This is a genomic window from Xanthomonas arboricola pv. populi (assembly GCF_002939945.1).
In the GTDB taxonomy this organism is placed as follows: Bacteria; Pseudomonadota; Gammaproteobacteria; order Xanthomonadales; family Xanthomonadaceae; genus Xanthomonas; species Xanthomonas arboricola_A.
Genome location: NZ_MDEB01000002.1, coordinates 226,291 through 663,464, shown reverse-complemented (window position 1 = coordinate 663,464; position 437,174 = coordinate 226,291). Strand labels below are relative to the sequence as shown.

Annotated in this window: 373 protein-coding genes, 11 tRNA genes, 2 other RNA genes and 8 pseudogenes (1 of these 394 running past the window's edge); 253 read left to right on the top strand and 141 right to left on the bottom strand. The window is 65.1% G+C overall.

Features of this window, described 5'->3' with window-relative positions; translation table 11 throughout:
- Positions 1-54 precede the first annotated feature (54 nt).
- From XaplCFBP3123_RS09440 to XaplCFBP3123_RS09430, 3 genes are all read left to right on the top strand, one after another.
- A complete protein-coding gene (locus tag XaplCFBP3123_RS09440) occupies positions 55-3,744 on the top strand; it encodes a pilus assembly protein (RefSeq protein ID WP_343125488.1) in 3,690 nt (1,229 codons plus the stop codon).
- Positions 3,745-3,756: 12 nt separating this feature from the next.
- Positions 3,757-4,206: a type IV pilin protein gene (locus XaplCFBP3123_RS09435; protein ID WP_104533779.1), complete on the top strand. Its 450-nt coding sequence runs from the start codon at positions 3,757-3,759 to the stop codon at positions 4,204-4,206.
- Positions 4,207-4,258: 52 nt separating this feature from the next.
- Positions 4,259-4,335, top strand: a tRNA-Asn gene (locus XaplCFBP3123_RS09430).
- A 51-nt stretch (positions 4,336-4,386) separates the two neighbouring features.
- On the opposite strand, the gene XaplCFBP3123_RS09425 is transcribed toward XaplCFBP3123_RS09430, so the two are convergent.
- Positions 4,387-4,929 carry a GspH/FimT family pseudopilin gene (locus XaplCFBP3123_RS09425; protein ID WP_104533778.1) on the bottom strand — a complete coding sequence of 181 codons (543 nt, stop codon included), beginning with the start codon at positions 4,927-4,929 and terminating at the stop codon, positions 4,387-4,389.
- A gap of 140 nt (positions 4,930-5,069) precedes the next feature.
- Here XaplCFBP3123_RS09425 and uvrB point away from each other — a divergent pair, with 140 nt between their 5' ends.
- The 22 genes and pseudogenes from uvrB (at position 5,070) to XaplCFBP3123_RS09310 (ending at position 26,887) form a co-directional block, all read left to right on the top strand.
- Positions 5,070-7,091 (top strand): excinuclease ABC subunit UvrB, encoded by a 2,022-nt coding sequence (gene uvrB / locus XaplCFBP3123_RS09420; protein ID WP_104533777.1) that lies wholly within the window; start codon positions 5,070-5,072, stop codon positions 7,089-7,091.
- Between the two features lie 104 nt (positions 7,092-7,195).
- Positions 7,196-7,270 (top strand) — tRNA-Val (locus tag XaplCFBP3123_RS09415).
- 519 nt (positions 7,271-7,789) lie between these two features.
- Positions 7,790-8,032 (top strand): hypothetical protein, encoded by a 243-nt coding sequence (locus tag XaplCFBP3123_RS09410; protein ID WP_016901079.1) that lies wholly within the window; start codon positions 7,790-7,792, stop codon positions 8,030-8,032.
- Between the two features lie 36 nt (positions 8,033-8,068).
- Positions 8,069-9,742 (top strand): type IV secretory system conjugative DNA transfer family protein, encoded by a 1,674-nt coding sequence (locus tag XaplCFBP3123_RS09405; RefSeq protein WP_104533776.1) that lies wholly within the window; start codon positions 8,069-8,071, stop codon positions 9,740-9,742.
- A 348-nt stretch (positions 9,743-10,090) separates the two neighbouring features.
- Positions 10,091-10,501 carry a TcpQ domain-containing protein gene (locus tag XaplCFBP3123_RS09400; protein WP_104533775.1) on the top strand — a complete coding sequence of 137 codons (411 nt, stop codon included), beginning with the start codon at positions 10,091-10,093 and terminating at the stop codon, positions 10,499-10,501.
- Positions 10,502-10,627: 126 nt separating this feature from the next.
- Positions 10,628-11,647: a virB8 family protein gene (locus tag XaplCFBP3123_RS09395; protein ID WP_172453173.1), complete on the top strand. Its 1,020-nt coding sequence runs from the start codon at positions 10,628-10,630 to the stop codon at positions 11,645-11,647.
- Positions 11,644-12,411, top strand: coding sequence for a TrbG/VirB9 family P-type conjugative transfer protein (locus XaplCFBP3123_RS09390; RefSeq protein ID WP_104533773.1), 768 nt, complete (start codon positions 11,644-11,646; stop codon positions 12,409-12,411). Before XaplCFBP3123_RS09395 ends, XaplCFBP3123_RS09390 begins: the two co-directional genes overlap by 4 nt.
- Positions 12,408-13,577 carry a TrbI/VirB10 family protein gene (locus XaplCFBP3123_RS09385; RefSeq protein ID WP_104533772.1) on the top strand — a complete coding sequence of 390 codons (1,170 nt, stop codon included), beginning with the start codon at positions 12,408-12,410 and terminating at the stop codon, positions 13,575-13,577. The genes XaplCFBP3123_RS09390 and XaplCFBP3123_RS09385 overlap by 4 nt, the downstream gene beginning before the upstream one ends.
- A gap of 14 nt (positions 13,578-13,591) precedes the next feature.
- Positions 13,592-14,632, top strand: a complete 1,041-nt coding sequence (virB11, locus tag XaplCFBP3123_RS09380) for a P-type DNA transfer ATPase VirB11 (protein WP_172453172.1) — start codon at positions 13,592-13,594, stop codon at positions 14,630-14,632.
- A 61-nt stretch (positions 14,633-14,693) separates the two neighbouring features.
- Entirely contained in the window at positions 14,694-15,521 is an 828-nt protein-coding gene (locus XaplCFBP3123_RS09375) for a lytic transglycosylase domain-containing protein (RefSeq protein ID WP_172453186.1), read from the top strand.
- Positions 15,522-15,579: 58 nt separating this feature from the next.
- Positions 15,580-15,996 carry a TrbC/VirB2 family protein gene (locus XaplCFBP3123_RS09370; RefSeq protein WP_104533769.1) on the top strand — a complete coding sequence of 139 codons (417 nt, stop codon included), beginning with the start codon at positions 15,580-15,582 and terminating at the stop codon, positions 15,994-15,996.
- Complete coding sequence (locus XaplCFBP3123_RS09365) at positions 15,989-16,300, top strand: type IV secretion system protein VirB3 (RefSeq protein WP_104533768.1); 312 nt, start codon at positions 15,989-15,991, stop codon at positions 16,298-16,300. The genes XaplCFBP3123_RS09370 and XaplCFBP3123_RS09365 overlap by 8 nt, the downstream gene beginning before the upstream one ends.
- 101 nt (positions 16,301-16,401) lie before the next feature.
- Positions 16,402-18,855: a VirB4 family type IV secretion/conjugal transfer ATPase gene (locus tag XaplCFBP3123_RS09360; protein ID WP_104533767.1), complete on the top strand. Its 2,454-nt coding sequence runs from the start codon at positions 16,402-16,404 to the stop codon at positions 18,853-18,855.
- 64 nt (positions 18,856-18,919) lie between these two features.
- Entirely contained in the window at positions 18,920-19,666 is a 747-nt protein-coding gene (locus XaplCFBP3123_RS09355) for a hypothetical protein (protein WP_102253875.1), read from the top strand.
- A 96-nt stretch (positions 19,667-19,762) separates the two neighbouring features.
- Positions 19,763-20,860, top strand: a complete 1,098-nt coding sequence (locus XaplCFBP3123_RS09350) for a type IV secretion system protein (RefSeq protein ID WP_104533766.1) — start codon at positions 19,763-19,765, stop codon at positions 20,858-20,860.
- Complete coding sequence (locus tag XaplCFBP3123_RS09345; protein WP_253254173.1) at positions 20,835-21,392, top strand: DUF4189 domain-containing protein; 558 nt, start codon at positions 20,835-20,837, stop codon at positions 21,390-21,392. Before XaplCFBP3123_RS09350 ends, XaplCFBP3123_RS09345 begins: the two co-directional genes overlap by 26 nt.
- Before the next feature lie 102 nt (positions 21,393-21,494).
- A pseudogene (locus tag XaplCFBP3123_RS09340) lies at positions 21,495-21,803 on the top strand (type IV secretion system protein); the annotation flags it as partial.
- 1 nt (position 21,804) lies between these two features.
- Complete coding sequence (locus tag XaplCFBP3123_RS09335) at positions 21,805-22,293, top strand: DUF4189 domain-containing protein (protein WP_104533764.1); 489 nt, start codon at positions 21,805-21,807, stop codon at positions 22,291-22,293.
- A gap of 108 nt (positions 22,294-22,401) precedes the next feature.
- Positions 22,402-23,205: an FG-GAP repeat protein gene (locus XaplCFBP3123_RS09330; protein WP_253254172.1), complete on the top strand. Its 804-nt coding sequence runs from the start codon at positions 22,402-22,404 to the stop codon at positions 23,203-23,205.
- Between the two features lie 105 nt (positions 23,206-23,310).
- Positions 23,311-24,606: an XVIPCD domain-containing protein gene (locus tag XaplCFBP3123_RS21685; RefSeq protein WP_253254171.1), complete on the top strand. Its 1,296-nt coding sequence runs from the start codon at positions 23,311-23,313 to the stop codon at positions 24,604-24,606.
- Between the two features lie 75 nt (positions 24,607-24,681).
- Positions 24,682-24,998, top strand: a pseudogene (locus XaplCFBP3123_RS09315) (type IV secretion system protein); the annotation flags it as partial.
- 272 nt (positions 24,999-25,270) lie between these two features.
- Positions 25,271-26,887: an alpha-glucosidase gene (locus XaplCFBP3123_RS09310; RefSeq protein WP_104533761.1), complete on the top strand. Its 1,617-nt coding sequence runs from the start codon at positions 25,271-25,273 to the stop codon at positions 26,885-26,887.
- Between the two features lie 839 nt (positions 26,888-27,726).
- Here the strand turns inward: XaplCFBP3123_RS09310 and XaplCFBP3123_RS09305 are convergent.
- A complete protein-coding gene (locus XaplCFBP3123_RS09305) occupies positions 27,727-30,501 on the bottom strand; it encodes a TonB-dependent receptor (RefSeq protein ID WP_104533760.1) in 2,775 nt (924 codons plus the stop codon).
- A gap of 315 nt (positions 30,502-30,816) precedes the next feature.
- The gene (locus XaplCFBP3123_RS09300; protein WP_104533759.1) at positions 30,817-32,898 is read right to left on the bottom strand and encodes a glycoside hydrolase family 97 protein; all 2,082 of its coding nucleotides are present in this window, start codon (positions 32,896-32,898) and stop codon (positions 30,817-30,819) included.
- 242 nt (positions 32,899-33,140) lie between these two features.
- Here XaplCFBP3123_RS09300 and XaplCFBP3123_RS09295 point away from each other — a divergent pair, with 242 nt between their 5' ends.
- Genes XaplCFBP3123_RS09295 through XaplCFBP3123_RS09285 form a run of 3 tightly spaced genes read left to right on the top strand, consistent with a single transcriptional unit; the run spans position 33,141 to position 38,475 of the window.
- On the top strand, positions 33,141-35,327 hold the full coding sequence (locus XaplCFBP3123_RS09295; RefSeq protein WP_104533758.1) for a Six-hairpin glycosidase-like protein: 2,187 nt from the start codon (positions 33,141-33,143) through the stop codon (positions 35,325-35,327).
- Entirely contained in the window at positions 35,324-36,802 is a 1,479-nt protein-coding gene (locus XaplCFBP3123_RS09290; RefSeq protein ID WP_104533757.1) for an MFS transporter, read from the top strand. The genes XaplCFBP3123_RS09295 and XaplCFBP3123_RS09290 overlap by 4 nt, the downstream gene beginning before the upstream one ends.
- Positions 36,802-38,475, top strand: a complete 1,674-nt coding sequence (locus tag XaplCFBP3123_RS09285; protein WP_429001619.1) for an alpha-amylase family glycosyl hydrolase — start codon at positions 36,802-36,804, stop codon at positions 38,473-38,475. The genes XaplCFBP3123_RS09290 and XaplCFBP3123_RS09285 overlap by 1 nt, the downstream gene beginning before the upstream one ends.
- A 450-nt stretch (positions 38,476-38,925) precedes the next feature.
- Here XaplCFBP3123_RS09285 and XaplCFBP3123_RS09280 read toward each other — a convergent pair whose 3' ends face one another.
- Positions 38,926-40,047 (bottom strand): LacI family DNA-binding transcriptional regulator, encoded by a 1,122-nt coding sequence (locus XaplCFBP3123_RS09280; RefSeq protein WP_172453171.1) that lies wholly within the window; start codon positions 40,045-40,047, stop codon positions 38,926-38,928.
- A 325-nt stretch (positions 40,048-40,372) separates the two neighbouring features.
- On the opposite strand from XaplCFBP3123_RS09280, the gene thrS reads away from it, so the two are divergent.
- From thrS to XaplCFBP3123_RS09135, 29 genes are all read left to right on the top strand, one after another.
- Positions 40,373-42,277: a threonine--tRNA ligase gene (gene thrS / locus XaplCFBP3123_RS09275; RefSeq protein ID WP_104533754.1), complete on the top strand. Its 1,905-nt coding sequence runs from the start codon at positions 40,373-40,375 to the stop codon at positions 42,275-42,277.
- Positions 42,278-42,325: 48 nt separating this feature from the next.
- Complete coding sequence (gene infC / locus XaplCFBP3123_RS09270; protein ID WP_080639730.1) at positions 42,326-42,868, top strand: translation initiation factor IF-3; 543 nt, start codon at positions 42,326-42,328, stop codon at positions 42,866-42,868.
- Between the two features lie 240 nt (positions 42,869-43,108).
- The gene (rpmI, locus tag XaplCFBP3123_RS09265; RefSeq protein WP_002811096.1) at positions 43,109-43,306 is read left to right on the top strand and encodes a 50S ribosomal protein L35; all 198 of its coding nucleotides are present in this window, start codon (positions 43,109-43,111) and stop codon (positions 43,304-43,306) included.
- A 10-nt stretch (positions 43,307-43,316) separates the two neighbouring features.
- Positions 43,317-43,676: a 50S ribosomal protein L20 gene (gene rplT, locus XaplCFBP3123_RS09260; protein WP_016903313.1), complete on the top strand. Its 360-nt coding sequence runs from the start codon at positions 43,317-43,319 to the stop codon at positions 43,674-43,676.
- Positions 43,677-43,931: 255 nt separating this feature from the next.
- Complete coding sequence (locus XaplCFBP3123_RS09255) at positions 43,932-44,927, top strand: phenylalanine--tRNA ligase subunit alpha (RefSeq protein ID WP_104533753.1); 996 nt, start codon at positions 43,932-43,934, stop codon at positions 44,925-44,927.
- A 126-nt stretch (positions 44,928-45,053) separates the two neighbouring features.
- The gene (gene pheT, locus XaplCFBP3123_RS09250; RefSeq protein ID WP_104533752.1) at positions 45,054-47,432 is read left to right on the top strand and encodes a phenylalanine--tRNA ligase subunit beta; all 2,379 of its coding nucleotides are present in this window, start codon (positions 45,054-45,056) and stop codon (positions 47,430-47,432) included.
- A 21-nt stretch (positions 47,433-47,453) separates the two neighbouring features.
- A complete protein-coding gene (locus tag XaplCFBP3123_RS09245; RefSeq protein ID WP_002811076.1) occupies positions 47,454-47,753 on the top strand; it encodes an integration host factor subunit alpha in 300 nt (99 codons plus the stop codon).
- Positions 47,734-48,090, top strand: a complete 357-nt coding sequence (locus tag XaplCFBP3123_RS09240; RefSeq protein WP_005995911.1) for a MerR family transcriptional regulator — start codon at positions 47,734-47,736, stop codon at positions 48,088-48,090. Before XaplCFBP3123_RS09245 ends, XaplCFBP3123_RS09240 begins: the two co-directional genes overlap by 20 nt.
- Positions 48,091-48,150: 60 nt before the next feature.
- A tRNA-Pro gene (locus XaplCFBP3123_RS09235) sits at positions 48,151-48,227 on the top strand.
- A gap of 472 nt (positions 48,228-48,699) precedes the next feature.
- Entirely contained in the window at positions 48,700-49,398 is a 699-nt protein-coding gene (locus tag XaplCFBP3123_RS09230; protein ID WP_172453184.1) for a polysaccharide biosynthesis/export family protein, read from the top strand.
- Positions 49,380-50,819 carry a GumC family protein gene (locus XaplCFBP3123_RS09225; protein WP_104533750.1) on the top strand — a complete coding sequence of 480 codons (1,440 nt, stop codon included), beginning with the start codon at positions 49,380-49,382 and terminating at the stop codon, positions 50,817-50,819. The genes XaplCFBP3123_RS09230 and XaplCFBP3123_RS09225 overlap by 19 nt, the downstream gene beginning before the upstream one ends.
- Before the next feature lie 243 nt (positions 50,820-51,062).
- Positions 51,063-52,517 (top strand): undecaprenyl-phosphate glucose phosphotransferase, encoded by a 1,455-nt coding sequence (locus XaplCFBP3123_RS09220; protein WP_104533749.1) that lies wholly within the window; start codon positions 51,063-51,065, stop codon positions 52,515-52,517.
- Between the two features lie 94 nt (positions 52,518-52,611).
- Positions 52,612-53,898, top strand: a complete 1,287-nt coding sequence (locus tag XaplCFBP3123_RS09215; protein WP_172453170.1) for a polysaccharide biosynthesis protein GumE — start codon at positions 52,612-52,614, stop codon at positions 53,896-53,898.
- Positions 53,895-54,986, top strand: coding sequence for an acyltransferase family protein (locus tag XaplCFBP3123_RS09210; RefSeq protein ID WP_104533747.1), 1,092 nt, complete (start codon positions 53,895-53,897; stop codon positions 54,984-54,986). The genes XaplCFBP3123_RS09215 and XaplCFBP3123_RS09210 overlap by 4 nt, the downstream gene beginning before the upstream one ends.
- Before the next feature lie 13 nt (positions 54,987-54,999).
- Entirely contained in the window at positions 55,000-56,088 is a 1,089-nt protein-coding gene (locus XaplCFBP3123_RS09205; RefSeq protein ID WP_104533746.1) for an acyltransferase family protein, read from the top strand.
- 67 nt (positions 56,089-56,155) lie between these two features.
- Entirely contained in the window at positions 56,156-57,298 is a 1,143-nt protein-coding gene (locus XaplCFBP3123_RS09200; protein ID WP_104533745.1) for a glycosyltransferase family 4 protein, read from the top strand.
- On the top strand, positions 57,295-58,344 hold the full coding sequence (locus tag XaplCFBP3123_RS09195; RefSeq protein ID WP_104533744.1) for a glycosyltransferase: 1,050 nt from the start codon (positions 57,295-57,297) through the stop codon (positions 58,342-58,344). The genes XaplCFBP3123_RS09200 and XaplCFBP3123_RS09195 overlap by 4 nt, the downstream gene beginning before the upstream one ends.
- A gap of 17 nt (positions 58,345-58,361) precedes the next feature.
- Positions 58,362-59,846 (top strand): lipopolysaccharide biosynthesis protein, encoded by a 1,485-nt coding sequence (locus tag XaplCFBP3123_RS09190; protein WP_104533743.1) that lies wholly within the window; start codon positions 58,362-58,364, stop codon positions 59,844-59,846.
- A gap of 64 nt (positions 59,847-59,910) precedes the next feature.
- The gene (locus XaplCFBP3123_RS09185) at positions 59,911-61,110 is read left to right on the top strand and encodes a glycosyltransferase family 1 protein (protein WP_104533742.1); all 1,200 of its coding nucleotides are present in this window, start codon (positions 59,911-59,913) and stop codon (positions 61,108-61,110) included.
- A gap of 36 nt (positions 61,111-61,146) precedes the next feature.
- Positions 61,147-61,941, top strand: a complete 795-nt coding sequence (locus tag XaplCFBP3123_RS09180) for a polysaccharide pyruvyl transferase family protein (RefSeq protein WP_104533741.1) — start codon at positions 61,147-61,149, stop codon at positions 61,939-61,941.
- 4 nt (positions 61,942-61,945) lie between these two features.
- A complete protein-coding gene (locus XaplCFBP3123_RS09175; protein ID WP_104533740.1) occupies positions 61,946-62,737 on the top strand; it encodes a WecB/TagA/CpsF family glycosyltransferase in 792 nt (263 codons plus the stop codon).
- Between the two features lie 35 nt (positions 62,738-62,772).
- Positions 62,773-63,234, top strand: coding sequence for a cupin domain-containing protein (locus tag XaplCFBP3123_RS09170; protein ID WP_104533739.1), 462 nt, complete (start codon positions 62,773-62,775; stop codon positions 63,232-63,234).
- A 79-nt stretch (positions 63,235-63,313) separates the two neighbouring features.
- Positions 63,314-64,333, top strand: coding sequence for a TraB/GumN family protein (locus XaplCFBP3123_RS09165; RefSeq protein ID WP_104533837.1), 1,020 nt, complete (start codon positions 63,314-63,316; stop codon positions 64,331-64,333).
- A gap of 135 nt (positions 64,334-64,468) precedes the next feature.
- Entirely contained in the window at positions 64,469-65,500 is a 1,032-nt protein-coding gene (locus XaplCFBP3123_RS09160) for a 3-oxoacyl-[acyl-carrier-protein] synthase III C-terminal domain-containing protein (RefSeq protein WP_172453169.1), read from the top strand.
- A 35-nt stretch (positions 65,501-65,535) separates the two neighbouring features.
- Positions 65,536-66,384 carry an MBL fold metallo-hydrolase gene (locus XaplCFBP3123_RS09155; RefSeq protein WP_104533738.1) on the top strand — a complete coding sequence of 283 codons (849 nt, stop codon included), beginning with the start codon at positions 65,536-65,538 and terminating at the stop codon, positions 66,382-66,384.
- Positions 66,381-67,340 (top strand): NAD-dependent epimerase/dehydratase family protein, encoded by a 960-nt coding sequence (locus tag XaplCFBP3123_RS09150; RefSeq protein ID WP_104533834.1) that lies wholly within the window; start codon positions 66,381-66,383, stop codon positions 67,338-67,340. The genes XaplCFBP3123_RS09155 and XaplCFBP3123_RS09150 overlap by 4 nt, the downstream gene beginning before the upstream one ends.
- Complete coding sequence (locus XaplCFBP3123_RS09145) at positions 67,331-68,485, top strand: glycosyltransferase family 21 protein (RefSeq protein ID WP_104533835.1); 1,155 nt, start codon at positions 67,331-67,333, stop codon at positions 68,483-68,485. Before XaplCFBP3123_RS09150 ends, XaplCFBP3123_RS09145 begins: the two co-directional genes overlap by 10 nt.
- Entirely contained in the window at positions 68,463-69,074 is a 612-nt protein-coding gene (locus XaplCFBP3123_RS09140; protein ID WP_104533737.1) for a hypothetical protein, read from the top strand. Before XaplCFBP3123_RS09145 ends, XaplCFBP3123_RS09140 begins: the two co-directional genes overlap by 23 nt.
- Positions 69,064-70,320 carry a glycosyltransferase gene (locus XaplCFBP3123_RS09135; protein WP_104533736.1) on the top strand — a complete coding sequence of 419 codons (1,257 nt, stop codon included), beginning with the start codon at positions 69,064-69,066 and terminating at the stop codon, positions 70,318-70,320. The genes XaplCFBP3123_RS09140 and XaplCFBP3123_RS09135 overlap by 11 nt, the downstream gene beginning before the upstream one ends.
- 137 nt (positions 70,321-70,457) lie before the next feature.
- Here the strand turns inward: XaplCFBP3123_RS09135 and dxs are convergent, their stop codons facing one another.
- From dxs to XaplCFBP3123_RS09110, 5 genes are all read right to left on the bottom strand, one after another.
- On the bottom strand, positions 70,458-72,374 hold the full coding sequence (gene dxs, locus XaplCFBP3123_RS09130; RefSeq protein ID WP_104533833.1) for a 1-deoxy-D-xylulose-5-phosphate synthase: 1,917 nt from the start codon (positions 72,372-72,374) through the stop codon (positions 70,458-70,460).
- Positions 72,375-72,744: 370 nt separating this feature from the next.
- Positions 72,745-73,401, bottom strand: coding sequence for an HNH endonuclease (locus XaplCFBP3123_RS09125; RefSeq protein WP_104533735.1), 657 nt, complete (start codon positions 73,399-73,401; stop codon positions 72,745-72,747).
- 456 nt (positions 73,402-73,857) lie between these two features.
- Positions 73,858-75,651 carry an acyl-CoA dehydrogenase C-terminal domain-containing protein gene (locus tag XaplCFBP3123_RS09120; protein ID WP_104533734.1) on the bottom strand — a complete coding sequence of 598 codons (1,794 nt, stop codon included), beginning with the start codon at positions 75,649-75,651 and terminating at the stop codon, positions 73,858-73,860.
- A gap of 37 nt (positions 75,652-75,688) precedes the next feature.
- Complete coding sequence (locus XaplCFBP3123_RS09115; RefSeq protein WP_104533733.1) at positions 75,689-76,165, bottom strand: LEA type 2 family protein; 477 nt, start codon at positions 76,163-76,165, stop codon at positions 75,689-75,691.
- A 144-nt stretch (positions 76,166-76,309) separates the two neighbouring features.
- Positions 76,310-76,846: a lipocalin family protein gene (locus tag XaplCFBP3123_RS09110; protein ID WP_104533732.1), complete on the bottom strand. Its 537-nt coding sequence runs from the start codon at positions 76,844-76,846 to the stop codon at positions 76,310-76,312.
- A 179-nt stretch (positions 76,847-77,025) separates the two neighbouring features.
- On the opposite strand from XaplCFBP3123_RS09110, the gene XaplCFBP3123_RS09105 reads away from it, so the two are divergent.
- A tRNA-Phe gene (locus XaplCFBP3123_RS09105) sits at positions 77,026-77,101 on the top strand.
- A gap of 142 nt (positions 77,102-77,243) precedes the next feature.
- Here XaplCFBP3123_RS09105 and XaplCFBP3123_RS21905 read toward each other — a convergent pair.
- The 5 genes and pseudogenes from XaplCFBP3123_RS21905 to XaplCFBP3123_RS21200 all read right to left on the bottom strand — a co-directional run.
- A pseudogene (locus tag XaplCFBP3123_RS21905) lies at positions 77,244-77,750 on the bottom strand (site-specific integrase); the annotation flags it as partial.
- A 317-nt stretch (positions 77,751-78,067) separates the two neighbouring features.
- On the bottom strand, positions 78,068-78,394 hold the full coding sequence (locus tag XaplCFBP3123_RS21900) for a helix-turn-helix domain-containing protein (RefSeq protein ID WP_429001621.1): 327 nt from the start codon (positions 78,392-78,394) through the stop codon (positions 78,068-78,070).
- 60 nt (positions 78,395-78,454) lie between these two features.
- Positions 78,455-79,693: a DNA-methyltransferase gene (locus XaplCFBP3123_RS09090; protein WP_104533730.1), complete on the bottom strand. Its 1,239-nt coding sequence runs from the start codon at positions 79,691-79,693 to the stop codon at positions 78,455-78,457.
- A complete protein-coding gene (locus XaplCFBP3123_RS21680; protein WP_253254169.1) occupies positions 79,686-80,795 on the bottom strand; it encodes a hypothetical protein in 1,110 nt (369 codons plus the stop codon). The genes XaplCFBP3123_RS09090 and XaplCFBP3123_RS21680 overlap by 8 nt, the downstream gene beginning before the upstream one ends.
- 61 nt (positions 80,796-80,856) lie before the next feature.
- On the bottom strand, positions 80,857-81,015 hold the full coding sequence (locus XaplCFBP3123_RS21200; protein ID WP_146091308.1) for a glycoside hydrolase family 32 protein: 159 nt from the start codon (positions 81,013-81,015) through the stop codon (positions 80,857-80,859).
- Positions 81,016-81,050: 35 nt separating this feature from the next.
- Between XaplCFBP3123_RS21200 and XaplCFBP3123_RS09080 the strand changes: the two genes are divergently transcribed.
- On the top strand, positions 81,051-81,638 hold the full coding sequence (locus tag XaplCFBP3123_RS09080; protein WP_104533729.1) for a hypothetical protein: 588 nt from the start codon (positions 81,051-81,053) through the stop codon (positions 81,636-81,638).
- Positions 81,639-81,728: 90 nt separating this feature from the next.
- A complete protein-coding gene (locus XaplCFBP3123_RS09075) occupies positions 81,729-82,178 on the top strand; it encodes a hypothetical protein (RefSeq protein WP_104533728.1) in 450 nt (149 codons plus the stop codon).
- A 49-nt stretch (positions 82,179-82,227) separates the two neighbouring features.
- On the opposite strand, the gene XaplCFBP3123_RS09070 is transcribed toward XaplCFBP3123_RS09075, so the two are convergent.
- The 10 genes from XaplCFBP3123_RS09070 to XaplCFBP3123_RS09025 all read right to left on the bottom strand — a co-directional run bounded on the left by XaplCFBP3123_RS09070 (position 82,228) and on the right by XaplCFBP3123_RS09025 (position 85,090).
- The gene (locus tag XaplCFBP3123_RS09070) at positions 82,228-82,407 is read right to left on the bottom strand and encodes a hypothetical protein (RefSeq protein WP_104533727.1); all 180 of its coding nucleotides are present in this window, start codon (positions 82,405-82,407) and stop codon (positions 82,228-82,230) included.
- Positions 82,404-82,703, bottom strand: a complete 300-nt coding sequence (locus XaplCFBP3123_RS09065) for a hypothetical protein (protein WP_104533726.1) — start codon at positions 82,701-82,703, stop codon at positions 82,404-82,406. The genes XaplCFBP3123_RS09070 and XaplCFBP3123_RS09065 overlap by 4 nt, the downstream gene beginning before the upstream one ends.
- An 11-nt stretch (positions 82,704-82,714) precedes the next feature.
- Positions 82,715-83,014 carry a hypothetical protein gene (locus XaplCFBP3123_RS09060; protein ID WP_104533725.1) on the bottom strand — a complete coding sequence of 100 codons (300 nt, stop codon included), beginning with the start codon at positions 83,012-83,014 and terminating at the stop codon, positions 82,715-82,717.
- 1 nt (position 83,015) lies between these two features.
- Positions 83,016-83,204: a hypothetical protein gene (locus tag XaplCFBP3123_RS09055; protein WP_104533724.1), complete on the bottom strand. Its 189-nt coding sequence runs from the start codon at positions 83,202-83,204 to the stop codon at positions 83,016-83,018.
- On the bottom strand, positions 83,201-83,479 hold the full coding sequence (locus tag XaplCFBP3123_RS09050) for a hypothetical protein (RefSeq protein ID WP_104533723.1): 279 nt from the start codon (positions 83,477-83,479) through the stop codon (positions 83,201-83,203). Before XaplCFBP3123_RS09050 ends, XaplCFBP3123_RS09055 begins: the two co-directional genes overlap by 4 nt.
- A complete protein-coding gene (locus XaplCFBP3123_RS09045) occupies positions 83,476-83,748 on the bottom strand; it encodes a hypothetical protein (RefSeq protein WP_104533722.1) in 273 nt (90 codons plus the stop codon). The genes XaplCFBP3123_RS09050 and XaplCFBP3123_RS09045 overlap by 4 nt, the downstream gene beginning before the upstream one ends.
- On the bottom strand, positions 83,745-83,957 hold the full coding sequence (locus XaplCFBP3123_RS09040; RefSeq protein ID WP_104533721.1) for a hypothetical protein: 213 nt from the start codon (positions 83,955-83,957) through the stop codon (positions 83,745-83,747). The genes XaplCFBP3123_RS09045 and XaplCFBP3123_RS09040 overlap by 4 nt, the downstream gene beginning before the upstream one ends.
- Positions 83,954-84,202, bottom strand: coding sequence for a hypothetical protein (locus XaplCFBP3123_RS09035; protein ID WP_104533720.1), 249 nt, complete (start codon positions 84,200-84,202; stop codon positions 83,954-83,956). The genes XaplCFBP3123_RS09040 and XaplCFBP3123_RS09035 overlap by 4 nt, the downstream gene beginning before the upstream one ends.
- 101 nt (positions 84,203-84,303) lie before the next feature.
- Complete coding sequence (locus tag XaplCFBP3123_RS21500) at positions 84,304-84,741, bottom strand: hypothetical protein (RefSeq protein WP_172453168.1); 438 nt, start codon at positions 84,739-84,741, stop codon at positions 84,304-84,306.
- Positions 84,707-85,090 (bottom strand): hypothetical protein, encoded by a 384-nt coding sequence (locus XaplCFBP3123_RS09025; RefSeq protein ID WP_253254168.1) that lies wholly within the window; start codon positions 85,088-85,090, stop codon positions 84,707-84,709. Before XaplCFBP3123_RS09025 ends, XaplCFBP3123_RS21500 begins: the two co-directional genes overlap by 35 nt.
- A 497-nt stretch (positions 85,091-85,587) precedes the next feature.
- On the opposite strand from XaplCFBP3123_RS09025, the gene XaplCFBP3123_RS21895 reads away from it, so the two are divergent.
- Both XaplCFBP3123_RS21895 and XaplCFBP3123_RS09010 read left to right on the top strand, forming a co-directional pair.
- Complete coding sequence (locus XaplCFBP3123_RS21895; RefSeq protein WP_074057198.1) at positions 85,588-85,812, top strand: transcriptional regulator; 225 nt, start codon at positions 85,588-85,590, stop codon at positions 85,810-85,812.
- A 331-nt stretch (positions 85,813-86,143) separates the two neighbouring features.
- Positions 86,144-86,503 carry a hypothetical protein gene (locus tag XaplCFBP3123_RS09010; RefSeq protein WP_253254167.1) on the top strand — a complete coding sequence of 120 codons (360 nt, stop codon included), beginning with the start codon at positions 86,144-86,146 and terminating at the stop codon, positions 86,501-86,503.
- 131 nt (positions 86,504-86,634) lie between these two features.
- Here XaplCFBP3123_RS09010 and XaplCFBP3123_RS09005 read toward each other — a convergent pair whose 3' ends face one another.
- Positions 86,635-86,928, bottom strand: coding sequence for a hypothetical protein (locus XaplCFBP3123_RS09005; RefSeq protein WP_146091307.1), 294 nt, complete (start codon positions 86,926-86,928; stop codon positions 86,635-86,637).
- Between the two features lie 80 nt (positions 86,929-87,008).
- Here XaplCFBP3123_RS09005 and XaplCFBP3123_RS09000 point away from each other — a divergent pair, with 80 nt between their 5' ends.
- From XaplCFBP3123_RS09000 to XaplCFBP3123_RS08960, 8 genes are all read left to right on the top strand, one after another.
- A complete protein-coding gene (locus tag XaplCFBP3123_RS09000; RefSeq protein ID WP_253254166.1) occupies positions 87,009-87,341 on the top strand; it encodes a hypothetical protein in 333 nt (110 codons plus the stop codon).
- Entirely contained in the window at positions 87,338-87,868 is a 531-nt protein-coding gene (locus XaplCFBP3123_RS08995; protein ID WP_104533717.1) for a hypothetical protein, read from the top strand. Before XaplCFBP3123_RS09000 ends, XaplCFBP3123_RS08995 begins: the two co-directional genes overlap by 4 nt.
- Position 87,869: 1 nt before the next feature.
- A complete protein-coding gene (locus tag XaplCFBP3123_RS08990; protein ID WP_104533716.1) occupies positions 87,870-88,073 on the top strand; it encodes a hypothetical protein in 204 nt (67 codons plus the stop codon).
- Positions 88,070-88,285: a hypothetical protein gene (locus XaplCFBP3123_RS08985; RefSeq protein WP_104533715.1), complete on the top strand. Its 216-nt coding sequence runs from the start codon at positions 88,070-88,072 to the stop codon at positions 88,283-88,285. Before XaplCFBP3123_RS08990 ends, XaplCFBP3123_RS08985 begins: the two co-directional genes overlap by 4 nt.
- A complete protein-coding gene (locus XaplCFBP3123_RS08980) occupies positions 88,282-89,340 on the top strand; it encodes a CHC2 zinc finger domain-containing protein (protein WP_104533714.1) in 1,059 nt (352 codons plus the stop codon). Before XaplCFBP3123_RS08985 ends, XaplCFBP3123_RS08980 begins: the two co-directional genes overlap by 4 nt.
- Positions 89,341-89,505: 165 nt before the next feature.
- A complete protein-coding gene (locus XaplCFBP3123_RS08970) occupies positions 89,506-90,915 on the top strand; it encodes a VapE domain-containing protein (RefSeq protein ID WP_104533712.1) in 1,410 nt (469 codons plus the stop codon).
- A 444-nt stretch (positions 90,916-91,359) separates the two neighbouring features.
- On the top strand, positions 91,360-91,926 hold the full coding sequence (locus tag XaplCFBP3123_RS08965; protein WP_104533711.1) for a hypothetical protein: 567 nt from the start codon (positions 91,360-91,362) through the stop codon (positions 91,924-91,926).
- On the top strand, positions 91,923-94,007 hold the full coding sequence (locus XaplCFBP3123_RS08960) for a terminase gpA endonuclease subunit (RefSeq protein ID WP_104533710.1): 2,085 nt from the start codon (positions 91,923-91,925) through the stop codon (positions 94,005-94,007). Before XaplCFBP3123_RS08965 ends, XaplCFBP3123_RS08960 begins: the two co-directional genes overlap by 4 nt.
- Positions 94,008-94,348: 341 nt before the next feature.
- Here XaplCFBP3123_RS08960 and XaplCFBP3123_RS08955 read toward each other — a convergent pair whose 3' ends face one another.
- Positions 94,349-95,887, bottom strand: a complete 1,539-nt coding sequence (locus XaplCFBP3123_RS08955) for an N-acetylmuramoyl-L-alanine amidase (RefSeq protein ID WP_104533709.1) — start codon at positions 95,885-95,887, stop codon at positions 94,349-94,351.
- A 252-nt stretch (positions 95,888-96,139) separates the two neighbouring features.
- Between XaplCFBP3123_RS08955 and XaplCFBP3123_RS08950 the strand changes: the two genes are divergently transcribed.
- The 24 genes from XaplCFBP3123_RS08950 (at position 96,140) to XaplCFBP3123_RS08835 (ending at position 116,773) form a co-directional block, all read left to right on the top strand.
- The gene (locus tag XaplCFBP3123_RS08950) at positions 96,140-96,355 is read left to right on the top strand and encodes a primosomal replication protein PriB/PriC domain protein (protein WP_104533708.1); all 216 of its coding nucleotides are present in this window, start codon (positions 96,140-96,142) and stop codon (positions 96,353-96,355) included.
- 59 nt (positions 96,356-96,414) lie between these two features.
- The gene (locus XaplCFBP3123_RS08945) at positions 96,415-97,944 is read left to right on the top strand and encodes a phage portal protein (protein ID WP_253254164.1); all 1,530 of its coding nucleotides are present in this window, start codon (positions 96,415-96,417) and stop codon (positions 97,942-97,944) included.
- Between the two features lie 2 nt (positions 97,945-97,946).
- Positions 97,947-100,154, top strand: a complete 2,208-nt coding sequence (locus tag XaplCFBP3123_RS08940) for a ClpP-like prohead protease/major capsid protein fusion protein (protein WP_104533706.1) — start codon at positions 97,947-97,949, stop codon at positions 100,152-100,154.
- Positions 100,155-100,211: 57 nt separating this feature from the next.
- Positions 100,212-100,568 carry a DUF2190 family protein gene (locus XaplCFBP3123_RS08935; RefSeq protein ID WP_065031690.1) on the top strand — a complete coding sequence of 119 codons (357 nt, stop codon included), beginning with the start codon at positions 100,212-100,214 and terminating at the stop codon, positions 100,566-100,568.
- Positions 100,569-100,648: 80 nt separating this feature from the next.
- A complete protein-coding gene (locus XaplCFBP3123_RS08930) occupies positions 100,649-101,077 on the top strand; it encodes a structural protein P5 (protein ID WP_104533705.1) in 429 nt (142 codons plus the stop codon).
- On the top strand, positions 101,074-101,538 hold the full coding sequence (locus XaplCFBP3123_RS08925) for a hypothetical protein (protein WP_253254163.1): 465 nt from the start codon (positions 101,074-101,076) through the stop codon (positions 101,536-101,538). The genes XaplCFBP3123_RS08930 and XaplCFBP3123_RS08925 overlap by 4 nt, the downstream gene beginning before the upstream one ends.
- A complete protein-coding gene (locus XaplCFBP3123_RS08920; RefSeq protein WP_104533703.1) occupies positions 101,535-101,813 on the top strand; it encodes a hypothetical protein in 279 nt (92 codons plus the stop codon). Before XaplCFBP3123_RS08925 ends, XaplCFBP3123_RS08920 begins: the two co-directional genes overlap by 4 nt.
- Positions 101,810-102,310 (top strand): hypothetical protein, encoded by a 501-nt coding sequence (locus tag XaplCFBP3123_RS08915; protein ID WP_104533702.1) that lies wholly within the window; start codon positions 101,810-101,812, stop codon positions 102,308-102,310. Before XaplCFBP3123_RS08920 ends, XaplCFBP3123_RS08915 begins: the two co-directional genes overlap by 4 nt.
- Positions 102,310-102,621, top strand: coding sequence for a hypothetical protein (locus tag XaplCFBP3123_RS08910; RefSeq protein WP_253254162.1), 312 nt, complete (start codon positions 102,310-102,312; stop codon positions 102,619-102,621). The genes XaplCFBP3123_RS08915 and XaplCFBP3123_RS08910 overlap by 1 nt, the downstream gene beginning before the upstream one ends.
- The gene (locus XaplCFBP3123_RS08905) at positions 102,618-103,400 is read left to right on the top strand and encodes a hypothetical protein (protein ID WP_104533701.1); all 783 of its coding nucleotides are present in this window, start codon (positions 102,618-102,620) and stop codon (positions 103,398-103,400) included. The genes XaplCFBP3123_RS08910 and XaplCFBP3123_RS08905 overlap by 4 nt, the downstream gene beginning before the upstream one ends.
- Positions 103,397-103,720: a hypothetical protein gene (locus XaplCFBP3123_RS08900; RefSeq protein ID WP_104533700.1), complete on the top strand. Its 324-nt coding sequence runs from the start codon at positions 103,397-103,399 to the stop codon at positions 103,718-103,720. The genes XaplCFBP3123_RS08905 and XaplCFBP3123_RS08900 overlap by 4 nt, the downstream gene beginning before the upstream one ends.
- Entirely contained in the window at positions 103,713-104,147 is a 435-nt protein-coding gene (locus tag XaplCFBP3123_RS08895) for a hypothetical protein (protein WP_104533699.1), read from the top strand. The genes XaplCFBP3123_RS08900 and XaplCFBP3123_RS08895 overlap by 8 nt, the downstream gene beginning before the upstream one ends.
- Before the next feature lie 29 nt (positions 104,148-104,176).
- Entirely contained in the window at positions 104,177-104,932 is a 756-nt protein-coding gene (locus tag XaplCFBP3123_RS08890; protein WP_104533698.1) for a hypothetical protein, read from the top strand.
- Positions 104,929-105,405: a hypothetical protein gene (locus tag XaplCFBP3123_RS08885; protein WP_104533697.1), complete on the top strand. Its 477-nt coding sequence runs from the start codon at positions 104,929-104,931 to the stop codon at positions 105,403-105,405. The genes XaplCFBP3123_RS08890 and XaplCFBP3123_RS08885 overlap by 4 nt, the downstream gene beginning before the upstream one ends.
- A gap of 161 nt (positions 105,406-105,566) precedes the next feature.
- Entirely contained in the window at positions 105,567-108,359 is a 2,793-nt protein-coding gene (locus tag XaplCFBP3123_RS08880) for a phage tail length tape measure family protein (protein ID WP_104533696.1), read from the top strand.
- On the top strand, positions 108,359-108,715 hold the full coding sequence (locus tag XaplCFBP3123_RS08875; RefSeq protein ID WP_065031679.1) for a hypothetical protein: 357 nt from the start codon (positions 108,359-108,361) through the stop codon (positions 108,713-108,715). Before XaplCFBP3123_RS08880 ends, XaplCFBP3123_RS08875 begins: the two co-directional genes overlap by 1 nt.
- Positions 108,712-109,173, top strand: coding sequence for a DUF1833 family protein (locus XaplCFBP3123_RS08870; protein ID WP_065031678.1), 462 nt, complete (start codon positions 108,712-108,714; stop codon positions 109,171-109,173). The genes XaplCFBP3123_RS08875 and XaplCFBP3123_RS08870 overlap by 4 nt, the downstream gene beginning before the upstream one ends.
- On the top strand, positions 109,173-109,565 hold the full coding sequence (locus XaplCFBP3123_RS08865) for a C40 family peptidase (protein ID WP_104533695.1): 393 nt from the start codon (positions 109,173-109,175) through the stop codon (positions 109,563-109,565). The genes XaplCFBP3123_RS08870 and XaplCFBP3123_RS08865 overlap by 1 nt, the downstream gene beginning before the upstream one ends.
- The gene (gene gpJ, locus XaplCFBP3123_RS08860) at positions 109,556-114,169 is read left to right on the top strand and encodes a TipJ family phage tail tip protein (RefSeq protein WP_253254161.1); all 4,614 of its coding nucleotides are present in this window, start codon (positions 109,556-109,558) and stop codon (positions 114,167-114,169) included. The genes XaplCFBP3123_RS08865 and gpJ overlap by 10 nt, the downstream gene beginning before the upstream one ends.
- Positions 114,166-114,477 (top strand): hypothetical protein, encoded by a 312-nt coding sequence (locus XaplCFBP3123_RS08855; RefSeq protein ID WP_104533694.1) that lies wholly within the window; start codon positions 114,166-114,168, stop codon positions 114,475-114,477. The genes gpJ and XaplCFBP3123_RS08855 overlap by 4 nt, the downstream gene beginning before the upstream one ends.
- Entirely contained in the window at positions 114,477-115,154 is a 678-nt protein-coding gene (locus XaplCFBP3123_RS08850; protein WP_104533693.1) for a hypothetical protein, read from the top strand. Before XaplCFBP3123_RS08855 ends, XaplCFBP3123_RS08850 begins: the two co-directional genes overlap by 1 nt.
- Before the next feature lie 29 nt (positions 115,155-115,183).
- Positions 115,184-115,450 carry a hypothetical protein gene (locus tag XaplCFBP3123_RS08845; RefSeq protein WP_146091306.1) on the top strand — a complete coding sequence of 89 codons (267 nt, stop codon included), beginning with the start codon at positions 115,184-115,186 and terminating at the stop codon, positions 115,448-115,450.
- Entirely contained in the window at positions 115,447-116,103 is a 657-nt protein-coding gene (locus XaplCFBP3123_RS08840; protein WP_104533691.1) for a hypothetical protein, read from the top strand. The genes XaplCFBP3123_RS08845 and XaplCFBP3123_RS08840 overlap by 4 nt, the downstream gene beginning before the upstream one ends.
- Before the next feature lie 112 nt (positions 116,104-116,215).
- Complete coding sequence (locus XaplCFBP3123_RS08835) at positions 116,216-116,773, top strand: hypothetical protein (protein ID WP_104533690.1); 558 nt, start codon at positions 116,216-116,218, stop codon at positions 116,771-116,773.
- 166 nt (positions 116,774-116,939) lie between these two features.
- Here XaplCFBP3123_RS08835 and XaplCFBP3123_RS08830 read toward each other — a convergent pair whose 3' ends face one another.
- Positions 116,940-117,380 carry a hypothetical protein gene (locus tag XaplCFBP3123_RS08830; protein ID WP_104533689.1) on the bottom strand — a complete coding sequence of 147 codons (441 nt, stop codon included), beginning with the start codon at positions 117,378-117,380 and terminating at the stop codon, positions 116,940-116,942.
- Positions 117,381-117,590: 210 nt separating this feature from the next.
- Here XaplCFBP3123_RS08830 and XaplCFBP3123_RS08825 point away from each other — a divergent pair, with 210 nt between their 5' ends.
- Entirely contained in the window at positions 117,591-117,770 is a 180-nt protein-coding gene (locus XaplCFBP3123_RS08825) for a hypothetical protein (RefSeq protein WP_146091305.1), read from the top strand.
- A 143-nt stretch (positions 117,771-117,913) separates the two neighbouring features.
- Here XaplCFBP3123_RS08825 and XaplCFBP3123_RS08820 read toward each other — a convergent pair whose 3' ends face one another.
- Entirely contained in the window at positions 117,914-118,117 is a 204-nt protein-coding gene (locus XaplCFBP3123_RS08820; protein WP_104533687.1) for a hypothetical protein, read from the bottom strand.
- A gap of 59 nt (positions 118,118-118,176) precedes the next feature.
- Here XaplCFBP3123_RS08820 and XaplCFBP3123_RS08815 point away from each other — a divergent pair, with 59 nt between their 5' ends.
- Together XaplCFBP3123_RS08815 and XaplCFBP3123_RS08810 are read left to right on the top strand one after the other, a co-directional pair.
- Positions 118,177-118,401, top strand: coding sequence for a hypothetical protein (locus tag XaplCFBP3123_RS08815; RefSeq protein ID WP_104533686.1), 225 nt, complete (start codon positions 118,177-118,179; stop codon positions 118,399-118,401).
- A gap of 9 nt (positions 118,402-118,410) precedes the next feature.
- Positions 118,411-119,337: an SOS response-associated peptidase family protein gene (locus XaplCFBP3123_RS08810; RefSeq protein WP_104533685.1), complete on the top strand. Its 927-nt coding sequence runs from the start codon at positions 118,411-118,413 to the stop codon at positions 119,335-119,337.
- Positions 119,338-119,706: 369 nt separating this feature from the next.
- Here the strand turns inward: XaplCFBP3123_RS08810 and XaplCFBP3123_RS08800 are convergent, their stop codons facing one another.
- Positions 119,707-120,186 (bottom strand): hypothetical protein, encoded by a 480-nt coding sequence (locus tag XaplCFBP3123_RS08800; protein WP_104533684.1) that lies wholly within the window; start codon positions 120,184-120,186, stop codon positions 119,707-119,709.
- Between the two features lie 517 nt (positions 120,187-120,703).
- Here XaplCFBP3123_RS08800 and XaplCFBP3123_RS08795 point away from each other — a divergent pair.
- A complete protein-coding gene (locus XaplCFBP3123_RS08795; RefSeq protein WP_104533683.1) occupies positions 120,704-120,961 on the top strand; it encodes a hypothetical protein in 258 nt (85 codons plus the stop codon).
- 134 nt (positions 120,962-121,095) lie between these two features.
- Here the strand turns inward: XaplCFBP3123_RS08795 and XaplCFBP3123_RS08790 are convergent, their stop codons facing one another.
- Positions 121,096-121,770, bottom strand: coding sequence for a class I SAM-dependent methyltransferase (locus XaplCFBP3123_RS08790; RefSeq protein WP_104533829.1), 675 nt, complete (start codon positions 121,768-121,770; stop codon positions 121,096-121,098).
- A 387-nt stretch (positions 121,771-122,157) separates the two neighbouring features.
- Between XaplCFBP3123_RS08790 and XaplCFBP3123_RS08785 the strand changes: the two genes are divergently transcribed.
- Positions 122,158-123,780, top strand: coding sequence for a hybrid sensor histidine kinase/response regulator (locus XaplCFBP3123_RS08785; protein WP_104533828.1), 1,623 nt, complete (start codon positions 122,158-122,160; stop codon positions 123,778-123,780).
- A 270-nt stretch (positions 123,781-124,050) separates the two neighbouring features.
- Here the strand turns inward: XaplCFBP3123_RS08785 and XaplCFBP3123_RS08780 are convergent, their stop codons facing one another.
- The 4 genes from XaplCFBP3123_RS08780 to XaplCFBP3123_RS08760 all read right to left on the bottom strand — a co-directional run bounded on the left by XaplCFBP3123_RS08780 (position 124,051) and on the right by XaplCFBP3123_RS08760 (position 128,327).
- Complete coding sequence (locus tag XaplCFBP3123_RS08780) at positions 124,051-124,329, bottom strand: oxidative damage protection protein (protein ID WP_016902008.1); 279 nt, start codon at positions 124,327-124,329, stop codon at positions 124,051-124,053.
- A gap of 22 nt (positions 124,330-124,351) precedes the next feature.
- Entirely contained in the window at positions 124,352-125,425 is a 1,074-nt protein-coding gene (gene mutY / locus XaplCFBP3123_RS08775; RefSeq protein ID WP_104533682.1) for an A/G-specific adenine glycosylase, read from the bottom strand.
- 339 nt (positions 125,426-125,764) lie between these two features.
- Positions 125,765-127,405, bottom strand: a complete 1,641-nt coding sequence (gene ftsY / locus XaplCFBP3123_RS08765) for a signal recognition particle-docking protein FtsY (RefSeq protein WP_104533680.1) — start codon at positions 127,403-127,405, stop codon at positions 125,765-125,767.
- Positions 127,406-127,610: 205 nt separating this feature from the next.
- A complete protein-coding gene (locus XaplCFBP3123_RS08760; RefSeq protein WP_024937898.1) occupies positions 127,611-128,327 on the bottom strand; it encodes an AraC family transcriptional regulator in 717 nt (238 codons plus the stop codon).
- A 160-nt stretch (positions 128,328-128,487) separates the two neighbouring features.
- Between XaplCFBP3123_RS08760 and XaplCFBP3123_RS08755 the strand changes: the two genes are divergently transcribed.
- The 13 genes from XaplCFBP3123_RS08755 (at position 128,488) to XaplCFBP3123_RS08695 (ending at position 146,075) form a co-directional block, all read left to right on the top strand.
- Complete coding sequence (locus tag XaplCFBP3123_RS08755) at positions 128,488-129,426, top strand: proline racemase family protein (RefSeq protein WP_104533679.1); 939 nt, start codon at positions 128,488-128,490, stop codon at positions 129,424-129,426.
- Positions 129,426-130,676: an NAD(P)/FAD-dependent oxidoreductase gene (locus XaplCFBP3123_RS08750; protein WP_104533678.1), complete on the top strand. Its 1,251-nt coding sequence runs from the start codon at positions 129,426-129,428 to the stop codon at positions 130,674-130,676. Before XaplCFBP3123_RS08755 ends, XaplCFBP3123_RS08750 begins: the two co-directional genes overlap by 1 nt.
- A complete protein-coding gene (locus XaplCFBP3123_RS08745; RefSeq protein ID WP_104533677.1) occupies positions 130,673-130,918 on the top strand; it encodes a 2Fe-2S iron-sulfur cluster-binding protein in 246 nt (81 codons plus the stop codon). The genes XaplCFBP3123_RS08750 and XaplCFBP3123_RS08745 overlap by 4 nt, the downstream gene beginning before the upstream one ends.
- Positions 130,911-132,224, top strand: coding sequence for an NAD(P)/FAD-dependent oxidoreductase (locus XaplCFBP3123_RS08740; protein WP_104533676.1), 1,314 nt, complete (start codon positions 130,911-130,913; stop codon positions 132,222-132,224). The genes XaplCFBP3123_RS08745 and XaplCFBP3123_RS08740 overlap by 8 nt, the downstream gene beginning before the upstream one ends.
- A complete protein-coding gene (locus tag XaplCFBP3123_RS08735; RefSeq protein ID WP_104533675.1) occupies positions 132,221-133,129 on the top strand; it encodes a dihydrodipicolinate synthase family protein in 909 nt (302 codons plus the stop codon). The genes XaplCFBP3123_RS08740 and XaplCFBP3123_RS08735 overlap by 4 nt, the downstream gene beginning before the upstream one ends.
- A 186-nt stretch (positions 133,130-133,315) precedes the next feature.
- A complete protein-coding gene (locus XaplCFBP3123_RS08730) occupies positions 133,316-134,932 on the top strand; it encodes an aldehyde dehydrogenase family protein (RefSeq protein WP_104533674.1) in 1,617 nt (538 codons plus the stop codon).
- Positions 134,929-136,128, top strand: coding sequence for a M24 family metallopeptidase (locus XaplCFBP3123_RS08725; protein WP_104533673.1), 1,200 nt, complete (start codon positions 134,929-134,931; stop codon positions 136,126-136,128). The genes XaplCFBP3123_RS08730 and XaplCFBP3123_RS08725 overlap by 4 nt, the downstream gene beginning before the upstream one ends.
- Before the next feature lie 116 nt (positions 136,129-136,244).
- The gene (locus tag XaplCFBP3123_RS08720; protein WP_104533672.1) at positions 136,245-138,062 is read left to right on the top strand and encodes a DUF885 domain-containing protein; all 1,818 of its coding nucleotides are present in this window, start codon (positions 136,245-136,247) and stop codon (positions 138,060-138,062) included.
- Complete coding sequence (locus XaplCFBP3123_RS08715; protein WP_104533671.1) at positions 138,059-139,924, top strand: DUF885 domain-containing protein; 1,866 nt, start codon at positions 138,059-138,061, stop codon at positions 139,922-139,924. The genes XaplCFBP3123_RS08720 and XaplCFBP3123_RS08715 overlap by 4 nt, the downstream gene beginning before the upstream one ends.
- Before the next feature lie 66 nt (positions 139,925-139,990).
- Positions 139,991-141,577 carry an APC family permease gene (locus XaplCFBP3123_RS08710; protein WP_104533670.1) on the top strand — a complete coding sequence of 529 codons (1,587 nt, stop codon included), beginning with the start codon at positions 139,991-139,993 and terminating at the stop codon, positions 141,575-141,577.
- A complete protein-coding gene (locus tag XaplCFBP3123_RS08705; protein WP_104533669.1) occupies positions 141,567-143,915 on the top strand; it encodes a S9 family peptidase in 2,349 nt (782 codons plus the stop codon). Before XaplCFBP3123_RS08710 ends, XaplCFBP3123_RS08705 begins: the two co-directional genes overlap by 11 nt.
- On the top strand, positions 143,915-145,549 hold the full coding sequence (locus XaplCFBP3123_RS08700) for a DUF5597 domain-containing protein (RefSeq protein WP_104533827.1): 1,635 nt from the start codon (positions 143,915-143,917) through the stop codon (positions 145,547-145,549). Before XaplCFBP3123_RS08705 ends, XaplCFBP3123_RS08700 begins: the two co-directional genes overlap by 1 nt.
- Positions 145,550-145,778: 229 nt before the next feature.
- Positions 145,779-146,075 (top strand): hypothetical protein, encoded by a 297-nt coding sequence (locus XaplCFBP3123_RS08695; RefSeq protein ID WP_104533668.1) that lies wholly within the window; start codon positions 145,779-145,781, stop codon positions 146,073-146,075.
- Between the two features lie 772 nt (positions 146,076-146,847).
- On the opposite strand, the gene XaplCFBP3123_RS08685 is transcribed toward XaplCFBP3123_RS08695, so the two are convergent.
- The gene (locus XaplCFBP3123_RS08685) at positions 146,848-148,014 is read right to left on the bottom strand and encodes a DUF5694 domain-containing protein (RefSeq protein WP_253254159.1); all 1,167 of its coding nucleotides are present in this window, start codon (positions 148,012-148,014) and stop codon (positions 146,848-146,850) included.
- A gap of 279 nt (positions 148,015-148,293) precedes the next feature.
- On the opposite strand from XaplCFBP3123_RS08685, the gene XaplCFBP3123_RS08680 reads away from it, so the two are divergent.
- The 3 genes from XaplCFBP3123_RS08680 (at position 148,294) to XaplCFBP3123_RS08670 (ending at position 156,658) form a co-directional block, all read left to right on the top strand.
- Positions 148,294-150,651, top strand: coding sequence for a Tat pathway signal protein (locus XaplCFBP3123_RS08680; protein ID WP_104533666.1), 2,358 nt, complete (start codon positions 148,294-148,296; stop codon positions 150,649-150,651).
- Positions 150,652-151,241: 590 nt separating this feature from the next.
- The gene (locus XaplCFBP3123_RS08675; protein WP_104533665.1) at positions 151,242-154,139 is read left to right on the top strand and encodes a TonB-dependent receptor domain-containing protein; all 2,898 of its coding nucleotides are present in this window, start codon (positions 151,242-151,244) and stop codon (positions 154,137-154,139) included.
- A 143-nt stretch (positions 154,140-154,282) separates the two neighbouring features.
- Positions 154,283-156,658 (top strand): glycoside hydrolase family 127 protein, encoded by a 2,376-nt coding sequence (locus XaplCFBP3123_RS08670; protein WP_104533664.1) that lies wholly within the window; start codon positions 154,283-154,285, stop codon positions 156,656-156,658.
- Positions 156,659-156,985: 327 nt separating this feature from the next.
- Here the strand turns inward: XaplCFBP3123_RS08670 and htpG are convergent, their stop codons facing one another.
- Positions 156,986-158,890 (bottom strand): molecular chaperone HtpG, encoded by a 1,905-nt coding sequence (gene htpG, locus XaplCFBP3123_RS08665; protein ID WP_104533663.1) that lies wholly within the window; start codon positions 158,888-158,890, stop codon positions 156,986-156,988.
- 172 nt (positions 158,891-159,062) lie between these two features.
- On the opposite strand from htpG, the gene rsmD reads away from it, so the two are divergent.
- The 6 genes from rsmD (at position 159,063) to XaplCFBP3123_RS08630 (ending at position 165,141) form a co-directional block, all read left to right on the top strand.
- Positions 159,063-159,752, top strand: coding sequence for a 16S rRNA (guanine(966)-N(2))-methyltransferase RsmD (gene rsmD / locus XaplCFBP3123_RS08660; protein WP_172453167.1), 690 nt, complete (start codon positions 159,063-159,065; stop codon positions 159,750-159,752).
- Complete coding sequence (gene coaD / locus XaplCFBP3123_RS08655) at positions 159,749-160,255, top strand: pantetheine-phosphate adenylyltransferase (protein ID WP_104533662.1); 507 nt, start codon at positions 159,749-159,751, stop codon at positions 160,253-160,255. The genes rsmD and coaD overlap by 4 nt, the downstream gene beginning before the upstream one ends.
- Before the next feature lie 47 nt (positions 160,256-160,302).
- Complete coding sequence (locus tag XaplCFBP3123_RS08650) at positions 160,303-160,800, top strand: hypothetical protein (RefSeq protein WP_172453166.1); 498 nt, start codon at positions 160,303-160,305, stop codon at positions 160,798-160,800.
- 231 nt (positions 160,801-161,031) lie between these two features.
- Positions 161,032-161,316, top strand: coding sequence for a YfhL family 4Fe-4S dicluster ferredoxin (locus tag XaplCFBP3123_RS08640; RefSeq protein ID WP_104533660.1), 285 nt, complete (start codon positions 161,032-161,034; stop codon positions 161,314-161,316).
- Positions 161,313-163,091 carry a gamma-glutamyltransferase gene (gene ggt, locus XaplCFBP3123_RS08635; protein WP_104533659.1) on the top strand — a complete coding sequence of 593 codons (1,779 nt, stop codon included), beginning with the start codon at positions 161,313-161,315 and terminating at the stop codon, positions 163,089-163,091. Before XaplCFBP3123_RS08640 ends, ggt begins: the two co-directional genes overlap by 4 nt.
- A gap of 289 nt (positions 163,092-163,380) precedes the next feature.
- A complete protein-coding gene (locus XaplCFBP3123_RS08630) occupies positions 163,381-165,141 on the top strand; it encodes a glycoside hydrolase family 9 protein (RefSeq protein ID WP_104533658.1) in 1,761 nt (586 codons plus the stop codon).
- 234 nt (positions 165,142-165,375) lie between these two features.
- Here XaplCFBP3123_RS08630 and upp read toward each other — a convergent pair whose 3' ends face one another.
- Positions 165,376-166,008 carry a uracil phosphoribosyltransferase gene (gene upp, locus XaplCFBP3123_RS08625; RefSeq protein ID WP_104533657.1) on the bottom strand — a complete coding sequence of 211 codons (633 nt, stop codon included), beginning with the start codon at positions 166,006-166,008 and terminating at the stop codon, positions 165,376-165,378.
- Between the two features lie 151 nt (positions 166,009-166,159).
- Between upp and XaplCFBP3123_RS08620 the strand changes: the two genes are divergently transcribed.
- The 4 genes from XaplCFBP3123_RS08620 to XaplCFBP3123_RS08605 all read left to right on the top strand — a co-directional run bounded on the left by XaplCFBP3123_RS08620 (position 166,160) and on the right by XaplCFBP3123_RS08605 (position 172,172).
- Entirely contained in the window at positions 166,160-168,721 is a 2,562-nt protein-coding gene (locus XaplCFBP3123_RS08620) for a TonB-dependent receptor (RefSeq protein WP_172453165.1), read from the top strand.
- Entirely contained in the window at positions 168,718-169,845 is a 1,128-nt protein-coding gene (locus tag XaplCFBP3123_RS08615; RefSeq protein WP_172453164.1) for a phytase, read from the top strand. Before XaplCFBP3123_RS08620 ends, XaplCFBP3123_RS08615 begins: the two co-directional genes overlap by 4 nt.
- Positions 169,842-171,221 carry a purple acid phosphatase family protein gene (locus XaplCFBP3123_RS08610; protein ID WP_104533822.1) on the top strand — a complete coding sequence of 460 codons (1,380 nt, stop codon included), beginning with the start codon at positions 169,842-169,844 and terminating at the stop codon, positions 171,219-171,221. Before XaplCFBP3123_RS08615 ends, XaplCFBP3123_RS08610 begins: the two co-directional genes overlap by 4 nt.
- Before the next feature lie 243 nt (positions 171,222-171,464).
- On the top strand, positions 171,465-172,172 hold the full coding sequence (locus XaplCFBP3123_RS08605; protein ID WP_104533656.1) for a glycosyltransferase family 32 protein: 708 nt from the start codon (positions 171,465-171,467) through the stop codon (positions 172,170-172,172).
- Between the two features lie 256 nt (positions 172,173-172,428).
- On the opposite strand, the gene XaplCFBP3123_RS08600 is transcribed toward XaplCFBP3123_RS08605, so the two are convergent.
- Positions 172,429-173,925, bottom strand: a complete 1,497-nt coding sequence (locus XaplCFBP3123_RS08600) for an aminotransferase class III-fold pyridoxal phosphate-dependent enzyme (protein WP_104533655.1) — start codon at positions 173,923-173,925, stop codon at positions 172,429-172,431.
- 121 nt (positions 173,926-174,046) lie between these two features.
- On the opposite strand from XaplCFBP3123_RS08600, the gene XaplCFBP3123_RS08595 reads away from it, so the two are divergent.
- The 6 genes from XaplCFBP3123_RS08595 to secF all read left to right on the top strand — a co-directional run bounded on the left by XaplCFBP3123_RS08595 (position 174,047) and on the right by secF (position 180,596).
- Complete coding sequence (locus XaplCFBP3123_RS08595) at positions 174,047-174,478, top strand: Lrp/AsnC family transcriptional regulator (RefSeq protein ID WP_016903291.1); 432 nt, start codon at positions 174,047-174,049, stop codon at positions 174,476-174,478.
- 221 nt (positions 174,479-174,699) lie between these two features.
- Positions 174,700-175,770 (top strand): tRNA preQ1(34) S-adenosylmethionine ribosyltransferase-isomerase QueA, encoded by a 1,071-nt coding sequence (gene queA, locus XaplCFBP3123_RS08585; protein WP_104533653.1) that lies wholly within the window; start codon positions 174,700-174,702, stop codon positions 175,768-175,770.
- An 81-nt stretch (positions 175,771-175,851) separates the two neighbouring features.
- Positions 175,852-176,997, top strand: coding sequence for a tRNA guanosine(34) transglycosylase Tgt (tgt, locus tag XaplCFBP3123_RS08580; protein ID WP_104533652.1), 1,146 nt, complete (start codon positions 175,852-175,854; stop codon positions 176,995-176,997).
- 130 nt (positions 176,998-177,127) lie between these two features.
- Positions 177,128-177,481: a preprotein translocase subunit YajC gene (gene yajC, locus XaplCFBP3123_RS08575; protein WP_104533651.1), complete on the top strand. Its 354-nt coding sequence runs from the start codon at positions 177,128-177,130 to the stop codon at positions 177,479-177,481.
- A gap of 188 nt (positions 177,482-177,669) precedes the next feature.
- Entirely contained in the window at positions 177,670-179,514 is a 1,845-nt protein-coding gene (gene secD / locus XaplCFBP3123_RS08570) for a protein translocase subunit SecD (RefSeq protein ID WP_172453163.1), read from the top strand.
- 113 nt (positions 179,515-179,627) lie between these two features.
- Positions 179,628-180,596 (top strand): protein translocase subunit SecF, encoded by a 969-nt coding sequence (gene secF / locus XaplCFBP3123_RS08565; protein WP_104533649.1) that lies wholly within the window; start codon positions 179,628-179,630, stop codon positions 180,594-180,596.
- A 473-nt stretch (positions 180,597-181,069) separates the two neighbouring features.
- On the opposite strand, the gene XaplCFBP3123_RS08560 is transcribed toward secF, so the two are convergent.
- From XaplCFBP3123_RS08560 to ptsP, 4 genes are all read right to left on the bottom strand, one after another.
- Positions 181,070-182,347, bottom strand: a complete 1,278-nt coding sequence (locus XaplCFBP3123_RS08560) for a carbohydrate porin (RefSeq protein ID WP_172453162.1) — start codon at positions 182,345-182,347, stop codon at positions 181,070-181,072.
- A gap of 186 nt (positions 182,348-182,533) precedes the next feature.
- A complete protein-coding gene (locus XaplCFBP3123_RS08555) occupies positions 182,534-184,270 on the bottom strand; it encodes a PTS fructose transporter subunit IIC (protein ID WP_104533648.1) in 1,737 nt (578 codons plus the stop codon).
- A gap of 113 nt (positions 184,271-184,383) precedes the next feature.
- Positions 184,384-185,340 (bottom strand): 1-phosphofructokinase, encoded by a 957-nt coding sequence (gene pfkB / locus XaplCFBP3123_RS08550; RefSeq protein ID WP_104533647.1) that lies wholly within the window; start codon positions 185,338-185,340, stop codon positions 184,384-184,386.
- Positions 185,337-187,856, bottom strand: coding sequence for a phosphoenolpyruvate--protein phosphotransferase (ptsP, locus tag XaplCFBP3123_RS08545; protein WP_104533646.1), 2,520 nt, complete (start codon positions 187,854-187,856; stop codon positions 185,337-185,339). Before ptsP ends, pfkB begins: the two co-directional genes overlap by 4 nt.
- A 161-nt stretch (positions 187,857-188,017) precedes the next feature.
- Here ptsP and XaplCFBP3123_RS08540 point away from each other — a divergent pair, with 161 nt between their 5' ends.
- Positions 188,018-189,007 carry a LacI family DNA-binding transcriptional regulator gene (locus tag XaplCFBP3123_RS08540; protein ID WP_104533645.1) on the top strand — a complete coding sequence of 330 codons (990 nt, stop codon included), beginning with the start codon at positions 188,018-188,020 and terminating at the stop codon, positions 189,005-189,007.
- Between the two features lie 279 nt (positions 189,008-189,286).
- Here XaplCFBP3123_RS08540 and XaplCFBP3123_RS08535 read toward each other — a convergent pair whose 3' ends face one another.
- The 3 genes from XaplCFBP3123_RS08535 to XaplCFBP3123_RS08525 are packed head-to-tail and all read right to left on the bottom strand — an operon-like array spanning position 189,287 to position 194,451.
- A complete protein-coding gene (locus XaplCFBP3123_RS08535; RefSeq protein ID WP_104533644.1) occupies positions 189,287-192,457 on the bottom strand; it encodes a multidrug efflux RND transporter permease subunit in 3,171 nt (1,056 codons plus the stop codon).
- Between the two features lie 12 nt (positions 192,458-192,469).
- On the bottom strand, positions 192,470-193,777 hold the full coding sequence (locus XaplCFBP3123_RS08530; RefSeq protein WP_104533643.1) for an efflux RND transporter periplasmic adaptor subunit: 1,308 nt from the start codon (positions 193,775-193,777) through the stop codon (positions 192,470-192,472).
- Between the two features lie 14 nt (positions 193,778-193,791).
- Positions 193,792-194,451: a TetR/AcrR family transcriptional regulator gene (locus XaplCFBP3123_RS08525; protein WP_104533642.1), complete on the bottom strand. Its 660-nt coding sequence runs from the start codon at positions 194,449-194,451 to the stop codon at positions 193,792-193,794.
- 288 nt (positions 194,452-194,739) lie between these two features.
- Between XaplCFBP3123_RS08525 and XaplCFBP3123_RS08520 the strand changes: the two genes are divergently transcribed.
- Both XaplCFBP3123_RS08520 and XaplCFBP3123_RS08515 read left to right on the top strand, forming a co-directional pair.
- Positions 194,740-199,749, top strand: a complete 5,010-nt coding sequence (locus tag XaplCFBP3123_RS08520; protein WP_104533641.1) for an NAD-glutamate dehydrogenase — start codon at positions 194,740-194,742, stop codon at positions 199,747-199,749.
- Positions 199,750-200,266: 517 nt separating this feature from the next.
- Positions 200,267-200,563, top strand: a complete 297-nt coding sequence (locus XaplCFBP3123_RS08515; protein WP_104533819.1) for a hypothetical protein — start codon at positions 200,267-200,269, stop codon at positions 200,561-200,563.
- Between the two features lie 32 nt (positions 200,564-200,595).
- Here XaplCFBP3123_RS08515 and XaplCFBP3123_RS08510 read toward each other — a convergent pair whose 3' ends face one another.
- The 5 genes from XaplCFBP3123_RS08510 to XaplCFBP3123_RS08490 form a co-directional block, all read right to left on the bottom strand.
- Positions 200,596-202,023 carry a DHA2 family efflux MFS transporter permease subunit gene (locus XaplCFBP3123_RS08510; protein ID WP_104533640.1) on the bottom strand — a complete coding sequence of 476 codons (1,428 nt, stop codon included), beginning with the start codon at positions 202,021-202,023 and terminating at the stop codon, positions 200,596-200,598.
- Positions 202,024-202,422: 399 nt separating this feature from the next.
- The gene (locus XaplCFBP3123_RS08505; RefSeq protein WP_104533639.1) at positions 202,423-203,427 is read right to left on the bottom strand and encodes an HD-GYP domain-containing protein; all 1,005 of its coding nucleotides are present in this window, start codon (positions 203,425-203,427) and stop codon (positions 202,423-202,425) included.
- A gap of 32 nt (positions 203,428-203,459) precedes the next feature.
- Positions 203,460-207,554: a CHASE domain-containing hybrid sensor histidine kinase/response regulator gene (locus tag XaplCFBP3123_RS08500; RefSeq protein WP_104533638.1), complete on the bottom strand. Its 4,095-nt coding sequence runs from the start codon at positions 207,552-207,554 to the stop codon at positions 203,460-203,462.
- A gap of 152 nt (positions 207,555-207,706) precedes the next feature.
- On the bottom strand, positions 207,707-209,011 hold the full coding sequence (locus XaplCFBP3123_RS08495; protein WP_104533637.1) for a DUF445 domain-containing protein: 1,305 nt from the start codon (positions 209,009-209,011) through the stop codon (positions 207,707-207,709).
- Between the two features lie 163 nt (positions 209,012-209,174).
- Positions 209,175-210,032, bottom strand: a complete 858-nt coding sequence (locus tag XaplCFBP3123_RS08490) for a plasmid replication/partition related protein (protein ID WP_104533636.1) — start codon at positions 210,030-210,032, stop codon at positions 209,175-209,177.
- Positions 210,033-210,551: 519 nt separating this feature from the next.
- On the opposite strand from XaplCFBP3123_RS08490, the gene XaplCFBP3123_RS08485 reads away from it, so the two are divergent.
- Genes XaplCFBP3123_RS08485 through XaplCFBP3123_RS08470 form a run of 4 tightly spaced genes read left to right on the top strand, consistent with a single transcriptional unit; the run spans position 210,552 to position 215,699 of the window.
- Positions 210,552-212,231: an OFA family MFS transporter gene (locus tag XaplCFBP3123_RS08485; protein ID WP_104533635.1), complete on the top strand. Its 1,680-nt coding sequence runs from the start codon at positions 210,552-210,554 to the stop codon at positions 212,229-212,231.
- Between the two features lie 6 nt (positions 212,232-212,237).
- Positions 212,238-213,083, top strand: a complete 846-nt coding sequence (fdhD, locus tag XaplCFBP3123_RS08480; RefSeq protein ID WP_104533634.1) for a formate dehydrogenase accessory sulfurtransferase FdhD — start codon at positions 212,238-212,240, stop codon at positions 213,081-213,083.
- Entirely contained in the window at positions 213,080-215,428 is a 2,349-nt protein-coding gene (locus XaplCFBP3123_RS08475; RefSeq protein WP_104533633.1) for an FdhF/YdeP family oxidoreductase, read from the top strand. The genes fdhD and XaplCFBP3123_RS08475 overlap by 4 nt, the downstream gene beginning before the upstream one ends.
- Entirely contained in the window at positions 215,418-215,699 is a 282-nt protein-coding gene (locus XaplCFBP3123_RS08470; RefSeq protein ID WP_172453161.1) for a hypothetical protein, read from the top strand. The genes XaplCFBP3123_RS08475 and XaplCFBP3123_RS08470 overlap by 11 nt, the downstream gene beginning before the upstream one ends.
- Positions 215,700-215,833: 134 nt before the next feature.
- Here the strand turns inward: XaplCFBP3123_RS08470 and XaplCFBP3123_RS21195 are convergent, their stop codons facing one another.
- A complete protein-coding gene (locus XaplCFBP3123_RS21195) occupies positions 215,834-216,196 on the bottom strand; it encodes a hypothetical protein (protein WP_146091303.1) in 363 nt (120 codons plus the stop codon).
- Positions 216,197-216,487: 291 nt separating this feature from the next.
- Between XaplCFBP3123_RS21195 and XaplCFBP3123_RS08465 the strand changes: the two genes are divergently transcribed.
- Positions 216,488-217,792, top strand: coding sequence for an MFS transporter (locus tag XaplCFBP3123_RS08465; protein WP_104533631.1), 1,305 nt, complete (start codon positions 216,488-216,490; stop codon positions 217,790-217,792).
- A 46-nt stretch (positions 217,793-217,838) separates the two neighbouring features.
- On the opposite strand, the gene XaplCFBP3123_RS08460 is transcribed toward XaplCFBP3123_RS08465, so the two are convergent.
- From XaplCFBP3123_RS08460 to XaplCFBP3123_RS08450, 3 genes are all read right to left on the bottom strand, one after another.
- The gene (locus tag XaplCFBP3123_RS08460) at positions 217,839-219,137 is read right to left on the bottom strand and encodes a diguanylate cyclase (protein ID WP_172453160.1); all 1,299 of its coding nucleotides are present in this window, start codon (positions 219,135-219,137) and stop codon (positions 217,839-217,841) included.
- 95 nt (positions 219,138-219,232) lie between these two features.
- Entirely contained in the window at positions 219,233-220,549 is a 1,317-nt protein-coding gene (locus XaplCFBP3123_RS08455) for an NAD(P)/FAD-dependent oxidoreductase (protein WP_104533629.1), read from the bottom strand.
- Entirely contained in the window at positions 220,549-221,928 is a 1,380-nt protein-coding gene (locus XaplCFBP3123_RS08450; protein WP_104533818.1) for a glutamine synthetase family protein, read from the bottom strand. The genes XaplCFBP3123_RS08455 and XaplCFBP3123_RS08450 overlap by 1 nt, the downstream gene beginning before the upstream one ends.
- Before the next feature lie 289 nt (positions 221,929-222,217).
- On the opposite strand from XaplCFBP3123_RS08450, the gene XaplCFBP3123_RS08445 reads away from it, so the two are divergent.
- The 10 genes from XaplCFBP3123_RS08445 to XaplCFBP3123_RS08400 all read left to right on the top strand — a co-directional run bounded on the left by XaplCFBP3123_RS08445 (position 222,218) and on the right by XaplCFBP3123_RS08400 (position 234,871).
- Positions 222,218-222,973 carry a gamma-glutamyl-gamma-aminobutyrate hydrolase family protein gene (locus XaplCFBP3123_RS08445; protein WP_104533817.1) on the top strand — a complete coding sequence of 252 codons (756 nt, stop codon included), beginning with the start codon at positions 222,218-222,220 and terminating at the stop codon, positions 222,971-222,973.
- 6 nt (positions 222,974-222,979) lie between these two features.
- Positions 222,980-224,365, top strand: coding sequence for a glutamine synthetase family protein (locus XaplCFBP3123_RS08440; protein ID WP_104533628.1), 1,386 nt, complete (start codon positions 222,980-222,982; stop codon positions 224,363-224,365).
- Between the two features lie 201 nt (positions 224,366-224,566).
- Positions 224,567-225,943 carry an aspartate aminotransferase family protein gene (locus XaplCFBP3123_RS08435; protein ID WP_104533816.1) on the top strand — a complete coding sequence of 459 codons (1,377 nt, stop codon included), beginning with the start codon at positions 224,567-224,569 and terminating at the stop codon, positions 225,941-225,943.
- 206 nt (positions 225,944-226,149) lie between these two features.
- Positions 226,150-227,265 carry a polyamine ABC transporter substrate-binding protein gene (locus tag XaplCFBP3123_RS08430; RefSeq protein WP_104533627.1) on the top strand — a complete coding sequence of 372 codons (1,116 nt, stop codon included), beginning with the start codon at positions 226,150-226,152 and terminating at the stop codon, positions 227,263-227,265.
- A 197-nt stretch (positions 227,266-227,462) separates the two neighbouring features.
- Positions 227,463-228,665 carry an HlyD family secretion protein gene (locus tag XaplCFBP3123_RS08425; RefSeq protein ID WP_104533815.1) on the top strand — a complete coding sequence of 401 codons (1,203 nt, stop codon included), beginning with the start codon at positions 227,463-227,465 and terminating at the stop codon, positions 228,663-228,665.
- Positions 228,662-230,248, top strand: a complete 1,587-nt coding sequence (locus XaplCFBP3123_RS08420; RefSeq protein ID WP_104533626.1) for an MDR family MFS transporter — start codon at positions 228,662-228,664, stop codon at positions 230,246-230,248. The genes XaplCFBP3123_RS08425 and XaplCFBP3123_RS08420 overlap by 4 nt, the downstream gene beginning before the upstream one ends.
- Positions 230,249-230,252: 4 nt before the next feature.
- Complete coding sequence (locus tag XaplCFBP3123_RS08415; protein WP_172453159.1) at positions 230,253-231,743, top strand: efflux transporter outer membrane subunit; 1,491 nt, start codon at positions 230,253-230,255, stop codon at positions 231,741-231,743.
- 247 nt (positions 231,744-231,990) lie between these two features.
- Positions 231,991-233,121 (top strand): ABC transporter ATP-binding protein, encoded by a 1,131-nt coding sequence (locus tag XaplCFBP3123_RS08410; RefSeq protein WP_104533624.1) that lies wholly within the window; start codon positions 231,991-231,993, stop codon positions 233,119-233,121.
- Positions 233,118-234,026 (top strand): ABC transporter permease subunit, encoded by a 909-nt coding sequence (locus XaplCFBP3123_RS08405; RefSeq protein WP_104533623.1) that lies wholly within the window; start codon positions 233,118-233,120, stop codon positions 234,024-234,026. Before XaplCFBP3123_RS08410 ends, XaplCFBP3123_RS08405 begins: the two co-directional genes overlap by 4 nt.
- A complete protein-coding gene (locus XaplCFBP3123_RS08400) occupies positions 234,023-234,871 on the top strand; it encodes an ABC transporter permease subunit (RefSeq protein WP_104533622.1) in 849 nt (282 codons plus the stop codon). The genes XaplCFBP3123_RS08405 and XaplCFBP3123_RS08400 overlap by 4 nt, the downstream gene beginning before the upstream one ends.
- A 159-nt stretch (positions 234,872-235,030) precedes the next feature.
- On the opposite strand, the gene XaplCFBP3123_RS08395 is transcribed toward XaplCFBP3123_RS08400, so the two are convergent.
- On the bottom strand, positions 235,031-235,453 hold the full coding sequence (locus XaplCFBP3123_RS08395) for a hypothetical protein (protein WP_172453158.1): 423 nt from the start codon (positions 235,451-235,453) through the stop codon (positions 235,031-235,033).
- Between the two features lie 269 nt (positions 235,454-235,722).
- Here XaplCFBP3123_RS08395 and XaplCFBP3123_RS08390 point away from each other — a divergent pair, with 269 nt between their 5' ends.
- Positions 235,723-237,087, top strand: coding sequence for an NAD-dependent succinate-semialdehyde dehydrogenase (locus XaplCFBP3123_RS08390; protein WP_104533621.1), 1,365 nt, complete (start codon positions 235,723-235,725; stop codon positions 237,085-237,087).
- A 263-nt stretch (positions 237,088-237,350) separates the two neighbouring features.
- Here the strand turns inward: XaplCFBP3123_RS08390 and XaplCFBP3123_RS08385 are convergent, their stop codons facing one another.
- From XaplCFBP3123_RS08385 to XaplCFBP3123_RS08350, 8 genes are all read right to left on the bottom strand, one after another.
- A complete protein-coding gene (locus tag XaplCFBP3123_RS08385; protein ID WP_104533620.1) occupies positions 237,351-238,352 on the bottom strand; it encodes a magnesium and cobalt transport protein CorA in 1,002 nt (333 codons plus the stop codon).
- Between the two features lie 14 nt (positions 238,353-238,366).
- Positions 238,367-239,638 carry a DUF4105 domain-containing protein gene (locus XaplCFBP3123_RS08380; protein WP_104533619.1) on the bottom strand — a complete coding sequence of 424 codons (1,272 nt, stop codon included), beginning with the start codon at positions 239,636-239,638 and terminating at the stop codon, positions 238,367-238,369.
- Positions 239,635-240,513 (bottom strand): HlyC/CorC family transporter, encoded by an 879-nt coding sequence (locus tag XaplCFBP3123_RS08375; protein WP_104533618.1) that lies wholly within the window; start codon positions 240,511-240,513, stop codon positions 239,635-239,637. Before XaplCFBP3123_RS08375 ends, XaplCFBP3123_RS08380 begins: the two co-directional genes overlap by 4 nt.
- A gap of 98 nt (positions 240,514-240,611) precedes the next feature.
- A complete protein-coding gene (locus XaplCFBP3123_RS08370; RefSeq protein ID WP_104533617.1) occupies positions 240,612-241,130 on the bottom strand; it encodes a hypothetical protein in 519 nt (172 codons plus the stop codon).
- Entirely contained in the window at positions 241,130-241,615 is a 486-nt protein-coding gene (ybeY, locus tag XaplCFBP3123_RS08365; RefSeq protein ID WP_104533616.1) for an rRNA maturation RNase YbeY, read from the bottom strand. Before ybeY ends, XaplCFBP3123_RS08370 begins: the two co-directional genes overlap by 1 nt.
- 216 nt (positions 241,616-241,831) lie before the next feature.
- The gene (locus XaplCFBP3123_RS08360) at positions 241,832-242,821 is read right to left on the bottom strand and encodes a PhoH family protein (RefSeq protein WP_104533615.1); all 990 of its coding nucleotides are present in this window, start codon (positions 242,819-242,821) and stop codon (positions 241,832-241,834) included.
- A 502-nt stretch (positions 242,822-243,323) separates the two neighbouring features.
- Entirely contained in the window at positions 243,324-244,778 is a 1,455-nt protein-coding gene (gene miaB, locus XaplCFBP3123_RS08355) for a tRNA (N6-isopentenyl adenosine(37)-C2)-methylthiotransferase MiaB (RefSeq protein WP_104533614.1), read from the bottom strand.
- A gap of 70 nt (positions 244,779-244,848) precedes the next feature.
- The gene (locus XaplCFBP3123_RS08350) at positions 244,849-245,463 is read right to left on the bottom strand and encodes a glutathione S-transferase family protein (protein ID WP_104533613.1); all 615 of its coding nucleotides are present in this window, start codon (positions 245,461-245,463) and stop codon (positions 244,849-244,851) included.
- 98 nt (positions 245,464-245,561) lie between these two features.
- Between XaplCFBP3123_RS08350 and XaplCFBP3123_RS08345 the strand changes: the two genes are divergently transcribed.
- The 7 genes from XaplCFBP3123_RS08345 to XaplCFBP3123_RS08310 all read left to right on the top strand — a co-directional run bounded on the left by XaplCFBP3123_RS08345 (position 245,562) and on the right by XaplCFBP3123_RS08310 (position 252,443).
- On the top strand, positions 245,562-246,530 hold the full coding sequence (locus tag XaplCFBP3123_RS08345) for a helix-turn-helix transcriptional regulator (protein WP_104533612.1): 969 nt from the start codon (positions 245,562-245,564) through the stop codon (positions 246,528-246,530).
- 49 nt (positions 246,531-246,579) lie between these two features.
- The gene (locus XaplCFBP3123_RS08340) at positions 246,580-247,569 is read left to right on the top strand and encodes a lytic transglycosylase domain-containing protein (protein ID WP_104533611.1); all 990 of its coding nucleotides are present in this window, start codon (positions 246,580-246,582) and stop codon (positions 247,567-247,569) included.
- A gap of 377 nt (positions 247,570-247,946) precedes the next feature.
- Entirely contained in the window at positions 247,947-248,591 is a 645-nt protein-coding gene (gene petA / locus XaplCFBP3123_RS08335; protein WP_026064126.1) for a ubiquinol-cytochrome c reductase iron-sulfur subunit, read from the top strand.
- On the top strand, positions 248,591-249,850 hold the full coding sequence (locus tag XaplCFBP3123_RS08330) for a cytochrome b (protein ID WP_024939276.1): 1,260 nt from the start codon (positions 248,591-248,593) through the stop codon (positions 249,848-249,850). Before petA ends, XaplCFBP3123_RS08330 begins: the two co-directional genes overlap by 1 nt.
- Positions 249,843-250,601 carry a cytochrome c1 gene (locus tag XaplCFBP3123_RS08325; protein WP_104533610.1) on the top strand — a complete coding sequence of 253 codons (759 nt, stop codon included), beginning with the start codon at positions 249,843-249,845 and terminating at the stop codon, positions 250,599-250,601. The genes XaplCFBP3123_RS08330 and XaplCFBP3123_RS08325 overlap by 8 nt, the downstream gene beginning before the upstream one ends.
- 684 nt (positions 250,602-251,285) lie before the next feature.
- The gene (locus XaplCFBP3123_RS08315; protein ID WP_024939278.1) at positions 251,286-251,921 is read left to right on the top strand and encodes a glutathione S-transferase N-terminal domain-containing protein; all 636 of its coding nucleotides are present in this window, start codon (positions 251,286-251,288) and stop codon (positions 251,919-251,921) included.
- 78 nt (positions 251,922-251,999) lie between these two features.
- Positions 252,000-252,443, top strand: coding sequence for a ClpXP protease specificity-enhancing factor (locus XaplCFBP3123_RS08310; RefSeq protein ID WP_104533609.1), 444 nt, complete (start codon positions 252,000-252,002; stop codon positions 252,441-252,443).
- A gap of 206 nt (positions 252,444-252,649) precedes the next feature.
- On the opposite strand, the gene XaplCFBP3123_RS08305 is transcribed toward XaplCFBP3123_RS08310, so the two are convergent.
- Positions 252,650-253,030, bottom strand: coding sequence for a DUF3301 domain-containing protein (locus XaplCFBP3123_RS08305; protein WP_164739484.1), 381 nt, complete (start codon positions 253,028-253,030; stop codon positions 252,650-252,652).
- A 355-nt stretch (positions 253,031-253,385) separates the two neighbouring features.
- On the opposite strand from XaplCFBP3123_RS08305, the gene XaplCFBP3123_RS08300 reads away from it, so the two are divergent.
- The gene (locus tag XaplCFBP3123_RS08300) at positions 253,386-257,780 is read left to right on the top strand and encodes a DEAD/DEAH box helicase (RefSeq protein WP_104533607.1); all 4,395 of its coding nucleotides are present in this window, start codon (positions 253,386-253,388) and stop codon (positions 257,778-257,780) included.
- Here the strand turns inward: XaplCFBP3123_RS08300 and XaplCFBP3123_RS08295 are convergent.
- Entirely contained in the window at positions 257,720-258,340 is a 621-nt protein-coding gene (locus XaplCFBP3123_RS08295) for a DNA-3-methyladenine glycosylase (protein ID WP_104533606.1), read from the bottom strand. The two genes, XaplCFBP3123_RS08300 and XaplCFBP3123_RS08295, sit on opposite strands and share 61 nt — an antisense overlap.
- 300 nt (positions 258,341-258,640) lie before the next feature.
- Between XaplCFBP3123_RS08295 and XaplCFBP3123_RS08290 the strand changes: the two genes are divergently transcribed.
- Both XaplCFBP3123_RS08290 and XaplCFBP3123_RS08285 read left to right on the top strand, forming a co-directional pair.
- Complete coding sequence (locus XaplCFBP3123_RS08290) at positions 258,641-260,299, top strand: methyl-accepting chemotaxis protein (RefSeq protein WP_104533605.1); 1,659 nt, start codon at positions 258,641-258,643, stop codon at positions 260,297-260,299.
- Positions 260,300-260,310: 11 nt separating this feature from the next.
- A complete protein-coding gene (locus XaplCFBP3123_RS08285) occupies positions 260,311-260,820 on the top strand; it encodes a chemotaxis protein CheW (protein WP_104533604.1) in 510 nt (169 codons plus the stop codon).
- Positions 260,821-261,043: 223 nt separating this feature from the next.
- Here XaplCFBP3123_RS08285 and XaplCFBP3123_RS08280 read toward each other — a convergent pair whose 3' ends face one another.
- The gene (locus tag XaplCFBP3123_RS08280; RefSeq protein ID WP_104533603.1) at positions 261,044-262,123 is read right to left on the bottom strand and encodes a sensor domain-containing diguanylate cyclase; all 1,080 of its coding nucleotides are present in this window, start codon (positions 262,121-262,123) and stop codon (positions 261,044-261,046) included.
- 105 nt (positions 262,124-262,228) lie between these two features.
- Between XaplCFBP3123_RS08280 and XaplCFBP3123_RS08275 the strand changes: the two genes are divergently transcribed.
- A complete protein-coding gene (locus tag XaplCFBP3123_RS08275) occupies positions 262,229-262,516 on the top strand; it encodes a hypothetical protein (protein ID WP_104533602.1) in 288 nt (95 codons plus the stop codon).
- A 155-nt stretch (positions 262,517-262,671) separates the two neighbouring features.
- On the opposite strand, the gene XaplCFBP3123_RS08270 is transcribed toward XaplCFBP3123_RS08275, so the two are convergent.
- The 3 genes from XaplCFBP3123_RS08270 to rnd all read right to left on the bottom strand — a co-directional run bounded on the left by XaplCFBP3123_RS08270 (position 262,672) and on the right by rnd (position 264,802).
- Positions 262,672-262,747: transfer RNA gene (locus XaplCFBP3123_RS08270), tRNA-Ala, on the bottom strand.
- An 87-nt stretch (positions 262,748-262,834) separates the two neighbouring features.
- Positions 262,835-263,236 (bottom strand): H-NS family nucleoid-associated regulatory protein, encoded by a 402-nt coding sequence (locus XaplCFBP3123_RS08265; RefSeq protein ID WP_104533601.1) that lies wholly within the window; start codon positions 263,234-263,236, stop codon positions 262,835-262,837.
- A gap of 471 nt (positions 263,237-263,707) precedes the next feature.
- Positions 263,708-264,802 carry a ribonuclease D gene (rnd, locus tag XaplCFBP3123_RS08260; protein ID WP_104533600.1) on the bottom strand — a complete coding sequence of 365 codons (1,095 nt, stop codon included), beginning with the start codon at positions 264,800-264,802 and terminating at the stop codon, positions 263,708-263,710.
- A gap of 97 nt (positions 264,803-264,899) precedes the next feature.
- Between rnd and XaplCFBP3123_RS08250 the strand changes: the two genes are divergently transcribed.
- From XaplCFBP3123_RS08250 to XaplCFBP3123_RS21890, 3 genes and pseudogenes are all read left to right on the top strand, one after another.
- On the top strand, positions 264,900-266,765 hold the full coding sequence (locus XaplCFBP3123_RS08250) for a formylglycine-generating enzyme family protein (protein ID WP_172453157.1): 1,866 nt from the start codon (positions 264,900-264,902) through the stop codon (positions 266,763-266,765).
- 249 nt (positions 266,766-267,014) lie between these two features.
- Positions 267,015-267,239: pseudogene (locus tag XaplCFBP3123_RS08245) on the top strand (virulence factor); the annotation flags it as partial.
- Complete coding sequence (locus tag XaplCFBP3123_RS21890) at positions 267,238-267,393, top strand: AcvB/VirJ family lysyl-phosphatidylglycerol hydrolase (protein WP_104533598.1); 156 nt, start codon at positions 267,238-267,240, stop codon at positions 267,391-267,393. The pseudogene XaplCFBP3123_RS08245 and the gene XaplCFBP3123_RS21890, both read left to right, overlap by 2 nt.
- Before the next feature lie 68 nt (positions 267,394-267,461).
- Here the strand turns inward: XaplCFBP3123_RS21890 and xseA are convergent, their stop codons facing one another.
- Positions 267,462-268,799 carry an exodeoxyribonuclease VII large subunit gene (xseA, locus tag XaplCFBP3123_RS08235; RefSeq protein WP_104533597.1) on the bottom strand — a complete coding sequence of 446 codons (1,338 nt, stop codon included), beginning with the start codon at positions 268,797-268,799 and terminating at the stop codon, positions 267,462-267,464.
- Between the two features lie 54 nt (positions 268,800-268,853).
- Entirely contained in the window at positions 268,854-269,921 is a 1,068-nt protein-coding gene (gene queG / locus XaplCFBP3123_RS08230) for a tRNA epoxyqueuosine(34) reductase QueG (protein ID WP_104533596.1), read from the bottom strand.
- 24 nt (positions 269,922-269,945) lie between these two features.
- Here queG and XaplCFBP3123_RS08225 point away from each other — a divergent pair, with 24 nt between their 5' ends.
- The 6 genes from XaplCFBP3123_RS08225 (at position 269,946) to XaplCFBP3123_RS08200 (ending at position 277,633) form a co-directional block, all read left to right on the top strand.
- Positions 269,946-271,433, top strand: a complete 1,488-nt coding sequence (locus tag XaplCFBP3123_RS08225) for an NAD(P)H-hydrate dehydratase (protein ID WP_104533595.1) — start codon at positions 269,946-269,948, stop codon at positions 271,431-271,433.
- The gene (tsaE, locus tag XaplCFBP3123_RS08220; RefSeq protein ID WP_104533594.1) at positions 271,430-271,930 is read left to right on the top strand and encodes a tRNA (adenosine(37)-N6)-threonylcarbamoyltransferase complex ATPase subunit type 1 TsaE; all 501 of its coding nucleotides are present in this window, start codon (positions 271,430-271,432) and stop codon (positions 271,928-271,930) included. The genes XaplCFBP3123_RS08225 and tsaE overlap by 4 nt, the downstream gene beginning before the upstream one ends.
- Positions 271,931-272,000: 70 nt before the next feature.
- Positions 272,001-273,713, top strand: a complete 1,713-nt coding sequence (locus XaplCFBP3123_RS08215; RefSeq protein WP_104533593.1) for an N-acetylmuramoyl-L-alanine amidase — start codon at positions 272,001-272,003, stop codon at positions 273,711-273,713.
- A gap of 138 nt (positions 273,714-273,851) precedes the next feature.
- Positions 273,852-275,714, top strand: coding sequence for a DNA mismatch repair endonuclease MutL (gene mutL, locus XaplCFBP3123_RS08210; RefSeq protein WP_104533813.1), 1,863 nt, complete (start codon positions 273,852-273,854; stop codon positions 275,712-275,714).
- The gene (locus XaplCFBP3123_RS08205) at positions 275,714-276,652 is read left to right on the top strand and encodes a DUF1684 domain-containing protein (protein ID WP_104533592.1); all 939 of its coding nucleotides are present in this window, start codon (positions 275,714-275,716) and stop codon (positions 276,650-276,652) included. Before mutL ends, XaplCFBP3123_RS08205 begins: the two co-directional genes overlap by 1 nt.
- Positions 276,653-276,682: 30 nt before the next feature.
- Positions 276,683-277,633 carry a TraB/GumN family protein gene (locus XaplCFBP3123_RS08200; protein ID WP_104533591.1) on the top strand — a complete coding sequence of 317 codons (951 nt, stop codon included), beginning with the start codon at positions 276,683-276,685 and terminating at the stop codon, positions 277,631-277,633.
- Positions 277,634-277,679: 46 nt separating this feature from the next.
- Here XaplCFBP3123_RS08200 and phaR read toward each other — a convergent pair whose 3' ends face one another.
- From phaR to gluQRS, 3 genes are all read right to left on the bottom strand, one after another.
- Positions 277,680-278,252, bottom strand: coding sequence for a polyhydroxyalkanoate synthesis repressor PhaR (phaR, locus tag XaplCFBP3123_RS08195; protein ID WP_104533590.1), 573 nt, complete (start codon positions 278,250-278,252; stop codon positions 277,680-277,682).
- Positions 278,253-278,411: 159 nt separating this feature from the next.
- Positions 278,412-279,152: a beta-ketoacyl-ACP reductase gene (locus tag XaplCFBP3123_RS08190; protein ID WP_024939297.1), complete on the bottom strand. Its 741-nt coding sequence runs from the start codon at positions 279,150-279,152 to the stop codon at positions 278,412-278,414.
- Positions 279,153-279,236: 84 nt separating this feature from the next.
- On the bottom strand, positions 279,237-280,136 hold the full coding sequence (gene gluQRS, locus XaplCFBP3123_RS08185; RefSeq protein ID WP_104533589.1) for a tRNA glutamyl-Q(34) synthetase GluQRS: 900 nt from the start codon (positions 280,134-280,136) through the stop codon (positions 279,237-279,239).
- Between the two features lie 97 nt (positions 280,137-280,233).
- Between gluQRS and htpX the strand changes: the two genes are divergently transcribed.
- Entirely contained in the window at positions 280,234-281,112 is an 879-nt protein-coding gene (htpX, locus tag XaplCFBP3123_RS08180; protein WP_104533588.1) for a protease HtpX, read from the top strand.
- Between the two features lie 103 nt (positions 281,113-281,215).
- Here htpX and XaplCFBP3123_RS08175 read toward each other — a convergent pair whose 3' ends face one another.
- The 4 genes from XaplCFBP3123_RS08175 to XaplCFBP3123_RS08160 all read right to left on the bottom strand — a co-directional run bounded on the left by XaplCFBP3123_RS08175 (position 281,216) and on the right by XaplCFBP3123_RS08160 (position 285,672).
- Positions 281,216-283,285 (bottom strand): EAL domain-containing protein, encoded by a 2,070-nt coding sequence (locus XaplCFBP3123_RS08175; protein ID WP_104533587.1) that lies wholly within the window; start codon positions 283,283-283,285, stop codon positions 281,216-281,218.
- A 118-nt stretch (positions 283,286-283,403) separates the two neighbouring features.
- Positions 283,404-284,585: an NAD(P)/FAD-dependent oxidoreductase gene (locus XaplCFBP3123_RS08170; RefSeq protein WP_104533586.1), complete on the bottom strand. Its 1,182-nt coding sequence runs from the start codon at positions 284,583-284,585 to the stop codon at positions 283,404-283,406.
- Positions 284,582-285,130, bottom strand: coding sequence for a YaeQ family protein (locus XaplCFBP3123_RS08165; RefSeq protein ID WP_104533585.1), 549 nt, complete (start codon positions 285,128-285,130; stop codon positions 284,582-284,584). Before XaplCFBP3123_RS08165 ends, XaplCFBP3123_RS08170 begins: the two co-directional genes overlap by 4 nt.
- 62 nt (positions 285,131-285,192) lie before the next feature.
- Positions 285,193-285,672, bottom strand: coding sequence for a YaiI/YqxD family protein (locus tag XaplCFBP3123_RS08160; RefSeq protein ID WP_104533584.1), 480 nt, complete (start codon positions 285,670-285,672; stop codon positions 285,193-285,195).
- A 267-nt stretch (positions 285,673-285,939) separates the two neighbouring features.
- Between XaplCFBP3123_RS08160 and XaplCFBP3123_RS08155 the strand changes: the two genes are divergently transcribed.
- Together XaplCFBP3123_RS08155 and XaplCFBP3123_RS08150 are read left to right on the top strand one after the other, a co-directional pair.
- Positions 285,940-286,149, top strand: a complete 210-nt coding sequence (locus tag XaplCFBP3123_RS08155; RefSeq protein WP_006451993.1) for a cold-shock protein — start codon at positions 285,940-285,942, stop codon at positions 286,147-286,149.
- 176 nt (positions 286,150-286,325) lie between these two features.
- Positions 286,326-287,024 carry a glutathione S-transferase gene (locus tag XaplCFBP3123_RS08150; protein ID WP_104533583.1) on the top strand — a complete coding sequence of 233 codons (699 nt, stop codon included), beginning with the start codon at positions 286,326-286,328 and terminating at the stop codon, positions 287,022-287,024.
- A gap of 106 nt (positions 287,025-287,130) precedes the next feature.
- Here the strand turns inward: XaplCFBP3123_RS08150 and XaplCFBP3123_RS08145 are convergent, their stop codons facing one another.
- A complete protein-coding gene (locus XaplCFBP3123_RS08145) occupies positions 287,131-288,006 on the bottom strand; it encodes an alpha/beta hydrolase (protein ID WP_104533582.1) in 876 nt (291 codons plus the stop codon).
- A gap of 169 nt (positions 288,007-288,175) precedes the next feature.
- Between XaplCFBP3123_RS08145 and XaplCFBP3123_RS08140 the strand changes: the two genes are divergently transcribed.
- Both XaplCFBP3123_RS08140 and XaplCFBP3123_RS08135 read left to right on the top strand, forming a co-directional pair.
- The gene (locus XaplCFBP3123_RS08140) at positions 288,176-289,732 is read left to right on the top strand and encodes a protein adenylyltransferase SelO (protein WP_104533581.1); all 1,557 of its coding nucleotides are present in this window, start codon (positions 288,176-288,178) and stop codon (positions 289,730-289,732) included.
- Between the two features lie 94 nt (positions 289,733-289,826).
- Positions 289,827-290,387 carry an adenine phosphoribosyltransferase gene (locus tag XaplCFBP3123_RS08135; protein ID WP_104533580.1) on the top strand — a complete coding sequence of 187 codons (561 nt, stop codon included), beginning with the start codon at positions 289,827-289,829 and terminating at the stop codon, positions 290,385-290,387.
- Positions 290,388-290,533: 146 nt separating this feature from the next.
- Here the strand turns inward: XaplCFBP3123_RS08135 and dbpA are convergent, their stop codons facing one another.
- Entirely contained in the window at positions 290,534-291,910 is a 1,377-nt protein-coding gene (gene dbpA / locus XaplCFBP3123_RS08130; RefSeq protein WP_104533579.1) for an ATP-dependent RNA helicase DbpA, read from the bottom strand.
- Positions 291,911-292,011: 101 nt separating this feature from the next.
- On the opposite strand from dbpA, the gene XaplCFBP3123_RS08125 reads away from it, so the two are divergent.
- Positions 292,012-293,904, top strand: coding sequence for an ATP-binding cassette domain-containing protein (locus tag XaplCFBP3123_RS08125; RefSeq protein ID WP_104533578.1), 1,893 nt, complete (start codon positions 292,012-292,014; stop codon positions 293,902-293,904).
- A gap of 208 nt (positions 293,905-294,112) precedes the next feature.
- Here XaplCFBP3123_RS08125 and XaplCFBP3123_RS08120 read toward each other — a convergent pair whose 3' ends face one another.
- Positions 294,113-294,538, bottom strand: coding sequence for a barstar family protein (locus XaplCFBP3123_RS08120; protein WP_104533577.1), 426 nt, complete (start codon positions 294,536-294,538; stop codon positions 294,113-294,115).
- Positions 294,535-294,984, bottom strand: coding sequence for a ribonuclease domain-containing protein (locus tag XaplCFBP3123_RS08115; RefSeq protein ID WP_104533576.1), 450 nt, complete (start codon positions 294,982-294,984; stop codon positions 294,535-294,537). Before XaplCFBP3123_RS08115 ends, XaplCFBP3123_RS08120 begins: the two co-directional genes overlap by 4 nt.
- A gap of 260 nt (positions 294,985-295,244) precedes the next feature.
- Here XaplCFBP3123_RS08115 and XaplCFBP3123_RS08110 point away from each other — a divergent pair, with 260 nt between their 5' ends.
- Positions 295,245-295,856 (top strand): superoxide dismutase, encoded by a 612-nt coding sequence (locus XaplCFBP3123_RS08110; protein ID WP_016904847.1) that lies wholly within the window; start codon positions 295,245-295,247, stop codon positions 295,854-295,856.
- 702 nt (positions 295,857-296,558) lie between these two features.
- On the opposite strand, the gene XaplCFBP3123_RS08105 is transcribed toward XaplCFBP3123_RS08110, so the two are convergent.
- On the bottom strand, positions 296,559-297,392 hold the full coding sequence (locus XaplCFBP3123_RS08105; protein WP_016905058.1) for an inositol monophosphatase family protein: 834 nt from the start codon (positions 297,390-297,392) through the stop codon (positions 296,559-296,561).
- A 116-nt stretch (positions 297,393-297,508) separates the two neighbouring features.
- Here XaplCFBP3123_RS08105 and XaplCFBP3123_RS08100 point away from each other — a divergent pair, with 116 nt between their 5' ends.
- Genes XaplCFBP3123_RS08100 through XaplCFBP3123_RS08090 form a run of 3 tightly spaced genes read left to right on the top strand, consistent with a single transcriptional unit; the run spans position 297,509 to position 301,371 of the window.
- A complete protein-coding gene (locus XaplCFBP3123_RS08100) occupies positions 297,509-298,276 on the top strand; it encodes an RNA methyltransferase (protein ID WP_104533575.1) in 768 nt (255 codons plus the stop codon).
- Between the two features lie 51 nt (positions 298,277-298,327).
- Entirely contained in the window at positions 298,328-299,257 is a 930-nt protein-coding gene (locus XaplCFBP3123_RS08095; RefSeq protein WP_172453156.1) for a phosphate/phosphite/phosphonate ABC transporter substrate-binding protein, read from the top strand.
- A complete protein-coding gene (locus XaplCFBP3123_RS08090) occupies positions 299,254-301,371 on the top strand; it encodes a putative bifunctional diguanylate cyclase/phosphodiesterase (RefSeq protein WP_104533574.1) in 2,118 nt (705 codons plus the stop codon). Before XaplCFBP3123_RS08095 ends, XaplCFBP3123_RS08090 begins: the two co-directional genes overlap by 4 nt.
- 264 nt (positions 301,372-301,635) lie before the next feature.
- On the opposite strand, the gene epmB is transcribed toward XaplCFBP3123_RS08090, so the two are convergent.
- Positions 301,636-302,661, bottom strand: coding sequence for an EF-P beta-lysylation protein EpmB (gene epmB / locus XaplCFBP3123_RS08085; protein ID WP_104533573.1), 1,026 nt, complete (start codon positions 302,659-302,661; stop codon positions 301,636-301,638).
- Between the two features lie 103 nt (positions 302,662-302,764).
- On the opposite strand from epmB, the gene efp reads away from it, so the two are divergent.
- From efp to XaplCFBP3123_RS08055, 6 genes are read left to right on the top strand one after another with little or no spacing between them, the layout of a single operon-like run.
- Positions 302,765-303,331 carry an elongation factor P gene (efp, locus tag XaplCFBP3123_RS08080; RefSeq protein WP_002802373.1) on the top strand — a complete coding sequence of 189 codons (567 nt, stop codon included), beginning with the start codon at positions 302,765-302,767 and terminating at the stop codon, positions 303,329-303,331.
- A gap of 4 nt (positions 303,332-303,335) precedes the next feature.
- Entirely contained in the window at positions 303,336-304,184 is an 849-nt protein-coding gene (locus XaplCFBP3123_RS08075) for a hypothetical protein (protein WP_172453155.1), read from the top strand.
- Between the two features lie 18 nt (positions 304,185-304,202).
- Positions 304,203-305,540: a TRZ/ATZ family hydrolase gene (locus XaplCFBP3123_RS08070; RefSeq protein WP_024940415.1), complete on the top strand. Its 1,338-nt coding sequence runs from the start codon at positions 304,203-304,205 to the stop codon at positions 305,538-305,540.
- Positions 305,541-305,569: 29 nt separating this feature from the next.
- Positions 305,570-306,289, top strand: coding sequence for a bifunctional 2-polyprenyl-6-hydroxyphenol methylase/3-demethylubiquinol 3-O-methyltransferase UbiG (gene ubiG / locus XaplCFBP3123_RS08065; protein ID WP_104533571.1), 720 nt, complete (start codon positions 305,570-305,572; stop codon positions 306,287-306,289).
- Positions 306,290-306,341: 52 nt separating this feature from the next.
- Positions 306,342-307,067, top strand: coding sequence for a phosphoglycolate phosphatase (locus tag XaplCFBP3123_RS08060; protein WP_104533570.1), 726 nt, complete (start codon positions 306,342-306,344; stop codon positions 307,065-307,067).
- Between the two features lie 28 nt (positions 307,068-307,095).
- Positions 307,096-307,785: a phytoene/squalene synthase family protein gene (locus XaplCFBP3123_RS08055; RefSeq protein WP_104533569.1), complete on the top strand. Its 690-nt coding sequence runs from the start codon at positions 307,096-307,098 to the stop codon at positions 307,783-307,785.
- 661 nt (positions 307,786-308,446) lie between these two features.
- Here the strand turns inward: XaplCFBP3123_RS08055 and XaplCFBP3123_RS08040 are convergent.
- Complete coding sequence (locus XaplCFBP3123_RS08040; protein ID WP_104533568.1) at positions 308,447-310,117, bottom strand: glycoside hydrolase family 28 protein; 1,671 nt, start codon at positions 310,115-310,117, stop codon at positions 308,447-308,449.
- A gap of 360 nt (positions 310,118-310,477) precedes the next feature.
- Complete coding sequence (locus XaplCFBP3123_RS08035; protein ID WP_253254177.1) at positions 310,478-311,617, bottom strand: putative acyl-CoA thioester hydrolase; 1,140 nt, start codon at positions 311,615-311,617, stop codon at positions 310,478-310,480.
- 455 nt (positions 311,618-312,072) lie between these two features.
- Between XaplCFBP3123_RS08035 and XaplCFBP3123_RS08030 the strand changes: the two genes are divergently transcribed.
- Both XaplCFBP3123_RS08030 and XaplCFBP3123_RS08025 read left to right on the top strand, forming a co-directional pair.
- Positions 312,073-312,561 carry a pyridoxamine 5'-phosphate oxidase family protein gene (locus tag XaplCFBP3123_RS08030; RefSeq protein ID WP_104533567.1) on the top strand — a complete coding sequence of 163 codons (489 nt, stop codon included), beginning with the start codon at positions 312,073-312,075 and terminating at the stop codon, positions 312,559-312,561.
- 157 nt (positions 312,562-312,718) lie between these two features.
- Complete coding sequence (locus XaplCFBP3123_RS08025; protein WP_104533566.1) at positions 312,719-313,009, top strand: hypothetical protein; 291 nt, start codon at positions 312,719-312,721, stop codon at positions 313,007-313,009.
- Positions 313,010-313,022: 13 nt separating this feature from the next.
- Here the strand turns inward: XaplCFBP3123_RS08025 and XaplCFBP3123_RS08020 are convergent.
- From XaplCFBP3123_RS08020 to yidD, 7 genes are all read right to left on the bottom strand, one after another.
- Positions 313,023-313,099: non-coding RNA, sX9 sRNA (locus tag XaplCFBP3123_RS08020), on the bottom strand.
- Between the two features lie 60 nt (positions 313,100-313,159).
- Positions 313,160-314,011, bottom strand: coding sequence for an ethanolamine ammonia-lyase subunit EutC (gene eutC / locus XaplCFBP3123_RS08015; RefSeq protein WP_104533565.1), 852 nt, complete (start codon positions 314,009-314,011; stop codon positions 313,160-313,162).
- Entirely contained in the window at positions 314,008-315,417 is a 1,410-nt protein-coding gene (locus tag XaplCFBP3123_RS08010; RefSeq protein ID WP_104533564.1) for an ethanolamine ammonia-lyase subunit EutB, read from the bottom strand. Before XaplCFBP3123_RS08010 ends, eutC begins: the two co-directional genes overlap by 4 nt.
- Positions 315,414-316,778, bottom strand: coding sequence for an ethanolamine permease (gene eat / locus XaplCFBP3123_RS08005; protein ID WP_104533563.1), 1,365 nt, complete (start codon positions 316,776-316,778; stop codon positions 315,414-315,416). The genes XaplCFBP3123_RS08010 and eat overlap by 4 nt, the downstream gene beginning before the upstream one ends.
- Positions 316,779-316,987: 209 nt before the next feature.
- Positions 316,988-317,827: a M23 family metallopeptidase gene (locus XaplCFBP3123_RS08000; RefSeq protein ID WP_172453153.1), complete on the bottom strand. Its 840-nt coding sequence runs from the start codon at positions 317,825-317,827 to the stop codon at positions 316,988-316,990.
- On the bottom strand, positions 317,827-319,176 hold the full coding sequence (locus XaplCFBP3123_RS07995) for a dihydroorotase (protein WP_104533561.1): 1,350 nt from the start codon (positions 319,174-319,176) through the stop codon (positions 317,827-317,829). Before XaplCFBP3123_RS07995 ends, XaplCFBP3123_RS08000 begins: the two co-directional genes overlap by 1 nt.
- The gene (yidD, locus tag XaplCFBP3123_RS07990; RefSeq protein ID WP_104533560.1) at positions 319,173-319,460 is read right to left on the bottom strand and encodes a membrane protein insertion efficiency factor YidD; all 288 of its coding nucleotides are present in this window, start codon (positions 319,458-319,460) and stop codon (positions 319,173-319,175) included. The genes XaplCFBP3123_RS07995 and yidD overlap by 4 nt, the downstream gene beginning before the upstream one ends.
- A 90-nt stretch (positions 319,461-319,550) precedes the next feature.
- Between yidD and dksA the strand changes: the two genes are divergently transcribed.
- Positions 319,551-320,573: an RNA polymerase-binding protein DksA gene (gene dksA / locus XaplCFBP3123_RS07985; protein WP_104533559.1), complete on the top strand. Its 1,023-nt coding sequence runs from the start codon at positions 319,551-319,553 to the stop codon at positions 320,571-320,573.
- Between the two features lie 244 nt (positions 320,574-320,817).
- Here dksA and XaplCFBP3123_RS07980 read toward each other — a convergent pair whose 3' ends face one another.
- From XaplCFBP3123_RS07980 to cysS, 3 genes are all read right to left on the bottom strand, one after another.
- A complete protein-coding gene (locus tag XaplCFBP3123_RS07980; RefSeq protein WP_104533558.1) occupies positions 320,818-322,068 on the bottom strand; it encodes an MFS transporter in 1,251 nt (416 codons plus the stop codon).
- The gene (locus XaplCFBP3123_RS07975; RefSeq protein ID WP_104533557.1) at positions 322,065-322,502 is read right to left on the bottom strand and encodes a SufE family protein; all 438 of its coding nucleotides are present in this window, start codon (positions 322,500-322,502) and stop codon (positions 322,065-322,067) included. Before XaplCFBP3123_RS07975 ends, XaplCFBP3123_RS07980 begins: the two co-directional genes overlap by 4 nt.
- Before the next feature lie 268 nt (positions 322,503-322,770).
- Positions 322,771-324,195: a cysteine--tRNA ligase gene (gene cysS, locus XaplCFBP3123_RS07970; protein ID WP_172453152.1), complete on the bottom strand. Its 1,425-nt coding sequence runs from the start codon at positions 324,193-324,195 to the stop codon at positions 322,771-322,773.
- Positions 324,196-324,381: 186 nt separating this feature from the next.
- Here cysS and XaplCFBP3123_RS07960 point away from each other — a divergent pair, with 186 nt between their 5' ends.
- The 14 genes from XaplCFBP3123_RS07960 (at position 324,382) to XaplCFBP3123_RS07895 (ending at position 338,771) form a co-directional block, all read left to right on the top strand.
- A complete protein-coding gene (locus XaplCFBP3123_RS07960) occupies positions 324,382-324,879 on the top strand; it encodes a hypothetical protein (protein WP_172453181.1) in 498 nt (165 codons plus the stop codon).
- A gap of 312 nt (positions 324,880-325,191) precedes the next feature.
- Positions 325,192-326,211, top strand: coding sequence for an N-acetylornithine carbamoyltransferase (locus tag XaplCFBP3123_RS07955; RefSeq protein ID WP_104533554.1), 1,020 nt, complete (start codon positions 325,192-325,194; stop codon positions 326,209-326,211).
- A complete protein-coding gene (locus XaplCFBP3123_RS07950; protein ID WP_104533553.1) occupies positions 326,208-326,678 on the top strand; it encodes an OsmC family protein in 471 nt (156 codons plus the stop codon). The genes XaplCFBP3123_RS07955 and XaplCFBP3123_RS07950 overlap by 4 nt, the downstream gene beginning before the upstream one ends.
- Positions 326,679-326,713: 35 nt before the next feature.
- The gene (locus XaplCFBP3123_RS07945) at positions 326,714-327,907 is read left to right on the top strand and encodes an argininosuccinate synthase (protein WP_104533552.1); all 1,194 of its coding nucleotides are present in this window, start codon (positions 326,714-326,716) and stop codon (positions 327,905-327,907) included.
- Between the two features lie 197 nt (positions 327,908-328,104).
- Positions 328,105-329,205 (top strand): acetylornithine deacetylase, encoded by a 1,101-nt coding sequence (locus tag XaplCFBP3123_RS07940; RefSeq protein WP_104533551.1) that lies wholly within the window; start codon positions 328,105-328,107, stop codon positions 329,203-329,205.
- Between the two features lie 48 nt (positions 329,206-329,253).
- Complete coding sequence (locus XaplCFBP3123_RS07935) at positions 329,254-330,597, top strand: acetylglutamate kinase (protein WP_104533550.1); 1,344 nt, start codon at positions 329,254-329,256, stop codon at positions 330,595-330,597.
- Between the two features lie 5 nt (positions 330,598-330,602).
- Positions 330,603-331,214 carry a GNAT family N-acetyltransferase gene (locus XaplCFBP3123_RS07930; RefSeq protein WP_104533549.1) on the top strand — a complete coding sequence of 204 codons (612 nt, stop codon included), beginning with the start codon at positions 330,603-330,605 and terminating at the stop codon, positions 331,212-331,214.
- Positions 331,211-332,161: an N-acetyl-gamma-glutamyl-phosphate reductase gene (gene argC, locus XaplCFBP3123_RS07925; RefSeq protein WP_104533548.1), complete on the top strand. Its 951-nt coding sequence runs from the start codon at positions 331,211-331,213 to the stop codon at positions 332,159-332,161. Before XaplCFBP3123_RS07930 ends, argC begins: the two co-directional genes overlap by 4 nt.
- A 122-nt stretch (positions 332,162-332,283) precedes the next feature.
- The gene (locus XaplCFBP3123_RS07920) at positions 332,284-333,579 is read left to right on the top strand and encodes an argininosuccinate lyase (RefSeq protein WP_104533547.1); all 1,296 of its coding nucleotides are present in this window, start codon (positions 332,284-332,286) and stop codon (positions 333,577-333,579) included.
- Positions 333,579-333,944, top strand: coding sequence for a cupin domain-containing protein (locus XaplCFBP3123_RS07915; RefSeq protein WP_172453151.1), 366 nt, complete (start codon positions 333,579-333,581; stop codon positions 333,942-333,944). The genes XaplCFBP3123_RS07920 and XaplCFBP3123_RS07915 overlap by 1 nt, the downstream gene beginning before the upstream one ends.
- On the top strand, positions 333,944-334,204 hold the full coding sequence (locus XaplCFBP3123_RS07910) for a YciI family protein (RefSeq protein ID WP_104533546.1): 261 nt from the start codon (positions 333,944-333,946) through the stop codon (positions 334,202-334,204). Before XaplCFBP3123_RS07915 ends, XaplCFBP3123_RS07910 begins: the two co-directional genes overlap by 1 nt.
- Before the next feature lie 13 nt (positions 334,205-334,217).
- Positions 334,218-335,372, top strand: a complete 1,155-nt coding sequence (gene proB / locus XaplCFBP3123_RS07905) for a glutamate 5-kinase (protein ID WP_104533545.1) — start codon at positions 334,218-334,220, stop codon at positions 335,370-335,372.
- A 130-nt stretch (positions 335,373-335,502) separates the two neighbouring features.
- A complete protein-coding gene (locus XaplCFBP3123_RS07900; RefSeq protein WP_104533544.1) occupies positions 335,503-336,747 on the top strand; it encodes a glutamate-5-semialdehyde dehydrogenase in 1,245 nt (414 codons plus the stop codon).
- Positions 336,748-336,857: 110 nt separating this feature from the next.
- On the top strand, positions 336,858-338,771 hold the full coding sequence (locus XaplCFBP3123_RS07895; RefSeq protein ID WP_104533543.1) for a CocE/NonD family hydrolase: 1,914 nt from the start codon (positions 336,858-336,860) through the stop codon (positions 338,769-338,771).
- On the opposite strand, the gene XaplCFBP3123_RS07890 is transcribed toward XaplCFBP3123_RS07895, so the two are convergent.
- The 5 genes from XaplCFBP3123_RS07890 to XaplCFBP3123_RS07870 form a co-directional block, all read right to left on the bottom strand.
- A complete protein-coding gene (locus XaplCFBP3123_RS07890; protein ID WP_172453180.1) occupies positions 338,752-339,978 on the bottom strand; it encodes a CynX/NimT family MFS transporter in 1,227 nt (408 codons plus the stop codon). The genes XaplCFBP3123_RS07895 and XaplCFBP3123_RS07890 overlap by 20 nt on opposite strands.
- Before the next feature lie 123 nt (positions 339,979-340,101).
- Positions 340,102-340,178: transfer RNA gene (locus XaplCFBP3123_RS07885), tRNA-Pro, on the bottom strand.
- 60 nt (positions 340,179-340,238) lie between these two features.
- On the bottom strand, positions 340,239-340,349 hold the full coding sequence (cydX, locus tag XaplCFBP3123_RS07880; RefSeq protein WP_104533541.1) for a cytochrome bd-I oxidase subunit CydX: 111 nt from the start codon (positions 340,347-340,349) through the stop codon (positions 340,239-340,241).
- A gap of 93 nt (positions 340,350-340,442) precedes the next feature.
- Entirely contained in the window at positions 340,443-341,594 is a 1,152-nt protein-coding gene (gene cydB / locus XaplCFBP3123_RS07875) for a cytochrome d ubiquinol oxidase subunit II (RefSeq protein ID WP_104533540.1), read from the bottom strand.
- A gap of 16 nt (positions 341,595-341,610) precedes the next feature.
- On the bottom strand, positions 341,611-343,233 hold the full coding sequence (locus tag XaplCFBP3123_RS07870) for a cytochrome ubiquinol oxidase subunit I (protein ID WP_104533810.1): 1,623 nt from the start codon (positions 343,231-343,233) through the stop codon (positions 341,611-341,613).
- A 130-nt stretch (positions 343,234-343,363) separates the two neighbouring features.
- On the opposite strand from XaplCFBP3123_RS07870, the gene cydD reads away from it, so the two are divergent.
- Positions 343,364-345,127, top strand: coding sequence for a thiol reductant ABC exporter subunit CydD (gene cydD / locus XaplCFBP3123_RS07865; protein ID WP_429001618.1), 1,764 nt, complete (start codon positions 343,364-343,366; stop codon positions 345,125-345,127).
- The gene (gene cydC / locus XaplCFBP3123_RS07860; RefSeq protein ID WP_104533538.1) at positions 345,124-346,800 is read left to right on the top strand and encodes a thiol reductant ABC exporter subunit CydC; all 1,677 of its coding nucleotides are present in this window, start codon (positions 345,124-345,126) and stop codon (positions 346,798-346,800) included. The genes cydD and cydC overlap by 4 nt, the downstream gene beginning before the upstream one ends.
- 118 nt (positions 346,801-346,918) lie before the next feature.
- On the opposite strand, the gene XaplCFBP3123_RS07855 is transcribed toward cydC, so the two are convergent.
- From XaplCFBP3123_RS07855 to ccmA, 11 genes are all read right to left on the bottom strand, one after another.
- Positions 346,919-347,239 (bottom strand): DUF1294 domain-containing protein, encoded by a 321-nt coding sequence (locus tag XaplCFBP3123_RS07855; RefSeq protein ID WP_253254158.1) that lies wholly within the window; start codon positions 347,237-347,239, stop codon positions 346,919-346,921.
- Between the two features lie 95 nt (positions 347,240-347,334).
- Positions 347,335-348,537 carry a homoserine O-acetyltransferase MetX gene (gene metX, locus XaplCFBP3123_RS07850; RefSeq protein WP_104533537.1) on the bottom strand — a complete coding sequence of 401 codons (1,203 nt, stop codon included), beginning with the start codon at positions 348,535-348,537 and terminating at the stop codon, positions 347,335-347,337.
- A 970-nt stretch (positions 348,538-349,507) separates the two neighbouring features.
- The gene (locus XaplCFBP3123_RS07840; RefSeq protein WP_172453150.1) at positions 349,508-350,521 is read right to left on the bottom strand and encodes a tetratricopeptide repeat protein; all 1,014 of its coding nucleotides are present in this window, start codon (positions 350,519-350,521) and stop codon (positions 349,508-349,510) included.
- Entirely contained in the window at positions 350,521-350,955 is a 435-nt protein-coding gene (locus XaplCFBP3123_RS07835) for a cytochrome c-type biogenesis protein (protein WP_172453149.1), read from the bottom strand. Before XaplCFBP3123_RS07835 ends, XaplCFBP3123_RS07840 begins: the two co-directional genes overlap by 1 nt.
- Positions 350,952-351,554, bottom strand: coding sequence for a DsbE family thiol:disulfide interchange protein (locus XaplCFBP3123_RS07830; RefSeq protein WP_104533535.1), 603 nt, complete (start codon positions 351,552-351,554; stop codon positions 350,952-350,954). The genes XaplCFBP3123_RS07835 and XaplCFBP3123_RS07830 overlap by 4 nt, the downstream gene beginning before the upstream one ends.
- The gene (locus XaplCFBP3123_RS07825; protein WP_104533534.1) at positions 351,547-353,484 is read right to left on the bottom strand and encodes a heme lyase CcmF/NrfE family subunit; all 1,938 of its coding nucleotides are present in this window, start codon (positions 353,482-353,484) and stop codon (positions 351,547-351,549) included. The genes XaplCFBP3123_RS07830 and XaplCFBP3123_RS07825 overlap by 8 nt, the downstream gene beginning before the upstream one ends.
- 171 nt (positions 353,485-353,655) lie before the next feature.
- Positions 353,656-354,126 (bottom strand): cytochrome c maturation protein CcmE, encoded by a 471-nt coding sequence (gene ccmE / locus XaplCFBP3123_RS07820; protein WP_104533533.1) that lies wholly within the window; start codon positions 354,124-354,126, stop codon positions 353,656-353,658.
- Positions 354,123-354,293: a heme exporter protein CcmD gene (locus XaplCFBP3123_RS07815; protein WP_104533532.1), complete on the bottom strand. Its 171-nt coding sequence runs from the start codon at positions 354,291-354,293 to the stop codon at positions 354,123-354,125. Before XaplCFBP3123_RS07815 ends, ccmE begins: the two co-directional genes overlap by 4 nt.
- Positions 354,290-355,042, bottom strand: coding sequence for a heme ABC transporter permease CcmC (gene ccmC / locus XaplCFBP3123_RS07810; RefSeq protein WP_104533531.1), 753 nt, complete (start codon positions 355,040-355,042; stop codon positions 354,290-354,292). Before ccmC ends, XaplCFBP3123_RS07815 begins: the two co-directional genes overlap by 4 nt.
- A gap of 94 nt (positions 355,043-355,136) precedes the next feature.
- Entirely contained in the window at positions 355,137-355,832 is a 696-nt protein-coding gene (gene ccmB, locus XaplCFBP3123_RS07805; protein ID WP_104533530.1) for a heme exporter protein CcmB, read from the bottom strand.
- The gene (ccmA, locus tag XaplCFBP3123_RS07800; RefSeq protein ID WP_104533529.1) at positions 355,829-356,473 is read right to left on the bottom strand and encodes a heme ABC exporter ATP-binding protein CcmA; all 645 of its coding nucleotides are present in this window, start codon (positions 356,471-356,473) and stop codon (positions 355,829-355,831) included. The genes ccmB and ccmA overlap by 4 nt, the downstream gene beginning before the upstream one ends.
- A 246-nt stretch (positions 356,474-356,719) precedes the next feature.
- On the opposite strand from ccmA, the gene XaplCFBP3123_RS07795 reads away from it, so the two are divergent.
- Together XaplCFBP3123_RS07795 and XaplCFBP3123_RS07790 are read left to right on the top strand one after the other, a co-directional pair.
- A complete protein-coding gene (locus XaplCFBP3123_RS07795) occupies positions 356,720-357,868 on the top strand; it encodes a pyridoxal phosphate-dependent aminotransferase (RefSeq protein WP_104533528.1) in 1,149 nt (382 codons plus the stop codon).
- Between the two features lie 156 nt (positions 357,869-358,024).
- The gene (locus XaplCFBP3123_RS07790) at positions 358,025-358,825 is read left to right on the top strand and encodes an amidohydrolase (RefSeq protein ID WP_104533527.1); all 801 of its coding nucleotides are present in this window, start codon (positions 358,025-358,027) and stop codon (positions 358,823-358,825) included.
- 86 nt (positions 358,826-358,911) lie between these two features.
- Here the strand turns inward: XaplCFBP3123_RS07790 and XaplCFBP3123_RS07785 are convergent, their stop codons facing one another.
- The gene (locus XaplCFBP3123_RS07785; protein WP_104533526.1) at positions 358,912-359,682 is read right to left on the bottom strand and encodes a glutaminyl-peptide cyclotransferase; all 771 of its coding nucleotides are present in this window, start codon (positions 359,680-359,682) and stop codon (positions 358,912-358,914) included.
- A 164-nt stretch (positions 359,683-359,846) separates the two neighbouring features.
- Between XaplCFBP3123_RS07785 and XaplCFBP3123_RS07780 the strand changes: the two genes are divergently transcribed.
- Positions 359,847-360,284 carry a hypothetical protein gene (locus XaplCFBP3123_RS07780; RefSeq protein WP_104533525.1) on the top strand — a complete coding sequence of 146 codons (438 nt, stop codon included), beginning with the start codon at positions 359,847-359,849 and terminating at the stop codon, positions 360,282-360,284.
- 166 nt (positions 360,285-360,450) lie between these two features.
- Here XaplCFBP3123_RS07780 and XaplCFBP3123_RS07775 read toward each other — a convergent pair whose 3' ends face one another.
- The 3 genes from XaplCFBP3123_RS07775 to XaplCFBP3123_RS07765 are packed head-to-tail and all read right to left on the bottom strand — an operon-like array spanning position 360,451 to position 364,196.
- Positions 360,451-362,070: a pseudouridine synthase gene (locus XaplCFBP3123_RS07775; RefSeq protein ID WP_104533524.1), complete on the bottom strand. Its 1,620-nt coding sequence runs from the start codon at positions 362,068-362,070 to the stop codon at positions 360,451-360,453.
- Positions 362,063-363,313 carry an SMC-Scp complex subunit ScpB gene (scpB, locus tag XaplCFBP3123_RS07770; protein WP_429001617.1) on the bottom strand — a complete coding sequence of 417 codons (1,251 nt, stop codon included), beginning with the start codon at positions 363,311-363,313 and terminating at the stop codon, positions 362,063-362,065. The genes XaplCFBP3123_RS07775 and scpB overlap by 8 nt, the downstream gene beginning before the upstream one ends.
- Entirely contained in the window at positions 363,291-364,196 is a 906-nt protein-coding gene (locus XaplCFBP3123_RS07765; protein WP_104533522.1) for a segregation and condensation protein A, read from the bottom strand. Before XaplCFBP3123_RS07765 ends, scpB begins: the two co-directional genes overlap by 23 nt.
- Positions 364,197-364,547: 351 nt before the next feature.
- Between XaplCFBP3123_RS07765 and XaplCFBP3123_RS07760 the strand changes: the two genes are divergently transcribed.
- The 10 genes and pseudogenes from XaplCFBP3123_RS07760 to XaplCFBP3123_RS07715 form a co-directional block, all read left to right on the top strand.
- Positions 364,548-364,847: a YciI family protein gene (locus XaplCFBP3123_RS07760; RefSeq protein ID WP_104533521.1), complete on the top strand. Its 300-nt coding sequence runs from the start codon at positions 364,548-364,550 to the stop codon at positions 364,845-364,847.
- Entirely contained in the window at positions 364,844-365,113 is a 270-nt protein-coding gene (locus XaplCFBP3123_RS07755; RefSeq protein ID WP_104533520.1) for a BolA family protein, read from the top strand. The genes XaplCFBP3123_RS07760 and XaplCFBP3123_RS07755 overlap by 4 nt, the downstream gene beginning before the upstream one ends.
- A 324-nt stretch (positions 365,114-365,437) precedes the next feature.
- On the top strand, positions 365,438-366,460 hold the full coding sequence (locus XaplCFBP3123_RS07750; protein WP_104533519.1) for a LacI family DNA-binding transcriptional regulator: 1,023 nt from the start codon (positions 365,438-365,440) through the stop codon (positions 366,458-366,460).
- Between the two features lie 120 nt (positions 366,461-366,580).
- A complete protein-coding gene (locus XaplCFBP3123_RS07745; protein ID WP_104533518.1) occupies positions 366,581-369,568 on the top strand; it encodes a TonB-dependent receptor in 2,988 nt (995 codons plus the stop codon).
- Positions 369,569-369,669: 101 nt separating this feature from the next.
- Positions 369,670-371,307 carry a glucoamylase family protein gene (locus tag XaplCFBP3123_RS07740; protein WP_104533517.1) on the top strand — a complete coding sequence of 546 codons (1,638 nt, stop codon included), beginning with the start codon at positions 369,670-369,672 and terminating at the stop codon, positions 371,305-371,307.
- A 3-nt stretch (positions 371,308-371,310) separates the two neighbouring features.
- Complete coding sequence (locus tag XaplCFBP3123_RS07735) at positions 371,311-372,669, top strand: sugar ABC transporter substrate-binding protein (protein ID WP_104533516.1); 1,359 nt, start codon at positions 371,311-371,313, stop codon at positions 372,667-372,669.
- Positions 372,666-373,550, top strand: coding sequence for a carbohydrate ABC transporter permease (locus tag XaplCFBP3123_RS07730; protein ID WP_104533515.1), 885 nt, complete (start codon positions 372,666-372,668; stop codon positions 373,548-373,550). Before XaplCFBP3123_RS07735 ends, XaplCFBP3123_RS07730 begins: the two co-directional genes overlap by 4 nt.
- A complete protein-coding gene (locus XaplCFBP3123_RS07725; RefSeq protein ID WP_104533514.1) occupies positions 373,547-374,383 on the top strand; it encodes a carbohydrate ABC transporter permease in 837 nt (278 codons plus the stop codon). Before XaplCFBP3123_RS07730 ends, XaplCFBP3123_RS07725 begins: the two co-directional genes overlap by 4 nt.
- 26 nt (positions 374,384-374,409) lie before the next feature.
- Complete coding sequence (locus XaplCFBP3123_RS07720) at positions 374,410-377,547, top strand: discoidin domain-containing protein (RefSeq protein ID WP_172453148.1); 3,138 nt, start codon at positions 374,410-374,412, stop codon at positions 377,545-377,547.
- A 62-nt stretch (positions 377,548-377,609) separates the two neighbouring features.
- Positions 377,610-378,490: pseudogene (locus XaplCFBP3123_RS07715) on the top strand (endonuclease/exonuclease/phosphatase family protein); the annotation flags it as partial.
- Positions 378,491-378,591: 101 nt separating this feature from the next.
- On the opposite strand, the gene XaplCFBP3123_RS07710 reads toward XaplCFBP3123_RS07715, so the two are convergent.
- The 6 genes from XaplCFBP3123_RS07710 to ykgO all read right to left on the bottom strand — a co-directional run bounded on the left by XaplCFBP3123_RS07710 (position 378,592) and on the right by ykgO (position 383,318).
- Entirely contained in the window at positions 378,592-379,824 is a 1,233-nt protein-coding gene (locus XaplCFBP3123_RS07710) for a TraB/GumN family protein (RefSeq protein WP_104533512.1), read from the bottom strand.
- The gene (locus tag XaplCFBP3123_RS07705; protein WP_104533511.1) at positions 379,817-380,344 is read right to left on the bottom strand and encodes a GNAT family N-acetyltransferase; all 528 of its coding nucleotides are present in this window, start codon (positions 380,342-380,344) and stop codon (positions 379,817-379,819) included. The genes XaplCFBP3123_RS07710 and XaplCFBP3123_RS07705 overlap by 8 nt, the downstream gene beginning before the upstream one ends.
- 4 nt (positions 380,345-380,348) lie before the next feature.
- Positions 380,349-381,233 carry a carbon-nitrogen hydrolase gene (locus XaplCFBP3123_RS07700; protein ID WP_016904714.1) on the bottom strand — a complete coding sequence of 295 codons (885 nt, stop codon included), beginning with the start codon at positions 381,231-381,233 and terminating at the stop codon, positions 380,349-380,351.
- Between the two features lie 80 nt (positions 381,234-381,313).
- On the bottom strand, positions 381,314-382,348 hold the full coding sequence (locus tag XaplCFBP3123_RS07695; protein ID WP_172453146.1) for an agmatine deiminase family protein: 1,035 nt from the start codon (positions 382,346-382,348) through the stop codon (positions 381,314-381,316).
- A 275-nt stretch (positions 382,349-382,623) separates the two neighbouring features.
- Positions 382,624-382,953, bottom strand: coding sequence for a hypothetical protein (locus XaplCFBP3123_RS07690; protein WP_104533509.1), 330 nt, complete (start codon positions 382,951-382,953; stop codon positions 382,624-382,626).
- A 239-nt stretch (positions 382,954-383,192) separates the two neighbouring features.
- Entirely contained in the window at positions 383,193-383,318 is a 126-nt protein-coding gene (gene ykgO / locus XaplCFBP3123_RS07685) for a type B 50S ribosomal protein L36 (RefSeq protein ID WP_005913193.1), read from the bottom strand.
- Between the two features lie 172 nt (positions 383,319-383,490).
- On the opposite strand from ykgO, the gene cmk reads away from it, so the two are divergent.
- From cmk to galU, 8 genes are all read left to right on the top strand, one after another.
- The gene (gene cmk / locus XaplCFBP3123_RS07680) at positions 383,491-384,174 is read left to right on the top strand and encodes a (d)CMP kinase (protein ID WP_104533508.1); all 684 of its coding nucleotides are present in this window, start codon (positions 383,491-383,493) and stop codon (positions 384,172-384,174) included.
- A 183-nt stretch (positions 384,175-384,357) separates the two neighbouring features.
- Positions 384,358-386,043: a 30S ribosomal protein S1 gene (gene rpsA / locus XaplCFBP3123_RS07675; protein ID WP_016903550.1), complete on the top strand. Its 1,686-nt coding sequence runs from the start codon at positions 384,358-384,360 to the stop codon at positions 386,041-386,043.
- A gap of 88 nt (positions 386,044-386,131) precedes the next feature.
- Positions 386,132-386,443, top strand: coding sequence for an integration host factor subunit beta (locus XaplCFBP3123_RS07670; protein WP_104533507.1), 312 nt, complete (start codon positions 386,132-386,134; stop codon positions 386,441-386,443).
- Between the two features lie 65 nt (positions 386,444-386,508).
- Positions 386,509-386,814 (top strand): lipopolysaccharide assembly protein LapA domain-containing protein, encoded by a 306-nt coding sequence (locus XaplCFBP3123_RS07665; protein WP_104533506.1) that lies wholly within the window; start codon positions 386,509-386,511, stop codon positions 386,812-386,814.
- A gap of 6 nt (positions 386,815-386,820) precedes the next feature.
- Entirely contained in the window at positions 386,821-387,999 is a 1,179-nt protein-coding gene (gene lapB, locus XaplCFBP3123_RS07660) for a lipopolysaccharide assembly protein LapB (RefSeq protein WP_104533505.1), read from the top strand.
- The gene (locus XaplCFBP3123_RS07655; RefSeq protein ID WP_104533504.1) at positions 387,999-388,976 is read left to right on the top strand and encodes an MraY family glycosyltransferase; all 978 of its coding nucleotides are present in this window, start codon (positions 387,999-388,001) and stop codon (positions 388,974-388,976) included. Before lapB ends, XaplCFBP3123_RS07655 begins: the two co-directional genes overlap by 1 nt.
- A 13-nt stretch (positions 388,977-388,989) precedes the next feature.
- Entirely contained in the window at positions 388,990-390,897 is a 1,908-nt protein-coding gene (locus XaplCFBP3123_RS07650; RefSeq protein ID WP_172453145.1) for a polysaccharide biosynthesis protein, read from the top strand.
- Entirely contained in the window at positions 390,897-391,790 is an 894-nt protein-coding gene (gene galU, locus XaplCFBP3123_RS07645; RefSeq protein ID WP_104533503.1) for a UTP--glucose-1-phosphate uridylyltransferase GalU, read from the top strand. The genes XaplCFBP3123_RS07650 and galU overlap by 1 nt, the downstream gene beginning before the upstream one ends.
- Before the next feature lie 362 nt (positions 391,791-392,152).
- On the opposite strand, the gene XaplCFBP3123_RS07640 is transcribed toward galU, so the two are convergent.
- Complete coding sequence (locus XaplCFBP3123_RS07640; protein WP_104533502.1) at positions 392,153-392,473, bottom strand: DUF1244 domain-containing protein; 321 nt, start codon at positions 392,471-392,473, stop codon at positions 392,153-392,155.
- Between the two features lie 49 nt (positions 392,474-392,522).
- Between XaplCFBP3123_RS07640 and folD the strand changes: the two genes are divergently transcribed.
- The 5 genes and pseudogenes from folD to XaplCFBP3123_RS07615 all read left to right on the top strand — a co-directional run bounded on the left by folD (position 392,523) and on the right by XaplCFBP3123_RS07615 (position 397,300).
- The gene (gene folD, locus XaplCFBP3123_RS07635) at positions 392,523-393,407 is read left to right on the top strand and encodes a bifunctional methylenetetrahydrofolate dehydrogenase/methenyltetrahydrofolate cyclohydrolase FolD (RefSeq protein ID WP_104533501.1); all 885 of its coding nucleotides are present in this window, start codon (positions 392,523-392,525) and stop codon (positions 393,405-393,407) included.
- Positions 393,408-393,497: 90 nt separating this feature from the next.
- Positions 393,498-394,955 (top strand): IMP dehydrogenase, encoded by a 1,458-nt coding sequence (gene guaB / locus XaplCFBP3123_RS07630; RefSeq protein ID WP_016903541.1) that lies wholly within the window; start codon positions 393,498-393,500, stop codon positions 394,953-394,955.
- A 100-nt stretch (positions 394,956-395,055) separates the two neighbouring features.
- Entirely contained in the window at positions 395,056-396,621 is a 1,566-nt protein-coding gene (gene guaA / locus XaplCFBP3123_RS07625; protein ID WP_104533500.1) for a glutamine-hydrolyzing GMP synthase, read from the top strand.
- 299 nt (positions 396,622-396,920) lie between these two features.
- Positions 396,921-397,058: pseudogene (locus XaplCFBP3123_RS21675) on the top strand (Arm DNA-binding domain-containing protein); the annotation flags it as partial.
- A 14-nt stretch (positions 397,059-397,072) separates the two neighbouring features.
- Positions 397,073-397,300, top strand: coding sequence for a hypothetical protein (locus XaplCFBP3123_RS07615; RefSeq protein ID WP_253254179.1), 228 nt, complete (start codon positions 397,073-397,075; stop codon positions 397,298-397,300).
- Between the two features lie 29 nt (positions 397,301-397,329).
- On the opposite strand, the gene XaplCFBP3123_RS07610 is transcribed toward XaplCFBP3123_RS07615, so the two are convergent.
- Positions 397,330-398,259 carry a LysR family transcriptional regulator gene (locus tag XaplCFBP3123_RS07610; RefSeq protein WP_104533499.1) on the bottom strand — a complete coding sequence of 310 codons (930 nt, stop codon included), beginning with the start codon at positions 398,257-398,259 and terminating at the stop codon, positions 397,330-397,332.
- A 116-nt stretch (positions 398,260-398,375) separates the two neighbouring features.
- Here XaplCFBP3123_RS07610 and XaplCFBP3123_RS07605 point away from each other — a divergent pair, with 116 nt between their 5' ends.
- From XaplCFBP3123_RS07605 to XaplCFBP3123_RS07595, 3 genes are read left to right on the top strand one after another with little or no spacing between them, the layout of a single operon-like run.
- Entirely contained in the window at positions 398,376-399,566 is a 1,191-nt protein-coding gene (locus tag XaplCFBP3123_RS07605; protein ID WP_104533498.1) for a serine hydrolase domain-containing protein, read from the top strand.
- A gap of 20 nt (positions 399,567-399,586) precedes the next feature.
- A complete protein-coding gene (locus XaplCFBP3123_RS07600) occupies positions 399,587-400,813 on the top strand; it encodes an MFS transporter (protein ID WP_104533497.1) in 1,227 nt (408 codons plus the stop codon).
- A 12-nt stretch (positions 400,814-400,825) separates the two neighbouring features.
- Positions 400,826-401,200 (top strand): MFS transporter, encoded by a 375-nt coding sequence (locus XaplCFBP3123_RS07595; protein ID WP_216361729.1) that lies wholly within the window; start codon positions 400,826-400,828, stop codon positions 401,198-401,200.
- 76 nt (positions 401,201-401,276) lie between these two features.
- Here the strand turns inward: XaplCFBP3123_RS07595 and XaplCFBP3123_RS21495 are convergent, their stop codons facing one another.
- Together XaplCFBP3123_RS21495 and XaplCFBP3123_RS07590 are read right to left on the bottom strand one after the other, a co-directional pair.
- Complete coding sequence (locus XaplCFBP3123_RS21495) at positions 401,277-401,426, bottom strand: hypothetical protein (protein WP_172453144.1); 150 nt, start codon at positions 401,424-401,426, stop codon at positions 401,277-401,279.
- A gap of 27 nt (positions 401,427-401,453) precedes the next feature.
- Entirely contained in the window at positions 401,454-402,800 is a 1,347-nt protein-coding gene (locus XaplCFBP3123_RS07590; protein ID WP_104533496.1) for an Nramp family divalent metal transporter, read from the bottom strand.
- 144 nt (positions 402,801-402,944) lie between these two features.
- Here XaplCFBP3123_RS07590 and mntR point away from each other — a divergent pair, with 144 nt between their 5' ends.
- The 3 genes from mntR to orn all read left to right on the top strand — a co-directional run bounded on the left by mntR (position 402,945) and on the right by orn (position 404,579).
- Positions 402,945-403,412, top strand: coding sequence for a manganese-binding transcriptional regulator MntR (gene mntR / locus XaplCFBP3123_RS07585; RefSeq protein ID WP_024939187.1), 468 nt, complete (start codon positions 402,945-402,947; stop codon positions 403,410-403,412).
- A 2-nt stretch (positions 403,413-403,414) separates the two neighbouring features.
- Positions 403,415-403,924 carry a tRNA adenosine(34) deaminase TadA gene (gene tadA / locus XaplCFBP3123_RS07580; RefSeq protein ID WP_104533495.1) on the top strand — a complete coding sequence of 170 codons (510 nt, stop codon included), beginning with the start codon at positions 403,415-403,417 and terminating at the stop codon, positions 403,922-403,924.
- Between the two features lie 70 nt (positions 403,925-403,994).
- Positions 403,995-404,579 (top strand): oligoribonuclease, encoded by a 585-nt coding sequence (gene orn / locus XaplCFBP3123_RS07575; RefSeq protein ID WP_104533805.1) that lies wholly within the window; start codon positions 403,995-403,997, stop codon positions 404,577-404,579.
- Between the two features lie 189 nt (positions 404,580-404,768).
- Here orn and XaplCFBP3123_RS07570 read toward each other — a convergent pair whose 3' ends face one another.
- Together XaplCFBP3123_RS07570 and ppsA are read right to left on the bottom strand one after the other, a co-directional pair.
- Positions 404,769-405,731, bottom strand: a complete 963-nt coding sequence (locus tag XaplCFBP3123_RS07570) for a mechanosensitive ion channel family protein (RefSeq protein ID WP_104533494.1) — start codon at positions 405,729-405,731, stop codon at positions 404,769-404,771.
- Positions 405,731-408,109, bottom strand: a complete 2,379-nt coding sequence (ppsA, locus tag XaplCFBP3123_RS07565) for a phosphoenolpyruvate synthase (protein ID WP_104533493.1) — start codon at positions 408,107-408,109, stop codon at positions 405,731-405,733. Before ppsA ends, XaplCFBP3123_RS07570 begins: the two co-directional genes overlap by 1 nt.
- Positions 408,110-408,251: 142 nt before the next feature.
- Between ppsA and ppsR the strand changes: the two genes are divergently transcribed.
- The 3 genes from ppsR (at position 408,252) to XaplCFBP3123_RS07550 (ending at position 410,328) form a co-directional block, all read left to right on the top strand.
- Positions 408,252-409,073 carry a posphoenolpyruvate synthetase regulatory kinase/phosphorylase PpsR gene (gene ppsR, locus XaplCFBP3123_RS07560; RefSeq protein ID WP_104533804.1) on the top strand — a complete coding sequence of 274 codons (822 nt, stop codon included), beginning with the start codon at positions 408,252-408,254 and terminating at the stop codon, positions 409,071-409,073.
- 192 nt (positions 409,074-409,265) lie between these two features.
- The gene (locus tag XaplCFBP3123_RS07555) at positions 409,266-409,775 is read left to right on the top strand and encodes a DUF1249 domain-containing protein (protein ID WP_104533492.1); all 510 of its coding nucleotides are present in this window, start codon (positions 409,266-409,268) and stop codon (positions 409,773-409,775) included.
- A 64-nt stretch (positions 409,776-409,839) separates the two neighbouring features.
- Positions 409,840-410,328: an NUDIX hydrolase gene (locus XaplCFBP3123_RS07550; protein WP_104533491.1), complete on the top strand. Its 489-nt coding sequence runs from the start codon at positions 409,840-409,842 to the stop codon at positions 410,326-410,328.
- A gap of 330 nt (positions 410,329-410,658) precedes the next feature.
- On the opposite strand, the gene XaplCFBP3123_RS07545 is transcribed toward XaplCFBP3123_RS07550, so the two are convergent.
- The gene (locus XaplCFBP3123_RS07545; protein WP_104533490.1) at positions 410,659-411,420 is read right to left on the bottom strand and encodes a 3-hydroxybutyrate dehydrogenase; all 762 of its coding nucleotides are present in this window, start codon (positions 411,418-411,420) and stop codon (positions 410,659-410,661) included.
- A gap of 82 nt (positions 411,421-411,502) precedes the next feature.
- On the opposite strand from XaplCFBP3123_RS07545, the gene XaplCFBP3123_RS07540 reads away from it, so the two are divergent.
- The 5 genes from XaplCFBP3123_RS07540 (at position 411,503) to XaplCFBP3123_RS07520 (ending at position 415,250) form a co-directional block, all read left to right on the top strand.
- A complete protein-coding gene (locus XaplCFBP3123_RS07540) occupies positions 411,503-412,165 on the top strand; it encodes a CDP-alcohol phosphatidyltransferase family protein (protein ID WP_172453143.1) in 663 nt (220 codons plus the stop codon).
- Positions 412,166-412,219: 54 nt separating this feature from the next.
- Positions 412,220-413,389, top strand: coding sequence for a class III poly(R)-hydroxyalkanoic acid synthase subunit PhaE (phaE, locus tag XaplCFBP3123_RS07535; protein WP_104533803.1), 1,170 nt, complete (start codon positions 412,220-412,222; stop codon positions 413,387-413,389).
- Positions 413,386-414,462, top strand: coding sequence for a class III poly(R)-hydroxyalkanoic acid synthase subunit PhaC (locus XaplCFBP3123_RS07530; protein WP_104533489.1), 1,077 nt, complete (start codon positions 413,386-413,388; stop codon positions 414,460-414,462). The genes phaE and XaplCFBP3123_RS07530 overlap by 4 nt, the downstream gene beginning before the upstream one ends.
- A gap of 102 nt (positions 414,463-414,564) precedes the next feature.
- On the top strand, positions 414,565-414,765 hold the full coding sequence (locus tag XaplCFBP3123_RS07525) for a PspC domain-containing protein (RefSeq protein ID WP_016904409.1): 201 nt from the start codon (positions 414,565-414,567) through the stop codon (positions 414,763-414,765).
- Positions 414,762-415,250, top strand: a complete 489-nt coding sequence (locus XaplCFBP3123_RS07520) for a hypothetical protein (RefSeq protein WP_429001620.1) — start codon at positions 414,762-414,764, stop codon at positions 415,248-415,250. Before XaplCFBP3123_RS07525 ends, XaplCFBP3123_RS07520 begins: the two co-directional genes overlap by 4 nt.
- On the opposite strand, the gene XaplCFBP3123_RS07515 is transcribed toward XaplCFBP3123_RS07520, so the two are convergent.
- Complete coding sequence (locus XaplCFBP3123_RS07515) at positions 415,208-416,419, bottom strand: NAD(P)/FAD-dependent oxidoreductase (RefSeq protein WP_104533487.1); 1,212 nt, start codon at positions 416,417-416,419, stop codon at positions 415,208-415,210. The genes XaplCFBP3123_RS07520 and XaplCFBP3123_RS07515 overlap by 43 nt on opposite strands.
- 191 nt (positions 416,420-416,610) lie before the next feature.
- Here XaplCFBP3123_RS07515 and XaplCFBP3123_RS07510 point away from each other — a divergent pair, with 191 nt between their 5' ends.
- The 3 genes from XaplCFBP3123_RS07510 to XaplCFBP3123_RS07500 all read left to right on the top strand — a co-directional run bounded on the left by XaplCFBP3123_RS07510 (position 416,611) and on the right by XaplCFBP3123_RS07500 (position 419,448).
- Positions 416,611-416,838, top strand: coding sequence for a hypothetical protein (locus tag XaplCFBP3123_RS07510; protein WP_104533486.1), 228 nt, complete (start codon positions 416,611-416,613; stop codon positions 416,836-416,838).
- A gap of 60 nt (positions 416,839-416,898) precedes the next feature.
- A non-coding RNA gene (locus tag XaplCFBP3123_RS07505) (sX9 sRNA) lies at positions 416,899-416,971 on the top strand.
- A 110-nt stretch (positions 416,972-417,081) separates the two neighbouring features.
- Positions 417,082-419,448, top strand: a complete 2,367-nt coding sequence (locus XaplCFBP3123_RS07500) for a Tex family protein (RefSeq protein WP_104533485.1) — start codon at positions 417,082-417,084, stop codon at positions 419,446-419,448.
- 389 nt (positions 419,449-419,837) lie between these two features.
- Here XaplCFBP3123_RS07500 and XaplCFBP3123_RS07490 read toward each other — a convergent pair.
- From XaplCFBP3123_RS07490 to XaplCFBP3123_RS07485, 3 genes and pseudogenes are all read right to left on the bottom strand, one after another.
- Positions 419,838-422,819 (bottom strand): annotated as a pseudogene (locus tag XaplCFBP3123_RS07490) (PAS domain S-box protein); the annotation flags it as partial.
- Between the two features lie 6 nt (positions 422,820-422,825).
- Positions 422,826-423,239 (bottom strand): annotated as a pseudogene (locus XaplCFBP3123_RS21885) (PAS domain-containing protein); the annotation flags it as partial.
- A 575-nt stretch (positions 423,240-423,814) separates the two neighbouring features.
- Positions 423,815-424,195, bottom strand: coding sequence for a response regulator (locus XaplCFBP3123_RS07485; RefSeq protein ID WP_104533482.1), 381 nt, complete (start codon positions 424,193-424,195; stop codon positions 423,815-423,817).
- A gap of 139 nt (positions 424,196-424,334) precedes the next feature.
- Here XaplCFBP3123_RS07485 and XaplCFBP3123_RS07480 point away from each other — a divergent pair.
- Both XaplCFBP3123_RS07480 and XaplCFBP3123_RS07475 read left to right on the top strand, forming a co-directional pair.
- Positions 424,335-424,421 (top strand) — tRNA-Leu (locus XaplCFBP3123_RS07480).
- A 349-nt stretch (positions 424,422-424,770) separates the two neighbouring features.
- Complete coding sequence (locus tag XaplCFBP3123_RS07475; RefSeq protein WP_104533802.1) at positions 424,771-424,947, top strand: hypothetical protein; 177 nt, start codon at positions 424,771-424,773, stop codon at positions 424,945-424,947.
- A 211-nt stretch (positions 424,948-425,158) separates the two neighbouring features.
- Here XaplCFBP3123_RS07475 and XaplCFBP3123_RS07470 read toward each other — a convergent pair.
- The 6 genes from XaplCFBP3123_RS07470 to XaplCFBP3123_RS07440 form a co-directional block, all read right to left on the bottom strand.
- Positions 425,159-425,234, bottom strand: a tRNA-Glu gene (locus XaplCFBP3123_RS07470).
- A 49-nt stretch (positions 425,235-425,283) separates the two neighbouring features.
- Positions 425,284-425,359, bottom strand: a tRNA-Ala gene (locus tag XaplCFBP3123_RS07465).
- 507 nt (positions 425,360-425,866) lie between these two features.
- Positions 425,867-425,942, bottom strand: a tRNA-Glu gene (locus XaplCFBP3123_RS07455).
- A 45-nt stretch (positions 425,943-425,987) separates the two neighbouring features.
- Positions 425,988-426,063 (bottom strand) — tRNA-Ala (locus XaplCFBP3123_RS07450).
- Positions 426,064-426,166: 103 nt separating this feature from the next.
- Entirely contained in the window at positions 426,167-426,628 is a 462-nt protein-coding gene (locus XaplCFBP3123_RS07445; protein ID WP_104533480.1) for a c-type cytochrome, read from the bottom strand.
- A gap of 8 nt (positions 426,629-426,636) precedes the next feature.
- Positions 426,637-427,029 carry a c-type cytochrome gene (locus XaplCFBP3123_RS07440; protein WP_104533479.1) on the bottom strand — a complete coding sequence of 131 codons (393 nt, stop codon included), beginning with the start codon at positions 427,027-427,029 and terminating at the stop codon, positions 426,637-426,639.
- A gap of 204 nt (positions 427,030-427,233) precedes the next feature.
- Here XaplCFBP3123_RS07440 and XaplCFBP3123_RS07435 point away from each other — a divergent pair, with 204 nt between their 5' ends.
- From XaplCFBP3123_RS07435 to XaplCFBP3123_RS07425, 3 genes are read left to right on the top strand one after another with little or no spacing between them, the layout of a single operon-like run.
- The gene (locus XaplCFBP3123_RS07435; RefSeq protein WP_172453142.1) at positions 427,234-428,367 is read left to right on the top strand and encodes an efflux RND transporter periplasmic adaptor subunit; all 1,134 of its coding nucleotides are present in this window, start codon (positions 427,234-427,236) and stop codon (positions 428,365-428,367) included.
- On the top strand, positions 428,364-431,873 hold the full coding sequence (locus tag XaplCFBP3123_RS07430) for an efflux RND transporter permease subunit (protein WP_104533477.1): 3,510 nt from the start codon (positions 428,364-428,366) through the stop codon (positions 431,871-431,873). Before XaplCFBP3123_RS07435 ends, XaplCFBP3123_RS07430 begins: the two co-directional genes overlap by 4 nt.
- Positions 431,870-434,956: an efflux RND transporter permease subunit gene (locus XaplCFBP3123_RS07425; protein ID WP_104533476.1), complete on the top strand. Its 3,087-nt coding sequence runs from the start codon at positions 431,870-431,872 to the stop codon at positions 434,954-434,956. Before XaplCFBP3123_RS07430 ends, XaplCFBP3123_RS07425 begins: the two co-directional genes overlap by 4 nt.
- A gap of 677 nt (positions 434,957-435,633) precedes the next feature.
- Here XaplCFBP3123_RS07425 and XaplCFBP3123_RS07415 read toward each other — a convergent pair.
- A complete protein-coding gene (locus XaplCFBP3123_RS07415) occupies positions 435,634-436,293 on the bottom strand; it encodes a bifunctional 4-hydroxy-2-oxoglutarate aldolase/2-dehydro-3-deoxy-phosphogluconate aldolase (protein WP_104533475.1) in 660 nt (219 codons plus the stop codon).
- A gap of 52 nt (positions 436,294-436,345) precedes the next feature.
- Positions 436,346-437,174: the 3' portion of a phosphogluconate dehydratase gene (edd, locus tag XaplCFBP3123_RS07410; protein ID WP_104533474.1), read on the bottom strand. 1,088 nt of this gene lie beyond the right edge of the window; only the last 829 of its 1,917 coding nucleotides appear in the window; its start codon lies beyond the right edge, outside the window — the gene reads right to left on this strand; its stop codon occupies positions 436,346-436,348.

Sequence of the window (437,174 nt, the reverse complement as noted above, 5' to 3'; positions counted from 1 at the left end):
CCGATGTCACATGTCTCGTCATTGGGTAGCGTTGATCAGACCATCCCTAATTCGATGACATTTGAGCGCATCTTCAAGGGCGGCGATGGACGTTTGCAGTGGAACGGGAATAGTTTCTTTAGTTCAGCTGGTGTCTTTTTTAATTCTAGCGAGTCGTGTACAAATAACGTTTCTGACTGTTACGTTTATTTATTTCCGCACTCGGGATATAATACGAATTATTCTCCTGGACGTGCCATCCCTCCGCTTGACGTTTTCGGATTTTCGCGCTCGCCGAATTATAATGCTGGCTACTATAATCCCAGCGTTCTCTATGAGCCATGGACTCCTCCCGCGCAGACGTCAACAAGCGCCAATCTTTGGCCAGCAGCGGCATTCGACCAAGCCCGAGTCGATCCGCGTAATCCTCTTGTCTATGGTAATGATTTCAGTGCGGGGTACAACACTATCTATGACCTTGCCTATCGTGAGAGCGACGGCGAGTCGTTCCAGTTTTTGACGGGAATGACAATTCCTGCTGGAACACGCTATCGATCGAGTGGGCGATCATGTAACTCAACCAACGGCAATGGCTTGCCAAGTAGTGGCGGGCGCTGGACTACGTTGAATTCAACAGTCTCGGTCGCGGCGAATTGTGTAGTGCAAATGGGTTATGTGCCGGCAACTTTTTATCTGCCCGTGGATGCCCCGGCTCCAGCCGGATATCTGACCAGTGACGTCAATAGACCAATCATCGCAAATGCCTGTGGTCCAGGGTGCAACATGCGTCGTTATCAGATATTGGCGGCGAATTATGGATCCAATACTGCGGCGTATATTGCTGCACAGCAGAATTTTGCCAATTGGTTTCAGTATAATCATAACCGCATCTTGTCGATCGTCGGGTCCGCTTCCCGATCGTTGGCCGACGTAGACAAGATGCGGGTCGGCTACTTCACGATCAATAGCTTGACCGCGGCGACCATGTATGACATGGATGACGATGCCGCGCGTACCTCGTTGTTCGATTTGATCTACCGTCTCAAGCCGAATGGAGGCACGCCCAATCGTACGGCCGTCGATTACCTGGGAAGGCAGTTTTTGCGAACCGGGGATGGTGCACCGATATTACGTGCATGCCAAAAGAACGGCGGCATGTTATTCACCGACGGATATACGAACGCTAACAATTCCGTCAGTGGGTATGGCAATGCCGACTCTACCGGCACGGTGGATTTCTCTGGCACCCCATTCGCTGACTCGTATAGCAATACGATTGCCGACATCGCTGCGAGCTACTATTCGGGCACTTCTACTCCACTTGTGACTGGTCCAAGTTTTCCGGCCGGACTTGTGCCCGTTGACGAAAAGTGCGCGACACTCTCCAAGACGTCCGCTGACTGGAAGCGACTAGACTGTCAGAAAAATCTGCATATGAATTTCTATGCGATCACTCTTGGGGCGCAGGGGAATATCTACGAAGTTAATCAAGCAGCTACTGGCGATCCATATGCCAATCCCCCCGATTGGAACAGCAATGGTAATCCAACTGCGGACGATGACGGTCGCGTAATCGACGAGCTCTGGCATGCCACTATTAATAGTCGCGGTCAGTTCATTAATGCCAAGAGCCCTGATGAGGTGACTAGTGCGATGCGCCGAGTTCTGTCGGCAGCCAGTGCGGCTAATTCTCCTTCTGGGACGCTAGCCTTAACGGGTGCTCGCATTGGTGCGGGCTCCCTGACCGTGTCGCCTGAGTACCAGATCAAAAATAACGGGACCGATTGGTCCAGTAAGCTGAAGGCCAGTCAGGCATCTGTCGATCCGGAAACAAGAGAGGCCCGTTTTACACCGTTTTGGGAAGCCTCCGAACAAATGCCTGCACCTAGTGCTCGCAATGCTTTCTTCAGTGACGGTACTAATGTTCGCAAATTCGATGGTACGACAATCAGTTTGAGTGGTCTTTGTGGTTTGTCACGGGCACTATATCCCAGTCAAGCTATCTGTTCGGAGCAAGATTTGATCAATCTTGGAGCAACGGCGGCGACAGCGGCTAGCTATCTATTGGGAGATCGAAGTGGTGAGGTTCAGCAGAAGGGCAAGTTGCGAGACCGGACCACCGTCCTAGGCGATATCATCAACTCCGCACCGTTGATCAGCGCGCCTGTCGACGACTACGGATACCGTGCTTTGGGTGGAACGCTGGGAACGACCTATATCAACTACTTGAATACCAAGCGCGCCAATCAAGGTTACATGGTATATGCGGGGGCCAACGACGGCATGTTACATGCCTTCGACGGCGGGATGAATGGTAGTGGGACGGTCACCGGTAGTGGTGGGCGTGAGCGCTTTGCCTATATTCCGGCAACATCCTATGGCCACATGGGTAATCTTCTACTGCCCTATCAACCCAACAAGGCGTCTGCTCAGCCGTTTGATCATCGCTATTTCGTCGATGGTCCGCTTGCGGTAGGAGATACCTACTACAACAACAGCTGGAAGACGACACTGGTTGGTACGACTGGAGCTGGTGGCCGCGGCGCGTTTGCGCTGGATGTGACCAACCCGGGGGCGTTTGGGAGTGGGAGTCGCCTGTGGGAGATTAACGATCTCAGTGGTGATGCCACGGTGCGTTCCAATATCGGACACGTGCTCGGCAAGCCTGTCATTGTCCCGGTGCGTGCTGCCAACGGCGCGGTGAGCTGGAAAGCGATCTTCGGCAACGGCTATGACAGCGCCAGCGGCAAGGCTGTCCTGTTCGTGGTGGACATCGGAACGTCCTCAACTCCGGTCGTTCGTATGATCGAAGCAACGGAGTCTGGGAACTCTATTAGTGGCCGGAACGGGCTGGGTAATATTACTGTCCTGGATCGGGTAGACAACCTGGCGATCGACCCGTCTGGTATGCCGGCTCGTACACGTGATGGTTATGCCGATACGGTTTATGCTGCCGATCTTCGTGGTGCCATCTGGAAGTTTGATCTCACCTCGACCGCAGCTTCGGTGACTGTGCCTGCATTCACCACGGGGACGTATGCCGAAGGTGGGCGCACCTATCGGCAACCTATTACCGGCGGACTGCAGGTGGCTTCCGGTGAAAACGGCGGGGTCCTCGTATTATTTGGTACCGGTAGTTTCTCGTTCAACGACGACAGCCTGCCAAGCTCCGCGCAGCACATACAGAGCTTGTATGGTTTTACGGATCAGGTGGATGGCGTGATCACTACGACCTTAACCAGGACGAGCCTGACGCCATATTCAGTCACGACCACCGGCGGGACGCGCACCTTGCAGGTAGGCACTGTCCCGGCAATATCGCTGGGATGGTATGTAGATCTCCCGGCCGGTGAACGATTTGTGGGTTATCCGGAGCTTGTCTCGGGAATTCTCTTCATGCCAACGTATGCGCCGCTGGCTGCAAATAGCGGCTGCAGTACCGATGGTGTGAATTGGTTGTTTGGCCTGAATCCGCGGACTGGCGTAGGCGCATTGTCTGGAGTTCGAATGGGGAGCATCGGTGGTTCCACGCTTGCCACCGGTTCTGCTGGTATTTCTCTCAACACCGGTGGGAACGCTCCGGTCAAGGATGTAGGCGTCTCAGTCGTGCCCCGGCTTGAGCCCCAAGTCAATCCAAAGGATGGCTCGGCCGCGCCAGCTGTCCCGGCAGGCTCCGGTTGCTGGATGGTCGTCAACGTCGCAGGCGCCGCGCCCATGTATGTTCCTTATCCTTGCGGCCGCCAATCTTGGCGCCAGATTCAGTGACGGAGGTCCTCAATGTCGCTAAGCCTATCTCGTTTTGTCCCGCGTCGGCTGTCTCAGTATGCTAAGGGCGATGGTTTCACCTTGATTGAGTTGATGGTGGTCGTCGCTATCGTCGGAATTCTGGCGGCAGTGGCGTATCCGTCCTATGCCGAGCATATCCGCAAGTCGCGCCGCGCGCAGGCCAAGGCAGACCTGGTCGAATACGCGCAATTGGCGGAGCGCTCGCACACGACGAACAACACCTATGCGAGTTTTCTTTTCGGCAATGGCTCCACGACCATCCAGTCGCCGCGTGAGGGCGGTACTGCCCAATACACCATCAGGTTCGTTGGTAACCAGTCCACCTTCACGATAACTGCCGCGCCACAAGGCAATCAGGCCAGGGATACGTGCGGCACGATGACGCTGAATCAGGCAGGCGTGAAGACGCCGAGTGCCTCTGTCACCCCGGGTTGCTGGTAGCCAGCCTTGGGTGTTGCACTATCGAACTCTTGCATCTAGAATACGCCTCCCCGCCCGAATAGCTCAGCCGGTTAGAGCACTTGACTGTTAATCAGGGGGTCGTTGGTTCGAGTCCAACTTCGGGCGCCAAGATGTTGAAGAGGCCGCGACTAGTCGCGGCCTCTTTGTTTTTGCTGGGACTCATCGTGCAGGGCAGGTGGTTGGTTGCCTGTAGCGGACAGAGCGCGTTCGCCCTGAGTTATTGACGATGACATCTGCCAGGCGCTGCGCACGCGTGCAGAGGCTGATCGTGATGTTGGTGCCGCTATTTCGGCCGTTCGGAAGAAATCGGACAAGTGATCGGCCGATCGTTCCAGTGATGCTGATGTTGTCGCTCGCAGCATACTGCTCGACCCGCAGGATCGAGTCCGCGTCCGCAGGTTGCCCACTACGGAGAGGATCCTTGAAAAGGATCCAACCCTGGCTCCAGTCTCTGCCAGGTCGACAATTTTCCCCATCAATGGATGGGCAGATGCTGATCGGCAAGCGATGCGTGATGGCCAGGCTCCTAGCCATCGCCAGATGCGCGGTGAGCAGATGAACCCGTGCCTGTGCTCGCTGCCAGTCGATCAAAGCTTTGAAGCTGGGCAAGCCGATGGCCGTCATGATGCCGACGATCGCCATCACGATCACTAGCTCTACTGCCGTGTAACCTTTTGTGCACGAACGAGTCACTGCTTTCACCGTCTTGCTCCCTGGCTCGGAGCAAGCAGTCTCTACGGCGTCTAAGGCTCAGGTAAGCTCGGCTCTCACGTGATGGGGTGTCAGACTTTTACCGAAAGGGGCCTCCGCCATTCGTGCAGTCCTCTCCCGAGACCCGCTCCATGACCGACCGTTTTCAGCTTGTATCCCCGTATTCCCCAGCCGGCGACCAGCCTGCCGCCATCGACAAGTTGGTGGCCAGCTTCGAGGCCGGTCTGGCCAAGCAGACCTTGCTGGGCGTGACCGGTTCCGGCAAGACCTACACCATCGCCAACGTGATCCAGCAGGTGCAGAAGCCGACACTGGTGATGGCGCCGAACAAGACGCTGGCGGCGCAGTTATATGGTGAGTTCAAGTCGTTCTTTCCGCACAACGCGGTGGAGTACTTCGTCAGCTACTACGACTACTACCAGCCCGAGGCCTATGTGCCGTCGTCGGACACCTTCATCGAGAAGGACAGTTCGATCAACGAGCACATCGAACAGATGCGTTTGTCGGCGACCAAGACCTTGCTGTCGCGTCGCGATTCGCTGGTGGTGGCCACGGTGTCGGCGATCTACGGCCTGGGCGCGCCGGAAGACTATCTGTCGCTGCGCCTGATCCTGTCGGTGGGCGAACACATCGACCAACGCCAGTTGATCCGCCACCTCACCGACCTGCAGTACACCCGCAATGAATTCGAGCTGACCCGCGGCGCGTTCCGCGTGCGTGGCGAAGTGCTGGACGTGTTCCCGGCCGAATCCGACACCGAAGCGCTGCGTATCGAGTTGTTCGATGGCGACATCGAGCGACTGACTCTGTTCGATCCGCTGACCGGCGAAACGCTACGCAAGCTGCAGCGCTACACCGTGTACCCCAAGACGCACTACGCGACCACGCGCGAGCGCACGTTGAGTGCGGTGGATACGATCAAGGAGGAATTGAAGGAGCGCTTGGAGCAGCTGTATTCGCAGAACAAACTGGTCGAAGCGCAGCGCCTGGCGCAGCGCACCCAGTTCGATCTGGAAATGATGGCCGAAGTCGGCTTCTGCAACGGTATCGAAAACTACTCGCGGCATCTCACCGGCAAGGCGCCCGGCGAGCCGCCGCCGACGCTGTTCGACTACTTGCCGCCGGACGCGCTACTGGTCATCGACGAGTCGCATGTGACCATTCCGCAGATCGGCGCGATGTACAAGGGCGACCGTTCTCGCAAGGAAACGCTGGTGGAGTTCGGCTTCCGTCTGCCGTCGGCGCTGGACAACCGGCCCCTGCGTTTCGAGGAGTGGGAGGCGCGTTCGCCACGCAGCATCTATGTCTCGGCCACACCGGGGCCTTACGAACTGCGCGAGTCCGCGGGCGAGATCACCGAGTTGGTGGTGCGTCCGACCGGGCTGATCGATCCAGTGGTCGAAATTCGCCCGGTCGGAACGCAAGTGGACGACCTGATGTCCGAAATCCACGAGCGCATCAAGCTCGGCGACCGCGTGTTGGTGACGACGCTGACCAAGCGCATGTCCGAGAACCTCACCGAGTACCTCGGCGAGCACGGCATCCGCGTGCGCTATCTGCATTCGGATATCGACACGGTGGAGCGCGTGGAGATCATCCGCGATCTGCGCCTGGGCAAGTTCGACGTGCTGGTCGGCATCAATCTGTTGCGCGAAGGCCTGGATATGCCGGAAGTGTCGCTGGTGGCGATCCTGGATGCGGACAAGGAAGGCTTCCTGCGTTCGACCGGTTCGCTGATTCAGACCATCGGCCGCGCCGCGCGCAACCTGCGTGGTAAGGCCATTCTGTATGCCGACAAGATGACGCGTTCGATGCAGGCCGCGATCGATGAGACCGACCGCCGCCGCGAGAAGCAGGTCGAGTACAACCTGGAACACGGCATCACGCCCAAGTCGGTGGCGCGTCCGATCTCCGACATCATGGAAGGTGCGCGCGAAGACGCCGCCGAGAAGAAGGCAGGCAAGGGGCGCGCGAAGTCGCGCCAGGTGGCAGAGGAAATGCCCGATTACCGCGCCATGGGGCCTGCTCAGATCGCCGGCAAGCTCAAGAGCCTGGAGCAGCAGATGTACCAGCACGCCAAGGACCTGGAGTTCGAGGCGGCCGCGCAGATTCGCGACCAGATCCAAAAACTGAAAGCTGCCAGCCTGGCGTAGGGCGGGGCGACAGCGTCGCAGTTCGGATGCAGGGAGGGCTTGTGGCGATCCAAACCCTGCGCTAGAATGCGCGCCCTGCACAGCGCAATGCTGACGCAGGAAACGGGCGGTTAGCTCAGCGGTAGAGCACTACCTTGACATGGTAGGGGTCACAGGTTCGAACCCTGTACCGCCCACCACTTTAAGTCCAGACGTCATGGCGACTTGGGTGGTTTCAACATCGGCAGCGACTGCTGCCACGGATTTCAAAGTGACATGCGCAGCAGCTCTTGCAGCTTCCGCGCGTCCTTTATTTGGTCTTCGACGATCGATTTCACTTCCTTCCGTGCATCGCACACGCGTGTTCGGCGAATTTCGTGCAGTGGTCGAACGCCGCTGGCGGCGAAGCGGTGTCCTGGCAAGCCGGGCGCTCTTGCGCCTGTGTCGAGATCCCTGGAGTCAGGCTCCGGCATCTGCAACGCGTGTTATTTCGTAGCGGCGCGGGCCACCTCATCCGCGAAGCATCAGGCAAATTTTTACCGCCAGGCAAGTGTGTGGCTCTGAAAGTGCACTAACTGAATTTCGCAGGCGCTGACCCATCCCGATCCTCGCCTTTCGTCGAATGCGCGCACGGTTGTGCCGGCTTCGCCGAAACCGCTTTCTCCAGCGCACGTCTTGCTTTAGCATCGCCTCCGCGCTGACGAAAAGGAAGGCTGGCGATGGACGAGTATCAGCACACCGTGCTGACCAGGGGCGGGTACCGTGTCGTGGCAATCACTCGGGAAGACACCTACGCGCCCGACGCTGTGGTGGCCTATGCCGTCGTGACGGATGCCGGAACTCGGATCACGCCGGATCTTTCCCTGGATCAAGCCAGAGTCTGGATAGACTCGCTCGTCGAGAGCGAGAGTGGCGGACGCAAGTCGGATCTGGTCGATCACAAACCCGTCGTCCGTCGCTAGGTGGCCGTCAAGAAGTAAGCCAAGGAGTAAGGGCGCGTGTCCAAAGCCAAAATAATCGCAATCGCCACCGTGGTGACATTGCTCGTTGGATATTTTTTGTCCGGATATCTGACGCTCCTGTTGTTGCGGCTCGATACCGGGCTGTACGCGTGGGATACCTACTACCGCTACGTCAAGGCGCTGGGCTTGCCCGAAGTGGCGCCTTATGCAACCAAGATCAAGATGTCCGGCATTCTCGGCTTTGGTCTGCCCGGGATCATCTGGGCCATCACGGTCGTGCTCTTGATCAAGCCGAAGGAGCGGGCGCTGCATGGCGATGCGCGTTTTGCCGGAGCGGCAGACCTTTCCAAGCACGGTTTGTTCAAGCCGAGCGGCAACGGCATCGTCGTGGGCAAGTTCAACGGCAAGCTTGTTCGGCTGAGCGGGCAACAGTTCGTGATCCTCGCCGCGCCGACGCGCTCCGGCAAGGGCGTCGGCGTGGTCATTCCCAACCTGCTTGAGTACCAGGAATCGGTCGTGGTTCTGGACATCAAGCAGGAGAACTTCGACCTCACCAGTGGCTGGCGCGCCAGTCAGGGGCATGAGGTATTCCTCTTCAACCCCTTCGCCGAAGACCGTCGTACGCATCGCTGGAATCCGCTGACCTACGTGTCCAGCGATCCCGCCTTCCGGGTGTCGGATCTGATGAGCATCGCCGCGATGCTGTATCCGGACGGGTCGGACGACCAGAAGTTCTGGGTCAGCCAGGCGCGTAACGCCTTCATGGCGTTCGCCCTGTATCTATTCGAAAACCAGGACGAAGAGTTGTCGCTCGGCTTTCCGGGCGGGGCAGGGGCTCCCACGCTCGGCGGCATCTACCGCCTGTCGTCCGGCGACGGCACAGACCTCAAGAAGTACCTCAAGTCGCTGTCCGAACGCAGGTTCCTCAGCAGCAATGCGCGCTCGGCATTCGCCAACATGCTGTCGCAAGCCGATGAAACCTTTGCGTCCATCATGGGCACCCTGAAAGAGCCGCTCAACGCATGGATCAACCCGGTCCTGGATGCGGCAACCAGCGCGGACGATTTCCTGCTCACCGATCTGCGCAAGAAGAAGATGACGATCTACATCGGCATCCAGCCCAACAAGCTGGCCGAAAGCCGCCTGATCATCAATCTGCTCTTCAGCCAGATCATCAACCTCAACACCCGCGAGCTTCCGAAGTCCAATCCGGAGCTGAAGTACCAATGCCTGCTGTTGATGGACGAATTCACCTCGATCGGCAAAGTCGACATCATCGCCACCGCGGTCGCCTACATGGCGGGCTACAACCTTCGTCTGCTGCCCATCATCCAGAGCATGGCGCAGCTGGATGCGACCTACGGCAAGGACCTGTCGCGCACCATCATCACCAACCATGCGCTGCAGATCCTGTATGCGCCGCGCGAGCAGCAGGACGCGAACGACTATTCCGAGATGTTGGGCTATACGACGATCAAGAAGAAGAACGTCACCCGCGGCAGGGAAACGACCCGAAGTGTCTCAGAGGAGCGACGTGCGCTCATGTTGCCGCAGGAGCTGAAGGCGATGGGCAACGAGAAGGAGGTCTTCCTGTACGAGGGCATCCCGCACCCGGTGAAGTGCGACAAGATCCGCTACTACGAAGATCGATATTTCACAGCACGCCTGTTGCCCAAGACGGATGTGAAAACGCTTTCCATTAAATTGTGACTCTTGTCACGAAATTAGCGGGGAGGGGTGCCGGTGATTCTTGACTCATGTGTTCGTTAAGAGCAAAGTTACCCAGAATTCGCGCAATGTTGATTTTTTGTTAAGGGGGCGGCGCCGGACGGGGTCGTACAGGAGTAAGGCTATGGATGGTTCTTCAGCGTATTCATTTTTATCGGTTGCGCGCACGCATGGTGCCGACTGGCCCGTTTTGGCTGGCTCGGATGGATGCGCGCGCCCGAAAGTTCCATCAAAGGCACGTTCCCTCCGCCACCTGAAGGTGAGCGGGGCCGTAGTGCTGTCCGTCCTATGCCCGAAATCTCATGAGTTGGAGAAGTCAGAGTGAATCCGATGTGTGTGTCCAAGCTGTCGCTGGTCTTGGTGGTCGCTGCGTTGGTCGGTGCCTGCGCGACCAAGCCTGCTCCCGATTTTGGTGGACGTTGGAAGCACGTCAATCACTTTGACGAAGCCCCCACTGAAATTCCGCTTTACACCTCCTATACGTATCAGGCGACGCCGATGGACGGCACGCTGAAGACGATGCTGGAACGGTGGGCTGCGGATTCCAATATGCAGCTGTCCTATAACCTGCCCTCGGACTACACCCTGATCGCCCCGGTTTCCAATATCAGCACCACCAGCGTGCAGCAAGCCGCAACCGAGCTGAGCGCGGTGTACGCAGCGCAAGGCGTGTCGGTCTCGGTTTCCGCCAACAAGTTGCTGGTACAGCCGGTGCCGGTGTCGTCTGGAGCCAAGCTCTAAGAGCCGACTGCTGATCCGATGCTCTCCAGCATTCGGTCGGCGAGTCAGCTCAAGCCTCCCATGCGTCCGCGCTCGTCGCGGTAATAGTTTCAGGCCTGACAAGGCCCTACGGTGACGGATCTAGACATGTTGCGTAAGAAGGTCAGTGAAAAGGACGGATCTGCCCAAGTGGGTGCGGCCGTCCAGAAAGCGGTGAACTACGAGGTCAGCATCGCCGACCTCGCACGCCGCAGCGAAAAGCGCGCATGGATGGTGGCGACCGCTTCCATGATCATTACCGTCATGACGGCCGGCGGTTACTACTACATGCTGCCGCTGAAAGAGAAGGTGCCGTACCTGGTAATGGCTGACGCCTACTCGGGAACCAGTACGATTGCAAAACTCGAGGCGAATTTTGGTGGGCGGACGATCAGTACCAGTGAGGCGTTAGCGCGCAGCAATATTGCCCGGTTCATTATTGCCCGCGAATCATTCGACCTTACCATCATCGGTCAGCGCGACTGGAATACTGTGTCGGCAATGGGCTCCACGAATGTTGTAAATGAGTATCGGGCGCTGCACTCCGCGAATAATCCGTTACGGCCCTTGAATACGTACGGAAAGCTGCGTGCCATCCGCATCAATATTCTGAGTATTACGTTGATTGGCGGAAAAGGACAGCCCTACAAAGGGGCGACCGTACGTTTTCAACGGACTGTGTATGACAAAAATTCGACGGTCTCTACGCTGCTTGACAACAAGATCGCGACGATGGGATTTGTGTACCAAGATAATCTGGAGATGAACGACAGCCTGCGAGTCGAAAATCCCCTAGGCTTCCGAGTAACTGATTATCGGGTAGACAACGACTACTCCTCGTTGCCAGCTGCTCCTGCCGGTGGCGCCGTGATCAACCCGCAGCCTCAGTCAGCGGTACAGCGGGCTGGTACTGGCATGATCGATCCTAGCGCGGCAAACGTCTCTGGTGCAGTTCAGCAGGGGGGCGTCCCGTTGCAGCAGGGAGCACTTCCGCAGGGTGGCGTGCCTCAACAGCAGGTGCAGCCCGCGTTTCCCGATCAAATGCAGCCGGCAGCTCAGCCTGCGGCGCAGCCCGCGATTCAACCCCAGGGGATGCAGAACAATGTCAATGGAGCGAGTGGTCGATGAAACTTTTTAATCGGTACAGCGCTGCGTTATTTTCAGCACTGCCACTTGCAATATGCGCTTTCGCGGCTACCGCTCAAGTGGTTCAGGAATATGAGTATGCCCCGGACCGCATCTACCAGGTACGCACGGGTCTTGGGATTACCACTCAGGTCGAGCTAAGCCCGAACGAAAAGATCCTGGATTACAGCACAGGCTTTACTGGTGGTTGGGAACTGACGCGGCGCGAGAATGTCTTTTATCTAAAGCCCAAGAATGTCGACGTCGATACGAACATGATGATTCGTACGGCAACGCATTCCTACATTCTTGAGCTCAAGGTGGTTGCAACAGACTGGCAGCGCCTCGAGCAGGCGAAGCAGGCCGGCGTTCAATACAAGGTCGTGTTCACCTATCCGAAGGACACAAGCTTCAACAATGTCGAAGACGCGGATACGTCGAAGAAAGGCCCGTTGTTGAATGCCAAGATTTTGAAGGATCGGCGTTATTACTACGACTACGACTATGCGACACGTGCCAAGAAGTCCTGGCTTATTCCAAGCCGCGTCTATGACGACGGCAAGTTCACCTATATCAATATGGATTTGACGCGGTTTCCGACCGGGAATTTCCCGGCAGTTTTTGCCCGCGAAAAGGAACACGCGGAGGATTTTCTCGTCAATACCACGGTGGAGGGCAACACCCTGATCGTGCACGGGACTTACCCTTTCCTGGTGGTTCGCCATGGCGATAACGTCGTCGGTCTGCGAAGGAACAAGCAAAAGTGAACTCGAATATTCCAAACAGCCCTGATGAGCGCTCCCCGAACAATGGCGGGGAAGAGCTGCGCAACGGTGAGTACAACGAGCGCAACAATCCTTACTTTGCGCGTCAGCAGGCAGGTGCCGAGCCGGACCTCGACGCCAATGAACCAGTGTTGCGTTCCAGCGACATCAAGCGTCTGAATCGCAAGGCGCTGGTGTTTCTGGCTGCCATTGCGGCCTTGTTGATTCTCGTCATCTTCTGGCTGGCGACACAAAGCGGAGAGGATTCTCCCCCGCCGAAACAGCGTACGGAGACGGTGGTTGCGCCAGCGTTGCCGCAGAACATGACTGCGCCGGTGGAGGAGGCGCCAGTTCCACTCGCCCAGCAACCCAGCTTGCCGCCCCTGCCGCCAATGCCGACTGATGACAGCGAAGAGGGCAGCTCAGCGCCGGAGCGTCAGCGCGGCCCGACATTGCTGGAGCGCCGTATCCTCGCCGAATCCGCTGCAAACGGTGCCGGCATGCCCGGGCAAACTGGCGCTCAGCCCGCACCCGTGCAGGAAGAAAGTCCTGTTACGCTGGCTAAGCCGATCAGCAACCCGGACGGCCTGTTGGTACGCGGCACCTACATCCGGTGCATCCTGGAGACACGGATCATTTCCGACTTCGGTGGCTATACTTCGTGCATCGTCACCGAGCCGGTTTACTCGATCAACGGCCACAACCTGCTCCTGCCGAAGGGTTCCAAGATGCTCGGCCAGTACGGCGCCGGAGAGCCGACGACCAGGCGCCTGCAGGTAGTGTGGGATCGCGTCACAACGCCGACCGGACTGGATGTCACGCTGGTCGGCCCTGGTATCGACACGCTCGGTAGCGCTGGCCACCCGGGTGACTACAGCGCGCATTGGGGTAACAAGATTGCATCGGCGCTGTTCATCAGCTTGTTGAGCGATGCATTCAAGTATGCGGCTGCTGAATATGGTCCAGAAACGACCACAATCGGTGTTGGCAGCGGAATTGTCACTCAGCAGCCCTTCGAGAGTAATACTGCTCGCAGCATGCAGCAGCTCGCCGAGCAGGCTGTCGAAAAGTCTGGGCGTCGTCCGGCAACCTTGACGATCAATCAGGGCACCGTGTTGAACGTTTATGTTGCCAAGGACGTCGATTTCTCGGCGGTCCTGCCGAAGTGAATGAACAGCCTGCCATGACGATTGACGATTCCCCGACAGCGCGCATTTCGAATGATTTCCTGGATTACCAGTACTCGGTGCTGGGCATCCTGGACTACCTGAATTCGCCTGACGTGACTGAAATCTGCATCAATCGGCCTGGCGAGCTATATCTTGAAACGATCCACGGATGGCAGCGGGTCGACGTGCCATCCTTGACATATGACCGCGCCCGCCAGTTCTGCACGGCGGTTGTGAACGAAAGCAACACCGGGCAGCGCATTACCGATGCAGATCCCGTGGTCTCGCTGACGTTTCCTACAGGGCAGCGTGCGCAGTTCGTCATGCCGCCTGCGTGCGATGCAGGCAAGGTGTCTATCACCATCCGGCTGCCCTCCAAACACACCAAATCGCTCGAACAATACAAGCACGACGGGTTCTTCGACGAGGTGCTTGAGCAATCGGCAGACGTCAGCGATCACGATCAAGAATTGCTGGAGTTGCGCCGCAAGCGCGATTACGCAGAATTCTTTAAAAAGTGCGTGCTGTACAAGAAGAACGTCGTCGTCGCCGGGGCGACAGGTAGCGGAAAGACCACCTTCATGAAGGCGCTCGTCAATCATATTCCGAGCGAAGAGCGCCTGGTGACGATCGAGGACGCTCGGGAACTGTTCATCAGTCAGCCCAATTCCGTGCACCTGCTGTACTCGAAGGGCGGGCAGAGCGCCAGTAACGTGACAGCAAAAAGCTGCATGGAAGCCTGTTTGCGCATGAAGCCGGATCGCATCATCCTGGCCGAGCTGCGCGGTGATGAGTCGTTCTACTTCATTCGTAACTGCGCATCCGGGCATCCGGGTTCCATTACCAGTTGCCACGCCGGAAGTGTCGAGCAAACGTGGGACCAGTTGGCGTTGATGGTGAAGGCATCGAACGAAGGCTCCGGTCTGGAATTCGAGGTGATCAAGCGCTTGCTGAGAATGACCATCGATATCGTCGTTCACATCAAGGCTCATGCCGGGCGGCGCTTCATCACGGGCATCGATTTCGACCCCCTGAGAACATTGCGCGGCGGCTGAGACATCGATTTTGCAATTGAGGTTGAGCTGTTCTGGAAGGAGAAATGACATGCTGCCTGGCATGGAACTGATGGGGTGCACTGGACTGGCCGTCCCTGGCGAGGTGATGCAGCACGTTGTCCGTGTCGAGTCGTCGCGCAACCCTTACGCCATCGGCGTGGTTGGCGGGCGGCTGGTGCGTGAGCCACGTGGTTTGGCTGAGGCGGTTGCCACCGCCAAGATGCTGGAACAAAAGGGCTACAACTTTTCCCTGGGACTTGGCCAGGTCAATCGGTACAACCTGCAGAAATACGGCCTGACCACCTATGAAATGGCTTTCGAGAAGTGCCCCAATCTGGTCGCCGCCTCGAGAATCCTTGCTGAGTGCCACTCGCGCTCTGGCGCCAATTGGGGCAAGTCGTTCTCCTGTTATTACTCCGGAAACTTCGAAACCGGCTTCAAGCATGGCTACGTGCAAAAGATCTATGCGTCCATTCGCCAATCGGTAGCGTCTTCTGCATCCGCAGCCGAACCCATTGCGGTCGTTCCGACCCGCCAAGTGCAGCTGCGACCTGCCAACCCGTTGCGGCAAGCGGCCGCTGAATTGGCAGATGCGATCGTGTCAAGGCGTATTCAGGATTTTTCCGGTACGGGCCACACGGCGGCTTCACCATCAGGGCCTATGCTATCGGCGCCTGCCGTACCTTACTCTCTGCCTAGCCGGGCCACCCCAACAGCTCCTGCGGCGCAGGACGAGCTGTACGTAGTGAAGCCGACGGGGCAGGGGCGAGGTGTGGCATTGCCAGCGACTGCGCCACAGGCTACGACGACTGATCAATCGGCAGCCTCCGTCTCCATGCAACGTGCACCGCAGACTGCTCCGCAAGTAGATAGCGCATTTGTTTTTTAGGATGAAAAATTGCCAAGGATCTGGCTGCTAGACCCCCTCTGTTCCCAAGGAGTTAGACATGAAGTTTGAAATCGACAAGAAGACAGTTGCAGATGCCAAGATGGTCGGCACACAGGCGATGAAGGCGCTGCTGTTCACATCTTTGTTAGTGGTGGCTGGCGGCGCCGGCGCGACCGGTGGCGGTAATGGTCTTGCAAATACCGATACCCGTGTTTGCGGCTTTCTTAACAATGTGACTAAGCTGCTGAATATGGGCTCGATCGCAGTGGTCACCATCGCCGTCATCGTGGCTGGTTACCAGATCGCCTTCGCACACAAGCGCATCTCCGAGGTGTCCCCGATTCTCATCGGTGGGGTGCTGATTGGCGCAGCTGGTCAGATCGCCAACATGATTCTGCAAAACAACGGCTCGGATTCGGGCGAATGCTCCACGATCACAGGTTCGTTGGTGCAGGTCGCTCAGTACTATGCATAAAGACGTGCTCTTCCGCGGATGCACCCGTCCGGCGATGTTTTTGGGGGTGCCCTATATCCCCTTCTTCATCGGCGCGGGCGGTGGCCTGCTGTTGGGGATGTACATCAATCTTTGGTACCTGTTGACCATCCCGGTCATCATCTTCGGCATGCAACAGATGGCCAAGCGTGACGAGATGATCTTCAGGTTGCTCGGATTGCGCTGGCTGTTTCGAATGCGTGCTCGAAACATCCAGCGTTATTCGGGGATGTGGGTGTTCACTCCAAATGAGTATCGCAAGGGTCCTCCGGGAAAACCTCGATGAGTATGTGAACCGATGAACCAACCCCACGCGTGCAACCTGCGTGGGGTTGGTGTTTGCGATGGTCATGTTGGTGTGATGCTTCCTTCTTAATTGGTACGACCATGTTCAGTCCAGACAGTCCGATCAGTGAGTTCATTTCCATTTCAACCCATGTGGCGCCGTCCGTCGTCAAGACGACCGGTGGTGACTACCTGTTGATCTGGCACCTGGCTGGCTTGCCGTTCGTGGGGCGGGACGAGTTCGAGCTCGAGCAGCGACACAACACGTTCAATCGTTTACTGCAAACGCTGCGTGCACCTGATTTTGCCAACATCGCATTCTGGGTACACGATGTTCGCCGTAGGCGCAGGATTGGGACTGGCGGGCGCTTCAAGCAGGGGTTCAATCAGAACCTGTCCGACGAGTATTACACTGCATTGTCGTCGCAAAAGATCATGCAGAACGAACTATATTTCAGCATGATTTATCGGCCGGTTGTGACGGGTCGCCGTTTGGTTGAAAAGTCTGCCGATCCCGAAAGGCTGCGTGTGGAGGAAGAGCAAGCTGTTTCCAAGATCGTTGAGCTTGCTACTAACGTTGAAGCGGTTCTGAAAGATTATTCGCCATATCGTCTTGGAATGTATGAGGCCAAGAATGGCGTGGTGTTCTCCGAGACCTTGGAATTTCTCGGTTATTTACTTAATCGCATTGACGAACCGGTGCCGGTACTGCAAGCCCCGGTGCCTGCGTACCTGCCCGTCAGCAAGCATATGTTCGCCAACAAGACAGGCGACTTCGTCGTCCGGACCCCGGATGGCATCAATCACTTCGGCGCGATCCTTAATATCAAGGAGTACGCCGATGGAACCTATCCCGGCATTCTCAACGGTCTGAAGTATCTCGATTTCGAGTATGTCATGACGCATTCCTTCAGCCCGGTCGGCCGCCACGATGCACTGAAGGTGCTGGAACGCACCAAGGGCATGATGATTTCGTCGGGCGACAAATCCTCCAGTCAGATCCGCGACCTGGACCTGGCGATGGATGACGTGGCCTCCGGCAATTTTGTGTTGGGCGAGTACCACTTCACCCTGGCGGTGTATGCCGACAGCCAGGAGAAGTTGGCAAGGCAGATCGCGACGACGCGCGCAGAGCTCTCCAATGCCGGCTTCGTCTCGGCCAAGGAGGATCTGGCGATCGCCTCGTCGTTCTATGCGCAGCTGCCGGGTAACTGGCGCTTCCGCACGCGTATCGCCAACTTGAGTTCGCTCAACTTCCTCGGTTTGTCGCCGTTGCATAACTTTGCCCAGGGCAAACAGCACAACAACCCTTGGGGCGATTGTGTCACCACCCTGCAGACCACTAACGGCCAGCCGTATTATTTCAATTTCCACGCGACCCACCCGGCCGAGAACTCCCTGGGTGAGAAGGCGATCGGCAATACGATGGTCATCGGCAAGTCCGGTACTGGCAAGACGGCGCTGATCAACTTCCTGTTGAGCCAAGTGCAGAAGTTCGACCCGATCCCGACGATCTTCTTCTTCGACAAGGATCGCGGCGCGGAGATTTTCGTGCGTGCCTGTGGCGGGAACTACCTGGCGCTGGAGAACGGCTCCCCGACCGGCTTCAACCCGTTTCAGTGCGAGCGCAATGAGGCCAATACCCAATTCCTTGCTGAGCTGATCAAGGTGCTCGGTGGCAAGGCCGAGTACAGCGCCCGCGAGGAGGAAGACATCTACCGCGCGGTGGAAGGCATGCTGGACACGCCGATGCATCTGCGCAGCATGAGCAACTTCCGCAAGAGCCTGCCCAACATGGGCGACGACGGGCTGTATGCGCGCCTGCGTCGTTGGACCGTCGGCAATTCGCTGGGTTGGGTGTTTGATAACCCGGTGGACACCATCGACCTGACGCGCGCATCGATCATCGGCTTCGACTACACCGACGTGATCGACAACGCGGAAGTGCGCGTGCCTGTGATCAACTACCTGCTGCATCGCCTGGAGGCGCTGATCGACGGGCGTCCGCTGATCTACGTGATGGACGAATTCTGGAAAATCCTCGATGGCAAGGGTGGCCTGAAGGAGTTCGCCAAGAACAAGCAGAAGACCATCCGTAAACAGAACGGCCTGGGCATCTTCGCCACGCAGAGCCCGGAAGACGCCCTGGCCAGCGACATCGCTGCGGCGCTGATCGAGCAGACCGCCACGATGGTGCTGCTGCCCAACCCCAACGCCAGTCGCGACGATTACATGGAAGGACTCAAGCTCACCGATGCCGAATACCAGGTGGTCGTCTCGCTCGATGAGCGCTCGCGCTGCTTCCTTGTCAAGCAAGGCCATGCCTCTGCGGTGTGCCAGCTCAACCTGCGTGGGATGGACGACGCACTGTCGGTCATTTCGTCCTCGACCGACAACATCGAGATCATGCATGAAATCCTGGCCGGCAAGGCCAGCAAGTTGGGCGTCACCGTCGATCAGCTGACGCCGGAGCAGTGGCTGAGCGATTTCTATGCCAACCGCAAGGGGTCGGGTAAGCGCAAAGCCGTCAAAGACAAGGAGGCCGAAGATGCGTAGTCCTCATCATCGGCAACACACTTTCTACGCATCAACTTCATCTGTGTCAGGAGGCAAAAACACCATGGCAACCAAGTTCAGACATTTTTCTCGCGTGTTCACGGGACTGGTGCTGCTCTGCATGGCCGGAGCCGCCAGTGCGCAGTGGGAAGTGGAAGACAAGAAGTTGAATGAGAAGGTGGAGCAGATTCGCAAGAACCAGACCATCAAAAATGGCGATGGTAAGGAATCCAGTGGCAAAGAGGTCGAGAAGCCAAAGGTGACTCTGCCGAAGCTTGCCGACGACTTCGGTGTGAGCGCGTGCTCTTCGTCCACCTCCGGGACGCCCGTCTCAAGTGTGCAAAAGCAGGTCTGCGAGATGACCCAACGTACACGCAATGCGCAGTACAACTACATGCTGGCGATGAACGAGATTACCGCCAAGCGTCTTGAGCGCCTACGCACGATCGAGGAAGAGCGCAAGAAGATCGGCGATCAGAAGATCGGCGAGCTAGAGAGCAACACCAACAAGCTGCTCGCCCTGAAGGCGATGATGGATATTGACCGTCAGCAGATGGAGTCGGCGATGTTCGCCTACGACCAGCGCATCGCGTATCTGACGGACAAACAGACGGGAGCGGCATTGGCGGCGATGAGCGGCACCAAGCCGCCCGATCCCGAGGGCGAGTCCTCCTGGTGGTCTCAGATTACCGGTGATTTGATGAGCCTTGGTAAGACGGCCGTTGCGGGTTTGGCGATGAAAGGTGCGTTTGAGACCATCAGGAGCAAGGAGCCTGATGGCTACAAGCCCCTGATGATCGATAAGGATTGATACGCAAACACTGTGGTGGAAGCGTGTATTGCAATGGACTCAGTATCGGGCAGCAGTTGCCCCACGGCGCAGCCGTCTCAGTGGATGTGGTGACTTATGAATATCAGTGATTTCCTAACGAACATCGCTAACTACGAATTTTTTCGTCTCATCAACGATTACCTTCGCGACGAAATTTCCATCTTCCAGTGGGAATTGTTGCAGCGAACGACGGCTTGGGTGGGGATGGTGTCCCTAACAGTGTTGACGCTGTGGATCTTCATCCAGGGCTACCGCATCGTCACCGGCCAGTCGCGCGAAGCGGCGATGGGCTTGGTGGTCACGGCGTTGCGCGCCGCGCTGATCATTGGGTTGGCAACGAGCATGGCCAAGGGCTCGCCCCAGCTGTATTGGACCCTGACCGACGGCATCAGTTCAGCGATTACCAAGACAGTCACAGGTGACTCCGATAGCCCCTACAAGTCGATCGACCAAAACCTGATGCTGATGCAGATGGCGTTGGCCGGGTTGGATCAGATCAAGACCGGCGGCGATAAAGAAAGCGAAGACGCCAAGAACCGGGCGCGCTGGTTCACTGGTATCGGCATGGCCGGCCCCGGGGTGGTGGCAGGCTCAATGCTGCTGTTGAACAAGCTTGCGATGGCGATGGTGGTGGGGTTTGGCCCGCTGTTCATCCTGTGCCTGTTGTTCCAGGCGACCAAGTCGCTGTTCAGCAAATGGCTGCTATACGGATTAGGCACTATGTTTTCATTGTCTGTGCTGACCTTTACCGTGAGCTTGGCGACCAAGGTGGTTGGAGCGGTGGGTGTGGCGTTTCTTGCGAAGTGGGCGGTCAGCGGCGGCAATGGTGAAGGCATCAGCAGCATGGCGTTGCAGCAGGGAGGAGTGGGCTTGGTGTTGACTACCTTGATACTTACCGCACCACCGATGGCGGCGGCGTTCTTCCAAGGCACGCTGGGCCAGTTTGCCCCGTATTCGGCGATTGGCTCGCTGGGTTCGTCCGATGCGGCGTCCAATGCCAATAGGCAGGGGGCTAACGCTCAGCAGTCTTACACACCACCCACTCCAAGTCGCGAAAGTAGTTCTGCTAACAGCAATATTCAGCAGGCAAACCAAGTCGGCACACGGAACAGTAGTGGTGAGATAAATTCTCCAACGAGCAATAGCGGTGATCGTGGTCTTGCTCAGAGGTAAATCATTAAATTACGGTGACGCTATGAAGCGATTTTTTTTACCAATCTCAATATTGCTCCTAATTGCTTTTTCCGGGAGCGTGTATGGGCAAACTCGATGCCCAATGGGTGTTCAGATGGGAAGCATTCAATGCATTCCCGACACGCCCGAAATGGGAGGTCAACAAATCCCATCTCCTAAACCAATGCCCAACGGGGAGTGGATAAAAACCTGGGGTGCAATTGTTAACTCCAAGCAAATTTCTAAGGCGTGGGCTTCAGTCGGCAAACCTACTAAGAAAAGCGCAGAGGATGATGCTTTAGATCAATGTGGCTCGGAAGGTTTTCAAGAGTGCTACGTTAGCTTTACGTATATGAATCAATGTGTCGCTCTTGCATCGCCAGCATCCGGGAACACGGGAAGTGGCGTCTCTTCTGCTGCTGATATCAATGTGGCTTCCAGAAATTCTTTAACTACTTGCCAAAAGAAAGGCGGGGTTAATTGTTCTGTAATATATAAAGAATGCACAGAGCCTTTCTTTAGAAAATATTGAATTGCGTGCCAGTTAATTTAAATTTAATAATGGTGAATTACTATTTTTACGTGAGATTTAACGCATTCCTTATGGGCGGCGGCGTCGGCATGGCTCTGTAGCAAGGAGGGGGGAGGATTGGTGGTGACCACACCGATCATCACGGCACCACCAATAGCAGCAGCCTTCTTCCAGGGCACGCTGGGCCAGTTCACGGCGTACTCGGCGCTGGGGCAGCTGGATCGGGCAGGTCAGTCTCCGGCAGCTGGGCGGCCTTGTGAGCCGGCGGCGCCGGCTAGGGATAATCAACGTTATGAAATTACTCCTGTCCCTCAAGTGAGTGGCCGAGTTTCGGGCGATGAGTCCAATCCTAGCCATGCCGCAAGCGGTAAAATGGGTAACGCTAATAACGTGGATAGGCAGCGGGGTTAAAATGCATAAAATTATTTTATTATTAGTGGTTATTCCTGCGTTTGCGTTTGCGCAAACGGCGTGTCCAGTTGGTGTTGCGCCTGGCAGTCCACAATGTGGGCCTGATTCTGGGACATCAAGAGGAGACATTCCTGCTCCGCCGCCGCGGCCTACGGGTGAGTGGATAAAAACATGGGGTGCCATTGCCATCGCTGACAATGGCGATGCTGGTTACACTAAGGGGCGTCTCACTAGCAAAGAGGCTGAAGATGCCGCCCTGCAAAACTGCCAAAAATTGGCTGGCATGCAATGTACCATCGTGTTGAGGTTTCATAATCAGTGTGCTGCCATTGCGTCGCCTGCTTCTAGTCGTGGTAAGGGGGCGATAACTGGAGGCCCATCCTTGAATGATGTGGAATCCAGAGCAACGAAAACTTGCGAGAAGAATTCGGGAGGAGATTGTAAAATTGCAATGTCAACTTGCAGCGATCCCATCTTTAAGAAGCTCTGATTTTTCTGTCATAAATGCCGCTAGCAAAGTGTCGCGAACCGAGAGGCGGGCACAATTTGTTCGGAGCTGGTATTTAAGAAATATTGATTTGAATTGGAAGGATTTTCTATGGTGGAACGTACACTAGCAAGAGCGGTCGTGGGGGCGCTGTATTTAGCTTGCGTCATCTCGATCACAGCGTGCAGTCCTGGCAATACTCCGTCCGCAGAGGCTGACGGAGCGAAATTATCCGCCCAAGATCAAACTGGCAAAAAGCCTGAATCCTCGCCGCAAAAGGACTTGAAAATGCAATCTACTGTCAATGCCAAGCTCAACGACCGGGGCGAGATAAGCGCAGATATCAACGGCATTGCTGTCTCAATCAAGGCGCAGGGCTGCAGCGAAGATAGCCCAGGGATCATGCTATGTAACCGTTCGCCGGTCGTGGAGGTGACATTCCCCGGAGCCAAGCCGATTGCACTGGAGCCTGAGGCTTTGTACTTGGATAGTAACTCCACGTTCTATCATGGTCCGTTAGACGACACTTACAAGAAGAACCGCCACTCAATCATTTTGACAGATATCAATGGCGATGGGCACGAAGATGTAGTGGTGTGGTCTGGAAAAGAGGGTAATTATGGTGGTCCCTCTTACAGTGTCTATCTTTTCGATGCTGCGCAGAAAACCCTTGTTTTCAATGAGTCGCTATCCGATATTACGGTAATGGCCAACGGTCTATTCTCCGTGAAAGGAAATATGCTGACGTCTACTTCTGGTGATGGATGTTGTATCCACGTCTTCGATACCTACGAGCTTAAGAATAACGAGGCAGTGCTGATAGAGCGGTTAACCGAAGACACGAATGATCCGGCTAATCCGAAGAAAAAGATCGAGCGGCTTCAAGACGGTGAAATGAAGGAGGTGTCCAACTAGGAAGTGATTGGTAATTGGTAGTGAGTACATGCAAGGCATCTTCGGGTCTGCAATGCCGGTAGATGCAACAACAAATTCTAATGATATGCAGGTACGGAGAATACTATGAGCGATGGACGTGGTCGGAGCACCGAAGGCTTTGGTGTGGATCGGGAGTCTTCTGTTAGGTTGATCGTCAAAACCGCTCTTGAGAACGGTGTGACAGATCCAAAGCAAATATCGTACATGTTGGCGACGGCTCAACATGAGACGCGTAATTTTCAGGCGCCTGAAGAAGATTTCGGACGCAGCCAAGCGCGCAAGCTTGGATATAGCGGCGGCGAGGAGTTCTATGGCCGTGGTTACGTACATCTTACCCATGACTACAACTATGCGAAGTTCGATAAGTTGCTAGGCCTTAACGGTGAAATGGTCCGCAGCCCGGACATGGCCAAGCAACCGGAAATCGCTGCAAAGGTTCTAGTTGTAGGTATGCGTGACGGCTTATTTACAGGCAAGCCTCTTGATCGCTACATCGATAATGATAGTCATGATGTCTACAACGCGCGGCGCGTGGTCAACGGAGTTACTCCTAGCAAACCCTGGAGCGTGAAGGCAGCCAAGGAATGCGAGGAGTATGCGGGCAATTGGGAACGTCGCGTTCCCGATTTGATCGAAAGCGTCAAGCGCGATGGGGTCGACCTCAAGCACAGCGTGACGTCTGGTTCGACATCCCATCAAGTTTCGAAGTCCAATGATGGCAAGCTCGAACAAGGCGAGCGCGGCGAACAAGTGAAGCAGTTGCAAGGCCAACTTGCGCAACTCGGCGCCGTTGGCCGCGATGGCAAACCCTTGAAGCCTGATGGCGACTTTGGCGGCAACACCAAGCACGCGGTTGAGCAATTCCAGCGCGAGCACGGGTTGCAGATAGACGGCGTCGCAGGTCAGCAGACCCAGGCCGCTTTGGCCAAGGCGTTGACCCAGGCGACACCCAAGCAACCTGAGCACACGGCCGCGCCTGCTGCACAGGCACAGGCAGCCTCCAGCCCCTTGTTGTCTGACCCTCGCCATCCCGACAACGCGATGTACAACGGCGCGGTGAGCAAGCTTGAGGCGCTGGGTGAACGTGGCGGCTTTGCCAACCGCAAAGAACTAGAGCAGGCAGCCGGGCAAATCGTGTTCGAGTCCAAGGTCAGCGGTCTCCAACGCATCGACCATGTGGTGCCCAATAAGAGCGGCGACGGCTTCTTCGCAGTGCAGGGCGAGATGACCGACCCGGCAATGCAGCGGATTTTTGTGGATCGCAGCCAAGCGCAGAATCAATCGTTGGAAAACAGTAGCCGGCAAGCAGCCGAGGAAAGCCAGCGTCAGGCCACTCAGGTGCAGGCACAGGAAACTGCTTCACGTTCGATGTCCATGTAAATCGGGCGTGTTGGTCGTTGCGTTTCAGCGATCTGGTAAGTCGCCAAGGCAGTCAGGAATGTCCGCCTTGGCTCTATTTCCTGCGACCTGCGCGAAGAAATTTCCATCTTTCAATGGGAAGTTGTTGCAGCGCACGACCGCCTGGGTCGGTACGGTGTCATTGACGTACTGACGCTTCGAATCTTCATCCGTGGCTACCGCATCGTGATCGGCCAGTCGTGCGAGGCGGCGATGGGGTTGGTGGTGACGGCACTGCGGGCGGCGCTGATCATCGGATTGGCCACTAGCATGGCCAAAGGTTCTCCGCAGTTGTACTGGACGATGACCGACGGGATCAGCTCGGTGATCACGCAAACGGTGACGGTGACTCTGAGAGTCCTTATGAGGCGATCGTTTATTGTGGTTGGTGAACCATTACTTGGTTGCCCGTGTATATCGTTCAGCGTGCAGAATATGTCTATTTTCAGGTACGCAGACGATGCTCCCATGCCGCATACGCCGCTTCATTAACTGCGTGACCTGAGCAAAAAGCCGCTGAGTCGTGACATATGTGGCTGCTCATGAATACGTATGCACGGGCACGCTCTGGGTCTGTTACGCCGCTACGCTACGCTCTTGGCTGGGTGCTCATCTCTGTACCCGCAGTGGCCCTGGAGGGGCGTACATGTCGCAGACACCATGGTGGCGCGGGGCCGTCATCTATCAGATTTATCCGCGTAGTTTTCTGGATTCTAACGGCGATGGGGTGGGCGATCTGCCCGGCATCATCGCCAAGCTCGACTACATTGCCGGGTTGGGTGTGGATGCGATCTGGATCTCGCCGTTCTTCAAGTCGCCGATGGCCGATTTCGGCTACGACATCGCGGACTACCGTGCGGTGGATCCGCTGTTCGGGACCTTGGACGATTTCGATCGGCTTCTCGACAAGGCGCATGGCCTTGGCTTGAAGGTGATGATCGACCAGGTGTTGAGCCACACCTCGATCGCGCATGCATGGTTCCAGGAGAGCCGGCAAGACCGGACCAACGCAAAGGCGGATTGGTACGTGTGGGCCAATCCGCGCGAGGACGGGACGCCACCGAACAACTGGTTGTCGCTGTTTGGTGGGGTGGCGTGGCAATGGGAGCCGCGGCGTGAGCAGTATTACCTGCACAACTTCCTGGTGGATCAGCCGGACCTCCATTTTCACAACGCCGAGGTGCAGCAAGCGACGCTGGATAACGTGCGCTTCTGGCTGGATCGCGGGGTGGATGGGTTCCGGCTGGATGCGATCAACTTCTGCTTCCACGATGCGCAGCTGCGTGACAATCCGGCCAAGCCGGCCGACAAGCGGGTGGGGCGTGGGTTCAGTGCCGACAACCCTTACGCGTATCAGTACCACTACTTCAACAACACGCAGCCGGAAAATCTGGCGTTCCTTGAGCGCTTGCGCGGGCTGTTGGATCTTTATCCGAATGCAGTGAGCCTTGGCGAGATCTCGTCGGAAGACTCGCTGGCGACCACTGCCGAGTACACCGCTCATGGCCGCCTGCATATGGGCTACAGCTTCGAGCTGCTGGTGCAGGACTACAGTGCTGCTTATATCCGCGAGACGGTGAGCCGGCTCGAAGCCACGATGCTGGAAGGTTGGCCATGTTGGGCCATTTCCAACCACGATGTGGTGCGTGCGGTGACGCGCTGGGGCGGGGCCGCTGCGTCGTCGACGTTCGCGCGGATGGTGGTGGCGATGCTGTGTTCGCTGCGTGGGTCGATCTGCCTGTATCAGGGCGAGGAACTGGGCCTGGGCGAGGCGGATGTGGCGTTCGAGGATCTGCGCGATCCGTACGGCATCACCTTCTGGCCAACCTTCAAGGGCCGTGATGGCTGCCGCACGCCGATGCCTTGGACGGACGCGCCGTCGGCAGGCTTCAGCAGCGGCAAGCCGTGGTTGCCGCTGGTCGAGAAGCATCGTGCGAATGGGGTGAGCGTGCAGCAGGACGATCCGTTGTCCGTGCTCAGTGCGGTGCGCCAGTTCCTGGCCTGGCGCAAGGGCGAGCCTGCACTACGCGAGGGTGCGATCACGTTCTACGACACCGCCGAGCCTGTGCTGATGTTCCGGCGCGAGCATGCTGGCCAGGTGATGTTGCTGGCATTCAATCTGTCGGCCGACGCAGCCGAGCTTGGGCTGCCGGCTGGTGCGTGGAAGCAGGTCGATGTGCCCGGCGTGGAGCGCGGAGCCATCGAACATGGCCACCTGCGCCTGGCCGGGCATGCGGTGGTTTGCGCGATCGAGGGTGGTTGACGGTGTGTTGCGCCAGCTAATTGTTGGTGCGTGATTGTCTGGAACGCAGCGAGGCATTCCTTTGGGGAATGCCTCGCTTTTTTTGTAGTTGACGATTGCTTGGTTTGCCAAGCATTTATAGCGTTACGCCAGCTGTGCGGCTATTCCCTGTCGATCAGGTCCTTGCTCTGTGGATGAGGCAGGGTGTGCTGTTCTCCACGCCAGTCGGGTGTTTTGACCAGAACGCCGCACAGGGATTGCGATTGACTGTGAGGACGTCAGCGTTACCGGCGGCCTCGTAGCAGTGGCTTGGATTCGTGTTGGTGCAGGCAGGCCCTGATGGCGCCTGGAGTGGTTCCGTTTTGGTGCTACAAGCGACTGCTATGCGCAGGGGAGTGCTGATGCGCAAGGGTTGCGTGATTGGCGGCCGACCGTGTGCGCTTTGCAGAGGGCGATGCAAGTTTGGACTCTGAAAAGTTCTAGACCAAAATAAAACCCGCCGGTATCACCTCAGCGGGTTTTCTTTGGTCGATGTTGTCTTTTTGATCAGGAGAGCATTCGGTTCTTCTAGTTGGAAGCCGCATCTTGGGTGATCGCCCATGGAGCAGATAGAGCAGAGCTGGCTCTGCTTGATTGGTGCGCGTTGCGCTTGTGCCGAACCCTCACCCCAACCCCTCTCCCGGCGGGAGAGGGGCTTTGGTGTCCCGGTGGAGAGGGCTGGCGCCGGAGCCGGCCAGCCTGGTAATGTGCCGATTGTCGCGTAGGTAGCGTAGCCACAGTTAGCGATGTGGCCACAGGTAACGTCGTAGCCACAGATAAATATGTAGCCAATCAGCGCATCGTTTGCAGTTCACATCTCATCAGAACTTGTAGTTGACGCCCAGCACGAAGGTGCGGCCCCATTCGATGTATTCCAGTGGGCGGTCCTTGGTTTCGGCATAGGTGCGGTAGGGCGAGTTGCTGAGGTTGCTGGCCTGCAGCAGCAGGGTCAGGCCGGCAAGATCGCTGCTGTCGTTGAAGCTGTAGCTGATCTGCGCGTCGGTGATGTTTTCGCCGACCACGTAGCGCAGCGTGCGGTTGCCGTTGAAGTTGCCGATCTCGCCGATGAAATCCGAGCGGCGGCGCTGGCTGACGCGTGCTTCGAAGCCCTTGTGCTCGTAGTAGGCGGTGAGGTTGTAGACGCGTTCGGACAGGCCCGGCAGGCTGATGTCGCCGTCACCGACGCTGGAGGCGCTTTCCGGGTCGCGGATCTTGACGTCGCTGTCGTTGAAGGTGGCGCTGGCCTGGATGCCGAAACCTTCCAAGGGAGCGAAGACCAGATCCAGCGGCAGCGAAGCGGTGAGTTCGACGCCGCGCAGCGTGCCGCCCTTGCCGTTGAACGGGGCGCTGAAGGTGCCGGTAGTCAGCACCGGTGCCGAGCCCGGTGGCGGCACGTAGCCGGCGACCAACGCGGAGAAATCGTAGTTATCGCGGCTCTGGGTGTAGATGTAGCTCTTCAGGTCCTTGTAGAAGAACGCTGCGGCCACATAGGCGCGCTCGGCGAAATATTTTTCGTAGGAAAGATCGATGGCGTTGGCGCGCCAGGGATCCAGCATCGGGTTACCGCCGCTGGCGCCGGGGCGGCCGGTGGAGGTGTCGACGCCGAATTCCAGCGAGGCGCGCAACTGGTCCACGCGTGGGCGCGCAACCTGCTTTGCCATCGCAAAACGCAAAGTCTGCTCGTACGGGAACTGGAAGGCCAGGTTCAGGCTGGGCAGCCAGTCGCGATAGGTTTTGCCTTCGTCGATCGGGCGCACTTCGCTGCCCGCCGGCTGCGACGCATCCCAGTAATTGGCGCGCGAGGATTGGTCGGCGCTCTGCAACTGCACGCCGATATTGCCGCGCACGCCCACATCGCCCCATTCGGTATCGAGATTGGCACGCAGCCAGGCGGTGGTGATCTTCTCTTCGACGGTCCAGGCCTTGGACACCAGGAACGAGGCATCGTCGCTGGGATTGAACAGCATGTAACGCGAGACCACGGCCGGGACGTTCCAGGCGGGCAGGGCACCGATGCCGGCAAAGCCCAGGTTGACCGGCGCGTATTGCAGGTCCGGTGCGATGGTGGATTCGCCCTGCGCGCCGAGGGTGATGTTGCCTTCGGGCTGGGTTTTCTGTTTTTCGCGGTTTGCGTAGTTGACGCCCACATCCAGATCCGAGAACCAGCTCAGCGCTTCGGGCATCGGAAAGCTGGCCTGCAGGCGCGCACCCTTCAGCACGTCTTCCACGCTGGGCACCTTGCCGTAGCCGGAGCCGTAGATGGTGTTGGTCAGAAACAGCTGATCGGGATTGGAGTAATCCATTCCGGGCGCAAGCTGGGAGAAACCGTTGCCGACAACCGATACGCCAACGGTATCCAGCTGCGGCATGGGCGCACGCTGGAGATTGTTCTCCAGGTTCAATTCGTCGCGGGTAGCCTTGGAGTAGTTCAGGTCGGCGATGATCTTGACCACACCGGCAGTGATCTCATTGTTCCAGCCGAACGCGTCGATGGTGTCTTCGCGCTTGTTGTACATGCCGCGGACCAGCGGATAGACGCCACTAGCGTCGCCGCCGATGAAGCTGTTGTTGTCGTTGACGCGCACGTTGCTGATGTTAAGGCCCGGCGTGTAGCCACCGTTGTAGTTGCTCAGGTTGAGCTCGAACTGGTTGGCAGTGTCGATCTGCTCGGCCTTGGTGTGGAAGGCGTCGAGCGTACTGGTCCATGCGTTGGACGGGCGGTATTGCAAGGTGGCCATGACGCCGTCGCGCTTCTGGTTGCCGGTGCGGCGCAATGCCTTGATTCCGTCGGAAAAATACACGCCGTCCGCCACGCCGGGACGCGGGCGCTGTGCGTTGACTGGCTGCCATGGTTCGTACAGGCCGACCTGATTTTCCTGGATCGGCATGTCGGTGTGTGCGTAGCCGATGGTCAGGCCGATGGTGCGGTCGGCGAACTGGTCGATGTAGCTGACATTGAAGCGGTTGCCGTACGGATCGACGTTGGCAGCCTTGCCCAACGAATTGCGTTGGTAACGGCCACCGATGGCGATCACGCGCTCGTTGTAGCTGAGCGGGCGTGCGGTCTGCATGTCGACTGTGCCGGACAGGCCCTGGCCGACCAGGCCGGCGTCGGGCGTCTTGTAGACGGTGACGCCGCTGACCAGTTCGGACGGGTACTGGTCGAATTCCACGCTGCGGTTATCGCCGGTGCTGACCACTTCGCGGCCGTTGAGCAGGGTGGTGGAGAAGTCCGGCGACAGCCCGCGCACGCTGATGACCTGCGCGCGACCGGCGACACGCTGTGCCGCCAGGCCAGGCAGGCGCGCGAGCGATTCGGCGATGCTGACATCCGGTAACCGGCCGATGTCTTCGGCCGAAATGGCTTCCACGATCGAGGTGGAATCCCGCTTGACCGAGATGGCACCTTCGATCGCGCGACGCAGGCCGGTGACCTGAACCTTGTCCAGGTCGGTCACCGCGCCGGCGGTTTGTTCGGAAGCGGCTTGTTCGGTGTCGGTTGCTTGTGCCGGCGTCGCCGATTGCGCGGCGGCGAATGTCGGTGCGATGGCAACGGCCAGGGCGATACTCAGCGCGGAGCGCTTGTGCTTCAACATTTTCCCCTCCCAGGTACATGTTGTTCTTTGATTTTTTTCGATCCGGCAGACGCCTGGATGCAGTGCATCGCGCGCCACGACGGACGTCACGACTGCGACGTATGGTAGACACGGCACCTGGATGCGAACGGGCACTGCATACGTATTCAACCCGGCTGATGGCGCTGGAATCGATTCCACGCCGGCTTTGCTGCGGCGCGGTACGCTCCTGGCCTGTCGTGAGGCAAACGCCAATGCGCAATCTGCAGCGGTTGCGGTGCCGTTGCGTGATTCACTCGGTCGCGTTGAAGGGCTCTTCAGCCCGTTGCGACCAAATCAGCGTCTGCCATCCACCGGCACGAAGCGAATCGCCTGCCCACCGCCTGGCGCGAGACGCAGTTCCAGCGTGTCGGCGCTGCTGAGCTGGCGTTGTTCGCTGACAAAGGCGAACGGGTTGCTGACATAGTCTGCGCCGTCACCATCGCGATAGATCTGCGCGGTGTAGCGCACGCCCGGCTCAAGGAATCCGAGCGGCACCTGCAGCAGTCGGCCATGCTCGTCGGTGATGCTGCCCAGGAACCAGTCGCGGCTATGCCGGTCCTTGCGCGCGATGGTAACGTAGTCGCCGACTTCGCCATTCAAGGCGCGGGTCTGATCCCAATCCACCGCCACGTCCTCGATGAAGCGGAAGGCATCGCGGTGCTGCAGATAATGCTCGGGCAGATCGGCGGCCATCTGGATCGGGCTGTAAAGCGTCACGTACAGCGCCAGCTGGCGCGCAAGCGTGCTGGGAATCGCCTGGCCGTTGCGGCCTTTCAGGCTGACGATGCCGGGCGTGTAATCCATCGGCCCGGCGAGCAGGCGGGTGAACACCAGGTTGACCTCGTGCTCGGGCGGATTCGGTGGCTGGCCCCAGGCGTTGTATTCCATGCCACGCGCGCCTTCGCGCGCGATCCAGTTGGGATAGGTGCGGCGCAGGCCAGTGTCCTTGATCGGCTCGTGCGCGTTGACGGCGATGTGGCGCGCGGCGGCTTCCTGCACCACGCGCAGATGATGGCGCGCCATCCATTGGCCGTCGTGCCATTCGCGCAGCGGTGTGCCGCCTGCCGGGTTACGACGTTCCACCTGGCCGTCGTCGCAGACATAGCCGGTCTTGACCGAGTCCACGCCGAACCGGGCGTACAGGTCCATCGCTTCGGCAATCTGGTCTTCGTAATGATCCACTGCGCACCCCGTTTCATGATGGCCGATCAGATGCACGCCCTTGCCGGCGGCGTATTTGCTCAGCGCGGGCAGGTCGAAATCCGGTGTCGGCCTGGTGAAATCGAAACTGCCGCCATTGCCGAACCATTCGCCGTCCCAGCCCGGATTCCAGCCTTCCACCAGTACGCCACGAAAGCGATGTGCTGCAGCGAAGTCGATGTAGCGCCTGGTGTTGGCCGTGGTGGCGCCGTGGGTCGGCCCGGCCGCCCAGGTCTGCTGGTTGAGATGCATCGACCACCACACCCCGACATATTTGGACGGCTTGACCCAGCTCACATCGCCCAAGGCGTTGGGCGCGTTGAGGTTGAGGATCAGGTTGGACTCCACCAGCCCGGTGGCCTGGTCGGCGATCTGCAGCGTGCGCCACGGCGTATCGAACGGCAGCTTGCGCCGCACCTTCCAGCCTTCGGCGGCGGGCGACAGCTGCGCGCGCAGGCGCTGGCCTTCGGTACGGCGCAGCCACATGCCGGCGTAGTCGAGCAGCGCGGCTTCATGCAGTGCGATATGCAGCCCGCTCTCGGTACGCAAGGTGAGCGGCGTATGCGCCAGCGCGACCTGGTTCAACGGCGTGCGCTGATACAGGTATTCGTAGTGGATCGGCGCGCCGGCCGGAATCCACCATGCCTCGGCAGGCTGCGCGATGGCGAATTCGGTGACTTCTTCGTCGATGATGGCCTCGCGCAATCCCGCTTGTTCGGGAAAGCGATAGCGCAGGCCGATGCCATCGTCGTACACACGGAAGATCACATCGACCCTGCGTTGCGCGCCACTGCGTTCGCCCAGGCTGACGCTTAGTTCGTTGTAGTGGTTGCGCACCAGGCGCGTCTCGCCCCAGGGTTGTTCCCAGGTATCGTCATGATGCTGGCGTGCCTGCGAGAGGACGACCAGGCCGCGGTCCAGCCGGCCGTCGCGCAACTGGAAGCCTAGACGCGAGCGTTCCAGCACTGGCTGGCCCAAGCGTTGCACGCGGTAGTAGGGCGTGCCGCCATCGACCTCCAGCGTGACCTGCAGGATCTTGCCGGGCGAATCCACGTTGACGGTAGTGATTTCAGCCTGCACTGCGCCAGCAAGACTGGTGAGCAGCATCAATACCAGCAGTCGCGCACTCCATGCGACGCGCGATATCGAACGCACGCGATGTGAAAACAGCGGCATATCCCCTCCCAAGGCGGCCGTTGCGCAAGCGTCGACTATGCAGCGACAAAGGGTGGATGGCGCATGCTGCACTGCGGCCATTGCCATGAATACGTATGCAGTGGTGCGGAACCCCGGAGCGCGCGTCTACCATGGCGCCACGGCACCTGGGAGGGTCCGCGCCCGTGGCACGCCAGTGCCGCGCACTACAACGCGTGCAACGAGGGAGGGAGGCCGACGGTGCAAGCCGTCTCGCCGCTTCGATGCTGAAGATGATCTGCATGGCTGCAACGCTCGGCGTTGCGGCAAGCTCGCCGGCGTTGGCCGATGAGCTGGAGTTCCAGGGCCGCTGTGCGCAGGCGCAGGCACTCGAAGACGGCGGTTTTGTGCTTCGCTGGCCGCAGGGCGAGCGCCGTATCGGGCCGCAACCGATGCGCACCTACACCGCCAGTGCGTTGTTCGACGCCTTGTTCGCCATGGCGCAGCAGGAAATGGCCGACGATCGTGTCGAGGCCATTCGCGATCCGGCCTTCAACGACGGCAAGCCGGTGCCGTGCGCGTGTTTCGAAACCGGTGAGCGCTGGCCCTACGTATGGACGCGCGATGTCAGCTTCGCCGCCGATCTGGCGTTGGCGCGGCTGGAGCCGGAGCGCACGCGCACTGCGCTGCGCTTCAAGCTGTCGGCGGCGCGCGACGGGCAGACGCCTGGGGTGTTCGTCGCGCAGGACACCGGCTCCGGTGGCAGCTGGCCGATCAGCAGCGACCGCGTGGTGTGGTTCCTCGCCGCGCGCAGCCTACTGGACGACCAGCCATTCGCCGAAGAGGTCTGGGGCGCATTACAGGCCACCATCGCGCAGGACCGCGCAGCGGTCTTCGATGCGCAGATCGGGCTCTACCGCGGCGAAACCTCGTTTCTGGATTGGCGCGAACAAACCTACCCGGAGTGGACGCGCGAGGATGTGCGCTTCATCGCCGAGTCCTTTGCCCTGTCCACCAACGTGTTGCACTACCAGGCCCTGCGTCTGGCCGAGCAGCTGGCGCGCCAGCATGGCGACGCGCGCGCGGACCAGTACGCCCAGTGGGCCGATGCCTTGCGCCAGGCCATCGCTGCGCGCTTTTGGGATGCACGCAGCAACCAGTACGTGAGCTATCTCGGCAATGCAGCGCATCCGGTGCGCTATGCCAAGGTCGACCTGCTCGGCGTGTCGCTTGGCGTGCTGGCTGAGGTGTTTCCGAAAGACCGTGCGCGTACCGCGCTGCGCAGGTATCCGCTGGTTGCCGGCGGCAGCCCGGTGGTGTGGCCGCAAGAAGCCGAACAGCCGATTTATCACAATCGCGCCGTCTGGCCCTTCGTCAGTGCGTATGCGCTACGCGCCGCACGCCAGCTGGACGACGCGCCGCGCATTGCGCTGGAGCTGCAATCATTGATGCGCGGCAGCGCGCTGGCCGGCTCCAACATGGAAAACTACGAGATGCAGAGCCTGGCCGTGCACGTGGAGGAGGGCGCCCGCAGCGGCCCGGTGGTGAATTCGCCGCGGCAGTTGTGGTCGGTTGCAGGCTATCTCTCTGCGGTGCTGGAAGGCGTGTTCGGCATTGGCACCGATGGCAGCGTCGCTCCGAAATTGCCGCGTACGTTGCTGCCCTTGTTGTTTGGCGACCGCCAGCAGATCGTGCTTGAACAGGGCGCCCGACGGTATGTGCTGCAGCGGCCGACGACGCGTGCAGGTGAGTTGTTGGTGGCGGGGAAGGTCGAGCAACAAGGCCAGACCACGTTGGTGCATCTGATCGGTCGCACGGCCGACACCACGGCCCCGCCGCAGCCCGGCCAGGTGTTCGCACCCGGCACGCCCGAGGCGCCCGTCGCGCAACGGCAGGGCGATGGCTACCGCATCGCGATTCCGGCAGGGGCGACGCTGTACATGGATGGGCATGCGTTGGACGCCGCGCGGCACTGGGATCTGCGCGACGACGGCCTGCTGCATGTGCTCAGCCTGACCCGTCGCGCCGATGGCCTGGAGTCGTTGCACAGTCCCTCGTTGACGCTCGGCCCGTTGCAGGAAGTCCCGGGTAGCGAGGCCTGGGTTTGGACTCCAACGCGCGCGGGCCAGCATCGCGTATCGCTGCGTTATCGCAACGCCAACGGTCCGATCAATACCGGCGTCACTGCGGCGGTCAAACGGCTGCTGCTGGAATGCCCTGGACTGGCCACGCAGTCGCAGGTCGTCGTGATGCCGCATAGCGTGGGCGAGCAGCTGTCCACGCAGGTCAGCTTCACGGCGGTGGCCGGGCAGCAGTGCCGGTTCCGGTTGGAAGATGGCTTCAACATGAGTGCGCTCGCGCATTTTGCGCAGTACAACGGCGGCCGCGGTGGTCGCGATGGCGTAGTCAACACCGCGCAGGTGAGCGCGCTGCAGGTCGGACCGGCGGCGAGCACGGAGGCTGCGCAATGACCGCCAAGCCACGCCTGAGTTTCTGGCAGATCTGGAACATGTGCTTCGGCTTTCTCGGCATCCAGTTCGGCTTCGCGCTGCAGAACGCCAATGCCAGCCGCATCTTCCAGACCCTGGGTGCGCAGGTCGACGACGTGCCCGGTTTGTGGATCGCCGCACCGCTCACCGGTCTGATCGTGCAGCCCATCATCGGCTACCTGTCCGACCGCACCTGGACCCGATGGGGCCGCCGGCGCCCGTACTTCATGGTGGGCGCAGTCTTCACCACACTGGCCTTACTGGTGATGCCCAATGCGCCGATGCTGTGGATCGCCGCCGGCACGCTGTGGGTACTGGATGCATCGATCAACATCTCGATGGAGCCATTCCGCGCCCTGGTCGGCGACCAACTGCCAGCCGCGCAGCGGCCCACCGGCTATGCGATGCAGAGCTTCTTCATCGGTGTAGGTGCGATCGTGGCGAGTTTCCTGCCATGGCTGCTGACGCATTGGGGCGTGGCCAATACCGCGCCGCCAGGACAGTTGCCCGACAGCGTGCGCTACGCCTTCTACCTCGGTGCCGCGGTGCTGTTTCTTTCGATCAGCTGGACGGTGTTGCGTACGCGCGAATACAGCCCGCAGCAGCTGGCAAGCTTCGACGATGCGCATCCGCCTGTCGCGGCTGCAGCGATCGCCGGCACCTTGCCATCGCAGCGTGCGAGTGTGTTCTGGTGCGGCATCGGTGTCCTGCTCGCCGCTGCGATCGCCTGGCAACACGGCGACCGCATGCTCTATGTGCTGGCCGGCTTGTGCATCGCTTACGGTGTGCTGCTTGCATTGGCGCGCGTGCTGCCGTCCACCAGCATGCTGGTGGCGATCGTGCAGAATGTGCGCAGCATGCCGCTGACGATGCGGCGCCTGGCCTGGGTGCAGTTCTTCTCCTGGTTTGCGCTGTTTGCGATGTGGATCTACACCACTGCTGCGGTCACCCAGTTGCACTTCGGTGCGCACGACACCGTGTCGGCGGCCTATAACGAGGGCGCGAACTGGGTGGGCGTGTTGTTCGGCGCCTACAACGGGTTTGCGGCGTTGGCGGCATTGGTCATTCCACTGCTGGTGCGTGCGATCGGCCTGCGCTGGAGTCATCTGTGCAACCTGTGGCTGGGTGCGGCCGGGCTGTTGTCGATGCTGGCGATCCGCGACCCGCAGTGGCTGCTGCTGTCGATGCTGGGCGTCGGCTTTGCCTGGGCCTCGATCCTGTCGCTGCCTTACGCCTTGCTGTCCGACAGCGTGCCTGCCGCCAAGATGGGCGTGTACATGGGCATCTTCAATTTCTTCATCGTGATTCCGCAGCTGGTCGCAGCCAGCGCTTTGGGCTTGGTGTTGCGCGTGTGGCTCGGCGGTCAGCCGATCTATGCATTGGCCATCGGCGGCGCCAGTCTGCTCATTGCCGGCGTGTGCGTGGTGCGTGTTCCAGTGGCTTCGGGAGAGCAGTGATGCGTCATGTGATGATGGCTGGAGTGATCGTGTATGCAGGAGTGGCGAACGCAGCGGCTATACCTGGCGATTACTACGGCACGCTGGAACCGTTCGCTGCCGACGCGGTGTATTTCGTGGTGACCGACCGTTTCGTCAATGGCGACCCCGGCAACGATCAACGCGAACAGGGCGGTGCGCATCGCACGTTCGATGTGCCGACGCCTTGTGCCGATAGCGTCGGCGACAACATCGGTTATCTGGGTGGCGACTTCAAAGGCATCGTCGAGCATGCCGACTACATCCGCGACCTGGGGTTTGGTGCGGTCTGGATCACGCCCATCGTCGACAATCCGGATGAAGCCTTCACCGGCGGCAAGCCGATCAGCTGCGGCAGCACGCTCAGCGATCACGGCAAGACCGGGTACCATGGATATTGGGGGGTGAACTTCTACGAACTCGACGAGCATCTGCCCAGCCCGGGCCTGGACTTTGCCGGTTTCACCCGCGCCATGCATGCCAGCCGCTTGAAGGTTGTGCTGGATATCGTGGGCAATCACGGCTCGCCGGCCTACACCATGCCGATTGCACAGCCGGGCTTCGGCAAGCTGTACGACGCCAATGGCCGCCTGGTCGCCGATCACCAGAATCTGCCGCCGGCACAGCTGGATTCGCAGCACACTCCGTTGCATGCGTTCTACAACACCGGGGGCGGTCTGGCCGAGTTGTCCGATCTCAACGAAAACAATCCCGCGGTGCTCGATTATCTGGCCGGCGCGTATCTGCAGTGGATGGAGCAGGGCGCCGACGTGTTCCGTATCGACACCATCGGCTGGATGCCGGACCGCTTCTGGCATGCGTTCGTTGCACGCATTCGCGAGAAACGTCCGGGATTTTTCATGTTCGGCGAAGCCTTCGATTACGACGCCAACAAGATTGCCGGGCATACCTGGGCCCGCAATGCCGGCGTCAGCGTGCTGGATTTCCCGTTGAAGCAGCAGCTGTCCGCTGTCTTCGGCCATGAGCAGGCCGGGTTCGAGAAGCTCGCCGCGCCGCTGTTTCTGCGTCACGGGCCGTATGCCAATCCGTACGAGCTGATGAGCTTCTACGACAACCACGACATGGCGCGCCTGGATGCCAGCGACACCGGTTTTATCGATGCGCACAACTGGCTGTTTACCGCGCGCGGCATCCCGGTGATCTATTACGGCTCGGAAACCGGCTTCATGCGCGGGCGTGCCGAACATGCGGGCAATCGCAATTACTTCGGCCAGGAGCGCATCCGCAACGCACCGCAAAGCCCGATCTTCGGCCCGCTGCAGCAGATCGCGCGGCTGCGTCGCGACACGCCGGCATTGCAGCGCGGCGTGCAGGTGGATGTGCTTCTACGCGGGGATCAAGCGGCGTTTTTGCGTGTCTATCAGCATGCGGGCGCCAACCAGACGGCGTTGGTGCTGCTCAACAAGGGCGATGCGGCGGCGAACATCGAGGTGACGCGTTTTCTGCAGCCCGGCACCTGGCGCGACGCGATGAGTGGCGAGCAGGTGCCGGTGCAGCGCCGGCTGCTTGCGCCGGTGCCCGCGCATGGCGTGCGGGTGCTGCTGTCGGACGCGCCGATCACCGACCCGGCCTTGCGCAGGCAGCTCGATGCGCAAATGGCTGAGCAAGCCGCGCGCGATGCCCGCAACAGGTAGGAGCGCACGCACCCGGGCGCGATGGAGCGTTGCCGGTAACGCCCCGTCGCGCCCGGGTGCGCTCCTACGAGGCATCAATGGTCGCGGCCGATTTCGCAATCCTTCGCGCATGCTCCAACGATTCCCGATTCCCGATTCCCAAGCCTCGGCACCCAGCGATTCCGCTGGTCACCTGTCCGCATGTCAGCTTGAGAGCTTCCCCAGTCGACGGTGGCTTCGATCCTGGTAACGCTGCGGGCCGCGGCTGCATGAGGGCAGACGGGCGAGCAAGCCGCGCGCGATGCCCGCAACAGGTAGGAGCGCACCCGGGCGCGATGGGGCGTTGCCGGTAACGCCTTATCGCGCCCGGGTGCGCTCCTACGAGGCATCAATGGCCGCGGCCGATTTCGCAATCCTTCGCGCATGCTCCAACGATTCCCGATTCCCGATTCCCGATTCCCGATTCCCGAATCAACGCCTGACAACCCCATCAGCGGCCCGACCAAGCACCGCGTCGCCGGTCTCCGGGCCGGACGGCCTCCACCCCAACGGCGGTTGCAGACCGCTGCTACGCGAGGAGTCGCGTACCGCCAGCTTCACCGGGATCGTGCGGCTCTGCGCCGCTTCGCCGCGGATCAGCGCCACCAGGCTTTCCACCAGCAGCGTGCCGGCCTGCTTGGTGTCCTGCTGCACCGTCGACAGCGCCGGCGCCACCGACGCGGCCAACGCGATATCGTCGAAGCCGCTCACTGCCACATCCTGCGGCACCCGCAAGCCACGCTCGCGCAAGGCGCGCATGGCGCCGATCGCAATCAGGTCGCTGGCCGCACACACCGCATCGAACGCCTTGCCGCTGTCGAGCAGCTCCAGACATGCGGCATGGCCGGACGACTCGGTGGTAATCGCATCGAACTGCAGCGCGCGATCGGCGACCAGGGCCTGTTGCTTCAGTGCAGCCACGTAGCCGCGGTAGCGCTCTTCGAACTCGGGGTAATGATTGGACGCATGGCCAAGAAAGGCGATGCGGCGACAGCCCTGCGCGAGCAGGTGCTCGGTGATATCCAATCCGCCCTGATAGTTGTCGCTGCCGATCGAAATGCCCGGCTGCCCCGGCAGCGCCGCGCCCCAACGGACGAAGTGGGTACCTTGTTCGACCAACAGCTGCAGCCGCCGGCGCGACTGCTGGTAGTCGCCGTAGCCGAGCAGGATGATGCCGTCGGCCTTGTTGCTGTCTTCGTAATCGGCCTGCCAGTCCTTGGACAGCTGCTGGAAGGACACCAGCAGGTCGTAACCCTGCAGCGCGCAGGCGCGGGTGATCGAGCCCAGCATCGAATGGAAGAACGGGTTGATCAGCGAATCGTCGGCGGTGGGGTCTTCGAAGAACAGCAGCGCCAGCGTGCCGGCATTGCGCAGCCGCAGCGACGAGGCGTTCTTGTCGACCTTGTAGTTCAACTCGTTGGCGATGCGCAGGATGCGCTTGCGGGTTTCTTCGTTGACCATCGGGCTGCCGCGCAGTGCGCGCGACACGGTCGGCTGCGACACGCCGGCCAGGTAGGCGATATCCAGCGAGGTGGCTTTACCCTTGATGGTCATGGTCGGCACTGGGAGCACAGGTGGTCGGCATCATGCCACGTGCCCGCCGGCCCCGTGCCGGCGTGCGCAACGGCGGGCCGATTGGTTTACCATTCGCTTCCGAGACCCCTTGCGAGAAGGTGGCCCGCGCCCCGCGCCGGCCCAGCGTGCGACATGAGTACTACCACCGCCCACCGCTGATTCCGGCCGCGCCAGTCCGCAGGGCGCCCGCCCGGCGTTCGTTCTGCACCACCTCTCGCCATACGCTTATCCGAGCCTGTCCCGCAATGGGCAGATCTCCCTTGCAGCCGTCGCGCTGCAGCCAGCACAGACCTCATTCTTGCCCATGATCAACATCACGCTCCCCGACGGCAGCCGCCGCGAATTCGAATCCCCCGTCTCGGTGATGCAGGTCGCCCAGTCGATCGGCGCCGGCCTGGCCAAGGCCACCATCGCCGGCCAGGTCGACGGCCAGCTGGTCGATGCCAGCGACGTCATCGACCACGATGCCAGCCTGCGCATCATCACCGCCAAGGACGCCGAAGGCGTGGAGATCATCCGCCACTCCTGCGCGCATCTGGTCGGGCATGCGGTCAAGCAGCTATACCCGGAGGTCAAGATGGTGATCGGTCCGGTCATCGCCGAAGGCTTCTACTACGACATCTACAGCGAGCGCCCGTTCACGCCGGACGACATGGCCGCGATCGAGCAGCGCATGCAGGAATTGATCGCGCAGGACTACGAGGTGATCAAAAAGGTCACCCCGCGCGCCGAGGTGATCGAGGTGTTCGCCCAGCGCGGCGAGGAGTACAAGCTGCGCCTGATCGAGGACATGTCCGAGGACATCACCGCGATGGGCCTGTACTACCACCAGGAATACGTGGACATGTGCCGCGGCCCGCACGTGCCCAACACGCGCTTTCTCAAGGCCTTCAAGCTGACCCGTATTTCCGGCGCCTACTGGCGCGGCGATGCAAAGAACGAGCAGCTGCAGCGCATCTACGGCACCGCCTGGGCCGACAAGAAGCAGCTGGATGCCTACATCCTGCGCATGGAAGAGGCCGACAAGCGCGACCATCGCCGCATCGGCAAGCAGCAGGACCTGTTCCATCTGCAGGAAGAGGCGCCCGGTCTGGTGTTCTGGCACCCCAAGGGCTGGTCGCTGTGGCAGGTGGTCGAGCAGTACATGCGCAAGGTCTATCGCGACAGCGGCTACGGCGAGGTGCGCTGCCCGCAGATCCTGGACGTGTCGCTGTGGCAGAAATCCGGCCACTGGGACAACTACCAGGACGCGATGTTCTTCACCGAGTCGGAGAAGCGCACCTATGCGGTCAAGCCGATGAACTGCCCCGGCCACGTGCAGGTGTTCAACCAGGGCCTGCACAGCTACCGCGACCTGCCGATCCGCTACGGCGAGTTCGGCGCCTGCCACCGCAACGAGCCGTCCGGCGCGCTGCACGGCATCCTGCGCGTGCGCGGCTTCACCCAGGACGACGGGCACGTGTTCTGCCTGGAATCGCAGATCGAATCAGAAGTCACCGCCTTCCATCAGCAGGCACTGGCGGTCTACACCGCGTTCGGCTTCGACGACATCGAGATCAAGATCGCGCTGCGTCCGGAAAAACGCCTGGGCGACGACGTGACCTGGGACAAGGCCGAAGCCGCGCTGCGCAGCGCGCTGGGCGTGTGCGGGGTGGAGTGGCAGGAGCTGCCGGGCGAGGGCGCCTTCTACGGCCCCAAGATCGAGTACCACCTCAAGGACGCGATCGGCCGCACCTGGCAGCTGGGCACGATGCAGGTCGATTTCATGATGCCGGGCCGCCTTGGCGCCGAGTACGTGGACGAGCACAGCCAGAAAAAGCATCCGGTCATGCTGCACCGGGCGATCGTCGGCTCGATGGAGCGTTTCATCGGCATTTTGATCGAACACCACGCCGGCGCCTTCCCCGCCTGGCTCGCCCCGGTCCAGGTCGTTGTCGCAAATATCACCGATGCACAGGCAGACTATGTCGACTCGGTTCGGAAAACCCTTGCAAATCAAGGCTTCCGTGTAAACGCCGATTTGCGTAACGAGAAGATCGGATATAAGATTCGCGAGCATACGCTGCAACGCGTGCCTTATCTCCTCGTCGTCGGTGACCGCGAGAAGGAAAACGGCGCCGTCGCCGTGCGGACACGTTCGGGAGAGGACCTCGGGACCATGACGGTCTCGGCCTTCATCGAACGGCTGCAGGCAGAGCAGGCAGCGTGAGCCAACCCCGGCCGGTCTGGATGATCCGGATGCGCCGGTTCGATTCCCCTGGGAGATTGCAATATCAGTACCCCTGACAACAAACAGAACCGCAAGAACCAAGAAATCCGTGTGCCGCGCGTCCGCGTGATCGGCAGTGACGGTGAGATGGTCGGCGTGTTGTCGCGCGACGAAGCGCTCGCCAAGGCCGAGGAAGAAGGCCTGGATCTGGTCGAAATCCAGCCGCAGGCCGATCCGCCGGTCTGCAAGATCATGGATTTCGGCAAGTTCAAGTTCGAGCAGCAGAAAAAGGCCAACGAGGCCAAGAAGAAGACCAAGCAGGTCGAGATCAAGGAACTCAAGTTCCGTCCGGTGACGGACGAGGGCGACTACCAGATCAAGCTGCGCAACATGCGCCGCTTCCTGGAAGAGGGCGACAAGGTCAAGGTCAACATCCGCTTCCGTGGTCGTGAAATGAGCCATCAGGAGCTGGGACGCGAAATGGCGTCCCGGATCGAGGCCGACCTGGGCGAGGACATCGTCATCGAGTCGCGCCCGCGCCTGGAAGGGCGCCAGATGGTCATGATGATCGCGCCTAAGAAGAAGATCTGATTCCGCGCTGAGACGGGCCCTGCTGGGGTCCGTCCGGCTGGCGACAGCTTCCATTTGCAAGAATTCCCGGCAACGGGCATACTGCGCGGCCCGGTTTTGCCGGGGCGCCGCGCAAGCGGCACAGGACCTGTCCGGATCGTGTTCGATCAAGGACTTACAAGCAGGCAAGGGCAGGGATGGAAAGCGTGGTCGCAAGACTGCCGCCCGGGTCAGTGACAAAACACCATCAAGGACATTGCAATGCCCAAGATCAAGACCAACCGGGCGGCGGCCAAGCGTTTCCGCAAGACCGCCTCCGGCAAGTACAAGTGCGGCCACGCAAACCGTAGCCATATCCTCACGAAGAAAGCGACCAAGCGGAAGCGCAACCTGCGGCAGACGAACCACGTCCGCGCCGAGGATGCAGGCCGTCTCGATCGTATGCTTCCCTATCTCTGAGGACTGAACCATGGCACGAGTAAAGCGTGGTGTGCAGGCGCGCCGCCGCCACAAGAAAATTCTGACCCTGGCGAAGGGCTACTACAATGCCCGTCGCAAGGTTTTCCGCGTCGCCAAGCAGGCGGTCATCAAGGCACAGCAGTACGCCTATATCGGCCGCAAGCAGAAGAAGCGCGTGTTCCGTTCGTTGTGGATCACCCGCATCAACGCGGCTGCCCGCATCAATGGCCTGAGCTACAGCCGTTTCATGAACGGCCTGCTGAAGGCAGGTATCACCCTGGACCGTAAGGTGCTGGCCGATATCGCCGTGCACGACGCCGCCGGCTTTGCCGCGCTGGCTGAGAAGGCCAAGGGCGCGCTGGCGGCATAGGTGCGAGTCCCTCGCAAGAGCCCGCACATCCATGTGCGGACTGTTGAAGGGGTAGTTTCTCGAGGGAGCTTGCACATTCGTGTACAGGCCTCCGGCGAGGGCAAGCAGATATGCAGGGGGAAGGGCGCGAGTCCTTCCCCTTTTGCGTTTTAGACAGCCGGCATCGGTCGATTCGATGGCTGGCAAGAGATGTGGCAATGCGTTCCGGTGCATCCGGAAACACTGTTCGGTTGACGCAGTTGAGGCGCGAGTGCAATGAGTGAGATTCAATCCCTGACCGAGCGTGCGCTGGCCGATGTCGCCGCCTCGCAGACGCCGGACCAACTGGAAGCCTTGCGCGTCGCATTGCTGGGCAAGAGCGGCAGCATCACCGCCCAGCTCAAGCAGCTCGGCACGCTGCCGGCCGACCAACGAAAGGCCGCTGGCGAAGCGATCAACCTGTCGCGCGATGCGCTGACCGCGGCGTTGTCCGAGCGCAAGCACACGCTGGAAAACGCCGCGCTGGACGCGCGTCTGGCCGGGGAGCGGATCGATGTCACCTTGCCGGGCCGTCGTAGCGAACGGGGCGGATTGCACCCGGTCACGCGCACGCTCGAGCGCATCGTCGAGATCTTTGCGCGCCTGGGCTATGAATTGTCCGATGGCCCGGAGATCGAGGACGACTGGCACAACTTCGAAGCCCTGAACTTTCCACCGCACCATCCGGCGCGCGCGATGCACGACACGTTCTATTTCGGCGATGGCCGCCTGTTGCGCACCCACACCTCCGGCGTGCAGGTGCGCTACATGGATGCGCACACACCGCCGCTGCGCATGATCGCGGCCGGCAAAGTGTATCGCTCCGATTCGGACCAGACCCATTCGCCAATGTTCCATCAGGTCGAAGGCCTGCTGGTGGACGAGCATTCCACCTTCGCCGACCTCAAGGGCACCTTGTCCGAGTTCGTGCGGGCGTTCTTCGAGCGCGATTTCGAAATGCGCTTCCGCCCCAGCTATTTTCCGTTCGTGGAACCGGGCGCGGAAGTGGATATCGCCTGGCAGCAGCCCGACGGCAGCACGCGCTGGCTGGAAGTGCTCGGCTGCGGCATGGTGCACCCGAACGTGCTGCGCAGCGTCGGCATCGACCCGGAGCGCTACACCGGCTTCGCGTTCGGCCTGGGCGTAGAGCGCTTTGCGATGCTGCGCTACGGCGTCAACGACCTGCGCGCGTTCTTCGAAAACGATGTGCGTTTTCTCAGGCAGTTTGCTTGACGGCGGGGAATCGGGAATTGGGAATGGGGAATCGTTGGAGCCACGCGCTCCGCGGATCCTGTTCCGAATACCCGGCGCCCCCGCTTTTGCGATTCTCCATTCTCCATTCCCGATTCCCGGCTCCTCATGAAATTCTCTGAAAATTGGCTGCGCAGCCACGTTCCCATCCAGGCGAGCCGTGACGAGCTTGCCGCAACGCTGACGGCGATCGGTCTGGAGGTCGAAGAGGTCACGCCGTTGGGCGAAGCGCTGGGGCAGGTGGTGGTGGCGCGTATCGTCGAGGCGGTGCGTCATCCGGAAGCCGATCGTCTGCAGGTCTGCAGCGTCGATGCAGGGCAGGGCGAGTTGCTGCAGATCGTGTGTGGCGCGCCCAATGCGCGTGCCGGTCTGGTGGCGCCGTTGGCGCTGGTCGGTGCGCAGATCGGCGCGCTCACCATCACCGCGGCCAAGCTGCGCGGGGTCGCCTCCAACGGCATGCTGTGCTCGGCCAAGGAGCTGGGGCTGGACAGCGATGCGTCTGGCCTGTTCGAGCTACCCGACGATGCGCCGGTGGGTCAGGCGCTGGCCGAGTATCTGGGGCTGCCCGATGCCAGTATCGAGATCAAGCTGACGCCCAATCGCGCCGACTGTTTCAGCGTGCGCGGTATCGCCTTCGATGTGGCGGCCGCATGCGCCAGCGAAGTGGTGGCCTTCGACGCCGGTGCGGTAGCGCCGGTGTCCACGCGCACGCTGGCGGTGGAATTGCATGCCGGCAGCGAAGCGCCGCGCTATTGCGGACGTGTGATCGAGGGCATCGACCCTGCCGCGAAAACGCCGGTGTGGCTGGCAGAGCGGCTGCGCCGCAGTGGCGTGCGTCCGGTCTCGCTGCTGGTGGATATCACCCAGTACGTGATGCTGGAGCTTGGTCAGCCGATGCATGCGTTCGATCTGGACACGCTGCAAGGCCCGATCGGCGTGCGCCGTTCGCGCAGCGGCGAGCAGCTGGCGCTGCTGGATGGCCGGCAGGTCACGCTGGACGACAGCTTCCTGACCATCACCGATGCCGACCGCCCGGTCGCCTTGGCTGGTCTGATGGGTGGCCTGGACACCCGCGTCACCGAGACCACGCGCAACGTGTTCCTGGAGTCGGCGTACTTCGATCCGGCCGCGATCATGGGGCGTGGCCGCAAGTTCGGTCTGCATACCGATGCCGGTCATCGCTTCGAGCGTGGTGTGGATCCGGCGTTGCCTCCGCAAGCGATCGAAGTGGCGACGCAGCTGGTGCTGGAACTGGCCGGTGGTACGCCGGGACCGGTCGTGCATGCGCAACTGCCGCAGCATCTGCCGCAGCCGGCGTGCATCCTGCTGCGGCGTGCGCGGATCGCGCGCGTGCTCGGTATCCAGATCGACGATGCCGAAGTTGCGCGCATTCTGGGCGCGCTCGGCATGCAGCTGGAGGCGGTTGCCGAAGGCTGGCAGGTGATGGCGCCGAGCCGTCGCTTCGATATCGCCATCGAAGAGGATCTGATCGAAGAGCTGGCGCGTATCCACGGTTACGACCGCGTGCCGACCACGCTGCCGGGCGGCGCAAGCCGGATTGCGATGCCGAGCGAAACCCAGCTCGATGAGCTCAGCGTGCGGCGCCAGCTGGTGGCGCGCGAGCTGCAGGAAACCATCAATTACGCCTTCGTCGATGCCACCTTGCTGGAGCGCTGGCAGCTGACCGACGGCCTGGTGCCGTTGGCCAATCCGCTCAGCGCCGAGCTTGCGATCATGCGTCCGCGCCTGTTGCCGGGCCTGGTGGCGACGCTGGGCCGCAATGCCGCGCGCCAGGCCGGACGCGTGCGCCTGTTCGAGCTGGGCAAGGTGTTCGCTGCCGCGCCCGATGCCGGCGCTGCGCCGCAGGAGTCGCAGCATGTCGCCGCGGCCGTATGTGGCGATGCCTTGGCGCTTCAGTGGGGTGAGCCCACGCGCAAGGTGGACTTCCACGACCTGAAGGGCGACCTGATGGCGCTGGCTGCGGCCAGTGGCGCAGTGCTGGACTTCCAGCCCTCTGCCCAGCCTTTCGGGCATCCGGGGCGCTCGGCCGACATCCATCGCGGTGGCGTTTGCATCGGCTGGATCGGGCAGGTGCATCCGCGCCTGGCCAAAGCGTTGGACATCGACGTGGATGTGATCGCGTTCGAGCTGCAACTGACGGCGCTGGTCGAACGGGCGCTGCCGCGTGCCGGCGAACTGTCGCGCTTCCCCTCGGTGCGTCGCGACCTGGCCTTCCTGGTGCCGGAAGAGGTGAGCTGGGCGGCGCTGTCGAGCAGCGTGCGCACCACCGTCGGGCCGTTGTTGCGCGAGGTGCAGTTGTTCGACCGCTATGTCGGGCAGGGGGTCGAGCCAGGTTTCAAGAGTCTGGCTATGGGCTTGATTTTGCAGGATAACTCGCGCACTCTCACCGACCGGGACGTCGACGCAGTCGTTGCCGATGTGGTGGCCGTGATCGAGCGCGAGCACCGCGCCCGGATCCGGAGTTGAGGCGGTAACCAGGGGATTGGCATGGCATTGACGAAAGCGGAGATGGCCGAACGTCTGTTCGACGAGGTCGGTCTGAACAAGCGCGAGGCAAAGGAATTTGTCGACGCGTTCTTCGATGTGCTGCGCGATGCGCTGGAGCAGGGTCGTCAGGTGAAGCTTTCCGGTTTCGGCAACTTCGATCTGCGGCGCAAGAATCAACGGCCCGGTCGCAATCCCAAGACCGGTGAGGAAATTCCGATTTCGGCGCGTACGGTGGTGACCTTCCGTCCGGGCCAGAAGCTCAAGGAGCGGGTGGAGGCTTATGCTGGATCCGGGCAGTAATCGTGAACTACCGCCAATTCCGGCCAAGCGCTACTTCACCATCGGCGAAGTCAGCGAGCTGTGCGACGTCAAACCACATGTGCTGCGCTATTGGGAAACCGAATTCCCGAGCCTGGAACCGGTCAAGCGGCGCGGCAACCGGCGCTACTACCAGCGCCACGACGTGCTGATGGTGCGCCAGATCCGTGGCCTGCTGTACGAGCAGGGCTACACCATCGGCGGCGCACGCCTGCGTCTGGAGGGCGATGGCGCCAAAAGCGAGTCAGCGTTGAGCAACCAGATCATCAAGCAGGTGCGCATGGAACTGGAAGAGGTTCTGCAGCTGCTGCGCCGCTAGGAAAACGCGTCGCAAAGCCGCTATAATCGCATGCCGCTCTAGCAGCGGGTGCAACATCTTCGGGGTATAGCGCAGCCTGGTAGCGCACTAGTCTGGGGGACTAGTGGTCGTCGGTTCGAATCCGGCTACCCCGACCAAACACGGAGCCCATGTCTTCACGGACATGGGCTTTTTGTTGCGCCGCAACATGTGATTCGTGGGGTGTCATGCAGGTGGCACGATATGTACATCGGCATACCGCAGAGCAGCATGGAGTGGTCGGTCGAGCCCGGTTGCTTGCGGTTTCGCACGCTGTGGACCTGGATCACGGAATGCTGCTAAGTATCCGTAAATGTTCCGAATCATTAGCGCTGGATTACTACGTGGATCACGTTTTGTTAACGTTGTAACGACGAACTTGAATCAATAGGCCAACGCCGTCAAAAAAATGGCGAGCAGCGTCTTGCGATGCGTTGGTTCTATGCCATAGTGCACTGCAACACGTCACACCTGTCGTGATCCCGAGCGTCTTGGGATGAATTTCTCTGTCGTACGTTCTTGCTGGCGTGTTGGCCGGTCGAATGCTGCGCGAGGTCCTGTCCCACCCAACCGAGGCAGCCAGCCACACGCATGAAAAAACTGATCGGACGATTTTGCCAAGGCCTCAGCCTGGCGTTGATCTGCTCGATGGCACTGAGCGCATGCAGCACCGGTCCGAAGATGGCGGATTCTCTGCCGCTTCCGGATCCGCTCGCGATGTCCGCAGTGCAACCGGAGTATCGACTCGCCCCAGGCGACTTGCTGTTGTTCAAAGTGTTCCAGGTCGATGATCTGGAGCGGCAGGTCCGCATCGATCAGAACGGCCATATCTCGCTGCCGTTGATCGGCGACGTCAAGGCGGCCGGTCTGGGTGTCGGCGAGCTGGAAAGGCTGGTGGCAGAACGCTACGCCGCCGGCTATCTGCAGCAGCCGCAGGTGTCGGTATTCGTGCAGGAATCCAATGGTCGCCGGGTGACGGTGACCGGTGCGGTCGACGAGCCGGGCATCTATCCGGTGATCGGCGCAAACCTGACACTGCAGCAGGCCATTGCGCAGGCCAAGGGTGTCAGCACGGTGGCCAGCCGCGGCAACGTCATCGTGTTCCGCACCGTCAACGGGCAAAAGATGATTGCCAGATTCGATCTGACCCAGATCGAGAAGGGTGCCAACCCGGACCCTGAGATCTACGGCGGCGACATCGTTGTGGTGTACCGCTCGGACGCACGCGTCTGGCTGCGCACCATGCTGGAACTGACCCCCCTTGTGATGGTGTGGCGCGCTTACCGATGAGTATGAATTCAGACAATCGTTCCTCCCCGTCTCATCGTCATGGGCATCTCGAGCTGGCCGACGTCGGCTTGCTCGACTACTGGCACGCTTTGGTGTCGCAGCGCTGGTTGATCATCCTGATCACCGTTGCGGCCGTGGTGCTGGCGTTTGGCGTCACCCTGCTGATGCCGGAGAAATACCGCGCCATCAGCACACTGCAGATCGAGCGCGACTCGCTCAATGTGGTGAACGTCGACAATCTGATGCCGGTGGAATCGCCGCAGGATCGCGACTTCTACCAGACCCAATACCAGCTGCTGCAGAGCCGCTCGCTGGCCCGTGCGGTGATCCGCGAAGCCAAGCTCGATCAGGAGCCGGCGTTCAAGCAGCAGGTCGACGAAGCGCTGGAAAAGGCCGCTGCCAAGAATCCGGAAGCCGGCAAGTCAGTCGACTCGCGCCAGGCGATCGTCGAGCGCAGCCTCACCGATACCCTGCTGGCCGGACTGGTGGTCGAGCCGATCCTCAATTCGCGCCTGGTCTACGTCAACTACGATTCGCCGGACCCGGTGCTGGCTGCCAAGATCGCCAACACCTACACCAAGGTCTTCATCGTCAGTACCCAGGAACGTCGCATCAAGGCGTCGTCGTTTGCGACCAAGTTCCTGGCCGAGCGCCTGGAGCAGTTGCGCGACAAGGTGGAGGACTCGGAGAAGAATCTGGTCTCTTATTCCACCGACGAGCAGATCGTGTCGGTGGGCGACGACAAGCCATCGCTTCCGGCGCAGAACCTGAGCGACCTCAATGCGATGCTGGCATCGGCGCAGGACACCCGCATCAAGGCCGAAGCAGCCTGGCGTCAGGTCAGCAGCGGTGATGCGATGTCGCTGCCACAGGTGCTGAGCAACCCGCTGATCCAGAGCTTGCGCGGCGAGCAGATCCGCTTGAACACCGAATATCAGCAGAAGCTGTCGACCTTCAAGCCGGACTATCCGGAAATGCAGCGCCTGAAGGCGCAGATCGAAGAGTCGCGTCGCCAGATCAATGGCGAGGTCATCAATATCCGCCAGTCGCTGAAGGCGACATACGACGCGTCGGTGCATCAGGAGCAGTTGCTCAACCAGCGCATCGCCGGACTGCGGAACGATGAGCTGGATCTGCAGAGCCGCAGCATCCGCTACAACATGCTCAAGCGCGACGTCGATACCAACCGCCAGCTCTACGATGCGCTCCTGCAGCGCTACAAGGAGATCGGTGTGGCGAGCAATGTCGGCGCCAACAACGTGACCATTGTCGATACCGCAGACGTGCCTACGTCGAAGACTTCGCCGAAACTCAAATTGAACCTCGCGCTAGGCTTCATCTTTGGCGTATTCCTTGGTGTGGCTGTGGCTCTTGTGCGCTACTTCCTGCGTGGCACGGCAGCGCAGACGCGGGTGGACTGACATCGTGGTGTTGCACAACGATGGTTAATTGAAGTGACAACTGATTCAGCGTGGAAAAGGTTGGATCCCGTATGTTTCGGGCTCCTTCGTTTGAAAGTTTGTCTCTGTTGAAACAAAGGGCTGTCGTGCGATCTGGGGTCGGTAGGTATTACCGCGGTGATCGCTCGACGGAGATGATTGAAAGCTCGCGTGCGATTCGTATGTTCCCCCGCATGCGCCGTATCGAGTTTGGAGGACATCCCCATGCTTTTGGCAGACTTGAGTAGCGCGACTTACACCACATCCTCGCCGCGATTGTTGTCCAAGTATTCGGCTGCAGCCGATCTTGTCCTGCGCGTCTTCGACCTCACCATGGTCGTGGTCTCCGGGCTAATCGCCTATCGCATCGTCTTCGGCTCCTGGGTGCCTGCAGCACCGTATCGGGTCGCCATCGCCACCACGCTGTTGTATTCGGTGATCTGCTTTGCGCTGTTCCCGCTGTATCGCAGCTGGCGCGGTCGCGGGCTGTTGAGCGAGCTGATGGTGCTGGGTGGCGCGTTCGGCGGCGTATTTGCGCTGTTCGCGGTGCACGCACTGATCGTGCAGGTTGGCGAGCAGGTCTCGCGCGGCTGGATCGGCCTGTGGTTCGTCGGTGGCCTGGCCTCGCTGGTGGCGGCCCGCACGGTGCTGCGCGGCTTCCTGAACCACCTGCGCACCCAGGGTGTGGACGTGCAGCGGGTGGTGGTGGTGGGTCTGCGCCACCCGGTAATGAAGATCAGCCACTACCTCAGCCGCAATCCTTGGGTCGGCATGAACCTGGTCGGCTACTTCCGCACGCCGTACGACATCGCCGTGACCGAGCAGCGTCAGTCGCTGCCGTGCCTGGGCGACCCGGATGCGCTGATCGAGTATCTGCAGGACAACCAGGTCGAGCAGGTGTGGATCTCGCTGCCGCTGGGCGAGCGTGACCACATCAAGCAGCTGCTGCAGCGTCTGGATCGCTATCCGATCAACGTGAAGCTGGTGCCGGATCTGTTCGACTTCGGTCTGTTGAACCAGTCCGGCGAGCAGATCGGCAACGTGCCGGTGATCAACCTGCGCCAGGGCGGTGTGGACCGCGACAACTACTTCGTGGTCGCCAAGGCGCTGCAGGACAAGATCCTGGCCGTGATCGCGCTGATGGGTCTGTGGCCGCTGATGGCTGCGATTGCCGTCGGTGTGAAGATGAGTTCGCCGGGTCCGGTGTTCTTCCGCCAGCGTCGTCATGGCCTGGGTGGCCGCGAGTTCTACATGTTCAAGTTCCGCTCGATGCGGGTGCATGACGACCACGGCACCACCATCCAGCAGGCGACCAAGAACGACACCCGTATCACCCGTTTCGGTGCGTTCCTGCGCCGCAGCAGCCTGGACGAGTTGCCGCAGATCTTCAATGTGCTCGGTGGCAGCATGTCGATCGTGGGGCCGCGTCCGCACGCCGCGCAGCACAACACCCATTACGAAAAGCTGATCAATCACTACATGCAGCGCCACTACGTCAAGCCGGGCATCACCGGTTGGGCGCAGGTCAATGGCTTCCGTGGCGAAACCCCGGAGCTGCGTACGATGAAGAAGCGCATCCAGTACGACCTGGACTACATCCGTCGCTGGTCGCTGTGGCTGGATATCCGCATCATCGTACTGACTGCAGTACGTGTGCTCGGACAGAAGACCGCGTACTGATGATGGCGGGGAGTGTGCGACCTGGCGCGCCGAGCGCCGCGGGCGGCTGCATCGCAGCCGCCCCTCTCAAGCAGGCGTATGCATGCTGATCCGAATGAGCGACAAGGCCCGCATTCGCTGGCACAACCTGCTGATCGAGCTGACGCTGCTGGTCGGCGTCGGTTACAACCTGGTGCTGGCGCTGATCAACGCGAATGTGTTCACCGTCCGTCCGGTGATCACTTACGCGGTCGAGTTCATGGTCTACGCCGCGTGTTTCCTGCTCGGCCTGGGCTCGATGAGCCGCAAGCGCATTGCATTGATCATCAGCGGCCTGGGACTGATCGTCACCTTGATGTTCGTGCGCTTCCTGGTGAACTGGCAGATCGATCCGAAGTTCTTCCGCGACGCGCTGGTGGTGTTTGCGTTCGTGGTGCTTGGTTCGGCTTATACCGGGTCGGTGCCCAAGCTGTTCGTGCGCATGACCATCATCGTGTCGCTGGTTGCGGCGTTCGAATTGGCGATGCCCAGCGCCTACGGCGATCTGGTCAACCCGAAGAGCTTTTTCGTCAACGCACGCGGCATGAGCGCGGAAGGGTTCTGGAACGAAGACAGCAACCTGTTCGTCAGCGCCACGCGACCGGGCGAGCGCAACTTCCTGCCGGGCTCCAATCTTCCCCGTGCCTCCTCGATGTTCATCGAGCCGGTGACGATGGGCAACTACATCTGCTTCTTTACCGCGATCGTGCTGGTGTTCTGGCGCTGGATGCGGCCGGCGATGCTGATTCTGTCGGTCGGCCTGATCGGTTTCATGATCGTGGCTTCCGACGGCCGACTTGCTGCGGGCACCTGCGTGCTGATGGTGCTGCTGTCGCCGCTGTTGAAACGCCTGGATCAACGCCTGGCGTTCCTGGTCTTTCTGATCGTGATCATGACTGCGTGGTTGCTGGTGTGGATCACCGGGATCACCGCCTATCAGGACAACACGATGGGCCGGGTGTTCTTTACCGTCAATTCGATGAACAACCTGTCCTTCAACTCGTGGATGGGCCTGGACTTTGCGCAGGCGTACCGTTACTTCGACAGCGGCATTGCCTACTTCATCGCATCGCAGTCGATCGTCGGCGTGCTCGCATTCCTGCTGTCGTATTCGTTCCTGTTGTTGATGCCGAGCAAGGAAGGGCAGTTGTTCAAGAACCAGGCGATCTTTGCGTTCGCGTTGAGCTTGCTGGTGTCCAACGGCTATTTCTCGATCAAGACGTCGGCATTGTGGTGGTTCGTGTGCGGCTGCCTGTGGCATATGCGGCCGACCTGGTCCGCTGCAACCGTTGCGCAGCTGCCCAGACAGGATCCGGCCGACGACCAGACGCGATTGCCACTGCCCGCAGGAGGCGCGCGATGAGCGTGGCGGCGACGCAAGCGCCGCAGCCGGCCGCACCGGTCGTCGGCGCGTACGTTGCCACCGGTGGGCGCAGCCGCGACCCGCGGATCGATGCCACCAAGGCGCTGGCGATTCTGCTGGTGGTGTTCTGCCACGCCAAGGGCGTGCCGCAGGCGATGACGTTGTTTGCCTACAGCTTTCATGTGCCGCTGTTTTTCATGGTGTCCGGCTGGCTGGCATCCGGCTATGCGTCGCGGACCACCGGGTTGCCGCAGACGATCAGCAAGCAGGCGCGCAGTCTGTTGCTGCCGTACGTGACGTTTTATCTGCTCGGTTACGCGTACTGGTTGCTGACGCGCAATATCGGCGAGAAGGCGGCACGATGGGGCAGCCATCCGTGGTGGGAGCCGATCGTGGCGATGTTCACCGGCATTGGACCCGATCTGTATGTGCAGCCTCCGCTGTGGTTCCTGCCGGTGATGCTGGTGACGGTGCTGAGCTATGTGGTGCTGCGCCGCTGGATGTCGCCGGCTGTGATCGCGGTGGCGTCGTTGATCCTGGCCTGGTGCTGGATGCGCTGGTTTCCAGGCCAGCAGGTGCGACTTTTCTTCGGCCTGGACGTACTGCCCGTGTCGCTGTGTTTTTACGCGTTGGGCGCCTTGCTGATCCACGCTTCCGCACGTCTGCCGACCTCCCTTTCGGTGAGCGCGCTGGCGACGGTGTTGTTGGCGTTGCCGGTGGCCTGGCTGGCCGATCGTAATGGCCGGATCGATGTCAACATGCTGGAATTCGGTCGTAACCACGCCGGGTTCGTGATCGGTGCGGTACTCGGCTCATTGATGGTGATCTGTGCGGCACGGTTGGTGCAGGGCTGGGCATGGATGCAGTGGATCGGCCGCAATACCTTGCTGATCCTGTGCACCCACATGCTGGTGTTCTTCGTGCTCTCCGGTGTCGCGGCGCTGGCTGGTGGGTTCGGTGCCTCGCGCCCGGGCCTGGGATGGGCATTGTTCGTGACGGTGTTTGCGCTGCTGGCCTGCGTGCCGCTGCGCTGGCTGCTGATGCGTTTTGCGCCGTGGACCCTGGGTGCCCGCCCGGTGGCGGCATGAGCGGCGCTGCGCCATGACCACCGCGCCGTATTCCAGCGCAGCCGGGCACGGTGACCTGGCGGCCAAGGCCGCGCCAGCGCCCGCCTTGACCCGCGATTGGCAGATCGATGCAGCAAAGGCGCTGGCCATCGTCCTGGTGGTGTTGGGGCATGCCAACGGCATGCCGGCCGCCTACAAGTTGTTCGCCTACAGTTTTCATGTCCCGCTGTTTTTCGTGCTGTCCGGCTGGGTCGGCGAGCGCTTCGGCCACCGCGCGATGACGGTGGCGACGATCAGGAAGCTGGCGCGTACGTTGCTGGTTCCCTACCTTGCGTTTTTCCTGGTGGCCTACGCCTGCTGGTTGCTAATGGGAGTGACCAGCCGTGCGGCGCATCCATCGCATGTGCTGCCGTGGTGGGATCCGTTCGTCGGTCTGTTCTGGGCCAACGGCACGCGTCTGTATGTGCTTCCGGCGTTGTGGTTCCTGCCGGCCTTGTTCGTCACCACGCTGGCCTATCTGGCCTCGCGCACGCGCCTGACGACGGCGGCCCTGGCTGCAGCCAGTCTGTTGCTCGCATTGGCGTGGGCGGGCTGGTTTCCGTCATTGCACCTGCGGCTCCCGTTCGCGCTGGATGTATTGCCCGTTGCGCTGTTCTTCATCGCCGTGGGCGGATGGCTGTCGCGCTATGCCGATGCACTGCGCGCGCTTGGCGCTTCGGTCTGGGCGTTGGCCCTGCCGGTGCTGGCGGTCGCGTGGTGGTGGCTGGCCGGATGGAACGGACAGGTGGATGTGAACAATCTGCAGTTCGGGCATTCCGCTGCGGCGTTCCTGTTGGTCAGCCTGCTGGGCACCGCAATGACCTTGTGTGTGGCGTATTTCGTTCGACAGTGGCGTTGGCTGCAGTGGGTCGGTGGCAATACCTTGCTGATCCTGTGCACGCATACCTTGGTGTTTCTGGTGCTCACCAGTGTGGTGGCACGAACGGGTGTGATCGCACCCAGCACGATCGGCACACCGGCCTGGGCGATGGGCCTTGGCGCGGTTGCTGTCGCTATCAGTGTGCCGATGCGCGCCGTGCTGGTGCGCGTTGCGCCGTGGATGTTGGGATTGAAACGTAAATGACGAGCTTCCAGAATGATCAGCCGAGCATGCAGATGCGTCTGCGTCGCTGGCACAGGAGATTGGCGTAATGAAAGTGGTGCATGTCGTCCGCCAATTTCACCCTTCGATCGGAGGCATGGAGGAAGTCGTTCTCAATGTGGCCCGTCAACATCAGGCCACCAGCGCCGATACGGTGGAGATCGTGACCCTGGATCGGGTGTTTACCGATCCGGGTGCGCAGCTTGCGGCGCATGAGACCCATCAGGGCTTGCCGATCCGACGCATCGGTTATCGCGGCTCGTCGCGTTATCCGTTGGCGCCGTCCGTGCTGAGCGCGATCCGTTCGGCCGATCTGGTGCATCTGCATGGCATCGATTTTTTCTACGACTATCTGGCGCTGACCAAGCCGCTGCATGGCAAGCCGATGGTGGTGTCCACGCACGGCGGCTTCTTCCACACCGCGTATGCCTCGCGGATGAAGCAGCTGTGGTTTCAGACGCTCACCCGCACCTCGGCGTTGGCGTATGCGCGGGTGATCGCCACCAGCGAAAACGATGGCGAGCTGTTCGCCAAGGTGGTGTCGCCGGCACGTTTGCGGGTGATCGAAAACGGCGTGGACGTGGAGAAATACGCGGGGCAGGGCGCAGCGACGCCGGGGCGGACCATGATGTATTTCGGCCGCTGGTCGGTGAACAAGGGCCTGATCGAAACCCTGGAGCTGCTGCAGGCGGTACTCAAGCGCGATCCGCAGTGGCGCTTGATCATCGCCGGGCGCGAATACGATTTGAACGAGGCCGATCTGCGCAAGGCAATCGCCGAGCGGGGCTTGCAGGACAAGGTGCAGCTCAGCATGTCGCCCTCGCAGGAGCAGTTGCGCAGCCTGATGCAACAGGCGCAGTTCTTCGTCTGCCTGTCGCGCCACGAAGGCTTCGGCATCGCCGCGGTCGAGGCGATGAGTGCAGGTCTGATTCCCATCCTCAGCGATATCCCGCCGTTCGTGCGTCTTGCCAGCGAATCGGGCCAGGGCGTGATCGTCAACCGCGACAGGATCGCTGCGGCCGCAGACCAGGTGCAGGCGCTTGCGCTGCAGGCGGATGTGGACTTCGATACGCGTCGTGCAGCGTCCATGGCGTACGTGAGCCGCTACGACTGGAAGCATGTGGTTGGGCGCTATGTCGACGAGTACCACACCGCGTTGGGCACACGCCGTCCGCAGGAGGCAGTGCGATGAGCGCGCCTGCATCGGCAGCGACTGCGCGGTCTCCCACGCAGCCGCAGGTCACCGTGCTGTTTTCCACCGAAAAGCCCAGTGCCAGCACCAATCCGTATCTGACCCAGCTGTACGCGTCGCTGCCCGATGCAGTGCAGCCGCGCTTCTTTTCGATGCGCGATGCGCTGTTGTCGCGCTACGACGTGCTGCATCTGCATTGGCCGGAGTATCTGCTGCGCCATCCCAGTGCGGTCGGCACCCTGGCCAAGCAGGTGTGTGCGGCACTGTTGCTGCTCAAGCTGCAGCTGACCGGCACGCCGGTGGTGCGTACCCTGCACAACCTGGCGCCGCACGAGGATCGTGGCTGGCGCGAGCGCGGCCTGTTGCGCTGGATCGATGGGCTGACGCGTCGCTGGATCCGCATCAACGCAACCACGCCGCCGCGGCCGCCATTCACCGACACCATCCTGCACGGACACTATCGCGAGTGGTTCGCAAAGATGCCGCAAGGTACGCCGGTTCCTGGGCGGCTGCTGCACTTCGGCCTGATTCGCCCGTACAAGGGCGTGGAAACGCTGCTGGAGGTGATGGGTCAGGTCGACGATCCGCGCCTGAAGCTGCGTATCGTCGGCAACCCGGCCACGCCGCAGATGCGTAGCCTGGTGGAGGAGGCCTGCGCGCAGGATCCGCGTGTGAGCGCCTTGCTGGCGTATGTCGAAGAACCGGTGCTGGCACGCGAAGTCAGCCAAGCCGAGCTGGTGGTGCTGCCGTATCGGCAGATGCACAACTCCGGCACCTTGTTGCTGGCGTTGTCGCTGGCGCGCCCGGTGCTGGCGCCGTGGAGCGAATCCAATGCGGCGATCGCCGAAGAAGTCGGTCCGGGGTGGGTGTTTCTCTACGAGGGAGAATTCGATGCGGCATTGCTGACCGGTATGCTGGACCAGGTGCGCGCCGCGCCACGCGGGCCGGCACCGGATCTATCGCAACGTGACTGGCCACGGATCGGACAGCTGCACTACCGCACCTACCTGGAAGCGCTCGGCAAGGATGGAGACGCCGCGCTGTGACCGCAGAGATCCCAACGATGAATTCCCCCACGCCGCCGCCACAGCGCAGCCTCGGTTCGCGCGCCGCCGGTGGCGCAGCGGTGACCATGATCGGTCAGTCGGCCAAGATGGTCGTGCAGTTCGGCGGCATCATCCTGCTGGCGCGCTTGCTGACCCCTTACGACTACGGCCTGATGGCAATGGTGACCGCGATTGTCGGTGCGGCCGAGATCCTGCGCGATTTCGGCCTGTCTGCCGCTGCCGTGCAGGCCAAGCATGTCAGCCGCGAGCAACGCGACAACCTGTTCTGGATCAACAGCGGCATCGGCCTGTCGCTGTCGGTGGTGGTGTACGCCTCTGCTCACGTGATCGCCAATTTCTACAAAGAACCGGACCTGGTGACGATTTCCCAGGCGCTGGCGGTGACCTTCCTGATCAACGGCATGACCACGCAGTACCGCGCGCATTTGAGCCGCGGGCTGCGTTTTGGCCAGGTTGCGCTCAGCGATGTGGGATCGCAGGTGCTGGGCCTGGGCGCTGCCGTCGCTGCCGCGTTGCTGGGCTGGGGGTACTGGGCGCTGGTGGTGCAGCAGGTGGTGCAGGCAGTGGTCAATTTCATCATCGCCGCGAGCTGCGCGCGCTGGTTGCCGGGCGGGTATCAACGCTCGGCGCCGATGCGCGACTTCATGAGCTTCGGTTGGAACCTGATGGCCGCGCAGTTGCTGGGCTATGCCAGCCGCAACGTCGGCCAGGTCATCATCGGTTGGCGCACCGGCCCGGACGCACTGGGCCTGTATAACCGCGCGTTCCAGTTACTGATGATGCCGTTGAATCAGATCAACGCACCTGCCACCAGCGTGGCGTTGCCGGTGCTGTCGCAACTGCAGGACGACCGCGAACGCTTCAGCGCCTTCCTGCTGCGCGGGCAGACGGTGATGGTGCACCTGATCGTTGCGCTGTTCGCCTTCGCATGTGCGCTGGCCATGCCGCTGATCGTGCTGGTGCTCGGCGAGCAGTGGCGCGAGGCCGTGCCCCTGTTCCAGGTGCTGACGCTGGGCGGTATTTTCCAGACTGCGTCCTATGCAACCTACTGGGTGTTCCTTGCCAGGGGCCTGATGCGCGCGCAGTTGCTGTTCTCGCTGGTCAGCCGCATCGTGCTGATCGGCTGCATCTTCGTCGGCTCGCGCTGGGGCGCGATGGGCGTGGCGATCGGCTATTCGTTCGGTCTGCTGGTGACCTGGCCGTTGTCGCTGGTCTGGGTCGGCAAGATCTCTGACGCGCCGGTGGGCGCATTGTTCACCAATGCGGTGCGCGCGATGACCGCATACGGCGTGGCGGGGGTGTGCGCCTATTACGCATCCATCACCGTCGGTGGCCCGCTGTGGCAGCAACTGGCCGTTGGTGCGGCCACGATGGCGGCGGTCTGTCTGCTGGCGTTGGCGATCTGGCCGGCGTTCCGTCGCGACGTCATCGCCATCCTCAACATCCGCAAGTTGCTGAAGCAGGCCAAGGCACGCCAATGAGAACGACATCGCCTTCGCCTACGTTCTTGCATGCTTTCTCCCACTCATCCATAGGACACGGCCCATGAGCGATACACCCGCCGCCGCTTCCGGCATTCGCCGGCCTTGCTATCTGGTCCTGTCCGCCCACGATTACCGCACGCCACGGCGCGCCAACATCCACTTCATCACCGATCAGCTCGCGCTGCGCGGCACCACGCGTTTTTTCTCGCTGCGCTATAGCCGGCTGTCGCGCATGAAGGGCGATATGCGGCTGCCGCTGGACGACACTGCCAATACCGTGGTGTCGCACAAGGGCGTGGAGTGCTATCTGTGGCGCACGACGGTGCATCCGTTCAACACGCGCCGCGCCTGGCTGCGTTCTGTCGAAGATGCGATGTTCCGTTGGTATGCCGCGCACCCGCCGCGCCAGTTGCTGAACTGGATGCGCGAGGCGGACGTGATCGTGTTCGAAAGCGGTATCGCGGTGGCCTTCATCGAGCTGGCCAAACGCGTCAATCCGGCAGCGAAGCTGGTCTATCGCGCTTCCGATGGCCTGAGCACGATCAATGTCGCGTCCTACATCGAGCGCGAGTTCGATCGGGTTGCACCGACACTCGATGTGATCGCGTTGGTGTCGCCGGCAATGGCGGAGGAAGTGGCAAGCCGCGACAACGTGTATCACGTCGGTCACGGTGTGGATCACAACCTGGATCAGCTGGGTGACCCATCGCCGTATGGCGAGGGCATCCATGCGGTCGCGGTGGGCTCGATGTTGTTCGATCCGGACTTCTTCGTGGTTGCCAGCAAGGCGTTCCCGCAGGTCACGTTCCATGTGATCGGCTCGGGCATGGGCCGGCACCCCGGCTATGGCGACAACGTGGTCGTCTATGGCGAGATGAAGCACGCCGAGACCATCGGCTACATCAAGCACGCCCGTTTCGGGATCGCGCCTTACGCATCCGAGCAGGTACCGGTGTATCTGGCCGATAGTTCGATGAAGTTGCTGCAATACGATTTCTTCGGCCTGCCTGCGGTGTGTCCGAATGCCGTCGTGGGGCCGTATCAATCGCGTTTCGGCTACACTCCCGGCAACGGTGAGTCGGTCATTGCAGCCATCAGTCGCGCGCTGGAAGCACCGCGCGTGCGTTACCGCCAATGCCTGAATTGGTCCGATACCACCGACCGCGTACTGAATCCCGGTGCGTATCCGGAAACCCGCTTGTACCCGCAGCCAGATGGCGCAGCTGTGCGTGCTTCTTCGGAGGCCGCGCTCTCGCATTGATGCCGCGCACCCAACTTTAGAAGGAGACACCTCGTTATGGCCAATGCTTTGCTGCAGAAATGGATCGAACATGCGGAACGCCGTGCTTTGTTCTGGTGGCAGCCGAAGAACGCTGGCGTCAACATGGGCGATCATCTGTCCAAGGTGATTGTGTCCTGTGTGCTCTCCTTGCAGGACAAGACGCTGATCGAGAAGCGCGATCTCAGCAAGAAGCTGATCGCCATCGGGTCGGTGCTGCATTTCGCCAAGGACGGCGACACCGTCTGGGGTAGCGGCATCAACGGCAAGATTCCCGCCGAGCGAAATACCTTCAGTACGCTCGATGTGCGTGCGGTGCGTGGCCCGAAAACGCGTCAATTCCTGCTCGATCGCGGGATCGCGGTGCCGGAGGTCTATGGTGACCCCGGTCTGCTGACACCGATGTTTTTCCCGGCCGATGCGCTGGGCACGGCGAACAAGCGCCCCTTCGCCATCGTTCCGCATTTCAACGAGCCGATCGAGAAGTACAGCGCGTACGCGGATCATCTGGTATTTCCCAACGTCAAGCCTGCGACGTTCATGAGTGCGTTGCTGGGCGCCGAGTTGGTGATCAGCAGCTCGCTGCACGGGCTGATTCTTGCCGAGGCATACGGGATTCCGGCGGTGTACCTGGACTGGGGCAACGGCGAGGATCGCTTCAAGTACGACGACTACTACAACGGCACCGGACGCATGCAGTGGCACTCGGGCAACAGCGTGGAAGAGTGCCTGGAGCTTGGCGGTAACGGCGATTTCGACCTGGAAAAACTGCAGGCCGGGCTGCTGGCCGCGTTTCCTTACGACCTTTGGTGATTCGATGATGCAGGGCCGGCACGTGGATACGGAGACGACAGCAACCGCCGACGCGACGCCGCAGGGCGTGGTGATTCCGCTCGGCGGATTTCCGGTGCTCTCCACCACGCAGGAAGCGTTTGCACTGGAGTTGTTTCACGCGTTGGCCGCCCGGCAACCACGCCGGGTGTTTTTTGCCAACACCAATTTCATCGTGCAATGCCAGGCACTGCGCCTGCGCATGCGCGAGCCCAGCGTGCGCATCGTCAATGACGGCATCGGCATGGATCTGGCAGCACGCCTGATCCATGGCCGCCGCTTTGCCGGCAACCTCAATGGCACCGACCTGATTCCATATCTATGTCGCCAAGCCGCGCAGCCGCTCAAGTTCTTCCTGCTCGGCGGTCGCCCGGGCGTGGGCAAGACCGCTGCCGCGACCTTGACCGGGACACTGGGCCAGCAGGTGGTGGGCATGTGCGACGGCTACGGCGAATTTGCCGCAGCCGGCGAGGGCCTGGCCGAGCGCATCAATCGCTCGGGCGCCGACGTGCTGCTGGTGGCCTTCGGCAACCCGCTGCAGGAGCGCTGGATCCTGGATCACAGCCAGGCCTTGAACGTGCCCCTGGTGTTCGGTGTCGGCGCGTTGCTGGATTTCCTGTCCGGCACCGCCAAACGTGCGCCGGATTGGGTACGTCGCCTGCATATGGAGTGGATGTACCGGCTGCTCAACGAGCCGCGTCGTCTGCTCAAGCGCTATAGCTGGGATTTGCTGGTGTTCTTCCGCACCTGCCTGCGTGCGGGCAAGCAACTGCCGTGATGCACGCGCGGCGTTGGCTGGCTTAGCATCTAGGCATGCATCCGACCGCCGCCAACCTGATCCGTTCGCTCGAACTCGCCCCGCATCCCGAGGGCGGGCATTTCCGTCGTGTGTATGCGTCTGCGCGCCAGGTGACCGAGGGTGGCCCGCCGCGCCCGGCGTTGACCGCCATCCGCTTCCTGCTCGCTGCCGGCGAATCCAGCGCCTGGCATCGCGTGGATGCGGACGAAAGCTGGCATTGGCAGCAAGGCGATGCGCTGGAGCTGTCGATCTACGACGAGGCCAGCGGACAGCTGCAACGCCTGATTCTGGATGCCGCCGGGCGCGGCGAGCCGATGCACGTGGTGCCAGCAGGGTGCTGGCAGGCGGCGCGGTCGCTTGGTGATTTCACCCTGGTGGGCTGCACGGTCTCGCCGGGGTTCGTGTGGGAGGGGTTCGCACTGCTCGACGGCGCCTCGCCGCTGGCTGTGCAGCTGGCCAGCCTGGACCCACGCTGAGCCATCGGCGAACGTTTCCCTAACGCGGCCATGGCCGGCTTGGCGTAGTGTCCGCCTCTCACACAGGGGGCGAGACGTGATGCAAGGCCAGCGGGCGGTATGCGGCGTGGGAGCGATGCTGGTCTCGTTGCTGGCGGCCGCCAGCGATGGAACGAAGCCGCAGGCGGCCGCGCCGTCGCCACCGGCCGTGGTCGACCTGGAAGCGATGGTGGTACGCGGCGTGCAGCCCGGCCCGGGTTTGTGGAAGGTCAGCAAGGGCGATCATGTGCTGTGGATCCTGGGCACCGTGTCGCCACTGCCGAAGCGGCTGCAGTGGCGGTCGACCGAGGTGGAAACGATCATCGCCCAGTCGCAGCAGGTGCTGATGGCACCGACCGTCCAGATCGATGCGGACATGGGGTTGTTCGGCAAATTGACCTTGCTGCCCTCGGCGATGAAGGCGATGAAGAACGAGGACGGCCGCGAACTGCGCGAGCTGCTGCCGGCCGAGCTGTATGCGCGCTGGTCGGTTGCCAAGGCACGCTATCTCGGCAGCGACCGTGGAGTGGAGCGCAAACGCCCGATGCTTGCCGCCGGTGAGTTGTATCAGGCGGCGATCAAGCGCTCCGGCCTGGCACGCTCGCCGGTGATCTGGTCGGTGGTGGAGCGTGCCGCCAAGCGTGCCGGGATCAAGCCGACCCCCACCGCACTGGATTACAAGATCGCCGACCCGCGCCAGGCCATCAAGGAGTTCCGCGCCGGCGGCATGGACGATACCGCGTGCTTTCGCAGCATCCTGGTCACCGTCGAGCGCGACCTGCCCACGATGGTCGAGCGCGCCAACGCCTGGTCGGTGGGCGACATCGAGGCACTGCGCCAGTTGCCACGCGAAGATCCGCAAGCGGCCTGCATGAGCGCCATGGCCAGTTCCGGCGCCGCCAGGAAGCGCGGCATCGACGATCTGGAACGGCGCATGCGCGAGCACTGGTTGAGCATCGCCACCGCCGCGCTGCAACGCAATCGCAGCACCTTCGCGGTGCTGCCGATCAGCCGGCTGATCGCGACGGATGGCTATCTGGCGCGACTGCAGGCGCTGGGATACGTGGTGGACGCGCCCTGAAACGTGGGCACGCATGCGCGTCGATCGTGGACTGGAACGAGGTGGTGAGCGGCTGAGCGCTCGCTGTCCTCGCCGGCAGGCGGTGCGCACCGCGCGATCCGGTGACCGATCGGCCCGGCCCACGCCCGCCACGGTATGCTGCGCGCCTTGTCCAACGAGACCTCCGTGTTGAACGCATTGCCGCTGCGCATTCTGGGCACCGGGCGCCATGTCCCCGCCACGGAGGTGACCTCGCAACAGCTGGATCAACGCTGGCAGCTGCCGGCGGGCACCACCTTCGCGCGCTCGGGGGTGGCCACGCGCCATTACGTGGGCGAGGGCGAGACGGCCTCGTCGATGGGTGCGGCAGCGGCGACCCAGGCGCTGGCAAGCGCGGGCATCGACGCCGGTCAGATCGATTGCCTGATCTCGGCCTGCAGCGTCATGGAGCAGCCGATTCCCTGCCAGGCGGTGCTGATCCAGCGCGCGCTCGGGCTGGGCGATTCGGGTATTCCTGCCTTCGACATCAACGCGACCTGCCTGAGCTTTCTGGTGGCGCTGGACATGGCCGCGAATGCGTTGGCGCTCGGGCGCTACCGACACGTGTTGATCGTCTCCAGCGAGGTGGCATCGCGCGGGCTGGATGCGTCTGCGCCGGCCACGGCCGGCTTGTTCGGCGATGGTGCGGCAGCAGTGGTCGTGGCGCGCAGCGCCGCCGATGATGGCTCGGCACTGCTGTCCAGCCGCCTGGCCAGCTATGGCGATGGCGCGGAGCTGTGCCGCATTCGCGGCGGCGGCACCCGCTATCCGCGCGGCGAAGAACAGTCGCCCGATGCCTTGCGCACCTTCAGCATGGATGGGCGTGGCGCCTATCGGTTCGCGGCACGCCATCTGCCTGCATTCTGGGAACAACTGCTGTGCGAGGCCGGCACCACCACCGCAGCGTTGCGCTGCCTGGTCCCGCACCAGGCCTCCGGTGGCGGTCTGGAGCATGTGGTGCAGGCGCTGGGGCTGCGTCCCGATCAGGTGATTCGCATCCTGCGGGCCACCGGCAACCAGGTCGCCGCATCGCTGCCGCATGCCTTGCATCACGCCCGGGTCGAGCAACGCGTGCAGCGCGGCGATCTGTTCGCGCTGCTCGGTACCGGTGCCGGGCTGGCGATCGGCGGCATGGTGTTGCGGTACTAGGGCGTGTGCGCATGTTCCGACCAGGTCGCGCCCTGATGCCGCCGCGCGTGTCGCTTGAGTTGCTGCGCATCGGCCATTGCCGCCATTGCGAGCGCATGGTGCGTGCGGACGGCCACTGGCATGCCGTGGAATTCCCCGCGTTGAGCGTGCTGATCCGGCATCCGCAGCGCGGCGCGCTGTTGTACGACACCGGCTATGCCGCGCATTTTTTCCGCGCGACCGATCCCTGGCCCGAGCGCCTGTATCGCTGGACCACGCCGGTGCGCTTGCCCGCGCACGAAACGCTGGGCGCACAGCTGGCACGCCGTGGTGTGCAGCTGGAGGAGATCGCCTGGTGCCTGATTTCGCATTTTCATGCCGACCATGTCGGCGGTCTGTGCGATCTGCCGAACGCGCGCTTCATCTGCCTGCGCGCGGACTATCAACAGTTGCGCAATTGTTCGCGCGTCGGCGGCCTGCGGCGTGCCTTGTTGCCGCAGCTGTTGCCGGCCGATTTCGATCGACGCCTGCAGTTTGCCGAGCAAGCGCCGTTGCGCGCGCTGACCGGCGCCTGGCAAGGCCTTGGCGCGGCCTACGATCTATTCGAAGACGGCAGCGTGCTGGCCGTGCCCTTGCCCGGGCACGTGCCCGGGCAGATGGGCCTGTGGTTGCGCGATCAACACGACCGCGAGGTGTTGCTGTGCGCCGACGCGGTGTGGTCGTCGGCGACCTGGGCGACGCTGCAGTGGCCCGCCTGGCCCACGCGGTTATTGATGCACGATTGGCACGCGTTCCGACGCACCGTGCAGCAGCTGCACGCGCTGTCGCTTGCACATCCCGAGTTGGCCATCCTGCCTTCGCATTGCCAACCCAGTCTTGACCGTTATCAACCGGAGTGGCGATGAGCCTGCGTATTCTCGTGACCGGCGCATCCGGCTTTGTCGGTGGCTCCTTCCTGCGACGTTTTCAGGGGCAGCCGGGTGTGGAGATCCACGGCATCGGTCGTCGTGCCAGCGATCTGCCCAACTACCATCGCATCGATCTGAGCCAGCCGTTCTCGCTACAGTGGCAGCCGGATGTAGTGATCCACGCCGCGGCATTGGCCTCGCCGTGGGGCACGCGCGCGCAGTTCCAGCGGCACAACGTCCAGGCCACCGCCAACGTCATCGCGTTCTGCAAGCGCCATGGCTGTCCGCGTCTGCTGTATGTGTCGTCCAGTTCGGTGTTTTATCGCGAGGAACATCAATACGACCTCAGCGAAGAGAGCCCGATCGGGCCGCAGTTCGTCAACACCTATGCGCAAACCAAGTATCTGGGTGAAACCTTGCTCGACGCGTATCCGGGCGACACCTCCGTGCTGCGCCCGCGTGCGGTGTTCGGGCCCGGGGACACGGTGCTGTTCCCGCGCGTGATCGCCGCTGCGCGCAAGGGGGCGCTGCCACGCTTCGTCGGCCAGACGCAGCCGGTGATCGGCGACCTGATCTACATCGATACGCTGTGCGATTACCTCTATCGCGCTGCGACGGCGCCGCAGTTGCAGCCGGCCTACAACCTCACCAATGCGCAGCCGGTGGATCTGCAGCAGCTGTTGCTGGACCTGCTCACGCGCCTGCAGCTGCCGCTGCCGCGACGCGAGGTGCGCATCGCCACTGCGCTGCGCATGGCCAGCGTGGTGGAGGCGGCATATCGCGTGCTGCGCCTGCGCGGTGAACCGCCGATCACCCGCTTTGGCGTGGGCGCGTTCGCCTATTCCAAGACCTTCGATCCACGACGCACGCTCGCCGATCTCGGGCCTCCCAGCGTCAGTCTGGAACAGGGTATCGAGGCATTCGTGCGTTGGCAGGCGGCGCAGTGGGCGTAGTCGTCCTGGGACTGGCAGCTGCCTATCTGGCGGTGCTGACGGTCAAGACGGCTGCGGTGCTGTGGGTGATGCGTGGTGCGCGTGCGCGGCCACCGGGTGGCGCCAACGCAACCCCGGCGGAGGTGGCGATTCTGCAGCCCGTGCTGGGTGGCGATGCGCATTTGCAGCAGGTGCTTGCCGCCAATCTGCAAGCGTTGTCCGACGCGCAGTTTGTCTGGTTGCTGGATGCAGACGATATCCCGGGAAATACCGTTGCCGACGCCTTGGTCGCACTGCATCCGCATGTCCGCATCGAGCGCATGCAGGTGCCGGCCGCGCCAGCCGGCATCAACCCCAAGGCCTGGAAGCTCGACCACGCGCTGGCGCATGTGCGCGCGCCGGTCAGCCTGATCCTCGACGACGATGCACAGTTGAGCAGTGATGCGCTCGCACGCTTGTTGCAGGATCTGACCGACGCAGATGTGGTCACCGCATTGCCGTACTACCAGGACAGCACCACGCTGGCAGGCCGGCTGTTGTCGCAGTTCGTCAACAACAACGCGGCACTGACCTATCTGGGTTGGCTGCCGTTCGCCGCGCCGCTGACCATCAACGGCATGTGCTATGCCGCGCGGACCGAGCAACTGCGCGCCTGGGGCGGGTTTGCCGCGTTACTGCAGCAGCTCACCGACGATCTGGCCGTTGCCACGTTGGTGCGTGAGCGCGGCGGGCGACTGCACCAATCCATCGCGCCGGTGGCGATGCGCACCGCGATGCCGGATCTGGCCAGCTACGCGCGCCAGATGCACCGATGGATGCTGTTCGCGTCGATCCTGCTGCGTCGGCAGACAGTGGGCGTGGGCCTGGCCATCGGCCTGCTGCAGGGGCTGCCGCCGTTGTTGCTGCTGGCCTTGCTGGCCTTCGCCTGCCTGCAGGCGAGCTGGCCGGTAGTGGCCTGTGTGCTGTGCATCGTGCTGCTGCGTGCGCTGCTGCTGTGCCTGGTGCAATGGCGGGTGACCGGCGCGGTGCGCCACCGTCCGCTGCTGTCGGTTGTTGCGGAGTGCCTGCAGCCGCTGCATCTGCTGCATGCTGCGCTGGTGCGCACGATCCGCTGGCGCACCCGGCGTTATCGCGTGTTGCCGGATGGGCGTTTTCGTGCGGACTGACGGCGCCACTCTGCAGATTGCCTTCCTCACCGGGCAAAGCGATCCGGAGCGCTGCGCGTTGAGCGGGGAACAACGGCAGTTTCTGCAGCAGCTACACGGCGCGGGCCGGCGGCTGATCGACTGCAATTATCCGTATCGCTCCGCGGGCCCACCGCACCGGCGCACACCGCTGTGGCGCGCCAGCGTCTCCAACGCGCGCCAGTATCTGGCAGCGCGCGCCGCACGCGTTGCGGCTGCCGATCGCATGCGCGTGGTGGCGCTGCTGGAGCAGGCGCCGACGACGGTGCTGTTGGCCGGCAGTTGTGGCCTGCAGTTGCTGACAGGGTTACAACTGCCGCAAGCGCTGCGCGCGCGTCTTGCGGTGTTCGCCTATGGCCCGGTGTGCAGTGCGCCTGCGCCGTTCGGACAGCTGCGTCTCGTCCAGGGCAGCGGCGACTGGATCTCGCGCACGCTGTTCGGCGGTGCGCCAGATCTGACCCCTGCGTGCGGGCATATGGACTATCTGCGCGATGCGACGGTGCTGGCCGATTGCCTGGCCTTTATCGCGCAGCTCGAGCAGGCAGTGCAGGGGAGGGAACATGCGCATTGATCTGATCGCGCCGCCGTATAGCGGGCATCTGCATCCGATCCTGGCGATCGCCCGGCAGTTGGCGCCACATCACGAGGTCCACGTCATCAGCACGCCGGCGGCGCTGGCGCGCATCCATGCCTGCGGGCTGAGCGGCGTCGGCGTGCTGGATGCGCAAGCCGACCGACACTTGCTCGACATCGCCAATCCGCCGCATGCGGTGGGCCACAATCCCTTGCGGCTGCGCCGACAGCTGCACAGCGCGCTTGGTCTGATGGCGCGGGTGGGCGATGCGGTACGGCAGCGCTGGCGCGACCACAGGCCGGACCTGGTGATCGCCGATTTCACCTTGCCCAGCGCGGGATTGGCGGCGCAGGCGATGGGCATCGCCTGGTGGAGCAGCATGCCGTCGCCATGCGTGATCGAAACCGGCGACGGGCCTCCGGCGTATTTCGGCGGCCTGCTTCCGCCATCCACGGCAGCGCAGCGGATCTGGCAGGCGATGGCGCGGCGGCTGACGCGTGGATTCAAACGGAGCCTGCACCTGTGTTATCGCCGTCGGATGCGCGCATCCGGATTGCCGGCGATCTATCGCAGCGACCGCAGCGAGGCGGTGTATTCGCCGCACTGCATCCTGGCCCTGGGGTTGCCGTCGTTCGAGTTGGCACGGCGCTGGCCGGCGGCGGTGCGCTTCGTCGGGCCGCAGCTGTGCACGCCGCCAGCGACGGTTGCGCCGCCGCAGTTCGTCTCCGGGCGTCGGCATGTGCTGGTGACGCTGGGCACGCATCTGCAATGGGTCAAGCAGCGGATGGACCAGGTGCTGCGTGCCGTGGCGGTGCAGCTTCCGCAGGTGATCTTCCATTTCAGCGATGGCGATACCGCCGCCCCGCCAGCGCAGACGCACGGCAACTACCAGCGTCTGCCGTACGTGGACTACGCGCAGCAGCTGCATCGCTACGATCTGGTCGTCCATCATGGCGGTGCCGGCATCCTGTATGCCTGCCTGGCTGCGGGACTGCCGTCGATCGTCTATCCGCTGGATTACGATCAGTTCGACCATGCCGCGCGCCTGCAGCGCGCAGGTGCGGCGTTGTGGCTGCGCGAGCTGGATGGTCTGCCTGCGCTGTTGCGCGAGGCACTTGCCACCACCGGGCTGCCAGCGGGCGTGCGTGGATTGCAGACAGAGCTGCACGCCATCGATGCGCAGGCGCGCATCGTGCGGCTGGTGGAGGTGTTTGCACGCACCGGTGCGGTGACGCAGGTTTAATACGTTATTGCGCGGGACCGGGTCGCGTTTCGCGTCAATGTATCAGCGTCAACACGCGGCATACGGCCCCACTGGCATAGGCAGGCGATTCTGCAACCGCCTGCCGCAACTCCCGCCGCATGCAACCAGCGCAGGCCTCAGCCTGCAGCGGCATTCAACGCGGGCGGCTTGCCTGCCATCAACTGCGGCCAGCGCTTGAGCACCGCGGCGCGGATGCCGGCCTGGTCGATGCCGGCTTCGGCCAGCAGGTCTTCGCGGCTGGCGTGGTGTTGGAAGCTGTCCGGCAGGCCCAGGTGCAGCATCGGCATGCTGACCGCTTCGGCGTTGAGCAGTTCTGCCACGCCGGAACCGGCGCCGCCGGCAACGACGTTGTCTTCGATGGTGACGAAGCCTTCGTGGCTGCTGGCCAGCTCCAGCAGCATGGCTTTATCGAGCGGTTTGACGAAGCGCATGTTGACCACGGTCAGGCCGAGCTCGCGGCCGACCGCTTCTGCCGCATCCACGCCTGCGCCGAAACCCAGCAAGGCGATGCGTGTGCCGCTATGACGCAGCTGCGCCTTGCCGATCGGCAAGCTGGTGAGCGATGCGTCGAGCGCGCTGCCCGGGCCGGTGCCGCGCGGGTAGCGCACTGCCGCCGGGCCTTCGTAACGCACGCCGGTGGTCAGCATCTGACGGCATTCGGCCTCGTCGGCCGGCGCCATCACCACCATGTGCGGGACGCAGCGCAGGAAGCTCAGGTCCAGGTTACCGGCGTGAGTGGCGCCATCCGGGCCGACCACGCCGCCGCGGTCGATCGCGAACAGCACGTCGAGCTTCTGCACCGCGACGTCGTGCACCAGCTGGTCGTAGCCGCGCTGCAGGAAGGTGGAGTAGATCGCCACCACCGGTTTGGCGCCCTGGGTCGCCATGCCGGCGGCCAGCGTCACCGCGTGTTGCTCGGCGATCGCCACGTCGAAATAGCGCTGCGGATATTCCTTGCTGAAACGCACCAACCCGGAGCCTTCGCGCATCGCCGGAGTGATCACCAGCAGCTTGGGCTCGGCCGCGGCCATGTCGCAGACCCAGTCGCTGAAGACATCGGTATAGGTCGGCTTCTTGGCGCCGGCCTTGGCGACCAGGCCCTTGCTCGGGTCGAACGGACCCACGGCGTGGTAACCGATCTGGTCGCCTTCGGCCAGCTCGTAACCCTTGCCCTTGGTGGTGATGACATGCAGTAGCTGCGGGCCCTTGAGCGTCTTCAGGGTCTTCAGTGCGCCGACCAGGCCGGGCAGGTCGTGGCCGTCGATCGGGCCGGTGTAGTGGAAGCCCATTTCCTCGAACAGCGTGGACGGCACGAACATGCCTTTCCAGTGTTCTTCCCAGCGCCGCACGAACCGCGCGGTGGGGTTGTTCTTCTTGTCGCCGAGGATCTTCTTGCCGCCCTCGCGGATGGCGTTGAGGGTGCGGCTGCCGCTGGCACGCCCCAGCATCTTGGTCAGCCCGCCCACCGCTTCGGAGATCGACATGCGGTTGTCGTTGAGGATCACCAGCAGGTTCGGCTCCGGGTCCATGCCGCCGGCATGATTGAGCGCCTCGTAGACCATGCCCGCGGTCATCGCGCCGTCGCCGATCACCGCCACCACCTTGCGCTCGTCGCCATTGCACTGCGCGGCGATCGCCATGCCCAGCGCGGCCGAGATCGAGGTCGAGGAATGACCGACGCCGAAGGTGTCGTAGACGCTCTCTTCGCGCTTGGGGAACGGCGCCACGCCGTCCTTCTGCTTGACCGTGTGGATCTGGTCGCGGCGGCCGGTGAGGATCTTGTGCGGGTAGGTCTGATGGCCCACATCCCACACCAGCTGATCGACCGGGGTCTGATACAGGTAGTGCAGGGCGACGGTGAGTTCGATCACGCCCAGGCCGGCCGCAAAATGCCCGCCGCTCTTGCCCACCGATTCGATGAGGTAGGCACGCAGTTCTTCGGCGATCGCGGTGAGATCGGCCTCGTCGAAAGTGCGCAGATCGTCGGGGGTCTGGATGCGGGACAGGCGCGGATAGCGGGTGGAGTCGATCATCATCGTGTCAATGTTCTGAATCCGTATTGTCCTCCCCATGCGAAGGCCCGGCAAGCAAACCGGTTCAGCTGTCAGCGGGAAGTGATGGCAGCGCCCGTCGGCAGTGCAGGCGCGCGTGCCGAGTGCTCAGGGCTGCGGCAATCTGCCGCACCCGGGTCAGGGGCACGGATCAGGGGTCGGGGGTGTTGCGTGGACGTTCGTAGGGCTCTCGGGTGGAGCCAGCGCGCAGTGGGAGGAGAGGCGCGGGCGATGGGTCGTCGTGAACCGACGCGCTCGACACGGTATGCGACGCCTTCTCCCGGTCGGCCGAGACCGACGCTCGTACTCGGCGCTCAAGCCGGATCGTCGTGCCGAGCCAGCACATAGCGGACTACAGCGACAGTTTCGAGCGCTTGGGCAACTGCGCGCGCAGGAACGCCATCTGGTCGGAGAGGATGTTGCGATTGGACAGGATCAGATGTTCGATCCAGCTGGGGCGATACGGCACGGCCAGCAGCGGCATATGCGCCTGCTGTGGCGTCCGGTTGGCCTTGCGCGAGTTGCACTGGAAGCAGGCGGTGACCACGTTCTCCCAGCTGTCGCGGCCGCCCTTGGACACCGGCATGACGTGATCGCGGGTCAGATGCGGGCGACTGAAGTGCTGGCCGCAATACATGCACAACTGCGAGTCGCGCGCGAACAGGGCGGTGTTGCTGAGGGTCGGCGTCGGGTCCAGCGCACGCGAACGCGCGTGCCCGCGTGCAGCGATGATGGGATGCAATTCCAGCACGCTGCGCTCGCCGGTCAGGCGCGAGATGCCGCCATGGATCTGCATGCAGGGCTCGCCCAGCGTCCAGGACACCGCATCGCGTGCGTACAGACAGGCGGCGTCCTGCCAGTTGATCCAGTCCAGTACGCGACCATGCGCATCGAGCGAGAGCAGGCGCAACGTGGGAAGTTGCCGGATCGCACCGACAGCGCTGCCCGCGACCGGAGCAGAACAGCCTCCGGGGAAGATCACATCACCTGCGTGCGTGTCTGTCTCCATCGGGAAAACAGCTTATACCCGATCGTTGACAGTTTGTGTATCGCAGCGAACCGCTTTGGCGCGCGTCTTGCAATCAGGGGATCAGCACGTCTCCGCCCGGCCGCGATGCCGCCGTGCTGCGTCATCAATCTTCGGACGCGTCGCAGGCCTTGTTTAGCTGTAGGAGCGTACCCGGGCGCGACGTCTCGCCGATCGGTGATGCCTCGTCGCGGCCAGGTCCGCTCCTACGACAGCTGCGGAATCCTGCGATGTTGCCGTAGGAGCGTACCCGGGCACGACGTCTCGCCGATCGGTGATGCCTCGTCGCGGCCAGGTCCGCTCCTACGACAGCGGCGGAATCCTGGGATGTTGCCGTAGGAGCGCACCTGGGCGCGAGGTTTCGCCGATCGGTGATGCCTCATCGCGGCCAGGGCCGCTGTTACGACGGCGGCAGCTCGCCGCGAGGATGGCGCTTGCTCAGGCTTCGCCGAACAGTTCCGCTTCCAGCGTCATCAACGGCGTGGCGCCGCTGCGGATGGTGGCGGCATGGGTCAGCGTGCGCGGCAACACGCGTGCGAAGTAGAAGCGGGCGGTTTCGCGCTTGGCACGTTTGAAGTCCTCGCCGTGCGCGGAAGCATCGGCAGCGGCCACGCTACGCGCCCACCAGTACGCCAGCACCACATAGCCCGAATAGAACAGGTAGTCGTAGCTGGCGGCACCGAGTTCGTCCGGGTTGCGGGCGGCGCGATCGAGCACGTCGCGGGTCAGCATCGCCCACTCGCTGCACTTGTCGCGCAGTGGCTTGATGAACTCGGCCAGCGCTGCGTTGCCTTCCTGTGCATTGGCAAAGGTTTCCACATCGGCCAGGAACAGCTTCAGTCCTGCCGCCTGGCTGGCAGCGGTCTTGCGGCCGATCAGATCCAGCGCCTGGATGCCGGTGGTGCCTTCGTAGATGGTGGTGATGCGTGCGTCGCGGGCCAGCTGCTCCATGCCGTATTCGCGGATGTAGCCGTGGCCGCCGAAGCACTGCAGCGCGTGGTAGGTGTTCTCGATCGACCACTCGGTCTGGCAGGCCTTGGAGATCGGGGTGAGGAAGCTCACCAGGGTCTCGGCGTCGGCACGTTCCTGCTCGGTGGCACCGCGGTGGGCCACGTCGACCAGGCTGGCAGCATGCAGCGCGAGCAGGCGGCTGCCCTCGGTCAGCGACTTGATGGTCAGCAGCATGCGGCGCACGTCCGGATGCACGATGATCGGGTCGGCCGGCTTGTCGGGAAACCTGGCGCCGCTGAGCGCGCGCGATTGCAGGCGCTCGCGGGTATAGCGCAGCGCGTTCTGATACGCCCGCTCGGACAGGCCGATGCCCTGCAGGCCCACGCTCAGGCGCGCGGTATTCATCATCGTAAACATGGCCTGCAGACCCTTGTGCGGCTTGCCGACCAGATAGCCCTGCGCGCCTTCGAAGTTCATCACGCAGGTCACCGAGCCCTTGATACCCATCTTGTGCTCGATCGAACCGCAGTGCAGCGCGTTGCACTCGCCCACGTTGCCCTCGCGGTCCACCTTGAACTTGGGGGTGACGAACAGCGAGATGCCCTTGGCGCCGGCCGGTGCATCCGGCAGTTTGGCCAGCACCAGATGCACGATGTTGTCGGTGAGATCGTGCTCGCCGGCGGTGATGAAGATCTTGGTGCCGGTGATGGCATAGCTGCCGTCGGCGTTGGGCTCGGCGCGGGTCTTGAGCAGGCCCAGGTCGGTGCCGCAATGCGGCTCGGTCAGGCACATGGTGCCGGTCCAGCGGCCGTCGATCAGCGGCTTGAGGAAGACATCCTGCTGCCAGGTTTCACCGTGCTGGCGCAGCGCTTCCATCGCGCCATGCGAGAGCAGCGGGAAGTTGCCCCAGGCCAGGTTGGCGGCATTGATCATTTCGCTCAACGGCACGCCCAGCGTATGCGGCATGCCCTGGCCGCCGAATTGCGTCTCGGCGGTGAGCCCGTTCCAGCCGCCTTCCACGAACTGGTCGTAGGCCGCGCGGAAGCCGGGCGGGGTGGTCACCGCGTGAGTGCTCTTGTCGAAGGCGCAGCCGATTTCGTCGCCGATGCTGTTGAGCGGCGCCAGCACCTGCGCGGTGAAGCGGCCGGCCTCTTCGAGCACGGCGTCGATGATGTCGGTGCTGGCGTCGGGATAGCCGAGCCGGGCGAACAGGGCCTGCGCGCCTAGCACGTCGTGCAGGGCGAAGCGGAAATCGGTCAGCGGGGCGGTGTAGCTGCTCATGCGGAATCCTTCAAACGAGTGCGGGAAGGCGTGCGCGTCAGCGCAGCACGCCGTTGAGGCCCGGGGCCGGGCTGAGCGTGTTGCGCGACTCGACGCTGAAATCGCGCTGCTTCTTGTCCTGCGGCGTCGCCCATACCGTGCCCTTGAGCGAGTAAGGCAGCGAGCGGCCAGCGGCGAGCACATCGGCGACGGTGATGCGGCCCAGCGAGGTCGGCTGCACGCTGACGGTCACCACGTCGGCGGTTTCCGGGCCGATCGAGATACCGATTGTCTGGTCGAGCTTGCCGGCGACCTGGTCGCCTGTGGAAATCTCCAGTGCGACGCGCTCGAACTGCATCGGGATGCTGCTGTAGTTCTGCAACCGCAGATCGACCGACCAGGAGCCGTCGGCACGCACGGTCAATTGCTGGATGCTGGCAGCCGGCTCGGACACGCGGCGTACCGCACCGCCGCAGGCGCTCAGCAGCAGGCCGCAGGCCAGCGAGACGATCAGGAGACGGGAGGCGCGACGCATGTATTGAAGTCCTTGGCGGGATGAGGCGGCGCCAAGAATACTACGCAGTACGGTTGCTGCCTTGCTGCCTTGCTGCCTCGCGGCGTGTAAGGGTGCAGGCGTTGCGGCGTGCGCCTCGGCGCGGCGCGCGCTCGGGCCACCGAGTCAACGCAGCGGCGCAGCCACGATCAGCGGCGACAGGTCGTAGCCCATCTGCGCGGCCCGGGCCTTGAGCTGCTCGAACTGCGCGCGCTGCATCTGTGGCGAGCGCGACAGGATCCACAGATAGTTGCGATCCGGTTCGCCGACCACAGCCCACTGGTAGTCCGGGTCGAGTGCGATCACCCAATAGTCGGCCCACACCAGCGGCAACCAGCTCAGCCATTCCGGGGCAAAGCGCACCTGCAACTGTCCGGGCTGGCCGTCGACCGGGCGCGCCACTCCGTCGGCCTGGGTCAGCTCGCCATCGGCGCTGCGGCAGCCGTTGCGCACGCCGATCAGGCCATCGTCGCGCAAGGTGTAGCTGGCGGTGATGTCGCTGCGGCACTTCTTCTGGAACGACACCGGAAGATGCGCGATCTCGTGCCACTGGCCCGCGTAGCGGGAGATGTCCAGTTGCGGCACCGCGCGCACCGGCTGTTGGGCGGCGGCCGTCAGCGGCAGCAACAAGGCGAACGACAGCAGCAGGCAGGGCAGGCGCATGACAATCTCCTCGGGACCTGCGCAGGCTAGGCCATGCCGCCCGCCGCGCGGCGTGAACCGGTGCAGGAAAGCACAGGCGTCGCGCCGGCCCGTAACAAAGTTCATCACAACGCTTGCCCAAACTGCGCCTGCTCGCTATGATGCGCGTCCTCGCAACGCAGGCAGCATGTTGCGATAGTGGCCGAGTAGCTCAGTTGGTAGAGCAGGGGATTGAAAATCCCCGTGTCGGCGGTTCGATTCCGTCCTCGGCCACCATTTCTAAGCGTTGCAGCGCGGGCATTTCGCTCCTTCTAGTCGCTGCTGATCCAACAGCCTTCCAAATGATTTGATCCGATTTTGCACCAGTTGCCAAAGTCGGTAAACGTGCTGCGTCGATCGCCAAGTGTTCCGGCGACAGGTGAGCGTAGCGCAAGACGGATTGGTACGAGCGCCAGCCACCCAGCTCCATGAGCGAGCGCAGCGACGTGCCGGCCATGACGTGCCAGCTGGCCCATGTGTGCCGCAGATCGTGCCAACGCAGTGGCGCGATACGGGCGCGCCGCTGGGCGGCCTTGAAGCCGTGGTTGTTGCCGCGGTCGTACGGCTCGCCTTCGTCGTTCGGAAACACCCAGCGTGGGTGCTTGCCCTTCTGTGTGGCCAGCACGGCCATGGCCTGGTCGTTGAGCGGTGAGCCGATCGCGCGCTTCGCCTTGACCTGGGTGCCGGCGACCCAGGCCACCTTGCGGCGCAGATCGATCCGGCTCCATTCCAGGCGCAACACATTCTGCTCGCGCCAGCCGGTCGCCAGCGCAAACAGATAGGGCGCACGCAGATGCTCCGCCAACTCGTCGTGCAACCGCTCAGCCTCCCTGACCGTGAGCCAGCGGTAGTCCTCTTTTGCCTTGCCGTTCTCTTGCAAGCGCATCGCAGGGACATGGTCTAGCCACCCCCAGCTGTGCGCCGCGCGCAGGATCGAGCGGACCAGTGCAAGCATCTTCTCAGCGGTGCAGCGGGAGGTGGTGCGCTCATCCTTGCGGCCAGCACGCTTCACGCGAGGCTCGGCCATGCGGAGCACCAGCAGCTCCGCAAGGAGATCCGAGTCGATCTCCCCCAGCGTTTTCTCACGCAGATGTGCATCCAGCCAACGCAGGTTATGTAGGTCTTTGCCGAGGCTGCGCTTGGCTTGCTTGTCGGCCAGCCAGCGCGGCACGGCTTCGACCCAGCGGCGCTGGGGTTTTTCGCCTAGGCGGCTCGTGCGGTACGTTTCCGCATGCAGTTTTGAAGCCCACTCGGTTGCGAGCGTCCGGTCGGCAGTCCCAGTGCTTCGAAATACGCGCTGTCCGCTTGGGTCGGTGTAGCGGACGTACCAGGTGTTTTTCTTGCCGCGTGCGACGAGGATGTAGGGACTTCTTGCCATGGTTCACCAGACAGGTAGGCGTCGAGTGCCGACTTATGGAATCGCCACCGGCCGCCGAGTTTGCGGCCAGGTGGATGCTTGCGGGTCTTCATCATTCCGCGGAGGGTGACTGGGTGGAGCTTCAGATAATCAGCGGCCTGTGGGAGCGTCATGACTTCGGATTGATCAGTCATAAGCGGCTTGGCCGGAAATTTGGACAGAGAGAGGCTTTTTCATGCCGCGTCTCCAAGTGGAAGGCCGATCTGTGTCGGCAGTGCCGCTTCGCGCGCGGCTGCCTCGATGGTGGCTGCGATGCGCGCCTCGGCGATCGCGGCGTATGCCGGGTCCAGTTCGATGCCAACGAAGGTGAAGCCTTCGAGCGCTGCTGCCTTGCCGGTGCTGCCGCTGCCCATGAAGGGATCCAGCACGATTCCGCCTGCGGGCGTCACTAGCCGGCACAGGTAGCGCATCAGGTCCGTGGGCTTCACCGTTGGGTGGTTGTTACGCCGATCCTTCACCCGATTCAAGCCAATCGAATGCACTCGGTCTAGGTCGCCGCCGGCTGCGATCGCTGCGCAGCTTCCGCCCGATAGCGCGTGCGGCTTCGCTTCGAGTGACTCCAGGCCGTCGTCTCGATCGGCCTTGCTGGCTTTGGCGCAGTAGAAGAATCGCGCCGCGCTCCCAGCATCCATCCTCCGCATGCCGGGCTTCATCCGGGAGTTAACCTGTCCGGCGTTCTCACTGTCAGCGCTGGGCTCGTCACCCGGACCGCGGCGCATCGCTCCGTAAGTGTTCTGCGTTTTGCGCTGATCGCTATTTGTGCTGGCATTGGCCAGTTGGCCTGGCGCATTCGGGAACGCTGCGAGTACTTCCTCACTGCCGTCGTGCATCACGTTTGCTGGCCATCGGCCGAGTTGATCCGGCAGGGTGACTATGCCGGCGCCCCGCAGCTCATCAGCGTTACGCCGCGGCATGCCGTCGGCGCCAGTATTCGGCTGCATCCTCTCAGCGGCGACACGGCATGGATCAATGCTTAGGCCGCCGGTTCTATGCAGTGCATGGTTTGCCGCTACCGTCCCGATCAGCGGCTTGCGCGCCATGGTGATCGGTTCCAATGCCGGTTTCAGCGCGGTACCGCCCCAGGGGCCATTGAGTGACTTGGGGAACCCGCTCCCATAGATCCATGCGAGCATGTCCCTGATTTCGAAGCCGGCATCCTCGATGCGCACAGCCATGCGGTGTTGCGTGCGCGTTGCGGCAAATCCCAGCAGGTAGCCGCCCGGCTTGAGCACACGTAGGCACTCGGCCCAGATGGCAGTGCTGGGCACGTCGTAGTCCCAGTGCTTGCCCATGAAGGACAGGCCGTACGGCGGGTCCGTGACGATAGCGTCGACCGAGCCTTCGGGCATCCCGCGCATCACTTGCAGGCAATTGCCTACGCGGATGGTGCTTCCAGGAACGGTGTCAGCCATGGGCAAACTCCTGGCGAATAGCAGCCATGGCAGAATGCGAATAGACGCATAGGGGAGTCAGGGAATGGATTGGTGGCTTGGCCTCAGTCAATGTTGGCAGGTTGGGCAAGACGGATGCGTCGTGTGGTGGGACGCCTGGGCGGCAATTGGTGCCTTGGCGGCGGTGATCACGACGTCTGTATTGGGCTTTGTCACCTATCGGTTGGGAAAAGCAGCCAACGACGCGAGTCATTTGGCTGTCAGCTTGGCTAGTAAGGAATCTGACCGCCAGCTCGCACGCGACAAGAAAGAACGAATTCTCCTGCTGATTCAAATAACCGCAGAAATCAGCACCAATCGCCAGCGCCTTCTTGAACTGCATGCACATCTGTCGAAACAGGAGAGCGAGGGCTACTTTGTCGCCAACCTGACCTACCGGAAAGACGTCATGGGCAACATGGGACTGATAGCGTTCCCACTTACGGAAAGGTTGGCGGATCGATATCACTATCTCGACGACCTGACGGGACCCAGGTTGGTCAGAGCCATGGGCATGTTCGCCTCCACACACAACAACTATAAAATCCTGCTTGATGAACAGCCAGTTGAGGAACTTGTACGCGCGCACGAGCTTCTTGTTACGGTGCTGGCGCTGATTGCAAGCGATCTTGAGGCTGTGAGGTCGGCATGTGCCGCTGCGGTAAGGGAGTGTGGAGTAGATGATGCAAAGATCGCTGGCGCCGTGCTTAGAAAAAGCGGACGTGAGCCAGATTGACTGAGTTTCCGCTGTTTGATTGGGATCGGTCATTGCCCAACGCCTTGCTGTCCAGAAGCGGCGAAGTTGGCAAACGCGAGTCTTGCGGCTGCGCGTTTGTGCACCCTGAGCTTGGCTGAAGTGTGTGTAGTCGGGCGAGGCATGGAACCAGCCGATTGGTCGGCCGGCGACGTCCTTGCGCGGGTCAGCGTGCCAGATGTCCTCTCGGTAGTGGATCGTCAGCGGATGGTTGGCCGCGTGCATGCCGATCGCCCACTCATCGTGGTTGTAGGCCAGCGCCGGATCGACGCCCAGCGCTTGTTTCAGCGCCTCGCTCGCGCCGTCGCCGCCGGCGAACAGGTCGACCACGCTCTCGCTCTGGCGCAGACAAGACACTTGCGGTGAGGGAAAGTTGAAAGCGAAAGAGCCATCAGCCACCGCGTGCCTCCCGCAGCGCCTGATCGCGCTGATGCTGCAGGGCTGGTAGATGGGTCAGTCGGATCAGCTCATCGCTGACGGCCGCTTCGCGCGCTCGGCTCAGCGCCCAGTCCAGCGCGGCGAGCTTGTCGTTCGGGTGAAGATTGATCATGGCAGACTCGCTTTCTATATCAGGGAGATCAACTGATGGGCATGCTGGATGGCGTCAGCCAGTGCTGGTGGCTGAGCAAGAACTGCGTCGTGAACTGGGATGCCTGGGCGGCAATCGGAACGCTTGCTGCGGTTGCCGTTGCGTTGCTCATGTCGATATACCAGACCTCCAGGGCTGACCGCGCGCAGCGTTCGCGCGCGCGATGGGTCGCGCTTGAGCTGCGTCGCGTTCTTCCAAGTTGGCGCGGCCGTGTCGTGTGGGCAATGCAAGCGGGTGATTCTGATCTCTTCTTTCTGCTCGACGATGATCCGCTGAGGGATCCTGTAAAGATCCCCCCGGATCTGACCGCAGTTTTGCCTCAGCTTCATGAGTTGGGGGATGACGCTGCCTCTATCGCAGATGCGATTTGGATTGCTCGTACCCTTGATGCCATGCCAATCCACGCGGCTCTCGATGGCAGCATTACTCCGCAGGCAAGTGCCCAGAAAGTGATTCGGCAATACCGGGCCGGACTCCGCTCGCTCACTGCGTGTCTGCGTGCCGCAGAACGGATAGTTGAGCGTGCCACCGGCTTGAGTGCGGCTGATCCGGACAGCCATACCTTCGGCAGCCCCGACGTATAGGGCGATCACGCGCTTGATTTGCGTCTTCCGACAAATACCCAGCTCAAGCGAAGCATTAGAATTTGCCGTCGAGGGAAGCTGAGGTTGCTTATGAGTGGAGATCGTGAAGGGACGTCCAGTGATTTTCAGAAAAGATGGGGGAAACGGCGTCTGCGGCGGATAGACAATCTCAAGGCCGAGGCCTTTGATAACGCCATGAAGCGATTTGTCGAATTGACAAAGTGCATGGCTCTCGGGGTGTCGCTTCTGTTCGCCGGCGCAGCTGTTAAAGAATCTGCGCCCCTTGACGTGTTGAGGGCAATTAGTGCGTTCGGCTGCATGTTGGCTGGAGCTGCTTCGATGGGCTGCGGAATGTTTATTTACCTCAAGCCTGTGTTGCATGGTGTGCCAGCTGAAAAGCGTAAGCGGGTCAAGCCGATCGGTATTTTTATGCTGATGATGCTGGTCGTTATTAGCACCATGGCTACTAGCATGGAAATTCTTAAAGAGCGCCGGGACTTGACGCGCGCAGAGAGCGGCGCGCAGCTGAAACCCAAATGATGCAGTAGGGCCTCTGCAGAGCTGACGGAGGTGCATTGTCATGTTTTGGCTAGGCATCTTTCTTGATCCGCGCATCATTTAGTTCGCGGCGCGACATGCTCTTGCGCACCGGCGTAGCACCCAGCTTCTGCACCTTGCCGCCGCGCTTGGCGAAGGCCTTGAGGTCGTTGGCCAGGTCGGCGCGTTCGCGGTCTTTGTGGCGCACGGTGGAGAGGGCGAAGGCGCTCATCGCGCACCTGCCTTGTCGCGCGCAGCGGGTTCGGCGCGCAACAGCTGCTCGGCGTAGGCGATGCCGCGCGGGTTGAGGGTGATGACGTTGGGGAATTGCGGGTCGTCGAATTGCACCAGGCCGGCTTCGTCGAGCCAGTTGATGCAGCGGCGGGTGAACGCTTGGATCTGCACGGGGCCGCTGGTCTGCACTTGTGCGGGCATGGCGGCAAAGCCGCCACGGGTGCGGCGCAGGGTGCGGCCCTGGGCGCCGTAGGCCGCCTTCAGCGCGGCCTGTGCTTTGGGTTGTAGATGCATGGTGACCTCAATCAGGCGGCGTGTGCCGCATGCGCCAGCTGGGCGAACAACTGCTCGCGCGCACGGCTCAGGTGGGACAACGGGATGCGGTGCTGGCCGGTGGGTTCGGTCCAGCGGCTTTCGGTGAGCGCGCGGCTGGTGCTTGGCGCGGTGGCCTTGCCGCAGCGGCAGCACTCGATGTGGAACGTGGTCGGCGCCGGGCCGCCGATGCGGTAGCGGTGCGGCGCGCCGTGGGTGGTGACCAGCTGCGGGCGGTGGCCCGGCTGGCACTGCGGAACGGTGGACGGCAGCGGCATGGCTTCCTGGCGCATGTCAGTCCTCCGCCTGCGCCAGCCGGACGTGGGGGAGGGCAGGCGATTGCTCGCTATCCACCACGTGCGTTGCGCCGGCGCTGCGATGCGCCGCGTGAAGTTCGGCCAGGCGCAGCGGCACACAGATGGCCGCGGTGATCGCCACGACTGTCCAGCCAACGGCGAGGGTGCGCTGATAAGTGCGGCTCATGCGCGTGGCTCCTGTACGTGCACGCCGTGTTGCCGCAGCCAGCGCGTTGCACGCAGCAGCACGCGTGGTGCCAGTGCGAACGTGTCGCGGCCGATGCACAGGTGGCGGGCGGTGGTGCGCGCGCGCAGGCGCGGCGCAACGGCGCAGCCATCCAGCGACGGAGTGACCTTGCCGTCGTACAGGCCAGCCCAGATCCAGTCGGTGCAGATCATCAGCGCCAGCGTCTGGCCGGCATGCCCGGTGGGGAAAAAGGCTTCTAGCGGGCGATTGCTCATGGCGTCGCCGCCACCGATGCACCGTGCGCCGCCATCCATTCGCACATGGCCTGCAGCGCGTCGTCGCCGGCGGTGTACGCGGTCTGGCCGAGTTGCAGGGCGCCTTGCATGCGGCGCACATCACGAACGCGGCACACCGTTACCGCGATCTTGTTGCTGCGATCAGTGCCATACAGCGCAGCGCTGACGGCGTCGCCCTTGATGCACAGGCGTAGCAACGTGCCTTGGCCGCTGCCCAAGCAAAAGTTGGCCGAGGGAAAGCCACTCATGCGGCGCTCGCTTCTGCCAGTGCGGAGCGAAAACGCGCTACCTGCTCCCTACGCTTGGCGATGCGTTTTTGGAGGCACGAGGCATAGCTCGCAGAGGCGTAATCGCCAAGCGTGGTGAGGGTGTGCGTATCCTCGCGAATGGCGTCTTCGGCCCAGATGATCGCGGCTGTCAGATCCTCAGGCGTCAACCTTGCGGCGAGAGCGCTCATGCGCGCAACTCCCGAACAAAGTCACGGCTGGCTGCTTCGGCCCGCAAGCCAGTGAGCTCGATACGATCGCTGCGCTTTGGGTAGCGCTTCGGACCCTTCGACATTCCCCGGCGTTTGAGTGCTTTGGCGTGTAAGTGGTCGGCAGCTGCACAGGCTTGAAGACACCTGCGAGCAATAGCAAGCAATTCTTGGTCGGCAGCGACGGTGGCTGCCTGCGCATCTATGGCGGGTGTGCTGGTACGCATCGCGTTCTCCTGCCGCGACCTCGCGGCAGGAGAACAATAGCGGAGCTATCTACAACAATCAATAGCAAGGCTATCTATGAACGGTATGGGCGGCTGAGCGGTTAAAACTTGCAGCCGTTGCCGCCCTCGACCCAGCGCTTCAGGCGGACAACTTGCCGCTCCCGGGTAGCCTTTGCATACAAAGTGACCTCCGTCCGCCCAGTCTCGACTTCTTTGACGGTGATGACGGTATAGATCTGCGTTCCTACGCCGGACGCACCCTGCACGATCTTTGCCTCTCGCAGATCAGGGTAGTTCTGCACGTCGTTGATCGTCTGACCAACCGGTACCAGCGGTTTAGGGCGGCACTCTCCGTCTGCTTCAACAATGCGCTTAAGGGCGAGTTGATAGGGAATCTCCACAACGAAAGCGGAGGCGAACTCCGGCTTCTCCAAGCCCTTAGGGCTACTTGCACACCCAGTCAGGATGAGCAAAGTGATACAAGCAGTTCTTTTCATGTCTTCCTTACGATATTGATCGCAGCAAACCGGCATCTTCAAACCTGATGTCCTCCCGGATGCATTCGATGCCTCTGTCCATGTCACGCATCAATTGGCGCAGTTCTTCATCGCCTAGTTGCTCAAAACCGGCCACCTCCCTGCATGCTTGATCGATCAGAATCTGCATGGGTCGCCCCCAGAAATGCCGATAGTGGCGAATCATGCGGTAGTGCCCTTCGCGAGTGATGTCGTCCATCTGCGACTTGGGCGTCGGGGCTGGCGCGCCGGCAACCTCTCTATGCAGATTTTCGCGCCCGACGAGGCGCAGGCTCGCTTTTTTCCCCAGCTTGCGCTGAGCGCGTAGGGCGACTGACTCGGCCAACCGTTCCATCTCTTCCTTCAAACTCACTACTTCCCTCCAACGCGTTCTTCATTTCCAAGGTTGCGTTGATTGCATCTGCCATCTCTTCCGGCCGATGCTCCACGGCGAATGAATCGTCAGCCATCAGGCCCGCGACCTTCTTCGCATACGCAACCGCCGCGACGATTATTTCCGCATCGAGTCGCTGCGGATGAGATCGCGTGAAATGATCTTGCAGCCGTCGATACTCCGCACTGATCAACGAGGGTGGCAGCCCAATGAGGGCGGCAAGCGGCTCTGCTTTGTCCCAAGGTACCGGCCTGTGGCCGCTGGCAAATTGGGAGATGAATCCAGCGCTTACATCGAGCGCGTCAGCAAGCTTGGCCTGCGACTGCCTAGACCGCTGAATTGCCTCAGTGATGGCTTGGCCTTCGGGGGTCTTTGGATTTGCAGGTCTAGGCATGTAGCAATGCTATTGATAGGTCATTGCGGCTACCATCAGCACTGCTATTTACATGCGTAGATAGCGTCGCTATGCTTCCGGCATGGAAACCCCAATACAGACAGCGATCCGGGCCGCCGGTGGGCAACGCGCTCTTGCTAATGCGCTCAATGTCCATCCGGCGATGGTGTCGCAGTGGGCTACTGCGCGTAGGCCGGTAGCGGCTCACCACGTTCTCGTCATCGAGACCTGCACTGGTGTGTCACGCCATGCCCTTCGTCCAGACGTATTCGGCCCGATACCAAACACACAGCAGCAGGTTGCATGACAGCCCTATGTAGCCACATCGAGATCGCCGATGTGCAACTCGCCTTCAACCGTGGAGTCGCGAACGTGATTGCACCCGAATATCTCCAGAGCCTCACGGCAAAGGTCGTTGCTGGGCTCTCCAATAGGAAAGAACAGATCCAGCTGGCGCATGCACTGGGCGCATCGGGTACAGCTTTCGTTAGAGAGGCGCTGCGTCGTTGTCGGGGCACGCTGACTCGATTGCATCCACCAGAAGGGGCAGCGCCGTGTTGTCCGACATGTGGGCAGGTGGTGCGTCGGCCAGGTCCAACAATCGCCGTCGAATCTGACGTTGATTTGGAGCGTTGCTGATGAGCATGGGCAGCACGACTTCTAGCACCAATTCGATAGCGTCCAGCCGTTGGTCGCTGACTTCTTTCTCGGACAATTTGTTTGGCATGCCTGTGGCCTCTGCGCGTGAGATTGGGACTGACGTCCGATCGTACATCGCCGGTGGTTGCTCGCAGGATGGCAGATACATCACGCCTCTCAGCGAGCGCCTGGACGCAGGCGAGCTTGCGTCCCTGGTGGGCCTTCCTATCTACAACAACGGCGACACCGCCGACCTGACCCTGACCGCCGACGAGTGGGCAGCGCTCATAGAGCGCCGCCGTCGCGTGGGTTGGCCTCTTCTGGCGATCGATTTCGCAGATATACCGGAGTGGCTCTGATATGGCGCTTGCCCGCGGAACTCTGATTGTTCGATACGAGGAAGACGGCGCGATGCACATTACTGTTGCGATCGTCGATGGCTCTGCGCGTGAGATATCGGACGCGCTCGCCGCCGCCTTGCGCGACATTGCTATCGATGTGCGCCCTCGTTGCGTTCGCGCTCCTCTGAATGCCCGCAAGCGGCGCACTCGTAGGAGTCGAGCTTGAGCCCCGCGAACCCAAAGTCCGGATGCTCGCGCGACCTTGTTCTCTTGAATCCAGCTGCATTGCAGATGGGGCAGAGGGCACCGGGCTTTCCGGCGAGTTGTGCTTCGAGGGCGGCCACGCGCTCTTGCAATTGCTCGACTTGGTCGGGCAACACGCTGACCCGTTTCCAAAGCGGGATCCGTTCCAGCGCCTTGATCACATCTTCCAACATTCCCATGCGTGCGGCCTTGTCCTGTGGCGATTTGGATCTGTCCGAAGGCTATCACGGTCGTCGTCTGGTCAACGGAGAGCAAGCTCATGCGTGAGAAGCGCCAGAAGGCAGTGCTCGACGCTGTGCGCCGTACGTGGGAGCAGGGCACGCGCTCGCGGGTCTGCTCAACCATGCCGGGAGGACTGCGTATCGCTGCGGCGATTCTGCTTAGCGTGAGCGGCTCGTTCGCTTTCATTGCCGGTTTGCTTGGCAATGAAGAAGACAGCGACAACATCGCCAATGCCGGTGCGAACGTGGTAGCGCCGCAAGGCAGTGAACCGCAGGAGTGGGGTGGTGGTGTGCATAACGCACATGGTGCGTCTGCCAGCCAGACCACCACCACGATGAACTGCTCACCGTTTCAGGGTGTTGCGCAATGACATGCCAACGCTCAGACATCTATTGGCGCGACGCGCTGTACAACGCGGTGTCGCAGATGCCGGGCAATGTGCGCGCGGCTGCCGCCTATCTGACGGAGCGGCGCGGCAAGACGATCACGGCGGAATCGCTACGCAAGAAGCTGCGAGGCCTGGAGGGCGAGTCGCTGTCGATGGAGATGGCGGAGATGCTCACCGAGTGGATGCAGGAGCTGAGCGCCGGCCAGGCACTGGCCACCTGCTGGATTCAATCGCTGGGCGCGCAGTTCGAGCTCGCGATGGACTTCGTGCCGCCGGCGCCGGAGCACGGCTGGCCGGATGAAGTGGCAGCCATTCAAGCCAAGCTGCTGCATGTGGCCAAGCATGCGGGGCGCCTGTCTGGTGTGGCGCTGGAGGCGCTGGACGATGCGCACCTGTCACTGCAGGAAGCCGACCTCATGGTCGACGAGCTGCAGGCCATCCGCACCATGTGCCACCGCCTGGAGCGCAACGTGCGCCGTGCAGCGGCTAAGGGCCGCAAACGTGGATGACATGACCATCAACCGCGCGCCGCACATTCGCCGCACCTTGAGCCCAGCCGCACAGCAGCACGTGGCCGAAGCGCTGCGCCTGCTCTATAGCGGTGCGCCAGGCCTGGCTGGCGACGATGCACTGGCCGAGCGTGAGCGGTTGCGCATGCAGGACGAAGCGCATCACAACCCGCAGGCCGCGCTGCCGCTGGATCGGCAGCGATGAGCGTGAGCCGCTGCATCACCAAGGCGCTGGACATCGCCAAGGCGCCGCGCCAGCAGTGGAAGGCCGCCGTTGATGCGCTGCCGGAGCACTGCCAACACACCGAGATTTGTACCGGCGGCATTGGCTGCCGGGCGCGCATCGCCGACTACCTGCGCGTGCAGTACCGAGCGCAGGCCCGGCGCGAGCAGTTGAAAGGGGGAAGGGCCCGATGAGCCAGATCAAAATCGACGTGGACGAGCTCAAGGCCACGGTGGACCTGGTGGCGGTGGTTGAGCGCTATGTGCAACTGCGCCGCGCCGGCAAGGAATATGCGGGCCTGTGCCCCTTCCACAACGAGTCTTCGCCATCCTTCACGGTGATTCCGGTGAAGGGGTTTGTGCACTGCTTCGGCTGCGGCGCACACCACGATGTGATTGGCTTCTTGATGGCCATCACCGGCTGCGATTTCCACGAGGCGTGCGTGCAGCTGGGCGCGCAGGACTTCCGCCAGGCGCGCGACGACGTGCGCATGGACGTAGAGGCACCGCTCGACGTGACGTGGGTGCCGCTGATGCCAGTGCCTGACGATGCGCCAGACCTGCTGGCCGGCAACGGCTGGACGGTGCCGATCTGGAATCCCAAGCGCGGGCGCCTGCGACGCATGCGCGTGGTGCGTACCGACGCCTACCGCGATAGCGAGGGCCGCCTGCTGGGCTACGTGCTGCGTGCTGAGTTCACGGACCGCCAGACACGCAAGGTGAAGAAGTGGACGCCGCAAGTGACGTGGTGCGTAGGGCCGGACGGCAAGCGCCAGTGGTGCATCCAGCATTTCCCCACGCCGCGGCCGATCTACGGCCTGGACGCCCTGGCGGCCAAGGCTGATGCCGACGTGTTGTTGGTGGAAGGCGAAAAATGCCGCGCGGCTGGCGCTGGCGCGTGGGAGCGGTATGCGGTCGCGTCGTGGCCAGGTGGCAGCAATGCGGTGCCCAAGACCGACTGGCGGCCGTTAGCCGGCCGCAACGTGGTGTTGTGGCCCGACGCCGACGCGGCAGGGCGCAAGGCGATGCTCGGGTGGCGTAATGATGCCGGCCACTACATCCCGGGCCTGGCCCAGCTGGCTATGCGCGCAGGTGCTCACAGCGTACGGCTGATCGATACCGATGGCATGCCGGACGGCTGGGATATTGCCGATGCGCTGGAGCGCGACGGCTGGACGCCACGGCAGTTGTCCGCATGGGCAGCCGGGCGAGTGATCGAAGTCACCGTGGTGCCAGGCCATGCGCAGTGACACCACGCAATGCGACCTGTGGCGTGACCGACAACCAACTGCCTCCGATTGGCGCGCCTCGGCTGAGGCAGCACTACGCAACCCATACGAGACACCGGCGCGATGCCAGCGCCGGCACGACTACTGCCTGCAGCAGGCGCAACGCTGCGAAGAGGGCGAGCGGGGATGACATTGACCAAACGTAAGACGCTCACCGTGGTTGACGGTGGGCTGGGCACGGCACCGCCCGGCGGTGGGGATCACAACCCGGACGCCTGGAAGGCGCAGCTGACGTACAACCGCGACCGCAACGTCGAAGGCACGCTGCACAACCTGATCCTGATCATGGAGCACGACGAGCGGCTGGCTGGGTTGTGGTGGCTCAACGATTCGAGCAACCAGGTGAAGCTGGAGCGCGACCCGCCGTGGCGCGGTGGTAGCCGCGAGGAGTTCATCGACTCCGATGCATACGAGCTTGCAGCGTGGCTGCAGCACCCTGACCGGTACGCGATGAAGTGCAGCGACGAGCTGGTGCTCAAGTCGGTGATTGCGGTGGCCAGGCGTTACCGGCGCCATCCCATCCGCGAGTTCCTCACCGGCCTGCAATGGGATGGGCAGCCGCGCGTGGAAAGCATGCTGGTGAATCTCTTCGGTGCGGCCGATTCGGCCTACAGCCGGCGCGCAGCGCAATGTTTCATGGTGAGCGCAGTGGCGCGCGTACTCTGGTTCGACGCCAAGCAGCCGTCGGTCGGCGCGCAGGTGGACTTCATGCTGGTGCTGGAGGGCGAGCAGGGCAAACGCAAGTCCAGCGCGCTGCGCGCCATCTTCGGCAGCCAGTGGTTCGTGGAGACCAGCGAGTCGCCCAGCGGCAAGGACTTCTATCAGGTCATCCAGGGCGCGTGGGGTGTGGAGATCGGCGAGATGGACAGCTTCTCCAAAGCCGACGTCACCAGCGTCAAGACGGCCATCACCCGGCGCGTGGACAAGTTCCGAGCGCCCTACGAGCGCGTGCCGCGTTCCTACCGCCGTGAGTGCGTGTTCGCCGGTACGACCAACGAGCACCAGTACCTGCGCGATCCAACAGGTGGCCGCCGCTTCCTGCCGGTACGCACCGATGGAGAGGTGCTCATTGATGCGATCAGTGCACAGCGCGAGCAGCTGTGGGCCGAGGCGATGCACATGTTCGATGGCGGCTTCGAATGGTGGCAGCTGCCCGCCGAGGCAGCCGAGGAGCAGGCCGCGCGCTACGTGGGCGACAGCTGGGAGGGGCGCGTGGAGAAGTGGCTGGATGGCCGCATGGCCGAGGACCGCTACCCAGCGCGCCTGAAGTTCTCTGCAGCCAAGGTGGACTGGGCCACCACCGACGAGATCCTGGTGCATGCCATCGGGTTAGACCCAGGCAAGCACGGCAAGCCGGAGCAGATGCGTGTGGCGGCCATCCTCAAGACGCTGGGCTGGGAGAACCACCGACGGCGATGGCCGGACGGTGGGCGAGAGCCGCGATGGTTTCGTGCTGGCCTGACGGTGGACGAGTGGCTGGCCGGCGCCAGCCGAGAGCAGGCGAGCCAGGAGGCGACGGATGCACCGGACTTCTGACCAGACCTTGCCGCCAACGTCCACACCTGTCCACACCTGTGTCCAGACCTCCCGCTCACTGCGGCAAGGCCGTCCACACCGTCCACACCTTTCGCGCGCGCCTACGTACATGACCCTTTTTCACCATCAATCAAAAACTCTCAACAGGTATGGACAGTGTGGACAGTCTGGACACCTCAATGATTCCAAGGGCTGCGGCCGTCCAGACCTCGCGGCCGAGGTGCGGACGGTGTGGACGTGCCCGCGTGGCGTCGTGTTCCACGGGAATCGCCGCGCAGGTGGGCAGGGGCAGGGCGGAGCGACCGCGACCGTAGTGGCCGGGGTGGCGGGCGCGACCGTGGCGCGGGTCCTCCTGGACCTTGCCCGTCTGCGGGTAATTCGGACCCCACTTTTCGTGCATCTTTTGTTCCGGGCTTTGGTTCCGAACGGAACAGGGATGGCCGCATGAGTTCCGAAACCATGACCGCAGCGGAATACGCGGCCCACCGGAATTGCAGCGACTCCTACATCCGCCGCATGCGTCGCTCCGGCAAGCTGGTGATGCACGCCGACGGCAAGCGGATCAACGTGGCCGCCAGCGATGCGCTGCTGGATGACATCACCGACCCGCTGCGCGGCGGCGATCGCACGGCTGGCGCCGACGCACGGCTGGATGTGCCCACCGCCCGCGTGCTGCCGAGCGATGTGCCCAGCGTGCAGGAAGCCGTACGCCGCGAACGGCTGGCGCGGGCGCGGTTGGCAGAGCTGGAGCTGGGCGAAGAGTCCCGCGAGCTGACGCGCACGAAGGGCGTGGAGCGCGCCGTGTTCACCCTCGTGCGCCAGGCGCTCAACAGCATGATGAATCTGCCCGGTCGCCTGCGCGCCAAGCTGGCCGCCGAAAGCGACCCGCGTGCGATCGAGGCGATGCTGGAGGCCGAGGTGCGCCTGATCGCACAGGCGATGCAGAAAGAAGCGCGGCAGCTGCTGGCACCACCGGGGCAGCGCAACGACGCCACCGAGGACGACGCATGACGCTGGATCTCAACGCCTTTGACGTGGAACTGGCCGAGCCGGCAGCGATCGTGTGCGACGCCTGGGAGCGTGCGTGGGAACTGCCGCCGATCCAGACGGTGAGCGAGTGGGCCGATGCCAACCGCATCATCGCCAAGGGCTCCGGCGCGGAGCCTGGCCGGTGGCGCACCAGCCGAAACCCGATCCTGCGCGAGATCATGGATTGCCTGAGCGACCACTCCCCGGTGCGCCTGGTGGACTTCATGAAGTCCGCACAGATCGGCGCCACCGAGATCGGCATCAACTGGACCGGCTATGTGATCGACCGCGGCGCGGATTCGATGATCGTGGCACAGCCAGTGAAGGATCTGGCACGCAGCTGGGCGGCGTCGAAGTTCGACCCGGCGGTGATGGAGATGCCCGAGCTGCTGGCCAAGCTCCACACCGACAACATGCTGGAGAAGCATTTCCCCGGCGGCACACTCTGGGTGATCTGGAGCAACTCGGCAAAGCAGCTGCGCCAGCGCACCGCGCGCTACATCTTCATGGACGAGGTGGACGAATACCCCAAGGACATCGGCGGGCAGGGGCCGGCCGACCAGCAGTTGGAAGCGCGCGCGATGTCGTATGGCGACCGCGCGAAGATCTACCGCGCCTGCACGCCGACAATCGCCGGCGCCAGCGCGATCGAGGCCGGGCATGCAGCAGGCGACATGCGCGTGTACATAGTGCAGTGCCCGCATTGCGGCGGTGAGCAGACGCTCGATGTGGAGCGCTTGCAGCCGGATGGCACGTTCGCTTGCCTGGCGAGCGGCTGCGTGATCGAGGAGCACCACAAAGATGTGATGTTTGCCGAGCGTGGGCACGGCGGCACCGCGTACTGGAAGCCGACCAATCCCGATGCGGACCCGTATCACCGCAGCTACCACGCGTGGGCCGCATATGCGCCGTTAGGCCTTGGGCCGTCGTGGAAAGACCTGGCCGATGCAAAGGCCGAGGCCGACCGTGACCCGAATAAAGCCGCCGGCTTCCACAACCTCAAGCTCGGCCTGCCATTCGCGGGCGAGCGCCAGGAACAGGACGCAGACGAGGTGGCCAAGCTGGGCGAGCCTGGCGTGCTGCGAGGCGTCGTTCCGCTGGGCGGCCTGGTGCTGACAGCGGGCGTGGACTTCCAGCACGACCGCGCCGAGATCCAGGTGATTGCCACCGGTCGCGGCCAGCGGCGCTGGGTGGTGGACTACGCCATCATCGACCTGGACCCCACCATCCTCGACACCTACCCGGCGCTAGACGAGTACCTGCGCGGCACATGGAAGACCACACGCGGCATCGATATGCCCATCACTGCGGTGGCGCTGGACGGCGGCAACTGGACCGAGACGGTGGCGCAGTTCGTGAAGCAGCTGGTCAACCAGAGCGGCCAGGCGCGCATCGTGGAGACGCCGAACGGCTTCATCAAGCAGACGGTGTATCTGATCCGCGGCCGCAATGAGCGCAAGTCGGAGCGTGCGGTGTATCGCCCTGCAAAGACCGAGGTCAACAACCGCGACAAGACCGTGGCGCGAAGCGTCGGTGTGTGGGGCGTGGGCACGTCTGTGCTCAAGACTATGGTGTATGGCTGGCTCACCGCTGCTCTCGCAGCAAAGGACAAGGCCGACGCGGAAGGGCAAGCGGAGGATCTGGCAGCGCGCATGCTGCGCTTCCCTGGCGGCCGCGGCGATGAGGTGCCAGATCCGATCAGTCCGGATCCGGGTGCGCTGCTGCCGGTGTACTACAAGGGGCTGACGGTCGAGTTCTACGACAAGGAATCGGGCTATTGGATCAAACCAAAGGGGGCGCGGAACGAGCCGCTCGACACTGCCGTGTATGCCATCTGGGCATCTCTTGCTCCAGCAGTGAAGGCCGATGTGATCCGCGACTCGCAGTGGGAGGTTCTGGAAAACCAGTATCAGCCGGCGACGAAGGGCTTGTTCGATCAGGATGTCAGCACTTTTGAACAGGATTTGCCTAGTATGCAAAAGTCATCACGGGATACCCATGAAACTGCGGTCTTTAATCAGGCGCGTGTGAACGGATTTGCGCGGGCTGGGTGGTCGTTCTGATGGAAGCCCAAAAGAAACCATACGATCAGCTTCGCGAGCGCATCATATCTGCAATGCAGCGAGATATCGGTGTAAGTCGGCAGCTCGCTGCGCCGTTTGCGGATTCCATTTTGGAGTGCTTTGCAGGTGAACGGCCATATTTCCCTGCCAGACAAAGAGTCCATCACATGCAAGAGATGGAGTCAGCCCTGAACGCAGGCGTTCCGGTCGTAGACGTGGCAGCTAAATACGGTTTGTCCAGAGCCCATGTCTACAGATTGTTTCCAGGTGGGCTGAAAGCCCGTTCCAACAGGGTCGGCTCTTGAAACCTCCCTGGCGCGAGGCGCCAGGGAGCGGGACTGCTAGTTTTTACAAGTGTATTGATGCTGGAATTCGCCGCCTTGTACATTATATCGGTCAAATATTTTTGTCTTGGCGATATAAGTTAGCGGCGCATTTAAAGGCCCTGGGCAATAAAACTCCAGCTCTATGGTTTTATTTTTGATATCCGCGTTGTGAACCTCGGAGAACTTCTTTACCTTGCAGTCGTTGGTGGGGCAGCTGATGAAGGTCGTTTCGGCATGGAGCCACGTATCAAAATCACCGGAATACGTGAGTTTTGGATAAACGCTTTGCCAAGGGCCCGCAGTTGCGTTTTCCACGTCAACTAATGTAAAGGGTGAGCAAGGTTCGTCTCGAAGTCGTAGGCCCTTCTCGATCGCTCTTGCAAAAGCATCCCGAAAAAATTGGTCCTTTAACGCTTGGGCGTCTCCGGTGTCGGTTGTATAACCAACTCCTATGCTTACGGCTGGCATTGTGCTGAGGCGATTTTCGATCTTATCCAGCTCAGTAACACTGCCCGCGATTTTGAAGTCTTTATAAGTGGGATCAGCATGTATCTGTTCTTTGGCATAGCAAAGAATGCTATTTCCGAGTTTTTGGGCGCCAGGGCTGCCGGTTTGCACCACGACTTCAATGCCTTTTTTTACCGCCGACCCTCCATTCGTGTGAAAGGTGATGAGATAATCCGCGCTCAAAAAGTTCGCATAGAGCGCCCTGGCGGCATAATCTTCATCCCATTCGCGTAAATGACTTCTTGCTGAGTCGTCGGTGCCCTGAGGGAAGATGTTCCACAACGTAGCGCCTTTATCAGGGTATAACGTCTTCGTGTAATACCTTGTGCCAAGCCTCTCATAAGGCACTTTGCTTACGGGGTCAATCCAAATGTTGCCGAGATCTCGGCTGAATACAATATTGGAAAAGTACGGTTTGTACGTTAGGTTTGGCGAATAAGATTTAATCTTGGTATCAGTCAGTGTCGCAAAGGTCCAGGTGATTCCGTCCTCGTCTATTTCGTTTGCTTTGGCTTGTTGCGTGACCCATTTCTTACTTTTCAGATTGTAATAATATCCGCCCCCTGGATTTAATAAGAGGGTGGGGGCGGATGGGGGGTTGGGTGACTCAATCCTGGCAACTTGTACGGGGAAATCATCTGGGAATATCTCGTTGATGGTTAATCCATCAAACCGGAGTGATACAGTCGAGACATCAAAAATGTTGTCAACCAAGTCATGGCCATACTGACTGACTTGGTTATAAGTAGGACTAAAGGCTTCCTTCCACTTTGTCATGTCTTTCGGAATGAAGCCGCGTCCTAGTTCAACAATCACCAGTCTGGTTGATGGCTCGTACGAGACGCGCGCGACGATCTTGGTGTCTTGACCTGGATACCTTTTCTGCTTGTTCACATAGGTTTGTATCGCGGCCTGAATCTGCGGCTGCACATCGGCCCAGATATCCGCATTAACAGCTTGCGGTACGGCGTCCTTCGATTGTGCAGCTACTAGGCTTGGCGAGAGTGCCAGCATCGAAACAGCAGCCGCGCGATGAATCCACTTCATGTGTTGCTCCTTGTGATGAAAACTCCCCTGCCCTAACAGAATAGCAGCCTGGGTAAGCGTCTACCCGCAAGACCTCTCAATTCGTTTGTGCAGCTCGTTTCGTGCATCAGCCCACCATTGGGTACGCGTGAGTAGTTTGGCAAAGGTTGAGACTAATTTTCGAAATAAGTAATAATTTCAATGAGTTGGGGGGAGGGGTGCTCTCAGTTTTTACCTGGTTTTGAGATGCGTTGATCACTAGCCTGACTCTTCATGAAGACGGCTCAGGAAATGCTCACCATGTACCAGCAGGCAGAAATTGCCGTGCTGCAAGGGCAGAGCGTTCGGTTCGGTGAGCGCATGCTTACCCGCGCGGATCTGGCCGAGATCCGCAAGGGCCGTCAGGAGTGGCAGGCCGCCGTTGACCGGCAGGCCTGCACTGGCCGTCGCGCTCGCTGGGCGACGGTTGATTTCGGTGGCCGGACTTGATGGCTACCGCTGTTGTTGCCCGCGACCGGCTGAGCGTCGCTATTTCCCACGACCGGAACGTGCGTGCCATTGAGGCCCGCGCCGCCAATGTCATCACGGCTAAGGAAACCGAGCTCGCCCAGCGCAACGAGCAGTTGCGCGTACTAGCACGCGCCCATGAGGTGACCCGCCCATCGCGCAGCCGCAAGTTGGCGCGCGACTGGGGCAGTGGCAATGCGATTGCCGGCATGGACGCCCGGCAGCTGCGTGACCAGGCGCGCCACCTTGAGCGCGACCTGGACCTGGCCGACAACGCACTCAACGTGCTGGTGCAAAACACCGTGGGCTCGGGCATCGACGTGCTCTCTGCACCGCGCTTGCCAGGCCAGCCGATCAACCGCGACTTGGCCCTGCAGCTGGATGAGCTGTGGGACGTCTGGTGGGACACGCCCGAAGTGACCCGCGCGCATGACTATGGCGCGTGCCAGCAGTTGCTGGCACGCAGCTGGTTGCGCGACGGCGAGGCGTTCTACCAAGACCTGAGCGGCGGTGTGCCGTATCTGGAGCATGGCGGCGGCGTGCCCTACAGCATCGAGATGTTGGAGGCCGATCTGGTGCCGCTGGACTTCAACGACCCGGCCCGCAACATCCTGCAGGGCGTGGAGCGCAACGCATGGGGCCGCCCTGTGGCCTACCACGTGTACAAGCAGCACCCGGGCGACCCGCTGGGCTGGACCACCGAAACCAAGCGCGTGAGCGCCGAAGTGATGCACTGCATTGCCCACCTCAAGCGACTGCATCAGGTGCGTGGCTTGAGCGTGTTTGCCAGTGCGATGTCGCGCTTTGAAGACGTGAAGGACTACGAAGAGTCGGAGCGCATCGCCGCAAAGGTGGCGGCGTCGATGACGTTCCAGATCAAAAAAGGGTCTGGCGAGGTGTATCAGCCACCGGGCGAAGGCCTGGGTGGTGTGGCGCTGATGCAGCAGGGCGTGCCCGTGCGCGAGTTGCGCATGGCGCCCGGTGCGATCTTTGACGACCTGCTGCCGGGCGAATCCATCGAGAGCCTGGGCACCGACCGCCCAAACCCAAATGCGGCAACCTGGCGCAAAGAACAGCTGCGCGCCGCTGCCGGCGGCATTGGTGTGAGCTTCTCCAGCCTGTCGCTGGACTACAACGGCACTTACTCCGCACAGCGGCAGGAGCTGGTGGAAAAGTGGGGCAGCTACCTGATGCTGGCCGAGCGCTTCATTGCCTTGTTCGTTCGGCCCACGCGCCAGCGCTTTATCGAGGCGGCTGTGCTATCCGGCAAGGTGCGCATGCCGCGCGGCTGGACGCTGCGGCATCTGGCCGCCTCCACCTACGTGCGGCCGATCATGCCGTGGATTGACCCGCTCAAGGAGGCCTACGCCAAGGGCGAGGCCGAGGACCGCGGCTGGGTGAGCCCGCAGCAGAACACGCTGCAATACGGCAACAACCCCGACGAAGTGCTGCGGCAGCGCCAGGACTGGCAGCAACAGCAGCAGCAATTGCAGCCGGCCGCGCCGGCACCTGCGGAAGCCCGCGCGCAACTGCGTGCGGACCTTTCGCGCGACATGTTGAGGGACATCTGACTATGCGACCCCACGCACTGACCGCGGCACTGGGCCGCGTGCTTGCCGATGCCGGCCCGGCGCTCGGCCCGTGCCTGCTCAAGATCGAAGCCCGCGCCACCGACGTTGCCGAGGTGATGATCTACGGGACCATCGGCGACAGCCTCTGGTCTGAATCTGTTTCCCCGCTGCAGCTGGCCGAGCAGATCGGTCAGATCACCGCCGGCACGATTCATGTGCGCATCAACAGCGGCGGCGGCGCGGTGGCCGATGGCATGGCCATCTACAACGCGCTCAAGCAACACGCCGCGCACAAGGTGGTGTTCGTGGATGGCCAGGCCGCCTCGATTGCCTCGCTGATTGCCATGGCCGGCGATGAGCTGGTGATGTACGCCAGCTCGCTGCTGATGGTGCATGCACCGCACACCATCGCCGCCGGCAATGCGTCCTCGTTCCGCCAATACGCCACCGCGCTGGATGCACATGCCGGCGCGATGTTGGAGGCGTACGCCACCAAGACGGGCAAGCGCGCCGAGGTAGAACAGCTGCTCACCGATGGGGCCGACCACTGGTACACCGGCGCGCAGGCGGTGGAGTTCGGCTTTGCGGACCGCGTGGCGGACACCGCTGCCACCGCCCGCGCCGAGGCCGCGTCTGTTGTGGCTCTTACCGGCTACCTGCAGGCCATCACCCAAGCGCCGGCGCCCGTCGCCGCGCAGCTGCGCGGCCATATCGCCGCCGCGCTCAGCCCCAGCGTTTTCGCCTCACTTCCCGAGGTCACCCAAACGGCCGTCGTTGGCCACATCGAGGATCCTATGACCCAACAAACCTACCTCCGCATCCTCGCCAACGCCGGTGGCGGGCAGGGTGCTTCCACCACCACGGCTACGCCGCCTGCGCCTGCACCGGCACCGGTCGTCGCTGCTGCGCCAGACGCCGCGGCCGCCGTGCAAGCGGCGCTGGTCGCGATGCGCGGCCGCAACGCCGACATCATGGCGATGGCCGAGCCGCACATGGGCAATGCGGAGATCCGCGCCTATGTGGACGGCGTCATTGCCGCCGCCGACCCTGCGGTGACCCCCGACAACGTGGGCCGCCACATCCTGGCGTTGATGGGCCGCAACAGTGAGCCGCTCAACGGCCGTGCCGGCGTTGTTGCTGGCGGCGACCAGCGCGACAACGTGCGCGCGGCGATGACCAATGCGATCCAGGCGCGCGTGGGCCTGGCGCAGGCCACCGGTGACAACCCGTACCGCGGCCATTCGCTGGCGGAGATGGCGCGCGAGTGCCTGGTGCAGGCCGGCGTGAATCCGCGCGGCATGGACCGGCGCGAGATCGTGGGCATGGCCTTCACCCATTCCACCTCGGACTTCCCGGCGCTGCTGGGCGATGCCGCACGCCGCTCGGTGCTGCAGGGCTACCAGGAAGTGGAAGAGCGCTTCAGCGAGTTCACCCGCGCTGTGAGCGTGCCAGACTTCAAGCCGACCAATCTGGTCGGCCTGGGTGCGTTCTCGGATCTGCTGCCCGTGCGCGAGGGCGGTGAGTACAAGCAGGGCACCTTCAGCGAGCAGTCGCAGTCGATGCAGATCGTCACCTGGGGCCGGCTGTTCACCATCACCCGCCAGGCCATCATCAATGACGACCTGGGCATCTTCAGTGATGTGCCGCGCAAGATGGGCCAGGCCGCAAAGCGCACGCTGGCCAAGGCGGTGTTCGATCTGATCGTCAAGAATCCGCGGCTGGCCGACGGCAAGACGCTGTTCCATGCCGACCACGGGAACCTGCTTCCGGCGGCGACGATCACCACCGAGAGCGTCAGCGCCATGCAGGCGCGCATGGCGCTGCAGAAGGACGCCGACGGCAACGTCATCCGCGTGCCCATGAAAACGCTACTGGTGCCGGTGGCACTCTCCGGCGCCGCATTGACGGTGCGGGCCGCTGAGTACGCAGTGGGCGGCGCCAACAACCAGACCACGCCCAACATCGTGCGCAACACCTTCGAAGTAGAGAGCGACGGTCGTCTTGACCAGGCCGACCCGAAGGCGTGGTACGGCCTGGCCAACTCGGCCTACGTGGATGCCTTGGTGGTGGGCTATCTGGACGGCAACCAGACGCCGTACCTGGAGCAGCACGAAGGGTTCACCGTCGACGGCGTGGCCTGGAAGGTGCGCATGGATGCGGCGCCGGCCATCGCCGACTACCGCGGCATCTACAAGAACCCCGGCCAGTAAACCGCCTGCCGCACCGCAGGCGCGGTGCGGCGTCTCTTCGCATCTGGAGTACTTCCCATGAAAAACGCATACCAAGACGGCCGCGTGCTGGACGTGACCCTCACCGCTGCCGTACTCAGCGGCGGTGTGATCGCCGACGGCAAGCTGGTGGCCATCGCCGTCACAGACGGCGCCGTTGGCGAGACTATCGCCGCCCACGTGGAGGGCGTGTTCGCCCTGCCCAAGTTGCCGGCCGCCGTGATTGCGCGCGGCGCCTCGGTCAACTGGGACGCCGACACGAAGCAGGCCATCTCGGCTGCCGGTGGTGCCGGCGATACCAACAACATCGGCTACGCGATCGAAGCGGCCGGCAACGGCGCGGCGACTGTGCTGGTGCGCCTCACCCCGGGCACCGCAGCGCCGGTGGCCGCCTAAGCCTTACCCACCACCGCACGCAGATGCCCGGGTGGCGCGGGCGGTGGTGGCTCTTTTCGACTCGACCCAAGGATCAGCACATGGCCCCGCCGCGCGGCGTCCGCAACAACAATCCAGGCAACATCGATCGTACCGGCGTGGCTTGGCAGGGCGAAGATCGCACCGCGGCTGCACGCGCACGCGAGGCCCGCTTTGCCGTGTTCGACACGCCCGAATACGGCTTCCGTGCCTTGGTCAAGACGCTGTTGACCTATCAGCGCAAGCACAACCTGCGCACCGTGCGCGGCATCATCAACCGTTGGGCGCCGCCGGTGGAGAACGACACCGGCGCGTATGCGCGCCAGGTCGCCGCCGCGCTGGGCGTGGATGTGGACCAGCCCATCAGTGTGGAGGCGCCTGCCACAGCGTTTCAGTTGACCAAGGCGATCGCCAGGCACGAAAACGGCGGCAACTTCTGGGGCGACGAGGTCATCTGGGATGGCGTCGAGCTGGCCGGTGTGCGTCGATGATGGATGGCGGCGCCACTGTACTGCTCAAGTCGGCCGCACTGTTGGTAGCCACCAGCGCCGGCAGCGTGGTGGTCACCGAGGTGATCACCGGCAGCGAGCACCTGTTCCTGGGGATTCCGCAGTCGTGGTTTTTGGCTGCGGTGGTCGGCGCACTGCTCGGCCTGCTGGTGCTCAGTGAGATCGACGTGGGCAAGGTGTCCGCGCCCAGCGGCGGGCCTGGCGTGCAGTGGTTGACGTTGCTGCTGCGTGTGGGCCTGCTGGGGCTGTTCGTGCTGGGCTTTGCCCTGGCCGCCGGATGGATCGTGGTGGCGCTGGCCAACTACTTCCCGTCCATCCACCGGATCGGGATCGCGGTGAGTGGGCTCAGCGGCTTCATCATCAAGCCGATGCTGCCGCACTACCTGGGCGCCTTGCAGAAGTGGTCCGATCGCCTGGCCGGCCGCGCGGGAGGTGGTGCATGACCATCTACCTCCTGAGCCTGGTCAGCACGCTGGCAGTGTTCTGCGCCACCACATGGCAGCTGCTGCACACGTTCCACCTGGGTGACCGCGCAAGCGATCGCGCCGCCTGGGCGCTGCGAGGCGCCTGCTTTATCGGCCTGGCCGTCGGCATGCTGGGCATCTTCCTGCGCGATCTGGCGCAGCACACCCCCACGCCCTGGTACGTGCTGCTGGTGCGCGTGAGCCTGACGGTGTTGCTGATCTACCCGTGGCGTCGCCGGGAGAGCGAACGATGAATATTCTGGTCTTCCTCAAGGCGCTGCTGGCGCTGGTCTTCGGCTGGGCGGCGGATGCGCTGACCTGGCTGCGCAAGCCGGGCAGCCGGCTCAAGGTGATCTGCGCGTGTCTTGCCGCGCTGCTGTCGATCGCTGCGCTCACGTCCTACCGCAAGGGTCAGCAGGTGATCGTGGTAACGCGCCAGGTGGCGCAGTGCCAAAGCGACCGCACGGCAGCCCTGGAAGCGGCCCAGCTCAAGCGCGCCGAGCTGGAGCGCAACAACGCCGACAAGGACGCCGCGCTGGCCACCATCGCCGCCAAGTTGCAGGCCGAGGCCGAAAAGCTGCGGATGCTGCAGGAGCGCAACGCCGGTCTGCGCGACAAGACCGAGATCGCCAAGGCAGCAGCTGACCGCAGCGCCAAGGCATTCAAGCAGGAATACGACCAGCGGCCGGCGGAGTGCAACGCGGCCCTGCAGGCGCTGGCGGCTGCGTGCCCAAGCCTGGGAGGCTACTGATGTTGCGTTCTCTGTTCGTCATTGCGTTGGTCGTTGCCTTGGCTGGCTGCGGCAAAAAGGGCATCACGCGCGAGGATGCTGCACGCCCGGTGGTTGTGACCCCGGCGCCGGCCGTGATTGCCGTGCCGGTGCGCACCTTCGTGCAAATCGAACCGCGCCTGACGCAGCGCTGCAGTTGGGTGAAGAATGGCGCCCTCGAGCAGGTGCTCGATGTTTCGCGCGGCCGCAAGCGCTGCCTGGAGTTCTACGAAGCCAACCTGAGCGAGGTCGAGCAGGTGCAGGGTACGCCAGCGGGCGAGGGCAGCCCGTGAGCCAGATCCGCATCGCTGTAGATGCCGATAACCTGCTGGGCCGCCAGTTTTCCGCCCTGGAGCGTGAGCAGCTGCCGTTTGCAGTCATGCAGGCTTGCAATGCGACCGCCTTTGAAATCCGCGAAGTGTGGAAGCGGACGGCGCCGCGCGTGTTCGACCGGCCGACGCCGATGACCATTAATGCGGCGCTGTATCGCAAGGCGACCAAAGGACGCCTGTTTGCCGAAATCTTCCTGCGAGACGAGGCATTCAAGGGCACGCCGCCAGCCAAGTACCTGCAGCCCGAGGTGGAAGGCGGTACCCGCCGCAAGAAGCGCATGGAACTTCTGTTGCAGGCAAAGGGAATGATGCCGGCTGGGACGTTTGCCGTGCCAGGCAAGCGCGCTCCGCTAGATCAGTTCGGCAATGTGCCCTCGAGCCAGATTCGGCAGATCCTGTCGCAACTGCGCGCTGGTGGCGAACAGGGATATGTGTCCAATGAGACGAACGAGCGTCGGACCAAGCGCCAGCGGCGTGAGGCGCGCAAATTCGGACGGAGTTACGAGTACATCGTCCTGACCAAGCGCCGAGGCCGTCTGCTGCCCGGGTTGTATGAGCGCAGCAACGACCGTAGCCGCGCAATTCGCTCGATCTTCATTTTCACGAAGCAGGCCAACTACAGCCCGCGTTACGACATCTTCGGCCTTGCGCAGCGTACGTGGGACAAGCTGATGCCGTTCTACTTCAATCGCGAGCTGGAGAAGGCTCTGGAATCAGCTGTTCGTGGAGCTGGCGTATGAACCAGCGCCAGTTCCTCGAAGCGTTTGATTATGACGCCTTTGCCGCGTTTGCGGTTGTCGGCATGGCGGATGTTGCTGCCTACCAGGCGCCAGGCGCAGATACGGTGGTGTCTTGCACCGTTCAAATCGATCGCAACGTGCGCGACTTCGGTGACGACATCATGCCAGTCAGCACGGGCTACACACTGGTGACGTTCCAGCGTGCAGAAGTGGAACCCGCCAAGCGCGGCCGCCTGGTCCTGCCAGGTGAAACGCTGGTGCTGGCGGAACGCGTGCGTCAGGACGAATCCATCAGCCAGTGGGTAGCTGACCATGGCTAGCCCACGCGAAACATTGCGCGCCGCCGCGGGTGACTGCCTGCAGCGCATCAGCATTGACGGTGGCTACCAGACCAACGCCGGCGCCGCGTTCACCCTGGAGCCGGGCCAGGTCAATGAAGACGCCACTGCCGTGCTGACCGCGCTGGTGGCCAAGCAGGAGCGCGCTAGCGATGCCGCGCTGGTTCGCACCCACCGCCTCACCACGCTGGTGATCCTGATCAAGATGCCTGCGCCTCTGGATACCGCGCAGGCGCGTCTGGACGCAGCCGTGGCCGATGTCGAGCGCGCGATGGCTGACCAGCAGTTCCGCTACCCGCCGCGCATCCAGGTTCCGCAGTACGTCTCCATGGAGCCGGTCAAGCCGGAAGCCGGCATGAGTTGGGTCGGCGCGCTGCTCACCTACCAATCCCATATCCCCATTACCTGACGCCGGCTGCCGGCACCTACGAGGACACCATGCCCATCAACTCCCCTGACTACAGCTATCTCGGCAGCGGCGAAATCCACCTGCGCAAGCGCGGCGCTGCCAAGCCGTTCCGCGGCATCGGCAACTGCTCGGCCTTCAGCTTTGCGCCGCAGACCAACCGCATCAACCTGCTCGACAACACCCAGCCCGGCGGCGGAAACCGCAATTCGGTCGACCGCGTCACCGAGGTGCAGGTGAGCTTCACCATGCACGACTTCAGCGCGGACAACTTCGCAGACGTGTTGCGCGGCACCGCGACCAGCATCGTTGCGGGCGCGGCGGTGGATGAGCTGGTGGTGGCCTACAAAGATGGCGTCACGCCGCTGCTCAACCTGGCAACCGATATCACAGCGGTCAAGCCGGCCACCGGCTCCACTTCCTTCGAGAAGGGCAAGGACTGGGACATCAAGAACGGTGCCCTGTACCTGCCGGCTGACTCGGCGATTGTGGACCCGGTGAGCGGTGCGCCGAACATCAAGGTGTCGTATGCATTTGGGGCTGCTGAGCGCCTGCAGGCGCTGGTCAACCCGAACGAGGAATACGAGTTGCTGTTTCTCGGCTTCAACGAGGCGCGTAGCGGAAAGAAAGTCCGCGCGCAGGCCTACCGTGTGTCCGGTGGAGTGATCGGGGAAATGGCACTGATCGGCGAGCAGTATGGCGCCGGTACCGTCACCGGCACCATCAACAAGGACACCAGCAAGCCGGCCGGTGTGTCGCAGTACTTCACCTGGGATGCCGAGAAGTGAGCGACGACATCGACATCTTGACGCCGCCCACGCGCACGATCACCTACCGCGGCGAGCAGCTGGAACTGGCACCTCTGACGTTGGCGCAGATCGGCCCCTTCATCAAAGCGACCCGGCCGATCATCGGCCGGGTGATTGTTGCAGCGAGCCTTGTCAGCGCGGGCGGAACCGTCGAGGTGGCCGCGCTGATGATGGATGTGCTCGAGCAGGATGCCGCCGCCTTCGCAAAGGGTGGCGCCATCGTGGCAGGCAAGCCGGAGACGTGGATCGCCGATGCCTCGCTGGCAGATGCCGCTGCGCTGGTCGAGGCGGTGGTGGAGCTCAATGAGGATTTTTTCGGCCAGCGCCTGCCGAGCCTGATGCGAGCCGCCGGCAAGGCGGTCGACGCGGTGGGAATGACGCAGGCGCAACCGGCTGGGCCGACCTCGTCCACTTCCTCGTCGCCCGCGGACACCAGCGGCGAGACGTCCTGACGTACACCCTGGCGCAAGCCAGGGCATTTGCTGAAGCAGCTGTGCGCGATGACCGCGAGCAACTGCTTATGCGCGAAGCATCCACGGCGCAAGCCGTGCGGATGGCGATGGGTGCTGAGCCCGCCGCCTTTACGAAGTACCTCGACGATCTGAACCGGTAAATGGCCGACCAATCAGCAAATTTGCGCGTCCGCATCAGTGCGGACCTCAACGACATCAAGCAGGGTCTGGCCGTGTTGCGCGGTCAGCTGTCCGACGTGCGCAAGCAGGCCGGCCAGTCGTTGCCTGGAAACAACGTCATCACGCAGTTGGGCAAGACCTCGGGTCAGACAAGCCAGGCCCTTGCGCAGCTGCCAATGCAGTTCACCGACATCTTCACCAGCCTGCAGGGCGGCATGCCGTGGTTCACGGTGCTGGTGCAGCAGGGTGGGCAGATCAAGGACAGCTTTGGCGGCATTGGCCCTGCGCTGAAGGGCGTCTCCGGTGCGGTGCTGGCAATGGTCAATCCACTGACTCTGAGCGCTGCTGTGGTCGCGGCGCTGGCCTTGGCCTGGAAGCAGGGCGAGGACAGGTCGTTTGCCTTTAGCAATGCACTGGTTGCCACGGGTAACTACGCAGCCGCATCCACTGGGCAGCTGGAGGGCTTGGTCTCGAAGCTGGACCAGCTGGACGGTGTCTCCCTGGGCAGTGCCCGCGAGGCGGTGCTCAAGGTCGCTGAGTCCGGGAAATTCACCGGAGAGCAGTTCGACCGGGTCGCGGCCAGCGCCGCGCTGATGCAGGCCGCAACCGGGCAGGCGATCGACGAAACGATCGCCAAGTTCGAGGACATCCGTAAGGACCCGGTCGAGGCGCTGCTCAAGCTCAACGAGACCGAGCACTTTCTCACCCAGACGCAGCTGGACCGCATCAATACCCTGGTCGAAGAAGGCAACAAGCAGCAGGCTGTTGCTGAGGCAGTTCAGCTCTACGATTCCCACCTGGAGAGCGTGGCGCGGCGTGCGCAGACGGACATGCCGGCAATGTCCCGTGCGTGGACAAGCATCAAAGATGAGGCCTCTGGCGCCTGGGGCGAGGTCGAAAAGTACGCCGATCTTCTGGACCGCGTGATCTCCAAGCAGGACGCGCTCGGCAACAGTGTCGTCTGGAAAAGGCTGAGCGCCGCATTGGCCAACTCAGGTGGCGTCGTCGGCGGCCTTGCTCGTTACTCGGGCCTGTTGGACGAGATCGCCGAAAAGCAGGAACAGGCCGAAAAGAGCACCGCTGGTCAGACGATCGGCGGTGGCATGCTTAATTCGCTGGGTGCGCTGGGCAGCCTCATCAAGGCATCCAAGGGCGCGCTGGAAAGCGCGGCCGGGCCGGACTTTTCCAACGTGATCGCAACCGTCGATCGTGGGCCGACAGTCGACTCTGAGCAAGCGCGGGCCAGCCTGAAATTCCAGGATGACACCAATAGCCGCTTGAGCAAGACGCTTGACCTCGAGGGTCAGATCAAGCAGATGAAGGTGGATGCGGCGAAAGCGGGAGTAACCGACGCAAAGCTGCTCGCCGAGCGCGAAAAAGTAATGCGCGCCGAAGCGGCGGCCAAAGGCGCTAGGGGCGCCACAAGTCTCGCAACCGCCAGCCGCTCTGCGGGCCTGCAAAGCATCAAGGATGCGTTCACCGCCGAGCAGGCGCAGATCACCACCAGCACCAAGGTGCTGCAGGCGCAGTACCAGGCGCGCGAGGTGACGGCCGAGACCTACTACCAGCGCATGCGTGAGCTGGCCGAGCGGGGCACCGCCGCAGAAGCGCAGTCGCTGCAGAAGCAGATCGACTACCTCAATAGCCGCAACGTCAGCGGCAAGCAGTCGATCGACGTCAACAAGCAGGTCGGCGAGTTGGAGGCGCAGCTGGCCAAGGTGCGCACCGAGGGCGCCGCGGCCCTGCAGGTGTTGTCCACCGAAGAGAGCAAGCTGAAGAAGCAGCGCGAGGACGCGCTGGCCTCCTACAAGGCGGCGCTCAACGCCAGCACCGATGCGCTCCAGGAGGACATGGACGCCATGATCGCCCGGGTTGGCGCGGGCGATCGCGAGTTCGAGATCCAGCAGCGCCTCAACGGCGTCTACCGCGAGCAAGCGCAGCGGCTCACCGAGCTCGCACTGCAGAAGAACACCGGCCGAATCGATGAAGCGACTGCCGCCGCTGAAGAGGCGGCGGTGCGTGATGCTACCGAGCGCCGTGTGCAGGTGATCCGCGATGGGTACGTGCGCATGTCGGAGGCACAGGCCGATTGGGGCAGGGGAGCGGCGGCTGCCTGGGCGAACTACCGCGATGAGGCGAGCAACGCGGCCGGTGCGGTGGAAAGTGCCACCACGTCGGCGCTGACCTCGTTTGAGGACATGGTGGTCAAGGCAACGACCAACAGCAAAGTCAGCTTCAGAGACATGGCTAACTCGATCATCGCTGACTTTGCGCGGATCACGGTGCGCAAGGGGATGACCAGCCTGCTGGGTGGGGTGTTCGGTGGCAGCCAGGTCGGAGCCGTACAGCGCGAGACGATCCCGCTGCAGGGCTGGGACACCGGCGGGTACACCGGGCCGGGCGGCAAGTTCGAGCCGGCGGGTGTTGTGCACAAGGGTGAGGGCGTGTTGAGCCAGCGCGACATCGCCTCTATTGGCGGGCCTGGCGCATTTCTTTCCCTGCTCAGCACGATACGCAGCGGCCGAGGTTATGCGGCGGGCGGATTGGTTGGCAGGACCGTGATGCCCGCTGCCGGACGCGGTGGGGGCCAGATGGCTGTGGAGATCAATAACTATTCGGGCCAACCAACGCAGCAACGCGAAGAGCGCAGCCGCGGTGCGGATGGCAGTGAGCTGCGCAAGATGATCATCGACATCGGTGCTGCCGACATTGCAAGTGGCGGGCGGATGGCCGGTGCCATCGAAAGCCGCTTCGACACAAGGCCGCGACGCTGATGGCAAGCCTACCGAGCTATGTCGGCGTGCTTTACGACGCCATCCGCGAGCGGCCCGTGCCCTCAGTCAATCGAACGGAAATGGATCGCGGCCTGCCCAAACAGGAGCGGATCAACTCGCGGACTGTGGTGAATCTGCTGCTGTCCTTCGATTTCTCCACGGAGGATGACGCCACGGCATTCCTGGATTGGTACTTCGATGTGATCAAGGTTGTCGGCACGTTCACGATGGCGCACCCGCGAAGTGGACAGCAAATCACCGCGCAGTTCATCGGCGGAGACATTGGCGAGCTGCGCGCCGTGGAAGGCGTCGATCGCCCGTACCAATGTGACGTGCAGATCGAGTACCTGCGATGAGCACGTTCCAGGAGCGCCGCCAGCGCGTCACCGACACCGACGGACCGCTCGAACTATTGGAGATGACCGCGCCATCGTTTGGTGCAGTCCTGCGCATCGTCAACGACACGCAGGACTGGGTCAGCAATGGCAACCTCTACATCCGCTGCCGGTTTCGGTTTACGCCGCCAGCTGATCAGGCCGGGCAGACACCACGCGCGCAGCTCGAAGTGGACAACGTGGGTCGCGGCATTACCGAGGATCTGGAGCGCGTCCAGCCTAACGAGCTGGTGATGTGCCGTGTCCTGATCACGGATCGTGTGCAGCCCGACGTCATCGCCCGGCGGTTCTACCTGCCGCTGACACAGGTGCACGCTGCCGGCCCGCTGATCACCGCGCAGATTGGCGTGGACTTCTTCATGCGCCAGCAGGCGGTAAAGCTGCGCGCGAATCCGCACACGCTGCCGGGGATCTTCTGATGCGGGCCAGCGAGGTGGAGCGGTTCCTCAACATCCCGTACGACGCTGACAGCTACGACTGCGCCGACCTGGTGATGCAGGTGCAGCGCGAGCTGTTCGGCCGCGACGTGCAGGTGCCGGCGCGGCGCCCGCGTGGTGCTGCAGGGCAGGTGGCGCTGGGCGAGTTGTCCCGTGCATATGCGGCGCCAACCAACAGGCCGGCCGACGGCGACCTGGTGCTGATGTTCGACAAGGGCCAAAGCCGGCCCGGGCACGTCGGCGTCTTCTTCTACCTGGCCCACGAGGGTTGGGTGCTCCACACAACCAGCGCGCTCGGCAGCAGCTGGCTGCATCGGGTGCGCGAGCTGCCGGACTACGGCGCACGGATCGAGGGGTATTACACATGGGTCTGATGACCACGCCTGCTTGCGACGGCCAGTTGGTGCTGACGCCGCATCCGGTGACGCTGGAAGGGCAGCGCCACATCGCGATGGACCTGCAGCCAGGCGAGCGCCTGTGCGATTTCCTGCATCGGCACGTGATCGATCTGGACCAGGGCGATTGGTCGGTGTCGATCGGTGGGCGCGTCGTGCCGCGGCATCTATGGGCTTACGTCTATCCGAAGGATGGCCAGGTCATTGAGGTGCGCGGCGCTGTCGGCAGGAATGCGCTGTACATCGTGGCCATGGCCGCGTTGATCTACTTCACTGGCGGCGCTGGTGCGACGTGGGCTGCGGGGCTGGGCACTACCGGTGCGGCGGTTGCGTACACGGCAGCCTTTGTTGCTGGCTCGCTCCTGATCAATAAAACGCTAGGGCCGAAGGTGGAGAGCCCTGCGGGCCCGAGCGCGGCGGGCACGGTTTACAGCCTCGCGGCGCCGCGGAACCGTCTGCGCCCGTATGAGCCGGTGGGCCTGCTGTTTGGTCGCATGCCGATCGCCCCCGACTTCGCCAGCAAGCCCTATACGTTCTACGAGGGCGACAACCAGTACATCGGCATGGTGCTCACGCCGGGTATCGGCGTGGGCCGCGTCGGCGTGTTCACCAATGCCGGCACACCGCTGTCCAGCTACGAAGGCGTGAGTGTCTACCACTCCGGCTATAGCCAGATGCCGGATGAAACCATTCCGCTTTACAGCAACGTGGACACCACCGACGGCGGCGAGCTGCCGGATACGGCCGATTTCGTTACGCGCACCACCAGCGCAGACACCGTGCGCATCCAGATCAACCTGGAATACGTGCTGGGCGGCGTGGGCACATCGGGGAAGGCCTACAACGTCTCCGAAACTGTGCAGGTGCAGTATGCGCCGGCCGGCACCGGCATCTGGGCCACGCTGGCCACGCAGACGTTCACTGGCGACAAGCTGGACGTGAGCAAGCGCGCCACGCTGTCGGCGGATGTGGCCAAGGGCCAGTACGACGTGCGCGTGCGTATCCTGGGGCAAGGTAACTACGAGGGCGATAACACCCAGCGCAACGACTTTCAGTGGTCGACGATGGGCAGCGTGCAGGCCGACACTGCGACGTACGCCGGCCTTGCGCGCAGCGGCATCCTGATGAAGGGCACCGGCCAGCTCAATGGCCAACCTGATGAGTTGGTGGCCGAGCACATCGCCGCGCCGATCCCTGTGTGGCGCAACGGCAGCTGGGTAACGGAGGAGACGAGCAACCCGGGCGCCCACATCCTCAAGTACGTCCGCGGGTATTACGACCAGAACGGCAAGCTCATCGCCGGCATGGGCAAAAGCGACGAGGAGATCGACATCGAGTCGCTGCAGGGCTTCATGGGTCACTGCGAGGCGAACGGCTACACCTACGACTACTGGCTGACCGAAGAGCGCAACCACGACGAGGTGCTGCAGGCGATCGCTCTGGTTGGCATGGGGCAGACCAGCTGGGCCGGCGGTCGCCTTTCGGTGGTGTGGGCAGCCGACGAGCAGCCGCTCTCGGGTGTGGTCAACATGGCGGAGATGAAGAAGGGCAGCTTCAGCGTGGACTACACGCTGGCCAGCGCTGCCGACGGCATTGAGTACAGCTACTTCGACAGCACGACCAAGAAGGTCGAAATGCTGCGCGTGCCGGCACCGGGCATCAGGATCGAAGATATGCTCAGCCCTGCGCGGCTCACCGGTGAGGGCATTGGCCGAGAGGCGCATGCGGCCGAGATGGCGCGCTACCACCTCGCGCAGAGCCTGTTCCAGTACAAGGACATCGGCTTTGCGCAGGACCTGCAGTACCTCTCTTATCGCCGCATGTCGATGCTGTCGATTTCGCACGACCTCACGCAGTGGGGATTCGGCGGGCGCATCGTCGCGGCAGAGCGGAGCGCGGTACTGGGCACGGTTACGCTGACGCTGGACGAGCCGGTGCCGCCGCCAGATGCGCGCAGCGCCTTCATTGGCCTGCGCATCCCGGGCGAGGCGGTTTATCGCACGTTCCGTGTGCGCAACTTCACGGAGGCGACCGACACCATCCAGCTGGTCGAGGAATGGCCGGACGATGCGCCGCTGCCAGGCGAGGGCTATGAGGATTCGATGGTGCAGGGCGGGTGGCAGGACAACCCGGCCCACGACACGGTGTGGATCTACGACTTCAAGGCCACACCCGGCCTGCGCGCGCGCGTGGTGGTGATCGAGCCGGAGAGTGATCTCAAGGGCGCAAGCATCAACGTGGTGCCGGAGGGCCCCGAGTTCTGGATTTACGTCAAGACCGGACAGTACATCCGGCCGGAGAATGGCTCATCGCTGGCAACCCGGCCGATCCTCAGCAACCTGGCAATCAACGAGGACCTGATCACCACGGGTGACGTTACGGCTACCGATTTGGTGGCCACCTTCGACATCACCGGCCCGTTCGATCACGCGGTGGTGTACGCCTCGGCGTCGGACGGCAATGGCGAGCTGGTGGAGGTGGCGCAGACGCGCACGCGCACGGCGCGGTGGCGCATCCCACGCGCCGGCACCTACACCATCAACGTGCGTCCGTTCGGCCCGGAAGGGCAGATGGGCGTGGGCGCCTCGCTGATCTTCACGACCATCGGCGCCGACGCGCCGCCGGTGAACTACGACCTGTTCGACGTGGAGGAGATCTCCGGCGGCATCCGGCGCTACACCTGGGGCTTCTGGAACGACACCATCCAGTCGGCCAACCTGGCGGGCGCGGAGATCCGCTACGTCCAGGCCCCGGAGCAGGGCGCGCCGATGCCGGCGTGGGACGCCATGACGCCGGTCGGCGACAGCGGTTACCACACCGGTGCATTCGACTCGCCCATCCCGTCCTCGGGCAAGTGGACGTTTGCCATCCGCGCGCGCAACACCAACGGCACGCTGTCGGTGGCGGCCAAGTACGTCACGAAGACGCTGGGCAAGAACCTCGGCGAGCTGCAAGAGGAGATGCAGCAGGCGATCGACAAGACCACCGAGGAGATCCGGCAGGGCTTTCTCGAAGCTGCGGCGCGAGACCGACAGATCGCAGAGCAAGCTCTGGCTGCGGCAAACAAGGCGCGCGAGGATGCAATCGCACACGCCGACGCGCTCAATGCCACCCTGGGCGATCTGGTCAACGCCGATGATTGGACATCCACGGGCTCCTACCCGAAGGGCGACTTCGTACGCTACGACGGGCGGCTGTACCGGGCGCGGGTGCCAAACTCCGATGTGGTGCCGGTGGGTAACGATGCCACCTGGCAGAACGTCGGCAACTACGCGAGCGCCGGCGAGGCGATGGCTGCGGCGATCGACATGGCGACGCAGACAGCGAACAACCTGGCGGCCGAAGTGACTCGGCTTTCGGGCGTGATTGCCCGATTGCCTGCGGGTGCGGGGCAGGTGGCCAGCTCTGCATCTGTTGCTGATGAGATGACGGCGCGAGCAAATGGCGATCAGGCACTGGGGCAGCGGGTGGGTGTCGTGGAGGCGCGGATGCCTGCGGGCTCAGGAGGCCTCGCAACGTCTGCGCTCGTGACTGAAGTCAATGAGGCCAGCGCCTTCAGAGACAATGCACTGGGTCAGAGGGTGGGCGTCGTTGAGGCGCGCATGCCATCGGGTAATGGAGGTGTGGCCACCTCCGCGAGTGTGACTGCCGTGGATCAGGCTCGCGTAAGTGGTGACCAGGCTCTCGGCCAGCGTATCGAAGCCACTAACGCTGCTGTTGCGGGCAAAGCGGAGACAGCAGCGCTCAATGCGCTGAACTCACAGGTGCAACAAGTGGGCAACCAAGCCACTGCGACCAGTAACGCGCTCACCGCGGTCACTGCGAGGACGAACGCAAACTCAAACATGCTGGTTAATCCAACATGGGCGCAAGGTGGGTTGGGTTGGTCAATTCCAGCCGGTGTGACGATTGGATATGAAGCCAGGTTCGGGTACTTCGTGGACAATGGCGGTGTCGCTGGCGGAACGGCGATGTCTCAAGATTGCGCCGCTGCCATAGGCGATTACACATACTCGATCGATGTGTTCCGCAATAATTCAACCGGTACTGCGCGAATTGAACTGATTTACTTCAATGCCCAAGGCCAGAACTTGGGCAGTTCCAGTGTTTCCTCTGTCCCAACTACTGTTGGCGGGTGGCAGCGTGTGGTAGTGACGCTGGCTCGCGGGACGGGAATGGTGAGTGCCAGGGTCAGAAACATCATCGAGGGCACGAATAGCACCGTGAGATTTAGGCGAGCAAAGCTTGAGCCAGGGACAACGGCGACAACATATACCGATGAAAATGCGGTGAGCACGCTGGCGTCAGCTACCCAATCTCTCGAAGCCCGGACGACGATCAACGAGAATGGCGTCGCCAGCTATTTCGCATCGTACACATGGGCGCTGGATGCGGGTGGAAAGGTTATCGGCATGCAATCGGTGAACAACGGCACCATCGGCAAGATCACGTTCTCGGCGGACGTCGTGGAGATCATCGGTGCCACACCGGGTGGCGGTCGCAACGAGTTCGTCGGCGGGAAGTTCTACGCCTACGCGCCCAACGGCCGCCGTGTGGTGGCGCTTGGCTACGGTGTTACATGACCAACGTCCTGATCATCAACGACGCCGACACCGGCGTCGTGCTCTTGCAGATCACCGATCAGGCCGACTCGGATCTGCTGACACAGCACATGGGCGCTGTCGCGATCGCGAGCGGCAGCAATGGCTCCGTGCCGGTGCCAGTGACCGGAAGCGCCAACCAGTTGTACTACTGGTTCGTAGCCGACACCGGCGCAGGCAACAGCCTGCTGCCGTACGTCAGCGATGACGGCAACACGATCAGTTGGTCGTCGGCGGCGGCGAACTTCGGTGCGCGAGCCGGCGGCACTCTGTTCTATGGGAGGTTCTGATGGCCTATGCAATCTTCGAGGCCGGCCCGAATCGGGTCGTGATCTCCGAGACATGGAAGAATTTGGCGAAGGCGTCCACGCAGACGATCACACCGACCGGTAGTGGCGTCTTGAAGACGTGGAGCCTGACGGTCACCGGCACCAATCCAGTTCTTGCGTTTCTGGGTGAGAACAATGCCACGCTTGCAACGCGAACCCAGAGCGGGAACAGCTTCACTTTCACCGGTTTCACCACCAGCGGCAGCTTCAGTGCCATGGTCTTCGACTATCCGAACTTCGGGCGGCGAGACTATTTGGTGGTCACCAATCCCGACACCGACGAGGTGCATTTTGATGCCACCCTCAAGTACATGAAAGTGCGCGGGCTGCTGCAGGGCAATGCCAATCAGGGTGGGTCGATCACCTTGCCGGCAGGCCGCACCTACGCCGCGCTGGCCGGCTCCACCGGCAACATCATGCTGGCTATCGGCGGCCTGGTCGGCGGCGGCCCGCAATGGCAGGTGCAGCAGTTGTGGCGCAAGGGCGTGGTCAATATCAACGGCAATGTCGCGTCGATTGCCACCATTGATACCGCCCAGGATCTGCGCACAGGCACTAGCGGAACTCCCCAGCCGCCCCCTGGCAACTACGGCCAGGCCTGGGTGCGCTCTCCCATCCTCGACGTCACCGGATACTAATTATGATCACGTGTCACACTGGAAATAGCATGAAGATTCGACCTCACCGTGGGGCCTTGGCGGACGCCATGGCCAACTGCCGAAACATCGAACCGACACTCGGTGCCGTCGTAGAATTTCTGCGCGGGGACAGCGGTGGGGCCTTCGTGGTCACGCCAGACATGGTCAGTGTCAAGAAGTACGGCAGTGGTTTGGATGAGCGAACCGGCTGGGATACCTATGTAATTTCCGTGCGCGGCATGGGAATCATGGCGTGGATCGACGGCCCTCTGGAAGGAATGGAGGTAGCCAAATGATCATCAGCGAAAACCCTACCTTCGGCACGCAGACCAAGATCGTGTCGCCGCGCATCGAGATCCGATGGGACCCGGTGACCAACGACGGGCCGGTCGAGTTCCATCTCGAGCAGATGACCACCAAGCCACATCCCGATGGCTGGACGCAGACGCTGGAGCGCTTCTTCCTGCGCGTACTCACGGTGCAGATCAGCGACCTGATCGGCCGCAGCCACGACATCACCGCGCCGGCCACGACTGATATTGATCCGGCGACTGGCAAGTCCGTGGAGGTGCCGGGCGAGACGTTCACCGAGCCTGGCATGCATCTGCTGCTGGGCATCAAGGCGGCTACCCGCGCCGCCTACGATGCGGACGTGGTGACACCCGATCCCGATGCGGACCCGCTCGCGCATCAGATCACCATCATCTGGAATCCGACCAACGACACCGGCACCGTGACGTTCCAGGTCGAGGACCGCGGTGCAGTCCTCGGCGTGCTTGCGGCGCCGATCGCCGACCTGATTGCGCCGACCTACGCCATCCGCTATCCAGGAGCGGAGGCGACGCAGGACCTAGCCGGCTGGAAGCTTAAGGCGCTGATCAAAGCTGCGACCGATGCGGCGATTGCATCGAACGTTACGGTTGCTGCAGCGGAGTTGGCGGGCGCTTAGATCCGGCGAATTAGCCCGGCCGTCTTGTCGCTTTGCAGCTGACATAAACAAGCGTGCCTTTGCTATGCTCGATCGGCGGACAGTGAGTTCGCATGGATCTAAAGGACTTGTAATGAAAAACTTTTTCATCGCTGCGGCGGCTGGGCTCGCCCTCGCTGCCACTTGTAACGCCGCTGCGCAGGACGTTCGATATCTTGGAGTGACTTCACGTGTTGCAGCCGAGGCTGCGGCGCAGCCAGCACTCGTGCCGGACGGAGTGACGCTTGTTTCGCTCGAACGCTGGTATTTCCAAAATGACACGTTCTCGGCTAGGCCAATCACGACTGTGGGACAAAGTCATCCAGGCAAGCGTCAGGGTGTACTCGGGTTCATTTCGTTCACGCCGTTTGCCGGTGGGCACACGCTTTACGCGTGCATCACCAGCGACTATCGCGATCGGTTCACTTCCCGTGACCCGAACTGCGAAGGCCAGGTCCCGTACCCGTCGTCTCTGCCTATCACCGGGTATGTTGCATCAACGCAGCTTCCCGGCACGGTGCCGCTCTATCGCTGCATGCGCGGTGGGCTGCAGCCCGGTAATTGGGCCGATCACTTCGAAACCTTGGACGTGAACTGCGAAAATGTGAGGTTCCCCGCGAGCGACGGAATCATCGGCTACATCTGGCTCTGATTCTCTTCGCTTGTCGAAGTCACGATAGATTCGTGTGTAGTTTGCCGGCGGGTCAGGAGACTCTGGCCCGCCGGCGCGGCATTCGGCAATATCTACAGCACGTAGCTTTCGCAGCCAGTCTGGCGAAGGCCGAGCAACCTCCGGCCTGACCAGCTGAGGTGCTGCCTCAACGACCGACGGCGCCGACCTTGCGCACTCCACTACGGTCCTGGAACTTGATGCTCCACGGAGTGACCAGATAGCCGGGCCGGAACCGGTTGGCGATCGAGAAGTGGTCCGCGCGCGCGTCCTTGGCAATTCCGTTCACCAGCACATAAGGTGCGGCGGTTTTCGGCACGCGGCAGTCGTCGGGATAGCCATCGGTCTTGAGTGCCAGGGTGTAGGGGCCGCTGCCCAGTATCTCGCCGCAAACGATCGCCCGCGTGCTGACGGATGCAGCACGGGCGCGTGGCGCGATGCGAACGACAAAGGCGTCCAGCGTCTCGCCGTTGGTAGACGTTTCTTGGTACAGCTGGGCGGTGCGGCCGAACTGACTGGGTTCGCCGGCAGCGGCAGGGATGGCGACGCCAAGAAGCGCCGCGGCGGCGGTGATCAGCAGTGCGTGCATTACGTTCTCCGAATGTGCTGCGCCGGTCAGTGCCGGCGGCGCGAGGTCATCTCGGCGCAACGCCAAGATGCTTGGCCCGCACATGCAAAAAAACGTTCATTTGAGCTATGCCCGCACGCTCCGGCTGGTTGGTAAAAAGCCGGACGCGGCTCATGATTGAGCGGTCCCGATTCGATAAGATGCCTTGGCCAGCTGATCACGGAGACGACCATGGAATGGATCAAAATCGGACCTGGTTGCGAGATGCCTGCTGAGGACGAAACAGTCCTCACGTTCGACGTCCATCGTTTCTGGAGTGAGGCAGTGCACCGATGCGCGCGCTTCTATTGGGACGAGGTGCATGAGATCGAGGGCGTCACGCACTGGATGAGGATCGAACTGCCTGCGTAAGCACCATCGGGCAATTCTGACCTCAAGATGGGTAACAGGCCGATATGGAAAATACCATGTGGCTGCCAATCTACATCTGCCGGTCGCGGTGCCAAGATGGCCGCTCAACCCGCGAGGCGCCTGAGCAGCGCCCAGCCGGCACCCTATACGTAACCCTCAAGGTCGTCGTGTGTGAGTACGCCCAGACGATGACCCCAGGATGTGACCAGCTCGACGATCACGGCCGCCTCGCCAGGGAAGGCAAACAGCAACCCCGCCTCGAACTGGTTGAGGACTTCCAGCGGTTCGGACGTGGCCGCCAGGCGCTGCTGCAGCTGTTCGAAGAGGCTGGGGGTGGTGGTGTCCATGCCAGCAGTCTACGGCCACCTGTCTCATGTCCTGAGACGGTGCTGCCGATACTGCGGGTATGGACAGAGCCCAACTCCGGACGCACCTTGATCACCTAGACGCTGCTGTGCCGGCGCTGCTGCAGAGCAGCCCCGACCGTTGCCACTTCTGGCAGGCCTTTGCCGGCATGGCGGACGTCATTGAGGACGGCGCCATCACGGGCGAGGATGCCCAATTCGTCTCCCGGCGGCTCGATGAGATCTTGGCCTGGCATGGCCTCCAAGATACCGACCGCGACTGTTAAGAGGCGGCCATGTGTTACTCCGCGCTGATCCGAGCCGAGTTCAAAGAGTTCCAGCGGGCGTTCGGCGCCGTGATGGACATCGACACCTATGTGAAGACCTTCTGGTGGGGCGAGGGTGCCCAGGCGCGTCGCATCAAGGCGCCACGTGCGATGGTGCGTGAGTTGCTGGAGATCGGCCCGCCTGAGCTGCAGGAGAACCTGCGCGCGGCGGACGCGGCCGAGGCAGACACGCTCACCCGTGAGATCTTCGACCAGAAGCGCCGTGTCGGCGATGCCGAGCGGGCGCTGCAGCTCAAGGAAACGAAGAAAGCGCGCGAGGACGTGCGCATTGGCACGAACAAGATCCAGCAGGCCCAGCGGCGCCTCGACACGCTCAAGGGCACGCGGGGTCAGGACGACAGCCGGATATTCCCGGGCGTCTATTGCCCGGTGCTGGTGTTCGAGAACGGCCAGCGTGTCGTCAAGCCGATGCGCTACCAATGCCGCCCGGCCGGCACGCCGGCAATGTACGACCGGAAATTTCCTGGCACCTACAACGCCCGCCGGGACAACCTGGAAGGCTTCTGGCGCCGGCAGTTCGGCTACACCCACGGGTTGATGGTGGCCGAGCGGTTCTACGAGAACGTCGAAGGCCCAGACGGGCAGAACCAGCGCATCGAGTTCGTGCCGCGCACCGGCGAGCCGATGCTTGTGGCGTGCCTCTGGTCGCACTGGCGCGATCCCGCAGGCATCGAGCCCGACCTGCTGTCGTTCGCCGCGATCACCGATGAGCCAGAGCCGGAAGTCGCCGCCGCTGGCCACGATCGGACGATCATCAACATCAAGCCCGAGCACGTCGACGCCTGGCTCAATCCGGGTCCGCGCAACCTGGATGCGCTGTACGCCATCTTCGACGACAAGCGGCACCCGTTCTACGAACACCGGCTAGCAGCGTGACCAGCAGCAGCCACAACCAGGATAGATAGCCATGCCATCCCGATCTGCGCACCGCGCTGCGCTTCAGCGATCTAAGGAGCCGAGCGTCATTGCTCCCGAAGGTGTGACGCTGCCGCCTCTCCCTCCCAACATGACCTGGCACAACCCCGTCATCGGCGGGGACGTCGATCGAGGCGAATGGTGCCTTTTGCGTGTCGGTCCAGGAGGGGCAGATGTCCTGGCAAGGGTTCGGCGTAATGGGGAAGCTGGGGCAGCTGTGTGGCTGACGATCGCCGGAAGCCCAGTAATACCGCCGCCTGTGACGCTGCCAATCGCTCAGGCCTTCGAAGTGGCGGCCGAGTTCGCACGTAACTCGGCTAGGTAATTCTCTCATCGCGCTGTCCGGCCAACTGGAGGCTTGATTTTTCTTGAGCGGCGAGTGTCCTGGTAGCGGACCCCTATCTCCGTCACCAAATACCCGGGTCGCTTCCAGTCTTCTAGGCTGAAGGTCCAGCAATCCTTCAGCAGGCTCGGATGGGTATGCACGTATGGCAGCCCATCTCGCTCGACGAAGCAGCTGTACCGATCATGGTAGGTGCGGATGTCCACGGCATGCTGACCCTGCTCTGTGCGAATTGTCCCGCACACTTCCGCGCGCAGGTCCGCTGTGAACTTGTTCAGCTTTGGCGCTATGCGGAGGATGAAGTCATCCATCGTCTCCCCGGGTTCGGAGAGTTCGATGGATAGGTGGGTCATCCGTTGAGCGGCGCTTGCTGGGGTGATCCAAATGGCCCAAGTCAGTAGCAAAAGCTTGAGCCAATTCTGCACCAGTGCCGGCTTGTCATGCCGCGTTAGAGCCTTCTGTTTCATTGCCGCTTCCTCCAGCTGAATTGGAGGAAAGCTTTAGGATCAGCTACTTAGATTTGCGGTTCCGGATTGAAAATCCCCGTGTCGGCGGTTCGATTCCGTCCTCGGCCACCATTTCCAAGCCTTCGTTCGCAAGGCTTCACGGCAATCGCCGGATGTGCAAACTCTCTTCCCGGTTTTGTTGACGCCACATCGCAGCGATTGCTGCAGGTGGGTGCTTGCGTTTGCCGGCAGATGTGTCGCCTGCGGCGGGACGAACTGCTGTGTTGCTCCGCGCTGCAACGCCGGCGTCTGGGCGGGGCGTGCGCTGCGCAAACTCCAGCTGCTGCGCAGCGCCTAATTTTTCCTTCTCCCTTCGATAGAAGGTGCCCGAAGGGCGGATGAGGTACGGCTCGCCCTTGAAGGGGCTTGGCAGATTGCGTCCGGTGAGTGACCCAAGCGATAGGAGCCGGGTCGCGCTGCCGGATCGCGGTAGTTTTTTCTACGTTGTCTTCAACTGCACGTGGCGATACTTCCGCGCATGACGCACAAAACACTTCGACGCACGTTGATTCACGGCTACTGCGGAGAGTTCCGCGTGGAAACGATGGAAAGTCAGGCTCCTGGACAGACGCAGTGGTCGTCGACGGCCTTTGTGTATCACCGCGACCGCGACTCGCCGATCGCCACGATCGAAGGCGCAGGGCAGGGCGAATACCGCGGCGATGCGCGCGAGCAGGCGCTGCGGGTGGGCTCCTGTCTGGCCGAGTTTCTGGACCCGAAGGAATATCGGCTCTGAAGGTCCGGCGCCGGCACCGCGACGCCATACTCCGCCGATGCGCATGAGCGGGCACTAGGAGATCAAGGCCGATCCGCGCAAGTCGATCGGACTGTCTGCCTCTATCCCTGCAGCCGAGTGACGCGGCGAGGCGATCAGCCGCCCGCCGGCCACCAGTTGTCCATGTTGCGCCGATAGACGAACAGGCGCGGCGCCTTGGCCACCTGGGCCGCTGCCTGGCGTTCGCCGGCGATCAACGAAAACCCGATGTCCGCCAGCATGCGTGACAGCGCGTTGGCATTGCCGCGGCCCGGGTCGCTGATGACGATCTCGCACGATGGCTTGGCCAGGGCGGGAATGAGTTTGGCCAGCATGGTGGCGTGACGGCTCTCGTAGAGCACGTCGCTGGCGATGATCATGTCGAACTGGCCCATGTTCGATGCGCCGGCGTCCCAGTCGAGCCGGCGATACGGCACCGAGTCCAGCGAATTGAGTGCGGCGTTGTACGCCAGAAATACCTCTGCCAGCGGGTGATGATCGCTGGCGACCACATCGGCGCCGCGCCTGCGCAACACCAGGCTGGCCAGCCCCAGGCCGCAGCCGAGTTCGAGAATGCGCCTGCCTTCGATCGGGCGCGTGGCCATCGCTTCGGCCAGTAGCTGACCGGCAGGCCAGACCTGTCCGAACAGGCTCCACTGCGCCGAGGAGATGCCGGCATCGGCCGCACTCTCGTCCGGATCGGCGTATTGCTGTTTGTCGGCAAGTGCGCGGATGACGTAGGTCAGTTGCCCGAAGGTCAACTCGTGAATCTGGGTCTGGTAGCCCGGCATGGTGGCATCGCATGGTCGCCAGAACCTGCGCTGGCTGGAAAGACGCGCGCAACGGCGCCAGAACGGCCGAACGAAGCGCAAGAGCTGCTTGTTGCCCGCGCATGCTACGGCAAAACGGCCGATGCGCCTGCCCGCCAGTGACTGCATGCCGTGCCGGCACTGGCCTGCTTGCAGCGAGCGACGGCGCAGGCAATGGCTCACCGCTGCGCGCTTGCATGCAGGCCGGTGCCGGTGGCCATGGTCGCCGCATTAGCGCGTGCTGCATCAAGCGCGGCGGGTTGCATCGGCGGGCGTGGGCGTACCGGAAAGGCTCATGGATGTGAGGGATCAGCTCACCGGCCCCAACTAGACTATCGCCATGGGAATGGCCCCGCGGAGGACATGCACTTGAACGATCCTGGTTACGGAGAGCCGCGGGCGCCTCACACCGGCCAATCGTGCAGTCTTCCTGTCGACACGCATCGCTCGGATATCTTCTTTGCGGCGGTGGAAACCACGCGCATGCCGATGACGGTGACCGATCCGCATCTGCCGGACAACCCGATCGTGTTCGCCAACCGCGCATTCCTGGAGATGACCGGGTATTCGGCGGACGAGATCATCGGCAACAACTGCCGATTCCTGCAGGGGCCGGACACCGATCGCTCCAGTATCGACGATGTCCGCGAATCGATCGACAACCGGCGCGAATTCGCCACCGAGGTGCTGAATTACCGCAAGGACGGTTCGTCGTTCTGGAATGCGCTGTTCGTTTCGCCGGTCTTCGACGACAGCGGCCGTCTGGTGTATTTCTTCGGCTCGCAGCTGGACGTGAGCCGTCGTCGCGATGCCGAAGACGCCCTGCGTCAGGCGCAGAAGATGGAAGCGCTGGGTCAGCTGACCGGCGGCATTGCGCACGATTTCAATAATCTGCTGCAGGTGATGTCCGGCCATCTGGAAGTGATCCAGATGATGGCCAACAAGGGTGGCGACAACGCGCAGCGCATCGCCTTCAGTGCCGGGCACGCGGCCGCGGCGGCCGCCAAGGCGGCCACGCTGACGCAGCAACTGCTGGCGTTTTCGCGCAAGCAGAAGTTGCGCGGGCGGGTAGTGAATCTCAATGCGTTGGTGGCGGGCATGAACAACATGGCCGAGCGCGTGCTGGGCGGCGGCATCACCATGCAGCAGTCGCTGGACGAACGGTTGTGGAACTGCCAGATCGATACCACGCAGGCCGAAGTGGCACTGCTGAACGTGTTGATCAACGCGCGCGATGCGGTGGCGCAGGCCGAGCGCAAGCAGGTCACCGTGCAGACGCAGAATGTGGAAATCACCAGCCACGATCTGGCGATGTATCACCAGCTGGCACCGGGCCGTTATGTGAGCCTTGCGGTGAGCGACACCGGCTCGGGCATGCCGCCGGACGTCGTCAGCCGGGTCATGGAGCCGTTCTTCACCACCAAGGACGAAGGGCAGGGCACAGGTTTGGGATTGTCGATGGTGTACGGCTTCGTCAAGCAATCCGGCGGCACCGTGCGCATCTACAGCGAAGTGGGCGAGGGCACCACGGTGCGTCTGTATTTCCCCGCATCCAGCGAGTTCGAGAACGATCTGCAGGCGGCCAAGGGCCGCGCGATCGACAAGGGCGGCAGCGAGACCATCCTGATCGTGGAAGACAAGCCGGATGTGGCGGTGGTGGCCCAGATGTTCCTGGAAGGCGCCGGTTATCGCATCCTGACCGCATCCAGCGGACGCGAGGCGATCGAGGTGCTGGAGCAGCATCCGGAGGTGGACGCGGTGTTTACCGACCTGATCATGCCCGGCGGCATGAATGGCGTGGTGCTGGCACGCGAGGCGCGGCGCATGCTGCCCAGGATCAAGATTCTGCTGACCACCGGCTATGCCGATGCCAGCATTCAGCGCACCGACGTGGGCGGTGCGGAATTTGACGTGGTCAACAAACCGTATACGCAGAAAGAGTTGCTCAAGCGGATCCGCATGCTGCTGGACGGGCCGACCGGCGTCGGTTGAAGTGCATGCATCCGGGCATTGCGATGCCCGGATGGCGGTCGCAGTTGATCGGTGCGATCGTGCAGCGGCTGCTGCGTTGCCGGTATTGCCCGCGCTGCGCCCGGCCTATCGCGCTTGAGAACGGCCAACGCCGTGGTCAGCAGTCCTCGGCTCGAAGCAGACGGCGTGCAGGATCGGAGGGCACACGTGATGCAGGCCGATCCCGGGTACCGGCCGCGCCTGCCCGACAAAAACGCGGCCGTTTGTGGATCGCTCTGAATCCTGGTGTGCTTACTCTTCGCTCATCGGCGCGACATAGCCGTCCGGCTTGTCGGCATTGCGTTCGAACAGGAACTTCTGCAACTCGGCTTCGAGAAACGCGCGGTGCTTGGGGTCGCGTGGCGAGAGCCGGTTTTCGTTGATCAGCATGGTCTGATGCGCCAGCCACGCCTGCCATGCGCTCTTGCCGATCTGCGCGAACACGCGCTGGCCGAGCTCGCCGGGATACGGCACAAAATCCAGGCCTTCTGTGTCGCATTGCTGATACTGGCAGAACACGGTACGGGACATGCGGATTCCTTTGAGTGCGCGCTTAGAGGGCGTCGAGCAGTTTGCGGATCGGTGCCGGCAAGCCCAGCGATGCCAGATCGGCGCGGGCGACCCAGCGCAGATCGTCATTGTCGCGTACCGCCGGGCGCAGCGCGACCTTGCGGATGCGCAAGGGCTGCAGATGCAGGCGGTAATGACTGAAGGTGTGCACGATCAGCGGCATGTCGTCGGCGCGTTCGTAGCTGCCATCGATGTGTATGTCGAACCATGCGCGCATGCCGCTATCGGTCTCGGCCTGCGGCAGCGTCCAGAGCGAGGCCCAGATGCCGGTCGGCGGGCGGCGCTGCAGCAGGATCTGCCTGTCTGCGTTTTCCAGCAGCAAGGCGGTGGCTTCGCGCTCGGGTAATTGCTTGCCGGGCTTGGGCGTGGGCAGTGCGTCCACCAGGCCATCGCGGCGCGCCACGCAATCGCCCTGCAGCGGGCACAGCACGCAGGCCGGTCTGGCACGTGTGCACAGCGTGGCGCCGAAATCCATCTGCGCCTGCGTGTAGTCGGCCAGGCGGCCGGCGGGCACGTGTGCCACATGCGTCGTCGCCAGTTGCCACAACTGTTTTTCGATCACCGGCAGGCCGGGATAGCCGGCAACGCCGTGGAAGCGCGTCAGCACGCGTTTGACGTTGCCGTCCATGATCGCGAAGCGGTCGTTCCAGGCCTGGCTGAGGATCGCGCCCGCGGTGCTGCGGCCGATGCCGGGCAGTGCGAGCAATGCATCGACGTCGCGTGGCAGTTCGCCATCGTGCAGGGCCACGCATTGTTTGGCGGCCGCATGCAGATTACGTGCGCGTGCGTAGTAGCCCAGCCCGGCCCAATGCGCCATCACGGTGTCGTTGTCGGCTGCGGCCAGATCGGCCAGGGTCGGAAAGCTGGCGACGAACTTGTGGAAATACGGAATGACCACCGCAACCTGGGTCTGCTGCAGCATGATTTCCGACAGCCACACCCGGTAGGGCGCGCGCGGATGCTGCCAGGGCAGGTCGTGGCGGCCGTGGCCGTCGAACCAGTGCAGCAGGCGGTCGACAAAGGCGTCGGCGGTGGGAGTGGCGTGGTCGGCTGGCATGGGTTCCGCTGGCAAGGGAAGGCGATGGCTTGCGATGGCGTCGGGTCGTCTGCTTGTGCCCTACGATGGGTCCGCTCAGTGCAGCGGAAAGGCCATTCCGACCAGGCACTGGCCGCAGAAAACGCCCTCATCGCCAGGCCAGTGCGGTGTGGCCGGTGCATGGTAATGAACCACCTCTGCATTGCGCCGCGCCTGCTTGCGCAACGCCGCGGGCAACGGCTGGGAGAACTCCAGTACACGTCTGGCGCGCGACCAGTAGCGGGACACATCCCGCACCGTGCAGCCTGCCTGCAGCGCCTGCGCGCACAGCGCTTGCAGATGCGGGCAGGCATCTTTCACTCAGCTGCCCAAGGCTTCCGGCAGCAAGGCATCGACGAAGGCGACCGGGTCGAACACGCGCAGGTCTTCCGGGCGTTCGCCGATGCCGGCGAAGCGGATCGGGATATTGAACTCGCGCGCCAATGCGAACACCACGCCGCCCTTGGCGGTGCCATCGAGCTTGGTTACGACCAGGCCGGTGACGCCAACCGCGGCATGGAACTGGCGCAGCTGCGAAATGGCATTCTGGCCGGTGGTGCCGTCGATGACCATCAGCACTTCGTGCGGCGCGGCAGCGTCGATCTTGCCGAGCACGCGGCGGATCTTGCCCAGCTCGTTCATCAGCCCGGTCTGGGTGTGCAGGCGGCCGGCGGTGTCGGCGATCAACACCTCGGTGCCGCGCGCCTTGGCGGCCTGCAGCGCGTCGAACGCCACCGAGGCGGCGTCGGCATTCTGTCCCTGTGCGATCACGGCCACGCCGTTGCGATCGCCCCAGGCCTGCAGCTGCGCCACGGCGGCGGCGCGGAAGGTGTCGCCGGCGGCCAGCATCAGGCTGGTGCCTTCGTCCTTGAAGCGCTTGGCCAGCTTGCCGATGGTGGTGGTCTTGCCGACGCCGTTGACGCCCACGGTGAGCACCACGAAGGGCTTGGCAGAGCGGTCGATGACCAGCGGTTTGGAGACCGGCTGCAGCAGGGCGATGAGATCGGCGCGCAAGGCCTTGAACATCGCCTGCGCATCCACGAACTCGCGCGACTTCATGCGCTTGCGCAGCCCTTCGACCAGGGCGGTGGTTGCGCCGATGCCGACATCGGCGGTGATCAGCGCGGTTTCGATCTCGTCGAGCAGATCGTCGTCGAGCTTGGGATTGCGCGAGAACAAGCCGCCGAAGCTGCGCGCGAAGCTGCTGTTGCGCAGACGGTCGCGCCAGCCCGGTTTGCCGGCCGGGGCGGCCGGTAGCGCATCGCGCTGGCCGTCGATGCTGTCGTTGTCGGAGCTGGCCGGGGAGGCGCCGATCACGCCCGGGGCGACGACAATGGGCGCGGCCACGGGGGGCGGGGCCACGACCGGCGTCGCTGCGGGCGCAGCTGTTGCGGCGGCAGGCGTAACGACAGCCGGTGCAACGACGGTAGGCGTAGCGGTCGAAGGTGCGACTGCGGGCGTGGCGCCTTGCGAAGGCGTCGGTGCCGGCGTACCTATCGACTGCACGGGTGCGCTTTGTGGCTGCGCGGCCACCGGCGGTACCACCACTGTCGTGGGAGCGTGTGGCGTGGCAGACGGAACCGGATCGGGCAGCGCCTGCAAGGCCGCAGGCGCCGGCGTTGCCGGGGGCGTGGGTGCGCTGGGGACTGCGGCAATGCTCTGCGCCTGGCCGGTCCGGGTGGCGATGTCCTGCGCGAGTTGTTCGGTCGGTGCCGCGGCTGGCGGCGTTGCGGCTGGCGTCGGCGCTACCGCTTCGCTGCGCGCGGGGGCGGCAGGGGCGGGCGACACTGCAGTCGTTGCCGATGTGCCGGGTTCCGCAGTCGGCATTGCCTCGACCGGCGACGCCGGGGTGGCGGCAGAGGGCGCGGTGGGGAATGCGGCTGCCAGTTCTTCCAGGCTATAGCGCGAAGTGCGCGCGCTGTCGGGCGTGGTTGGCTTGTTACGGCGGAAAAAGCTGGCCATTGGCAACGCAGTAGGGGAAACCCGGAATTCTACCATCCGGGCCCCGGTTCGCCTTGACGCGACCTTCAGTGCGGCCTTGTCCGGGCAACGCCCTGCACGCCGCAACTGCTGCGCAACAACACAGGCAAACCGCATCGCCACGGCATCACGAATGCTGCCGAATTCGGCATTTGTGCCAGCGATGTGTCAGCGGGTGTTTGCGTGCCTACAACTGACCCTTGAGCGCACGGTAATCGCGCGGGGTCATGCCGACGGTTGCCTTGAACTGACGCGCGAACGCGCTCTGGTCGGCGAAGCCGCAGCGTTGCCCGATGCTGGCGATGCTGTCGTCGCCGTACAGCAGCCGCATCGCCGATTCGATGCGCAGCTTGGTCAGCAGTTGCTGCGGGGTCACCTGGAAAACGCGGCGGAAGTGCCGTTCCAGTTGCGCCACCGACAGGCCGGCCAGGTCGGCCAGGCTCTGCACGCGCAGGTTGTCGCCGAAGTTGGCCTGCATGTGATCCATCACCTGGCTCAGGCGCTCGTACGCCGAGTGCCGGCTGTCGGGCTGGCCCAGATCGCGCGAAATGCCGACCACGCCAATCACCTCATTGGCCTCGCACAGCGGGCGTTTGAAGGTCAGGCACCAGCCGGGCAGGCGGTTGGGATACAGATGCACCTCCAGCTGGTTGTCGATGAGCTCGCCACACAGCACGCGGCGGTCCTGCATCATGTAGCTTCCGCCCAGCGGCAGCGGAAACACCTCCAGCGGGGAGCGGCCGATGATTTCGCTACGCAGCTTGCGCCCGAGCCGGCGTACCAGCGTCAGGTTGCAATGGGTGTAGCGGCCCTCGCTGTCCTTGATGAAGAACACCACGTCCGGCAGCGCATCGAACAGCGTCTGCATTTCCAGCGCGGGAAGGTTGAGGTCCATCGGCGTCATGGTGGCGGTCACGATTGACGGCTGCACGAAAGGTGCGGCCCTGTATTGATCCTAGCGCAAACGCGGGGCCGTGAACCGGGTTGTCGATTGTGCGGATTTCCGCATTTGCAACTCGCATTGGACGCTAGTCGTGTGCCAGCCGGCAGTGGGAGCATGAGCCATGCACATCATCGACGTCATCGACTCCCATACGGCCGGCGAACCTACCCGCGTGGTCCTCTCCGGCTTCCCCGATCTGGGCGATGGCGATCTGGCGCAATGCCGCGAGCGGTTTGGCCGCGATTTCGACCAGTGGCGCAGCGCGATCGCCTGCGAACCGCGCGGCTCGGACACCATGGTCGGCGCCCTGTTGCTGCCGGCCCGCGACCCCGGCGCCTGCACCGGGGTGATCTTCTTCAACAACGTCGGCTACCTGGGCATGTGCGGGCACGGCACCATCGGGGTGGTGCGTACGCTGGCCGAATTGGGGCGCATTGCGCCGGGCCAGCACCGCATCGAGACGCCGGTCGGCACGGTGGGCGTGGAACTGGCCGAAGACGGCACGGTGTCGGTCGACAATGTCGACAGCTATCGCGTCGCGACCGACGTGGAGGTGGACGTGCCCGGTTACGGGCCGGTACGCGGCGATGTGGCCTGGGGCGGCAACTGGTTCTTCATCACCGGGCAGGCGCCGTGTGCGCTGGAGCTGGCGCATCAGCGCGAACTGACCGCCTATACCGAGGCGATCCGGCTGGCGCTGGAAGCGGCCGGTATCACCGGCGAGGCCGGAGGCGAGATCGACCACATCGAAATCAACGGCGCCGCGCCCGACAGCAGCGGCGTGGCGCGCAACTTCGTGCTGTGCCCGGGGCTGGCCTACGACCGTTCGCCGTGCGGCACCGGCACCAGCGCCAAGCTGGCTTGCCTGGCCGCCGACGGCAAGTTGGCCGAAGGCGAGCGCTGGGTACAGCAGGGCATTCTTGGCAGCGCCTTCGAAGGCAGCTATCGCCTGAGTGGGCGCGGCATTGCGCCACGCATCAGCGGGCAGGCCTACCTCACTGCACGCACGCAGCTGCTGATCGACCCGGCCGACCCGTTCGCCTGGGGCATCGTGGCCTGATGGACGAGCAGCTGCGCGCGCAGGAGGGACACGCCGGCGCAGCGTCTGCTGCTGCGGCCCGCTTGCCCGATGCGTCGCTGGCCGCAGCGGATGCGCCAGCCACCGACACCCGCAGCGTGCCGGCCGCTGCCGGTACGCGACGCAGCTACGACCTGATCGTGGTGGGCGCGGGCATCGTCGGGGCGGCCTGCGCCGAGGCGGCGGCCGGCGACGGGCTGCGGGTGGCGATCGTCGAACCGGGGCCGATCGGCGGTGGTTCCACCGCCGCGGCGATGGGGCACCTGGTGGCGATGGACGACGACCCGGCCGAGCTGGCGTTGTCGGCGTATTCGCTGCGCCTGTGGGAGCGGTTCGCGCAACTGAGCGAAGCCGAATTCAGCCGCTGCGGCACGCTGTGGGTGGCGCGCGATGCGCGCGAACTGGCGGCGGTGCCGGCCAAGATCGCGCGCTTGGCCGCAGCCGATCTGCATGCGGAAGTGATCGATGCGAGCCGGTTGTATGCACTGGAGCCGCAACTGGTGCCGGGCCTGGCCGGCGGCATGCGCGTGCCCGGTGAGGCGGTGGTGTATCCGCCGCGGGTGGCGCGGCATCTGGTGAACCTGGCCTGCAAGGCGGGCGCGCAGCTGTTTGCCGGCCGCAAGGTGGAGCAGTTGCAGGCGCATGGGGTGCGTCTGGACGATGGCCAGCTGTTGGCCGGCCCGGTGCTGGTCGCCAGCGGCGTGGCCTTGCCGCAGTTGTTGCCCGAGCTGGCGCTGCGCCCGCGCAAGGGCCATCTGGTCATCACCGACCGGCATCCGGGAGTGATCCGGCATCAGCTACTGGAACTGGGCTACGCCGATTCTGCGCATGGCGCCGACGACACCAGCGTGGCCTTCAACGTGCAGCCGCGGCCGACCGGGCAGATCTTGATCGGCTCCTCGCGCCAGTTCGGCGAGCACGATCGCGCGTTGTCGATGCCGGTATTGCAGCGGATGCTGCAGCGCGCCTTCGCGTATCTGCCGGTGCTGCGCGAGTTGCAGGCGATCCGGGTATGGACCGGTCTGCGCCCGGCGACACCGGACGGGCGCCCGTATCTCGGGGCGGTGCCCGGCCGGCGCGATGTATGGGTGGCCGCCGGTCACGAGGGGCTGGGGGTCACCACGGCGCTGGGGAGCGCCCGGGTGATCGTGGACAGCCTGCTCGGGCGCACGCCGGCGATCGACCCTGGCCCGTACGCGCCGGCGCGCGCCGTGCACGGTGCGGCCGCATGAGCGCGACGGTGCGCCTGCACGTGGATGCGCAACCAGTCGAGGTGCCGGCCGGCGCCAGCGTGGCCGCCGCGGTGGCACTGGCGACGCTGCAGTTCCGGAAATCCTGCAGCGGCCAGCCGCGCGCGCCGTTGTGCGGCATGGGCGTGTGTTTCGAATGCCGGGTGCGCATCGATGGCATCGGCCAGCAACGTGCGTGCCTGGTGGATGCGCGCGACGGCATGCAGGTGCGCACCGATGGCTGAGCGCGTGCAGCATTTCGATGTGCTGGTGATCGGCGCCGGCCCGGCCGGCCTGGCGGCGGCGCAGGCCGCGGCCAGTCATGGCGTGCGGGTGGGCGTGGTGGACCTGCAGCCGCGTGCCGGCGGGCAGGTGTGGCGCAGCGATGTGCGGCACGGCGCGCCGGCCGATGCACGCGCGCTGTTGCGGCAGGTGCAGGGCGCGGCGTCGATCACGCTGCTGACGCGCACGCAGATCCTGCTGGCGCAGCCGGGCTGGCTGTTGGCCGATGGCCCGGACGGTTCCCTGCAACTGCATTACGCCGCCCTGGTGCTGGCCACCGGCGCACGCGAATTGCTGCTGCCATTCCCGGGCTGGACCTTGCCCGGCGTCACCGGCGCCGGCGCGGCGCAGGCACTGGCCAAACAGGGCTGGCCGCTGGCCGGCAAGCGCGTGGTCGTCGCCGGCAGCGGCCCGCTGCTGCTGGCCAGTGCGGCCACGCTGCAACAGCATGGCGCACGGGTGCTCGGTATTTACGAACAAACGTCTGCAGCTGCGTTGCGACAGTTTGCGCTGCAGCTGTGGCGCTGGCCGGGCAAGGCGGCGCAGGCGGTGGCGTTGCGCCTGCAATTGCGCGCGGTGGCCTATCGCACCGGCAGCGTCGTGGTTGCCGCGCATGGCGACACGCAACTGCGCGAAATCGAGATCGAAGGGCCCGCCGGCCGCACGCGTATCGCCTGCGATCAGCTGGCGGTGGGCTATGGCCTGGTGCCGAACACCGAACTTGCGCAACTGCTTGGTTGCCGGCTGGACGCGTGCGGCGCGCATCAACAGGTGCAGGTGGATGCGTTGTTGCGCACCAGCGTGCCCCAGGTATTTGCGGCGGGCGAAGCCTGCGGCATCGGCGGGCGCGATGGCGCGCTGATCGAAGGTGCGATGGCCGGGCATATGGCTGCAGACGCACCGAACGCTGCGCTGCGCCTGCAGCCGCGGCGGCGTGCCGCGCGTGCGTTCGCCGACGTGCTGCAACAGCAGTTCGCACTGAATCCACGCATCCGCACGCTGGCGCAGCCCGACACGCTGGTGTGCCGCTGCGAGGACGTGCCGCTGGCTGCGCTGGACAACTTCGACGATGCACGCGATGCCAAGCTCGCCTCGCGCTGCGGCATGGGCGCCTGCCAGGGCCGCATCTGCGGCACCGCGCTCACCGAACTGGGGCGGTGCCCGCCCGCGCTTTCCACCGACGCCGGCCGCCGGCCGCCGTTGTTCCCGGTCCGCCTCGCGGCGCTGGCCGACCCGTTCACTTCCGACTCGCAAGGGAATCATCCATGAGTATTGCTGCGTTCTGGCATGGCGTGTTGCCGGCCATCACCACCCCGTTCACCGCCTCCGGCGAGATCGACCACGCCTTCCTGGGCAAGCACGCCAATCAACTGGTGGACGCCGGCTGCACTGCGATCGTGCCGCTGGGTTCGCTGGGTGAAGCGGCCACCTTGAGCGTGGACGACAAGATCGCCGTGCTCAAGACGCTGATCGGCGCATTGAACGGCCGCGTGCCGGTGGTGCCGGGCATCGCCAGCCTGGCGACCGGTGAGGCAGTAGAGCTGGCCAAGGCAGCCAAGGAACTCGGTTGCGGCGGGCTGATGGTGTTGCCGCCTTACGTCTACTCCACCGACTGGCGCGAGATGGGCGGGCATGTGCGCGCGGTGATCGCCGCGACCGATCTGCCGGTGATCCTCTACAACAACCCGGTGGCCTACAAGACCGATTTCGGCCCGGCGCAGATCGCCGAATTGGCCGCCGAATTCCCCAACCTGCAGGCAGTCAAGGAATCCTCGGGCGATGTGCGCCGCTTCGCCGCGCTGCAGGAACTGCTGGGCGATCGTCTGGCGTTGCTGGTGGGCATGGACGATGCCATCGTCGAAGGCCTGAGCATGGGCGCCAAGGGCTGGATCGCCGGCCTGGTCAACGCGTACCCGAAGGAATCGGTGCGCCTGTTCGAACTCGCGCGCGATGGCGGTTATCCGGCGGCCAAGGAGCTCTACGACTGGTTCCTGCCGCTGCTGCGCCTGGATACCGTGCCCAAGTTCGTGCAGTTGATCAAACTGGTGCAGGAAAAAGTGGGCCTGGGCAGCGAGCGCGTGCGCGCGCCGCGCCTGGTGGTCGACGGCGCCGAGCGCGAGGCGGCGCTCAAGGTCATCGATCACGCCATCGCCACTGCGCCCAAACTGTCCTGACGATGAGGTCTCGCCGCACGCCACGGGATGAGCGCCGCGCACGGATGCACTCGCGGACGTGGTGGCCGATGTAGCGAGACGTGGGTCGACGAGGATGTCGCATCAGCGCGACATCCTCGTCGCTTTCTGGTCGGCCGCTGCCGCACAGTGCGCAGGGTCTGTCCTCCTGTAACCGAAGGTGCCGCAATGAACGAGACGCTCCAATCCACTTCCAGACAGGCGGCCGAGGTATTGCTGGCCGGCCGGTGGCAACCCAGCCGCGCCGCGACCGGCAGCTTCCGTGCGGCCGACCCGAGCACGGGCGAGGCGATCGGGCCGCAGTTTCCGGTCAGCGGTGCGGAGGATGTCGAAACCGCGGTTGCGGCGGCGCAAGCGGTTGCAGCGGAACTTGCGGCGGCACCGGTCGAAAGGATCGCCGCATTCCTGGACGCCTACGCCGACGCGCTGGATGCCGATGCCGACACCCTGGTGGCGCTTGCCCATGCAGAAACCGCATTGCCGGCGCCCACGCGCTTGCGCGGCAACGAACTGCCGCGCACCAGCGGGCAGTTGCGTCAGGCCGCACAGGCGGTACGCAGCTACAGCTGGACCCAACCCATCATCGACACCGCTGCCGACCTGCGTTCGCATCTGGCGCCGCTAGGCAAGCCGGTGTTGGTGTTTGGCCCGAACAATTTCCCGTTCGCCTTCAATGCGATTGCCGGCAGCGATTTCGCCTCGGCCATTGCCGCGCGCAACCCAGTGATCGCCAAGGCGCATCCGCTGCACCCGGCCACCAGCCAGCGCATGGCGCAGCTTGCGCACGCAGCCTTGCTTGCGGCGGGCCTGCCGGCTGCGGCGGTGCAGTTGCTGTATCACGTCGACAACGCCACCGGCCTGCGACTGGCCGGCGATGCGCGGCTGGGGGCGATCGGCTTCACCGGCAGCCGTGCCGGCGGGCTGGCGCTGAAGGCCGCCGCCGATGCGGCCGGTGTGCCGTTCTATGCCGAGCTGTCCAGCGTCAATCCGGTATTCCTGTTGCCGGGCGCACTGGCCGAACGCGGCGCTGCGCTGGCGCAGGAATTCTTTTCCTCGTGCACGCTGGGCAGCGGCCAGTTCTGCACCAACCCCGGGGTGGTGGTGGTGCCGCACGGCGAGGCCGGCGATGCGTTCGTGGCCGCGACCACGGCGCATTGCGAGGCTGCCATGCCGATGGTGCTGTTTTCCGGTGCAGGCGTGGAAGGCGTGCAACGCGGTGTGGCGGCCCTGCGCGCTGCCGGTGCCGCGCTGCTGGCCGGTGGACATACCGGCGAAGACGGTTATCGCTACGCGCCGACCTTGCTGAGCGTGGATGGCCAGGCGTTCCTCGCCAATCCGCATGCGCTGCAGACCGAGGCCTTCGGCCCGGTGAGCCTGCTGGTGCGTGCACGCGACCTCGCCCAGATGACGCAGCTTGCCGCGGCATTCGAAGGCAACCTCACCGGCACCTTGTATCGCGCAGCCGATGGCAGCGACGATGCGGCCTGGCAGGCCATCGCCCCGGTGTTGCGGGCGCGGGTGGGGCGCTTGATCAACAGCAAGATGCCGACCGGCGTGGCGGTGAGCGCGGCGCAGAATCACGGCGGGCCATTTCCCAGCACCGGGCATCCTGGCTTCACTGCGGTGGGCATGCCCGGTTCCATCCGCCGCTTTGCCGCCCTCCATAGCTACGACGCGGTACCGGACGCCTTGCTGCCGGCCGAACTGCGCCAGCGCAATCCGGGCGGGGTGGCGCGTCTGGTCGATGGGCAATGGAGCACTGCCGATCTTGGAGCGGGCGCATGAGCGGCCAGATCGGCGGGGTGTCGCTGGAGCAGGCGCGCGCGCAATTGGCGCCGTGGACGCAGCGCGCCGCGCCGATCGCAGCGGACGAATACGCACAGCGCATCGAACGCGCTCGCAGCCTGATGCGCGCGCACGGCGTGGATGCGCTGTTGATCGGCGCCGGCACCTCGCTGCGCTATTTCACCGGCGTGCCCTGGGGCGCGAGCGAGCGCCTGGTCGCGCTGCTGCTCACGCTGGACCGCGACCCGGTGCTGATCTGCCCCGCCTTCGAAGAAGGCTCGCTGGATGCGGTGCTGAAGATTTCGGTCGCCAAACATCTGTGGGAAGAACACGAGGACCCGTACGCGCTGGTGGTGCAGGCGATGGACGACCGCCACGCGCATGCACTGGCGCTGGATCCGGGCATCGCCTTTGCCGTGCACACCGGCCTGCGCGCGCACCTGGGCACGGCGATCCGCGATGCCGGGGTCATCATCGACGGCTGCCGCATGTGCAAATCGCCGGCCGAGCTGGCGCTGATGCAGCAGGCCTGCGACATGACCTTGCTGGTGCAGCGGCTGGCCGCCGGCATCGCGCAGGAAGGCATCGGCACCGATCAACTGGTGCGTTTTATCGACGAGGCGCATCGCGCGCTGGGCGCGGACAACGGATCGACCTTCTGCATCGTGCAGTTCGGCCATGCCACCGCATTCCCGCACGGCATTCCCGGCGTGCAGCACCTGCGCGCAGGCGAGCTGGTGCTGATCGACACCGGCTGCACCGTGCAGGGCTATCACTCCGACATCACCCGCACCTGGATCTACGGCACGCCCAATGACGCGCAACGGCGCATCTGGGACCTGGAACAGGTAGCGCAGGCAGCCGCGTTTACGGCAATCCGCCCCGGGCTCGCCTGCGAAGCGGTGGACCAGGCCGCGCGCAGCGTGCTGGAGGCGGCAGGGCTGGGCCCGGACTACCGCTTGCCGGGATTGCCGCACCGCACCGGTCACGGCTGCGGGCTGGCGATCCACGAAGCGCCGTATCTGGTGCGCGGCAATGCGCAGCCGCTGCAGCCGGGCATGTGCGCCAGCAACGAGCCGATGATCGTGGTGCCCGGTGCGTTCGGGGTGCGCCTGGAGGACCACTTTTACGTCACCGACAGCGGCGCGCAGTGGTTTACGCCGCCGTCGCCGGCGATCGACCAACCGTTTGCATGAGCCCGCACAGGCTCACGCACGCGTAGGAGCGCACCCGGGCGCGACGGGCAGTCCCGATAAAAGCCGTCGCGCTCAGGCGCGCTCCTACAGCCGCCATTGCATCTTGGAGTAACTGCATGAACCACCTGCGTCCTGTCGCCATCGGCCTGCTGGCCGCCGCCTTGTTCACTGCCTGCAAGCCGGCGCCGCCGGCACCGGAAACGGCGGCTGCGGCCACCTCTGCGCCGACCGGCGAACAGGCCGCCAAGGCCTTCGATGCGCTGCTGGACAAGCAATGGCAGTACCAGTTGCAGCACAACCCGGAGTTCGCCAGCATCATCGGCGACAAGCGCTACAACGATCGTTGGAGCGATTATTCGCTTCAGGCCGTGCAGGCCGAGCGCAGCGCCACTGCCGAGCTGCTCAAGCAGTTCGAAGCGATCGACAGCAAGACGCTGGACGAACAGCGCCAGCTCAGCCTGCAGATGATGCTCGGCCAGTTGCGCGACAAGCTGGAAGGCATCGACCTGAAGACCTATGCGATGCCGCTGGAGCCGATCGGCGGTATCCAGCTGGGGCTGGCCGGTTACGGCGATGCGTTTCCGTTCGAGAACGCCAAGGATTATCAGGACTACATCAAGCGCCTGCAGACCATTCCGACGGTGATCGACCAGGTGATTGCGGTGTCGCGCCAAGGCGCGAAAGAAGGCCTCACCCAGCCGCGTTACCTGCTGGAGCGCCTGCCCGAGCAGATCGACAAGATCGCCGCGCTGACCGGCGAGCAGAGTCCGTTCGCCTCGCCGCTGAAAAAACTCGATGCCGCGGTGCCGGCCGACCAGCGCGCTGCGCTGCGCACCCAATTGCTGGCCGCGATCGAGCAGCAGGTGCGCCCGGCCTATGCCAAGTTGGCCGCATTCGTGCGCGACGAATATGCCGCGCAAGGGCGCGCGCAGGAGGGCCTGTGGTCGCTGCCCGATGGCGAACGCCGCTATCGCTACGCCATCCACACCCAGACCACCACCGACATGGCGCCGGAGGAGATCCATCAGATCGGCCTGAAGGAAGTCGCGCGCATCGAAGGCGAGATGACGGTGATCGCCAAGGCGCAGGGTTTTACCGATCTGGCCAGCTTCCGCAAGGCGGTGGACACCGACAAGCGCCACTTCGCCAGCTCCGGCGAGCAGATCCTGCAGCAATACCGCCAGTACATCGCCGCGATGGAACCTGAGTTGCCCAAGTTGTTCGGTCATTTGCCGAAGACGCCATTGGAAGTGCAGGCGATGCCGGCGTTCCGACGCAGCGCGCCCGGCGCCGAGTACTGGCAGAGCAATCCGGAAGGCACCAAGCCGGCCATCGTCAAGGTCAACACCAGCGACTTCGCCAGCCGCACGCTGGTCAATATCGAAACCACCGCCTATCACGAGGGCGTGCCGGGCCATCACCTGCAGATCTCGCTCGCCCAGACGTTGCCATTGCCGCCGTTCCGCCAGCAGGCCGGCTACAACGCCTATATCGAAGGCTGGGCGCTGTACGCCGAGCGCCTGGGCAAGGAGATCGGCTTCTTCAAGGACCCGTACAACGACTACGGCCGGCTGTCCGGCGAGCTGTTGCGCGCCAACCGCCTGGTGCTCGACACCGGCGTGCATTACAAGCGCTGGAACCGCCAGCAGATGGTGGATTTCTTCCATGCGCATCCGTCCGATGACGAGCCCAGCATCCAGTCCGAAACCGATCGCTACATCGTCTGGCCGGGCCAGGCCCTGGGTTACAAACTGGGGCAGCTGCAGATTCTTGCGCTGCGTGCGGAGGCGGAAAAAGAACTCGGCGATCGCTTCGATGTGCGCGCCTTCCACGATGCGGTGCTCGGCGGCGGCGCGATGCCGCTGGCGATGCTGCAGCAGCGCGTGCGCCACTGGATTGCGCAGGCCAAGGCGGCGCCGGAGGGACGCGGATGAGCACCCATAGCATCTGGCGCGCGAGCGCACTGAGTCTGCTGATTGCTGCCAGCCTGGGCGGCACCGCCGTGCAGGCGCAGGCCGCAGCGCCCGCAGCAACCACGCAAGACAGTGCAGCGGCACGCTTCAAGGCGCTGTACACGCGCGAATGGCGTTGGCGGCAGGCGCAGCTGTCCGGCGCGGTGGATGAAGACAACCAGGCCACGCAGGACAGGCAGTCCGACCATCTGCCCAAGGTCGATGTGGCCACGCAAAACCTGCGCACTGCGTACTGGCAACAGGCCTTGAAGGAGCTGGATGCGATTCCGGCAGCGCAGTTGCCGGCCGAAGATCAGGTGAGCTACCAGGTGTACCGCCAGCAATTGCTGGTGCTGCTGGACCAGCAGCACTTCCGCGCCTGGGAAATGCCGTTCAACAGCGACTCGGCGTTCTGGAGCGACCTGGGCTTCAGCGCCGAGGCCAAGCTGCGCACGCGCGAGGACTACCAGCGCTATCTGAAGATGCTGGCCGATATCCCGCGCTATTTCGCCGAGCACACCGACAATATGCGCGCCGGGCTGGCGCGCGGTTTCAGCCAGCCCCGGGTGACCCTGACCGGGCGCGACCAGTCCATCGTCGACGTGGTGCAGGCAAAGGGCGAGGCCAATCCGTTCTACGCACCGTTCAAGCAGATGCCGGCGACGCTGCCTGCCGATGTGCAGGCGCAATTGCGCCAGCAGGCAGTCAACACCATCGATACGCAGGTACTGCCGGCCTACGCCAGGCTGCTGGACTTCATCCGCAACGAGTACCAGCCGCACGCACGCACCACGCTGGCCGGCGAAGCCTTGCCGGACGGGCAGGCGTACTACCGCGCGCAGATCCGCGAGTTCACCACGCTGGAGTTGAGCCCGGAGCAGATCCACCGGATCGGCCTGCAGGAAGTGGCCAGGCTGCGCACGCAGATGGATCAGACCATCGCCGCCAGCGGTTTCAAGGCACCGGCCGGGCAGGCGGTGTTTCCGGCCTTCCTGCAGTTCCTGCGCAGCGACCCGCAGTTCTATGCCAAGACGCCGGAACAGTTGCTCAAGCAGGCGGCGTGGATCGCCAAGCGCGTGGACGCCAAGGTGGGCGATTACATCGGCCGGCTGCCGCGCAGACGCTTCGCGATCGAGCCGGTGCCGCCGGAACTGGCGCCGTTCTACACCGGCGGGCGCGGCGGCCCGGGCATCTATCTGGTCAACACCTACAACCTGCCATCGCGGCCGCTGTACAACCTGACCGCGTTGACGCTGCACGAGTCCTCGCCCGGCCACGCGCTGCAGATGCCGCTGGCGGCAGAGGCGCAGGGGCTGCCGGAGTTTCGCCGCTACGCCTACATCTCTGCCTATGGCGAAGGCTGGGCCCTGTATTCGGAGTACCTGGGCCAGGAAATGGGCATGTACGACACGCCTTATGACCGCTTCGGCTATCTCACCTACCAGATGTGGCGCGCCTGCCGCCTGGTGATCGACACCGGCATCCACCACAAGGGCTGGACGCGCGCGCAGGCGCAGGCCTATCTGCGCGACAACACCGCCTTGAGCGAGCATGAGGTCACCACCGAGGTGGACCGCTACATCGCCTGGCCGGGGCAGGCGTTGTCGTATTACCTGGGCGAGCTGAAGATCCTGGAGCTGCGACGCAAGGCCGAAGCCGCGTTGGGCGAGACGTTCGACCTGCGCCATTTCCACGATGCGGTGCTGCAGACCGGCTCGGTGCCGCTGCCGGTGCTGGAAGCGCGCATCGACCGCTTCATCGCCGACGGTGGTGTCTCGCCGTATGCCGCCGAAGATGCTGACCGGTCGGCGGCAGCAGAGGCCAGGGCGGCTGCCAGCGACTGATCCACGACACAACTAGTCGACGTTCTCCGCAACAACAACCACGCTATCCACGCTTCGGGGCGACCAATGAGCACACACGGTGCGACCACGCAAGGCAAGTTCCACAAGCGACTCAGCCTGACCGACCTGACCTTTATCGGGCTGGGCTCGATCTTCGGGTCGGGCTGGTTGTTCTCGGCCAGCCATGTCTCTTCCATCGCCGGACCGGCCGGCATCCTGTCGTGGATACTGGGCGGCATCGCGGTGTTGCTGCTCGGCCTGGTGTATTGCGAACTCGGCGCCGCGCTGCCACGTGCCGGCGGGGTGGTGCGCTACCCGGAGTATTCGCATGGCGCCTTGCTCGGCTCGTTGACCGGCTTCATCACCCTGATCGCGTTTTCCAGCCTGATCGCGATCGAGGTGGAAGCCGCGCGCCAGTATGCGGCGGCATGGTTCCCGCTGCTCAACCAACCCGGCGGCAGCCATCCCAGCGTGTGGGGCTGGTTGGTGCAACTGGCCTTGCTGGTGCTGTTCTTCCTGCTCAACTATTTCAGCGTCAAGACCTTCGCGCTGGCCAACAACATCGTCAGCATCTTCAAGTTCCTGGTACCGATCCTGGTGATCGTGCTGCTGATGAAGCACTTCAATCCGGGCAACCTGCGCGTGCACGGGTTTGCGCCCTCGGGCATGGCCGGGGTGGAGGCGGCGATTTCCGCCGGCGGCATCATCTTTGCCTATCTTGGCCTGACCCCGATCGTGTCGGTGGCCAGCGAGGTGCGCGACCCGCAGCGCAATATCCCGATCGCCCTGATCCTGTCGGTGGCCTTGTCCACGGTGATCTATGTGCTGCTGCAGCTGGCGTTCCTGGGCAGCATTCCGGCCGCGCAACTGGCACCGGGCTGGAGCGGTATCGACAAGGTGTTTGCCTTGCCGTATCACGACATCGCGCTGGCGTTGGGGATGGCGTGGTTGGCTGCACTGGTGATCTGCGATGCGATGGTCTCGCCCAGCGGCACCGGCAACATCTACATGAATGCCACCCCGCGCGTGGTGTACGGCTGGGCGCGCAGCGGCGGGTTTTTGCCGGTGCTGACGCGGGTGGATCCGCAATCGGGTATTCCGCGGCCGGCATTGTGGTTGAGCCTGGGCTTGTCGATCTTCTGGACGCTGCCGTTCCCCTCGTGGGAGACCTTGATCGGCGTGGTGTCGGCCGCCCTGGTGCTGAGCTATGCGGTGGCACCGGTGACGGTGGCGGCGTTGCGCCGCAGTGCGCCGGACTTGCCGCGGCCGTTTCGCGTCCGTGGCCTTGCCGTGCTGGGGCCGCTGTCGTTCATCGTCGCCGCCTTGATCGTCTACTGGTCGACCTGGCCGACCTTGTCGTGGTTGCTTGGCCTGCAGGTGCTCGCGTTCGCGCTGTACGTGCTGTATCGCCTGCCATCGCGCCAGGGCCGTGCACGTCTGCTGCGCCAAGTACGCGCATCGCTGTGGTTGATCGTGTTCTTCGTGCTGGTGATGGCGGTGTCGTGGGCCGGGACGTTCGGCGGTCACGGCTGGATCGCGCATCCGTTCGACACCTTGAGCGTGGCGGCGATTGCGTTCTTCATCTACCACTGGGGCGCGCGTAGCGGCTTGCGCAGCGATGAGCTGGCGTTGGAGGAGGACGATGGCGAGTGAGCTGCGCCGCGACGCGGGGGTATCGCGCTGGCTGCGGGGCTGCTTGAATGGGCTGGTTGCGTGCATCGTGTTGCTGTCGGCTGGGGCACAGGCCGCGCCCGGTGTGGCCGATTACCAACGCGCGCTGGGGTTGCGCGCGCAATGGAGCACGCTGACCGAGAACGTGGCGTGGCCGGCGCAATGGCAGGACGCTGGCAGCTTCCATTACCGCAAGACGGTGCCGGGTGGGTTCGCCTTCGTCCGTGCGGATGTCGCCACGCTGCAGAAAATGCCGGCGTTCGACCAGCTGCGCGTGGCGCAGGCATTGAGCGCGGCGACCGGCACGCCCTACACCGCGTTGCGGTTGCCGTTCGAGCGCTTCGCCTATGCAGCAGACGGCGAGCGCGGCGATGGGGCGATCCGGTTCGAGCTTGGTGAAGCGCCCTGGCGTTGCAGCTTGACGGGCTATCGTTGCGCCCGCGACGACGCCGGTGCGCAGCAGCGTCCACGGGGCTTTGGTGTGGTGCGCGACCCTGCGGTGCCCGCCGACAACACGCCACGCCGTTCGCCCGATGGCCGCTGGGAAGCGTTTGCCGATGGCTGGAACCTGCTGCTGCGTCGCGTCGCCGACGGGCAGCTGACCCGGCTCAGCGACGACGGCCGTGCAGACGATTACTTCGACCCGGAAAGCATTACCTGGTCGCCTGACTCGCAGCGGCTGGCGGTGTATCGCGTGCGTCCCGGGCTGGCCCGCCGCGTCACCCGTGTGGAGGCGGCGCCTGCAGGCGGCGGCCAGCCGCGCGTGCGCACGCAGCTGTATCCCAAGCCGGGCGATGCGGTGGATGTGGAGCGGCCGGTGCTGTTCGCCGTGGACGGCACGCGCCGCGAGGTGGAGACCGCCTTGTTCGCCAATCCGTATGCGCTGTCGCCGCTGCAGTGGCGCCGCGATGGCCGCAGCGTGAGCTTCGACTACGTGCAACGCGGCTTTCAGCGCATGCGGGTGATCGCGGTGGACGCGCAGAGCGGTCGCGCGCATGTGGCGGTCGGCGAAGATGCGCGCACGTTCGTGTATGCCGACCGCAGCTTTCGCCATGACGTGGACGGGCGCGGCGACGAGCTGCTGTGGATCTCCGAGCGTGACGGCTGGCGGCACCTGTATCTGGTCGATGGCCGCAGCGGCAAGTTCAAACGCCAGCTCACACGCGGGCCGTGGATCGTGCGCGATGTGCTGCGGGTGGACGACGCGCAGCGGCGCATCTGGTTCACTGCCAGCGGCATGGATGCGGGCAAGGACCCATACTACCGGCAGCTGTACAGCGTGGATTTCGACGGCCGCCGGTTGACCCGGCTGACCCATAGCGATGCCGATCACGATGTCGCCATTGCAGACGACGGCCGGCACTACGTCGATGTCTACTCGCGCCCGGATCTGCCGCCGGTGATGGAGCTGCACGCCATCGATGGCCGGCTGCTGCAGCAAGTGGAACAGGGCAACATCGACAAGCTGCTGGCGGCCGGCTGGCGCGCGCCGGAGACCTTCGTGGCCAAGGGCCGCGATGGCCGCACCGACATCTGGGGCATGGTGGTGCGCCCGCGCGACTACGACCCACGCAAGACATATCCGGTGATCGAGAACATCTACGCCGGCCCGCACGACGCCTTTGTGCCGAAGACGTTCTGGCCGTTCGGCTATCACTCCGGTGGCGACAAGCAGATCGGCATGCAGGCGCAGGCGGACCTGGGCTTCATCGTGGTGATGATCGATGGCATGGGCACCGCCAACCGCTCCAAGGCCTTTCACGATGTGGCGTGGAAGAACCTCGGCGATTCCGGCTTTGCCGATCGCATCGCCTGGCATCGTGCGCTGGCCGCCAGGGACCGGTCCTACGACATCGGCCGGGTCGGCATCTACGGCGCCTCGGCCGGTGGGCAGAGCACGCTGGGCGCGCTCGAACGCCATCCGGACTTCTACAAGGTGGGCGTGGCGTTTGCCGGTTGCTACGACAACCGCATGGACAAGATCAGCTGGAACGAGCAGTGGATGGGCTGGCCGGTGGATGCCGGTTATGCGCAGGCCTCGGGCGTGGTCAATGCAGGCAAGCTGCAAGGCGACCTGCTGCTGATCGTCGGCGAGCAGGACAGCAATGTGGACCCGGCCTCCACCGCGCAGGTGGTCGATGCGTTGATCAAGGCCGGCAAGGACTTCGAGCTGCTCAACGTGCCTGGCGGCGAGCATTCGGTGGGCCGCTCCAGCGGGCCGATCGACTATGTGCAGCGTCGCCAGTACGACTTCTTCGTGCGCCATCTGCGCAATGAACCCACGCCGCATTGGAATTCACTACCGTCGGAGGCGCGATGATGCGTTTGTTTGTCCTGAAAATGCCGCAGCCGCGCGGCCGCATCGCGGCCCTGCTGTGGTCGCTCGCGATGTTGGCCGGCGGTGTGGCGTTGGCCAGTGCAGAAGAACTGCCGCGCTTCGTTACCCAGAATGGCCGCCATGCGCTGTTTGTCGATGGCGCGCCGTACACCGTGCTGGCCGCGCAGCTGCACAACTCCAGTGCCTGGCCGGCCGTGCTGCCAAAGGCACTGGACGAGGTGGTCGCGCTGCATGCCAATACGGTGGAAGCGCCGGTGTACTGGGAGCAGTTCGAGCCGGCGCCCGGGCGCTTCGATACCGCCAACGTGGATGCGCTGATCGCCGGCGCACGCAAGCGCGGTTTGCGCGTGGCCTTGCTGTGGTTCGGCAGCTGGAAGAACGGCCAGATGCATTACGTGCCGGAGTGGATCAAGCGCGACGAGGCGAGCTACCCACGCATGCGCGATGCCAATGGCGAACCGGTGGATGTGCTGTCGCCGCATGTGGCCGCCAACGTGCAGGCCGATGCGCGCGCCTTCACCGCGTTGATGCAGCACCTGCGCAAGGTCGATGGCGACCGTCACACGGTGATCCTGGTCCAGGTGGAAAACGAGCCCGGCGCGATCGGCACGGTGCGCGACCATGGCCCGGCCGGCGAGGCGGCGTTCGCACAACCGGTGCCCGCGGCGATCGCTCAGGCGTTGGGCAAACCGCAGGGCAGCTGGCAGCAGCTGTTCGGTGCCGAGGCGGCCGAAGCCTTCAATGCGCATGCAACGGCGGCATATATCGACCAGGTGGCTGCCGCCGGCAAGCGTGCGTATCCGCTGCCGCTCTACGTCAACACCTGGCTGCGCTACAAGGGCAAGCGCTATCCGGGCCTGGATTATCCGTCCGGCGGTGCGACGGTGAACGTGTTCGCGCTGTGGCGCGCGGCCACGCCGTCGATCGACTTCATCGGCACCGATATCTACACCAACGACTACAACGAGTACACCAAGGTCATCGGCCAGTACGCGCGGCCGGACAATCCGGCCTGGGTGTCGGAGACCGGCTTCGAAGCGGCCACCGCGCCATACCTGTTCCATGTGCTGGGGCAGGGCGGGATCGGCTTTTCTGTGTTCGGTATGGATGGCAACCCGGACAGCGCGGCCAACCGCGCCGCGATCGCTGCGCACGCGGCCAACTTCAAGCTGCTGGCGCCGCTGCAGCGCGTGATCGCCCAGGCGGCCTTCGACGGCCGCCTGCAGGCGGTGGCCGAACAGCCCGGCGCGCCGCAACGCACGCTGCGTTTCGGCGACTGGGAGGCCAGGGTGTCGTTCGGCGCGCCGCTATGGGGCGATGCGCCGGCCATCCTGCCCGGTAACGACGACCACGCCGGCCGGCTGCTGGTGGCCCAGCTGGGGCCGGAGGAGTTCCTGGTCACCGGCATGGCCGCGCGCATTGAATTTTTCCGCGAGGCGGCCGATACCCGTCATGGACAACTGTTGCGGGTGGAGCAGGGGCGGTATGTGGACGGGCGCTGGCAGGTCGAAAGACAGCTCAACGGCGACCAGACCGACTACGGGCTCAACTTCGGGCGGGTGGATGCGGCCGGCGAGGTGCCGGTGGTGTTGCGTGTGCGGGTGGGCACGTATTGAGCCTGCGTGAGGCGACTGCGTAGCCGTGAGGTGGGCGTGATCGGAATCGGTGGGTGGGACACGTCATTGCGGTTCCTGTCAGCTGGTTCCACTTCGTGAGAAACGCTCGCCACGCGCCTCGGTGGGCGTAAGAACGACAGCAGTGCGGCGCGACTGCCGGCAACGATTGTGTTGATTGGTTGGTAAACAAACGTCATTGGTTATTTCTCTGTTCTGCACCGGAGCCATCATGAGCATCAGCAGTATCGCCAGTTCCGGAATGCAGGTCGCCGCACTGCGCCAGCAGGTGGCCGCCAGCAATGTGGCGCGTCAGCCGGTGGACGGCAGTCCGCGTCAGGCCGTTGCAGCCAGCACGCAGCTCAATGGTGGAGTGGCAGCCAGCGTGGTCGACGCCAACGCCGATCCATCGGCACCGGCCAGCGATTTGGTCGAAGGCCTCTCGGCACGCAACGATTTCCAGGCCAACGCCACTGCGCTGCGGCGCTCCGACGAAATGCTGGGTAGCTTGTTGGATGTGCTGACCTGAGAGCCTGGATTGGACGAAGGCCGGTTGTCGATCTAGTGCAGTAGGTGCGCGGCCTTCGCCTTGATGCCGCATCTGGCTGCACCTGAAACCGGATTTACGTTCTGCATTTCGTGGAGTCAGCGAAGTGATGGCTGCTGCTCATGCCGGTATCGATAACTGCAGTTGTCTTGTCTGCGGGTGTTAGGACCGTGCGGGCAGCTCGCAAGCGTAGAGCGGCTGATCTGTTACCTGGCTGCCGGGCCCTTGCCCGCCGACCATCGCGGGACACGCCGTGAATCCGTCCATGGAGGCTCTTACGCGGCATCCATGCCGCGTAAGGTCCCGCGACGGTAAGCGGGCAAGGACCAGTTGAGATGGTCGGTGTGCATGTTTTTAACAAAGCAGCCGACTCACTCTCTGGTGCGGTGTCCTCGCCGATTGCGGGACCGTGTGGCGGCATGGATGCCGCCACCGAGCCCCCAGGGATGGGTTTACGGCGTGTCCTGCAAGCGGTGAGGGCGCCGCGCCCTCGACGCTGCGAGTTTGCTGCCGGGCCCTTGCCCGCCCACCATCGCGGGACACGCTGCAAGTACGTCCCTGTAAGCTCTTACGCGGCATCCATGCCGCGTAAGGTGCCGCGACGGTGGGCGGGCAAGGACCAGTCGAGATGGTAGGAGTGCATGGTTTCAACTAAATAATCGACAACTCTCTGGTGCGGTGAGGGCACTGCACGCTCGACCGATCAGCTGTTTGATTTAGGGCGTCACGCTGAATTCGTTGTGCTCATTGCCGGTCACTTCCCGTCTGTTCCCAACACCTTCTCCGCGTCGACAATATCCACCCCCTGCAGTTGCCCCAGCAAATTGTCGAACCACGGCTTGTGCATGGCGCCAACCACCGCCAGCACGTTCGCGCCGGGTTGGTCGGCAAAGCTGGCACGCACGTTGGACACCATGCGCAGGTTGCGGATCTCCCAGCCGGATACGTAGCGATAGCCGTAGCGCTGCGGCGAGCCCTCGCTCAGTGCGGCGCGAAAATCCACCGCGATGGCCAGTTGCTGGCTGGCCGGCAGGTTGATCGCGCGATAGAGCTCCAGCAACTTGCCTTGACTAGCCAACTGGTCCTCGCGCTCACGCATGGCGCGCGCCCGCGGCGCGGCCTTGTCCCAGGCGGCCTGGATTGCCTTGCCGTACACCGCCGGGTCGCCCAGGTCAACGTTGTCGCCGGTGTGATCATCGGCCGGGTGGACGCGCTGCAGGCCAAGGCGTGCCGCCAACCGTGCGGCGATCTGGTAACTCTCGTTGGAGCGCTGTTCCACGCTGCGCAGTCGCGCGACCAGCGCCGCATCCAGGCCATCGCCGCTGCGTTGTTCGGCCGACGCAAGCTGCAGCCATTGCACCAGCGCAGATGGTTGCTCGCCCGAGGCCAGAAACAGCGCAGCCAGATGCCGACGCTGTGCCGGTGTGGGCGCACTCGGCCAGGTCTTGAGCGTTGCACGCACCTTGCCGATGGCGGCCGGAACATCCAGCCCGGTGGCACGCGCTGCCTCGCTGGTGTCGGGGCAATAGGTCGTGGTGTCCTCGGACAGATACACCGCCGGATGGCGTCGCATCAGGTCGCAGCTTTCGCCCGACAGGTCCTCTGTGGTGATGATGGTCGGCGCGTACGCGGCTAGCCGGTCCATCAATGGTTGCAGCCGTGCTGCACCGATATCGCTGCCCTTGGGCAACTGCGACAGATGCACGCTGCCAAGCACCAGCACCTGGGTGCGTGGCGCGGCCATCTCGGCATCCAGTTGCGACAGATCCACCTGCGCCTGCGCGATGCAGGGCGCGATCAAGGCCAGCCACAGCCAGCAATGCGCCGGACGTTTCAACCGCCTGGCAGACGCGCTGCCGACATCGAAAAATCGCGCTGCGACGCGGGCACTGTGCGCGATGCGCGGTAGGGATGGCTGCATGACGGTCCTTGTGGGTGGGCTTGGGTTGCGTGGCGGTCTGGCGACGATGTCGCCTGCGTCTGTGCAGCCAGTGTGGCTGCCACCGCAGGTACCGGCGTGGCCAGAAAGTCACGTGGCTAAATGGCAGGGGGCGGCAACTGGGCGCTGCGCCGTTGCTGCGATGGCAGCGCAGCAACAGCTGCTTGTGTGCGGATTTCCGCATACGTGCCAGACAGCTGCCACAAGACGCAAGCCGCGCCGTCGCGCAGGATGTGGATGAGATCAACCGAGGGCGCGACGATGGACCGCAGAAGCTTTTTGCGTCAGGGCATGGCGGCAACCGCGGCGGTGGGCGCAGGTGCCGCGCTCGCAATGCCGGGCACGCCGCACACCCCGGCGACGTTGCCGCCACCGGCGCTGCCACGTCTTGAGGCACTGCCATCGGCCGCGCATGTGGGCAGCAAGCTGTGCAGTTTTGAACACCTGCAGCAGCAGTGGACCGTCTACGAGCATCTCGACGACCCGCAGGGCCAGCTCACGCTATGGACCGACAGCGGCATGCTGCGCCTGGACAAACGCACCGAGCCGGCCTATCCGACCGAGAGCAAGCCGTACTTCGGGATGCCGCTGGCCGAGGTGGCGATGGCCGAGGCCGATCTGCTCGCCGACCGCCTGCTGCGCGATGGCGACCCGGACGAGGCGCAGGTGCGCGATGTCGCGCCGCCGCCGGCCTCGCTGCTCGACCCCAAGGACAATGGTGGCCGCTGGCCGTGGACCACCTTCGTCGGCACGCGCGAAAGCCTGGATACCATGCCGATCCTACCCAACGGCCGTAGCCGCACCTCGCGGCCGGAACACGCCTTCGCCGAGTTGGGCGACGAGGCGCTGATCAAACGGCGCGAGGAAGGCCTGCTGGGTGGCTGGATGCCGGCGGTGCGCAAGGTGATGCGGCGCGAAGGCGAGGCCGATAACTGGTACGACGTGCTGGTGTTCGCCGATGTACGTGCCAGCGATCGCTTCGTGGTACAGACCTGGCACCGCACGATGCAGGTGCGCGGCGGCGAGATCGTCGGCGTGCACTACACCCACAGCTATCCCGCCTTCGCACCGTCGCGCAAGCCGGCCACCGCTGAGCAGTTCTACGCGGGGTTGATCGATTTTGCCGCGTACTGGCAGCAGGCCCTGGACGGCACGGTGCAGGCGCAACTGCCCGATGCCAGCTGGAACGACATGGCGCAATTCGCGTTCGCGCGCGAGCTGGTGGTGCGCCCCGGTGGCGATTACCCGAAGTACGGTGCAGTGGAGCGCGACTACTACGGCAACGAGTACGACGGCTTCCAGGACACCTTCACCAGCTCGTTCTACGCCAATCTGGAATGGGGCCGCTTCGCGCAGGCCGCTGCGGTATTGGACAACTATTTCGACGACTTCGTGCAGGACGATGGCCTGCCGAACATGCGCGGGCCGGAGGTCGGGCAGTTCGGGCTGACCCTGTCGCTGCTGGTGCGCTATCTGCGCTACACCGGCGATGCGGCCCGGCTGCGCCGCCTGCTGCCCAAGATCGCCGCCACCGCGGAGCTGCCATGCGAGCTGCATGACCAGGCGCTCGCATTGCCGCGCAGCGCGCATGGCCATGGCCTGCTGCACGGCTGGAACGAATCCGATGCCTGCCTGTTCCCCGACCCGTCGCTGTGGTGGAAACCGTATTACGCCAACAGCGCGCTGACGATACGCGGCTGGGAAGACATCGCCCAGGTCTGGAGCACGCTCGGTGGCGATGTCGGTCTGGCTACGCAATGGCAGCATCGCGCCAGGCAGTTGCGCATACGGCTGGAGGCGAGCCTGCGTGCCAACGTGCGCCGCGAGCTGTCGCCGCCGTATATCGGCCCGTTGCCGGGCACCAAACTGACGTTTCGCCAATCGCTGCTGCAGGAAAAGCCCAGCGAGCAGCAGTGGCCGCACCGCGCGTATGCGGAATTGCTGCAGGCCGATGTGCTGCCCGACGACCTGGCCAACCTGGTGATCGATTGCCTGCGCGGCCATGGCGGTACCAGCATCGGCGTGGTGGCCAACATCGCACCACCGGAGCCGGGCAGTCGCGATCTGCTCGGCTTCATTTCCTACGGCTATGCGCAGCAGCTGCTGCGGCTGGATCGCATCGAAGAGTATCTGTTGTTCGTCTATGCGCACCGCTACCAGGTGCATACGCGCGGCAGCTGGACCGCCGGCGAGGTCAGCGGCATCACCGGTGGCATGCCGCTGTTCTGCATCCCCGCGCAGATGACCATCCCGTTGCTGCTGCGCTGGATGCTGGTCAGTGACGACAGCGCAGGCGAGCAGTTGTTCCTTGCGCGTGCGCTGCCGCGCGCATGGCTGGGCAGTGGCGCCGCGATCGGCATCACGGCGGCGCCCACACGCTGGGGCAAGCTCACGCTGACACTGCGCACCGATGTGGAGGCACGCCGCATCGATGCCGAGGTGCAACTGCCGGAACGGTCACCCAGGCACACCTGGCTGAGCTTGCGCGTGCCCAAGGGCACAACGCTCACCCGCGTGCTCGTCGACGGCAAGCCGGCGCGTGCGCAGGGCCCGCATGCCGATCGCGTGGCGTTGCCCGCCAGCACAGCGGCGGTGAAGGTGCAGGCCTGGTACGGGTGATGGCCCATTGGCGCGACGACCATGCCGCCCTTGTCGTTTCACCATTGTCCCATCACCAGGGAGGCCTTGAGCGGCGATCGCTGAAGCGGTGTTGCAGTCTGCCGTGTCATGGGCTGCCGCATGCATACGTCTGTTCGAAGCCCGGATCGACTGTCATCGCACATGGTTGCAGGCGATACATCGCCTCGGGCGTATCACCCATCGTCTTGTACGTGATGTCCAGCTACCGACATCGCTGCAGAGCGCATCGACACAGGCTGGTTCATTTGCGAACCATGCGGTTATCCGCATGCGCTGTCGCCAAATGCGACAAGACGTGGCGCGTGCGCACAGGCACATTGTGACCAGCTGATGAAACTGGAGCGCATGGGCGCCTCCGGTGCGGAACCAACACCTTTTTCGACAACACGCGCTGCTGCTTGACCCTGGGTGGTCGTGCGCGTCGCAGGTTGCCTGCGTGTCTGCAGCACGGCCGTGGCGAGAGATGTCGCTGCGTGTGCGGCTGCCATCCATCTTGCCCTGCGCTGGTGTCCGCCGGCACGGGCGTGTGTTGCCCATCGTTTGTCCGCCATACGACTCAGGAGCCCTGCATGCCGATGTCGCTGTTGCCTCTCTCCCGGACCACCGGCACGCCCACGCGCCCGGTGCCGAGCATGCTCACCGCCGCACTGCTGCTGGCGCTCTCTGCGGGCGCCGCCGCTCCCGTGTCTGCGCAGCAGGCAGGCAACAACGGCGATGGCCCACAAACGCTGGACAGCGTGGTCGTCACCGGTTCGCGTCTACGCCGCGTGGATACCGAAACCGCCAACCCGGTGGTCACGGTCAGCCAGGAACAGATCGCCGCGACCGGCAAGGCCACGGTCGGCGATCTGCTGCAGGAGCTGCCGTCGATCGCCGGCAACGCCACCAATCCGTATACCAACAACGGCGGCGGCACCGGTGCGTCGGCCATTTCGCTGCGCGGTCTGGGCGACAAACGCACGCTGGTGCTGGTCAACGGCATCCGTCTTGCCTACAACGACGTCAACGCGATTCCGTCCAGCATGATCGAGCGCATCGAAGTGCTCAGCGACGGTGCCTCCGCGGTCTACGGCTCCGACGCCATCGGCGGCGTGGTCAATTTCATCCTGCGCAGCCAGTTCGATGGTGTGCAGTTCAGCAGCGACTTCGGTACCAGCAGCGAAGGCGACGGCAACCGACGCAACTTCACCCTGACCACCGGCAAGACCTGGGAGCGCGGCAGCCTGATCGGCGGCCTGTCGTATCACAACATCGATCCGGTCTCGGCAGCGGCGCGCGACTATTCCAGGGACGCGCTCGCACTGACCAACGGGCAACCGGTGAAGCAGGGCTCGTCCGCAACGCCGACCGGTACCGTGAATTTCAACGATGGCTCTGATCAGTCCGCGCAGCTGGCGCAGGCCAACGGCTGCGGGCGCGTCACCCTCAACAGCGGCGTCAGCGGTCGTGCCGGCCCGGGCGATTTCCACTGTTACGACGCCAGCGCCGACTCCTACAACTACCAGCCGCTCAACCTGTTGCAGACCCCGCAAAAGCGCACCAATGCGTTCTTGCTGGGCAGCTATCGCTTCAGCGACAACGTCGAGGGCTACGTCAACACCTGGTTCAGCAAAACAGAGTCGGCCTCGATCATTGCGCCGATTCCGATCTTCGCCAACGGCGACAACATCCTGGTGTCGGCGCAGAGCTACTACAACCCGTTCGGCGTGAACTTCGGCACCGATCGCAGCACCGGCACCTCCTACAACGACCTCAACACGCGCGCCACCGTGCTGGGCAATCGCAGCTATCAATACAACACCTACAACGTCCAGATCAGCCCCGGCCTGCGCGGCCGCTTCGGCGACAGCTCCTGGCAATGGGATGCCACCTTCAACTACGGCAAGGTCAAACAGAAGTCGATCAATAACGGCTTTCTCGACTATGCCGCGTTCAACCAGGCCATCGGCCCCTCGTTCCTGGACAGCGACGGCGTGGTCACGTGCGGCAGCGCAGGCGCGGCGATCGCCGGCTGCACACCGCTGAACTTCTTCAACCTCAACGACAGCTCCAACCTGTCCACGCTGCAGGGGATGGTGGTCAACCCCATCGTGACCAGCGTCTACACGGTCAAGCAATTCGAGGCCAATGCCAACGGCTCGCTGTTCGAACTGCCGGCCGGCACCGTCAGCCTGGCGACCGGCGTCTCCTATCGCAAGGAGCGCTCGACCACCGCCTCCGACCCGCTGTGGACCGGCGACGAAGACGGCCTGTGCGGGGTGATCGAATTCTGTTCGTCCACCCTGGCCGGCAGTTTCGACGTCAAGGAAGCCTATGCCGAGGCGCTGTTTCCGCTGCTGAAGGACTTGCCCGGCATCCAAGCCCTGAACATCACGCTGGGCACGCGGTTTTCCGATTTCAGCTCGGTCGGCAGCAAGACCAACAGCAAGATCTCGCTGGAATATCGCCCGATCGAGAACCTGCTGATCCGCGGCACGGTGTCGGAGGTGTTCCGCGCGCCCAACATCAACGAACTGTATGCCGGTGTGGCCGGCGACGCGGCCACCGTCAACGACCCGTGCAATGGCTACACCGGTGGCAATGGTGTGGCCTGCGCCAATGTGCCCACCAACGGCAGCTACCAGCAATCCGATGGCCAGGTGTCGGGCAAGGTGTCCGGCGCGGCGGTGGCCGGGTACCAGCTCAAGCCGGAAACCGGCAAGTCCTACGACGTGGGGCTGGTGTACGACCCGCAGTGGATCGATGGGCTGTCGCTGAGCGCGGACTGGTGGCGGATCGATCTGGAAGACACCATCACCACGGTGTCGGCGCAGACCGTGCTCAATCAATGTTTCGCCAATTCGGCCAGCGCCTTTTGCGCGTTGATCCATCGCAACGGCAACGGCACCATCAACTACATCGCCGAACCCACCGTCAACCTGGGCAAGCTGTGGGCCAAGGGCCTGGACGTGAACCTGACCTATCGCGCGCCGTCCACCGCGTGGGGCAATCTCAGCGCCGGGCTCAACGGCACCTATCTCACCCGTTACGACGTGCTGCCCGATACCACCGACCCCAGCTCGGTCACCATCCACAACGTCGGCCGCTACACCCAGGCCTACGGCAACTTCCCGCGCTGGCGTGCGCTGGGCACGGTGAACTGGGCGTTGGACGACTGGAGCGCCACCTGGCGCATCCGCTATGTGGGCCACACCGCCATCGGCAATTCGGATCCGGACCAGAGCCTGTCGGCCGATTCCAGCGAGCCGATGGTAGTGCGCAAGATCGGCGCCTACGTCTACAACAACCTGCAGCTCGGCTACAACGTCGAGCCGTGGCACACGCGCTTCGAAGTGGGCGTGGACAATATCGCCAACAAGCAGCCGCCGCTGTACTACTCCAACAACGTCGGCAATGCCAATACCGATGTGGCCACCTACGATCTGCTCGGTCGGTTCTACTGGGCGCGTGCCACGGTGAAGTTCTGATCGTGCCGGTGTATCGCGGTGGCGTGCGGCCAGATGCCATCGGTCGCGCGCATGGCTGTGCGGTCGCGGGCGTACGCGGCTGCGCAGGCGTGTGTCGCAATGGCGCGCAATCCGCGCGCGCCGACAGGAGCTAAGCTGAGCCCATGACGGATATGCATGCAAGCGAGTTGCCCGACGACCACACGCCGAGCCTGTCGCGGCGGCGTTTTCTGGCCTGGAGCAGCCTGGCGGTTGCGGCGGGTTTCCTGAGGTTTCCGGCGCAGGCCAGTGCCGCGCAACCCGGCAGCGTGCGCGCCGTGCCGCTGGCGCAGGTGCGGCTCACACCGTCGTTGTTCCTGGACGCGCTGCAGACCAATCGTCGCTATCTGATGCGGCTGCAGCCGGACCGGCTGTTGCACAACTTCGTGCTGTACGCCGGCCTCGATCCCAAGGCGCCTGCATACGGCGGCTGGGAGGCGGACACCATTGCCGGGCATACGCTCGGTCACTATCTCAGCGCATTGGCACTCATGCATGCGCAGACCGGCGATGCGCAATGCCGCACGCGCGCCGGGTACCTGGTCGCAGAGCTGGCACGCTGCCAGGCGCACGCAGGCGATGGTTACGTGGCCGGCTTCTCCCGCAAGAACACGGCAGGCAAGATCGAGAGCGGCCGTGCGGTGTTCGATGAGCTCAAGCGCGGCAAGATCGACCCGGCACCGTTCTACCTCAACGGTAGCTGGGCACCGCTGTACACCTGGCACAAGCTGTTCGCCGGCCTGCTCGACGTGCATGCGCATTGCGACAATGCGCAGGCGCTGCAGGTGGCGGTGGGCCTGGCCGGCTATCTGCAAGGCATCTTCACCGCACTCGACGACGCGCAGCTGCAGAAGGTGCTGTCGTGCGAATTCGGCGGCCTCAACGAATCGTTCGTCGAACTGCATGTGCGCACCGGCGACGCGCAATGGCTGGCGCTGGCGCAGCGCCTGCACCATCACGCCGTGCTCGACCCACTCATCGCCCAGCGCGACGAGCTGGTGCACCAGCATTCCAACACCAACATCCCCAAGCTGATCGGCCTGGCACGCGAGTACGAAGTCACCGGCGATGCCGCCTCGGGCGCGGCGGCGCGCTTCTTCTGGCACACCGTCACCGACCACCACACCTACGTGATCGGCGGCAATGGCGACCGCGAGTATTTCCAGCAGCCGGACAGCATCTCGAAGTTTCTCACCGAGCAGACCTGCGAGCACTGCGCCAGCTACAACATGCTCAAGCTCACCCGGCATCTGTACCAGTGGGGCCCGCAGGCCGAGTTCTTCCACTACTACGAGCGCACCCTGCTCAACCACGTGATGGCGCAGCAGCATCCGCGAACCGGCATGTTCACCTACATGACACCGATGCTGGCCGGCGAAGCGCGCGGCTGGTCCTCGCCATTCGACGATTTCTGGTGCTGCGTCGGCAGCGGCATGGAAGCGCATGCCCAGTTTGGCGACTCGATTTACTGGCAGGACGGGCAGGGCGTCTACGTCAACCTGTATGTGCCCTCCAGCGTGCGCGACGCCGCCGGGCTGGACATGACCCTGCACAGCACGATGCCGGAGCAGGGCAGCGCCTCGCTACGCATCGATGCCGCGCCGGCCGAGCAACGCACGCTCGCACTGCGCGTGCCCGGCTGGGCGCAGTCGCCGCTGCTGCAGCTCAATGGCCAGCCGGTCGATGCCGCCCTCAGCGAGGGCTACCTGCGCATCACCCGCCGCTGGCGCGCTGGCGACACGCTCGCCCTGTCGTTGCAGATGCCGTTGCGCCTGGAAGCCACACCGGACGACCCGGCCTGGGTCTCGCTGCTGCGCGGGCCGCTGGTGCTGGCGGCCGACCTGGGCGCTGCGGCAAAACCCTGGTCGGGCAAGGCCCCGGCATTGATCGGCGGCGATGAGGTCCTGCAGCGCCTGCAGCCGGTGGCAGGCCAGACCGCGTTCGACTACCGCGATGGCGATCAGCAGTGGCGCTTCTCGCCGTTCTACGCGCAGTTCGATCGCCGCAGCGCGCCCTACCTGGAGCATCGCGATGCTGTCGCATGGCAGCAGCATCAAGCCGAACAGGCCGCAGCAGACGCGAAGCAACGGGCGCTGGACACGCGCGCACTGGACTGCATCGCCCTGGGCGATGAAGCATCCGAAAAAGCCCACTGCCTGCACAGCGAAAGCTCCTACGCACTGAGCTACCGCCGCCGAGCCGGCCGCGACGCCCGCACCGGCGGCTTCATCGCCTTCACCCTGCGCAACACCGCCCGGGCCCGCATCCTGCGCCTGCGCTACTGGGGCGACGAAACCCGCCGCCGCTTCCGCATCCTCGCCGACGGCGAACTCATCGCCAACGAACGCCTGGACGGCAACCGCGGCCTGGACTTCGTCGACGTGGATTACGCCTTGCCTGCAGCGGTCGCCGGCCGCGCCACCTTGCAAATCCGCATCGAGCCGGAAACCGGCTATTCGGCCGGGCCGGCGTTCGGATGTTGGGTGCTGGAGTCGGCGTAAGCGCCGCTGCGGCTGGTCTTCAATGACGTTGCCAGCGCTTTGGCCGGAGCGCGCACGATGCGCGCAGGCATCGCGACGCACCTGACCATGATCCCGACAACAAAGACCCGATAAACGCCCGACTAATTTTTCCTAGTGCCGCATTCGGCAGGATTGTCGTCATCGTCCCATGTGCACGCTGCGTTATGGAGGAGTGCGAGCCGTTACCGAAGCGGTATGGTGTCGGACACCGCCGTCGCCGCTCTTCCAATCGTCGCCATGAGACAGGCCCAAAAAAAGACCGGCGCAAGCGCCGGTCCTGGTGTGTCACCAAAGGTGTCGTAAACCTTACGCAGACAACTCCAACAACAACTTGTTCAACCGCTTCACATAGCCGGCTGGGTCCTTGAGGCTGTCGCCCGCCGCCAACGCAGCCTGGTCGAACAGCACCCGGCTCAGATCGGCGAAGCGGTCCATGTCGGCTTCCGCATCCAGCTTTTCGATCAGCGGGTGGGCCGGGTTGAATTCGAACACCGGCTTGGTTTCCGGCACGGCCTGGCCGCTGGCTTCCAGCAGCTGGCGCATCTGCAAACCCAGGTCGCCCTGGCCGATGGCCAGGATCGCCGGGGAATCGGTCAGGCGGTGCGAGACGCGCACTTCGGCCACGTCGTCGCCGAGGGCGGCCTTGATGCGCGAGGCCAGGCCTTCCTTGGACTTGGCGACTTCTTCCTGCGCCTTCTTGTCTTCCTCCGAGTCCAGCTTGCCCAGGTCCAGGTCGCCGCGTGCCACGTCCACGAACGACTTGCCGTCGAATTCGGTGAGGTAGCTCATCAGCCACTCGTCGATGCGGTCGGTGAGCAGCAGCACTTCGATGCCCTTCTTGCGGAACACTTCCAGATGCGGGCTGTCCTTGATCTGCGCATAGCTTTCGCCGGTGAGGTAGTACAGCTTGTCCTGGCCCTCGGCCAGGCGGCTCACGTAATCGGCCAGGCCCACGCTCTGCGCGCCGGTGCTGTCATGCGTGGAGGAGAAGCGCAGCAGGCCGGCGATCTTTTCGCGGTTGGCGTAATCCTCGGCCGGGCCTTCCTTCAACGCCTGGCCGAAGTTGCGCCAAAACGTCGCATAGTCGTCCGGCTTGTCCTTGGCCAGTTTTTCCAGCATGTCCAGCGAGCGCTTGGTCAGTGCCGACTTCATCGAATCCACGACCGGGCCGGATTGCAGGATCTCGCGCGACACATTGAGCGACAGGTCGGACGAATCCACCACGCCCTTGATGAAACGCAGGTACAGCGGCAGGAACTGCTCGGCCTGGTCCATGATGAAGACGCGCTGCACGTACAGCTTCAAGCCCTTGGCCGAATCGCGGTGATACAGGTCGAACGGCGCGCTGCCGGGCACGAACAGCAGCGAGGTGTACTCCAGCTTGCCTTCGACCTTGTTGTGGCTCCACGCCAGCGGGTTGCCGGCATCGTGGGCGACGTGCTTGTAGAACTCCTGGTACTCCTCGTCCTTGATTTCGGACTTGGGCCGCGTCCACAGCGCGCTGGCGCGGTTGACCGCTTCCCACTCCGGCTCGGCCGGCGCGTCGGCTGCTTCGCCGTGGTGCTCCTTGCGCATCTCGATCGGCAGGCCGATATGGTCGGAATACTTCTTGAGGATGCCGCGCAGCGTCCAGCCGTCGGCAAAGCTGTCTTCGCCTTCTTTCAGCTGCAGCACGATGCGGGTGCCGCGCTCGGGCTTGTCGACGCTGGCCACTTCGAACTCGCCTTCGCCACGCGAGGACCAGTGCACGCCCTCGTTGGCCGGCAGGCCGGCGCGACGCGAATACACGTCGACCTGGTCGGCGACGATGAAGGCGCTGTAGAAGCCCACGCCGAACTGGCCGATCAGGTTGGCGTCCTTCTTCTGGTCGCCGCTGAGGTGCTTGAGGAAATCGGCGGTGCCGGACTTGGCGATCGTGCCCAGATGCGAGACCGCATCCTCGCGGCTCATGCCGATGCCGTTGTCGTCGATGGTGACGGTGCGCGCGTCCTTGTCGTAATCCACGCGGATGCGCAGCTCGCCGCCGCCTTCCAGCAGCTCCGGCTTCACCAGTGCCTCGAAACGCAGCTTGTCGGCGGCGTCGGCGGCATTGGAGACCAGCTCGCGCAGGAAGATCTCCTTGTTCGAATACAACGAATGGATCATCAGCTGCAGCAGCTGCTTGACCTCGGTCTGGAAGCCAAGCGTCTGCTTGTCGGTATCAACGGTCATTGGGGTCGTGCTCCATGGTGGCCCAGGCCGCAACGCGGCCGATGGCCTGGGGGATGAGGCCGTGCGGGGATTTTTCAAGGCGGGCGTGCGCCAGATGGCCTGCGTCGATGCCGGTCGGGGGAGGGCGGTTGCGGCGATCGCGGCGGTATCATGGCCGGCCAACCGTCCTGTCTTGAGCCATGTCGCCATCCGTGCTGCCGCCGTCCTGCATCCGTTCGCCCGCACCCGGCGCGCGGCGATGAGCCGCCCCGCACGGCCGGCACCACGCGGCGCGGAAGGGCAGGTGCGCATCGTCGGCGGGCGGTGGCGCAACACCAAGCTGGCGGTGCCCGACCTGCCGGGCCTGCGCCCGAGCAGCGACCGCGTCCGCGAGACGGTGTTCAACTGGCTGATGCCGCGCCTGCCCGGTGCGCGCGTGCTGGACCTGTTTGCCGGGTCCGGCGCGCTGGGCCTGGAGGCGGTGTCGCGCGGCGCCGCGCAGGCGACCCTGATCGAGCGCGACCCTGGCCTGGTGCAGCGCTTGCGCGAGCACGTGACCAGGCTGGATGCGGCCGATCAGGTACAGGTGCTGCAGGAGGATGCGCTGCGCTGGCTGGAGCGCGCGCCGGTGGCGCAGGCCAGCATCGCGTTCGTCGACCCGCCGTTTGCCGCGGGCCTGTGGCCCAGCGTGCTGGAACGCCTGCCCGCGCACCTGAGCGCCGACGCCTGGCTGTATCTGGAAGCCCCGGCCGAGCTGCCGCCGCAGGTGCCGGCCGGCTGGCATCTGCACCGCGAAGGTGCCACCCAGCAGGTGCGCTATGCGCTGTACCGCCGGGCCGCTGCTACACTGAACGGCGATCCGACCCCGGTAGTTTCCGTATGAGCGTGGCCAATAGCCGCACCGCCGTCTATCCCGGTACCTTCGACCCGATCACCAACGGGCATATCGATCTGGTGAACCGCGCCGCGCCGTTGTTCGAGCGCGTGGTGGTCGGCGTGGCTTACAGCCCCTCCAAGGGCCCTGCCTTGCCGCTGGAACGCCGCGTGGAGCTGGCTCAGGAAGCGCTGGCTGCGCATGCCAACGTAGAAGTACGTGGCTTCGACACGCTGCTGGCCCACTTCGTGCGCGACATGGGCGCCGGCGTCCTGCTGCGCGGCCTGCGCGCGGTGTCCGACTTCGAATACGAATTCCAGATGGCCAGCATGAACCGCCATCTGATCCCGGAGGTGGAGACGCTGTTTCTCACCCCGGCCGAGCAGTACAGCTTCATCTCGTCCTCGCTGGTGCGCGAAATCGCGCGGCTGGGCGGGGACGTGTCCGGTTTCGTTCCGGCGTCGGTCGTCGAAGCCTTGCGGCAGGTGCGGCAAGTCCGCGCGCAGGCCTGATTCTCTAGCAGTCACATCACCACATGCTTTTCAAAGGGAGGAGTTTCATGAAACACACCATGCGCGCGCTGGCGCTCGCTTCGATCGCTGCTCTGGCCGTCACCGCCTGCAAGAAGGAAGAGCCGGCACCGACCGCCGCCGCCGCTCCGGCTGCGCTGACCGCACCGGGCAAGGACGACAACGCCGGCTGGAAGAAGTACCTGCAGGGAGTGGTCGGCCAGAACCTGGGCGCCACCACCAACAGCCCGTTCCTGTACTACTTGCCGCCGGAGTCCGATGCCGAGTTCGCCGGCAGCTACGAGCGTCAGCTGGAAAGCGTCAAGACCGCGCTCGCCCGTGGCGTGCAGCCGGGCAACATGCTGGCCTTCGGTTCGTCCGCCTCGACCAAGATGGCCGACCTGATCGACGTCGCGTTCAAGGACGTGCCGCCGGATTCGATGAAGGGCGTGCGCGTGCTGTTCATCGGCAATGCGGCCGAGAATGCGCGCGTGCAGGCCATCGTCCAGCCCAAGGGCGTGGAATACACCTTCGTTGAAGCCAAGTAATGCCGTACCGGGCCGGATGCGCGGGAGGGCGCGTCCGGCCGCCGTGTGGAATCGCGGCATGCTGCTGATTCCGCACGCCATCGGAGCCGGTCCGCTTGGACCGGTTGCCGACCACGCGCATGGCGTTGTCCGTGCATCGCGCCACGCCCCGTGCGTCCGCGTCCGGCAGTACGTTGCGTTCCAGCGCCTGGCGTTGCATCGGGCTGCGTCGCATCGCATGGTGGTGCCGATATGTCGCTGAAGATCAACGAGCTCTGCGTCAACTGCGATGTCTGCGAGCCGGCGTGCCCGAACCAGGCCATCTCGATGGGCGACACCATCTACGTGATCGACCCGGCACGTTGCACCGAGTGCGTGGGCCATTTCGACGAAGCGCAATGCGTGGTGGTGTGCCCGGTCGAATGCATCGACCCGGACCCGGCGATACCGGAAACCCACGATCAATTGCTCGCCAAGCTCATGCAGCTGCAGCGCGACCACCCCGAACTGTACGAACAGGAGCCTCCCGCCCCGTGAGCATCTTTTCCCGACGTTTTCCTTCGCGCGGCCTGTTGCTGCTGGCGTTCGTGCTGGCACCGCCGGCCTGGTCTGCCGATGGCGCCAAGCCTGCGGCGGCCGCGACCTCGCCGGTGGCGGGGCATCCGCCCGGCGCGGCGATTGCCAGCGGTCACGTGCTGGCCACCGACGCCGGCCTGCAGATCCTGCGCGAGGGCGGAAATGCGTTCGATGCGGCGATCGCGGTGTCCTCCACCCTGGCGGTGGTCGAGCCGATCAGCTCGGGCCTGGGCGGCGGCGGCTTCTTCCTGCTGCACGATGCCAAGGCCGGCAAGGACGTGATGCTGGACGCGCGCGAGACCGCGCCCGAGTCGGCCAGCGAGGCGCAGTTCCTCGACAAGCAAGGCGCGCTGGACCGCGACCGCTCGGTCAACGGCCCCTGGTCGGCCGGAATTCCCGGGCTGCCTGCAGCGCTGGTGGAGCTGGCCACCAGGCATGGCCGGCTGCCGCTGAAGCAGTCGCTGGCACCGTCGATCCGTATCGCCACCGAAGGTTTTCCGGTGTACGCGCGCATGGCCAAGGGCTATGCCTCGCGGCGCGAGGTGATGGAGCGTTACCCCGGCACGCGGCAGGTCTATCTGCGCGGCGGAAAGCCGATTGCAGAGGGCGACATCTTCAAGCAGCCCGAATTGGCCCACACCTTGAAGCTGCTCGGCGACAAGGGCTTTGACGGCTTCTACAAGGGCGAAACCGCCAGCAAGCTGCTGGCCGGCGTCAAGCAGGCCGGCGGGCAGTGGAAGGCCGCCGAACTGGCCGGGTATCGGGTCAAGCAGCGCACGCCGATCCATTTCGATTACCGCGGCTGGAAGATCACCACCGCGCCGCCGCCGTCCTCCGGCGGTATCGCACTCGCCGCCATGCTGCAGATCCTGGAAGGCTGGGAGCTGGACACGCTCGACGATGCGCACCGCACCCATCTGGTGGTGGAAGCGATGCGCCGCGCCTACCGCGACCGCACCTTCTTCCTGGGCGACCCGGACTTTGTCGCCGTGCCGCAGCGCGTGCTGACCAGCAAGGATTACGCACAAGGCCTGCGCGCCACGATCAACCCGGACAAGGCCACCCCCAGCGACCTGCTGTCGGGCAACCCGACCCCGCTGGAAGACGACGAGACCACGCACTTTTCCATCATCGACGGCGAGGGCAACCGCGTCGGCGCCACCCAGACCGTCAACCTGCTGTACGGCTCGGGGCTGATCCCCAAGGGCACCGGCGTGCTGCTCAACGACGAGATGGACGACTTTGCGCTCAAGCCGGGCACGCCCAATGCCTTCGGCGTGATGGGCTACGCGGCCAACGCGCCCAAGCCGGGCAAGCGCATGCTCAGCTCGATGACGCCGACCTTCATGGAATCGGCTGACAAGGTGGCGGTGATCGGCACCCCGGGCGGCAGCCGCATCATCACCATGGTGCTGCTCGGCATCCTGGGCTACGACGCCGGCCTGGACGCGCAGCAGGTCAGTGCCTTGCCGCGCTATCACCACCAATGGCTGCCGGACGTGATCGAGGCCGAGAGCAACGCGTTCTCGCCGCAGACCGTCGAGGCGTTGCAGGCGATGGGCCATACGCTCAAGCTGCCGGGCGACACCGCCGAGGGCGGCCGCGGTTCCAGCCACGTCTGGGGCAACCTGCAGACAGTGGAATGGGACAAGCGCAGCAACGTGCTCACCGGCGGTAGCGACCCGCGCAACCCGGTGGGCAAGGCGCAGGTCCAGCTGGCGACACCTGCACGGTGAGTGCCGCATGCCTGCTCCGTGCGGCGGGGCAGGCATTACACGGCGAACGATGAGAACCGGCTTGCGCTGAGGCGCGGGCCTGGCCTGCCGGTTCGGCGCAGGCGGCGCAGGTGCCGAACACGCAGCGCGGCGAACCATGTCCCGACCTCGGCAACTACGTGCAGCATGCCTGCACCAGCCTGAGTGGGTGCCGGAAGGTCACTTGCTGCCAGCAGCAATACGGTTTGGTGCCGTGTCCTATGTCGGGATTGGACTTGTCGCTGCGCGTCGATTTGGCGACCATCGTGGCATGACCATTTTGCAGACCCTGCTCACCGCCATGGTGATTGCATCGCCCATCGCCGCCTGCGCGGCCGATACGACCGGCACTGCCGGCAGCACGGCGGCTGCCGGCGCCGCGATCCACGTCAATCAACTCGGTTATCTGCCGGGCTCGGCCAAGCTGGCGGTGGTCGGCTTGCCGCCGTCCGCAGCGGCTGTGACAGACCGCTTCACGGTCGAGGATGCCAACGGCCGTCGCGTGCTGGAGGGCCGCTTGTCGCCGGCGGCCACCTGGGCACCAGCGGGGCAAGAGGCACGCGTGGCCGACTTTTCCGCGCTGCGCGTCCCGGGGACATATCGGGTGAAGATCACCGGCCTGCCGACGTCGGATCCATTCCCGATTGCGGCCGGTGCCTACCAGCCCGTCGTGGATGCCTCGCTCAAGGCGTTCTACTTCAATCGCGCCAGCACCGCGCTGCCGGCGCAGTTCGCCGGGCGCTATGCACGTGCGGCCGGGCATCCGGACACCGATGTGCGCATCCATCCTTCCGCGGCCTCGGCCACGCGCCCGGCTGACAGCGTGATCCGTGCGCCCAAGGGCTGGTACGACGCCGGCGACTACAACAAGTACATCGTCAATTCCGGCATCAGCACCTACACCCTGCTGGCCGCCTACGAGCAATATCCGGCGCTGTTCAAGGCGCAGCCGCTGACCATCCCCGACGACGCCCCCGGCGTGCCCGGCATCCTGCAGGAGACCTGGTGGAACCTGGAATGGATGCTGGCCATGCAGGACCCGGCCGATGGCGGCGTGTACCACAAGCTCACCGACAAGCAGTTCGATGGGCTGGTGATGCCGGACCAGGCCAGGCAGCAGCGCTACGTGGTGATGAAGGCCACTGCCGCCACGCTGGATTTTGCCGCGGTGATGGCGACAGCCAGCCGCGTCTACGCACCGTTCGACACGCAGTATCCGGGCGCGTCGGCACGCATGTTGAAGGCCGCGCGCAATGCCTGGGCATGGGCGCAGCAGCACCCGGATGTGATCTACCGCCAGCCCGACGACGTGCGCACCGGCGGCTACGACGACGCGCAGGTGGACGATGAATTCGCCTGGGCCGCGGCCGAGCTGTATGTGAGCACGCGCGAAGACGGCTTCTATGACGCAATGATGGCGCGCAACGTGCCGGCTAGCGTGCCGGGCTGGAGCAACGTCGGCGGCCTGGCCTGGATGTCGCTGGCCGAGCATCGCGACCAGCTCACCCCGCATGCCGATCGCGCACGCATCACCCGTGAGATCACCGGTCTGGCACAGCGTCTTGCCGAACAGTGGCAGGCCTCGCCCTGGCGTCTGGCGATGACCGACACCGACTTCGTGTGGGGCAGCAACGCGGTGGTGCTCAACCGCGCAATGATGTTGATGCAGGGCTATCGGCTGACCAGGCAGCGGCCGTATCTGGACGCCGCGCAGTCGCAGCTGGATTACATCCTGGGGCGCAATCCGTTGGGCCTGTCGTTCGTCACCGGTGTTGGGCTGCGCAGCCCGATGCATATCCACCATCGCCCCTCCGAGGCCGACGGCATCGACGCACCTGTGCCGGGCTGGCTGGCCGGTGGTCCGCAACCGGGCCAGCAGGACGCCAAGGACTGCAAGGTTGCGTACCCCTCCAAACTGCCGGCGCTGTCGTATCTGGATAACGCCTGCAGTTATGCCAGCAACGAAGTGGCGATCAACTGGAACGCGCCGCTGGTGTATGTGAGCGCGGCGATCGAGGCGTCGACGCGGTAAGGCGGTGGGCTCCAGTGCGGCGGCGCGATTTTCCCTTCTCCCATCGGGAGAAGGTGGCGCGTAGCGCCGGATGAGGGGCGACAGCGGCAGCAACACCGACGCACCGTACCCTCACCCCAACCCCTCTCCCGTAGGGAGGGGCTTCAATGCGCCGATTACCTCATCGGCGCTGCTTCAGCGCGATCGGCAATCGTCCAGCGCGCATCAGCTTTTTGATTTGGCCGCTTCAGACACTCACTCCACCCGCGTGCCGAAGATCCGGTCGCCGGCATCGCCCAGACCGGGCAGGATGTAGCCCTTGTCGTTGAGATGGTCGTCGATCGCGGCGGTGTAGACCTCCACGTCCGGATGCACGGCTTCCAGTGCCTTGAGGCCTTCCGGTGCGGCGACCAGGAAGATGCCCTTGATCCGCCGCGCGCCGGCGCGCTTGAGCATGTCGATGGTGGCGATCAGCGTACCGCCGGTGGCCAGCATCGGGTCCAGGATCAGTGCGTCGCGCTCTTCCAGGCGGCCGGTGAGGCGTTCGAAGTAGGGCACCGGCTGCAGGGTCTCTTCGTCGCGCTGCAGGCCGACCACGCTCACGCGCGCGGCCGGGATCAGCGCCAGTACGCCGGGCAGCATGCCCAGGCCTGCGCGCAGGATCGGCACCAGGGTGATTTTCGCGCCGGCAATCCGCTGCACGGTCACTGGGCCGGCCCAGCCGGGTTGCACGTGCGATTCGGTGTCCAGATCGGCGGTGGCCTCGTAGGCCAGCAGCGTGCCCAGTTCGGTGACCAGTTCGCGGAAGCCCTTGGTGCTCAAGGCGGCATCGCGCAGCAGACCGATCTTGTGCTGGACGAGGGGGTGACGAACTTCGACGATTTTCATGGGCAGCGACAGACGGGGGAGACCCACAGTGTGCCGCAGCCGGCGGCAGCGTCGCCACACATTGCGCGTGATCGCGCTTGCAGATGTCATGTCAGTGAAACGTCGCAGACATAGTGTGCCCACCCATTCTTAAGCGATTGGGGAAGCACCCGTGTTGAACAAGACTCCGCTGTGCCTGGCGATCACGCTGACGTTGGCGGCGGCCGCGTGGAGCCCGCTTGCGCAGGCGGCCGAGGGTGCGGCAGCTGCGACCGGCGCGTCCGGCGCGGCAGCCATCGATCTGGAGCGCCTGGAAGTGCGCCCGCAGGTGGAATCGCAGGTGCGCGCAGTCGATCTGAAGCGTGGCTCCGATGCGATCCAGGATGCAGTCGCCTCCGACGCGATGGGTCGTTACCCCGACAAGAATGTTGCAGAATCCTTGCAGCGCCTGCCCGGCGTCAGCGTCACCCGCGATCAGGGCGAGGGTCGCTTCGTGGTGATCCGCGGCCTGGATTCGGCGCTCAACAGCGTCACCATCGACGGCATGACCATGGGCACGCCGGAAGACGGCACGCGCTCGGCGCCGCTGGACGTGATTCCGTCCGACTCGACCGAGCGCCTGAAAGTGGTCAAGTCGCCGACGCCGGACATGCCGGGCGATTCCATCGGCGGCGCGATCCAGGTCGAGTCCACCTCCGCATTCGATCGCGATGGCCGTACGCTGCGCGGCTCGATCGAAGGCAGTCACCAGTCGCTGTCGGGCAAGACCAGCCCCAAGGGCGCGTTCAACTACAGCGATATCTTCGACGGCACGGTTGGTGTGGCGGTGGGTGTGAACTACCAGGATCGCGAATTCGAATCCGACAATACCGAAGTGGCCTACGACAGCTTCGATGGCGGTGCGGCCGACGATCTGTTCGCCGGCGAAGTGCAGCGCCGCAAGTACTTCATCGAGCGCACACGCATGGGCGCCAACCTCAATCTGGACTGGCGCCCGGACGCGGACAACCGCTATTACCTGCGCACGCTCTACAGCCGCTTCGACGATGCCGAAACGCGTCAGCGCACCATCTTCGGCCTGGCCGACGGGCAGGTCAGCGCCAATGGCGATGGCACCTACACCGTGGCCGATCTGCCCGCCGATGCCATCTCCAAGCGCGTGCGCCATCGCACCAAGAAGGAGGACACCATGGCCTTGAGCGTGGGCGGCGAAAACCGTCTGAGCGCGGCCACGGTCGATTACAAGCTGGGCTACACCAAGACCACCGAGCGGGTGGACGATGAGATGGAGGCGCGCTTCAACTATGCCGGCGACGATCTGTCGGCCACGGTCGATCAGAACAGCGGCATCCCGCGCCTGGGGTTCTCCGACAATGGCTGGCAGAGCAACGACGATTTCGTGTTCGACCGCTTCGTGCTTGCGCCCAAGCGGGTGGACGACAGCGAGCGCAGCGCGCAGATCAACGTGCGCTTCGATGGCGAGCATTCCAGCCTGAAGATGGGGGTGCTCGGCCGCTGGCGCGAGCGCGATGTCGATGTGGACGAAAGCGAGCTGCGTCGCGGTCCGGCGATCGATCTGAGCGACTGGACCACCGCCGCGCCGGAACACCGCGGCGGCACGCTGGGCGAAAGCATCGGCTCGGACGGCATGCGCCGTTACTGGAACACCTCCGGCACTCTGTACAGCGCACGTCCGCAGGATGTCGGCGGCAATCTGCAGACCTCGCTGCAGGACGACTACAGGGCCACCGAAGATGTGTTTGCGACGTACGCGATGGGCACCTGGGACATCGGTGCGCTGCGCATGATCGCCGGCGTGCGTGTGGAGAACACCCAGTTCGACGCCACCGGCAACCAGGTCGACGTGGCCGAGAACGGCCGCACCGCCACGGTGACGCCGCGCGACGCCTCCAGCAGCTACACCAATGTGCTGCCTGGCCTGCACCTGCGCTACGACACCGGCAACGACTGGGTGCTGCGGTTTGCGGCCAACAAGACCTTGTCACGGCCTGCGTTCGGCGATGTCTCCCCGCGCGTGAGCATCAATCGCGGCGACAACGAGGTGAGTCTCGGCAATCCCGACCTCAATCCGTATCGCTCAAAGAATCTGGATCTCTCGTTCGAAAAATACATCGGCAGCACCGGGCTGATCTCGCTGGGCGTGTTCACCAAGTCGATCGACGACTACATCGTGCAGACCATCAGCACCAACGATGCCGAGTTCCCCAACCTGCAGGTCACGCGCTCGATCAACGGCGACACCGCAAAGGTACGCGGCGCCGAATTCAACTGGCAGCAGGCGCTGGACTTTCTGCCCGAAGGCTGGAACGGCCTTCTGGTCGGTGCCAGCGCCACCGTGCTGGACAGCGATTTCGATCCCGGCCTGAGCGATCGCGCCGGCGACGACTTCACCTTGCCGCGCTCGTCCAAGCGCATCTACAGCGGGCACCTGGGTTATGAAAAATACGGTTTCAGTGCACGGGTGGCGGCGGTGTATCGCAGCGAATACCTGGACACCATCGGCCAAAGCCGTGCGTACGATATCTATGTCGCCCCGCATACCCAGCTGGATTTCAGCATGAACTACCAATTCAACAGCCACGTCAGCCTGTATCTGGAAGCGCAGAACCTGCTGGACGAACCACTGGAGCTGTACCAGGGCGTGCCCTCGCGCACGCTGCAGAACGAAGAATACGGCCGCACCTATGCGCTCGGCCTGAAGGTGGCACTGTGATCGCATCGCGCACACTGCTGCACACCACGCTGCTTGCCTCCGCGCTGGCGCTGGCGCTGACCGCCTGCGCCAGCGCTCCGGCCGACCGCGAAGCCGACGAAGCATTGCTGAAAGATCCCTTGCTCAGCGAGGCGAAAGTGGCGCACGAAGTGGTGCCGGAAGCCTTCATCACCGCGCTGACCCCAGCCGACAATCTGGATTCCCCGGCCAGCTGGATCGCGCCCGACGGCAGCCGCTGGTTGATCGCCACCGCCAAGGCCACGCATGCGCTGGTGGTGTTCGATGGCGACAGCGGCAAGCGCCTGCGCGTGGTCGGCGGCAGGGGCAAGGCCCTGGGCAAACTGGATCGCCCGAACGGGATTTCGGTCGTCGACGATCTGGTGTTCGTGGTCGAGCGCGACAACCGCCGCGTGCAGGTGTTTGCGCTGCCCGATTTCACACCGTTGACCAGCTTCGGCCAGGACGAACTGCGCGAGCCCTATGGCCTGTGGGTGCGCAAGCACGACGGCGGCTACGAGGTGGTGGTCAGCGACAACTACATGTCGCCGGCCAACAAGGATGAGCCGCCGCCGCTGGCCGAACTCGGTCAGCGTTTCCGTCGCTATCAGTTGGCCAACGCAGGGCAGGGCTGGCAGGCGCGGTTGACGCAGAGCTTCGGCGATACCACCGAAGCGGGTGCGGTGCGGATCGCCGAATCGGTGTTCGGCGATGAAGCCCATGCGCGCCTGATGATTGCCGAAGAAGACGTCGCCGTGGGCACGCAGTTGCGCGAATACGGTATGGACGGACGCTATCGCGGCCGCAATGTCGGTACCGGTCTATTCAAGGCGCAGGCCGAAGGCATGACGCTGTTTGCGTGCAAGGACGGTAGCGGTTACTGGATCGCCACCGATCAGTTCAAGGACCGCAGCGTGTTCCAGGTGTTCGATCGCCAGAGCCTGGCGCATGTCGGCGCCTTCGCTGGCCGGGTGACCGCCAATACCGACGGCGTATGGCTGGATCAACGCGGCGATGCGCGCTTTCCGGGCGGGGTGTTGTACGCCTTGCACGACGACCAGGCGGTGGCGGCCTTCGACTGGCGCGATATCGCGCGCACGCTGCGCCTGAAAGAGTGCGCACCATGATCGCCGCACGTGCAGCACTGTCTGCAGCGGTGTTGCTGGCCGCGGTGACGGGGACGCGATCGTTCGCCGCCGAACGCGCGGCCGAACCCAACACCCAGGTGCCGGCGGGCTCCACCCACTATGTTGCCGATGGCTTTCCGGACCGCATCGTCGCCACGCCTGCGCAGGCGGCGGCGACCGGTTTCGCAGTGGCCTGGCGTACCGATGCCAGCGTCGATCAGCCGTGGCTGGAACTGGTGGTTGCCGGCGACTCGCCCGACGTGGGCACGCCGCGGCGCATCCGTGCCAGCACCGCCACGCTGACCAGCGAGAACGGCAACTCGCATCACCACCGCGCCGATATCGACGGGCTGACGCCGGACACGCTGTATGCCTACCGCGTGCAGGGCCACCGCACCTGGGGTGCGTGGAATCATTTCCGCACCGCGGCTGCCCCCGACACGCCGCTGACGCTGCTGTATTTCGGCGACACCCAGAACAAGAACCTCAGCCTGGTCTCGCGGGTGATCCGCCAGGCCTGGCGCTCGGCACCGGACGCGCGACTGGCCCTGTTCGCCGGCGATCTGGTCAGCGGCAAGGACGGCCAGGACGACAACGAATGGGCCGAATGGTTCGACGCCGGGCGCTGGTTGCTGGAAGGCACCGCAGTGGCGCCGGCGCCGGGCAATCACGAGTATCACGAAGAGGGCGAGGACACCCCGCAGCCCAAGCGCACGCTCGGCAACCATTGGCCGGTGACTTTCGCCCTGCCGCGCAACGGGCCGTCGGCCACCGCGCGCACCAGCTACTGGTTCGACTATCAGGGCGTGCGCATCGCCGTGCTCGATGGCACCTCGGTGCTGGATCAGGGCACCGGCCCGGCACAGGCGCAGTGGCTGGACACCGTACTGGCCGACAACCCGCATCCGTGGTCGATCGTGCTGATCCATCAGCCGTTCTTTTCCCCGCGCGCCGATCGCGAGAACGAGAAGCTGGTCGAGCAGGTGCTGCCGGTGATCCGCCGTCACAAGGTCGATCTGGTGCTGCAGGGGCACGACCACACCTATGGCCGGCGCGGCGATGCGGCAGGGCAGGCGACGCCGGTGTTCGTGGTCTCGGTGGCCGGGCCCAAGCAGTACCGGCTCTCGGAGATGGCGCGCAAGAGCATGCGTCCGGTCGGCGAGGACACCCAGCTCTACCAGGTGCTTCGCATCGACAACCAGAAGTTGCGTTACGAGTCGCGCACCGCCACCGGACGCCTCTACGATGCGTTCGAGCTGGAGCGCGGCGGCGATGGCCGCAAGCGGCTGGTGGAGCAGGAAGCCGGACGCATCGCGCCGCGCGATTGCCCACGTAGCGCGACCCTGAAGGGACGCGCAGACCGGTGTTGGGAGTGAGGGGATGCGACAGACACGAAGCCGTTGGCGGGGGGCGGTCGTGCCGGATGACGACGCTGTGAGCAAACTTCGGTTCTGCATTGATTCTGCAAATGGACGGCAAGCGTAACCATTTAAAATTGTGAATTACGTCACGCTAACAATGGGACTACTGTTGTGAACGACCGGATCTCCATCCGGGTAGCCGGCTTCGACGCGGTGCTTCGATGGAGGTGTGGTTCCCCCAGTCCCGAGAAGCCCCCCATGATTCCCCACGTGTTTCATCTCACTGCGCCGACCAAGCACCTGCTTTGGGAAGAGCGCAAAATCCAGGCCCGCCTGCAGCGGCTATTGCCGGGCTGGACGTGCCATGTCTGGGACGATGCCGACAACTCCGCACTGATGCGTCGCGCATTTCCGGAATTCGCCGACCGCTACGAGGCAATACGCTTCGGTGTGATGAAGGCCGACATCGCCCGCTGCGCCTATATGCACACTGATGGCGGGTTCTATTTCGACACCGACTACAAGCTGCTGCGCACCCTTGGCGCGGACGTACTGGCGCAGCAATGCGTGTTGCCGATCGAAGAAGGCGCGCCCGGCAACGAGCAGTTCAAGATCGGCAATGCGGTGTTCGGCTCGGAGGCAGGACATCCGTTCTGGCGCGCCTTCATCGAGCACATCTTCACCACGCATGCGCCCGAGACGTTGGAAGACCATCGGCAGATCCCGATGATTTCCGGTCCGCGCGGGTTGACGCGTTTCTACAACGCGCACGCCGGCGAGTTTGCCGGCATCGTATTCCCAGCGCGCGATGCGTTCCATCCGGATCGCACCTGGTTCGGGCTCGGCCACCGTGGCGGCGCGGTCGCGGTGGGCTCGCATCTGTGCTGGGCATCCTGGCGCGGCAAGTCGCCACGCCGGGCAGTGACCAATTACCTGCGCCGCAAGCTGAGCGCCGTGCCGATCTGAACGGACCGGGCAACCGCGCCGCGGCGCGTTCCGCCAAGGGCGCACGACGGGCTTCGGGGCGGCCGCGCGCCCGTCTGGCAGGCGCGCGGGGGCGGGCTGCGTCGCCTTTACTTTAGGCGGCGCACAAAACCACGGGGCTCACCGGCAGGCGGGCGCGGCCGATGGACGGAATCGGCCTGCATCACTCGGACACTGCAGTTCCTCCGCGGCGTCTGCCCCGCACCTGAAGACTGCTCGCCATGTCTTGTGGTGACTCTCAAGCCGCCTCGGCCCGGGTCTGGCGTGGACCTTCCTTCAGCGCACGCGCGATCAATCCGACCAGCAGATCCAGCTCGTCTTCGTCCATCGCAAAGTGCGGGGTGAAGCGCAGCGAATTCTCGCCGCCATGGATCACGTTGACGCCGCGATGGCGTAGCCACTCTTCGGTGGAACCGGCGCCATAGCACTTGAATTGCGACGCCAGCTCGCAGGAAAACAGCAATCCGGTACCCTGCACCTTGGTGATCAAACCGCCCAGCTCGGACTGCAGTGCCTGCAGCTTGGCGATCGCCTGTGCGCCGCGGGTGCGGATGTTGTCGCGCACCTGCGGGGTGAACAACGCCAGCGTGGCGCAGGCGACATCCAGCGCACGCGGATTGGTGGTCATGGTGTTGCCGTAGGTGCCCTTGCGGTACACCTGCGCGGCGTGTGCGGTCACCGCCAGCACCGACAGCGGGTATTGCGCGGCGTTGAGCGCCTTGGAGTAGGTCTCCAGATCCGGCGGGTCGAGCTGTTCGAAGCCGGGATAATCCACCACCGACAGCACGCCGTGCGCGCGCAGGCCGGCCTGGATCGAATCCACCAGCAGCAGGCTGCCGTGCAGGCGGGTCAGCTCGCGCGCCGCGGCATAGAACGCGGCCGGCAATGCGCGGCCCGGGTCGCCTTCGCCCATCACCGGCTCCAGGAACACCGCCTCGATGAACCAGTGATTGCGCGCGGCCTCGTCGAAGGCGCGGTGCAGCGCCGCCACGTCGTACGGCGCGATCGCAATCACCGAGTCTTCGTCGCGGTAGCTGGCCAGATACTTGGTGTAGGTCTTGCGGCTGGAATCGGAATACAGGCCGGGGCGATCGGTGCGGCCGTGGAAGCTGCCCTTGACCACCACGCGCTTGATGGTGGCGCCGGCATGGCGCGCGCCCGGGTCGGTGTGCAGCTTGGCATTGGTATCGACGATGCGCGCGGCCAGGCCGACCGCCTCGGAACCGGAGTTGAGACACATGAAACGTGCGAACGGACAGCCGCCGCGCGTATGGCCGATCTCGGCGCGCAGGGCGCGGTCGAGCCGGCGCTGCGCCAGGCTGGGCGTCATCACGTTGGCCATTACCTGCGGGCGTGCCATCGCCTCGAGCACCGGCGCGGGGGTGTGGCCGAAGCCGAGCATGCCGTAGCCGCCGGCGTCGTACAGCACCGCGCCCTTGAGCGTAATCACCCAGGGGCCGCACGCGGCCAGCGCCACGTAAGGGGTCACCGCATCGTCGGCGTAGAAATTGATGAAGCCGTCCTGCACCGCGCCGATCTGTGCGTCTTCGTCCAGGTCCAGCAGGTCGGCGGCCTCGGCACGCACCAGCGCGTACTCGGCGGCCGCCGCGTCGATGGCGCGTGCAAGATCCGGGTGATTGGCGGCCAGACGCGCGATGCTGGCATCGTCCAGGCCATCGGTCAGGCGGCGGCCGGCATGGGCGCGCAACGGGGCGAGCGGGGCGAGGACGGACATGGCGCATCTCCTGCAAGGTGGCGTTCCCTTTCTATTATCGGCAGAAGATCGGCGTTTGGCAGCGTGAATCCGGGCAGGAAGTCGGGTATTTTCGTCGAATCGACGAACCATCTGGGCAAAAGTGAAAATCACTCCCTCCGACGAACGCCTGCTGTCGCTGCTGCGCGAGGACGCGCGCGCCTCCACCGCGCAGATTGCGCGCCGGCTCGGGCTGTCGCGCACGACCGTGCAGAGCCGGATCGAAAAACTCGAACGCGACGGCGTCATCAGCGGCTACACCGTGCGCACCCACGACGCCTACGAACAGGGCCGCATCCGCGCGCATATCCTCATCACCGTGCTGCCCAAGAAGATGCCCGCCGTGGTCAAGGCGCTGCGCGACATCCCGCAGGTACGCCTGCTGCACTCGGTCAGCGGCGCCTACGACCTGATCGCCCTGGGCGTGGTCGGCGGCGTCAACGAGATGGACGTGCTCACCGACGCCATCGGCGCGATCGACGGCGTGGAGCGCACGACGACGTCGATCATTTTGTCAACGAAGTTCGAGCGGTGAGGGGCGGGGAATCGGGAATCGGGAATCGGGAATCGGGAATCGGGAATCGGGAATGGGGAATGGGGAATGGGGAATGGGGAATGGGGAATCGTAAGAGCCAGATCCGGGGGCCGGAACTTTTACGACGCAGACCGGCCCGCTTTTACCATTCCCGATTCCCGAATCTCCATTCCCGGCCGCAGTTACAATAGCCGGCTCCTCAGCCATCTAATCCTGCGGCCTTGAAGAAGTCCGATTTCCACTATTCGCTGCCCGACGAACTGATCGCCCAGGCGCCATTGGCCGAACGGGCGGCCAGCCGCCTGCTGGTGGTGCCGCCGTCGCCGCAGGCGCTGGTCGACCGGCAGGTGCGCGATCTGCCCGCGCTGTTGCAGCCGGGCGATCTGCTGATCTTCAACGATACCCGGGTGATCCCGGCGCGCCTGTTCGGGCAGAAGGCCAGCGGCGGGCGGGTGGAAATCCTGATCGAGCGCCTGCTCGGCGAGCGGCAGGCGCGCGTGCAGATCGGCGCCAGCAAGTCGCCCAAGGCCGGCAGCCTGATCACGCTGGATGCCGGCGGCCAGGCCGAAGTGCTGGGCCGCGACGGCGAGTTCTATCTGCTGCGCTTCGATATCCCCACGCCGCTGGAGCACTGGCTGCTGGAAGCCGGGCGCCTGCCGCTGCCGCCGTACATCCGCCGCGAGCCGGGCGTGGAAGACCGGGAGCGCTACCAGACCGTGTTCGCGCGCGAAGTCGGCGCGGTGGCCGCCCCCACCGCCGGGCTGCATTTCGATGAGGCGCTGCTGGCGCGGTTGCGCGAGCGCGGGGTGGAATTCGGCCACGTCACCTTGCACGTGGGTGCCGGTACCTTCCAGCCGGTGCGCGTGGACGCGCTCGATCAGCATGTGATGCACACCGAATGGCTCAACGTCGGCGCCGCGCTGGTCGAACAGGTGCGCCGCACGCGCGCACGCGGCGGCCGGGTCATCGCGGTGGGAACCACGGTGGTGCGCTCGCTGGAAAGCGCCTGGCGCATCACCGATGCCGCGCCCGAGGGCGAACTGCTGCCGTTTGCCGGCGAAACCCAGATCTTCATCCTGCCCGGCTACCGCATCCGCAGCGTCGACGCGATGGTCACCAACTTCCATCTGCCCGAAAGCACGCTGCTGATGATGGTCTCGGCCTTCGCCGGCCGCGAGCGCATCTTTGCCGCCTATCAACACGCCATCGAACAGCGCTATCGCTTCTTTTCGTATGGCGATGCGATGCTGCTGTGGGGCAGGGAATCGGGAATCGGGAATGGGGAATCGTAAGTCGGCATCCGCCGAACGATCAGCCACCTGCCAACCGCTTCTGCGATTCCCCAATCCCGATTCCCTATTCCCGGCCCCTCCATGTCCCGACTCCAGTTCCAGCTTCAAGCCACCGACGGCCTTGCCCGCCGTGGGCGTCTGACCTTTCCGCGCGGCACCGTCGAGACGCCGGCGTTCATGCCGGTGGGCACCTATGGCTCGGTCAAGGGCATCCTGCCCGAGCAGATCCGCGCGCTGGGTGCGGAGATCATCCTGGGCAATACCTTCCATCTGTATCTGCGCCCGGGTCTGGATGTGATCGGCGATCACGGCGGGTTGCACGGGTTCGCGCGCTGGGACGGGCCGATCCTCACCGATTCGGGCGGTTTCCAGGTGTTTTCGCTGGCGCATCGCCGCAAGATCACCGAGCAGGGCGTGACCTTCGCCTCGCCCACCGATGGTGCGCGGGTGTTCCTGGGTCCGGAAGAGAGCATGCAGATCCAGAAGGTGCTCGATTCGGACATCGTGATGATCTTCGACGAATGCACGCCGTACCCGGCCACCGAAGAGGTGGCGCGGCGCTCGATGGAGCTGAGCCTGCGCTGGGCGCAACGCTCGCGGCAGGCGCATGACGGGCTGGGCAACGACGCGGCGCTGTTCGGCATCGTGCAGGGCGGGGTGCATCCGGACCTGCGCAGCCGCTCGCTGGACGGGCTGCAGGGTATCGGTTTCGACGGCTACGCCATCGGCGGGCTGGCGGTGGGCGAGCCGGAGCATGAGCGCAACGCGATGCTGGAACACCTGCATCCGCGCCTGCCGGCCGACCGCCCGCGCTATCTGATGGGCGTGGGCCGGCCGGAGGACCTGGTCGAAGGCGTGGCGCGTGGCGTGGACATGTTCGACTGCGTGATGCCCACCCGCAATGCGCGCAACGGGCATTACTTCACCTCCTTCGGCACCGTGCGCATCCGCAACGCCAGGTACGAGCGCGACCTGGACACCATCGAGCCGGGCTGCGGTTGCCATGCCTGCAGCAGCGGTTACACGCGCTCTTACCTGCGCCATCTGGACCGCTGCAACGAGATGCTGGCGCCGATGCTGGGCACCCTGCACAACCTCTGGTACTACGAGAAACTGATGGCCGACCTGCGCGCGGCGATCGCCTCGGGAACCTTTGCGCAGTTCCGGCGGTCCTTCTATGCGGCACGCGGCGCCATCACGCCGCCGTTGCCGGGGGAAACCAGCTGAGACCGGCCGTCCGCGCCCCTGCGCGGACGGTTTGGAACCCGCATGGCATAATTCCCGGCTGTTCCGCTCCGGCGGTACCTGAATAGCGAGCGGCCGGTTGGCGCGCTGGCACCAAACTAGGATGCACTGAATGAATCTGCTCGATTTCCTGATCCCCGTCGCCCAGGCGCAGGCCACTGGCGGCGCGCCGGCGCCCGGCCCGATGGGAAGCCTGTCCACCTTCGCGCTGCCGATCATCCTGATCGCGGTCATGTACTTCCTGATGATCCGCCCGCAGATGAAGCGTCAGAAGGAGCACAAGTCGCTGCTGGACAAGCTGGCGCGCGGCGATGAAGTCATCACCTCCGGCGGCGTGGCGGGCGTGATCACCGACATCGGCGACAACTTCATCACCGTGGAAGTGGCCGACAACGTGCGCATCCGCGTGCAGAAGAGCGCCGTGGGCCACGTGCTGCCCAAGGGCACGCTGAAGTCTGCCAACTGAGCGGCAACCAGAACCGCTGCGCTCACTGTCAGGTGGGCGCAGTCGGTGCCTCGAACCGGCGCTCACCGCTCCGGTCCGCGCGCACCGCCGCATCCACCTGACGACCACTGGCGACGTTGTGTTGGCCGCTTGAAGTCGTTCTCACTGCTAGGCGCGTCGCCGGGATGGTGTCGCGCGGGACTGTCGCAATGCTCGAATTTCCTCGCTGGAAGTATTTCCTGATCCTGCTGGTGCTGGCGTTCAGCGCGTTATACGCGTTGCCCAACATCTACCAGAAGGACCCGTCCGTGCAGATCACCGCCAGCCGCGGTGCCCAGCTCGACGACGCCTTGCGCAGCCGCATCGACGCCGACCTCAAGGGCGCCGGCATCACCCCGAAGGCCGTCACGAAGGAGGGCGACAGCCTGATGGTGCGCCTGCCCAACCTGCAGGCACAGACCCGCGCCAACGACGTGCTGCGCCAGCAACTGGGCGAGAACTACACGGTGGCGCTGAATCTGGCCTCGACCGTGCCGGACTGGCTGGCCAAGCTGGGCGGGCGGCCGATGGTGCTGGGCCTGGACCTGGTCGGCGGCGTGCACTTCGCCATGCAGGTGGACCAGAAGGCCGCGCTGGAAAAGCGCCTGGACGGCTTTGCCGAAGACATCCGCACCACGCTGCGCGATGGCCGTATTGCCTATCGCTCGGTCGAGCGCCGCGGCGACAACAGCATCCAGGTCAGCCTGAGCGAGGGCGCCAGCGTCGACGCCGCGCGCACCGCGCTGGCCAAGTCGCAGCCCACGTTGACCTATGACGTCAGCGGCCAGAACATCTCGGTCAAAGTGCCCGAGGCCGAGCTCAAGCAGATCGCCAGCGGCGCGATCGAGCAGAACCTCACCACCTTGCGCAACCGCGTCAACGCGCTGGGCGTGTCCGAACCGACCATCCAGCGCCAGGGCGAAGACCGCATCGTGGTCGAACTGCCCGGCTTGCAGGACACCGCCGAGGCCAAGCGCCTGATCGGCGCCACTGCCTCGCTGGAATTCCGTGCGGTGGTCGAAGGCAATGCCGAAGACGCGGTGCGCAGCGGCAGCATCCCGCCCGAAGCCAAGGTCTACCGCGTGCGCGATACCGGCGCGCCGGTGCTGCTCAACAAGCGCGCGCTGGTGACTGGCGACCAGATGGTCAGCGCCAGCGTCAGCACCGACCAGAACGGCATGCCGGCGGTGGCGGTGACGCTCAACAACGTCGCCGGCCAGCGCATGCTCGACTACACCAGCGCCAACGTCGGCAAGCTGATGTCGGTGGTCTACATCGAGCGCATTCCCACCGTCAGCATGGTCGACGGCAAGGAAGTGCGCAGCGTGCGGGTCAAGGAAGAGGCGCTGTCGCCGACCCGCATCGCCGGCGTGTTCGGCAAGAACTTCCAGACCACCGGTCTGGAGAAGGTGGAGGCCGAGAATCTTGCCAAACTGCTGAAATCCGGCTCGCTGGCCGCACCGATGGATTTCGTCGAGGAATACGTGATCGGACCGAGCCTGGGCGCGGAGAACGTGGAGCGCGGTGTCACCGCGGTGATCTACTCGTTCCTGTTCACGCTGGTGTTCTTCACCGTCTACTACCGCGTGTTCGGCGCGATCACCTCGGTGGCGCTGCTGTTCAACCTGCTGATCGTGGTGGCGGTGATGTCCTTGTTCGGCGCCACCATGACGCTGCCGGGGTTTGCCGGTCTGGCGTTGTCGGTGGGCCTGTCGGTGGACGCCAACGTGCTGATCAACGAGCGTATCCGCGAAGAGCTGCGCCTGGGCGTGCCGGCCAAATCGGCGATTGCCGCCGGTTATGAAAAGGCAGGCGGTACCATCCTGGACGCCAACCTCACCGGCCTGATCGTGGCCGTCGCCCTGTACGCATTCGGTACCGGGCCGCTGCGCGGTTTTGCGTTGACCATGATGATCGGTATTTTCGCCTCGATGTTCACAGCGATCACCGTGTCGCGTGCGCTGGCGGTGCTGATCTATGGCCGTCGCAAGAAGCTGAAGACCGTCGCCATCTGAGATGCGAGTCCGGCCTTGTCCCCTGCAGCCAGCTGCCAGGGGCGGGGAATGAATCCCTTCGCAAGCGTTGCGCATCCTGACGGTGCGCAACGTCTAAACGGAAGATCTTTTCCATGAAATTGTTCCCGCTCCATCTCATTCCCAACGACACCAAGATCGATTTCATGCGCCTGCGCAAGCCGGTGCTGATCCTGATGCTGGTGATCGCGGTGGCCTCGGTCGGCGTCATCGTCGGCAAGGGCTTCAACTACGCTCTGGAATTCACCGGCGGCACGCTGGTGCAGACCTCGTTCCAGAAGACCGTGGACGTGGACCAGGTGCGCGAGCAGCTGGCCAAGGCCGGCTTCGAGAACGCCCAGGTGCAGAACGCACGTGGCGGCAACGAAGTGATGATCCGCCTGCAGGCGCGCGAGCAGCACAACAACCGCGACGATGCCGCCAGCACCGTGGCCGAAGAAGTGCGCAAGGCCGTCAGCACCGAGCAGAACCCCGCCACCGTGCAGCCGGGCGAATTCGTCGGCCCGCAGGTCGGCAAGGACCTGGCGTTGAACGGTGTGTACGCCACCGTGTTCATGCTGGTGGGCTTTCTGATCTACATCGCCTTCCGCTTCGAGTGGAAGTTCGCGGTGGTCGCCAGCCTGACCGCCTTGTTCGACCTGCTGGTCACGGTGGCCTTCGTGTCGCTGACCGGCCGCGAGTTCGACCTGACCGTGCTGGCCGGCCTGCTGTCGGTGATGGGCTTTGCGATCAACGACATCATCGTGGTATTCGACCGCGTGCGCGAAAATTTCCGCGCGTTGCGGGTGGAGCCGCTGGAAGTGCTGAACCGCTCGATCAACCAGACGCTGTCGCGCACGGTGATCACTGCGGTGATGTTCTTCCTGTCGGCGCTGGCGCTGTACATCTACGGCGGCGAGTCGATGGAAGGCCTGGCCGAAACGCACATGATCGGCGCGGTGATCGTGGTGATCTCCTCGGTGATCGTGGCGGTGCCGATGCTGAGCATCGGGCCGTTTGCGGTGACCAAGCAGGATCTGCTGCCCAAGGCCAAGGACGTGGAGGCGCTGGCGCGTCGTCCTTGATTGGTCATCGATCTTCGATCACGGAAAAAACCGCGCACTGCGCGGTTTTTTCGTTTTGGCGCATCGCGCAGTGCAGTGCAACGCGTCGTAGGAGCGCGCTTGAGCGCGACCGGGCTTTATCGGTAACGCCTCATCGCGCCCAGGTGCGCTCCTACCGGGCCGGGCGAGCGGGCTGGCTGAACCCGCTGGAGCCAGGTCAGCCATGCAATGCAATCCGTCGTAGGAGCGCGCCAGAGCGCGATGAGGCTTTATCGGGAATGCTTCATCGCGCCCGGGTGCGCTCCTACCGGGCCGGGCGAGCGCCCTGGCGAATTCACCAAACCCAGGTCAGCCATGCAGTGCAATGCGTCGTAGGAGCGCGCCCGAGTGCGACCGGGCTTTAGCGGGAAGGCCTCGTCGCGCTCGGGCGCGCTCCTACGAGCTAGGTGAGTGCGCTGCAATGTCCCGCGACGCGCGCACCGATCCTCGCGGACTCACAGATTCCAGTCGATCCGCATGCCCGCGATCAGGGCGTTCTTCAGATCGCTGGTGCGGGTGGGTTCGTTGAACTGGTCGGGGTTGATCACGTAGTGCAGGTTCGGCGCGATGCGCAGGCGCTTGGTGACCTGGATGCCGTAGCTGAGCTCCATCATGATCTGGTTGTCGGCCGGGGTGCCGGTACCGCCGGCCGAGGCGCGCGCCAGGCGCAGGTTTTCGATCGCCTCGTCGCTGTACTTCTGCTGGGTGATCACAAACGCAATGTTGTCCTGCGGGCGGCTGGCGAAGGTGCCTTTCTGCACCAGGCCGAGCTGGATGAAGTGATCTTCGATGGCCTGGCCAGAGGTGCTCTTGAGCACCGCGCCGAATACGGTCAGGCCGCGGCTGCCGGACGGGTCGGGGTTGGTGACCTGTTGTTCGAAGCGGCCGAACACGCCCGAGCGACCCTGCCTGTTGTCGTAGCCCAGGCCGCTGAGCACGGCCGGGTTGCCGTTGCGGTCGCGCAGCGGGTCGGTGTAGTCGGAGTTGTCCTGCCAGCCACCGAGTTCGTACATCGCGGCCATGCTGCCGTCGCCGCCCTTGTTCTTGTAGCCGACCGCGTAAGGCACCACCACGCCGGTGGTGTCGTCGGTGCTCCACTTCAGGCCGTGCTGGCCGTCCCGGGCCTGCACCGGGTTGACCTCGTAGGCGCCCACATGCACGTAGACCTTGGGCGTGACCCAGGCGGTGGCATGCGCGGCCCAGCTGGACACCGGCCAGTAGGTGAAGTTGCTGGTGCGGAACACGAAGGTGGGATTGCCGCAGGCCGAATTGCCCTGGAAGTACTGGCACAGGTCCGAGCCGAGGAATTGGATGTTGGCCACGCTGCGGCCGGCTTCCAGTTCCAGGCGGTCGTCGAACAGTTTCTGCAGCAGGGTGAAGTTGGCCAGCCGCGTGCCCTGGCCGCCGTAGATTTCCTGCACCGAGGTGCTGTTGCCGATACTGCTGTTGGCCAGGTTGGTGCCGTGGCGGTTGGTGACGTATAGCTTGACGGTGGCGCCGCCCCAGCCGAACAGGCGGTCCATGTCGACGTCGGTGCCCACCATCAACTGGCCGGCGTAGGCGTCGCCGTTCTTGCGCCCGCCATCGATCATCGATGCCGCTTCGCCGGTGTAACCCAGCTTGAGCTTGAAGGCATCGGCGGCATCCTGCGCATGGGCGAGCGGGGTCAGCGCCAGTGCCAGCGACAGGCACAGCAGGCGGGGACGGGCATGGCGGGGGGCGAGGGCGGTCATGGCAGGGCTCCGAACAAGGAAGGCGTGGCCGGGGTGGCGAACGCGACAGCTAGGGGAAGGGCAAGCCGCCGGCCGCGCACCAAGGCGCGCAGCGCAGCGGTGAAACCAGTCAGCGGGAAGGCGGGTTGGCGATCAGGCGTGTCGAATGCGGGGGGCGGCAAGCGGCAGCGACGAGGCAGCCGAACGTCAGGCGACCACGTCGGCTACCGGCTTCTTGAGCAGGCGCAACGCCACCGCGGTGACCACCACGCCGACCACCAGGGCCAGCACGTAGTTCAGCAGGTGGGTCACCGCGTTGGGGATCAGCAGCACGAAGATGCCGCCGTGCGGTGCCTTCAACTCGGCACCGGCGGTCATCGAGATCGCGCCGGCCACGGCCGAGCCGATCACCAGCGCCGGGATGGTGCGCAGCGGGTCGCGCGCGGCGTACGGGATGGCGCCTTCGGTGACGAAGGCCAGCCCAAGTACGCCGGCGGCGGTGGCCGAGCCGCGCTCTTCCACGGTGAAACGGTTGCGGAACACCCAGGTGGCCAGCGCGATGCCCAGCGGCGGGGTCATGCCGGCGACCATGGCGGCGGCCATCGGGGTATAGACCTGGCTGGCGATCAGGCCGGTGGAGAACGCATAGGCGGCCTTGTTGACCGGCCCGCCCATGTCGAAGGCCATCATGCCGCCGAGCAACAGGCCCAGCAGCAGCGCGCTGCTGCCCTGCATGCCGCGCAGCCAGGCGGTGAGCCAGGCCAGCAGGTCGGCGACCGGTTGACCGAACACATACATCATCGCCAGCCCGACCAGCAGGGTGCCCAGCACCGGCAGGATCAGCACCGGCTTGAGCCCTTCCAGATTGCGCGGCAGGCGGATGTAGCGGTTGAGCGCGGCCACGCCGTAGCCGGCGATGAAGCCCGCAATAATCCCGCCGAGGAAGCCGGCATTGAGGTTGGCCGCGACCAGGCCACCGATCATGCCGGGCGCGATGCCGGGGCGGTCGGCGATGGAATAGGCGATATAGCCGGCCAGCGCGGGCACCATCAGGGTGAAGCCAGCCTTGGCGCCGATCTGGAACAGCGACCAGGCCAGCGTGCCCTGGTGCGCATCGTCGCCGGCGTAGATGCCGCCGAGTGCGAATGCCAGCGCGATCAACAGGCCGCCGGCGGTGACGAAGGGCAGCATGAACGACACGCCAGTCATCAGGTGCTTGTAGGCGCCGGTGCGGCCGTTGCCTGCGTTCTCGGCTTTTGCGGCGCCTGCGACCGGCGCCGCGCCGCCGTGCACGCCAGCCTCCGCCAGCGCCTTCTGGATCAATGCCGGGCCATCGTTGATCGCTGGCTTGGTCCCGCTCTTGAACAGACGCTTCCCACCAAAGCGGGCCAGGTCGACCTCGCGATCGGCGGCGATCAGCACCAGGTCGGCGTCGCGGATTTCGGCGTCGGTCAGTGCGTCCTGCGCGCCGACCGACCCCTGGGTTTCCACGCGGATCTGGTAGCCAAGTTTCTTGGCCGCCTGCTGCAGGCCTTCGGCGGCCATGAAGGTGTGCGCAATGCCGGTGGGGCAGGAGGTGATCGCGACGATGCGCTTGCTGCCAGCGCTGGCGCTGCCTGCGGCAGCCGACGCGTTTGCAGCCGCCGGTGCGGCAAGCTGGTTCACCGCGGCGGCCGGGTCGTCCAGTACCGCGCCCAGGCTCAGGCGCAGCAGCTGCGCATCGCCGAAGCGGGCGGTGTCGGCATCGGCGTCGCCGATCACCAGCACCTGGCCGGCGCCGCTGGCCAGTTCATCCGGCAGTGCGCCGAGCACGCCCTGGTCGCTGCGGATTTCGATCGTCACGCTGCGCCCGGCGGCGGTGGCCGCGCGGCGCAGCGCTTCGGCCGCCAGGACGGCTTCGGTGCTGCGGTCGCCAGCGGCGATGACCACGATGGAAGAGGACATGCGAATCTCCTGCGTTGTTCGGTCGCCGGCGAGCGCCGGCGGGATACGTGGTGTCTTGCGCAAAACCCGGACGCGTGGCGGTGGTTCCCCCACCGGGCGCGCCGGTGGCCTTGCTACGAGAGCTGGTCGATGACGATCTCGCCGGCGAGCTTGCGTACCTGCTGCGGGTTCAGCCGGCGCGCATCGCCGCTTTCCAGCCGGCTGACCGAGAACGCGGTCGCCAGCCGGGCGCACTGTTCCAGATCGGTGGACTCGTCGAGCAGCGCGGCGGCCAGACCGGCCACCATCGCGTCACCGGCGCCCACGCTGCTGCCCTGCGCCAGGCGCGGCGGACGCGCGATCAGGCGCTGGTCGCGCTGTACGAACAAGGCGCCTTCGGTACCCATCGAAACGACCACCAGCTGGATGCCGCGCGCGATCAGTTCGTGCGCGGCGGCGCTGAGGGCGGCGCGGTCGCTCAGCGGGCGACCGGTCCAGGCTTCCAGTTCGTGCCGGTTCGGCTTGACCGCGTACGGCAGCGCCTGGCGTGCGGCGCCGAGTGCGGCCACCAGTGGCGCGCCGCTGGTGTCCAGCAGCACGCGCGCACCGGCGGCGCTGGCCTGGGCCTGCAACTGCGCCCAGCTGTCGTCCGGCAAACCAGCTGGCAGGCTGCCCGACAGCACCACCGGCAGGCCGGGGCGTAACAGCGGGGCGAGGAGATCGGCCACGCCTTGCAGGTGCGGCTGGCCCAGACGCAGGCCGGGCAGGTTGATGTCGGTGGTGTCGTTGCTGCGCGTTTCGACCAGCTTGAGGTTGGTGCGGGTTTCGCCGGCAACGCGCTGGCAGTGATCGGTGATGCCGCGCTCGCGGAACAGCGCCTCGAATACGCCGGCATTGCCGACCCCGAGCACGCCGAGCGCGGCGACCTGGCTGCCCCAGTCGGCCAGACAGGCGGCCACGTTGATGCCCTTGCCGCCGGCGTCGTTGCGCACGCTGCTGGCGCGATGCACCGCGCCCGGCTGCAGGCTGTCCAGTTGGATGGTCTGGTCGATCGCCGGGTTCAGCGTGACCGTGATGGCGTGCAGGCTCATGCCTGGCCCTCGCGCCGGGCTTCGAGCGCGCGCACCTGCTCTGCGGTTTCGCAGTTCAATGCCTGCTCGGCCAGCTGCTGCAGCGCGCTCAATGCGGTGCCGCGCAGGCGGGCCTTGACCGCCGGGATGTCGTTGGGCGTCATCGACAATTCCTGCACGCCCAGGCCGGCCAGCAGGCTGGCGCCGAACGGATCGCCGGCCAGGCCGCCGCACACGCCGACCCAGCGCTCGTGTTTGCGCGCACCATCAATCGTGCTGCGGATCATGCGCAGCACCGCCGGGTGCAGGCTGTCGGCTTCGGCGGCCAGCTCCGGGTTCTGGCGGTCGATCGCCAGCACGTACTGGGTGAGGTCGTTGGTGCCGATGGAGAAGAAGTCCGCATGGCGCGCCAGCACGTCGGCCTGCGCGGCGGCGGCGGGCACTTCGATCATGATGCCGATCGGCACCTCGGGCGCGTCGAGTTCGGCACGGATGCGCGCGCAGATGGCGCGCAGGGTGATCAGCTCCGGCACCGAGGTGATCATCGGGAACATGATCGACAGCCGCGCCCCGTCCTTGGCGGCGCGGTACAGCGCACGCAGTTGCGGTTCGAGCAGGTCCGGGCGACGCAGCAGCAGGCGCGCGCCGCGCACGCCCAGGAAGGGGTTTTCCTCGTGCGGCAGCTCCAGATGCGCCACCTGCTTGTCGCCGCCGATGTCCAGCGCACGCACGATCAGCGGGCGCCCATCCAGCGCCTGCGCCATCGCCAGGTAGGTGGCGTGCTGCTCGTCCTCGCTGGGCGTGCTGCCGCTTTCCAGGAACAAGAATTCGGTGCGCATCAGGCCGACGCCTTCGGCGCCCTGGGTCAGCGCCATCGCGACCTGGTCGGGCAGGTTGACGTTGGCGCCGATGTCGATGTGGTGGCCGTCGGTGGTCTCGGCGGGCAAGGCGCGTTGGGCGGCCTCGCGCTCGCGGATGGCCTGCTGCTCGGCGATATGCGTGCGGGCCGCGTCCAGATCGAGTTCGGACGGGTTGATGTACAGCCGCCCGCTGCTGCCGTCGATGATGGCAGTGACGCCGTCTTCGATATCCAGCAACTGGCCGCCGGCAGCGACCAGCGCCGGCAGGCCCAGCGTGCGCGACAGGATCGCGGTATGCGAGGTCGGCCCGCCTTGCGCGGTGGCCAGGCCGAGCACGCGCGCGGTGTCCAGGTTGGCGGTGTCCGACGGCGACAGATCGCCGGCGAGCAGGATGCAGGGCTGCTCCGGCAGGTCGGTCAGGCCGGCACCGGCAGCGGCCGGGTCGAGCTGGGCCAGCACGCGGCGGCCGACGTCGCGCAGGTCGGCCGCGCGGCCGGCCAGCACCGGGTTGCCGAGCGCGGCCAGGCCCGAGGCGATCTGTTCCACTGCCTGATGCCACGACCACGCCACGCCATGGCCTTCGACCATCAGCTGGCAGGTACGGGTGATCAGGTCGGTGTCGTTGAGCAGCTCGGCCTGGGCCTTGAAGATCGCCGCGTCAGAGGCGCCGAGCCGGCGCTGGGTGTCGTCCTGGATCGCCGCCAGCTGTTGGCGGGTGCGGGTCAGCGCGTCGTGCAGCAGCGCGCCGCCATCGCCCAGGCCGACCGGTTGATCGGCCACCTCGGTCTGCGCCGCACGCAGCCGGTGCACGATGCCGATCGCCACGCCCGGGCTGGCGCCGATGCCGACGATGACCGGCTGCGCCTGCGGCGGCGTCCAACCGGCCACCGGGGCGGCGCGGCGTTGCGCGGCACGCTCGGCATCGGCCTTTTCCTGCGCGGTCAGGCTGTCCATCACTGCGCGCAGGCGCTTGAGCAACGCGGCGGCATCGCTGCCTTCGGCCGAGACGGTGATGCTGTCGCCGGCACGCAGGCCCAGCTGCAGCAGGCCGACCAGGCTCTTGGCATCGGCGGCCTGGTCGCCAGCGCGCACCTGGGCGCGCGCCGAGAAACCGCGCGCGGTCTCGGCCCAGCGGGTGGCGGGGCGGGCGTGCAGGCCGCTGGGGTAGGCGATGGTCCATTCGAAGGATTCGGCCAGGTCGGTGGCCGGTGCGGCGCTGGTGTCGGGCGCACGGTCCCCGGTGAGTGCGGCCACGATCACGCCGGGATCGTCGGTGGTGAACAGCGCTTCCAGCTGGGCCGGGTCCTGGATCAGGCGGGTCAGCCGGCGCAGCAAGGTGATGTGGGTGTCGGACTGGGCGGCGATGCCGACCACCAGCCGGGTGGTCTGGCCCGGGTTCCACTCCACGCCCTCGGGCAACTGCAGCACCGCGATGCCGTCGCGGCGCACCAGATGGCGGTCTTCGCCGACGCCGTGCGGGATCGCCAGGCCGTGGCCGAGGAAGGTGTTCGCCAGGCCTTCGCGGCGCCGCATGCTGGCGTCGTAGCCCGGCGCCACGCAGCCGGCGGCGACCAGCAACTGGGCGGCCTGTGCGATGGCGTCGTCCTTGTCGCGGGCATGCGCACGCAGACGCACGAGTTCGGGAGTGACGGGGGCGGCTGGCGACGGAGAGGACAAGACGGGCTCCGGGGTGGGGACGGGCTGGGCAGTATAGTGGGAACGTTCCCACGCTTCAGGTCAATGTGCGCTGCACAAAAACGGTGTAGTGCTTTCGGGTTAGCATCGAATCAGGCACCGCACCTGGCTCCAGGTGCGCAAATGGAGCGGGAACGGTCCCAGTGAGTATCAGCATCAATGACGTGGCCCGTGTGGCCGGGGTTTCCAAATCGACCGTCTCCCGCGCGCTGGGCACCGGCCCGGTCAGCGAGGAGGTGCGGGCCAAGGTCGAAGCGGCAGTGCGCCAGACCGGCTACCGGCCCAATCTGATGGCGCGGCGTCTGCGATCCCAGCAGTCCGGCATCCTGGGGGTGATCGTCGCCGACATCCGCAACCCGTACTTCACCGCGCTGATCCGCGCGGTGGAAGAGGTGGCCTATCGCGCCGGCATGCGCGTGACCCTGTGCAATACCGACGAAGACCCCGAGCGCGAAGCGCTGTACCTGCAATTGATGCAGGAAGAACGCATCACCGGGCTGATCTTCGCACCGACCCGCGACACGGTCGGGCGCATGCATGAACTGGTGCTGGACTACCCGAGCGTGCTGGTCGACCGCGCCGGCCCCGGCAGCCGCTACGACAGCGTGGTGCTGGATAACGCCGCGGCCATGGGCGAGCTGGTCGCGCATCTGCAGGCGCAGGGGTATCGGCGCATCGGCGGGCTGTTTGGCACCAGTACCACCGCGACCGAGCGCCGCAACGGTTATCTGGCCGCGATGGGCGCGCAGGGGCTGACGCCGGCCTACCGCGAAGTGGCGCCCACCGCCGAAGCGGCGATCGCCGAAGTCGGCCAATGGCTGGCCGGTACAGACCGCCCCGACGCCATCGTCACCAGTAACAGCCTGCTGTTGATGGGTGCGCTCAAGGCTGCCCGCACCGCCGGTCTGCGCATCCCCGACGACCTGGCCCTGGCCGGCTTCGACAACGAGCGCTGGACCGACCTGGTCGAGCCGGGCATCACCGTGGTCGAGCAGCCGGTCGAGGACATGGGCCGCGCAGCGATGTCGCTGCTGCTGGAGCGCTTGCGCAATCCGCAGCTGCCGATCCGCCGCATGGTGATGACCGGCCGCTGCGTGGTGCGTGGCTCCACCGGCCCCTGCACCCTATCGTAGGAGCGCACCCGGGCGCGACGGGGGGGTACCGGGAAAGCCCATCGCGCCCAGGGGCGCTCCTACAACGGCGTGGCGGTTGTGGCGCATCCCGCAGTGCGGGCATTGCCCGAGCACGGCATGTCACCAATCCCCCCCACCCGTAGGAGCGCACCCGGGCGCGACGGCGTTGCCGGTAATGCCCGTCGCGCCCGCGTGCGCTCCTGCGAGACATCATTGTTGCGCAGCCCAAAAAAAAGCCCCGGCATTGCCGGGGCTTTTCGTTCTACGCCATGTCCCGGATCAACGATCCGGACGGTGGCTTCCGGCGTCGCCCTGTGCCGCGAGGTATTGCTTGGACTGTTCGTCCAGCTTGTCGCCCAGCATGCGGCGCACCACCACGAAGAACAGCGGGATGAAGATCACGCCGAGCACGGTGGCGAACACCATGCCGCCGATCACGCCGGTACCGATGGAGTGACGCGAGTTGGCGCCGGCACCGGTGGAGATGGCCAGCGGCAGCACGCCCAGGATGAAGGCGAACGAGGTCATCAGGATCGGGCGGAAGCGCAGATGCGCCGCTTCCAGGGTCGCCTCGCGCAGTGTCTTGCCCGCCGCACGCTGTTCCACTGCGAACTCCACGATCAGGATCGCGTTCTTCGCCGCCAGACCGATCACCGTGATCATGCCGATCTTGAAGTACAGATCGTTCGGCAGGCCGCGCAGCATCGAGAAGGTGATCGCACCCAGCACGCCGATCGGCACCACCATCAGCACCGCCACCGGAATCGACCAGCTCTCGTAGAGCGCGGCCAGGCACAGGAACACCACCACCACCGACAACGCGAGCAACAGCGTGGCCGCATTACCGGCGATGATTTCCTGGTACGACATGCCGCTCCAGTCGAAGCCGAAGCCCGGCGGCAGGTCGTTGTTGACGATCTCCTCCATCGCGTTCATCGCCTGGCCGGAGCTGCCGCCCGGCGCGGGGTTGCCGACGATGTTCACCGCCGAATAGCCGTTGTAGCGGTTCAGTGCCGGCGAGGCGTAGGTCCATTCGGCCTTGACCACATTGCTCAGCGGGATCATCCCCGGCTGACCATCGGCACCGGTGGCCGTGGCGCTGGGGCTGAAGAAGCTGCGCAGCGACTCCGGGCCGGTCCGGAACTGGTCGTCGGCACGGATGTTGACGCGCTTGATGCGGCCTTCGGCGAAGTAGTCGTTGACGTAGACCGGCGCCAGCATCAACTGGATCGAGCTGTAGATGTCGCTGACGTCAAGGCCCATCGACTGCGCCTGCACGCGGTCCACGTGCAGCTGCAGCTGCGGCGAGTTTTCCAGGCCGTTCGGGCGCACGCCGACCAGGATGTCCTGTTTTTCCGCCGCCTTGCCGAGCACGATGTTGCGCGCCTGGGTCAGCGCCTCCTGGCCTGCGCCGGAGCGGTCCTGCAGCCACATGTCGAAACCGCCGAACTGGCCCAGGCCCTGCACGGTGGGCAGGTTGACCACGAAGATCTGCGCGCCCTTGATGCCATAGAACATGCCGTTGAGTTGCTTGATCAATTCGTCCGCGGTGATGTCGCGCTCTTCCCACGGCTTGAGCCGGATGAAGCCCATGCCGACGTTTTCGCCCGAGCCCAGGAAGCTGAAACCGGCGATCTGCAGCATGCCCTCGACGGCCGGCTGCTTTTCCAGCACCGCCCGCATCTGCGTGAAGGTCGCGTTGGTCCGGATCTTGGTCGCGCCCGGCGGCAGCTGCACGATCGCCAATGCAAAACCCTGATCCTCTTCCGGCAGGAAGCTGCCCGGCATGCGGGTGAACAGGAAGCCGCACAGCACCACCAGCACCACGAACACGATCATCCACGGCGGCGAGCGCTTGAGGGTGTGGCCGACCACGCCGACATAGCGATGCGCCAGCTTGTCGTAGTACTTGTCGAAGGTGCGGTAGATCCAGTTCTTCTTGGTCGAATGGGTCGACTTGAGGAACGCGCCGCACAGCGCCGGGGTGAAGCTCAACGCCAGGAACGCGGAGAAACCCATCGACATGGCGATGGTCAATGCGAACTGCTTGTAGATTGCGCCCGAGGCGCCGGGTTGCAGCGAGGAGGGGATGAACACCGCCGCCAGCACCACGGTGATGGCCACCACCGCGCCGGTGATCTGGGTCATCGCCTTCTGCGTGGCCGCCTTCGGCTCCAGGTGTTCCTCGCTCATGATGCGTTCGACGTTCTCGATCACCACGATCGCGTCGTCGACCACGATGCCGATCGCCAGCACCATCGCAAACAGCGTCAGCTGGTTGATGGTGAAGCCGATCATGTACATGCCGAAGAACGTGCCCAGCAGCGCGACCGGAATCACCAGCGTCGGAATCACGGTGGCGCGGAAGTTCTGCAGGAACAGCAACATCACCAGGAACACCAGCACGATGGCTTCCACCAGCGTCTGGATCACTTCCTCGATGGAGATGCGCACGAAGGTGGTCGATTCGTACGGCGCAAACCAGGTCACGCCCTGCGGGAAGGTCGGCTGCAGTTCGTCGAGCTTGGCACCGACCGCCTCGGACACGTTCAGGGCGTTGGCGCCCGGCAGCAGCTGGATACCGAAGGCGCCGGTGGGCTTGCCGTTGTACTGGGTGTCGAAGCCGTAGTTGCTCGGCCCTACGGTGACCCGCGCGACATCCTTCAGACGCACCGTGGCACCGTTGTTGTCGGTGCGCAGGATGATGTTTTCGAACTGGTCCGGCGAGCTGAAGCGGCCCTCGGCCGACACGGTGGCGGTGAAGCTGATGCCTTCCGGGGTCGGGTCGGCGCCCACCGAACCGGCAGCGAACTGCACGTTCTGGTTGCGCACCGCGGTCAGCACCTGGGTCGCCGACAGGTTGTAGCCCTGCAACTTCTCCGGGTTCAACCAGATGTTCATCGCGTACTCGGCGCCGAACTGGTTGGTGCTGCCCACGCCGGGCACGCGCGAGATCTGCTCGAGCACGCGCGAGCCGACGATGTCGTTGAGCGCGTCGCGGTTGATCGACGGGTTGTCCGAGCGCAACGCGGCCACCATCAGGAAGCCGGCGTTGGCCTTGGCCACCACCACACCCTGCTGGGTGACTTCCGAGGGCAGGCGCGGCGTGGCCAGCGACACCTTGTTCTGCACCTGCACCTGCGCGATATCCGCGTCGGTGCCGGTTTCGAAGGTCAGCGTGATGGTCACGCGGCCGTTGGCGGCCGAGGACGAGTTGAAGTACAGCAGGTGATCGATACCGGTGAGCTGCTGCTCGATGACCTGGGTCACCGCTTTTTCGGTGGTATCGGCGCTGGCGCCGGGGAAGTTGGCGGTAACGGTGACCTGCGGCGGGGCGATCGTGGGGTACGACTCGATACCCAGATTCAGGATCGAGATCACGCCCGCAAGCGAGATCAGGATCGCCACCACCCACGCAAAGATCGGGTGTTCGATAAAAAACTTAGGCATGTCCGGGTTCCGTCACTGCTGCTTGGACTGGGGGTCGGCCGGCTGCGCCGCAGCGTCTGGCCTGGACTGTTCCTGCGTCGCCGGTGCCGCCGCATCGGCCTTGTCGGCTGCCGGTGCGGCCTGCGCATCGCCACCATGGGCTGCGGCGGGAGCCGCGCCTGCTGCACCCGGCTGCCCCCCCTGAGCCGGCTTGTTCGGATCCCACGGCACGCCCTTGGCCGGCTGGCCTTCCTTGGCCTTCTGCACGCCGTCGACGATCACCTGATCGCCCGGCGTCATGCCACCGGTGACGATCCACTGACCCTTCTGCTGGCCATCGACGGTGAGATTCTTGCGCACCACCTTGCCATCCTTGCCCAGCACCAGCGCATAGGCGCCGGTGGCATCGCGCTGCACGGCCTGCTGCGGCACCAGGTAGGCGTTGTTGCGCTGGCCAAGGCTGGCCTTGAAGGTCACGAACGCGCCCGGCAGCAGTGCCTGTTCCGGATTGGGCAGGGTCGCGCGCAGCGACACCGCACCGGTGCTCGGGTCCACCGTCACCGCCGACACATCCAGCGTACCCGGGTGCGGGTACTGCGTGCCGTTGCCCAGTTCCACATTGATGGTGGACTTGCCATCGCCGCTGAGCTGCACGTTGCCGCTGCTCTGGGCCTGGCGCAGGGCGGCGAGTTCCTCGCTGCTCATCGCAAAGTTCACATACAGCGGGTCGATCTGGTCGACCGTGGTCAGCAGGGTCGCCTCACCCGAGCCCACCAGCGCACCTTCGGTCACGCGCTGGATGCCGGCGCGGCCGGTGATCGGCGAGGTCACGCTGGCGAAGCCGAGCTGGATGCGGGCGGACTGGACCTGGCCGCGTGCCTGCTGCACGTTGGCGCTGGAGGAGCGCTCGGTGGCTTCGGCGTTGTCGATGTCGGCACGCGACACGTACTGCTGCGGGGCCAGGCTGCGCGCGCGCTTGGCGGCGACCTGGGCATTGGCGTAGGTCGCCTCGGCGGCGGCCAGCTGGCCTTGCGCCTGCAGCAGGGTGGCCTTCAGCGGCGCCGGGTCGATCTCGAACAGCGGCTGGCCTTCCTTGACGTCGGTGCCTTCGGTGTACAGGCGCTTGAGCAGCACGCCGTCGACACGTGCGCGCACGTCGGCCGAGCGGAATGCCGACAGCCGGCCGACCAGGTCGCGTTCCAGCGGCAGGGTCTGCGGCTTCATTTCCAGCACCGACACTTCCGGCGGCGGCGGCGCCTGCTGTTGTTCGGGCTTGCTGCAGGCAGCCAGCGCCAGGGTGATGGCACAGGCCAGGCCGAATGTGCGGAGCGGGGCGATCATCAGGAGGAACTCCGTTAGGGTCTTGAAGTGAGAAAGGAAAGCGGGGACAGCGAAGGCGTGGCAGCGACCGCGGCAAATGCGCGCAGGAAGGTGTCGACAGCGAACTGCGCCCACTGCTGCCTGGCGGAGAGGCCGGCGCGATGGGGAACCTGAAAGCGTTGCCGGTCGAAATCCAGACCGACGATCATGCTCAACAGCAGTTCGGCCATACAGTGCGGATCGTCATGGCGCAGCTGGCCGGCCTGCATCGCCTGTTCGAAACGCTGCGCCAGGCGTTGCTGCATTCCCACGACCCCATCCTGGAAGATCTGCTGCGACTGATCGGGGAACCGATGCGATTCGGCTTCCACCAACCGGCAGGTCTGTAACACATCGGGGCGGTTCAGGCGGTCAAGGTGGGCCAGTGCGAAGGCCAGCAGATCCTCGCGCAACTCGCCCGAGGCGGTGCCCAGCGGCACCGTGGCCAGATGCACATGGTCCTGAAGCACATCGCGCAACAGGTTTTCTTTACAACCGTAGTAACTGTAGAGCGTCTGTTTGGAACAGCCGGCACGCTCGGCCACCGCGTCCATGCTCAGCCGCATGCCGCGCTCGGCAAGCAGCGTATGCACAGCCGCATGGATGCGGCGGTCGCAGTCCGAGCGCCGGGCAGCACGGTGGGAACGGGGGGTCATGGCGGTAGACTATACCGTCCAGTTCAGTTTTTAAACAGGCTTGACGGTCGCAGTTCTGTCTGTACAACGCCTTGTGCCCCAAGCACCGGGCCTGACTTTGCCGGTTGTGGCGATCTGCGGGTGGCCATGCAGGCGCCAATCCGGTGCCGCTGCAGGAATTACAGTCGGGTAGTGCTTTCGCGCCGCGCCGGGGGTGGGCGTCCGGCCAGGAATTTGCGCTATGCAGCAAGGCGTCTTCATCCGGCGCCGGTACAATTCAGGTTTTCCACCGAGCATCCCAGCGCTCTCATGACAGCCAAGAAAGCTGCTTCGAAATCGTCCACGACGTCGGTCAAGCCGGTCGCCGACCATGCCGTCCCCGTGCTTGCCACCGCGCCGCAGGCGGTCACCCTGGAGCCGGTCTTTGCCGCGTTGCGCAAGCGCTACCCGGCTGCCCGCCAGTCCGAGGTGCAGCTGTTTGCAGCCGACTTCTACCGGCGCATGGAAGAGGACGAGTTCCCCAACCACCCACCCGAGCAGTGGGCGGCCCTGGCGGCCGACATGCTGGAGTTTGCGCGCACGCGCAAGGCCGGCACGGTCAATGTGCGGGTGTTCAACCCGACCCTGAAGAGCCACGGCTACGAGTCGCCGCACACGCTGCTGCAGATCGTCAACGACGACATGCCGTTCCTGGTGGACTCGGTGAGCATGACGCTGTCGGACCTGGGCATCGGCGTGCACGTGCTCGGCCACCCGGTGCTGCGCATCGCGCGCGACAAGGCCGGCAAGCTGACCGCGGTGGGCGAGGGCAAGAGCGAATCGCTGATGGTGCTGGAGATCGACCGCCAGCCTGCCGACGACATGCCCAAGGTGGAAGCGGCAGTGCGCAAGGTGCTGGCAGAAGTCCGCGCGATCGTGCACGACTGGGCGTCGATGCGCGAAAAGATGGTGATGCTGGCCGACGACCTGGCCACCCGCCGCCTGCCGATGGACGACATCAGCCGCCACGAGGCGCAGGAATTCCTGCGCTGGGCGGCGGCCGACCACTTCACCTTCTTCGGCTATCGCGAATATCGCGTGGAGAAGCAGGACGGCCAGGACGTGCTGGCGCCGGTGGAAGAAACCGGCCTGGGCCTGATGCGCGGCCACGACACCTCGCCGGCGCGCCCGGTGACCACGCTGGCGGCGCACGGCCTGAACACCGCGGCCAAGCTCAAGGACGCGTTGATCCTGACCAAGACCAATGCGCGCTCGCGCGTGCATCGGGTCGGCTACATGGATTACATCGGCATCCTGGAATTCGACGCCAAGGGCCGCATCGTCGGCGAGCAGCGCTTCCTGGGCCTGTTTACCTCCAGCGCCTACAACCGCCGTCCGTGGGAGATTCCGCTGGTGCGGCAGCGCCACGAATACGTGATGAGCAAGTCCGGGCTGACCCCGAGCAGCCACAGCGGCAAGGCGCTGCGGCACATTCTCGAGACGCTGCCGCGCGAAGAGCTGTTCCAGTCCAACGAGGAAGAGCTGTATCGCACTGCGATCGGCATTCTCGGCCTGCAGGAGCGCGTGCGCAGCCGCATGTTCCTGCGCCGCGACAAGTACAGCCGTTTCATTTCCGCGCTGGTGTACATCCCGCGTGAGCGCTTCAACACCGATGTGCGGCTACGCATCGAAGCCCTGCTCAAGGAGGCGCTGCACGGCGAATACATCGATTCCAGCGTGGTGCTGGGCGAGTCGCCGCTGGCGCAGCTGCACCTGATCGTGCGGCCCAAGAGTGGCGAGGCGCTGGAATTCAACACCACCGAACTCGAGTCGCGGCTGGCGCATCTGCTGCGCAACTGGCGCGATGCCCTGCGCGAGGCGCTGGTGGCGCGGCATGGCGAGGTCAATGGCCTGCGCTTGGCCGCCAACTTCGGGCGTGCGTTGCCGGCCGGCTATATCGAGGACTCGTCGATCGAATCGGCGGTGTCCGACGTCGAGCATCTGGCCGCACTGAACGGCCCGGACGATCTGCATCTGAGCCTGCAGGACATCCGTCGCGACGACGGCATGCGGCTGGACGCCGGCGATGGCCTGCGCCTGAAGCTGTATCGCCAGCTCGACGACATTCCGTTGTCCGATGCGATGCCGATGATGGAGAACATGGGCCTGCGCGTGATCTCCGAGCGGCCGTACCGGCTGCAGGTGGGCGAGACGCCGGTTTACATCCAGGATTTCGAGGTCGAATCGACCTCCGGCAAGATCAATGCGGCCAATGCCGACGCCGGTTTCGGCGAAGCCTTCGAGCGGATCTGGAACGGCGATGCCGAGAACGACGGCTTCAACCGCCTGATCCTCGCCGCCGGCCTGCACTGGCGGCAGGTCGCGCTGCTGCGCGGCTATTGCAAGTACCTGCTGCAGACCGCGGTGCCGTTCTCGCAGGCCTATGTCGAGGCGACGTTTACCCGTTACCCGCTGCTGGCGCGCCTGCTGGTGGAACTGTTCGAAGCGCGCTTCGATCCGGCCACCGGCAGCGAGACGAAGGCGCAGATCGTTGCCGGGCAGGAACGCCTGCGCGAGGAACTGTCGGTGCTGGCCGGTGGCGACGAGACCACGCTCAAGGCCCTGGAGCCGGTGCTTGAGGCGCGCGGCAGCGACCGCGATGCGCAGCAGGAAGCCGCGCGCGCCACGCTGCTGAAGTTGATGGATCGCGTGTCCAGCCTGGACGAGGACCGCATCCTGCGCAGCTTCATCGGCGTGATCGACGCGACGCTGCGCACCAACTATTACCAGACCGACAAGCGCGGCAAGCACGGCCACTGCATCAGCTTCAAGCTGGATTCTTCGATCGTGCCGGACCTGCCCAAGCCGCGCCCGTACCGCGAGATCTTCGTCTACAGCCCACGTGTCGAGGGCGTGCACCTGCGCTTCGGCGCGGTGGCACGTGGCGGCCTGCGCTGGTCGGACCGGCGCGAGGATTTCCGCACCGAGGTGCTGGGCCTGGTCAAGGCGCAGATGGTCAAGAACACCGTCATCGTGCCGGTCGGCGCCAAGGGCGGTTTCTACGTCAAGCGCTCGCCGGTGGGCGGCGACCGTGATGCGATCCAGGCCGAAGGCATCGCCTGCTACAAGCTGTTCATCCAGAGCCTGCTCGACATCACCGACAACATCGTCGGCGGCAAGATCGTGCCGCCGCCGCAGGTGGTGCGCCATGATCTGGACGACCCGTACCTGGTGGTCGCGGCCGACAAGGGCACCGCCACGTTCTCCGACATCGCCAACGGGCTGGCGCTGGACCACGGCTTCTGGCTGGGCGATGCGTTCGCTTCCGGCGGTTCGGTCGGCTACGACCACAAGGGCATGGGCATCACCGCGCGCGGTGCCTGGGAGTCGGTCAGGCGACACTTCCGCGCGATGGGGCGCGATTGCCAGAGCCAGGAATTCAGCGTGGTCGGCATCGGCGACATGTCCGGCGACGTGTTCGGCAACGGCATGCTGTTGTCGCGGCATATCCGTCTGCTGGCCGCGTTCGATCACCGGCATATCTTCCTGGACCCCAATCCGGATGCCGCCGCCTCGTTCGCCGAGCGCGAGCGCCTGTTCAAGCTGCCGCGTTCCAGCTGGGCCGACTACGAGGCCAGGCTGATCAGCGCCGGTGGCGGGATCTATCCGCGCACGCTCAAATCCATCGACATCAGCGCGCCGGTGCGCGAGGTCCTGGGGTTGGAATCCAACATCAAACAGCTCTCGCCCAACGAGCTGATGAACGCCATCCTCAAGGCGCCGGTGGACCTGTTCTGGAACGGCGGCATCGGCACCTACGTCAAGGCATCCAGCGAGTCGCATGCCGATGTGGGCGATCGCGCCAACAACGGCCTGCGCGTCAATGGCGGCGAGTTGCGCTGCAAGGTGGTGGGCGAGGGCGGCAACCTGGGCCTGACCCAGCTCGGCCGCATCGAGGCCGCGCAGACCGGCGTGCTGCTCAACACCGACTTCATCGACAACTCGGCCGGCGTGGACACCTCCGATCACGAGGTGAACATCAAGATCCTGCTCAACGACATGGTGCAGGCCAAGAAGCTCACCTACGACGCGCGCAATACGCTGCTCGCCTCGATGACCGACGAAGTGGCCGACCTGGTGTTGTGGGACAACTACCGCCAGAACCAGGCGATCAGCCTGATGGAGCGGATGAGCGTCAAGCGCCTGGGCTCCAAGCAGCACTTCATCCGCACGCTGGAACTGCAGGGCCTACTCGATCGCCAGATCGAGTTCCTGCCCTCCGATGCCGAACTGTCCGCACGCAAGGCACGCGGGCAGGGCCTCTCGCGTCCGGAGCTGTCGGTGCTGTTGTCGTATTCCAAGCTGGTGGCGTTCCAGCAGCTGCTGGAATCGGATATCCCCGAAGACCCGTATCTGTCCAAGGAACTGCAGCGCTACTTCCCGCAGCCGCTGCAGAAGAAGTACGCCGATGCGATGGAGCGTCACCGCCTCAAGCGCGAGATCATCGCCACTGCGGTGACCAACACCACCATCAACCGCATGGGCGCCACCTTCCTGATGCGGATGCAGGAAGACACCGGCCGCAGCATCGGCGAGGTCGCCAAGGCCTATACCATCAGCCGCGAGACCCTGGATGCGCGCGCGCTGTGGACGCAGATCGACGCGCTGGACGGCAAGGTGCCCGAGTCGGTGCAGATCGATGCACTGGAAGTGATCTGGCGCCTGCAACGCTCGTTCGTGCGTTGGCTGCTGCTGCGTCCGGGCCAGATGCCGGGCATCACCGCGGCGGTGGAGCGTTACCACGGCCCGTTCAACGACATCCGTATCGCCTCCGGCGTGCTGTCGGATGCGCAGCGCCCGCAGTACGAAGCGAGCGTGCAGGAATGGCAGGAAAAGGGCCTGCCGCCGCAACTGGCGCAACAGCTGTGCGAGTTGCGTTATCTGGAACCGGCCTTCGACATCATCGAAACCGCGCGCACCCGCAAGCTCAAGCCGGTGGACGTGTCCAAGGTGCATTTCCGCCTGGGCGAAGCGCTGCGCCTGCCGTGGTTGTTCGAGCAGATCGACGCACTGGAGGTCAACGGCCGCTGGCATGCAGTGGCACGTGGCGTGCTGCGCGACGAGCTGGCCGCGCATCAGCGCGCACTGGTGGCGCAGGTGCTGACCATGCCCGGCAGCAGTGCCGAGGACAAGGTGGCCAACTGGCTGGCACGCGACGATTCCAGCCTGCGCTTCACCCTGGCGATGCTGGCCGATGTGGCCGAGCAGAAGACGCTGGACTACCCGACCGTGTCGGTGGCGGTGCAGCGGTTGGGGCAGTTGGCGGCGCACGGGATGTAACTGTGTGCAGCGAGGTGATGGCGGAGCGAGTGATTCGCCATCACCTTGGCTGAGCTGATGCAGTTACGTAGTTGTCTGCCCATGCACAAGGCGGCCCAAGGGTCGCCTTGTTTACATGCGGAATTGCTCCGTACGATCGCGAGTCCAATGCGTCGTCCGGGTGTGACCAAACGCGTGGTCCACATCCGGTCAGCTACGACACGCGTGCTGCCTTTCTGTGAGCATGTCTGCATGCCAGAGGCATGTCAGACAACGCACGCGAGTAGGTGAACAATCCCATGCTTCTTGACACTCTCGAATAGTCCGATGAGTATCGCCTAGTTGCAGTAGATCCTGCAGACGGGTGTGGAAGCCCGAAATCCAAGGCGCACGAGCGCCGGTCGACGATGGCGATGCTCTCCACTATCCAAGGAGATCCCTCATGCCGCGTACCAATCCTGCCCATTCGGCCACTACCGCAACCGCCTCGCAGCCGGCCGCCCATACCATGGCCGATCATGGTGATGAGCGTGAGGACGTGTTCTTCCGTCGCCTGTCCGAGTCACGTGGTGCGGAAGCCACCAACGGCCTCCATTGGTCCGATCTGCCGATGCAATTTGGCCTGGCCCTCAAATGCGCGCATATCGATCATTGCTTGCTCGGGCTGCAGGGCGTGTTGGAGATGCTGCACGCCGGCGAGGCTGCCCGCGAGACTGGCCAACCTGGCCTGGACTGCGAGCTCACCGATCGCCTGCTCTATGCGTCGCGTGCGCTGGCTGCGTCGGGAAAAGAATCGCTGCATGCGTTGCAACAACGTATCGCAGATACGCTGTAAACGCTTCGATTGCAGCCGGGCGGTCTTGATGCCTAAGCCCGGTGCCCGCTCATTTCCTGCCCGGCGTCCTTGTCGAAGCGCAGATGCCACCAGGTTGCGCTGAGCGAGATCAGGCTGACCACGCAGAACGCCAGCGAGAAATCGCGTTGTTGCGGTTGCAGATGATCGCCCGCCAGCATCGCCAGTTTGAGGATCATCGCGCCGGCGCACACGCCGACCGAGAGCATCAGTTGCTGCAAGGTGGTGTACAGGCTGCTGGCGCGGCTCATGCGCGACGCGGGCACGTTTTCGTAGGCGATGGTGTTGTAGGCGGCGAACTGGAACGACATGAAGGCGCCGCAGCACAGCAGCAGGCCGAACATCAGCGCCGGCGGCCAGTCGGGCCGGAACAACGCACACACCATGTAGCCCAGGCTGGCGAGCACGCCGTTGCCGATCAGGCTGTTGCGATAACCGAAGCGGCGCAGCAACTGTGGGGTAATGCTGCGCATCAGCAGTGCGCCGAGTGCGGTGGCCAGGATCAGGCGCCCGCTGTGCGCGGCGCTCATGCCGAAGCGGATCTGGAACAGCAGCGGCAGCAGGAACGGATGCGCGCCCTGGGTGATGCGCATCAGCGCGCCACCGATCACCGATAACCGGAACGAGTCGATCCGCAGCAGGCTCAGGTCCAGCAGCGGAGCAGGGTGGTGGCGTGCATGCCACAGATATCCCAGCGCAGCGCTGGCGCCGATGGCCAGCAGCCAGCTCGCCATGCCGATGCCGTCCTGCTGGCTGACCATTTCCAGGCCGAACAACAGGCAACCCAACGCGGTGCCGCACAGCACGAAACCGCGTAGATCGAAGCGTGCCGGTGCCGATTCGCTGGGAATGTCGGGGATGAAACGGCGCACCAGCACAAAGCCGGCGATGCCGATCGGCACGTTGATATAGAAGATCCAGCGCCAATCCAGATACGAGACGAAAAATCCGCCCAGCGGCGGGCCGAGCATCGGGCCGATAAAGGCCGGCACCAGCGTCCAGGCCATGGCCGACACCAGATGACGACGCTCCACCGTGCGCAACAGGATCAGCCGGCCGAGCGGGGCCATCATCGCGCCGCCGGCGCCTTGCAGCACGCGCGCGGCGACCATGGTGGGCAGGCTGTCGGCCAGCGAACACAGGAGCGAGCCGCCGACGAACACCCAGATCGAGGCGCCGAACACGCGGCGCAGGCCGAAGCGGTCGGCGATCGCGCCGCTGGCCGGAATCAGCACCGCCAGTGCCAGCAGATAGCTGGTCATGGCAATGCTCATCGCCGGCGCGGCAACGCCGAAATCGCGCGCCAGGGTCGGCAGCGCGGTCGCCAGCACGGTGGCATCCATCTGCTCCATGAAGATGGCGCAGGCCAGGATCAGCGAGATGATGCGGTAATCGGGATAACGCGGCGGCGTGACGCCGGCCTCGGACACGCTGGAGGACATCGGACTCTCGGTTGCGGGGCCGCATCGGTGGCGCGCAGATGGCGATCGGATCGGCCCGCGTCGCACGGTGTTGTGCGGCGCAACATTGACATTGTCCGCCGGTGCGACGCGGGGTTCAAGCGTGCAGGGGTAACAGTGCGTGTGTCGTGATGTGGATGCGCTGTTGCGGACGTTGTGTATCGGCGTCGCCGCCCGGATGGCCCACAGCGTTGTTTTGGATTGCCTGGGCGGCTGATACAGGTCACCAGGAGTGATGGCTGGTCGGCTGGCCGTATCCTCATCCGCCCCTGCGGGGCACCTTCTCCCGGTGGGAGAAGGGAGGCACGGCGCTCGTCTCTCGGGAGAAGGGAAGCATCGGCGCTCATCTTTTCCCAGACGGGAGAAGGGACGCAGCAGTGCTCATCTTTCAGATCGACGCGGTGCTGCCGGATTGTCCCAGGCGTCCATGATTTGCAGGATCTGCGGCAACGCCTCGCGAAAATGCTGCACCAGCCGCGGTTCCAATTGCTTGCCCGCCATGCTGTCGAGCTTGCGCACCGCATCGTCCACCGTCCATGGCGCCTTGTAGGCACGCCGCCCGCACAGCGCATCGAACACGTCGGCCACCGCCACGATGCGCGCCGATTCGGGAATGGCGTCACCGGCCAGGCCGTTGGGATAGCCGCTGCCGTCCCAGCATTCGTGGTGATGCAGCGCGATTTCCGCGGCCAGCTGAAACACCGGCCCGCGACCGAGCCGCAGCAGGTCGTGGCCGACCTGCGGGTGCTGGCGCACCACCGAGCGTTCGTGTTCGTCCAGCGCATCGGGCTTGTGCAGGAGGTTGCCGGGCACCGCAATCTTGCCGGCGTCGTGCAGGGGCGCGGCATCCTGGAGAAGCTGCGCCTGTTGCGCCGACCAGCCGACCTTCTCGGCCAGCACCTGCGCATATTCGGCCATGCGCCAGATATGTGCGCCAGTGTCGGCATCCTGGCCTTGCCCGGCGGTACCGAGCAGATGGATCGCATCGCGGTATTGCTGCGCCAGACGCGCGTTTTCGGCCAGTTTCAACTGGGTGGCGATGCGGGCCTTGAGCAGGGCGGGCGAGTAGGGCTTGCTGACATAATCGGCCGCGCCCGCTTCCAGGCCTGTGCGTTCGTCGTGCTCGCTGCTGCGCGAGGTCACGAACAGGATCGGGATGGCCGTGCTGGCGGGCTGCTGCTTGAGCGTGCGCGCCACCGCGTAGCCATCCATGTCGGGCAGCTCGACATCCAGCAGGATCAACGCCGGCGTGTGGCGGAACACCGCCTCCAGCGCTTCGCCGCCGGATTTGGCGAACACCAGCGGGAAGTCGTCGCGCAGCAACTGGCGCAGGGTGGCCAGATTGCTGGATTCGTCATCGACGCACAGCAGGGGACGATGCGGCATGGAGGCTCCTTGCCGACCGGCGTGGTGACCGGTCAGCGCAGGTGAGTGGCTTGCCAGTCGCGCAACGTGGCCTCGGCGCGACGGAAGTCGAAATCCTCCACCGCACGCTGCAGTTCTTCCTGCAGGTTGCGTGACAGACGCGGTGCGCAGATCAGCAGCGCATGGTCGATCTTGTCGGCATCGTCGCTGCCCAGGGCCGCTTCCAGGATCTGCACGCTGTCCGCGTCCAGCGCGACACCGGCATCGCTTGCCGCTTGGTCGCTGTCGCTGTGTTGCAGGAACGCGTGGATCGCGGCGGCGGTGCGCTGCATGGTGTCCTTGAGTGCGATCAGTGACGAGGTGATGTCGTGGCCTTGCTCGATGCGGGTTTCCAGATCGCTGGCGGCACCGGCCAGGGCCGGCAACGCCAGCGACCCGGCCGCGCCACGCAGCTTGTGCGCCAGCGCGCCGATCGCCGGTAGCTCGTTGCGGCGCAGATGCTCGGATGCGGCTGCGGCCGGGTCGGGGTTGTCGCGCAGCAGTTTGAGCAGATAGCGCTCGTACGGTTCGCGCTCGCGCCACAGGCTGCGTGCACGCGCCGCATCCAGCACCTCCGGTTCGGCGTGTTCCCACTCGGGGCCGCCATCTACATCGGTTTCGTGCGGTAGCGACGGAATGCGCCGCACGCCGGGCTGCAGGAAGTGACGGATGGCGGTGACCAGTTCCTCCACATTGAACGGCTTGGCGATGAAACCGTTCATGCCGGCTTCCAGCGCTTTCTCCTGTTGCGGGCGGAAGGCGCCGGCAGTCAGCGCGATCACCGGCAGGCTGGCCAACGCCGGGATCTGCCGCAGCCGTCGCGTGGCTTCATAGCCATCGACCACCGGCATCTGCACGTCCATCAACACCAGCTGGAACAGCTCCGGCGCGCGTCTGAGCGTATTGATGGCCTGCTCGCCATCGTGGGCGACCGTGACCATGGCGCCTTCGCCTTCGAGAATGCGCTGCGCCACTTCGCAGTTGATCTCGCTGTCGTCCACCAGCAGCAGATGCGCGCCTTCCAGGCGACGCGCCACGGAGGTGGGCGTCACCGGTCGTGCGCCGGGGCGTTCGTCGACCAGTTGCTCCACCAGCCGGTGCAGCGCCGCGCTGGTGACCGGCTTGGTCATGACCGCATCCAGATCCTGTTGCTCGGGATGCTGTTCCAGCAGGCGGCGCTCGTACGCGGTGACCATGACGATCACCGGATGCGGGCCGGGCGCGGCGCGCGCGCGGATCTGCCGCGCGATCGCCACGCCGTCGATATCGGGCATGCGCCAGTCGAGCAGGAAGATGTCGTAGGGCTCGCTGGCCTGTTCGATCGCCTGCAAGGCGGCCTGGCCGCTGGCGACCGCATCCACGCGCCAGCCGAGTTCGGTGGCGATGCGCACCAGGTTGTTGAGCGCCGCATCGTGGTCGTCGGCGATCAACACCCGCGGCATCGCTTCCGGCGGCAGCGCGGGCAGGTCGTGCTGGGCCGGCGGTGGGGCCGCTTTTTCCAGCGTCACCACGAAATAGAACTCGCTGCCGCGGCCGGGCACGCTTTCCACTTCCAGCTCGCCGCCCATCAATTCGATCAGGCGCCGGCTGATGGTCAGGCCCAGGCCGCTGCCGCCGTAACGGCGGCTGGTGGAAGTGTCGGCCTGCAGGAACGGCGAAAAGATCAGGCTCTGCTTTTCCTTGGAAATGCCGATGCCGGTGTCGCGCACCGAGAACAGCAGCTTGAGCTTGTTCGGATCGCCGCTGGGGAAGCGCCGTACCGACAGCACCACTTCGCCTTGCTCGGTGAACTTGATCGCGTTGCCGACCAGGTTGACCAGCACCTGGTTGATGCGCAGCGCATCGCCGAGCAGCCAGCGGCAGTCGCGCGGTAGCGGTTCGACGATCATTTCCACCGGTTTGGTGCTGAGCGAGGAACGCATCAGGTCGGCGATGTTGTCGAACAGTTGGTTAAGGTCGAACGGTGCGCGTTCCAGATCGATGCGCCCGGCCTCGATCTTGGAGAAGTCCAGGATGTCGTTGATGATTTCCAGCAACGAGCGCGCGGAGCGGTCGATCTTGGTCACCATGTCCTGCGCCGCACCGGGCAGCTCGCTGCGCTGAAGCAGGTACAGCATGCCCAGGATCGCGTTCATCGGCGTGCGGATCTCATGGCTCATGTTGGCCAGGAAATCGGACTTGGACTGGTTGGCGCTTTTGGCCGCGTCCATCGCCAGGCGCAACTGTTTCTCGTGCAGTTTCTGCTCGGTCAGATCCACCGCCATGCCCAGATAACCGATCACCTGATCGTTGTCGTCGCGCAGGGTGCTCAGGGTCAGCAGCACCGGCAGGCGGCGGCCTTCATGGCTGACGTAGGTCCACTCGCTGGTGTCGCTGCGGCCCAGGCTGGTCAGCGCGGCGATCGCCTCCAGGGTGTGCGCCACCAGCGCGCCGGTCTGCTCGGAGAGCAGGTGCGCGCGCTGCCGCAGTTCCTCGGGCTCGATGAACTGGCCGGCCTTGCGGCGGCCGATCACCTCGTCGGCGTTGTAGCCCAGCAGTTTCTCCGCGGCGCGATTGAACAGCGTGACAAACCCGCCGGAGTCGGTGGCGATGATGGCAAAGCCGGCGTGCGCCAGGATCGCGCGATGCAGCGCGGAGAACTTCATCAGTTCGCTGGTACGTTCGGCGACCTGATGTTCGAGCGATGCATTCAGATCGACGATGCGCTGATGCGAACGCACCCGCTCGGAGATGTCGCGGAAGAAATGCGAATGCCCGCTCAGGGTGGCATCGCGCTCGATGATCGGGGCCTTGCTGGCCAGCACATGGACCAGATGCCCATCGCGATGGCGCATGCTCTGTGCCGCCGAGGTATCGACCGAATGGCGTTCGTCGGCGTGCTCGATGTCGGGAATCGCATACGGCTGTGGCGACAGCAGCATCGTCAGGTTCTGGCCGATCGCCTCGTCTGCGCTGTATCCGAACATCGCTTCGGCAGCGGGATTCCAGTGGGTGATGTGTCCGTCCGGGGTTTCGGCAACGATGGCTTCGCTGGAATGGCTGACCAGCGCCGCCAGCTCCATCTGTTTGCGCAGCACTTCTTCGCGCCGGAGTCCGTTGCTGAAATACAGCGCCAGCAACGCCGCAAACAGCACCGACACGCCCAGCACCAGGCCGCCGATCAGCCATGGCGAGGTCTGGTCGAGCGAGGCCAGGAAGCTGGCGGTGGGGTGGGCGGTGATGATCCAGGTGCGGCCGTAGATCTGCAGCTGCTGGACCACCGGCGGGCGACGCGCACTGTCGCCGGACGGTGTGCCGCTGCGGAAGAAGTTGTGGGTCGGCTCGTTGCTGTCGGACAGATCCAGCGCCATGTCGTCGCGCTCGCCCAAGGTGCTTTGCACCATCTGCCCGACGCTGAAGGGCGCATACACCCAGCCGCTGGTCGCGGCCATGCGCTGTTGCGGCGTCTGCAGCGGCATGCCTTCGCGATAGACCGCCAGCAGCACCAGAAATCCGCTCTCGCTGGGAATGCGATAACCGGACAGCGAGATCGGCGAGGTCATGATGGGCACGCCGCTGCGTGCGGCCTGCAGCGCGGCTGCGCGACGACGTGGCTCGGACGCGATGTCCAGGCCGATCGGACGGTTACCCGAGGACTCCGGTTCGAAATACAACACGATGTAACGCTCGCCATCCCAGGGTTCCAGCGGCCGACGCTGGATGTCCGGCGCGCCGTCTGCGCGGGCGGCCTGCAGGAAGGCCTCTTCGTCGGCGGGCGCGACGCGATGGATGTAGCCGTAGCCCAGCACGCCGGGAAACTCGCGCGTGTAATCGCGCGAGCGGCTGTACAGGGTGAAGCGGTCGCGGCTGATGATTTCTTTGCCGGCACCGATCACCGCGCCGCGTGCGCCTCGCAGCCCGTGTTCGAAGGTATACATGCGCTCGCTGATATTGCGTGTCAGCGTGCGCACGACATAGTTGAAACGCTGTTGGCGCTCGATCTCGTTATGTCGCTGTAGCGACAGGCCGGCAAGAATGGCGGCGATCAGGCCTGCGGCGAGAATCAGCAGTGCACCGATCAACGCACGGCGCCCGTATTTTCTGCGCAGATCCCAGCGGCCATTCGGCATTTCTGTTCCCTTGCCTTGCCTGTTGCGTGCCCAGTGTGCTGGCCGACGGTGAAGTCGGCCTCGTGGTGGCGCCTGACGATCATCAGAGCGCGTGCAGTCTCCCCAGTGTCCGCACGCGTTTCCGGTGGGCGATCAACGTCATTGCCAATGCATCAGAACGCCAGCCAGATCGATAATGCGTGAAGGGCAAGACCGATCAGTCCGCCCACCAACGTTCCATTGAACCGAATGTATTGCAGATCGCGTCCGACACCCAATTCCAATTGTTCGACGAGGTGACGTTCGTCCCAACTTTTCATCGTCGACGCGATATGGTCGGTCACCGACGCGCGCAACCGCGTGGTCAGTTTGTCGGCAGCCTGCAGCATGTGCTGGTTGAGCGCTTCACGCAGCGAGGGGTCCTGCGACAAGGCTTGGCCGAGCGATTGCATGGAGCGCTCCATGTGCGCAGCCATTGACGATTCCTCTCGTGCCAGGTCGTTGCGCAGTGCATCGCGAATCTCGCCCCACAGACCTTGCACGTAGTCCTGCAAGGCTGGATGTTCGATCGCCCGTTGCTTGAGTTCCTCCACGCGCTCGGCCATTGCCGGCTCGTCGCGCAGGCGCGCGATGTAGCGTTGCAGCCACGCTTCATAGTCGAGCCTGATTGGATGCTCGGGCGTCTTGAGGATGTCCTGCAACTCCTCGATCGCCGCACGGGCCATGCGGTCGGCCAGGCTGTCGCCGATCTCTTCGATCGGTTTGACCCAGTTCACCGTGCCGACCAGCTTGGGCCACTCGCGCCGCGCGTAACGCACGATCAACGCCGAGGCGCGCGTCTTGACCTGTTCCTGATCCAGCCATTCGCCCAGGCGCAGCAGCACCTCGTCCAGCAATTTCTGATGCCGGCCATCGGTGGTGAGCAGCGCCATGACATCGCCGACGGTGGCGGCGGCATTCCACTTGCGCAGACGGTCGACCACAAAGCGCTGGATCGCGCGGCGCACCGCAGCCTCGTCCAGCAGCTCCAGCGCCTGCAGCATCCAGCTGCGCGCCATCTGCGCGAGCATGCGCGCCTGTGCGGGTTTGGCCAGCCATTCGCCGAGGCGGCTGGCCGGGTCGAACACGCGCAGTTTTTCCATCAGCGCATCCGGGGCGAGGAACTGGTCGCGCACGAACACCGCCAGGCCATCGGCCAGACGGTCCTTGCCGCGCGGCAGGATGGCGGTATGTGGAATCGGCAGGCCCATCGGGCGGCGGAACAAGGCCACCACTGCGAACCAGTCGGCCAGTGCGCCGACCGTGGCCGCTTCGCAGAAGGCCGAGACCCAGGCCCAGACGCCTTGTTCGCCCATCAGGTGGCTGACGACGAAGCCGGCGAACATGGCCAGCAGCAGGGCCACCGCCAACAGCTTCATGCGCTGCAGCTGGGCACGACGGGGATCGACGGGGCGGGGAGTGCTAACGCTTGGTTCCATCTGCGCAGTGTACCCAGTCGCCGGAGCAGGGCATGTCCACGGCGGAACGTGGTCGGTTCGATAGGCGCGCGCTTGCGCGCGATGGCGGTACCGGGACAGCCGCGTCGCGCCCGGGTGCGCTCCTACGGTGGTTGAAGCGTCTGGCAGGCGACCGGGCGCACACTCAGCCGCGCAGGCGCTCCAGCTGCGATTGCAGCGCGGCTACCTTGGCCTGCAATGCGGTGTTTTCGTTTTCCAGTTCGGTGACGCGGCGTTGCAGGGCTTTCACATCGCGGCGTTCGGCTTCGCCGCTTTCAGCCTCGTCGGGCCTGGGTTTGCGCTTGGCGTCGCGTACGCGCTTGGCAGCCTGTTTGAGCTCGGCCTTGCCAGCCTGCGCGGCGGCGCGTTGCTCGTCCTCGGACAAGGTGGCCACGGCAGCGGCAGCGCTGATCGAAATCTCGCCGGCCTTGACCGCCTGCACCACTTCCGGGGCGGCCTGCTTGTGGATGCGCTCGATCATCACCACCTGGTTGTTGCTCAGACGGGCCTCGCGTGCCAGTTCGGCGCGGCTGACCGGGGTGGAGCTCTCTTCCCACGGCGGGCTGTCGCTGTCGGCGGCGGCCTGTACGGGGCCGTGCTCGATGCCGGCGGCGGGCTGGTCATCGCCGGCAACCGCCGGCGCCTCCGCAGCAGCATCGGCGTCGCGCTGGCTGCGCTGGCGCGCGGCCAGGATCTCGCGCTTGCGCAGCGCCAGCACGCCACGCTGGAAGTCCGACACGCTGCGCCGGCCCAGGTGCTGCTCGATCATCCACAGGTGCACGTCCTGCATCGACTGGAAGCGCGGGTTCTGCACGGTCTGGAACGGCAGATCGTGCTTCTGGCAGATGCCGTAGCGGTTGTGGCCATCCACCAGCACATCGCCCCACAGCACCAGCGCATCGCGGCAGCCCTCGGCCAGCAGGCTGCGTTCCAGTGCCTCGTGCTCGTCGGGCGTCAGCGGGTCGATGTAGGCCTTGAGTTCTTCTTTGACAACGATGTTCATACGGCAACTGCGGGGAAGTGCGGGGGCCGGCATTGTAGTGAGCCTGCTGCGGCTTTGCGCGCTTGACCGCGCTGCGCGCGGGCGTTACACGCGGGCGCCTGTGCCCTCGTCGTCATGGCGGACGCTGGGGAGCGTCCGACCGTACGTTCACCGCGCGTCGGCCGTCACCCCGGCTAAGCGCGACGGCGAGCACGATTTCCGGAGCTGCACGCGCCGATCCGCATGGACTAGTCAATTAGTCGCAGCGTCGGCCGCTAAGCTGTGGGAACGCCTTGCGGCGCGGGCCATGAGGGGGTTTTGACTGGCTGCGGGGCGCGTAGAAGCATTGCAAAGCTTCAACGATCGCCGATGATGCGCCCGACGCGTGCCAGTTGGGCCTGGTAGTCGCCGCTGCCCTTATCGCAACACGTCCATCGATCGCAGCCATCAATCGTATTCGGGGCCACTGACACCGCCTGCGCGCAGTCGTCTTGGCAGGCGCTCCGGACACCCTTCATCGTACTTTTTAGGGGAACGGGAATGACACGAGGGTCCACCGTGGCGAGCGCCAACGGCGCAGACGCCGGCCTGCTGTCCAAGGAGCGCATCGTCGCGCGTCCGGGATTCAATCGTTGGTTGGTACCGCCGGCCGCATTGGCGATCCACCTGTGTATCGGCATGGCCTATGGCTTCAGCGTGTTCTGGTTGCCGCTGTCCAAGGCGCTGGGCATCACCGAAGCGATCGCGTGCCCGGCCGACATGGGCCTGTTCGCACGGATGGTCGCCACCACCTGCGACTGGAAGATCAGCGAGTTGCAGTGGATGTACACGCTGTTCTTCGTGTTGCTTGGCTGCTCGGCGGCGATTTGGGGCGGCTGGCTGGAACGTGCCGGCCCGCGCAAGGCCGGTGTGGTCTCGGCGCTGTGCTGGTGCGGCGGGCTGGTGATTTCGGCCGCAGGCATCCATTTCCACCAGATCTGGATGCTGTGGCTGGGCTCGGGCGTGATCGGCGGTATCGGTCTGGGCCTGGGCTATATCTCGCCGGTGTCGACCTTGATCAAATGGTTCCCGGACCGTCGCGGCATGGCGACCGGCATGGCGATCATGGGCTTCGGTGGCGGTGCGATGATCGGCAGCCCGCTTGCCGATGCGCTGATGCGTCACTTCGCCACGCCGACCTCGGTGGGCGTGATGGAAACCTTCCTGGTGATGGCGGCGCTGTACGTCGTCTTCATGATGGCCGGCGCGTTCGGTTACCGCGTGCCGCCGAGCGGCTGGACCCCGGCCGGCTGGACCGCGCCGGTGGCCAGCAACAACGCCATGATCACCGCCAACCACGTGCACGTGAGCAAGGTCTGGGGCATTCCGCAGTTCTGGCTGCTGTGGGGCGTGCTGTGCCTGAACGTGTCGGCCGGTATCGGCGTGATCGGCATGTCCTCGCCGATGCTGCAGGAAGTGTTCGGCGGCCGGTTGATCGGAGTGGATGTCGGCTTCGGCAGCCTGGATACGGCGCAGCTGGCCAGCATCGCGGCCATCGCGGCAGGCTTCACCGGCCTGCTCAGCCTGTTCAACATCGGCGGCCGCTTCTTCTGGGCCAGCATGTCCGACAAGCTCGGCCGCAAGAATACCTACACGTTGTTCTTCGTGCTGGGTATCTGCCTGTATGCGGCGGCGCCGTCGGCCGGCGGCGTGGGCGGCATCGCGCTGTTCGCGGGCATCTTCTGCATCATCCTGTCGATGTACGGCGGCGGGTTCGCCACCATCCCGGCATATCTGGCCGACCTGTTCGGCACCCAGATGGTCGGCGCCATCCACGGCCGTCTGCTGACCGCCTGGGCTACCGCCGGCATTCTCGGACCGGTGGTGGTCGGCTACATGCGCGAGTACCAGCTGGCCCACGGCAGCCCGCCGTCACAGGTCTACAACACCACCATGTACATCCTCGCCGGCATGTTGGTGCTCGGTCTGATCTGCAACCTGTTGGTGCGTCCGGTGGACGCGCGTCATTTCATGACGCCCGACGAACTGGCGCGCGAAAAGCAGCTGGCGCACGAGAAGGTGGACCGCAGCGGCAAGGCGGTGCTGCCGCCGGAGCAGATGGCGCGCATCGGACACGGCGGTAATCCCGCCCTGGTCGCGCTGGCCTGGCTGGCGGTCGGCGTGCCGATGTCCTGGGGCATCTGGGTCACGCTGCAGAAAGCCTTCGTGCTGTTTCATTGAGGTGAGATGACCACTTCGTCTTCCCGTTCCGTGCGCGCCGGCAGTGTGGTGCGCACGGTCGTCCGCCACCGCGGCGGCCGCAAGGCCACGGTGCAGGACATGGTGGCGGCCGAAATGCCGGTCGCCTTCCACTACAACGGCGTACCGTTCGCGGTGATGATGGCCACGCCGGAAGATCTGGAGGATTTCGCACTCGGGTTCTCGCTGAGCGAGGGCATCGTCGAGCAGCCGCAAGATTTGCGCGTGGTGGCGGTGGAGACCTTTCTGGAAGGCGCCTCGCTGCAGATCGAGATCCCGCCCGAGCATGCCGCCGCGTTGGACCGGCGGCGGCGCAATCTGGATGGACGCAGCGGGTGCGGGGTATGCGGCAACGAATCGATCGAAGCGGTGCTGCGTGTGCCGCCGGTGCTGCAGTCGTCGCTGCAGATCGATGCGGAAGCCTTGGCGCGTGCGCTGGATGCGCTGCATGCACGGCAGCCGATCGCCGCGCAGACCGGTGCGGTGCATGCCGCCGGCTGGGCCGATGCGCAAGGTGTGGTGCACTGCGTGCGCGAAGACGTCGGCCGGCATAACGCGCTCGACAAGTTGATCGGTGCCTTGGCGCGCGCGCGCGTGGATGCATCGCAAGGGTTTGCGGTGGTGACCAGCCGCGCCAGTTACGAAATGGCCATGAAAGCCGCGCAGGCCCGGATCCCGCTGCTCGCAGCGATTTCGGCACCGACCGCGCTGGCGATCAGCCTGGCCGACAGTGCGGGACTGACCCTGATCGGGTTTGCCCGCGATCACGATTGTGTCGTTTACAGCCATCCGCAGCGCCTGGATCTGGGCGTCGCCGTGGGAGAGCCCGCATGAGCAAGAAGACCATCCAGCAATACGACAATCCCGCCGGCGGCTGGGGCGCATTGCGCTCGGTCGCCAAGCACCTGATGGAGCAGGACATCGCGGTGCAGGGCGCCAAGACGCTGCTGCATGCCAATCAGCCGGACGGTTTCGACTGCCCCGGTTGCGCCTGGCCGGACCGCGATCACACCTCCACCTTCGAGTTCTGCGAGAACGGCGCCAAGGCCGTTGCGGCCGAGTCCACTGCGCGCCGCGCCGGGCCGGAGCTGTTCGCCTCGCACAGCGTCAGCCTGTTGTCGCAGTACAGCGACTACTGGCTGGAAGGGCAGGGCCGGCTGACCCAGCCGATGCGTTACGACGCGGCCACCGATCATTACGTGCCGGTGAGCTGGGACGCGGCGTTTGCGCAGATCGCAGGGCATCTCAACGGGCTGGCATCGCCGGACGAGGCGATCTTCTATACCTCCGGGCGAACCAGTAACGAAGCGGCATTCCTGTATCAGTTGTTCGTGCGCGAGTTCGGCACCAACAACTTCCCCGACTGCTCCAACATGTGCCACGAGCCGTCCGGCACCGCGCTGCGTTCGCAGATCGGCGTGGGCAAGGGCACGGTGTCGCTGCACGACTTCGAACTGGCCGATGCGATCTTCATCTTCGGCCAGAACCCCGGCACCAATCACCCGCGCATGCTCGGCGAGTTGCGTCAGGCCTCCAAGCGCGGCGCGGCGATTGCGGCATTCAATCCGCTACGCGAGCGCGGCCTGGAGAAGTTCGCCGACCCGCAGGACAAGCTGGAGATGCTGCACAACGGCTCCACGCGCATCGCCTCGGATTATTTCCAGCTCAAGATCGGCGGCGATCTGGCCGCCGTCAAGGGCATCATCAAGCATGTGCTCGAGCGCGACGCGCAGACCCAGCGCGATGGCACGCCGCGGCTGCTGGATCTGGAATTCATCCATGCCCACACCGCCAACTTCGACGCCTTCGCTGCCGAGGTGCATGGCGAATCCTGGGACACCATCGTCGAAGAGTCCGGACTGGACGAAGCGGCGTTGCGCAAGGCCGGCGAACTCTATCTCAACGCCGAGCGCGTGATCGCCTGCTGGGGCATGGGCATCACCCAGCACAAGCATTCGGTGGCCACCATCCACATGATCACCAACCTGCTGTTGCTGCGCGGCCATCTGGGCCGGCCGGGCGCGGGCGTGTGCCCGGTGCGCGGGCATAGCAACGTGCAGGGCGACCGCACGATGATGATCTACGAAAAGCCGCCGGCCGCGTTTCTCGATAAGTTGCAGACGGTGTTCGGTTTTGCGCCGCCGCGCGAAGACGGTTTCGACACCGTCGGTGCGATCGAGGCGATGCTGGACGGGCGCGGCAAGGTGTTCTTCGCGATGGGCGGCAATTTTGCCGCCGCCACGCCGGATACCGATGCCACGCATCGCGCGCTGCGCAATTGCGAACTCACCGTGCATGTCACCACCAAGCTCAATCGCAGCCATCTGGTGCATGGCCGCGATGCGCTGATCCTGCCGTGCCTGGGCCGTACCGAAATCGACATCCAGGACGCCGGCTCGCAAGGCGTGACGGTGGAAGACTCGATGAGCATGGTGCACCTGTCGGCCGGCATCAATCCGCCGGCCTCGCCGGACCTGCTGTCCGAGCCGGCGATCGTGGCACGCCTGGCCGAGGCGACGCTGGGGGCGCGCAGTGCGATCCGCTGGCGTTGGCTGGTGGGCGACTACGACCGCATTCGCGACCTGATTGCCCAGGTGTTCCCCGATTTTGCCGACTTCAATCAGCGCGTACGTGTGCCGGGCGGCTTCCGCCTGTCCAATACCGCGCGCGATCGCCAGTGGGTGACACCCGAAAAGCGCGCGGTGTTCAAGCCGCACGCGGTACCGACCGACAACCCGATCCATCGCGCACGTCGCAGCCACAGCGGGCAGATGGTGTTCACGCTGGCCACCACGCGCTCGCACGATCAGTACAACACCACCATTTACGGCTTGGACGATCGCTACCGCGGCGTGTTCGGCGAGCGCCGCGTGCTCTTCATCAACGGCGCCGACATTGCGGCATTGAACATGAAGGCCGGCGACTGGGTGGACCTGGAAAGCCTGTGCGAGGACGGCGTGCACCGCGAGGCGCGCCGCTTCCTGCTGGTGGACTACAACATTCCGCGCGGCTGTCTGGCGGCGTACTACCCGGAAACCAATGCGCTGGTGCCGCTGTCGAGCTTCGCCGACGAAGCGCGCACGCCGACCTCCAAGTCGATTCCGGTGATCGTGCTGCCGCATCGCGCCGAAACCGCCGATGCCGCGTCACGCGATATCGGGGCCGTGCTTGTCCGCTGATCCGCAACTCACCGCGCAGCTGCTCACCGCGCTGGCCGACACGCCCGATGGCGTGTCGCTGGCACGGCTATGCAAGCAACTGGGCGTGCGGATGAGCGTGCTGCTGCGCACGCTGGCCTGGCTGGGCAGTGCCAACCTGCATGGTCAGCCCGGCCCGGGCTGGATCCGTGTGGAAGAGCGCGGTGAGCGGCAATTTGCCGTGCTGACGCCCACCGGTCACGCTGCCTGGCTACGCCAAGAGCCAGGCACTCGATCGCCTTGTCAGCCGTGATGCCGATGGCCCGCCGAGCGCTTTTTGCGTGTCATGCGCGGGTTTGCGGTGCCTATGCAATCAGGCGATTGTCGTCGTCCGCTACTTCATATCATTCCAGCGCGATGCCACAGCAGGCTGTTCGGCTAGAGCGATCAACCTGAGCATGCTACCCCATATGGAAGTCCTTCGCTGAATTCAATGCAGATGTTACCGTTCGCAGGTGCATATTTAAAAGTGTGGCCTTTTCCGTTTACTGTGATCAGCATTTCGATGCGGGCGTTGTCATTTCCGTAGTTGTAGGTCCAGTAAATATTCTGTTTCCCGTCACGCCCCTTGTCCCATGTATAGATTAAGCGGCCATCTGCCGTTTTCAGTTCTGCATGGGCATGATATCCCTGCCCGGGATTAGTGCCGATTGAGATGTAATGCTGGGCAGCCTGTGCTTGCGCACTGATGGCAGCGAGTAGAGCAAGGCCGCAGGCAGCTAGTGTTTTATTTGTATATTTATATTTCATTTTAACCTCTGGGCGTGGTCTGGTTCTGGATCTGGCATGCGAAATTCCCACATCGACACAGCTTGAAGCGAATATTCTCTGCGTCTTTGATCCTATGTCGTCCATCTAGTCCGCTGACCTTGTGAGGCCGAAGTGCTGTCCACTTTTCGGATGCGTCTCCGCAAAGATGTCTTTCGAGTGTGCGTTGCGTCCTCTTTCATCTTTGCGTACATAGCGCTATCGCGCCTTCGCAAAAACCTGTGCCGGATTTGCGACAATCCATCACCTTGTTTTTCTGGATGGTGACAACAGATGACTGCAGCTGCGCCGCTTGCCACGCCCGTCAATTCGCCTGCGCGCGTGTTGTTCGCCAGTCTGATCGGCACCACCATCGAGTTTTTCGATTTCTATATCTACGCCACCGCCGCGGTACTGGTGTTTCCCACCCTGTTCTTTCCGGCGGGCGATGGCAGTGCGGCGATGCTGCAGTCGCTGGCGACGTTTGCGGTGGCCTTTGTCGCGCGGCCGGTGGGCTCGGCGGTGTTCGGCCACTTCGGCGACCGGATCGGGCGCAAGGCCACCTTGGTGGCGGCGCTGCTGACGATGGGCTTGTCCACCGTGGCGATCGGCTTGCTGCCCAGCTACGCCCAGATCGGCGTGTTCGCACCAGCACTGCTGGCGTTGTGTCGCTTCGGCCAGGGCCTGGGTCTGGGGGGCGAGTGGGGCGGAGCCGTGCTGCTTGCCACCGAAAATGCACCGCCCGGCAAGCGCGTGTGGTACGGCATGTTTCCGCAGTTGGGTGCGCCGCTGGGCTTTCTGCTGTCCACCGGCACCTTTCTCGGCATGGGCGCGGTGCTCGACGATGCGCAGTTCATGCAATGGGGCTGGCGGGTGCCGTTTCTGGCCAGCGCGTTGCTGGTGCTGACCGGTCTGTGGGTGCGCCTGAGCATCACCGAGACGCCGGATTTCCAGAAGACCCTGGACCACAAGACGCGCGTACGCCTGCCCTTGGGCACGGTGATCTCGCAGCACTGGCCGGCGCTGGTCATCGGCACGCTGGGCGCATTCGCCACTTTCGTGCTGTTCTATCTGATGACAGTGTTCGCGCTGGGCTACGGTACCAAGACCCTGGGCTACGACAAGGAGCAATTCCTGTTGTTGCAGATGGCCGGTATCGTGTTTTTCGCGATCGGCATTCCGCTCTCGGCCAGGTTCGGCGACCGGCATGGTGCGCCGCTGGCGATGATGCTGGCCAGTGTTGCGATCATCGCGTTCGGGTTGGCGTTCGCGCCGCTGTTCCAGGCCAATCACCCGCTGCAGGTACTGGCATTTCTGGGGCTTGGGTTCTTCTTCATGGGCCTGACCTACGGCCCCTGCGGCACGTTGCTGGCCGAGCTGTATCCCACCGAGGTGCGCTACACCGGGGCCTCGCTGTCGTTCAACCTGGCCAGCATCCTGGGGGCAGCGCCGGCGCCGTACGTGGCCACGCAACTGGCCGCACGCTATGGCGTGCAGGCGGTCGGGCAGTATCTGGGCGGCGCTGCGGTGTTGAGCCTGTTGGCGTTGATGGCCGCACGTTCGATGCGGCGTCGTTCGGCATCGGCGATTTCAACCTAGTCAGCGCAGCGCGCGCATCCGCGCGCTACCGCGGAGCCGACGCGGCTCAGCTGGCCAGACGCACCTGATTGCGACCGCCGGCCTTGGCCAGGTACAGATACTTGTCCGCTTCGCCCAACAGATGGTGCAGCGACTGGCCGTCTTCGGTGGCGATGCACACGCCGATGCTCACCGTCATGCTGAGGGTTTCGTCGCCGATCCGCACGCGCAGCGCGCTGATGCGTTCGCGCAGCGTTTCGAAGTAACTGGTGGCGTTGGCGGCATCCAGCCCCGGCACCAGCAGGCAGAATTCTTCGCCGCCGAAACGCGCCACCAGATCCTGCGGCCGCGCATGACTGGAGACCGATGCGGCCACGGCCCGCAGCGCCTGGTCGCCGGCCTCGTGGCCCCAGGTGTCGTTGATGTGCTTGAAGTGGTCGATGTCCAGCATCGCCGCGGTCACCGTCTGGTCCTGCGACAACAGGGTGGGGATCACGCGCTGGCTTTGTTCCAGGAAATAGCGCCGGTTGGGCATGCCGGTGAGGAAGTCGCGGGTGGCCAGGTCCTGCAGCGTGCCGATCAATTCCAGCTGGTCCACATTCTGCGACACGCGGCAGAAGAATTCTTCGCGCGAAAACGGCTTGCGCAGGAAATCGTTGGCACCGTTCTTCAGGAAGCGCGGGACCAGCGATGAGTCGCCGTTGCCGGAAATGCCGATCACCGCGACCTTGTCGCGCGAACGGATCGCACGCAGCCGGCGGGTGAATTCCACACCTTCCATGCCGGGCATTTCCTGGTCGACGATGGTCAGGCGGATGCCGGGATCGCGCTCGATCGCCTGCAGGCCAGCGGCGCCGTCGGCCGCCAGCACCACGCGGTAGCCGTACATCGACAGCAACGCGGCCGTATAGGTCCGTGCGGACAGGGAATCGTCCACCACCAGCGCCGCGATGCGGCGATTGCGCTCCAGGCGCTGGACCAGCCACGCCAGATACTCGATGCTGCCGGGCGCGTTCTTGAGCACGTAATCGATGATCTGCTGCTGCAGCACGCGCTGGCGCAGATCCTCGTCGTAGACGCCGCTGACCACCACGGTGGGCAGTTTGCGCGAGAGGAAAAATTCCACGACCTTGTCGCGGTCGCCGTCCACAAGCACCAGGCCGGTCAGAACCAGAAACCAACCGTCTTCTTCGTCCAGCACACGGGCGGCTTCTGCCAGGGTCGACACGACCGTGACCGGCAGCTCCACGCGTTGCTCGATGGCTTCGCGCAGCATGCTGGTGAATGTGCGCGAGTTCTCCACCAGCAACACGCGTTGCGGCAGGACTGCGCTTTCACTATTGCGATGTAGCGTACCTGGGGACATCGGCTGGCCGTGCGGATCGAACCGTCATAACGCTAACGGCCCTGCTCGCCAAAACTTGAGCGCCGCGTCTCGAAGTGCCCAAGACGGCACACGACTCACCACAACGCATCGCGCAGCCGGTACCAACTCATCGCAGCCACCAGCAGCGGGGTACGCAGCAGCCGCCCACCGGGGAAAGGCCGGTGCGGGATGCGCGCGAACACATCCAGCCGCCGGCTCTGGCCGGCGATGGCTTCGGCGATGATCTGGCCGGCCAGTCCGGTGGCGGCGACGCCATGCCCGGAGAATCCCTGGGCGAAATACACGTTGGACGCCAGCCGTCCCCAGTGCGGGGCGCGATTGCGCGAGATGTCCACATAGCCGCCCCACAGCGTTTCCAGCGGTACGTCGTGCAGTTGCGGGAACACCGTGTGCATGCGCCGGGTCATCAACCGATCCAGGCCGGGCGGCGGGCGCGATGAGTAGCTGGCGCGTCCGCCGAACAGCAGCCGGTGGTCGGCGCTGAGCCGGTAATAATCCAGTGCCCAGTTGGTGTCGGCGACCGCCATGCCGTTGGCGATCAGGGCGCGCGCGCGGGTCGCGCCCAGCGGCGGCGTTGCGCCGACATAGGTGCCGACCGGCATGATGTGGCGTTCCAGCGATGTAGAAATGCCCCGCAGCAGGGCGTTTCCGGCGATCACGCCGAAGTTGGCGCTGACGCTGCCCTGCTCGGTATGCATCGTCACGCGCTCGCCGTGTTGCAGCCGGAAGACGGGCGAGGCCTCGTGAATGCGCACGCCGGCCGCCAGCGCTGCGCGCGCCAGGCCCAGCGCATAGGCCAGCGGATGCAGATGGCCACTGGCCGGGTCGAACATCGCGCCCAGGTAGAGCGGGCTGTCCAGCACCTGCCGCGTCCGCGCGCGGTCCCACCATTCCAGTGGGTAGTCGTAGCGCTCGGCCATGCGCACGATGCCGTGCTGCAAGGCCTGCGCCTGGCGCGATTTCAGCGGCACGTGGGCGTGACCGTCGCGCCAGTCGCAGGCGATGGCATGACGCTCGATGCGCGCGCGCAGCAGGCGCATGCCGTCGCGCGAGAAGTCGAACAGCAGCCGCGCGTCGGCCTCGCCGACCAGCGCTTCCAGCGTTTCCTGCTCGCAGCCGTAGCCGACGATGGCCTGGCCGCCGTTGCGCCCGGAGGCGCCCCATCCGATGCGCCTGGCTTCCAGCACGATGACGGAGTAGCCGGCCTCGGCCAGGGCGAGGGCGGCGGTGAGGCCGGTGTAGCCGGCGCCGAGGATGCAGACATCGGCACGTGCGACGCCCTGCAGGCGCGGTTGCTCCGGCAAGGCCGGCGTGCTGTGGGCGTACCAGCTGTCGGGATAGCCGTTGCCCGGCAAATCGGTAGGCGGCAGCGATGGGGCCGGGCCGTCCATCACACGGTCCGCAGGTACCGGGCGTAGTCCAGATCCGGCACCAGCGCCTGGTAGTCGAGCAGTTCGCGTTGCTTCTGCTGGCCGAACACGTGCTGGAACTGGCTGCCGAGCTGCGCGCCGACGAAGTCGCTGGCGCCGAATGCATCCACTGCGCCTTGCCAGGTGCGCGGCCGGAACACCGATTGCGCGTAGGCATTGCCGGTGACCGGCGCGGTGGGCTCGCCGGGATGTTGCAGGCCGTCCAGCATGGCGGCGAGCACGGCGGCGGCGGCCAGGTATGGGTTGGCGTCGGCGCCGGCGATGCGGTGTTCGATGCGGGTGTTGCGTGCATCGCTGTGCGGGATGCGCAGCGCCACGGTGCGGTTGTTGAAGCCCCAGCTCGCATCCAGTGGCACGAAAGCGTTGCTGACGAACCTGCGGTAACTGTTGGCATGCGGTGCGAACATCAGCAACGCGGCGTCCGCGTGCCGTTGCAGGCCGGCGATGGCATGGCGCAGGCGGTCGGCAGGTGCAGCGGCGCTGCCGGCGAACACGTTGTGCCCGTCGGCATCGAGCAGGCTCACATGCAGGTGCAGGCCGCTGCCGGCCTGGCCGGGAAATGGCTTGGCCATGAAGCTTGCGAGCTTGCCCTGCTGCTGCGCAATCGCCTTGATGGTGCGCTTGAGCAGGATCGCCTCGTCGCAGGCGGCCACCGCATCGGCGCGATGCTGCAGGTTGATTTCGAACTGGCCGGGTGCGTATTCGGCCACGGCGGTGTCGGCCGGGATGCCTTGTTGCCGGCAGGCGGCAGTCACCGCATCGGTGAACGTGCGCTGGTCGTCCAGATCCTGCAGCGAATACACCTGGGTGCTGTCGCTGCGCGCACCGGTCTGCGGGTCGCGCGGCGTCTGCGGACGCCCCTGCGCATCGGGCACCGCGTCGAACAGGTAGAACTCCAGTTCCACCGCAGTGACCGGGGTCAGGCCGAGCGCGGCAAAGCGGTTCAGCACGCGCTGCAGGACCGCGCGCGGTGCGACCTCGAACACGCTGCCGTCAGGCTGATGCATCGCCAGCAGCAGCTGCGCCATCGGCTTCGGTGCCCACGGCACCGGACGCAGCGAGCCTGCAATGGGCCGGCAGATGCGATCGGCATCGCCGATGGCATAGCCCAGCCCGGTTTCCTCGACGGTATTGCCGGTGATGTCGGTGGCGATCAGCGACATCGGCAGGCACACCCCGTCGCGATAGATCTTGCCCAGGACCTCGGCTGTCACACGTTTGCCACGCAGCAGGCCATTGGTGTCGGGCAACAGCAGGTCGACCGCTTCGCAGCCATCGATCCGCGCCAGCGTGGCGGCATCGGTGGCGGGCAAGCACGCGACGGAGTTCTCGGAAACCATGGGCACCACCTGCAAGGTCGCCGCTCAGACTAGCAAAGCGCACGTGATCTTTCGCAGCCGTGCGCTTTTGCACCCTGGCAATGCAGGTGGCCGCACGGTAAGTTCGCAGGCATCCACGACGCACCCCATCAACCCGTGGCGAACACACGCTGACGCGTCGTCGCAGTCGGACGGATGCAGGCGACGCGCAAGACGCCAGCTGCGCTCCACCCGTGTCCTGCATAGTGCCGGCGCCTGCCTGATCGCGAGCGCACGCGTGATGCCAGCCGCGTTCAACCGGGAGATCCGCATGACTGTCTTTCCACTGGTCGGGTTGCCGACCGATCGCATCCAGCAAGGCCCGCATCCGTTTCTGGCCACCGGCGAGAAATACATCCGCGCGGTGGTGGACGCGGCCGGGGCGATGCCGGTGCTGTTGCCGAGCCTGCAGCCCACGCTGGATGCCGGCGCGTGGCTGGATCGCCTGGATGGCCTGTTGCTGACCGGTGCGGTGAGCAATGTGGAGCCGCATCACTACAGCGACGAGCCGAGTTGGGAGGGCAATCCGCACGATCCGGCGCGCGATGCCACCAGCCTCGGACTGATCCCGCAGGCGCTTGCGCGCGGCCTGCCGGTGCTGGCTATCTGCCGCGGGTTGCAGGAGGTCAACGTGGCGCTGGGCGGGCGCCTGCATCAACGCGTGCATGACGTGCCCGGTCTGGCCGATCACCGCGAGGACCGTGTCATGCCGCTGGACACGCAGTACGGCCCGGCGCATCCGGTGCAGCTGCATGCCGGCGGCCTGCTGGCCGGCATGAGCGACAGCGCGCAGGTCATGGTGAACTCGCTGCACGGGCAGGGCATTGCGCGCCTGGCCGACGGCCTGCTAATCGAGGCGACCGCGCCGGATGGCCTGATCGAAGCGTTTCGCGGCCCCGGGCCGGGCTTTCTGCTCGCAGTGCAGTGGCATCCGGAGTGGCGTGTCACACAGCATCCGTTCTACCGTGCCATCTTTCAGGCCTTCGGCGAGGCCTGTCGCCAATACGCCGCCCGACGCGGTCAGTGAGGTTGCATGTCCATCCGCACACGTTCGCGCACATCCACGCCCAAGCAGCCCGAGAGCGCACTGCGTCGCTGGCTCAAGGACCGCCACATCACCGAGGTCGAATGCCTGGTGCCGGATATCACCGGCAACGCGCGCGGCAAGATCATTCCGGCGGACAAGTTTTCGCACGACTACGGCACCCGCCTGCCGGAAGGCATCTTCGCCACCACCGTCACCGGCGATTTCCCGGACGATTATTACGAGCTGACCTCGCCATCGGATTCGGACATGCATCTGCGCCCGGATGCGTCCACCGTGCGCATGGTGCCGTGGGCGGCCGATCCCACCGCGCAGGTCATCCACGATTGCTATACCAAGGACGGCCAACCGCATGAGCTTGCCCCGCGCAATGTGCTGCGGCGGGTGCTGGATGCCTATGCCGAAGCCAAGCTGCAACCGGTGGTGGCGCCGGAGCTGGAATTCTTCCTGGTGCAGAAGAACACCGACCCGGATTTTCCGTTGTTGCCGCCGGCCGGGCGCTCGGGTCGGCCGGAGACGGCGCGGCAGTCGTATTCGATCGATGCGGTCAACGAGTTCGACCCGATCCTGGACCTGATGTACGACTACTGCGATGCGATGGAACTGGACGTGGATACGCTGATCCACGAATCCGGCGCCGCGCAGCTGGAGGTCAACTTCACCCACGCCGATGCGCTCTCGCGCGCCGATCAGGTGTTCCTGTTCAAGCGCACCATGCGCGAGGCCGCGTTGCGGCATGGCGTGTATGCGACGTTTCTGGCCAAACCGATGGAGACCGAGCCGGGCAGTGCGATGCATATCCATCAGAGCCTGCTGCATGCAGGCACCGGCAAGAACGTGTTCAGCGGCAAACGCGAGGGCGGCTTCAGCGACACCTTCGCGCAGTATCTCGGTGGCCTGCAGAAATACATTCCGATGGCGATGGGACTGCTGGCGCCCAACGTCAATTCCTACCGGCGGCTGATGTTCGGCGAAGTGTCGCCGAGCAATGTGCTGTGGGGCTTCGACAATCGCACCTGCGGGCTGCGCGTGCCGATCGATGTGCCGCAGAACATGCGGGTGGAAAGCCGCTTTGCCGGCTCCGACGCCAATCCGTATCTGGCGATGGCAGCGACCCTGGCCTGCGGGTTGCTCGGCATCCGCGAGCAGCTCGAGCCGACCGCGCCGATCAGCAGCAACGGCAAACAGCAGGGCTACGATCTGCCGCGCTCGCTGGGCGAGGCGCTCGACGGGCTGGAGCGCTGCGAGGCCTTGCAGGACATGCTGGGGCGGCGCTTCGTGCGCGCCTATATCTCGGTGAAACGGAAGGAATACGAGACGTTCTTCCGGGTGATCAGTTCGTGGGAGCGGGAGTTCCTGTTGTTGAATGTGTAAGGCGTGTGCGCTCGGTGCAGCGTGCCGCGCCGTTCCCTTCTCCCCTCGGGAGAAGGTGCCCGAAGGGCGGATGAGGGTAGGTCGTCTGGCGATGGTCTAGACCCACGTGCATTGCTGGCGTCCGATGCGTTTTGCGCCAGCTGCTTTTCGTAACGCCACTGCATTCGCGCCACTGGCGTGAGCCACCTTCCGGAGCAAGCCGTGCACCCCACCGCGTTGAAAACCCTGCAGCAGCTCGATGCCGCCCATCACCTGCATCCGTTCAACGACAACGCGGCATTGGCCGAAAAGGGTACGCGCATCCTGACCCGCGGCGAGGGCGTGTATGTCTGGGACGCACAGGGCAACAAGTTGCTGGATGCGTTCGGCGGCTTGTGGTGCGTGAATGTCGGCTACGGGCGCACCGAGCTGGCACAGGCGGCGGCGCGCCAGATGGAACAGCTGGCCTACTACAACAGCTTCTTTCAGTGCACCACCGAACCCACCATCCATCTCGCCGCCAAGCTGGCGGAGCTGACGCCGGGCGATCTGAATCATGCATTCTTCGCCAACTCCGGGTCGGAAGCCAACGACACCATCCTGCGGCTGGTGCGGCATTTCTGGGCGGTGCAGGGGCAGCCGCAGAAACGCATCTTCATCGGCCGTCACGACGGTTACCACGGCACCACCATGGCCGGTGCAAGCCTGGGTGGCATGCGCGGGATGCACAAGCAGGGGGGCTTGCCGATTCCGGATATTCACCACATCGCACCGCCGTATCACTTCGGCGATGGCGGCGAGATGGATCCCGAGGCCTACGGGCTGCTGGCGGCCCGTCGCCTGGAAGACAGGATTCTGCAGCTTGGGCCGGAGCACGTGGCGGCGTTTATCGGTGAACCGATCATGGGCGCGATCGGGGTGTACATCCCACCGCGCAGTTACTGGCCGGAAATCGAACGCATCTGCCGGCGCTACGACGTGCTGCTGGTGGCCGACGAGGTGATCTGCGGCTTCGGGCGGACCGGTGCCTGGTTCGGTGCGGAGTATTTCGGCTTCCAGCCCGACGTGATGACGCTGGCCAAGGGCATCACCTCCGGCTATATCCCGCTGGCCGCGGCAATGTTCAACGATCGCGTCGCCGGAGTGCTCAAGGCGCAGGGCGGGGAGTTGGCGCATGGCGGCACCTATGCGGGGCATCCGGTCTGCGCGGCCGTGGCGCTGGAGAACCTGCGCCTGCTGCAGGACGAGGGCATCGCGGAGCGCGCGCGCACCCACATTGCGCCGTATCTGGCGCAGCGCTGGGCCGAGCTGGGCGAACACCGGCTGGTCGGCGAGGCGCGTATCGTCGGGCTGATCGGGGCACTGGAATTGGTACCGGACAAACGCCAGCGCGGCGTCTATTTTCCCGAACGCGGTCGGGTTGGTGCCCTGTGCCGCGATTTCGCGCTGCGGCGCGGGCTGATCCTGCGTGCCACTTACGATGCAATGCTGCTGTCGCCGCCGTTGATCATCACCCGCGAACAGGTCGATGAGCTGTTCGACAAGGCCTGGGCGGCGCTGGACGATACCGCGCAGGCGCTGGGCGTCGGCGCAATGTAAGTCCCATGCGCCTCTCGCTTTTGCCGGTTGCGCACACCTGCCAAGTGCGGCGGGCATACGCGATTCCGGCACCGGCGGCGCCCGCCTGCCGGGTGCGTGCGGTTGGGTTCCGCCACGCCACGCTGTGCAAACAGAACCACCATGGGTAGGCTGCACCTTCGACCGGCCGCACACCGCCCGCCCTGATCGCTGCTCTGGAGACCCGCATGACGCTGCGACTGCTCGCCCTGACGCTGTCCACCACCTTGCTGGCCGCCTGCGGTGGCAGCAATGCACCCGGCGGTGCCGAGGCGCAGGCCAAGGTGCTCAACGTCTACAACTATTCGGACTACATCGCCGAAGACACCATTCCCGCGTTCGAGAAAAGCACCGGCATCAAGGTCACCTACGACGTGTTCGACAGCGACGAGATGGTGGAAACCAAGCTGCTCGCCGGTGGCAGCGATTACGACGTGGTGGTGCCCACGCTCAACTTCTTCGGCCGGCAAATCCAGGCTGGCGTGTTCCTGTCGCTGGACAAGAGCAAGATCCCCAATCTGGCCAATCTGGACCCGGACATCATGCGGCGCATTGCCGCGCAGGATCCGGGCAATGCCTATGGCGTGCCGTACATGATCGGCACCACCGGCATCGGCTACAACGTGGACAAGCTCAAGGCGATCTTCGGCAGCACCGAGGTCGCCAACAGCTGGGATCTGGTGTTCAAGCCGGAAAACCTGTCCAGATTGAAGGACTGCGGCGTGACCCTGCTGGACACGCCCTCGGACCTGATTCCGATCGCGCTCAACTACCTGGGCCTGGATCCGCACAGCAGCGCACCGGCCGACATCGAAAAGGCCGCCGCGCTGATCAAGACGATCCGCCCGTATGTGCAGAACTTTCATTCCAGCCAGTACGTGACCTCGCTGGCCAACGGCAACACCTGCCTGGCGGTGGGTTGGTCGGGCGACATCATCCAGGCGCGCGACCGCGCGGTGGAAGCCGGTAACGGCATCAAGGTGGCCTACGCGATCCCCAAGGAAGGCGCGCCGCAGTGGTTCGACATGCTGGCCCTTCCCAAGGACGCCAAGCACCCCGACAACGCCTATGCCTTCATCAATTATCTGTTGAAGCCGGACGTGGCCGCGGCCAACAGCAACTTCATCCACTATGCCAACCCGGTGCGCACCGCCACGCCGCTGGTGGACGCGGCGATCCGCAACGACCCCACCATCTACCCGCCGCCGGAGGTGACCGCCAAGATGTTCACCTATGCGATCAATCCGCCCGAGGTGGACCGGCTGTATACGCGGCTGTGGACCGAGATCAAGACCGGTCGCTGACGGCTGCAGTCGCTTCTCGATTCCTGTACGAGCGCTTGCCGGGCGCTCGCTCATAAGTCCGAGCGCGCGCTGACTACGGTCATCACGCAATCTGTACCGGGCGGTTCAAATAATTGTATGGTTGCGCCGCCTTCGCCGAACCGCTGATGCGGCCCCGTCGTCGCGCGCGCCTCGCCCACGACACAGGACACCCCACCTTGAGCAACCACGACCAGCAGTCCAACGACGGCCAGCCTTCGGGCACGGATGCGCAAGGCACCGGCGCGCACAACGAGCAGGAGCCGCCCAAGCCCTCGCCGTTGAAGAATCCCAAGGTCAAATGGACGCTGATCGTGGTCGGCGTGCTGGTGGTGGTGCTGCTGGTGATCTGGTTGGCCTATTACCTGATCAAGGGCCGCTACATGCAGGACACCAACAATGCCTACCTGCAGGCGGACTCGGTGGCCGTGGCGCCGCGGGTCAGCGGCTACGTGACCAAGGTGATGGTGGGCGACAACCAGATCGTGGAAGCCGGCCAGCCGCTGCTGCAGATCGACGACCGCACCTATCAGGCGACCCTGCAGCAGGCCGAAGCCGCGATCGCCGCGCGCCAGGCCGATATCGCCGCGGCCACCGCCAATGTGTCCGGGCAGGAGTCGGCGCTGGTGCAGGCGCGTAGCCAGGTGATCGCTGCAGCGGCAAGCCTGACCTTCGCCCAGGCCGAAGTGAAGCGCTTCGCCCCGTTGGCCGCCTCCGGCGCCGACACCCACGAACACCAGGAAAGCCTGCAGCACGAACTGCAACGCGCACGTGCCCAGTACGAGGCCGCGCAGGCACAGGCCAAGGGCGCGCAGAGCCAGATCCTGGCCAGCAACGCGCAGCTGGAGCAGGCCCAGGCCGGCCTCAAGCAGGCCAGCGCCGATGCCGACCAGGCCCGCGTGGCGGTGGAAGACACCTTGCTGACCAGCCGCATCCACGGCCGCGTCGGCGACAAGACCGTGCAGGTCGGCCAGTTCCTCGGGGCCGGCACCCGCACCATGACCATCGTGCCGCAGGAATCGCTGTACCTGATCGCCAATTTCAAGGAAACCCAGGTCGGCCTGATGCGTCCCGGCCAGCCGGCCGAGATCGAGGTCGATGCCTTGTCTGGCGTCAAGCTGCACGGCAAGGTCGAGAGCCTGTCGCCGGGGACCGGCTCGCAGTTCGCACTGTTGCCGCCGGAAAATGCCACCGGCAACTTCACCAAGGTGGTGCAGCGCGTGCCGGTGCGCATCCGCGTGCTGGCCGGCGACGAGGCGCGCAAGGTGCTGGTGCCGGGCATGTCGGTCGAGGTCACCGTGGACACGCGCTCGGCCAAGGACGCCAAGCAACGGGCCGAGGAGGAATCCGATCGCGTGCAGGCGCAGGAGCGCACGCGATGAATGCAACGGCAGCCACCGGCCAGCGTGCCGGCGGCAGCGCGCAACGCGAGAAGGCCGAGCCGGGCGCCTGGCTGGCGGTGCTGGCCGGCACCATTGGCTCGTTCATGGCGACGCTGGACATCTCCATCGTCAACGCGGCGCTGCCCACCATCCAGGGCGAGGTCGGCGCCAGCGGTACCGAAGGCACCTGGATCTCCACCGCGTATCTGGTCGCCGAGATCATCATGATCCCGCTGACCGGCTGGTTCGTGCGCACGCTGGGCCTGCGCAACTTCCTGCTGATCTGCGCGGTGATGTTCACCGCGTTTTCGGTGGTGTGCGGGCTGTCCACCTCGTTGACGATGATGATCATCGGCCGCGTGGGGCAGGGTCTGGCCGGTGGTGCGCTGATTCCCACCGCGCTGACCATCGTCGCCACGCGCCTGCCGCCGAGCCAGCAGACCATGGGCACCGCCCTGTTCGGCATGACCGTGATCATGGGCCCGGTGATCGGCCCGCTGCTCGGCGGCTGGCTGACCGAGAACGTCAGCTGGCACTACGCGTTCTTCATCAACGTGCCGATCTGCGTCGGCCTGGTGGCCTTGTTGCTGCTCGGCCTCAAGCATGAAAAAGGCGACTGGGCCGGCTTGCTCAATGCCGACTGGCTGGGCATCTACGGCCTGACCGCCGGCCTGGGCGGGCTCACCGTGGTGCTGGAAGAAGGCCAGCGCGAGCGCTGGTTCGAATCCAGCGAGATCAACACCTTGAGCGTGATCGCCCTGAGCGGATTCATCGCATTGGTGATTTCGCAATTTCGCCGGCGCGCGCCGGTGATCCGGCTGTCGCTGCTGCTGCATCGCAGTTTCGGCGCGGTGTTCGTCATGATCATGGCGGTGGGCATGATCCTGTTCGGCGTCATGTACATGATCCCGCAGTTCCTGGCGGTGATTTCCGGCTACAACACCGAGCAGGCTGGCTACGTGCTGTTGCTGTCCGGGCTGCCGACCGTACTGCTGATGCCGATGATGCCCAAGCTGCTGGAGGTGGTGGACGTGCGCATCCTGGTGATCGCCGGGCTGATCTGTTTTGCCGCGGCCTGCTTCGTCAACCTGGCGCTGACCGCCGACACCGTCGGCATGCATTTTGTCGCCGGCCAGTTGTTGCAGGGCTGCGGCCTGGCGCTGGCGATGATGTCGCTGAACCAGGCGGCCATCTCCTCGGTGCCGCCGGAGCTGGCTGGCGATGCCTCCGGGTTGTTTAACGCCGGCCGTAACCTGGGCGGCTCGGTGGGGCTTGCGCTGATCTCCACCTTTCAGGAGCGCCGCATGACCTTCCATACCGAAACCATCGGTAGCGCGATCACCGCCAATTCCTCGCGCGCGCAGGACTTTCTTTCCGGCCTGACCGCGCAAATGCAGGGCAGCGCCGGCGGCGAGGCGGCCATTCGCTCGGTCGCGCAACTGGCGCGCCTGGTGCAGCAGCAGGCCCTGGTGATGACCTATAGCGATCTGTTCTGGATCTTCGGCGTGATCGTGGTCTGCACGATTCCGCTGGCCTTTTTGCTCAAGCCGTTACCCAAGGGGGCGCACCTTGCAATGCACTGATTCCATGCGCCTGATCCGCATGCCCCTGGCTGCGGCGTTGAGCGTGGTCCTGCTCGGCGGCTGCATGCTCGGCCCCAACTACACCAGGCCCCCGGCAGTGGCCGACGCGGCGGTGCAGGCGCCGGCATTGCATCGCGCCGCCGGCGCCGACGTGGTCGCTGCCGCGCCACTGAATCACTGGTGGGAGGAACTGCAGGACCCGACCCTCACCCAGTTGGTCACCCAGGCCCTGGCCGACAGTCCCAACCTGCGTGCGGCGCAGGCGCGGCTGCGCGCCAACCGCGCACTGGCCAGCCAGCGCCGTGCCGAGCGCCTGCCCAAGCTCAACGCCAGCGCGGTGTATGCGTATGCCGAGCCGCCGCAGACCATCGTCGATACGCTGGGCGGCTTGCAGAACGGTCAGAACGGCCAGTCATCGGCACAGGGAAGCGAGGCGCTGGATCTGGAAAAGACCCAGATCTACAGCGCCGGTTTCGATGCCAGCTGGGAGCTTGATTTCTTCGGCCGCCGCCGTCGCGCCGCCGAAGGGGCGCTGGCACAGGCGCAGGCCTCGGAAGCCGAGCTGGCCGATGCGCAGGTGCAGCTGGCAGCCGAGGTGGGGCAGGTGTACCTCAACTACCGCGGCTTGCAGGCGCGGCTGGCGATCGCCGATGCAAACCTGGACAAGATCGGGCAGACCCTGCGCCTGACCCAGCAGCGCCGCGAGCGTGGCGCTGCCTCGGACCTGCAGGTCGAGCAGATCGCCACGCAAGTGCAGCAGCAACAGGCGCAGCGCCTGCCGCTGGAAATGCAATCGCAGGAAGCGCTGGACCAACTGGCGCTGATGGTGGGGCGCGCGCCCGGCGCGCTGGATGCGCAGTTGAGCGCGCCGCAGCCGTTGCCGATGCTGCCCACGCGGGTGCGCGTGGACGATGCCGGCGCCCTGATCCGCCGCCGCCCCGATGTGCGCAAGGCCGAGCGCGAACTGGCGGCCTCCAGCGCGCAGATCGGCGAGGCGTTGAACGGGTATTTTCCGCAGGTGAGCCTGCTGGGCGGCCTGAGCTGGGTGGCCGGCTCGCCGAGCGATTTCAATTCCGACGCGTTGACCACGCTGGCGGTGCCGATGCTGCGCTGGTCGATCTTCGATTTCGGCCGCACCAAGGCACAGGTGGAGCAGGCGCGTGCCGGCAACGCCGGCCGCGAGGCGGCGTACGAGGGCGCGGTGCTGGCTGCGTTGCAGGATGCCAATTCGGCATTGGCGCGCTTCGGCTCGGCGCGCAAGCAGCTGGTGGTGGCGCGGCAGGCCGAAGCCTCGGCCACGCGTTCGGCCGGGTTGATGCAGCAACGGCGCGATGCTGGTGCCACCTCGTCGATCGATCTGCTCGACGTGCAACGCCAGCAGCTGTCGGCGCAGGACGCCGCCGCACAGGCGCAGGTGCAGTTGCTGGTCAATTACGTCGCGCTGCAGAAGAGCCTGGGTCTGGGCTGGAGCGCGCCGGTGCAGGAGGCACGCTGATCGATAGCCGTCGCGGCGGGCGTTGCCGCTCTGGTCGCGGTAGGGTGTCGCCCTGTCGCAGACGCTGCGCTGCTGCGGAACCCGCGCGGGCAGGTGGCCGCCAGATGTGGCAGATCGTCGTCGGCTTGCTGCTGACGACGCTTGAACTGAAAGAGACGGGTGCTGACATTCTGACCGAGCACTGGCGGTACCAGCGCTTTGAGGCGCACAGTCGTTTCCGGGCCACGCTTCGCAATCGAGAGGGTTCATGGCAGTTACCGAGGCCGCAGCGGCGCCACTTTCCCCCGGCGACAACGCCTATCTGAGCATCAGCGAGGTCCGCAAGGAATTCGATGGCGTCGTGGCGGTCGACGAGGTCAGCCTGCAGATCCGCAAGGGCGAGATCTTCGCGCTGCTGGGCGGCTCGGGCAGCGGCAAGTCCACCTTGCTGCGCTGCCTGGCCGGTTTCGAGCGGCCGACCAAGGGCCGCATCGTGCTCGATGACCAGCCGATCGACGCGTTGCCGCCGTACGAGCGCCCGATCAACATGATGTTCCAGTCGTATGCGCTGTTCCCGCATATGAGCGTGGAGCAGAACATCGCGTTTGGACTGAAGCAGGAAGCCCTGCCCAAGGCGGCGATCGCGGCGCGGGTGGGCGAGATGCTGGAGCTGGTGCAGCTCGGCAGCCTGGCCAGGCGCAAGCCGCATCAGCTCTCCGGCGGCCAGCAGCAGCGCGTGGCGCTGGCGCGTTCGCTGGCCAAGCGGCCCAAGTTGCTGCTGCTGGACGAACCGATGGGCGCGCTGGACAAGAAGCTGCGCTCGCAGATGCAGCTGGAGCTGGTCAACATCATCGAGACCTCCGGCGTCACCTGCGTCATGGTCACCCATGATCAGGAAGAGGCCATGACCATGGCCACCCGCATCGCGTTGATGGACCAGGGCTGGATCCAGCAGGTCGGCACCCCGGACGAAATCTACGAACAGCCGGCCAACCGGTTCGCCGCCGAATTCATCGGCTCGGTTAATCTGATCGACGCGGTCATCGTCGATGACAAACCGGACTACGTCAGCCTGAAGGCCCCGGCATTCGACGCCAGCATCCGGATCGGCCACGGCATCACCGGTTTTGAAGGACAGGCGGTGGCATTCGCGCTGCGCCCGGAAAAAATCGTCATCGGCAAGGACGGGCCCGCCCAGGCCTGCAACAAGGTACAGGGCGTGATCGAGGACATCGCCTATTTCGGCAGCCATTCGGTCTATCACGTGCGCCTGCCCGGCGGCTTCAAACTGATGGCCAACTTCGCCAATCGTCAGCGCTGGGCCAGTGAAGCACTGACCTGGGGCGATACCGTATGGCTGAGCTGGGGCGAGGACGACGGCGTGGTGCTCACCGCATGAGGCGCCTGATCCGCGCATTGCCGGGCACGCGCTGGGGCGTGATCGCCGCACCGTATCTGTGGCTGCTGGTGTTCTTCGCGATCCCGTTTCTGATCGTGTTGAAGATTTCGTTTGCCGAGCGTGCCACCGCGATGCCGCCGTACACGCCGCTGTTCGCCGTTGCGGCCGATGGCGCGGTGAGCATCAAGCTGCATCTGGGCAATTATCTGGTCCTGCTGCACGACAGCCAGTACCTGGCGGCGTACGCGAGTTCGATCAGGATCGCGGCGCTGTCCACCGTGTGTGCGCTGTTGATCGGCTACCCGATGGCCTATGTGATCGCGCGTCTGCCGCTGGCCACGCGCAATGTGGCGATGATGCTGGTGGTGCTGCCGTCGTGGACCTCGTTCCTGATCCGCGTGTACGCCTGGATCGGCATCCTCGACGGCAACGGATTGGTCAATCGGGCGCTGCTGGCGCTGGGGGTGATCCGCCAGCCCCTGCAGTTGCTGTACACGCCGCTCGCCGCCTACATCGGCATCGTGTACTGCTATCTGCCGTTCATGGTGCTGCCGTTGTACGCCAATCTGGTCAAGCACGACCAGCGCCTGCTCGAAGCCGCCTACGATCTGGGCGCGCGGCCGTGGCAGGCGTTCGTGCGCATCACCTTGCCGCTCTCGCGCAATGGGATCGTGGCCGGCTGCATGCTGGTGATGATTCCGGCGGTGGGCGAATTCGTGATTCCGGAAATGCTCGGCGGGCCGGACACCTTGATGATCGGCCGCGTGCTGTGGGGCGAGTTCTTCAACAATCGCGACTGGCCGGTGGCCGCTGCGGTGGCCACGGTGATGTTGTTGCTGTTGCTGGTGCCGATCGTGCTCTTCCACCGTTATCAGCAGCGCGAGCTGGAAGGGCGGCTGACATGATGCGCGCCTCTCGTAGCACGCGCCTGCTGGGCGGCGGCATGCTCGCACTCGGCTTCGGCTTTCTGTATCTGCCGATCCTGTTGCTGATGGTCTACTCGTTCAACGCCTCGCGGCTGGCGATGGTGTGGGGCGGCTTTTCCACGCGCTGGTATGGCGAATTGCTGCGCGATCGCCAGTTGCTGGATGCGGCCTGGGTCAGTCTGGAAGTCGCGTTCTGGACTGCCGGGGCATCGACGGTGCTGGGCACGATGGCGGCGATGGCGATGGTGCGCATGCGTCGGTTCCCCGGCAAGACCCTGTTCGGTGCGTTGATCACCGCACCGCTGGTGATGCCGGAAGTGATCATCGGCCTGTCGATCCTGTTGTTGCTGGTCTCGATGGGCGGCGTGCTGGGGATCGCACCGCGCGGCGCGGTCGCGATCTGGGCGGCGCATGTCACCTTCACCGTCTCATTCGTGACCGTGGTGATTTCCTCGCGCCTGCAGGAACTGGATCGCTCGCTGGAGGAGGCGGCGATGGATCTGGGCGCGACACCGCTGAAGGTGTTCTTCCTGATCACCTTGCCGATCATCGCCCCCGCATTGGCATCGGGCTGGCTGCTCGCATTCACGCTGTCGCTGGACGACGTGGTGATCGCCAGCTTCCTGGCCGGGCCCAGTTCGACCACCTTGCCGATCAAGGTGTTTGCCTCGGTGCGGCTGGGCATCAGCCCCAAGATCAACGCGCTTGCCACGCTTATGGTGCTGGCGGTGTCGATTGCCGCGGCGATCGGCTGGTGGCTGCTGGCGCGCAGCGAAAGACGCCGCCAGCGCGATGCGCAATTGGCGCTGCAAGCTGCTTCCTGAGCAGGTACCGGCATTGGTGTGGCGAATGCACCGCAACAAGCGGCGGCCAGACGGCTGCGAACGCCGAAGCCACCGACATCTACGACGGCTGCAAGCCGATTGCGGATGTCTGCTGCGGCTACCGGACGCCGCGCACGGCAGTTGGTTCGGCTGCTGCCGTTACCTGGCCGGAGGCGTGTACCCGCTGTCCCAGGGCTGCGGCTTGGTCAGGTAGCACTGATACTCGGCGCTGATGTCGTAGCCCTGTTGTTCTACTCTAGGTTGTTCGTCGGCGCGATCCTTGTCCCTGTTCTTGCCGTTCTTGTCGCCGTCGTCCTTGGATTTCTGCTTGCTCGGATAGATCGTGACCATGTTCGGCGACGAGTGCGCGGTGACGAATTGGCGGATGGCGGTGTCCGAGCAGGCACGCAGTGCCTCTTGCTCGCAGGGTTGGGTGGGATTGGGCAGCGCGTTGTTGCAGCGCACGGTGACAAATCCGTTCGGGCCGGGACGCGGGCCGTGCAAGATGTCCTGCAGGACGGCGCATCCCGGCAGGCAGGCGCCGATGCCAAGTACAACTAGAACAATCAGATCCCTGCGCATCGTGGTGGTCTTCCGTGAATGGATAAAGCTGCCAAGTGCCGAATGCTAGAGCATTTCGTGCGGCTGGATCGTCGGGACAGGGCAGGGCTGCCTTCATCAGCCTGGCTGGGTGAGTTGTTCCGGCTGCCAGTGATCCGCGAGCGGTGCGATGGAGGTGCGGCATTGCGTCGCGGCGTGGGTAAACACAGCGTTGCAGCGATTTGCTGCGGTTGTGACGCGGCTGCAACTTCCCGGCCACTAGCATGGCGGGCCTGTAACAGGAGACCGTCATGTCCTACGACACCGTCAACCCGGCCAATGGCCAGGTCGAACACACCCAGCACACCCTGGACGCCGCCGCCATCGAGGCGCGTCTGGCTGCTTCCGCCAAGGCATTTCCGCAGTGGGCTGCGCTGCCGTTGGCCGAGCGCGGCGCACTGCTGCGTCGGGTCGGCCAAGAGCTGAGCCGGCGGCGCGACGACCTGCAGCGCATCATGACCGCCGAGATGGGCAAGCTGCGGCACGAGGCGCTGGCCGAGGTGGACAAGTGCGCACAGGCCTGCGCCTATTACGCCGAGCATGCGGCCGACTACCTGGCACCGCGCGATATCCCGACCGAGGCGCAGTCCAGCTATGTGCGCTACGAGCCGCTGGGTTGCGTGTTTGCGGTGATGCCGTGGAATTTTCCGCTGTGGCAGGCATTCCGTTTCCTCGCCCCGGGTCTGATGGCCGGCAATGTCGCGCTGCTCAAGCACGCCAGCAATGTGCCGCGCTGCGCCGATGCGATGAAGCAGGTACTGGATGCCGCCGGTATTCCGCCTGGCGTGTTCGACGTGCTGCATATCGACAACGATCAGGCAGCAGACGTGTTGCGTGACGATCGCATCGCCGCAGTGACGCTGACCGGCAGCGAACGCGCCGGACGGTCGCTGGCTGCAAATGCCGGCGATCAGTTGAAAAAGTGCGTGATGGAACTCGGCGGCAGCGACGCGTTCGTGGTGCTGGAAGACGCCAATCTGGAGCACACCGTCGCCTCCGCCGTGCAATCGCGTTTCGACAACAGCGGGCAGACCTGCATCGCCGCCAAGCGCTTCATCGTGGTGGACGCCATCGCCGATCAATTCATCGAACGCTTCGTTGCCGCCGCCTCCCAGCGCGTGCTCGGTGACCCACAGCAGGACGGCACCACGCTGGCGCCCATGGCCCGCGCGGATCTGCGCGACGAGTTGCACAAGCAGGTACAACACAGTGTGGACAAGGGCGCCAAGGTGCTGCTGGGCGGCCAACCTGTGCCCGGTTCGCATGCAGGCTATCCGGCCACCATCCTCGATCGTGTTGCCCCGGGCATGCCGGCTTACGAGGAGGAGTTCTTTGGCCCGGTCGCGTCGGTGATTCGGGTGCGGGATGAGGCGGAGGCGGTACGCGTGGCCAACGACACCACCTTCGGCCTGGGCGGCAGCGTGTGGACGTCCGATGCCAGACGCGGCGAGCGCGTGGCGCAGCAATTGCAGTGCGGTGCGGCGTTCGTCAATTCGGTGGTCAAGAGCGACGTGCGTCTACCGTTCGGCGGCATCAAGCGCTCGGGATTCGGCCGCGAGTTGGCCGAACATGGCATTCACGAGTTCATGAACATCAAGACGATCTATGTGGCTTGATGGCTGGGATTGGTGATCCGGGATTGGGGATTCGTAAAAGCAGGCCTTCCTTCTCCCGTCGGGAGAAGGTGCCCGAAGGGCGGATGAGGGCACGGGCAGCACATGATGATGCCGACGCCTTCAAACCAGTCAGTACAGAGCCAGCGCGCCTTGCAGTACGTGCAGTGCGGGAACCTCCAGCAGCTCAGTGCCAAAGCAACACTCAGCAGTCAGGAACCCGCTCTATCCATTCCCGATTCCCGAATCCCTATTCAACGCGGCCCTCAAAGCCACCGCGCACGCTTGAACAGGCGATACAGCACCAGACACGAGGCGACCACGCCGGCGACCAGCAGTGGATACGCGTAGCGTTTGTCCAGCTCGGGCATGTGGGTGAAGTTCATGCCGTACCAGCTGGTGATCAGGGTGGGGGCGGCCAGCAGGGCGGCCCAGGCGCCCAGGCGTTTGACGGTTTCGCCCTGGGCCAGGGTCACCATCGACAGGTTGACGCTCAGCGCAGTGCCCAGCATTTCGCGCAAGGTGTCGATGGCGTCGTTGATGCGTACGGCGTGGTCGAGCACGTCGCGCAGATAGATGCCGACTTCGTCGTGGATCAGCGAGCCGGGGTTGCGCTTGAGGTGGGAGAGCACGTCCTGCAATGGCGCCACGACCAGTCGCATCTTGTTGAGTTCGCGCTTGAGCTCGTACAGGCGCACCACGGTTTCGCGCTCGTAGTTGTCGGCGAAGATGTCCTTTTCCAGGCCTTCCAGCGTGTCGCGGAACTCGTCCATGATCGGCAGATAGTTGTCGACCACGAAATCGAGCACGCCATACAGGCAGAACGAGGCGCCCATGCGCAGCATCGCCGGTTCGCGTTCGGCCCGGTGCCGCACGGGCGTATACGACAACGATGCGCCGTGGCGCACCGTCAACAGAAAGCGCGCGCCCAAAAACGCGTGCGTCTCGCCGTAGCGGATGCGCTCGTTGACCAGTTGCGCGGTGTTGACCACCACGAACATGGAGTTGCCGTAGCTCTCGGCCTTGGGGCGTTGGTGCGCCTTGAGCGCATCCTCGATGGCCAGATCGTGCAGGCCGAACTCGTGCTGCAGTTTGTGCAGCACCGATTCCTGCGGCTCGTACAGCCCCACCCAGACGAAACCATCCGGGCGCTGCAGCACGTCGCTGATCTGCTCCAGGCTGATGTCGTGGCGTTCCCCCTCGCCGTCGTAATAGGCGCAAGTGATGACGCAGGAGGGGTTGTCCGGATGGCGGCGGTGGTGATTCATGGACGCATCCTGGATCAGCGCGTGCGCACGGACAAGTCACGCCGCCGCAACGCGATGGCGAGCGCGGTGTGGATCGGCAACAGCAGCAGCACCCATTGCAGGTTGCCCTGTGCCTGGAACGACAGCCAATGGATCAGCAAGGCCAGCAGTGCCGAGGCGGCGACAACCCAGCGCACCACGTCGAACCAGCGTCCGGGCCGGCGCCCGCGCAGCACTGCGATGCCGCCGACCAACAGCAGCACGCACAGCGGGTTGACCAGCAACAGGTTGCGATTGGCCCAGGCCGACTGATGCACGGTGAAGCCCCACAGATACACCAGCAAGCCGCCGCCGATCGCGCACAGCAGCCAGTACGGCAGGGCGAAGGCGGCCAGCACGCGTTGCCGGCGACCGAGCGCCAGCACGCCGGCAGCGACGATCAGCCCGGTCAGCAACCATGGCCACCAATGCCGTTGCTGTTCGGCCGGCTCCGGTGCGATGCGATGCGGCAGCAGGACCTGCGTGGACTGCACCAACGGGCGGCCGGCGCTGTTGTGCACCTGGGTCAGGCTGTCGGCCAGACGCATCGGCACGAACGCTTCTTCCCAGCGCGACAACGGGCGGTCCGCGTACGGCCCCAGTCCCAGGTCGAAGCCCAGCCACATCCACGGCGCAGGGGAGGCCAGGCGTACCGCTTCGCTGCGGAAGGTATTGCCGCGCGAGCGCCCGGCCAGTTGCGATTTCAACGCACCACCCATTGCGCGGTCCAGCGTGTCGCGGACCATCGTGGCACAGTTGGCCACGAAATAATCGTAGTGATAGCGCGCGTTCTCGGGCCGGCTGCGGATGGCCAACCCGTCAGCCAGGGCGCGCGCCTGTTCCGGTGGCAGATCCAGCCACTGGATGCTGACGCCGCGGCCGACCGCGCGGTATTGCTGCAGGTCTTCCTCCAGCGGCAACGCGACCAGGTAGTACATCATCTCGCCGCGCGCAAAACGCGGGACGAAATCCGGCTCGCTTGGGTCGAAGAAGCCGAAGTTGTACGAGGTGGCCTGCCCGGTGACGGGATCGACCACCACGATGGCATCGTGGCCGAAGCGCTCGAAGAACACCTCGCCCGGCTGCATGGTGACCACGCCGACCCGCGGTGCGGACGCAGCGGGTTGTGCGGCCGCCTGATCTGCGATCTGAGCAATGGCGCCAGGCGCCACCAGCAGGGCCAGCAACAGCAGCAGACACGCCGCCGCCCAGCGCCGGATGCTGCCGCGGCCTGGCGCTGCAGCAGTCACGCGGTACGAAAGGTTCAAGCGTCGTCCTGCGGGTCTGGCGGCAGAATGGTCACATGGAAGGCGTGCACGCGCCGCGCATCGGCCTTGGCCACACGGAACGCAAAGCGCCCCAGCGTCAGCTCTTCGCCGGTTTCCGGCAGATGCCCGATCGCATCGGTGACCAGGCCGCCGACGGTGTCGTATTCGTCATCGGGGAAGTCGGCACCAAAGCGCTCGTTGAAGTCTTCGATCGGCGTCAGCGCATCGACCACATAGCGGCCGTCGGCCTGGATCGCGATCAGCGAATTCTCTTCTTCCGCATCGTCGTGCTCGTCGTCGATCTGGCCGACGATCTGCTCCAGCACGTCTTCGATGGTGACCAGACCGGCGACGCCACCGTACTCGTCCACCACGATCGCCATGTGGTTGCGCGACAGCCGGAATTCCTTGAGCAGGACGTTGAGCTTCTTGGACTCGGGGATCAGCACCGCCGGGCGCAGCAGTTCGCGCACGTTGCCGGGACCGTTGTCGGCCACCACGCCGCGCAACAAGTCCTTGGCCAGCAGGATGCCGAGCACTTCGTCCTTGTTCTCACCGTGCACCGGGAAGCGCGAATGGCCGGATTCCACCACCTGCTTCATCAGGTCGATGAAACGCGCCTCCACCGGCAGCGAGACCATCTGCGAGCGCGAGATCATCACATCGCCCACGGTGAGCTCGGATACGGAGATCGCGCCTTCCATCATCCGCAAGGTATCTGCGGCGATCAGACCGTCCTGTTCGGCGGTCCGCAGCAACGCGACCAGTTCGTCGCGTGTGTGGGGTTCGCCAGAGAAGGCCGCGCTCAGGCGCTCGAGCCAGCTACGGCGTTTTTCGGGTGTTTCTTGGGGTTGGCTACTGTCGTCTTCGGACATCGTGACGGGGAACGGCACCCGGCAAACCAGGCGATAGCGATCAGTCTAACAGGAAGCCGCTAAGGCGCTGTGGACGGGGCGGGGCGGGACGCTGCGCCTCAGGGCAGGTCCAGGCTGTAGCCGCAGCCGACCACGGTCTTGCCCGGATGCGACTTCACGTTGGAGACGCTGAGTACGATCGATTCGATCATCGCCTCGCCGGTCTTGGGGTTGGTGGTGTCTTCGCTGACCAGCTCGCGGCCGTACATGACCTTGTCGGCGTTATCCACGCCCAGTTCCAGGTTCAGCCGTTTGGCCAGCGGGCGCGGGTCGGGCAGGTCCAGCAGCGCCATGACGCTGGCGCCGGAGAACGCGATGTGGGTGGTGCTGTGGCCGAACACGCTGATCGGCGTGTTGAGCGTGTACTCGGTCATGAACAGGTTGGCCTGTTCCAGCGGGGTCCAGCCCAGCGCGACCGCCTTGAGCGGGTCGGCCAGCACCGGTGCCAGCGCGTTGAAGTCGCCGATGCGTTGGCGGCATTCGATCAGGGCCGGCAGGTCGGGGCGTGCCGGCAGGGCCTGCGCCCAGGCGCTGGAGGAAGCCAGCCACAGCAACGCGGTGGCCATGCAGGCCCGCATCAGCGCTCTCCCGCATACGGATCGTCGATGCCGAGATCGGCAAGGATGTCGCGTTCGAGTTGCTCCATCGCGTCGGCCTCCTTGTCGTCCTCGTGGTCCCAACCGAGCAGGTGCAAGGCGCCGTGCACGGTCAGATGGGCGTAATGCGCGGCCAGCGACTTGCCTTGTTCGGCGGCCTCGCGCGCCACCACCGGCGCGCAGATCACCAGATCGCCGAGCAGCGGCATCTTGATGCCCTTGGGCAGGCCTTCGGGCAGCTCGGCCGGGAAGCTCAGCACATTGGTGGCGTAATCCTTGCCACGGTAATGGTGGTTGAGCGAGCAGCCTTCCTTCTCATCGACAATCCGCACCGCCAGATCGGCCTCGCGGATGCGTCCCTTCAGCGCGGCCGCCACCCATTTGCGAAAACTCACCGCCGACGGCAGACCGGCGCGCGGCAGCGCATAACTGACAGCGACGTCGAGGCGGACAGGTCCACGGGTCATGGCGAGAGTTCCTGAACAAGAGTGATTCGATGGGAGCAGATGATCGGCGGGATCACCTCGGACCCCTCGGCAATGCGGTAGCCCGTACTGCCGGTCGGGCCACGTCTGCAGCCGCGATTGTAATGCCGGAATTCAACCTTGAAACGATGTCGGATTGTCGCGGTTTATGGCCACCGCAACTGACTCGCCTGCCACCACAATGCCGGCAAGCTGCCTTCACTCAGCCGGTTTGGTGGCGGCAGCGTCCTGCTGATCGCGCTTTTCATACGCCGTGACGATGCGCTGCACCAGCGGGTGGCGCACCACGTCGCGCGCTTCGAAGAAGGTGAAGCTGGCGCCGTCCACATCGCGCAGCACCTCGATCGCATCGCGCAGGCCGGACTTGACGTGCTTGGGCAGGTCGATCTGGGTCAGGTCGCCGGTGACCACCGCGGTGGAGCCGAAACCCAGGCGGGTCAGGAACATCTTCATCTGCTCGATGGTGGTGTTCTGCGCCTCGTCCAGGATCACGTAGGCATCGTTGAGCGTGCGGCCGCGCATATAGGCCAGCGGCGCGATCTCGATGACGTTCTTTTCCAGCAGCTTGACCACTTTTTCCACGCCCAGCATTTCGTACAGCGCGTCGTAGAGCGGGCGCAGGTACGGGTCCACCTTCTGGCTGAGATCGCCGGGCAGGAAGCCCAGCTTCTCGCCGGCTTCCACCGCCGGGCGCACCAGGATCAGGCGCTGCACGCGCGATTCGTTCAAGGCTTCCACTGCGCTGGCCACGGCCAGGAAGGTCTTGCCGGTACCGGCCGGGCCGATGCCGAAATTGATGTCGTGCGTGGCGATCGCGTGCAGGTACTTGGCCTGGTTGGCGCCGCGGCCACGCACGGTGCCGCGTTTGACCTTGATCGCCACGTCCTGGGCCACGTAGGAACGATCGGCCACGTGCTCGACATTGGCATCGTTCAGGCGCAGGTGGATGGCGTGGTTGTCGAACGTGGTGGCGGCGGCTTCCTCGTACAAGGCCGTCAGCAGCGACTGCGCGGCGGTGATCGCCGGCTCCGGGCCGGTGACGCGGAAGATGTTGCCGCGGTTGGCGATCTCCACGCCGAGCTTGAGTTCGATCTGGCGCAGGTGCGCGTCGAACGGGCCGGCCAGATTGGCCAGGCGCTCGGTGTCGTCGGGTTCCAGGGTGAAGTTGCGATGTGCAGGTGAGTTCATGGTCGGATCGGACCGCGCACGCATGCGCTGGTCGGTTGGGCGGCAGACGAGGGTAGCGCGCAGCGTGTGATCCCACCAACACGCCCGGCCAATGCAATCACCCGGTCTGGTCGGGACCCGGCGGCGTGCGCGGGTTTTCCACAGTCGCTGTGGAGTCACGCATCACTAACCTGTGGATAAAAATTGTGGCGCCTACTCGCACAAGGTCCGGCAGGGAGGTGGCGAAAAAATCGCCACTACAGTTGCGGTTGTCCACAAGCGGTGTGGATCGAATTCGGCAAAGCCTGTGGGTAACTGCTCGGACGCCTTGTGCCGCAAGGCGTTGCAGGCAGGTGGTGAAATTTTGATCACTCGGCGTGCGTGCTGCGTACTGAGGCGAGTCGCTGTCGATGTTGTCACTCGTAGTGACACCACGAACGTTGCGACCGACCAACACGCATCCTCCAACCAGCCACCAAGCGCTGCATGAAAAGGCGCCCTGCAAGCCGGCGCCTGTGCCGCATCAGCTCGCGCTGTCATCCACCTGGATAAGACCACGCAGCGAATTACTCATCGCCTCGGTGATCAACACATCGACGAAGTGTCCGATCAGGCGCGGGTTGCCGGGGAAATTCACCGGGCGCATGTTCTCGCTCTTGCCGGTCAATTCGTTCGGATCGCGCCGCGACGGGCCTTCCACCAGTACCCGTTGCACGCTGCCGACCATGGACTGCGAAATACGCGCGGCGTGCGCATTGATCTGCGCCTGCAGGCGGGCAAGCCGCGCCTGCTTGACGGCTTCCGGCGTGTCGTCCTGCAGGTCCGAGGCCGGGGTGCCGGGACGACGCGAATACACGAACGAGAAACTCTGGTCGAAGCCCACGTCCTCGATCAGCTTCATGGTCTTTTCGAAATCCGCTTCGGTCTCGCCGGGAAAGCCGACGATGAAGTCCGAGCTGATCGAAATGTCCGGGCGCACCGCGCGCAGCTTGCGGATCTTGGACTTGAATTCCAGCGCGGTGTAGCCACGCTTCATCGCCGACAGGATGCGGTCGCTGCCGGCCTGCACCGGCAGATGCAGATAATTGGCCAGCTGCGGCACGTCGCGGTACGCATCCACCAGCGAGTCGGAAAATTCCAGCGGGTGCGAGGTGGTGAAACGGATACGGCCAATGCCCTCGATCTGCGCGATGGTGCGGATCAACAAGCCCAGATCCGCGGACTGCGCCGCGTCGCCGGCATCGGCGCCATACGCGCCGCGATACGCGTTGACGTTCTGGCCGAGCAGATTGATCTCGCGCACGCCCTGCGCAGCCAGTTGCGCAACTTCCACCAGTACGTCCTCGAACGGCCGGCTGACTTCTTCGCCACGGGTGTAGGGCACCACGCAGAACGAGCAGTATTTGGAGCAGCCTTCCATGATCGACACGAATGCCGACGGGCCATCGGCGCGCGGCTCGGGCAGGCGATCGAACTTTTCGATTTCCGGAAAGCTGATGTCCACCTGCGACTTGCCCGATTCGCGCCGCGCGCGGATCAGCTCCGGAAGGCGATGCAGGGTCTGCGGGCCGAACACCAGATCCACATAGGGCGCGCGCTTGACGATGGCCTCGCCCTCCTGGGAAGCCACGCAGCCGCCCACTCCGATGATCACCGGCTTGCCGCCGGCCTTCAGTGCCTTCCAGCGGCCGAGCTGGCTGAACACCTTTTCCTGCGCCTTCTCGCGGATGGAGCAGGTGTTGACCAGCACCACGTCGGCGTCTTCGGGATTGTCGGTCAGCTCCAGGCCCTCGGAGGCGGCGAGCACGTCGGCCATCTTGGCCGAGTCGTACTCGTTCATCTGGCACCCGTGGGTCTTGATGTAGAGCTTGCCGCGCACCACGGCAGGCGCCGACGGGCGGGCCACCGGCAGCGGCAACAGGGCAGGTGCGTCCACGGCGGTGGCCGCGGACAGGTCGGAAACGGATGTCCCGGGCATGGCGCTTATTCCAGGCGGGTAGAAGATAGCCGCACAGCTTACCCGCTTGCGTCGGGCCCGTCCGCCTGGGTCAGGCCTTGGCGTTGGTCGCCTCGGCACGTGCAAACGCCGGCCGGTCGGCCATGCGGGCGATGTAGGCGCGGGTGCTGGCAGGCGGGTCGACCAGGCCGAAATCGAGCATCCAGCCCAGCGCGCCGCCCCACAACACATCGGCCGCGCTGCAGCGCTGGCCCAATAGATAGTCGTCCTTGGCCAGTTGCGCGTCGATCACCTGCAGCACCGTGTCGCAGTCGGCGTAGGGGGAGATCGCGCGCGGCGGCGCGTCGCGTTTCATCGCGCGGTCGATGATCGCCGGCTCGAACGCCGAGCCGTAGAAGGCCAGCCAGCGCAGGTAGGCGCCGCGATCGGCATCGCCCGGTGCCGGCGACAGGCCGGCTTCCGGATACAGCTCGGCCAGGTACTGGTAGATCGCGCCCTGTTCGGTGACCACGCTGTCGCCGTGCCGGATCGCCGGAATCTTGCCCATGGGGTTGATCGCCAGGTACTCGGGTGCGAGCTGCTCGCCTTTTTCCAGATTGACGATCTGCAGGTCGTAACTGGCGCCGAGCTCTTCCAGCAGCACCAGCACGCCGCGCGAACGCGAGCGGGGATTGTGGAACAGGGTGATGTGGCGCTGGTCGGACATTGCAGGTTCCTTGGTGGATGCGGCAGGCATAGGCCGCGGTGCCAGCGCCATCCTACGCAGCCATTGCGGACAGTTTCTGTCCGCAATACGGTAGCGCGATGGCTTCGACCGCTGCCCGCCTGTTGCGTCTGCTTGCGCTGTTGCAAGGCGGCCGGAGCTGGTCCGGCGTGGCGCTGGCCGAGCGCCTGGAACTGCACCCGCGCAGCGTGCGGCGCGCGGTCGAGCGCCTGCGCGAGCTTGGCTACCCGGTGCATGCCGTGCCCGGCGCCGGTGGTGGCTACCAGCTGGGGCAGGGTGCAGCCGCACTGCCGCTGTTGTTCGAAGAAGACGAGGCGCTGACGGTGGCGATTGCCCTGCGCGCAGCGGCTCCGGCGATACGCGGCATGGATGCGGCGGCGGCGCGGGTGCTACTCAAGCTCGATCCGCTGTTGCCGCGGCGCAGCGGCCAGCGTGCCAGCGCTGCGCATGCGGCCACCGCCAGTTTGCCGGTCACCGAGGACGCTGGTGCCTTGGTGGATGCGGCGTTGCTGGCGCAACTGGCCAGTGCCTGCCGCGACCGGGTCGCGCTGCGTCTGGACTATCGCCGTCATTCCGGCGCGTCGCTCACGCGCTGCGTCGAGCCGGCGTTGCTGGTGAACTATGGGCGGCGCTGGTATCTGCTGGCCTGGGACTGCGAACGTCAGGACTGGCGGACCTTGCGGGCCGACCGGATCGACCAGGCCAGTGCCACCGGCGCCCAGTTCGCCGCTCGCGCACTACCGGAGGAGCCGCTGCAACTCCTGCGCAAGGCAATCGGCGAGTCGCCGTTCCCGTGTCGGGCGCGGGTACGCCTGCATGGCACGCTGGACGCACTTGCCGCGCGCATCCCGCCCTGGCTGGGCGCGCTGGAAGCCGACGGGCCGGCACATTGCTGGCTGGGCCTGGGCGCACCGAGCATGCCGGCCCTGGCGGCCAACCTGCTGCTGCTCGATCTGCCTTTCGAGGATATCTCTCCGCAGACGGTGCACCCACCCCTGATCCAGGCGCTGAACGCGTTGCGGATGCGGCTGGAGCAACTGCCCGGATAATCGCGGCCGCCACTTGGCAAGCACATAGCAAGCTGGGACACTCCGCCGCATGAAGGGGATGTCAAGAGTGCTGGGGCTGTTACTTGTCACGTTGCCGGCGGCGCCGGTCAGCGCCGGGACCTTGTACAAGTGCATCAGCGGCGACGGGATCACCAGTTACCTGAGCAAGCGCCAGAGCGGCGCGACCTGCAGCGTCATCAGCAGCTACACCCCGGACCGGTCTGCGCGCCGCGCCGCGCCGTCCACGCTCCGCCCGACGTCGGCCGTGGTCGCCAGCCAGGCGCGCAGCAGCGCCACGATCGACAGCGGCGCGCCGGCCACGATCATCAGTCAGCCGGTCAGCCAGGCGCCACGTCGCGCTGCCGAGGTCGCCTCGGCAGTGATGCCGCGCGCGCTGCCGGTGTCGGAGACGCAGATCGTGCAAGCGCCCGCCACCGCCGCGGTCAATCCGCGCCGAGTGGTCAGCGGGCAGGTCTATTCGTATATGAAGGACGGCGTGCGCCATTACACCAGTGCGCGCCCGCGCCAGGTGGCCAGCATCCAGGGCTTGCGCACCATCCATTACAGCTTCATCGAAACCTGTTACGCCTGCGCGGCCAAGCCCGGCGTCAATTTCGGCGCGATCCGGCTCAACACCAACGCCTATCAGCAGGAAATCACTGCGGCCGCGCGCGAGTTCGGGGTCGAAGAGGCGATCGTGCGCGCGATCATCCATGCCGAGTCGGCCTACAACCCGCTGGCACTGAGTCGTGCCGGCGCGCAGGGTCTGATGCAGTTGATGCCCGGCACCGCACGCCGCTTCGGGGTCAGCGATGCCTATGATGCAACGCAAAATATTCGTGGTGGTGTGCAATATCTTTCGTGGTTGCTGAAGCGTTTCAACGGCGATCTCACGCTTGCCGCTGCCGGCTACAACGCAGGCGAGGGCGCTGTGGATCGCTATGGTGGCGTGCCGCCTTACAGCGAGACCCAGCGCTACGTCCAACGCGTCGGCCTGCTGGCCGGGCGCTATCGTGGGCAGACCACGGCCGTCAACTGAGCTGTGTGCCTTCGCGCGTATGTGCTACGCGCTGCAGCCTGCCTTGACCGCAACGCATCGAGCCGGATGTCAGGCAGCCATCTGCGCGCAGGCAGCCTCTGCGCGGGCGCGATGGTGCAGCCAACGCGCGGCATATCTTCGCTTGGTGCGGGGCCTTTCTGTCAGCACTGCGTCCCAGCTGTCCGCCTTGTGCGAGGCTGGCACGTGATGCAATCGATGCGCGCCTGCATCCGGTGTTTGCACTGCGCCGGTCCGACTGCGTACATTGCGTTGTCTGTGCATTAAGCGTTCCGCTACACTGCGGTCGATTCATCGCGGCTGGACCCCCCGCCAGCCGTTGGCAGCCTCACGCTACCTAATCAAGATCGGAGAGCCGGATGGCCAACGATGGGGTTAACGCACCTGCTGATATCGGGCGTCGTCGGTTCTTGACCGCGACAACGGCCGTGGTCGGTGCGGTCGGAGCAGGATTTGTCGCAGTTCCGTTCGTGAAGTCGTGGAATCCCAGCGCACGCGCCAAGTTGGCCGGTGCCCCGGTGACCGCCGACATCAGCGCCTTGCAGGAAGGGCAACGGCTGGTTCTGGAATGGCGCGGTCAGCCCATCTGGATCGTCAAGCGCTCCAAGGCGATGCTCGACGCACTGCCATCACTGGATGACCGGCTCAAGGATCCCAAGTCCGAGAACAAGGACCAGCAGCCCGACTACGTACTGAAGAATCCCGAGTACCGCTCGATCAAGTCCGACATCTCGGTGCTGGTGGGGCTGTGCACGCATCTGGGCTGCTCGCCGGAAATGGTCGCCGAGATCCGCCCCGAGCCCTACGACCCGCAGTGGAAGGGCGGCTATTTCTGCCCCTGCCACAAGTCGCGCTTCGACATGTCCGGCCGCGTCTTCGACGGCGTGCCGGCACCGATCAATCTGCTGGTGCCCCCACACCACTATGTGGACGACAACACCCTGGTGATCGGCGTCGATCCCGATGGTGCCGGTACGTCGGCCAACAGCACGGGGGCTGCCTGATGAGCAATATCCTGGTCCGTACCGCCAATGGTGTGTTCGATTGGGTCAACGAACGCGCGCCCGGGCTGATGCCCATGTATCGCAAGCATGTCAGCGAGTACTACGCGCCGAAGAACTTCAACCTCTGGTACTACTTCGGCTCGTTGGCCATCGTGGTGCTGGTCAACCAGATCGTCACTGGCATCTTCCTGACGATGCACTACAAGACCAGCGCCGCCGATGCCTTCGCCTCGATCGAATACATCATGCGCGACGTGGAGTGGGGCTGGCTGATCCGCTACATGCACAGCACCGGCGCCTCGCTGTTCTTCATCGTGGTGTATCTGCATATGTTCCGCGGGCTGATGTACGGCAGCTACCAGAAGCCGCGCGAGCTGGTGTGGATTCTCGGCATGCTGATCTATCTGGTGCTGATGGCCGAAGCCTTCATGGGCTACGTGCTGCCGTGGGGGCAGATGTCGTTCTGGGGCGCGAAGGTCATCATCTCCCTGTTCGGCGCCATCCCGGTGATCGGCAACGGGCTGACCGAATGGATCATGGGCGACTACCTGCCCGGCGATGCCACGCTCAACCGCTTCTTCGCGCTGCACGTGATCGCGCTGCCGCTGGTGCTGTTGCTGCTGATCGTGCTGCACATCGGCGCGCTGCACGAAGTGGGCTCCAACAATCCCGACGGCGTGGAAATCAAGAAGGGGCCGAAGGGCAATCGCTGGGATGCGCACAAGCCGGCCGACGGCATCCCGTTCCATCCGTATTACACGGTCAAGGATCTGGTCGGGGTCGGCTTTTTGCTGCTGATCGCCGCCTTCATCATCTTCTTCGCGCCGGCGTTCGGCGGCCTGTTCCTGGAGCACGACAACTTCACCGAGGCCAATCGCCTGGTGACCCCGGAGCACATCAAGCCGGTCTGGTACTACACGCCGTATTACGCGATGTTGCGGGTCGTGCCCAACAAGCTCGGTGGCGTGCTGGTGATGTTCTCGGCGATCGCGATCCTGTTCCTGGTGCCGTGGCTGGATCGGGCGAAGGTGCGTTCGATCCGCTACCGCGGCTGGATCTCCAAGGTCGCGCTCGGCGTGCTGGTGGTGTGCTTCGTGTGGCTGGGCGTGATCGGCTCCGGTCCTGGCACCGACGCCCACGAGACCTATGTCGGGCGCGTGCTGACCTTCCTGTACTTCGCCTTCTTCATCACCATGCCGGTGTGGACGCGGCTGGACAAGACGAAGCCGGTGCCGGAGCGGGTGACCACCCATGACTAAGCGCATCCTCATGTCATGGAAGTCAGGCGTGTTTGCGCTGCTGTGCGGGCTGCTCATTGGCGGCGGTGCGATCGCGGCCGAAGGCGGTGCGGTGCAGCAGGCCGGCAACGACCTGAGCGACCGTGCCTCGTTGCAGCGCGGCGCGCAGTTGTTCATGAACTACTGTTCCGGCTGCCACTCGCTGAAGTACCTGCGTTATTCGCGCATGGCCAGCGATCTGGGTTTGAGCGAAGCTGAGGTCATGACCAACCTCAACTTCACCGGTGCAAAGGTCGGCGAACATATCGAAGGCACCATGCCGCACGATGCGGCGGCCAAGTGGTTCGGCAAGGCACCGCCGGATCTGACCCTGATCGCCCGCGTGCGTGGCACCGACTGGGTCTACACCTACCTCAAGTCGTTCTATCTGGATCAGACCCGCCCCTTGGGCTGGAACAATCAGTTGTTCCCGAATGCCTCCATGCCCAACCCGCTGTGGGAGCTGCAAGGCCTGCAGCAGGCGCAGTATGGCCCGCCCGACAAGGCGACCGGCGACAAGCCGGTGCAGGCGCTCAAGCTCGGTCAGCCGGGGCGACAGACACCGGTGGAGTTCGACCAGACCGTGCGCGATATCGCCAACTTCCTCGAGTACGCCGGCGAACCGGCTGCCTTGAAGCGGCAGAGCATGGGCGTGTGGGTGATCCTGTTCCTGGCCTTGCTGACCTTCATCGCCTACTTGCTCAAGAAGGAATACTGGAAAGACGTGCATTGATCGTGCTGTGACGCCTGGGCGGCCGCGTGGCGTATGCGGGCGCCGCGCAGTCGTTGTGTTGTTAGCGACCATTGGCGCTATCTAGTTGTTCACAAGTCACGTTGGTCGAGGGCGCGGCGCCCTTACCGCTTGCGGCACACGCCCTGAACCCGTTCGTGGGGGCTCGGTGGCGGCATCCACACCGCCACACGGTCCCGCAACCGGTGAGGACACCGTACCAGACAGCTGGTCGGCGGCCGTAAAAAACCGCTTTCCGCTCGACTTACATCGGACGTTGAGCCGGCGCTTCATGGTCGAACAACGCGCATCAACCATTGCTCTTAACTGTGCACACCGACCATCTCGACTGGTCCTTGCCCGCCCACCGTCGCGGGACCTTACGCGGCATGGGGATGCCGCGCCAGAGCCTACAGGGACGTACTTGCGGCGTGTCCTGCGACGGTGGGCGGGCAAGGGCCCTGCATAGGATCCACAGATCAGCCGCGTGCCCACCCGCCGATGATGCGTAATTGCGCGATGCGCCCGACATTCAACACGAGAATATGGCTTGTTCGTGTTTTTGAGGCCCTATCACCCTTGGCTTTTGCGTGACGTGATTGCACACTCGAAGGACCGTGGTGACGGTCGGCGTTGGGCCGGCCGCGCCGATGCGGCCGGCGGATTCCGGTCGTCGGAGAGCCTTGAATGGCGACGAGTGTGCGTATGCGGAATACCTTGACTTTGTTTTCGTCCAACGACGACGTGTTGTGCCACCGGGTCCGTCTGGTCCTGGCGGCGAAAGGGGTGACCTACGACCTGGTGCCGGTCGACCCGCAAAATCCCCCGGAAGATCTGATCGATCTCAATCCCTATCATTCGGTCCCGACCCTGGTCGAACGCGACCTGGTGCTGTACGCCGCATCGGTGGTCAGCGAATACCTGGACGAGCGCTACCCGCATCCGCCGTTGATGCCGGTCGATCCGCTCTCGCGCGCGCGCCTGCGTCTGGCGATGCTGCGGATCGAGCACGACTGGGTGCCGCAGGTGCAGGCCATCCAGCTCGGCAACAAGACCCAGGCCGAAGCCGGCCGCAAGCGCCTGAAGGAACTGCTCACCGCGTCGGTGCCGCTGTTCAAGGCCAGCAAGTTCTTCCTCAATCCGGAAATGAGTCTGGCCGATTGCGCGATGGCGCCGATCATCTGGCGACTGGACGCGTTGGAGATCGGCCTGCCCAAGGATGGCAAGGCGATCGAAGATTACGGCAACCGGATCTTCCGCAATCCCGGCTTCATCCGTAGCCTGACCGATCAGGAAAAGAAACTGCGCGACCTGCCTGGCTGATGCGACGGCTGTATGCCAACAGACCGAGGCGCCGTCGCGCAGCCGCCGCTGCGGGCCGTGTGCGGGTAAAATGAGGTCATGAGCGAAGATTTCCCCCGCATGACCAGCCATCGCCCGTACCTGCTGCGGGCCTTGGTCGAATGGATCAACGACAACGGCATGACCCCGCACGTTCTGGTGGACGCAGGGCTGCCTGGCGTGCAGGTACCTGCCAGTGCCGTCAAGGACGGCCGTGTCGTTCTGAACATCGCCGAGCGCGCCGTGGTCGGGCTGCAGGTCGACAACGAAAGCGTGCAGTTCACCGCGCGCTTTGGCGGCGTCAGTTATCCGGTAATGGTGCCGATGGCCGCCGTCCTGGCGGTGTATGCACGCGAGACCGGGCAGGGCATGGCGTTGCCGGACGATATCCCCGGCACCAGCACTGAGCCGCCCGATCCGGGCGCACCGCCGCCGCCGAGCGCGCCCGCGCCGGACGAGCCGCCGAGCGCGGGCAAGCGTCCGCATCTACGCGTGGTCAAGTAACTGCACGAGCGGGCGCGCATCGCGCGTCCATCCATTGTTGCGGCATGTACGCTTGCCACGTGCACCGCACGTGCATATTGCCTTCAGAACACGCCGTTGCATGTGCCGTACAGCGTTGTGGATATGCGGCAGTGACCTGATCTTCGGTCGCAGGGCACTGTATGCAGGAAAGGTGTCTGCATACGCACAGATCGATCAAATCGCGGTCAGTTCAGGCGTTGATGGTCCGGGCTCAACGGCGTCACCGTGGCTACTTGCGGTCCGGTGAAGGCGATCAATTGATCGCCGCGCAGCACCAGGCGGCCGCTGTGACGGTCGATGCCATCGGAGGAATACTCGAACCGGAACGTCCGCTCGAAGCCCAGCCAGCCATTGGGCTTGCGGCAGATGCGGATATTGGTGGAATGCACGCTCTGGTCCAGCCATTGCACATCGGCGGCGCGGCAGGCATTGCGGCCGAGGATATCGGCACGTTCGGCAGCCGCGCGCGAGGAATTCCAGAACGCGTACAGCGCGGCGCCGGCAATCATGAAGAGAATAAGGCTGGGCATGGCGTCAATGTGCCATGGCCTGCGCCCGATCGACAATCAGCGCGCCGGGCCGCAGCGTTGCGCTGGTCGCTGGTGACCCGATGCGCCGGCCGGCATCCGGCACTTGTACACGCGGCCACTCGCTGTGCCGCGAACGGCTGTCTCTACGTCGCGCGCGCTCGTCAGCGCGCCGGTCGAACTGGAGCTGACAGGAAAGTTGCAGTAGATCGATTCGGTGCGCCGGGCGCGCCCAGCTTGGCCGCTGCGCAGTCAGGCCGGCACCCGCTTTGACCATTCACCGCCTGCGGTTGGCTTGTGTCGGGCGCAGCGCGACCCCATCCAGTGGACTTGTGCCCCGTTGAATCCACACGCCGCTCGCCCTGGCCTGGCATGACGGCCTGCGGCATCGCCTATGCATCCTGTCCTGCAGCAGTTCCATCCTGTCGTGGCTGCGTGGTTCGCGCAGACCTTCGCTGCGCCCACGCCGGCGCAGATTGCCGCGTGGCCGGCGATCCAGGCCGGGCGCCACACGCTGGTGGCCGCGCCGACCGGCTCGGGCAAGACGCTGACGGCGTTCTTCGCGGCAATCGATGCATTGATCCGCGACGGCCTGGCCAACGGCGGCGCGTTGCCGGACGAAACCCGCGTGGTCTACGTCTCGCCGCTGAAAGCGCTGTCCAACGACATCCACCTCAATCTGGATGCGCCGTTGCAGGGCATCCGCACGGCCCTGGTCGCGAGCGGTCTGCCGGACGTGGCGGTGCGCACGGCGGTGCGTACCGGCGACACCCCGCAGCGTGAGCGGGCACAGGCGCGCCGCACGCCGCCGCATATCCTGGTGACCACGCCGGAGTCCTTGTACGTGTTGTTGGGCTCGGCGTCCGGGCGCAATGCGCTGCGGCATGTGCGCACTGTCATCGTCGATGAGATCCACGCGGTGGCCGCGGATAAACGCGGCAGTCACCTGACCCTGACGTTGGAGCGATTGCAGCGGCTGGCCGAGCGCCCGATCACGCGCATTGGCTTGTCCGCGACGCAGAAGCCGATCGAGACCGTGGCGCAGTTCCTGGTCGGGGCGGGCGATGCCGGCCAGCCGCCGCCCTGCGAGATCGTGGATATCGGCTACACCCGCAGGCGCGATCTGGCGCTGGCCTTGCCGCCGACACCGCTGAGCGTGGTGATGTCCAACGATCAGTGGCTGCAGGTGTATGCCGATGTCGCCAGGCTCGCGCAGCAACATCGCACCACGCTGGTATTCGTCAACACGCGGCGCATGGCCGAGCGCGCTGCGCGCCATCTTGGCGATCTGCTCGGCAAGCGGCGCGTCGCCGCGCACCACGGCAGCCTGTCGCGCGAAACGCGTCTGCTGGCCGAGCAGCGACTCAAGGCCGGCGACCTCACCGTGCTAGTGGCCACCGCATCGCTGGAACTCGGCCTGGATATCGGCGATGTGGACCTGGTCTGCCAGCTCGGTTCGCCACGTTCGATCGCCACCTTCCTGCAGCGTGCGGGACGCTCCGGGCATGCGGTCGGCGGCACGCCGAAGGCGCGCCTGTTTCCGCAGACCCGCGACGAGCTGGTCGAATGCGCCGCGCTGCTGGACAGCGTGCGCCGCGGTGAGCTGGACGCCTTGCGCATTCCGCTGGCGCCGATCGATGTGCTTGCACAGCAGATCGTGGCCGAGGCCGCGTGCGAGGACTGGGATGAGGACGCGCTGTTCGCGTTGGTGCGTCGCGCCTGGCCGTTCGCGCAGCTGAGCCGTGCGACCTTCGATAGCGTGGTGCGCATGTTGTGTGAGGGTTTCAGCACACGGCTCGGGCCGCGCGCGGGCTACCTGCATCGCGATGCGGTGCATCGGCGCCTGCATGCGCGCCGCGGCGCACGCATGACCGCGCTGACCTCCGGCGGCACCATTCCCGAAACCGGCGATTACAGTGTGGTGCTGGAGCCGCAGGCCGAAAAGATCGGCACGGTGAACGAGGATTTTGCGGTCGAAAGTCTTACCGGCGATGTGTTTCAGCTCGGCAATGCCAGCTACCGCATCCTGCGCGTGGATGCCGGGCGCGTGCGCGTGGAAGATGCCAAGGGCGCGCCACCGAATATCCCGTTCTGGCTGGGCGAGGCGCCCGGGCGCAGCGACGAATTGTCGGCTGCGGTGTCGCGTCTGCGTGGCGAGGTTGCGGTGCGGCTGGAGAGCCCGCCACATCAGGCCGCCTGCGACTGGCTGCACACCGTGCTGGATCTCTCGGTGGAAGCTGCACGCCAGCTGGTCGACTATCTCGCCCATGCCTGCACGGCCCTGGGCGCGATGCCGACCCAGCAGTGCCTGGTGATGGAGCGCTTCTTCGATGCCAGCGGCGGCACCCAACTGGTGATCCACTCGCCGTACGGCAGCCGCATCAATCGCGCCTGGGGACTGGCGTTGCGCAAGCGCTTCTGCCGTACCTTCAACTTCGAACTGCAGGCTGCCGCGACCGAGGATGCGATCGTGTTGTCGCTGTCCACCAGTCATAGTTTTGCCCTGGAGGAGGTGGCCCGCTATCTGCATTCGTCATCGGCAGAGCATGTGTTGATCCAGGCGGTGCTGGATGCGCCGCTGTTCGGCGTGCGCTGGCGCTGGAATGCGACCAATGCGATGGCGCTGCCGCGCTTTGCCGGTGGCAACAAGGTCGCGCCGCAGCTGCAACGGATGAAGTCGGAGGATCTGCTGGCGACGGTGTTCCCCGATCAGGTCGCCTGCGCGGAGAATCTGGTCGGCGAGCGCGAGGTGCCTGACCATCCGCTGGTGGCGCAGACGCTGGAAGACTGCCTGCATCAGTCCATGGACAGCGAGGGCTGGTTGCAGGTGCTGCGCGGGCTGGAGTCGGGGGCGATTACGCTGGTGGCGCGCGATCTGGCCGCACCGTCGCCGCTGGCGGCCGAAGCCTTGAATGCGCGGCCGTACGCGTTCCTGGACGACGCACCGCTGGAGGAACGCCGCACCCAGGCCGTGCAAAGCCGTCGCTACACGCCGCAGAGCAGCGACGATCTGGGGCAGCTCGATCCCGAGGCCATCGCCTCGGTGCGCGAACAGGCCTGGCCGCAGCCGCGCGATGCCGAAGAAATGCACGAAGCGCTGGTCGGGCTCGGCGTGCTTCCCGTCGATGAAGCGGGCGATGCGCGATGGCACGCCTGGCTGGCTGCACTTGCCGGCGATGGGCGTGCCAGTTGTCTGGCATTCGATGGGGTGCCCGCGCTGTGGATCAGTGCCGAGCGCATCGACTGGTTTGCGCCGCTGTATGCGCACGCCGTTGCGCAACCGCCGCTACAGGCACCGGCAGATTGCCGCGTTGCCGACTGGCAGCGCGACTGGGCCGTGCGCGAGCTGCTGCGCGGCCGCCTGTCTGCGGTCGGCCCGGCGCAAGTGCCGGCCTTGGCCGGCGCACTGCACTTGCCCGCGTCCGAGATCGTGCTTGCCTTGGCCGCCCTGCAGCGCGAGGGTTACGTCATGGCCGGCCACTTCAGCGCGCAGGCGCAGTCGGAAGAGTGGTGCGAACGTCATCTGCTGGCGCGTATCCATCGCTATACCTTGGGACGGTTGCGCCGCGAGATCGAGCCGGTGGCGCAACGCGATTACGCGCGGTTCCTGTTCGAGTTGCAGCATGTCGATGGCGCCAGCCGGGTGGCCGGGCCGGACGCATTGGCCGGCGTCGTCGGGCAGCTGGAAGGCTTCGAGGCACCCGCAGTGCTGTGGGAGAGCGAGCTGCTGCCGGCACGCATGCGTGACTATCAACCGGCCTGGCTGGACGAGCTGTGCACCGCCGGGCGCACCGTGTGGGCGCGGCTGCGGCCCGGCGGTGGCCGTAGCGGTGCCGCGCTGCGCAGCACGCCGATCGTGTTGCTGCCGCGCCGCGAGGCGCAACGCTGGAGCAGCCTGGCACGCGAGGCTGACGACGCGCCACTGGGCTCGCGCGCGCAACGGGTGGTGGAGGTCCTGCAGCAGCAAGGCGCCTTGTTCTTCGACGAGATCGCCGATGCGGCCCGCCTGATGAGCACCGAGCTGGAAGATGCCCTGAGCGAACTGGTGATGCGCGGGCGCGCGCATTGCGACAGTTATGCCGGGCTGCGCGCGTTGCTGGTGCCGGCGTCCAAGCGGCCCTCTGCGCTGTCGCGCCACCGGCGCCGCGCCAGTGCGCTGGGCATTCGCGATGCCGGTCGCTGGGCGCCGGTGCGCGCGCTGCCGGAGCTGCCGCTGGCCGAAGCCGGCGAGCGCCATCAGGACATGCTCGAACATGTGGCGTACACCTTGTTGCGTCGCTACGGCGTGGTCTGCTGGCGGCTGCTGGAGCGCGAGGCGGCGTGGTTGCCGCCGTGGCGCGAGTTGCTGCGCATGTATCAACGCCTGGAAGCGCGTGGCGAAATCCGTGGGGGGCGTTTCATCGCCGGGCTGTCCGGCGAGCAGTTCGCGTTGCCGGATGCGATCGCCGCCCTGCGCCGCGTGCGTGCGCAAGCCCTGCCGCAACACTGGGTGTGCGTGAGTGCGAGTGACCCGAGCAATCTGTTGGGCAGTCTCCTGCCGGGCGAGCGCGTCGCGCGCGTGCCGGGCAATCGTATAGCCTATCTCGATGGCCTGCCGATGGCGGTGTGGGTGGCAGATCGCTTCCAGCCGCTGCAGCAACTGAGCGACGAACAGGCCGAGCAGGCCTTGCGCCTGCTGCAGCGTGGGCCTGGCGCCGCCGAGCAGACGCCGATGGAGCAGTGGCTGGCTCAGTCGCCCGGCGGCACCGCGCGCGCGCCAGTCGTCCGTGGCAGCGGACGCGACAGATAGCGGCTATCGGGCACCACCCAGCGCCACGGCGCATCCATCGCCTTGCGGATGCCGATGCGCGGCGTTGCCAGCGGCTCGGACGGCGGCGGCAGGCCGTCGTCCTCGATCCATAGGCGTGCGCTGGCGTCGGTCAGATCCAGCCCGTTGTCCGTCGCTTTCACCCCGAATGCCTGGGACAGGCGACCGGGCCCGGTGGTCAAGGTCTTGAGCGGGGCGGCGCTGCGCGCGGCCTGCATGGAGGCGATACCGGCCAGCGGTTCGAGCGCACGGATCAGCACCGCATGCCCGGGCGCACCGCCGCACACTGCGTTGATCGCCCAGTGCATGCCGTAGATGAAATACACATACAGATGCCCCGGCGCGCCGAACATCACCTGCGTGCGTGGGGTCATGCCGCGAAACGAATGCGCAGCCGGATCTTCGCTGCCGCAATACGCCTCGACCTCGGTAATGCGGCCGCGGCGTCCGTCCGCGCTGACCAATACCTTGTTGAGCAATCGCAGCGCGACCTGGCGGGCATCGTGCGCATAGAAACCGCGTGGGAGTGGCTGTGGCGACATGCGCCAAGCCTAACCGCGCAGGCGTGACGTCCCCGCGGACTGTCCCGGACAATGCGCCACTCCGGGGTAGGAATTTTCCGAATGTCAGGCCTTGCTAGCGTATGCCCCGTCACAAAAGCGCATATCCAATGACGTGAATACGCAGTTAGGTACGGTTTTCATCTCAAGCGCGTTTTGGCGTCGCCGATAGCCATTAGCGATTGGTGAGACAAGCCGCGTCAGTGAGCGGCACCCGCACCACGCCACCGGACGACCCTGCAATGCAGGTCGCGCACGCACCATCTTCATGAGAACTTCCCAATGTTAGGCAATTTCAGAATCGGAACCAGGCTGATCGTGGCGTTCCTGATCGTCTCGGCGATCGGCGCATGCATCGGGTGGGTGGGCTATTCCAACTCCGGTCGTATCAGCGAGCTGTCGACCTCGCTTTACGAGCGCGAACTGCTCGGCTTGTCGAACGTGAAAGAGGCCAATATCAACCTCATCTACGCCGGCCGCTCACGCGCCAATCTATTGTTGGCCAGCACCGCCGAAGAGCGTCAGTCGCACGTGCAGAGCATCGACAAGTACACCGCCAAGGTAGTCGATTACATGACGCGCGCGCGCTCCAGTTTCCAGACCGAGGAAGGCAGGAACAAGCTGGCGCAATTCGACCGCGCCTGGCAGAAATATCTGGAAGAACGCGGCCGCTTCATCGACGCCGCCAACCGCGAAGCCTTGCGCGATCCGAATCCGGAACTGGCCGCGTTGTCGCGTGCGGTACGCGCCAGCTCGGACGAAGTCGATAGCCTGATGACCGACCTGAGCGGGCTGCGCGAGCGCAGCGCCGCCTCGGCCAATGCCGAAGCCGGCAGCATCCATGCGCGCAGCTCCAGGCTGCTGATGGCCATCATCTGCGGCGGCGTGCTGCTCGGCGCGATTCTCGGTGTGGTGATCAGCCGTAGCGTCACCGGCCCGATCCGCCGCGCAGTGGCGGTGGCCAACGGGCTGTCGGAAGGCGATCTGACCATGCGCATCGACGTGCACGGCCGCGACGAGACCGCGCAACTGCTCGAAGCGATGCGCACGATGGTGCAGAAGCTGTCGCAGGTGGTCGGCGAGGTCAACACCAGCGCCGAAACCCTGGCCAGCGCGTCGGAAGAAGTCAGCGCCACCGCGCAGTCGTTGTCGCAGGCCGCCAGCGAACAGGCCGCCGGTGTGGAAGAGACCAGCGCCTCGCTGGAACAGATGACCGCATCGATCAGCCAGAACACCGAAAACGCCCGCATCACCGATGGCATGGCCACGCAGGCCGCCAAAGAAACCATCGAAGGCGGCGAAGCGGTGGTCGCCACCACCCAGGCGATGAAGCAGATCGCGCAGAAGATCGGCATCATCGACGACATCGCGTATCAGACCAATTTGCTCGCGCTCAATGCGGCGATCGAAGCGGCGCGCGCCGGCGAACATGGCAAAGGTTTTGCGGTGGTTGCCGCCGAGGTGCGCAAGCTGGCCGAACGCAGCCAGGTGGCCGCGCAGGAGATCGGCGAGGTCGCCAGTTCCAGCGTCGAACTGGCCGATCGCGCCGGCCGTTTGCTCGACAGCATCGTGCCTAGCATCAAGCGCACCTCGGACCTGGTACAGGAGATTTCCGCGGCGTCCGAAGAGCAATCCTCCGGCGTCAGCCAGATCAATTCGGCGGTGGTGCAGCTGAGCCAGACCACCCAGCAGAACGCCAGCGCATCGGAAGAACTGGCCGCCACTGCCGAGGAGATGAGCGGGCAGGCCGAGCAGCTTCAGCAGAGCATGGCGTTCTTCCGTCTGGGAGGGCAGGGGCCGGCGAGCACGGCGCCCAAGCGCGGCAAGGTGGCTGTCGCACGTCCGGCACGTGCGTCCGGTACGCGCGGCTGGAGCACCACCACGGCGCCGGCCTATGCGATATCCGAGGGCCCGGACGAAGGCCAATTCGCTAGCTTCTGAGAGACGGATCGATGACTGCACAGACCCCCGACGTGATGCCTGGCGACGCCGACGCGGCGGCCCAGTACCTGACCTTCCAGCTGGATGGCGAAACCTTCGCCATCAGCATTCTTGGCATTCGCGAAATCATCCAGTACCGCGCACCCACGCCGGTGCCGTCGATGCCGGCCTGCGTGCGCGGGGTGATCAATCTGCGCGGTGCAGTGGTACCGGTGGTGGATCTGCAATCGCGGCTGGGACGTGCCGACAGCGCGATCGGCAAACGCAGCTGCATCGTGATCCTGGCCACCGAACAGGCGCAGGGAGCGCAGGTGATCGGGGTGCTGGTCGATGCGGTCAACGCGGTGATCGAACTGGCCGATCAGGACATCGAAGCGGCACCATCGTTCGGCACGCATATCCGCCGCGACCTGCTGCGCGGCATGGGCAAGGTGGGCGAGCGCTTCGTGGTGCTGCTGGAGATGGAGCAGGTGCTGCAGGTGGACGAAATCGCCGGCAACCCCGAGGCTTTGGCAGCCTGAGTCTGGTCAAGCGCAACTGACAACACGACTGCCTACCGCCTGGCGGCCGCCCGCTACGCTGGATTAGCCGCTAAAGGGGCACGGTCGCGGGTGTGTGCGCAATGCGTCCGAACCGCAACGACTGCAGCCGGACACATGCCTCGACCACTTCGCTGAGGCTGCGTGGCCGTGTCGAGCAGCGCCCTGGTCATCGACCTCGTCAGACCTGGGGGTGGCCTGCCACTCAGTCCTGCCGATGCCAGCCATTGAAACGGTGCACGCAGTTGCGTCCATTGCCGATCGCGTCCTGCAAGGCGTGTCGCGCACGCGCCAGCAAGGCGTTGCTGTCGAGCGACGCACCGGCTGCCACCTCGACCAGGCCTGCACTGATCGTCAGTGCGCCGGCTGGCCAGCGTGCCGCTTCGATCGCCTTGCGGACACGTTCGATCATCTCCACGGCCTCGGTCGTCGCTGTCTCCGGCAACGCGACACAGAGCCGATCGCAGCTCAACCGCGCCACCGTGGCGGTCTCCGGCACCTGCGCTTCGATCATCCTGGCAGCCTGGACCAGCGTGGCGTCCGCTGCCGCTGCGCCAGCCTGCAACTTCAGCCGTTTGAAGCCATCCAGGTCGATCAGCGCCAGGGCGAGCGACGGCATCGGGGCGGTGGCCGAGCTCTGTGTCAGTGTGTGCAGCGCATGCTCCAGGCCGGCGCGATTCCACACGCCGGTGAGTTCGTCACGCAGCGCGTCCAGCTCGACCAGCCTGGCTGCACGCCGCAGTTCGATGGTGTCGACGACCTGCCTTGCCAGCGCCTGCAGCGCGTCGCGCTCGACCGCCGACAGCCGTCGGGGTGTGCGGTCCAGCACGCATAGCGTGCCCAGCGCGATCCCGTCGGAGGTCAGCAGCGGGGCCCCGGCGTAGAAGCGGATCTGCGGCTCGCCGGTGACCAGCGCATTACCCACGAAACGCGCATCCAGCTGGGTGTCGCCCACTTCCATGACCTGATCGGGCTCGAGGATCGCGTGCGCACAGAACGACAGCTCGCGCGGGGTTTCGCTCGGCGCCATGCCCAGCTTCGACTTGAACCACTGGCGCTGCGTGTCGATCAGCGAAATCAATGCCATCGGCGTACCGCAGACTGCCGCCGCGATCGAGGTGAATGCGTCGTAGACCGGCTCCGGCGCGGTGTCCAGCAGTTGGTAGTCCTGCAATGCAGCCAGGCGTTCGTCTTCGTTCGCCGGCATCTGCGCCGCGACAGCGGCGTCGCCCGGCAACAGCGTCGCGTGGAAGAGTTGCAACGCGGGCGCGTCAGGAATCTGCATACGAAGACCACCGGAACAGGGCGCCGTCAGGCGATGGATGTGCGTGCGTGGCGAGGGTGTGTCGCAGCACGCGTTGGTTGGCGCAGACCTCATCCACCCCGGCGGATGACGTCTGTCGCCGATCTTGCCACATCGGGCAGGGAGGTCAGCGGCAGCGACGCCATTCTGATGCGCTGCGAAACCGCCGTGCCTGGCAAGTCATTCGCCCTGGCCGGCGTTGCCCTTGGGACGGCGGGTCTGTTCGTCATGGATCTGCATGTCTTTCTGTCCAGGGCGCTGCTTGGCGGCCTCATCCTGTTTGCGATCCTGCTGGCTCTCTGTAACACCGTGCTGCTTGTCGGCGGCCTTGTCGGGCTGGCTTTGCTCGTTGCTCATGGCTTGCGTCCGGCGTGATGATGAAACGGACGTTAGCGCGCACGATGTGATCCCGGCGACATGGCCGTGACCGGCACGGTCATTGCCCCGCTCCGACGCGCTCCCCCACGCAGGTGCCTCAAACGGAAAAGCCCCGGAAACAGCTGTTTCCGGGGCTTTTCCGTTTGATGCAATGGTGGAGCGGAAGGGGATCGAACCCTCGACCTTCGCGATGCGAACGCGACGCTCTCCCAGCTGAGCTACCGCCCCACGTGCCTGGATTCTAACCACATGTCGCGCGATTCGCCAAGCAGGCCGGCGCCCTGGACGCCGCCCGAGGGCGCGATCCTGCGGCAATCACTCCCGGATCAGCGGGAACTTGAGGTCCGGGTTCTTGGCCTTCCATTCCTTGTACGACACCGAGCCCTCCCAGGCGGCGAAGGCCTTGGGCGTGCGGCCGCGGCCGGACCAGGTTTCGCCAGTGTGCGGCAGTTCGTACTTCGGCTTGACTTCGCTGCGCCCGCTCTTGACCACTTCCTTGCGTGCAGCGGTGGTGCCCAGGTAAGCGGCAATATCATTGCGCTGCTTGGTGTTGAAGTGGCCGGCAAACTGCTCAAGCAGCGAGACGATGGTGGCATGCGCAGAGGATGCCTCGCTCGCGCGCTCGGTCTTTTCCTGTTCTTCCAGCTTCTGCAGCTCGTCCAGCAGCTTGGCTTTGGCTTGCGCGATGGAATCCAGTTTGGAGGTGGTATTGCTCACAGAGGTATAGCCTCGGAATAAAGTGGTGGAGACGTTGCCCGATGGGCGCGCGTCATTATGGCATGTGGCCCGGGGGCGGCCGTTGCATGTGGGCGTGCCTGCACATGACGCGACCATGACTTTCACAGGGTCTGGTCGCGTGTTCGCATTGTCCTGGCGAGGCCGCCGGGCGCTTGCGCAAGCGGCAACCCCGGCCGTAACGATACAGCAGCAGGGCAGGCGGGATGACACATCCGTGCAGCGTTGGCCAGACGCTGACCGCATGACGACCAACGATGTCCCGGGGGGACTGCGCCGGTTTCGACGACGCGATGTGCAAGAGCAGATGCGGCGATGGACAAGGATGCTGGTCGAATGTCTGGTCTGATTCGCGGCCGGCGATGTGGTGACGCAGCTGGCGAACGGCCGCCTGTGCCTTGCCCGCATCGCCATCGGCGCATGCTTGCGTGGTCTGTCGACCACTGCATCACGTCACTGCGCTGCAGCGTCTTCCAGCAGCGGCGTCAGCTGCGCTTCCAGAGCGTTGCGGCGCCATTGCCCCAGCGGTGCGGGCCAGCTGCGTTGCTCGATCAGGGTTTCCAGGTGCCGGCGCGAGGCCAGGATGCCGTCGGGCAGTCCCAGCTCGCGGCTGCGCTGGGCCACTGCATCCTGCAGGCGCTTGAGCACGGCCTTGTTGCCCTCGGTGGCGGCCTGCGCCAGCGGCGCATGGTCCTCGTCGGGCAGCGGCGTGTTGAGCGCTTCCCACACTGCGGCGGCGAGCTTGCGCGGGGCCTTGGGAAACGTGTCGAACTGGCGCAGCAAGGCGTCCAGATCGGCCGGCGGAAAGCGCGCCAGCTGGCTGGCCAGCTCGTTGTCCAGGATCCAGCTGCGCGGGCGATCGCTCTGACGCGCCTGCAGGTCGCGCCAGCGCAGCAAGCGCAACAGCCGACGTTGCGCCGCAGGTTCCAGGAACTGCGCGGTGCGCAGGCTCACATGCGGCCAGCGCTCGCCATCGTCGTGCTCCACCGTGGCGAGCAGGCGCTCGGCATCTTCGGCCAGCCAGCCCAGGCGATCCTGCTCGGTCAGGCGGCGGGTGAGTTCGTCGTGGATGGCGAACAGGTAACGCACATCGTCGGCGGCGTATTCCAGCTGCGCCGGCGACAGCGGGCGGCGCATCCAGTCCGAACGCGTCTCGCCCTTGGTCAGCAAGGTGCCGGTTACTTCCTGCACCAGTTTTTGATAACCCATGCCGCCACCCACACCGGCCAGCGCGGCGGCAATCTGGGTATCGAACAACGGCCGCGGCAACACCCCGCACGCGCATTTGAAGGTGACCAGGTCCTCGCTGGCGCTATGCATCACCTTGACGATGTCGGTGGCGGTCAACCACTCCCTGAGCGCCTCGTTCATGCCCGGGATCAGCGGGTCGATCAACAGGATCTCCTCGCCGATGGCCATCTGTACCAGCGCCAGTTGCGGCCAGTAGGTGCGTTCGCGAATGAATTCGGTATCCAGGCCAATGCGGGACGGACGCGATGCCTGCAGGCGTTCGCTCAGCTCGGAGGGGTGGGTGATCCAATGGGGCACGTGATTTCCGTCGACAGCGAGGGTTTGCGCAGAACGCGCAGAATAGCCTAACGTCGCGATCGCCTGTCGTGCGGCAGAGCACTGGAAGGAGCAGGTGGTGGGTGAGTGCGGTAACCGGATCGCAGCGTGGGCATTGGTTGCGCTAAGCGTGTGCGCCTGTTCGCGGACACCGACGCCGGCGCCTGCCGCAGCGCCGCGACCTGCAGCCGCCGCTGCGGCGCCGGGCAAGCCGAATGTGTCCATCGGTGGCGAAGAATCCGCAGAGACCGTGGCGCACTGGCAGCCGCCACCGGTCGACCTGGGCGATGAGACGCTGGCCCAGGCGCGCAAGCGCGCCGACCAGGCGTTGCAGGACGACCGGCTGTATCGCAATGCGGACGACGCGATTCCGTTGTATCTGGCGATCCAGCAGCGCGCCGACGGCAAGGACGCGTCCAGCCGTCGCGGGCTGGAGCAGGCGCGGCGCCGGTTGATCGAGCGTGGCCAAGCGCTGATCGAGCAGACCGACCGTCAGGACAGTGCGCTGGAACAGGCGCGTGAGCTGGCCATCGTGGCGCTGGCGCTCGCTCCGCAGGATCCGACGGTGCGGGCATTGCAACGGGCGGTGGAAACCGCGCAGCGGGTGCTGAGCTTCAACCGTGCCGGCGAGGAGGATCTGCGCGGCGGCCGCCTGGGCGAGGACGGCAACGGGGCGTTGGTGAACTTTCGCGATGCGGCGCAGCTGGATCCGGATAATCCGCGCACGCGCCAGGGGCTGGCTGCGGTGGAAAGCGGCCTGCTGGCACGCGCCGAACAGGCAGCCGAGGCGAGCGACTTCATCGGCGCACGCTACTGGTTGCAGATGGCCGGGCCGGTGCGTGAGCGCGCACCGACCATTGCCGACGCACGTGCGCGCATCGAGCGCATGCGCCGTGCCCAGATCGCCGCCTTGCACGACGCCGGCCTGCACGATCTCACCTCGCCGCGCGGCCTCAAGGCAGCTGGCGAAACACTGGCAGAAGTGTTGCGCATCGCCGATCCGGGCGATGCGGTGGCCGGCGATCTGCGTCGGCGGCTGGAATTGGCCACCCATTACGGCAGCTTCCGCCCCGGGCAGGTGTTCACCGATGGGCTCAAGGTCGGCGGGCGCGGCCCGCAGATGATCGTGGTGCCGCATGGCGCGTTCCAGATGGGTGCAGGCGATGCCGAGCCCGGCGCCTCCGACAACGAGCGCCCGTCGCATTACGTGCGTTTCGCGCGCGGCTTTGCGTTGTCGATCACCGAAGTGACGGTCGCCGAGTTCCGCCAGTTCATCGAGGCGACCGGCGCCCGCCCGCGTGCCACCCGACGCGGGCATTCGGTGGTGTACGACGAGCGCAGCGGCAACTTCATCCGCCGCAGCGGGGTGGATTGGCAGTCCGACTACAACGGCGCGCAGGCCGCACCCAACAGTCCGGTGATGCACGTCAGCATCCGCGACGCCGAAGCCTATGCGAGCTGGCTGTCGGAACAGACCGGCCGCCATTACCACGTGCCCAGCGAGGCCGAGTTCGAATACGCGGTGCGTGCCGGCACCACCGGGCGCTATCCCTGGGGCAATGCCGGCTCGCCGCCGCTGGACGCGGGCAACTTCACCGGCGGCAACGATGTCTCGCGCAGCGGCCGGCACTGGAACAACGGCTTCGTCGGCTACGGCGACGGCTTCTGGGGCCCGGCACCGGTCGGCAGCTTCCGCGCCAACGCCTGGGGGCTGCACGACATGGGAGGCAACCTGAGCGAGTGGGTGGCCGACTGCTGGCATGCCAGCTACCGTCGCGCGCCGGCCGACGGTGCGGCGTGGTTCAACCCCGGCTGCCGGCAGCGCATGATCCGCGGCGGCAGCTGGGCCAATTCGCCGCAGCAGACGCGTGCGGCCTGGCGGCAGTCGCAGGACTCGGACAGCACCAGCGCACGGATCGGCTTCCGCCTGGCGCGCGGGATCTAGGCACAGGTGCAAGCCGGTGCGCAAGCGCGGTTACGCCTGCACGGACATCGATCGCTGATCGTGGTGCTGTCCGGGTGCCATGTCCACGTCGAAGTGACCTATCGCTGGCGACGACCGAGCAGTTTCCAGGCTGGTCCCGCCGCAAGACAGGGCGCGCAGGCTTAACCGCGGCGAACACTGCCTGCAATCGCGGCGGAACCGGTCGCCTTCGTCGCAGTCCAAGCGCCAGCGCTTGCGAGGATTGTGGTGATGGGCTGGGGAATCAAAGTGTTTCGTTGGGTCGTCGCAGTACTGCTGATCGGCGGCAGCGGCTACGCCGTGGCGCGTCATCTGCATAACGGAAACACCGCCGGGCATTACCGCTCGGTGAAAGTGCTACGTCCGGAAGGCACGCCGAAGGCCATGGTGGTGGTGTTGCCCGACAGCGGCCATGCGCAGGACGGCCAGCGGCTTGCCGAAATGCTGAGCGGCGATCCAGTCGCTGGACGCGCGTCGCCTGCAATGCATCTACGGCGATCAGGCAAAGGACGCGCTGGGCCCTGAGTTGGGCGCGCGTGGCGTGCAGGTGGTGACGCGTCCGGGCGGCATCATTTCGACCATGATCCGGTGGCGCTGGCCGGGCTGCTGATGCAGGGCTGGCAGCAGGCGGCGCAGACGCCCAGTCACGGTTAGAAAGCGCGTGATGCCTTCTGGATGTCAGTTGCCGCCCGGTTCGACCCGCAGCTCGATGCTGCCATCGGCCAGCTGCGCACGCAGGCGCTCGCCGGCGCTTACCTCGGCGGCGCTGCGCACCACGCTGCCATCGGCGGGGCGGGTCACGATGGCATAGCCACGCGCGACGGTGGCGAGCGGGCTGACCGCTTCCAGCGAGCGTGCCAGGCTGCGCAGCCGCAGTTGATCGTGCTGCAGGCGCCGCTGCATCGCTGCCTGCGGATGCAGTGCGCGTAGTCGTTGTTGCAGCGTGGCCAGATCGCGTTGCGGGTTATGTGCGTGCAGGCGCGCCTGCGTCCGTTGCACGCGTGCCTGCAGACGCTCCAGCACCTGGGTCATGCGCGCGCGCAGCTGGCGGCCGGCGTCCTGCTGCCGGCGTTGCAGCAGTTGCAGCCGCGCCTGCGGGCTGTGCGCACGCAGGCGCAGGGCGAGCCGGTCGGCGCGCTGCATCGCATTGCCCAGCGCATGCTGCTGCAGCTGGGCCATGCGCGCATGCGCACGCCGCACGCGCGCGACCAGCTCGCGCTGATCGGGCACCAGCAGTTCGGCTGCCACCGAGGGCGTGGGGGCGCGCACGTCGGCCACGAAATCGCTGAGGCTGAAGTCGGTCTCGTGCCCGACCGCCGATACCACCGGTGTGTGCGCGGCGGCAATCGCGCGGGCCAGGCGTTCGTCGTTGAAGGCCCACAGGTCCTCCAGCGAGCCACCGCCACGGGTGATCAGAATGACGTCGTAACGCCCGGACGCATCGGCGCGCTGCAGCAACGAGGTGATCTGCGCCGCGGCGCTGTCGCCCTGCACCAGCGAGGGCAGCAGGTCCACTTCCAGCAACGGAAAGCGGCGCGCCAGGACGCTGAGCACATCGCGCACCGCCGCACCGCTGGGCGAGGTGATCACCGCCAGCCGCCGCACATGCGCCGGCAACGGCTGCTTGCGCTCGGCATCGAACAGGCCTTCGGCAGCCAGGCGCGCACGCAATTCGTCGAAGGCGCGACGCAAGGCGCCTTCGCCGGCCTCCTCCATGTGGTCGAGTACCAGCTGGTAGTCGCCGCGGGCTTCGTACAGGGTGAGACGTCCGCGCGCGAGCACACGCAGCCCTTCGCGCGGCTGGAACTTCAGCCAGGTGCTCTTGGGCTTGAACATCGCGCACCGGACTTGCGCGCGCGCATCCTTGAGCGTGAAGTACAGATGGCCCGAGGACGGGCGCGTGACGCTGCTCAGCTCTGCTTCCACCCACACCAGCGGGAAGCTGCCTTCCAGCAGGTCGCGTGCCAGCGTGTTGAGCTGGCTGGGGGTGAGGATCTGTTCGTTGCGGTCGGCCATGGCCGCATTATCCCGCAGCGGCGATGCGTCTGCGTGAGCGCATCGGGCGGCAACCTACAAACCGTGTTGCGCCAGCGCCCAGCCCACGTGTTCGCGCACCAGCTCCGAGTCGTCGTGGCGGCGCGCCTCCAGCGCCGCCAGCACCTCCGGCGTGCCGGGCGCATTGCCCAGGCCGACGGCGATGTTGCGCAACCACCGCTGATGGCCGCTGCGGCGGATCGGGCTGCCTTCGGTGCGGCGCAGGAAGGTGGCTTCGTCCCAGGCGAACAGTTGCGGCAGCGTTGCCACATCCAGTTCGTTGCGGGCGCGGAAATCGGCTTCGTCGGTGCGCTGGGCGAACTTGTTCCAGGGGCAGACCAGCTGGCAGTCGTCGCAACCGAAGATGCGGTTGCCGATCGGCTTGCGCATCTGCTCGGGAATCGCGCCCTCGTGTTCGATGGTGAGATAGGCGATGCAGCGGCGCGCATCCAGCCGGTACGGGGCGATGATGGCCTGGGTCGGGCAGATGTCGATGCAGCGCGTGCAGGTGCCGCAATGCGCAGTGGCCGGGGTGTCGATGGGCAAGGGCAGATCGAGGTAGATCTCGCCCAGGAAGAACCACGACCCGCCATTGCGATCGATCAGGCAGGTGTGTTTGCCGATCCAGCCAAGGCCCGCGTTGCGTGCCAGTGCGCGCTCCAGCACCGGCGCCGAATCGACGAAGACCCGATAGCCGAACGCGCCGACTTCGCCCTGGATACGCTCGGCCAGTTTCTGCAGCCGGTTGCGCATCAGCTTGTGATAGTCGCGCCCCAGCGCGTACCGCGCCACGTAGGCGCGGCGGCCGTCGTGCAAGGTGTTCCAGGCCTCAGTGTCGTCCTTGCGGCCGTAGTCCATGCCGACCGACAGTACGCGCAAGGTGCCCGGCACCAGCTCCTGCGGGCGCGAACGCTTGTCGCCGTGCTGGGCCATCCAGTGCATGGTCCCGTACAGGCCTTCTTCCAGCCAGCTGCGCAGGTGTCCCTCGTCTTCGCCGAGCTCGATGCCGGTAATGCCGCAGCGTTGGAAGCCGGCCTCGCGCGCGAGCGCACGGATGCGCGCGGCAGCGTCGGTGGGGTCGGGGCGGGCAAGGACGGCAGACATGGCGACAAGTATAGAATTCCCGGCATGTACGCACCGCTCGATCTTTACGACACCGCCTCCGCGCGCAGGCTGGACACGCAGGCCACCACGCTGCTCGGCGGCGACGGCTACATCTTGATGCAGCGCGCCGGGCAGGCCGCCTGGCAGCATCTGCTGGAACGCTGGCCGCAGGCGCGCCGCATCGTGGTGGTGTGCGGCACCGGCAACAACGGCGGCGACGGCTATGTGCTGGCACGCCTGGCGCAGCGAGCCGGGCGCCAGGTGCAGGTGGTGCATCTTGCCGAGCACGGCCCGGCCTCGTCGCTGGCGCAACGCGCCTGTACCGACTATCTGGGCGTGGGCGGTGCGATCGAACTGTTTCCCTCGCCGCTGGCGCAGGCTGATGTGATCGTCGATGCGCTGTTCGGCATCGGTCTCAACCGCGCGCCCGACGCCGAGACCGCCGCCTTGATCGACGCCGTCAACGCCGCCGGTGTGCCGGTGCTCGCACTGGATGTGCCCAGCGGCATCGATGCCGATGACGGCGTGGCCTTCGCTGCCGCAGTGCGCGCAGACGCCACCTTGCAGTTCATCGTGCCGCACCTGGGGCTCTACACCGGCGATGCGCTGGAGCATGCCGGCACGCGCGCAATCGCGTCGCTGGACGTGCCCGATGCCGCATTCGACGGGCTGGTGCCGGCCGCGCACAGCTGGGAGATCGACGCCCTGGCCGCGCAGTTGCGCCCGCGGCGACGCAATACGCACAAGGGCGAGTCCGGGCGCGTGCTGTGTGTCGGCGGCAACCTCGGCAGCGGCGGCGCGATCATGCTCACCGCCGAAGCGGCCCTGCGCAGCGGGGCAGGGCTGGTGCAGGTCGCCACCCGTGCCGAGCACGTCGCGCCGCTGCTGGCGCGCTGCCCGGAAGCGATGGTGCGTTCTGTGCAGGCCGACGACGACATCGCCGCCCTGGTCGACGCGGCCGACGTGGTCGCACTGGGGCCGGGCCTGGGCCAGGACGCCTGGGCGCAGCAGCTGTGGCGTACGGTGCTGGCGTCGGATAGCGCCGTCGTCATCGATGCCGATGGCCTGAATCTGCTGGCCGCCAACCCGGTGCCGACGCGCGGCCCGCGCGTGTTGACCCCGCATCCCGGCGAGGCCGGCCGGCTGCTGGGGATGTCGACCAGGCAGATTCAACAGGATCGGCTGGCTGCCGCAGACGCATTGGCCAAACGTTTTGATGCAGTGGTGGTGCTCAAGGGCGCCGGCAGCGTCATCGCCGCGCCGCACGCGGTGCCGCGCATCATCGATGCCGGCAATCCGGGCATGGCGGTCGGCGGCATGGGCGACCTGCTGACGGGCGTGATCGCAGCCTTGCTGGCGCAGGGCTGGTCGCCCTTCGATGCCGCCAGCCTGGGCGCCCTGTTACATGCCTGCGCCGGCGATGCGGCTGCGCGCGCGGGCGAGCGTGGCCTGCTGCCGACCGATCTGCTGCCCGAACTGCGCCGCCTCGCCAATGTCGGAGCCATCGTATGAGCCAACGCAGCGCACGACTGGTCGATGCGCAGGCCACCGAAACCCTGGGGCAGGCCCTGGCTGCGGTACGGCCCACCCGCGCGATGGTGCAACTGCACGGCGATCTCGGCGCAGGCAAGTCCACATTGGCGCGCGCGTTGCTGCGCGCGCTCGGCGTCACCGGTCCGATTCGCAGCCCCACCTACACCCTGATCGAGCGCTATCCGCTCAACACTGGCGATGAGGCCTGGCACCTGGATCTGTACCGCATCGGGCAGGCCGGGGAACTGGATTTTCTCGGGCTCGACGAGGGCAGCGCGAGCCTGTGGCTGGTCGAATGGCCGGAACGCGGCGCTGGTGCATTGCCGCCGGTGGATCTGGACGTGGAGCTGGCGGTCGACGGCGATGGACGCAGCGTGACGTTGCTGGGCCGCAGCGAAACCGGGCGCGACTGGCTGGCGCGGCTGTCGGAGCTGCCTGAGTTGCAGTCCCTTTTTGTCAGCTCACAGGAAGAATGAACGCCAGGTTGTGGATTATTAAGGGAAATCACCTTGCAATTCACACGTTTGGGTGATTGAATCCAGCGCCATGACACCGGGGTTCCGCCAGTTCTGTGTTTCCGCCCTGACCGCCAGCCTCAGCCTGGCGGTTTTTGCTGCGTGGGCCGGCGAAATCAAGGGCGTTGGCGTCAGCACCGGTGCCACCGGCACGCGTGCCGAGATTCAGCTCGCCGGTAGCGGCGGATTCAAGACGCTGTCGCTGGCCAACCCCAATCGGCTGGTGGTGGATTTTCCCGATTCCTCGGGTGTGCGTGGCCTCAAGCTGCCGCCTGCTGCCGGCCTGGTGACGTCGGTGCGTACCGGTCAACCGGTGCCCGGCACCTTCCGGGTGGTCTTCGAGTTGGCAACGCCGGTCACGCCATTGAAGCCGCAGATGCAGACGCTCGGCAGCGCATCGACGTTGGTGATCGAGTGGCCGGGCGATCCGCCGGTATCCGCCGGCAAGGTGGCCGCCGACGCAACCACCCCTGCAGTGATGCCGCCGCCGCGCCCGGCCGATGCCCAATCCGAAGCTGCCCGCGCAACCGCTGCCTTGGCGGCGTCTGCGCAACGCGCGTCGGTGGTGCCGCCTGCTCCGGCGCCCGCGCCTTATGTACCTGCCGCGGCCATGCCCAGCGTGACTCAGGCACCTGTGCCGACCACGGTGGCTACCGGCGTGCCGACACCGCGTCCAGGCACGGCCACGACCGCGCTGACGACCAGCTCGGCCGCGCCAGCAAGCACCGCCAGCAATACCCCGAATCGTGTCACCGTCTCTACTGCCGGTGCCTCGCCCTCCTCGGCGATGACAGGCAGCGCCGCATCGCCGGCTGTCATCTTGAATGGCGGTAATGCGCCGCTGGGCGCTGTGTCCGGTAATGCCATGGCCGCCACGCCGAATGCGACAACCGGCAGCGTCGTCGCGGCGGATGGCGACGATCTGCCTCCGCGTCCGGTGCTGCCCAGCGAGGCCTCGCGGATCAAGATGGCACCGGGCATGCGGCCGCTGATCGTCGCGATCGATCCGGGACACGGCGGCCAGGATCCCGGCGCCATGGGCCCCACCGGCAAGCGCGAAAAGGACGTCACCCTGGCAGTGGGTCGTGAACTGGCGCGCCAGATCAATGCCACGCCCGGCATGAAGGCGTACCTGACGCGCGATACCGACGTGTTCATTCCGCTGCCGATGCGCGCGCAGAAGGCACGTGCTGCCAAGGCCGATATCTTCATCTCGGTCCACGCCGATGCTGCCGAGAACCGCAGCGCGACCGGCTCGTCCGTCTATGTGCTGTCGACCAAGGGCGCCTCCTCGCAGCGCGCACGCTGGCTGGCCGACAAGGAAAATGCCGCCGACCTGGTCGGCGGCGTGCGTCTACAGCAGACCGAAAGCACGCTGGCCAATGTGCTGCTGGATCTGGCGCAGAGCGGCCACATGAAGGCCTCCGAAGATGCGGCAGGGCACGTGCTGGGCGGTCTCAAGCGGATCGGCAACAATCACAAGCCGCAGCTGGAACGCGCCAACTTTGCGGTGCTGCGCACCTCCGACATGCCGGCGATGCTGGTGGAAACCGCCTTCATTTCCAATCCGGACGAAGAACGCCGTCTGATCGATCCGGCTTACCAGCGCAAGATCGCCGCGGCCGTGCTGGATGGCATCGATACCTTCTTTACCCGCCAGCCGCCGCCGGGCACCCTGTTTGCCGCACGTGCGCAGGCCGAAGCCGATGCCGGTGTCGGCACCGTGGCCGGCGGCAGCCGCTGAGCCGCTCGGCTATCATTCCGCACTGATTCCTTAGATGACGGCGCCTGCGCGCCGCCGGATTGCCGTGCCGACGTCCGCCTTGCCTGTTACACCCTCGATGCGCTTGCCGGTCTGCGTCCAGCGCGAGCGCCCGTGCTGATGGCGATCCGTCAGCTCCCCGAGATCCTGATCAACCAGATTGCCGCCGGCGAAGTCGTCGAGCGGCCTGCGTCCGTGGTCAAGGAACTGGTCGAAAACGCACTCGATGCCGGCGCCACCCGCGTGGATATCGAGCTGGAAGAAGGCGGCGTGCGGCTGATCCGCATCCGCGACAACGGCGGCGGCATCACCCCCGACGAACTGCCGCTGGCGGTGTCGCGGCATGCCACCAGCAAGATCGCATCGCTGGACGATCTGGAGACCGTGGCCACACTCGGTTTTCGCGGCGAAGCCCTGCCGTCGATCGCCTCGGTCAGCCGTTTCACCCTGATCTCGCGTCGCCACGATGCCGAACATGGCTCCGCACTGGAGATCGACGGCGGGCGCCTGGGTGAGGTGGTGCCACGCGCGCACGCGCCCGGCACCACGGTCGAAGTGCGCGAGCTGTTCTTCAACGTGCCGGCGCGGCGCAAGTTCCTGCGTGCCGAGCGCACCGAGCTGGGGCATATCGAAGAATGGCTGCGCTCGTTGGCGTTGGCGCGCCCGGATGTGGAATTGCGGGTTTCGCACAACGGCAAACCGTCGCGTCGCTACAAGCCCGGCGATCTTTATTCGGATGCGCGTCTGGGCGAAACCCTGGGCGAGGATTTCGCGCGGCAGGCCTTGCGCGTCGATCACAGCGGCGCCGGTTTGCGGCTGCATGGCTGGGTCGCACAGCCGCATTACTCGCGCGCCAGTACCGACCAGCAGTATCTCTACGTCAATGGCCGCTCGGTGCGGGATCGCAGCGTCGCGCACGCGGTCAAGATGGCCTATGGCGATGTGCTGTTCCATGGGCGCCAACCCGCCTACGTGCTGTTCCTGGAACTGGATCCGGCGCGCGTGGACGTCAACGTGCATCCAGCCAAGCACGAGGTGCGTTTCCGCGAGGCGCGGCTGATCCACGACTTCGTCTACCGCACCTTGCAGGACGCGCTGGCGCAGACGCGCGCCGGCGCGATGCCCAACAGCATCGGCACGGATGGCGCCAGCGACGCGGGTGCGGCGCCGGGCGGCATGCTGAATCGTCCGGACTACGGTGGCGGACGCAGCAGTGGCGGCGGTGCCGGCTACGGCCACTGGACGCCATCGCAGACCCCGCTGGGCCTGCGCGTGGACGAGGCGCGCGCGGCCTACAGCGCGTTGTATGCGCCGCCGCCCAGTGGCGCGCAGCAACAGTCTGCCGCCTTGCCGGAGGGCGCGGGAATGGGCTTGCCGGCGACTGCCGTGGACAGTGGCGTGCCGCCGCTGGGGTATGCCGTCGCGCAGTTGCACGGCATCTACATCCTGGCCGAGAACGCCGAAGGCCTGATCGTGGTGGACATGCACGCCGCGCACGAACGCATCGGCTACGAGCGCCTCAAGAACGCGCACGACAGCATCGGCCTGCATGCGCAGCCGTTGCTGGTGCCGATGACGCTGGCGGTGGGCGAGCGCGAGGCCGACACCGCCGAGCGCGAAGCCGACACGTTGGCCAGCCTGGGCTTCGAGATCACCCGCGCCGGCCCGCAGTCGCTGCATGTGCGCAGCATTCCCGCGCTGCTTGCCAATGCCGAACCGGAAGCGCTGTTGCGCGATGTGCTTGGCGATCTGCGCGAGCATGGCCAGAGCCGGCGCATTGCCAGTGCGCGCGACGAACTGCTTTCCACGATGGCGTGCCATGGCGCGGTGCGCGCGAACCGGCGCCTGACCGTGCCGGAAATGAACGCACTGCTGCGCGATATGGAAATCACCGAGCGCTCGGGCCAATGCAACCATGGCCGGCCGACCTGGGCACGGTTTACGCTGGGCGAAATCGATCGTTGGTTCCTGAGGGGGCGCTGATGGCTGCATTGCACAAGGGGAACCACTGGCTGCTCGGCATGCTGGTGTGCGCAGCACTGGCCGGCTGCGGCAAGGACGCACCGCCACCGGCGGCGGCGATCGCACTTGACAAGGCCTTCCTGGTCGACAACGCCGCCTGGCGCGAAGCGCGATTGACGCAGTTGCGTGCACCCGATGGCTGGACCAGCCTGGTCGGTCTGCACTGGCTCTCGCTGAAGGCGCATTACATCGGCAGCAGCGCCGACAGCGGCATCAGGCTGGCGGTCGGGCCGCCCAAGATGGGCATGGTCGCGACCGAGGCCGACACGGTCTGGTTCGTGCCCGAGCGCGGCGCGGCAGTGAGCGTCGATGGCAAGCCGCTGACCGGCAGGATCCGGTTCCAGTCCGACCGCGACCCGCAGCCGACCTTCATCCATTTCGATGGCGGCAAGGGCGTGTTGAGCCTGATCCATCGCGGCGACCGCAATGCGTTGCGGGTCAAGCATGCCGACGCGCCGTCGCGCAGCCACTTCGCCGGGCTGGAGTACTGGCCGGCCGATCCGTCCTGGCGCATCAGCGCGCGCTATGTGCCCAACGATGTCGGCAAGACCATTCCGATCGTGGACATCGTCGGCATCAGCAGCGAACAGCCCAACGCCGGGGCAATCGCCTTCGAGCGCGATGGCAAGGCGTATCGGCTGGAGGCCATCGGCGAACCCGGGCGGCCGATGTTCGTGGTGTTCGCCGATCGCACCAGTGGGCACGGCAGCTATCCGGCCGGGCGCTTTCTCGACCTGGACGTGCCCGACGCCTCCGGGCATGTGGTCGTCGATTTCAATCGTGCCTACAACCCGCCGTGCGCGTTCACTCCCTTTGCGACCTGTCCGCTGCCGCCGCCGGAAAACCGCATCGACCTGGCGGTGTCGGCGGGCGAGAAAACCTACAAGGTGCCGCACTGACGTGGAGAGACCGACGTGGTAAAGGCAAGCATGCGCACCCGGCTGGCAGCCTGGTGCGGCGGTGCGGTCATCGCTCTGGCGCTGTGGAGCGGGGCGGTCGCGCCGACCTGGGCACGTGCTGGCAACGACGCGCCGGCCGGTCCGCCGGTGCCGTTGTTGTGGAAGGTCGATGGCAAGGGCGGCACGCTGTATCTGCTGGGCTCGTTCCATGTGCTCAAGCCCAGCGATTACCCCTTGTCGCCGGATGTGATGCAGGCATTCGCCAAGGCCGACCGGCTGGTATTCGAATTGCCGCCGGCCGATGCGCAATCTCCCGAGCTGGCAGGCCGCATGCTGCAGGCGGCGCGGCGCAGCGACGGACATCGCTTGCAGGATGCACTGGATCCGAAGACCTGGCAGGCGCTGACCGCCTACGCCCGCAAGCACGGGATGCCGGTGGACAGCTTGCAGCCCCTGGAACCCTGGTTCGTGGCGCTGACGATCAGCCTGGCGGAGATGAGCCGGCAAGGCATGGACCCGAACGCAGGCCTGGACCATTACCTGATGGCGCAGGCGCAGGCCAGCGGCAAACCGGCCGATGGGCTGGAGCGTGCCGAAGAGCAGATCGCCTTGCTCGATGGCATGTCGCCCGCCGAGCAGCATCAGTTGCTGGAAGAGTCGCTGGACGACGCCGGCGCCACCGACCAGCTGCGTCAGCTGCATGCCGCGTGGCGCAATGGCGATGTGCGCAGCCTGTCCACGCAGATGGCCGAACAGATGCGGCAGCACTACCCTGCGCTGTATCGGCAGATCAATGTCGAGCGCAATGCGCGCTGGGTGCCGCGGCTGGAACAGTGGCTCGGCAAAGGCAGCGGGACCACGCTGGTGGTGGTCGGTGCGCTGCATCTGCTGGGAAGCGAGGGCGTGGTGGAGCGCCTGCGTGCGCGTGGCTACCACGTGCAGCGGATCTGCTCGGCCTGCGCGGAGCAGGCCGGCCGCTGATCGGTTGCGCCCTGGAGCGTGTCACGCTCCAGGCGTCGCGCTTGCGTTACCCGCGGTTGCGGGCCTTGCCGGTGGTGCCGGCGCTACCGGCAGTGCCGTGCGTGCCGGTGCCCATCGGGCCGCTGCCCATGCCGCTGGCGCCTGGCGGGGTCGGCGGTGTGCCAGGGCCGCCCGGACGACCGAAGCCGGCACCGAAGTTGCGCTGGAACTCCTGCCACAACTCCAGGTTGCGCTCGGTCAGCTGGTTCATCATCGCCCACGGGGTCTGCCCGAGCAGGTTGCCCATCTGCTGGCGGAACTGCTGCTGTTGATCCAGGAACACCTGCATGCTGCGCTCCAGATAGTTGCCCATGAAGCCCTGCAGCGAGTCGCCGTAGAAACGGATGATCTGGCTCAGCAACTGGGTCGACAGCATCGGCTCGCCGTCCTGTTCACGGTCGGCAATGATCTGCAGCAAGACGGCGCGACTGAGGTCTTCACCGCTCTTGGCGTCGCGTACCTCGAATTCTTCGCCGTCGATGATGAGCTGGCGCACATCCTCGATGGTGATGTAGCTGGAGATTTCCGTGTCGTAGAGACGGCGATTGGGATACTTCTTGATGATGCGAAGTCCGGCCATGGAACGTTCACTCACAACGATAGTGCGCGCAGGATGGCGCACCGCAGCAGCCCTTGCAACCGCAACAAGGCCTTATTTTCTTAAGTAGACACCTAAAAAATGTTGCGCAGCATGATTTTCAAGGGGTTTTTATGCTGCATCGCAAAGTTGCAGCAAACCTCACCAGCCCATGTGGTGGCCGCCGTTGATATCCAGATTGGAGCCGGTGATCCATGCGGCCTCTTCCGCAACCAGAAATGCCACTGCGTAGGCGATTTCTTCCGGCCGGCCCAAACGGCCGGTGGGAATGTCGGCGACGATCTTTGCGCGCACCTCTTCCGGGACCGCCATCACCATGTCGGTGGCCACATAACCCGGCGAGACGGTATTGACGGTCACCCCGAACGCGGCATTTTCGCGCGCCAGCGAGATGGTGAAGCCGTGCATGCCGGCCTTGGCGGCCGCGTAGTTGGCCTGCCCGTACTGGCCCTTCAGGCCATTGATCGAACTGATCTGGATCACCCGTCCCCAGCCGCGCTGGCGCATGCCTTCGATCACCGGGCGGGTGACGTTGAAGACCGAGTTGAGGTTGGTGTTGATGACGTCGTGCCATTGTTCGGCGGTCATGCGATGGAAGGTGGTGTCGCGGGTGATGCCGGCGTTGTTGACCAGTATTTCGATCGGCCCCAGCGCAGCCTGGACGTCCTCGACCAGGCTGCGCGCATGCTCGGAGGACGCCACATCGCCGCGAAACAGGGCGATGTCGTACCCCTGGGTCTGCATGCGCTGCTGCCACGCCTGGGCTTTTTCGGCGTTGCGGAAGTTGCTGGCCACCCGGTGGCCCTGGTCGGCCAGGCGCTTGCAGATGGCGGTGCCGATACCGCCGGTGCCGCCGGTGACCAATACGACGCGAGATGTCATGACGACTCCAATGGACAGGGAAGACTGGGTGCGGGCAGGGCACAGGCGCGCTGACTGGCCCGATGCCGGTGCCGGGGCGCAATTCTAGTCACGCCGGGGCTGTGATGCGCGTCCGTTCGCGTCCAGATGCAGGTGCCGGGGCAACCGCTGCGGCGAAAAATGCTGCACCGCATGCTGCAGCACGGTGTCGAGCGCTGCATGGCGCGGCAATGCCGCCGGATGCTGTCCCAGCGCAGCCCAGGCGGCGTGCAAGGCCGATTGTGGGTCGGCATCGTCCAGTGCGGGCGCATCATGCGACTTGGACAGCTTGCGGCCGGCGTGATCCAGGATCAGCGGCAGGTGCAGATAGCGTGGTTGCGGCAGGCCCAGCGCGCGCTGCAGCAGCAACTGGCGCGGGGTGGAGTCGAGCAGGTCGGCGCCGCGCACGACATCGGTGATGGCCTGCGCGGCATCGTCGACCACCACCGCCAGCTGGTACGCCCAGTAACCATCGGCGCGGCGCAGCACCACGTCGCCGACTTCGGCATGCACGTCCTGCACCACGTGGCCCTGCAGCGCGTCGTCGAAGCCGACCGGCGGCTGTGGCGGCACCCGCAGGCGCACCGCGCGGCGGGCGCCCAGCGGCGCCACGCAGGCGTGGTGGATGCCGCCCATGCCGGCAAGATCGGCGCGGCTGCAGCTGCATTCGAATGCCAGTCCCGCCTCCAGCAAGGTGGTGATGGCGGCGCTGTACTGCGCGTGGCGCTCGGATTGACGCAGCACCGGCAGGTCCGAGCGCAGGCCGAACGCGGCCAGGGTGCGCAGCTGACGTGCGGAGGCGCCGGGCTCGGCACGCGGTGGATCGATGTCTTCGATGCGTACGCACCACTGACCACCGGAATGCCGCGCGAGCAGCCAGCTGCCGAACGCCGCCAGCAGGGAGCCGAAGTGCAGCGGGCCGGTCGGGGAGGGCGCGAAGCGGCCGCGGTAGAGAATGGCTGGCATGATCGGCTGAATCGTCGGTCAGGTGATCGCTTGATTTCAAGCGCTGACGACCGCAGATCCGCTGCAGGTCATCCTGCTCGCGTGGAGTCATCGCACCATGTTCAACCGCATTTTCCTGTTCCTGCTGACCAATTTTGCGGTGTTGATGCTGGCCGGCATCGTGATGTCGGTGCTGGGCGTCAATCCCGCGCAAATGAGCGGCCTGCTGGTGATGGCGGCCGTGTTCGGGTTCGGCGGCTCGTTCATTTCGTTGCTGCTGTCCAAGTTCATGGCCAAGCGCAGCACCGGCGCGCAGGTGATCACCGAGCCGCGCACGCCAACCGAGCGCTGGTTGCTGGAGACGGTGCGCCGCCAGGCCCAGGCAGCCGGCATCGGCATGCCGGAAGTGGCGGTCTACGACGGCCCGGAAATCAATGCCTTCGCCACCGGCGCCAACCGGAACAACGCGCTGGTGGCCGTGTCCACCGGGCTGCTGCAGAACATGCGCCAGGACGAGGCAGAGGCGGTGCTAGGCCATGAAATCGCGCATGTCGCCAATGGCGACATGGTCACCATGGCCTTGCTGCAAGGCGTGCTCAATACCTTCGTGATCGTGCTGGCGCGCGTGGTCGGCGGCGTCATCGACAGCGCCATGTCGGGCAATCGCGACGGTGGCCGCGGCGTTGCCTACTACATCATCGTGTTCGTGCTGGAGATGGTGTTCGGCCTGTTCGCGACGATGATCGCGATGTGGTTCTCGCGTCGCCGGGAATTCCGCGCCGATGCCGGTGGTGCGCAACTGGCAGGCCGCGGCAAGATGATCGCCGCATTGGAACGCCTGTCGCTCAACCATGGCCAGAACACCTTGCCCTCGCAGGTGCAGGCCTTCGGCATCTCCGGTGGTGTGGGTGACGGTCTGCGCCGGCTGTTCCTGAGCCACCCGCCGCTGGCCGAGCGCATCGCCGCGCTGCGCGCGGCCAACGGTGCGGCGATGTAAGGCAGTTTGCCAACCGATCCGTGCCATCCAACAAAAAACCCGCGTCCTGCGGGTTTTTTGTTGGATGGAGCCAGGTGGCAGCGATGCGATGCGACTTCAGGATTCAGCCGAACTCGTAGTTCATCAATGGCCCGGTCGGTGCGACGAAATCGCCTTGCACATAGTCCACCCCGGCGCTGAAGAAGGTGCTCATCGACTGCGCGTCGGCCACGAACTCGGCCACGGTGAGGATGCCGGCCGGCTGCGCGCGCGAGGTGATCTCGCGGATCTTTTCCTGGCTTTCGCGCGCCGAAGCCACTTCGCCGGTGATGTCGCGGTCGAGCTTGAGGAAGGCCGGCTGGAAATGCGCGAGCAGCTGGAACGAGTCCAGGCCCGAGCCGAACTGTTCCAGCCCGACCTTGCAACCCATCGCCGACACCGCCGCCAGGAACTGCTGGGCATTGCGCAGATGCGTGAACACCTTCGATTCCGGCGTCTGCAGCCACAGCCGTTCGCCCGGCACGCCGTACACGGCCAGCTGCTCGCGGATGCTGTCGATCATCTGCGGATCGGAGAACGAGTTGGGCCCGATACGTACCAGCAGGTGCGTTTTGTGTCCTGCACGTTGCCGCTCGCCGAGCTGGCGGATCGCATGCGCCACCACCCAGCGGTCGATTTCGGTGATCAGATCGTGTTCTTCGGCAATCGCCATGAAGGCGTTCGGCGACATCATCTCGCCGTTGCGCTCCAGCCGCAGGAAGGCCTGATACAGCTCCAGCGGCTCGCCCTGCAGGTTGAGCACCGGCTGGTAATGCAGCAGGAAGCCGTCGCCGACCAGCGCCTCGCGCAGTTGCTGTACCCAGCGTTCGACGCGTTCCTCTTCGGCCCGATCGGCCGCTGCCGGATCGTAGATGCTGACCGCATTTCCGCCCAGCTCGGCCGTGGTGCGTACCGCCTCGGTGCCGCGGTTGAGCACCTGGCCGATGCTGGCGATCTTCTCGCCGATCTGCACCCCGCCGATGCTCACCGTCACCGTGGCCGAGCGCGCGCCGATACTGAAGACATGCTGCGCGAAGGCGTCGCGTACCAGCTCCGCCAGAGCATGCGTGCGCGCGTAATTGCCGTCCATCAACAATGCAAAGCTGTGCTCGCCGAAACGCGCAGCGACCACGCTGTCATCGCTCACGCTGGCCACATGCGCGGCCAGGGCGGCGATCAGCGCGTCGGCCGAATCCAGGCCGATCTCGGGCAGCAGGCGGGCGTAATGGTCGGGCTCGATCAACAGGAAGCCGGACTGGCCTTCGCTGCGGCCGGCGCGTGCCACCGCCTGTTCCAGCGCCACCATGAAGGTGGGGCGGTTGAGCAGGCCGGTGACCTGGTCGCGCTGGCGCAGGTCTTCGACCTCGCGCGCCAGCTCCGGATCGAATTCCTCGCGACGGCGGAACACCACCTGGATGCACGGCTCGCCTTCGTAGGTCGCGGTGGCGAACTCCATCGTCGCCGGGAAGGTGTCGCCTTCCAGCCGGCGCGCGTCGACCTTGTACTGCGCCGGCGGCGGCTCGCCCTTGGACATGGCCTTGAGCAGCTGCTTGAAATCGTCGACGTACTGCGCGGCGATCATGTCCAGCAGCGACACACCCTCGACATCGTCGAACGACTCGAAGCCGAACATGTCCAGATACGCGTCGTTGGCGCGGATGTGCATGCCTTCGTGCACGTAGGCGATCGGGTCGCGCGAGGAGGCGATCAGGGCGTCGCAACGCCGCTCGGTTTCGCGCATCTGTGCCTCGATGCGGCGCAGTCCACGGCGTGCCTGCAGGTCGGCCCATTCCGAGCGCACCAGTGCCAGCAGGTGTTCGGGGCGACGACGCAGTACGATGGCGCGAATGCCATGCGCAGCCGCCTCGACCAGCGCGTTTTCTTCGATCCGCTCGGCCAGCAGGATGATCGGAATATCCTTGCCGCTGCCAGCGATCTGCTGCTGCAGGACGCTCATCGGGATCTGAAACGCCTGCCCGTAAAGGGCCAGATCGATCTGCCCCGACAGCATGCTGGCGAGCTCTTCCGGGGTCTGCGGCCGCGATGGGCGCACCGCGATGCCGCCGTTGCGCAACGCGGTCACGATCGCCTCAGCGCCTTCGACACTGTCGTCGACGATCATCAAGCGGAGGGTGAGATCTTTGCCTTTTTGCATGCGCGTTTCCCTAGCGACGGGCTTTTAATACACGAAGGAGCTCGGCTGCGTCCATGTGCGTGGACAAGGTCGCATCCGGTGTGGACTCAGGCCACGTTTATGCATGTGGACGTTGGCATCAGGCTACGCTTCCGGCGGCATGACCGGACGCCCATGCCCACTGAAAGTTGTAGCCGCCCAACCATCCGGTCACATCCAGCACCTCGCCGACGAAGTACAGGCCGGCCACCAGACGCGACTCCATGCTCGCACTGGAGACCTGGTGGGTATCGACACCGCCCAACGTTACTTCAGCGGTGCGATAGCCTTCGGTTCCACTGGCGATCAGCGGGAAGGCGGTCAGCAGGTCCGCTGCGACCTGCAACTGCGGCGGGTCGAGCTGGCGTACCGGCTTGTCCGGCAACCACACCTCGCACAGGCGCTGGGCGAGCCGCCGCGGCAGCACGTCGGCCAGCACGTTACGCAGTTCGGTGGCGCCCCGCTGGCTTTTTTGTTCGCGCAGCCACGCCGCGGCGTCCTGGCCGGGCAGCAGGTCCAGGCGCAGGTCGTCGCCGGGTTGCCAATACGAGGAGATCTGCAGGATGGCCGGGCCGCTGACGCCGCGGTGGGTCACCAGCATGAAGTTACGGAAGCTGGCCCCGTTGCACTGCGCCTGGACCGGTAGCGCCAGCCCGGACAGATCCTGCAGCCGTTCCTGGTGCTTGCCGCTCAAGGTCAGCGGCACCAGCCCGGCACGCGTCGGCAACAGCGTATGGCCGAACTGCTGGGCCAGCGTATGGCCGAAGCCGCTGGCGCCCATGCTCGGAATCGACAGCCCGCCGGTCGCCACGATCAGCGACTGCGCCTGCACGCGTCCCTGGTCGGTCTCCACGGTGAAGCCATCGCTGCCGCGCCGCACCGATTGCACCTTGCAGTCGGTACGCACCTGCACGCCCGCCGCGGCGCACTCGTCCAGCAGCATGCGCACGATCTGCTTGGACGAGATGTCGCAGAACAGCTGGCCCAGCTCTTTCTCGTGATAAGCGATGCCGTGGCGCTCGACCATCTCCACGAAATCCAGCGGGCTGTAGCGGGCGAGGGCGGACTTGCAGAAGTGGCGGTTGGCCGAGAGGAAGTTGCCCGGCGTGGTGCCCATGTTGGTGAAGTTGCAGCGCCCGCCACCGGACATCAGGATCTTCTTGCCGACCTTGTTGGCATGGTCGATCACCAGCACCTGGCGCCCGCGCCGGCCGGCGGTGAAGGCGCTCATCAGCCCGGCCGCGCCGGCACCGACCACCAGCACGTCGCAACGCATGCTCATTCGGCCGGAGCTTGCCGCACCATCGGGGTCAGGGTGACGCTGCCGTGGTCTGCCAGCATCTGCACCTCGCCGTCCTGGATGATCACGTCGAAGCGCATGCCGCGCTGGATCAGCGCGCCCAGCGCTTCGGTGGCCTGCGAGTCCAGCTCGATCACGCGCAGGTTGCGCTGCCGGCCGAGCGCGTTGGCCTGCTTCTTCCACCAGGTTTCGGTGGCCTGGCCGCCGTAGCCGATCACCACCGCCTCGCGCGAACGATTGCAGGCCTTGCGCACCCGGCTTTCGTCCGGCTGGCCGAGGTCGATCCACAGGTCCGGGTCGCCGGTGTAATCGCGCCGCCACAGGTCGGGTTCGTCCTCGTTGCTGAGGCCGCGGCCGAATTCCAGGCGGTCGTCGGCGAACAGCGCAAACGCCAGCAGCCGCACCATCAGGCGCTCGTCGGTTTCGGAGGGGTGCTGGGCCAGGGTCAACGAATGGTTGGCGTAGTAGCCACGGTCCATGTCGCTGATCTGAAGTTCCGCCCTGCGGACGGTGGCGGTAAGGGCCATCAGGATGCCGGTTGCAAAGGGCGCTCATGATACGCCCCCGTTGCAGTCCCGGCGTGTTGTGGTCAGCGGCGCGCCCTCTCGGCCAGCCAGCGGTCCAGGTGGGCGGCAAATGCCTGACGGTCGCGCGGATGCAGGGCCGCAGGCCCGCCGGTGACCACGCCGGCACCGCGCAGTTCCTCCAGAAAGCCGCGCACCGACAGGCGCTGGTTGATGCTGTCGCTGGTAAACGGCTCGCCACGCGGGCTGACGGCGGCCGCTCCCGCCTCCAGTATGCGAGCAGCCAGCGGAATGTCCTGGGTCACGACCAGATCGCCTGCGGCCACCCGTGCGGCAATGGCGTCGTCGGCCGCGTCCGGTCCTCCAGGCACCTGTAGCGCGCGCACGTGGGCCAGGCCAGGGGTCTGCAGGAAATGATTGGCGACCAGCGTCACCGCCGTGCCGGTACGTGCGGCGGCGCGAAAAAGAATGTCGCGAATGACTGCGGGACAGGCATCTGCATCGACCCAGATGTGCGGACGGGACGGCAAGGGAGGCGTATTCATGTGTTGAAATCGATAGGGAAAGGGCCTGACAGGCCGTCGGATCGGGCCTGACAGTAAAAAATTTGACGCAAGGTGTCGCTTTTTGCTGGCAACACGAGTACTGTGCACGCACTGTGTTTGCAAGGGTCACCGTGAATCGTGGCCTGATGCAGCCGGATCGTTACAGATCTCGCTTCATCGTTCCGCTTTACCAACGCCTGCAACTCAGTCTCAGCTCCGGCTTTTCGGACGCTGCGATTTATCCATCTATAGTTCAGGAGTTTGTAAATGTCAGATCGTCAGAGCGGTACCGTGAAGTGGTTCAACGATGCCAAGGGCTTCGGCTTCATCACCCCGGAAAGCGGCCCGGACCTGTTCGTGCACTTCCGTGCCATCCAGGGCACCGGCTTCAAGTCGCTGCAGGAAGGCCAGAAAGTGACCTTCGTCGCCGTGCAGGGCCAGAAGGGCATGCAGGCTGACCAGGTGCAGGCGGTCTAATCCGTCTGCAACCGTAAGGTTGCCAAAAACGCCGGTCGCGCAAGCGACCGGCGTTTTTTATTGGGCGCGATTCGATCAGTGCATTCGACAGCGCCGGGCGGCCCCACCCGCTCGGGTGAGCGCAGCGACGACACGCCGATCGGTAACATGTGCGCTTTCCGCGTGCAGCCTCTTTCATGATCACTGTCCACCATCTCAACAACTCCCGTTCCCAGCGCGTGCTGTGGCTGCTGGAAGAACTGGCGCTGCCGTACCAGATCGTGCGGCATGAGCGCGATCCCAAGACCATGCTGGCGCCGGCGGCATTGCGTGCCATCCATCCGCTCGGCAAGTCGCCCGTGGTTGTCGACGGCGATCTGACCGTGGCAGAGTCCGGCGCGATCCTGGAGTTTCTGACCGAACGCTACGACACCGAATGCGCGCTGTCGCCGCCGCCGCGTCCGCTGGAGTCGCCGGAGCGCCTGAAGTTCCGTTACTGGATGCATTACGCCGAAGGTTCGGCAATGTCGCCGTTGCTGATGACCCTGATCTTCGGGCGGATTCGCAGTGCGCCGATGCCGTTCTTCGCCAAGCCGATCGCACGTGCAATCGTGGACAAGGCGATGTCGGGCTTTGTCGGTCCGCAGCTCAAACTGCATCTGGACTGGATGGAGCAGTCGCTGCATGCCAGCGAATGGTTTGCCGGTGAGCGTTTCACTGCGGCCGATATCCAGATGAGCTTCCCGGTACAGGCGGCCGCTGCACGTGGCGGCGGGCTGGAAAGCTACCCCCGTCTGCGTGCGTTTCTCGTGCGCATCGAAGCGCGTCCTGCGTACCAGGCCGCACTGAAGAAGGGCGGCCCGTTCGAGCTGATGGGGCGCAAGTCCGCAGAGTGACGTTGCGGTATGCGCCCAGAGAAGCTGCAGGTCACCGTGCTTTGACGGCGTCCTGCCAGGGTTTGGCGAATCCCCAATCCCGATTCCCCAATCCCATACCGCACAATCAGGGCGCCCGACATTGCCGCAGGAACTGCAGCGTGTCGCGCAGCACGGGCGAGCGCTCGGGCGATTTGCGCAGTGCCAGCACAATGCCGAGATGGCCCATGCCCGGGTAGACCTTCAACCCGGCCGTGCCGCCATTGCGTTGCAGGGCGTGCTGCAACGAGGTGCTGTTCTGCAGCTCGACCACGCGATCGGCATCGCCGTGCAGCAGCAGCATCGGCGGTTCGTCGCCGCCGACGTAGTGCACCGGCTGCGATTGCTGTTGCGCGGCCGGTGCCTCGCCGAAGATCTCGATTAGTTCCGGGTCGGTCAGCGGCAGGAAGTCGTAGGGCCCGGCCAATCCCACCACCCCGCACAGTTGCCGGGGTTTCAGGCCTTGCGCCTGAAGCCAGCGCGCATCGGTACCCAGCAGCGCGGCCATATGCGCGCCGGCGGAGTGGCCCATCACCGCCAGACGCGCCGGATCCCCACCGTAGTCGTGCGCATGCCGATAGCCCCAGGCGGTGGCGCCGGCAGCGTCGGACATGAACCCCGGCAGGCCGACCTGCGGATATTTGCGATAGTCGGCCACCATCGCCACCACGCCCTGGCGCGCGAGCGCGCGTCCGACCCAGCGATAGTTGGCGCGCGTCCCGCGCTTCCAGGTACCGCCATAGAAGAACACCACCACCGGTGCATCCACTGCGCCACGCGGCTGGTAGACGTCCAGGGCCAGACCATGCGCCGGATCGAACACCTGATCGCGATGCTCGACAATGCCGTGGCGGCTGGAGGCGGCGTTGATGCCGCCGAAGAACACGCTGCTGCAGGCGGTCAGTGTCAGCGAGCCGAGCAGCAGGAGAGCTGGGCGAAACCAGCGATAAGCGCGCGAGGGCATGGGCGATGTCGTTTGAAGGGCAGGGAGGAATAACGCTGTGCTTGTCGCCAGCGTGTGCAGGACGAGCCCGCTTGCCGGCGGCCAGCTGATCGAAGATACGGTGCGCGCGCAACGTCGGATGCGCGGTTGCCCATGCGAAGTTCACTGTCGGTGGCCTACGCTGGCACGCATGACGACCCTGCAGTTTGACAACCGCCTGCGCCAGCAGTTGCCCGGTGATTCGGAACAAGGTCAACGCCGCCGCGAAGTGCGCGCGGCATGGTCGGCCGTGGAACCGACGCCGGTCGCCGCGCCGCGCCTGCTGGCGCATTCGGCCGATGTCGCCCAGCGGCTTGGGCTGGATGCCGCGGAGATCGGCAGCGCGCGCTTTGCCGAGGTGTTCGCCGGCAATGCGGTGTACCCGGGCATGCAGCCGTGGGCGGTCAATTATGGCGGGCACCAGTTCGGACATTGGGCTGGTCAGCTGGGCGATGGCCGGGCGATTTCGCTGGGCGAGGCGATCGGGGTCGATGGCGGTCGCTACGAGCTGCAGCTCAAGGGTGCCGGCCCGACGCCTTATTCGCGCGGCGCCGATGGCCGGGCGGTGTTGCGCTCGTCCATTCGCGAATTCCTGTGCAGCGAAGCGATGCATCATCTGGGCGTGCCGACCACGCGCGCGCTGAGTCTGGTGACCACCGGGGATGCGGTGGTGCGCGACATGTTCTACGACGGCCGACCGCAGCGCGAGCCTGGCGCGATCGTGTGCCGGGTGGCGCCGTCGTTCATCCGCTTCGGCAACTTCGAGCTGCCCAGTGCGCGCGGCGATCTCGCGCTGCTGCGGCAGTGGGTGGACTTCACCATCGCGCGCGATTTCCCGGAGCTGGAAGGGGGTGGCGATGAGCTGTACGCGGCATGGTTCGCGCAGGTCTGCGAGCGCACCGCGGTGACGGTGGCGCACTGGATGCGGGTGGGCTTCGTGCATGGGGTGATGAACACCGACAACATGTCGATCCTTGGCCTGACCATCGATTACGGCCCCTACGGCTGGGTCGACGACTACGACCCAGACTGGACGCCGAACACCACCGATGCGCAGGGCCGTCGCTATCGCTTCGGCACCCAGCCACAGGTCGCGTATTGGAACCTGGGGCGCCTGGCGCAGGCACTGGCGCCGCTGTTTGCCGACCAGGCGCGGTTACAGCAGGGACTGGACCGCTTCCGCGATACGTATCTGGCCTGCGACCGCCACGACACTGCCGCAAAGTTGGGCCTGGCCGACTGCTGCGACGAGGATCTGCAGCTGATCGATGCGCTGCGGGCGCTGATGCACAACGCGGAAATGGACATGACGCTGACCTTCCGCGGCCTGATCGCGTTGAGGCCGGAGCATCCTGATCCTGGTCTGTTGTGTGAGGCGTTCTACGACGAAGGCAAGCGCCTGGCGCATGCCGCGCAGTTGCAGGAATGGCTGCAGCGCTACGCTGCGCGGCTGCAGCAGGACACGCTGTCGCCGCAGGCGCGGCGCGAACGCATGCGCCTGGCCAACCCGCGCTATGTGCTGCGCAACTATCTGGCGCAGCAGGCGATCGATCTGGCCGAGCAGGGCGATCCGTCCGGCGTGCAGGAGTTGCTGGAGGTCATGCGTCGGCCGTACGACGATCAGCCGGGCCGCGACGCGTTCGCCGCGCGGCGGCCGGACTGGGCGCGCGAGCGCGCCGGTTGTTCGATGCTGTCCTGCAGTTCCTGACGCGCTCAGCCCCAGGTATGTCGTAAACGCAGCGTCGTGAGCCCGCGCAGCCTAGAATAGGATGGTCCCCACCGGCCTTGACGCCACTGCCACCATGACTGACTGCACCCGCTGCGCCGGCACCAATTCTTCCGGACCCAACCATTGGTCCGAACGGATCCGCGACATCGCCGATTTTCCCAAGCCGGGCATCGTCTTCAAGGACATCACGCCGCTGCTGTCCGATGGCCCGGACTTCGCTTCGGCGCTGGACGAGATGGCGCAGCCCTGGCGCACCACGCCGCTGGATGCGGTGCTGGGCATCGAAGCGCGCGGGTTCATCCTGGGGGCGGCGCTGGCGCGCGAATTGCGCACCGGCTTCGTGCCGGTGCGCAAGCCCGGCAAGCTGCCCGGGCGTACGCTGATCCAGGAATACGCGCTGGAATACGGCACCGATCGCATCGAAATGCACGAAGATGCGTTGCCACGCGGTGCGCGTGTCTTGATCGTCGACGATGTGCTTGCCACCGGCGGTACGCTGCGCGCGGCCTTGAGTCTGGCCGCACAGCTGGAACTGGAAGTGGTCGGCGCAGCGGTGCTGGTCGAGCTGCTGGCGCTGCAAGGCCGTGAGAAGTGGGCCAATGACGTGCCGTTGCTGGCCACGTTGAGCTATTGATGCAGGCGTCTTGCCGATCGGGCGGCTGGCCGATCAGGCGTCGTGAAAACAGGGATGCGCAAGCGTGCGCATCCCTCTGGAGCGTACGGCAGGCGCTTTAGCCGCCGCTCGATCGGATGGTCGGCCGGGTCGCTGCCGCGCGTTGACTACAGCTTGCTGACCCGGAACCGGCGTCCCTTGATCTTGCCCGCATGCAGATGCGCCAGCGCCTTGGCGACCTGCGCACGGGCGATGGCGACATAGGAGCGGGTGGGGTAGATCGCGATCTTGCCGATCGCCGCGCCCGAGAGTCCGGCTTCGCCGGTCAATGCGCCGAGGATGTCGCCGGCACGCAGCTTGTCGGTCTTGCCGCCGTCGATGCGCAGCGTGGTCATGGCCGCCTGCGGCAGCTGCGCCGGGCGGGCGGTGGCCAGCGGGGCGCGCGACCACGTCAGCGGCTGGCCCTGTTCGGCTTCCAGCGCCTGCGCGCGGCCGGTCTCGCGTGAGGCCACCAGGCTGAGCGCCAATCCGCGTTTGCCGGCGCGTGCGGTGCGGCCGATGCGGTGGCGGTAGGTTTCGGTATCGGTGGGCAGCTCGTAATTGACCACGGCCGACAGGTCTTCCACGTCCAGTCCGCGTGCGGCCACATCGCTGGCCACCAACACGTTGCAGCTGCGATTGACGAAACGCACCAGCACTTCGTCGCGGTCGCGCTGTTCCATGTCGCCATGCAGGGCGAGCGCGGAAAAGCCGAACTCCTGCAGCGAGCCGGCCACCTCGTCCACTTCCTTGCGGGTATTGCAGAACACCACGCTGGATTCGGGATTGAAGCGCAGCAGCAGGCCGGCGACGGCTTTCTGCCGGTAGGTCGGGTCGACCTCGAAGAACTGCTGGTCGATTTCCGGCGCGTTGTCGGCGCCTTCGACGGTGATTTCGATCGGGTCCTTCAGGATCTCGCGTGCCAGCATGCGGATGATGTCCGGGAAGGTCGCCGAGAACAGCAGGCTCTGACGGTGCTTGTCGCAGCGGCTGGCGATCTCGCGGATCGGTTCTTCGAAGCCCATGTCGAGCATGCGGTCGGCCTCGTCCAGCACCAGCGTGCGCACGCCGCCCAGATGCAGGGCGCGCTTGCGGGCCAGTTCCTGGATACGGCCGGGCGTGCCGACCACCACTTGCGGGTCGTGCGCTTCCAGCGAGGCCAGTTGCGGACCGAGTGGCATGCCGCCGGTGAGCACCACCAGCTTCATGTTGGGGATGCCGGTGGCCAGCTTGCGTAGCTGCTTGCCGACCTGATCGGCCAGCTCGCGGGTGGGGCACAGCACCAGCGCCTGCGCGCGGGTCAGGGCAGGATCGAGTTTTTGCAGCAGGCCCAGCCCGAAGGCGGCGGTCTTGCCGCTGCCGGTCGGCGCCTGGGCGATGACGTCCAGCCCCTGCAGGATCGGCGGCAGGCTCTGCGCCTGGATGGGAGTGAGGACGGTGTAGCCAAGGGCGTCGATGCCGGGGGCCAGGGCCGGCGACAGCGGCAGCGCGGAGAATTCGTTCATGGCGCATTTTAGCGGGAATCGGGAATCGGGAATGGGGAATCGCAACGGCGGCGTTCTTGCCATTCCCGATTCACCATTCCCGATTCCCGTACAATCTGCCGATGCCTCTTATCACTCTGCAAAGCGTCGACTACAGCGTCGGCGGCCCCTTGTTGCTGGAAAAAACCGACCTCACGATCGAGCCGGGCGAGCGTATCGCCCTGATCGGCCGCAACGGCGCCGGCAAATCGACCTTGATGAAACTAATTGCCGGCGAGCTCAAGCCCGACGACGGCGAAGTGCGCGTGCAACAGGGCGTGCGCATCGCGCGGCTGGAGCAGGAAGTGCCGCAGGGCACCGGCGGCAGCGTGTTCGATGTGGTGGCCGATGGCCTGGGCGAGCTGGGTCATTGGCTGGCCGAGTTCCATCAGCTCAGCCATGCCGAGGTGTTCGATGCCGATGCGTTCGGCAAGGTGCAGGCCAAGATCGATGCAGCCGAAGGCTGGGCGCTGGACCAGCGCGTCAGCGAGACGCTGACCAAGCTGGAACTGGACGGCGATGCGGAGTTTGCGCGGCTGTCCGGCGGCATGAAGCGGCGCGTGCTGCTGGCGCGCTCGCTGGTGTCCTCGCCGGATGTGCTGCTGCTGGACGAGCCGACCAACCATCTGGACATCGAAGCCATCGACTGGCTGGAGTCGTTCCTGAAGAACTGGAACGGCAGCGTGCTGTTCGTCACCCATGACCGGCGTTTTCTGCGTGCGCTGGCCACCCGCATCGTCGAGATCGATCGTGGCCAGGTCACCAGCTGGCCGGGCGACTGGGCCAATTACGAGCGTCGCCGCGAAGAGCGGCTCAATGCGCAGGCGCAGGAAAATGCGCGCTTCGACAAGATGCTGGCGCAGGAAGAGATCTGGATCCGCCAGGGCATCAAGGCGCGGCGCACCCGCGACGAAGGCCGCGTACGGCGTCTGGAATCGATGCGAAATGAGCGCGTGCAGCGCCGCGATCTGACCGGCAACGTGCGCATGGAGGTCTCGCAGGGCGAGTCCTCCGGCAAGAAGGTGATCGAGGCCAAGGAGGTCGGCTTTGCATTCGGCGCGCGCACGATGGTCAAGGATTTTTCGACCATCATCCAGCGCGGCGACCGCATCGGGCTGATCGGCCCCAACGGCAGCGGCAAGACCACCTTGCTGAAGTTGTTGCTGGGCGATCTGCAGGCGCAGCAGGGCGAGATCCGCATCGGCACCAATCTGCAGATCGCCTACTTCGATCAGTACCGTTCCACGCTGCGCGAGGACTGGAGCGCGATCGAGAACGTGGCCGAAGGCCGCGATTTCATCGAGATCAACGGCAAGCGCAAGCATGTGCATGCGTATCTGCAGGACTTTTTGTTCACGCCCGAGCGCGCACGTGCGCCGATCACCCGGCTGTCCGGTGGCGAGCGCAATCGCCTGCTGCTGGCACGCCTGTTCGCGCAGCCGTCCAACCTGCTGGTGATGGACGAACCGACCAACGATCTGGACGTTGAAACGCTGGAACTGCTGGAAGAGCTGCTCGGCGAATACACCGGCACCTTGTTGCTGGTCAGCCATGACCGCGATTTCCTCGACAACGTGGTGACCTCGACGTTGGTGATGGAGGGCGAGGGCTTGATCGGCGATTACATCGGCGGGTACAGCGATTCGCTGCGTCAGCGTCGCACCCCGACGCCCAACGCGATGGCGGTTGCCAAGGCATCGGCAACGGCGGCGGCGACCACACCGGTGGCGGCGGTGGTGCCGGCCGATGCCGCGCCCAAGCGCAAGCTCAGCTACAAGGACGCGCGTGAGCTGGAGCAGTTGCCGGCGTTGATCGAAACCCTGGAGCAGCAGGTCGCGGCGCTGACCGAGGCGATGAACGACCCGGCCTTCTACCAGCGCGACAGTGCGGCCATGGCCGCGCATACCGCCGCATTGGGCACTGCACAGGCGCAGCTGGATGCAGCGTTCGCGCGCTGGAGCGAACTGGATGGTTGATGATCGCGCCGGTCTTGTGAATTTATGGCGCGAACAGCGGGCGCCACACGTCACCTACGAGGTGGCACACGTTGAGGTGGCAGACGTTGGGGCAGGGCGTAGGGAAAACGCGCGATAGAGACGCGCCGGTAATCACCGATCACCCGCGCCCTGCGTCTGGTAATCGTGGTGCGTCCAGTGATCGCGGGATGGGTCTTGCGGGCCGCGCCTAGTCGCAGGCACTCGCAGGCGCCACGAATGCCGCAAACGTCTGCCCGCGCGCTGCCCAGGCAGTGGCGGCTTCGTCGAGGATATCCAGCAAGGTGTTGCGGTCGTTCGGCGCAGTGCGGGCGAGCGCATCGGCGCCGTCGATCAGCAACGCATAGCCCTGCGACGCTGGCAGCCACGCCAGGTCGCGCAAGGCATCGGAGAGCGCGTCCCAGTTGCGACCGAAGCTGGCCGGGAAGTCCAGTTGGGTGGCCAGGCGCATCAGCAACCTGTGCTTGTCGCTACAGCTAGCCAGGTCCACGCGCAGGATGTGCAGGCCGGCATCGCGGGCGAGCGCGGCCATGGTGTCCAGATCGTCGGTATCGGCTTGATAGACGCCCGATTGCTGCGGGTCGGACAGATCCAGTGTGAAGTCGCCTGCGCTCATGGCGTCTGCTCCGGGGCCGGGCCCTGGAACGATTTGAAACTCCGGTAATGATCGTCGCTGTAATACCACGCCTGCGGCGGGGTACCGCCAGTGACGATGCGGCGCGCGCCGCGATCGAGGCTGCCTGGCGTTTCCACGGTGTATTCGTGGTAGTAGCCGCGCGGACGCTCCGGCAAATGCTGCTCACGATTGCCGAAGACGTTGCCGTCCTGCGGATGCGGGAACGGTCCGCCGCGCTGGATCAGCACGATCGTGGCCATCGCTTCGGTCGGCAGAAACCCCGGCAACTCTTGCTGCTGCGGTGACTGTTCGACCGGTGCCGCCGCGGCGATCGGCGCGCTCAGCTGCGGCGCAAAGTGCGGCTTGGGTGTCTGCAGCACACGCATGCCCCACAACCCGGCGACGAGCAGCACGATGGCGGCGATCAGCAAAGCGGGCTTGCGCATGACGGAGTCCGGAAACGGGAGTGTGGGGACGGCAGAGCAAGTATGCCGCTGCGCGACTGTGTCGACTTTGAACGTGCCGGGCCGGCGGGACGGTTCACGCCCGAGTAACCGGGGCATGGTGCAAGGTATGCAGCGAATACAACGCGGCATGCGATGGGATGAAGTTTCCCTGCCAACACCCTTGGTAAGCGCCGCCGCCGTCCTTACCATCTACCCCGCAACGCCCGGTCTTCGCCGGGCGGCAAGTCCAGGAGACACGCATGGCCTACACCCTTCCGCAGTTGCCCTACGCCTACGACGCGCTGGAACCCAACATCGATGCGCAGACGATGGAAATCCATCACACCAAGCATCATCAGACCTATATCAACAACGTCAACGCGGCGCTGGAAGGGACTGAGTACGCCGACCTGCCGGTGGAAGAGCTGGTGTCCAAGCTGAAGAGCCTGCCGGAAAATCTGCAGGGCCCGGTGCGCAACAACGGTGGCGGCCACGCCAACCATTCGCTGTTCTGGACCGTGCTGTCGCCCAATGGCGGCGGTGAACCCAAGGGCGAGGTCGCCAAGGCGATCGACAAGGACATCGGTGGTTTCGAGAAGTTCAAGGAAGCCTTCACCAAGGCTGCCGTCAGCCGCTTCGGCTCGGGCTGGGCCTGGTTGAGCGTGACCCCGGACAAGAAGCTGGTGGTGGAAAGTACCGCCAACCAGGACAGCCCGCTGTTCGAAGGCAACACCCCGATCCTGGGTCTGGACGTGTGGGAACACGCGTACTACCTGAAGTATCAGAACCGTCGCCCGGAATACATCGGCGCGTTCTACAACGCGGTGAACTGGGAAGAAGTCGAGCGCCGCTACCACGCTGCGATCGCCTGAAGTCCTGCATCAGCGCTAGGTTCCGCGTAGCGCTGTGACAGCGGCACCCAACGAACAAGGCCGGGAGCGATCCCGGCCTTGTTCGTTTGCTGCCCGCTGTTGTAGGAGCGACCCTGGTCGCGAGAGGCTTTGCTGGGAAAGCCCCTCGCGCTCGGGCGCGCTCCTACGTTGCAGGGAAAGCCCCTCGCGCTCGGGCGCGCTCCTACGTTGTGCGGGCGCCGAGTGGCTTGGCATCGGACTGGAACGAACAAGGCCGGGAGCGATCCCGGCCTTTCCGTTTACTGCGAGCTGTTGTAGGAGCGACCCTGGTCGCGAGGGGCTTTGCAGGGAAAGCCCGTCGCGCTCGGGCGCGCTCCTACGTTGTGCGGATGCCGAGTGGCTTGGCATCGGACTGGAACGAACAAGGCCGGGAGCGATCCCGGCCTTTCCGTTTACTGCGAGCTGTTGTAGGAGCGACCCTGGTCGCGAGAGGCTTTGCAGGGAATGCCCGTCGCGCTCGGGTGCGCTCCTACGTTGTGCGGGCGCCGAGTGGCTTGGCATCGGACTGGAACGAACAAGGCCGGGAGCGATCCCGGCCTTTCCGTTTACTGCGAGCTGTTGTAGGAGCGACCCTGGTCGCGAGAGGCTTTGTTGGGAAAGCCCCGTCGCGCTCGGGCGCGCTCCTACGGTGTACGGGCGTCCAGACTTGCGCTCGGGGAGCGATCAGAACTTGGCGTCGAATTCGCGGGCGTAGCCGGTGTTGACGATGACCTTCTGCAGCGCGTCGCTGATCTTGATGTTGCCGGCCACGATCTGCTGCGTTTCCGGGCCCATGTTGTCCATGCGCGGCGGGGTGGCGCCCTTGTAGTCGCAGACGCGGCCACCGGCTTCGCGCACCAGCAGCACACCGGCCGCGATGTCCCAGGCTTTGACACCGGCCTCGAAATACGCATCGGCTCGGCCGCAGGCCACATAGGCCAGGTCCAGCGCGGCAGAACCGGTACGACGCACATCCTCGGCCTGCACCAGCAACGCATCGACGCACTTCAGTTGCGCACTGATGCGTGCGCGCTCGCGCGGCGGGAAGCCGGTGTGGACCATCGCACCTTCCAGGTCCTTGCGTTCGGCGATGCGGATGCGGCGGTCGTTGAGCACCGCGCCGGCGCCGCGGCTGGCGGTGAACAGCTCGTTGCGCAGGGGGTCGAAGATCACCGCGTCGGTGGGCTCGCCGTTCTCCACCAGCGCGATCGACACGCAGTAATGCGGGAAGCCGCGCAGATAGTTGCTGGTGCCGTCCAGCGGATCGATGACCCAGGTATAGCGGCCACTCTTGCCACCTTGCACGCCGCCTTCTTCGCCGAACACGGCGTACTCGGGGTAGCCGCGCTTGAGTTCCTTGATGATGACCTTCTCGGCATCGGCATCGACTTCGCTGGCGTAGTCCATGCGGCCTTTCTGCACCACATTGAGCGCATCGAGCTTGTTGATACCGCGCAACAGCACATTGCCGGCGAGGCGGGCGGCTTTGACCATGACGGTGACGGCGGGTTTCTGCATGGTTAAAGCTCCCGTGAAGGCAGAATCGAAAATGGCGAAGGTAAAAGAGCGTTCCGGCACCAAAGCCGGCGGCGCAGTTTACCATCTACGACCGAATCGCTCCCCAATCTCCGTTCATGTCCGTCAGTCAGCGCATCCGTTTTGTTCTTGTCGGCACCCAGCATCCAGGCAACATCGGCGCCGCCGCGCGCGCGATGAAGACGATGGGCGTGTCGCGCCTGGTGCTGGTGGCGCCGGAGCGTGCGCTCGACGAAGACGCCTATCGGCGTTCGGCCGGTGCCGAAGACGTGCTCGGCGAGGCGCCGATCTTCGCCACCCTGGCCGAGGCGGTGGCCGACTGCACCCTGGTGATCGGCTGCACCGCGCGTGCGCGCCGGGTCGCGTTGGAAGAGCTGCCGCCGGACGAGGGCGCGCGCCGTGCCTGGTCCAAGGCCGGTGAACCGGCCGAGGTGGCGATCGTGTTCGGCCGCGAGCGCACCGGCCTGACCAACGACGAGCTACAGCTCTGCCATGCGGCGCTGCATATCCCATCCGACCCGGCGTTCAGCTCGCTCAACCTGGCGGCGGCGGTGCAGGTGGTGGCGTACGAGGTGCGGCTGGCGCAGCTGGCGGCCGGCGAAGCGGAGGCTGCACCCGCCGCGGCGACCGGCGCGTTGCGCGACGGCCCGGCCAGCCATGCCCAACTCGAAGGCATGTTCGGCCAGTTGGGCCAGACCCTGGACGAGATCGATTTCCACAAGGGGCGCGCGCCGGAGTCGGCGATGCGCAAGCTGCGGCGTCTGCTGTTGCGCGCGGACATGAGCGAGCAGGAAGTGCGTTTGCTGCGCGGCATTCTGTCCGATGCGCAGCGCATGGCCATGCTGGCAAAGCGCAACGGAAACTGACGTCTGTCACATCTCGAAAGATTCGGCTAGGCTGTCGGCGGCTCTAGGGGAGTGTCCGTTTTGCGCGGTCTACGATGGTGTCTGATTGCCTGCGGGCTGTTGGCCGGGGCAGGTTTGGCCGCGACGGCGACGGCAGCGCCTTCCCCGGTATTGGTGCTTGGACGGATCAGCGACGATCCCGCCACCCATTACGCACAACTCAAGCCCTTGCTGGATTACGTGGTGCCGCGCATGCACGAGGTCGGTATCCGCCGTGGCGAAATCCTGATGGCGCCGGATGCGCGGCAGATGTCCAGTTACCTGCGTCGTGGCCGCGTCGATTGGGTCAGCGAAAGCACCGGTGCGGCGATGCTGCTGGAACAGCGCGGCAGTGCGCACCCGCTGGTGATGACCGAGCGCGCCGGTCTGCGTGAGTTCCACACGGTGTTCTTCGTCCGCCGCGACAGCCCGATCCAGTCGCTCAAGCAATTGCGCGGCCACACCCTGGCGTTGCAGAACGCCTCCTCCACCAGCGGCTATCTGCTGCCGATGCTGGAGCTGGTACGCAACGGTATCGCCTGCGATGTGCTGCTGTCGCAGGACGACAGCCAGGTGCCGGGCTCGGTGGGTTACCTGATGGTCGGGTCGAAATTGAATATCTCCGCCTTCGTGCATCAGCGCCTGATCGATGCGGGCGCTTTCAGTAACGCCGACTGGGACGACGAGCGCCACCTGCCACCGGTGTTCAAGCGCGACTTCCGTATCGTCCATCGCAGTGCGCCGGTGCCGCGCGCGGTGGAGATGGTGCGCACCGGCATGGATCCGGCGGTGGAGCGGCGGCTGCGCGTGGTGCTGTTGCAGGCGGCCTCCGACCCCAAGGCCGGGCCGGCCTTGAAGCGGTTTTTCGGTACCACCGCCTTCCATCCGGTGGATGCTGCCAGCCGCCAGCGCCTGGACGCGCTGAGCGCCGGGTTGCAACGTATCAGGGATCAAGTGGAATGACTCAGGTGCGCTTTGGATTGCAGGCACGCTTTTTATTGGTGATGGCGCTGACGCTGCTGCTGGTCGGTGCGATCCTGGCGTCGCTGCTGCAGCGCCAGAGCGCGATGCAGCGCGAAGTGCGCGGGCTCAGCGCGCAGATTCTGCACGAGCTGTTCGATCGCAGCCTGCGCTCGCGTGGCGAGACCCTGGCCACCGAACTGGCGAACGGCCTTGCCAATCCGCTGTACTACTCCGACCTGGGCACAGTGGGTGCGCTGGTGCGCAATGCCTCGCGGCAGCGGGTGGTGAGCTACGTGCTGGTGTTCGATCGACGCGGCCGGCTGGTGCACGACGGCTCGCCCAATCTGCAGCATTACGGTCAGGCCATGACCGACCCGCTCGCAACCAGGGCGGTGACTGCGCGCGTCACGTTGTTGCAGTCCTCCCCCGAAGTGCTGGACGTGACGGCGCCAATCAAGATCGGCGACCAGCGCATCGGCGGCGTGCGGGTGGGCATGTCGCGTGAGCAGGTGCGCAGGATGGAATCCGGCGCCAACCTGACCCTGGTGCAGAACCTCAACGCGATCGGCAAGCGCGATCTGGGCTGGCTGCTGGTACTGCTGGCCGCGCTGGTCGCGCTGGGGGTGCTGTTGGCCATCTACGTGCAGCGCACCCTGGTGGCGCCGGTGCGGTTGCTGGCCGCGGCCGCGCGCCAGATCGAGCGTGGCGACTATGCGGTGCAGTTGCCGCCGCATCCGCGCAACGACGAGATCGGCGAGTTGATTTCCGCCTTCGGCCGCATGAGCGAGAGCATCGCCCGGCACGATCGCGAGGTGCGCCACATGGCCTACACCGATGCGTTGACCGGACTGACCAACCGGCTGGGGTTCCGCGAAGGCCTGGATCATCTGCTCAACACCGCCCGCAGCACCGACAGCAAGCTGGCGCTGCTGTTTGCCGATATCGACGACTTCAAGCGCGTCAACGACACGCTGGGCCACGAGGCCGGCGACGAGGCCTTGCTGCAGTTCGCCAGCCGGATCAGCCGCGCGGTCGGTGCGTTGGGCGGCGACGACGCGATCCTGGCGCGCTTTGGTGGCGACGAGTTCGTGATCCTGCTGCAGAACGGCGACGTCAGCCTGCTTGCCGCCCAGCTCGCGGACCGGCTGGTGCACGAATTGAGCCGCCCCTTGAATGTGCAGGGACGGGAGGTGTTCCTGGGCACCTCGATCGGCATCACGCTGTTCCCGGACGATGCCAGCAACGCCACTGCGTTACTGAAGAACGGCGATATCGCGATGTACCAGGCCAAGGTCGCCGGCAAGAACTGCCATCGCTTCTACAGCCGCGCGGCCGACCATGCGGTGGAGCGGCGCGTGCACATGGAGCACGAGTTGCGCGGGGCCTGGGATCGCGACGAGTTGCGGCTGGTCTATCAGCCGATCTACCGCACCAGCGACCGCGTGCTGGTGGGGGTGGAAGTGTTGTTGCGCTGGCAGCACCCGGCGCTGGGCACGATTGCGCCATCCACCTTTATCGATATCGCCGAGCAGAGCGGCCTGATCGAGGTGATCGGCCCCAAGGTGCTGCGTGCGGCCTGCCTGGAAGCGGCGCAATGGCCGGTGCTGGGCGAGGGCTTGTTCATCTCGGTCAACGTCTCGCCACGTCAACTGCGCAGTGGCGACCTGATCGACACCGTGGCCGAGTGCCTGGCCGAATCCGGCCTGCCGGCCGCGCGGCTGCATCTGGAGCTGACCGAAACGGCGGTGATCGGCGACGAAATGATGGCCGCCAGCCTGCTCGATCAATTGCACCGCACCGGTGTGAAGGTGTGGCTGGACGACTTCGGCACCGGTTTCTCCGGCTTGAGCCATCTGCGCCAGGTGCCGGTGGATGGGGTCAAGATCGACAAGAGTTTCATCGCCGACCTGCAGCGCGACCCTGACGATCTTGCGCTGACCACGGCCATCATCGGCATGGCGCATTCGCTGGGCATCACGGTGGTTGCAGAGGGAATCGAGCAGGAAGCGCAGTTCAACCTGCTACGCGAACGCGGCTGCGATCTGGGTCAGGGCTACTGGTTCAGCCGCCCGCTGAGCCCGGCCGATATGGTCAAGCTGATCGCCGCGGGCTGAGCAGCGTAGGAGCGCACCCGGGCGCGACGGGGCTTTACCGGGCAATTGAGGCTTTATCAGGAGGCTTCGTCGCGCCCGGGCGCGCTCCTACGACGAGGTGTTCGGGGAGTTCGACGGTTACAGCAGCTATTGCTTGGGGTTCCGTGCATTCGCTGCGGCGTCGGATACCAGCGTAGGAGCGCACCCGGGCGCGACGGGTGTTACCGGTCATGCTTCGTCGCGCCCGGGTGCGCTCCTACGATCCGATGTGGTTGAGCCGGGTGTTTACAGCGGCCGTTTGCCGGTGTCGCCGGGGATTTCGCGCACCAGGCGCGGCACCAGGTAGCCGGACAGGCGCGTGGCCAGCTCGGTGTGCAGCGCGCGCGCGCGGGCATCGTCCACTTCGAAATGCGCCACGCCGGCCACCCGGTCGAGCTGATGCAGGTAATACGGCAGCACGCCGGCGGCGAAGCTGCGTTCGCTCAGGGCCGCCAGCGCGTCCACGCTGTCGTTGACGCCGCGCAGCAGCACGGCCTGATTGAGCAACTGCGCGCCGGCCTCGCGCAGGGCACGCATGGCATCGTCCACGGCGGTATCGAATTCGTTGGCATGGTTGGCATGCACCACGAAGGCCACCGGCCACGGCAGGCTGCGCAGCCAGGCCAGCAGCGGCGCGTCGACGCGCTCGGGCAGCACGATCGGCAGCCGGCTGTGGATGCGCAGGCGCTTGATATGGCCGATGGCGGCCAGCGCGTCGGTGAGTTCGGCCAGTTTGCCGGTGGCCAGCGACAGCGGGTCGCCGCCGGACAGCAGCACTTCGTCGATGCCTGGGTCGGCTGCGATCGCGGCGACCGCGTGGCGCCATCCGTCGCGCGCGGCGGTTTCCTCGGCATACGGAAAGTGGCGGCGGAAGCAGTAGCGGCAGTGCACCGCGCAGCTGCCGGTGGCGATCAGCAGCGCGCGGCCGCGGTATTTCTGGATCACACCGTCGGCGGTCTTGGCGGCGCCATCGCCGACCGCATCCAGGCCGAAGCCCGGCACCGGCCGCATTTCATCGTCCAGTGGCAGCACCTGGCGCAGCAGCGGGTCGTGCAGGTCGCCACGGCGCATGCGCGCCACGAATGCCTGCGGCACCCGCAGCGGGAACTGGGCGGCGGCATCGCTGATCCCGGCCGCCTGCGCGTCCAGGCCCAGCAGCGCCAGCAGCGCGCGCGGGTCGCGCACGGCGTCGCGCCACTGCTGCTGCCAGCGCGGCGGCTGCAGGGTGGGAGGCGGAGATGGCTGCAAGGCGAGGGGGGCTGCGGGTATCATGTGCGGTCACAAAACCAATGCCCGCCGGTTGCGGCGGGCGCCCCATTCTAATCCGACCTGCCACGGCCTGTGGCAGGTCGTGGTCTTATCGAGGAGCTGCACCATGGCCACTGTTGGCATGAACGACGTCAAGAACGGCATGAAGATCCTGGTCAACAACGAGCCGGCGGTCATCACCGAGACCGAATACGTCAAGCCGGGCAAGGGCCAGGCCTTCACCCGCATGAAGTACCGCTTTATCAAGTCCGGCCGCGTGGTCGAAATGACCATGAAGGCGACCGACGACGTGGAAGTGGCCGACGTGGTCGATACCGACATGCGCTACCTGTACAGCGATGGCGAGTACTGGCACTTCATGGACCCGGAAACCTTCGAGCAGGTGCAGACCGACAAGGCCGGCATGGGCGGCGCCGACAAGTGGCTCAAGGGCGAGGAAGACTGCATCGTGACGCTGTGGAACGGTGCGCCGATCTGGGTGCAGCCGCCGAACTTCGTCGAGCTGAAGATCACCGAGACCGACCCGGGCGTGCGCGGCGATACCTCCGGCGGCGGCGGCAAGCCGGCGACGCTGGAAACCGGCGCGGTGGTGCGCGTGCCGCTGTTCGTCAACCAGGACGAAATCATCAAGGTCGACACCCGCTCGGGCGAATACTCGGCGCGCGTCAAGTAAGACGATGCGTCCGGCACACTGGCCTGATCGAGCGGGACGCGGTGCCAGTGTCGTGTTGGGGCTGTGGGGTGCGCTCGTGGCGTGCCCGGCGTTTGCGCAATCGGCTGCCGCAACGTGCGCCGCCGGTGACGTGGCCGCCGTTGCGGCCATTGCAACGTCCGGCGTGGTGGGCGGCGCTGCCGCCACGGTGCCGGTCGACCGTTTGGTGGCCCAGACCTGTAAGCCGTGGCCGAACGATCCTGCGATCCGGCTGGCGGCAATCGCATTTGCTGGCGACGCGGAGAGCGTGCCTGGCGAGCGCGACCTCGAGTTGCGCGTGGCCATGCTCGATGCCGCCAGCGGCAAGGTGCGGGCGTTCTACGCGCAGGCAATGGGCGAGGACGCCGCCTTCGAACTCGCTGCCGACAGCCTGCGCCTGGACACCGCGCGCTACGACCTGGCCAAGGGCGTGCGTGCGATCGGCGTGGTGGTGCGCAGCGCCGCGCGCGGGCCCAGCTGCCCGGATTTTTACAGCAATCAGGCATTGACCCTGCTGGTGCGTGAGGGGCGCAGCCTGCGCCCGGTGCTGCAACGCGATCTTTATGCGTGGCAACGTGTGAAAGGCGAGCCGTGCAGTCTGGGGAAGGACGATGTGATCACCGAAGTCGCCAATCTGAGCGTGAGCATGGCGCCGCAGGTACATGCCGGATATGCGGACATCGTGCTGACAGCCAACGTATCTACCGTGGAGAGCGCCGCTGGCAGCGACACCGATACCGAACGCACCCGTCGCGCGCGCCAGGTGCTGCGCTACAACGGCCAGCGCTATGTGCCTGTGGCCGGTGGCGATCCCCGCTGGCCGTTCGACAACTAACCTTTTATGGATCCGCTCATGACCAATGCCCCTCCCGAAGTCTGCGACCTGTTGATCGAAGCCGGTTACGTTGTGCCGATCGAGCCGCATGCGGTGGTGCTCGACGATCACGCGGTGGCGGTGCACAACGGCGTCATCGTGGCGATCCTGCCGACCGCCGAGGCGCGCCTGCGGTTTGCGCCGACGCAGACCGTCTCGCGCCCGGAGGCTGCCCTGATCCCGGGCCTGGTCAATGCGCATACGCATAACCCGATGACGCTGCTGCGTGGCGTTGCCGACGATCTGCCGCTGATGGTGTGGCTGCAGCAGCACATCTGGCCGGTGGAAGCGGCGGTGATCGGGCCGGAATTCGTGGCCGACGGCACCACGCTGGCGATCGCCGAAATGCTGCGTGGCGGGACCACCTGCGTCAACGAAAACTACTTCTTCGCCGATGTGCAGGCGGCCGTGTACAAGCAGCACGGGTTCCGTGCGCTGGTCGGCGCGGTGATCATCGATTTCCCCACCGCCTGGGCATCGTCGGACGACGAATACTTCGCACGGGCCGGCGAGCTGCATGACCAGTGGCGCGACGATCCGCTGATCAGCACCGCCTTCGCGCCGCATGCGCCGTACACGGTCAACGATGCCAACTTCGAGCGCGTGCGCATGCTGGCCGACCAGCTGGATCTGCCGGTACATCTGCACACGCACGAAACCGCGCAGGAAGTGGCCGATTCGGTCGCGCAATACGGGCAGCGCCCGCTGGCGCGCCTGGATCGCCTGGGCCTGGTCAACGACCGCCTGATCGCCGTGCACATGACCCAGCTCACCGAGGCGGAGATCCATCTATGCGCCGAGCGCGGCGTCAGCGTGGTGCACTGCCCGGAGTCCAACCTCAAGCTCGCCTCGGGCTTTTGCCCGGCCTGCGCACTGCAACGTGCCGGTGTGAATCTGGCCATCGGCACCGACGGCTGCGCCAGCAACAACGACCTGGACATGTTCAGCGAGAACCGCACGGCAGCGATCCTGGCCAAGGCTGTGGCCAACGATGCGACCGCGCTGGATGCGGCCACCACGCTGCGCGCGGCCACGCTGGGCGGCGCGCGTGCGTTGGGCTTCGGCGACAGGATCGGTTCGATCGAAATCGGCAAGCAGGCCGATCTGGTCTGCGTCGACTTGTCTGCACTGGAGACCCAGCCGCTGCATCATGTGCTGTCGCAACTCATCTACGCCGCCGGCCGTCACCAGGTCACCGATGTGTGGATCGCCGGCAAGCCCAAGCTGGTGCAGCGCGAGCTCATCGACATGGATACCGCTGCCCTGGTCGCCAATGCGCGGCAGTGGCGCGAGCGCATCCGCACCGTCCGCGCCTGAGCGCGCGTCCTCCCATCACGGAGCTCCGCATGAATCCGAACACCCAGTCCACGTCCAGCAACTTCCATCAGAGCGAGCTGGACAAGTTCGCAGCATTGGCCAACCGCTGGTGGGATGCCGACGGCCCGCAGAAGCCGCTGCATGCGCTCAATCCGGTGCGCCTGGACTATGTGTCCGCACGGCTGGGCCTGGCCGGTGCGCGCGTGCTCGATGTCGGCTGCGGCGGTGGTCTGCTCAGCGAGTCGATGGCGCGTCTGGGCGCGCAGGTCACGGCGATCGATCTGGCGCCGGAGCTGGTCAAGGTGGCGCGCCTGCACAGCCTGGAATCGGGCGTGCAGGTGGATTATCGCGTGCAGTCGGTGGAAGACCTGGCCGCCGAACAGCCGGGCAGCTTCGATGCGGTGACCTGCATGGAAATGCTCGAGCACGTGCCGGACCCGACCGCGATCATCCGCGCCTGCGCCAGCCTGCTCAAGCCCGGCGGCAAGCTGTTCCTGTCCACGCTCAATCGCACGCCGGCCGCGTTCGCGCTGGCGGTGATCGGCGCCGAATACATTGCGCGGCTGCTGCCCAAGGGCACGCATCACTACAAGGATTTCATCAAGCCGGCAGAACTTGCGGCGTGGTTGCGCAACGCCGAACTGCAGCTGGAAGACGTCAGCGGTATGCTGTACGAGCCGTGGCGCAATCGTGCGCGCCTGTCGTCGCGGACCGAGGTCAATTACCTTGCTTATGCGGTGAAGCCGTGACGAATCGGGAATCGGGATTCGGGAATCGCAACAACAGACACCGGCGCTGGTGATGTTCGAGCCATTCCGAGTCCAAGATGACGAAGCTCAGCGGAAAGACGCCGTTGCATCGTCGAAGTTTCCGCGTGCGGTGTTGTTCGATCTGGATGGCACCCTGCTCGATAGCGCGCCGGACATGCTGGCGACCGTCAACGCGATGCTGGATGCGCGTGGTCGTGCGCCGATCGCGTTGGCGCAGTTGCGGCCGGTGGTGTCCAAGGGCGCGCGCGCGATGCTGGCGGTCGCGTTTGCGGAACTCGATGCGGTCGCGCGCGATGCGCTGGTGCCGGAATTCCTGCGTCGTTACGAGGCCTTGATCGGCACGCAGTCGCAGCTGTTCGATGGCGTCGAAGAACTGCTGCTGCGCCTGGAGCGCGCCGGTTGCATCTGGGGCGTGGTCACCAACAAGCCCGAATATCTGGCGCGGCTGATCCTGCCGCAACTGGGGTGGGAACAGCGCTGTGCGGTGCTGATCGGCGGCGATACGCTGGCCGAACGCAAGCCGCATCCGTTGCCATTGCTGACAGCGGCCGAGCGCATCGGCGTTGCGCCGGCCCAGTGCGTCTACGTGGGCGACGACGAGCGCGACATCCTGGCCGCACGCGCGGCGGCGATGCCATCGGTGGCGGTGTTGTGGGGCTATCGCCTGCACGACGACGAGCCGTCGCGCTGGCAGGCCGACGTCCTCGTCGCGCAGCCGCAGACGCTGTGGGATGCCGTGGCGTGGCCGCAGACCTGATCTTCTTTCGTTTTCTTCTGGACCCGCCATGAGCCAATCCAGCGCTCTCGACAGTTTTCTCGACAAGTGGCGCACGCGCTGGCCGGAATGGTCGGTTGCCGAGCCGTTTATTCCCGAACCGCAGCGACGCCTCACGGCGGCCTGGTTTGCGCTGCTGCAGGAATGGGAAGACATCATGAACATTGCCGGCGATCCGTTACCGGCCGACGCCAAGCTGGCGTGGTGGCAGCAGGAGCTGCGCGATTGGTCGCAGCGGCGCTCGCGCCATCCGCTCGGGCGGGTGCTGGAGCCGGTGCATGCGCCGTGGGTGCAACTGGCCGATACCTTGCCGGCAATGCAGGATGCGCGTGCGCAGCCGCAATCGTTGCAGCAGGCGTTGGCGACATTAGGTGCCTTCGCCGAGGCCGTGGTTGCCGTGGAAGCTGCGCTATTTGCGCGCACCCAGCCTGGCGATGCCATTGCGGTGGCAGTGCAGTGGCTGGACGCACGCCAGCGTGTGGCCGGCGACAGCGCCGCGCCCGCTGACATGACCACCGCCGCATGGCGCACCCAGTTACTGCGCGCCTGGCCGCGCAAACCGGCGTTGGCGCGGTCGCACCGGGTGTGGTCGCGGCTGGCCCGCCTGCGCCTGCAGCGCGAGCTTGCCGGCAAGGCAGGGTATCCACCGCCAGTGCAGCAGTTGTGGCATAGCTGGCGTGCTGCCAGCGGCGCGGACTGAGAGCGGCGGATCTGCGCCTTGGCTGCAGGGCCCTTGCCCGCCCACCATCGCGGGACACGCCTTGAACCCGTCTATTGAGGCTCTTATGCGGTATCCATGCCGCATAAGGTCCCGCGACGGTGGGCGGGCAAGGACCTGTCGAGATGGTCGGTGTGCATGGTTTTCAATAAAGCAGCCGACTAACTTCCTAGTGCGGTGTTCTTGCCGGTTGCGGGACCGTGTGGCGGCATGGATGCCGCCACCGAGCCCCCATGGACGGGTTCACGGCGTGTCCCGCGAGCGGTGAGGGCACCGCGCCCTCGACGCTGTGAGTCTGCTGCAGGGCCCTTGCCCGCCCACCGTCGCAGGACACGCCGCAAGTACGTCCTTGTAGGCTCTGGCGCGGCATCCATGCCGCTCAAGGTCCCGCGACGGTGAGCGGGCAAGGACCAGTCGAGATGGTCGGTGTGCATGGCTTTTCATAAAGCAGCCGAGCAACTGTCTGGTGCGGTGTCCTTGCCGGTTGCGGGACCGTGTGGCGGCATGGATGCCGCCACCGAGCCCCCAGGGACGGGTTCACGGCGTGTCCCGCAAGCGGTGAGGGCGCTGCGCCCTCTATCAGCCCGCTTTTGGTGCATGCTTGGATCGTCTGATCGCAGCATCGCTGCCGCTCCGCGCAAGATCAGATCGGCGAATCCGGCAATACCGAGTGGTAGGCAATGAACGCGTCATTGCACTGCAGTGGCGCGCCTGGCCCGGGCTTTCCTTGCAGTTGCACATCGTTGGGCACCGATCCGGACAGCTGATCGAAAAAGCTCACCGGGCCGCCCTTGAACGTGAAGTGGGTCGCGCCCGGATTGCTGGCCGGCCCGCCGAAGTGCGGTTGCGCGAACGAGATCGGCCCGCCTTCCAGCACCACGTTGTCCAGCGACAGGGTGATCGGCAAAGTCGTGGTTGCGTCGCGATACCCATAGAAGCTCAGCTGGCCGCCGCCAAACGCCTTGGAACCCAGCGAGTGCACGTTGGTCAGAGCAATGCCGCTGAAACTCGGCAGTTTGCTGCGCACCGCCGCGTTGGCGTAGTTGGCGTCGAACACCAGCGGCCTGGCAACCCCACGCATGCAGACGTTTTCGAAGCTGATGTCGTAGACCTGGCCGCCGCGCGTGCCATCGGATTTGATACGCAGGCCGTTGGCCGAGTACGGGTCTCTCACGACATCATTCGCGTCGAAGCCATCGATGCTCAAGCCGCGCACGGCGATGTGGCGCATGCCCGCATCGGTTTCGCTACCCAGCGAAAAACCATGCGTGTAGTAGAACTGGTTGTACGCGAACAGCATGTTTTCCGCGGCGATGCTGCGTTTGCTGCTGGCATGGGCCTTGATCGCCACACCGTCATCGCCGGTGCCGATGTAGGAGTACGCCAGCAACACCTTCTTCGACTGGCCGGGATCGAAGCCATCGGTATTCTTGGCCGTTTCGGGCGTGAAGCAGCTAGCGTGCGGATTGACGTCGGGCGTCGTGCCGGCCGGGCAGCGATAACCGGGACGCGAGTAGACCAGGCTGGGCGCGAGAATCTTGATGCCCCACGCGGTCAGGCCTACCACGTTGTCGGTGGTGACATGGAAATTGGGCGAGTTTTCCAGGGTGATGTCGTACAGGGTGAAGTCGCTGCTGTCGTCGATCTGCAGCAGCCGCGGGACGTGCTGGCTCAGTCCTTTGGTGACATTGAGATAGGCCAGATCCCACCAGCTGGCGGTGCCGGCATTGGGCCCGGCGGTGAGCGTGCTGCCGCCGCGGCCGTCGATCTTGCCGGCACCCACAATCGCGCTGTTGGCGGTATCGGCGACGTGGATCAGCGGGTTGCAGGACTTGGCCTTGTCGTTGGTCGCGGTGCCGCAGGTGCCAAGACCATTGTCGTAATCGTGCGGATTGCGCGAGCCGAACAAGGTGACGCCGCGGTCGATCCACAGCGCGATCCTGCTCTTGATCGTCAGCGGGCCGCTCAAGAAACCGGACTCGCCGGCATCGCCGGGCACCAGGCGCACCGCGCTGCCGGCCGGGCAATCATCGATGGCCGCCTGCAGACGCGCGGTGTCGCGCCTGGACTGCGCGGGATCTGTATCGAGTGCGTCCAGCGAACCGGCGACCGGCCTCAAGGCGGCCTTGAGCGTTGCGCAGACCTGCGTCGGTAACGTCGGTTGCTGGATCACGCCCCAACTGGTGGAAATGCTGTGCGCGGTGTCGGGCAAGTCCGCGGTGTGCGGCCGCGCGGCGCCGGCCTGGAATGTCGTCAGGCCAAGCAGCGCTAGCGTCAACGGTGCAAGCGCTGGAAAGGGAGAATCGGACTGCATGGGGATGACTCCGGGGAGTGGGATGCGAAAGACGCCGTCGATCAGTCACAGGCGCGCCGCCTCGGTGTTGCAGTCGCATGACAGCGATCGTCAACACACCATGCCGGCGCGCCAACCGTCTCGCTTGCCGCAGGACTTGTCTGGCGGCGAGCGACGAGCAAGGGTGGCCCCTTGTGTCCAGGCGCGCTGTCGGCCGGGCGAATTCAGCACCGCATTGCCGAAGACGCTGCAGCGTTGCCGCAATCGGAAGAAACAAAAACCCCTGCCGGCTCACCGCATTACACGGCTTGCCGACAGGCGAGGTGGCAGCGTCAACGCGCTGCGATACGGTGACTCAGGGTGACCTGGCGTGGCGAACGGTCAGTCCGCGCTGCCGGCACCGCTGTTGCCGTACTCGTAGAACCGGTTCGCCGAATTGGTGCAGTTGCTGCTGCAGTAAGGACGGCTTGCGGTGGAGGCATTCCATGGTGCGGTCTTGCGGATGTGGCTGCCCAGGCTGGAATCGCGCACCGTGACCTGGCCATTGGGCGAGGTGCCGTTGACATAGGCGGGCAGACCGCTGACGCCTTCGTCCCAGGCGCGCCCGAGGTAGGTCTGATTGTCGGGTGATCCGGAGCCGGCGACGAAGCGGCTATTGATCGCCAGGAACCCATGGGCACTGCCCGGGCGCGTGCTCGGCGCAAAGATATAGCCGCCACGACTGCTGCCCAGGCGCGCGCCGGCCGAGCGGATGGTGGCGTTGTCGAACACGCCCACACCCGACCCGAAGATGAAGTCGACATCGCCTTCGATCGTGCTGTTCTTGAAATAGGCGCGAATCACATTGGCAGCATTGGTCGCGCTGATCAGCAAGGTGTCCTGATTGCCGGTCACCAGCACATCTTCGAAACTGGCCTGGTCGCCACGTACCGCCAGCGCCACTGCGGCCTGATTGTTGTCCTCGTAAGTGCCTTCTACATAATAGTTGTGCACGCGCAGGTGACGCGCCTGGAAGCCGGCTGCGCGCACGGTCAGTGTCGCGCTGTTGGAGGTCCCCACCGTGGTTGCTGCTGCGTTGCTGGCACAGGGGTGACTTGCGGTGCCGGCCGGCTTGGGCGTCGGGTTGGCGTTGTTGAAGCGGATGACGGTGTCGGTGCTGTTGGTGCCCAAGCCGAACAGGGTCAGCGGTGGCGCGTTGGTCGGCACGCACACCAGTTCGGTATAGGTGCCGGCCTTGACGCTGATGTAGCGACGGGCGCTGCCGCCGCCGGCGACCGCGGCATCGATTGCGGACTGCACGGTGCGGTAGCGCGTGGAGCCATCGGCGGCGACGGCGAAGTCTGCACTGAACAGCGCGACCCCTGCAGTGGGATTCCAGTTATCGGTGACCAGGGCACCGATCGGGCCGGCCTTGGCCAAAGCCTTGGTGATGGTGTACGTGCTCGCTTCGCTGCTGCTGAGTTGCGGGCGGCTGGCTGAGCCGGTCAACGCGGGGGCATCGACACTGACAAGGCTCAGCAGGGCGGCGGCGATACAGGTCGTGCGCAAAGGCGATGCAGACATGAGTGGCGCTCTCTCGGAAGGGACGCAGGCGGTAGGTTGATACGCTTCAGCCGCTGGACGTTGCGTGCCTGTACCGCAAACATGGCGCAGCACGCGATGGGCGGATGCCGGTCGCCGCGTCTGGTGTTCCTGGATGGCGGAGCAATCGGCGAGGCGATCCTACTGACCTGGTCGCTTCAGCGGTCCGGCGTCGAGACGCAATGTTCAAGAGCTCCGGTGGGATCACGCTCTGCAACGTGACTGCATCGCAAACGGGCAGCGTAGGTTGCCGTGATTTGTGCAGGTGCACCATCGCACGTGGGCGGATCGCGTTGCCGCCATGTGCAGGCAGGAGTGCGCATCGTCACATGCCGTGGGCAGGGAGACTTCCAGACTGAGCCACCCGCGTAGACACGCGCATGTGAGATAGCGAGATGGCAGATCCCAAAGAGCTGCAGGAAAAATTCTGGAAAGCCCTGAAGTCCGATCGCACCGTGATGCTGGGCCTGGATGGCGTGGAAGATGGGCATGCACGCCCGATGACGGCGCAGATCGAAGGCGATAGCGGTGGCCCGATCTGGTTCTTCACGTCCAGGGACAACGCGCTGCTTTCCATGCTGGGGCAGGGTCGCCGTGTCATTGGCGCCTTCAGCAGCAAGGGACATGACCTGTTTGCCAGCATCAGCGGCTCGTTGCGCGAAGATACCGATCCAGCCGTGGTCGAGCGTCTGTGGAACCCGCATGTTGCTGCCTGGTATGAAGGCGGCAAGGACGATCCCAAGTTGGCGCTGCTGCGTCTGGACACCGATCACGCGCAGATCTGGCTCAATGGTTCCAGTCTGTTGGCCGGCATCAAGGTGTTGTTCGGTGTCGACCCGAAAAAGGATTACCAGGACAAGGTGGCGGACGTTCCGCTGCGCTAAGGCCTGGGCCACGCATGCACGATCCTCGCGATGGTGCACGCTCCAGTGCTGCCGCTTGGTTGCGCGGCTGCATCGGCGCTGTCAGCTTGGACTGCATGCGATAACGGTACTGGCGCCACGCGATCACGCGCTGCGCGCCTGCCACAGGAGAAGCCAGATGCAACAGATCGAAATTGGCCAGATGGTGTTTCTGCGCGATGGCGAAGTCGGGGTAGGCGCAATCCGCGAGATCCGCAAGGATGGCGCCGAGCTCGTCATCAATATCGAAAACGGTGGCGACTTGGTACTGCCTGCGTCGGTGGTGCGTGATGTGCATTCGGGCAAGGTGATGCTGGATGTCGAGCGATTGCCGGACGACGTACGCACTGCCTTGCGTCATCCACACGACAATGAGTTGCCAACCAGCACATATGCGGCTAGCGATCCACAAGATGGCGCGCTCACGTAGATCAGCCAAGCGCGGCTGACAAAACGTAGCGAACGGTCGTGAGGTGAGTGCGGGCGGCACGCTCGGCACCGGGGTGCACGAGTGGTACATGCCGATTCCCCGCACCGACCACGCCCGCCTGGCGGCCGCGCAGTCGTTTTGTTAGCCGTTCTAGCTACGACTGCGTTCAAAATCCGGCAGCAGGGCCTCGGAAAGTAAAAATGTCCGCGGCGTTGCGTCGGGCGGGCGCTCCGACGGCAGCGCCGGTTGCTCGGCTTCGTCCTTGAGTTGCACGCCGGACAGCTTGCGTCGGAACGATTCGCGCAGCAGGTACGCCAGCTTATGCGTGGCTTCGGCGTAACTCAGCCCTTCGGCGCGGATGTTGGAGATGCAATTGCGCGCGGCGTCGGTCAGGCCGACCCGCGGGGTGTAGGTCAGATACAGACCCAGGCTGTCGGGCGAGCTCAGGCCTGGCCGCTCGCCGATCAACACGATTACCACACGGGCCTTGAGCAGTTCGCCGACCTCGTCGCCGATGGCGACGCGGCCTTGCGCGATCAACACCACCGGCGCCAATGACCAGCCTTCGTGCGCGGCCAAGGCGTCGATATGTTCCAGCATCTGCGCTGCATGCCGATGCACAGCCAATGCGGAGAGTCCGTCGGCGACCACGACGGCCACATCATTCCCGCCGCCATGTACCGCGGTCAGGCCACGCAGATGCGCGGCCGCGTCCTCGCCCAGGCGTCGGCCCAGATCCGGACGTTGCAGGTAGGTATGCCGATCCACCGCCGCGCTGTACAGCAGAATGCTGTCGCGCCCGCGCTGTTTCAGCGCTGCTTGCAGCGGTAGCGGATCGAACGCCAGATGCACCGCATCGCGCGCCTGCGCATGCGCAAGCTGGAAATCCAGATGCGCAGCGGTCGGCAGGCTGGTACCGACGCACCCCAGCGCGACGCGCGCCGGTGTGAGCCGGCGCAGCTGTGCCCAGGCATCGCGCGGTGGGGTGGTCGGGCTGCTCATTGCACGCTGCCGGTGTTCAACTGTTCCAGCGCACGCCGGAACGGTGCGGAAAGCTCGCTGCCGAGTTCGAAGCGGCCATTGCGCAGGCGCAGGATGCCTTGCTGTTCCAGCCAGTGTTCGAACTCGGGCGCGGTGCGCAGACCCAGCGCCTGACGCGCATACAGCGCATCGTGAAACGAGGTGGTCTGATAGTTGAGCATCACATCGTCGGAGCCGGGAATGCCCATGATGAAGTTGATGCCGGCGGTGCCGAGCAGGGTCAGCAGCATGTCCATGTCGTCCTGGTCCGCTTCGGCATGATTGGTGTAGCAGATGTCGCAGCCCATCGGCACGCCGAGCAGCTTTCCGCAGAAGTGATCCTCCAGCCCGGCACGGATGATCTGCTTGCCGTCGTAGAGATATTCCGGGCCGATAAAGCCCACCACGGTGTTCACCAGCAGCGGCTTGAACTGCCGCGCCACGGCATAGGCGCGCACTTCGCAGGTCTGCTGATCGACGCCATGATGCGCATTGGCCGACAACGCGCTGCCCTGGCCGGTCTCGAAATACATCACGTTGTCGCCGACGCTGCCGCGCCGCAACGACACCCCGGCGTCATGGCCTTCCTGCAGCAGCGCCAGATTGATGCCGAAGCTGGCGTTGGCCGCTTCGGTGCCGGCGATGGACTGGAACACCAGATCCACCGGCACGCCGCGGTTGATCGCTTCGATGGTGGTGGTGATGTGCGCCAGCACGCAGGACTGTGTGGGGATCTGGTAACCGGTGATCACCGCATCGAGCATGCGCAACAACGCGATGGTGGCGGCCAGGCTGTCGCTGGCAGGATTGATGCCGATCACCGCATCGCCGTTGCCGTACAACAGGCCATCGAGCACGCTGGCGGCAATGCCGGTGGCATCGTCGGTGGGGTGGTTTGGCTGCAGGCGCGTGGACAGACGGCCACGCAAGCCCAGCGTATTGCGAAAGCGCGTGACCACGCGCGTCTTCTGCGCGACCAGGATCAGGTCCTGCACGCGCATCAATTTCGATACCGCCGCCACCATCTCCGGCGTCAGTCCGGGCGCCAGTGCGGTCAGTGCCGCTTCGTCGGCCTGCGCACTCAACAGCCAATCGCGAAAGCCGCCGACGGTCAGATGCGCCACCGCGGCAAACGCGGCCGCATCGTGCTGATCGACGATCAGGCGGGTGACTTCGTCCGATTCGTACGGCACTACCGCTTCATCGAGGAAGTGACGGAGCGGCAGATCCGCCAGCGCCATCTGCGCCGCCACCCGCTGCAGCCCGGAGTCGGCGGCGAGCCCGGCCAGTTGGTCGCCCGAGCGCGTCGGCGTGGCCTTGGCCAGCAGGGTCTTGAGATCGGCAAACCGGAAGCGCTCGCCGCCTGCGCTGAACGCGAACCCGCTCATCTGGCACTGGCCGCAGGCGTGGCCTGGCCGCGCAAGCTCAGCACGCAACACAGCGCACCGAACAGCAACAGGCCCACGAAGATCAGCGCCACGATCGGGTTGAACCAGACCATCGCCACCAGACACACCAGCGCCAGCAGCAGCGCGATGGCCGGCACCACCGGATAGCCCGGCGCGCGGAAGCTGCGCTCCAGCCCGGGTTCGGCACGGCGTAGCTTGAACAGGCTGAGCATGCTCATCACATACATCACGATCGCACCGAACACCGACATGGTGATCATTGCCGCGGTCAGCGACATGCCCTGGATCTTGACCACGCTGTCGCTGCAGATCGCCGCGATGCCAATTGCGCCCCCGGCAAGAATCGCACGATGCGGCGTGCGAAAGCGCGATAGCTTAGCCAGGCCGTGCGGCAGGAACCCGGCACGCGCCAACGCAAAGAACTGCCGCGAATACCCCAGGATGATGCCGTGGAAGCTGGCCACCAGGCCGAACAGGCCGATCCACACCAGCATATGCAACCAGGTCGAGCTGTTGCCGACCACCGCCTTCATCGCCTGCGGCAGCGGGTCGTTGATGTTGGAGAGCTGACGCCAGTCGCCGACCCCGCCCGCAAACACCATCACGCCCAATGCCAGCACCACCAGGGTGAGGATGCCGGCGATGTAGGCGCGCGGAATCGTGCGCTTGGGGTCCTTGGCTTCTTCGGCCGCCATCGCCGCGCCCTCGATTGCCAGAAAGAACCAGATCGCGAACGGAATTGCGGCAAAAATGCCGGAAATTGCGGCCGGGCCGAATACACCGCTACCGGCCCAGCCATTGGCGGCAAAGCGCGCAACGCTGAACCCCGGCGCCACCACGCCCATGAACACCAGCAGCTCGATCACCGCCAGCAAGGTCACGATCAGCTCGAAGGTGGCGGCGATCGCCACGCCGACGATGTTCAAGCTCATGAAGATCGCATACGCCCCGATCGCGGCGATGCGCGGCTCCAGGGTCGGGAATTGCACATTGAGATAGGCGCCGATCGCCATCGCAATGGCCGGCGGCGCGAACACGAATTCGATCAGCGTGGCCAGACCCGCCAGCATGCCGCCATAAGTACCGAATGCGCGCAGGCTGTAGGCGAATGGCCCGCCCGCGTTCGGGATGGCGGTGGTCAGCTCGGTAAAGCTGAAGATGAAGCAGGTGTACATCACCGCGACCAGCAGCGTGGTCACCAGAAAGCCCAGCGTGCCGGCGGCGCCCCAGCCGTAGCTCCAGCCGAAATATTCGCCGGAAATCACCAGACCCACGGCAATCCCCCACAGTTGCCAGGTGCCCAGGGTGGGGGTGAGTTGCTCGTTGCGCATGTCGCACATCTCCTGCGGTCGGGGGAGGGGAGATGAAGCAGGCCCGGCGGCTAAGCACCGGACCGACGACCGGTGACCAATCGTCCACGGATGCCGGGCGACGACCGACGGTCGTTCCGGTTATACCCCAAAGCCCTGCGGCGAACACAAGCGCAACGGGTGGGGCGCAGACAACATGCCGTCGCGTGCCGGCCCTGTCGACACACCGCGCGCGCAGGTTATCTGCTGCGCTCAAGCACCAGCAGCGGATCGATGCGTACATCGAACCAATTCATCCCCCAATGCAAATGCGGGCCGGTCGCGCGCCCGGTGGCACCCACCGCCGCAATCACCTGGCCTTGCTCCACGCGGTCGCCCACCTTCACGTCGATGCGCGACAAGTGCAGGAAATTGGAGCTCACCCCGAAGCCATGGTCCAGCAGCACGGTGCCGCCGGTCAGGTACAGGTCCGGCGCGGCGAAGGTCACCACGCCGGCGGCCGGCGCCTTGACCGGCGTGCCGGTGGGCACGGCGATATCCATGCCCGAATGGCCGGCACCGGGCTGGCCGTTGTAGACGCGTGCATTGCCGAAGCGCCCGCTGATGCGGCCCTGCACCGGCCAGATGAAGGCTTGCGCGAAATCGGGGCGAGCATCGTCGCGATCGCGCGCGGCGGTGACCTGCGCCTGCTCGCGCTTGATCCGCTCGGCGATCGCCGCAGGCGGATTGACTGTCTTGGGCGGCACGCCGTTGACGCGTTCCACCGGCCAGTCGCGCGGCGTCACTGCAATGCTGGCGGTCTGCGTGCTGCCATCTGGCCGGGTGATCTGCACCTGCAACGGGCCGGTGGCATCGCGGCCGATGCCGAACACCACGCTGCCATAGCCGCTGACGCGCAGCGTGCGGCCGGCATACTGCACCTGGCTGCCCGCCGGCACCTTGCCGATCACCAGTGCGCCCTGAGAAGCGCTCTGCGGAAACACCGCTTCCGCAGCGGCCGCGGACTGCGCTGCGGCACCGCCGACCGCGAGCGAGAGCGGCGCCAGCGCAAGCCCGGCGCCAAACAAGGCTGCGCGCATCAGCGGTCGAAGGTCAGGCGCTGACCGGCGGCACTGCCGACCAATTGTTCGCCATCCCACACCTGCTGGCCGTTGACCCAGGTCGCGGCGATGCGCGAGCGGAACGTGGTGCCTTCGAACGGCGACCAGCCGCACTTGGACAGCACCTGCTCGCGCTTCACGGTGAACGGAGTGTTGTCGATCATCACCAGGTCGGCGAAATAACCTTCGCGCAGAAAACCGCGTTCTTCCACGTCGAACAACTGCGCCGGCGCATGCGCGAACTTCTGCACGATGCGGGTGATCGGCAGCTTGCCCTCGTGCACCAGTTCCAGCGCGGCGACCAGCGCGTACTGCACCAGCGGCAGGCCGGAGGGCGCCTGTGCGTAGGGCTTCTGCTTTTCTTCCCAGGTGTGCGGCGCATGGTCGGTGGCGAGCACGTCGATGACGTCCTCGGCCAGCGCCTCGATCAGCGCCACGCGGTCCTCGGCGTCCTTGATCGCGGGGTTGCACTTGATCAGATTGCCCAGCCGCGCGTAATCGCTGCGGTCAAAGCGCAAGAAGTGGATGCAGGTCTCGGCGGTAATGCGCTTGCGCAGCTTGCCATCGGCGTCGACCAGCGGGCCGGCCTCGAACAGCGCCAGCTCGTCGGCAGTGGAGATATGCAGCACGTGCAGGCGGGTGTTGTGCTTGCGCGCCAGCGCCACCGCCAGTTGCGAGGACTTCAGGCAGGCCTGCCGCGAGCGGATGTCCGGATGCATCTCCGGGGTCAATGCATCGCCGTATTTCTCCTTGTACTGCGCCAGCGTCGCATCGATGGTCGGGGTGTCTTCGCAGTGGGTGATGATCGGCGTCGGTGCGTCGCGGAAGATCGCGTCCAGCGTCTGCGGGTTGTCGACCAGCATGTTGCCGGTGGAGGCGCCCATGAACACCTTGATGCCCGGCGCGGTCTTCGGGTCCAGCGTCTGGATCGCGGCCAGGTTGTCGTTGCTGGCGCCCATGTAGAAGCCGTAGTTGGCCCAGGCGCGCCCGGCCGCAGCGTCGTACTTGGCCTGCAAAGCGGCCGCGTTCAGGGTCGGCGGATTGGTGTTGGGCATGTCCATGAAGCTGGTCAGGCCGCCGGCCACCGCGGCGCCGGATTCGGTCGCGATGTCGCCCTTGTGGGTCAGGCCCGGCTCGCGGAAGTGCACCTGGTCGTCGATCATGCCCGGCAGCACCCAGCGTCCGGCGGCGTCCACCACGGTGTCGCCCGCAGCCGGGGCGATCTTGCTGGCGATCCTGGCGATGCGGCCGGCGTCGATCAGCAGATCGGCGTCGAATTCCTTGCCTTCATTGACCAGGCGGGCGTTGACGATGAGGGTTCGGCTCATGGATGAGGTCCTTTGCAACTGCAGGAAGGGGGGATGGGCGAGGACGCGGGCGCGTCGGGGACCGGATCGAACCCGCCCGGGTGGAAGGGATGGCAGCGGGCGAGACGGCGCGCGGCCAGCCAGCAACCGCGTAGCGCGCCGAAGCGGCCGATCGCGGTCATCGCATACTCCGAGCAGGTGGGCGCAAAACGGCAGCGCGGCCCCAGCAGGGGGCTGATGTACAGCTTGTAGAAGCGCAGCAGCGCGATGAGCAGGCGTGAGATCACTTGCCAATGATATGCCACTTGGATTAATACGTGGTTGCCGGGGGTCCGTGGGGTAAGCTATAAAGGCCCGCTTTCCCGGGCCCCGGGGGAACCAAGGATGAGCGTTTCGTGGCTGCTAAAAAACCTGCAAAAAAGGCCGTAGAGGCCGCCAAGAAGTCCGCCAGACCCGTTGCGAAGAAGGCAGCGGCGCCAGCCGCTGCAAAACCGGCCGCCAAGCAACCGGTTGCCAAGAAGGCAGCTGCGAGCAAGACCGCGGCCAAGCCGGTGCCGGTCTCCAAGAGCGCAGCGTCCAAACCCGCGGCCCTCAAACCTGTAAAATCTCCTGTTGCCAAGAGTGCTGCCAAGCCGGCGGCGAACAAGCCAGCTCCGGCTGCCGCCAAACCGGCCGCCAAGCCGGTGGCGCCCAAGTCCGCACCGAAGCCGGCTACCAAGTCGACTCCGGCCAAGTCAGTCCCGGTCAAGGCTGAAAAGCCCGCGCCCGCACCGGCCTCCAGGGCCGTCCCTGCGAAGCCGGCAAAGCCTGCGACCCCGTCAGTTAAGAATCCCGTGCCCGTTTCGAAATCTTCAGCAAAAACGCCAACCAAAACCGAAGCCCCCGCCAAGCCCGTCGCGACCCGTCCGGTTGGCAAGGTGGCTGTGGCCGTGACCTCCAAGCCGTCCAGCCAGACCCCCAAGACCAAGTACAAGGTGGTCGAGTACAAGACCGACGAAGCCACCGGTCGTCCGATCCTGCCGCAGGGCTACAAGCCTGCAGCCGATGAGGAGTACATGAGCAAGCTGCAGCAGGAGTACTTCCGTCAGCGTCTGCAGAGCTGGCGCAACGATCTGGTCGAAGAGTCCAAGCAGACCATCGAAAACCTGCGCGAAGAAGTCCGCGACATCGGCGACGAAGCCGAGCGTGCCACGCGCGAGACCGAGAACTCGCTGGAGCTGCGCACCCGCGACCGTCACCGCAAGCTGATCGGCAAGATCGACAGCACGCTCAAGCGCCTGGAAGACGGCGACTACGGTTACTGCGTGGACACCGGCGAAGAGATCGGCATCGACCGCCTGGAAGCGCGTCTGACCGCCGAGCGCACCATCGACGCCCAGGAGCGTTGGGAGCACCTGCAGAAGCAGCAGGGCGACTGATCGTTCGACAAGGTCCAGGCCTTGTCCGTCGACTGAAAAACCCCGCCATGTGCGGGGTTTTTTGTGCGCATCGCGCACACGCAATGGCGTTCGATGCATCGACATGCCTGACGCTCGGCGTGCGGCCTGATAGGCGTCGCTTGCCTGATGTGGGCCAGATGTACGGGCGTGCCGTGCCCGGCCCGGCATACGCAGCGAAACAGTGCCGGCTGCATTGGCAACCGGCACCGCATCGTTGCAGGGCTCACTGCAGGTCGCGCAGATCCAGCGTGCGCAGCTTGGGTGCCTTCCACGCGGTGGTAGCGACCACGCAAAGGGTCACGCAGCCGCCGATCACCACCGCCGGCACCAGGCCGACCAGACGCGCCATCACCCCGTCGTAGAACGCGCCCAGTTCGTTGGACGAGCCGATGAAGATGCCGTTGATCGACGACACCCGGCCGCGCATCGCATCGGGCGTGGCAAGCTGCAGGATGGTCTGACGCACCACCACCGACACGCCGTCGCACATGCCGTAGACCAGCAGGATCGCCGCCGACAGCCAGAAGTGCCGCGACAGGCCGAACGCGATCGTGCACAGCCCGAAGCCGGCCACCGACAGCATCAGGATGCGCCCGGCATTGCGTTGCAGCGGGTGCCGCGCCAGCCACACCCCGACCACGATCGAGCCCAGCGCCGGGGCGCCGCGCAGGATGCCCAGGCCTTCCGGTCCGTAATGCAGGATGTCATGGATGAAGGCCGGCAGCATCGACACCGCGCCGCCCAACAACACCGAGAACATGTCCAGCGCCATCGCGCCCAGCATGATCTGGTTGGACAGCACGAACTGCGCACCTTCGGCAATGCTGCGGAAGATCGGCGCGCGCGGGCCTGCGTTGACCGGCTCGCTGACCCGCAATAGCGCCAGCGCCAGGATCGCCGCCAACGCCACGCTGGCGGCCACGCCATAGGCCAGGCCCTTGCCGCCCCAGCCGACCAGTACGCCGCCCAGCGCCGGGCCGATCACCATGCCGGCCTGGAAGGTGACGCTGCCGATGCTGGCGCCACGGGCGAAGGCCTCGCGCGGCAGCGCATGTGCAAACAGCGCGTTATAGACCGGCGACAGGAACGAGCGTGCCGCACCGGTCAGCGCGATCGCCGCGTAGATCGGCCACACGCCTTGCACCGGCAGCCAGCCATGGGTGATTGCCAACAGCAGCAGCGCGGTGGCGACCAGGCCCAGCACCGCGACCATGCCCAGGCGACGGCGCGGCAGATGATCGACCAGATAGCCGGCAAACGGCGCGATGCAGAAGAACGGCAGGATCTCCGCCAGGCCGATCAGCCCGAGCGAGAGCGGATTGCGGGTGATCTCGTAGATATGCCAACCGACCGTGACCGCGACGATCTGATACGACAGCATCGCCGCCACGCGATACAGCAGCACCAGGCCGAAGCCGGGGTGGGCGAGCAGCGTACGCAGCGAGGCGGCGGGCGGGGGCGTCGGCGTGCTCACTGCTGGGCGCGGGCGGTGTCGCGGATAAAGGCGAGCATGGCCGCCACGCCATTGCTGCGGGTCGGCGACAGATGCTTGGCCAGCCCGATCCCGGCGATGTAGTCCGGCTCGGTGGTCAGGATCTCCTGTGCGCTACGCCCGGAGTACACGCGCAACGCGAGGTAGATCAGCCCGGACACGATCGCCGAGTCGCTGACGGCGTGGAAGTCCAGCCGCTCGGCATTGCCCTCCGGCACGATCCACACCATCGACTGGCAGCCATGCAGGCGGTGTTCTTCGGTCTTCCATTGTTCGGGGAAGCTGGGCAGCTTGCGGCCCAAGTCGATCAGGTACTGGTAGCGCTCGGACCAGTCGCCGAAGAAGGTGAACTCCTCGGCAATGGCGGCCTGCGCTTCGACGGCGGTGGGTTCGAGCGGGAAGGAGGTGGTGGTCATCAAAAATCCAGAATCGGTCGGTGATCGCCCCTCTCGCTCCAGGGCGAGGAGGCTCGGTTTGCGCGCCAAGGGTGCGCGGGCTTTCGAAGCGCCCGTGGCCAATGCAGGTGTCCCCAGGTGGCAGGGCGGAGCACCCCTGGAGAACTGTCGGTCATTCGTCTTGGCTGGCGCGTGGCGACGCGTTTGCCATAAACGACAATTGATTGTCGCCGCGGCGCACCCTCATCCGGCGCTACGCGCCACCTTCTCCCGAAGGGAGAAGGTAACGTCATGCGCGCTTCCAGCGCACGCCTTGCGGGGTGTCTTCCAGCACGATGCCTTCGCCGGCCAGTTGTGTGCGGATGGCGTCGGCGCGGGCGAAATCCCTGGCTTTCTTCGCGGCATTGCGTTCTTCGACCAGGGCAGTGATGCGCGCATCGTCGCCGGCGTCGGTGCCGCGCGAGAACCAGGCGGCCGGATCCTGCTGCAGCAAGCCCAGTGCCAGGCCTGCGCCGAGCAGCCGGGACTTCAGCCCGGACAGCGCGTCAACACCTGCCGGTGCGTCGCCGCCATGTGCGAGTTGGGTGCGCAGCGCGCGTGCCTCCGAGGCGATGCTGGCGATGACCGACAGCGCCAGCGGCGTATTGAGGTCGTCGTCGAGCGCGGCCTCCACCTCCTCGGGAATCGTGGCCGGCTGCGCGGGGGCGATCCCTGCAACGTGTTCGGCCGCGGTCAGGTCGCGCAAGGTGCCGTATAACCGGTCCAGCGTGTTCTTGGCCTGTTCGATCAGCCCATCGGACCAGTCCAGCGGCTGGCGGTAATGCGCGCTGAGCAGCGCGTAGCGCAGCGCCTCGGGCGGGTGCCGGGCGATCAGGTCGTGCACGGTCTCGATGTTGCCCAGCGACTTGCTCATCTTGGCGCCGCTGAAATTGAGCATGCCATTGTGCAGCCAGAACCGGGCGAAGGTGGCGCCGCCATGCGCGCATTCGCTCTGCGCGATCTCGTTCTCGTGGTGCGGGAACTGCAGGTCCACGCCGCCGGCATGGATGTCGATGGTCGGGCCCAGATGCGCGGCGGCCATCGCCGAGCATTCGATATGCCAGCCCGGGCGGCCGCGGCCCCAGGGCGAGTCCCAGCCGGGCAGCTCGTCGCTGGAGGGCTTCCACAGCACGAAGTCGCCAGGATCGCGCTTGTACGGTGCCACGTCCACGCGCGCGCCGGCCAGCATCTCGTCCGGATCGCGGCGCGAGAGCTTGCCGTAGTGCGCGAAGCTGGCCACCGCGAACAGCACGTGGCCTTCGGCGGCATAGGCGTGCCCGCCCTCGATCAGCTGCTCGATCATCGCCACGATCTGCGGGATATGCGCGGTGGCTTCAGGTTCGATGTCCGGCGGCAGCACGCCGAGCGCGGCCATGTCCTGACGGTAGATCGCCGCGAAGCGATCGGTGACGGTCGAGATCGGTACGCCCTGCGCCTGCGCGGCGGCATTGATCTTGTCGTCCACGTCGGTGATGTTGCGCGCGTAGCGCAGCGCCCCAAAGCGCCGCCGCAGCAAGGCGGCCAGCACATCGAACACAACCGGGCCGCGGGCGTTGCCGATATGCGCGTAGTTGTAGACGGTAGGGCCGCACACATACAGGGTGGGGCTGGACGGATCGAGCGGTGCGAACGGCTCGACCCGCCGCGTCAGGGTGTTGTGCAGGCGCAGGCTCATCGGCATCTGGAAAAGGATAACCGGGCGATTCTAGCCGGTCGCGGCGGTGTGGCGAACCAACCGCATGCCCGCAGCAGCGCCAGTGACCGGATGGGCTGCGTTCAGCCCACGGGATCGCAAGCTCCATACACTTACGTATTGCCTGGCTGCGCTCTCCTGGTACTGATGCGACCTTCCCCGTTCTTCCTGCTGCTATGTGTGTTCGCCTGGCAGGCACCGTCAGCGCACGCAGCAGAAACCGATCCCAAGAACCGGGTGGTGGTGATCGAGAACGTGAAGCTGGATTACGCGCAGGTGCTCAATGTCGAGCCGGTCTATCAGACCTTGCGTGCCACCCGCATTGAAGAGCAGTGCGAAGCAGAGACGGTCGCGCCGGTGGCAGTGGCGCCGGTCGAGGACGAGGGCCGCATCAACAGGATGGTGGATTCGGTCAAGGAGATGTTCTCACGCCGCTCCGAGCCGGCGTCCGTGCCGATGGCGGTGCCGCCGACCAGCACGCGGCGCAACTGCCGGGTGGTGGAAGTGCCGCGCGAGTTCCGGCGGCCGATCGCCTTCGACGTGGACTACGTCTACAAGGGCACCAAGTACCGTTCGCGGCTGCCGGAAGACCCGGGCAACCGGTTGCGCATCCGCGTGTCGGTCACCCCGTACATCCCCGACGCCATCGTCGCGCCGCCGCGCTGAGCTGCGCAGCGGTTGCGCCGTACCCGCATGCATGCGAGGATTCGCGCCCTATGTACGCAAACGCCTTTCAGCACGACACCAGCGCCGCCCGGATGGCCTCCGGCATGACTTCGCGTGCCCGCCGACCGGAATCCCACATTTTCGCTGGGTAACCGGAGCGTTTTGCTGTTCCGCTGTTGAAAACCCAGCCTCGAGGCTGGGTTTTTTCGTTTTGACGTCACAAAAGTTTCAACCGCAAGAAACGCGCATGTCGCGCACCCCGTCGCTCCTGGCGGACCACGCAGCAGAAGCACGCAGCACAAGGATCGATCGATGTCACTGAAGCACTTCTTGAACACCCAGGACTGGAGCCGCGCCGAACTGGACGCGCTGTTGACCCAGGCCGCGTTGTTCAAACGCAACAAGCTGGGAAGCGAGCTGAAGGGCAAGTCGATCGCGCTGGTGTTCTTCAACCCGTCCATGCGCACCCGTACCAGCTTCGAGCTGGGCGCGTTCCAGCTGGGCGGGCATGCGGTGGTGCTGCAGCCGGGCAAGGACGCCTGGCCGATCGAGTTCGATCTGGGCACGGTGATGGATGGCGACACCGAGGAGCACATCGCCGAAGTGGCGCGGGTGCTGGGCCGTTACGTCGACCTGATCGGCGTGCGCGCGTTCCCGAAGTTCGTCGACTGGTCCAGGGACCGCGAGGATCAGGTACTCAAGAGCTTCGCCAAGTATTCGCCGGTGCCGGTGATCAACATGGAGACGATCACCCACCCGTGCCAGGAGCTGGCGCACGCGCTGGCCTTGCAGGAACACTTCGGCACCCAGGATCTGCGTGGCAAGAAGTACGTGCTGACCTGGACCTATCACCCCAAGCCGTTGAACACCGCGGTGGCCAATTCCGCGCTGACCATCGCCACCCGCATGGGCATGGACGTGACCCTGCTGTGCCCGACCCCGGACTACATCCTGGACCCGCGCTACATGGACTGGGCGGCGCAGAACGTGGCCGAAAGCGGCGGCTCGCTGCAGGTGAGCCACGATATCGACAGCGCCTATGCCGGCGCCGACGTGGTGTATGCCAAGAGCTGGGGCGCGTTGCCGTTCTTCGGCAACTGGGAGCCGGAAAAGCCGATCCGCGACCAGTACCAGCACTTCATCGTCGACGAACGCAAGATGGCGCTGACCAACAACGGCGTGTTCTCGCACTGCCTGCCGCTGCGTCGCAACGTCAAGGCCACCGACGCGGTGATGGATTCGCCCAACTGCATCGCCATCGACGAGGCCGAGAACCGCCTGCATGTGCAGAAGGCGATCATGGCGGCGCTGGTCGGCCAAGGCCGGGCATGAGCGGCCACACCCATCACTACACCGCGCAGGTCACCTGGACCGGCGATCGCGGCGAGGGCACTGGGAGCTACCGCGGCTATGGCCGCGAGCACGAGATCGCCATCGCCGGCAAGCCAACGCTGGCCGGTTCGGCCGACCCGGCGTTCCGCGGCGACGCCTCGCGGCACAACCCCGAGGATCTGCTCGTGGCCTCGCTGTCGGCCTGCCACATGCTCTGGTACCTGCATCTGGCCGCCGAGGCTGGCGTGGTGGTGCGCGGCTACGTCGACGAGGCCGGCGGCACGATGCTGACCGACGCCGGCGGCGGCCAGTTCGGCGAGGTGGTGCTGCATCCGGTCGTCACGATTTCCGCCGGTGATCCGGCGGCCGCGCAGGCGCTGCACCATGCCGCGCACGCGGCCTGTTTCATCGCCCGTTCGGTCAACTTCCCGGTGCGCTGCGAGCCGCGCGTCGTGGTTGTCGAGTAGGTTCCCTTTTCTACCTTCCCCCCAGGATCTTCGTCATGAGCAGCAAAGATATCGTTCTCGCCTTCTCCGGCGGCCTCGACACCAGCTTCTGCATTCCATATCTGCAGGCGCAGGGCTATGCGGTGCACACCGTGTTTGCCGATACCGGCGGCGTGGATGCCGAGGAGCGTGATTTCATCGAAAAGCGCGCGGCCGAACTCGGTGCCGCCAGCCATGTCACCGTCGATGGCGGTCCGGCCATCTGGCAGGGCTTCGTCAAGCCGTTCGTGTGGGCGGGCGAGGGCTATCAGGGTCAGTACCCGTTGCTGGTGTCCGACCGTTATCTGATCGTCGATGCCGCGCTCAAGCGCGCCGGGGAACTGGGCACGCGTAGCATCGCCCACGGCTGCACCGGCATGGGCAACGACCAGGTGCGCTTCGATCTGGCGGTCAAGGCGCTGGGCGACTACCAGATCGTGGCGCCGATCCGCGAGATCCAGAAGAAGCACACCCAGACCCGCGCCTACGAGCAGAAGTATCTGGAAGAGCGCGGCTTCGGCGTGCGCGCCAAGCAGCAGGCCTACACCATCAACGAGAACCTGCTCGGGCTGACCATGTCCGGCGGCGAGATCGACCGTTGGGAAGCGCCGGGTGAAGGTGCGCGTGGCTGGTGTGCGCCGCGCAGCGAGTGGCCGGCCGAGGCGCTGACCGTCACCCTGACGTTCGTCGAAGGCGAGGCGGTCGCGCTCAACGGCAAGACGCTGCCGGGCGAGCAGATCCTGGCCCAGCTCAACAAGCTGTTTGCGCCCTACGGCGTGGGCCGCGGCGTGTATACCGGCGACACCGTGATCGGTTTGAAGGGCCGCATCGTGTTCGAAGCGCCCGGCCTGATTTCGCTGCTGACCGCGCACCGCGCGCTGGAAGATGCGGTGCTGACCAAGCAGCAGAACCGCTTCAAGCCGGACGTGGCGCGCAAGTGGGTGGAGCTGGTGTACGAAGGCTTCTATCACGACCCGCTCAAGACCGATATCGAGGCGTTCCTGAAGTCGTCGCAGGCCAAGGTCAATGGCGAGGTCACGCTGGAAACCCGCGGCGGCCGCGTCGATGCGGTGGCGGTGCGTTCGCCGCATCTGCTCAACACCAAGGGCGCGACCTATGCGCAGTCGGCCGACTGGGGCGTGGAAGAGGCGGAAGGCTTCATCAAGCTGTTCGGGATGAGCTCGACGCTGTATGCGCAGGTGAATCGCTGAGGCGACCGCTCCGCAGGCAGCCCGCATCTTCCTTCTCCCGCGTGCGGGAGAAGGTGGCGCGTAGCGCCGGATGAGGGCGACCCGCCGCATGCCTCCATCCGCCCTGTCGGGCATTTTCCCCCGCAGGCGGGGGAAGGGCCAGATGGGCATTAGTAAAGACCGACCACACGCTGGCCGATGCAATCAAGACGCGATCAATGACCACACTGCTCGACAACACACTGACGCATCTGCAGGAGCTGGTGTCCTTCGACACCCGCAATCCGCCGCGAGCAATCGCTGCCGAGGGCGGCATCTTCGATTATCTGCGCACGCAGCTGCCGGGTTTCCAGGTCGAGGTGATCGACCACGGTGCCGGTGCGGTAAGCCTGTATGCGGTGCGCGGTGCGCCCAAGTACCTGTTCAACGTGCATCTGGATACGGTGCCGGATTCGCCGCACTGGAGTGCCGATCCGCACGTGATGCGGCGCGCCGACGATCGTGTGATCGGTCTGGGCGTCTGCGACATCAAGGGGGCGGCAGCGGCGCTGGTGGCGGCGGCCAATGCCGGGCAGGGCGATGCGGCATTCCTGTTTTCCTCCGACGAGGAGGCCAACGACCCGCGCTGCATCGCCGCGCTCCTGGCGCGCGGATTGCCGTATGAGGCGGTGCTGGTCGCCGAGCCGACCATGAGCGAGGCGGTGCTGGCGCATCGCGGGATCAGCTCGGTGCTGATGCACTTTGCCGGGCGTGCCGGGCATGCGTCGGGCAAGCAGGATCCATCCGCCAGTGCGCTGCACCAGGCGATGCGCTGGGGCGGCAGGGCGCTGGAGCATGTCGAGTCGCTGGCGCATGCGCGCTTCGGCGGCCTGACCGGCCTGCGTTTCAACATCGGTCGGGTCGAGGGTGGCATCAAGGCCAACATGATCGCGCCGGCGGCCGAGCTGCGTTTCGGCTTTCGTCCGTTGCCGTCGATGGACGTGGACGGCTTGCTGGCGACGTTTGCCGGCTTTGCCGATCCTGCGGCAGCGCAGTTCGAAGAAACCTTTCGCGGGCCGAGCCTGCCGTCCGGCGACATCGCGCGTGCCGAGGAACGCCGCCTGGCCGCACGCGATGTCGCCGATGCGCTGGACCTGCCGATCGGCAATGCAGTGGATTTCTGGACCGAGGCCTCGCTGTTCTCGGCCGGTGGCTATACCGCACTGGTGTACGGACCGGGCGATATCGCCCAGGCGCACACCGCCGACGAGTTCGTGACGCTTGCGCAGTTGCAGCGTTACGCCGAGTCGGTCCATCGCATCATCAACGGCTGCAACTGAAGCCGCGTTCCGCGCCTGGCGCGGCCATCCCTCTCTTCGATCACGGCAATGTCCCTTTCCGCACAGCCCCACAAACAGACCCGCCAGACCATCGTGCGCCTGCTTTCGAGCATGGCCAGCGCCAAGGAAATCAGCCAGTACCTCAAGCGTTTCTCGCAGCTGGATGCCAAACGCTTTGCGGTAGTCAAGGTGGGCGGCGCGGTGCTGCGCGACGACCTGGACGCGCTGACCTCGTCGCTGTCGTTCCTGCAGGAAGTGGGCCTGACCCCGATCGTGCTGCATGGGGCCGGCCCGCAGCTGGATGCCGAACTGTCTGCGGCCGGCATCGACAAGCGCACCGTCAACGGCCTGCGGGTGACCTCGCCCGAAGCCCTGGCGATCGTGCGCAAGGTGTTCCAGGCCTCCAACCTCAAGCTGGTCGAGGCGCTGCAGCAGAATGGCGCGCGTGCGACCTCGATCACCGGCGGTGTGTTCGAAGCGCAGTATCTGGATCGCGACACCTACGGCCTGGTCGGTGAGGTCAAGGCGGTGAATCTGGCGCCGATCGAAGCCAGCCTGCAGGCCGGCTCGATCCCGGTGATCACCAGCCTGGGCGAGACGCCGAGCGGGCAGATCCTCAACATCAACGCGGATTTTGCCGCCAACGAACTGGTACAGGAGCTACAGCCGTACAAGATCATCTTCCTCACCGGCACCGGCGGTTTGCTGGATGCCGATGGCAAGGTGATCGATTCGATCAACCTGTCCACCGAGTTCGATCATCTGATGGAGCAGCCGTGGATCAATGGCGGGATGCGGGTCAAGATCGAACAGATCAAGGACTTGCTCGATCGCCTGCCGCTGGAATCGTCGGTATCGATCACCCGGCCGGCGGATCTGGCCAAGGAGCTGTTCACGCACAAAGGCTCGGGCACGCTGGTGCGGCGCGGCGAACGTGTGCTGCGTGCGACCGCGTGGGACGAACTGGATCTGCCGCGGCTCAGGACCCTGATCGAATCCAGCTTCGGCCGCACGCTGGTGCCCGATTACTTCAGCAACACCAGGTTGCTGCGCGCCTATGTCAGCGAGAACTACCGCGCCGCGGTGATCCTCACCGACGAAGGCATGCTGGGTGCAAGCGCGCTGATCTACCTGGACAAGTTCGCCGTGCTCGACGATGCGCAGGGCGAAGGCCTGGGGCGTGCAGTGTGGAACGTGATGCGCGAGGAAACTCCGCAGCTGTTCTGGCGCTCGCGTCACAACAATCAGGTCAACATTTTCTACTACGCCGAGTCCGACGGCTGCATCAAGCAGGAGAAGTGGAAGGTGTTCTGGTACGGGCTGGAGACCTTCGAGCAGATCCAGCACTGCGTGGCGCATTGTGCGACGCGCCAGCCGACGCTGCTGGGCTGAGCCGGATGGCACCCATTCCCTTGCCGCCGCGCTGGCGCGAGTTGCCGACGCTATGCGGGCAACACGCCATGCTGGAACCGCTGCAGGCTGCGCATGCCGATGGTCTGCGTGCCGCATTGGGCGACGGGGCCTTGTCGCGGCTGTGGTACACCGGCGTGCCGGCACCGGCGCAGGTGGACGACTACGTGGGCGCAGCCTTGGCTGCGCAAGCCGATGGGCTGGTGCTGCCTTACGTGGTGCGCGATGCGGCCGGTGGGATCGTCGGCTGCACGCGCTATTACGGGCTGGATGCGACAGTACCCAAGCTGTCGATCGGCTACACCTGGTACGCGCCGCGCGTGCAGCGCAGCGGCGTCAATACCGACACCAAGCGGATGCTGTTGCAACACGCCTTCGAAACGCTGCGCTGCCTGAGCGTGGTATTCGAGACCAGCTGGTTCAATCACACCTCGCGCGCGGCGATTGCGCGGCTCGGTGCAAAACAGGACGGCGTGCTGCGCAATCACACCCGTCACCCTGACGGCACGCCGCGCGATACCGTGGTGTTCTCCATCACCGATACGGAATGGGCCGGGGTCAAACGCCACCTGCAGTTCCGCCTGGAAGCAAACGCATGACTGTTCAAGCAACGACCATCGGCATCGTCGGTGCCCGCGGGCATACCGGATCAGAATTGATCAAGCTGGTGGTGGCACACCCGCATCTGCAGCTGGTCTTCGTGTCCTCGCGCGAACTGGCCGGGCAGCCGGTGGCCGATCACAACGCTGCGTATCGCGGCGAGCTGCGTTACGAGAGCCTGGATGCCGAGGCGGTGGCCGCCAAGGCCGCAGACGTGGTGATCCTGGCATTGCCCAACGGCAAGGCCGAGCCCTTCGTCGCCGTGATCGATGCGGCCAGGCCACAGACGCTGTTGATCGATCTGTCGGCCGATTACCGCTTCGATCCGACCTGGTATTACGGGCTGCCGGAGCTGACGCGCGGTAGCTACGCCGGGCAGCGGCGTATCAGCAACCCGGGTTGCTATGCCACCGCGATGCAGCTGACGATCGCGCCATTGCTCGATCAACTGGCCGGCCCGCCGCAGTGCTTCGGCGTGTCCGGGTATTCCGGTGCGGGCACCACGCCGTCGGACAAGAACAACCCCGAGTTGCTGGCCGATAACCTGATGCCGTATGCGCTGACCAACCACATGCACGAGCGCGAAGTCTCTGCGCAGCTCGGCGTGCCGGTGGAGTTCATGCCGCATGTGGCGCCGCATTTCCGCGGCATCACCATGACCGTCAACCTGTGGCTGCAGCAAGCGCTGACGCGCGAGCAGATCCAGGCGCGCTACACGCAGCGTTACGCCGACGAGCCGCTGATCGAGATCGTCGATGAAGCGCCGTGGGTCAGCCGCATCGCCGGCAAGCATGGCGTGCAGATCGGTGGCGTGACGCTGGCGCCGGGCAACAAGCGGGTGGTGGTGGTGGCCACGCTGGACAACCTGCTCAAGGGCGCGGCGACGCAGGCGATGCAGAATCTCAACCTGGCATTGGGCTGGGACGAATTGACCGCAATTCGTTGATGCGAGTCCCTCGCAAGAGCTCGCACATCCATGTGCGGGGGTTCAAGATGCGAGTCCCTCGCAAAAGCCCGCACATCCATGTGCGGGTGTTTAACTGGACGACTTACTCGAGACGCTTTCCGATGACCAATCTGTTGTGGCAAAAACCCGGCGTGGCGGTGGACGCCAAGATCCAGAGCTTCCTGGCCGGCGACGACGTCATCCTGGACCGCGAGTTCTTCCTGTACGACATCGCCGCCAGCAAGGCGCATGCGCAGGGGCTGCAGCACATCGGCATCCTGTCGCTGCAGGAGCTGGGCGGACTGAGCGAACAGCTCGACCTGCTGGCGGCCGATTTCCGCAGTGGCGCGTTCGTGCTGGACGAGCGCTACGAGGACTGCCATTCGGCGATCGAAGCGCGCCTGACCGAACGGCTGGGCGATGCCGGCCGCAAGATCCACACCGGGCGCAGCCGTAACGACCAGATCCTGGTCGCCACCCGCCTGTGGTTGAAGGACAAGCTGCAACGCGTGGCCGAGCTTGGCGCGGAGATCGCCAAGGTGGCGCTGGACCGTGCGCAGGCAGAAGCCGAGTTGCCGGTGCCGGGCTATACGCATATCCAGCGTGCGGTAGTCTCCTCGGCCGGCATGTGGTGGGCGGGCTGGGCCGAGGCCTTTATCGACAATGCGGTGCGTGCGACCGACACCCTGCGTCTGGTGGACAGCAATCCGCTCGGCACCGCGGCCGGGTACGGCGTCAATCTGCCGCTGGACCGTGCACACACCACAGCCGAGCTGGGTTTTGCACGGCTGCAGGTGTCGCCGATCTATGCACAGCTCTCGCGTGGCAAGTACGAACTGGCCGCGCTCGAAGCCCTCGGCAGCGCAACGCTGGACCTGCGCCGGATTGCCTGGGATCTGTCGTTGTTCACCAGCGGCGAGTTCGCCTTCGTCGCGTTGCCTGCGCAATACACCACCGGCAGCTCGATCATGCCGAACAAGCGCAACCCCGACGTGATCGAACTGATGCGCGCCACCCACGCCAGCGTGGCCGCCGCGCGCACCGAGATCGAGCAGCTGCTGTCGCTGCCGTCGGGCTATCACCGCGACTTGCAGAGCAGCAAGGGCGCGATCGTGCACGGCTTCGGCCGCGGCCTGGCGGCGCTGGAACTGCTGCCGGCCTTGCTGGCCAATCTGGAATGGCGCCCGGACAAACTGCGTGCGGCGATCGATTCGGGCATGTACGCCACCGATGTGGCGGTGGAAGCGGCCGTTGCCGGCGTGCCGTTCCGTGAGGCCTACAAGGCCGCGGCGGAATCGGCCGACACCGCGGGGCAGGGCCGCACGCCGGAAGGCAGCCTGGCCGCACGCGTCTCGCCAGGCGCCGCCGCGGATCTGCAGCTGGACCTCCTGCGTGCCCGTTGGGAGGCGCTGCGCTGATGGCCGTGATCAGTACCGACACTGCAGAACATTATCCCTGGGGCGAGTCCTGCGAGGGCTGGCATCTGCTGCGCGACCCCAACCTGAGCGTGCTGGAAGAGCGCATGCCGCCCGGCGCTGCTGAGCTGCGCCACCGGCACAGCCGCGCACGGCATTTCTTCTACGTGCTGGCCGGTGAGGTGATGCTGCAACTGGATGGCGAGCAGCACGTGCTCGGCATCGGGCAGGGCCTGCATGTGCCGCCTGGCAGCACCCATCAGATGCACAATCTGTCCGAGGTGGAAGCGCGCTTCCTGGTGATCTCCGCACCGCACGGTCGCAGCGAGCGCACACCGGCCGCCGCCGCTGACAAGGGCGCAAGCTGATGGCCACGCGTTATCTGGTGCTGGCGATGCGCAAGCCGGATTTCCCTGCCGATGTGGTGCAGCCGCATCTGGAGTTTCTGCAGGCCTTGCGCGACGCCGGGCAGCTGGAATTGACCGGTGGTTTCAGCGATCGCAGCGGCGGTGCGTACGTGCTGATCAACGTCGCTAGCCTTGCCGCCGCTCAGCAGATCGTCGCGCGCGATCCGCTGGTGCTGCGCGATGCCTCCACGCTGACCGTCCATGAGTGGAACACGCACTGAGCAGGTTGTCGCCATGAGCACGCCCATCGCCACTGCTGCGTCGTTTACCGAGCAAGCGCTGCCGCCGTGGCGACGCGCAGTGCTCAAGGTCGGCAGCAGCCTGCTGGCCGCCGATGGCGGTGGCCTGTCGCCGCGCTTTGCATTGGGGCTGGCGCAATTCGTGTCGGCCAATCTGGCCGCCGGGCGCGAGCTGGTGATCGTGTCGTCGGGCGCGGTGGCGGCCGGGCGGGCGATCCTGCCCAAAGCTGCCGAAGCCGGTGCACCGATCGCCGCGCGCCAGGCGCTGGCTGCGCTGGGGCAGGCGCAGTTGATCGCGCTCTGGCAGCGCTTTTTCGAACGCCCGGTGGCGCAGGTGTTGCTCACCCACGACGACCTGCGTAACCGCCGCCGCTATCTCAACGCACGCGCCACTCTGGGCGAATTATTGCGGCTGGGCGCGCTGCCGGTGATCAACGAAAACGACACCGTGTCGGTGGACGAGCTCAAGCTGGGCGACAACGACAACCTGGCCGCGATCGTCGCCGCCCTGGTCGATGCCGATGCCTTGTTCATCGCCACCGATATCGACGGGCTGTACAGTGCCGACCCGCGCAGCAATCCGCGGGCGCGGCCGCTCGACGAGGTGCCCGAACTCACTGCCGAGGTGCTGGCGATGGCCGGCGGCAGCGGCAGCAGCGTCGGCACCGGCGGCATGCGCACCAAGCTGGAAGCCGCCGTAAAGGCCGGCGCGGCGGGCATCGAAACCTATCTGTTCAATGGCCGCAATGGCGATGTGGTGCGCGCCCTGGCGCAGGATCGCCTGCATGGCACGCGTATCCATGCCGCGCGCACGCGCATCGCCGCCCGCAAATACTGGCTGCGTCACGCCCCGGTGGAAGCGGGCGCGATCCTGATCGATACCGGCGCCGCCACCGCATTGACCGACAAGGGCGCCTCGCTGCTGCCGGGCGGTGTGGCCGGTGCGCAAGGCGACTTCCGGCGTGGCGACATGGTGGAGATCCGCCTGCGCGACGACGCCGGCGAGCGCTGTCTGGCACGCGGCGTCAGCCAGTATTCGGCAGTGGATGTCCGCCGTATCGCCCGCCGCCACTCCCGCGAGATCGAGCCCGTGCTCGGTTACAGCTACGGCGAGAACGTGGTGCATCGCGATGATTTGGTGCTTTTGTAGCGGGGAATTGGGATTCGGGAATGGGGAATCGCAAGAGCGTTTCCAGCCAACTTTCCCGCTGCCGATTCCGTCGCAGTAAAGTGGTGGTGCGCGCTTTTACCATTCCCGATTCCCCACTCCCGATTCCACAATGACCATCAAATCCCTCGCCCTGCAATGCCGTGATGCCGCGCAAGTGCTGTCGCAACTGTCCACATCTGCCAAGCAGGCCTTGCTGGAGGCGATGGCGGCCGCGCTGGAACAGGATGCGGCAGTGATCCTGGCGGCGAATGCGTGCGATCTGCAGGCGGCGCGCGAGAAGGGCGTGGGTACTGCGATGCTGGATCGGCTGGCACTGGACGACAGGCGCCTGGACGGCATCGCCGCAGCCTTGCGCGAGGTTGCGCAGTTGCCCGATCCGGTCGGGCAGGTCACGCGCGAGGACGTCCGCCCCAATGGCATCGTCGTGCAGAAGGTGCGCGTGCCGCTGGGGGTGATCGCGATGATCTACGAAGCGCGACCGAATGTGACCGCCGATGCGGCAGCGCTGTGCATCAAGGCCGGCAATGGCGTGATCCTGCGTGGCGGCTCGGAAGCGATCCATTCCAACACCGCGATTGCGCGCGCCCTGCAGCGCGCCTTGCGCGAGGCCGGCGTGCCGGAAGCGGCATTGACGCTGGTCGAGGATCTGCGCCGCGAGACCATGCTGGAGCTGCTGCAACTCAGCGATATCGTCGATCTGGCGATTCCGCGTGGTGGCGAGGGGCTGATCCGCTTCGTCGCCGAGCACGCGCGCGTGCCGGTGATCAAGCATTACAAGGGCGTGTGCCATCTGTTCGTGGATGCATCGGCGGACGTGGACCTGGCCGTGCGTCTGCTGGTCGATGGCAAGGCCAGCCGGCCGTCGGCCTGCAATGCGCTGGAGACCTTGCTGGTGCATGCCGACATCGCCGCACGCTTTCTGCCGCTGGCCGCGCAAGCCCTGTGCGAGCGCAAGGTGGAACTGCGTGGCGATGCGACAACGCGCGCACTGTTGCCCGATATTGGCGCAGCCAGCGACGAGGATTACGCCGCCGAATTCCTCGATCTGATCCTGGCGATCCGCGTGGTGCCGGATCTGGACACCGCGCTGACACATATCCGCCGGTACGGCTCGGACCACACCGAAGTGATCGCCACCCAGGATGCCGCCAATGCCGAGCACTTCGTGCAATCGCTGCGCTCGGCCGTGGTGATGGTCAACGCCTCCTCGCGCTTCTCCGACGGCGGCGAGCTCGGCCTGGGTGCGGAGATCGGCATCTCCACCACGCGTCTGCATTCCTACGGCCCGATGGGACTTGAAGCGCTCACCGTGGAGCGTTTCGTGGTGCGTGGCGAAGGCCAGGTACGGCACTGATCGGCGAAGCGCAGACCAGCCACCCCGGCAACCACGACCTTTGACACTCCCCCGGCAGGCCGCGCCCTGCCTACAGTCGACGATTGCCCCCGCACGTTCCGGAGTCGTCGATGCGCCGTTTTGCCGCCTGCCTGCTCGCCACCGCCATTGCCGCCGCCGCCGGCAGCGCGCTGGCGCAAACCTCGCCGATGACGCCGGACATCACCGGCAAGCCGTTCGTGGCGAGCGATGCCGCCAACGACTACATCAAGCGCGAAGTGATGATCCCGATGCGCGACGGGGTCAAGCTGCACACGGTGATCGTGCTGCCCAAGGGCGCGCGCAACGCGCCGATGGTGCTGACGCGCACGCCGTACAACGCCAGCGGACGCACCGAGCGCATGGCCTCGCCGCATATGAAGGATCTGCTCGCGCAAGGCGACGACGTGTTCGTGGAAGGCGGTTATATCCGCGTGATCCAGGACGTGCGCGGCAAGTACGGCTCCGAAGGCGATTACGTGATGACCCGGCCGCTGCGCGGTGCGCTCAATCCCAGCGAAGTCGACCATGCCACCGATGCCTGGGACACCATCGACTGGCTGGTGAAAAACGTGAAGGAGTCCAACGGCAAGGTCGGCATGATCGGCTCGTCCTACGAAGGCTTCACCGTGGTGATGGCGTTGACCAACCCGCATCCGGCGCTCAAGGTCGCGGTGCCGGAAAGCCCGATGATCGACGGCTGGATGGGCGACGACTGGTTCAACTATGGGGCGTTCCGCCAGGTCAACTTCGACTATTTCACCGGCCAGCTCATCCAGCGCGGCAAGGGCATCGCCATCGCGCGCCAGGGCCACGACGACTACAGCAACCTGCTGCGCGCCGGCTCGGCGGGCGATTTCGCCAAGGTTGCCGGCCTGGAACAGCTGCCTTGGTGGCACAAGCTCACCGAACACGCCGCCTACGACGCGTTCTGGCAGGAGCAGGCGCTGGACAAGGTGATGGCGCGCACCCCGCTCAAGGTGCCGACCATGTGGTTGCAGGGGCTGTGGGACCAGGAGGACATGTGGGGCGCCATCCATAGCTACGCGGCGATGGAGACGCGCGACCGCAGCAATACGCTCAACTACCTGGTGATGGGGCCGTGGCGGCACAGCCAGGTCAACTACGACGGCAGCGCGCTGGGCGCATTGAATTTCGACGGCGATACCGCGCGCCAATTCCGTCACGACGTACTGCGCCCGTTCTTCGATCAATACCTGGTCGATGGCGCGCCCAAGGCGAGCACGCCGCCGGTGTTCATCTACAACACCGGAGAGAATCACTGGGACCGTCTGCAGGCCTGGCCGCGTAGCTGCGCCAAGGGCTGTGCGTCGAGCAGCAAACCGCTGTACCTGCAGGCCGGCGGCAAGCTGTCGTTCCAGCGGCCGGCGGCAGGCCAGCCGAGTTTCGAGGAGTACGTGGCCGACCCGGCCAAGCCGGTGCCGTTCGTGCCGCGCCCGGTGGACTTCGGCGATCGCAGCATGTGGACCACCTGGCTGGTGCAGGACCAGCGCTTCGTCGACGGCCGCCCGGACGTGCTGAGCTTCGTCACCGAGCCGCTGACCGAACCCTTGCAGATCGCCGGCGCACCTGAAGTGCATCTGCAGGCCTCCACCAGCGGCAGCGACAGCGACTGGGTGGTGAAACTGATCGACGTGTATCCGGACGAGATGGCGTCCAGTCCCAAGATGGGCGGCTACGAGTTGCCGGTATCGCTGGCGATCTTCCGTGGCCGCTATCGCGAGAGTTTCAGCGCGCCCAAGCCACTGGCGTCCAATCAGCCGCTGGCGTTCCAGTTTGGCCTGCCGACTGCCAACCACACCTTCCAGCCGGGGCACCGGGTGATGGTGCAGGTGCAGTCCAGCCTGTTTCCGCTGTACGACCGCAATCCGCAGACCTACGTGGACAACATCTTCTTCGCCAAGCCCGGCGATTATCGAAAGGCCACCCAGCGCGTCTATGTGACCCCGCAGCAGGCCAGCTACATCAGTCTGCCGGTACGCTGACCGCGTGCGCGCCGCGCGGTGGCGGTGCCCAGGCGTCTTCCAGCAACTGCGGGCGGCAGGCCACCCAGGCAGCCGCCAGCTGCACCAGGAGGCAGATCACCAGGAAGACGAACGGCGAGGTCCAGCCGCCGTGGTGCGCGTGCAGCCAGCCGAACAGGAACGGCCCCAGGCAGCTCATCGCATAGCCCATGCCCTGCGAGAAGCCGGACAGCGCCGCCGAGCCGGCCGCGGTGCGGCTGCGCTGATTGACCAGCACCAATGCCAGCGGGAACGTGCTCGGCCCCAGGCCGAGCAGCGTCACCCACAGGATCGGTGCGGCCAATGGCGCCCACCACAGCCCGGCAAACGCGATCAGGTGGCAGGCCGCGCACAGCAGCACGATCGGAAACGGGTTGCGCATGCGCACCGCCAGCGCCGGCATGGTCAAGGCACCGACCATGCCCAGTGCCGCGAACAGCGCCACCATGGTGCCGCCGAACGCGGGCGAGGCGCCGGCTTCGCGCAGCAGCGTCGGCAACCAGGTGAACATCGAATAGGTGATCAGCGAGGTCATGCCGAAGGTCACCGCCATGCTCCAGCCCAGGGCCGTGCGTGCCACGCGGCCTTCGGCTTCGGGCGTGGGCGTGACCGGTGCCGGTCCGGTCGCGCGGAGACGGCGGTGGTTGGTATGCACCATGGCCCAGGCCGCCAATGCCAGCAGTGCCGGCAACACCCACACCACCATCGCGCTGCGCCAGCCCAGCGCATCGGCCACCGGTACCGCCAGCAATGCCGGCAGCAGGGTGCCGACCTGCAGCACGGTGATGTAGAGCGTGCTGACGCCGCCGACGCGATCGCCGAAATAGCGCTTCACCAGCGGCGGCAACACCACGTTGCCCATGCCCATGCCGGCCAGCGCCACCAGCGAACCGATCAAGAGTCCTGCGGTCCCTGGCAGCAGCGGGCGCAACACCAGGCCGAGGCTGGCCAATGCCATCGACAGCAGTGCCGTGCGCAGCAGACCGAAGCGGCGCAGCAAGGCCGGCGTGGCGACACCGGTCAATGCGAATGCAGCCGTCGGCAACATGCCGAGCGCCCCCATGGTGGGCGCGCCGAAGGCGTACTCGTCGGCGATGCGTTCCAGCAGCGGCGTCAACGACGTCACCGCGGTACGCAAGTTGAAGGCGGACAGCAAAATGGCAGCCAGCACCAGGCCGCGACCACGCAACCGGGCGGACGGGGAGGCAGCGGCAATGACAACGGACATGACAGACCATCCGCGCTGCGCACCTGCATGCGCCAGCGCCTGAAAACACAAAACCGGCACGAGGCCGGTTTTGTGTTTTGAAACTGGTCGGGGAGACAGGATTCGAACCTGCGACCTCTACGTCCCGAACGTAGCGCTCTACCAGACTGAGCTACACCCCGAAGGAGCCGCGTATGTTACATAGGGAATGCGAAATCGGCAAGCACCTATCGAAAATAATTTTACTGATGCGGTTGGCCACGCTCCCGCTCGCGTGCTTCGAACCACATGCCGTTGAGCACGGCCGCCAGTGCGGCTAGACCGGTGCCGAGAATCCAGGCGAAATACCACATTGTCGTTCTCCTTGAGGCGTTGAAATACGTGCGACGTTGAAGGCCTGCTGCGAGCGCGACGCAGGTCTGCGTCGCAACGCGCAGCAGGCATGCTCAGTAGGCGTTTGGATTGGCCGAGAGTTCGTCGGCAGTGACCTTGCCCTTGAGCACGCGATAGACCCAGCTCGTATAGGCCAGCACGATCGGCATGAACAGCGTGGTCGCCAGCAGCATGATCCACAACGTCAGGCGGCTGCTGGATGCATCCCACAGTGTCAGGCTTGCGCTCGGTGCGGTGGACGAGGGCAGCAGGAACGGGAACAACGCAAAGCCGACGGTGAAGACGATGCCGACGATGGCGCAACCCGACGCGATGAACGCCAGGCCGCCGCGACGTACACGCAACAGCAGCGCATTCATCGCAAGCCCGACCAGGCCGACCAGCGGTGCGATCAAGGTGGCCGGCATGCTGCTGTAGTTGTGCAGCCAGCCGCCGGCCGCGGTGAGTGCGGCGGTCTTGGCGAGTGGATTGGTCGGCGCATCGGTGGCCAGCACCGAGGTCACTGCATACCCCGGCAGACCCAGCGCCACCCACGCACCGGCGGCCGCAAACAACGCTACCGCGCCGAGCGCGGCGATGCTGCCAAAACGCGCGGCGCGCTCGGCCACCGGTCCGTCGGTCTTGAGGACCAGCATCGCTGCGCCATGCGCCATCAACATCGCCACGCTGAGCAGGCCGGCGAGCAGCGCGAACGGCGTCAGCAGCCCGAACAGGTTGCCGGTGTAGAAGATGCGCATGCTGGCGTCGAAGTGGAACGGCACACCGAGCAGTACATTGCCGACCGCCACGCCCATGATCAGCGCCGGAATGCAGCCGCCGACGAACAACGCCCAGTCCCAGTTGTTGCGCCAGCGCTGATCGACCAGCTTGCCGCGGAACTTGAACCCGACCGGGCGCAGGATCAGTGCGAACAGGATCAGGAACATCGCGAGGTAGAACCCGGAAAAACTCACCGCATACAGCGGCGGGAATGCAGCGAAGATCGCGCCGCCGCCCAGAATCAGCCACACCTGGTTGCCTTCCCAGACCGGGCCGATGGTGTTGATCACCAGTCGGCGTTCGGCATCGTTGCGGGCAACCAGCGGCAGCAAGGTGCTGACGCCCAGATCGAAGCCGCCCATCACCGCGTAACCGGACAGCAATACGCCGAGCAACAGCCACCAGATCACGCGCAATGTGGTGTAGTCGAGCAAGATGAAATCCATGATTGTCTCTCCTGGCTTACGGTGCGCCGCCGGCCAGCGCGCCGGTGCTCAGTGGGGCGTCGGGTGAGGACGCGTGGGGCGAGTCGTTGTGCGGTGCCGGGGTGCGATGCGTCGGTGGAAACAGCGCATCCGGGCCCTTGCGGATCGTCTTCAGCGACAGCTTGATCGCAATCACCAGCAGCGTGGTGTACAGCGCGGTGAAGCCGACCAGGGTCAACACGATTTCGTACAGGTCCAGTCCCGAGGCGGCATAGAAGGTCGGCAATACGCCTTCCACCGCCCACGGCTGGCGGCCGTACTCGGCCACGAACCAGCCGCACTCGATCGCGATCCACGGCAGCGGCAAGGTCCACAGCGCCACCGTCAGGAACCAGCGTTTGTCCTGGAAGTTGTGCTTGCAGGCGAACCAGAATGCGATGGCGAAGAAGGCGATCAGGTAGATGCCGATGGCGGCCATGATGCGGAAGGTCCAGAACAGCGGCAGTACCCGCGGCACCGTGTCCATGGCGGCCTGGGCGATCTGCTGCGGCGTGGCATTGCCGATATCGTCGCGATAGCGCTTGAGCAGCAGGCCGTGGCCCAGATCCTGCCAATGCGCATCGAAGACCTTGCGCGCTTCGGCATCGTCCTTGTTGGCGCGGATGCGTTCCAGCGCGCCATAGGCGATCTGGCCGCCTCGGATGCGGTGTTCGGCACGGCCGACCAGTTCCAGGATGCCGGGGATCGGCTGGTCCAGCGAACGTGTGGCGATCAACCCCATCAGATACGGAATCTTGATCGCGTAGTCGTTGCGATGGGTCTGCTGGTTGGGAATGCCGAACGCGGTGAAGTCGGCCGGCGCGGCTTCGGTTTCCCACATCGCCTCGATCGCCGCCAGCTTCATCTTCTGGTGTTCGTTGGCCGCATAGCCGCTCTCATCGCCCAGCACCACCACCGACAGCGAGGACAACAGGCCGAACGCGGCAGCCACCGCGAACGAACGCCGCGCCATCTCCACATGCTTGCCGCGCAGCAGATAGAACGCGCTGATCGACATCACGAACACCGCACCGAGCACGTAGCCGGCGCTGACGGTATGCACGAACTTGGCCTGCGCCACCGGGTTGAACAGCACCGCCATGAAATCGACCACTTCCATGCGCATGGTGTCCGGGTTGAACACCGCGCCGGTCGGGTTCTGCATCCAGCCGTTGGCGATCAAAATCCACAACGCGGAGAAGTTGCTGCCCAGCGCCACCAGCCAGGTGGTGGCCAGATGCTGCACCTTGCTCAGGCGGTTCCAGCCGAGGAAGAACAGGCCCAGGAAGGTCGCTTCCAGGAAGAACGCCATCAGGCCCTCGATCGCCAGCGGTGCGCCGAAGATGTCGCCGACGTAATGGCTGTAGTACGACCAGTTCATGCCGAACTCGAACTCCATCACGATGCCGGTGCCCACGCCCATGGCGAAGTTGATGCCGAACAGCACGCCCCAGAACATGGTCATGCGCCGCCAGATCTCCTTGCCGGTCATCACATAGACGCTCTCCATGATGCCGAGCAGGAACGACAGGCCCATGGTCAGCGGCGGAAAGATGAAGTGGTACATCGCGGTGACTGCGAACTGCAGCCGCGACAGTTCAACAACTGTCGAGTCGATCATGGCGGGGTGGCCTGGTTGGGTGTCGATGAAGGAATGCAGCCGATCATCTGCGCTTGCCGCGACATGCGCGTTGATCCAAATCAATGCCGTGGCGAGCGGGTGCGGCACAATGCGCAGCCCGGAGCGGGAGGTGGCGCCTTACAATCGCCTGCAACACGATGTCTTCCCAGAGAGCGATGTGAGCCAGCCCAGCGTGCGAGCCAGCGAAACGCCAGCCCAGCGCCGCCAACGCGGCCAATGGCTGGATGCGCTGGCGGCCCCGGCCACGCGTGCGCGGCGCCTGGCCGGCGTGGCGGTGGCGGTGTCTGGCGTGCTGCTGCTGGCGCAGGCGGCGGCGATCGCCTGGTTGCTGCAGGCGGTGCTGGGCCAGCATCTGGCGCTGTCGCAGTTGCGCGACGTGGGCGCGGGGCTGGTCTGTGCGCTGGTGGGGCGCGCGGTGCTCAACGCCTGGGCGCAGTCGCTGACCGGCGAGGTGGCCGATGTGGCCAAGCGCGAGCTGCGTGCCCGCATCGCGCGTCGTCTGGTACAGCACGGGCCGGTGTGGCTGCGTCGGCAACGCAGTGGCGAACTGGGCGAGCTGAGCCTGGCGCACACCGATGCGCTGGAGGGCTACTTCGTCGGCTACCAGCTCGCGCGCACCGAAATGACGCTGGTGCCGCCGCTGATCCTGATCGCAGTGTTTTCGGTCGACTGGGTGGTAGGCCTGGTGTTGCTGCTGACCGCGCCGCTGATCCCGTTCTTCATGATGCTGGTAGGCTGGGGCGCGGAAGCCGCAGGGCGCGAGCAGTTGAGCGAACTGGCTCGGATGGGTGGGCACTTCGCCGATCGCCTCAAAGGCTTGGGGTTGCTGCGCGTGTATGGCCGCGGCGAGGCCGAGTTGAGCGGCATTGCCGCTGCGGCCGAAGGCGTGCGCGAGCGCTCGCTCAAGGTACTGCGTATCGCCTTCCTGTCGTCCACGGTGCTGGAATTCTTCGCCTCGGTGAGCGTGGCGATCGTGGCGCTGTACTTCGGCCTGACCTATCTGGGCATGCTGAATCTGCACGGCTTGCCGACGCTGGGCGTGGGCATGTTCTGCCTGCTGCTGGCGCCGGAATTCTTTGCGCCATTGCGGCGGCTGGCGGCGCATTACCACGACCGCGCCAATGCCCTGGCGGCGGTGGCCGAAGCCGAGCGTCTGCTGGAAGGATTCGAGCCGCCATCGGCAACGGTGCGGGTGCCGGTGCCTCCGTTGCGCGCGATGGAACCTGCCCAGGCGCAGGCCCCGTTACTGCAGGCGCGCGATCTTGCGCTGCGGCCGCCGGGCGCGCCACACAGCGTGGTCGCGCATTTTTCGCTGACGTTGCAGCCGGGGCAACGCGTGGCGGTGATCGGTGCCAGCGGCAGCGGCAAGAGCACCTTGCTCGAGGGCCTGGCCGGCTGGCTTGCGCCGGAGGCGGGCAGCGTGGTGCTGCGTCCGGATGCCCGCATCGGCTATGCCACGCAGCGGCCGTACCTGTTTCACGGCAGCATCTCCGACAACCTGCGCCTGGCCGATCCGCAGGCCGGCCAGGCGCGCCTGCACGCGGTGGCCGATGCCGCGCAGGTGCTGCGCTTTGCCGCGCAGCTGCCCGCGGGCCTGGACACGGAGATCGGCGAACGCGGCTTCGGGCTGTCCGGCGGCGAAGCGCGGCGCGTGGCCCTGGCACGGCTGTTGCTGCGTGAGCCGGACCTGCTGCTGCTGGACGAACCCACCGCCTTTCTCGACCCGGACACCGAAGCGGAGTTGCTGCGCACGCTGGGTGTGTTCGCACGCGGCCGCGCGGTGGTGGTGGCCACGCACAGCGCTGCGGTGATGCGGTGGGCCGACACGGTCATCGACCTGCGCGGCGCCACGGTGGTGTCGGAGCAGCCATGAACACCGCACAGCCCGATCGTCTGCGCACCGTGTTCCGCCGGCATGCCTGGCGCCTGCTGCTGTCGGCCCTGCTGGTGCTGGTCACCATGCTGGCTGGCGTGGGCCTGCTCGGCCTGTCCGGCAGCTTTCTGACCGCCGCCGCCTTGGCCGGTGTCGCGGGCATGGGCACCGGTTTCAATTTCTTCTCGCCCTCGGCCGGCATCCGCGCGCTGACCTTCGCGCGCATCTTTTCGCGCTATGGCGAAAAATTGATCGGCCACGACGCCACGCTGCGCATCGCCCGCGATCTGCGCGTGTGGTTCTTCCGCCGCGCGTTGCCGCTTGCGCCGGGCCGCTTGTCGGCCACGCGCACCGGCGATCTGCTGGCGCGGTTGATGTCCGACATCGGCGAGGTCGATGGCGTGAGCGTGCGCGCGCTGGCACCGCTGAGCGCATTGCTCGGCATCTGGCTTGCCGGTGTGGTGGCAGCGGCGCTGATCCATCCGCCAGCTGGCGTGTTGCTGGTGGTGCTTGGCGTGGTCATCGGTGGTGTGGTGCCGTGGCAGGTGGCGCGCGGCGGTGCGCAGCGCGAACAGCTGCGCGCCCGGCAACGCACGGCCCTGCGCACGCAGGCGTTCGAGGGGCTGGAAGGTGCGGCCGATCTCGCCGCGGTGGATGCACAAGGTGCCTGGCTGCATCAAATCTATGCGGCGGCGGCGGCAGTGGTCGATGGCGATCGCCTGCAGCGCCGCCGGCTGATCGGCGGCAACCTGCTGCATGCGGTCTGCGGCGGTCTCGGCCTGGCCGGCATGCTGTGGCTGGCACTGGACGCGGCCGAACGCGGTTCGATTGCGGCGGACATGGCGGCCGGGCTGGTGTTCCTGACCATGGCGCTGCTGGAAGTCTGGGCCGGCGCCGGGCTCGCGTTGCAGGCGCTGCAGAGCGCACGCGTTGCAGCCAGGCGCCTGCAGTCCATCGTCGATCAGGCGCCGTCGGTGCTCGATCCCCTGCAGCCGGTGGAGGTGCCACGCAGCGGCACGCTGCAGCTGGATCAGGTCGGCTTCGCGTGGCCGGGCAGTGCACGTCCGGTGCTGCAGGCGCTCGATCTGACGCTGGCACCCGGCGAACGCATCGCCATCAGCGGCGACAGCGGCAGCGGCAAGAGCACCTTGTCCGCATTGTTGCTGCGGCTGTGGGACCCGCAGGCCGGGCAGGTGACCTACGCCGGTATCGACCTGCGCCACGTGGCGCAGACGCACTGGCATCGCCGCATCGCCTGGCTGCCGCAGAATGCCCCGGTGTTTGCCGGAACAGTGCGCGATAACCTGCTCATCGGCGATGCCGGCGCAAGCGAGACGGCCATGTGGAGCGTGCTGGACCAGGTGCGTCTGCGCGCCTGGGCCACCGCGCAGAACGGCCTGGACACCCGGGTCGGCGAAAACGGCGCCACGCTCTCGGCCGGCCAGGCGCGCCGGCTGGCGCTGGCACGTGCATTGCTGCGCGACGCAGCGATCCTGTTGCTGGACGAACCCACCGACGGCCTGGATGTGGATACCGCGCACGCCTTGCTGCTGGATCTATCGGCCGCGCTGGGCGAACGCAGCCTGGTGATGATCACCCACGACAGCGTGCCCGATGGCGTGGTGCAGCGGCGCTATCGCATGCGCGCGGGTGTGTTGGAACCGTTGCGCTGATACATTTCTTTCAATGCGCCAGCAGCGAATAAATGGTGACCCGTGTCCATGTCGTGCGGACGGGGAGTTGCAGGTCTTAGCTTTGATTTCTTGCACGCACGCATCGCACGTGCGCGGTTCATTCCAGCAACGCGTGTAATGCAGCCATCATTGCAGGCTGGCGCAATGCAAGAACTAACACGGCGACATTCACTACGACAGTGATCCAGAACCGTAGCTGGAAGGCGGCCTTGCTGGATTTATGCCGGAACATCGCCTGCGCCAGCAACGCGCCCGGCCAGCCGCCGAGCAGCGCAATGAGGTGCAGGGTCGTTTCCGGTGTGCGTTGCCCGCCGCGTCGGGCCGCGCGCTTGTCGCGCCGGTAGGTGAGCATCGCCACGATGCTGGTGGCCGCGTACCACAGCGCCAGCAGCGTTGGCAGGCGACCTGCAAATGCCATCGCGGCCATCCCGATCAGAAACAGCAGGGCCAGCGTCTTGCGCGGCAGGCCATGCGGATGCGACGGGCCACGACGCCGTTGCGCAGTTCTGGAAATCAGCTGGCGTCCAGAAAGTCGCGTACGGCCGGGCCGAAGCGCGCGAAATCGACCAGGAAGGCATCGTGGCCTTGTGGCGAATCCAGCCCGATGAAATGGGCGTCGGCACCGCCGGCGCGCAGGCCTTCGGCGATCTGTTCCTGTTGCTGCACCGGGAACAGGATGTCGGTGTTGGCACCGATCGCCAGCGCACGCACGATGCGGATCTGCGCCAGTCCGGCCAGCACCGTGGCGTCGGTCGAGACGCCTGTGTCCGGCTTGGCGGCGACAGTAGCGTCGTCGGCTTGTGTGCCAGCGGCATGCGCGTCGATGGCCGGCCTGTCGTCGACATACTCGGCCAGATCGAACCAGTCCATCGAGCGGCTCAGATACAGATAGCAGTTGGGATCGAAGAAACGCACGAAGCGGCGCGCATGGCCTTCCAGATAGCTTTCGACCTGGAATTCCAGCCCGAACGGGTCGTCGGCGGCCTGCTCGGAATCCAGTCGCACACGGCCGAAGCGACCGTCCCATTCCAGTGCCGAGCGGTAGGTGATCACGCCGAGCTTGCGCGCCATGCGCATGCCCGATTCCGGGTAACGGGTGTCGTCGTAATGGCCGCCGTTCCAGTGCGGGTCCAGGCGGATGGCTTCGCGCTGCAGCGAGCGGATGGCGATCGAGAACGGCAACGCCTGCGCACTGCCGGAGATATTGATATGGCTGCGCGCGATGCCCGGGTGGCGCAACAGCAACGCCAACGCGGTCATGCCGCCCATCGAGTTGCCGATCACGCAGGCGAGTTGTTCGATGCCCAACGCGCGGACCACATCGGCTGCGGCATCGGCCACATCTTCGATCGACAATTCCGGGAAGCTCAGGCGATACGGCGCGCCGGTGGCAGGGTCGATCGATGCCGGACCGGTCGAGCCCTTGCAGCTGCCCAGGGAATTGACGCAGACCACGAACCAGCGCCCGGTATCGATCGGCTTGCCTTGCCCCAGCATCGCTTCCCACCAGCCCGGCTCGGCATTGGCCTGATTTGCCGCGGCATGCGCGTTCGGCGACAGGCCGGTGACGATCAACACTGCGTTGCTGCGATCGGCTGCCAGCGTGCCCCAGGTTTCGTAGGCCACGTGGGCCTGGTGCAACACGCCGCCGCGCTTCATCGGAAACGGCGAGGGCAGCGCGTGGAACAGCGTGCCGGGGGGAATGAATTCAGTCATGCGGCAATTCTATCTGCCATGGCGTGTGCCGGGTGCAGGATGGGAATCGAGAATCGGTTTGAGGCCTTGCGCTGTGTGATGCCACTCTGCAGAGCGGCGGACCTGCGGCCTGGCTGCAAGGGCCCTTGCCTGCCCACTATCGCGGGACACGCTGCAAGTACGTCCCTGTAGGCTCTTACGCGGCATCCATGCCGCGTAAGGTCCCGCGACGGTGAGCGGGCAAGGACCAGTCGAGTTGGTCGGTGCGCAAGGTAAGAGCAGTGCTCGATACGCCTCGTTCGAGCATGACGCATCGGCTCCACGTCTGGTGCAAGCCTCACTAAACGCAGCTTTTCAGGTGAGCGCCGACCAACTGTCTGGTGCGGTGTCCTCGCCGGTTGCGGGACCGTGTGGCGGCATGGATGCCGCCACCGAGCCCCCAGGGACGGGTTCACGGCGTGTCCCGCGAGCGGTGAGGGCGCCGCGCCCTCGACGCTGCGGGTTTGCTGCAGGGCCCTTGCCCGCCCACCATCGCGGGACACGCTGCAAGTACGTCCTTGTAAGCTCTTACGCGGCATCCATGCCGCGTAAGGTCCCGCGACGGTGAGCGGGCAAGGACCTGTCGAGATGGTCGGTGCGCAAGGTAAGAGCAGTGCTCGATACGCCTCGTTCGAGCATGACGCATCGGCTCCACGTCTGGTGCAAGCCTCACTAAACGCAGCTTTTCAGGTGAGCGCCGACCAACTGTCTGGTGCGGTGTCCTTGCCGGTTGCGGGACCGTGTGGCGGCATGGATGCCGCCACCGAGCCTCCAGGGACGGATTCACGGCGTGTCCCGCGAGCGGTGAGGGCGCCGCGCCCTCGACCCTGCGAGTTTTGCTGCGTGCAAGAACCAGCACAGATGGTCGGTGTGCGTGGTTTTCAACAGTGCAACCGACGCACTCCGGTGCGGTGTCATCGTTGATTGCGTCGCAACGACATGTGGCGAGCAATCAGCGGCCGATCACCAACTCCACTGGCGCGGCGGCGGGCAGCTCCACCATCACCGGCACGCTTTCGACATCTTCGGCCTGGCGCATCGCGTTGCCGCTGCGCGACAGCCGGGCCTGCACCTGCACGGTGTCCAGCGACGACAGCGTGCGCGTCGGCATCGGGCTGTCGCCGTCGTCCAGGGTGATGCTCAACGGCAGCTCGCTTAGCGCGTGTTTTTCCACCGCCACCGGCATCGGCGTATCTGCGGCGCGCGCAATCACGAAGACGCTGGTGTCGCCCGGCAACCCGGCGCGTTTGGCGAATGCGGCATCCAGCGTCACGTGTACCTGGATGCGCTTGCCGCTGGCTGCATCGGTGGCAGGCGCAGCCGGTGCCTGGATCGGCGCCAGCCTGGCTTCCTGGCGCGCGGCGTTGATCTGTTCGAGCAGGCCCGGGCGGGTCGCGGCATCGACCACACGCAGCAACGGCTCCCAGGTCTCGCTGGCCCTGGCCGGCTGACCGGCCTGGCGCTGCACCACGCCCAGGAACCAGCGTGCGCGTTGATGGTCCGGCTGTACCGCCAACGCGTGTTCGAGCAGGCGCATGGCCTGTGGATCCGGGCGCCCGCTGTCGTCGGCGAGCATGCGCGACTGCGCGGCAGCCACCAGCACGTCCGGCTCGTCCGGACGCAGCGCGGCCGCGCGCGCAAACGCATCGCGCGCTTGCGCGAATTTCTGTTGGCTGGACAGCGAGCGCCCCAGCAACACCCAGCCTTCGGCCTGATCGGGATTGCGCGCCAGTGCCGCGCGCAGCTGCACGATGGCTTCATCCAGCGAGCGTGGCGTGGCCGGCCGGTTGGCCGGCGGTTGAATCGCGCCCGGCGTGCCGACCAACCAATACAGCGCCGCGCTCGCGGCCAGCAGCAACAGCGCGATGCTGGCGGTCAGCCCGCGCGCTGCGCGCCACAGCGGCCGCAGCGCCACGCCGAAGACGACCAGGGCCAGCACCACCACCGCAATCACGAAGCCGACCATCACCACTCCTGCTCATCGGCAGGCAGGGCGGGCGCAGCCACGCTGCGTCGGCGCACTAGCAACACAACGGCGCCAGCACCCAGCAACAACACCAGCAGCGGACCGAACCACAACAGCCAGGTGCGCGATTCCACGCGCGGCCGATACAGCACGAACTCGCCATAGCGCGCCACCAGGAACTGGCGGATCTGCGCATCGCTGCGGCCTTCATGCATCAGCGCCAGCACTTCGCGACGCAGGTCCTGGGCGATCTGCGCATTGGAGTCGGCCAGCGACTGGTTCTGGCACTGCACGCAGCGCAGCTCGGCGGTGAGCGCATGGAAGCGCGCCTCTTCGTCGGCCGAGGCATAGCGCAGCGGCGCCGGGTCGCCGACCGGCTGGGCCAGCGCCAGCCAGGGCAACAGCAGCAGCGTCAGCAGCCAGGCGCGCATCATTGCTTGGCGTGCAGGTCCGGTGCGGCGGTGGGCGAGCGCTCGATCTTGCTCAGCACCGGAATCAGCTGGGTGTCGATGATGGATTGGGTGAGCATGCCGCTGTACTTCCAGCGCACCACGCCGCGGCCGTCGACCAGAAAGGTCTCCGGCGCCGCAGCGATGCCGAAGTCGATCGCGGTCCGCCCATCCTTGTCGGCCACCACCAGCAGGTAGGGGTTGCCTAGTTGTTCGAGCCAGCGCAGCGCATCGGTGCGCTCGTCCTTCCAGTTGTAGCCGATCACGCGCACGCGCTTGGTCAGCGCAAAGCGGCTCAATACCGGATGCTCCTCGCGGCAGGCCGGGCACCAGCTGCCCCACACGTTGATGATGTACGGCGCGCCGCGCAGTTCGCGCGCATGCACCACGATGCTGGGGTCGTGCAGCAGCGGCAGCGCGAACTCTGGCGCCGGCTTGCCGATCAGCGCAGAGGGCAGGGCGTCGCGATCGTCCTGACCGGAGCGCACCACCGCATAGACCAACAGCGCTGCCAGTGCGAGCAGCAGCACGATGGCACCCACCAGGACCGCAGTGGGTAGGCGGGATGAACGTGACTCAACCATCTTGGATCTCCGGAGAACGACGAAAACGCCGGTCGGCCGCGGTGACCAGGCCGCCGAGCGCCATCAGCAGCGCTCCCAGCCAGATCCAGCGGACGAACGGTTTGAGGTGGACGCGGACCGCCCAGGCCTGATTGCCCAGGGGTTCGCCAAGGGCGACATACAGGTCGCCGAACGGGCCGGGACGGATCGCCGCCTCGGTCAGGGTCTGCCCGCCGCTGGCGTAACGGCGTTTTTCCGCGTGCAGCAGACCGACCGGCGCATCGTCCTCGAACACCTGCAGATTGGCACGGTCGGAGACGTAATTGGGCCCGCGCAGTTCTTCGACGTTATCGAAGTGCAGCGCGTAGCGGCCGATCTGCATCTGCTGACCGGGCGCCAGTGCGACCTCGCGCTGCAAGCTTAGCGATTCCACCAGCAACGCACCGGCCAGGAACACCGCCACGCCCAGATGCGCCACCGCCATGCCCAGCATTTCGGCGGTGAACTTGCGGCCCTTGGCCGCGCGCCGCGTCCACAGGAAGCGCAGCGTGCCCAGCAGCACCCAGGCCGCGCCGGCCACGCCGATTGCCGCCTTCCACTGCCCCTGTGGCGCGGCCAACCAGGCCAGCACGCCTGCGGCAACCGCCAGTCCAGCCCAGGGCGCCAGCATCGCCAACGGGCGCGAGGCCTGTTCGCGCTGCCAGCGGGTCAGCGGGCCGAACGGCAACAGCGCCACCAACGGCGCCATCAGCACCACGAACAAGGTGCCGAAGTAGGGCGGGCCGACCGACAACTTGCCCAGGCCCAAAGCGTCGGCCAGCAGCGGATACAGCGTGCCCAACAACACCATCGCGCAGGCGCAGGTGAGCAACAGGTTGTTCAACAGCAACAAGGTTTCGCGCGAGCTGCCGGCAAACGCGCGGCGCGGATCATCGACCAGCGACAGGCGGGGCGCGCGGGTCGCGTACAGCACCAGCGAACCACCCACCACTGCCAGCAGGAACACCAGGATGAACAGGCCGCGCGACGGGTCGGCCGCAAACGCATGCACGCTGGTCAGCACGCCCGAGCGCACCAGGAAGGTGCCCAGCAGCGACAGCGAAAACGCGGCGATCGCCAGCAGCAGGGTCCAGCTGGCGAAGCTGCCGCGTTTTTCGGTGACTGCCTGCGAATGCAGCAACGCGGTGCCCACCAGCCACGGCATGAAACTGGCGTTTTCCACCGGGTCCCAGAACCACCAGCCGCCCCAGCCCAGTTCGTAATACGCCCACCAGCTGCCGAGCGCGATGCCGACGGTGAGCATCGCCCAGGCCACATTGGTCCACGGCCGCGTCCAGCGCAGCCAGCGCGCATCCATGCGGCCTTCCAGCAGCGCGGCGATGGCGAAGGCGAATGGCACCGCAAAGCCGACATAGCCGCAATACAACATCGGCGGATGGATGATCAGCCCCGGGTCCTGCAACAGTGGATTGAGATCGGCGCCTTCCAGCGGCACCGGCAACAAGCGCGCAAACGGATTGGAGGTGAACAGCAAAAAGGCCAGGAACCCGATGCTGACCAGCGCCATCACCCCGAGCACGCGCGCCACCACCTGCGCGGGCAACTGCCGCGACCACAGCGCCACCGCACCGGTCCACAGCGCCAGCACCAGCGTCCACAGCAGCAATGAGCCCTCGTGCGCGCCCCACACCGCCGAATAGCGATACATCACCGGCAGCAGGCTGTTGGAATTTTCGGCGACATAGCGCACCGAAAAATCCTGCACCACAAAGGCATGCGTCAGCAGCGCGAAGGCCGCTGCGATCAGGCCCAGCTGCAGCAACGCGGCCGGCCGCGCGACCGCCATCCAGCTGCTGCGTCCACGCTGCGCACCGGCCAGCGGCAACGCGGCCTGCAGCAAGGCCACCAGCAACGCCAGAATCAGCAGGAAGGTCCCGAGTTCAGGCAGCATCGGGTCGGGGCGTTGGTGAACATGCCGTGGGACAACAATTGCAAGGGCAATTCAGAGGCGGCATCCATGCAGCGTTTGCAAGAGCCTGCCCATGCACGGCGACGCTGTCAGCCACACAGCGACCGCGCAAACCACCGCCCTGCAGGAATGCGAACGTTTTGGCGCCTGCCATCAACGCAGCGCTCCAGCCTGGTCAGCGGCCGCCGGCACATCGTGCTTGCGGTGCGCGCTGCCCATCTTGTCGGCGACTTCCTTCGGCATGTAGGTCTCGTCGTGCTTGGCCAGGATCTCTTCGGCCACGAACACGCCTTGCTGCATGCGACCGGTGGCCACTACCGCCTGCCCCTCGCGAAACAGGTCCGGCAGGATGCGGTCGTAGCGCACCGGCAACTGGGCATCGCCATCGGTGACGCGGAACTGCGCTTCCAGCGAACCGGTCGCGCGTTGGAACGAGCCTTTTTCCACCATGCCGCCGAGCCGGAAGCGCGCATGCTCGCCGGCGTCGCCGCGCAGCACTTCCGACGGTGTGTACAGATAGGCCACGTTGCGCTGCAGTGCCATCGCCACCAGCGTGGTCGCCAGGCCGCCGGCCAGTACCAGCGCAATCACCAGCCAGATCCGGCGGCGCCGTTGCGGGTTCACCGGATCAGCTCCGCATCGGTGGGCACTGCGCGCTTGCGCTCGCGCAGGCGCCGCGCCTGCGCAATCTTCAACGCGCGACGCACCTGCCAGCGGCCGGCGATCAGGTCCCACAGCAGCACCAGCACGAACACCGCGTAGGCGGCGATGACGTAGGGCAGGTAGCTCATGCCGCGCCCCCCGCCGTATCGCGCACGATCCAGGCCTTGCCGGCCTCGCGGCGCAGGTTGTCGGCGCGCGCACGCGTCAGCAGCGAACCGGCGAACCATAACTTGGTGCCGATCACCATCAGCCACAGCGGCAGCAGCATGCTCGCATCGATGGTGGAGGGGCCGAGCAGGCGAATGCTCTGGCCCTGATGCAGCGAGTTCCACCACACCACCGAATAGCGGATCACCGGCAGCAGCGCCACGCCGACGATCGCCAGCAAGGCGGCCGCGCGTGCGGCCTGACGGCGATCGTCGATGGCCTGGTACAGGCCGATCACGCCCAGATACAGGAATAGCAGGATCAGCTCAGTGGTCAGGCGCGGGTCCCAATCCCACCAGGCGCCCCACATCGGCTTGCCCCAGATGCTGCCGGTCAGCAGGGTGATCACGGTGAACGCCGCGCCGATCGGCGCGCAGGCCATCGCCAGGATCTCGCAGATCTTGATGCGCCAGATCAGCGCGATCGCCGCGTACACCGCCATCAGCCCGAACACGAACAGGCTCATCCAGGCGCTCGGCACATGGATATACAGGATGCGGAAGCTGTCGCCCTGCTGGTAGTCGGCCGGCACCGCGAACAGGGCCTGCCACATGCCAAGGCCCAGTAGCAGCGCAGCCAGCGCGTGGCACCACGGCGCCCAGCGCGCGGTGAAACGGTCGAAGATCGGAGGGGATGCGACTTGGTGGAACCAGCGGACGACGACGTTCATGCGATGGCAGCAGCCTTTGGAATGGCATTGGCTCTCGAAACAGCAACAACGCAGTGAGTGGAGCGTCTTATCGACAGCGCATCGACCGCACGGCTCAACTCAACGAAATCCGGATCGCGGCAGCCGCAGCCAGCGGTGCCAACACCACGCCGATCATCAATCCGGCGCCCAGCAACAACAACGCACCCACCGCATCCTGTCCCTGTCCACTGGCCGCGACACTGCCGGCACCGAACACCAGCACCGGCACGTACAACGGCAACGCCAGCAGCGCCACGAGAATACCAGAGCGTTTCATCGTCACCGTCAGCGCCGCGACCACGGCGCCAAGCAGACTCAGAAGCGGCGTGCCCAGCGCCAACGATGCCAGCAGCACCGGTAGTTGGTCATGTGGCAGGTGCAGCAATTCGCCCAGCAGCGGCGTCACCGCAATCAACGGCAGCGCGCTGGTCGCCCAGTGCAGCAGCACGCGCACCGCGATCAACCACGCCAATGGCACCGGCGCCAGCAGCCATTGCTCCATCGAGCCGTCTTCCACATCGCTGCGGAACAGCGCATCCAGCGACAGCAGGCCGGCCAGCAGCACAGACAGCCACAGCACCGCCGGTGCGGCCTGCGCCAGCAGGTCCGGGCGTCCGCCCAGGCCCAGCGCGAACAACACCACGATCAGCAGGGCGAACAGGGCCGGTTGCAAGGCATCGCTGCGACGGCGCCACAGCAACTGCAGATCGCGGCTGAGCAGCGCGCGCGCGGCCTGCCACAGCGAGGGTTGTGGCGAATGCAGGCTCATGCCGCCGCCTCCAGCGTGAGCATGCGCGTGCGCACCGGCGGCGCCGCGTAGGCGCCGTGGGTGGTGACCAGCGCCGCGCCACCGCCACGCAGGTGCGCGGAGATCATCCGGTTGACCAGGGTGATGCCGTCCAGATCCAGGTTGGCATAGGGCTCGTCCAGCAGCCACAGCGGGGCCGGCGACAACCACAGCCGTGCCAGCGCCAGGCGTTTGCGCTGGCCGGCCGACAGCTGCCGCACCAGTGCATCCTCGTAGCCGGCCAGGCCGACGATGGCCAGCGCGCTGCCGGGCATCTGCTTGGCGCGGCGGCCATGCAGGCCGCACAGGAAGTGCAGGTTCTCCAGCGTGCTGAGATCGGCCTTCAGCCCCGGCAAATGGCCCAGATAGGCCATGAAGCGGCTGCGATCGCCGCGCCGCGCGATCTTGCCGTCGATCTGGATCTGCCCGCGCTCCACATGCAGCAGCCCGGCCAGCACCCGTAGCAGCGTGGTCTTGCCGGCGCCGTTGTCGCCCTGCACCAGCAACGCCTCGCCGGCATCGACATGGAAATCCAGCGGGCCGAATACCGGCTCCTCGTTGCGGCTGAAAGCCAGCGCGCGCGCCGCCAGCAGCGGTGGCGCAGTGTGCAGCGGTTCGATCATCGGCGCAGCGGGCTCCCGTCGCAGGACGGCATGGGGTGGGCGAGCGGGTGTCGTGCCATCGCGGGGAGGCAGCTGGCGCGACACGCTGTGAGGCAGGGCGCGCATTGTAGCGACGATGGCCCGTTGCCGGGGGCGCATCGGGCGGCGTGATGTGTCCGGGAACGCTGTTTTGCACCGGCCGGGCGCAACCGCCTGGCGGCTTTGCGTACACTCGCGGTCCCCCCGTTTGTTGCCCGGACAGGCCCGATGCCCCTCACGACCAAGCTGCCCAAGGTGGGCACCACCATCTTCACCGTCATGTCGCAGCTGGCGGCCGAACACGGCGCGGTGAATCTGGGCCAGGGTTTTCCCGATTTCGCGGTGCCGTCGCGGCTGGTCGATGAACTGACCAAGGCCATGGCGGCCGGCCACAACCAGTACCCGCCGATGACCGGCGTGGCGGTCCTGCGCCAGGCCATCGCCGGCAAGGCGCAGCGCTGCTACGGCGCGCAGGTCGATGCCGACAGCGAGATCACCGTCACCAGCGGCGCCACCGAGGCGATCTTCAACGCCATCCACGCCGTGGTGCGCGCAGGCGAGGAGGTCATCGTGCTGGACCCGGCCTACGACTGCTACGAGCCGGCGATCGACCTGGCCGGGGCACGCGCGGTGCACGTGGCGCTGGACCCGCAGACCTTTGCCATCGATTGGCCGGCGCTGCGCGCGGCGATCACGCCGAAGACGCGCCTGCTGATGATCAACTCGCCGCACAATCCGTCCGGCGCGATGCTGTCTGCCGACGACATGCAGAGCTTGACCGAGCTGCTGCGCGGCAGCGACATCTTCCTGCTCTCGGACGAGGTGTACGAGCACATCGTATTCGACGGCCGCCGCCACGAATCGGTGTTGCGCTGGCCGGAATTGCGCGAGCGCGCGTTCGTGATCTCCAGCTTCGGCAAGACCTATCACTGCACCGGCTGGAAGATCGGCTACGCCATCGCGCCACCGGCGCTGAGCGCCGAGTTCCGCAAGGTGCACCAGTACAACACCTTCACCAGCTTCGGCCCGGCCCAGCACGCGTTCGCCGCGATGATCCGCGACGAACCCGAACACGACGAGCAACTCGGCGCGTTCTATCAGGCCAAGCGCGACCGTTTCCGCGAACAGTTGCTGACCACGCGCCTGCAGCCCTTGCCGGTGCCTGGCGGCTATTTCCAGCTGGTGGATTACTCGGCGATCAGCGACCTGCCCGACACCGCGTTCGTGAAGTGGCTGACGGTGGAAAAGGGCGTGGCTGCGATTCCGCTGTCGCCGTTCTACGAGACCGCGCCCGCTGACCAGCGTTTAGCACGGCTGTGCTTTGCGAAGAACGATGCGACGCTGGATGCGGCAATCGAGCGCTTGCAGCGGCTCTGACGGGCCGGGAATCGGGAATGGGGATTCGGGAATCGTAAGAGCGGTTGGCCGCTTTTTGATCTGAATCTGCACGTGGCCCGATGACATAACGCCCTCACTAAACCGCTGTCCGATTCCCGATTCCCTATTCCCGATTCTCCATTCCCGAGCCTCAGCATGCACGATCTCCGCGTCTCACTGATCCAAGGCGACACCCGCTGGCATGACCCGGCCGGCAATCGCGATTACTACGGTGCGTTGCTGGAGCCGTTGGCCGGGCAGACCGATCTGGTGATCCTGCCGGAGACCTTCACCAGCGGATTCTCCAACGACGCCATCGACAAGGCCGAGGACATGGACGGGCCGACCGTGGCCTGGGTGCGTGCGCAGGCCGCGCGGCTGGGTGCGGCGGTGACCGGCAGCGTGCAGCTGCGCAGCGGGCAGGGCGTGTTCAACCGGCTGCTATGGGCCACGCCGGACGGCGCGTTGCAGTCTTACGACAAGCGCCATCTGTTCCGCTTCGGCAACGAGCATCTGCGCTACGCGGCCGGGCGCGATCGCCTGACGGTGGAGTGGAAGGGCTGGCGGATCAATCCGCAGGTCTGCTACGACCTGCGCTTTCCGGTGTTCTGCCGCAATCGCTTCGATGTCGAGCGGCCGGGCCAGCTGGATTTCGATCTGCAATTGTTCGTTGCCAACTGGCCGTCCGCGCGTGCGTATGCATGGAAGACGCTGCTGCGCGCACGTGCGATCGAGAACCTGTGCTTTGTGGCGGCGGTCAACCGCGTCGGCGTCGATGGCAATCAGCTGCACTACGCCGGCGACAGCGCGGTGATCGATTTCCTCGGCCAGCCGCAGGTGGAAATCCGCGAGCAGCCGCAGGTGGTCACCACCACCCTCAGCGCCGCCGCCCTGGCCGAACACCGCGCACGCTTCCCGGCGATGCTGGATGCGGATGGCTTTGAGATCAGGGATTAGGGATTAGGGATTGGTGCAAGCAGGCAGGGCACAGCTCTTTGCTTGCCCGCTGTTGCGAATCCCCAATCCCAAATCCCCAATCCCGGCTACTCACCCAGCTTGATCTCGTAGATCTTCGGCCAACGCTTGCCGGTGACGAATAACCGATCGTGCTCGGCGTCGTAGGCGATGCCGTTGAGCACATCGTTGCCGGGGTCGGTGAGCGCGTCGGCGTCCGGTACCAGCGCCTTCAAGTCGATCCAGGCGATCACCTTGCCGCTGGCCGGGTCGATGCGTGCGATGCGGGTGGTCAACCAGACGTTCGCCAACAGCGCGCCGTTCACCCATTCCAGCTCGTTGAGATTGTCCAGCGCTTTGCCGCCGGCGGTGACCTTGATACTGCCGACCTGCTGCAGCGTCTGCGGATCCAGCCGTCGAATGCTGGCAGTGCCATCGCTCATGTACAGGCCGGTGTCGTCGCGGGTCAGCGCCCAGCCCTCGCCGGAATAGCGGAACTGCGTGCGCGGCGTCAGCGTGGCCAGGTCGTAGACAAATCCGCGCTGGTTGCGCCAGGTCAGCTGGATCAGGCGGTCGTGCCAGGCCACGATGCCTTCGCCGAAAAAAGGCGCCGGTGTCGTGACCTGCTGCACGACGCGGCCGGTCTCCAGCTCGACCTTGCGCACGCCGGACCGGCCCAGTTCACCGGTGCTCTCGTACAGGTACCCGTCGAGATAGAACAGGCCTTCGGTAAAGGCGGCGGTGTCGTGCGGATAGGTGCGCACGACGGTGTAGCCCTGGATCGGGATCGTCTCGCTGCAATGGGCGAGGGCGGGCAGCAGCAGGGCGGCGAAGAGCAGGCTGTAGGCGGTGCGTGACATGCCGCAATCATCCCATGCCGCCGTCGCAGACTGTTGCGGCGCAGGCTGCAGCCTGCGAAATCATGATTCGCTGAACGGTCGCCTGTGCGGTGCCGGCATGTTGTCGCGGCTGCCACATCGGCGCTGCTAGGCTCGGCGCCACGTTCATCAACCGGAATGCCCGCATGATCAAGTCACTTTCCCTTCTCGCGCTGCTGGGCGCCGCGACGCTTGCACCGCAGGCGCAGGCCGCCGGCAACATCGACTGCCAGCTGTCGTTCAATCTGTCGGGCTGGTCGGTGTTCTACAAGACCGCCAGCGGCACCGGCAGCATCAAGTGCGACAACGGCGCGGTGATCCCGGTCAAGATCTCCAGCAAGGGCGGTGGCCTGACCGTCGGCAAGTCCAAGATCGTCGGTGGCCGCGGTACCTTCTCCGGCGCCTACAGCCTCAATGATCTGTTCGGCACCTATGCGGCCGCCGAAGCGCATGCCGGCATCGTCAAATCCAGCACCGCACAGGTGGTCACCAAGGGCGACATTTCGCTGGCGCTGGCCGGAACCGGCGAGGGCGTGGATCTGGGTGTCAATGTCGGCAATTTCGTGATCGAGCGTCGCAAGTAAGACGCTGCGCGGTGCAGGGCAGCGCCCCCAAACAGTGGGCTCTGCGCTGTCGCTGTACGAACTCGGTGTCGCTGCTGCTGCCAGCAACTGCAATGCCGGGCGCGAACAGAAACACCAATAAAAAACGGCCCTTCGCAGGGCCGTTTTTTATTGCGCGTCTTGCAGCTCAGCGCCCGCGATTACCGCCGCCGCCTGGCGGACGACGATTGCCGCCGCCCGGCGGGCGACCACCCGGTCCACGCGGCGCGCCGCCCGGACCGCGATTGCCGCCCGGGCCACGGTTGCCACCGGGGCCGCCTGCCCGTGCGCCGCTCGGGCGGCCGGCTGCCGGACGTGCCGCGCCGTACGGGCTGAAGCCCGGGTTGGCGTGATCGGACGGAAAGCTCGGTGCGTTGCCCGGATGACCGTACGGGTGCTTGCGCTGACCCTGGCCTTGGCCTTGGCCGCCGCCGGCGCCGCCACGCCCCTGGCCGCCTGCGCCGGGACGTGCATTGCCCGGGCCGCCTGCGCCTGGGCGCGCGCCACCCGGACCCTTCTTCGCATACGGGCGCGCCTGACCGGTGCCGGGGCCGCTTGGGCCGGCATTGCGGTGACCGCTCGGGCCAGTACTCACGCCATCGGGCACGTACCAGCTGCGGAACGCTGCCGGGTTGCCGTCCGGCAGGGCGCGGTCGCCCTTGCCCGGAGCGCGCTGCTTGAACGGGCGCTGCTGCGACTGTTTGGCCGCCGCTTCGCCGCTGACGGTGAGGCCGCCGCGGAAACCGCCCGGCTTGCCGCGGCCACGGCCGCCGCGATCTTCGCGCAGGTTGTCGAAGCGACGCAGTTCGCGGCCTTCGTCGGCGCCGGAGGTCTGGCCATTGACGTAGGCATTGCTGCGGCCATCGCGCGAGACGTGCACGGTGGACTTGGCGGCGCGGCGCTGGCCGATCACCGGCTGCAGGGTCAACGCCGACGGCGCGCCTTCTTCCAGCTTCAGTTCGGCGCGCAAGTCATCGACCTTATCCTGCGCCACTTCGATCGACTGCCCGCGCAGCAGTTCGCGCGGCAGCGAGATCTTGCCGTAGCGGCTGCGCTTGAGGCGACTGACTTGGCAGCCCTGCGACTCCCACAGGCGACGCACTTCGCGGTTGCGGCCTTCCCTGACCACCACGCGGAACCAGTCGTGCGAGTCGGTGCCGCCGATGCGTTCGATCTCGTCGAACTTGGCGCCGCCGTCTTCCAGCAGCACGCCACGCGACAGGCGCTCGATGATGGCATCGGAGACCTTGTCTTCGCCTTCCGGCGCACGCACGCGCACCACGTATTCGCGCTCGACCTCGTAGGAGGGGTGCATCATCGCGTTGGCCAACTCACCGTCGGTGGTCAGCAGCAGCAGGCCGGTGGTGTTGATGTCCAGGCGGCCGATGGCGATCCAGCGCGAGCCTTTCAATGCCGGCAGCGACTCGAACACGGTCGGGCGGCCTTCGGGATCTTCGCGCGTGGTCACTTCGCCTTCGGGCTTGTTGTAGATCAGCACGCGCGCCGGCTCGGTCAGCGCGCTGGCCACGAAACTGCGGCCATCCAGCTCGATCTTGTCGCCGCTGCGCACCGACATGCCGGTCTGCGCGACGGCGCCATTGACCTTGATCAGGCCATCGGCAATGCGCTGTTCCAGCGCGCGGCGCGACCCCAGGCCGGCCTGGGCCAGCACCTTGTGCAGGCGCTCTTCCAGCTTGGGCGCTTCGGGCGCGCTGTCGCGCTTGAGGGAAAGCTTGTTCAACGACAGCTTGCGGGGGGTGTCACTCATGTGTCTGGCTCCGGCCGACGCGTTGCGGGTCGGCCTCTGGGTCGGAATCGGCTTCGTCAACAGCCACGGTCGTCGTCGCGACGGCGTTGTCTTCGTCTTCGTTCACTGCATCCGCGCGCGTTCCCGGCGCGGTGTCGGGGTCGCCCTCACGGGCGTCATCTGGGTCCAACGGTTTCGGGTCCTGCGCCGAGGCATGCTCGGGGTGTTGCGGTGTTTCGTTACTCAACTCATCGGCGCTGGCGTGGTCGTCGACCGCGTCGGCGTGGTGTTCGTTTTCTTCGTCGAATGCAGTCCCGGTACTGGCGGTCTGATTGTCGACATCGACATCGACATCCACATCCATCTCGGCATCGGCATCGGCATCGGCATCGACGTGCATTGCGTCATCGGTGTCGCTGGTTGCATCGGTGATGCTGTCCGGCGCTGGCAGTACATCCGCATCGCGCTGTTCCGGCGCATCGTCGCTCTGGTCGGCATCCGCGTCAGCGCCAACATCCGCCTCCGAATCCACGCCAGCCGCAGCAGCAGTCGCTGCATCGGCGCCGGTGCCGTCCGCATCCGCCATCTCCGCATCTGTATCCGGACCTGCTTCAGCGTGCTCCGCATCCATTGCTGCCGACGCCGGGACCGCGCCATCCAGTTGCCCGTCGCGGTCCAGCGGCAGCTGCGGTTCCAGCTCGGCGATGTCCTTCAACTCTGACAATGGCGGCAGCTCGTCCAATCGCTTGAGCCCGAAGTAATCCAGAAAGCCCTTGGTGGTGCCGAACAGCGCCGGCTTGCCAGGCACGTCGCGGTGGCCCACCACGCGGATCCACTCGCGTTCTTCCAGCGCCTGGATGATGTTGCTGCTGACCGCCACGCCGCGCACCTGTTCGATCTCGCCACGGGTGATCGGCTGGCGGTAGGCGATCAGCGCCAGGGTTTCCAGCGTGGCGCGGGTGTACTTGGTGCGGCGCTCGGTCCACAGCCGGGCGACCCAGCCATGCACATCGGCCTTGACCTGGAAGCGGAAGCCCGAGGCCACCTCGACCAGCTCCACGCCGCGCTCGGCGCAGCCCTCGCGCAGCAGTTCCAGCGCGCGCTCGATGCTGCCGGGCGGCGCCGGCTCTTCTTCGGGAAACAGCCCCTGCAACTGCGCCAGCGTCAGCGGCTGGCTGCTCGCCAGCAGGGCGGCTTCGATAATGCGGGTGATCAACGCTTGATCCATTCGGTGATCGGCTTCAGATAGGTTCGTTGGCGGCATCGCTGTCGTCGAATTCGCTGGAGAATTGCAGCGGCGCATTGGTGTTGCCCAAGGCCAGCGACTTCACGTAGATCGGCGCCAGCGGCGCCTCCTGCACGATGTCCAACAATTGCTCCTTGGCCAGTTCGAGCAGCGCCAGGAAGGTGACCAGCACGCCGAGCTTTCCTTCTTCGGCCGTGAACAGCGATTCGAAGCGATAGAACCTGCCATCGTCCAGACGGCTCAGCACATCGCCCATACGCTGGCGCACACTCAGCGCCTCGCGCTTGATCGCATGGCCGGTGAACAGTTCGGCGCGCTTGAGCACGTCGTACAGCGCCATCAGCATTTCTTTCAATTCCACCGGCGGCGGCAGCTTGACCGCGGCGCGCTCGGGCAGATGCGCCTGCACCGGCGCGCTGTCGCGGCCCATGCGCGGCAGGGTGTCCAGATCCTCGGCGGCCTGCTTGAAGCGTTCGTATTCCTGCAGCCGGCGTACCAGCTCGGCGCGCGGATCGTTTTCTTCGCCTTCCTGGCTGGGTGGGCGCGGTAACAGCATGCGTGATTTGATCTCGGCCAGAATCGCGGCCATCACCAGATATTCGGCCGCCAGTTCGAAGCGCAGCTCCTGCATCACGTTGATGTAGTCCACGTACTGCCGGGTGATCTCGGCGACGGGGATATCCAGAATGTCCAGATTCTGCCGGCGGATCAGATACAGCAGCAGGTCAAGCGGACCTTCGAAGGCATCCAGGATGACTTCCAGCGCGTCCGGCGGAATATACAGATCCTGCGGGATCTGCAGCACCGGTTGCCCATGCACCACCGCCAGCGGCATTTCCTGCTGCTGTGGCGGCGCGCTCGTGGCTGGCGGATTCGCGTCGTGCGCGAGTTCGGAATTCATCAGGTCGACATCGGGTGTTACGGTCGCCGGCCGCGGTCTGGGCCGCGCCTGCAGGGCTTTGCCTTGAGTTATTGCGATCAATGTCGTGCCCGTGCCGGCACGATCCTACAAATCCACATACAACGTGCGCCGCGTGGCATGCGGCGACGGGACAGCGAGGAGGTCGTCTACGCTGGTCGGCGGTGGGCAGCGAATCGGTCGTCGAGGAGGCGTGGGGCCTGGGCCGACGGGCCGCTGCGTCCGATTGCGCGTGCAGTAGTGTCAAGGGTAATGCGTGCGCGGGGGCGGTGTCCAGCGCCAAGGCGGCTAGAATCCCCAGGCTGTTCTTCACGTCATTTGGCGAGGTGGCCTATGTGGTACGTAATCGAAGGGTATGACCGCGCCGACGCACTGGCGGCGCGGCAGCAGGCGCGACCGGCGCATCTGGCCCGTTTGCAGGCGCTGGCTGCGGCAGGTCGCCTGCTGGTGGCGGGCCCATGCCCGGCGATCGATGCCGAAGATCCCGGCCCGGCCGGTTTCAGCGGCAGCGTGGTCATCGCCGAATTCGACGCGCTGGACGATGCGCGCGCTTGGGCCGATGCCGATCCGTACGTCGAGGCGGGCGTGTACGTGCGCACCGAGGTCCGTGCGTTCCGCCGGGTGTTGCCATGAGCCGGGTCGAGCGGATCCGCGCCGCGCTGCAGTCGGCCCTGGCGCCGATCGAGCTGGCGGTGGTGGACGACAGCCATCGCCACGCCGGGCATGCCGGCGCGCGCGACGGGCGTGGGCATTTCAATGTGCGCGTGGTCAGTGCCGCCTTCGCCGGCAAGTCGCCGCTGGCGCGTCACCGCGCGGTCTATGCCGCGGTCGGCGAGATGATGCAGACCGATATCCACGCGCTGTCGATCGAGGCGATGGCGCCGGGTGAGGCGGGGTAACCAGATCAATCAAGCCGCCGTCGTAGGAGCGCACCTGGGCGCGACGGGCTCTATCGGTACAGCCCGTCGCGCCCGGGTGCGCGTCTACGGGGTCGACCGTTCCCTGCCGCAGCGCCTCCCAACCGTGATCGCCGTCGACGTTCACTCGTGGACACATGGAGTGGTATTTGTTGCGACGCAACACGCTCCTTCACGCATTCATCACGTGCAGATGCTTGATCTGTAAGCGTTTTCACAGCCGTGAAGACAGGGGTTTACGTCTCTGTATGAAAACGCTTACAGTCCGCGCCAGTTTTGGAGACTCGGTCGCGGAGGGCGACACGAATGGCCAAGGGTGCGGTCACCATCAAAGATGTCGCTCGGGAAGCACAGGTCTCCGTCGCAACGGTGTCGCGTGCGCTCAATGGGCATGACAACGTCGCCGGACCGGTGCGCCAGCTGGTGCAAGACGTGGCCGCGCGGCTGCGCTACAGCCCGCATGCGGCAGCCCGCAGCCTCAGCAGCCGACGCACTCAGACCCTGGGCGTGGTGCTGCCCGATCTGTATGGCGAATTCTTTTCCGAGCTGATCCGTGGAATCGATGGTGCGGCGCGTGCCGCTGGCCAGCATCTGCTGGTGTCCAGTTACCACGGCGACCCGGAGGCGCAGGGCAGGGCATTGCAGTCCATGCGCGGGCGGGTGGATGGTCTGCTGGTGCTGTCGCCGTATGCCGAGCAGCCCGGGTTCCTCACCGACAACCTGCCGCAGGCGCTGCCCACGGTATTGATCAACGCGCATGTTCCCGGCGACGCCTATCCTGTGCTGAGCATCGACGACCATGCCGGCGCAATGGCGATGACCGAACATCTGTTGTTGGCCGGACATCGGCGCATCGCCTTCATCGGCGGGCCGGCGCTGAATTTCGATGCGCGCGAACGCCTGCGCGGCTTCCGCGATGCGATCGCCGCACACGGCGACTCGGCGCAGGGCATCGAATTCCCCGGCGATTTCGACGAGGCCTCCGGCCACCGCGCCGGGCAGGCGATGCTGGCAGACGGTGCGTTGCCCGACGCGGTGTTCGCCGCCAACGACATGACTGCGTTGGGCTGCCTGTACGCCTTTGCCCAGGCCGATGTCTCGGTGCCCGGCGATGTGGCACTGGCCGGTTTCGACGATATTCCGCTGGCCCGTTTCGTCCATCCGGCGCTGACCACGATGCGGGTCAGCATTGCGCGCCTGGGCGAACAGGCGATGACCCGGCTGATGCGGCTGGTGGACCAGCCCGGCCACGACGACGGCATCCGCCAACTGCTCACGCCCGAGCTGGTGATCCGTGCCTCCTGCGGCGCTGGCGAGCCCGGCCCCTGACGTTTCCAGCCCCTGACTCTTTTCGCGGACGTTCTGTCCGCTCCCGCTGCCCCCCGCAGCGGTCGTTCCTGCAAGTCGCAACGCCACAACAACAATCTGTACCGATCCCTGGAGGGACCAATGCGCCACTACTACACCCATTCCGCCAGTCCGGCGCGCAAGCTGCTCAGCTGCGCCCTGGCCAGTTGCCTGCTGCTGGGTGCCGCACCGGCCTTCGCGCAGAGTGCTGCCGCGACCATCCGCGGCCAGGTCACGGTTGATTCGGCACCTGCCAGCCAGGCCCAGGTCACCGCGACCAACCTTGCCACCGGCCTGACCCGCACCGTACAGGTCAGCAACGGCGGCTACTCGCTCGGTGGCCTGCCGCCGGGTTCGTACCGCCTGGACGTCACCGCCAACGGCCAGACCACCTCGCAGAACGTCACCGTGCAGGTCGGCCAGACCGCGACCCTGAATCTGGGCGTCGGCGGCGAACCGGCCACGGCCGCCGGTGGTAACGCCACCACGCTGGACGCGGTGCAGGTCAAGGCGCCGCCGGTACTGGTGGAAACCCGTACCTCCGAGAACGCCACCTATATCTCCAACGTGCAGATCCAGAACCTGCCGCGTGCCACGCGCAACTTCCTGGAACTGGCCGACACCGTGCCGAACGTGCAGTTCACCCGCGATGCCAACGGCACCACCAAGGTCCGTTCGGGCGCCACCTCGGCCGAAGGCACCAACGTCTATATCGACGGCGTCAGCCAGAAGAACTACGTGCTCACCGGTGGCGTCAGCGGCCAGGATTCCAGCCGCGGCAATCCGTTCCCGCAGTCGGCGATCGGCGAGTACAAGGTCATCACCTCCAACTACAAGGCCGAGTTCGACCAGGTCAGCGGCGCGGCCATCGTGGCCTCGTCCAAGTCCGGTACCAACGATTTCCACGGCAGCTTCTTCTGGGACACCAGTAACGACAGCTGGCGTGAAGAGAGCCCGCTGGAAAAGCGCGCCGGCGTGCGTGACGACTTCGAGGAAACTCAGTACGGCGCGACCTTCAGCGGCCCGATCCTCAAGGACAAGGCGCATTTCTTCGTTGCCTATGAAGCCAAGGAATACACCACCCCGAACGTGGTAATCCCCGGTTCGATCTATTCGGACCGTGTCGATCAGCTGCCCACGCAGTTGCAGCCGCTGGTCGCCACCTACAGCACGCCATTCAAGGAAGACCTGTACTTCGCCAAGATCGACTGGACCATCGGCGACAACAGCCTGTTCGAGCTGAGCGGCAAGTACCGCAAGGAAGACGAGCTCAACGACGTCGGCGGCACCTCGACCCTGGAGCACGGCAGCATCAACGGCCAGGAAGAAAAGCGCGCCAACCTGCGTTGGCAGTACAGCGGCGCCAACTTCCTCAACGAGGCCAACCTCAGCTACGAGAGCGCGTTCTGGAACCAGGCGCCGATCAACAACGGCACCGGTTATGTGCTGAGTTATGCGCCAGTGCGCGGCATCGAGGACGAAGTGCTGTCCGCCGGCGCCGGCAGCAGCTTCCAGCGCAAGGGGCAGAAGGGCTGGACCTTCCAGGACGATCTGACCTTGAACAGCCTGGAATGGCACGGCGCGCACACCGTCAAGATGGGTGTGAAGTTCAAGAGCATCGATCTGGATTCCACCCAGTTCAACCCGGCCAACCCGCAGTACTACTACAACATCCTCGGCGATCTCGAAACGCCGTACCGGGTGCGCTTCGGTGCGCCGCTGGTCGAAGGCGGCGGTTCGGTGGTGTCCAAGAACAAGCAGTACGGCATCTATCTGCAGGACGACTGGGAGGTCAACGAGCACTGGACCCTGAACGTGGGCGTGCGCTACGACTACGAAGAAACCCCGGCGTTCCTGGACTTCGTCACCCCGTCCGACGTCGCCGGTGCCTTGCAGAACTGGACCAACCTGCGCAACGCCAACTACGACATCAACAACTTCATCAGCACCGGCAACAACCGCAAGGCGTTCAAAAATGCCTGGCAACCGCGTCTGGGCGCCTCCTATGACCTGTTCGGCGATCAGGCCCACGTGATCTACGGCGGTGCCGGCCGCGCGTACGACCGCAACATCTTCGATTACCTGGCGCTCGAGCAGCTCAATAATTCGTTCAAGTCCTACAGCTATTACTTCACCAACCCCAACAACCAGAATAGCCAGGCCTGCCTGGGCGACCCGTGCGTGGCATGGAATCCGGCCTACAGCACCCAGGAAGGTCTCGACGCACTGGCGGCGACCAGCAGTGGCGGCGGCGGTCGCGAGGTCTACCTGATCGACAACAACATCAAGACCCCGTACTCGGACCAATTCAGCATCGGCATGCGCAACATGGTGCCGCTGTGGGGCCAGGACTGGTTCACCGACGTGACCCTGAGCCGCATCGAAAGCCATGACGGCTTCGCGTTCGTGCGCGGCAACCGTTTGCCGGATGGTTCCTTCTTCCAGCCGGGCACCACTTCCGGCTCGCCGACCGACGGTCCGGACGGCTACAGCGCCATCGTGCTGGGCACCAACGGCGTGGAAACCCGCAACAACCAGCTCGCCCTGCAGGTCGAAAAGCCCTTCGACGAGGAATCCGGCTGGGGCCTGACCGTGGCCTACACCTATTCCGACGCCAAGGAAAACCGCCAGTTCGGCGAGCACTACGCACTGGATCGCGAACGCATCGAAGACTACGGCTGGCGCGAGGCCGGCGGCATCGCCAAGAACCGCCTGGTGGTCACCGGCATCTACGAGCTGCCGTACGAGATCAAACTGTCCGGCAAGCTGTCGCTGGCCAGCCAGACTGCGCGTTACGGACAGAATTGCCTGGCCGGCAACGACCAGTGCTACATCGTCCAGTTCAAGCCGGACGGCACGCTGGGCTACAAAGAGTTCAGCATCGCCGCCAACAAAGAATGGGATACCGGCGGCGGTGTCAAATTCAACGTGCGTGCGGATATCCTCAACGTGTTCAATTGGGTGAACTACGCCAACTTTAACGGCGAGACCGGGACACTCGGAGACTTGAACACGGCTTACGGCACCCCGACCGGTGTGCTGGCGTCGCCGATGCGTACCTTCCGTCTGGCCTTCGGCCTGAACTGGTGAGGTACTCGACCGCCCCGGCAGCTGCCGGGGCGGTCGAACTCGGCGCTTGGATAGGGTAGGTTGGCGTGCGAGATGTAATCGATTACACGAGTGGGGGGCGGATGAACAGGGGCAGGACTTCGTATTGGTCGACGATTCCACTATTGCTGGGCGCGCTGGTGCTGGCGTCCTGCAAACAGGCAGAGGAGCCCAAGGTGGCCGAAAAGAAGGCACCGGTGAAAGTCATCCTGGTGGAAGCGCAGCTGCCACCCAAGCCGGTCAAACCGCCGCTGCCGCCGCTGTTCTCGGACATCGAACGTCGCACCTTCCAGTTTTTCTGGGACACCACCAACGAGCTCAATGGGCTGTCGCCGGACCGGTTTCCGTCGCGTCCGTTCGCCAGCATCGCCTCGGTGGGGTTCGCGCTGACCGCGTACCCGATCGGGATCGAAAATGGCTGGGTCAGTCGCAATCAGGCGATCGACCGCACCCTGACCACACTCAAATTCTTCCGCGATGCGCCGATGGGGCCGCAGCGGACCGGTAGGGCCGGGTACAAGGGCTTCTACTACCACTTCCTGGACATGCAGCAGGGCAATCGTTACGACAGCTGGGTCGAGCTGTCGAGCGTGGACACCGCGCTGCTGATGATGGGCGTGTTGTTCACCCAGTCGTATTACGACGGCGACGACCCGCGCGAAAAAGAGATCCGGCAGATCGCCGATGCGCTGTACAAGCGCGTGGACTGGCGTTGGCTGCAGCAGCGCGCACCGTTGATCTCGATGGGCTGGTTCCCTGAGAGCGGCTTCATCGACCACGACTGGATGGGCTACAACGAAGCGATGATGCTGTACATCCTTGCGCTGGGCTCGCCGACCCACGGCGTGGATGTGGATGCGTGGACCAGCTGGACCCGCACCTACAACAACGACTGGGGCGTCTACCAGGGCCAGGAATACCTGTCCTTCGGCCCGCTGTTCGGTCACCAATACAGCCATGTCTGGGTCGATTTCCGCGATATCCAGGACCAGTACATGCGCGAACGCGGTATCGACTATTTCCTCAACAGCCGCCGCGCCACTCTGGCCCAGCGCGACTACGCCATCGACAACCCGATGAAGTGGAAGGACTACGGCGAGAACGTCTGGGGTCTGACCGCAGGCGACGGCCCGCAGAATACCAGCCAGGAATACCGTGGCGAGCAGCGTCAGTTCCGCCACTACTCCTCGCGCGGCGCCGGCCTGCGCGAGAATTTCGACGACGGCACCATCGTGCCGTCGGCGGCGATTGCCTCGATCGTGTTCGCCCCGGAAGTGGTGATCCCGGCCACCGAAGAAATGCACAAGCGCTATGGCGACTTCCTGTATTCCAGCTACGGCTTTCTGGATTCGTTCAATCCCAGCTTCAACTACGACATCCCGCTCAAGACCGGGCGTATGGTGCCGGACCGTGGCTGGGTGGCCAGCGACTACATCGCCATCGATCAGGGCCCGATCCTGGCGATGATCGCCAACTACCAGAGCGAATTCGTCTGGACCGTGATGAAGAAGAACCCCTACATCCGGGCCGGTCTGGAACGCGCCGGTTTCACCGGCGGCTGGCTTACCCCCGAAGGCGAGCCGCAGCCGGCGCCGCAGAAGGACGAGCAAAAGGCCGCCGCACGCTCGCTGGGCATGGCCGAGTCGCGTGCCGCTGCTGCCCAGGCCCAGCAAGACCCCTCGCAACGCCAAAACTCCACGCAACGCCCCAAACCCGAGTAATCCGTGCGCCTTTTGAAACTGTTGATACTGTCCGCCGCACTGTGTCTGGGTGTGGCGGGATGCGAACGCCCCGATCCAGGCAAGACCACCGTGCGCTTCTGGGCCATGGGCAAGGAGGCCGAAGTGGTCGCCGAGCTGGTGACCGAGTTCGAGAAGCAGAACCCGGACATCCATGTGGATGTGCAGAACATTCCGATGACGGCGGCGCACGAAAAACTGCTGACCGCCTTTGCCGCCGATGGCCTGCCGGACGTGTGCCAGCTCGGCAATACCTGGCTGCCGGAGTTCGCCTTGCTCGACACGCTGGAACCGATGCAGCCGTACGTGGCGCGCTCCAGGATCGTCGATCCGCAGGATTATTTCCCCGGCGTGTGGGACACCAATCTGGTCGATGGCACCTTGTATGGCGTGCCGTGGTATGTGGACACGCGATTGCTGTTCTACCGCAAGGATCTGCTGCGCGAGGCCGGTTACAGCCAGATGCCCAAGACCTGGGCCGGGATGGAACAGGTGATGGCGGCGATCAAACGTAAGGTCGGCCCGGACCGCTACGCCATCCTGATGCCGCTCAACGAGTTCGAGCAGCAGCTGTCGTTCGCGCTGCAGCAGGACGATCGCCTGCTGCGCGACCACGACAACTACGGCAACTTCCGCGGCGAGGGCTTCCGCAAGGCGCTGGGCTTCTACGACACCATGTACCAGAAGGGCTGGGCGCCGAAGGTCTCCGAGACCCAGGTTTCCAACGTCTGGTACGAGTTCTTCAACGGCTATTACGCGTTCTATCTGTCCGGCCCGTGGAACGTGCGCGAGTTCAAGCTGCGCCAGCCGCCGGGCATGGAAGGCAAGTGGGGCACCGCGCCGCTGCCGGGACCCAACGGCCTGGGCGCGGGAATCGCCGGCGGTTCCAGCCTGGTGATCTTCAAGTCTTCCCGGCACAAAGACGCCAGCTGGAAGCTGATCGAATACCTGTCGCAGCCGCAGGTGCAGGCGCGCTTCCACGCCATCATCGGCGACCTGCCGCCGCGTCGCAGCACCTGGAAGTTGCCCTCTCTGGCCAACGACGAACTGGCGCATGCCTTCGGCGATCAGCTTGAGCGGGTCAAGGCCACGCCCAAAGTGCTGGAGTGGGAGCGCATCGTGCAGGAAATGCGCCTGGTGACCGAGCGCGTGGTGCGCGGCGGTCAATCGCACGAGGCCGCCGTGCAGGAACTGGATAAACGCGTGGACGAGATTCTGGCCAAGCGCCGCTGGATCTTCGAACAGGAGGGCGGGCATGTCGGCCCGGCCGGTGAATCAGCAACGCCTGCGGCGACTCCTGCCGCAGCGCCAGCTCCGGTAGCGGGCAAGGGAGCGGCACGATGATGAAGCGTAATTCCGTCGCCGGCTGGGTGTTCGCCGCGCCGTCGATCCTGGTGCTGGGCATGTTCTTCGGCGTGCCGGTGTTCGCCGCGCTGGTGCTCAGCGTCACCGACTTCGACCTGTACGCGCTGGCCGACAGCAGCCATCTGCGCTTCGTCGGCCTGGGCAACTACATCGAGCTGCTGCAGACGCCGCTATTCTGGAAGTCGTTGTGGAACACCACGTATTTCGTGCTGCTGGGCGTGCCGATGTCGATCGGCGTGTCGCTGGGCGCCGCATTGCTGCTCAACGCCAAGGCCTCGCGCTTCAAGGCGCTGTTCCGTACCGCCTTGTTCGCCCCGGTGGTGACCACGCTGGTGGCGGTGGCGGTGATCTGGCGCTATCTGTTCCACATCAAGTACGGCCTGGTGAACTTCGGTCTGAGCCATCTGGGCATCGCCCCGATCGACTGGCTGGGCGACCCGCGCTGGGCGATGCCGACCATCATGCTGTTCGCGGTATGGAAGAACTTCGGCTACAACATGGTGATCTTCCTGGCCGGGCTGCAGGCGATCCCGCAGGACCTGTACGAGGCCGCGCGCATCGACGGCGCCTCGCGCTGGAAGCAGTTCCTGCATATCACCTTGCCGATGCTCGGCCCGGTACTGATGGTGGTCGGGGTGATCACCATTTCCGGCTATTTCCAGTTGTTTGCCGAGCCTTACGTGATGACCCGCGGCGACCCGCTGCAGAGCACCGTGAGCGTGCTGTACTTCATGTTCGAGGAAGGCTTCAAGTGGTGGAACCTCGGCCGCGCGTCGGCGGTGGCGTTCCTGCTGTTCCTGATCATCCTGGCGGTGACCACCGTGATGCTGCGCTTCGGCCGCAAGAGAGATTTGATATGAGTCGTGATGTCGGCCAATCGCGCTGGAATGCCGTGCTGATCAACGGTGGCTTGCTGGTGCTGGCGCTGGTCAGCCTGGCGCCGCTGCTGTGGATGCTGTCGGTGTCGTTCATGCCCACCGGCGAGGCCAGCCGCTTCCCGCCGCCGATGCTGCCCTCGGCGTTCACCCTGGCCAATTACCACGAGCTGTTCGCGCGCACCGGCATGGCGCGCAACTTCGCCAACAGCCTGATGGTGTCCGGGCTGATCACGCTCGGCTCGTTGCTGATCAACACCATGGCCGGCTATGCGTTCGCCAAGCTGCGGTTCGTCGGCCGCGAGCGCATCTTCAAGATCCTGATGGCCGCGCTGGTGATCCCCGCGCAGGTGGCGATGCTGCCGCTGTTCCTGTTGATGAAGCAGCTGCATCTGGTCAACAACATCGGCGGGGTGGTGGTGCCGGCATTGGCGACGGTGTTCGGCATCTTCCTGGTGCGCCAGTACGCGCGCAGCATTCCCGATGAGCTGATCGAAGCCGCGCGCATCGACGGCGCCAGCGAGATGCGGATCTTCTTCCAGATCGTGCTGCCGATGCTCAAGCCGGTGCTGGTCACCTTGACCATCTTCACCTTCATGGGCTCATGGAACGATTTCATGTGGCCGCTGATCGTGCTGACCGACCAGGAGCAGTACACCTTGCCGGTGGCGCTGGCAGCGTTGTCGCGCGAGCACATCATGGACGTGGAGCTGATGATGGCCGGCGCGGTGGTGACGGTGATTCCGGTGCTGCTATTGTTCGTGGCGCTGCAGCGTTACTACATCCAAGGTCTTCTGCTGGGGAGTGTGAAGGGGTGAAGCGAGTGTTCCTGCGACTGTTTGCCATGGCCGCTGTTGCCACCTCTGCGGGCACGGCGCAGGCGCAAGAGCGCGTGCTCGACGGCTTCAACGACATCGGCGCCTGGCGCCTGGTGGTGTCCAATCAGGTCAGCGGCTCGCTGCGGCCGGTGACCACCAGCGCCGGCGGCCACGCGTTATGCCTGGACTACAACTTCAACGGCGTGTCCGGCTATGTCGGCATCCGTCGCAACCTGCCGATCGCCTATCCGGACAATTACCGCATCGGCTTTTCGCTGCGCGGCGATTCGCCGTCCAACGACCTGCAGGTCAAGCTGATCGATGCCAGCGGCGACAACGTGTGGTGGGTCAACCGGCCCGGCTTCGACTTCCCGAAGAACTGGACGACCTTCGGCTATCGCAAGCGCACCATCGAAAAAGCCTGGGGTCCGGACCAGGACAAGCAGCTGCGCAGTAGCGCCGATGTCGAGTTCACCATCTACAACAAGGTCGGCGGCAAGGGCACGGTGTGCTTCGACCGCCTGACGCTCACGCCGCTGCCGCCGGAGGACACCTCGCCGTTGAAGGCCGAGGCGATCACCGATACCGCGCCCGCACTGGAACAACGCCTGGCCGATGGCAAGCCGGAGACCTTCTGGCTCAGTGGCGCGGTCAAGCAACAGACCGTCACCCTGGATCTGGGCAAGGTGCGCGAATTCGGCGGCGCGGTGGTGCAGTGGGTGCCCGGCCTGCAGGCCTCCCAATACGTGGTGCGCGCGTCCAGCGATGGGCGCGGCTGGCGCGATCTGCGCACCGTCACTGCCGGTGCCGGCGGTACCGATTGGCTGGCACTGCCGGACACCGAGGCGCGTTACCTGCGCTTCGATCTCAAGGACGGCCCCAACTGGCGCTACGGCATCAAGGAAGTGCAGCTGCAGCCGCTGGCGTTTGCGGCAACCCCGAACGATTTCATCAAATCGCTGGCCGCGCAGATGCCGCGCGGCAGCTATCCGCGTGGTTTCTCCGGCGAGCAGCCGTACTGGACCATCCTGGGTCTGGATGGCGGCACCGAGCAGGGCCTGATCGGCGAAGACGGTGCAGTGGAAGTGGGCAAGGGTGGTTTCAGCATCGAGCCGTTTGTGGTCACCGGCGGCAAGTTGCTGCACTGGTCCGACGTCAGCAGCGAGCAGAGCCTGCAGGACGATTACCTGCCGATTCCCAGCGTCGACTGGCATCATGACCTGATGAACCTGCGCGTGACCGCGTTCGTGCAGGGCACCCCGGATCAGGCGCAACTGGTCGCGCGCTATCAACTCCACAACACCGGCAAGGAGGCGCGCGACTTCACCCTGGCGTTGGCGGTGCGTCCGTTCCAGGTCAATCCGCCGGCGCAGTTCCTCAACACCCTGGGCGGCGTCAGCCGGATCGACCAACTGGCGGTGGATGGCGCGCAGGTCAGCGTCAACGGCAAGCCGCGCGTGTTCGCCGCGCAACGTCCGGATGCCGGCTTTGCCAGCGCCTTCGACAGCGGCATGGATGTCAGCCATCTCGCCGCTGCCACGCCGCCGACGATCACCCAGGTCAGGGACGAAACCGGCCTGGCCTCGGGCGTGCTGCTGTATCGCTGGAAGCTGGAGCCCGGCCAACGGCGCGAGGTGGCGCTGGTGATTCCGCAGACCGGTACCGCGCAACTGCCGGCCGGCTTCGATGCCGACCAGGCACAGCAGCAGGTGGCCCAGCAATGGCGCAGCAAGCTCGATCGCGTGCGCATCAGCGTGCCGGCCGAAGGCAAGCCGGTGGTCGACACCTTGCGCACTGCGCTGGCGCACATGTTGATCTCGCGTATCGGCCCGCGTCTGCAGCCGGGCACGCGCTCGTATTCGCGCAGCTGGATCCGCGACGGCGCGATGATTTCCGAAGGCCTGCTGCGACTCGGCCGCGAGGACGTGGTGCGCGAGTACGTCGACTGGTTCGCGCCGTATCAGTTCGCCGACGGCATGGTGCCGTGTTGCGTGGACGACCGCGGCAGCGACCCGGTGCCGGAGAACGACAGCCATGGCGAGCTGATCTTCAACATCGCCGAGTACTACCGCTACACCGGCGACAAGGCGTTCCTGGAAACGATGTGGCCGCACGTGACCGGCGCCTACGAGTACATGGAAAAGCTGCGCGCCAGCGAGCGCACCGAAGACAACTTCATGCGCAACCCGGCCTTCTACGGAATGATGCCGGTGTCGATCAGCCACGAAGGCTATTCGGCCAAGCCGGTGCATTCGTACTGGGACAACTTCTGGGCGCTGCGCGGCTACAAGGATGCGGTGATGCTGGCCGGCGCGCTCGACAAGCCCGACGAGGTCGCCCGCTTCAGCACCGCGCGCGACGAATTCAGTGGCGACCTGATCGCCTCGCTGGGTGCGGCCGTGCGCCAGCACACTCTCGATTTCCTGCCCGGCTCGGCCGAGCTTGGCGACTTCGACGCGACCTCCACCACCATCGCACTGGCACCGGGGGGCGAGCAGCAACGCCTGCCGTCGGACCTGTTGACCAATACCTTCGAGCGCTACTGGAAGGAGTTTTCCGACCGCCGCGACGGCAAGCGCGCATGGAAGGACTACACACCTTACGAATGGCGCAACGTGGCCGCGTTCGTCCGCCTGGGCTGGCGCGACCGCGCCTGGGACGCTACCGCGTTCTTCTTCAAGGACCGCGCGCCGCAACCCTGGAACCAATGGGCCGAAGTGGTCTCGCGTACGCCACGCACGCCGTTCTTCGTCGGCGACCTGCCGCATGCCTGGGTCGCCTCGGATTTCGTGCGCTCGGTGCTGGACATGTTCGCCTACGGGCGCGAATCCGATGCCAGCCTGGTCATCGCTGCCGGCACGCCGACGCGCTGGTTCGAGGGCAAGGGCATCGGCATCGCCGAACTGCGCACGCCGTACGGACGCCTCAATTACACCTTGCAGCGCACCGACAAGCAGCTGGTGCTGCAACTACAGCCCGGCCTGATCCTGCCGCCGGGCGGGGTGGTGTTGCCGTGGCCGTACCAGGGCACCCCAGGCAAGGCCAGCATCAACGGCGAATCGGCGCAATGGCAGAACGGCGAGCTGCGGATTCAACAGGTGCCGGCCAACGTGCAGATCGATGTGCCCAACGCGGTGCGGCGGGCCGAGCGCGCCACGCAATGACTGACGCCCCTCGACCGGCCTGGGCAGCGCCGGCGCGGCGACGTGCCGGATGGCCGGTCGTGTTGGTGGCGCTGCTGCTGTGCTCTGTCGCTGTACAAGCCACCCAGGCCACCCAGGCCACCCACGCCGGGCAGGTCGCGCAATCCGCACAGGCCAACAAGACCGATCACGTAGAACGCGCATCCCGGGCAGTGCCATCGCCCAGCGCAGTGCAGCGCGAGATGACCCTGGTCACGCTCAACCTGCATCACGACCGCGAAGACTGGCCGGCGCGTCGCGCCTACATCGCAAGGGAACTCAAGCAACTGGCGCCGGATGTGATCGCGCTGCAGGAGGTGATCGAACGCCGCGGCAGCGTGGAGAATCAGGCGGCCTGGCTGGCGCGCAAGCTGGATTACGACTACACCTTCGCCTCGGCAGATCCGGTCGGCGCGCCCAAGCGCTACGGCAACGCGTTGCTGAGCCGGCGCAAAGTGCTGGCCCGGCATCAGCGCCTGCTGCAGCCGCTGGACGATTACCGCGTTGCCGCGCATCTGCAGGTCGATATCGACGGCCAGCCGATCAACGTCTACGTCACCCACCTCAACGAGCGTGCCGATACACGCGGCACTGCCACACGCACGCGGCAGGTTGCGGACCTGCTGGATTTCATTTCCTCCAACAGCAAGCAGGCGCCGGTCGTGATTGCTGGCGACTTCAACACCGCTGCCGATGCCCTCGATCTGGAAGCGCTACGCAAGGGCTATGGCGATAGTTACGGCAGCGTGCATCGCAACAGCGACGCCACCGTCAGCACCTTGAACCTGCATGTCTTCGACAAGCCGGCGCGTATCGACCACGTGTTCTTCCAGCAGAACCGCCTGCTGGCCCGCGAAGCCCGCATCCTGTTCGACACGCCGTATGCCGAAGGGCGCTGGGCATCGGATCACTACGGTGTGTGGGTNGCACCCGGGCGCGATGGGGCGTTACCGGTAACGCCCCATCGCGCCCGGGTGCGCTCCTCCGAAAAGCAACAGATCGCGGCGCACTGCAGCGCCGCCCCGCTTACCCATGCAGGCGATTGAAGATCTGTACACCGGCCAGCCACACGCCGGCCATGCTGCCGACGTTGGTCAGCAGGAAGGTCAGTACCACGCGCGAGACGCGATTGCGGTACCAGCCGCGCAAGGTCTGCGCATCGTCGCGTAGCGACAGGAAATCGCCGTAGGCCGGCTTGCGCATATGCACTTCGACCAGGGCGGCGAACGCACCGGTCGGCACGCTGAGACGGAACGGCTTGAAGGGCGCCACGACCGCTGCAGTGAGGATGCTCAGCGGATGGCTGCCGGCCAACAGACAGCCCAGTGCCGCCAGTCCGCCGGTATACATCGCCCACTGCAACAACAGGTCCGCGCCCATGCTCAGACCGCCGCGCCAGAACCCGATCCCGATCCCGGTGATGATGATCGCCAGAATGCCCAGCGTGATCCACGGAACACGCTTGCGCTGCTGCACGTATTCCAGCGACTCGCGCAACGGGCCGGGTGCGGCGGTGTCCTGCTCCAGGTGGCGTGCAAGGCCGGCCAGATGTCCTGCGCCGACCACCGCCAATATCTCGCGCTGATCCGCAGTAGCTTCCTCGCGCAGGCGCGTGGCCATGTACTGGTCGCGCTCGGCAATCACGGTCTCGTACAGCTCCGGGCTTTCGCTGGCGAAATCGCCGAAGCTCGCCTCCAGCATGTCGCCTTGCTTGAGCTTTTCGATTTCCTCTTCGCCCACCTCATCGGCCGCGAACAGGCCACCGAGCAGGCCGCCGGCCAGTTTCATCTTGCCGAAGAATCCCAGCCGCCCGGACGCGCGCTTGAAGGTCAGGCCAACTTCGCGATCGATCAGGTGCACCGGCAGGCCTTGCGCGCGCGCCAGATTCACCGCTTCCTTCAACTCAGCACCCGGCTCGATGCCGAGCTGCTTGGCCAGGCGACGCTGGTAGGCGGCCAGGGCGAGGTTCGCCGCGAACAAGGCTACCCGGCCCTTGCGAATCACCTGCACCAGGTCCAGGCGGGCGAGGGCATCCGGGTCGCTGAGCGCCTGCAGGCGCTGCGCGTCCAGCTCCACTGCCACCGCGTCGTAGCGACCGCTGCCGATCGCCTGCTGCACCGCGGCCACGCTGGCCAGCGACACATGCGCGGTGCCGAGCAAGGTATAGCGCACGCCATCGCGTTCGACGATGCGATGCGGCTGGCCGGACAGCGCATCGTCCAGAACGTGGGTGGTTTGCTCAGTCATGGGGTCATTCATCAGAAAGAGGGGCGGTGTCACCGGAGCCGAGCGCGCTTTGCATCTGCACGCCGTCCAGCCAGCGACCATGCTTGCGGCCGATACCGGTGAACACTCCGACCGTGCGAAAACCAAAACGTTCATGCAGCCGTCGCGATGCCTGGTTTTCTGCATCGCCGATCACCGCAATCATCTGTCGATAGCCGCGTCGTTCGCGGCGTGCGATCAGCGCGCCCAGCAAGGCCTTGCCGATACCGTGGCCTTGCGCGCCGCTGGCGAGATAGATCGAGTTCTCGACGGTCCAGCGATAGCCGGCGCGTGCGCGATAGGCGCCGACGTAGGCATAGCCGACCACCACACCATCGCGCTCGGCGACCAGGTACGGATAACCGGCATCCACGCTCGCGCGCACCCGCGCGCGCATCTGATCGCTCGACGGAGCGATGTATTCGTAGCTGTTGACCCCGGCAATCTGCTCCGCATGGATGGCGGTGATTGCCGGGACATCAGCGTCGCGGACCTCGCGCAACTCGACAGGCATGCGGTCAGTCGATGTAGCGCTTGAGCAGATCGCCATACGCATCGATGCGGCGATCGCGCAGGAACGGCCAGATGCGGCGCACGTGTTCGCTGCGCTGCAGATCGACGTCGCACACCAGCACGGTCGGGTCCTGTCCGGCTTCGGCGATGAACTCGCCCTGCGGCCCCAGCACATGGCTGTTGCCCCAGAACTGGATGCCCGATGCCCCCAGTGGCGAGGGCTCATGGCCGACGCGGTTGCACGACAGCACCGGCACCCCGTTGGCGACCGCATGGCCGCGATGGCTGAGCACCCAGGCATCGCGCTGGCGTTCCTGCTCGGGTTGCTGGTCATCCGGATCCCAGCCGATCGCGGTGGGGTAGAGCAGCAGTTCCGCGCCGGCCAGCGCCATCAGGCGCGCCGCCTCGGGGTACCACTGGTCCCAGCACACCAGCACGCCAAGACGACCGACCGATGTATCGATCGGCGCAAAGCCCAGATCACCCGGGGTGAAATAGAACTTTTCATAGAAGCCCGGATCGTCGGGGATATGCATCTTGCGGTACTTGCCGAGCAGGCGGCCGTCCTTTTCGAACACGACCGCAGTGTTGTGATACAGCCCGGCCGCGCGGCGCTCGAACAACGAGGCCACCAGCACTACACCGTGCTGCTTGGCCAGTGCGCCCAGACGCTCGGTGCTGGGGCCGGGGATCGGCTCGGCCAGGTCGAATTCGTCCACCGACTCGTGCTGGCAGAAATACGCACCGTTGTGCAGTTCCTGCAGCAGCACCAGCTTGGCGCCCTGCGCAGCGGCTTCGGCCACGCGCGATTCGATGATGGCCAGATTGGCCGCGGCGTCGCCGTGGTTGCGCTCCTGGATCAGCGCGACGGGAAGGAGATGACGGGTCATGGCGATTGGTCCAGCGTAAGTGACGCACTAAGGTAGCGCGCGATGGTGTAACACCGGCCTGCCGGCCGGACAGGAGTGACTCAGACAGCCAGCAAACCGGCGGGCAGTTGCATGGTCAGACAGTGCAGGCTGCCGTTCTGCCAGATCAACGGGCGGCACGGCACCGGCACGATGGTGTGGTGAGGAAACGCCTCGGCCAGCACCGCCTGCGCGCTCGCATCGGCCTTGTCGCCGTAAGCCGGCATCAGCACCGCCCCGTTGACGATCAGGAAATTGGCGTACGAGGCGGCCAGACGCCGGCCTTGATCCAGAATCGGCTCGGCCCACGGCAACACGAACAGGCGATACGGCTGTCCATCGGCCCTGCGCAACGCCGCCAGTTCGGCACCCATTGCCTGCAGTTCGGTGTAATGCGAATCGGCGGCCACATCGCAGCCCTGGTAGACGATCGCATCCGGGCCGGCAAAGCGCGCCAGCGTATCGATATGCGCGTCGGTGTCGTCGCCTTCCAGGTAGCCATGATCCAGCCACAGCACACGGTCCTGCGACAGCCACGCGGCAAGATCGGCACTCAGCGAGTTGCGCGTGCGCTGCGGATGCCGCTCGTGCAGGCACTTCCAGGTGGTCAGCAAGGTGCCCGCACCATCGGTCTCGATCGCGCCGCCTTCCAGCGCAAAGTCGACCGTCTGCACCTGCGACGGCACGAACACCTGCGCCGCATCCAGCGAGGTGACCAATTGATCGTCCAGGCTGGCCTCGAACTTGCCGCCCCAGCCGGTGAAACGGAAATCCATCAGGCGGAAACCGCCATCCTGGCGCAGCGTGATCGGGCCGGAATCGCGCAGCCAGGTGTCGTTGTAGGCCGCAATCACGAAGCGCACCTGCGTCATATCCACCCGCGCCGAGCGCAACCGCGCTTCCGCATAGATCTGCAGATCGTCATCGGCCACGCACACGATCACCGGCTCGAAACGGGAAATCGCCGTGACCAGCGCGATATAGGTCTCTTCCACCTCGGCAAGACGCTCGGCCCAATCGGTGCCCGCATGCGGCCATGCAATCAACACGGCGGACTGAGGTTCCCACTCGGCGGGGAAGCGAACGCTATCGGTCATAACTTGCAACTACCTAATCAATGCCAGGCAATGCCAGGCCGTTAATTCAATCCCGGCACATGGATGTGCGGGCGCTTGCGAGGGATTCGCCTCAAATCGGCGCTTGCGAGGGACTCGCGTCAAAATCGACTCTTGCGATCTGCCTGCATCCTGGTTGCGCTGGATGGCACTGCACAACATCGCCGTTGCCTGGAGCTCGCATTGACCGCTTCCTGCGCATCATTGGAACAAACCACTGTTGCAGTCACCATCCGATGGAGTTCGAACACCCGCGATCACCTGATCGGCGGTTTTGGCCCGATCTCGTTGGCATCGGCCTGATTGGCCACCACGTCGATCACCCGGCTCTTTTCGAAGTACACGGTGAAGGCCGGATACACCCAGCGGTGGATCGTCGGCCACTGGCGCTTCTGGCCGCCGCGCGGATCCAGCTTTTCCTGCGGCGCGCCGTAACGGCCTTCGACCTGGCTCATGCTGTCGCCGCGCAGGGGCAGGGCAGCGGCCGGTTTTTGCCGTGCACGGTCGACCAGCAGCGTATCGGCCGACGCAACGGCACTGATCCCCATCAGTGCGATCAGCGGCAGGACAAACGAACGGTTGCGCATGTCATCTACTCCCCAGTGGACAAGATTCGGATGGTGATTACAGCAAAAACCAGGACAGGCGTGCTTGCAGAGCGTGTTACCCAACGCTGCGCCGGATATCTGCCAGCTCGACCGCCGCGCGGAGCCAGCCAGGTCACGGCGCACTGCAGCCTGCATGTAGCAACGGCTGGCGTGAAGCATCGGCCAAGAAAAAACCGCCCGGAGGCGGCTTTCTCGGGTCTTGCACGCGCAGCGAAAGCTTAGCGCTGACGCGCCTTGAAACGCGGGTTCGACTTGCAGATCACGAAGACCTTGCCGCGGCGGCGGACCACCTTGCAGTCGCGGTGACGGGTCTTCGCAGACTTCAGGGAGGACAGGACTTTCATGGCACACCTCGGCGTAAACGGTTGGATTCGATGGAAGAGTGCCCGCAATCGAGGGTGCACCCTGAATTAAGCCGGCAATTCTAACCGGCTTTTCGTCGTGCTTTCAAGTGGTTGCATCCGAATCCCTGCGAGCGGCGCTACACTACCGGCTGATGACCTTCCGGAAACCTGAATGACCGACCTTTCGCCCGTCCTTACCATCGATGGTCCCTCCGGCGCCGGCAAGGGGACCGTGAGCCGGATCGTGGCCGCCCGGCTGGGCTGGCATTACCTCGATTCGGGCGCACTGTATCGTGCGGTGGGCGTGGCGGCGAGCTGGGCCGATCTGGACGTTTCCGACCCGGCTGCACTGGTGCGCTGCACCTTCGACACCAGGGTGGAGTTCGACGATGCAGGCGCGGAGGGGCTGCGGGTGATGGTCAACGGCGTGGATGCCACCGGCGAACTGCGCTTGGAAACCACCGGGGCACTGGCCTCGGCGATTGCGGCCATTCCCGAGGTGCGCAGCGCGCTGAAAGAGCGCCAACGCGCATTCAGGCGAGTGCCCGGCCTGGTCGCGGATGGGCGCGACATGGGCACGGTGATCTTCCCCGATGCCGCCTTCAAGGTGTTTCTGACCGCCAGTGCCGAAGAACGTGCGGGCCGTCGCCATAAACAGTTGATGGAAAAGGGTGTTTCGGTTATCTTTGACGACCTGCTGCGCGAGATCATGGCCCGTGATGCCCGTGATGCGCAGCGGGTGGTGGCGCCATTGCGGCCGGCCGAAGACGCCGTGCTGATCGATACCAGCGGAATGGGGATCGAGGATGTCGTCCAGCGTGTGGTCGGGTTGTTAGCCGCTCGCACGTCGTCGTAAGCGTTCCGCAAGCGGGCATGTCCCGCCGACCGTAAGGCGTTCCAAGGCTCCGTCGCACATCCCGTGTGGCGGTTCTACTACTACTTAACCGACTCGCTGTTCGGAGTCGACCAACAGGCTGGGCGCTTGGCATCTGTCGTATTCGACGATCAACGCCCGTGTGTTCAACTGAGTAAAATTCAAATGACAGAATCTTTTGCTGAACTGTTCGAAGCCAGTCAAGCCAATCTGGCGAAGCTGAAGCCGGGCTCGATCGTCACCGGTACCGTCGTGGAAGTGCGCGGCGACGTGGTGGTGATCAACGCTGGCCTGAAGTCCGAAGGCATCGTGCCGATCGAGCAGTTCCGTAATGACGCTGGCGAGATCGATGTCGGCGTAGGCGACCAGGTCAAGGTTGCCCTCGATTCCATCGAGAACGGCTTCGGTGAGACCGTGCTGTCGCGCGAGAAGGCCAAGCGCGCAATGGTGTGGGACGAGCTGGAAGAGGCGTTGGAAAAGAACGAAACCATCACTGGTCGCATCAGCGGCAAGGTCAAGGGTGGTTTCACCGTGGACATCAAGGATGTCCGCGCGTTCCTGCCTGGTTCGCTGGTGGATGTGCGCCCGGTGCGCGACCCGGCCTACCTGGAAGGCAAGGAACTCGAGTTCAAGCTGATCAAGCTGGACCGCAAGCGCAACAACGTGGTGGTTTCGCGTCGTGCCGTGGTCGAGAGCGAGCACTCGGAAGAGCGCGAGCAGCTGATGGACAAGCTGCAGGAAGGCGCGATCCTGAAGGGTGTCGTCAAGAACCTGACCGACTACGGCGCGTTCGTGGACCTGGGCGGTATCGACGGCCTGCTGCACATCACCGACATGGCCTGGAAGCGCGTGCGCCATCCGTCCGAAGTCGTCAACGTCGGCGACGAGCTGGACGTGCGCGTGCTGAAGTTCGATCGCGAGCGTAACCGCGTCAGCCTCGGCCTGAAGCAGCTGGGCGAAGATCCGTGGGACAACATCGCACGTCGTTACCCGGCCAACAGCCGCGTGTTCGGCAAGGTCTCCAACGTCACCGATTACGGCGCATTCGTCGAGATCGAGCCGGGCGTCGAAGGTCTGGTGCACGTCTCCGAGATGGATTGGACCAACAAGAACGTCAACCCGTCCAAGGTTGTGCAGGTTGGTGACGAAGTCGAAGTGATGGTGCTGGATGTCGACGAGGAGCGTCGCCGCATCTCGCTGGGCATGAAGCAGGTTGCCGCCAATCCGTGGGAAACCTTCGCTGCCACCCACAAGAAGAACGACAAGGTGTCGGGCCAGATCAAGTCGATCACCGACTTTGGCATCTTCATCGGTCTGGACGGCGGCATCGACGGTCTGGTCCACCTGTCCGACATCAGCTGGAACACCACCGGCGAAGATGTCGTGCGCAACTACAAGAAGGGCGACACGCTGGAAGCCGTTGTGCTGGCAGTCGATCCGGAACGTGAGCGCATCAGCCTGGGCGTCAAGCAGCTGGAGCAGGATCCGTTCGGCCAGTACATGGCGTCCAACCCGAAGGGTTCGAAGGTCGAAGGCGTGGTGCGTGAAGTGGACGCCAAGGGCGCCACGATCGACCTGGCCGATGGCATCGAAGGCTACGTCGCTGCGCGCGACATCGCCAACGAGCGTGTGGACGACGCGACCCAGCACCTGAAGGTCGGTGACAAGATCGAAGCCAAGTTCGTGGGCATGGACCGCAAGGGCCGCACCCTGCAGCTGTCGATCAAGGCCAAGGACGATGCCGAAATGCGCGAAACGCTGGAGGAATACCAGTCTTCGGCCGCATCCGGTGGCATGACTCAGCTGGGCGCGCTGCTGCGTGCGCAGTTGAACAGCAACAAGTCCGAGTAAGCGCGTAGCGCTCGCAAGAGCGTGATGGATCGGCCCGGGCTTGCCCGGGCCGATTCCGATGTGTCAGTCGAAAAAAGCAAGTCTTCCCATGACCAAGTCCGAATTGATTGAAATCCTGGCGCGACGTCAAGCGCATCTGAAGGCGGACGACGTGGATCTGGCAGTCAAATCGCTGCTGGAAATGATGGGGCAGGCGCTCTCCGATGGTGATCGGATCGAAATCCGTGGGTTCGGCAGCTTCTCGCTGCATTACCGCCCGCCACGTCTTGGTCGTAATCCGAAGACCGGCGAGTCGGTCGCGTTGCCGGGCAAGCATGTTCCGCATTTCAAGCCTGGCAAGGAGTTGCGCGAGCGTGTCAGCTCCGTGATCCCGGTCGATCTGCTGGATGCGGCTGACTGAGGTCGTTCTGCCGCTGCGTTTATGGCGGCTCGGTTAAGCTAAGCCTCTTTTGACGGAGTCCGGCCATGAAGGTGTTTCGCTTGCTGGTGATGTTGGCCTTCCTGTTGGTCGGTCTGATCATCGGTGCGGTCAATTCCCAGGACGTCACTCTCGACTTCCTTTTCTCTAGTGTGCATACCACCTCCGGAATCGCGATCATCGTCGCGCTGCTGGTCGGTGTGTTGATCGGTGCCGGCATGGTGCTGGTCAGTGTGGTGATTCCCCTCTATTCCAAACTGCGCCAGGCCAACAAGGCCGTTGCAGTCAGTCGCACCGATGCCAGGCCCATTGCGCCTGCCGCAGTCGAGCCGCGCCCCTTTGATGGACTGTAAGCGCGTATGGACTTTCTGACCGAGTGGATCTGGTTCTTCCTGTTCGTGCCGTTGGCAGCGCTGGGGGGCTGGATCGTTGGCCGCCGCGGCGGTCAACGCCATGGCGACACCCAGGTCAGTCGCCTGTCCAGCACGTATTTTCGCGGTCTGAACTATCTGCTCAACGAGCAGCCGGACAAGGCGATCGAGCTGTTTCTGCACATCGCCGAACTGGACAAGGAAACCTTCGAGACCCAGGTCGCGTTGGGGCATCTGTTCCGCCGTCGCGGTGAGGTCGATCGCGCGATCCGGCTACATCAGGGCCTGGTGCAACGCGCCGACCTGACCGATCAGCAGCGCGTGCAGGCCTTGCTCGCGTTGGGCGAGGACTATATGAAGTCCGGCCTGCTGGATCGTGCCGAGACCGTGTTCACCGAGTTGGCGCAACTGGATCAGCGTGCGCCGCAGGCGTTGCGTCATCTGATCGGCATCTATCAGGCCGAGCGTGATTGGGAAAAGGCGATCGATAACGCCACCCGTTACGAAGAAGTCACCGGCGAGCCGATGGGCAAGCTGATTTCGCAATTCGAGTGCGAACTGGCCGATCGCTATCGCGGCTCAAGCAAGCCCGACGAAGCGCTGCAGGCGGTCGCGCGCGCCTACCAGGCCGACGGCACCTCGGTGCGCGCTGGTATTCTGGAAGGACGCATCGAAGCCGAGCGCGGACACGACGAAGCGGCGGTACGCGCGTTCGAACGTGCTGCGCGGCATGATCCGGAATACCTGCCGGAGATCATTCCCGCATTGATGGCGGCCTATCGCCGGGTCGGCGATATCGCCGGCGCACGTAATTTCCTGTCCGAGATGACCGAGCACTATCGCGGCATCGCCCCGGTGCTGGCATTGACGCAGTTGATGGAAGCGCAGGATGGCGTGGCGCCGGCGTTGGCCTATCTGGGCCGTCAGCTCAAGGATCGGCCATCGGTCCGCGGCGAATCGGCGTTGATCGACCTGACCCTGGCCGAAGGCAGCGACCCGGTCGGCACCTTGCAGGATCTCAAGCACATCACCGACCAGTTGCTGGTGCGCAACCCGAGTTACCGCTGCACCCGCTGCGGCTTCGGCGCGAAGACGCACCACTGGCAATGCCCGAGTTGCAAGGAATGGGGCACGGTCAAGCCGCTGTTGAATTACGCGGTGGTCTGATGCCGCAGGCCTGGCTGTGGTGGTGTCTGTCGCACCTGACGGTCGCGGCACTCGGAACCTGGTTGTTGCGACGTTACGCGCTGCATCGGCGGCTGCTCGATCATCCGGGTGCACGCCGCAGCCATGTGGTCGCCACCCCGCGTGGCGGTGGCATGGCAATCGTGGCGGCGCTGCTGTCCGGGTGCGTGGCGGCAGGCGTGTTCTGGCCGGCGGCAGGCCCGATCATCAGGTGGTTCGCTGCCGGCTTGGTGCTGGTGGCCGGGGTGGGTTGGTGGGACGACCATCGCCCGCTCTCGGCCAGGCTGCGTTTTGCGATTCATCTATTGGCTTCGGCCATGCTGGGCTGGCTGGTCAGCCATTACACGGGCAAGCTCTGGGATGGCGTGCTCACCGCCATGGCATCGGTGGTGTTGATCAACGTCTGGAACTTCATGGACGGCATCAACGGCCTGGCCAGCAGCCAGGCGGCTCTGGCCGCACTGGCGTTTGCCGCGGTTGCGCCTGGCGCCTGGACGTGGGCCGGTCTTGCGGTTGCCGCATCCTGCCTGGGATTTTTGCCGTTCAACTTCCCGCGTGCGCGCATCTTTCTGGGCGACGGCGGCAGTGGCGCATTGGGATATGTGCTGGCTGCGTTGCTGGCGCTGACGGTGGCGAGCGGGCAGGTGAGCTGGTGGATCAGCTGGTTGCCACTGACCGTATTTCTTGTAGACGCCGGCTTCACGCTGCTGTCTCGCATGCTCGCCGGGCAACGGTGGTGGGAGCCGCATGCCCAGCATCTCTATCAGCGGCTGGCACGCAAGCTTGAGACGCACGTTCCGGTAACCGGTATTTATTTCGCTTTCAGCGTCGCTGCGGTCTGCTTGTATGCGCTAATTCGTCATGATGCAACTTGGCTGCAGGTGTGCGGGGCCCTGGTATGGGGCCTGGGTGCCACCGCAATCTGGCATTTTCTGCGCGATGGACTGCGCAATTCCTGAGTAATGGACTTTTATGATTTCCTGGCGTGACCGTTTGACCAAAGCCCTGCCGCAAGCGGCGGTGGTGCTGCATGACCTGTTGATGGTGTGGGTGTGCTGGCAGCTGCTGCATGCCGGCCGCTACTCCATGCTGCGCGAGGCTCCCGATCTGCCCTTGTGGGATTGGCGCACCGCCGTCGCTCTGGTCGCGCAAGGCCTGGTGTTCTGGAAGATGGGCCTGTATCGAGGGCTGTGGCGATTCGCCTCGGTGCCGGACCTATGGAACATCTTCAAGTCGAGTTTTCTCGGTCTGGTCGCGATCGTGCTGGCGCTGTCCTATGACCGCCTGGATGGGGTGCCGCTGTCGGTGCTGGTCGTCTATCCGTTTGCCCTGTCTGCGCTGCTGGGCACGCCACGGCTGCTGTACCGCGCCTGGAAGGATTACCAGATCGCGCACTCCGGCGATGCCGCGCAGCGGGTGTTGATCCTCGGCGCAGGTCGCGCCGCCGAAGGTCTTGTCCGGGATCTGCGCCGCACCGGTGCATTCGTGCCGGTCGGGTATCTGGACGATGCCAACAACCTGCATGGCGCCAAGATTCAGGGCCTGAATGTGCTGGGCAACCTGGATCAGGCTGCAGCCATCGCCAAGGAAACGGCAGCCAAACTGCTGGTCATCGCGATCCCGTCGCTGGATGCCTCCGGCATGCAGCGCGTGGTGGCCATCTGCGAAAGCACCGGGCTGCCATTCCGCATGGTGCCCAAGCTGATCAACGTGCTGGAAGGGCGCTCGTTGCCTGGAGAGCTGAAGGAAGTCGCGATCGAAGACCTGCTCAACCGCAAACCGGTTACCCCGGATTGGCGCTTGATTCGCGACTGGTTGACCAACAAGACGGTGATGGTGACCGGCGCGGGCGGGTCGATCGGGTCGGAAGTCTGCCGCCAGTGCGCGCGTCACGGCGCGCGTCGCATCGTGCTGCTGGAAATCGATGAGCTGGCATTACTGACCGTCGATTCGGACCTGCGTCGGTTGTTCCCCGATATCGAAGTGGTACGTGTGCTGGGCGATTGCGGCGACCCGGCGGTGGTCGCGCATGCCTTGAACACCGCACCGCCGGATGCGGTGTTCCATGCCGCCGCCTACAAGCAGGTGCCGCTGCTGGAAGAGCAATTGCGCGAGGCGGTACGCAACAACGTGCTGGCCACCGAAAACGTGGCGCGCGCCTGTCAGCGTGCACGCATCGAGACCTTCGTTTTCATCTCAACCGACAAGGCGGTCGAGCCGGTCAACGTGCTGGGTGCAAGCAAGCGTTATGCGGAGATGATCTGCCAGAGTCTTGACGCGCGCGATGCGCCGACGCGCTTCATCACCGTGCGTTTCGGCAACGTGCTGGATTCGGCCGGCAGCGTGGTGCCGTTGTTCCGCGAGCAGATCCGTCAGGGCGGCCCGGTCACGGTGACGCATCCGGATGTGACGCGTTACTTCATGACCATTCCGGAAGCCTGCCAGCTGGTGGTGCAGGCCGCAGCCTCCGCCTCGCATGGCGCGATCTATACGCTGGACATGGGCGAGCCGGTGCCGATCCGCCTGCTCGCCGAGCAGATGATCCGTCTTGCCGGCAAGCAGCCCGGCAAGGATGTGGCCATCCTCTATACCGGCTTGCGTCCGGGCGAGAAGCTGCACGAAACCCTGTTCTACTCCGACGAAGACTATCGCCCCACCGCGCATCCCAAGATTCTGGAAGCCGGCGTGCGCGAGTTCTCGCACGAGCAGGTGTTGCAGCTGGTGACGCGCTTGCGTGAGGCGGTTAACCGTTACGACATCAAGGCGATGGAGACTGTGCTGGGCAGTCTGATGCCGGATTTTGCGGCTGCTCGACGGAAAGTCGACGCGCGATCTGATACGGTCGTTCCATTCCCCGCACGTGAGGTCAGAAGACTTTAATGAGCAAGCGTATTCGCAAGGCCGTATTCCCCGTCGCAGGTCTTGGGACCCGCTTTCTTCCGGCAACCAAAACGGTGCCGAAAGAAATGCTGCCAATCATCGACAAACCGCTTATCCAGTACGCCGTCGACGAAGCCATCCAGGCTGGTTGCGACACGCTGATCTTCGTGACCAACCGCTACAAGCATTCGATCGCCGACTACTTCGACAAGGCTTACGAGCTGGAACAAAAGCTGGAGCGCGCCGGCAAGCTCGAGCAGCTGGAGCTGGTGCGGCATGCCTTGCCCGAAGGCGTGCGCGCCATTTTCGTGACGCAGGCCGAAGCGCTTGGTCTGGGTCATGCCGTGCTGTGTGCCAAGGCCGTGGTCGGCGACGAGCCGTTCGCGGTGTTGCTGCCGGACGACCTGATCTGGAACCGTGGTGCCGGTGCGTTGACCCAAATGGCCGATGTGGCCGAGGCTTCGGGCGGTAGCGTCATTGCCGTCGAGGATGTGCCGCACGACAAGACCGCCAGCTACGGCATCGTGGCCACCGATGCGTTCGATGGTCGCAAGGGGCGCATCAACGCCATCGTCGAAAAGCCCAAGCCGGAAGTGGCACCGAGCAACCTGGCGGTGGTCGGTCGTTATGTGCTCAGCCCGAAGATCTTCGAGCTGCTCGAAGGGACAGGCGCTGGCGCTGGCGGCGAAATCCAGCTGACCGATGCGATCGCCGGACTGCTGCAGCAGGAAACCGTCGACGCCTATCGCTTCGAAGGCCGCCGCTTCGATTGCGGTGCGCATATCGGTCTGATCGAAGCCACCGTGCATTTCGCGCTTGAGCACGAAAAGCATGGCGGGCCGGCCAAGGAAATCCTGCGCACTGCGTTGGCCGAGGCCGACGCGCGCGGCTGATTGCCTGGTCATCGCCTGCATCCACGAACGACGCCATCTGGCGTCGTTCGTCGTTTGGGCCCTTGCTGGCCAGAACGCCGTGCCGTTGGTGATCGACACGGCGGGCCAACGTGCTGGTGCGCGCCTGCGGCCGTGAGCACGCAGTGCAGTTGGTTGCTGCCGGGGTGGAAGACGAGACTTGCGAAACCTTTGAGACAGCGTTGGCGTTCGGGCAGGCGGCCCTGGTCGAGCTGGGCGTGGACTAGGACTAGGGCTAGGCCGTCAGCATCGCGTGCGAGATCCGGCGTCGCGATACCGTTGTCGTGGCTGATCGAGAAAACTCGGTTATAGAACGGCCGGCGCCAATGCGCCGGCCGATTAACTCAGCCGTGCCTGCGTTGAGCGGCCGCGAAGGCTTCCAGCTGCTCGGGGGTGGCGTCTTTTTGATGCTGCCGTTTCCAATCGGCAAACGGCATGCCGTATACCGCTTCGCGCGCCTGCTCCTTGCTCATCGGCTGGCCTTGCGCTTCGGCGGCTTCGCGGTACCAGTCGCCCAGGCAATTGCGGCAGAAGCCGGCCAGGATCATCAGATCGATGTTCTGCACATCCGGCCGCTCCTGGTTGAGATGCTGCAACAGACGGCGAAATGCGGCCGCTTCGATGGATGTGGTGATCGGGTCGGGTGTCGAGGTGGTGTCGGTCATGACGGAATCGGGGACAATAGACGGCCTTCGACTCTACACCTGACGCCCCATGACCGTTTCCGCGCCAGCTTCCTCTGCTCCGGCCCGCCTTCTCGATGGTCGCCGCATCGCCGAGGAACTGCTCGACGGGTTGAAGCTGCGCGTGGATGCGCGCCTGGCCGCCGGCAAGGCGCGCCCCGGGCTGGCGGTGGTGCTGGTCGGTGGAGATCCGGCCTCGTCGGTGTATGTGCGCAACAAACGGCGCGCAGCGGAAAAGGTCGGCATCGAAGCCTTCGACTACGACTTGCCGCAGGGCACCAGCGAGGCGGAGTTGGCGCGGCTGATCGACCAGCTCAATGCCGATCCCAAGATCCACGGCATCCTGATCCAGCTGCCGTTGCCAGGCATCCCCGATGCCAATCGCCTGATCCAGCGCATCGATCCGCGCAAGGACGTCGATGGCTTCCATCCGCAGAATGTCGGGCATCTGGCGCTGCGCGAATTCGGCCTGCGTCCGTGCACGCCGCGCGGCATCGTGACCTTGCTGGGTCACACCGATCAGCCGGTGCGCGGCCGCAACGCGACCATTGTGGGCGTGAGCAATCATGTCGGCCGGCCGATGGGCCTTGAGCTGCTGATCGCCGGTTGCACGGTCACCAGCTGCCACAAGTTCACCCCGCCCGAGGTGCTGGAGGCCAGCGTACGCAATGCCGACATTCTCGTCGTGGCGGTGGGTCGCCCCGGGCTGATTCCGGGCGAATGGGTCAAGCCCGGTGCGGTGGTGATCGATGTCGGCATCAATCGACTGGACGACGGCCGCCTGGTCGGCGATGTCGGTTTCGACGCGGCGGTGCAGCGTGCGGCCTGGATCACGCCGGTGCCGGGTGGAGTAGGGCCGATGACGGTCGCCACGCTGATGCAGAACACGCTGGAAGCGGCCGACGCGGCTGGCTGAGGCGCGCGTAACGCTGCATTGCAGTCGCGTTGTGTCTTCGTGAAGGCTTTCAGGGTAAAATGCCGCGCTTCCCCAAACTCGGGTCCGCCGATGCTCCGCATCCAGGCTGAAGCTCTCACCTACGACGACGTTTCCCTCGTCCCCGCTCATTCGATCGTCCTGCCCAAGGACGTCAGCCTGGAAACCCGGCTGACGCGCGATCTGCGCCTGAAACTGCCGATTCTCTCGGCCGCGATGGACACAGTGACCGAACACCGCCTGGCGGTGGCCATGGCCCAGCTGGGCGGCATCGGCATCATCCACAAGAATCTGACCCCTGCGCAGCAGGCCGGCGAAGTCGCCCGGGTCAAGAAGTTCGAATCCGGCGTCATCACCGAGCCGTTCACGGTGAGCCCGGACACCACCATCGGCGAGGTGCTCAAGCTGACCCGCGCGCGCAACATCTCCGGTGTGCCGGTGGTGGATGGCAGCGAACTGGTCGGCATCGTCACCAGCCGCGACATGCGCTTCGAGAAGAAGCTCGACGATCCGGTCCGCCACATCATGACCAAGAAGGATCGCCTGATCACCGTGCGCGAAGGCGCCAGCGACGAGGAAGTGCTGGAGCTGCTGCATCGCAACCGCATCGAAAAGATCCTGGTGGTCAACGACAGCTTCGAGCTGCGCGGCCTGATCACGGTCAAGGACATCCAGAAGAAGACCGACAACCCCAACGCCGCCAAGGACGGGTCCACGCGCCTGCTGGTCGGCGCGGCGGTCGGGGTGGGCGGCGACACCGAGCAGCGCATCGAACTGCTGGCTGCGGCGGGCGTGGACGTGGTGATCGTCGATACCGCACACGGCCATTCGCAGGGCGTCATTGATCGCGTGGCCTGGGTCAAGAAGGCGTATCCGCAGCTGCAGGTGATCGGCGGCAACATCGTCACCGGCGATGCCGCACTGGCACTGATGGACGCTGGCGCCGATGCGGTCAAGGTCGGCGTGGGCCCCGGGTCGATCTGCACCACGCGCGTGGTCGCCGGTGTCGGCGTGCCGCAGATCACGGCGGTGGACATGGTCGCCGAGGCGCTGCAGGACCGTATCCCGTTGATCGCCGATGGCGGCATCCGCTATTCCGGCGACATCGGCAAGGCGCTGGTCGCCGGCGCCTCCACGGTGATGGTCGGCGGCCTGTTCGCCGGCACCGAGGAAGCCCCGGGCGAGGTCGAGCTGTTCCAGGGCCGCAGCTACAAGAGCTACCGCGGTATGGGCAGCCTGGGCGCGATGGAGAAGGGGTCCAAGGACCGTTATTTCCAGGATTCCAGCGATGCCGACAAGCTGGTGCCGGAAGGCATCGAAGGGCGGGTGCCGTATCGCGGCCCGGTCGGTGGCATCGTCCATCAGCTGATCGGCGGCCTGCGCGCGACGATGGGCTACGTGGGCTGCGCGACCATCGAGGAAATGCGCACCAAGCCGAAGTTCGTCACCATCACCGGTGCCGGCCAGCGCGAAAGCCATGTCCACGACGTGCAGATCACCAAGGAACCGCCGAACTACCGCATGGGCTGATGCCCATCCATGAATGGGGAATCGGGAGTCGGGAATCGATGAACCAGCGTCTGCGCCGCTTTGCCCATTCCCGATTCCCCGTTCCCGATTCCCGGCGCCAATGACCAATATCCATAGCGACAAGATCCTCATCCTCGATTTCGGCGCGCAGTACACCCAGCTGATTGCGCGGCGTATCCGCGAGATCGGGGTGTATTGCGAGATCTGGGCCTGGGATCATGACCCGTCGGAGATCGCCGGCTTCGGTGCCAAGGGCATCATCCTGTCCGGTGGTCCCGAGTCGACTACCTTGCCGGGTGCGCCGGTCGCGCCGCAGGAAGTGTTCGACAGCGGCTTGCCGGTGTTGGGCATCTGCTACGGCATGCAGACGCTGGCTGCGCAGCTGGGCGGCGCCACCGAGGCGGCGGATCAGCGCGAATTCGGTCATGCCGAGGTCGATGTGGTGGCCGCCGATGCCTTGTTCGCAGGGTTGACCGACCATGCCGGCGCGTCGCGCCTGAATGTGTGGATGAGCCACGGCGACCACGTGTCGCAGGTGCCGCCGGGTTTCACCGTCACCGCAGTGACCGACCGTATTCCGGTGGCGGCGATGTCCAACGAGGACAAGCGCTGGTACGGCGTGCAGTTCCACCCCGAGGTCACCCACACGCTGCAGGGCCAGACCTTGCTGCGCCGCTTCGTGGTCGATGTCTGCGGCTGCCAGACGCTGTGGACGGCGGCCAACATCATCGACGACCAGATCGCGCGCGTGCGCGAGCAGGTTGGCGATGACGAAGTGATCCTTGGCCTGTCCGGCGGCGTAGATTCGTCGGTGGTCGCCGCGCTGCTGCACAAGGCGATCGGCGACAAGCTGACCTGCGTGTTCGTCGATACCGGCCTGTTGCGCTGGCAGGAAGGCGACCAGGTCATGGCGATGTTCGCCGAGCACATGGGCGTGAAGGTGATCCGGGTCAACGCGGCCGACCGCTACTTCGCCAAGCTGGAAGGCGTCAGCGATCCGGAAGCCAAGCGCAAGATCATCGGCAACCTGTTCGTGGATATCTTCGACGAAGAATCCAGCAAGCTGGCCAATGCCAAGTGGCTGGCGCAGGGCACGATCTATCCGGACGTGATCGAGTCGGCCGGCAGCAAGACCGGCAAGGCACACGTGATCAAGAGCCACCACAACGTCGGCGGCCTTCCCGAACACATGAAGCTTGGCCTGGTCGAGCCGCTGCGCGAGTTGTTCAAGGACGAAGTGCGCCGCCTCGGTGTCGAACTCGGCCTGCCGCGCACGATGGTGTATCGCCATCCGTTCCCCGGTCCCGGCCTGGGCGTGCGCATCCTGGGCGAAGTGAAGCGCGAATACGCCGAACTGCTGGCCAAGGCCGATGCGATCTTCATCGACGAGCTGCGCAAGGCCGATCTATACGACACCACCAGCCAGGCGTTCGCGGTGTTCCTGCCGGTGAAATCAGTGGGCGTGGTCGGCGATGCACGCGCCTACGAATGGGTCATCGCGCTGCGCGCGGTGGAAACCATCGACTTCATGACCGCGCACTGGGCGCACCTGCCGTACGATTTCCTCGGCACGGTCAGCAACCGCATCATCAACGAATTGCGCGGCGTCTCGCGCGTGGTGTACGACATCTCCGGCAAGCCGCCAGCGACGATCGAGTGGGAGTGATTTGACGTCCTTCGAGGACTATCGTCAGCTATCGAAGTTTGTCGTAACGTGTTGATTTTATAGATAAATACGTCATAGCATCCATCGGTGGCTATCGCCGGCTAGCAAAACACCTTGACGGTGGCGTTGGCGGTAAGAATCGAGGCCGGATTAAGACACTCTCGTTCACTATTGAGATTTCTACCGTCTTTGACGGTAAAAATCTTCTCGGGAAGGCTCGTTTTACGCGGCTTTCCGAGCATCAGCAGGCCTCCAGGTCCCTGACGGTAAACGCCGTCGAAAGCCGGAGGAAAACCTCGATGCCGACCGACGCTGCACTGCGAAATCCGAAGCCTAAGTCCAAGATGTATAAGGCTTCTGACAGAGACGGGATGTACGTGACGGTATCGCCCAGCGCTACCGTCACCATCCGCTACGACTACAGGCTCCACGGCCGCTGCGGCCGGGCAACGTGGACATCGCTTCCACGATCAACGTGTCGGCCGCCAACGCCGGTATCGCGCTCGGCGCCTTCATCGGCGGACGGGTGGCGGATTCCAGGCTTGGGCTGGGGGCAACACCGTGGGTTGGCGCCATCATGGTCGGTGCCGGTCTGCTGCTGACCTTGCGGAGCGGCTGGCTGGACCGCAGAGAGACGGGTGCAGGTTCAGTGCTCTGCAACGCTGTTCGAGAGCACTGAACTTTGGAGGCGGCATGGGCCACGCCTCGTTATCGACTGCGTTGACCTCTGGGGCTCGGGGTCTTGCTCTTGGTGTTCGGAAACACCCTCGCGCTCAGGAAGTCCACCAGCGTCCGCACCTTCGGCGAGGGGTGCTTGCTCGCAGGCCAAAGCACGTGGAAGACGCCGCCACGCTCCCCATGGTCAGCAAGGATGGGTTGAAGCCGGCCATCGGCTAACGGCTCGCGGATGGCGAAGTCCGGCAAATAGGCGATCCCCAGTCCTTGCAGCGCAAAGCACACGCGCGTCTCGATGTTGTTGCAGATCATCGAGGTGGGCAATTGCAGTTCGGGTGCGCCAGGTTCCTGCCGCAGCGCCCAAGTCTCCAGTTTGCCGCTGTTGGGGAAGCGGTAGTGCAGGCAGGCGTGCAGCAGAAGATCGGCAGGTACTTGGGGTGTCCCCCGCAGTTGCAGGTAGCCAGGCGAGGCGACCAGCACCGAGCGGAAGGTGCCCAATCTGCGCGCCGTGAGGCGAGAGTCGGTCGGCTCGCCCGTGCGTACCACCGCGTCGAAGCCCTCTTCGATCACATCGACCATGCGGTCGGTGAAGTCCAGGTCCAGTTCGATCTCGGGGTACTCGCGCATGAACTCGCCGAGTACCGGCAGCACCAGCGAGCTGACCAGCGGCAGGCTCACCCGCAGTCGCCCGCGCGGTGCTGCTGTGGCTTGCGACAACTCCAGTTCCGCCGCCTCGATCTCGGCCAGGATGCGGCGGCTGCGTTCCAGGAACAGCGTGCCCTCGGCGGTCAGCGTGACGCTGCGCGTGCTGCGGTGGAACAGGCGCACCCCCAGCTTCTCCTCCAGGCGTGCCACGCTCTTGCCGACGGCCGAGGCCGACACGCCTAGCAGCCGGCCGGCGGCGACGAAGCTGCGCGTCTCGGCTACCTGCACGAACACCACGAAGCCGTTCAGGCTGTCCATTCCACGCCTCGATTACGGACACATGGGTCCGCACACAAAGGAACTGTAGCCTGCTTTTTCTTTAATCGCAGGGTTTCTATCCTCCAGGCTTCACTCATCGAGGCGAACGAGTTGCCATGACGACTCCCCCACTTTTCCTGCGCCAAGGCGTTGCGCCGGCGCACCTCACCACGCGCATTCACAACATCGTGCAGCAGGTGCTGGACGACCAGCGGCTGGTCGGTGCCGTCGTCCTCGTAGCGCGTGACGGCGAACTGATCCACCAGCAGGCCGCCGGCTTCGCCGACCGCGAAAGCGCGCGGCCGATGACCTTGGAGGCAGTGTTCCGGCTGGCCTCGGTGAGCAAGCCCATCGTCTCCGCTGCGGCCCTGGCGCTGGTAGCGCAAGGCCGGCTCGACCTGGACGCGGGCATCGCGCGCTGGTTGCCCGAATTCCAGCCCCGGCTGGCCGACGGCCGCCCGGCCCGCATCACTGTGCGGCAACTGCTCAGCCATACGGCCGGTCTCGGCTACCGCTTCTTCGAGGCCGATGCAGCCGGCCCCTACGCACGGGCCGGTGTTTCGGACGGCATGGATGCGTCCGGCATCAGCCTGGAGGAGAACCTGCGCCGCCTCGCCAGCGTGCCGCTGCTGTACGAACCGGGCACGGCCTGGGGCTATTCACTGGCGACGGACGTGCTGGGCGCGCTGATCGCGCGCGCCCACGGCACGCCGCTGGACGAGGCGGTGCGCCAACTCGTGACCGGCCCGCTGGGCATGGTCGACACGGGCTTCGTCGTGCGCGATCCCCAGCGCGTGGCGACCGCCTATGTGAACGACGCGCCGCAGCCGCATCGGCTGGCCGAGGGTGAGACGGTCTCGGCCTTCGAGGGCGCCATGGGCATCACCTACAACCCCTCCCGCATCTTCGATCCGCAGGCATTTCCTTCGGGCGGCGCGGGCATGGCGGGGACGGCGCAAGACCTGCTGCGCCTGCTGGAAGCCTTGCGCCAAGGCCGCGGTGCGTTTCTGCCCGACGAATGGATCGCGGAGATGGCGCGGGATCAAACGGCCGGTCGGGAACTGCCCGATGCGCCGGGCTCCGGCTTCGGACTGGGGTTCTCGGTCTTGCGCGACCCGGTGCTGGCCGCTTCCCCCGAATCGGCAGGCACCTGGCGCTGGGGCGGTGTCTACGGCCATTCCTGGTTCGTGGACCGGGCGCAGGGCCTGAGCGTCGTGGCCTTTACAAACACGCTGTACGAAGGCATGTCCGGCCGCTTCGTCACCGACCTGCGCGATGCCGTCTATGGCGCGCTGGAGGTGCGGTGATGACGATTCCCTCTGCACGGATGAGCACCACTGCCCATGACCGCCTGCCGCTGGCGTCGCTGCTGGCCTTGGCGATGGCGGCCTTCATCACCATCCTGACCGAAGCGCTGCCGGCCGGTCTGCTGCCGCAGATGGCGCAGGGCCTGATGGTGTCCGAGGCCTGGGTCGGGCAGACCGTGACGATCTACGCCATCGGTTCGCTGCTGGCGGCGATTCCGCTGACCGCCGCCACGCAGGGCGTGCGCCGCCGCCCGCTGCTGCTGGCGGCCATCGCCGGCTTCGTCCTCGCCAATACCGTCACGACGTTCTCCGGGAGCTATGTCCTGACGATGGCGGCGCGCTTCCTCGCGGGCGTGTCGGCCGGGCTGCTGTGGGCGCTGCTGGCGGGCTACGCCGCGCGCATGGTGCCCGAGAACCAGAAAGGGCGCGCCATCGCCATTGCGATGGTCGGCACGCCGCTGGCGCTGTCGCTGGGCGTGCCGGCTGGCACCTTCCTTGGCAATCTGGTCGGCTGGCGGATGTGCTTCGGCATCATGAGCGCATTGGCGCTGGTGCTCATGGTTTGGGTGCGCGTCCAGGTGCCGGACTTCGCCGGGCAGGCAGCGGGCAAGCGGCTGCCGCTGGGCCGTGTTTTCACCATCGCCGGCGTGCGCCCGGTGCTGTTCGTGGTGCTGGCCTTCGTGCTGGCGCACAACATCCTCTATACCTACATCGCGCCGTTCCTCGCGGCGGCGGACATGGCCGAGCGCACGGACCTGGTGCTGCTGGTGTTCGGCGTGACCTCGCTGCTGGGCATCTGGATCATCGGCGTGCTGATCGACCGCCATCTGCGTGCGCTGACGCTCGCCAGCACCGTCGGGTTCGGCCTGTCCGCGCTGGCGCTGGGTGTCGCGGGCGATGCGCCTGTCGTGGTCTATGCAGCCGTCGCCGCCTGGGGACTGGCCTTCGGCGGCGCGGCGACGCTGTTCCAGACGGCGCTGGCCAAGACGGCGGGCGAAGCGGCGGATGTCGCGCAATCCATGCTGGTCACCGCCTGGAACACGGCGATTGCCGGTGGCGGCATCGTCGGCGGCGTGCTGCTCGAACGCCTCGGCGTCGGCGCGTTCGCACCGGCCTTGCTGGTGTTGCTCGCGGCGACGCTGGTGGTGGTGTGGGCGGCCAGGCGGCATGGCTTTCCCGCTCCAGCGGGTACAGCGGGGTCATGCCCGGCAACGACGCCCGATCGACAGACAGAGGCGCAGCCATAAACGGCGCGCGCACTGTTCTTCATCGCGCTGGGGCTGTTTGGCCTGTATGCCGTCGAGTTCGGCGTGGTCGACATCCTGCCGGCCATCGTCCAGCGTCACGGCATCAGCGTGGCCCAGGCCGGATGGCTGGCCGCGCTGTTCGCGGGTGTGGTCGCGGAGTGCGGGCCGGCCATGGTGCTGTGGCTGTCGCGCTTCTACCGGCGCAAGGTACTGGCCGGTTCGCTGCTGGTTTTCAGTCTGTGCAGCCTGCTGTCGGCCTGGGCGCCCAGCTTCGGGGTGCTGATGGCGCTGCGCGTGCCGTCGGCCCTTCTGCATCCGGTGTTTCTTCTCGGTGGCCTTCGCTGCGGCGGTGTCGCTGTACCCGGCCGAACTGCTATCGCTCGGTGAATTGCAGGTCATGCAGGCGAATCACAGAGAGGCCCTGTCTAATGCGCAAGTGGCGTCCAGGAATGCTTTACAGGAATCAAGTGACGTTCAACGCGCATGCGAGCCCTTGGCCGCACGCCTGTCGATCAATCTTCCAGACAGTGCCGAAGCGCTCGCGAAGCTGGTCCAAAGGCAGATTTCCGACATAGAAGCCGCGCTCGGAGCTCGCCACGCGTTCATCGGCCATGAACTTCTGCGCTTCCCGCATGCCGCGTCAATGCAGCGCGGTATCCCACAGCAGCTTCAGGTTCAAGCCGACGATCAGCGCCGCAATGACCCAGGCGATGCGCACCAGCCAAGGCGGTGCCACCAGCGCGCCCATCAGGTCGCGATCCGACACGAAGCGCACCAGCGGGATCACCGCAAACGGCAGCTGCATCGACAACACCACCTGGCTCAGCACCAGCAGCCGCGCGGTTCCGGCCTCGCCATACAGCCAGGTCACGATCACCACCGGCACGATCGCGATGCCGCGCGTCAGCAGGCGGCGCAGCCACGGCGGCAAGCGCAAGTGCAGAAAGCCTTCCATCACGATCTGCCCGGCCAGCGTGGCGGTGACAGTGGAATTGACGCCGGAGGCGAGCAGCGCGACCGCGAACAGGGTCGCGGCCAGACCCACGCCTAGCATCGGCGCGAGCAGGGCATGGGCCTGTTCGATTTCCTGCACATCGGTGCGGCCCTGCGCATGGAAGACCGCCGCCGCCAGGATCAGGATCGCGGCATTGATGAACAACGCGAACATCAACGCCACGGTGCTGTCGGTCACCGCCCAGCGCAGTGCCGACTTGCGGCCCATATCGGTGCGCGGATAGGCGCGTGTCTGCACGATCGACGAATGCAGGTACAGGTTATGCGGCATCACCGTCGCACCGATGATGCCGATCGCCAGATACAGCGCGCGCGGGTCGGTGACCACTTGCGCACGCGGGATGAAGCCGCCCAGCACGGCCGCGATGGGCGGTGCCGCCAGCGCGATCTGGATGCCGAAGCACACGGAGATGATCAACAACAGCGCGATCACGAACGCTTCCAACGTGCGAAAACCGCGATTCATCAGCAACAACACCAGCACCACATCCACCGCGGTGATGATGGCGCCCACGGTCAGCGGAATGCCGAACAACAGTTTCAGCGCGATGGCGGTGCCGATCACCTCGGCCAGATCGCAGGCGATGATCGCCAGCTCACAGATGCCCCACAGCGCCACATTCACCCCGCGCGGGTAACGCGCCCGGCAGGCCTGTGCCAGATCCAGCCCGGTCGCGATGCCCAGCCGTGCCGACAGGCTCTGCAGCACGATCGCCATCAGGTTGGACAGCAGGATCACCGAGAGCAGCAGATAGCCGAACTGCGAGCCGCCGGCCAAGTCGGTGGCCCAGTTGCCCGGGTCCATGTACCCGACCGACACCATGTAGCCCGGGCCCAGAAACGCCAGCAGCCGGAACCACCAGTGGCCGCCCTTGGGTACGGCGACGCTGGCGTGGTGATCGCCCAGCCCGCCAGTGGCCGCAGCCGGCGAGGGGAGGGGCGAGGCTGCGTGAGGACGGAGATCGACGGACATGCGGAGCAGGCTGGCTGGGAGTCGTGCCGATGATATAGCACTTGCTATGCTGTTGAGCATTGGCAATCTGAATCGTAATGATCGGCTGCGTGCTTCAAACTACGCATCCCGGCACTGGCGCCGGACGTGACGACGGGGATGAGGGTGGGCAAGAGCGAAAAGCTGGAAGCAGCCGCGCCGGCGCTGATCGACGCGCAGGTGCACATGGAGAGCTTCCGTCAGGTGCGCGAAGCGCGCCGCGCCGAGCTGGTCGAGGACTACGTGGAACTGATCTCCGATCTGCTGGTCGACGGCGGCGAGGCGCGTCAGGTCGATATCGCCGCGCGCCTGGGTGTGGCGCAGCCGACCGTGGCCAAGATGCTCAAGCGGCTGGTGCGCGACGGCTGGGTGGTGCAGCGCCCGTATCGCGGGGTGTTCCTGACCCCGGCCGGCGAGGCGCTGGCGGCGTCCAGCCGGCAGCGCCACCAGATCGTCGAGCGCTTCCTGCTCGCCCTGGGCATCGACGAGGCCACCGCGCGCCGCGACGCCGAAGGCATCGAGCACCATGTCAGCGAAGCCACCGTCGCCGCGTTCGCCGCCTTCCTGGATCGCCAGGGCGGCAGCGCCGCGTGAGCATGCAGGTGGAGACATCGGTCGACGCGGCGCAGGCGCGCATCGACCAACAGTGGATGCAACGCGCCCTGCAACTGGCCGAGCGTGCCGAACGCGACTTTGACGAGATCCCGGTCGGCGCGCTGCTGATCGATGCGCAGGGCAACGTGCTGGGCGAGGGCTGGAATTTCAACATCGCCAGCCACGATCCCAGCGCGCATGCCGAGATCATGGCCATGCGCGAGGGCGGCCGCCGGCTGTGCAATCATCGGCTGATCGGCTGCACGCTGTATGTCACCCTGGAGCCGTGCGCGATGTGCGCGATGGCGATGATCCACGCGCGTATCGCACGGGTGGTGTTTGCCGCCAGCGACCCCAAGACCGGCGCATGCGGCAGCGTGTTCGACCTGCCCGCCGACCCGCGCCACAACCACCGCGTGCAGGTCAGCGGTGGCGTACTGGCCGCCGAGGCAGGTCTGCGGCTGACCAACTACTTCAGGGCCAAGCGTGGCAAGTCGCCCCTCGCGCCCTGAGCGGCGCGGCCGCGGTATGATGCGCGCCCTTCAGCATCTGGCCGGCGACGGCCCTCCACAGGACGGCGACATGGCAGACACCCTTGCAGGCAACGACCGACTGATCTGGATCGATCTGGAAATGACCGGCCTGGATACCGATCGCGATTCCATCATCGAGATCGCCACCATCGTGACTGATGCGCAGTTGAACGTGCTTGCCGAAGGGCCCGAACTGGCCATCGCCCATCCGCTTGCGACGCTGGAAGCCATGGACGAATGGAACCGCAATCAGCACCGCCGTTCGGGTCTGTGGCAGCGCGTGCTCGACAGCCATGTCACCCATGCCCAGGCCGAAGCGCAGACCGTGGCCTTCCTGAGCGAGTGGATCCGCGCCGGCGCCTCGCCGATGTGCGGCAATTCGATCTGCCAGGACCGCCGCTTCCTGCACCGCCAGATGTCGCGCCTGGAGCGCTACTTCCATTACCGCAACCTGGACGTGTCCACCATCAAGGAACTGGCACGGCGTTGGGCGCCGACGGTGGCCAATGGTTTTGCCAAGAGCTCGGCCCACACCGCCCTGAGCGATGTGCGCGATTCGATCGACGAACTGCGCCACTACCGCCAGTTCATGGGTGCGCTGGGTGGCGATTCCCAGGCCGACGTGCAGGGCTGAGCGCTGGTCACGGCTTCGTTGCACTTTGTTGGCGTGTTGACGGTGTCCAATGCGAACGGCGCGCGGCCGTGCGTCGGGCAGCGTTAGCCACTGACCGCATAGTTAGACGCACACTGTTGCGGTGCATCCAACAAAAAGGCCGCATCGTTCGATGCGGCCTTTTGCTTTTCCACCATGCCATCCAGCGTATCAGCGCGCCAGCGACGGCCCCTTGCTCAGATCGCCATCGTCGGCGATGCCCTTCAGCAACAGATCGGAGATCGGCTTGCCGTCGGCATCGTGGTGATACACGTGCAGGTCGCGCTGCGGATACGGGATATTGAGCCCGTTCTCCAGCAATTGGTTGCGGATCTGTTCCAGCGTGGCGCTCTTGGCCGCGCCGAAATTGCCGTTAGTCGCATAGGCGAACAACATCAGGTCCACCGTGCTTTCGCCCAGATTGGTGACCTGCACGAACGGTGCCGGCGACTCCAGGATGTTCGGATTGTCCTTGGCGATCTGCAGCAACAGCTGCTGGGCTTTTTTCAGATCGTCGCCGTAACCCACACCCACGGTCACTTCCAGGCGCCGGTTGGGCAGGGTGCTGTAGTTGACGATCGGCGAGGTGGTGATCGTGCTGTTGGGCAGGGTGATCATGCGCTCGTCGAACGAGCGGATCCGGGTCTGGAAGATCCGGATCTCGTCGACGATGCCTTCCTGGCCGGCAATCACCACGTGGTCGCCATCGCGCATTGGCCGCAGCACGATCAGCATCACGCCTGCAGCGATGTTGGACAGCGAATCCTTCAACGCCAGGCCGACCGCCAGGCCGGCCGCACCCAGCACCGCGATCAGCGAGGTCGGCGGCACGCCGATCTTGCTCAACGCACTGACGAACACCAGCACCAGCAACAATGCATATAACACATTGCGCAGGAAGTTGGTCAGCGTGATCTCGATGCGCGCGCGGGTCAGCGCGCGATGCAGCCACTGGCTGAGTTGCTTGGCCAGCCACATGCCGACCACCACGATCAGCAGCGCCAACCCCCAGTTGAGCGCGTACTGCGCCCACGGGATATTTGCCCAGTTGAACGCCGGCTCCGCCGCCTTGGCCGCCACCGGCCTTGCGGCGACGGCTCCAGCCGCCGCCGCCACTGCACCCAGCATACCCATCAGCTCTCGCTCTTCAGCTTGGCCAGACGCAGCCAGGTGTCGACCACGGTGTCAGGATTCAGCGACACCGACTCGATCCCTTCCTGCATCAGCCACTCGGCCAACTCCGGGTGATCCGACGGCCCCTGGCCGCAGATGCCCACGTACTTGCCCTTGGCGCGCGCCGACTTGATCGCCATCGACAGCAGCTTCTTGACCGCCGGATTCCGCTCGTCGAACAGGTGCGCCACGATCGACGAGTCGCGATCCAGACCCAGGGTCAGCTGGGTCAGGTCGTTGGAGCCGATCGAGAAGCCGTCGAAGATCTCCAGGAATTCGTCGGCCAGCAACGCATTGGACGGCAGCTCGCACATCATGATGATCTTCAGGCCGTTCTCGCCCTGTTTGAGCCCGTTCTGCTCCAGCACCTCGATCACCTTGCGGCCTTCTTCCAGCGTACGCACGAACGGAATCATCACCCAGAGATTGTCCAGGCCCATTTCGTTGCGCACCTTCAGTACCGCCTTGCACTCCAGCGAGAAGGCCTTGGTGAAGGACGGATCGACATAGCGGCTGGCGCCACGGAAGCCGATCATCGGGTTCTCTTCGTGCGGCTCGTAACGCGAGCCGCCGATCAGGTTGGCGTACTCGTTGGACTTGAAGTCCGACAGGCGCACGATCACCGTGTTCGGCGCCACCGAGGCGGTCAGCGTCGCGATGCCCTCGGCCAGGCGATTGACGTAGAAGCTCACCGGATCGCCGTAGCCGGCGGTCTTGGCGTCGATCTTCTTGCGGACGTCGGCGTCCTGCTTGTCGTATTCCAGCAGCGCGTTGGGATGGATGCCGATATGCGCGGCGATGATCATTTCCAGGCGTGCCAGGCCGATGCCGGCGTTGGGCAGCTGGCCGAAGTCGAACGCGCGCTCCGGGTTGGCCACGTTCATCATGATCTTGAGCGGGGCAGGCGGCATGTTGCCCAGGTCGGTGGTGGTGCGCTCGAACGGCAGCAGGCCGTCGTAGATGAAGCCGGTATCGCCCTCGGCGCAGCTCACCGTCACTTCCTGACCGTCGCTGATCACATCGGTGGCGTTGCCCGAGCCGACCACGGCCGGCACGCCGAGCTCGCGCGCGATGATCGCCGCGTGGCAGGTGCGGCCGCCGCGATTGGTGACGATGGCCGAGGCCCGCTTCATCACCGGCTCCCAATCCGGATCGGTCATGTCGGCGATCAACACGTCGCCGGCCTGCACGCGATTCATATCGTCTAGCGAGCGCACCACGCGTGCCACGCCGCTGCCGATCTTGGCGCCCACCGCACGGCCTTCGACCAGGATCTTGGCATCCTTGGCTTCCAGCGAGAAACGCTCGATCTGCGTGGCATGGCTGCGCGACTTCACGGTCTCAGGGCGCGCCTGTACGATGAACAGCTTGCCGCTGACACCGTCCTTGGCCCACTCGATGTCCATCGGGCGGCCGTAATGCTTTTCGATCACCAGCGCCTGCTTGGAGAGCTCCTGCACGTCTTCGTCACTGATCGAGAAGGTGCTGCGCAGTTCCACCGGCGTGTCTTCGGTGCGTACGCGTTCGCCGGGCACATCGGAGTAGACCATGCGGATCGCCTTGCTGCCGAGCGAGCGGCGCAGGATCGCCGGCTTGCCCGCGGTCAGCGTGGGCTTGTAGACATAGAACTCGTCCGGGTTGACCGCGCCTTGCACGACCATCTCGCCCAGACCGAAGCTTGAGGTGACGAACACCACATCGCGGAAGCCCGATTCGGTGTCCAGGGTGAACAGCACGCCGGCCGCACCGACGCCCGAGCGCACCATCAACTGCACGCCGGCCGACAGGAACACGTCCTCGTGCTTGAAGCCATGATGCACGCGATAGGCGATCGCGCGATCGTTGTAGAGGCTGGCGAACACTTCCTTGACCTTGTGCACGACATCGTCGGCGCCGGTGACATTGAGGAAGGTTTCCTGCTGACCGGCGAACGACGCATCCGGTAGATCTTCGGCAGTGGCCGACGAACGCACCGCCACGGCCACCTCGCCACCGCCGTTTTCCGCGCATAGCTGTGCGTACGCGGTGCGGATATCGCGGTCCAGTTCCGGCTGCAGCGGCGCATCGATCACCCAGCCGCGGATCTCCTTGCCGGCGATGGTGAGGGCGGTGACATCTTCGACATCCAGCGTTGCCAGCTTGTCGAAGATGCGCTTGGACAGATCGTTATGCGCGATGAAGTCCTTGAAAGCCTCGGCAGTGGTCGCATATCCACCGGGAACCGAAACGCCAAGCCCGGCCAGGTTGCCGATCATCTCGCCGAGCGAGGAATTCTTACCACCTACGCGGGCCAGATCGGCCAGGCGCAGCTCATGCAACCACAGGATATTCTCGTTCAAGCGCGATGCTCCGTATGGCCATCGCCCGAGCGGGCTGGATGGCCGCGTCCGTAGGAAGAAGCCGCTATGATGCAGTGCACAGCGGAATCTGCACAAGCATGAACCCGTAAGTTTTGGACACCAGTTCAAAGAGGTGGTCTTGATGTCAACAATTCGGCCGGTGTTCTACGTCTCCGATGGAACCGGTATCACCGCTGAAACGATTGGGCATAGCCTGCTCACGCAGTTCAGCGGATTCAACTTCGTCACCGACCGCATGTCGTTCATTGATGATGCAGAAAAAGCGCGCGATGCGGCGCTGCGCGTGCGCGCGGCAGGCGAGCGGTACCAGGTGCGGCCGGTGGTGGTCAATTCCTGCGTCGATCCCCAACTGAGCATGATCCTGGCCGAAAGCGGCGCCTTGATGCTGGATGTGTTCGCTCCCTTTATCGAGCCGCTGGAGCGCGAGCTCAATGCGGCGCGGCATTCGCGCGTGGGGCGTGCGCACGGCATGGTGGACTTCGAAACCTATCACCGCCGCATCAACGCGATGAACTTCGCGCTGAGTCACGACGACGGCATCGCACTCAATTATGACGAGGCCGACGTCATCCTGGTGGCGGTGTCGCGGGCCGGCAAGACGCCGACCTGCATCTACCTGGCATTGCATTACGGCATCCGCGCCGCCAACTATCCGTTGACCGAGGAGGATCTGGAAAGCGAGCGCCTGCCGCCACGCCTGCGCAATTACCGCGGCAAGTTGTTCGGCCTGACCATCGACCCGGAGCGCCTGCAGCAGATCCGCCAGGAGCGCCGCGCCAATTCGCGTTATAGCGCGGCAGAAACCTGCCGGCGCGAGGTGGCCACCGCCGAGCGCATGTTCCAGATGGAGCGCATTCCGACCCTGAGCACCACCAATACCTCAATCGAGGAGATTTCCAGCAAGGTGTTGTCCACGCTGGGGCTGCAACGCGAGATGTTTTGAGGCGGGGAGTGGTTTGGCGGGATTGGGGGCGCGCGTGGCGTATTCACGATCCAGGGCTGCCGTCACGCATCGCGGTCGGTCGGCAAGCGTCAAGCAAATAAAGCGGGCGGGGCAGTGCTCCGCCAAGGTAGGCCTGCCGGTGGCCGGTCGTCAATGCTGCCCGTGCGGCAGCGCAGCGTGTAGGATCGGTCCATGGCGCAAGCACTGAGTAAACTCGAACGCATCCCCAAGTTGAGCCGGTTCGGCTGGCTGATGGGGTTGTACGCAGAAAACTTCCGGCACCTGACCCGGCTGTTCGCGCCGGCCGACCTCGCTCCCGGCTCCTACGTATCGTCGATCGGCGACGGCCTGGACCTGCGTCTGGACGTGATCGAATGTCACCGCTACACAGTCGAGCTGCGGCTGACCTACGACCTGTGCGACCCGGTGACCGGCGAGCCGGACCCGTCGGCCTATGTACGGCTGTACCGCGATGCCCGCCAGGCCGAGACCACCCATTGCTATGTCGGCCGTCGCTGGCAGGACGTGATGGGCATGTTCCCGCCACCGGCCGAATTGATCAGCCATCGCATGCGCATGAACACGTTCCTGGGCAAGTGGCTGGACTATCTGGCCGAGCGCGGCCATGGCGTGGCCACCTTGCGTCTGGATACCGATGACGTCGCGCCACCGCGCCGCGGCTCGCAGGCCGCCGTCGGCTGAGGCTGCGCCACGCCGCTTGCGCGGCATCGGTCATACTGATGCGCTCGATGCCGGATCGCCCGCAATGCCCTATACCCCCATCGTCGCCACGCTCGGCTACCTGTTGTCGCCCGATGGCACACAGGTGTTGATGATCCATCGCAATGCCCGTCCCGGCGATCAGCATCTGGGCAAATACAACGGGCTCGGCGGCAAGGTGGAGCCGGACGAAGACGTGCTGGCCGGCATGCGCCGCGAGATTCGCGAAGAGGCCGGCGTGGAGTGCGGCGACATGCAACTGCGCGGCACCATCAGCTGGCCGGGCTTCGGCAAGCACGGCGAAGACTGGCTGGGCTTCGTGTTCCTGATCCGCAACTTCGAAGGCGAGCCGCAGGCTTCCAACCCGGAAGGCACGCTGGAATGGGTGGCGATCGAGCGCATGGACCAAGTGCCGATGTGGGAAGGCGACCGCAATTTCCTGCCATTGGTGTTCGATGGCGACCCGCGCCCGTTTCATGGGGTGATGCCGTATCGCGACGGGCGCATGCAGTCGTGGACGTATTCGCGCATCTGAGTGGCGATCCAGCCAGGCGCAGCCGTCAGGCGAGCGCGGCCGCTGTTGTTGGCCAATGATCGCTGGTGTTTTCAGCCCCTGCGGGCCTTTTCTTGTCTCCACTAGACCGCATAGCGTCGGTCTAGCGACGGCAATGCACGTAAGACAAGGTTAGCGAGCGCAAGCGTAAGCCAGCGCTGCACGATGCGCCGACATTCCAGCCGGATTGCGCTTCCACGCACTTCTCCACACCCGCTGTGGATGGATTCTTCGCAGGTCTGTGGACAACTGCGCTCGCGCCTTGCGGCGCAAGGTCGCTACGTCGGCTGGTGAAAATTTCGCCAGCCGTGCTTACTGCGCGGTCCAGCCGCCATCGATGGCGATCGCCTGCCCGGTGATGTTGCGCGCAGCATGCGACATCAGGAACGCGACCGTGCCGGCGAGTTCGTCGTAGTCGATGAAGGCGCCCTTGGGCATCGGCTTGAGCATCACATCGCGGATCACCGCCTCTTCGGCGATGCCGCGCGTGCGCGCCTGGTCGGCGATCTGGCGCTCCACCAGCGGGGTGCGCACGTAGCTCGGGCACAGCGTGTTGACGGTGATGTCGCAGTCGGCGGTCTCCAGGGCGATGACCTTGGCCAGGCCGACCAGGCCGTGCTTGGCAGCGACATATGCACTCTTGTAAGGACTCGCGACCAGCGAGTGGATGCTGCCGATATTGACGATGCGCCCGTAGCCGGCCGCACGCATGCCGGGCAGGACTGCGCGGCCGAGCCGGGCGGCGCCGGTCAACATCACATCCACCAGCAAGGCCCAACGCTGCATCGGGAAGTCCTCCAGCGCCGACACCTGCTGCAGCCCGGCATTGTTGACCAGCACCTGCGGCGCACGCGTCGCGCATGCCAATGCCTGCGCGATGCTGTGATCATCGGTAACGTCCAGCGCCAGCGCTTCGGCCGAACCGCCGGTCGCGCGCAGGCCCTGCGCCGTGCGTTCGGCCGCCGCCAGGTCCATGTCGCTGACCATCAGATGGTGGCCGCCGGCAGCCAGCTCGGTGGCGATACCGGCGCCGATGCCGCTGCCTGCGCCGGTGATCAGGATGCTGCGCTTCATGCTGTCCTCGTCATTGATCGTGCCCGGCCGGAGCGGCCGCGTCGATCGCCAGACTAGCCCATGGCGCGAAACGGTCGCCTGCATGGCGTGCGCGCGTTACCCTTTGTGCCTTGCACTTCTCAGGTTCCGCATGAAACGCCATTTCTCGATGCTGCGCGATTTCCAACTTGCGGACTGGTTCACCCTGGCCAACGCTTTCTGCGGCACCGGCGCGGTGTTCGCGTCGATGCGCTTCCTGCAGGAAGGCCATCGCGGCGACCTGTTGCTGGGCATGGCGCTGATCCCGCTGGCGTTCGTGTTCGACGCGCTGGACGGGCATGTGGCACGCTGGCGCAAGGCGTCCTCGACGCTGGGCCGCGAGCTGGATTCGCTGGCCGACGTGATCTCGTTCGGGGTGGCGCCGGCGGCGCTGGGCTATGCCTGCGGCATGCGCGGCGGCTGGGATTGGCTGGTACTGAGCTATTTCGTCTGCTGCGGCGTGAGCCGGCTGGCGCGCTACAACGTGACCGCCGAAGAGATCGCCGGCGAGGCCGACAAGGTGCCGTACTTCGAAGGCACCCCGATCCCCACCAGCCTGCTGTTGGTGATCCTGCTGGCGGTCGCTGCCAGCAGTGGCCATATCGGCCAGACCTTGTGGTGGGGCCAGTGGCAGCTCGGGCCGTGGCAGTTCCACCCGTTGGTGCTGCTGTTTGCGGTGTCCGGCTCGCTGATGATCAGCAAGACGCTGCGGATCCCCAAACCCTGACCGATACAGCCGGGCACACGCGGTAGGATGGCTGGTGGACAGTCACGGGAAGGGATCATGGCAACCAGCGGTTCGGACAACGGCAACTTCGAAGACAAGGCGCGCCAGTACTGGAGCGCCTGGGGAGATGCCATGCGCCACGGCCAGGCCGGTGCCGCTGCGCAGCCCGGCGCCGTTCCCGCGACGGGACCGGGTAGCGACGCACCGCAGGATTGGCGCAAGGCGATGGACTGGTGGTCGCAACTGCTGCCCACCCAGGCCGCACCGCAGGCGCAGGAGGCGATCGACCGCTTCCGTCATCAGGCCGGCGACTGGTTCGGCACCATGCAGCAGGTGGCCGCGCAGTTCGCCGGGCGCGACACCTCGGCCAACGAAGTCTCCGAAGCCTGGCGACGCGCCGTGCAGGGGCAGGGCGAGCAGCTGATGCAGTGGACGCTGGGCTCGCTGCGTGGCGGCAGCCCGGGCGGCTTCGACCCGTGGCTGCAGGACGCCGCGCAGGCCCTGGCGAAGTGGCGGGAGGAAAACGCGCCGTGGCTGGACATGCCGGCGTTCGGCCTGAACCGCAATCACCAGGCCCGCCTGCAGACGCTGGCCCGCGCGCAGCAGGAGTACCAGGCGCAATCGCAGGCCTATGGCGAACAACTCAAGTCGGCCATCGAGCAGGCGTTCGGGCGGTTTGCCTCCAAGCTGGGCGAGCATGAAAGCAGCGGCAGTCAGCTGACCAGCGCGCGTGCCTTGTTCGATCTGTGGATCGAGGCCGCCGAAGAGTCGTATGCCGACGTCGCCTTGTCCGATCAGTTTCGCGAGGTGTACGGCGGCTTTGCCAATGCGCATATGCGCTTGCGCGCCGCGCTGCAGGAAGAGGTGGAGCAGTTGAGCGAGCGTTTCGGCATGCCGACGCGTTCGGAGATGGACGCCGCGCATCGCCGCATCGCCGAGCTGGAACGTGCGGTGCGGCGCATGTTGCGCACCGCTGCCAGCCCGGCCGGCAAGCCCGCTGCAGCGGCGGCCGATCCGGTCGCACCGGCCACGGCCAGACGTGCGCCGGCGGCCAAGCCGGACGCTGCGCCCAAGCCGGCAGCGGCGACCAGGTCGGTCAAGAAACCGCCAGCGAAAACCTCTCCAGCCAAGAATACGAAGGCGTCGAAAAGCGCCTCCAGGCCATCCCCCGGCACATCCGCCGGCACGCCGGCCGCACGCAAGTCGCGTGGAGCGCAGGCATGAAAGGCCCGTTGGGATTCAGCGCCGAAGACCTGATGCAGGAAACCCTGTCGATGCAGCGCAAGCTGCGCGAAGGGCTCAAGCTGCTGCCCGGCGTGGAAGACGTGGATTACGGCGTGACCGAGCGCGAGGAAATCTGGCGCGACGGCAAGGTGGTGCTGTACCGCTTTGTCGGCGAGCAGGCGCCGGTGGCCAGGACGCCGCTGCTGATCGTCTACGCGCTGGTCAATCGCCCGTACATGGTCGATCTGCAGGCCGACCGCTCGCTGGTCAAGGGCCTGCTGGGCCACGGCCAGGACGTCTACGTGCTGGATTGGGGCTACCCGGACCGCTCCGAGCGTTACCTGACGCTGGAGGACTATCTGCTGCGCTATATCGATGGCGCGGTGGACCACCTGCGCGCGCAGTCGGGGCTGGAGGCGGTCGATGTGCTCGGCATCTGCCAGGGCGGCACGTTCGCGCTGTGCTATGCGGCGCTGCAGCGGCCTAAGGTACGCAACCTGATCACCATGGTCACGCCGGTGGATTTCCACACCCCCGACAACATGCTTTCCAACTGGGCGCGCATGGTCGATGTGGATCTGTTCGTGGACACCATGGGCAACGTGCCGGCGGATCTGATGAACGCCAGTTACCTGATGCTCAAGCCGTTCCGGCTGAACTTGCAGAAGTACGTCGGCTTGCTCGACATCCTCGACGACAAGCAGGCGCTGGAAGATTTCCTGCGCATGGAAAAGTGGATCTTCGATTCGCCCGATCTGGCCGGCGAGGCCTTCCGCGAGTTCGTCACCCAGTTCTATCAGCGCAATGGGCTGGTGACCGGGCAGGTGCGCATCGGCGGGGAGGCGGTCGATCTGCAGGCGGTGGACATGCCGGTGCTCAACATCTACGCCGAACACGATCATCTGGTGCCGCCCGACGCCTCGCGTGCGTTGCGCGGCCTGGTCGGCAGCGAGGACTACACCGAGCTGAGTTTCCGCGGCGGGCATATCGGCATCTATGTCTCCGGACGTGCGCAGCGCGAGGTGCCGGTGGCGATCCACCGTTGGTTGCAGGAACGTGGCGGCAACGCGTGATGCGACTCGCGTTGCGCTGCACGTGAGACGAGAAGCCGCATCCATCACGATGCGCTGTCGCTGCGCTCCTTAGACTGGGCACCACGTTCGAAGGAGCCTTCCATGGCCACAACCACCGCGTTGTCCCGTTCCCTCAACGATCGCATGATCGCCGGCGTGGTCGGCGGCATCGCACGCCGGTTCGGCTGGAGCTCCACGCTGTTGCGCGTGCTGTTCGTGATCGTGTCGATCGCCTCGGCCGCGTTTCCCGGCATCCTGGTCTATCTGATCCTGTGGCTGCTGATCCCCAACCAGGCCGACTGACGCCCGCCCGGCACGGGTGGTCCGCCGTGCAGGTGCTGGGCGCGGTGTGGACGCTGCCCAACACCTTGCTCGGTCTTGCGCTCGGTGCCGCAGGAAGTTGTCTTGGCGCGCGTCCGCGCTGGTCCCACCAGGAACTCGCCGTGGTGTTCCATGCCTGGCCGTGGGGGCCGGGCGGGGCGATGACGCTTGGCAATGTGATCCTGCTCAAGGGCGCCTCGCTGGATCTGCAATGCAGCACGTATGCGCATGCTGCCGGGCGTTGTCGTCACCCGCCGGTGCGCCTGGGCGACCACGAGCGGGCCCATGTCTATCAGTACATGCTGCTCGGCCCACTGTTTCTGCCGGTGTATTTCCTGTGCGGCGGCATCCATGTACGCAATCCGCTGGAACGGGCCGCCGACGCGTATGCGATGCACGGCCACGGCTGGTGGCCGTGGGTGTCTCAGCGCAACCGCGAAAAACCGAACAGTTCCGACAGCGGGTGAGGCCTGCCTTCCAGTTGCGCGCGCAGTAAGCCTGCGCCGATCGCGCTGTAGGTGATGCCGTTGCCGCCATAAGCCATCGCGAACGACACCCGTGGCCCATGTTCGGGATGCGGGCCGAAAAACGGCAGTCCATCGGCGGTTTCGGCGAAGGTGCCGCCCCAGGCGAACACCGGGCGCAGGCTGATATCCGGCATCGTCTGGTGGATCTTCTTCAGCAGCGTCTTCAGCTTGCTCATGACACGCGCATCGCGACGCGCGGGGAGATCGATGTTGTCGTCTTCGCCGCCGGCCACCACGCGTCCATCCGGCGTGCTGCGCAAGTAGAGGTAAGGACGCGCGGTTTCCCACATCATGGTGTGCTTGAGCGCGCCCATCTCGCTGTCGTGCAAGGGATCGGTCACGAACGCATAGCTGCTGCGGTTGCGTGCCACGCGCTGCGACAGCCACTGCTGGTTTCCGTAGCCTGCGGCCATGATGACGTGCCGGGCGCGCAGCGTGACCCCGTGGCGGGTGCGCAATTCGACATGCCTGTCGTGGGGTGTGATGGTGGCAATCGCGGTGCGGTCGTAGATGCGCGCGCCGTACTGCTCGCCTTCTGCAAACAGGCGGTAGCACAACCGGTACGGGTCGACGCTGGCGGCCAGGCGGCTGACGATCGCGCCCTCGGAGCGTACGCCGTAGTTGTGCCACAAAGGCGCGCGCTCGACCCATTCCACCGGAAGCGCCTGGGTTTTTCGCATGTCCAGTTCGCTGCGCAGGTCGTCGAGATCCCGCGACCGGCTGGCGTAGTACAGGCTGTCCTGACGGCTGAAGTCGCAGCCGCCCAGCGTATTGCAAAGGCCTTGCAGGTCGAGGATGGCTTGCGCGCATGCCCCGTATGCGAGCGCGGCGGCCGGCATGCCGTAGTGGTTGGCCAGGGCGATCATCGGCGTGTCGATTTCGTACTGCAGCAAGGCGGTGCTGGCCGACGTACTGCCCCAGCCGATCTCGCGCTGCTCGACCACCACCACCTCGTGCCCGTGCTTGAGCAGTTCGTGTGCGATCAGGGCGGCGGTGACACCGCCGCCGACGATGGCGACCTCGCAATGGGTGTCCTGCTCCAGACGCGGGTAGGCGCGCATCAGACCGTTGCGGATCGACCAGAACGGGTAGCCACTTTTGAGGTCCATGCGGTGTCGTACATGCGGGCGGAGCACAATTGGACGGGCAAGCGGGGTGAAGCGCTCGTGCAGACAGGGGCCGGCCCTGGCCGTCACCGAACCGCAAACAGCCGGCGTTAACGTGCGTGGAAAGCTCCTCACGGCACGGTCGTTATGCTCGCGCCACTAACGTAGTCACAGTTGTTAACGAGGGTGTGGGCATGTCGATCGTTCTGTACGTCGGTGGCAGCAAAGACGGCGACAAGGGTGTTGTGCCTTACGGGTTCAGCAAGTCGCGTGCGATGACCGACGCCGGGCCGGAGATCTATGTCGAGCGCATGGTGCCGCTGAAGGACGTCGGCAAGATCCGCGTGATGGCGTTGGAGTCGCTGCACGAAAGCATCCTGGTCGAGCGCGCGGCCACCTATTACGCAGGTCGCGCCAGCTAAGAGCGGCTCACCTATACCGCGCGAGCCGCCAGGCGGGTGCAGCCGGTGCTCGGAATCGGCAGGCGCTTGTCCACACCGGTTCCTCCGCGCCACCCACGCCTAGCCGACGACCGCCCGGTACGTCTTGCTGGCTGCTGCAAGACGCGTCGGCATAGGTTTAAGGCGATCCTGTCAACGGGTTCCCGCGGCGGGCCAGCACTGCGAAAATGCTTTTTTCAGTGAAGCGGCTCCGGCCGCGCCGCCATGCACGACAGCCAGCTTGCCCAGCAGATCGCTCGCACCATCGCCGACGAGATCGGTGCTCAACCCGCTCAGGCGCGCGCCGCCATTGCCCTTCTCGACGAAGGCGCCAGCGTTCCGTTCATCGCGCGCTACCGCAAGGAGGTCACCGGCGGGCTGGACGACACCCAGCTACGTAATCTGGAAACGCGCCTGACCTATCTGCGCGAGCTGGAAGAGCGCCGCGCGGCGATCCTGTCCAGCATCGGCGAGCAGGGCAAACTCAGCGACGAATTGCGCAGTGAGATCGTGGCGGCCGACACCAAGTCGCGGCTGGAAGACCTGTACCTGCCTTACAAGCCCAAGCGCCGCACGCGTGCGCAGATTGCGCGCGAGGCCGGCCTGGAGCCGCTGGCCGACGGGCTGCTGGCCGACCCGAACCAGGCACCGGAAGTCGCTGCGGCGCCGTACATCGATGCAGAGAAGGGCGTGGCCGATATCAAGGCGGCGCTGGAAGGCGCACGCGCCATCCTGATGGAGCGCTGGGGCGAAGATGCCGCCCTGGTGGGCGAGCTGCGTAGCTGGTTGAGCGACAACGGCGTGATCCGCGCGCGCGTTGCCGAGGGCAAGGAAGAGGCCGGTGCCAAGTACCGCGATTACTTCGACCATGCCGAATCGCTGTCCAAGATTCCCTCGCACCGCTTGCTGGCGCTGTTTCGCGCGCGCCGCGAGGAATTCCTGTACCTGGATCTGGAGCCGGGCAACGATGCCGAGGCCGGCCATCAATACGCCGAGGGCCGTGTGGCGCGCACTGCCGGCATCTCCAACCAGAGCCGCCCGGCCGACCGCTGGTTGCTGGATGCCTGCCGGCTGACCTGGCGCGCCAAGCTGCACATGCATCTGCTGCTGGACCTGTTCAACCAGGCGCGCGAAAAGGCCGAGGCCGAGGCGATCGCCGTGTTCGGCGACAATCTCAAGGACCTGATGCTGGCCGCGCCGGCCGGCCCGCGCGTGGTGCTGGGGCTCGATCCCGGTATCCGCACCGGCTGCAAGATCGCCGTGGTCGATGCCACCGGCAAGCTGGTGGCCACCGAGACGATCTACCCGCATGAGCCCAAGCGGCAGTGGGATCAGTCGCTGCAGACGATCAAGAAGCTGTGCCTGCAGCACGACGTGGAGCTGATCGCGATCGGCAACGGCACGGCTAGCCGTGAGACCGACAAGCTCGCCGGTGAGGCGATCGCACTGTGCGGGGCGAGCAAACTGCAAAAGATCGTGGTCAGCGAAGCGGGGGCGTCGGTGTATTCGGCATCCGAGTTCGCGGCCAAGGAGTTCCCCAATCTGGACGTGTCGCTGCGCGGTGCGGTGTCGATCGCGAGGCGCCTGCAGGATCCGCTGGCCGAGCTGGTCAAGATCGAACCCAAGGCGATCGGCGTGGGCCAGTACCAGCATGATGTGGACCAGTATCGGTTGGCCAAGGCGCTGGAAGCGCGCGTGGAAGACTGCGTCAACGCGGTCGGCGTGTACGTCAATACCGCGTCGGCGGCGCTGCTGTCGCGCGTGTCCGGGCTGTCGAGCACGGTGGCGGAGAACATCGTGCGCCATCGCGACGACAACGGTCCGTTCAAGCGCCGCAGGGACCTGCTCAAGGTGCCGCGTCTGGGCGACAAGACCTTCGAACAATGCGCCGGTTTCCTGCGCATCGCCGATGGCGACGAGCCGCTGGACGTGTCGGCGGTGCATCCGGAAGCCTATCCTGTGGTCGAGCGCATCGTCGGCAACACCGGCAAGCCGATCAAGGCCTTGCTGGGCGATGGCAGCTTTTTACGTGGACTCAAGCCGGAGCTGTTCACCGACGAGCGGTTCGGTGTACCGACCGTGCGCGACATCCTCAAGGAGCTGGAAAAACCCGGCCGCGATCCGCGTCCCGAGTTCAAGGCGGCGCAGTTCGCCGAAGGCATCGAGGACATCAAGCACCTCAAGCCCGGCATGGTGCTCGAAGGCGTGGTCAGCAACGTGGCTGCATTCGGTGCGTTCGTCGATATCGGCGTGCATCAGGATGGCTTGGTGCACATCTCCGCGTTGTCGGACACCTTCGTCAAGGATCCGCGCGACGTGGTCAAGGCCGGCGACATCGTCAAGGTCAAGGTGCTGGAAGTGGACGTGGCGCGCAAACGCATCGCATTGACCTGCCGTCTGTCCGACACGCCACCGCCGGCCGATGCAGCAGCACAATCGCGCGATCAACGCGGCAACGGCGGCCCGGGGCAGGGCCGCCGCGATGTTGGCGGTGGACGTGGCCCGGCGCAGGGCAACAGCAAGCCGCGCATCACTGCGCCGCCGGCCGACAACGCGCTGGCCGCCGCGTTCGCACGCGCCAAGCGCAGCTGATTCTGCTTGCCCGGCTGCTGTGCTTGTGTGGCCGGGCAGTTCAGGTAGATCCGTTCGCAAGGCGGCGGATCTATTGCTTTGATTGGATCGCGCTTGGAGCGGCTGATCTGCAACTTCGCTGTGGGTTCGCTGCCCACTCACCGTCGTGGTGCGCCTATGCGGAGAGATCAGTCGTACAGCGGCTGATCCGAAACCTTGCTGCATGGCCCTTGCCCGCCCACCATCGCAGGACACGCCGCAAGTACGTCCCTATAGGCTCTGGCGCGGCATCCATGCCGCTCCAGGTCCCGCGACGGTGGGCGGACAAGGACCAGTCAATATGGTCGGTGTGTGTGTTGCAAGCAGGGCATGGTTGACGACGTTGTTTTATTAGCCGCTCCCGCGCGATCTCATGCCTCGCTGCGTACCGCGCGTGTCGGCAGTATCAGACGTTCGATCAGATCGACCAGGCCGGGTGGCTCCACCGGCTTGCCCATATGCGCATCGAATCCGGCGACTACTGCGCGGTCGCGGTCTTCTTCGCGCACATAGGCGGTGAGGGCGATCGCGGGGATATGTCGCGGCAGGTCGGCGCGACCGGAGCGTACCGTGCGGATCAAGTCGTAGCCGTCGCGCACCGGCATGGCGATATCGCTGACGAGTACATCGAAGGGTGCCTCTGCCAGGCATTGTTCGGCCGCCTCCACCGAGCCGGCCGCCTGCACCTGCGCGCCGGCAAGCATCAGGAACTGCACCACCGCCTCGCGCGAATCCTGGTCGTCGTCGACCAGCAGCAGGCGCACGCCATCCAGGCGTCCGAGGCAATCGCTCGGCAGTGGGCCGACCTGCAGCGACTCGGCCGACGCCGGGCGCAGATCGCTGACCCCGTGCTGGAACGGCAGCACGATGGTGAAGGTCGCCCCCTTGCCTTCGCCCGCACTCGATGCCCCCAGGCTGCCGCCGTGCAGATCGACCAACTGACGCGAGATCGACAAGCCCAGCCCCAGCCCACCCACGCGGCGCGTGGTGCCGGCATCGGCCTGCCGAAAGCGATCGAACACATGCGGCAGGAAGTCGGCCGCAATCCCGATGCCGGTGTCCTGTACGCATAGCCGCAGCCGCTCGTCCTCGATGTCCAGCGCCACCCGCACCGTGCCACCAGGCGAGGTGAACTTGAGGGCGTTGCTGAGCAGATTGGTCAGCACCTGCTGCAGGCGCCCGGCATCGCCGAAGAACCACAGTTCGCCTGCGTCGGGTGCATCCAGTTCCAGCGCGATGTCGCGCGCCAGCGCAGATGGCTGCATCAACTCCATCGTACTGCGCATCAGTCCTGCGATATCGAAGTGTTCTGCCTGTAGGCGGATTTTGCCGGACAGGATCGCGCTCATGTCGAGCAGGTCGTCGATGATCTGCGTCTGCGCACGCGCACTGCGTTCGATGATGATCAGGCCCTTGCCCAGATTGGCCGGCTCGAACACCTCCGACTGCATCAGCCGCGACCAGCCCAGGATGGCGTTGAGCGGTGTGCGCAATTCATGGCTGAGCGTGGCCAGAAACTCGTCCTTGACCCGGCTGGCATGCTCGGCCTGGCTGCGTGCGGCGGTCTCGGCTTGCAGCGATTGTTTGAGCTTGGCATCCACGCGCGTACGCTCGATGACGATGCCGGCCAGATGCGATGCAGAGCGCGCCATCGCCTGTTCGCGTAGCGAGGGCAGGTGCGCGCGGTCGTAGTAGATGTTGAGCGTGCCCAGCACCTGAGCGTTGCTGTCCAGGATGGGCGTCACGCAGCAGGCGACGATGCCCAGCGCCGCCGAAATCGCGTGGTGGTCGCCGAAGCTGGGGTCTGCCTGGATGTCCTGGCAGATCACCTGCTGCCCGAGGTAGGCCGAGCGCGCGCAGGGCGGCCCGTTCGGTCCGATCGGCGAGGCCTCGAAATGCCCGCAGTACTCGATCGGAAAATGCGGCGCCGAGCCGAAGCTCAGCGTTTTGCGTACTTCATCCAGCACCATCACCGCGCAATACAGCGCAATCTCGCCGCGCGCTTCCACGCTCGATGCGATGGCGTCCAACACCATCGGTAGCGGTGCGCCGGTGGTGATCAGGCTCAGGATGGCGCGATCGGAGGCGGTGGCATCTTCGATGTGCTTGCGTTCGGAGATATCGGTCAGCGAACCGATGTGGCCAAGGAAGCGGCCGTCGCTGGCGAAGTGCGGCGACGCGGTATCGATGCACCAACGGTATTGCCCGTCGTGACGACGCACGCGGTACTCGGCCAGGAACTCGCCACGTTGCGCCAACGCCTGTCCGAACGCATGGCGCACGCGTTCGGCATCGTCCGGATGCATCACATCCCACCAGCCCTGATCCATCGCCTGGTCTTCGGCCTGCCCGGTGAAGTGATACCAGCGCGGATTCCAGTACACGCAGTCGCCCTGCGCATCGGCCATCCAGATCATCGCCGGTACCGTCTCGCACAACGCGCGGAAGCGCACTTCGCTTTCGCGCAGCTGTTGCTCGAACGCACGACGGTCATGGATATCGGTGTAGGTGCCGATCCACTCGCTGATGCTGCCGTCGTCGCCGCGCACGGGCAGGGCGCGCGCCAGATGCCAGCGCCTCTGGCCATCGTGGCGTTGCAGCTCGCACTCCATTTCGTAGGCGCGCTCGCCCTCGATGGCCAGCGCCCAGGCTTGCGCGGATAGCTGCCGGCCATCGGCGGTGTGCGCCGGATGCCACGCAGCGGTCTGGCTGTCGGCAGGATCCAGTCCGGTGTATTCATACCAGCGCCGATTGAAGTAATGCGGCTGACCCTCCTGGTCGGCGATGAAGATGATCTGCGGCAGCGTGTCGGCCAGTCGGCGCAGCCGCGCCTCGTTGGCAGCCAGTTGCTGCTGCGCCTTGGCCCGTTGCATGGACTCCCAGCAGCGCGCCGCAACCAGGCGGACCAGTTCGATCTCGGTGGGCAACCAGCGCCGCGGTGCGCGCTGATGCACGCCGATGGCCGCAACCAGGCGGCCGTGTTTGTGCAGCGGAATCGCCAGCGACGCGCGCAGGCCGGAGCGTCGATACTGCTGCGCCACATAGTCCGGCGCACCGGGCGCCATCGCATCGGTGGTGAACCAGGGGCGGTTTTCCAACAAGGCGTCGCGCAAGCCTTGCGCCACTTCCAGCGGAAAATCGCCCTGCAGGCTTGGCATATCCTGCACATGGTCGCTGATCACATGCATGGTTCTGCCGTCTGCCGCCGCCAGGCCGAACGCGCAGCGATTGACCTGCAGGTGTTCGCCCAGCAGTCGCACGCTGGTATCGATGATCTGACGCGGATCGGAGACGTTTTGCAGCGCGTCTTCGAGCATCAGCAAGAAACTGTCGCGACTTGCCATGCTGCGTTGCTGGGTGACATCGAATCCGTGCACCAGGATTGCGTCGATGCGGCCATCGCGCTCGCGCATCGGCTGATACAGGAAATCCACGAAGGTCTGATCGAGCGCATTGCCGGGCGTGCGCTGCAGATAGGCGGACATCGATTCGCCGATGAAAGGACGGCCGCTGCGTCGCACCTCATCGAGCAGCTCGAGATAGCCCTGGTCGGCGATTTCCGGCATCGCCTCGAGCAATGGATGGCCAAGCAACGGACGCTGGCCGACCAGCTCGTGGAAGCGTTGATTCGCGCTTTCGATGATGTAGCTGGGCCCACGCAGCACCGCCATGAAGGCCGGCGACTGGTCGAGCGAGGTGGGCACCGCTGCGGGCGGGGCCTCGCGACGAGTCGGCCCTGCAGCGGGGGCGGGCGTGCGGGCGACATACAGCATGCCCAGACGTTCGCCGGCATGCAGGACCGGACTGCAGGACCACGCCGACAGCGTCAATGCTGCACGCGCATCGGCATAGGTGTGGCCGGCTTCAACGCTGTCTGCAAGTTCCGCCAATGGCTGGCCGAATGCTGCCGGGTGGCGTTCGCCCAGCAGCGCGACGCAGGCATCGTTGTAGATGCAGCGCCACTGGTCGCCCCAGACCAGCAGCATCGGAACCCGCGCATGCAGGCACACCGAAAGCGCCGTACGCAGCGCCTGGCTGTCGCGCAGCAGCGGATCGGTGACGCATGCGGACGACGACAGCAACAATCCGGCTGTCTCGCACGTCTCCGGCAACAGACCGGCAAACGGCGACACGGCGATATCCATTGGGTGACCTGCCCATCATGCCTGGATGCACGATTCTAGTGGCAAGCGGGCCGTGATCGAGGGGTTGCGGCAACCGGCACGGCCGCGCGAACGGTCTGCGTTAAGCGCGGCAGGCATGCAGGCAGCAGGTGTGATTGGTTACAGAAGGGGGCCGGATATCGACTACGCCCGCATGCTGGCGACACACCGGTGGGCGGTCGCGCTTAGCTGTCGGCACCGCTCAGTTGCCGTGCCCTGGACAGCGCGCCGATCAGTTCTTCGGACAGGTAAGGCTTGGTCAGGATCACGCCGCGTTCGAAGCCGCCGGGGATGGTGCCACCGGCAACACCGGTGGCCAGCACGAACGGAATCCCGCGCTCCGACAACAGTCGGGCGACCGGCTCGCTGGTCTCGCCATTGCCGAGACGGTAGTCGAGCACTGCGATCTCCGGCGCATCGGTCTTGATCAGCGTCAGCGCTTGTGCGACCTCTGCGACCGGACCCAGCACGACTGCGCCAGCCTGGACGAGCTGCAGGTCGAGCAGCATGGCATTCATCTGGTCGTTCTCGACCACCAGCACCCGAAGTCCACGCAACACCGACATTGCTTACTCCTTCACCTAAGTCGGCCAGTATATCGACACTGCCGCACCGCGGCGCTGACGACTCCGCCTGCACCTGAATTCGTCAGGCGCGTTCTGACACTGTTCGTTTCATGCGCAAGTCGCTATACTGCGCGGCCACGCCGAAGTGGCGGAATCGGTAGACGCAGCGGATTCAAAATCCGCCGCCCTTAAAAGCGTGTGGGTTCGAGTCCCACCTTCGGCACCAGGATGTAGCAGTACAAGCCAAGCCCTTCTGGCGATATCCAGAGGGGCTTTTCTTTTGCGCGCTCGACAGTCGTGCCGGAACAGGCGAACGTCTGCCGGCTGTCGCATCGCCGCGCCTGAGCATTGCCGTCAGCAATGGGGGCGTTGTGTCGTCGACGTGGCGCAGCAGTTGGCGCGGCGAAGTTAGCTTCTTCCTCGCATAGCGGCGTGCTCCACTGGCTCGCATCGATGATGCGTGGTTGCCGAAAAATTCTGGCGAGATGCGCTCGGGTTGCCGCCTTGTCCCTGCAGGCACGCAGCCATCACGCGCGGTGCGTACCTTGGAAAGCTCTTTCAAGCAGGTGGCTTTCATGGACTTTGATTCCTCGCAGCAACTGCGCATTCTGCGCAACATCCACGACACCACGCCGGTCGCCGACGAAGAGGCCAACTGGGCGGTGCGCGCCGGCTATGCGACACAGGCCGAAGACGGCGATATCGATCTCACGCACGAAGGCCGCAAGGCGCTGGATGACGGGCAGACCTGATGCATCGTTGTGCGGATTTGTTCGATTTGGTAGCGGGATAAGTGTGTCATCGAGTGCGCCCGCTCCATGCTCGATCCGCGTGCACGCGGGCAGTGGATGGAGTAACACGCTGCGTGCGCGTCGTGTCGCCACCGACTGCCTGCGGTAGAACAGGGCGCCCCTGAATTTCAGGCAAAAAAAAGCCCCGGCAATGCCGAGGCTTTTAGATGATTGGCGTCCCCACGGGGATTCGAACCCCGGTGTCCACCGTGAAAGGGTGGTGTCCTAGGCCTCTAGACGATGGGGACGCGTATCAAAACCTGGTTGTAGATTCCAGACGGCCTATGTCGGGAATTTTGGTGGAGCCAGGCGGGATCGAACCGCCGACCTCCTGCATGCCATGCAGGCGCTCTCCCAGCTGAGCTATGGCCCCACGATGCTGCGAGCCGGCGATCATAGCGACATCGATGACGCTTGGGAAGTGGTGCGTGCAAAAAAAGTTTGCTCGACGGATTCGCCAGCGGCATCGATCGACATGGCGCCTGCCTTCGCAAGCAGTCGATGCGTTCGCGCGTCGCAGACTGATCAATCGCAGTGTCGTCTATAGGGGCGATGGCTTGATGGCATAGAGACTGACGATGCAGTGGCTGTGACGTCCTTCCACGGGCTGCTCAGGTGCGACAGTCTTCGCGCAAGAGTCGATCAGCATCGCAACATGCTGCGTCTGCTTTCGACGCCCTGCGCGTAGCGGTGCTGGCAACCGCAGCAGATGCGGTGCAAAGGTCCAAGTCGCACTGCGATGATGCGGAGCGGTTGCGTCATCGATATCGACAGATCGACACGCCACACCAGGAGCGTCGTGCGCAAATCACCGCGCACGCAATCGATGCTGAAAAACACGCAAAAAAAAGCCCCGGCAGTGCCGGGGCTTTCAGATGATTGGCGTCCCCACGGGGATTCGAACCCCGGTGTCCACCGTGAAAGGGTGGTGTCCTAGGCCTCTAGACGATGGGGACGCGTATCAAAACCCGAGTTGTCATCCTGACGGCCTAAGCCAGGAGTGGTGGAGCCAGGCGGGATCGAACCGCCGACCTCCTGCATGCCATGCAGGCGCTCTCCCAGCTGAGCTATGGCCCCACGAAACTGAGAACGAAATGATAGCGGCCTGTTAATGTTCGCGCAAGTGCTTTTTCATTCCGAATGAGACGCAGCGTGCGCGGGGCACAGTGCGCGTCTGCGCTCAGTTGACACCGTGCAGGTCGCGCAGCTGCGTCTGCCGTGTGCCGAAGTAGGCGGCCAAATCGGCAATGTCCTGATCGCTCAGCGCCGTGGCCTGTGCCGTCATCAGCGGGTGCTGGCGATCGCCGCTGCGGTAGGCCTGCAAGGCGTGCGCAAGATAGTCGCCGTACTGGCCGCCGAGCTTGGGATAGCTGGGGTCGATGGGTGCGTTGCCGTCGGCGCCGTGGCAATCGATGCAGCTCTGGCCGGTGGCCTTGCCTTTCGCGTGTGCCAGCTTGTCGCCGGCGTCGGCGCGCCCGGTCGGCAGCCCGGCGGACGAACCGGAGCCATGTTCGCCGCTGGCGTGGCCGGCATCGCCAGCGGAACGATCGGTGGACTCCACCTGGGATTGGGAGCAGGCCGCCACCATCAGGGCAGCGACCAGGACGATGGCTAGACGCGGAGCGTGCAGGGCGTTCGGCATGTGGGCGCTTATTTGAGGGTGGACAGGTAGGCGGAGATGTCGGCGATGTCCTGCTCGGAAAAGCTCTGCGCCTGCGCTTGCATGGTGGGATGCTTGCGTTTGCCCTGGCGGTACTCGGTCAGCGCCTGGGTCAGATACTGACTGGACTGGCCGCCGATCTTGGGCACGCGATAACTGGGATAGGCGTTCTTGTAGCCGGTGACGCCGTGGCAACCCTGACAGGTATAGGCCAGCAAGCGGCCGTTGGACGGGTTGCCGGTGAGCGCTGCGGGTGTGGTTGCCACCGCAGCGGGCGCAGGCGTGGCGGGTGCGGCTGGTGGGACTGACGGTGTCGCTGATGCGCCCCCAAACGGCAGGAAGACGACCAGAGCGAGACAAGCGGCGAGCGGCTGCGGGCGCATGGTTTCGTATCCGGAAGACTGATTGAACGTCCGCACGTGGGGGCATGACGGAACCGGTCCGAGTATGCCTGCGATTTGGCCCCGCGCAAACGGGGTGAATAGGCGAACTTGAACGGACCATGACCTTTGGCGCATTGGCGACGTCATCGTCCTGGTGGTCTACTTGCCTACAACACCTGTTCACGCATCCACTAGGACACGACGATGTCGCCACTCTCCTTTTTGCCCGGCCGCAGCGGAACCTGCGCCGCGGCACTGTTGATCACCACAAGTTTGTTGCTGGGCGGTTGCAAGGCCGGAGATGGCGAGGCCAAGGCGGCCGAGGAAAAGAAGAGCGTCGACGCGGTGCCGGTGGAAATTGCCAAGGCCGCACGCCGTGCGGTGGCGGCCAGCTATATCGGCACCGCCGCACTGGAGCCGCGTGCCGAAGCACAGGTGGTGGCAAAGACCTCCGGCGTGGCGCTGGCGGTGATGGTGGAAGAGGGGCAGAAGGTGTCCGCGGGCCAGGCGCTGGTCCGCCTGGATCCGGACCGCGCGCATCTGGCGGTGGCGCAAAGCGAAGCGCAGCTGCGCAAGCTGGAAAACAGCTACCGCCGTGCCACCCAGTTGGTGGGGCAGCAATTGGTCAGTGCCGCCGATGTCGACCAGCTCAAGTTCGATGTCGAAAACAGCCGCGCGCAGCACCGCCTGGCATCGCTGGAACTGTCCTACACCACGGTGCAGGCGCCGATTTCCGGGGTGATCGCCTCGCGCTCGATCAAGACCGGCAACTTCGTGCAGATCAACACGCCGATCTTCCGCATCGTCGACGACTCGCAGCTGGAAGCCACGCTCAATGTGCCCGAGCGCGAATTGGCCACGCTCAAATCCGGCCAGCCGGTGACCTTGCTGGCCGATGCCTTGCCCGGCCAGCAGTTCATCGGCAAAGTCGATCGCATCGCGCCGGTGGTGGATTCGGGCAGCGGCACCTTCCGGGTGATCTGTGCGTTCGGCCAGGGCGCCGAAGCGCTGCAGCCGGGCATGTTCGGGCGCATCCGCATCGACTACGACCAGCGCAAGGACGCGTTGGTGATCCCGCGCCTGGCGCTGCTGGACGATGGCGAGCCGGCGGTGTTCGTGGTGCGCAACGGCAAGGCCAGCCGGGTGCCGGTGAAACTCGGTTATGCCGAAGGTCCGTGGCTGGAAGTGCGGCAAGGCCTGAAGGAAGGCGACCAGGTGGTCACCGCTGGCAAGGTGGCACTGCGCGATGGCACCGCGGTGCAGGTCATCGGCCAGCCCGATCGCAAGCCGGTTGCGGCTGCGGCACCTGCGACCGGCAGCGACGGGAAACGCTCATGAGCGATCACGGCAACCCGCACGGCCCCGTGCACGACCCGCATGCGCCGTTGCCCGGCGGCGGCGGTCTGGTGGCCTTCGCCACGCGGCGGCGGGTGACCATCGCGATGATCACCGTGACCATGCTGCTGTTCGGGCTGATCGCCTTGCGCAGTCTCAAGGTCAATCTGCTGCCGGATCTGAGCTATCCCACGCTGACCGTGCGCACCGAATACACCGGCGCGGCGCCGGCGGAAATCGAGACGCTGGTGACCGAGCCGGTGGAAGAAGCGGTCGGCGTGGTCAAGAACCTGCGCAAGCTCAAGTCGATCTCGCGCACCGGGCAGAGCGATGTGGTGCTGGAGTTCGCCTGGGGCACCAACATGGACCAGGCCAGCCTGGAAGTGCGCGACAAGATGGAAGCCCTGTCGTTGCCGCTGGAAACCAAACCGCCGGTGCTGCTGCGCTTCAATCCGTCGACCGAGCCGATCATGCGGCTGGCGTTGTCGCCGAAGCAGGCGCCGTCCTCCGACAGCGATGCGATCCGCCAGCTCACCGGCTTGCGTCGCTATGCCGACGAGGATCTGAAAAAGAAGCTCGAACCGGTGGCCGGCGTGGCCGCGGTCAAGGTCGGCGGCGGGCTGGAGGACGAGATCCAGGTCGATATCGATCAGCAGAAGCTGGCCCAGCTCAACCTGCCGATCGACAACGTGATCACCCGGCTCAAGGAGGAGAACGTCAACATCTCCGGCGGCCGGCTGGAAGAAGGCTCGCAGCGGTACCTGGTGCGCACGGTCAACCAGTTCGTGGATCTGGACGAGATCCGCAACATGCTGGTGACCACGCAGAGCAGCAGCGGCAGCGCGGCGGAGGCGGCGATGCAGCAGATGTATGCGATCGCCGCGTCCACCGGGTCGCAGGCGGCGCTGGCCGCGGCGGCCGAAGTGCAGAGCACCTCGTCGGCAGCGAGCAGCAGTATTGCCGGCGGCATGCCGGTGCGATTGAAAGATGTGGCCGAGGTGCGCCAGGGCTACAAGGAGCGCGAGGCGATCATCCGCCTGGGCGGCAAGGAAGCGGTGGAGCTGGCGATCTACAAGGAAGGCGACGCCAACACCGTGTCCACCGCCGCAGCGCTGCGCAAGCGGCTGGAGCAGTTGAAGGCGACCGTGCCGGGCGATGTGGAGATCACCACCATCGAGGACCAGTCGCACTTCATCGAGCACGCGATCAGCGACGTCAAGAAGGATGCGGTGATCGGCGGGGTGCTGGCGATCCTGATCATCTTCCTGTTCCTGCGCGATGGCTGGAGCACCTTCGTGATCAGCCTGTCGCTGCCGGTGTCGATCATCACCACGTTCTTTTTCATGGGCCAGTTGGGCCTGAGCCTCAACGTGATGTCGCTGGGCGGGCTGGCGCTGGCCACCGGGCTGGTGGTGGACGATTCGATCGTGGTGCTGGAAAGCATCGCCAAGGCGCGCGAGCGCGGCCTGAGCGTGCTGGATGCCGCGATTGCCGGCACCCGTGAAGTGAGCATGGCGGTGATGGCCTCGACGCTGACCACGATCGCGGTGTTCCTGCCGCTGGTGTTTGTCGAGGGCATCGCCGGGCAGCTGTTCCGCGACCAGGCGCTGACCGTGGCGATCGCGATCGCGATCTCGCTGGTGGTGTCGATGACGCTGATCCCGATGCTGAGTTCGCTCAAGGGCGCGCCGCCGATGGCATTCCCGGACGAGCCGAGCCACCCGCAGTGGCAGCCGCAACAACGCTGGCTCAAGCCGGTGGCCGCCGGCCGGCGCGGGGCCGGCGCGAGCGTGCGCTATGCGTTCTTCGCGGTTGCATGGGCGGTGGTCAAGCTGTGGCGCGGCATCGCACGGGTGGTGTCGCCGGTGATGCGCAAGGCCAGCGATCTGGCGATGGCGCCGTATGGCCGCGCCGAGCGTGGCTATCTGGCGATGCTGCCGGCGGCGTTACGGCGGCCCGGCCTGGTGCTGGGACTGGCGGCTGCCGCGTTTATCGGCACCGTGTTGCTGGTGCCGATGCTGGGGGCGGACCTGATTCCGCAGCTGGCGCAGGACCGCTTCGAAATGACCGTGAAGCTGCCTTCCGGTACGCCGTTGGCGCAGACCGACGCGCTGGTGCGCGAGTTGCAGCTGGCGCACGACAAGGACCCGGGCATCGCCTCGTTGTATGGCGTCAGCGGCAGCGGCACGCGGCTGGATGCCAATCCCACCGAAAGCGGCGAGAACATCGGCAAGCTCACCGTGGTGATGGCCGGTGGCGGCAGCGCGGCAGTGGAAGCGGCGGCCACCACGCGGCTGCGCAACAGCATGGCCGGGCACCCGGGGGCGCAGGTGGATTTTGCACGGCCGGCGTTGTTCAGTTTTTCCACGCCGCTGGAAGTGGAGCTGCGTGGGCAGGACCTGGGCGAGCTGGAACGTGCCGGGCAGAAACTGGCGGCGATGCTGCGGGCCAATGGCCACTATGCCGACGTCAAGTCGACGGTGGAAGAGGGCTTCCCGGAAATCCAGATCCGCTTCGATCAGGAACGTGCCGGTGCGCTGGGATTGACCACGCGCCAGATCGCCGATGTCATCGTCAAGAAGGTGCGCGGCGATGTGGCCACGCGTTACAGCTTTCGCGATCGCAAGATCGATGTGCTGGTGCGCGCGCAGCACAGCGACCGCGCCAGTGTGGATGCGATCCGGCAGCTGATCGTCAACCCCGGCAGCAGCCGGCCGGTGCGTCTGGCGGCGGTGGCAGAGGTGGTGGCGACGACCGGGCCGAGCGAGATCCATCGCGCCGACCAGACCCGCGTGGCGATCGTGTCCGCCAGCCTGCATGACATGGATCTGGGCGGTGCGGTGCGCGAGGTCGAGTCGATGGTGCGCAACGATCCACTGGCCGCCGGCGTGGGCATGCATATCGGCGGGCAGGGCGAGGAGCTGGCGCAATCGGTGAAATCGCTGCTGTTCGCGTTCGGCCTGGCGATTTTCCTGGTCTATCTGGTGATGGCCTCGCAGTTCGAATCGCTGCTGCATCCGTTCGTCATCCTGTTCACCATCCCGCTGGCGATGGTCGGCGCGGTGCTGGCCTTGCTGATGACCGGCAAGCCGGTGTCGGTGGTGGTGTTCATCGGCTTGATCCTGCTGGTGGGGCTGGTGACCAAGAACGCGATCATCCTGATCGACAAGGTCAACCAGTTGCGCGAGGACGGCGTGCCCAAGCGCGAGGCCTTGATCGAAGGCGCGCGTTCGCGCTTGCGGCCGATCGTGATGACCACGCTGTGCACGCTGTTCGGCTTCCTGCCGCTGGCGGTGGCGATGGGCGAAGGTGCCGAGGTGCGCGCGCCGATGGCGATCACCGTGATCGGCGGGTTGCTGGTGTCCACGCTGCTGACCTTGCTGGTGATCCCGGTGGTGTACGACCTGCTGGACCGTCGCGCCGATGCGTATTACCTGGAGCGCGGCCGGCGCATGGCCGGGCAGCGTGCGCAGGCACCCGGGAACTCCGACGGACTGGAGGCGCTATGAGCGTTGCCGCCTTCAGCATCCGTCGGCCGGTCACCACCATCATGTGCTTCGTCTCGCTGGTGGTGGTGGGGCTGATTGCCGCGTTCCGGCTGCCGCTGGAGGCGCTGCCGGACATTTCCGCGCCGTTCCTGTTCGTGCAATTGCCGTACACCGGCTCCACCCCGGACGAGGTGGAACGCAATCTGGTGCGGCCGGCCGAAGAGGCGCTGGCGACGATGACCGGCATCAAGCGCATGCGCTCGACCGCCACTGCCGACGGCGCCAACATCTTCATCGAGTTCTCCGACTGGGATCGCGACATCGCCATCGCCGCATCGGATGCGCGCGAGCGGCTGGATGCCATCCGCGACGATTTTCCGGAAGATCTGCAGCGTTTCCACATTTACAAATGGTCCAGCAGCGACGAGCCGGTGCTCAAGGTGCGCCTGGCCAGCCAGACCGACCTGACCGGCGCATACGACATGCTCGACCGCGAGTTCAAGCGGCGCATCGAACGCATTCCCGGCGTGGCCAAGGTGGAGATCTCCGGCGCACCGCCGAACGAAGTGGAGATCGCGATCGCGCCAGACCGGCTCACTGCGCACGACCTCAGCCTCAATGAGTTGAGCGAGCGTCTGGGCAAACTCAATTTTTCGGTGTCGGCAGGCCAGATCGACGACAACGGCGAACGCATTCGGGTACAGCCGATCGGCGAGTTGCGCGACCTGCAGGAGTTGCGCGAGCTGGTGCTCAACGCAAAAGGGCTGCGTCTTGGCGATATTGCGCAGGTGCGGCTGAAGCCGACGCGGATGAATTACGGCCGCCGCCTGGATGGACGGCCGGCGATCGGGCTGGATATCTACAAGGAGCGCAGCGCCAACCTGGTGGATGTGTCCAGGGCGGCGTTGAAGGAGGTCGAAGACATTCGCGCCGAACCTGCAATGCGCGATGTGCAGATCAAGGTGATCGACAACCAGGGCAAGGCGGTGACCTCGTCGCTGGCGGAACTGGCCGAGGCCGGCGCGGTGGGCTTGCTGTTGTCGATCACGGTGCTGTTCTTCTTCCTGCGTCACTGGCCCTCGACGCTGATGGTGACGCTGGCGATTCCGATCTGCTTTGCGATCACGCTGGGCTTCATGTATTTCGTCGGCGTCACGCTCAACATCCTGACCATGATGGGCCTGTTGCTGGCGGTCGGCATGCTGGTCGACAACGCGGTGGTGGTGGTGGAAAGCATCTACCAGGAACGCGAGCGCATGCCAGGCCGACCGCAGCTGGCCGCCTTGCTCGGCACGCGCAGCGTGGCGATCGCGCTCAGCGCCGGCACCTTGTGCCATTGCATCGTGTTCGTGCCGAACCTGTTCGGCGAGACCAACAACATCAGCATCTTCATGGCGCAGATCGCGATCACCATTTCGGTGTCGCTGCTGGCCTCGTGGCTGGTGGCGATCAGCCTGATTCCGATGTTGTCGGCGCGCATGAAGACACCGCCGATGGTGAGTTCCGAGCGCGGCGTGATCGCACGGCTGCAGCGCCGTTACGCCAGGGTGCTGGCGTGGACGCTGGGCCATCGCGGCTGGAGCGTGGCCGGTATCGTGTTGGTCAGTGCGATCAGCCTGGTGCCGATGAAGTTGACCAAGGTCGACATGTTCGGCGGCGATGGCGGCAACGAGGCCTTCATCCAGTACCAGTGGAAAGGCTCGTACACGCATGAGCAGATGGGCGAGGAGGTCGGGCGGGTCGAGCATTACCTGCAAGCCAACCGCGACAAGTACCACATCACCCAGATCTATTCGTGGTTCAGCGAGGCGGAAGGCAGCAGCACCACCGTGACCTTCGACGCGGGCAAGGTCAAGGACCTGCCGCCGCTGCTGGAACAGATCCGCAAGGCATTGCCGCGCTCGGCACGTGCGGACTACAGCATCGGCAATCAGGGCGATGGCGGCAGCGGCAATCAAGGGGTGCAGGTGCAGCTGGTCGGCGACTCGACCCAGGCCTTGCAGGCGTTGGCCGACGATGTGATCCCGCTGCTGGCGCAGCGCAAGGAATTGCGCGATGTGCACGTGGACACCGGCGATCGCACCAGCGAGTTGGCGATCCGGGTGGACCGCGAGCGTGCGGCGGCCTTCGGCTTCAGTGCCGAGCAGGTGGCGAGCTTCGTCGGCCTGGCCTTGCGTGGCTCGCCGCTGCGCGAATTCCGCCGCGGCGACAACGAGGTGCCGGTGTGGGTGCGCTTTGCCGGCGCCGAACAGAGCAAGCCGGAAGACCTGGCCAGCTTCACGGTGCGTACCAAGGACGGCCGCAGCGTGCCGTTGCTCAGCCTGGTGGATGTGCAGATTCGCCCGGCCGCCACGCAGATCGGCCGCACCAACCGCCAGACCACGCTGACGATCAAGGCCAATCTGGCCAGCAAGGTCACCGTACCGGAAGCACGCGAGGCGATGGAAAAGACGCTCAAGGCGACGAGTTTCCCGGCCGGTTACAGCTACACCTTCGACGGCGGCGATTACCAGGACGACGGCGAAGCGATGGGCCAGATGGTGTTCAACCTGGTGATCGCGCTGGTGATGATCTACGTGGTGATGGCGGCGGTGTTCGAGTCGCTGCTGTTTCCTGCGGCGATCATGAGCGGTGTGGTGTTTTCGATCTTCGGGGTGTTCTGGCTGTTCTGGATCACCGGCACCGCGTTCGGGATCATGTCCTTCATCGGCATTCTGGTGTTGATGGGCGTGGTGGTGAACAACGGCATCGTGATGATCGAGCACATCAACAACCTGCGTCGCCGCGGCATGGGCCGCACCCAGGCGCTGATCGAAGGCTCACGCGAGCGCTTGCGGCCGATCATGATGACGATGGGCACCGCCATCCTGGCGATGGTGCCGATCTCGCTGACCAGCACCACGATGTTCAGCGACGGCCCGCCGTACTTCCCGATGGCACGCGCGATCGCCGGCGGCCTGGCGTTTTCGACGGTGGTGAGCCTGCTGTTCCTGCCGACGATCTACGCGATTCTCGATGACATGAGCAACGGCGCGGCAGCGTTGGTACGACGTGCGCGTGGCGTGTCGAAGACGCCGCCGGCAAGCGTTGCGCTGGAGTCGTGAGCGCCAACCCTGCTGAAGTTCTCCCGGCGTAAGGCATCCACCAGCGCGCTGGAGCCTTGACTGACATAAGGCGCAAAACCCCTCTCCCGGCGGGGCGAGGAGGCACGGCTTGCGCGCCATGGGCGCGCGTGCCTTGGAGCGCCCGCGCCGCAAGCGCGGGCCGGGGCGCGGAGGGTACGGTTTCTCTGCGTGCAACCCGCCTGTCAGTTACTGGCTTCGGTGAGGGCGGCAGCGCGTCCGCGGACTGGCTCCTCGGCTCGGTCAGACATCCTGTCTGACTCGCCGCCGCGGCACATCCCTGTGCCGCTCTCCGCCAATCCCCGGCCACGCTGCCGCCTCGGCGAGTCGTCGCTGCTCTCCGTTCCGCCAACACAGGACCATTCGAAGAGTGGTCCGTGGGCGCCGGGGCAGGACCTTACACGACAGGGATGTCGTGTAAGAGCCCCCATGGACGGGTTCACGGCGTGTCATGCCCCGGCGCCCGCGGGCCGCTCCCACGCACGGAATCAAGGCGCCAGCCAACCACGCCTTCCTCAACCAAAGTCAAAGCGCAAACGACGGTGCTTTTCGTCAAGAAACTATAAAGCGCCAGTCAACCACGCTTTCCTCAGCAACCAGCTTTCTTTCACGCAGAAGCCCAGTCTTCCAGGCCACTGGCTGCGGTGCTCCGTAGTAAATCAGCCAGCCCGTACCTGCCGCACGATCGCCGCAGCCTTGGCCGAGCTCTCCTTGACCTTGTCCCATTGGCCTTGTGCCAGCCAGTCCTTGGGCACCATCCACGAGCCGCCGATGCACAGCACGTTCGGCTGCGACAGGAACTCGGCCGCGTTGGCCTCGCTGATGCCGCCGGTGGGGCAGAGCTTGAGTTCGGACAGCGGACCGGCCAGGCCCTTGAGCATCTGCAAACCACCCACGGCGGTGGCCGGGAACAGCTTGCAGACGCGGAAGCCAAGGCCCATCAGGGTCAGCAGTTCGGTCGGCGTCGCCGCGCCTGGCACGGCCGGGATCGGCGCGTCGGCGAGCAGACGCGCCAGCGGCGCCGGCGTGCCGGGGGTGACCAGGAAGTCCGCACCGGCATCCACCGACTGACGCAGTTGCAGCTCGCTCAGCACGGTGCCGGCGCCGATCACGATGTCGGGCAGCTCGCGCTTGAGCATGGCCAGCGCTTCGATCGCGACCGGGGTGCGCAGGGTCAGCTCGATCGCGGGCAGGCCGCCTTCGAGCAGCGCATCGGCGACGCGGCGGGCCTGATCCAGCGTGTCCACGGTGACCACCGGCAGGATGCCGGCGTCGCGCAGCAGCTGTTCGGCGGTGTTCTGGGTCTGGGCAATCGTCATTGCAACTCCGTTAGACGGCGACCGCCAGGCGGTCGCGCAGAGGGAAGGGGAATCAGGCGTCCTTGGACTCGTGCGGTGCGGCGGCGGCCGCTGCATCGGCACCGAGTTCGTACTCGGCGTCGTAGCTCCACAGCGCGCCATCCGGACGGGTCGGTCCGCAGGAAATCGAGATGGCGCCCTGGTCGGCCGGGCCAACCACCTGGCGATTGATGGCGAACAGGTTGCGTCCCAGATCATTGCCGGCCACCGAGGTATTCGGCGCGACCTCGCGCGATGCCCACTCTTCGGCCGACACCAGCACTTCCAGCGTGCCGGCTTCGCCGTCCAGACGCACGATGTCGCCTTCGCGCACGCGCCCGATCGGACCGCCGCGTGCGGCTTCGGGCGTCATATGGATCGCCGCCGGGAACTTGCCCGAGGCACCGGACAGACGGCCGTCGGTGACCAGCGCCACGCGCCGGCCCTGGTTCTGCAACAGGCCCAGCAGCGGCGCCATCGAATGCAGTTCCGGCATGCCATTGGCACGCGGCCCCTGGTAGCGCAGCACCACCACGAAATCGTGCGGCAGCACGCCGGCGGCATGCAGCTTGTTGAGCACCTGCGGCGTATCGATTACCACCGCTGGCGCTTCGATCGTGCGGTGCTGCGGCTTGACCGCCGACAACTTGATCAGCGAACGGCCCAGGTTGCCGCGCAGCAAGCGCAGGCCGCCTTGCGATTCGAATGCGGCGCTGACCGGGCGCGCCACGCTGTCGTCGGCGGTGGTCGCAGTGCCGGGCACGTAGACGACCTTGCCGTCCTGCAGGCGCGGTTCGTTGGCATAGGCGCGCATCCCGCCCTCGACCACGGTGGGCAGGTCGTCGTGCATCATCCCGGCGTCC

What these genes read in the sequence shown, in the direction of transcription:
- XaplCFBP3123_RS08815 (WP_104533686.1), top strand. Translation starts at nt 118,177, where the DNA reads ATGGACAGAGCCCAACTCCGGACGCACCTTGATCACCTAGACGCTGCT.
- eutC (WP_104533565.1), bottom strand. Translation starts at nt 314,011, where the DNA reads ATGAGCAGCCCGACCACCCCACCGCGCGATGCCTGGGCACAGCTGCGC.
- XaplCFBP3123_RS08485 (WP_104533635.1), top strand. Translation starts at nt 210,552, where the DNA reads ATGACACGAGGGTCCACCGTGGCGAGCGCCAACGGCGCAGACGCCGGC.
- XaplCFBP3123_RS07975 (WP_104533557.1), bottom strand. Translation starts at nt 322,502, where the DNA reads ATGACCACCACCTCCTTCCCGCTCGAACCCACCGCCGTCGAAGCGCAG.
- uvrB (WP_104533777.1), top strand. Translation starts at nt 5,070, where the DNA reads ATGACCGACCGTTTTCAGCTTGTATCCCCGTATTCCCCAGCCGGCGAC.
- XaplCFBP3123_RS07600 (WP_104533497.1), top strand. Translation starts at nt 399,587, where the DNA reads ATGAGCACCACTGCCCATGACCGCCTGCCGCTGGCGTCGCTGCTGGCC.
- XaplCFBP3123_RS08275 (WP_104533602.1), top strand. Translation starts at nt 262,229, where the DNA reads ATGACGTCTGTCGCCGATCTTGCCACATCGGGCAGGGAGGTCAGCGGC.
- XaplCFBP3123_RS07545 (WP_104533490.1), bottom strand. Translation starts at nt 411,420, where the DNA reads ATGAAGCGCAGCATCCTGATCACCGGCGCAGGCAGCGGCATCGGCGCC.
- XaplCFBP3123_RS08440 (WP_104533628.1), top strand. Translation starts at nt 222,980, where the DNA reads ATGTCCATCCGCACACGTTCGCGCACATCCACGCCCAAGCAGCCCGAG.
- XaplCFBP3123_RS07705 (WP_104533511.1), bottom strand. Translation starts at nt 380,344, where the DNA reads ATGCCTGTCGAGTTGCGCGAGGTCCGCGACGCTGATGTCCCGGCAATC.
- XaplCFBP3123_RS08315 (WP_024939278.1), top strand. Translation starts at nt 251,286, where the DNA reads ATGGCGACGAGTGTGCGTATGCGGAATACCTTGACTTTGTTTTCGTCC.
- XaplCFBP3123_RS08460 (WP_172453160.1), bottom strand. Translation starts at nt 219,137, where the DNA reads ATGTCCCCAGGTACGCTACATCGCAATAGTGAAAGCGCAGTCCTGCCG.
- XaplCFBP3123_RS08840 (WP_104533691.1), top strand. Translation starts at nt 115,447, where the DNA reads ATGATCATCAGCGAAAACCCTACCTTCGGCACGCAGACCAAGATCGTG.
- XaplCFBP3123_RS09080 (WP_104533729.1), top strand. Translation starts at nt 81,051, where the DNA reads ATGGGCATGCTGGATGGCGTCAGCCAGTGCTGGTGGCTGAGCAAGAAC.
- XaplCFBP3123_RS07955 (WP_104533554.1), top strand. Translation starts at nt 325,192, where the DNA reads ATGTCACTGAAGCACTTCTTGAACACCCAGGACTGGAGCCGCGCCGAA.
- XaplCFBP3123_RS08725 (WP_104533673.1), top strand. Translation starts at nt 134,929, where the DNA reads ATGAGCGGCCAGATCGGCGGGGTGTCGCTGGAGCAGGCGCGCGCGCAA.
- XaplCFBP3123_RS07760 (WP_104533521.1), top strand. Translation starts at nt 364,548, where the DNA reads ATGTGGTACGTAATCGAAGGGTATGACCGCGCCGACGCACTGGCGGCG.
- XaplCFBP3123_RS21495 (WP_172453144.1), bottom strand. Translation starts at nt 401,426, where the DNA reads ATGGCCGATGAACGCGTGGCGAGCTCCGAGCGCGGCTTCTATGTCGGA.
- XaplCFBP3123_RS08490 (WP_104533636.1), bottom strand. Translation starts at nt 210,032, where the DNA reads ATGAACATCGTTGTCAAAGAAGAACTCAAGGCCTACATCGACCCGCTG.
- XaplCFBP3123_RS07795 (WP_104533528.1), top strand. Translation starts at nt 356,720, where the DNA reads ATGCCCCTCACGACCAAGCTGCCCAAGGTGGGCACCACCATCTTCACC.
- orn (WP_104533805.1), top strand. Translation starts at nt 403,995, where the DNA reads ATGGCAGACACCCTTGCAGGCAACGACCGACTGATCTGGATCGATCTG.
- XaplCFBP3123_RS07815 (WP_104533532.1), bottom strand. Translation starts at nt 354,293, where the DNA reads ATGAGCTACCTGCCCTACGTCATCGCCGCCTACGCGGTGTTCGTGCTG.
- ppsR (WP_104533804.1), top strand. Translation starts at nt 408,252, where the DNA reads ATGTCAACAATTCGGCCGGTGTTCTACGTCTCCGATGGAACCGGTATC.
- XaplCFBP3123_RS08390 (WP_104533621.1), top strand. Translation starts at nt 235,723, where the DNA reads ATGTCCTACGACACCGTCAACCCGGCCAATGGCCAGGTCGAACACACC.
- XaplCFBP3123_RS08750 (WP_104533678.1), top strand. Translation starts at nt 129,426, where the DNA reads ATGGACGAGCAGCTGCGCGCGCAGGAGGGACACGCCGGCGCAGCGTCT.
- XaplCFBP3123_RS08675 (WP_104533665.1), top strand. Translation starts at nt 151,242, where the DNA reads ATGCCGATGTCGCTGTTGCCTCTCTCCCGGACCACCGGCACGCCCACG.
- XaplCFBP3123_RS08345 (WP_104533612.1), top strand. Translation starts at nt 245,562, where the DNA reads ATGGCTTCGACCGCTGCCCGCCTGTTGCGTCTGCTTGCGCTGTTGCAA.
- XaplCFBP3123_RS08640 (WP_104533660.1), top strand. Translation starts at nt 161,032, where the DNA reads ATGTCGCTGAAGATCAACGAGCTCTGCGTCAACTGCGATGTCTGCGAG.
- XaplCFBP3123_RS07775 (WP_104533524.1), bottom strand. Translation starts at nt 362,070, where the DNA reads ATGAGTGACACCCCCCGCAAGCTGTCGTTGAACAAGCTTTCCCTCAAG.
- cydX (WP_104533541.1), bottom strand. Translation starts at nt 340,349, where the DNA reads ATGTGGTATTTCGCCTGGATTCTCGGCACCGGTCTAGCCGCACTGGCG.
- XaplCFBP3123_RS08835 (WP_104533690.1), top strand. Translation starts at nt 116,216, where the DNA reads ATGAAAAACTTTTTCATCGCTGCGGCGGCTGGGCTCGCCCTCGCTGCC.
- XaplCFBP3123_RS08710 (WP_104533670.1), top strand. Translation starts at nt 139,991, where the DNA reads ATGAGCACACACGGTGCGACCACGCAAGGCAAGTTCCACAAGCGACTC.
- XaplCFBP3123_RS07475 (WP_104533802.1), top strand. Translation starts at nt 424,771, where the DNA reads ATGGACTTTGATTCCTCGCAGCAACTGCGCATTCTGCGCAACATCCAC.
- XaplCFBP3123_RS08420 (WP_104533626.1), top strand. Translation starts at nt 228,662, where the DNA reads ATGAATGCAACGGCAGCCACCGGCCAGCGTGCCGGCGGCAGCGCGCAA.
- XaplCFBP3123_RS08175 (WP_104533587.1), bottom strand. Translation starts at nt 283,285, where the DNA reads ATGCAAAAAGGCAAAGATCTCACCCTCCGCTTGATGATCGTCGACGAC.
- XaplCFBP3123_RS08695 (WP_104533668.1), top strand. Translation starts at nt 145,779, where the DNA reads ATGAGCATCAGCAGTATCGCCAGTTCCGGAATGCAGGTCGCCGCACTG.
- XaplCFBP3123_RS08505 (WP_104533639.1), bottom strand. Translation starts at nt 203,427, where the DNA reads ATGCCGCATCGTCCCCTGCTGTGCGTCGATGACGAATCCAGCAATCTG.
- XaplCFBP3123_RS08430 (WP_104533627.1), top strand. Translation starts at nt 226,150, where the DNA reads ATGACGCTGCGACTGCTCGCCCTGACGCTGTCCACCACCTTGCTGGCC.
- XaplCFBP3123_RS08340 (WP_104533611.1), top strand. Translation starts at nt 246,580, where the DNA reads ATGAAGGGGATGTCAAGAGTGCTGGGGCTGTTACTTGTCACGTTGCCG.
- XaplCFBP3123_RS07425 (WP_104533476.1), top strand. Translation starts at nt 431,870, where the DNA reads ATGAGCGTTGCCGCCTTCAGCATCCGTCGGCCGGTCACCACCATCATG.
- XaplCFBP3123_RS07430 (WP_104533477.1), top strand. Translation starts at nt 428,364, where the DNA reads ATGAGCGATCACGGCAACCCGCACGGCCCCGTGCACGACCCGCATGCG.
- XaplCFBP3123_RS07650 (WP_172453145.1), top strand. Translation starts at nt 388,990, where the DNA reads ATGATTTCCTGGCGTGACCGTTTGACCAAAGCCCTGCCGCAAGCGGCG.
- XaplCFBP3123_RS09135 (WP_104533736.1), top strand. Translation starts at nt 69,064, where the DNA reads ATGCGCATTGATCTGATCGCGCCGCCGTATAGCGGGCATCTGCATCCG.
- XaplCFBP3123_RS09035 (WP_104533720.1), bottom strand. Translation starts at nt 84,202, where the DNA reads ATGCGTACCAGCACACCCGCCATAGATGCGCAGGCAGCCACCGTCGCT.
- XaplCFBP3123_RS09180 (WP_104533741.1), top strand. Translation starts at nt 61,147, where the DNA reads ATGGCCAATGCTTTGCTGCAGAAATGGATCGAACATGCGGAACGCCGT.
- XaplCFBP3123_RS09230 (WP_172453184.1), top strand. Translation starts at nt 48,700, where the DNA reads ATGAAAAAACTGATCGGACGATTTTGCCAAGGCCTCAGCCTGGCGTTG.
- XaplCFBP3123_RS07915 (WP_172453151.1), top strand. Translation starts at nt 333,579, where the DNA reads ATGGCCGTGATCAGTACCGACACTGCAGAACATTATCCCTGGGGCGAG.
- XaplCFBP3123_RS07935 (WP_104533550.1), top strand. Translation starts at nt 329,254, where the DNA reads ATGTCCCTTTCCGCACAGCCCCACAAACAGACCCGCCAGACCATCGTG.
- XaplCFBP3123_RS08740 (WP_104533676.1), top strand. Translation starts at nt 130,911, where the DNA reads ATGGCTGAGCGCGTGCAGCATTTCGATGTGCTGGTGATCGGCGCCGGC.
- rplT (WP_016903313.1), top strand. Translation starts at nt 43,317, where the DNA reads ATGGCACGAGTAAAGCGTGGTGTGCAGGCGCGCCGCCGCCACAAGAAA.
- XaplCFBP3123_RS08940 (WP_104533706.1), top strand. Translation starts at nt 97,947, where the DNA reads ATGCGACCCCACGCACTGACCGCGGCACTGGGCCGCGTGCTTGCCGAT.
- XaplCFBP3123_RS07895 (WP_104533543.1), top strand. Translation starts at nt 336,858, where the DNA reads ATGCGCCGTTTTGCCGCCTGCCTGCTCGCCACCGCCATTGCCGCCGCC.
- XaplCFBP3123_RS08225 (WP_104533595.1), top strand. Translation starts at nt 269,946, where the DNA reads ATGTACGCACCGCTCGATCTTTACGACACCGCCTCCGCGCGCAGGCTG.
- XaplCFBP3123_RS08290 (WP_104533605.1), top strand. Translation starts at nt 258,641, where the DNA reads ATGTTAGGCAATTTCAGAATCGGAACCAGGCTGATCGTGGCGTTCCTG.
- XaplCFBP3123_RS08090 (WP_104533574.1), top strand. Translation starts at nt 299,254, where the DNA reads ATGACTCAGGTGCGCTTTGGATTGCAGGCACGCTTTTTATTGGTGATG.
- ftsY (WP_104533680.1), bottom strand. Translation starts at nt 127,405, where the DNA reads ATGGCCAGCTTTTTCCGCCGTAACAAGCCAACCACGCCCGACAGCGCG.
- XaplCFBP3123_RS08600 (WP_104533655.1), bottom strand. Translation starts at nt 173,925, where the DNA reads ATGTCCGTCCTCGCCCCGCTCGCCCCGTTGCGCGCCCATGCCGGCCGC.
- XaplCFBP3123_RS07725 (WP_104533514.1), top strand. Translation starts at nt 373,547, where the DNA reads ATGAGTCGTGATGTCGGCCAATCGCGCTGGAATGCCGTGCTGATCAAC.
- XaplCFBP3123_RS07610 (WP_104533499.1), bottom strand. Translation starts at nt 398,259, where the DNA reads ATGGACAGCCTGAACGGCTTCGTGGTGTTCGTGCAGGTAGCCGAGACG.
- XaplCFBP3123_RS21900 (WP_429001621.1), bottom strand. Translation starts at nt 78,394, where the DNA reads ATGACGCTCCCACAGGCCGCTGATTATCTGAAGCTCCACCCAGTCACC.
- thrS (WP_104533754.1), top strand. Translation starts at nt 40,373, where the DNA reads ATGATCAACATCACGCTCCCCGACGGCAGCCGCCGCGAATTCGAATCC.
- XaplCFBP3123_RS07950 (WP_104533553.1), top strand. Translation starts at nt 326,208, where the DNA reads ATGAGCGGCCACACCCATCACTACACCGCGCAGGTCACCTGGACCGGC.
- XaplCFBP3123_RS09010 (WP_253254167.1), top strand. Translation starts at nt 86,144, where the DNA reads ATGAGCATGGGCAGCACGACTTCTAGCACCAATTCGATAGCGTCCAGC.
- folD (WP_104533501.1), top strand. Translation starts at nt 392,523, where the DNA reads ATGACCGTTTCCGCGCCAGCTTCCTCTGCTCCGGCCCGCCTTCTCGAT.
- XaplCFBP3123_RS08715 (WP_104533671.1), top strand. Translation starts at nt 138,059, where the DNA reads ATGAGCACCCATAGCATCTGGCGCGCGAGCGCACTGAGTCTGCTGATT.
- upp (WP_104533657.1), bottom strand. Translation starts at nt 166,008, where the DNA reads ATGAAAATCGTCGAAGTTCGTCACCCCCTCGTCCAGCACAAGATCGGT.
- XaplCFBP3123_RS08865 (WP_104533695.1), top strand. Translation starts at nt 109,173, where the DNA reads ATGCGGGCCAGCGAGGTGGAGCGGTTCCTCAACATCCCGTACGACGCT.
- scpB (WP_429001617.1), bottom strand. Translation starts at nt 363,313, where the DNA reads ATGCCGCCAACGAACCTATCTGAAGCCGATCACCGAATGGATCAAGCG.
- XaplCFBP3123_RS09240 (WP_005995911.1), top strand. Translation starts at nt 47,734, where the DNA reads ATGCTGGATCCGGGCAGTAATCGTGAACTACCGCCAATTCCGGCCAAG.
- XaplCFBP3123_RS08030 (WP_104533567.1), top strand. Translation starts at nt 312,073, where the DNA reads ATGGCAGATCCCAAAGAGCTGCAGGAAAAATTCTGGAAAGCCCTGAAG.
- XaplCFBP3123_RS08520 (WP_104533641.1), top strand. Translation starts at nt 194,740, where the DNA reads ATGACAGCCAAGAAAGCTGCTTCGAAATCGTCCACGACGTCGGTCAAG.
- XaplCFBP3123_RS08915 (WP_104533702.1), top strand. Translation starts at nt 101,810, where the DNA reads ATGAATATTCTGGTCTTCCTCAAGGCGCTGCTGGCGCTGGTCTTCGGC.
- XaplCFBP3123_RS07530 (WP_104533489.1), top strand. Translation starts at nt 413,386, where the DNA reads ATGAAAGGCCCGTTGGGATTCAGCGCCGAAGACCTGATGCAGGAAACC.
- XaplCFBP3123_RS09055 (WP_104533724.1), bottom strand. Translation starts at nt 83,204, where the DNA reads ATGAGCCGCACTTATCAGCGCACCCTCGCCGTTGGCTGGACAGTCGTG.
- XaplCFBP3123_RS07920 (WP_104533547.1), top strand. Translation starts at nt 332,284, where the DNA reads ATGACCAATCTGTTGTGGCAAAAACCCGGCGTGGCGGTGGACGCCAAG.
- XaplCFBP3123_RS09000 (WP_253254166.1), top strand. Translation starts at nt 87,009, where the DNA reads ATGCGTGAGAAGCGCCAGAAGGCAGTGCTCGACGCTGTGCGCCGTACG.
- XaplCFBP3123_RS08825 (WP_146091305.1), top strand. Translation starts at nt 117,591, where the DNA reads ATGGAATGGATCAAAATCGGACCTGGTTGCGAGATGCCTGCTGAGGAC.
- XaplCFBP3123_RS09200 (WP_104533745.1), top strand. Translation starts at nt 56,156, where the DNA reads ATGAAAGTGGTGCATGTCGTCCGCCAATTTCACCCTTCGATCGGAGGC.
- XaplCFBP3123_RS08060 (WP_104533570.1), top strand. Translation starts at nt 306,342, where the DNA reads ATGTTCGAGCCATTCCGAGTCCAAGATGACGAAGCTCAGCGGAAAGAC.
- XaplCFBP3123_RS08010 (WP_104533564.1), bottom strand. Translation starts at nt 315,417, where the DNA reads ATGAGCGGGTTCGCGTTCAGCGCAGGCGGCGAGCGCTTCCGGTTTGCC.
- XaplCFBP3123_RS08650 (WP_172453166.1), top strand. Translation starts at nt 160,303, where the DNA reads ATGAAACACACCATGCGCGCGCTGGCGCTCGCTTCGATCGCTGCTCTG.
- queG (WP_104533596.1), bottom strand. Translation starts at nt 269,921, where the DNA reads ATGTCTGCCGTCCTTGCCCGCCCCGACCCCACCGACGCTGCCGCGCGC.
- XaplCFBP3123_RS09360 (WP_104533767.1), top strand. Translation starts at nt 16,402, where the DNA reads ATGTTCAGTCCAGACAGTCCGATCAGTGAGTTCATTTCCATTTCAACC.
- XaplCFBP3123_RS07840 (WP_172453150.1), bottom strand. Translation starts at nt 350,521, where the DNA reads ATGGTCGGCTTCGTGATTGCGGTGGTGGTGCTGGCCCTGGTCGTCTTC.
- XaplCFBP3123_RS08925 (WP_253254163.1), top strand. Translation starts at nt 101,074, where the DNA reads ATGATGGATGGCGGCGCCACTGTACTGCTCAAGTCGGCCGCACTGTTG.
- XaplCFBP3123_RS08400 (WP_104533622.1), top strand. Translation starts at nt 234,023, where the DNA reads ATGATGCGCGCCTCTCGTAGCACGCGCCTGCTGGGCGGCGGCATGCTC.
- XaplCFBP3123_RS08200 (WP_104533591.1), top strand. Translation starts at nt 276,683, where the DNA reads ATGCGCACCCGGCTGGCAGCCTGGTGCGGCGGTGCGGTCATCGCTCTG.
- XaplCFBP3123_RS08855 (WP_104533694.1), top strand. Translation starts at nt 114,166, where the DNA reads ATGACCAACGTCCTGATCATCAACGACGCCGACACCGGCGTCGTGCTC.
- XaplCFBP3123_RS07835 (WP_172453149.1), bottom strand. Translation starts at nt 350,955, where the DNA reads ATGATGCGCGCCTGGCTGCTGACGCTGCTGCTGTTGCCCTGGCTGGCG.
- XaplCFBP3123_RS08115 (WP_104533576.1), bottom strand. Translation starts at nt 294,984, where the DNA reads ATGCGCAAGCCCGCTTTGCTGATCGCCGCCATCGTGCTGCTCGTCGCC.
- XaplCFBP3123_RS08960 (WP_104533710.1), top strand. Translation starts at nt 91,923, where the DNA reads ATGACGCTGGATCTCAACGCCTTTGACGTGGAACTGGCCGAGCCGGCA.
- XaplCFBP3123_RS09400 (WP_104533775.1), top strand. Translation starts at nt 10,091, where the DNA reads ATGTGTGTGTCCAAGCTGTCGCTGGTCTTGGTGGTCGCTGCGTTGGTC.
- XaplCFBP3123_RS07710 (WP_104533512.1), bottom strand. Translation starts at nt 379,824, where the DNA reads ATGAATGACCCCATGACTGAGCAAACCACCCACGTTCTGGACGATGCG.
- XaplCFBP3123_RS09155 (WP_104533738.1), top strand. Translation starts at nt 65,536, where the DNA reads ATGCCGCCGCGCGTGTCGCTTGAGTTGCTGCGCATCGGCCATTGCCGC.
- XaplCFBP3123_RS07590 (WP_104533496.1), bottom strand. Translation starts at nt 402,800, where the DNA reads ATGTCCGTCGATCTCCGTCCTCACGCAGCCTCGCCCCTCCCCTCGCCG.
- XaplCFBP3123_RS09290 (WP_104533757.1), top strand. Translation starts at nt 35,324, where the DNA reads ATGACCGCCAAGCCACGCCTGAGTTTCTGGCAGATCTGGAACATGTGC.
- XaplCFBP3123_RS08870 (WP_065031678.1), top strand. Translation starts at nt 108,712, where the DNA reads ATGAGCACGTTCCAGGAGCGCCGCCAGCGCGTCACCGACACCGACGGA.
- XaplCFBP3123_RS07540 (WP_172453143.1), top strand. Translation starts at nt 411,503, where the DNA reads ATGGCGTGCGCGCGTTACCCTTTGTGCCTTGCACTTCTCAGGTTCCGC.
- XaplCFBP3123_RS09410 (WP_016901079.1), top strand. Translation starts at nt 7,790, where the DNA reads ATGGACGAGTATCAGCACACCGTGCTGACCAGGGGCGGGTACCGTGTC.
- XaplCFBP3123_RS09365 (WP_104533768.1), top strand. Translation starts at nt 15,989, where the DNA reads ATGCATAAAGACGTGCTCTTCCGCGGATGCACCCGTCCGGCGATGTTT.
- XaplCFBP3123_RS07755 (WP_104533520.1), top strand. Translation starts at nt 364,844, where the DNA reads ATGAGCCGGGTCGAGCGGATCCGCGCCGCGCTGCAGTCGGCCCTGGCG.
- mutY (WP_104533682.1), bottom strand. Translation starts at nt 125,425, where the DNA reads ATGCCAGCCGACCACGCCACTCCCACCGCCGACGCCTTTGTCGACCGC.
- XaplCFBP3123_RS08990 (WP_104533716.1), top strand. Translation starts at nt 87,870, where the DNA reads ATGACCATCAACCGCGCGCCGCACATTCGCCGCACCTTGAGCCCAGCC.
- XaplCFBP3123_RS09280 (WP_172453171.1), bottom strand. Translation starts at nt 40,047, where the DNA reads ATGACCATCAAGGGTAAAGCCACCTCGCTGGATATCGCCTACCTGGCC.
- XaplCFBP3123_RS07740 (WP_104533517.1), top strand. Translation starts at nt 369,670, where the DNA reads ATGAACAGGGGCAGGACTTCGTATTGGTCGACGATTCCACTATTGCTG.
- XaplCFBP3123_RS08760 (WP_024937898.1), bottom strand. Translation starts at nt 128,327, where the DNA reads ATGACGCCGATGGACCTCAACCTTCCCGCGCTGGAAATGCAGACGCTG.
- coaD (WP_104533662.1), top strand. Translation starts at nt 159,749, where the DNA reads ATGAGCGTGGCCAATAGCCGCACCGCCGTCTATCCCGGTACCTTCGAC.
- XaplCFBP3123_RS08465 (WP_104533631.1), top strand. Translation starts at nt 216,488, where the DNA reads ATGACTGCAGCTGCGCCGCTTGCCACGCCCGTCAATTCGCCTGCGCGC.
- XaplCFBP3123_RS07855 (WP_253254158.1), bottom strand. Translation starts at nt 347,239, where the DNA reads ATGGCATTTGCAGGTCGCCTGCCAACGCTGCTGGCGCTGTGGTACGCG.
- efp (WP_002802373.1), top strand. Translation starts at nt 302,765, where the DNA reads ATGGCCACTGTTGGCATGAACGACGTCAAGAACGGCATGAAGATCCTG.
- XaplCFBP3123_RS08120 (WP_104533577.1), bottom strand. Translation starts at nt 294,538, where the DNA reads ATGAGCGCAGGCGACTTCACACTGGATCTGTCCGACCCGCAGCAATCG.
- XaplCFBP3123_RS08850 (WP_104533693.1), top strand. Translation starts at nt 114,477, where the DNA reads ATGGCCTATGCAATCTTCGAGGCCGGCCCGAATCGGGTCGTGATCTCC.
- XaplCFBP3123_RS08410 (WP_104533624.1), top strand. Translation starts at nt 231,991, where the DNA reads ATGGCAGTTACCGAGGCCGCAGCGGCGCCACTTTCCCCCGGCGACAAC.
- XaplCFBP3123_RS08730 (WP_104533674.1), top strand. Translation starts at nt 133,316, where the DNA reads ATGAACGAGACGCTCCAATCCACTTCCAGACAGGCGGCCGAGGTATTG.
- XaplCFBP3123_RS08100 (WP_104533575.1), top strand. Translation starts at nt 297,509, where the DNA reads ATGTCCGTCAGTCAGCGCATCCGTTTTGTTCTTGTCGGCACCCAGCAT.
- XaplCFBP3123_RS08980 (WP_104533714.1), top strand. Translation starts at nt 88,282, where the DNA reads ATGAGCCAGATCAAAATCGACGTGGACGAGCTCAAGGCCACGGTGGAC.
- XaplCFBP3123_RS07785 (WP_104533526.1), bottom strand. Translation starts at nt 359,682, where the DNA reads ATGTCACGCACCGCCTACAGCCTGCTCTTCGCCGCCCTGCTGCTGCCC.
- XaplCFBP3123_RS08530 (WP_104533643.1), bottom strand. Translation starts at nt 193,777, where the DNA reads ATGATCGCCCCGCTCCGCACATTCGGCCTGGCCTGTGCCATCACCCTG.
- XaplCFBP3123_RS08330 (WP_024939276.1), top strand. Translation starts at nt 248,591, where the DNA reads ATGAGCAATATCCTGGTCCGTACCGCCAATGGTGTGTTCGATTGGGTC.
- ccmA (WP_104533529.1), bottom strand. Translation starts at nt 356,473, where the DNA reads ATGATCGAACCGCTGCACACTGCGCCACCGCTGCTGGCGGCGCGCGCG.
- XaplCFBP3123_RS09160 (WP_172453169.1), top strand. Translation starts at nt 64,469, where the DNA reads ATGCTGCGCGCCTTGTCCAACGAGACCTCCGTGTTGAACGCATTGCCG.
- tadA (WP_104533495.1), top strand. Translation starts at nt 403,415, where the DNA reads ATGCAGGTGGAGACATCGGTCGACGCGGCGCAGGCGCGCATCGACCAA.
- XaplCFBP3123_RS08830 (WP_104533689.1), bottom strand. Translation starts at nt 117,380, where the DNA reads ATGCACGCACTGCTGATCACCGCCGCCGCGGCGCTTCTTGGCGTCGCC.
- XaplCFBP3123_RS08385 (WP_104533620.1), bottom strand. Translation starts at nt 238,352, where the DNA reads ATGAATCACCACCGCCGCCATCCGGACAACCCCTCCTGCGTCATCACT.
- XaplCFBP3123_RS09295 (WP_104533758.1), top strand. Translation starts at nt 33,141, where the DNA reads ATGCTGAAGATGATCTGCATGGCTGCAACGCTCGGCGTTGCGGCAAGC.
- XaplCFBP3123_RS07830 (WP_104533535.1), bottom strand. Translation starts at nt 351,554, where the DNA reads ATGGTTGAGTCACGTTCATCCCGCCTACCCACTGCGGTCCTGGTGGGT.
- XaplCFBP3123_RS09435 (WP_104533779.1), top strand. Translation starts at nt 3,757, where the DNA reads ATGTCGCTAAGCCTATCTCGTTTTGTCCCGCGTCGGCTGTCTCAGTAT.
- XaplCFBP3123_RS07730 (WP_104533515.1), top strand. Translation starts at nt 372,666, where the DNA reads ATGATGAAGCGTAATTCCGTCGCCGGCTGGGTGTTCGCCGCGCCGTCG.
- XaplCFBP3123_RS08455 (WP_104533629.1), bottom strand. Translation starts at nt 220,549, where the DNA reads ATGGACGGCCCGGCCCCATCGCTGCCGCCTACCGATTTGCCGGGCAAC.
- XaplCFBP3123_RS09150 (WP_104533834.1), top strand. Translation starts at nt 66,381, where the DNA reads ATGAGCCTGCGTATTCTCGTGACCGGCGCATCCGGCTTTGTCGGTGGC.
- XaplCFBP3123_RS08190 (WP_024939297.1), bottom strand. Translation starts at nt 279,152, where the DNA reads ATGACATCTCGCGTCGTATTGGTCACCGGCGGCACCGGCGGTATCGGC.
- XaplCFBP3123_RS08040 (WP_104533568.1), bottom strand. Translation starts at nt 310,117, where the DNA reads ATGCAGTCCGATTCTCCCTTTCCAGCGCTTGCACCGTTGACGCTAGCG.
- XaplCFBP3123_RS09245 (WP_002811076.1), top strand. Translation starts at nt 47,454, where the DNA reads ATGGCATTGACGAAAGCGGAGATGGCCGAACGTCTGTTCGACGAGGTC.
- XaplCFBP3123_RS09370 (WP_104533769.1), top strand. Translation starts at nt 15,580, where the DNA reads ATGAAGTTTGAAATCGACAAGAAGACAGTTGCAGATGCCAAGATGGTC.
- XaplCFBP3123_RS08910 (WP_253254162.1), top strand. Translation starts at nt 102,310, where the DNA reads ATGTTGCGTTCTCTGTTCGTCATTGCGTTGGTCGTTGCCTTGGCTGGC.
- XaplCFBP3123_RS09305 (WP_104533760.1), bottom strand. Translation starts at nt 30,501, where the DNA reads ATGTTGAAGCACAAGCGCTCCGCGCTGAGTATCGCCCTGGCCGTTGCC.
- XaplCFBP3123_RS07750 (WP_104533519.1), top strand. Translation starts at nt 365,438, where the DNA reads ATGGCCAAGGGTGCGGTCACCATCAAAGATGTCGCTCGGGAAGCACAG.
- XaplCFBP3123_RS08300 (WP_104533607.1), top strand. Translation starts at nt 253,386, where the DNA reads ATGCATCCTGTCCTGCAGCAGTTCCATCCTGTCGTGGCTGCGTGGTTC.
- mutL (WP_104533813.1), top strand. Translation starts at nt 273,852, where the DNA reads ATGGCGATCCGTCAGCTCCCCGAGATCCTGATCAACCAGATTGCCGCC.
- XaplCFBP3123_RS09285 (WP_429001619.1), top strand. Translation starts at nt 36,802, where the DNA reads ATGCGTCATGTGATGATGGCTGGAGTGATCGTGTATGCAGGAGTGGCG.
- XaplCFBP3123_RS09300 (WP_104533759.1), bottom strand. Translation starts at nt 32,898, where the DNA reads ATGCCGCTGTTTTCACATCGCGTGCGTTCGATATCGCGCGTCGCATGG.
- XaplCFBP3123_RS09190 (WP_104533743.1), top strand. Translation starts at nt 58,362, where the DNA reads ATGAATTCCCCCACGCCGCCGCCACAGCGCAGCCTCGGTTCGCGCGCC.
- ybeY (WP_104533616.1), bottom strand. Translation starts at nt 241,615, where the DNA reads ATGACCCGTGGACCTGTCCGCCTCGACGTCGCTGTCAGTTATGCGCTG.
- argC (WP_104533548.1), top strand. Translation starts at nt 331,211, where the DNA reads ATGACTGTTCAAGCAACGACCATCGGCATCGTCGGTGCCCGCGGGCAT.
- XaplCFBP3123_RS09330 (WP_253254172.1), top strand. Translation starts at nt 22,402, where the DNA reads ATGGTGGAACGTACACTAGCAAGAGCGGTCGTGGGGGCGCTGTATTTA.
- XaplCFBP3123_RS07665 (WP_104533506.1), top strand. Translation starts at nt 386,509, where the DNA reads ATGAAGGTGTTTCGCTTGCTGGTGATGTTGGCCTTCCTGTTGGTCGGT.
- XaplCFBP3123_RS08395 (WP_172453158.1), bottom strand. Translation starts at nt 235,453, where the DNA reads ATGCGCAGGGATCTGATTGTTCTAGTTGTACTTGGCATCGGCGCCTGC.
- XaplCFBP3123_RS07415 (WP_104533475.1), bottom strand. Translation starts at nt 436,293, where the DNA reads ATGACGATTGCCCAGACCCAGAACACCGCCGAACAGCTGCTGCGCGAC.
- XaplCFBP3123_RS08985 (WP_104533715.1), top strand. Translation starts at nt 88,070, where the DNA reads ATGAGCGTGAGCCGCTGCATCACCAAGGCGCTGGACATCGCCAAGGCG.
- phaR (WP_104533590.1), bottom strand. Translation starts at nt 278,252, where the DNA reads ATGGCCGGACTTCGCATCATCAAGAAGTATCCCAATCGCCGTCTCTAC.
- XaplCFBP3123_RS08810 (WP_104533685.1), top strand. Translation starts at nt 118,411, where the DNA reads ATGTGTTACTCCGCGCTGATCCGAGCCGAGTTCAAAGAGTTCCAGCGG.
- XaplCFBP3123_RS07945 (WP_104533552.1), top strand. Translation starts at nt 326,714, where the DNA reads ATGAGCAGCAAAGATATCGTTCTCGCCTTCTCCGGCGGCCTCGACACC.
- XaplCFBP3123_RS07445 (WP_104533480.1), bottom strand. Translation starts at nt 426,628, where the DNA reads ATGCCGAACGCCCTGCACGCTCCGCGTCTAGCCATCGTCCTGGTCGCT.
- XaplCFBP3123_RS08895 (WP_104533699.1), top strand. Translation starts at nt 103,713, where the DNA reads ATGGCTAGCCCACGCGAAACATTGCGCGCCGCCGCGGGTGACTGCCTG.
- XaplCFBP3123_RS08935 (WP_065031690.1), top strand. Translation starts at nt 100,212, where the DNA reads ATGAAAAACGCATACCAAGACGGCCGCGTGCTGGACGTGACCCTCACC.
- XaplCFBP3123_RS08450 (WP_104533818.1), bottom strand. Translation starts at nt 221,928, where the DNA reads ATGGTTTCCGAGAACTCCGTCGCGTGCTTGCCCGCCACCGATGCCGCC.
- XaplCFBP3123_RS07500 (WP_104533485.1), top strand. Translation starts at nt 417,082, where the DNA reads ATGCACGACAGCCAGCTTGCCCAGCAGATCGCTCGCACCATCGCCGAC.
- XaplCFBP3123_RS09175 (WP_104533740.1), top strand. Translation starts at nt 61,946, where the DNA reads ATGATGCAGGGCCGGCACGTGGATACGGAGACGACAGCAACCGCCGAC.
- XaplCFBP3123_RS08000 (WP_172453153.1), bottom strand. Translation starts at nt 317,827, where the DNA reads ATGCGCGCAGCCTTGTTTGGCGCCGGGCTTGCGCTGGCGCCGCTCTCG.
- XaplCFBP3123_RS08110 (WP_016904847.1), top strand. Translation starts at nt 295,245, where the DNA reads ATGGCCTACACCCTTCCGCAGTTGCCCTACGCCTACGACGCGCTGGAA.
- XaplCFBP3123_RS09045 (WP_104533722.1), bottom strand. Translation starts at nt 83,748, where the DNA reads ATGAGTGGCTTTCCCTCGGCCAACTTTTGCTTGGGCAGCGGCCAAGGC.
- XaplCFBP3123_RS07525 (WP_016904409.1), top strand. Translation starts at nt 414,565, where the DNA reads ATGGCCACAACCACCGCGTTGTCCCGTTCCCTCAACGATCGCATGATC.
- tsaE (WP_104533594.1), top strand. Translation starts at nt 271,430, where the DNA reads ATGAGCCAACGCAGCGCACGACTGGTCGATGCGCAGGCCACCGAAACC.
- eat (WP_104533563.1), bottom strand. Translation starts at nt 316,778, where the DNA reads ATGTGCGACATGCGCAACGAGCAACTCACCCCCACCCTGGGCACCTGG.
- XaplCFBP3123_RS08685 (WP_253254159.1), bottom strand. Translation starts at nt 148,014, where the DNA reads ATGCAGCCATCCCTACCGCGCATCGCGCACAGTGCCCGCGTCGCAGCG.
- XaplCFBP3123_RS07690 (WP_104533509.1), bottom strand. Translation starts at nt 382,953, where the DNA reads ATGCGCAACCGTTCGTTTGTCCTGCCGCTGATCGCACTGATGGGGATC.
- XaplCFBP3123_RS08310 (WP_104533609.1), top strand. Translation starts at nt 252,000, where the DNA reads ATGAGCGAAGATTTCCCCCGCATGACCAGCCATCGCCCGTACCTGCTG.
- XaplCFBP3123_RS09060 (WP_104533725.1), bottom strand. Translation starts at nt 83,014, where the DNA reads ATGCGCCAGGAAGCCATGCCGCTGCCGTCCACCGTTCCGCAGTGCCAG.
- pfkB (WP_104533647.1), bottom strand. Translation starts at nt 185,340, where the DNA reads ATGAGCCTGCACGCCATCACGGTCACGCTGAACCCGGCGATCGACCAG.
- XaplCFBP3123_RS09185 (WP_104533742.1), top strand. Translation starts at nt 59,911, where the DNA reads ATGAGCGATACACCCGCCGCCGCTTCCGGCATTCGCCGGCCTTGCTAT.
- XaplCFBP3123_RS08995 (WP_104533717.1), top strand. Translation starts at nt 87,338, where the DNA reads ATGACATGCCAACGCTCAGACATCTATTGGCGCGACGCGCTGTACAAC.
- XaplCFBP3123_RS08075 (WP_172453155.1), top strand. Translation starts at nt 303,336, where the DNA reads ATGCGTCCGGCACACTGGCCTGATCGAGCGGGACGCGGTGCCAGTGTC.
- XaplCFBP3123_RS08745 (WP_104533677.1), top strand. Translation starts at nt 130,673, where the DNA reads ATGAGCGCGACGGTGCGCCTGCACGTGGATGCGCAACCAGTCGAGGTG.
- XaplCFBP3123_RS08875 (WP_065031679.1), top strand. Translation starts at nt 108,359, where the DNA reads ATGGCAAGCCTACCGAGCTATGTCGGCGTGCTTTACGACGCCATCCGC.
- XaplCFBP3123_RS21195 (WP_146091303.1), bottom strand. Translation starts at nt 216,196, where the DNA reads ATGAAATATAAATATACAAATAAAACACTAGCTGCCTGCGGCCTTGCT.
- petA (WP_026064126.1), top strand. Translation starts at nt 247,947, where the DNA reads ATGGCCAACGATGGGGTTAACGCACCTGCTGATATCGGGCGTCGTCGG.
- yajC (WP_104533651.1), top strand. Translation starts at nt 177,128, where the DNA reads ATGAATCTGCTCGATTTCCTGATCCCCGTCGCCCAGGCGCAGGCCACT.
- XaplCFBP3123_RS07790 (WP_104533527.1), top strand. Translation starts at nt 358,025, where the DNA reads ATGCACGATCTCCGCGTCTCACTGATCCAAGGCGACACCCGCTGGCAT.
- XaplCFBP3123_RS08405 (WP_104533623.1), top strand. Translation starts at nt 233,118, where the DNA reads ATGAGGCGCCTGATCCGCGCATTGCCGGGCACGCGCTGGGGCGTGATC.
- XaplCFBP3123_RS08950 (WP_104533708.1), top strand. Translation starts at nt 96,140, where the DNA reads ATGAAGACGGCTCAGGAAATGCTCACCATGTACCAGCAGGCAGAAATT.
- XaplCFBP3123_RS08880 (WP_104533696.1), top strand. Translation starts at nt 105,567, where the DNA reads ATGGCCGACCAATCAGCAAATTTGCGCGTCCGCATCAGTGCGGACCTC.
- XaplCFBP3123_RS07930 (WP_104533549.1), top strand. Translation starts at nt 330,603, where the DNA reads ATGGCACCCATTCCCTTGCCGCCGCGCTGGCGCGAGTTGCCGACGCTA.
- proB (WP_104533545.1), top strand. Translation starts at nt 334,218, where the DNA reads ATGAGCACGCCCATCGCCACTGCTGCGTCGTTTACCGAGCAAGCGCTG.
- XaplCFBP3123_RS09375 (WP_172453186.1), top strand. Translation starts at nt 14,694, where the DNA reads ATGGAACTGATGGGGTGCACTGGACTGGCCGTCCCTGGCGAGGTGATG.
- XaplCFBP3123_RS09395 (WP_172453173.1), top strand. Translation starts at nt 10,628, where the DNA reads ATGTTGCGTAAGAAGGTCAGTGAAAAGGACGGATCTGCCCAAGTGGGT.
- XaplCFBP3123_RS08370 (WP_104533617.1), bottom strand. Translation starts at nt 241,130, where the DNA reads ATGCGGGCCTGCATGGCCACCGCGTTGCTGTGGCTGGCTTCCTCCAGC.
- XaplCFBP3123_RS08930 (WP_104533705.1), top strand. Translation starts at nt 100,649, where the DNA reads ATGGCCCCGCCGCGCGGCGTCCGCAACAACAATCCAGGCAACATCGAT.
- XaplCFBP3123_RS07900 (WP_104533544.1), top strand. Translation starts at nt 335,503, where the DNA reads ATGACCATCAAATCCCTCGCCCTGCAATGCCGTGATGCCGCGCAAGTG.
- miaB (WP_104533614.1), bottom strand. Translation starts at nt 244,778, where the DNA reads ATGCCCGGGACATCCGTTTCCGACCTGTCCGCGGCCACCGCCGTGGAC.
- XaplCFBP3123_RS08535 (WP_104533644.1), bottom strand. Translation starts at nt 192,457, where the DNA reads ATGCCTAAGTTTTTTATCGAACACCCGATCTTTGCGTGGGTGGTGGCG.
- XaplCFBP3123_RS07745 (WP_104533518.1), top strand. Translation starts at nt 366,581, where the DNA reads ATGCGCCACTACTACACCCATTCCGCCAGTCCGGCGCGCAAGCTGCTC.
- XaplCFBP3123_RS08795 (WP_104533683.1), top strand. Translation starts at nt 120,704, where the DNA reads ATGACGCACAAAACACTTCGACGCACGTTGATTCACGGCTACTGCGGA.
- XaplCFBP3123_RS09215 (WP_172453170.1), top strand. Translation starts at nt 52,612, where the DNA reads ATGAGCGACAAGGCCCGCATTCGCTGGCACAACCTGCTGATCGAGCTG.
- XaplCFBP3123_RS08755 (WP_104533679.1), top strand. Translation starts at nt 128,488, where the DNA reads ATGCACATCATCGACGTCATCGACTCCCATACGGCCGGCGAACCTACC.
- XaplCFBP3123_RS08525 (WP_104533642.1), bottom strand. Translation starts at nt 194,451, where the DNA reads ATGACCCCCCGTTCCCACCGTGCTGCCCGGCGCTCGGACTGCGACCGC.
- XaplCFBP3123_RS08280 (WP_104533603.1), bottom strand. Translation starts at nt 262,123, where the DNA reads ATGCAGATTCCTGACGCGCCCGCGTTGCAACTCTTCCACGCGACGCTG.
- XaplCFBP3123_RS09255 (WP_104533753.1), top strand. Translation starts at nt 43,932, where the DNA reads ATGAGTGAGATTCAATCCCTGACCGAGCGTGCGCTGGCCGATGTCGCC.
- XaplCFBP3123_RS07440 (WP_104533479.1), bottom strand. Translation starts at nt 427,029, where the DNA reads ATGCGCCCGCAGCCGCTCGCCGCTTGTCTCGCTCTGGTCGTCTTCCTG.
- XaplCFBP3123_RS09070 (WP_104533727.1), bottom strand. Translation starts at nt 82,407, where the DNA reads ATGAGCGCCTTCGCCCTCTCCACCGTGCGCCACAAAGACCGCGAACGC.
- XaplCFBP3123_RS07655 (WP_104533504.1), top strand. Translation starts at nt 387,999, where the DNA reads ATGCCGCAGGCCTGGCTGTGGTGGTGTCTGTCGCACCTGACGGTCGCG.
- XaplCFBP3123_RS09050 (WP_104533723.1), bottom strand. Translation starts at nt 83,479, where the DNA reads ATGAGCAATCGCCCGCTAGAAGCCTTTTTCCCCACCGGGCATGCCGGC.
- XaplCFBP3123_RS08135 (WP_104533580.1), top strand. Translation starts at nt 289,827, where the DNA reads ATGACTGACTGCACCCGCTGCGCCGGCACCAATTCTTCCGGACCCAAC.
- ubiG (WP_104533571.1), top strand. Translation starts at nt 305,570, where the DNA reads ATGAATCCGAACACCCAGTCCACGTCCAGCAACTTCCATCAGAGCGAG.
- XaplCFBP3123_RS08670 (WP_104533664.1), top strand. Translation starts at nt 154,283, where the DNA reads ATGACGGATATGCATGCAAGCGAGTTGCCCGACGACCACACGCCGAGC.
- XaplCFBP3123_RS08375 (WP_104533618.1), bottom strand. Translation starts at nt 240,513, where the DNA reads ATGTCCGAAGACGACAGTAGCCAACCCCAAGAAACACCCGAAAAACGC.
- XaplCFBP3123_RS08360 (WP_104533615.1), bottom strand. Translation starts at nt 242,821, where the DNA reads ATGAACTCACCTGCACATCGCAACTTCACCCTGGAACCCGACGACACC.
- cysS (WP_172453152.1), bottom strand. Translation starts at nt 324,195, where the DNA reads ATGAGCCTGCGCCTGCACAACACCCTGACGCGGCGGGTCGAGCCGTTC.
- tgt (WP_104533652.1), top strand. Translation starts at nt 175,852, where the DNA reads ATGTCCCGACTCCAGTTCCAGCTTCAAGCCACCGACGGCCTTGCCCGC.
- XaplCFBP3123_RS08475 (WP_104533633.1), top strand. Translation starts at nt 213,080, where the DNA reads ATGAGCAAGAAGACCATCCAGCAATACGACAATCCCGCCGGCGGCTGG.
- XaplCFBP3123_RS08415 (WP_172453159.1), top strand. Translation starts at nt 230,253, where the DNA reads ATGCGCCTGATCCGCATGCCCCTGGCTGCGGCGTTGAGCGTGGTCCTG.
- XaplCFBP3123_RS08705 (WP_104533669.1), top strand. Translation starts at nt 141,567, where the DNA reads ATGGCGAGTGAGCTGCGCCGCGACGCGGGGGTATCGCGCTGGCTGCGG.
- XaplCFBP3123_RS08955 (WP_104533709.1), bottom strand. Translation starts at nt 95,887, where the DNA reads ATGAAGTGGATTCATCGCGCGGCTGCTGTTTCGATGCTGGCACTCTCG.
- XaplCFBP3123_RS09210 (WP_104533747.1), top strand. Translation starts at nt 53,895, where the DNA reads ATGAGCGTGGCGGCGACGCAAGCGCCGCAGCCGGCCGCACCGGTCGTC.
- XaplCFBP3123_RS08155 (WP_006451993.1), top strand. Translation starts at nt 285,940, where the DNA reads ATGTCAGATCGTCAGAGCGGTACCGTGAAGTGGTTCAACGATGCCAAG.
- XaplCFBP3123_RS09220 (WP_104533749.1), top strand. Translation starts at nt 51,063, where the DNA reads ATGCTTTTGGCAGACTTGAGTAGCGCGACTTACACCACATCCTCGCCG.
- XaplCFBP3123_RS09165 (WP_104533837.1), top strand. Translation starts at nt 63,314, where the DNA reads ATGCAAGGCCAGCGGGCGGTATGCGGCGTGGGAGCGATGCTGGTCTCG.
- XaplCFBP3123_RS21895 (WP_074057198.1), top strand. Translation starts at nt 85,588, where the DNA reads ATGGAAACCCCAATACAGACAGCGATCCGGGCCGCCGGTGGGCAACGC.
- XaplCFBP3123_RS08215 (WP_104533593.1), top strand. Translation starts at nt 272,001, where the DNA reads ATGACACCGGGGTTCCGCCAGTTCTGTGTTTCCGCCCTGACCGCCAGC.
- rpsA (WP_016903550.1), top strand. Translation starts at nt 384,358, where the DNA reads ATGACAGAATCTTTTGCTGAACTGTTCGAAGCCAGTCAAGCCAATCTG.
- XaplCFBP3123_RS09390 (WP_104533773.1), top strand. Translation starts at nt 11,644, where the DNA reads ATGAAACTTTTTAATCGGTACAGCGCTGCGTTATTTTCAGCACTGCCA.
- XaplCFBP3123_RS07555 (WP_104533492.1), top strand. Translation starts at nt 409,266, where the DNA reads ATGGCGCAAGCACTGAGTAAACTCGAACGCATCCCCAAGTTGAGCCGG.
- XaplCFBP3123_RS07640 (WP_104533502.1), bottom strand. Translation starts at nt 392,473, where the DNA reads ATGACCGACACCACCTCGACACCCGACCCGATCACCACATCCATCGAA.
- rpmI (WP_002811096.1), top strand. Translation starts at nt 43,109, where the DNA reads ATGCCCAAGATCAAGACCAACCGGGCGGCGGCCAAGCGTTTCCGCAAG.
- XaplCFBP3123_RS09350 (WP_104533766.1), top strand. Translation starts at nt 19,763, where the DNA reads ATGAATATCAGTGATTTCCTAACGAACATCGCTAACTACGAATTTTTT.
- XaplCFBP3123_RS07695 (WP_172453146.1), bottom strand. Translation starts at nt 382,348, where the DNA reads ATGACCGATAGCGTTCGCTTCCCCGCCGAGTGGGAACCTCAGTCCGCC.
- XaplCFBP3123_RS08160 (WP_104533584.1), bottom strand. Translation starts at nt 285,672, where the DNA reads ATGAATACGCCTCCCTTGCCGTCCCGTCCGCACATCTGGGTCGATGCA.
- guaB (WP_016903541.1), top strand. Translation starts at nt 393,498, where the DNA reads ATGCTCCGCATCCAGGCTGAAGCTCTCACCTACGACGACGTTTCCCTC.
- XaplCFBP3123_RS07435 (WP_172453142.1), top strand. Translation starts at nt 427,234, where the DNA reads ATGTCGCCACTCTCCTTTTTGCCCGGCCGCAGCGGAACCTGCGCCGCG.
- XaplCFBP3123_RS07515 (WP_104533487.1), bottom strand. Translation starts at nt 416,419, where the DNA reads ATGGACCTCAAAAGTGGCTACCCGTTCTGGTCGATCCGCAACGGTCTG.
- dxs (WP_104533833.1), bottom strand. Translation starts at nt 72,374, where the DNA reads ATGATCGACTCCACCCGCTATCCGCGCCTGTCCCGCATCCAGACCCCC.
- XaplCFBP3123_RS09355 (WP_102253875.1), top strand. Translation starts at nt 18,920, where the DNA reads ATGGCAACCAAGTTCAGACATTTTTCTCGCGTGTTCACGGGACTGGTG.
- XaplCFBP3123_RS08495 (WP_104533637.1), bottom strand. Translation starts at nt 209,011, where the DNA reads ATGGAACCAAGCGTTAGCACTCCCCGCCCCGTCGATCCCCGTCGTGCC.
- XaplCFBP3123_RS07570 (WP_104533494.1), bottom strand. Translation starts at nt 405,731, where the DNA reads ATGGGTATGCTGGGTGCAGTGGCGGCGGCGGCTGGAGCCGTCGCCGCA.
- XaplCFBP3123_RS07825 (WP_104533534.1), bottom strand. Translation starts at nt 353,484, where the DNA reads ATGCTGCCTGAACTCGGGACCTTCCTGCTGATTCTGGCGTTGCTGGTG.
- XaplCFBP3123_RS08610 (WP_104533822.1), top strand. Translation starts at nt 169,842, where the DNA reads ATGATCGCCGCACGTGCAGCACTGTCTGCAGCGGTGTTGCTGGCCGCG.
- ccmC (WP_104533531.1), bottom strand. Translation starts at nt 355,042, where the DNA reads ATGAACGTCGTCGTCCGCTGGTTCCACCAAGTCGCATCCCCTCCGATC.
- XaplCFBP3123_RS08285 (WP_104533604.1), top strand. Translation starts at nt 260,311, where the DNA reads ATGACTGCACAGACCCCCGACGTGATGCCTGGCGACGCCGACGCGGCG.
- XaplCFBP3123_RS21685 (WP_253254171.1), top strand. Translation starts at nt 23,311, where the DNA reads ATGAGCGATGGACGTGGTCGGAGCACCGAAGGCTTTGGTGTGGATCGG.
- XaplCFBP3123_RS08700 (WP_104533827.1), top strand. Translation starts at nt 143,915, where the DNA reads ATGCGTTTGTTTGTCCTGAAAATGCCGCAGCCGCGCGGCCGCATCGCG.
- XaplCFBP3123_RS08680 (WP_104533666.1), top strand. Translation starts at nt 148,294, where the DNA reads ATGGACCGCAGAAGCTTTTTGCGTCAGGGCATGGCGGCAACCGCGGCG.
- cmk (WP_104533508.1), top strand. Translation starts at nt 383,491, where the DNA reads ATGACCGACCTTTCGCCCGTCCTTACCATCGATGGTCCCTCCGGCGCC.
- XaplCFBP3123_RS07780 (WP_104533525.1), top strand. Translation starts at nt 359,847, where the DNA reads ATGATCAAGTCACTTTCCCTTCTCGCGCTGCTGGGCGCCGCGACGCTT.
- ykgO (WP_005913193.1), bottom strand. Translation starts at nt 383,318, where the DNA reads ATGAAAGTCCTGTCCTCCCTGAAGTCTGCGAAGACCCGTCACCGCGAC.
- guaA (WP_104533500.1), top strand. Translation starts at nt 395,056, where the DNA reads ATGACCAATATCCATAGCGACAAGATCCTCATCCTCGATTTCGGCGCG.
- XaplCFBP3123_RS09170 (WP_104533739.1), top strand. Translation starts at nt 62,773, where the DNA reads ATGCATCCGACCGCCGCCAACCTGATCCGTTCGCTCGAACTCGCCCCG.
- XaplCFBP3123_RS08920 (WP_104533703.1), top strand. Translation starts at nt 101,535, where the DNA reads ATGACCATCTACCTCCTGAGCCTGGTCAGCACGCTGGCAGTGTTCTGC.
- XaplCFBP3123_RS08055 (WP_104533569.1), top strand. Translation starts at nt 307,096, where the DNA reads ATGAGCCAATCCAGCGCTCTCGACAGTTTTCTCGACAAGTGGCGCACG.
- XaplCFBP3123_RS08125 (WP_104533578.1), top strand. Translation starts at nt 292,012, where the DNA reads ATGCCTCTTATCACTCTGCAAAGCGTCGACTACAGCGTCGGCGGCCCC.
- XaplCFBP3123_RS09205 (WP_104533746.1), top strand. Translation starts at nt 55,000, where the DNA reads ATGACCACCGCGCCGTATTCCAGCGCAGCCGGGCACGGTGACCTGGCG.
- XaplCFBP3123_RS07485 (WP_104533482.1), bottom strand. Translation starts at nt 424,195, where the DNA reads ATGTCGGTGTTGCGTGGACTTCGGGTGCTGGTGGTCGAGAACGACCAG.
- XaplCFBP3123_RS08510 (WP_104533640.1), bottom strand. Translation starts at nt 202,023, where the DNA reads ATGTCCTCCAGCGTGTCCGAGGCCGGCGTCACGCCGCCGCGTTATCCC.
- XaplCFBP3123_RS08295 (WP_104533606.1), bottom strand. Translation starts at nt 258,340, where the DNA reads ATGTCGCCACAGCCACTCCCACGCGGTTTCTATGCGCACGATGCCCGC.
- XaplCFBP3123_RS07765 (WP_104533522.1), bottom strand. Translation starts at nt 364,196, where the DNA reads ATGAATTCCGAACTCGCGCACGACGCGAATCCGCCAGCCACGAGCGCG.
- XaplCFBP3123_RS09110 (WP_104533732.1), bottom strand. Translation starts at nt 76,846, where the DNA reads ATGCGCCTGCCCTGCCTGCTGCTGTCGTTCGCCTTGTTGCTGCCGCTG.
- XaplCFBP3123_RS08845 (WP_146091306.1), top strand. Translation starts at nt 115,184, where the DNA reads ATGAAGATTCGACCTCACCGTGGGGCCTTGGCGGACGCCATGGCCAAC.
- XaplCFBP3123_RS08970 (WP_104533712.1), top strand. Translation starts at nt 89,506, where the DNA reads ATGACATTGACCAAACGTAAGACGCTCACCGTGGTTGACGGTGGGCTG.
- XaplCFBP3123_RS09065 (WP_104533726.1), bottom strand. Translation starts at nt 82,703, where the DNA reads ATGCATCTACAACCCAAAGCACAGGCCGCGCTGAAGGCGGCCTACGGC.
- XaplCFBP3123_RS08790 (WP_104533829.1), bottom strand. Translation starts at nt 121,770, where the DNA reads ATGCCGGGCTACCAGACCCAGATTCACGAGTTGACCTTCGGGCAACTG.
- XaplCFBP3123_RS08780 (WP_016902008.1), bottom strand. Translation starts at nt 124,329, where the DNA reads ATGTCCCGTACCGTGTTCTGCCAGTATCAGCAATGCGACACAGAAGGC.
- XaplCFBP3123_RS07870 (WP_104533810.1), bottom strand. Translation starts at nt 343,233, where the DNA reads ATGATCGACTCGACAGTTGTTGAACTGTCGCGGCTGCAGTTCGCAGTC.
- XaplCFBP3123_RS08900 (WP_104533700.1), top strand. Translation starts at nt 103,397, where the DNA reads ATGAACCAGCGCCAGTTCCTCGAAGCGTTTGATTATGACGCCTTTGCC.
- XaplCFBP3123_RS09440 (WP_343125488.1), top strand. Translation starts at nt 55, where the DNA reads ATGACATTTGAGCGCATCTTCAAGGGCGGCGATGGACGTTTGCAGTGG.
- XaplCFBP3123_RS09075 (WP_104533728.1), top strand. Translation starts at nt 81,729, where the DNA reads ATGAGTGGAGATCGTGAAGGGACGTCCAGTGATTTTCAGAAAAGATGG.
- XaplCFBP3123_RS09310 (WP_104533761.1), top strand. Translation starts at nt 25,271, where the DNA reads ATGTCGCAGACACCATGGTGGCGCGGGGCCGTCATCTATCAGATTTAT.
- dbpA (WP_104533579.1), bottom strand. Translation starts at nt 291,910, where the DNA reads ATGAACGAATTCTCCGCGCTGCCGCTGTCGCCGGCCCTGGCCCCCGGC.
- XaplCFBP3123_RS07720 (WP_172453148.1), top strand. Translation starts at nt 374,410, where the DNA reads ATGGCCGCTGTTGCCACCTCTGCGGGCACGGCGCAGGCGCAAGAGCGC.
- virB11 (WP_172453172.1), top strand. Translation starts at nt 13,592, where the DNA reads ATGACGATTGACGATTCCCCGACAGCGCGCATTTCGAATGATTTCCTG.
- XaplCFBP3123_RS08150 (WP_104533583.1), top strand. Translation starts at nt 286,326, where the DNA reads ATGATCACTGTCCACCATCTCAACAACTCCCGTTCCCAGCGCGTGCTG.
- XaplCFBP3123_RS21200 (WP_146091308.1), bottom strand. Translation starts at nt 81,015, where the DNA reads ATGATCAATCTTCACCCGAACGACAAGCTCGCCGCGCTGGACTGGGCG.
- XaplCFBP3123_RS08965 (WP_104533711.1), top strand. Translation starts at nt 91,360, where the DNA reads ATGAGTTCCGAAACCATGACCGCAGCGGAATACGCGGCCCACCGGAAT.
- XaplCFBP3123_RS09140 (WP_104533737.1), top strand. Translation starts at nt 68,463, where the DNA reads ATGGGCGTTTTCGTGCGGACTGACGGCGCCACTCTGCAGATTGCCTTC.
- XaplCFBP3123_RS08070 (WP_024940415.1), top strand. Translation starts at nt 304,203, where the DNA reads ATGACCAATGCCCCTCCCGAAGTCTGCGACCTGTTGATCGAAGCCGGT.
- XaplCFBP3123_RS09335 (WP_104533764.1), top strand. Translation starts at nt 21,805, where the DNA reads ATGCATAAAATTATTTTATTATTAGTGGTTATTCCTGCGTTTGCGTTT.
- cydC (WP_104533538.1), top strand. Translation starts at nt 345,124, where the DNA reads ATGAACACCGCACAGCCCGATCGTCTGCGCACCGTGTTCCGCCGGCAT.
- XaplCFBP3123_RS07670 (WP_104533507.1), top strand. Translation starts at nt 386,132, where the DNA reads ATGACCAAGTCCGAATTGATTGAAATCCTGGCGCGACGTCAAGCGCAT.
- XaplCFBP3123_RS07510 (WP_104533486.1), top strand. Translation starts at nt 416,611, where the DNA reads ATGTCGATCGTTCTGTACGTCGGTGGCAGCAAAGACGGCGACAAGGGT.
- XaplCFBP3123_RS09120 (WP_104533734.1), bottom strand. Translation starts at nt 75,651, where the DNA reads ATGAGCAGCTACACCGCCCCGCTGACCGATTTCCGCTTCGCCCTGCAC.
- lapB (WP_104533505.1), top strand. Translation starts at nt 386,821, where the DNA reads ATGGACTTTCTGACCGAGTGGATCTGGTTCTTCCTGTTCGTGCCGTTG.
- XaplCFBP3123_RS08605 (WP_104533656.1), top strand. Translation starts at nt 171,465, where the DNA reads ATGATTCCCCACGTGTTTCATCTCACTGCGCCGACCAAGCACCTGCTT.
- secD (WP_172453163.1), top strand. Translation starts at nt 177,670, where the DNA reads ATGCTCGAATTTCCTCGCTGGAAGTATTTCCTGATCCTGCTGGTGCTG.
- htpG (WP_104533663.1), bottom strand. Translation starts at nt 158,890, where the DNA reads ATGACCGTTGATACCGACAAGCAGACGCTTGGCTTCCAGACCGAGGTC.
- XaplCFBP3123_RS07910 (WP_104533546.1), top strand. Translation starts at nt 333,944, where the DNA reads ATGGCCACGCGTTATCTGGTGCTGGCGATGCGCAAGCCGGATTTCCCT.
- ccmB (WP_104533530.1), bottom strand. Translation starts at nt 355,832, where the DNA reads ATGAGCCTGCATTCGCCACAACCCTCGCTGTGGCAGGCCGCGCGCGCG.
- XaplCFBP3123_RS09090 (WP_104533730.1), bottom strand. Translation starts at nt 79,693, where the DNA reads ATGGCTGACACCGTTCCTGGAAGCACCATCCGCGTAGGCAATTGCCTG.
- XaplCFBP3123_RS07700 (WP_016904714.1), bottom strand. Translation starts at nt 381,233, where the DNA reads ATGACCCGTCATCTCCTTCCCGTCGCGCTGATCCAGGAGCGCAACCAC.
- XaplCFBP3123_RS08325 (WP_104533610.1), top strand. Translation starts at nt 249,843, where the DNA reads ATGACTAAGCGCATCCTCATGTCATGGAAGTCAGGCGTGTTTGCGCTG.
- gpJ (WP_253254161.1), top strand. Translation starts at nt 109,556, where the DNA reads ATGGGTCTGATGACCACGCCTGCTTGCGACGGCCAGTTGGTGCTGACG.
- htpX (WP_104533588.1), top strand. Translation starts at nt 280,234, where the DNA reads ATGTTCAACCGCATTTTCCTGTTCCTGCTGACCAATTTTGCGGTGTTG.
- XaplCFBP3123_RS08165 (WP_104533585.1), bottom strand. Translation starts at nt 285,130, where the DNA reads ATGGCCCTTACCGCCACCGTCCGCAGGGCGGAACTTCAGATCAGCGAC.
- XaplCFBP3123_RS08890 (WP_104533698.1), top strand. Translation starts at nt 104,177, where the DNA reads ATGCCCATCAACTCCCCTGACTACAGCTATCTCGGCAGCGGCGAAATC.
- XaplCFBP3123_RS08735 (WP_104533675.1), top strand. Translation starts at nt 132,221, where the DNA reads ATGAGTATTGCTGCGTTCTGGCATGGCGTGTTGCCGGCCATCACCACC.
- gluQRS (WP_104533589.1), bottom strand. Translation starts at nt 280,136, where the DNA reads ATGCCAGCCATTCTCTACCGCGGCCGCTTCGCGCCCTCCCCGACCGGC.
- XaplCFBP3123_RS08560 (WP_172453162.1), bottom strand. Translation starts at nt 182,347, where the DNA reads ATGACCGCCCTCGCCCCCCGCCATGCCCGTCCCCGCCTGCTGTGCCTG.
- XaplCFBP3123_RS08350 (WP_104533613.1), bottom strand. Translation starts at nt 245,463, where the DNA reads ATGTCCGACCAGCGCCACATCACCCTGTTCCACAATCCCCGCTCGCGT.
- XaplCFBP3123_RS07550 (WP_104533491.1), top strand. Translation starts at nt 409,840, where the DNA reads ATGCCCTATACCCCCATCGTCGCCACGCTCGGCTACCTGTTGTCGCCC.
- metX (WP_104533537.1), bottom strand. Translation starts at nt 348,537, where the DNA reads ATGACTGAATTCATTCCCCCCGGCACGCTGTTCCACGCGCTGCCCTCG.
- XaplCFBP3123_RS08145 (WP_104533582.1), bottom strand. Translation starts at nt 288,006, where the DNA reads ATGCCCTCGCGCGCTTATCGCTGGTTTCGCCCAGCTCTCCTGCTGCTC.
- XaplCFBP3123_RS07995 (WP_104533561.1), bottom strand. Translation starts at nt 319,176, where the DNA reads ATGAGCCGAACCCTCATCGTCAACGCCCGCCTGGTCAATGAAGGCAAG.
- XaplCFBP3123_RS09040 (WP_104533721.1), bottom strand. Translation starts at nt 83,957, where the DNA reads ATGAGCGCTCTCGCCGCAAGGTTGACGCCTGAGGATCTGACAGCCGCG.
- XaplCFBP3123_RS08720 (WP_104533672.1), top strand. Translation starts at nt 136,245, where the DNA reads ATGAACCACCTGCGTCCTGTCGCCATCGGCCTGCTGGCCGCCGCCTTG.
- XaplCFBP3123_RS08105 (WP_016905058.1), bottom strand. Translation starts at nt 297,392, where the DNA reads ATGCAGAAACCCGCCGTCACCGTCATGGTCAAAGCCGCCCGCCTCGCC.
- XaplCFBP3123_RS08800 (WP_104533684.1), bottom strand. Translation starts at nt 120,186, where the DNA reads ATGAAACAGAAGGCTCTAACGCGGCATGACAAGCCGGCACTGGTGCAG.
- XaplCFBP3123_RS09115 (WP_104533733.1), bottom strand. Translation starts at nt 76,165, where the DNA reads ATGCGTCGCGCCTCCCGTCTCCTGATCGTCTCGCTGGCCTGCGGCCTG.
- XaplCFBP3123_RS08500 (WP_104533638.1), bottom strand. Translation starts at nt 207,554, where the DNA reads ATGCCGAATGGCCGCTGGGATCTGCGCAGAAAATACGGGCGCCGTGCG.
- pheT (WP_104533752.1), top strand. Translation starts at nt 45,054, where the DNA reads ATGAAATTCTCTGAAAATTGGCTGCGCAGCCACGTTCCCATCCAGGCG.
- cydB (WP_104533540.1), bottom strand. Translation starts at nt 341,594, where the DNA reads ATGGATTTCATCTTGCTCGACTACACCACATTGCGCGTGATCTGGTGG.
- XaplCFBP3123_RS08555 (WP_104533648.1), bottom strand. Translation starts at nt 184,270, where the DNA reads ATGTCCTCTTCCATCGTGGTCATCGCCGCTGGCGACCGCAGCACCGAA.
- epmB (WP_104533573.1), bottom strand. Translation starts at nt 302,661, where the DNA reads ATGATACCCGCAGCCCCCCTCGCCTTGCAGCCATCTCCGCCTCCCACC.
- XaplCFBP3123_RS09195 (WP_104533744.1), top strand. Translation starts at nt 57,295, where the DNA reads ATGAGCGCGCCTGCATCGGCAGCGACTGCGCGGTCTCCCACGCAGCCG.
- XaplCFBP3123_RS07605 (WP_104533498.1), top strand. Translation starts at nt 398,376, where the DNA reads ATGACGACTCCCCCACTTTTCCTGCGCCAAGGCGTTGCGCCGGCGCAC.
- XaplCFBP3123_RS08630 (WP_104533658.1), top strand. Translation starts at nt 163,381, where the DNA reads ATGACCATTTTGCAGACCCTGCTCACCGCCATGGTGATTGCATCGCCC.
- XaplCFBP3123_RS07940 (WP_104533551.1), top strand. Translation starts at nt 328,105, where the DNA reads ATGACCACACTGCTCGACAACACACTGACGCATCTGCAGGAGCTGGTG.
- XaplCFBP3123_RS08025 (WP_104533566.1), top strand. Translation starts at nt 312,719, where the DNA reads ATGCAACAGATCGAAATTGGCCAGATGGTGTTTCTGCGCGATGGCGAA.
- XaplCFBP3123_RS09125 (WP_104533735.1), bottom strand. Translation starts at nt 73,401, where the DNA reads ATGGAGACAGACACGCACGCAGGTGATGTGATCTTCCCCGGAGGCTGT.
- fdhD (WP_104533634.1), top strand. Translation starts at nt 212,238, where the DNA reads ATGACCACTTCGTCTTCCCGTTCCGTGCGCGCCGGCAGTGTGGTGCGC.
- secF (WP_104533649.1), top strand. Translation starts at nt 179,628, where the DNA reads ATGAAATTGTTCCCGCTCCATCTCATTCCCAACGACACCAAGATCGAT.
- xseA (WP_104533597.1), bottom strand. Translation starts at nt 268,799, where the DNA reads ATGGCCGACCGCAACGAACAGATCCTCACCCCCAGCCAGCTCAACACG.
- XaplCFBP3123_RS08170 (WP_104533586.1), bottom strand. Translation starts at nt 284,585, where the DNA reads ATGAGCATGCGTTGCGACGTGCTGGTGGTCGGTGCCGGCGCGGCCGGG.
- XaplCFBP3123_RS08140 (WP_104533581.1), top strand. Translation starts at nt 288,176, where the DNA reads ATGACGACCCTGCAGTTTGACAACCGCCTGCGCCAGCAGTTGCCCGGT.
- XaplCFBP3123_RS08205 (WP_104533592.1), top strand. Translation starts at nt 275,714, where the DNA reads ATGGCTGCATTGCACAAGGGGAACCACTGGCTGCTCGGCATGCTGGTG.
- XaplCFBP3123_RS08820 (WP_104533687.1), bottom strand. Translation starts at nt 118,117, where the DNA reads ATGGACACCACCACCCCCAGCCTCTTCGAACAGCTGCAGCAGCGCCTG.
- XaplCFBP3123_RS09005 (WP_146091307.1), bottom strand. Translation starts at nt 86,928, where the DNA reads ATGGGAATGTTGGAAGATGTGATCAAGGCGCTGGAACGGATCCCGCTT.
- galU (WP_104533503.1), top strand. Translation starts at nt 390,897, where the DNA reads ATGAGCAAGCGTATTCGCAAGGCCGTATTCCCCGTCGCAGGTCTTGGG.
- XaplCFBP3123_RS08445 (WP_104533817.1), top strand. Translation starts at nt 222,218, where the DNA reads ATGACTGTCTTTCCACTGGTCGGGTTGCCGACCGATCGCATCCAGCAA.